Annotated in this window: 425 protein-coding genes, 3 tRNA genes, 9 pseudogenes and 1 riboswitch (2 of these 438 running past the window's edge); of the genes and pseudogenes, 254 read left to right on the top strand and 183 right to left on the bottom strand. The window is 71.4% G+C overall.

Annotation, left to right across the window (positions count from 1 at the left end; genetic code table 11):
- The 3 genes from Aiant_RS19350 to Aiant_RS19340 form a co-directional block, all read left to right on the top strand.
- Positions 1-2,440: the 3' portion of an ATP-dependent Clp protease ATP-binding subunit gene (locus Aiant_RS19350; RefSeq protein WP_212847099.1), read on the top strand. It extends 83 nt beyond the left edge of the window; 2,440 of the gene's 2,523 nt are visible here — the last part of the coding sequence; the start codon falls outside the window, past its left edge; the stop codon is at positions 2,438-2,440.
- Between the two features lie 123 nt (positions 2,441-2,563).
- Positions 2,564-3,088: a hypothetical protein gene (locus tag Aiant_RS19345; RefSeq protein ID WP_189328176.1), complete on the top strand. Its 525-nt coding sequence runs from the start codon at positions 2,564-2,566 to the stop codon at positions 3,086-3,088.
- Positions 3,089-3,105: 17 nt separating this feature from the next.
- Positions 3,106-3,657: a DUF4291 domain-containing protein gene (locus Aiant_RS19340; protein WP_189328177.1), complete on the top strand. Its 552-nt coding sequence runs from the start codon at positions 3,106-3,108 to the stop codon at positions 3,655-3,657.
- On the opposite strand, the gene Aiant_RS19335 is transcribed toward Aiant_RS19340, so the two are convergent.
- The gene (locus Aiant_RS19335; RefSeq protein WP_189328178.1) at positions 3,652-4,551 is read right to left on the bottom strand and encodes an A/G-specific adenine glycosylase; all 900 of its coding nucleotides are present in this window, start codon (positions 4,549-4,551) and stop codon (positions 3,652-3,654) included. The genes Aiant_RS19340 and Aiant_RS19335 overlap by 6 nt on opposite strands.
- 21 nt (positions 4,552-4,572) lie before the next feature.
- Here Aiant_RS19335 and Aiant_RS19330 point away from each other — a divergent pair, with 21 nt between their 5' ends.
- The 4 genes from Aiant_RS19330 (at position 4,573) to Aiant_RS19315 (ending at position 6,929) form a co-directional block, all read left to right on the top strand.
- On the top strand, positions 4,573-5,070 hold the full coding sequence (locus Aiant_RS19330) for a glycine cleavage system transcriptional repressor (RefSeq protein WP_189328179.1): 498 nt from the start codon (positions 4,573-4,575) through the stop codon (positions 5,068-5,070).
- Complete coding sequence (def, locus tag Aiant_RS19325) at positions 5,067-5,564, top strand: peptide deformylase (RefSeq protein ID WP_189328180.1); 498 nt, start codon at positions 5,067-5,069, stop codon at positions 5,562-5,564. The genes Aiant_RS19330 and def overlap by 4 nt, the downstream gene beginning before the upstream one ends.
- An 83-nt stretch (positions 5,565-5,647) precedes the next feature.
- Positions 5,648-6,412 (top strand): adhesin, encoded by a 765-nt coding sequence (locus Aiant_RS19320; RefSeq protein WP_189328181.1) that lies wholly within the window; start codon positions 5,648-5,650, stop codon positions 6,410-6,412.
- A 7-nt stretch (positions 6,413-6,419) separates the two neighbouring features.
- Positions 6,420-6,929, top strand: a complete 510-nt coding sequence (locus Aiant_RS19315) for a 2'-5' RNA ligase family protein (RefSeq protein ID WP_189328182.1) — start codon at positions 6,420-6,422, stop codon at positions 6,927-6,929.
- 46 nt (positions 6,930-6,975) lie between these two features.
- Here Aiant_RS19315 and Aiant_RS19310 read toward each other — a convergent pair whose 3' ends face one another.
- From Aiant_RS19310 to Aiant_RS19290, 5 genes are all read right to left on the bottom strand, one after another.
- On the bottom strand, positions 6,976-8,022 hold the full coding sequence (locus tag Aiant_RS19310) for a hypothetical protein (protein WP_189328183.1): 1,047 nt from the start codon (positions 8,020-8,022) through the stop codon (positions 6,976-6,978).
- 397 nt (positions 8,023-8,419) lie between these two features.
- Complete coding sequence (gene disA, locus Aiant_RS19305; protein ID WP_425322705.1) at positions 8,420-9,520, bottom strand: DNA integrity scanning diadenylate cyclase DisA; 1,101 nt, start codon at positions 9,518-9,520, stop codon at positions 8,420-8,422.
- Between the two features lie 164 nt (positions 9,521-9,684).
- Complete coding sequence (gene radA, locus Aiant_RS19300) at positions 9,685-11,103, bottom strand: DNA repair protein RadA (RefSeq protein WP_189328185.1); 1,419 nt, start codon at positions 11,101-11,103, stop codon at positions 9,685-9,687.
- A gap of 31 nt (positions 11,104-11,134) precedes the next feature.
- A complete protein-coding gene (locus Aiant_RS19295; protein ID WP_189328186.1) occupies positions 11,135-11,827 on the bottom strand; it encodes a hypothetical protein in 693 nt (230 codons plus the stop codon).
- Between the two features lie 94 nt (positions 11,828-11,921).
- Positions 11,922-12,797, bottom strand: coding sequence for a UbiA family prenyltransferase (locus tag Aiant_RS19290; RefSeq protein ID WP_425322676.1), 876 nt, complete (start codon positions 12,795-12,797; stop codon positions 11,922-11,924).
- Between the two features lie 392 nt (positions 12,798-13,189).
- Here Aiant_RS19290 and Aiant_RS46870 point away from each other — a divergent pair, with 392 nt between their 5' ends.
- From Aiant_RS46870 to Aiant_RS19270, 4 genes and pseudogenes are all read left to right on the top strand, one after another.
- Positions 13,190-14,674 carry a methyltransferase domain-containing protein gene (locus Aiant_RS46870; RefSeq protein ID WP_306415808.1) on the top strand — a complete coding sequence of 495 codons (1,485 nt, stop codon included), beginning with the start codon at positions 13,190-13,192 and terminating at the stop codon, positions 14,672-14,674.
- A 2-nt stretch (positions 14,675-14,676) separates the two neighbouring features.
- Positions 14,677-15,363 (top strand): annotated as a pseudogene (locus tag Aiant_RS19280) (type III polyketide synthase); the annotation flags it as partial.
- Positions 15,364-15,810: 447 nt separating this feature from the next.
- A pseudogene (locus Aiant_RS19275) lies at positions 15,811-16,269 on the top strand (3-oxoacyl-[acyl-carrier-protein] synthase III C-terminal domain-containing protein); the annotation flags it as partial.
- Positions 16,266-16,754: a DUF6023 family protein gene (locus tag Aiant_RS19270; protein ID WP_229829783.1), complete on the top strand. Its 489-nt coding sequence runs from the start codon at positions 16,266-16,268 to the stop codon at positions 16,752-16,754. The pseudogene Aiant_RS19275 and the gene Aiant_RS19270, both read left to right, overlap by 4 nt.
- Here the strand turns inward: Aiant_RS19270 and Aiant_RS19265 are convergent.
- Positions 16,751-17,530 (bottom strand): hypothetical protein, encoded by a 780-nt coding sequence (locus Aiant_RS19265; RefSeq protein WP_189328188.1) that lies wholly within the window; start codon positions 17,528-17,530, stop codon positions 16,751-16,753. The two genes, Aiant_RS19270 and Aiant_RS19265, sit on opposite strands and share 4 nt — an antisense overlap.
- 335 nt (positions 17,531-17,865) lie before the next feature.
- Between Aiant_RS19265 and Aiant_RS19260 the strand changes: the two genes are divergently transcribed.
- The 9 genes from Aiant_RS19260 (at position 17,866) to Aiant_RS19220 (ending at position 26,053) form a co-directional block, all read left to right on the top strand.
- Positions 17,866-18,351, top strand: coding sequence for a CarD family transcriptional regulator (locus tag Aiant_RS19260; protein WP_014447856.1), 486 nt, complete (start codon positions 17,866-17,868; stop codon positions 18,349-18,351).
- Between the two features lie 44 nt (positions 18,352-18,395).
- Positions 18,396-19,100 (top strand): 2-C-methyl-D-erythritol 4-phosphate cytidylyltransferase, encoded by a 705-nt coding sequence (gene ispD / locus Aiant_RS19255; protein WP_189328909.1) that lies wholly within the window; start codon positions 18,396-18,398, stop codon positions 19,098-19,100.
- A gap of 435 nt (positions 19,101-19,535) precedes the next feature.
- The gene (ispF, locus tag Aiant_RS19250; RefSeq protein ID WP_189328189.1) at positions 19,536-20,030 is read left to right on the top strand and encodes a 2-C-methyl-D-erythritol 2,4-cyclodiphosphate synthase; all 495 of its coding nucleotides are present in this window, start codon (positions 19,536-19,538) and stop codon (positions 20,028-20,030) included.
- Positions 20,031-20,134: 104 nt separating this feature from the next.
- Complete coding sequence (locus Aiant_RS19245) at positions 20,135-20,521, top strand: PPOX class F420-dependent oxidoreductase (protein ID WP_229829784.1); 387 nt, start codon at positions 20,135-20,137, stop codon at positions 20,519-20,521.
- Positions 20,522-20,539: 18 nt separating this feature from the next.
- Positions 20,540-21,856, top strand: a complete 1,317-nt coding sequence (locus tag Aiant_RS19240; protein ID WP_229829785.1) for a hypothetical protein — start codon at positions 20,540-20,542, stop codon at positions 21,854-21,856.
- Positions 21,857-22,091: 235 nt separating this feature from the next.
- Positions 22,092-22,748, top strand: coding sequence for a hypothetical protein (locus Aiant_RS19235; RefSeq protein ID WP_189328191.1), 657 nt, complete (start codon positions 22,092-22,094; stop codon positions 22,746-22,748).
- Positions 22,749-22,792: 44 nt separating this feature from the next.
- Entirely contained in the window at positions 22,793-23,647 is an 855-nt protein-coding gene (locus Aiant_RS19230; protein WP_189328192.1) for a hypothetical protein, read from the top strand.
- A 33-nt stretch (positions 23,648-23,680) separates the two neighbouring features.
- Positions 23,681-24,841 carry an outer membrane protein assembly factor BamB family protein gene (locus tag Aiant_RS19225; protein ID WP_229829786.1) on the top strand — a complete coding sequence of 387 codons (1,161 nt, stop codon included), beginning with the start codon at positions 23,681-23,683 and terminating at the stop codon, positions 24,839-24,841.
- A 60-nt stretch (positions 24,842-24,901) separates the two neighbouring features.
- Positions 24,902-26,053 carry an outer membrane protein assembly factor BamB family protein gene (locus Aiant_RS19220; RefSeq protein ID WP_189328193.1) on the top strand — a complete coding sequence of 384 codons (1,152 nt, stop codon included), beginning with the start codon at positions 24,902-24,904 and terminating at the stop codon, positions 26,051-26,053.
- Here Aiant_RS19220 and Aiant_RS19215 read toward each other — a convergent pair.
- Both Aiant_RS19215 and Aiant_RS19210 read right to left on the bottom strand, forming a co-directional pair.
- On the bottom strand, positions 26,047-26,472 hold the full coding sequence (locus tag Aiant_RS19215; RefSeq protein WP_189328194.1) for a GtrA family protein: 426 nt from the start codon (positions 26,470-26,472) through the stop codon (positions 26,047-26,049). The genes Aiant_RS19220 and Aiant_RS19215 overlap by 7 nt on opposite strands.
- Entirely contained in the window at positions 26,472-27,506 is a 1,035-nt protein-coding gene (locus Aiant_RS19210; protein WP_189328195.1) for a glycosyltransferase family 2 protein, read from the bottom strand. The genes Aiant_RS19215 and Aiant_RS19210 overlap by 1 nt, the downstream gene beginning before the upstream one ends.
- 332 nt (positions 27,507-27,838) lie before the next feature.
- Here Aiant_RS19210 and Aiant_RS19205 point away from each other — a divergent pair, with 332 nt between their 5' ends.
- Entirely contained in the window at positions 27,839-29,338 is a 1,500-nt protein-coding gene (locus Aiant_RS19205) for a DUF6056 family protein (protein WP_189328196.1), read from the top strand.
- A 25-nt stretch (positions 29,339-29,363) separates the two neighbouring features.
- Here Aiant_RS19205 and Aiant_RS19200 read toward each other — a convergent pair whose 3' ends face one another.
- A complete protein-coding gene (locus tag Aiant_RS19200; RefSeq protein ID WP_189328197.1) occupies positions 29,364-30,503 on the bottom strand; it encodes an ROK family protein in 1,140 nt (379 codons plus the stop codon).
- A 46-nt stretch (positions 30,504-30,549) separates the two neighbouring features.
- Here Aiant_RS19200 and Aiant_RS19195 point away from each other — a divergent pair, with 46 nt between their 5' ends.
- Complete coding sequence (locus tag Aiant_RS19195; RefSeq protein ID WP_229829787.1) at positions 30,550-31,767, top strand: MFS transporter; 1,218 nt, start codon at positions 30,550-30,552, stop codon at positions 31,765-31,767.
- Positions 31,768-31,906: 139 nt separating this feature from the next.
- On the opposite strand, the gene hisC is transcribed toward Aiant_RS19195, so the two are convergent.
- Genes hisC through hppD form a run of 3 tightly spaced genes read right to left on the bottom strand, consistent with a single transcriptional unit; the run spans position 31,907 to position 35,228 of the window.
- Positions 31,907-32,989 (bottom strand): histidinol-phosphate transaminase, encoded by a 1,083-nt coding sequence (gene hisC / locus Aiant_RS19190; RefSeq protein WP_189328199.1) that lies wholly within the window; start codon positions 32,987-32,989, stop codon positions 31,907-31,909.
- Positions 32,986-34,017, bottom strand: a complete 1,032-nt coding sequence (locus tag Aiant_RS19185) for an RDD family protein (protein ID WP_189328200.1) — start codon at positions 34,015-34,017, stop codon at positions 32,986-32,988. Before Aiant_RS19185 ends, hisC begins: the two co-directional genes overlap by 4 nt.
- 50 nt (positions 34,018-34,067) lie before the next feature.
- A complete protein-coding gene (hppD, locus tag Aiant_RS19180) occupies positions 34,068-35,228 on the bottom strand; it encodes a 4-hydroxyphenylpyruvate dioxygenase (RefSeq protein ID WP_342358073.1) in 1,161 nt (386 codons plus the stop codon).
- A gap of 90 nt (positions 35,229-35,318) precedes the next feature.
- Here hppD and Aiant_RS19175 point away from each other — a divergent pair, with 90 nt between their 5' ends.
- The 3 genes from Aiant_RS19175 (at position 35,319) to Aiant_RS19165 (ending at position 38,871) form a co-directional block, all read left to right on the top strand.
- The gene (locus Aiant_RS19175) at positions 35,319-35,804 is read left to right on the top strand and encodes an Lrp/AsnC family transcriptional regulator (protein ID WP_189328201.1); all 486 of its coding nucleotides are present in this window, start codon (positions 35,319-35,321) and stop codon (positions 35,802-35,804) included.
- Between the two features lie 62 nt (positions 35,805-35,866).
- A complete protein-coding gene (locus tag Aiant_RS19170; protein ID WP_189328202.1) occupies positions 35,867-37,141 on the top strand; it encodes an outer membrane protein assembly factor BamB family protein in 1,275 nt (424 codons plus the stop codon).
- Positions 37,142-37,212: 71 nt separating this feature from the next.
- On the top strand, positions 37,213-38,871 hold the full coding sequence (locus Aiant_RS19165; RefSeq protein WP_189328203.1) for a fumarate hydratase: 1,659 nt from the start codon (positions 37,213-37,215) through the stop codon (positions 38,869-38,871).
- A gap of 597 nt (positions 38,872-39,468) precedes the next feature.
- Here Aiant_RS19165 and Aiant_RS19160 read toward each other — a convergent pair.
- Positions 39,469-39,969 carry a hypothetical protein gene (locus Aiant_RS19160; RefSeq protein WP_189328204.1) on the bottom strand — a complete coding sequence of 167 codons (501 nt, stop codon included), beginning with the start codon at positions 39,967-39,969 and terminating at the stop codon, positions 39,469-39,471.
- Between the two features lie 352 nt (positions 39,970-40,321).
- Here Aiant_RS19160 and Aiant_RS46545 point away from each other — a divergent pair, with 352 nt between their 5' ends.
- The 5 genes from Aiant_RS46545 to rlmB all read left to right on the top strand — a co-directional run bounded on the left by Aiant_RS46545 (position 40,322) and on the right by rlmB (position 48,968).
- Positions 40,322-43,183: an AfsR/SARP family transcriptional regulator gene (locus Aiant_RS46545; RefSeq protein ID WP_268248663.1), complete on the top strand. Its 2,862-nt coding sequence runs from the start codon at positions 40,322-40,324 to the stop codon at positions 43,181-43,183.
- A 60-nt stretch (positions 43,184-43,243) separates the two neighbouring features.
- Positions 43,244-44,599 (top strand): class II fumarate hydratase, encoded by a 1,356-nt coding sequence (locus tag Aiant_RS19150; RefSeq protein ID WP_189328913.1) that lies wholly within the window; start codon positions 43,244-43,246, stop codon positions 44,597-44,599.
- Between the two features lie 80 nt (positions 44,600-44,679).
- On the top strand, positions 44,680-46,362 hold the full coding sequence (locus Aiant_RS19145) for a S8 family serine peptidase (protein WP_189328206.1): 1,683 nt from the start codon (positions 44,680-44,682) through the stop codon (positions 46,360-46,362).
- 66 nt (positions 46,363-46,428) lie between these two features.
- Positions 46,429-47,844: a cysteine--tRNA ligase gene (gene cysS / locus Aiant_RS19140; RefSeq protein WP_189328207.1), complete on the top strand. Its 1,416-nt coding sequence runs from the start codon at positions 46,429-46,431 to the stop codon at positions 47,842-47,844.
- Positions 47,844-48,968 carry a 23S rRNA (guanosine(2251)-2'-O)-methyltransferase RlmB gene (rlmB, locus tag Aiant_RS19135; protein WP_189328208.1) on the top strand — a complete coding sequence of 375 codons (1,125 nt, stop codon included), beginning with the start codon at positions 47,844-47,846 and terminating at the stop codon, positions 48,966-48,968. Before cysS ends, rlmB begins: the two co-directional genes overlap by 1 nt.
- A gap of 18 nt (positions 48,969-48,986) precedes the next feature.
- Here rlmB and Aiant_RS19130 read toward each other — a convergent pair whose 3' ends face one another.
- Both Aiant_RS19130 and Aiant_RS19125 read right to left on the bottom strand, forming a co-directional pair.
- Positions 48,987-49,706, bottom strand: coding sequence for a thaumatin family protein (locus tag Aiant_RS19130; RefSeq protein WP_229829789.1), 720 nt, complete (start codon positions 49,704-49,706; stop codon positions 48,987-48,989).
- Between the two features lie 412 nt (positions 49,707-50,118).
- Positions 50,119-50,192, bottom strand: a tRNA-Thr gene (locus Aiant_RS19125).
- A 137-nt stretch (positions 50,193-50,329) separates the two neighbouring features.
- On the opposite strand from Aiant_RS19125, the gene Aiant_RS19120 reads away from it, so the two are divergent.
- On the top strand, positions 50,330-51,415 hold the full coding sequence (locus Aiant_RS19120) for an ABC transporter ATP-binding protein (RefSeq protein ID WP_189328209.1): 1,086 nt from the start codon (positions 50,330-50,332) through the stop codon (positions 51,413-51,415).
- 64 nt (positions 51,416-51,479) lie between these two features.
- On the opposite strand, the gene Aiant_RS19115 is transcribed toward Aiant_RS19120, so the two are convergent.
- Entirely contained in the window at positions 51,480-53,192 is a 1,713-nt protein-coding gene (locus Aiant_RS19115) for an outer membrane protein assembly factor BamB family protein (RefSeq protein ID WP_189328210.1), read from the bottom strand.
- Positions 53,193-53,313: 121 nt separating this feature from the next.
- Here Aiant_RS19115 and Aiant_RS19110 point away from each other — a divergent pair, with 121 nt between their 5' ends.
- Positions 53,314-53,730, top strand: a complete 417-nt coding sequence (locus Aiant_RS19110) for a GNAT family N-acetyltransferase (protein WP_189328211.1) — start codon at positions 53,314-53,316, stop codon at positions 53,728-53,730.
- Here Aiant_RS19110 and Aiant_RS19105 read toward each other — a convergent pair.
- Positions 53,727-54,197 (bottom strand): MSMEG_6728 family protein, encoded by a 471-nt coding sequence (locus tag Aiant_RS19105; protein WP_189328212.1) that lies wholly within the window; start codon positions 54,195-54,197, stop codon positions 53,727-53,729. The two genes, Aiant_RS19110 and Aiant_RS19105, sit on opposite strands and share 4 nt — an antisense overlap.
- 40 nt (positions 54,198-54,237) lie before the next feature.
- Entirely contained in the window at positions 54,238-55,155 is a 918-nt protein-coding gene (locus Aiant_RS19100) for a hypothetical protein (RefSeq protein ID WP_189328213.1), read from the bottom strand.
- A 125-nt stretch (positions 55,156-55,280) separates the two neighbouring features.
- Here Aiant_RS19100 and Aiant_RS19095 point away from each other — a divergent pair, with 125 nt between their 5' ends.
- Positions 55,281-56,996, top strand: a complete 1,716-nt coding sequence (locus Aiant_RS19095; protein ID WP_189328214.1) for an NAD-binding protein — start codon at positions 55,281-55,283, stop codon at positions 56,994-56,996.
- 276 nt (positions 56,997-57,272) lie between these two features.
- Here Aiant_RS19095 and Aiant_RS19090 read toward each other — a convergent pair whose 3' ends face one another.
- Positions 57,273-58,484: a DUF4032 domain-containing protein gene (locus tag Aiant_RS19090; RefSeq protein ID WP_189328215.1), complete on the bottom strand. Its 1,212-nt coding sequence runs from the start codon at positions 58,482-58,484 to the stop codon at positions 57,273-57,275.
- A 91-nt stretch (positions 58,485-58,575) separates the two neighbouring features.
- Here Aiant_RS19090 and Aiant_RS19085 point away from each other — a divergent pair, with 91 nt between their 5' ends.
- Positions 58,576-60,003 carry a trypsin-like serine peptidase gene (locus Aiant_RS19085; RefSeq protein ID WP_189328216.1) on the top strand — a complete coding sequence of 476 codons (1,428 nt, stop codon included), beginning with the start codon at positions 58,576-58,578 and terminating at the stop codon, positions 60,001-60,003.
- 9 nt (positions 60,004-60,012) lie between these two features.
- Complete coding sequence (locus Aiant_RS19080; RefSeq protein ID WP_189328217.1) at positions 60,013-60,708, top strand: phosphatase PAP2 family protein; 696 nt, start codon at positions 60,013-60,015, stop codon at positions 60,706-60,708.
- Here Aiant_RS19080 and Aiant_RS19075 read toward each other — a convergent pair.
- Complete coding sequence (locus Aiant_RS19075; protein ID WP_189328218.1) at positions 60,705-61,133, bottom strand: MarR family winged helix-turn-helix transcriptional regulator; 429 nt, start codon at positions 61,131-61,133, stop codon at positions 60,705-60,707. The genes Aiant_RS19080 and Aiant_RS19075 overlap by 4 nt on opposite strands.
- Positions 61,134-61,196: 63 nt before the next feature.
- On the opposite strand from Aiant_RS19075, the gene Aiant_RS19070 reads away from it, so the two are divergent.
- Positions 61,197-61,862, top strand: a complete 666-nt coding sequence (locus tag Aiant_RS19070; protein ID WP_189328219.1) for an MBL fold metallo-hydrolase — start codon at positions 61,197-61,199, stop codon at positions 61,860-61,862.
- Here the strand turns inward: Aiant_RS19070 and nagA are convergent.
- Genes nagA through Aiant_RS19055 form a run of 3 tightly spaced genes read right to left on the bottom strand, consistent with a single transcriptional unit; the run spans position 61,828 to position 64,777 of the window.
- The gene (nagA, locus tag Aiant_RS19065) at positions 61,828-62,919 is read right to left on the bottom strand and encodes an N-acetylglucosamine-6-phosphate deacetylase (protein ID WP_189328220.1); all 1,092 of its coding nucleotides are present in this window, start codon (positions 62,917-62,919) and stop codon (positions 61,828-61,830) included. The two genes, Aiant_RS19070 and nagA, sit on opposite strands and share 35 nt — an antisense overlap.
- Positions 62,916-63,797: an ROK family protein gene (locus tag Aiant_RS19060; protein ID WP_229829849.1), complete on the bottom strand. Its 882-nt coding sequence runs from the start codon at positions 63,795-63,797 to the stop codon at positions 62,916-62,918. The genes nagA and Aiant_RS19060 overlap by 4 nt, the downstream gene beginning before the upstream one ends.
- 47 nt (positions 63,798-63,844) lie before the next feature.
- The gene (locus tag Aiant_RS19055) at positions 63,845-64,777 is read right to left on the bottom strand and encodes an SIS domain-containing protein (RefSeq protein ID WP_189328222.1); all 933 of its coding nucleotides are present in this window, start codon (positions 64,775-64,777) and stop codon (positions 63,845-63,847) included.
- A gap of 178 nt (positions 64,778-64,955) precedes the next feature.
- Between Aiant_RS19055 and Aiant_RS19050 the strand changes: the two genes are divergently transcribed.
- From Aiant_RS19050 to Aiant_RS19035, 4 genes and pseudogenes are all read left to right on the top strand, one after another.
- Entirely contained in the window at positions 64,956-65,741 is a 786-nt protein-coding gene (locus tag Aiant_RS19050) for a DeoR/GlpR family DNA-binding transcription regulator (RefSeq protein WP_189328223.1), read from the top strand.
- Between the two features lie 31 nt (positions 65,742-65,772).
- Positions 65,773-66,750 carry an ABC transporter ATP-binding protein gene (locus Aiant_RS19045; RefSeq protein ID WP_189328224.1) on the top strand — a complete coding sequence of 326 codons (978 nt, stop codon included), beginning with the start codon at positions 65,773-65,775 and terminating at the stop codon, positions 66,748-66,750.
- Positions 66,747-67,742: an ABC transporter permease subunit gene (locus tag Aiant_RS19040; protein WP_189328225.1), complete on the top strand. Its 996-nt coding sequence runs from the start codon at positions 66,747-66,749 to the stop codon at positions 67,740-67,742. Before Aiant_RS19045 ends, Aiant_RS19040 begins: the two co-directional genes overlap by 4 nt.
- A 199-nt stretch (positions 67,743-67,941) precedes the next feature.
- A pseudogene (locus Aiant_RS19035) lies at positions 67,942-68,172 on the top strand (DUF3263 domain-containing protein); the annotation flags it as partial.
- Here the strand turns inward: Aiant_RS19035 and Aiant_RS19030 are convergent.
- Positions 68,169-70,379, bottom strand: a complete 2,211-nt coding sequence (locus tag Aiant_RS19030) for an AAA family ATPase (protein ID WP_189328227.1) — start codon at positions 70,377-70,379, stop codon at positions 68,169-68,171. The pseudogene Aiant_RS19035 and the gene Aiant_RS19030 overlap by 4 nt on opposite strands.
- A gap of 116 nt (positions 70,380-70,495) precedes the next feature.
- Between Aiant_RS19030 and Aiant_RS19025 the strand changes: the two genes are divergently transcribed.
- The 4 genes from Aiant_RS19025 to thrC all read left to right on the top strand — a co-directional run bounded on the left by Aiant_RS19025 (position 70,496) and on the right by thrC (position 76,759).
- On the top strand, positions 70,496-73,201 hold the full coding sequence (locus Aiant_RS19025) for an alpha/beta fold hydrolase (protein WP_189328228.1): 2,706 nt from the start codon (positions 70,496-70,498) through the stop codon (positions 73,199-73,201).
- A complete protein-coding gene (locus Aiant_RS19020) occupies positions 73,198-74,109 on the top strand; it encodes an ABC transporter permease (RefSeq protein WP_189328229.1) in 912 nt (303 codons plus the stop codon). Before Aiant_RS19025 ends, Aiant_RS19020 begins: the two co-directional genes overlap by 4 nt.
- Positions 74,110-74,203: 94 nt before the next feature.
- On the top strand, positions 74,204-75,175 hold the full coding sequence (locus tag Aiant_RS19015) for a GNAT family N-acetyltransferase (protein WP_189328230.1): 972 nt from the start codon (positions 74,204-74,206) through the stop codon (positions 75,173-75,175).
- Between the two features lie 148 nt (positions 75,176-75,323).
- Positions 75,324-75,462: riboswitch (SAM riboswitch) on the top strand.
- A 10-nt stretch (positions 75,463-75,472) separates the two neighbouring features.
- Positions 75,473-76,759: a threonine synthase gene (gene thrC / locus Aiant_RS19010; protein WP_189328231.1), complete on the top strand. Its 1,287-nt coding sequence runs from the start codon at positions 75,473-75,475 to the stop codon at positions 76,757-76,759.
- Between the two features lie 222 nt (positions 76,760-76,981).
- Here the strand turns inward: thrC and Aiant_RS19005 are convergent, their stop codons facing one another.
- Together Aiant_RS19005 and Aiant_RS19000 are read right to left on the bottom strand one after the other, a co-directional pair.
- A complete protein-coding gene (locus Aiant_RS19005; RefSeq protein WP_229829790.1) occupies positions 76,982-77,386 on the bottom strand; it encodes a hypothetical protein in 405 nt (134 codons plus the stop codon).
- 44 nt (positions 77,387-77,430) lie between these two features.
- Complete coding sequence (locus Aiant_RS19000; RefSeq protein ID WP_189328233.1) at positions 77,431-77,937, bottom strand: GNAT family N-acetyltransferase; 507 nt, start codon at positions 77,935-77,937, stop codon at positions 77,431-77,433.
- A 378-nt stretch (positions 77,938-78,315) separates the two neighbouring features.
- Here Aiant_RS19000 and groL point away from each other — a divergent pair, with 378 nt between their 5' ends.
- On the top strand, positions 78,316-79,938 hold the full coding sequence (gene groL / locus Aiant_RS18995; RefSeq protein ID WP_189328234.1) for a chaperonin GroEL: 1,623 nt from the start codon (positions 78,316-78,318) through the stop codon (positions 79,936-79,938).
- A gap of 59 nt (positions 79,939-79,997) precedes the next feature.
- On the opposite strand, the gene Aiant_RS18990 is transcribed toward groL, so the two are convergent.
- Positions 79,998-81,239, bottom strand: a complete 1,242-nt coding sequence (locus Aiant_RS18990) for an MFS transporter (RefSeq protein ID WP_189328235.1) — start codon at positions 81,237-81,239, stop codon at positions 79,998-80,000.
- Between the two features lie 26 nt (positions 81,240-81,265).
- Between Aiant_RS18990 and Aiant_RS18985 the strand changes: the two genes are divergently transcribed.
- The gene (locus Aiant_RS18985; protein WP_189328236.1) at positions 81,266-82,147 is read left to right on the top strand and encodes a winged helix-turn-helix transcriptional regulator; all 882 of its coding nucleotides are present in this window, start codon (positions 81,266-81,268) and stop codon (positions 82,145-82,147) included.
- Here the strand turns inward: Aiant_RS18985 and Aiant_RS18980 are convergent.
- Positions 82,144-87,270, bottom strand: a complete 5,127-nt coding sequence (locus Aiant_RS18980) for an Ig-like domain-containing protein (protein ID WP_189328237.1) — start codon at positions 87,268-87,270, stop codon at positions 82,144-82,146. The two genes, Aiant_RS18985 and Aiant_RS18980, sit on opposite strands and share 4 nt — an antisense overlap.
- Positions 87,271-87,360: 90 nt before the next feature.
- Here Aiant_RS18980 and Aiant_RS18975 point away from each other — a divergent pair, with 90 nt between their 5' ends.
- Positions 87,361-89,160, top strand: a complete 1,800-nt coding sequence (locus Aiant_RS18975; protein WP_189328238.1) for a glycerol-3-phosphate dehydrogenase/oxidase — start codon at positions 87,361-87,363, stop codon at positions 89,158-89,160.
- A complete protein-coding gene (locus Aiant_RS18970) occupies positions 89,157-89,423 on the top strand; it encodes a DUF4031 domain-containing protein (RefSeq protein WP_189328239.1) in 267 nt (88 codons plus the stop codon). Before Aiant_RS18975 ends, Aiant_RS18970 begins: the two co-directional genes overlap by 4 nt.
- A 930-nt stretch (positions 89,424-90,353) precedes the next feature.
- Here the strand turns inward: Aiant_RS18970 and Aiant_RS18965 are convergent.
- Positions 90,354-91,001, bottom strand: a complete 648-nt coding sequence (locus tag Aiant_RS18965; RefSeq protein ID WP_189328240.1) for an HD domain-containing protein — start codon at positions 90,999-91,001, stop codon at positions 90,354-90,356.
- A gap of 21 nt (positions 91,002-91,022) precedes the next feature.
- Between Aiant_RS18965 and Aiant_RS18960 the strand changes: the two genes are divergently transcribed.
- Entirely contained in the window at positions 91,023-92,186 is a 1,164-nt protein-coding gene (locus tag Aiant_RS18960; protein WP_189328241.1) for an FUSC family protein, read from the top strand.
- A 72-nt stretch (positions 92,187-92,258) separates the two neighbouring features.
- Positions 92,259-93,932, top strand: a complete 1,674-nt coding sequence (locus Aiant_RS18955) for a PrsW family intramembrane metalloprotease (protein WP_229829791.1) — start codon at positions 92,259-92,261, stop codon at positions 93,930-93,932.
- Here the strand turns inward: Aiant_RS18955 and Aiant_RS18950 are convergent.
- Positions 93,923-94,219 (bottom strand): GroES family chaperonin, encoded by a 297-nt coding sequence (locus tag Aiant_RS18950; protein ID WP_185046288.1) that lies wholly within the window; start codon positions 94,217-94,219, stop codon positions 93,923-93,925. The two genes, Aiant_RS18955 and Aiant_RS18950, sit on opposite strands and share 10 nt — an antisense overlap.
- Positions 94,220-94,459: 240 nt before the next feature.
- Between Aiant_RS18950 and Aiant_RS18945 the strand changes: the two genes are divergently transcribed.
- On the top strand, positions 94,460-95,653 hold the full coding sequence (locus Aiant_RS18945) for an AI-2E family transporter (RefSeq protein WP_245006660.1): 1,194 nt from the start codon (positions 94,460-94,462) through the stop codon (positions 95,651-95,653).
- 1,235 nt (positions 95,654-96,888) lie between these two features.
- On the opposite strand, the gene Aiant_RS18940 is transcribed toward Aiant_RS18945, so the two are convergent.
- The 5 genes from Aiant_RS18940 to Aiant_RS18925 all read right to left on the bottom strand — a co-directional run bounded on the left by Aiant_RS18940 (position 96,889) and on the right by Aiant_RS18925 (position 100,284).
- Entirely contained in the window at positions 96,889-97,236 is a 348-nt protein-coding gene (locus Aiant_RS18940; RefSeq protein ID WP_189328242.1) for a DUF1416 domain-containing protein, read from the bottom strand.
- Positions 97,237-97,242: 6 nt separating this feature from the next.
- Entirely contained in the window at positions 97,243-98,091 is an 849-nt protein-coding gene (locus Aiant_RS18935; RefSeq protein WP_189328243.1) for a sulfurtransferase, read from the bottom strand.
- A 174-nt stretch (positions 98,092-98,265) separates the two neighbouring features.
- Positions 98,266-98,340, bottom strand: coding sequence for an Ms5788A family Cys-rich leader peptide (locus Aiant_RS46865; protein WP_342358078.1), 75 nt, complete (start codon positions 98,338-98,340; stop codon positions 98,266-98,268).
- Between the two features lie 68 nt (positions 98,341-98,408).
- Positions 98,409-99,200, bottom strand: coding sequence for an LmeA family phospholipid-binding protein (locus Aiant_RS18930; RefSeq protein WP_229829792.1), 792 nt, complete (start codon positions 99,198-99,200; stop codon positions 98,409-98,411).
- A 70-nt stretch (positions 99,201-99,270) separates the two neighbouring features.
- On the bottom strand, positions 99,271-100,284 hold the full coding sequence (locus tag Aiant_RS18925) for a hypothetical protein (RefSeq protein ID WP_229829793.1): 1,014 nt from the start codon (positions 100,282-100,284) through the stop codon (positions 99,271-99,273).
- A gap of 245 nt (positions 100,285-100,529) precedes the next feature.
- Between Aiant_RS18925 and Aiant_RS18920 the strand changes: the two genes are divergently transcribed.
- The 6 genes from Aiant_RS18920 to pstB all read left to right on the top strand — a co-directional run bounded on the left by Aiant_RS18920 (position 100,530) and on the right by pstB (position 106,460).
- Positions 100,530-101,246: a winged helix-turn-helix transcriptional regulator gene (locus Aiant_RS18920; protein ID WP_185038085.1), complete on the top strand. Its 717-nt coding sequence runs from the start codon at positions 100,530-100,532 to the stop codon at positions 101,244-101,246.
- 10 nt (positions 101,247-101,256) lie between these two features.
- Positions 101,257-102,090, top strand: coding sequence for a mycothiol synthase (gene mshD / locus Aiant_RS18915; protein ID WP_189328244.1), 834 nt, complete (start codon positions 101,257-101,259; stop codon positions 102,088-102,090).
- A gap of 281 nt (positions 102,091-102,371) precedes the next feature.
- Positions 102,372-103,472, top strand: a complete 1,101-nt coding sequence (gene pstS / locus Aiant_RS18910) for a phosphate ABC transporter substrate-binding protein PstS (protein ID WP_189328245.1) — start codon at positions 102,372-102,374, stop codon at positions 103,470-103,472.
- A 42-nt stretch (positions 103,473-103,514) separates the two neighbouring features.
- Positions 103,515-104,585, top strand: a complete 1,071-nt coding sequence (gene pstC / locus Aiant_RS18905) for a phosphate ABC transporter permease subunit PstC (protein ID WP_189328246.1) — start codon at positions 103,515-103,517, stop codon at positions 104,583-104,585.
- Positions 104,586-104,617: 32 nt separating this feature from the next.
- Complete coding sequence (pstA, locus tag Aiant_RS18900) at positions 104,618-105,667, top strand: phosphate ABC transporter permease PstA (protein WP_425322704.1); 1,050 nt, start codon at positions 104,618-104,620, stop codon at positions 105,665-105,667.
- Between the two features lie 16 nt (positions 105,668-105,683).
- On the top strand, positions 105,684-106,460 hold the full coding sequence (gene pstB / locus Aiant_RS18895) for a phosphate ABC transporter ATP-binding protein PstB (RefSeq protein ID WP_189328248.1): 777 nt from the start codon (positions 105,684-105,686) through the stop codon (positions 106,458-106,460).
- Between the two features lie 55 nt (positions 106,461-106,515).
- On the opposite strand, the gene Aiant_RS18890 is transcribed toward pstB, so the two are convergent.
- Complete coding sequence (locus Aiant_RS18890; RefSeq protein ID WP_189328919.1) at positions 106,516-107,286, bottom strand: NUDIX hydrolase; 771 nt, start codon at positions 107,284-107,286, stop codon at positions 106,516-106,518.
- An 84-nt stretch (positions 107,287-107,370) separates the two neighbouring features.
- Between Aiant_RS18890 and Aiant_RS18885 the strand changes: the two genes are divergently transcribed.
- A complete protein-coding gene (locus Aiant_RS18885; protein ID WP_189328249.1) occupies positions 107,371-108,363 on the top strand; it encodes a Gfo/Idh/MocA family protein in 993 nt (330 codons plus the stop codon).
- 879 nt (positions 108,364-109,242) lie between these two features.
- On the opposite strand, the gene Aiant_RS18880 is transcribed toward Aiant_RS18885, so the two are convergent.
- The 3 genes from Aiant_RS18880 to Aiant_RS18870 form a co-directional block, all read right to left on the bottom strand.
- On the bottom strand, positions 109,243-110,250 hold the full coding sequence (locus tag Aiant_RS18880) for an inorganic phosphate transporter (RefSeq protein WP_189328250.1): 1,008 nt from the start codon (positions 110,248-110,250) through the stop codon (positions 109,243-109,245).
- 4 nt (positions 110,251-110,254) lie between these two features.
- Positions 110,255-110,881: a DUF47 domain-containing protein gene (locus Aiant_RS18875; RefSeq protein WP_189328251.1), complete on the bottom strand. Its 627-nt coding sequence runs from the start codon at positions 110,879-110,881 to the stop codon at positions 110,255-110,257.
- 68 nt (positions 110,882-110,949) lie between these two features.
- Positions 110,950-111,810, bottom strand: coding sequence for a PI-PLC domain-containing protein (locus Aiant_RS18870; protein ID WP_189328252.1), 861 nt, complete (start codon positions 111,808-111,810; stop codon positions 110,950-110,952).
- Between the two features lie 101 nt (positions 111,811-111,911).
- Between Aiant_RS18870 and sigJ the strand changes: the two genes are divergently transcribed.
- Positions 111,912-112,790, top strand: coding sequence for an RNA polymerase sigma factor SigJ (sigJ, locus tag Aiant_RS18865; protein WP_189328253.1), 879 nt, complete (start codon positions 111,912-111,914; stop codon positions 112,788-112,790).
- Here the strand turns inward: sigJ and Aiant_RS18860 are convergent.
- The gene (locus Aiant_RS18860; protein ID WP_189328254.1) at positions 112,773-113,279 is read right to left on the bottom strand and encodes a DUF402 domain-containing protein; all 507 of its coding nucleotides are present in this window, start codon (positions 113,277-113,279) and stop codon (positions 112,773-112,775) included. The two genes, sigJ and Aiant_RS18860, sit on opposite strands and share 18 nt — an antisense overlap.
- 55 nt (positions 113,280-113,334) lie before the next feature.
- Between Aiant_RS18860 and Aiant_RS18855 the strand changes: the two genes are divergently transcribed.
- The 3 genes from Aiant_RS18855 to Aiant_RS18845 all read left to right on the top strand — a co-directional run bounded on the left by Aiant_RS18855 (position 113,335) and on the right by Aiant_RS18845 (position 116,888).
- A complete protein-coding gene (locus tag Aiant_RS18855; protein WP_189328255.1) occupies positions 113,335-115,329 on the top strand; it encodes an ATP-dependent DNA helicase in 1,995 nt (664 codons plus the stop codon).
- Between the two features lie 9 nt (positions 115,330-115,338).
- On the top strand, positions 115,339-115,761 hold the full coding sequence (locus tag Aiant_RS18850; protein ID WP_189328256.1) for an NUDIX domain-containing protein: 423 nt from the start codon (positions 115,339-115,341) through the stop codon (positions 115,759-115,761).
- A gap of 248 nt (positions 115,762-116,009) precedes the next feature.
- On the top strand, positions 116,010-116,888 hold the full coding sequence (locus Aiant_RS18845) for a hypothetical protein (RefSeq protein WP_212847385.1): 879 nt from the start codon (positions 116,010-116,012) through the stop codon (positions 116,886-116,888).
- Here the strand turns inward: Aiant_RS18845 and Aiant_RS18840 are convergent.
- Positions 116,882-117,256 carry a DsrE family protein gene (locus Aiant_RS18840; RefSeq protein ID WP_189328257.1) on the bottom strand — a complete coding sequence of 125 codons (375 nt, stop codon included), beginning with the start codon at positions 117,254-117,256 and terminating at the stop codon, positions 116,882-116,884. The genes Aiant_RS18845 and Aiant_RS18840 overlap by 7 nt on opposite strands.
- Before the next feature lie 14 nt (positions 117,257-117,270).
- Here Aiant_RS18840 and mtfM point away from each other — a divergent pair, with 14 nt between their 5' ends.
- On the top strand, positions 117,271-117,375 hold the full coding sequence (gene mtfM / locus Aiant_RS46540) for a small membrane protein MtfM (RefSeq protein ID WP_268248667.1): 105 nt from the start codon (positions 117,271-117,273) through the stop codon (positions 117,373-117,375).
- Positions 117,372-117,971, top strand: a complete 600-nt coding sequence (locus Aiant_RS18835) for a heme-binding beta-barrel domain-containing protein (protein ID WP_189328258.1) — start codon at positions 117,372-117,374, stop codon at positions 117,969-117,971. Before mtfM ends, Aiant_RS18835 begins: the two co-directional genes overlap by 4 nt.
- A gap of 146 nt (positions 117,972-118,117) precedes the next feature.
- Here Aiant_RS18835 and Aiant_RS18830 read toward each other — a convergent pair whose 3' ends face one another.
- Entirely contained in the window at positions 118,118-118,846 is a 729-nt protein-coding gene (locus Aiant_RS18830) for an aminotransferase class IV (RefSeq protein ID WP_189328259.1), read from the bottom strand.
- Positions 118,847-118,877: 31 nt separating this feature from the next.
- On the opposite strand from Aiant_RS18830, the gene Aiant_RS18825 reads away from it, so the two are divergent.
- From Aiant_RS18825 to Aiant_RS18775, 11 genes and pseudogenes are all read left to right on the top strand, one after another.
- The gene (locus tag Aiant_RS18825; protein WP_189328260.1) at positions 118,878-119,300 is read left to right on the top strand and encodes a Fur family transcriptional regulator; all 423 of its coding nucleotides are present in this window, start codon (positions 118,878-118,880) and stop codon (positions 119,298-119,300) included.
- An 8-nt stretch (positions 119,301-119,308) separates the two neighbouring features.
- Positions 119,309-120,334, top strand: a complete 1,026-nt coding sequence (ygfZ, locus tag Aiant_RS18820; protein WP_229829851.1) for a CAF17-like 4Fe-4S cluster assembly/insertion protein YgfZ — start codon at positions 119,309-119,311, stop codon at positions 120,332-120,334.
- Positions 120,335-120,390: 56 nt separating this feature from the next.
- A complete protein-coding gene (locus tag Aiant_RS18815; RefSeq protein WP_189328262.1) occupies positions 120,391-121,224 on the top strand; it encodes a beta-keto acid cleavage family enzyme in 834 nt (277 codons plus the stop codon).
- Positions 121,225-121,276: 52 nt separating this feature from the next.
- Positions 121,277-122,188 (top strand): asparaginase, encoded by a 912-nt coding sequence (locus tag Aiant_RS18810; RefSeq protein ID WP_189328263.1) that lies wholly within the window; start codon positions 121,277-121,279, stop codon positions 122,186-122,188.
- Between the two features lie 85 nt (positions 122,189-122,273).
- A pseudogene (locus Aiant_RS18805) lies at positions 122,274-122,651 on the top strand (helix-turn-helix domain-containing protein); the annotation flags it as partial.
- A gap of 8 nt (positions 122,652-122,659) precedes the next feature.
- Positions 122,660-123,169, top strand: a complete 510-nt coding sequence (locus Aiant_RS18800; protein WP_189328265.1) for a hypothetical protein — start codon at positions 122,660-122,662, stop codon at positions 123,167-123,169.
- 66 nt (positions 123,170-123,235) lie between these two features.
- Entirely contained in the window at positions 123,236-123,550 is a 315-nt protein-coding gene (locus Aiant_RS18795) for a DUF2516 family protein (protein ID WP_189328266.1), read from the top strand.
- Positions 123,547-124,431 carry an alpha/beta fold hydrolase gene (locus tag Aiant_RS18790; protein ID WP_189328267.1) on the top strand — a complete coding sequence of 295 codons (885 nt, stop codon included), beginning with the start codon at positions 123,547-123,549 and terminating at the stop codon, positions 124,429-124,431. The genes Aiant_RS18795 and Aiant_RS18790 overlap by 4 nt, the downstream gene beginning before the upstream one ends.
- A gap of 147 nt (positions 124,432-124,578) precedes the next feature.
- Positions 124,579-124,962: a hypothetical protein gene (locus Aiant_RS18785; protein ID WP_189328268.1), complete on the top strand. Its 384-nt coding sequence runs from the start codon at positions 124,579-124,581 to the stop codon at positions 124,960-124,962.
- Positions 124,963-124,990: 28 nt separating this feature from the next.
- Positions 124,991-125,791 (top strand): EI24 domain-containing protein, encoded by an 801-nt coding sequence (locus Aiant_RS18780; RefSeq protein ID WP_229829794.1) that lies wholly within the window; start codon positions 124,991-124,993, stop codon positions 125,789-125,791.
- A gap of 1,007 nt (positions 125,792-126,798) precedes the next feature.
- Entirely contained in the window at positions 126,799-127,317 is a 519-nt protein-coding gene (locus Aiant_RS18775) for an O-acetyl-ADP-ribose deacetylase (RefSeq protein ID WP_189328269.1), read from the top strand.
- Positions 127,318-127,841: 524 nt separating this feature from the next.
- On the opposite strand, the gene Aiant_RS18770 is transcribed toward Aiant_RS18775, so the two are convergent.
- The 3 genes from Aiant_RS18770 to Aiant_RS18760 all read right to left on the bottom strand — a co-directional run bounded on the left by Aiant_RS18770 (position 127,842) and on the right by Aiant_RS18760 (position 131,133).
- Positions 127,842-128,852, bottom strand: coding sequence for a LacI family DNA-binding transcriptional regulator (locus tag Aiant_RS18770; RefSeq protein WP_189328270.1), 1,011 nt, complete (start codon positions 128,850-128,852; stop codon positions 127,842-127,844).
- 18 nt (positions 128,853-128,870) lie between these two features.
- Positions 128,871-130,274, bottom strand: a complete 1,404-nt coding sequence (locus Aiant_RS18765; RefSeq protein ID WP_189328271.1) for a GH1 family beta-glucosidase — start codon at positions 130,272-130,274, stop codon at positions 128,871-128,873.
- Between the two features lie 97 nt (positions 130,275-130,371).
- Positions 130,372-131,133, bottom strand: coding sequence for a maleylpyruvate isomerase family mycothiol-dependent enzyme (locus Aiant_RS18760; protein WP_189328272.1), 762 nt, complete (start codon positions 131,131-131,133; stop codon positions 130,372-130,374).
- Positions 131,134-131,231: 98 nt separating this feature from the next.
- On the opposite strand from Aiant_RS18760, the gene Aiant_RS18755 reads away from it, so the two are divergent.
- Positions 131,232-132,254 (top strand): UDP-N-acetylmuramate dehydrogenase, encoded by a 1,023-nt coding sequence (locus Aiant_RS18755; RefSeq protein WP_189328922.1) that lies wholly within the window; start codon positions 131,232-131,234, stop codon positions 132,252-132,254.
- A 4-nt stretch (positions 132,255-132,258) separates the two neighbouring features.
- Here the strand turns inward: Aiant_RS18755 and Aiant_RS18750 are convergent, their stop codons facing one another.
- Positions 132,259-132,885 carry a CAP domain-containing protein gene (locus Aiant_RS18750; RefSeq protein WP_189328273.1) on the bottom strand — a complete coding sequence of 209 codons (627 nt, stop codon included), beginning with the start codon at positions 132,883-132,885 and terminating at the stop codon, positions 132,259-132,261.
- Positions 132,886-133,277: 392 nt separating this feature from the next.
- On the opposite strand from Aiant_RS18750, the gene Aiant_RS18745 reads away from it, so the two are divergent.
- The 25 genes from Aiant_RS18745 to Aiant_RS18625 all read left to right on the top strand — a co-directional run bounded on the left by Aiant_RS18745 (position 133,278) and on the right by Aiant_RS18625 (position 155,289).
- Positions 133,278-133,976 carry a response regulator transcription factor gene (locus Aiant_RS18745; protein ID WP_185038054.1) on the top strand — a complete coding sequence of 233 codons (699 nt, stop codon included), beginning with the start codon at positions 133,278-133,280 and terminating at the stop codon, positions 133,974-133,976.
- A 102-nt stretch (positions 133,977-134,078) separates the two neighbouring features.
- Positions 134,079-136,439 (top strand): chemotaxis protein CheA, encoded by a 2,361-nt coding sequence (locus Aiant_RS18740; RefSeq protein ID WP_189328274.1) that lies wholly within the window; start codon positions 134,079-134,081, stop codon positions 136,437-136,439.
- A gap of 1 nt (position 136,440) precedes the next feature.
- Entirely contained in the window at positions 136,441-136,878 is a 438-nt protein-coding gene (locus tag Aiant_RS18735; RefSeq protein WP_093619555.1) for a chemotaxis protein CheW, read from the top strand.
- Complete coding sequence (locus Aiant_RS18730) at positions 136,878-137,750, top strand: hypothetical protein (protein WP_189328275.1); 873 nt, start codon at positions 136,878-136,880, stop codon at positions 137,748-137,750. The genes Aiant_RS18735 and Aiant_RS18730 overlap by 1 nt, the downstream gene beginning before the upstream one ends.
- Positions 137,751-137,763: 13 nt before the next feature.
- The gene (locus Aiant_RS18725; RefSeq protein WP_189328276.1) at positions 137,764-138,930 is read left to right on the top strand and encodes a protein-glutamate methylesterase/protein-glutamine glutaminase; all 1,167 of its coding nucleotides are present in this window, start codon (positions 137,764-137,766) and stop codon (positions 138,928-138,930) included.
- Complete coding sequence (locus Aiant_RS18720; protein WP_189328277.1) at positions 138,927-139,772, top strand: CheR family methyltransferase; 846 nt, start codon at positions 138,927-138,929, stop codon at positions 139,770-139,772. Before Aiant_RS18725 ends, Aiant_RS18720 begins: the two co-directional genes overlap by 4 nt.
- Entirely contained in the window at positions 139,769-140,164 is a 396-nt protein-coding gene (locus Aiant_RS18715; RefSeq protein ID WP_014694866.1) for a response regulator, read from the top strand. Before Aiant_RS18720 ends, Aiant_RS18715 begins: the two co-directional genes overlap by 4 nt.
- Positions 140,161-140,646, top strand: coding sequence for a chemotaxis protein CheX (locus tag Aiant_RS18710; protein WP_189328278.1), 486 nt, complete (start codon positions 140,161-140,163; stop codon positions 140,644-140,646). Before Aiant_RS18715 ends, Aiant_RS18710 begins: the two co-directional genes overlap by 4 nt.
- Positions 140,643-141,005, top strand: a complete 363-nt coding sequence (locus Aiant_RS18705; protein ID WP_189328279.1) for a response regulator — start codon at positions 140,643-140,645, stop codon at positions 141,003-141,005. Before Aiant_RS18710 ends, Aiant_RS18705 begins: the two co-directional genes overlap by 4 nt.
- A 7-nt stretch (positions 141,006-141,012) precedes the next feature.
- Complete coding sequence (locus tag Aiant_RS18700) at positions 141,013-141,501, top strand: hypothetical protein (protein WP_189328280.1); 489 nt, start codon at positions 141,013-141,015, stop codon at positions 141,499-141,501.
- A gap of 141 nt (positions 141,502-141,642) precedes the next feature.
- Positions 141,643-142,089, top strand: coding sequence for a flagellar hook assembly protein FlgD (locus tag Aiant_RS18695; RefSeq protein ID WP_189328281.1), 447 nt, complete (start codon positions 141,643-141,645; stop codon positions 142,087-142,089).
- 39 nt (positions 142,090-142,128) lie between these two features.
- On the top strand, positions 142,129-143,454 hold the full coding sequence (locus Aiant_RS18690; RefSeq protein WP_189328282.1) for a flagellar hook protein FlgE: 1,326 nt from the start codon (positions 142,129-142,131) through the stop codon (positions 143,452-143,454).
- Between the two features lie 231 nt (positions 143,455-143,685).
- Complete coding sequence (locus Aiant_RS18685) at positions 143,686-143,937, top strand: flagellar FlbD family protein (protein WP_229829795.1); 252 nt, start codon at positions 143,686-143,688, stop codon at positions 143,935-143,937.
- Between the two features lies 1 nt (position 143,938).
- Entirely contained in the window at positions 143,939-144,730 is a 792-nt protein-coding gene (locus Aiant_RS18680; protein WP_185038043.1) for a flagellar motor protein, read from the top strand.
- Between the two features lie 5 nt (positions 144,731-144,735).
- Complete coding sequence (locus Aiant_RS18675) at positions 144,736-145,803, top strand: flagellar motor protein MotB (protein WP_189328283.1); 1,068 nt, start codon at positions 144,736-144,738, stop codon at positions 145,801-145,803.
- A 16-nt stretch (positions 145,804-145,819) separates the two neighbouring features.
- On the top strand, positions 145,820-146,275 hold the full coding sequence (locus Aiant_RS18670) for a flagellar basal body-associated FliL family protein (RefSeq protein ID WP_189328284.1): 456 nt from the start codon (positions 145,820-145,822) through the stop codon (positions 146,273-146,275).
- A 111-nt stretch (positions 146,276-146,386) separates the two neighbouring features.
- Positions 146,387-147,337, top strand: a complete 951-nt coding sequence (locus Aiant_RS18665) for a flagellar motor switch protein FliM (protein WP_189328285.1) — start codon at positions 146,387-146,389, stop codon at positions 147,335-147,337.
- On the top strand, positions 147,334-148,098 hold the full coding sequence (fliN, locus tag Aiant_RS18660; RefSeq protein ID WP_189328286.1) for a flagellar motor switch protein FliN: 765 nt from the start codon (positions 147,334-147,336) through the stop codon (positions 148,096-148,098). The genes Aiant_RS18665 and fliN overlap by 4 nt, the downstream gene beginning before the upstream one ends.
- A gap of 11 nt (positions 148,099-148,109) precedes the next feature.
- Positions 148,110-148,553 carry a FliO/MopB family protein gene (locus Aiant_RS18655; RefSeq protein WP_189328287.1) on the top strand — a complete coding sequence of 148 codons (444 nt, stop codon included), beginning with the start codon at positions 148,110-148,112 and terminating at the stop codon, positions 148,551-148,553.
- A gap of 4 nt (positions 148,554-148,557) precedes the next feature.
- Complete coding sequence (gene fliP / locus Aiant_RS18650; RefSeq protein WP_229829796.1) at positions 148,558-149,490, top strand: flagellar type III secretion system pore protein FliP; 933 nt, start codon at positions 148,558-148,560, stop codon at positions 149,488-149,490.
- Positions 149,487-150,251, top strand: a complete 765-nt coding sequence (locus Aiant_RS18645; protein WP_189328288.1) for a flagellar biosynthetic protein FliR — start codon at positions 149,487-149,489, stop codon at positions 150,249-150,251. Before fliP ends, Aiant_RS18645 begins: the two co-directional genes overlap by 4 nt.
- An 11-nt stretch (positions 150,252-150,262) precedes the next feature.
- A complete protein-coding gene (locus tag Aiant_RS18640; RefSeq protein WP_189328289.1) occupies positions 150,263-151,354 on the top strand; it encodes an EscU/YscU/HrcU family type III secretion system export apparatus switch protein in 1,092 nt (363 codons plus the stop codon).
- Between the two features lie 146 nt (positions 151,355-151,500).
- Positions 151,501-153,543: a flagellar biosynthesis protein FlhA gene (locus tag Aiant_RS18635; RefSeq protein WP_189328290.1), complete on the top strand. Its 2,043-nt coding sequence runs from the start codon at positions 151,501-151,503 to the stop codon at positions 153,541-153,543.
- Between the two features lie 187 nt (positions 153,544-153,730).
- A complete protein-coding gene (locus Aiant_RS18630) occupies positions 153,731-155,062 on the top strand; it encodes a hypothetical protein (RefSeq protein ID WP_229829797.1) in 1,332 nt (443 codons plus the stop codon).
- The gene (locus Aiant_RS18625) at positions 155,059-155,289 is read left to right on the top strand and encodes a hypothetical protein (protein WP_189328292.1); all 231 of its coding nucleotides are present in this window, start codon (positions 155,059-155,061) and stop codon (positions 155,287-155,289) included. Before Aiant_RS18630 ends, Aiant_RS18625 begins: the two co-directional genes overlap by 4 nt.
- Positions 155,290-155,377: 88 nt before the next feature.
- Here Aiant_RS18625 and Aiant_RS18620 read toward each other — a convergent pair whose 3' ends face one another.
- The 14 genes from Aiant_RS18620 to Aiant_RS18555 form a co-directional block, all read right to left on the bottom strand.
- A complete protein-coding gene (locus Aiant_RS18620; protein ID WP_189328293.1) occupies positions 155,378-157,321 on the bottom strand; it encodes a flagellar hook-length control protein FliK in 1,944 nt (647 codons plus the stop codon).
- Between the two features lie 46 nt (positions 157,322-157,367).
- Positions 157,368-158,354, bottom strand: a complete 987-nt coding sequence (locus Aiant_RS18615) for a transglycosylase SLT domain-containing protein (RefSeq protein WP_189328294.1) — start codon at positions 158,352-158,354, stop codon at positions 157,368-157,370.
- Between the two features lie 34 nt (positions 158,355-158,388).
- Positions 158,389-158,853, bottom strand: coding sequence for a flagellar export protein FliJ (locus Aiant_RS18610; RefSeq protein WP_189328295.1), 465 nt, complete (start codon positions 158,851-158,853; stop codon positions 158,389-158,391).
- A 797-nt stretch (positions 158,854-159,650) separates the two neighbouring features.
- On the bottom strand, positions 159,651-160,958 hold the full coding sequence (locus Aiant_RS18605) for a FliI/YscN family ATPase (RefSeq protein ID WP_189328296.1): 1,308 nt from the start codon (positions 160,956-160,958) through the stop codon (positions 159,651-159,653).
- On the bottom strand, positions 160,955-161,623 hold the full coding sequence (locus Aiant_RS18600; protein WP_189328297.1) for a FliH/SctL family protein: 669 nt from the start codon (positions 161,621-161,623) through the stop codon (positions 160,955-160,957). The genes Aiant_RS18605 and Aiant_RS18600 overlap by 4 nt, the downstream gene beginning before the upstream one ends.
- Complete coding sequence (fliG, locus tag Aiant_RS18595; RefSeq protein WP_189328298.1) at positions 161,607-162,632, bottom strand: flagellar motor switch protein FliG; 1,026 nt, start codon at positions 162,630-162,632, stop codon at positions 161,607-161,609. The genes Aiant_RS18600 and fliG overlap by 17 nt, the downstream gene beginning before the upstream one ends.
- Before the next feature lie 42 nt (positions 162,633-162,674).
- Positions 162,675-164,297 (bottom strand): flagellar basal-body MS-ring/collar protein FliF, encoded by a 1,623-nt coding sequence (gene fliF, locus Aiant_RS18590; protein WP_189328299.1) that lies wholly within the window; start codon positions 164,295-164,297, stop codon positions 162,675-162,677.
- A gap of 1 nt (position 164,298) precedes the next feature.
- The gene (gene fliE, locus Aiant_RS18585) at positions 164,299-164,577 is read right to left on the bottom strand and encodes a flagellar hook-basal body complex protein FliE (RefSeq protein WP_483396399.1); all 279 of its coding nucleotides are present in this window, start codon (positions 164,575-164,577) and stop codon (positions 164,299-164,301) included.
- Between the two features lie 68 nt (positions 164,578-164,645).
- On the bottom strand, positions 164,646-165,038 hold the full coding sequence (locus Aiant_RS18580) for a flagellar basal body rod protein FlgC (protein WP_189328301.1): 393 nt from the start codon (positions 165,036-165,038) through the stop codon (positions 164,646-164,648).
- 2 nt (positions 165,039-165,040) lie between these two features.
- Positions 165,041-165,388 (bottom strand): flagellar basal body rod protein FlgB, encoded by a 348-nt coding sequence (flgB, locus tag Aiant_RS18575; RefSeq protein ID WP_189328302.1) that lies wholly within the window; start codon positions 165,386-165,388, stop codon positions 165,041-165,043.
- 181 nt (positions 165,389-165,569) lie between these two features.
- Positions 165,570-165,890, bottom strand: a complete 321-nt coding sequence (locus Aiant_RS18570; protein ID WP_189328303.1) for a hypothetical protein — start codon at positions 165,888-165,890, stop codon at positions 165,570-165,572.
- 8 nt (positions 165,891-165,898) lie between these two features.
- Positions 165,899-166,279 carry a flagellar export chaperone FliS gene (gene fliS, locus Aiant_RS18565; protein WP_189328304.1) on the bottom strand — a complete coding sequence of 127 codons (381 nt, stop codon included), beginning with the start codon at positions 166,277-166,279 and terminating at the stop codon, positions 165,899-165,901.
- Positions 166,280-166,328: 49 nt separating this feature from the next.
- Positions 166,329-167,777: a flagellar filament capping protein FliD gene (fliD, locus tag Aiant_RS18560; protein ID WP_245006659.1), complete on the bottom strand. Its 1,449-nt coding sequence runs from the start codon at positions 167,775-167,777 to the stop codon at positions 166,329-166,331.
- 139 nt (positions 167,778-167,916) lie between these two features.
- The gene (locus Aiant_RS18555; protein WP_189328305.1) at positions 167,917-169,119 is read right to left on the bottom strand and encodes a flagellin N-terminal helical domain-containing protein; all 1,203 of its coding nucleotides are present in this window, start codon (positions 169,117-169,119) and stop codon (positions 167,917-167,919) included.
- Positions 169,120-169,367: 248 nt separating this feature from the next.
- Here Aiant_RS18555 and Aiant_RS18550 point away from each other — a divergent pair, with 248 nt between their 5' ends.
- The 7 genes from Aiant_RS18550 (at position 169,368) to Aiant_RS18520 (ending at position 174,858) form a co-directional block, all read left to right on the top strand.
- Complete coding sequence (locus Aiant_RS18550) at positions 169,368-169,853, top strand: flagellar protein FlgN (RefSeq protein WP_189328306.1); 486 nt, start codon at positions 169,368-169,370, stop codon at positions 169,851-169,853.
- A complete protein-coding gene (gene flgK, locus Aiant_RS18545; RefSeq protein ID WP_189328307.1) occupies positions 169,853-171,301 on the top strand; it encodes a flagellar hook-associated protein FlgK in 1,449 nt (482 codons plus the stop codon). Before Aiant_RS18550 ends, flgK begins: the two co-directional genes overlap by 1 nt.
- A gap of 14 nt (positions 171,302-171,315) precedes the next feature.
- Positions 171,316-172,296 carry a flagellin N-terminal helical domain-containing protein gene (locus Aiant_RS18540; RefSeq protein ID WP_189328308.1) on the top strand — a complete coding sequence of 327 codons (981 nt, stop codon included), beginning with the start codon at positions 171,316-171,318 and terminating at the stop codon, positions 172,294-172,296.
- Between the two features lie 2 nt (positions 172,297-172,298).
- Positions 172,299-172,736: a flagellar assembly protein FliW gene (fliW, locus tag Aiant_RS18535; RefSeq protein WP_185038015.1), complete on the top strand. Its 438-nt coding sequence runs from the start codon at positions 172,299-172,301 to the stop codon at positions 172,734-172,736.
- A gap of 133 nt (positions 172,737-172,869) precedes the next feature.
- Positions 172,870-173,106, top strand: a complete 237-nt coding sequence (gene csrA / locus Aiant_RS18530; RefSeq protein ID WP_189328309.1) for a carbon storage regulator CsrA — start codon at positions 172,870-172,872, stop codon at positions 173,104-173,106.
- A gap of 119 nt (positions 173,107-173,225) precedes the next feature.
- Positions 173,226-173,972 carry a hydrolase gene (locus Aiant_RS18525; RefSeq protein WP_229829798.1) on the top strand — a complete coding sequence of 249 codons (747 nt, stop codon included), beginning with the start codon at positions 173,226-173,228 and terminating at the stop codon, positions 173,970-173,972.
- Between the two features lie 85 nt (positions 173,973-174,057).
- The gene (locus tag Aiant_RS18520; RefSeq protein ID WP_229829799.1) at positions 174,058-174,858 is read left to right on the top strand and encodes an SRPBCC family protein; all 801 of its coding nucleotides are present in this window, start codon (positions 174,058-174,060) and stop codon (positions 174,856-174,858) included.
- A gap of 66 nt (positions 174,859-174,924) precedes the next feature.
- On the opposite strand, the gene Aiant_RS18515 is transcribed toward Aiant_RS18520, so the two are convergent.
- Both Aiant_RS18515 and Aiant_RS18510 read right to left on the bottom strand, forming a co-directional pair.
- Positions 174,925-176,541 (bottom strand): sensor histidine kinase, encoded by a 1,617-nt coding sequence (locus Aiant_RS18515; protein ID WP_189328310.1) that lies wholly within the window; start codon positions 176,539-176,541, stop codon positions 174,925-174,927.
- A 35-nt stretch (positions 176,542-176,576) separates the two neighbouring features.
- Positions 176,577-176,789, bottom strand: a complete 213-nt coding sequence (locus Aiant_RS18510; RefSeq protein WP_185038012.1) for a DUF7455 domain-containing protein — start codon at positions 176,787-176,789, stop codon at positions 176,577-176,579.
- A 248-nt stretch (positions 176,790-177,037) separates the two neighbouring features.
- Here Aiant_RS18510 and Aiant_RS18505 point away from each other — a divergent pair, with 248 nt between their 5' ends.
- Together Aiant_RS18505 and Aiant_RS18500 are read left to right on the top strand one after the other, a co-directional pair.
- Positions 177,038-178,264 (top strand): S8 family peptidase, encoded by a 1,227-nt coding sequence (locus Aiant_RS18505; RefSeq protein WP_189328311.1) that lies wholly within the window; start codon positions 177,038-177,040, stop codon positions 178,262-178,264.
- Positions 178,265-178,382: 118 nt separating this feature from the next.
- The gene (locus Aiant_RS18500; RefSeq protein WP_189328312.1) at positions 178,383-178,790 is read left to right on the top strand and encodes a response regulator; all 408 of its coding nucleotides are present in this window, start codon (positions 178,383-178,385) and stop codon (positions 178,788-178,790) included.
- Here the strand turns inward: Aiant_RS18500 and Aiant_RS18495 are convergent.
- Positions 178,764-179,519: a class I SAM-dependent methyltransferase gene (locus tag Aiant_RS18495; protein WP_189328313.1), complete on the bottom strand. Its 756-nt coding sequence runs from the start codon at positions 179,517-179,519 to the stop codon at positions 178,764-178,766. The genes Aiant_RS18500 and Aiant_RS18495 overlap by 27 nt on opposite strands.
- 3 nt (positions 179,520-179,522) lie before the next feature.
- On the bottom strand, positions 179,523-180,278 hold the full coding sequence (locus Aiant_RS18490; protein ID WP_189328314.1) for an SDR family oxidoreductase: 756 nt from the start codon (positions 180,276-180,278) through the stop codon (positions 179,523-179,525).
- Positions 180,279-180,388: 110 nt separating this feature from the next.
- Between Aiant_RS18490 and mshA the strand changes: the two genes are divergently transcribed.
- Together mshA and Aiant_RS18480 are read left to right on the top strand one after the other, a co-directional pair.
- Positions 180,389-181,675, top strand: coding sequence for a D-inositol-3-phosphate glycosyltransferase (gene mshA / locus Aiant_RS18485; RefSeq protein WP_189328315.1), 1,287 nt, complete (start codon positions 180,389-180,391; stop codon positions 181,673-181,675).
- Positions 181,672-182,169: a type III secretion system chaperone family protein gene (locus Aiant_RS18480; protein ID WP_189328316.1), complete on the top strand. Its 498-nt coding sequence runs from the start codon at positions 181,672-181,674 to the stop codon at positions 182,167-182,169. The genes mshA and Aiant_RS18480 overlap by 4 nt, the downstream gene beginning before the upstream one ends.
- Before the next feature lie 626 nt (positions 182,170-182,795).
- On the opposite strand, the gene Aiant_RS18475 is transcribed toward Aiant_RS18480, so the two are convergent.
- On the bottom strand, positions 182,796-184,025 hold the full coding sequence (locus Aiant_RS18475; protein ID WP_189328317.1) for an MFS transporter: 1,230 nt from the start codon (positions 184,023-184,025) through the stop codon (positions 182,796-182,798).
- Between the two features lie 54 nt (positions 184,026-184,079).
- Positions 184,080-185,309, bottom strand: a complete 1,230-nt coding sequence (locus Aiant_RS18470) for an MDR family MFS transporter (protein ID WP_189328318.1) — start codon at positions 185,307-185,309, stop codon at positions 184,080-184,082.
- Positions 185,310-185,422: 113 nt separating this feature from the next.
- On the opposite strand from Aiant_RS18470, the gene Aiant_RS18465 reads away from it, so the two are divergent.
- Positions 185,423-186,169 carry a phosphoglyceromutase gene (locus Aiant_RS18465; RefSeq protein WP_189328319.1) on the top strand — a complete coding sequence of 249 codons (747 nt, stop codon included), beginning with the start codon at positions 185,423-185,425 and terminating at the stop codon, positions 186,167-186,169.
- A gap of 69 nt (positions 186,170-186,238) precedes the next feature.
- On the opposite strand, the gene phoU is transcribed toward Aiant_RS18465, so the two are convergent.
- A complete protein-coding gene (phoU, locus tag Aiant_RS18460) occupies positions 186,239-186,895 on the bottom strand; it encodes a phosphate signaling complex protein PhoU (protein WP_189328320.1) in 657 nt (218 codons plus the stop codon).
- 199 nt (positions 186,896-187,094) lie between these two features.
- On the opposite strand from phoU, the gene Aiant_RS18455 reads away from it, so the two are divergent.
- Complete coding sequence (locus tag Aiant_RS18455) at positions 187,095-188,378, top strand: sensor histidine kinase (RefSeq protein ID WP_189328321.1); 1,284 nt, start codon at positions 187,095-187,097, stop codon at positions 188,376-188,378.
- A 32-nt stretch (positions 188,379-188,410) separates the two neighbouring features.
- Positions 188,411-189,094 carry a response regulator transcription factor gene (locus Aiant_RS18450; protein ID WP_067697652.1) on the top strand — a complete coding sequence of 228 codons (684 nt, stop codon included), beginning with the start codon at positions 188,411-188,413 and terminating at the stop codon, positions 189,092-189,094.
- Here the strand turns inward: Aiant_RS18450 and Aiant_RS18445 are convergent.
- A complete protein-coding gene (locus Aiant_RS18445) occupies positions 189,091-189,921 on the bottom strand; it encodes a DUF3109 family protein (protein WP_189328322.1) in 831 nt (276 codons plus the stop codon). The two genes, Aiant_RS18450 and Aiant_RS18445, sit on opposite strands and share 4 nt — an antisense overlap.
- Positions 189,922-190,006: 85 nt before the next feature.
- On the opposite strand from Aiant_RS18445, the gene Aiant_RS18440 reads away from it, so the two are divergent.
- Entirely contained in the window at positions 190,007-190,819 is an 813-nt protein-coding gene (locus Aiant_RS18440) for a sugar phosphate isomerase/epimerase family protein (protein WP_189328323.1), read from the top strand.
- Between the two features lie 663 nt (positions 190,820-191,482).
- On the opposite strand, the gene Aiant_RS18435 is transcribed toward Aiant_RS18440, so the two are convergent.
- Positions 191,483-192,049 (bottom strand): CGNR zinc finger domain-containing protein, encoded by a 567-nt coding sequence (locus Aiant_RS18435; RefSeq protein ID WP_189328324.1) that lies wholly within the window; start codon positions 192,047-192,049, stop codon positions 191,483-191,485.
- Positions 192,050-192,138: 89 nt separating this feature from the next.
- On the opposite strand from Aiant_RS18435, the gene Aiant_RS18430 reads away from it, so the two are divergent.
- The 5 genes from Aiant_RS18430 to Aiant_RS18410 all read left to right on the top strand — a co-directional run bounded on the left by Aiant_RS18430 (position 192,139) and on the right by Aiant_RS18410 (position 195,888).
- Complete coding sequence (locus tag Aiant_RS18430) at positions 192,139-193,059, top strand: proline dehydrogenase family protein (RefSeq protein ID WP_189328325.1); 921 nt, start codon at positions 192,139-192,141, stop codon at positions 193,057-193,059.
- Between the two features lie 190 nt (positions 193,060-193,249).
- Positions 193,250-193,462 (top strand): helix-turn-helix domain-containing protein, encoded by a 213-nt coding sequence (locus Aiant_RS18425; protein WP_014694808.1) that lies wholly within the window; start codon positions 193,250-193,252, stop codon positions 193,460-193,462.
- 170 nt (positions 193,463-193,632) lie between these two features.
- Positions 193,633-193,734 carry a 30S ribosomal protein bS22 gene (locus Aiant_RS18420; protein WP_007465623.1) on the top strand — a complete coding sequence of 34 codons (102 nt, stop codon included), beginning with the start codon at positions 193,633-193,635 and terminating at the stop codon, positions 193,732-193,734.
- Between the two features lie 73 nt (positions 193,735-193,807).
- On the top strand, positions 193,808-194,887 hold the full coding sequence (locus tag Aiant_RS18415) for an NAD-dependent epimerase/dehydratase family protein (RefSeq protein ID WP_189328326.1): 1,080 nt from the start codon (positions 193,808-193,810) through the stop codon (positions 194,885-194,887).
- Positions 194,884-195,888 (top strand): lysophospholipid acyltransferase family protein, encoded by a 1,005-nt coding sequence (locus Aiant_RS18410; protein WP_189328327.1) that lies wholly within the window; start codon positions 194,884-194,886, stop codon positions 195,886-195,888. Before Aiant_RS18415 ends, Aiant_RS18410 begins: the two co-directional genes overlap by 4 nt.
- A gap of 388 nt (positions 195,889-196,276) precedes the next feature.
- Here Aiant_RS18410 and Aiant_RS18405 read toward each other — a convergent pair.
- A pseudogene (locus Aiant_RS18405) lies at positions 196,277-197,137 on the bottom strand (DUF5667 domain-containing protein); the annotation flags it as partial.
- 166 nt (positions 197,138-197,303) lie between these two features.
- Positions 197,304-198,248, bottom strand: coding sequence for an ECF subfamily RNA polymerase sigma factor, BldN family (locus tag Aiant_RS18400; protein ID WP_189328329.1), 945 nt, complete (start codon positions 198,246-198,248; stop codon positions 197,304-197,306).
- A gap of 351 nt (positions 198,249-198,599) precedes the next feature.
- On the opposite strand from Aiant_RS18400, the gene Aiant_RS18395 reads away from it, so the two are divergent.
- From Aiant_RS18395 to hemB, 8 genes are all read left to right on the top strand, one after another.
- Entirely contained in the window at positions 198,600-200,126 is a 1,527-nt protein-coding gene (locus Aiant_RS18395; protein ID WP_306415809.1) for a class I adenylate-forming enzyme family protein, read from the top strand.
- Entirely contained in the window at positions 200,123-200,371 is a 249-nt protein-coding gene (locus tag Aiant_RS18390; protein WP_189328330.1) for a glutaredoxin family protein, read from the top strand. The genes Aiant_RS18395 and Aiant_RS18390 overlap by 4 nt, the downstream gene beginning before the upstream one ends.
- A 9-nt stretch (positions 200,372-200,380) precedes the next feature.
- Positions 200,381-201,022: an HAD family hydrolase gene (locus Aiant_RS18385; protein ID WP_189328331.1), complete on the top strand. Its 642-nt coding sequence runs from the start codon at positions 200,381-200,383 to the stop codon at positions 201,020-201,022.
- A gap of 232 nt (positions 201,023-201,254) precedes the next feature.
- The gene (locus Aiant_RS18380) at positions 201,255-201,995 is read left to right on the top strand and encodes a redox-sensing transcriptional repressor Rex (protein WP_189328332.1); all 741 of its coding nucleotides are present in this window, start codon (positions 201,255-201,257) and stop codon (positions 201,993-201,995) included.
- Positions 201,992-203,305, top strand: a complete 1,314-nt coding sequence (locus tag Aiant_RS18375; RefSeq protein ID WP_189328333.1) for a glutamyl-tRNA reductase — start codon at positions 201,992-201,994, stop codon at positions 203,303-203,305. Before Aiant_RS18380 ends, Aiant_RS18375 begins: the two co-directional genes overlap by 4 nt.
- Positions 203,306-203,367: 62 nt before the next feature.
- Positions 203,368-204,267 (top strand): hydroxymethylbilane synthase, encoded by a 900-nt coding sequence (hemC, locus tag Aiant_RS18370; RefSeq protein WP_229829853.1) that lies wholly within the window; start codon positions 203,368-203,370, stop codon positions 204,265-204,267.
- Positions 204,264-205,850, top strand: coding sequence for a bifunctional uroporphyrinogen-III C-methyltransferase/uroporphyrinogen-III synthase (locus tag Aiant_RS18365; protein WP_189328335.1), 1,587 nt, complete (start codon positions 204,264-204,266; stop codon positions 205,848-205,850). The genes hemC and Aiant_RS18365 overlap by 4 nt, the downstream gene beginning before the upstream one ends.
- A gap of 51 nt (positions 205,851-205,901) precedes the next feature.
- Positions 205,902-206,882: a porphobilinogen synthase gene (gene hemB, locus Aiant_RS18360; RefSeq protein ID WP_189328336.1), complete on the top strand. Its 981-nt coding sequence runs from the start codon at positions 205,902-205,904 to the stop codon at positions 206,880-206,882.
- 730 nt (positions 206,883-207,612) lie between these two features.
- Here the strand turns inward: hemB and Aiant_RS18355 are convergent.
- Both Aiant_RS18355 and Aiant_RS18350 read right to left on the bottom strand, forming a co-directional pair.
- Positions 207,613-208,632, bottom strand: a complete 1,020-nt coding sequence (locus Aiant_RS18355; RefSeq protein WP_189328337.1) for a GNAT family N-acetyltransferase — start codon at positions 208,630-208,632, stop codon at positions 207,613-207,615.
- Positions 208,633-208,720: 88 nt separating this feature from the next.
- A complete protein-coding gene (locus tag Aiant_RS18350) occupies positions 208,721-210,025 on the bottom strand; it encodes a lysozyme family protein (protein ID WP_189328338.1) in 1,305 nt (434 codons plus the stop codon).
- 78 nt (positions 210,026-210,103) lie between these two features.
- Between Aiant_RS18350 and Aiant_RS18345 the strand changes: the two genes are divergently transcribed.
- From Aiant_RS18345 to Aiant_RS18335, 3 genes are all read left to right on the top strand, one after another.
- Positions 210,104-210,319 (top strand): FmdB family zinc ribbon protein, encoded by a 216-nt coding sequence (locus tag Aiant_RS18345; protein ID WP_189328339.1) that lies wholly within the window; start codon positions 210,104-210,106, stop codon positions 210,317-210,319.
- A 460-nt stretch (positions 210,320-210,779) separates the two neighbouring features.
- Positions 210,780-213,365, top strand: a complete 2,586-nt coding sequence (locus tag Aiant_RS18340; RefSeq protein ID WP_229829801.1) for an ATP-binding protein — start codon at positions 210,780-210,782, stop codon at positions 213,363-213,365.
- 77 nt (positions 213,366-213,442) lie between these two features.
- A complete protein-coding gene (locus Aiant_RS18335) occupies positions 213,443-214,459 on the top strand; it encodes a potassium channel family protein (RefSeq protein ID WP_189328341.1) in 1,017 nt (338 codons plus the stop codon).
- 955 nt (positions 214,460-215,414) lie between these two features.
- Here the strand turns inward: Aiant_RS18335 and Aiant_RS18330 are convergent.
- Together Aiant_RS18330 and Aiant_RS18325 are read right to left on the bottom strand one after the other, a co-directional pair.
- Positions 215,415-216,431, bottom strand: coding sequence for a 2-oxoacid:ferredoxin oxidoreductase subunit beta (locus tag Aiant_RS18330; protein WP_189328342.1), 1,017 nt, complete (start codon positions 216,429-216,431; stop codon positions 215,415-215,417).
- Complete coding sequence (locus Aiant_RS18325) at positions 216,424-218,202, bottom strand: 2-oxoacid:acceptor oxidoreductase subunit alpha (protein WP_229829854.1); 1,779 nt, start codon at positions 218,200-218,202, stop codon at positions 216,424-216,426. The genes Aiant_RS18330 and Aiant_RS18325 overlap by 8 nt, the downstream gene beginning before the upstream one ends.
- A 252-nt stretch (positions 218,203-218,454) precedes the next feature.
- On the opposite strand from Aiant_RS18325, the gene ndhC reads away from it, so the two are divergent.
- The 5 genes and pseudogenes from ndhC to Aiant_RS18300 all read left to right on the top strand — a co-directional run bounded on the left by ndhC (position 218,455) and on the right by Aiant_RS18300 (position 220,894).
- On the top strand, positions 218,455-218,832 hold the full coding sequence (gene ndhC / locus Aiant_RS18320) for an NADH-quinone oxidoreductase subunit A (protein ID WP_189328344.1): 378 nt from the start codon (positions 218,455-218,457) through the stop codon (positions 218,830-218,832).
- Between the two features lie 52 nt (positions 218,833-218,884).
- Positions 218,885-219,325: pseudogene (locus Aiant_RS18315) on the top strand (DivIVA domain-containing protein); the annotation flags it as partial.
- Positions 219,325-219,798, top strand: coding sequence for an SRPBCC family protein (locus Aiant_RS18310; protein ID WP_189328345.1), 474 nt, complete (start codon positions 219,325-219,327; stop codon positions 219,796-219,798). The pseudogene Aiant_RS18315 and the gene Aiant_RS18310, both read left to right, overlap by 1 nt.
- The gene (locus Aiant_RS18305; RefSeq protein WP_189328346.1) at positions 219,795-220,373 is read left to right on the top strand and encodes a DNA-3-methyladenine glycosylase I; all 579 of its coding nucleotides are present in this window, start codon (positions 219,795-219,797) and stop codon (positions 220,371-220,373) included. Before Aiant_RS18310 ends, Aiant_RS18305 begins: the two co-directional genes overlap by 4 nt.
- A 5-nt stretch (positions 220,374-220,378) precedes the next feature.
- Positions 220,379-220,894: a hypothetical protein gene (locus Aiant_RS18300; protein ID WP_189328347.1), complete on the top strand. Its 516-nt coding sequence runs from the start codon at positions 220,379-220,381 to the stop codon at positions 220,892-220,894.
- Positions 220,895-220,951: 57 nt separating this feature from the next.
- Here Aiant_RS18300 and Aiant_RS18295 read toward each other — a convergent pair whose 3' ends face one another.
- Together Aiant_RS18295 and Aiant_RS18290 are read right to left on the bottom strand one after the other, a co-directional pair.
- Positions 220,952-221,737: an enoyl-CoA hydratase-related protein gene (locus Aiant_RS18295; protein WP_189328348.1), complete on the bottom strand. Its 786-nt coding sequence runs from the start codon at positions 221,735-221,737 to the stop codon at positions 220,952-220,954.
- Complete coding sequence (locus Aiant_RS18290; RefSeq protein ID WP_189328349.1) at positions 221,734-222,531, bottom strand: PaaX family transcriptional regulator; 798 nt, start codon at positions 222,529-222,531, stop codon at positions 221,734-221,736. The genes Aiant_RS18295 and Aiant_RS18290 overlap by 4 nt, the downstream gene beginning before the upstream one ends.
- A 273-nt stretch (positions 222,532-222,804) precedes the next feature.
- Between Aiant_RS18290 and Aiant_RS18285 the strand changes: the two genes are divergently transcribed.
- Complete coding sequence (locus tag Aiant_RS18285; RefSeq protein ID WP_014694782.1) at positions 222,805-222,972, top strand: DUF3117 domain-containing protein; 168 nt, start codon at positions 222,805-222,807, stop codon at positions 222,970-222,972.
- Between the two features lie 86 nt (positions 222,973-223,058).
- Positions 223,059-224,438 carry a leucyl aminopeptidase family protein gene (locus Aiant_RS18280; protein WP_425322703.1) on the top strand — a complete coding sequence of 460 codons (1,380 nt, stop codon included), beginning with the start codon at positions 223,059-223,061 and terminating at the stop codon, positions 224,436-224,438.
- Here the strand turns inward: Aiant_RS18280 and Aiant_RS18275 are convergent.
- Entirely contained in the window at positions 224,428-225,036 is a 609-nt protein-coding gene (locus tag Aiant_RS18275) for an O-methyltransferase (RefSeq protein ID WP_189328928.1), read from the bottom strand. The genes Aiant_RS18280 and Aiant_RS18275 overlap by 11 nt on opposite strands.
- A 264-nt stretch (positions 225,037-225,300) precedes the next feature.
- On the opposite strand from Aiant_RS18275, the gene Aiant_RS18270 reads away from it, so the two are divergent.
- Positions 225,301-226,563, top strand: a complete 1,263-nt coding sequence (locus tag Aiant_RS18270) for a S1C family serine protease (protein ID WP_189328929.1) — start codon at positions 225,301-225,303, stop codon at positions 226,561-226,563.
- Between the two features lie 71 nt (positions 226,564-226,634).
- On the top strand, positions 226,635-227,072 hold the full coding sequence (locus Aiant_RS18265; RefSeq protein WP_189328351.1) for a twin-arginine translocase TatA/TatE family subunit: 438 nt from the start codon (positions 226,635-226,637) through the stop codon (positions 227,070-227,072).
- 140 nt (positions 227,073-227,212) lie between these two features.
- Here Aiant_RS18265 and Aiant_RS18260 read toward each other — a convergent pair whose 3' ends face one another.
- The 3 genes from Aiant_RS18260 to Aiant_RS18250 are packed head-to-tail and all read right to left on the bottom strand — an operon-like array spanning position 227,213 to position 230,192.
- Positions 227,213-228,361: an Mrp/NBP35 family ATP-binding protein gene (locus Aiant_RS18260; RefSeq protein WP_189328352.1), complete on the bottom strand. Its 1,149-nt coding sequence runs from the start codon at positions 228,359-228,361 to the stop codon at positions 227,213-227,215.
- Positions 228,362-228,393: 32 nt separating this feature from the next.
- A complete protein-coding gene (locus Aiant_RS18255) occupies positions 228,394-228,918 on the bottom strand; it encodes a DUF1003 domain-containing protein (protein ID WP_189328353.1) in 525 nt (174 codons plus the stop codon).
- Positions 228,915-230,192 (bottom strand): magnesium transporter MgtE N-terminal domain-containing protein, encoded by a 1,278-nt coding sequence (locus tag Aiant_RS18250; RefSeq protein WP_189328354.1) that lies wholly within the window; start codon positions 230,190-230,192, stop codon positions 228,915-228,917. The genes Aiant_RS18255 and Aiant_RS18250 overlap by 4 nt, the downstream gene beginning before the upstream one ends.
- A 29-nt stretch (positions 230,193-230,221) precedes the next feature.
- Between Aiant_RS18250 and Aiant_RS18245 the strand changes: the two are divergent.
- Positions 230,222-230,467 (top strand): annotated as a pseudogene (locus Aiant_RS18245) (phenazine biosynthesis protein PhzF); the annotation flags it as partial.
- Here Aiant_RS18245 and Aiant_RS18240 read toward each other — a convergent pair.
- Positions 230,468-230,986, bottom strand: coding sequence for a hypothetical protein (locus Aiant_RS18240; protein WP_189328355.1), 519 nt, complete (start codon positions 230,984-230,986; stop codon positions 230,468-230,470).
- A gap of 54 nt (positions 230,987-231,040) precedes the next feature.
- Positions 231,041-231,739, bottom strand: coding sequence for an HAD family hydrolase (locus tag Aiant_RS18235; RefSeq protein WP_189328356.1), 699 nt, complete (start codon positions 231,737-231,739; stop codon positions 231,041-231,043).
- A 137-nt stretch (positions 231,740-231,876) separates the two neighbouring features.
- On the opposite strand from Aiant_RS18235, the gene Aiant_RS18230 reads away from it, so the two are divergent.
- The 3 genes from Aiant_RS18230 (at position 231,877) to Aiant_RS18220 (ending at position 234,692) form a co-directional block, all read left to right on the top strand.
- Entirely contained in the window at positions 231,877-232,824 is a 948-nt protein-coding gene (locus Aiant_RS18230; protein WP_189328930.1) for a DMT family transporter, read from the top strand.
- A 234-nt stretch (positions 232,825-233,058) separates the two neighbouring features.
- Positions 233,059-233,667 (top strand): hypothetical protein, encoded by a 609-nt coding sequence (locus Aiant_RS18225; RefSeq protein ID WP_189328357.1) that lies wholly within the window; start codon positions 233,059-233,061, stop codon positions 233,665-233,667.
- A gap of 89 nt (positions 233,668-233,756) precedes the next feature.
- The gene (locus Aiant_RS18220; protein ID WP_189328358.1) at positions 233,757-234,692 is read left to right on the top strand and encodes an SDR family NAD(P)-dependent oxidoreductase; all 936 of its coding nucleotides are present in this window, start codon (positions 233,757-233,759) and stop codon (positions 234,690-234,692) included.
- A gap of 402 nt (positions 234,693-235,094) precedes the next feature.
- Here Aiant_RS18220 and Aiant_RS18215 read toward each other — a convergent pair whose 3' ends face one another.
- The 3 genes from Aiant_RS18215 to trxA all read right to left on the bottom strand — a co-directional run bounded on the left by Aiant_RS18215 (position 235,095) and on the right by trxA (position 238,798).
- Positions 235,095-235,502 carry a CoA-binding protein gene (locus Aiant_RS18215; protein WP_189328359.1) on the bottom strand — a complete coding sequence of 136 codons (408 nt, stop codon included), beginning with the start codon at positions 235,500-235,502 and terminating at the stop codon, positions 235,095-235,097.
- Between the two features lie 823 nt (positions 235,503-236,325).
- Positions 236,326-238,251, bottom strand: coding sequence for an intein-containing Rv2578c family radical SAM protein (locus tag Aiant_RS18210; protein ID WP_189328360.1), 1,926 nt, complete (start codon positions 238,249-238,251; stop codon positions 236,326-236,328).
- Positions 238,252-238,384: 133 nt separating this feature from the next.
- Positions 238,385-238,798: a thioredoxin gene (gene trxA, locus Aiant_RS18205; protein ID WP_189328361.1), complete on the bottom strand. Its 414-nt coding sequence runs from the start codon at positions 238,796-238,798 to the stop codon at positions 238,385-238,387.
- A gap of 662 nt (positions 238,799-239,460) precedes the next feature.
- On the opposite strand from trxA, the gene Aiant_RS18200 reads away from it, so the two are divergent.
- From Aiant_RS18200 to Aiant_RS18175, 6 genes are all read left to right on the top strand, one after another.
- A complete protein-coding gene (locus Aiant_RS18200) occupies positions 239,461-240,078 on the top strand; it encodes a DUF6758 family protein (protein ID WP_189328362.1) in 618 nt (205 codons plus the stop codon).
- 107 nt (positions 240,079-240,185) lie between these two features.
- Complete coding sequence (locus tag Aiant_RS18195; RefSeq protein WP_189328363.1) at positions 240,186-240,344, top strand: hypothetical protein; 159 nt, start codon at positions 240,186-240,188, stop codon at positions 240,342-240,344.
- Between the two features lie 9 nt (positions 240,345-240,353).
- Entirely contained in the window at positions 240,354-241,124 is a 771-nt protein-coding gene (locus Aiant_RS18190; RefSeq protein ID WP_189328364.1) for a PH domain-containing protein, read from the top strand.
- Positions 241,121-241,975 (top strand): PHP domain-containing protein, encoded by an 855-nt coding sequence (locus tag Aiant_RS18185; protein WP_189328931.1) that lies wholly within the window; start codon positions 241,121-241,123, stop codon positions 241,973-241,975. Before Aiant_RS18190 ends, Aiant_RS18185 begins: the two co-directional genes overlap by 4 nt.
- A gap of 51 nt (positions 241,976-242,026) precedes the next feature.
- Complete coding sequence (locus Aiant_RS18180; RefSeq protein ID WP_189328365.1) at positions 242,027-242,644, top strand: MarC family protein; 618 nt, start codon at positions 242,027-242,029, stop codon at positions 242,642-242,644.
- A gap of 89 nt (positions 242,645-242,733) precedes the next feature.
- A complete protein-coding gene (locus Aiant_RS18175) occupies positions 242,734-243,558 on the top strand; it encodes a RecB family exonuclease (protein WP_229829855.1) in 825 nt (274 codons plus the stop codon).
- Here Aiant_RS18175 and Aiant_RS18170 read toward each other — a convergent pair whose 3' ends face one another.
- Together Aiant_RS18170 and Aiant_RS18165 are read right to left on the bottom strand one after the other, a co-directional pair.
- Entirely contained in the window at positions 243,559-244,413 is an 855-nt protein-coding gene (locus Aiant_RS18170; RefSeq protein WP_189328367.1) for an oxygenase MpaB family protein, read from the bottom strand.
- Between the two features lie 103 nt (positions 244,414-244,516).
- Positions 244,517-244,948, bottom strand: a complete 432-nt coding sequence (locus tag Aiant_RS18165; protein ID WP_189328368.1) for a Fur family transcriptional regulator — start codon at positions 244,946-244,948, stop codon at positions 244,517-244,519.
- A gap of 146 nt (positions 244,949-245,094) precedes the next feature.
- Here Aiant_RS18165 and Aiant_RS18160 point away from each other — a divergent pair, with 146 nt between their 5' ends.
- On the top strand, positions 245,095-245,568 hold the full coding sequence (locus tag Aiant_RS18160) for a DUF2231 domain-containing protein (protein WP_189328369.1): 474 nt from the start codon (positions 245,095-245,097) through the stop codon (positions 245,566-245,568).
- Between the two features lie 56 nt (positions 245,569-245,624).
- Here the strand turns inward: Aiant_RS18160 and Aiant_RS18155 are convergent, their stop codons facing one another.
- Positions 245,625-245,957 carry a translation initiation factor 2 gene (locus Aiant_RS18155; RefSeq protein ID WP_229829804.1) on the bottom strand — a complete coding sequence of 111 codons (333 nt, stop codon included), beginning with the start codon at positions 245,955-245,957 and terminating at the stop codon, positions 245,625-245,627.
- Positions 245,958-246,021: 64 nt separating this feature from the next.
- Here Aiant_RS18155 and Aiant_RS18150 point away from each other — a divergent pair, with 64 nt between their 5' ends.
- Entirely contained in the window at positions 246,022-246,201 is a 180-nt protein-coding gene (locus Aiant_RS18150) for a hypothetical protein (RefSeq protein ID WP_189328371.1), read from the top strand.
- A 30-nt stretch (positions 246,202-246,231) separates the two neighbouring features.
- Here Aiant_RS18150 and Aiant_RS18145 read toward each other — a convergent pair whose 3' ends face one another.
- The 3 genes from Aiant_RS18145 to Aiant_RS18135 all read right to left on the bottom strand — a co-directional run bounded on the left by Aiant_RS18145 (position 246,232) and on the right by Aiant_RS18135 (position 248,881).
- On the bottom strand, positions 246,232-246,708 hold the full coding sequence (locus tag Aiant_RS18145; protein WP_189328372.1) for a hypothetical protein: 477 nt from the start codon (positions 246,706-246,708) through the stop codon (positions 246,232-246,234).
- A gap of 662 nt (positions 246,709-247,370) precedes the next feature.
- Entirely contained in the window at positions 247,371-247,715 is a 345-nt protein-coding gene (locus tag Aiant_RS18140) for an FmdB family zinc ribbon protein (protein ID WP_189328373.1), read from the bottom strand.
- A gap of 362 nt (positions 247,716-248,077) precedes the next feature.
- Positions 248,078-248,881 carry a 5-formyltetrahydrofolate cyclo-ligase gene (locus Aiant_RS18135; RefSeq protein ID WP_189328374.1) on the bottom strand — a complete coding sequence of 268 codons (804 nt, stop codon included), beginning with the start codon at positions 248,879-248,881 and terminating at the stop codon, positions 248,078-248,080.
- Positions 248,882-248,962: 81 nt separating this feature from the next.
- Here Aiant_RS18135 and Aiant_RS18130 point away from each other — a divergent pair, with 81 nt between their 5' ends.
- The 6 genes from Aiant_RS18130 to Aiant_RS18105 all read left to right on the top strand — a co-directional run bounded on the left by Aiant_RS18130 (position 248,963) and on the right by Aiant_RS18105 (position 255,044).
- Entirely contained in the window at positions 248,963-251,080 is a 2,118-nt protein-coding gene (locus tag Aiant_RS18130; protein WP_189328375.1) for a GGDEF domain-containing protein, read from the top strand.
- Positions 251,081-251,125: 45 nt separating this feature from the next.
- Positions 251,126-252,037 carry a UTP--glucose-1-phosphate uridylyltransferase gene (locus Aiant_RS18125; protein WP_189328376.1) on the top strand — a complete coding sequence of 304 codons (912 nt, stop codon included), beginning with the start codon at positions 251,126-251,128 and terminating at the stop codon, positions 252,035-252,037.
- The gene (locus Aiant_RS18120) at positions 252,034-253,347 is read left to right on the top strand and encodes a molybdopterin molybdotransferase MoeA (RefSeq protein WP_189328377.1); all 1,314 of its coding nucleotides are present in this window, start codon (positions 252,034-252,036) and stop codon (positions 253,345-253,347) included. Before Aiant_RS18125 ends, Aiant_RS18120 begins: the two co-directional genes overlap by 4 nt.
- Positions 253,348-253,983 (top strand): GNAT family N-acetyltransferase, encoded by a 636-nt coding sequence (locus Aiant_RS18115; protein ID WP_189328378.1) that lies wholly within the window; start codon positions 253,348-253,350, stop codon positions 253,981-253,983.
- Positions 253,984-254,138: 155 nt separating this feature from the next.
- Complete coding sequence (gene sepX / locus Aiant_RS18110) at positions 254,139-254,885, top strand: divisome protein SepX/GlpR (RefSeq protein ID WP_425322675.1); 747 nt, start codon at positions 254,139-254,141, stop codon at positions 254,883-254,885.
- Positions 254,886-254,970: 85 nt separating this feature from the next.
- A tRNA-Ala gene (locus Aiant_RS18105) sits at positions 254,971-255,044 on the top strand.
- 1,133 nt (positions 255,045-256,177) lie between these two features.
- Here Aiant_RS18105 and Aiant_RS18100 read toward each other — a convergent pair.
- Complete coding sequence (locus tag Aiant_RS18100; RefSeq protein ID WP_189328380.1) at positions 256,178-256,681, bottom strand: DUF2199 domain-containing protein; 504 nt, start codon at positions 256,679-256,681, stop codon at positions 256,178-256,180.
- A 142-nt stretch (positions 256,682-256,823) separates the two neighbouring features.
- Between Aiant_RS18100 and Aiant_RS18095 the strand changes: the two genes are divergently transcribed.
- Positions 256,824-258,068 carry a GAF domain-containing sensor histidine kinase gene (locus Aiant_RS18095; RefSeq protein ID WP_189328381.1) on the top strand — a complete coding sequence of 415 codons (1,245 nt, stop codon included), beginning with the start codon at positions 256,824-256,826 and terminating at the stop codon, positions 258,066-258,068.
- 48 nt (positions 258,069-258,116) lie between these two features.
- Here Aiant_RS18095 and Aiant_RS18090 read toward each other — a convergent pair whose 3' ends face one another.
- The 3 genes from Aiant_RS18090 to Aiant_RS18080 form a co-directional block, all read right to left on the bottom strand.
- The gene (locus Aiant_RS18090; RefSeq protein WP_189328932.1) at positions 258,117-260,402 is read right to left on the bottom strand and encodes a bifunctional polysaccharide deacetylase/glycosyltransferase family 2 protein; all 2,286 of its coding nucleotides are present in this window, start codon (positions 260,400-260,402) and stop codon (positions 258,117-258,119) included.
- 53 nt (positions 260,403-260,455) lie between these two features.
- Positions 260,456-261,196, bottom strand: coding sequence for a hypothetical protein (locus Aiant_RS18085; RefSeq protein WP_189328382.1), 741 nt, complete (start codon positions 261,194-261,196; stop codon positions 260,456-260,458).
- A gap of 1,343 nt (positions 261,197-262,539) precedes the next feature.
- Positions 262,540-264,120: a dolichyl-phosphate-mannose--protein mannosyltransferase gene (locus Aiant_RS18080; RefSeq protein ID WP_189328383.1), complete on the bottom strand. Its 1,581-nt coding sequence runs from the start codon at positions 264,118-264,120 to the stop codon at positions 262,540-262,542.
- A 60-nt stretch (positions 264,121-264,180) separates the two neighbouring features.
- Between Aiant_RS18080 and rsmI the strand changes: the two genes are divergently transcribed.
- Complete coding sequence (gene rsmI / locus Aiant_RS18075; RefSeq protein WP_189328384.1) at positions 264,181-265,038, top strand: 16S rRNA (cytidine(1402)-2'-O)-methyltransferase; 858 nt, start codon at positions 264,181-264,183, stop codon at positions 265,036-265,038.
- On the opposite strand, the gene Aiant_RS18070 is transcribed toward rsmI, so the two are convergent.
- Positions 265,032-266,003, bottom strand: coding sequence for a hypothetical protein (locus tag Aiant_RS18070; RefSeq protein WP_189328385.1), 972 nt, complete (start codon positions 266,001-266,003; stop codon positions 265,032-265,034). The genes rsmI and Aiant_RS18070 overlap by 7 nt on opposite strands.
- Before the next feature lie 119 nt (positions 266,004-266,122).
- On the opposite strand from Aiant_RS18070, the gene metG reads away from it, so the two are divergent.
- Positions 266,123-267,925, top strand: coding sequence for a methionine--tRNA ligase (gene metG / locus Aiant_RS18065; RefSeq protein WP_189328386.1), 1,803 nt, complete (start codon positions 266,123-266,125; stop codon positions 267,923-267,925).
- Positions 267,926-268,166: 241 nt separating this feature from the next.
- Entirely contained in the window at positions 268,167-269,441 is a 1,275-nt protein-coding gene (locus Aiant_RS18060; protein ID WP_189328387.1) for a hypothetical protein, read from the top strand.
- Positions 269,442-269,496: 55 nt separating this feature from the next.
- Here Aiant_RS18060 and Aiant_RS18055 read toward each other — a convergent pair whose 3' ends face one another.
- Entirely contained in the window at positions 269,497-270,531 is a 1,035-nt protein-coding gene (locus tag Aiant_RS18055; RefSeq protein ID WP_189328388.1) for a hypothetical protein, read from the bottom strand.
- Positions 270,532-270,600: 69 nt separating this feature from the next.
- Between Aiant_RS18055 and Aiant_RS18050 the strand changes: the two genes are divergently transcribed.
- The 6 genes from Aiant_RS18050 (at position 270,601) to Aiant_RS18025 (ending at position 276,202) form a co-directional block, all read left to right on the top strand.
- On the top strand, positions 270,601-271,515 hold the full coding sequence (locus Aiant_RS18050) for a TatD family hydrolase (protein ID WP_189328389.1): 915 nt from the start codon (positions 270,601-270,603) through the stop codon (positions 271,513-271,515).
- 17 nt (positions 271,516-271,532) lie between these two features.
- A complete protein-coding gene (locus Aiant_RS18045) occupies positions 271,533-271,970 on the top strand; it encodes a hypothetical protein (protein WP_189328390.1) in 438 nt (145 codons plus the stop codon).
- Between the two features lie 9 nt (positions 271,971-271,979).
- Positions 271,980-272,915: a 16S rRNA (adenine(1518)-N(6)/adenine(1519)-N(6))-dimethyltransferase RsmA gene (gene rsmA, locus Aiant_RS18040; RefSeq protein ID WP_189328391.1), complete on the top strand. Its 936-nt coding sequence runs from the start codon at positions 271,980-271,982 to the stop codon at positions 272,913-272,915.
- Complete coding sequence (locus Aiant_RS18035; protein WP_189328392.1) at positions 272,912-273,859, top strand: 4-(cytidine 5'-diphospho)-2-C-methyl-D-erythritol kinase; 948 nt, start codon at positions 272,912-272,914, stop codon at positions 273,857-273,859. Before rsmA ends, Aiant_RS18035 begins: the two co-directional genes overlap by 4 nt.
- 8 nt (positions 273,860-273,867) lie before the next feature.
- A complete protein-coding gene (locus Aiant_RS18030; protein ID WP_189328393.1) occupies positions 273,868-275,661 on the top strand; it encodes an ABC-F family ATP-binding cassette domain-containing protein in 1,794 nt (597 codons plus the stop codon).
- Between the two features lie 79 nt (positions 275,662-275,740).
- Complete coding sequence (locus Aiant_RS18025) at positions 275,741-276,202, top strand: DUF4383 domain-containing protein (RefSeq protein ID WP_189328394.1); 462 nt, start codon at positions 275,741-275,743, stop codon at positions 276,200-276,202.
- Positions 276,203-276,245: 43 nt separating this feature from the next.
- Here Aiant_RS18025 and Aiant_RS18020 read toward each other — a convergent pair whose 3' ends face one another.
- Complete coding sequence (locus tag Aiant_RS18020) at positions 276,246-276,881, bottom strand: TetR/AcrR family transcriptional regulator (RefSeq protein ID WP_189328395.1); 636 nt, start codon at positions 276,879-276,881, stop codon at positions 276,246-276,248.
- A 95-nt stretch (positions 276,882-276,976) separates the two neighbouring features.
- On the opposite strand from Aiant_RS18020, the gene Aiant_RS18015 reads away from it, so the two are divergent.
- The 9 genes from Aiant_RS18015 (at position 276,977) to cysN (ending at position 286,358) form a co-directional block, all read left to right on the top strand.
- Positions 276,977-277,048: transfer RNA gene (locus Aiant_RS18015), tRNA-Gln, on the top strand.
- Positions 277,049-277,154: 106 nt separating this feature from the next.
- Entirely contained in the window at positions 277,155-278,597 is a 1,443-nt protein-coding gene (gene glmU, locus Aiant_RS18010) for a bifunctional UDP-N-acetylglucosamine diphosphorylase/glucosamine-1-phosphate N-acetyltransferase GlmU (RefSeq protein WP_189328396.1), read from the top strand.
- A 111-nt stretch (positions 278,598-278,708) separates the two neighbouring features.
- Positions 278,709-279,689, top strand: coding sequence for a ribose-phosphate diphosphokinase (locus tag Aiant_RS18005; RefSeq protein WP_189328397.1), 981 nt, complete (start codon positions 278,709-278,711; stop codon positions 279,687-279,689).
- 349 nt (positions 279,690-280,038) lie between these two features.
- The gene (locus Aiant_RS18000; RefSeq protein ID WP_189328398.1) at positions 280,039-280,653 is read left to right on the top strand and encodes a 50S ribosomal protein L25/general stress protein Ctc; all 615 of its coding nucleotides are present in this window, start codon (positions 280,039-280,041) and stop codon (positions 280,651-280,653) included.
- A 98-nt stretch (positions 280,654-280,751) separates the two neighbouring features.
- Positions 280,752-281,339: an aminoacyl-tRNA hydrolase gene (gene pth, locus Aiant_RS17995; protein WP_245006658.1), complete on the top strand. Its 588-nt coding sequence runs from the start codon at positions 280,752-280,754 to the stop codon at positions 281,337-281,339.
- Positions 281,340-281,477: 138 nt separating this feature from the next.
- Positions 281,478-283,172: a sugar transferase gene (locus tag Aiant_RS17990; protein WP_189328400.1), complete on the top strand. Its 1,695-nt coding sequence runs from the start codon at positions 281,478-281,480 to the stop codon at positions 283,170-283,172.
- A gap of 28 nt (positions 283,173-283,200) precedes the next feature.
- The gene (locus Aiant_RS17985; protein WP_189328401.1) at positions 283,201-284,097 is read left to right on the top strand and encodes a 3'(2'),5'-bisphosphate nucleotidase CysQ; all 897 of its coding nucleotides are present in this window, start codon (positions 283,201-283,203) and stop codon (positions 284,095-284,097) included.
- A gap of 51 nt (positions 284,098-284,148) precedes the next feature.
- The gene (cysD, locus tag Aiant_RS17980) at positions 284,149-285,060 is read left to right on the top strand and encodes a sulfate adenylyltransferase subunit CysD (RefSeq protein WP_189328402.1); all 912 of its coding nucleotides are present in this window, start codon (positions 284,149-284,151) and stop codon (positions 285,058-285,060) included.
- Positions 285,060-286,358, top strand: a complete 1,299-nt coding sequence (gene cysN, locus Aiant_RS17975; RefSeq protein ID WP_189328403.1) for a sulfate adenylyltransferase subunit CysN — start codon at positions 285,060-285,062, stop codon at positions 286,356-286,358. The genes cysD and cysN overlap by 1 nt, the downstream gene beginning before the upstream one ends.
- A 9-nt stretch (positions 286,359-286,367) precedes the next feature.
- On the opposite strand, the gene Aiant_RS17970 is transcribed toward cysN, so the two are convergent.
- The 5 genes from Aiant_RS17970 to galE (Aiant_RS17950) all read right to left on the bottom strand — a co-directional run bounded on the left by Aiant_RS17970 (position 286,368) and on the right by galE (Aiant_RS17950) (position 291,509).
- The gene (locus tag Aiant_RS17970; RefSeq protein ID WP_189328404.1) at positions 286,368-287,177 is read right to left on the bottom strand and encodes an ATP-binding protein; all 810 of its coding nucleotides are present in this window, start codon (positions 287,175-287,177) and stop codon (positions 286,368-286,370) included.
- A gap of 277 nt (positions 287,178-287,454) precedes the next feature.
- On the bottom strand, positions 287,455-287,661 hold the full coding sequence (locus Aiant_RS17965) for a hypothetical protein (RefSeq protein ID WP_189328405.1): 207 nt from the start codon (positions 287,659-287,661) through the stop codon (positions 287,455-287,457).
- A gap of 534 nt (positions 287,662-288,195) precedes the next feature.
- Positions 288,196-289,170: an IS481 family transposase gene (locus Aiant_RS17960; protein ID WP_189328406.1), complete on the bottom strand. Its 975-nt coding sequence runs from the start codon at positions 289,168-289,170 to the stop codon at positions 288,196-288,198.
- Positions 289,171-289,351: 181 nt separating this feature from the next.
- Positions 289,352-290,503, bottom strand: coding sequence for a galactokinase (gene galK / locus Aiant_RS17955; protein ID WP_212847096.1), 1,152 nt, complete (start codon positions 290,501-290,503; stop codon positions 289,352-289,354).
- 31 nt (positions 290,504-290,534) lie between these two features.
- Positions 290,535-291,509: a UDP-glucose 4-epimerase GalE gene (galE, locus tag Aiant_RS17950; RefSeq protein WP_189328407.1), complete on the bottom strand. Its 975-nt coding sequence runs from the start codon at positions 291,507-291,509 to the stop codon at positions 290,535-290,537.
- 156 nt (positions 291,510-291,665) lie between these two features.
- Here galE (Aiant_RS17950) and trpS point away from each other — a divergent pair, with 156 nt between their 5' ends.
- The 12 genes from trpS to Aiant_RS17890 all read left to right on the top strand — a co-directional run bounded on the left by trpS (position 291,666) and on the right by Aiant_RS17890 (position 303,136).
- The gene (gene trpS, locus Aiant_RS17945) at positions 291,666-292,691 is read left to right on the top strand and encodes a tryptophan--tRNA ligase (RefSeq protein WP_189328408.1); all 1,026 of its coding nucleotides are present in this window, start codon (positions 291,666-291,668) and stop codon (positions 292,689-292,691) included.
- Positions 292,692-292,696: 5 nt separating this feature from the next.
- On the top strand, positions 292,697-293,227 hold the full coding sequence (locus Aiant_RS17940; protein WP_229829805.1) for a 2'-5' RNA ligase family protein: 531 nt from the start codon (positions 292,697-292,699) through the stop codon (positions 293,225-293,227).
- A gap of 21 nt (positions 293,228-293,248) precedes the next feature.
- Entirely contained in the window at positions 293,249-294,169 is a 921-nt protein-coding gene (locus tag Aiant_RS17935) for a YhjD/YihY/BrkB family envelope integrity protein (RefSeq protein WP_189328409.1), read from the top strand.
- A gap of 8 nt (positions 294,170-294,177) precedes the next feature.
- Positions 294,178-294,564, top strand: a complete 387-nt coding sequence (locus Aiant_RS17930; protein WP_189328410.1) for a hypothetical protein — start codon at positions 294,178-294,180, stop codon at positions 294,562-294,564.
- A gap of 21 nt (positions 294,565-294,585) precedes the next feature.
- Positions 294,586-294,819, top strand: a complete 234-nt coding sequence (locus tag Aiant_RS17925; RefSeq protein ID WP_189328411.1) for an SCO4848 family membrane protein — start codon at positions 294,586-294,588, stop codon at positions 294,817-294,819.
- A gap of 255 nt (positions 294,820-295,074) precedes the next feature.
- On the top strand, positions 295,075-296,169 hold the full coding sequence (locus Aiant_RS17920; protein WP_189328412.1) for a BMP family lipoprotein: 1,095 nt from the start codon (positions 295,075-295,077) through the stop codon (positions 296,167-296,169).
- Positions 296,170-296,332: 163 nt separating this feature from the next.
- Positions 296,333-297,811 (top strand): ABC transporter ATP-binding protein, encoded by a 1,479-nt coding sequence (locus tag Aiant_RS17915; RefSeq protein ID WP_306415811.1) that lies wholly within the window; start codon positions 296,333-296,335, stop codon positions 297,809-297,811.
- A complete protein-coding gene (locus Aiant_RS17910) occupies positions 297,808-299,049 on the top strand; it encodes an ABC transporter permease (protein ID WP_189328413.1) in 1,242 nt (413 codons plus the stop codon). Before Aiant_RS17915 ends, Aiant_RS17910 begins: the two co-directional genes overlap by 4 nt.
- Before the next feature lie 4 nt (positions 299,050-299,053).
- Positions 299,054-300,322: an ABC transporter permease gene (locus tag Aiant_RS17905; RefSeq protein ID WP_189328414.1), complete on the top strand. Its 1,269-nt coding sequence runs from the start codon at positions 299,054-299,056 to the stop codon at positions 300,320-300,322.
- Positions 300,323-300,408: 86 nt separating this feature from the next.
- Positions 300,409-301,125 carry a cytidine deaminase gene (locus Aiant_RS17900; protein ID WP_189328415.1) on the top strand — a complete coding sequence of 239 codons (717 nt, stop codon included), beginning with the start codon at positions 300,409-300,411 and terminating at the stop codon, positions 301,123-301,125.
- 46 nt (positions 301,126-301,171) lie between these two features.
- Positions 301,172-302,449, top strand: coding sequence for a thymidine phosphorylase (locus tag Aiant_RS17895; protein ID WP_189328416.1), 1,278 nt, complete (start codon positions 301,172-301,174; stop codon positions 302,447-302,449).
- 6 nt (positions 302,450-302,455) lie between these two features.
- Positions 302,456-303,136: a DUF4272 domain-containing protein gene (locus Aiant_RS17890; RefSeq protein ID WP_189328417.1), complete on the top strand. Its 681-nt coding sequence runs from the start codon at positions 302,456-302,458 to the stop codon at positions 303,134-303,136.
- Between the two features lies 1 nt (position 303,137).
- On the opposite strand, the gene Aiant_RS17885 is transcribed toward Aiant_RS17890, so the two are convergent.
- On the bottom strand, positions 303,138-303,962 hold the full coding sequence (locus Aiant_RS17885) for a putative RNA methyltransferase (RefSeq protein ID WP_189328418.1): 825 nt from the start codon (positions 303,960-303,962) through the stop codon (positions 303,138-303,140).
- 64 nt (positions 303,963-304,026) lie between these two features.
- Here Aiant_RS17885 and Aiant_RS17880 point away from each other — a divergent pair, with 64 nt between their 5' ends.
- The 5 genes from Aiant_RS17880 (at position 304,027) to Aiant_RS17860 (ending at position 310,588) form a co-directional block, all read left to right on the top strand.
- Positions 304,027-305,148, top strand: a complete 1,122-nt coding sequence (locus tag Aiant_RS17880) for an adenosine deaminase (protein ID WP_189328419.1) — start codon at positions 304,027-304,029, stop codon at positions 305,146-305,148.
- A 458-nt stretch (positions 305,149-305,606) separates the two neighbouring features.
- Positions 305,607-309,125 carry a sensor histidine kinase gene (locus Aiant_RS17875; protein ID WP_189328420.1) on the top strand — a complete coding sequence of 1,173 codons (3,519 nt, stop codon included), beginning with the start codon at positions 305,607-305,609 and terminating at the stop codon, positions 309,123-309,125.
- Positions 309,122-309,526 carry a roadblock/LC7 domain-containing protein gene (locus Aiant_RS17870; protein ID WP_014447580.1) on the top strand — a complete coding sequence of 135 codons (405 nt, stop codon included), beginning with the start codon at positions 309,122-309,124 and terminating at the stop codon, positions 309,524-309,526. Before Aiant_RS17875 ends, Aiant_RS17870 begins: the two co-directional genes overlap by 4 nt.
- A gap of 89 nt (positions 309,527-309,615) precedes the next feature.
- Entirely contained in the window at positions 309,616-309,996 is a 381-nt protein-coding gene (locus tag Aiant_RS17865) for a DUF742 domain-containing protein (protein ID WP_185046269.1), read from the top strand.
- Between the two features lies 1 nt (position 309,997).
- Entirely contained in the window at positions 309,998-310,588 is a 591-nt protein-coding gene (locus Aiant_RS17860) for a GTP-binding protein (RefSeq protein ID WP_189328935.1), read from the top strand.
- 110 nt (positions 310,589-310,698) lie between these two features.
- Here Aiant_RS17860 and Aiant_RS17855 read toward each other — a convergent pair whose 3' ends face one another.
- From Aiant_RS17855 to deoC, 6 genes are all read right to left on the bottom strand, one after another.
- Positions 310,699-311,391, bottom strand: a complete 693-nt coding sequence (locus tag Aiant_RS17855; RefSeq protein ID WP_189328421.1) for an HAD family hydrolase — start codon at positions 311,389-311,391, stop codon at positions 310,699-310,701.
- Between the two features lie 73 nt (positions 311,392-311,464).
- Positions 311,465-313,771: a transposase gene (locus Aiant_RS17850; RefSeq protein WP_189328422.1), complete on the bottom strand. Its 2,307-nt coding sequence runs from the start codon at positions 313,769-313,771 to the stop codon at positions 311,465-311,467.
- Positions 313,772-313,835: 64 nt separating this feature from the next.
- Positions 313,836-314,720: a DNA primase gene (locus Aiant_RS17845; protein WP_189328423.1), complete on the bottom strand. Its 885-nt coding sequence runs from the start codon at positions 314,718-314,720 to the stop codon at positions 313,836-313,838.
- Between the two features lie 114 nt (positions 314,721-314,834).
- Entirely contained in the window at positions 314,835-315,680 is an 846-nt protein-coding gene (locus Aiant_RS17840; RefSeq protein ID WP_189328424.1) for an aldehyde dehydrogenase family protein, read from the bottom strand.
- Positions 315,673-317,097, bottom strand: coding sequence for an aldehyde dehydrogenase family protein (locus Aiant_RS17835; protein WP_189328425.1), 1,425 nt, complete (start codon positions 317,095-317,097; stop codon positions 315,673-315,675). The genes Aiant_RS17840 and Aiant_RS17835 overlap by 8 nt, the downstream gene beginning before the upstream one ends.
- 57 nt (positions 317,098-317,154) lie before the next feature.
- Positions 317,155-318,084: a deoxyribose-phosphate aldolase gene (deoC, locus tag Aiant_RS17830; protein ID WP_189328426.1), complete on the bottom strand. Its 930-nt coding sequence runs from the start codon at positions 318,082-318,084 to the stop codon at positions 317,155-317,157.
- Positions 318,085-318,144: 60 nt separating this feature from the next.
- Between deoC and upp the strand changes: the two genes are divergently transcribed.
- The gene (upp, locus tag Aiant_RS17825; RefSeq protein WP_189328427.1) at positions 318,145-318,777 is read left to right on the top strand and encodes a uracil phosphoribosyltransferase; all 633 of its coding nucleotides are present in this window, start codon (positions 318,145-318,147) and stop codon (positions 318,775-318,777) included.
- Between the two features lie 202 nt (positions 318,778-318,979).
- On the opposite strand, the gene Aiant_RS17820 is transcribed toward upp, so the two are convergent.
- Complete coding sequence (locus Aiant_RS17820) at positions 318,980-319,405, bottom strand: NUDIX hydrolase (RefSeq protein WP_229829806.1); 426 nt, start codon at positions 319,403-319,405, stop codon at positions 318,980-318,982.
- A gap of 215 nt (positions 319,406-319,620) precedes the next feature.
- Between Aiant_RS17820 and Aiant_RS17815 the strand changes: the two genes are divergently transcribed.
- The 3 genes from Aiant_RS17815 to Aiant_RS17805 are packed head-to-tail and all read left to right on the top strand — an operon-like array spanning position 319,621 to position 323,296.
- Entirely contained in the window at positions 319,621-320,703 is a 1,083-nt protein-coding gene (locus tag Aiant_RS17815) for a DegT/DnrJ/EryC1/StrS family aminotransferase (RefSeq protein WP_189328429.1), read from the top strand.
- Between the two features lie 38 nt (positions 320,704-320,741).
- The gene (locus Aiant_RS17810) at positions 320,742-321,755 is read left to right on the top strand and encodes a Gfo/Idh/MocA family protein (protein ID WP_189328936.1); all 1,014 of its coding nucleotides are present in this window, start codon (positions 320,742-320,744) and stop codon (positions 321,753-321,755) included.
- A 20-nt stretch (positions 321,756-321,775) separates the two neighbouring features.
- Complete coding sequence (locus Aiant_RS17805; protein ID WP_189328430.1) at positions 321,776-323,296, top strand: glycosyltransferase family 2 protein; 1,521 nt, start codon at positions 321,776-321,778, stop codon at positions 323,294-323,296.
- A 39-nt stretch (positions 323,297-323,335) separates the two neighbouring features.
- Here Aiant_RS17805 and Aiant_RS17800 read toward each other — a convergent pair whose 3' ends face one another.
- Together Aiant_RS17800 and Aiant_RS17795 are read right to left on the bottom strand one after the other, a co-directional pair.
- Positions 323,336-325,471, bottom strand: coding sequence for a glycosyltransferase family protein (locus Aiant_RS17800; RefSeq protein WP_229829807.1), 2,136 nt, complete (start codon positions 325,469-325,471; stop codon positions 323,336-323,338).
- Complete coding sequence (locus Aiant_RS17795) at positions 325,468-326,847, bottom strand: glycosyltransferase family protein (RefSeq protein ID WP_189328431.1); 1,380 nt, start codon at positions 326,845-326,847, stop codon at positions 325,468-325,470. Before Aiant_RS17795 ends, Aiant_RS17800 begins: the two co-directional genes overlap by 4 nt.
- 157 nt (positions 326,848-327,004) lie before the next feature.
- Here Aiant_RS17795 and Aiant_RS17790 point away from each other — a divergent pair, with 157 nt between their 5' ends.
- Both Aiant_RS17790 and Aiant_RS17785 read left to right on the top strand, forming a co-directional pair.
- Positions 327,005-328,486, top strand: a complete 1,482-nt coding sequence (locus Aiant_RS17790; RefSeq protein ID WP_189328938.1) for a glycosyltransferase family 4 protein — start codon at positions 327,005-327,007, stop codon at positions 328,484-328,486.
- On the top strand, positions 328,483-329,766 hold the full coding sequence (locus Aiant_RS17785; protein WP_189328432.1) for a nucleotide sugar dehydrogenase: 1,284 nt from the start codon (positions 328,483-328,485) through the stop codon (positions 329,764-329,766). Before Aiant_RS17790 ends, Aiant_RS17785 begins: the two co-directional genes overlap by 4 nt.
- Positions 329,767-329,770: 4 nt before the next feature.
- On the opposite strand, the gene Aiant_RS17780 is transcribed toward Aiant_RS17785, so the two are convergent.
- Together Aiant_RS17780 and Aiant_RS17775 are read right to left on the bottom strand one after the other, a co-directional pair.
- Complete coding sequence (locus Aiant_RS17780) at positions 329,771-330,919, bottom strand: glycosyltransferase (protein WP_189328433.1); 1,149 nt, start codon at positions 330,917-330,919, stop codon at positions 329,771-329,773.
- Positions 330,912-333,734, bottom strand: coding sequence for a bifunctional glycosyltransferase/CDP-glycerol:glycerophosphate glycerophosphotransferase (locus Aiant_RS17775; RefSeq protein WP_189328434.1), 2,823 nt, complete (start codon positions 333,732-333,734; stop codon positions 330,912-330,914). The genes Aiant_RS17780 and Aiant_RS17775 overlap by 8 nt, the downstream gene beginning before the upstream one ends.
- A 237-nt stretch (positions 333,735-333,971) precedes the next feature.
- Here Aiant_RS17775 and galE (Aiant_RS17770) point away from each other — a divergent pair, with 237 nt between their 5' ends.
- The 3 genes from galE (Aiant_RS17770) (at position 333,972) to Aiant_RS17760 (ending at position 337,884) form a co-directional block, all read left to right on the top strand.
- Positions 333,972-334,985 (top strand): UDP-glucose 4-epimerase GalE, encoded by a 1,014-nt coding sequence (galE, locus tag Aiant_RS17770; RefSeq protein ID WP_189328435.1) that lies wholly within the window; start codon positions 333,972-333,974, stop codon positions 334,983-334,985.
- Positions 334,986-335,029: 44 nt separating this feature from the next.
- Positions 335,030-337,069 (top strand): bifunctional glycosyltransferase/CDP-glycerol:glycerophosphate glycerophosphotransferase, encoded by a 2,040-nt coding sequence (locus Aiant_RS17765; protein WP_189328436.1) that lies wholly within the window; start codon positions 335,030-335,032, stop codon positions 337,067-337,069.
- Between the two features lie 131 nt (positions 337,070-337,200).
- Positions 337,201-337,884 (top strand): GOLPH3/VPS74 family protein, encoded by a 684-nt coding sequence (locus tag Aiant_RS17760; RefSeq protein WP_189328437.1) that lies wholly within the window; start codon positions 337,201-337,203, stop codon positions 337,882-337,884.
- Between the two features lie 67 nt (positions 337,885-337,951).
- Here Aiant_RS17760 and Aiant_RS17755 read toward each other — a convergent pair whose 3' ends face one another.
- Together Aiant_RS17755 and Aiant_RS17750 are read right to left on the bottom strand one after the other, a co-directional pair.
- On the bottom strand, positions 337,952-339,604 hold the full coding sequence (locus Aiant_RS17755) for a phospho-sugar mutase (RefSeq protein WP_189328438.1): 1,653 nt from the start codon (positions 339,602-339,604) through the stop codon (positions 337,952-337,954).
- Between the two features lie 23 nt (positions 339,605-339,627).
- On the bottom strand, positions 339,628-341,544 hold the full coding sequence (locus Aiant_RS17750; protein WP_189328439.1) for a serine/threonine-protein kinase: 1,917 nt from the start codon (positions 341,542-341,544) through the stop codon (positions 339,628-339,630).
- Between the two features lie 173 nt (positions 341,545-341,717).
- On the opposite strand from Aiant_RS17750, the gene Aiant_RS17745 reads away from it, so the two are divergent.
- Entirely contained in the window at positions 341,718-343,283 is a 1,566-nt protein-coding gene (locus tag Aiant_RS17745; RefSeq protein ID WP_189328440.1) for an acyl-CoA mutase large subunit family protein, read from the top strand.
- A gap of 185 nt (positions 343,284-343,468) precedes the next feature.
- A complete protein-coding gene (locus tag Aiant_RS17740) occupies positions 343,469-344,725 on the top strand; it encodes an amidohydrolase (RefSeq protein WP_189328441.1) in 1,257 nt (418 codons plus the stop codon).
- 404 nt (positions 344,726-345,129) lie between these two features.
- Here Aiant_RS17740 and Aiant_RS17735 read toward each other — a convergent pair whose 3' ends face one another.
- Complete coding sequence (locus Aiant_RS17735) at positions 345,130-346,074, bottom strand: DUF4349 domain-containing protein (protein WP_189328442.1); 945 nt, start codon at positions 346,072-346,074, stop codon at positions 345,130-345,132.
- Between the two features lie 108 nt (positions 346,075-346,182).
- On the opposite strand from Aiant_RS17735, the gene Aiant_RS17730 reads away from it, so the two are divergent.
- Together Aiant_RS17730 and Aiant_RS17725 are read left to right on the top strand one after the other, a co-directional pair.
- Positions 346,183-346,824, top strand: coding sequence for an MBL fold metallo-hydrolase (locus Aiant_RS17730; RefSeq protein ID WP_189328443.1), 642 nt, complete (start codon positions 346,183-346,185; stop codon positions 346,822-346,824).
- 1 nt (position 346,825) lies between these two features.
- Positions 346,826-347,734 carry a hypothetical protein gene (locus Aiant_RS17725; protein ID WP_189328444.1) on the top strand — a complete coding sequence of 303 codons (909 nt, stop codon included), beginning with the start codon at positions 346,826-346,828 and terminating at the stop codon, positions 347,732-347,734.
- Positions 347,735-348,183: 449 nt separating this feature from the next.
- Here the strand turns inward: Aiant_RS17725 and Aiant_RS17720 are convergent, their stop codons facing one another.
- Positions 348,184-348,921 carry an SCO6745 family protein gene (locus Aiant_RS17720; RefSeq protein ID WP_189328445.1) on the bottom strand — a complete coding sequence of 246 codons (738 nt, stop codon included), beginning with the start codon at positions 348,919-348,921 and terminating at the stop codon, positions 348,184-348,186.
- Positions 348,922-349,035: 114 nt separating this feature from the next.
- Here Aiant_RS17720 and Aiant_RS17715 point away from each other — a divergent pair, with 114 nt between their 5' ends.
- Positions 349,036-350,004 carry a GNAT family N-acetyltransferase gene (locus Aiant_RS17715; protein ID WP_189328446.1) on the top strand — a complete coding sequence of 323 codons (969 nt, stop codon included), beginning with the start codon at positions 349,036-349,038 and terminating at the stop codon, positions 350,002-350,004.
- On the opposite strand, the gene Aiant_RS17710 is transcribed toward Aiant_RS17715, so the two are convergent.
- On the bottom strand, positions 350,001-350,462 hold the full coding sequence (locus Aiant_RS17710; RefSeq protein WP_189328447.1) for a gamma-glutamylcyclotransferase: 462 nt from the start codon (positions 350,460-350,462) through the stop codon (positions 350,001-350,003). The two genes, Aiant_RS17715 and Aiant_RS17710, sit on opposite strands and share 4 nt — an antisense overlap.
- A gap of 111 nt (positions 350,463-350,573) precedes the next feature.
- Here Aiant_RS17710 and Aiant_RS17705 point away from each other — a divergent pair, with 111 nt between their 5' ends.
- The gene (locus Aiant_RS17705; RefSeq protein ID WP_189328448.1) at positions 350,574-351,974 is read left to right on the top strand and encodes an NAD(P)H-quinone dehydrogenase; all 1,401 of its coding nucleotides are present in this window, start codon (positions 350,574-350,576) and stop codon (positions 351,972-351,974) included.
- Here the strand turns inward: Aiant_RS17705 and Aiant_RS17700 are convergent.
- Positions 351,901-352,695, bottom strand: a complete 795-nt coding sequence (locus tag Aiant_RS17700) for a DedA family protein (protein WP_189328449.1) — start codon at positions 352,693-352,695, stop codon at positions 351,901-351,903. The two genes, Aiant_RS17705 and Aiant_RS17700, sit on opposite strands and share 74 nt — an antisense overlap.
- 384 nt (positions 352,696-353,079) lie before the next feature.
- Here Aiant_RS17700 and Aiant_RS17695 point away from each other — a divergent pair, with 384 nt between their 5' ends.
- Positions 353,080-353,715, top strand: coding sequence for a TetR/AcrR family transcriptional regulator (locus Aiant_RS17695; protein WP_189328450.1), 636 nt, complete (start codon positions 353,080-353,082; stop codon positions 353,713-353,715).
- Between the two features lie 112 nt (positions 353,716-353,827).
- Here the strand turns inward: Aiant_RS17695 and Aiant_RS17690 are convergent, their stop codons facing one another.
- Positions 353,828-355,579 carry an acetyl/propionyl/methylcrotonyl-CoA carboxylase subunit alpha gene (locus Aiant_RS17690; RefSeq protein ID WP_189328451.1) on the bottom strand — a complete coding sequence of 584 codons (1,752 nt, stop codon included), beginning with the start codon at positions 355,577-355,579 and terminating at the stop codon, positions 353,828-353,830.
- 124 nt (positions 355,580-355,703) lie between these two features.
- Here Aiant_RS17690 and Aiant_RS17685 point away from each other — a divergent pair, with 124 nt between their 5' ends.
- Positions 355,704-356,483: an ArsR/SmtB family transcription factor gene (locus Aiant_RS17685; protein WP_189328452.1), complete on the top strand. Its 780-nt coding sequence runs from the start codon at positions 355,704-355,706 to the stop codon at positions 356,481-356,483.
- A 228-nt stretch (positions 356,484-356,711) separates the two neighbouring features.
- Here Aiant_RS17685 and Aiant_RS17680 read toward each other — a convergent pair whose 3' ends face one another.
- From Aiant_RS17680 to Aiant_RS17670, 3 genes are all read right to left on the bottom strand, one after another.
- Complete coding sequence (locus Aiant_RS17680; RefSeq protein WP_189328453.1) at positions 356,712-357,326, bottom strand: Maf family protein; 615 nt, start codon at positions 357,324-357,326, stop codon at positions 356,712-356,714.
- A 382-nt stretch (positions 357,327-357,708) separates the two neighbouring features.
- Complete coding sequence (locus Aiant_RS17675) at positions 357,709-358,776, bottom strand: S8 family serine peptidase (RefSeq protein ID WP_212847095.1); 1,068 nt, start codon at positions 358,774-358,776, stop codon at positions 357,709-357,711.
- A 1-nt stretch (position 358,777) separates the two neighbouring features.
- Positions 358,778-360,097, bottom strand: a complete 1,320-nt coding sequence (locus Aiant_RS17670; RefSeq protein ID WP_189328455.1) for a hypothetical protein — start codon at positions 360,095-360,097, stop codon at positions 358,778-358,780.
- 45 nt (positions 360,098-360,142) lie between these two features.
- Here Aiant_RS17670 and Aiant_RS17665 point away from each other — a divergent pair, with 45 nt between their 5' ends.
- Positions 360,143-360,646: a hypothetical protein gene (locus Aiant_RS17665; protein WP_189328456.1), complete on the top strand. Its 504-nt coding sequence runs from the start codon at positions 360,143-360,145 to the stop codon at positions 360,644-360,646.
- 321 nt (positions 360,647-360,967) lie between these two features.
- On the opposite strand, the gene Aiant_RS17660 is transcribed toward Aiant_RS17665, so the two are convergent.
- Positions 360,968-361,165 carry an acyl-CoA carboxylase subunit epsilon gene (locus Aiant_RS17660; RefSeq protein ID WP_189328457.1) on the bottom strand — a complete coding sequence of 66 codons (198 nt, stop codon included), beginning with the start codon at positions 361,163-361,165 and terminating at the stop codon, positions 360,968-360,970.
- 101 nt (positions 361,166-361,266) lie between these two features.
- Here Aiant_RS17660 and Aiant_RS45755 point away from each other — a divergent pair.
- From Aiant_RS45755 to Aiant_RS17645, 3 genes and pseudogenes are all read left to right on the top strand, one after another.
- Positions 361,267-362,559, top strand: a pseudogene (locus Aiant_RS45755) (serine/threonine-protein kinase); the annotation flags it as partial.
- Positions 362,560-364,120: 1,561 nt separating this feature from the next.
- Positions 364,121-364,336: a hypothetical protein gene (locus Aiant_RS17650; RefSeq protein ID WP_189328458.1), complete on the top strand. Its 216-nt coding sequence runs from the start codon at positions 364,121-364,123 to the stop codon at positions 364,334-364,336.
- 36 nt (positions 364,337-364,372) lie between these two features.
- Complete coding sequence (locus tag Aiant_RS17645; RefSeq protein WP_189328459.1) at positions 364,373-365,107, top strand: M50 family metallopeptidase; 735 nt, start codon at positions 364,373-364,375, stop codon at positions 365,105-365,107.
- A gap of 125 nt (positions 365,108-365,232) precedes the next feature.
- Here the strand turns inward: Aiant_RS17645 and Aiant_RS17640 are convergent, their stop codons facing one another.
- The 3 genes from Aiant_RS17640 to Aiant_RS17630 form a co-directional block, all read right to left on the bottom strand.
- Positions 365,233-365,754, bottom strand: coding sequence for a transposase (locus tag Aiant_RS17640; protein ID WP_425322702.1), 522 nt, complete (start codon positions 365,752-365,754; stop codon positions 365,233-365,235).
- Between the two features lie 176 nt (positions 365,755-365,930).
- Positions 365,931-366,068, bottom strand: a complete 138-nt coding sequence (locus tag Aiant_RS17635; protein ID WP_189328461.1) for a transposase — start codon at positions 366,066-366,068, stop codon at positions 365,931-365,933.
- Between the two features lie 92 nt (positions 366,069-366,160).
- A complete protein-coding gene (locus Aiant_RS17630) occupies positions 366,161-367,732 on the bottom strand; it encodes an acyl-CoA carboxylase subunit beta (RefSeq protein ID WP_189328462.1) in 1,572 nt (523 codons plus the stop codon).
- Positions 367,733-367,926: 194 nt separating this feature from the next.
- Between Aiant_RS17630 and Aiant_RS17625 the strand changes: the two genes are divergently transcribed.
- From Aiant_RS17625 to Aiant_RS17615, 3 genes are read left to right on the top strand one after another with little or no spacing between them, the layout of a single operon-like run.
- A complete protein-coding gene (locus Aiant_RS17625; protein WP_189328463.1) occupies positions 367,927-369,528 on the top strand; it encodes a hypothetical protein in 1,602 nt (533 codons plus the stop codon).
- A gap of 31 nt (positions 369,529-369,559) precedes the next feature.
- On the top strand, positions 369,560-370,414 hold the full coding sequence (locus Aiant_RS17620) for a biotin--[acetyl-CoA-carboxylase] ligase (protein ID WP_189328464.1): 855 nt from the start codon (positions 369,560-369,562) through the stop codon (positions 370,412-370,414).
- A 4-nt stretch (positions 370,415-370,418) separates the two neighbouring features.
- Positions 370,419-370,940 (top strand): PH domain-containing protein, encoded by a 522-nt coding sequence (locus Aiant_RS17615; RefSeq protein ID WP_189328465.1) that lies wholly within the window; start codon positions 370,419-370,421, stop codon positions 370,938-370,940.
- Here Aiant_RS17615 and Aiant_RS17610 read toward each other — a convergent pair.
- From Aiant_RS17610 to Aiant_RS17600, 3 genes are read right to left on the bottom strand one after another with little or no spacing between them, the layout of a single operon-like run.
- Entirely contained in the window at positions 370,930-371,478 is a 549-nt protein-coding gene (locus Aiant_RS17610) for a GtrA family protein (protein ID WP_189328466.1), read from the bottom strand. The two genes, Aiant_RS17615 and Aiant_RS17610, sit on opposite strands and share 11 nt — an antisense overlap.
- Positions 371,479-371,488: 10 nt before the next feature.
- Positions 371,489-371,989 (bottom strand): GtrA family protein, encoded by a 501-nt coding sequence (locus Aiant_RS17605; RefSeq protein ID WP_229829808.1) that lies wholly within the window; start codon positions 371,987-371,989, stop codon positions 371,489-371,491.
- Positions 371,990-372,041: 52 nt separating this feature from the next.
- Positions 372,042-372,803, bottom strand: a complete 762-nt coding sequence (locus tag Aiant_RS17600) for a sigma-70 family RNA polymerase sigma factor (RefSeq protein ID WP_189328467.1) — start codon at positions 372,801-372,803, stop codon at positions 372,042-372,044.
- A 300-nt stretch (positions 372,804-373,103) separates the two neighbouring features.
- On the opposite strand from Aiant_RS17600, the gene Aiant_RS17595 reads away from it, so the two are divergent.
- Together Aiant_RS17595 and Aiant_RS17590 are read left to right on the top strand one after the other, a co-directional pair.
- Positions 373,104-374,909, top strand: a complete 1,806-nt coding sequence (locus Aiant_RS17595; RefSeq protein ID WP_189328468.1) for a phosphoenolpyruvate carboxykinase (GTP) — start codon at positions 373,104-373,106, stop codon at positions 374,907-374,909.
- 104 nt (positions 374,910-375,013) lie between these two features.
- Positions 375,014-375,784 (top strand): isoprenyl transferase, encoded by a 771-nt coding sequence (locus tag Aiant_RS17590; RefSeq protein ID WP_189328469.1) that lies wholly within the window; start codon positions 375,014-375,016, stop codon positions 375,782-375,784.
- 475 nt (positions 375,785-376,259) lie between these two features.
- Here the strand turns inward: Aiant_RS17590 and otsB are convergent, their stop codons facing one another.
- A complete protein-coding gene (gene otsB, locus Aiant_RS17585) occupies positions 376,260-377,066 on the bottom strand; it encodes a trehalose-phosphatase (RefSeq protein WP_189328470.1) in 807 nt (268 codons plus the stop codon).
- A 273-nt stretch (positions 377,067-377,339) separates the two neighbouring features.
- Here otsB and phoH2 point away from each other — a divergent pair, with 273 nt between their 5' ends.
- The 5 genes from phoH2 to Aiant_RS17560 all read left to right on the top strand — a co-directional run bounded on the left by phoH2 (position 377,340) and on the right by Aiant_RS17560 (position 382,704).
- A complete protein-coding gene (gene phoH2 / locus Aiant_RS17580) occupies positions 377,340-378,758 on the top strand; it encodes an RNA 5'-3' helicase PhoH2 (RefSeq protein WP_189328471.1) in 1,419 nt (472 codons plus the stop codon).
- Between the two features lie 188 nt (positions 378,759-378,946).
- A complete protein-coding gene (locus Aiant_RS17575; RefSeq protein ID WP_189328472.1) occupies positions 378,947-379,648 on the top strand; it encodes an aggregation-promoting factor C-terminal-like domain-containing protein in 702 nt (233 codons plus the stop codon).
- A 60-nt stretch (positions 379,649-379,708) separates the two neighbouring features.
- On the top strand, positions 379,709-380,482 hold the full coding sequence (locus tag Aiant_RS17570) for a S1 family serine peptidase (protein WP_189328473.1): 774 nt from the start codon (positions 379,709-379,711) through the stop codon (positions 380,480-380,482).
- A gap of 36 nt (positions 380,483-380,518) precedes the next feature.
- Positions 380,519-381,130 (top strand): rhomboid family intramembrane serine protease, encoded by a 612-nt coding sequence (locus Aiant_RS17565; RefSeq protein ID WP_189328474.1) that lies wholly within the window; start codon positions 380,519-380,521, stop codon positions 381,128-381,130.
- 53 nt (positions 381,131-381,183) lie between these two features.
- Complete coding sequence (locus Aiant_RS17560) at positions 381,184-382,704, top strand: hypothetical protein (protein WP_189328475.1); 1,521 nt, start codon at positions 381,184-381,186, stop codon at positions 382,702-382,704.
- Between the two features lie 186 nt (positions 382,705-382,890).
- Here Aiant_RS17560 and glpX read toward each other — a convergent pair whose 3' ends face one another.
- The gene (glpX, locus tag Aiant_RS17555) at positions 382,891-383,931 is read right to left on the bottom strand and encodes a class II fructose-bisphosphatase (RefSeq protein ID WP_189328476.1); all 1,041 of its coding nucleotides are present in this window, start codon (positions 383,929-383,931) and stop codon (positions 382,891-382,893) included.
- A gap of 140 nt (positions 383,932-384,071) precedes the next feature.
- Here glpX and Aiant_RS17550 point away from each other — a divergent pair, with 140 nt between their 5' ends.
- A complete protein-coding gene (locus Aiant_RS17550) occupies positions 384,072-384,632 on the top strand; it encodes a DUF4245 domain-containing protein (RefSeq protein ID WP_229829809.1) in 561 nt (186 codons plus the stop codon).
- Positions 384,633-384,673: 41 nt separating this feature from the next.
- On the opposite strand, the gene Aiant_RS17545 is transcribed toward Aiant_RS17550, so the two are convergent.
- From Aiant_RS17545 to Aiant_RS17535, 3 genes are all read right to left on the bottom strand, one after another.
- Positions 384,674-384,877: an exodeoxyribonuclease VII small subunit gene (locus Aiant_RS17545; protein WP_189328477.1), complete on the bottom strand. Its 204-nt coding sequence runs from the start codon at positions 384,875-384,877 to the stop codon at positions 384,674-384,676.
- 73 nt (positions 384,878-384,950) lie between these two features.
- On the bottom strand, positions 384,951-386,195 hold the full coding sequence (xseA, locus tag Aiant_RS17540; protein ID WP_189328478.1) for an exodeoxyribonuclease VII large subunit: 1,245 nt from the start codon (positions 386,193-386,195) through the stop codon (positions 384,951-384,953).
- A 9-nt stretch (positions 386,196-386,204) separates the two neighbouring features.
- On the bottom strand, positions 386,205-386,801 hold the full coding sequence (locus Aiant_RS17535) for a hypothetical protein (protein WP_189328479.1): 597 nt from the start codon (positions 386,799-386,801) through the stop codon (positions 386,205-386,207).
- 167 nt (positions 386,802-386,968) lie between these two features.
- Between Aiant_RS17535 and Aiant_RS17530 the strand changes: the two genes are divergently transcribed.
- Positions 386,969-387,952 carry a 4-hydroxy-3-methylbut-2-enyl diphosphate reductase gene (locus tag Aiant_RS17530; protein ID WP_229829810.1) on the top strand — a complete coding sequence of 328 codons (984 nt, stop codon included), beginning with the start codon at positions 386,969-386,971 and terminating at the stop codon, positions 387,950-387,952.
- Here Aiant_RS17530 and Aiant_RS17525 read toward each other — a convergent pair.
- Positions 387,945-389,078 (bottom strand): DNA recombination protein RmuC, encoded by a 1,134-nt coding sequence (locus Aiant_RS17525; RefSeq protein ID WP_189328480.1) that lies wholly within the window; start codon positions 389,076-389,078, stop codon positions 387,945-387,947. The two genes, Aiant_RS17530 and Aiant_RS17525, sit on opposite strands and share 8 nt — an antisense overlap.
- Positions 389,079-389,132: 54 nt before the next feature.
- On the opposite strand from Aiant_RS17525, the gene Aiant_RS17520 reads away from it, so the two are divergent.
- The gene (locus tag Aiant_RS17520) at positions 389,133-389,921 is read left to right on the top strand and encodes a hypothetical protein (RefSeq protein ID WP_189328481.1); all 789 of its coding nucleotides are present in this window, start codon (positions 389,133-389,135) and stop codon (positions 389,919-389,921) included.
- A gap of 229 nt (positions 389,922-390,150) precedes the next feature.
- On the opposite strand, the gene Aiant_RS17515 is transcribed toward Aiant_RS17520, so the two are convergent.
- A complete protein-coding gene (locus Aiant_RS17515) occupies positions 390,151-390,732 on the bottom strand; it encodes a hypothetical protein (RefSeq protein ID WP_189328482.1) in 582 nt (193 codons plus the stop codon).
- Positions 390,733-390,790: 58 nt separating this feature from the next.
- Positions 390,791-393,310 carry a valine--tRNA ligase gene (valS, locus tag Aiant_RS17510; protein ID WP_189328483.1) on the bottom strand — a complete coding sequence of 840 codons (2,520 nt, stop codon included), beginning with the start codon at positions 393,308-393,310 and terminating at the stop codon, positions 390,791-390,793.
- Between the two features lie 113 nt (positions 393,311-393,423).
- Here valS and Aiant_RS17505 point away from each other — a divergent pair, with 113 nt between their 5' ends.
- The gene (locus Aiant_RS17505; RefSeq protein ID WP_189328484.1) at positions 393,424-394,686 is read left to right on the top strand and encodes a hypothetical protein; all 1,263 of its coding nucleotides are present in this window, start codon (positions 393,424-393,426) and stop codon (positions 394,684-394,686) included.
- On the opposite strand, the gene Aiant_RS17500 is transcribed toward Aiant_RS17505, so the two are convergent.
- From Aiant_RS17500 to Aiant_RS17475, 6 genes are all read right to left on the bottom strand, one after another.
- On the bottom strand, positions 394,671-395,729 hold the full coding sequence (locus Aiant_RS17500) for a protein kinase family protein (RefSeq protein WP_189328485.1): 1,059 nt from the start codon (positions 395,727-395,729) through the stop codon (positions 394,671-394,673). The genes Aiant_RS17505 and Aiant_RS17500 overlap by 16 nt on opposite strands.
- Complete coding sequence (locus tag Aiant_RS17495; RefSeq protein ID WP_189328486.1) at positions 395,726-396,706, bottom strand: protein phosphatase 2C domain-containing protein; 981 nt, start codon at positions 396,704-396,706, stop codon at positions 395,726-395,728. The genes Aiant_RS17500 and Aiant_RS17495 overlap by 4 nt, the downstream gene beginning before the upstream one ends.
- Positions 396,707-396,710: 4 nt before the next feature.
- The gene (locus tag Aiant_RS17490; RefSeq protein ID WP_189328487.1) at positions 396,711-397,415 is read right to left on the bottom strand and encodes a vWA domain-containing protein; all 705 of its coding nucleotides are present in this window, start codon (positions 397,413-397,415) and stop codon (positions 396,711-396,713) included.
- Positions 397,416-397,497: 82 nt separating this feature from the next.
- Positions 397,498-398,181 carry a protein DA1 gene (locus tag Aiant_RS17485; protein ID WP_189328488.1) on the bottom strand — a complete coding sequence of 228 codons (684 nt, stop codon included), beginning with the start codon at positions 398,179-398,181 and terminating at the stop codon, positions 397,498-397,500.
- A gap of 130 nt (positions 398,182-398,311) precedes the next feature.
- Positions 398,312-398,809: a methylated-DNA--[protein]-cysteine S-methyltransferase gene (locus Aiant_RS17480; protein ID WP_189328489.1), complete on the bottom strand. Its 498-nt coding sequence runs from the start codon at positions 398,807-398,809 to the stop codon at positions 398,312-398,314.
- A gap of 138 nt (positions 398,810-398,947) precedes the next feature.
- Positions 398,948-400,453, bottom strand: coding sequence for a DNA-3-methyladenine glycosylase 2 family protein (locus Aiant_RS17475; RefSeq protein ID WP_189328490.1), 1,506 nt, complete (start codon positions 400,451-400,453; stop codon positions 398,948-398,950).
- Positions 400,454-400,579: 126 nt separating this feature from the next.
- Between Aiant_RS17475 and Aiant_RS17470 the strand changes: the two genes are divergently transcribed.
- Positions 400,580-401,365 (top strand): alpha/beta fold hydrolase, encoded by a 786-nt coding sequence (locus Aiant_RS17470; RefSeq protein ID WP_189328491.1) that lies wholly within the window; start codon positions 400,580-400,582, stop codon positions 401,363-401,365.
- 22 nt (positions 401,366-401,387) lie between these two features.
- A complete protein-coding gene (gene ychF / locus Aiant_RS17465; RefSeq protein ID WP_189328492.1) occupies positions 401,388-402,473 on the top strand; it encodes a redox-regulated ATPase YchF in 1,086 nt (361 codons plus the stop codon).
- 198 nt (positions 402,474-402,671) lie between these two features.
- Here the strand turns inward: ychF and Aiant_RS17460 are convergent, their stop codons facing one another.
- Positions 402,672-402,836, bottom strand: coding sequence for a hypothetical protein (locus Aiant_RS17460; protein ID WP_189328493.1), 165 nt, complete (start codon positions 402,834-402,836; stop codon positions 402,672-402,674).
- Between the two features lie 241 nt (positions 402,837-403,077).
- Here Aiant_RS17460 and Aiant_RS17455 point away from each other — a divergent pair, with 241 nt between their 5' ends.
- Complete coding sequence (locus Aiant_RS17455; protein ID WP_189328494.1) at positions 403,078-403,815, top strand: helix-turn-helix domain-containing protein; 738 nt, start codon at positions 403,078-403,080, stop codon at positions 403,813-403,815.
- A gap of 183 nt (positions 403,816-403,998) precedes the next feature.
- Here Aiant_RS17455 and Aiant_RS17450 read toward each other — a convergent pair whose 3' ends face one another.
- The gene (locus tag Aiant_RS17450; RefSeq protein WP_189328495.1) at positions 403,999-404,580 is read right to left on the bottom strand and encodes a Uma2 family endonuclease; all 582 of its coding nucleotides are present in this window, start codon (positions 404,578-404,580) and stop codon (positions 403,999-404,001) included.
- Positions 404,581-404,773: 193 nt separating this feature from the next.
- On the opposite strand from Aiant_RS17450, the gene Aiant_RS17445 reads away from it, so the two are divergent.
- Positions 404,774-405,373: a phosphoesterase PA-phosphatase gene (locus Aiant_RS17445; protein ID WP_189328496.1), complete on the top strand. Its 600-nt coding sequence runs from the start codon at positions 404,774-404,776 to the stop codon at positions 405,371-405,373.
- Between the two features lie 62 nt (positions 405,374-405,435).
- Here the strand turns inward: Aiant_RS17445 and Aiant_RS17440 are convergent, their stop codons facing one another.
- Entirely contained in the window at positions 405,436-406,023 is a 588-nt protein-coding gene (locus Aiant_RS17440) for a TetR/AcrR family transcriptional regulator (protein WP_189328497.1), read from the bottom strand.
- Positions 406,024-406,071: 48 nt separating this feature from the next.
- Here Aiant_RS17440 and Aiant_RS17435 point away from each other — a divergent pair, with 48 nt between their 5' ends.
- Entirely contained in the window at positions 406,072-406,524 is a 453-nt protein-coding gene (locus Aiant_RS17435) for a GNAT family N-acetyltransferase (RefSeq protein WP_189328498.1), read from the top strand.
- Here Aiant_RS17435 and Aiant_RS17430 read toward each other — a convergent pair.
- Positions 406,519-406,926 (bottom strand): MarR family winged helix-turn-helix transcriptional regulator, encoded by a 408-nt coding sequence (locus tag Aiant_RS17430; RefSeq protein ID WP_229829811.1) that lies wholly within the window; start codon positions 406,924-406,926, stop codon positions 406,519-406,521. The genes Aiant_RS17435 and Aiant_RS17430 overlap by 6 nt on opposite strands.
- Before the next feature lie 227 nt (positions 406,927-407,153).
- On the opposite strand from Aiant_RS17430, the gene Aiant_RS17425 reads away from it, so the two are divergent.
- From Aiant_RS17425 to Aiant_RS17415, 3 genes are read left to right on the top strand one after another with little or no spacing between them, the layout of a single operon-like run.
- Entirely contained in the window at positions 407,154-408,014 is an 861-nt protein-coding gene (locus Aiant_RS17425; RefSeq protein WP_189328500.1) for a G5 domain-containing protein, read from the top strand.
- Between the two features lie 19 nt (positions 408,015-408,033).
- Positions 408,034-408,867: a nucleotidyltransferase domain-containing protein gene (locus Aiant_RS17420; protein WP_189328501.1), complete on the top strand. Its 834-nt coding sequence runs from the start codon at positions 408,034-408,036 to the stop codon at positions 408,865-408,867.
- Complete coding sequence (locus tag Aiant_RS17415) at positions 408,864-409,610, top strand: Type 1 glutamine amidotransferase-like domain-containing protein (protein ID WP_189328502.1); 747 nt, start codon at positions 408,864-408,866, stop codon at positions 409,608-409,610. The genes Aiant_RS17420 and Aiant_RS17415 overlap by 4 nt, the downstream gene beginning before the upstream one ends.
- Before the next feature lie 154 nt (positions 409,611-409,764).
- Here the strand turns inward: Aiant_RS17415 and Aiant_RS17410 are convergent, their stop codons facing one another.
- The gene (locus Aiant_RS17410) at positions 409,765-409,971 is read right to left on the bottom strand and encodes a hypothetical protein (protein WP_189328503.1); all 207 of its coding nucleotides are present in this window, start codon (positions 409,969-409,971) and stop codon (positions 409,765-409,767) included.
- Positions 409,972-410,248: 277 nt separating this feature from the next.
- Between Aiant_RS17410 and Aiant_RS17405 the strand changes: the two genes are divergently transcribed.
- Positions 410,249-411,118 carry a hypothetical protein gene (locus tag Aiant_RS17405; RefSeq protein WP_229829812.1) on the top strand — a complete coding sequence of 290 codons (870 nt, stop codon included), beginning with the start codon at positions 410,249-410,251 and terminating at the stop codon, positions 411,116-411,118.
- 3 nt (positions 411,119-411,121) lie between these two features.
- Here the strand turns inward: Aiant_RS17405 and Aiant_RS17400 are convergent, their stop codons facing one another.
- Together Aiant_RS17400 and Aiant_RS17395 are read right to left on the bottom strand one after the other, a co-directional pair.
- The gene (locus Aiant_RS17400) at positions 411,122-411,484 is read right to left on the bottom strand and encodes a PH domain-containing protein (protein WP_189328505.1); all 363 of its coding nucleotides are present in this window, start codon (positions 411,482-411,484) and stop codon (positions 411,122-411,124) included.
- Between the two features lie 24 nt (positions 411,485-411,508).
- Positions 411,509-411,823, bottom strand: coding sequence for a 4a-hydroxytetrahydrobiopterin dehydratase (locus tag Aiant_RS17395; RefSeq protein WP_189328506.1), 315 nt, complete (start codon positions 411,821-411,823; stop codon positions 411,509-411,511).
- Between the two features lie 182 nt (positions 411,824-412,005).
- Here Aiant_RS17395 and Aiant_RS17390 point away from each other — a divergent pair, with 182 nt between their 5' ends.
- The gene (locus Aiant_RS17390) at positions 412,006-412,428 is read left to right on the top strand and encodes a (deoxy)nucleoside triphosphate pyrophosphohydrolase (RefSeq protein WP_189328507.1); all 423 of its coding nucleotides are present in this window, start codon (positions 412,006-412,008) and stop codon (positions 412,426-412,428) included.
- On the opposite strand, the gene Aiant_RS17385 is transcribed toward Aiant_RS17390, so the two are convergent.
- Complete coding sequence (locus tag Aiant_RS17385; RefSeq protein ID WP_189328508.1) at positions 412,417-413,955, bottom strand: long-chain-fatty-acid--CoA ligase; 1,539 nt, start codon at positions 413,953-413,955, stop codon at positions 412,417-412,419. The genes Aiant_RS17390 and Aiant_RS17385 overlap by 12 nt on opposite strands.
- Positions 413,956-414,071: 116 nt before the next feature.
- Here Aiant_RS17385 and Aiant_RS17380 point away from each other — a divergent pair, with 116 nt between their 5' ends.
- The 3 genes from Aiant_RS17380 to Aiant_RS17370 are packed head-to-tail and all read left to right on the top strand — an operon-like array spanning position 414,072 to position 417,195.
- Positions 414,072-414,701, top strand: a complete 630-nt coding sequence (locus Aiant_RS17380) for a TetR/AcrR family transcriptional regulator (protein WP_189328509.1) — start codon at positions 414,072-414,074, stop codon at positions 414,699-414,701.
- A complete protein-coding gene (locus tag Aiant_RS17375; protein ID WP_189328510.1) occupies positions 414,698-416,107 on the top strand; it encodes an aldehyde dehydrogenase family protein in 1,410 nt (469 codons plus the stop codon). The genes Aiant_RS17380 and Aiant_RS17375 overlap by 4 nt, the downstream gene beginning before the upstream one ends.
- Positions 416,104-417,195: an alcohol dehydrogenase catalytic domain-containing protein gene (locus tag Aiant_RS17370; RefSeq protein ID WP_189328511.1), complete on the top strand. Its 1,092-nt coding sequence runs from the start codon at positions 416,104-416,106 to the stop codon at positions 417,193-417,195. The genes Aiant_RS17375 and Aiant_RS17370 overlap by 4 nt, the downstream gene beginning before the upstream one ends.
- A gap of 56 nt (positions 417,196-417,251) precedes the next feature.
- Here Aiant_RS17370 and Aiant_RS17365 read toward each other — a convergent pair whose 3' ends face one another.
- Both Aiant_RS17365 and Aiant_RS17360 read right to left on the bottom strand, forming a co-directional pair.
- Positions 417,252-417,587, bottom strand: a complete 336-nt coding sequence (locus Aiant_RS17365) for a helix-turn-helix domain-containing protein (protein WP_189328512.1) — start codon at positions 417,585-417,587, stop codon at positions 417,252-417,254.
- Positions 417,587-417,793 (bottom strand): annotated as a pseudogene (locus Aiant_RS17360) (type II toxin-antitoxin system RelE/ParE family toxin); the annotation flags it as partial. The pseudogene Aiant_RS17360 and the gene Aiant_RS17365, both read right to left, overlap by 1 nt.
- A gap of 116 nt (positions 417,794-417,909) precedes the next feature.
- Here Aiant_RS17360 and Aiant_RS17355 point away from each other — a divergent pair.
- Positions 417,910-420,498: an ATP-binding protein gene (locus Aiant_RS17355; protein ID WP_189328514.1), complete on the top strand. Its 2,589-nt coding sequence runs from the start codon at positions 417,910-417,912 to the stop codon at positions 420,496-420,498.
- 323 nt (positions 420,499-420,821) lie between these two features.
- Here the strand turns inward: Aiant_RS17355 and Aiant_RS17350 are convergent, their stop codons facing one another.
- From Aiant_RS17350 to Aiant_RS17305, 10 genes are all read right to left on the bottom strand, one after another.
- Positions 420,822-421,400 (bottom strand): TetR/AcrR family transcriptional regulator, encoded by a 579-nt coding sequence (locus Aiant_RS17350; protein ID WP_189328515.1) that lies wholly within the window; start codon positions 421,398-421,400, stop codon positions 420,822-420,824.
- Positions 421,397-422,602 (bottom strand): acyl-CoA dehydrogenase family protein, encoded by a 1,206-nt coding sequence (locus tag Aiant_RS17345; RefSeq protein ID WP_189328516.1) that lies wholly within the window; start codon positions 422,600-422,602, stop codon positions 421,397-421,399. The genes Aiant_RS17350 and Aiant_RS17345 overlap by 4 nt, the downstream gene beginning before the upstream one ends.
- Entirely contained in the window at positions 422,602-423,582 is a 981-nt protein-coding gene (locus tag Aiant_RS17340; RefSeq protein ID WP_189328517.1) for a phosphotransferase family protein, read from the bottom strand. The genes Aiant_RS17345 and Aiant_RS17340 overlap by 1 nt, the downstream gene beginning before the upstream one ends.
- Entirely contained in the window at positions 423,579-424,289 is a 711-nt protein-coding gene (locus tag Aiant_RS17335; protein WP_229829858.1) for an SDR family oxidoreductase, read from the bottom strand. Before Aiant_RS17335 ends, Aiant_RS17340 begins: the two co-directional genes overlap by 4 nt.
- Before the next feature lie 44 nt (positions 424,290-424,333).
- Positions 424,334-425,056, bottom strand: coding sequence for an SDR family oxidoreductase (locus Aiant_RS17330; protein WP_229829813.1), 723 nt, complete (start codon positions 425,054-425,056; stop codon positions 424,334-424,336).
- A gap of 61 nt (positions 425,057-425,117) precedes the next feature.
- Positions 425,118-426,380 (bottom strand): ABC transporter substrate-binding protein, encoded by a 1,263-nt coding sequence (locus tag Aiant_RS17325; RefSeq protein WP_189328520.1) that lies wholly within the window; start codon positions 426,378-426,380, stop codon positions 425,118-425,120.
- Positions 426,377-427,381, bottom strand: a complete 1,005-nt coding sequence (locus Aiant_RS17320) for a branched-chain amino acid ABC transporter permease (protein WP_189328521.1) — start codon at positions 427,379-427,381, stop codon at positions 426,377-426,379. Before Aiant_RS17320 ends, Aiant_RS17325 begins: the two co-directional genes overlap by 4 nt.
- Complete coding sequence (locus Aiant_RS17315; RefSeq protein WP_189328522.1) at positions 427,378-428,256, bottom strand: branched-chain amino acid ABC transporter permease; 879 nt, start codon at positions 428,254-428,256, stop codon at positions 427,378-427,380. Before Aiant_RS17315 ends, Aiant_RS17320 begins: the two co-directional genes overlap by 4 nt.
- Positions 428,257-428,265: 9 nt before the next feature.
- Entirely contained in the window at positions 428,266-428,982 is a 717-nt protein-coding gene (locus tag Aiant_RS17310; RefSeq protein ID WP_189328523.1) for an ABC transporter ATP-binding protein, read from the bottom strand.
- Entirely contained in the window at positions 428,979-429,695 is a 717-nt protein-coding gene (locus Aiant_RS17305) for an ABC transporter ATP-binding protein (RefSeq protein WP_189328524.1), read from the bottom strand. Before Aiant_RS17305 ends, Aiant_RS17310 begins: the two co-directional genes overlap by 4 nt.
- 228 nt (positions 429,696-429,923) lie before the next feature.
- Between Aiant_RS17305 and Aiant_RS17300 the strand changes: the two genes are divergently transcribed.
- Positions 429,924-430,988 carry a DUF4328 domain-containing protein gene (locus Aiant_RS17300; RefSeq protein ID WP_189328525.1) on the top strand — a complete coding sequence of 355 codons (1,065 nt, stop codon included), beginning with the start codon at positions 429,924-429,926 and terminating at the stop codon, positions 430,986-430,988.
- A gap of 420 nt (positions 430,989-431,408) precedes the next feature.
- On the opposite strand, the gene Aiant_RS17295 is transcribed toward Aiant_RS17300, so the two are convergent.
- Both Aiant_RS17295 and Aiant_RS17290 read right to left on the bottom strand, forming a co-directional pair.
- Positions 431,409-432,041, bottom strand: a complete 633-nt coding sequence (locus Aiant_RS17295) for an alpha-ketoglutarate-dependent dioxygenase AlkB (RefSeq protein ID WP_189328526.1) — start codon at positions 432,039-432,041, stop codon at positions 431,409-431,411.
- A gap of 43 nt (positions 432,042-432,084) precedes the next feature.
- Positions 432,085-432,645, bottom strand: coding sequence for a helix-turn-helix domain-containing protein (locus Aiant_RS17290; protein ID WP_189328527.1), 561 nt, complete (start codon positions 432,643-432,645; stop codon positions 432,085-432,087).
- A 62-nt stretch (positions 432,646-432,707) separates the two neighbouring features.
- Between Aiant_RS17290 and Aiant_RS17285 the strand changes: the two genes are divergently transcribed.
- Positions 432,708-433,220, top strand: coding sequence for a GNAT family N-acetyltransferase (locus Aiant_RS17285; protein ID WP_189328528.1), 513 nt, complete (start codon positions 432,708-432,710; stop codon positions 433,218-433,220).
- 22 nt (positions 433,221-433,242) lie between these two features.
- Here Aiant_RS17285 and Aiant_RS17280 read toward each other — a convergent pair whose 3' ends face one another.
- The 7 genes from Aiant_RS17280 to Aiant_RS17250 all read right to left on the bottom strand — a co-directional run bounded on the left by Aiant_RS17280 (position 433,243) and on the right by Aiant_RS17250 (position 442,552).
- Complete coding sequence (locus tag Aiant_RS17280; protein ID WP_189328529.1) at positions 433,243-433,812, bottom strand: GNAT family N-acetyltransferase; 570 nt, start codon at positions 433,810-433,812, stop codon at positions 433,243-433,245.
- A gap of 169 nt (positions 433,813-433,981) precedes the next feature.
- A complete protein-coding gene (locus Aiant_RS17275) occupies positions 433,982-435,007 on the bottom strand; it encodes a succinate dehydrogenase/fumarate reductase iron-sulfur subunit (RefSeq protein ID WP_189328530.1) in 1,026 nt (341 codons plus the stop codon).
- A complete protein-coding gene (locus tag Aiant_RS17270) occupies positions 435,004-436,896 on the bottom strand; it encodes a fumarate reductase/succinate dehydrogenase flavoprotein subunit (RefSeq protein ID WP_189328531.1) in 1,893 nt (630 codons plus the stop codon). The genes Aiant_RS17275 and Aiant_RS17270 overlap by 4 nt, the downstream gene beginning before the upstream one ends.
- A 12-nt stretch (positions 436,897-436,908) precedes the next feature.
- Positions 436,909-437,700 carry a hypothetical protein gene (locus tag Aiant_RS17265; RefSeq protein ID WP_189328532.1) on the bottom strand — a complete coding sequence of 264 codons (792 nt, stop codon included), beginning with the start codon at positions 437,698-437,700 and terminating at the stop codon, positions 436,909-436,911.
- A 204-nt stretch (positions 437,701-437,904) separates the two neighbouring features.
- The gene (locus Aiant_RS17260; RefSeq protein WP_189328533.1) at positions 437,905-439,338 is read right to left on the bottom strand and encodes a TldD/PmbA family protein; all 1,434 of its coding nucleotides are present in this window, start codon (positions 439,336-439,338) and stop codon (positions 437,905-437,907) included.
- Positions 439,335-440,762 (bottom strand): TldD/PmbA family protein, encoded by a 1,428-nt coding sequence (locus Aiant_RS17255; protein WP_189328534.1) that lies wholly within the window; start codon positions 440,760-440,762, stop codon positions 439,335-439,337. Before Aiant_RS17255 ends, Aiant_RS17260 begins: the two co-directional genes overlap by 4 nt.
- Before the next feature lie 35 nt (positions 440,763-440,797).
- Positions 440,798-442,552 (bottom strand): S9 family peptidase, encoded by a 1,755-nt coding sequence (locus Aiant_RS17250; protein ID WP_425322701.1) that lies wholly within the window; start codon positions 442,550-442,552, stop codon positions 440,798-440,800.
- Positions 442,553-442,706: 154 nt separating this feature from the next.
- Here Aiant_RS17250 and mshB point away from each other — a divergent pair, with 154 nt between their 5' ends.
- From mshB to Aiant_RS17235, 3 genes are all read left to right on the top strand, one after another.
- Positions 442,707-443,603, top strand: a complete 897-nt coding sequence (gene mshB, locus Aiant_RS17245) for an N-acetyl-1-D-myo-inositol-2-amino-2-deoxy-alpha-D-glucopyranoside deacetylase (protein ID WP_189328536.1) — start codon at positions 442,707-442,709, stop codon at positions 443,601-443,603.
- The gene (locus tag Aiant_RS17240; protein WP_229829814.1) at positions 443,600-444,037 is read left to right on the top strand and encodes a hypothetical protein; all 438 of its coding nucleotides are present in this window, start codon (positions 443,600-443,602) and stop codon (positions 444,035-444,037) included. The genes mshB and Aiant_RS17240 overlap by 4 nt, the downstream gene beginning before the upstream one ends.
- A gap of 95 nt (positions 444,038-444,132) precedes the next feature.
- Entirely contained in the window at positions 444,133-444,600 is a 468-nt protein-coding gene (locus tag Aiant_RS17235) for a hypothetical protein (RefSeq protein ID WP_189328537.1), read from the top strand.
- Here the strand turns inward: Aiant_RS17235 and Aiant_RS17230 are convergent.
- Positions 444,597-445,559, bottom strand: coding sequence for a GNAT family N-acetyltransferase (locus Aiant_RS17230; RefSeq protein WP_189328538.1), 963 nt, complete (start codon positions 445,557-445,559; stop codon positions 444,597-444,599). The two genes, Aiant_RS17235 and Aiant_RS17230, sit on opposite strands and share 4 nt — an antisense overlap.
- An 82-nt stretch (positions 445,560-445,641) precedes the next feature.
- On the opposite strand from Aiant_RS17230, the gene fdxA reads away from it, so the two are divergent.
- From fdxA to Aiant_RS17210, 4 genes are read left to right on the top strand one after another with little or no spacing between them, the layout of a single operon-like run.
- Positions 445,642-445,968, top strand: coding sequence for a ferredoxin (gene fdxA, locus Aiant_RS17225; RefSeq protein WP_106127678.1), 327 nt, complete (start codon positions 445,642-445,644; stop codon positions 445,966-445,968).
- Entirely contained in the window at positions 445,965-447,062 is a 1,098-nt protein-coding gene (gene dapC / locus Aiant_RS17220; RefSeq protein ID WP_212847196.1) for a succinyldiaminopimelate transaminase, read from the top strand. Before fdxA ends, dapC begins: the two co-directional genes overlap by 4 nt.
- A gap of 3 nt (positions 447,063-447,065) precedes the next feature.
- The gene (locus Aiant_RS17215) at positions 447,066-447,734 is read left to right on the top strand and encodes an SIMPL domain-containing protein (protein ID WP_189328540.1); all 669 of its coding nucleotides are present in this window, start codon (positions 447,066-447,068) and stop codon (positions 447,732-447,734) included.
- Positions 447,735-447,779: 45 nt separating this feature from the next.
- Entirely contained in the window at positions 447,780-449,027 is a 1,248-nt protein-coding gene (locus Aiant_RS17210) for a DUF4407 domain-containing protein (RefSeq protein WP_189328541.1), read from the top strand.
- 135 nt (positions 449,028-449,162) lie between these two features.
- On the opposite strand, the gene Aiant_RS17205 is transcribed toward Aiant_RS17210, so the two are convergent.
- Both Aiant_RS17205 and Aiant_RS17200 read right to left on the bottom strand, forming a co-directional pair.
- Positions 449,163-450,158: an SDR family oxidoreductase gene (locus tag Aiant_RS17205; protein WP_189328542.1), complete on the bottom strand. Its 996-nt coding sequence runs from the start codon at positions 450,156-450,158 to the stop codon at positions 449,163-449,165.
- 36 nt (positions 450,159-450,194) lie between these two features.
- Entirely contained in the window at positions 450,195-450,809 is a 615-nt protein-coding gene (locus Aiant_RS17200; RefSeq protein ID WP_229829815.1) for a hypothetical protein, read from the bottom strand.
- Positions 450,810-451,154: 345 nt separating this feature from the next.
- On the opposite strand from Aiant_RS17200, the gene Aiant_RS17195 reads away from it, so the two are divergent.
- Positions 451,155-451,430 carry a hypothetical protein gene (locus Aiant_RS17195; RefSeq protein WP_189328543.1) on the top strand — a complete coding sequence of 92 codons (276 nt, stop codon included), beginning with the start codon at positions 451,155-451,157 and terminating at the stop codon, positions 451,428-451,430.
- A 578-nt stretch (positions 451,431-452,008) separates the two neighbouring features.
- On the opposite strand, the gene Aiant_RS17190 is transcribed toward Aiant_RS17195, so the two are convergent.
- The 3 genes from Aiant_RS17190 to Aiant_RS17180 all read right to left on the bottom strand — a co-directional run.
- Positions 452,009-452,488 carry a hypothetical protein gene (locus Aiant_RS17190; protein ID WP_189328544.1) on the bottom strand — a complete coding sequence of 160 codons (480 nt, stop codon included), beginning with the start codon at positions 452,486-452,488 and terminating at the stop codon, positions 452,009-452,011.
- A 976-nt stretch (positions 452,489-453,464) separates the two neighbouring features.
- Positions 453,465-454,214 (bottom strand): class I SAM-dependent methyltransferase, encoded by a 750-nt coding sequence (locus Aiant_RS17185; RefSeq protein WP_189328545.1) that lies wholly within the window; start codon positions 454,212-454,214, stop codon positions 453,465-453,467.
- Between the two features lie 95 nt (positions 454,215-454,309).
- Positions 454,310-454,893, bottom strand: the 3' portion of a protein-coding gene (locus tag Aiant_RS17180) for a DNA polymerase III subunit beta family protein (protein WP_189328944.1). Its footprint extends 475 nt past the window's final position; 584 of the gene's 1,059 nt are visible here — the last part of the coding sequence; its start codon lies beyond the right edge, outside the window — the gene reads right to left on this strand; it ends in the stop codon at positions 454,310-454,312.

Raw genomic sequence — 454,893 nt, 5'->3', positions numbered from 1 at the left:
CGGGACGGAGCACATCCTTCTCGGCCTGATCCACGAGGGCGAGGGTGTCGCCGCCAAGGCTCTGGAGAGTCTGGGCATCTCCCTGGAGGGAGTCCGTCAGCAGGTCGAGGAGATCATCGGCCAGGGCCAGCAGGCACCGAGCGGGCACATCCCGTTCACGCCGCGGGCGAAAAAGGTGCTGGAGCTGTCCCTGCGTGAGGCGCTCCAGCTGGGCCACAACTACATCGGCACCGAGCACATCCTGCTCGGCCTGATCCGCGAGGGTGAGGGCGTCGCCGCCCAGGTCCTGGTCAAGCTCGGCGCCGACCTGAACCGGGTCCGCCAGCAGGTGATCCAGCTGCTCTCCGGTTACCAGGGCAAGGAGCCGGCCGCCGCGGGCACCGCCACCGGCGAGGCTGCTCCGTCCACTTCGCTGGTCCTCGACCAGTTCGGACGCAACCTGACGCAGGCCGCCCGGGAGGGCAAGCTCGACCCGGTCATCGGCCGGGAGAAGGAAATCGAGCGGGTCATGCAGGTGCTGTCCCGCCGCACCAAGAACAACCCGGTGCTGATCGGCGAGCCGGGCGTCGGCAAGACCGCCGTCGTCGAGGGCCTGTCCCAGTCCATCGTCAAGGGCGAGGTGCCCGAGACGCTGAAGGACAAGCAGCTCTACACCCTCGACCTGGGCGCGCTGGTCGCCGGCTCGCGTTACCGCGGTGACTTCGAGGAGCGCCTGAAGAAGGTGCTCAAGGAGATCCGCACCCGCGGCGACATCATCCTGTTCATCGACGAGATCCACACCCTGGTCGGCGCGGGCGCCGCCGAGGGCGCGATCGACGCCGCCTCGATCCTCAAGCCCATGCTGGCCCGCGGCGAGCTCCAGACCATCGGCGCCACCACCCTCGACGAGTACCGCAAGCACCTGGAGAAGGACGCCGCGCTCGAGCGCCGCTTCCAGCCCATCCAGGTCGGCGAGCCGTCGCTGGCGCACACCATCGAGATCCTCAAGGGCCTCCGCGACCGCTACGAGGCGCACCACCGGATCAGCATCACCGACGCCGCCCTGGTGGCCGCCGCGACGCTGGCCGACCGGTACATCTCCGACCGGTTCCTGCCGGACAAGGCGATCGACCTCATCGACGAGGCCGGCGCGCGGATGCGGATCCGCCGGATGACCGCGCCGCCGGACCTGCGCGACTTCGACGAGCGCATCGCCCAGGTCCGCCGGGACAAGGAGTCCGCGATCGACGCGCAGGACTTCGAGCGGGCCGCGCAGCTGCGCGACAAGGAGAAGCAGCTGCTGGGCCAGAAGGCGCAGCGGGAGAAGGAGTGGAAGGCCGGCGACCTGGACGTGGTGTCCGAGGTCGACGACGAGCAGATCGCCGAGGTGCTGGGCAACTGGACCGGTATTCCGGTCTACAAGCTGACCGAGGAGGAGACCTCGCGGCTGCTGCGCATGGAGGACGAGCTGCACAAGCGCGTCATCGGCCAGGAGGACGCGGTCAAGGCGGTCTCCAAGGCGATCCGGCGGACCCGGGCCGGGTTGAAGGACCCGAAGCGGCCGTCCGGCTCGTTCATCTTCGCCGGCCCGTCCGGTGTCGGTAAGACCGAGCTGTCCAAGGCCCTGGCGGAGTTCCTGTTCGGCTCCGAGGACGCGCTGATCCAGCTGGACATGTCCGAGTTCCACGACCGGTACACGGTGTCGCGGCTGGTCGGTGCCCCTCCCGGGTACGTCGGTTACGACGAGGGCGGGCAGCTGACCGAAAAGGTGCGGCGCAAGCCGTTCAGCGTGGTGCTGTTCGACGAGATCGAGAAGGCCCACCCGGATGTGTTCAACACGCTGTTGCAAATCCTGGAGGACGGCCGGCTGACCGATGGTCAGGGCCGGATCGTGGACTTCAAGAACACGGTGATCATCCTGACCACCAACCTCGGCACCCGGGATGTGGCCAAGGCGGTGTCGCTGGGCTTCCAGGCCTCGGAGGACACCGAGAGCAACTACGACCGGATGAAGGTCAAGGTCAACGACGAGCTCAAGCAGCACTTCCGGCCGGAGTTCCTGAACCGTATCGACGACACGATCGTCTTCCACCAGCTGCGTGAGCAGGAGATCCTGCAGATCGTCGACATCTTCACCTCGCGCATCGAGGGCCAGCTGAAGAACAAGGACATGGGCCTCGAGCTGACCGACAACGCCAAGAAGTACCTGGCGAAGAAGGGCTTCGACCCGGTCCTGGGCGCCCGGCCGTTGCGCCGCACGATCCAGCGCGAGCTGGAGGACACCCTGTCCGAGCAGATCCTGTTCAACGAGCTGCGCCCCGGCCAGATCGTCGTCGTCGACTGCGAGGGCGACCCGGCCAACGTCGAGAAGTCCAAGCTGGTCTTCCGCGGAGCCGAGAAGGCGAGCGCCGTGCCCGACGCGGTGCCGGCCGACCTCGGAGCGGCCACCGGCGAGGAGTGACGCGCTGAGCACCACCGGCCCGGCCCTCATCGAGGGCCGGGCCGTGTCATACCCGGGTACGACTCGCGGATGAGGACCGTGGGGTGATGCGGCCGATCCGGCCCGATCCATAGCTTCCGATGCATGAACGCGCATCGCATCGGACAAGCCGTCCTCTACAGCGCCGGCCTCACGCCGGTCAGCGCCGCGAGCCTGGGGCTGCTCGTCGCCGGCCGACCGGCGACCGCGGACCGTCTCGCCACCGGCTGGCAGAGCCGCCTCGGCCCGCCGCCCGAGCTGCGCGGCCGGTTCCTGCCGGTGGCCGCCAACGCGGTGATGGGCCTGCTGCTCGGCCTGCTGACGCTGATCCCGCTGGCCGTCGAGGTGATCGTGGTGGCCCGGGGTCTCTTCTACGGATGGGTCGATCCCGGTCCCTACGACACGTCCTGGGGTGGTCCCAGCCGCGGCGGCGCCTGGCTGGTCCACTTCCTGATCAGCATCCCGATCGCGGCGGCCGGGATCGCCGCCCTGATCGGGATCGCGGCCCTGCACCGTCGCTGGACGGCCCGGCTGGCCGGCGAGCCGGGTGGCGCGTGGGTGCTGCCGGTCGCGATCCTCTGCGTGGCCGCCGAGGTGGCCTTCTTTATTGCCTGGCTGCACCAGATCTGACCGTCGATGATGGGCGGATGCGCGAGATCCGGGCGGTCTACGACGACCACACCATCACCGTCTATCAGGCGTACTCGCCGGCCATCGCGGTGCCGGCGGTGCGGGCCGGCCGGTTCGTGCCGCCGTTCAAACGTGACCGGATGACCTGGATCAAGCCCAGTTTCCTGTGGATGATGTACCGCTGCGGCTGGGCCACCAAACAGGGTCAGGAGCACGTCCTCGCGGTCTCGATCACCCGGGCGGGCTTCGACTGGGCGCTGGCCAACGCCGTGCGGAGCGGCTACAAGCCGGGTGAGTATCCGAGCCGCGCCGACTGGCAGCGGGCGCTCAAGCAGGCGCCGACCCGGGTGCAGTGGGATCCGGAACGGGACCTGCGGTTGCGGGAGTTGCCGTACCGGTCGTTGCAGCTGGGCATCGGCGGGGTGGCGGTGGATCGCTACGTCGACGAGTGGATCACCGGGATCACCGACGTGACCGGCCTGGTCCGGGAGATCCGGGGGCACCTGGACGCGGGTGACGACGACCGGGCGGCACGACTGCTGCCGCCCGAACGCGTTTACCCGCTATGACAATCGATGGACCTCGCCACGCGGCGCGTCGCCGGCCAGCACGAAGTCATCCGCGCCCAGCGCCTGCACCAGACCGTCCTCGACCAGCCCGGCGAGCGCCCGGGCGCGTTGCACCTCGTCGGTCCAGACCACGTCCAGGCGCTGCCGGGGGACCGGCCCGGTGGCGTGCCGCAGCACCTCCAGCAGCAGGCCGCGGACCTGCCGATCGGTGCCGGCGTAACGCTGCGGCTTGCGGCTCGGCCCCTCCGGCAGCGGCAGGCCGGTCAGCCGCCACGCGCAGACGTCGTGGAACGGGCAGTCCACGCACTTCGGCGCGCGGGCGGTGCAGACGATCGCGCCCAGCTCCATGAACGCGATGCTCGCCCGGGCCGCGCGGGCCGGCTCCTCGGGCAGCAGCTCCGCCATGGCGACCAGGTCGGCCGTGGTGGTCGCCGGGCCCGCGTCCGGCTTGCCTTCGACGACGCGGGAGACGACCCGGCGTACGTTGGTGTCCACCACCGGGTGACGCTGACCGTAAGCGAACGTCGCGACCGCGCGTCCGGTGTACGTCCCCACCCCGGGCAGCGCGAGCAGTTGGTCGAGATCGTCCGGCACGATCCCGCCGTGCCGCTCCACGATCGCCTGGGCGCAGGCGTGCAACCGCATCGCCCGCCGGGGGTACCCGAGCCGGCCCCACATCCGGATCGCCTCGGACTGCGGCTCGGCGGCCAGGTCGGCCGGGGTGGGCCAGCGGGTCATCCAGGATCGCCAGGCGGGCTCCACCCGGACCACCGGGGTCTGCTGGAGCATCACCTCGCTGACCAGGACACCCCAGGGAGTGGTTTCCGGTTGGCGCCACGCGAGATCGCGGGCGTTGGCGTCGTACCAGTTGATGGCTTCGTCGGCGAGAGTCATAGCAGGACCTACTGTAAGTGGGTGCATGAGCTCGCCATCACCGTCATCGGGCCGGACCGGACCGGCATCGTCGCCGACGTGGCCGAGGCGCTCGCCGCGGCCGGCGCCAACCTGACCGACTCGACGATGACCCGGTTGCGCGGACACTTCGCGATGACCCTGATCTGCACCGGGACGCCCGCCGCGGAAGCCGAGGCGGCGCTGGCCGGGATCGGGCTGCTCACCTCGGTGCGCGAGGTGGAGCCGGAGGCCGCCGCCACGACCGGCGAGCCCTATCTGGTCAGCGTGCACGGCGCGGACCGGCTGGGCATCGTCGCCGCGGTCACCCGCGTGGTCGCCGCGGCCGGCGGCAACATCACCGACCTGACCACCCGCCTCACCGGGCCGCTCTACGTCCTGGTCGCCGAGGTGGACCTGCCACCCGGCCGGGCCGACGAGCTGACCGAGCAGCTCGCGGTGGCCGGCGCCGAGCTCGGCGTCGAGGTGACGTTGCGCCGCGCCGAGTCGGAGCTTCTGTGAGGGCGGTGGTGACCGCGCCGGCCAGTGTCCTGAGCACGGTCGCCGCGGAGGTGGACCCGGCCGACCCGGAGATCGTCGAGCTCGCCGACGAACTGGTGGCCATCATGCGGGCCTCGCCCGGGTGCGTCGGGCTGGCCGCCCCGCAGATCGGCGTCTCCGCGCAGGTGTTCTGCGTGGACGTCACCGGGCACCCGAAGGCGGCCACCACGCACGGCACGTTCGTGCTCTGCAACGCCAAGGTCCTGGAGGCGAGCCGGTGGCGGCCCGGGCGGGAGGGCTGCATGTCGGTGCCCGACCTGACCGGTGACGTGAAACGGGCCGGCCGGATCGTGGTGGCGGGGCTGCGGCCGGGCACCGGCGAGGCGGTCACGCTGACCACCGACGCCTTCGAGGCCCGCGCGTTGCAGCATGAGATCGATCACTGCGCCGGAAAGCTGTTCCTCGATCGGGTGGCCGGTGCGCACGCGATCTACCAGCGCAAGGTCTATCTCTAACGAGCGTTCCTCAAGTTGGTGTCGGTTGCCCGGCGCGTCGTGCCCTTCATCCACGGGTCGATGGGTTTACGGTGGGCCACATCATGCGTGCGACGGTTGGTCCCCTCCCACCCGCGGTCTACTGGCGGCGGCGTGCGGTCGTGCTCGGCGCCCTGCTGCTGGGCATCATCGTGTGGTTCGTGGCGTGTTCCCATGAGGACGACAAGACGCCGAACACCAAGAACGCGTCATCGTCGCTCCCGACACCGGCCCCGGCCAAGACGTCGGCCACGGCGTCGCCCGCCCCGTCCGGCCTGCTCGACTCGGCGCCGCCCGGTGGACAGTCCTACCCGGACCCGGATGCCGTGCAGTCCCAGGGGACGTTGCCCGGTGGCGATGGCAGCGGCCTGCTGCCGACCACCGGGAGCATCAACGGGACCGGGAGCAACACCAACGTCAACGAGCCGGCCGACGGTTCCTGCGCGGACGCCGAGATGCTGGTGACGCCGGTGCCCGCGGCCACCACGATCAAGCGCGGCGTGCCACTGGCGATCACCTTGAAGATCAAGAACGTCGGTACGCGTACGTGCACCCGTGACGTCGGCGCCGACCCGCAGGAGCTCTACCTCGACCAGGGCGCGCAGAAGGTCTGGTCGTCGGACAAGTGCAGCACGGCCAAGGGCAGCGACGTTCAGTCGTTCGCGCCCGGCGCCGAGCGCGAGTGGAACATCACCTGGAACGGCCGCCAGTCCAGTGCGTGCAGTGGTTCCGTCGCCGCCGGTCCGGCCCCGGAAGCCGGGCAGTATCAGCTGCGCGGCCGCCTGGACCAGATTCTCAGCAAGCCGGTCACCCTGACCATCACGGCCTGATCAGCGGTTGGTCGCGGCGCTCGAGCTGTACCTGGACGTCGACGCCACGCGGCGGGTCCGGACGCTGTGGCGTGCCCTGGAAGCGGAGGGGATCCCGACTCTCGGGTCGCTGCACCAGAAGCACCGCCCGCACATCTCCCTCGCGGCCGCCCGGACGATCGACCCGGTGGCCGCGGCCGCGGCGCTCGACGGGCTGGCTGTGGGCCGTGGGATCACCGTGCAGATGGATTTCGTCGGGCAGTTCGTGGGCCGGGTGCTCTGGCTCGGCGTCACCATGACCGGGGAGCTGCTGGACCACCATCGCGCGGTGCACGAGCGGCTGGCCGCCGGCGGGGTGGAGATCTGGGAGCACTATCAGCCGGGACGCTGGGTGCCGCACTGCACCGTGTCGCTGCGGGTGCCGAACCCGATGATGGCCCCGGCGATCCGCCGCTGCCTGGAGATCCTGCCGCTGTCCGCGACGGTGACCGGGGCGGCGATCGCCGACCACGCGAACGACATCGCGCATCCCCTATGACGAAGCGGAGGCCGTGTGCCCGGCCTCCGCTTCGACTCAGGCTTGCTCAGACGGTGTGGCGACCTTTGCGCACCTGGCGTCCGGCGATCAGCAGGCCACCGCCGACCAGCAGGAAGCCGATCGCGTACCAGATCAGCTGCATCGAGTCGGAGCCGGTGAGCGCGAGGGCGGGCTCGGTGCTGGTGCTCGGGGTGGGCGTGGCGGGGGTGGTCGCCACCGGGGCGGCCGACGAGGGCGACTCGGTGACCGGCGCGGTGGTGGGCTCAGTGGTGGGAGCCGTCGTGGGCGCGGTCGTCGGGGCGGTCGTCGGCGCAGTCGTCGGCGCGGTGGTCGGAGCCGTCGTGGGGACGGTCGTCGGCGGCGTGGTGGGCGGCGTCGGCTTGACGCAGTCGGACGGCTTGGTCCAGGTGCCGGTGCTGGTCGTGAACGTGTTGTCCCGGACCGTCACGGTCGTCCCGGCCGGGGCGGTGCGCTCGGCCGACTGACCCGGCCGGACCCGGATCCACTTGCCGTCCAGCGTGAAGACCGCGTCCACCTTGGCGTCCACGGCGTTCGCCATCCGGATGTGCAGGGTGCCGGCACAGTCGCTGGCGAAGGTCACCGCGGGCCGCGGCGAGCAGACGCCCTCACCGCCGTTGTACCAGGCCGCACGACCGCTGGACCGGCTGCCGATACCGGCCGACGAGCCGAGCTTGGCGTTGCCGTACTGGGTGGTGCTGCCGGTGATCTCGTTCAGGATCGAGGCGCCGAAGACCGTGTCGACCTGGGTGAAGCAGCCGGGCACCTGCACGTCCAGCGAGACGCTGCGGTGCCCGGCGTCGATCCGGCCGGTCTTCGCGTCGTAGACGAACTGCGGGGTGGCGTAGGTCTTCTTCGGCGCGGTGTAGGAGACCAGCGAGAAGTCCTGCGACTCGCCGGCACACAGCGGCTTCACCGCGGTGATCACCGCGGTGCCGCCGGGGCCGTCGAAGCTGTGCGTGTAGGTCGCGTCGGCCGCGCTGACGCACGACTCGTAGGCGGTGCCGGCATTGGCGGCCGGCGAGATCCCGGCGAACGCGGCGGTGGCGACGGCGGCGCCGCCGAGAATGAGCATGATCCGGCGCAAGGCGGATGCCCCCAACTCTGCAATCGGGTAGGGGGCGGTCTCACCACTGACTCCCCGGGCCGCCACGCGGTGACCGATTCAGCTCGGCCCGGATCACGATCTCCCCAAAACTGGGTGCACGCGGCGGTTCGTCCGCGGCGGAGATCAGGCTAGGACGTGGCTTAGCGTAACGGAAGACCCCATCACGCTAAGTAGCGTCGACCGTCGAGGAATCGCGCCGGATCCGTCCGCCGCGCGCGCAGGATGCGATGAAAAGTCCGAAAAAATAACTGCCGACTTCACAAGCTCGTGCCATCCGTGACACAGGGTCATGGCGGCCGCGGCAACAGAATCCCCCGAAAGAGGGTGGATCGCTTGCGGTTTCAGGCCTTTTCGGTACGCCGAATCAGACGTAACGCTCGAGTATCGATGCCTCGGCGAGCCGGGACAGCCCCTCCCGCACTCCGCGAGCCCGCGCGTCCCCGACGCCCTCGACCGCCTGGAGATCCTCGACCGTCGCCCCGAGCAGCCGTTGCAGGCTGCCGAAGTGGTCGACCAGCCGGTCCACGATCTGCGCGGGCAGCCGCGGCACCTTGGCCAGCAGGCGGAACCCGCGCGGCGACACCGCGGCGTCCAGCGCGTCGGAGGCGCCCGGGTAGCCGATCGCCTTGGCCACCGCGACCAGGTCGATCATCTCGGTGGCGGTGAGCAGGTCCAGCTCGACCAGCGCCTCGTCCAGCGTGCGTGCCTTGCGCCCGGTCGGCAGGTAGTCCCGGATCACCAGGGTGCGGTCCGCGTCGACGCCGGCCATCAGCTCGTCCAGCTGGAGGGCGAGCAGGCGGCCGTCGGTGCCCAGCTCCACCACGTAACCCGAGATCTCGTCGGCGATCCGGCGGACCATCTCCAGCCGCTGCACCACCGCGACCGCGTCCCGGACCGTGACCAGGTCCTCGATCTCCAGGGCGGAGAGGGTGCCGGACACCTCGTCGAGCCGCAGCTTGTAGCGCTCCAGGGTGGCCAGTGCCTGGTTGGCCCGGGACAGGATGGCGGCCGAATCGTCCAGGACGTGCCGCTGCCCGTTCACATAGAGCCCGATGATGTGCATCGACTGGCTGACCGAGATCACCGGGAAACCGGACTGCTTGGCCACCCGCTCGGCGGTGCGGTGCCGGGTGCCCGACTCCTCGGACGGGATGGACGGGTCGGGCATCAGGTGCACCGCGGCCCGGACGATCCGGGTACCGTCGCTGGAGAGCACCACGGCGCCGTCCATCTTGCACAGCTCGCGCAGGCGGGTGGCGGAGAACTCCACATCGAGCGGGAAGCCGCCGGTGCAGATCTGCTCGACGACCGCGTCATAGCCCAGCACGATCAGCGCGCCGGTGCGGCCGCGGAGGATCCGCTCCAGACCGTCGCGCAGCGCGGTGCCGGGAGCCATCAGGGCGAGGTTGGCCCGGATCGGATCGCTGGCGCCCCCGGTGAGGCCGATGCCGGTCAACGGGGCCACCGCGCGGTGACCCGCGCCGTTGACGCCGGGGCGCGGCGTTGAACTGGCGGCGGACTTGGAACCATCGCGGTCGAGCGGCACCGGTACAGTCTACGAACCTTCATCACGGGCAACGAGGCATGGTTCGATGAATGCTCCGTAGCGTGATGAATCGTCACTCTCGGTCACCGGCCGCTGTGCTCGGCTGAGGCCCGTGCCGCGTTCTGCAACGCCGAGCGCAGGTCGCCGACCTCGATCACCTCCATGCCCTTGGGCGCGCCGGCCTCACCGTTGAGACTGCCCGGCGGCACCAGGGCCACCCGGAACCCGAGCCGGGCCGCCTCGGCCAGCCGCCGGCCGATCGCGCTCACCCGGCGGATCTCCCCGGTCAGCCCGACCTCGCCGATCGCCACCAGGGTGGGCGCCATCGCCAGATCGAGCCCGCCGGACGCCACCGCGAGGGCCATCGCCAGGTCGGCGGAGGGCTCGGTGAGCCGGATGCCGCCCACGGTGGCCGCGAACACCTCCCGGTTGTACAGCTTGATCTGCTTGGTGCGGCGCTCCAGCACGGCCAGCACCATGGCCAGCCGGGCGCTGTCGAGACCGGACACCGTGCGCCGCGGTGAGCCCTGCACCTCGGCCCCGATCAGCGCCTGCACCTCGGTGACCAGCGCCCGCCGGCCCTCCATCGCGACCGTCACGCAGGTGCCCGGGACCGGCTCCTGATAACGGGTCAGGAACAGGCCGGACGGGTCGGGCAGGCTGCTGATCCCGCCCTCGTGCATCTCGAAACAGCCCACCTCGTCGGCCGCGCCGAACCGGTTTTTCACCCCGCGGACCAGGCGCAGCGACGAGTGCTTGTCACCCTCGAAGTGCAGCACCACGTCGACCAGGTGCTCCAGCACCCGGGGACCGGCCACCTGACCGTCCTTGGTGACGTGACCGACCAGGACGGTGGCGATGCCCCGCTCCTTGGCGATCGAGACCAGGGCCGCGGTGACCGCCCGGACCTGGGTGACGCCGCCGGGCACACCCTCGGTGCCGGGGGCCGAGACGGTCTGCACCGAGTCGAGCACCAGCAGACCCGGCTTGACCGCGTCGAGGTGGCCGATGACCGTCCCCAGATCATTCTCGGCGGCCAGGAACAGGCGCTCGTGCAGCGCGCCGAGCCGCTCGGCCCGCAGCCGGACCTGGCTCACCGACTCCTCGCCGCTGACCACCAGCGACGGTGTGCCGGCCCCGGTGGCCCACTGCTGGGCCACGTCGAGCAGCAGCGTCGACTTGCCCACCCCGGGCTCACCGGCGAGCAGCACCACCGCGCCGGGGACCAGGCCGCCGCCGAGCACCCGGTCGAGCTCGCTGACGCCGCTCGGCACGGCTCGGGCGGGCGCGGCGCTGATCTGCGAGATCGGCCGGGCCGGCTCGCTCGGCATGCGGGAGCTGACCACCCGGCCGGAGACCCCGACGGACACCGTGGACTCGATGATCGAGCCCCACTCGCCGCACTCCGGGCAGCGGCCCAGCCATTTCGGTGGCTGGTGGCCGCAGGCGTCGCAGACGTAGGCCGGCCGGGCTGCCTTGGAACTGGTTCGCGAGGATGTCACCCGGCCAAGTTAGCCGCCGGGTATGACAACGTCACTCGTGCTCGGAGTTCTCACCCGTCGCGCCGGGCGCCCGGGAGGCCGCGGTCACCGGGATCGCGACCGGCGCCTGGATGTGCAGGTCGGCCGCGCCGGTGCTGAAGTGGAGCACGAGGTTGACCTTCTCACCCGGCCGCAGGTTGTCGCTCAGGCCGACGACCTGGAGCTTGTTCGCGTCGGTCGGGCGGAACAGGGCCTGGCCGAGCGGCGAAAGCTTGATCTGCGCAGCGGTGACCACGGGGGTCGGCGTGGCGGCTGGCGTGGCCGAGGCGGCGGGCTTGCCCGAGGCCGACGCGGCCGGCTTGCCCGAGACCTCGGGGACGGCGGTCCCGGTCGGCGCCGGGGTCGGGGTGGTGACGAAGCCCACCTGCTTCGCCGAGACCACCTGCGGCTGGTCGGTCGGCTCGCTGGTGATCGAGACCGTGACGTCTTCCTCGGACTGGTTGTAGAGGCTCAGCTCGAGCGGCGCGTTCTCACCCTTGGCGTAGCCCTGGATGCCGTTGTACGTGATCTGCGCGTTGCGCACGAACACGGCGCCGTCGACGGACTGCGCGTTCACCCCCGCGATCGGGGTGACCAGCTCGGCAGTCTCGGCAACCTGGCCGGCCGAGCAACCGGCCAGCGCGATGGCACCGACGGTGGCGACACCCGCGACCAGGGCGGCGCGACGGGTTACCAGCGAGCGCATCACGATCCTCCAAATAGCGACACCAAGGTGTGTGATCAGCCTAGTGGGCGGTAATCCGCCGCGTGCGCCGACCCATCCATCCGGCCGCAGTGGATCACACCACCGGTCCGCTGGAGATCAGCAGGAGGACGTCGATCAGGGCCACCACGATCACCGCGCGGAACAGCGCCACCGGCCGTCCCCGGGTGCGACCGGCCAGGTACCAGCCGATCGGCAGGAGCACCACGGCCGCCGCTCCGGCCAGCCAACCCGTCCAGGAAGGCGGTCCGGGTGGCCCCAGGACCAGGGTCACCGTGGCACCCAGCAGCAGTGCCGCGGCGGCCAGCCGGGAGCCGCGCGCCCCGATCCGATGCGGCAGGCCACGCACCCCGGTCGCCGCGTCGTCGGCGAGGTCCGGCAGCACGTTGGCGAAGTGCGCCCCGGCGCCGAGCAGCCCGGCCGCCAGCAGCAGCCAGGCCGGTGGCGCCGGATGCCCGGGCAGCGCCACCACCACGAACGCCGGCAACAGCCCGAACGCCACCAGATAGGGCAGCACGGAGAACGGCGTCGACTTCAGCGGCCAGTCGTAGAGCAAGCCGACGAGCGCGGCCACGCCGATGGTCACCGCGGCTGCCGCGCCGAGCGGAATCGCCACCACAGGCGCGGCCAAGGCCGCGATCAACCCCGCAATTCCTACGGTACGACGAGAGACCGCGCCCGCCGCGACGGGTTTGTCCCGCCGGCCGGTCTGCCGGTCCCGGTCCGCGTCCAGCCAGTCGTTCACCCAGCCGACGGCGAGTTGGGTGGCCGCCACCGCGAGCGCCACGCAGAGCAGGCGCCGGCCACGGTGCCCCGCGCCGGCGGCGAGCAGGGTCATCGCCAGGGTCACGGCGGCGCCCGGTTCCGGATGGGCGGAGCGCAGCAGGGCGAGCGCACGGGACATGGTGAGCAGTCTGCGTCCCGTGGTGACTGTCCGGCCACCGTTCCTCATGCGACAGCAGTCACCCACCGGGGCGGCCCGTCCCACTCGGCGGCTGTCCGTAGGTCCAATGCCGTCCGGTCTGGCCCGCCGGCTCGCCACGGTTTCGATGACCTCGGGTCTGGCCCGGCGCCTCGTCCACGGTTGGGATGCCGTCCGGTCTGACCTGGCGTCTCGTCCACGGTTGGGATGCCGTCCGGTCTGGCCCGGCGTCTCGTCCACGGTTGGGATGCCCTCCGGTCTGACCTGGTGCCTCGTCCACGGCTTCGATGGCGACGGGTCCTGCCGGGCGTCTGTCCACAGGTTCAACGGCGATGGGTCCTGCCGGGCGGGTTGTCCACAGGTTCAATGCCGTCCGGTGGTGCCTCGGCGGAGATCGTGCCAGTCTCGATCACATGTTGTCGATGCGGCGTAACGATCCGTGCCAGTACGACGACCTGGCCGACGAGTGGTGGCGCCCGGGTGGCCGGTTCGAGCTGCTGCATTGGCTCGCGGCAGCCCGCGCCGAGTTGATCCCGCGGCCCGCCGAGCCCGGCCGGATCCTGCTGGACGCCGGCTGCGGCGGCGGCCTGCTCGCCCCGCACGTCCGCGACCTGGGCTATCGGCACGTCGGCGTCGACCTGCGCCGCTCCGGCCTCACCCGCGCCGCCGAGCAGGGCGTCTCCCCGGTCGGCGGCGACGTGGCCGCGCTGCCGCTCGCCGACGCCGCGGCCGACGTGGTGGTGGCCGGCGAGATCCTGGAGCACGTCCCCGACCTGAGCGCGACGGTCGCCGAGCTGTGCCGGGTGCTCCGCCCGGGCGGCACGGTGGTGCTCGACACGCTGAACGCCACCGCGCTCAGCCGCTTCATCGCGGTCACCCTGGGGGAGCGGTCCGGGGTTGCGCCGGTGGGACTGCACGACCCGGCACTCTTCGTCACGCCGACCCGGCTGCGCGCCGAGTTCGCCCGCCACGGCGTCCGCCTGGCCGTCCGCGGCGTGCGACCAAGCCTCCCCGGCCTGATTCGCTGGCTGACCTCCAGCCGTGCCCGGCCCGGTCGCCCGCTCGGCCGCATCCTCCCCACCTTCTCCACCGCGGTCCTCTACCAGGCCCTCGGCCACAAACCCGCCCCCGCCGCGCCTACCGGCACCACTCCCAGCGCCCCCGTCGACACCACCGCGGCCGACACCATTCCCACCGGCCCGACGGCCACGGCGCTGAACGGCACCACTCCCACGGCGCTTACCAGCACCACCACTCCCGCCGTGCCTCCCGGCACCCCTCGAACGGCTGCCGCAGCTACCACTCCTACAGCGCTTACCGGCACTACCCCCGCTCCTACCGACATCTGGCGAACCACTCCCGCCGGCATCAGCGCCACCGCGCCTACCCGCGCTGTCCCCGCCGCTTTCAGCCGCGCCGCCCCGGCTGCCTCCGGCCGCGCCCGTCCCGCATCTGGCCGCGCCGCCCCGGCTGCCTCCGGCCGGGCCGCTTCCGCATCCGGCCATGCGGCTCCCTCGTCCGGCCGCGCCGCCCCGGCTGCCTCCGGCCGGGCCGCTTCCGCATCTGGCTATGCGGATCCCGCGTCCGGTCGGGCCGTTCCCTCGTCCGGCCGCGCCGCCCCGGCTGCCTCCGGCCGGGCCGCTTCCGCATCCGGCCCTGCGGATCCCGCGTCCGGCCGGGCCGTTCCCTCGTCCGGCCGCGCCGCCCCGGCTGCCTCCGGCCGGGCCGCTTCCGCATCCGGCCATGCGGCTCCCGCATTCGGGCGTGACGGTGAAGGCAGCCGCTACGCCCTCAGGGCGGGAAGCCGTGGCGTCGACCACCCGGGCAGCAGTGAGGAGCGCTCGGCGAGGGACCGTGCCGAGCACCCAGCGGCGGCCTTGGTGGCCGCGGATCGTGACGGCAGGTGACCATGGTCGGCGCGGTGATCAGCGGGCTGGGGGTGGCGTTGCCGCCCACGGCGGTGCAGGACGAGTTGTGGGAGGGCTTCTTCGCGCGGCACTACGCGGGTGGTCGGCGCGGTCTGGCTCAGCGGATCTTCGCGAACTCCGGGGTGGTCACCCGGCAGGCCGCGGTGAGCCCGCTGCTGGAGGACGTCTCCGAGTGGTCCACCGAGCGCCGGATGCGCCGCTACCAGGACGAGGCGGTGCCGTTGGGCCGGGCCGCGGCGAGCCGAGCGCTGGCCGACGCGGGGATCGCCGCGGCCGATTTGGGACTTTTCGCAGTCTGCTCCTGTACCGGTTATGCCACGCCCGGGCTGGACATCCTGCTCGCCCGCGATCTGGCCATGTCACCGAACGTGCAGCGGCTCTTCGTCGGGCACATGGGTTGTTACGCCGCATTGCCGGGACTGGGCGCGGCGAGCGACTTCGTGGTCGCCCGCGGCCGCCCGGCGCTGCTGCTCTGCACCGAGCTGACCAGCCTGCACATGCAGCCCGCCGGATCCGGCGCGCCGGACGTCCAACAGATCGTCTCGCACGCCCTCTTCTCCGACGCCGCGGCCGCCGTGGTGCTCACCCCGGCCGCCGCGCCCCTCTCCGGCCACCCTCGTCCGGACCGCTCATCCGCCGACCACCAGGTCCCGCCTCCCGTTGACGTGACGCTTCCCGCCCCGGTCCCACTCCCGGGCCACGCGACTGCGTTCTCCGGCGAGACGGCCGCGTTCTCTGGTGACGGGACCCCACTCCCGGGCCACGCGACTGCGTTCTCCGGCGAGACGGCCGCGTTCTCCGGTGACGGGACCCCGCTCCCGGGCCACGCGACCCCGCTTCCAGGCCAGGCGACTCCGCTTCCAGGCCAGGTGACCCCGCGCCCCGGCCAGGCGACCCCGCTTCCAGGCCAGGCGACTCCGCGTCTCGATCAGGCGACTCCGCGCCCCGGTCGCGCGTCCCCGCTCCCCGACCAGGCGACCCCGCGTCTCGGCCAGGAGGCGGTTCCCGCCCAGGCGACGGCATTCCCCGGCCAAGTGACTGAGTTCTCCAGTGATGGGACCCCGATCCCCGGCCAAACCCCGCTCCTCGGTGACGCGACTGCGCTCGAGGGTCGGCCGGGGTCGCTTCCGGGGTATGTGGTGCGCGAGGTTGCGGCGGTCACTGATACCACTACGGCGGGGCACATGACCTGGGAGGTGACGGATCTCGGGTTTCGGATGGGGCTGTCCCCGGAGGTGCCCGCGGTGCTGTCCGTGCACGTCCGGGCGCTGGTTGGCGACCTGCTCGGGCGGCACGGGCTGAGCATCGGCGACGTGGACGGGTGGGCCGTGCACCCCGGTGGTCCGCGGATCCTCGACGTGGTGCAGGAGCGGCTGGGCCTGGGCGAGTCGGCGCTGGCGGCTTCACGGGGAGTGCTGTCGACGTACGGAAATTGTTCGTCACCGACCGTGCTTCTGATCCTGGACGCTCTGCGTCGGGCGGCGCAGCCGCCGCGCAGGGTGGTGATGCTCGCCTTCGGTCCCGGGCTCACGCTTTACGGCGCCCTGCTCGAGTTCTCTACAGTCGCATCGTGAGCGGCGAACGGGACAACCGCACCATAAGCGGCGAACGGGGACGCGGGGTGGTGCTGCGCGTGGCGGCCGCGCTCCTGCTCGTCGTGGGTGCGGGCTGGTGGTGGTCGGCGCGGCCCCGGTCGGAGGCTGATCCGCGGCTGCTGACCTGGCGGCTTGCCGCCGAGCAGCTGTTGCCGGAGACCGGGGACCAGGAGACCGCGGAAACTCTCGTGCTGGCCGCGGGCGCTGATTATGCGAAAACTGATGATCTGGACGGAGGGGCGTTCCTGATCTCGGTGGTCTGCGCGGGGCCGGACGACAGTTCGGTCCGGGTCAGTCTCGGCGAGGGCGAGGAGGACTCCGGGCGTGGCCTGCGCTGTTCAGGCTCCCGGACGCCGGAGGTGTTCAGCGTCGGCGTCGGCAGCCGGTTGCATCTGCGGGTCGTGGTGGATCAGGCCGGGCCGATCATCTTCCGATACACCCTCGAGCGGAGTGCCCAGGGCTAGATGCGGGCCAGGTCGGCCTCGAACGCGGCGACCGACACGACGTGTTGACACACGCGGAGCACGTCGCCGGCCTTGTTGACCACGAAGGTGGCGGCGCTGCCGTCCCGGGCGCTGGTCAGGCCGGCGCGTTCGCGCAGGTGACCGGTCGGGTCCTGAAGGTAGAGCACGGTCTTGCCGTCGGCGCGTGGGGTCTGGGCCGGTGCCAGGCCGCCCTGCGAGGCGGTGGCCGACGGGGCCGTGGTCGAGACGGCCAGAACCGACACATCCTGCCGGACCGCGGCGACGGTCTCGGCGATCAGTCGCTCGCAGTCGCAACCGTCCGTGATGATGACCACCATCGGTCTGTGCGCCAGGAGGGGCACGGCCTGACCGTCGGCGCCGATCAGATCGAGCGCCGGAAGAGTCTTGGCCGGGGTCGTGGTGGTGTCCGAGGTGCGCTGAGTGGCCGGCTGCCGAGGCGTCCCGGGCCAGGCCGAGGCGAACAGGCTGGCCACCGTGACCAGGATCGCCATCGAGACGATCAGGACCGGCGCGCGCAGCAACAGGGCGCCTGCCCGGCGCAGCCGGCGGACCGCGGGCCGGCGGGCGAACCGCTGCCAGCGGTTGGGCGGCGGAGCCAGGTGCAGCTCGGCGCGCACCGCCTCGACCTCGTCGGACAGCTCCGACAGGTCGTCCGGGATGACGATGACGCCCCACTCCTCAGGAAGGTCGGGCAGGTCGTCGGAAGAGCCGCCGTCGGGCGGCGGCCAGCCGCCGTTGTCGCTCGCGCCTGCCATGACTCACCTCCCCCCTGGCCGACCAGATCTTGCTTCGGTCGGGGAACTTCCGTCCAGCGTCTCGCACGCTACGCCGCATCGCCAGTGGTGTCGTGGCATGGACCTCAGCGATACGCTTGATCTGGCAAAGCCGTCAGGGTCCGGAATTCCCGACTCGTTGGCAGAGTCCGTGACGTCTCGGTCACTTTGAGTTACTTAGGCAGCTTCCTGCTTTGCTGTCAAGCGGTAGAAAGCCCCGTCACAGGGCCTCTGAGCTGCACTAACAGTGACCGTCAGGGCGAGACACCGTCGCCTGGGCGTGTTACCCTAGACACAGCGAAAGGGGTTTCGAACCTATGGTTTTCAGTGTCGGCGAGACCGTTGTTTACCCCCACCACGGGGCCGCACTCATCGAGGCAATCGAGACTAGGGTCATCAAGGGCGTTGAAAGGCAGTATCTCGTTCTGCGTGTCGCCCAGGGCGATCTGACGGTTCGGGTGCCCGCTGAGAACGCCGAGGAAGTCGGCGTGCGCGAAGTGGTTGGCGAGGAAGGCCTGGGCAAGGTCTTCGACGTCCTCCGCGCTCCGCACACCGAGGAGCCGACCAACTGGTCGCGGCGCTACAAGGCCAACCTGGAGAAGCTCGCTTCCGGTAACCCGCTCAAGGTTGCCGAGGTTGTTCGTGACCTCTGGCGTCGCGAGCGGGAGCGTGGTCTCTCGGCAGGCGAGAAGCGCATGCTCGCGAAGGCCCGCGACATCCTGGTCGGCGAGGTGGCCCTCGCTGAGAAGAGCACCAAGGACGAGGCTGAGGTTCTGCTCGACAAGGTCCTCACCGAGGCCTGATACACCGACGCATCCCTCATAGCACCATGTACGCCGACCGCGACGTGACCGCGCAGCTGAATGCTCGCGGTGACGTCGCGGTCGTCGTTCCTGCCGCGGGTGCCGGTGTCCGGCTCGGTCCGGGAGCGCCCAAAGCTTTGCGCCTGCTCGACGGCGAGCCGTTGCTCGTTCACACGGTGCGCCGCCTCGCCGCGGCCCCCTCGGTCAGGATGATCGTGGTGGCCGCTCCGCCCGCTGACGTCGACGCGGTGCACTCCCTGCTCGCCCCGGTGGCCCCCGTCACCGTGGTGCCCGGCGGCGCCGAGCGTCAGGAGTCGGTGGCCGCGGCGCTGGCGGTGGTCCCGGACGAGGTCGCGATCGTGCTGGTCCACGACGCGGCGCGCTGCCTCACCCCACCGTCGGTGGTCGAGCGGGTGGCCGCGGCGGTCCGGGCCGGCGCTGACGCGGTGATCCCGGTCCTTCCGGTCGTCGACACGATCAAAGAGGTCGCCGCCGACGACACCGTGCTCGGCACGGTTGACCGGTCGGTGCTCCGGGCCGTCCAGACTCCGCAGGGTTTCCGCGCTTCGGTGCTGCGGGCTGCCCATCGAGCCGCCGCCGACCTGCACACCGATGACGCCGGCGCGGTCGAGAAACTGGGTCGGCCGGTGCTCTGCGTTCCCGGTTCGGATCTGGCGCTGAAGATCACTCGGCCGATCGATCTGGCGCTCGCCACGCATCTGCTGGCCCTTCCGGACCCGGCCGCCTGATCCTCCCGGATGCATGGCCCGCGTTTCGGGTCGCCTGGCCCCCCGAATCGGACGCCTGATCCTCCTGGATCGGGTCGCCTCACCCTTCCGGATCGGAACGCCTGGGCCCGGACCGGGGATAACTGACCCTTCCGGATCGGAACGCCTGGACCTCCGGATCGGGGATACCTGGCCCTTCCGGATCGGAACGCCTGGACCTCCGGATCGGGGATACCCGGCCCTTCCGGATTCGGACGCCAGGGCTTCCGGTTCGAGCGGTCCTTCTGACCCGGGCCTCCGGCTGACTCGGGCCTCCGGGCTTCAGCGCCACACGCCTGGACTACTCCGGCCGGGAAGCGCTGCTTCCACAGCGTCCGCCTCTCCTCGGATCCGAGACCGTTGGACCTTCCGCCGACCGCGGACGCCTGAGGCGCTCACGGGCATTAGGGTGGCGGGGTGATCATTCCGCGGGTTGGCATCGGGACTGACGTGCACGCTTTTGACGCCGGTCGGCCGTGCTGGGTGGCGGGACTCGAGTGGCCCGGGGAGCCGGGACTCGCCGGCCATTCGGATGCCGACGTTGCCGCGCACGCCGCCTGCGATGCCCTCCTCTCGGCGGCGGGACTCGGCGATCTGGGTGGCAATTTCGGCACCAGTCGGCCGGAGTGGGCGGGCGCGGCCGGGGTGACGTTGCTCGCTGAGTCCGCCCGGTTGGTGCGGGCGGCGGGCTACGCGATCGGCAACGTGTCGATCCAGGTGATCGGGAACCACCCGAAGATCGGCAAGCGGCGCGCGGAGGCGGAGAAGGTGCTTTCCGCGGCGGTCGGCGCGCCGGTCACCGTGTCCGGGACGACGGCCGACGGGCTGGGGCTGACCGGTCGCGGGGAGGGACTGGCCGGGGTCGCGGTGGCGATGGTCTACAGCGAGATGGCGACCGCGAGCCCGGCATAGCGCGACGGGCCCGACGGGCGCGACTCCGGGATTGCGCAGCGGAACCCTACGGGGTGGTAACCGTCACGGGAGCGTGGACGGGATCGTCCGGCATGATTGTGATCATGACTGTCGTTCTGCCTGGTGTGGCTCGAAGATTGATCGACAACCCGACTTACGCGGTACTCAGCACGATCAATCCGAATGGCTTTCCGCAGTCGACGATCATTTGGGTGAAGCGCGACGGCGACGACATTCTGTTCTCCACGATCCGCGGGCGGCGTAAGACCCGGAACATGGAGCGCGACCCTCGGGTGTCGATTTGTGCGTATGACCCGGCGCAGCCGTATTCCTACTGCACCATCGAGGGTACGGTCACGCTGAGCGACGACCAGGGTGACCTGATCGGCGAGCTCAGCTACAAGTACGCGAACGAGCCGTGGACCAGCGACGGACCGGAGACGGTACGGGTGGTCTGCCGGCTCACCCCGACCCATGTGATCTACAGGTAGACCGCCTACGCTCGGACGGTGCCCGCCCCCATGGAGCCTGACACCACGCCGGAGGACCACCGCCAGCGCGCGCTCTTGCTCGCCGACCTCGGTCGTTACGACGAGGCCGCCGACGAGATCGCGGCCGGCCTGAGCGCCGCGTCGGGTGGCAGCCCGGGCGACACCCGCGGCGCCGCGTCCGGCCCCGGCGCCACGTCCGACGGCATGTCCGGATCTGACGCCCACGGTGGTGGGGCTGAACGCGGCGCGACGCCCGACGGCGCGGCTGGAGCCGGTGTCACGCCCAGCGGTCCGTGGAGCACCGGGCCCGGCGGCGGCTCGGCGGGTGATTCGGGGACCGGAGCGGCCGAGATCGCCCTGCTGGCCACGCTGGCCCGGATCCACCTGGCCGCCGAGCAGCCGGTCGAGGCCCTGGCCGCCGCCGAGCGCGCCGCCGCGGCCGCGCCCGGCGAGCTGTCGCCGCTGGTGGTGCGCGCGATGGCCCTGACCGACAGTCGGCGTTACGCGGAGGCCGCCCAACTGGCCGGCGAGATCCTGCGGGCCTGGCCGGAGGATCCGTACGCGCAACGCACCGGCGCCGCCCTGCTCAGCGAGTCGCGCAACGGCCAGGAAGCCCTGAACGCCGCGTGGAACGGAGTCCGGGTGGCGCCGGCCGATGCCGAGGCGCACCTGGTGCTGGCCGTGGTCGCCGCCCGGCTGCGGTTGTTCGACCTGGCCCAGCGGGCCTACGCGGAGTCGCTGGACCTCGATCCGGCGATCGGTGACGCCGGCCAGGACATCGGGATCGTCCGGCTGGAACGGCGCCGCTGGGCCCGGGCTCTGGAGGAACTGGCCGAGGAGGCCTCGCTGGGCGCCACCCCGGCCGGACCCGTTGCCGAGCCGCCCGCGACGCCGCCACCGGCCCGGCCGTCCTGGTCCGAGCCGCCGGCGGTCAGCCGCCCGCGCAAGGCGGTGCTCGACATGTCCGGCGACTCGGCCGACGCGGTGCGCGAGACGATCCGGTACGGCGCCAACGGCGCCCTGGTCGCCGCGGTGCTCACCGCCGCGATGACCCTGATCAGCTCCGGCATCTCCCGGGTCTGGGCCGGCCTGATCGGCTTCCTGGTCTTCCTCGCGGTGGTCCTGTGGTTCCGCAGCCGTCTCACCGAGCCGGCCGGCACCGTGCTGGCCCGGCTCCGGGCCGTCGACCGCAGGCTCCTCGCGGCGCTGTACCTGACCTTCGCCGCGCCGTTGTTCCTGGTGGCCTACGCTCTGGTCGGCGGCTTGCCGACACTGATCGCCGGCATGGTCCTGGCCGCGATCGCCGACCTCCTGGTCCTGACCGGCCGCCGTTGAAGCCGCGATCGCCGACCTCCTGGTCCTGACCAGCCGCCGCTGGCGGGCGAGCGGCCAGCCGCCGCTGGTGGGCGAGCGGCCAGCCGCCGCTGGTGGGCGAGCGGCCAGCCGCCGCTGGCGGGCGAGCGACCAGCCGCCGCTGGCGGGCGAGCGACCACCCACCTGCCCGCCAGAGGAAAACGCACCGGCCCACCCCCGCTGGGATATCGACCGCCATGCCCGTATTTTGACCCTCATGGCCGATCTTCTGATTGCCGCCCTGGCCCTGGCCGCCCTGGCCGTCGTCCTGTTCGTCCTGTTCCGGGCCGAAACCCTGGGCCGGGCCTACTTCGCCGCCGGGCTGGCGATCATGACCCTGGCCGCCGCGGCCACCGGCGTCCTGCTCTACCGCTCCCACCGCCCGGACAACCCCGCCGCGAAGACGCCGCCCACCGCCCAGGCGGCCCTGGGCGCCGCCGTCCTCCGCCTGGACCTTCCGCTGCCCCCGGGCGACAAGTACCCGCAGGCCGCCATCCTGCTCCTCGACCCACCCCGCCCCGGCCCGGACGCCTGGACCGGCGACATCTCGCTGATCTGCTCCACCCCCGGCAAGGACGACGGCGCCCAGCACTGCACCGGCGACGACGTCCGGGTCTGGAGCGCCGACCCGCTGGAGAAGCGGTCCGTGGTGGCCCGGGCGGTCGGTGACCCGTTCGGCGGACCGGAGGCGTGTGCCGAGGCCAACGGCGCGACATATCAATCGCAATATATGGAATTGGAGGCCGGCCGGGCGTACTGCATGCGCCGCACGGCCGACCCGAAGCACGTGACCGCCTTCCGGATTCCGGCGTTCCCAGCGGAGAAACCGCTGCCCACGCGCTTGACGATCGAGACGGCGGGCTGGCCCCTCTGAGCACATGGTTGTCCGCTTCGTGCGCGGTCCGTTAGGTTCGGATCGTGTCGACGATGGTGCCTCCGCTGTATGCCGGGCTCGTCGATGACGCGTCCCTGTTGCCGCCCAGCCCGACCGGCCTGGCCGACGCTGAGGCGAAACATCGCGAGCACGCCTCCGCGTGGTACGCGGAGCTGATCGGCGCCCTGCTGGTCCCGGCCTCGGTGGTGGGCACCGAGCCGGTGCCCCGGGTGCCCGCCGCGCTGATCGGCGACATCCCGATCGGCGCGTTGCCGGCGACCGTGGAGAAACTGCGGGCGGCCGGGATGCGGATCGAGCACATCGAGGCCGCGGTGGCCCGCCGCGGCGAGGATCCCCAGCCGGGCCTGTCCCTGCTGCGCGCCTTCGCCGTCGACGAGCACCCGCATCGGGGCGAGAGCCGCATCTGGGCCGAGATCCCGCTCAGCTGGGGCCTGATCGGCGCCCTCGACACCGTGGTCGACGCCCGCACCGAGGGCCTCCCGATCGCCCCCAAGTTCCGCGTCGGCGGCCTGGCCGCCGAGCTCTTCCCCACCCCGGTCGAGCTGGCCGCGGTGATCTGCGCCTGCCGCGACCGGCAGCTCCCGTTCAAGCTGGCGGCCGGCCTGCGCCACGCCACCCGGCACACCGACCCGGAGACCGGCTTCACCCACCACGGCTTTCTGAACGTGCTGGTTGCCACGCTGCTGGCGGTCGACGGCGCCGAGGTGGCCGAGGTGGCCGAGGCGCTGGCCGCCACCCACCCGGTCCCGCTGGTCGAGCCGGCCCGCAGGCACCGGGACACCCCGCGCCCGCTGTTCGCCGGATTCGGCGCGGCCAACGTCGTCGAGCCGCTCACCGAGCTGGTCCGGCTGGGCCTGATCAACGGTGGGTACGAGTGATCTCGCTGGATCGAGCCTGACATACTTCCGGCCGTGACCCGGGTGCTGCTGCGAGTTTCGGTGGCGGTGGTCCTGCTGGTGACCACCGTGCTGGTCGGCTGGCGGATCCTCAAGCCGGCCGAGGTGCTGGCGACCGCCACCTCGCCCTATCCAGAGGCGACCGTCGTCGATCATGCCAAGATCACCAGCCGGCTCAGCCTGGCGCCGCTGCTCGTCGAGGACCGGCTGCGGGTCTACGGTTCGAAGCATCAGGTCCGCGCCGACCAGCCGGTGACCGGCAAGTTCGTGCAGACCGCGCGCTGGTCGCTGCGCCGCTGGCCGGAGCAGCTCAACGCGGTGGTGCTGGCCGGCACGACGGTGGTCAGCCGGTGGTCCGACGGGCAGTTGGTGGCGCTCGACGGGCGTACCGGAAAGGTTTTGTGGCGGGCGAGCGGTCCGGACGCGCCGGACTATGCCGGACACCGGACCGGCGCCGCGGCCGTGTGGTCGCCGCGAGGTCTGCGGGTCGCCGGCGGGTCCGTCGTGGTCGCCGAGGGTCACGACCTTTTGGGGTACGACCTGGGCACCGGAGCCCAGCGCTGGCGCATCGAGACCCCGGCCGCCTGCACCGACGGCTTCACCACGGCCGGCGGCCTCTACCTCTGCGCCACCGGCGCCTACGACGCGAGCAGCGGGCAACCGGCGGCGAACCTGCCGGCCGGCCCGTTCACCCCGCTCGGCTGCCCGGCCGCCGACTCGGGCTGCGCCGGTTTCCGGGACGGCGCCGGCCACGGCTGGCTGGCCGGCGGCCTGGTGCCGTCGCGCTCCGCCGCGCTGGACAACCCGGCCGTCACCCTCGCCGGCACCCTCCCCGTGTCGACCGCCAACGGCGTGGTCACCGCCTACCAGCCGGACGGCGCGGTGAAGTGGACCTGGCCGGCCACCGGGGTGCAACTGCTCGGCGGCAACGCGACCAGGGTTCTGCTGCTGACGCCGAAGCGCGAGCTGATCGGGCTGGACACGGTCACCGGCAAGCGGCGGTTCCGGATCGGCCTGTTCTTCGGGAGCAACGAGGACGACAAGTGGAACCCGGCGGGCGTGTTCGTCTCGGAGCGCTTCGTGGCGATCGAGCGGAAGAGCATGGCCGCGCCGGACGACCCCGAGTCGCCGACCTATTACTACAGCCCGGAGTCGGTGCTGCTCGCGGCGATCTGAGGCGCTGATCACGGCGGGTTCCGGGATCGCACCCGGTGCGACCTGGAATACTTCACGCCCGTGACACGGGTGCTGCTGCGAGCTTCCGCGGCGGTTCTCCTGCTGCTGAGCTCCGCTCTGATCGGCTGGCGGGTGCTCGGTCCGGCCGAGCGGCTGGACACCTCGCCCGAGCCGTACCCGGTTCTGGTGGTCTCCGCTCCCGGGGTGCTGGGCCGGATCAGCGTGGCGCCGCTGATCTTCAACGACCGGCTCCGGATCTACGCCGCCAAGCATCAGCTGCGTGCCGACGAGCCGGTCTACGGTCGCGCGGTCTACACCAGCCGCTGGTCGCTGCGCCGCTGGCCGGAGCAGCTCAGCGGCGTGGTCACCACCGGTACGACGGTGGTCAGCCGGTGGTCCGACGGGCAGCTGGTGGCGCAGGACGGGCGTACCGGAAAGATCTTGTGGCGGGCGAGCGGTCCGGACGCGCCGGACTATGCCGGACACCGGACCGGCGCCGCGGCCGTGTGGTCGCCGCCAGGTCTGCGGATCGCCGGCGGGTCCGTCGTGGTCGCCGAGGGTCACGACCTTTTGGGGTACGACCTGGGCACCGGCGCCCAGCGCTGGCGCATCGAGACCCCGGCCGATTGCGCGGACGGCTTCACCACGGCCGGTGGGGTCGTCGTCTGCCCGGTCGGCGCCTACGACGCGAGCAGCGGGCAGCCGGTGGCGACCTGGCCGGCCGGCCCGTCCACCCCGCTCGGCTGCCCGGTCGCCGACTCGGGCTGCGCCGGGTTCCGCGATGCCGCCGGGCACGGCTGGCTGACCGCGAGTGCGACGCCGCAACGCGCCACCGCCCTGGACCGGCCGGAGGCTACGGTCGCCGCCGGTGTCGTCGTCGCGGCGGCTGGTGGGGCAGTCACCGGGTACGCCCCGGACGGCACGGTGCGGTGGACCTGGCCCGGCGAGGCCCGGGTGCTGGGCGGCTCGTCGACCCAGGTGCTGCTCTTCCGCCCGGATCACCACCTGGTCGTCCTGGACGCCGCCACCGGGGATCGGAGGGCGGACGTCCGCCTCGCCTTCGGCAAGGAGGACGACCTCTGGGAGATCGGCGCTTACCAGATCAGTGAGCACTACCTGGCGATCGAGCGACGCCGCCTCGGCGGTCCGGACGACCCGGACTCGCCGATCTACTACTACACCACCGACACGGTGCTGCTCGCCGGTTACTGAGCCGGTCGGCTGCCGGCGCCGACCGGCACCTCGGCCGGGCGCTCGCCGTCGCGGTGCGTGAGGATCTTGCGGGAGAGCACGAAGGTCACCGGGATGGCGACGACCGCGGCCGCCAGCGGGGCGATCTTCTCGTTCACGTGGACCCACTCGACCAGCACGAAGACGCCCACCGAGGTGACCACGAAGTTCGTCAGGTTGGTCAGCGGGAACAGCAGGAACTTCCGCCAGGTCGGCTTGGTGCGGTACGTGATGTAGGTGTTCAGGAAGAACGAGCCGACCATGCTGATCACGAAGGCGATCACGTAGGCCGGGTAATACGGCAGCCGGGTGTGCAGCAGCAGGTAGAGGACGTAGAACGTGCCGGTGTTGACGACCCCGACGGCGGCGAACTTGGCGATCTGGAACAGCTGGGTCCGCATCAGCCGGGACGCCCCGTGGAGGTTTCCTCGACCGGCCAGCGCTCCTGCGGGGCGGTGCCGCGCTGCGACAGGACCGCCTGAACGCCCGCGCCGCTGCCACGGAACGCGTCGCGTGGCACGTTGGTCTCCTTGACCAGGAAGTGCGGGCGGCGTTTCGACTCGTAGTAGATGCGGCCGATGTACTCGCCGACCAGGCCCAGCATCACCATCTGGAGGCCGCCCAGGCCGACGATGGCGACCAGCAGGGTCACGTAACCGGGGGTGTCGATGCCGTCGACGATCGCCTCGCCGGTGATCCAGGCGGCGTACAGGCCGGCCAGCACGGTGAGGGTCAGCCCGACGTGGATGCCCAGGCGCAGCGGGCGGCTGTTGAACGAGATCAGGCCGTCGAGCCCATAGTTCAGCAGCGAGCTGAAGCGCCACTTGGTGGCGCCCGCCTCGCGGGCCACGTTCTGATAGTCGAAGGTGACGGTGTCGAAGCCGATCCAGGAGAACAGGCCCTTGGAGAAGCGGTTGTACTCCGGCAGGGAGAGCAGCGCGTCCACCGCGGCACGGGAGAGCAGCCGGAAATCGCCGACCCCGTCGGTCAGCTCGACGTCCACCATCCGGTTGATGAACTTGTAGTACGTCTTGCTCAGCAGGCTCCGGACGAACTTGTCACCCTCCCGGGTGCGCCGCGCCACCACCTGGTCGTGCCCGCGGGCGTGCAGCTCGAGCATCCGGGCGATCAGCTCCGGCGGGTGCTGGAGGTCGGCGTCCATGATGACGACCGCGTCGCCGGTCGCCTCGCGCAGACCGGCCAGCATGCCGGCCTCCTTGCCGAAGTTGCGGCTGAACGAGACGTACCGGGTGGTCTCCGGGTTCTTCTCGGCCAGGGCACGCAGGTGCTCCAGGGTTGCGTCCGAGCTGCCGTCATCGACATAACACAGCTCGTGATCGATGGCGAGCTCGGTCAGCGTGGCGCGAACCCGCACATCGAAGAGATCAATGACGTCCTCCTCGTTGTAACAGGGGACGATCACTGAAAGACGCATCGTGTTCACTCCAATGAGGTGGCGACCGCAGAGGGCTGGGCGCTCCTGGCGGGGGCATCGTACACAGCATGGGCGCGCCGGGTGGACTTGCTCTTTGATCAGCACGAAGGGTCAAAACGTCTACAGGGGACGAGCGGCCGCGCCCGCCAGCGCGCGGCCGCCCGGCGTGACCAGCGATTCCTGTGACGTATATCTCTCCGCTGAGGCCTAAGTCACTCGCGCGCCGCCTTGAAAACGAATCTCCTACACTTCCTTTCCGTCCCCCGATCCCGGACTTTCGCCGCCCCGCGAGGCGAAGACCCGCCCCGCCGAGCCGGACAGAAAGAAGTCACATGCCGGAAACTCGACCTTCGCCCTGGCGCAGCGTGACCCTCCAGGTGATCGCCGGCGTGGTCACCGTGGTCGCCGCGAGCCTGCTCGCCGTCATGGCGTACCTGGGGCGGTATGTGCGACCCACCTCGGACGACTGGTGCGCGCTGTGGAAGACCCGGGACATGGGGATCCTCGGCATCACCGAGGACTTCTACCAGACCCAGAACGGGCGGCTGGCCAACGCGTTCATCAGCGGTGTGGTCAACGTCGACGGGCTGGTCGGGATGAAGGTGTTCCCGGCGTTCCTGGTCGCGGCCTTCGGCCTCGGGCTGATGCTGCTGATCCGGGAGGTCTGGCTGCTGCTCGGCTGGCGGGTGCAGTGGCTCATGTCGGCGGCGATCGCCACCGTGCTCGAGGTGCTGCTGTTCGCCGCCGCGCAGAACCCCTACCAGGCGCTGCTCTGGGCGCCCGCGACGATCTCGCACACGCTGCCCACCGCGATCGGTGTCTGGACCGTCACCCTGGGCCTGTGGGCCGGCCGGTCCGGCCCGGCCTGGCTGCGTGGCTTCGCGCTGGTCGTCACGGTGATCGCGGGATTCTGCGTCGGCACCCTGAACGAGCCGTTCATGATCATCGGTGGTCTCGCCGCCGGCACGGTGGGCCTGCTGGTCCTGCCGTGGTTCCGCCAGGTGCGCAGCTGGTACCCGTTCGCCTGGTGCGTGGCCGCCTGCGCCGGCATGGTGACCGGGTACGCGGTGCTCTACACCTCGCCCGGCGCCCAGTGGCGGCGGTCGCAGAACCTGGCCGCCCAGCCGCTGCTGTCGGCCGACAACCTGAGCGGGTCGTACCACGACTGGTCGCGCGTGCTCGACATCCTGTCCTCCGAGTGGACCTACCTGGCCGCCGTCGCGATCGGCGTGGCCGCGGGCCTGCTGGTCACCCCGCGGGACCGGGACGAGACCACCGACGAGACGGTCACCGGGCGCCGCCCGGCGCGCGGGGTGCTGGTCGCCGCGTTCCTGCTGCCGATCCCGCTGCTGCTGCTCGGCTCGTTCGTGATCATCCTGGGCGTCCGGCAGGGCTACGGCCCGACCGGCTGGACGTATTACCGCACCTGGTTCAGCTTCGTGGCGCCGATGGTCTTCGCGCTGCTGGCGTACGGGGTGCTGGCGGGCCGCGGGCTGCGCGCGGTGATGGACGCCCGGCGGGGCACCACGGCGCTGACCGCCGCCCTGGTCACCGCGGTGCTGACGGCCGGCGTCGCGATCGCCGGCGTGGTCTCGCTGGTGCCCCGGGTGGAGTCGCTGCGCGACGCCACCACGGCGCGGGCGGCGCTCTGGGACAAGCAGGACGCGCGGATCCGCCGCCAGGCCGCGGAGGGTGTCACCGTGGTCGGCTACAAGCCGCTGAACATCGCGAACCTCGCCGAGCCGTTCTACACCTCGACCTACTCACGGGACTGGGTCTCCGCCTGCGCCTCCACCTGGTACGGCGTGGACCGGCTCAAGCGCCTGCGCTAGGCCGCGTCGGGCTGCGGGACACCGCTCAGGCGAGCCGCGGGAGCAGGGCGGACCAGGCCTGCTCGGCGGCGCCGGCGATCGGGCCGTGGTCGCCCAGGGCGGCCGGGACGATCGGTGGCGGCGCGGCGCGGTGGATGGACATCAGGCCGTCGCGGTAGGCGGTGGTGATCTCCTCCGGGACGGTGGCCAGCAGGTCGGCGCCGAGCCCGCCGAGCGTGACCAGGTCCGCGTCGAGCGCGTTGACCAGGCCGGCGATGCCGCGGCCCAGGGTCGCGGCGACGGTCCGGACCGCGGCGAGTTCCGGAACGGCCCCGGCGGTGGGCTCGGACCGGGCGGCGGCTGCGGTGATCACCCGGCGGGCGTAGGTGATCGGGTCGGCCGGGAGCGGCTCGCCCAGCAGGCGGGCCAGCGCGTGCCCGTCGACCGCGACACCCCAGCAGCCGCGGGCCCCGCACGGGCAGCGGACCGCCGGATCGCCGAACGGCATGTGCCCGAACTCCCCGGCCGCCCCGCGGGCGCCGATCACCGTGCGGCCGTCCTCCACCACGGCGCCGCCCAGACCGGCCTCGATCCGCAGGTGCAGGGCCATCGACGCGCCGGCCGCGGCGCCGCGGCGGGACTCGGCGGTGGCGGCCAGGGTGGCGTCGTTGCCGGCCGTGAAGACCTCGGCGTCCGGCCAGAGCTCGGTGAGGTCGACGTCGTGCCAGCCGACACCGACGGCCTCCAGGCGGTGGGTGCGGGAGACGGTTCCGGGGACCGAGACGCCCACGGCGCGCGGGCGGTGGGCGTACCGAAGGCGAAGCTCCTGAAGCGCGCCTCGGACCGCGTCGCGGACCTCGGGCCAGGTGGTCCCCGCGTGCCGGCCGGACAGGGCCGCGGCGCTCCGGCCGCCCAGCTCGACCGCCTCGACCCGCCAGGCCTCGTGGGTGATCGCGACGGCCAGCGCGAGCGGGCCCCGCGGGTGCGGCAGCAGCACGGTCGTCGGCCGCCCGCGGGAGCCGCTCGGCGCGGCCGGGCCCTGCACCAGCAGCGCCGCCCGGCTCAGCTTGGTGACCAGCTCGGTGGCGGCGCCGGTGCCGACGCCGAGCAGCCGGGCGGCGTCGGCGCGGGTCACCCCGGGGCTCTGGTGGACCACCCGGAGCAGCGCGATGGAGCGAGTCGTCACAGCCGTTCCCCTTCTTATGCTCTGTCTTGGAGCATATTGTTCGAGGGTGAGTTTCCACCGCCCCGCGCTGGCCGTCATCGGGGCATCAGCGTTCTTCTACGTCGCCGCCGAGGCCCTGCCGATCGGGCTGTTACCGCAGATCTCCGCCGACCTGCACGTCAGCGAAGCCCGGGTGGGCCTGCTGATGACCAGTTACGCCGTGGTCGCCGCACTGAGCACCATCCCGCTCACCGCGGTCACCATGCGGATCCCGCGGAACCGTCTGCTCGCCGTCACGGTAGCGATTTTCGCCGTGTCCCAGGCGGCCGCGACGTTCGCCCCGACCTTTCCGATCCTGGCCGGATCCCGGCTGCTCTGCGCGCTGGCCCACGGCGTCTTCTGGTCGGTGCTCGGGCCGATCGTCGCCCGGCTCGCCCCACCGGACCAGGTCGGCCGGGCCACCGCGCTGACCTCGCTGGGCAACTCGCTGGCCATCGTGCTGGGCGTGCCGCTGGGCACCGCGCTCGGGCAGTGGCTGGGCTGGCGGGTCGCGATCGGGTCGATGGCGGTCGGCGGGGCGGTCTGCGTGGCGCTGCTGCTCGTGGTGCTGCCCGCGCTGCCGCCGCTGCCCCGGGACGTGACGGCCGGCGCCGGGCGGCAGCTGCGCAACGCGGTGCGGATCCTGCGGGACGGGCGGGTGGCCCGGCTGTGCGCGGTGACCGCGGTGCTGGTGGTCGGGCACTTCGCGGCGTACACCTACATCGCGCCGCTGGTGCGCCGGGACGCCGGGCTGGACGGGGCCGGGCTGAGCGCGCTGCTGCTCGGTTACGGCGTGGCCGGGCTGCTGACGACGTACCTGGTCGGACGGCACATCGACCGGCGGCCCGGGCCGCTGATGCTGATCCTGCTCGCCGCGCAGGCGGTGTCGGTGGCGCTGCTCGCCCCGGTCCTCGGGCTCGGGCCGACGATCGTGGCCACGCTCGTCTGGGGCGCCGCCTTCACGGCCATCCCGCCGGTCCTCGGCGCGGTGCCGCTGCGGGTCGCGCCGCACGCCCGGGACGCCGCCTCGGCGGTCTACGTGGTGGCGTTCCAGATCGGTATCGGCAGCGGCGCGTTCGTCGGCGAGCGGTTCGTGACCGCGGGAGGCCTGGGCTGGCTGCCGGCCTTCGCGGGCCTGCTGGCGGCGGCCGCCGGGGTGCTGGTGGTCGCGTCCCGGACGGTGTTCCCGGTCCGGATCAGCGCCGAGGAGCACCACCGGGTGTCCGCGGCGGCGGCCACACACTGACCCGTTAGGGGGTCATTGGTCGCTGGGCAGGGCAAACCTGCCCGGCGACCCCGTAATGTCACCATCGGCCGCAAGGAAGCCTGACCGGCCCGCGGCGGATTCGCGGACCGGTCAGGCGCTGCCTCCGGCTTGATGGTGATCAGACGGCCAGTGCCGCTTCGGTAGCCGCGAGGAAGGCGTCGTTCTCCTCCGGGGTGCCGATGGTGACCCGGACGCCGTCCGGGTGGAAGCCCCGCACGATCACCCCGCGCGCCTCGCAGGCGGCCGCGAACCCGGCGGTCCGGTCCCCGATCGGCATCCAGACGAAGTTGGCCTGGCTGTCCGGCACGTCGACGGAGAGTTTCCGCAGCGCCTCGGTGACCCGCTCGCGCTCGGCGGTGACCAGCGCGCAGCGCCGCACCACCTCGGCCTCCTGCCGCAGGGCGGCGAGCGCCGCGGCCTGCGCCACCAGGCTGGTGGAGAACGGGGTGAGCACCTTGCGCACGGCGGCGGCCACCTCGGGCTGGGCGACCAGGTAACCCATCCGCATGCCGGCCAGGCCCCAGGCCTTGCTCATGGTGCGCAGCACCACGATGTTCGCCCGGTCGGCGTAGGTGTCCAGGCCGTCCGGCACCGCCGGGTCGGTCACCAGTTCCCGGTACGCCTCGTCGAGCACCACCAGCACGTCGGACGGCACCGCCGCGAGGAACCGGTCCAGCTCGGCCTGGTGCAGCGCGGTGCCGGTCGGGTTGTTCGGGTTGCACACGAAGATCAGCCGGGTCCGGTCGGTGATCGCCGCGGCCATGGCGGTCAGGTCGTGCCCGTGTGTCGCGGTGTTCGGCACCTTGACGCTGGTCGCGCCGACACCCGCCGCGATGATCGGGTACGCCTCGAACGACCGCCACGCGTAGAGCACCTCGTCACCCGGCAGGCAGGTGGCTTTCACCAGGATCTCGGCCAGGGCGACGGAGCCGCAGCCGGTGACGATCCGCTCGGCGGGCACCCCGAAGCGCTCGGCGAGGGCGTCCCGCAGGGCCAGCACGCCCATGTCCGGGTATCGGTGCATCTGCCGGGCGGCCTCGGTGACCGCCTCCACCACGCCGGGCAGCGGGCCGTACGGCACCTCGTTGCTGGCCAGCTTGATCGCCTCGGCGATGCCCAGCTCGCGAGCCAGGTCGGCAACGTTGCGACCGGGCACGTACGCGGGCAGCGCGTCCAGGTCGGCGCGGGTCAACCGGGTCATTGGGGTCCTCCTGGGATGTCGCCGCGCGGCGCGGCCTCGACGGTCTGTGTGGCGCCCCGGGGGACCGCGACGACGACGGTGGACGCCGCCTTGTCGTGCCAGGCCTGCCGCAGGCGCGGGTCGAACGTGGGGGAGAGGCAGTCCAGGAACTGGATCACCAGACCCACCAGGCACCACCAGAACAGCGTCCACATGCCGAGCTGGGCCCAGCGGGAGAACCCGCGGCGGAACCCGATCGGCTCGGTGCTGTCCACCCCGACCACCTTGATGCCCATCAGCATCTTGCCGAGTGTCTGCCCCCGGCTGCTGGTCATCGGTGCCTCGTAGAGCAACCAGAGCAGGGTGGCGATCACGATGACCGTCATCTGCAACGTCTGCATCCGGCCGGTCGGCTCCAGCACGTCCGGCTCGACGCCGGCCATCACCTGGTCCACGTAGTGGGTGTAGATCGGCCGGAACTCCTGCCACCACTGGTAGACGAACCAGCCGTTGATCACGATGTTGAGCAGCAGCACGACGGCGATGTCGATCAGCCGGGCGGCCAGGCGCTGGCCCAGGCCGGCCAGCAGCATGCCGTGCGGCCGGGCCTGCGGGACCGGCATGACGTAGGCGTGCGGCGGCTGCGGGTACGCCCAAGCGGGCGGTGGCTGCTGCCAGCCGCCCTGCGGAGGCGGCGGCTGCTGCCAGCCGTGCGGAGGTGGTGGCTGCTGCCAGCCGTGCGGCGGCGGGGGCTGGTGCCAGCCCGGCGGGGGCTGCTGCCAGCCCGGGGGCGGCGGCTGGTGCCACCCGGGCGGCGGACCGTAGACCGGCTGACCGGGCGGCGGCGACGGGGGCGTGGCGTAGGGCTGCGGCTGTGGCGCCACCACCGGGGGTGGCGCCACGGGCGGTTCCGCCTCCACCGGGGGCGGCCCGGCGGGCGGGACCGCATCAGCCGGGATGGCCTCGCCGAGCCAGCCCTCACCGTCCCAGTACCGCTGGGTGGTGGTGTCGGCCGGGTCCTTGTACCAACCCGCGGGAAGGGAACTCATGCGCAAACCTTTACCACGACTGCCTGACGGTTCCCTGCGCCGCCCGTGGGTCACAGGTTGCCGCGCCGCTCCTGCTCCCGCTCGATGGCCTCGAAGAGCGCCTTGAAGTTGCCCTTGCCGAAACCGAGGGAGCCGTGCCGCTCGATCAGCTCGAAGAATACGGTGGGCCGGTCCTGGACCGGGGCCGTGAAGATCTGGAGCAGATACCCGTCCTCGTCGCGATCCACCAGGATCCGGCGCTTTTTCAGCTCCTCGATCGGCACCCGCACCTGTCCGATCCGGGCCCGCAGCTCCGGGTCGTCGTAGTAGGAGTCCGGCGTGTTCAGGAACTCCACGCCGGCTCCGCGCATCGCGTCGACGGTGGTCAGGATGTCGTTGGTGGCCAGCGCGACGTGCTGGGCGCCCGGGCCGCCGTAGTACTCCAGGTACTCGTCGATCTGCGACTTGCGCTGCGAGACGGCCGGCTCGTTCAGCGGGAACTTGACCTTGCGGGTCCCGTCCGCGACGACCTTGGACATCAGCGCCGAGTAGTCGGTGGCGATGTCGTCACCGATGAACTCGGCCATGTTGGTGAAGCCCATCACCCGGCGGTAGAACTCCACCCACTCGTCCATCTTCCCCAGCTCGACGTTGCCGACCACGTGGTCGATCGCCTGGAAGAAGCGCTTCGGGCGGACCGCGACGATCGGGTCCCGGGTCACGAAACCGGGCAGGAACGGACCGTCGTAGCCGGACCGGTCGATCAGCGTGTGCACGGTGTCGCCGTAGGTGGCGATCGAGGCCACCCGGACCGTGCCGTGCTCGTCCTTCTCGTCGTGCGGCTCGCTCACCCCGCGCGCGCCGGACTCGGTCGCGTGCAGGTACGCCGCGTCGACGTCCGGCACCTCCAGGGCGATGTCCGAGATGCCGTCGCCGTGCCGGGCCACGTGGTCGGCCCCGGGCGCCCCGGCGTGCACCATGCCGGTCAGCACGAAATAGGCGCCGCCGCTCTTCATCACGTACTCCGCGTGGTCGCGGTAACCCTGCTCCGGGCCGCGGTAGGCAATGCAGCGCATGCCGAACGCCGTCGAGTAGAAGTGGGCGGCCTGCCGGGCGTTGCCCACGAGGAAGCGCAGGTGGTCGACGCCTTTGACGGGGAAGACGTCGTTGTGTTCCGTCACTTCGGCAATTGTTGCGGGTTTTGCGGCGGAGCCGCCCAGGCTGCTCGTCATGGAGCTGAGGATTGACTTGGGTCACAGGTCTGGGCAACAGTGCGATTTTCGGCTGGTCAATCTGTGCAATCGGTAGAGAGGAGTGGTGAGTTGACCGAGCAGAATGTCCAGCTCGACGAGCTCGACGCGAAGTTGATCGAATTGCTCGCCGGGGAGCCGCGGATCGGGGTGCTGGAGCTGTCCCGGCGGCTCGCGGTGGCCCGCGGCACGGTCCAGGCGCGGCTGGACAAGTTGACCGGCCGCGGCGCGATCAAGGGGTTCGGGCCGGAGGTGGCGCCGGCCGTGATCGGGTACGGGGTGACCAGCTTCGTCACCCTGGAGATCAGCCAGCGGTACGGCCACGACGCCGTGGCCAGCCACCTCGCCGAGATCCCCGAGGTCCTGGAGGCGCACACGATCACCGGCGGCGGTGACATCCTGTGCCGGATCGTGGCCCGCTCCAACGCCGACCTGCAACGGGTGATCGACAAGATCGTCGGCTACGAGGGCATCCGCCGGGCGCACACGATCATCGCGCTGGCCGAGCTGATCCCGTACCGGACCGTGCCGCTGACGAAGGCGGCAACTCTGACATAAGCCCACGACACGGGCTTTCTACGCTCGCAGGGCTGGTGGATCGAGGTCATTAGGGTGCCCGCATGGCCTCGGGCACCTGGAAGGGAGTCACGCTGGTCGCTGCCGTCACGGTCACCGTGCTGGCCACGACCGGGGTGTGGAACCCGTTCCCGAAGCTCTGGGAGTGGGTCAACACGAGTGAGCCGGTCGCGCCCGGGACCACCTGGCAGCAGCGGCTCGGTGGCAGCCCGCAGAGCATCTCGGTGGCCGGTGACGCGGTGATCGTCGAGTACCGGACCTCGGTGGAGGCGTACCACCTGGGCACCGCGGTGCGGATGTGGCAGAGCGACGCGGACTGGGCCGCCACGGCGGGGCAGGGCGCCGACGCGGTGGTGGTCACCGGCCGGCTGCTCACCAAGGGATACCAGGTGCTGGACCCGCGGACCGGCACGGTGCGGCGGGCGGACACCGAGGCGAGCGCGGTCTGGACGTACCGGAACGGGATCGTCGACCTGCGCTGCGCGGGCGGCGACGACTGCCGGCTCACCGCCTGGGACCCGCGGTCCGGCACCCAGCTCTGGTCGGTGGCCACCGGGGGGATCGGCTTCGTGCTGCACGCCGCCAACCCGGACCTGCCCGACGCCCGCCGGCTCGGCACCGGCGACGTGGACGACGACGCGGCCGGCCCGGCGCTGATGCCCGGCCTGCTCGGCCTGCCGGACGGCGACCGGGTCCGGGTGATCGACACCGCGTCCGGCCGCCTGGTGCAGACCGCGCAGGCTGGGGCGGACCAGAGGATCGCGGTGGTCGGCGGCCGGGTGCTCACGATCACCGGCACGGCGAAGGACGGCACCTGCTACTACGGCGTGGTGGCCACCGCGCCGCCGGGCAACCGGGTGGTGTGGAAGCGGGACGGGCTCAACCTGCGGACCGCGGAGAGCGACTGCAAGCAGGACCGGGACCCGGCCGGTGGGTACGACGTGCTGCTCGGCGTCGACCCGTACGGCCGCCAGGAGCTGATCAACGGGGCCGACGGGCGGATCCTCTGGTACGGCGACAAGAGCGCCGAGGTGCTCGCGGTCGACGACCGGTACGCGGTGATCCGCGACGGCGACACCCTGCGCGGCTGGTCGTTCAGCCGGGGCAAGGCGGTCTGGCGGCAGGCTCAGGCCAAGGCCGAGGCGGCCGTCACGCCGCGCGCGGTGATCGTCGTCTCGTCCGGACGGGTGATGGCACTGAATCCGGCGAATGGGGCGGTACGTGCCGATGTGCGTACGGATGCGAAGGTCTTCGCCGCCGCGGACCAAGGTTTGATCTTGGTTTCCGGACGCGACATGGCCTATTTGCCCTACCGCTGACACGCCGACAGACGCGTTTGCCGGGTGCCGGGTGCGCAGCACCCACCCCGGCTGGCCTAGGCTTGCCGCTCATGAGCAGAGGCGCCGCTTTCACCTACTCGCCGCTCTTGCCGACCGGCGACGACTCGACCGAATATCGCCTGGTCACGGACGAGGGCGTGGATGTCGTGGAGGGGCCGGGCGGGCGGCGCTTCCTGACCGTCGAGCCGGCCGCGCTGACCATGCTCACCGCCGAGGCGATGCACGACATCGCGCACTACCTGCGTCCGGCCCACCTGGCGCAGCTGCGCGCCATCATCGATGACCCCAAGGCCTCGCCGAACGACCGGTTCGTCGCGCTGGACCTGCTGCGCAACGCGAACATCGCGGCCGGCGGGGTGCTGCCGATGTGCCAGGACACCGGCACCGCGATCGTGATGGGCAAGCGTGGCCGGCACGTGCTCACCGACGGCCGCGACGAGGAGGCCATCGCGCTCGGCGTCTACCAGGCGTACACCCGGCTGAACCTGCGGTATTCGCAGCTCGCCCCACTGACCATGTGGGACGAGAAGAACACCGGGTCGAACCTGCCGGCCCAGATCGAGCTCTACGCCGAGGACCCGAACGGGCACCCGGACGCGTACAAGTTCCTGTTCATGGCCAAGGGCGGCGGCTCGGCCAACAAGTCGTACCTCTACCAGGAGACCAAGGCGCTGCTGAACCCGCAGCGGATGATGCAGTTCCTGGACGAGAAACTGCGGCTGATCGGCACCTCCGCCTGCCCGCCGTACCACCTGGCCATCGTGATCGGCGGCACCAGCGCCGAGCACGCGCTCAAGACCGCCAAGCTGGCCAGCGCGAAGTACCTGGACAACCTGCCCACCGCCGGCACCATGGCCGCGCACGGCTTCCGTGACCTGGAGCTGGAGGCCGCGGTCCTGGAGCTGACCCGCGACTTCGGGATCGGCGCGCAGTTCGGCGGCCGCTACTTCTGCCACGACGTGCGGGTGGTCCGGCTGCCCCGGCACGGCGCGTCCTGCCCGGTCGCGATCGCCGTCTCCTGCTCGGCCGACCGCCAGGCGGTCGCCAAGATCACCCCGTCCGGCGTCTGGCTGGAGCGGCTGGAGACCGACCCGGCCCGCTTCCTGCCGGACGTCGATCTCAACGAGGAGCCGGTCGTCCAGATCGACCTCAACCGGCCGATGGCCGAGATCCGCGCGGAGCTCAGCAAGTACCCGGTGAAGACCCGCTTGTCGCTGACCGGTTCGCTGGTGGTGGCCCGCGACATCGCGCACGCCAAGATCGCCGAGCGGCTGGACGCCGGCGAGCCGATGCCGCAGTACCTGCGCGATCACGCGGTCTACTACGCCGGTCCGGCGAAGACGCCGGAGGGCTACGCGTCCGGCTCGTTCGGCCCCACCACGGCCGGCCGGATGGACTCCTATGTGGAGAAATTCCAGGCGGCCGGCGGCTCGATGGTGATGCTGGCCAAGGGCAACCGGTCCCAGCAGGTGACCAACGCCTGCAAGACCTACGGCGGGTTCTACCTGGGCTCGATCGGCGGCCCGGCGGCCCGCCTCGCGCAGGACTGCATCCGGCACGTCGAGGTGCTCGAGTTCCCGGAGCTCGGCATGGAGGCGGTCTGGAAGATCGAGGTGGAGGACTTCCCGGCCTTCATCGTCGTCGACGACAAGGGCAACGACTTCTTCGAGGCCGTCACGAAACCGGTGCTGAGCATCGGCAAGCGCTGATCCCGTTCCGGCCGGGCCAAGTTCAAGATCAAATTCATGCTGACTCGGGTCCGCGCTGATCACTGATCGTCGCTCCCGCCAGGGACCCTTCCGGGCCGGGCTGGCCGCTGACGCGTCCAAAACGCCCACCCCTCCAGGGCGACGCCCGCAGCTGCCCACGACCGCCAACCCCAACCCCCGGCTGGCCCTGACGGCCCTATCGGGGCTCGGGATAGGGCCATGGGCGCCAGCCCGACACACCCGGCTGGCCCTGACGGCCCTATCCGCACTCGGGATAGGGCCGTGGACGCCAGCCCGGCAACGCTGACGAACCCGGCTGGCCCTGGTGGCCCTATCGGGGCCCGGGATAGGGCCATGGGGGCCAGCCCGGCAAACCCGACTGGCTCTGGTGGCCCTATCGGGGCTCGGGATAGGGCCGTGGGGGCCAGCCTGGCGAGCTCGGCTGGGCTTCACCGTGGGGGTTTGGGTGGGCTACCGGGAGGTGGGCAGGTTGGCCCGGATGCGGCGTCGCGGTCGGGAGGGGGCAGGGCCTGGCGTCGAGGGGCGGGACGGGGCTGTGCGGGTGGGGCGGGGCTAGGGCGTACTGAAGGATGGGTTTCAGCCGCAGAAGCCGGCGACCGGGCTGAGCCACTCGGCGAGCTGCGGTTTGAGGGTTTTGTCCAGGTCGGCCGTGGTCTTGATCTGCTTGAGGTAGGCGTGGTCCTTGGCACTCGCCTCGAGCTTGCGTGCCGAGGTCTCGCCGGCGGCCTTCAGCTGCGGGTCCAGGGCGGCGGCGGTGTGCCGGCGGATCTGGCCGCCTGCGGACTGGAGCTCCGCGGCCGCGGACTTCTCCGCCTTCGTCGCCTCGGGCGCCTTCTTCGCCTCCTTGTAGGCGATCATCTTGCCGACCGCGGCGCCGAAGTCGTTCAGCTCGCCGGTGAAGACCTTGTCGAGCTGCTGGCACACCTTCGCGGTGTCGGCCGAGTAGTCCGGCGGCGGCGGGAGGGTCGCGGTGGTCGCCGGGGCGGCGGCGCCCGTCTCGTACACCGGTGCATCGCTGTCGCAGGCGGCGCCGGTGAGCAAGACGCCGGCGAGCACGGCCAGGATGGCGGGTCGCATCTGGATCCTTCTCGTTCGGGGGGCACGGCGGAACCGACGGTACGGTCCGTTGTCTATTCCGTCCAACCGAGAGTGATCAGCAAGATACGAACAGCCCGCCCACGGTGACCGTGGGCGGGCTGAACGCCCCCGTGCCGTGAGCGTTGAGGCCGTTCCATCGCGTTCTGGGGGCGATGTTGGAAAGCATCGGCGATGGAACGGCGCTGGAACCACTCTGCAGCCGGGGGCTCTCGTTCCACTCTCGATCCGCTCTTGCGGGTGGGTTAGTGTCGATGGCCGACACGGGGAATGGACGGCTACTGTGCGCTATCGCATCCTGGGGCCACTGTCGGTAACGGTGGACGGACAGCCGGTGGCCGTGACTGCCGGGCGTGACCGCATCGTGCTGGCGATGCTGCTGCTCGATCCGAACCGGATCGTCGTCGCCGGTGAGCTCGTCGACGCCCTCTGGGGCAGCGCTCCGCCGGCCACGGCGCGCGGCCAACTGCAGTCATGTATATCGCGTTTGCGGCGGATGCTACCAGTCGGGGCGATCCTTACCGATCGGGCAGGTTATGGCATCCATGTCGAACCGGGCGAGCTGGACGCCGAAGTGTTCGCCCAGGCCGTGGAGAAGGCCCGCGCCGACGCGGACCCGGCGGCGTACCGGCGGGCGCTGGCCCTGCGCCGCGGCCCGGCCTGCGCCGAGCTGGACGCCCCGGCGATCCGGCAGGCCGCCGCCGTGCTCGACGAGCGGTACGCGCTGGCCGTCGAGGACTGGGCCGACCTGGAGCTGGCCGCCGGCCGGGAGCGTGAACTGACCGGCGAGCTGAGCGCGCTGGTCGAGCGGTTCCCGCTGCGCGAGCGGATGCGCGGGCAGCTGATGCTGGCGCTGGCCCGGTCCGGGCGGCAGGCCGACGCGCTCACCGAGTTCCGCCGGGCCCGCCAGTTGCTCGCCGACGAGCTGGGCATCGAACCCGGCGAGGAACTGCAGGAACGCCACCGGCAGATCCTCAACGGGGAGATCTCGGCCGGGTCCGGCGCCGAGCCCGCGGCGTCCGGCCCGGTGCGCTGCCTGCCCCGCACGGTCGGCGACTTCACCGGCCGCCGCGAGCAGATTGACCGGCTGCTGGCCGACCGGCTCACCGACGACGCCGGCCCGCGGGTCGCGGTGATCGACGGGATGGCGGGCAGCGGCAAGACCACGCTGGCGCTGCACCTGGCCGCGCTGGCCGGCGACCGCTACCCGGACGCGCACCTCTTCGTGGACCTGCAGGGACACAGCGAGCGGGACCCGGTCGAGCCGGCCGCCGCGCTGCACACCCTGCTGCGCCAGCTCGGCCTGGCGGTCGAGGAGATCCCGCTCGAGCCGATGCAGCGGGTGGCCCGCTGGCGCACCGAGGCGGCCCGGCGGCGGCTGCTGGTCGTGCTGGACAACGCCGCGTCCAGCACCCAGATCGCCGACCTGCTGCCGACCGCGCCGGGCAGCCTGGCCCTGGTCACCAGCCGCCGCCGGCTGGCCGGCCTGGATGGGGCGCGGGTCGAGTCATTGCCGGTGCTCAGCCCGGACGAGGCGGTCGCGCTGCTGGAGCAGATCGCCGGGGACCGGGTGCGGGCCGAGCCGGCCGCTTCCGCCGAGGTGGTCCGCCGCTGCGGGCTGCTGCCCCTGGCCATCCGGCTGGCCGGGGCCCGGCTGGCACACCGGCCGCGCTGGCGGGTGGCCGACCTGCTGCGCCGCCTGAGTGAGGCGGCGCTGCCCGAGCTGGCGGCCGAGGACCGCACGGTGACCGGCGCGTTCGCCCTGACCTACGGCCAGCTCCCGGCTCCGCTGCAACGGGTGTTCCGGCTGCTCGGCGTCTATCCGGGCGCCGACTTCGACGCGCTCGCCGTGGCGGCGCTCGCCGATCTGGCCCGGGACACCGCCGAGGACCTGCTCGAGGACCTGCTCGACGTCAACCTGGTCGACGAGCCGGAGCCGGGCGTGTTCCGCCTGCACGACCTGATGCGCGAGTACGCCGAGATGCTCGCCGCCGAGCTGCCCGCGGCAGACCGGACCGCCGCCCTGACCGCGGTGCTCGACTTCCAGCTGCACGCCGCGATCGCCACGGCCAGCGCCAGCCACCGGGCCCTGCTGCTCAGCGATCTCGGGCAGCCGGTGCCGTCCCGGCCCGACCTGGTGGTCGCGGACCCGATCGCGCGGCTGGAGCGGGAGCGCCCGAACCTCGTCGCCCTCGTCGAGGCGGCAACCGGCACAGACTACGCCTGGCAGATCCCCCGAGCCGCCTGGCAGGTGTTGTACTTCCACGGTTACACGGACGATCTGCGCGCGTTGCAGCGGATCGGGTTGGCCGCGGCCGAGATGTCGGGGAACCGGGCGGCGATCGCCACCAGCGCGAATTATCTCGCCTCGGTCTACAGCCGGGTCGGTCAGGACGACCAGGCCGAGGAGCACCTGCGGCGCTCCATCCGGCTGCGCGAGGAACTGGGCCAGATCGGCGCTGCCTTGGTCGGGTACCCCAACCTGGCGGTCATATACCTCAGCCAGGGCCGGTTCGCCGAGTCACTGGAGCTGCTGGAGACGGCGCGGTCGCGGAGGCGGTTCACGAAGCACGTCTCGCAGAGCCCGCTGCTGGCCGTCCTCGTCGATGTGCTGAGCGTCCTGGGCCGGCCCGAGGAGGCGCTGTACTACGCGCGTCTCCGGCTGCTCTCCACCATCGAGAACCGAGAGGACGGGGGGCTCGCCGGAACGCTGCTGTCCCTGCAACGGCTCCGCTACCGGCTCGGCACGCTCAGCGCCGCTGCCGCACACCACTACATCGACATGGCGCTCTGGGTGTCGACCCGGATCGGATACCAGTCGACGACCAGCGACGCCCACCACAACCGGGCCCGGGTACTGCGTGAAGAAGGCCGGTACGACGAGGCGATCCGCGAGCACCGCCGGGCTGTGGAGATCAGCGTCCGGCTGACCGACGTCCGGCACCAGGCGGACTTCCGCCACGACTACGCGGTGACCCTGCGACGCCTCGGGGACCGGGCCGGGGCGCGGGCGATGTTCGAACAGGTGGTCCGGGTGGCCCGGGCGGGAGGGCATCCGTACTGGACCGCCCGCGCGCAGGTGGGGCTCGCGGACTGCCTGGAGCCGGGCGACCCGGAGGCGGACCGGCTCCGGGCACAGGCCCGGGAGACCTTCGAGCGGATCGGTATCACCGAAGAGATCGCCGCGGCGTACTGAACCGCGAGGGAGGATGGTCCGGTGAGTGACGACAGCGGTTACCGGATCGAACGCGACACGATGGGCGAGGTGCGGGTCCCCGCCGCCGCACTGTGGCGGGCGCAGACCCAGCGCGCGGTGGAGAACTTCCCGATCTCCGGGCGGGGCCTGGAGCCGGCGCACATCCGCGCGCTGGCCCGGATCAAGGGCGCCGCCGCCCGGGCCAACGCCGAGCTGGGGGTGCTGGACAAGGAGCTGGCCGAGGCGATCGCCACGGCCGCCGCACACGTGGCCGCCGGTGGTTACGACGACCAGTTCCCGGTCGACGTGTTCCAGACCGGCTCCGGCACCTCGTCGAACATGAACGCCAACGAGGTGATCGCCACCCTGGCGTCCCGGGCCGCCGACCGGCCGGTCCACCCGAACGATCACGTCAACGCGTCCCAGTCGAGCAACGACGTGTTCCCGTCGTCGATCCACCTGGCCGCCACCGAGGCGGTCCGCGACGACCTGATCCCGGCGCTCGAGCACCTGGCCGGCGCCCTGCGGGAGAAGGCCGCGGCCTGGTCCGGCGTGGTCAAGAGCGGGCGCACCCACCTGATGGACGCCACCCCGGTCACCCTGGGACAGGAGTTCTCCGGGTACGCCCAGCAGGTCGCCAACGGCGTCGAGCGGCTGACCGGCACCCTGCCCCGGCTCGGCGAGCTGCCGCTCGGCGGGACCGCGGTGGGCACCGGGGTGAACACCCCGCCCGGCTTCGCCCCCGCGGTGATCGAGCTGCTCCGCCAGGAGACCGGGCTGCCGCTCACCGAGGCCCGCGACCACTTCGAGGCGCAGGGCGCCCGGGACGCGCTGGTCGAGGCGTCCGGGCAGCTCCGGGTGGTGGCGGTCGGCCTCTACAAGATCGCCAACGACATCCGCTGGATGGGCTCCGGTCCCCGGGCCGGGCTGCGCGAGTTGCGCCTGCCCGACCTCCAGCCCGGCTCGTCGATCATGCCGGGCAAGGTGAACCCGGTGGTGCCCGAGGCGGTCCGGCAGGTCTGCGCCCAGGTGATCGGCAACGACGCGACGGTGGCCTTCGCCGGCACCCAGGGCGACTTCGAGCTGAACGTGATGCTCCCGGTGATGGCCCGCAACCTGCTGGAGTCGATCCGGCTGCTGGCCGCGGCCGCCCGGCAGTTCGCCGACCGCTGCGTGGCCGGCCTGGAGGCGAACGAGGAGATCGCCCGCGGGTACGCCGAGGGTTCCCCGTCGATCGTCACCCCGCTCAACCGCTTCCTCGGGTACGACGAGGCCGCGGCGATCGCCAAACAGGCGCTGGCCAGCAACCGGACGATCCGTGAGGTAGTGATCGAACGCGGTCACGTGAGCGCGGGCACCTTAACCGAGGCCCAGCTCGACGAGGCGCTTGATGTTCTGAAGATGACAAGGCCGTGAAATAGATACGTTCTGACCTTGCGATGAACGAACTTTCTCGATGAGATGCGGAGATTCACCTCCCACAAGGAGCGCACTCCATGAGAAGACGCATCATCGCTGGAGCCATCGTCGCCGCGACCGGCCTGGCGTTGCTCACCGGTGCACCGGGCCCCGCCGTGGCGGAGCCGACGGCGGTCACCGATTACACCGTGGTGGCCGCCGACGGCGCCTCCGCCGCGGACGCCACCGCCGCGATCAAGGCGGCCGGCGGCACCATCGTCAGTGCCAACGACGCCGTCGGTGTATACCGGGTCACCTCGACCGACGCGACGTTCGAGAGCAAGGCGACCGCCTCGGACGCGCTGGTCGGGGCGACCCAGCGCAAGGCCATCGGCTACGCGCCGAACGGCATGGAGAGGGTGGAGAAGGGCCTCTCCGGGAACGGCGGCAAGGGCAAGGGCCACGGCCCGGCCAAGGCCGACCCGCTGGACGACAAGCTCTGGGGCCTGGCCGTGATCAAGGCCGACAAGGCTCGCAAGATCGAGTCGGGCGACAAGGGCGTGACCGTCGGCGTGCTGGACACCGGCCTTGACGCCTCGAACCCGGACCTCGCGCCCAACTTCAGCACCAAGCTGTCCCGCAACTTCGCGCCGGACATCCCGGCGATCGACAACGTCTTCATCGACGGCGTCGACCAGGGCTGTGAGGTGCCCAGCTGCGTCGACCCGGTCGGCACCGACGACGGCGGGCACGGCACCCACGTGGCCGGCACCATCGGCGCCGCGCTCAACGGCAGCGGGATCTCCGGCGTCGCGCCGGACGTCACCCTGGTCGAGCTCAAGGGTGGCCAGGACTCCGGCTACTTCTTCCTCGACCCGGTGGTCAACGCCCTGACGTACGCCGGCGACCACGGCATCGACGTGGTCAACATGTCGTTCTACGTCGACCCGTGGCTCTACAACTGCACGGCCAACCCGGCGGACAACCCGCAGGCGCAGGCCGAGCAGCAGGCCATCATCACCGGCATGAAGCGGGCGCTGAACTACGCGCACGCCCGCGGCGTGACCATGTTCGGCGCGCTCGGCAACAACCACGAGGACCTGGGCAAGCCGCGCACCGACACCTCCAGCCCGGACTACGGCGGCGCCCCGTACTCGCGGCCGATCGACAACTCGTCCTGCTGGGACCTGCCGGTCGAGGGCCCGCACGTCATCGGCGTCTCGGCGGTCGGCCCGTCCACCACCAAGGCGGACTACTCCAACTACGGCCTGGAGCAGATCTCGGTCGCCGCGCCGGGCGGGTTCGCCCGGGACGGCTTCGGCACCGACACCTACAACACGCCGGGCAACCGCATCCTCTCCAGCTACCCGCTGAAGGTGCTGCAGGAGGAGGGCCTGGTCGACGAGGCCGGCAACATCACCACGGCCGGTGCGAGCACGGTGTTCAAGGACTGCACCAAGGCCGGCAAGTGCGGCTACTACACGTACCTGCAGGGCACCTCGATGGCCTCGCCGCACGCGGCCGGCGTCGGCGCCCTGATCGTCAGCCGGTACGGCATCCCGGACTTCCGCCGCGGCGGCAAGACCCTGCCCCCGGCCCTGGTCGAGCAGATCCTGTACCGCACGGCCGCCGAGCACGCCTGCCCGGAGCCGCGCCTGAAGAGCTACGCGCAGGAGGGCCGCCCGGCCGAGTACGACGCTCTCTGTGAGGGCGGGAAGAACTTCAACGGCTTCTACGGGTACGGCATCGTGGACGCCTACGCCGCGGTCGGCGGGCGCTGACCGGGGCGCTGAGGTTGCGGACGACCGGGGCGGTTATCCGATCGCCCCGGTCGGTACCCTTGTACGGTGACTCTTCGCTTGTATGACACCGCCACTCGATCGGTCCGGGACTTCGTCCCGATGACGCCCGGTCAGGTGGGGATCTACCTGTGTGGCGTCACCGTGCAATCCTCCCCGCACATCGGGCATCTCCGCTCGGCGGTCAACTACGACGTGCTGCGCCGATGGCTGCTGCACGAGGGGCTGGCCGTGACGTTCATCCGCAACGTCACCGACGTGGACGACAAGATCCTGCAGAAGTCGCTGGAGCAGAACCGGCCGTACTGGGCGATCGCCTTCGAGAACCGGCTGCTGCTCGACCGCGACTACCAGGCGCTGAACGTGCTGCCGCCGACCTACGAGCCGCTGGCCACCGGGCACATCACCGAGATGCACGACCTGATCGCCGAGCTGATCGAGCGCGGGCACGCGTACCCGGCGCCCGCCGCCAACGGTGACGTCTACTTCGACGTGCGCTCCTTCGCCGAGTACGGCGCGCTCTCCGGGCAGAATCCGGACGACATGCGCTCCGGCGGCGAGGTCCTGGAGCGGGACAAGCGGGACCCCCGCGACTTCGCCCTGTGGAAAGGGGTGAAGGCGGACGAGCCGCAGGACGCGTACTGGCCGTCTCCGTGGGGCCGTGGCCGGCCCGGCTGGCACATCGAGTGCTCCGCGATGGCCCGGCGTTACCTCGGCGACGAGTTCGACATCCACGGCGGCGGCCTGGACCTGACCTTCCCCCACCACGAGAACGAGGTGGCCCAGTCCAAGGCGGCGGGCCTCGGCTTCGCCCGGTTCTGGGTGCACCACGCGCTGCTCAACCTGGGCGACTCCAAGATGAGCAAGTCGCTGGGCAACGTCATCGACCTGGCCGCGCTGACCGAGGCCGGGATCCGCCCGGTCGAGCTGCGCTATTACCTGGGCAGCCCGCACTACCGCTCGCGGATCGACTTCACCGACGAGGCGCTGCGCGAGGCCGCGGTGGCTTACAAGCGGATCGAGGGCTTCGTGCAGCGGGCCGCCGAGATCGTCGGCCCGGGCCGGCCCAAGGCGGTGCCGCCGGCGTTCGCCGAGGCGATGAACGACGACTTGAACACGTCGGCCGCCCTGGCGGTCGTGCACGACACCATCCGGGAGGGCAACACCGCCCTCGCGGCCGGTGACGAGCCGGCCATCCGGGGCGCGCTGACCGCGGTCCGGGCGATGCTCGGCGTGCTCGGCATCGACCCGCTCGACACCGCCTGGGCCGGCGGTGAGGGCGGCAACGACCTGAAGCCGGTGATCGACGGACTCGTCGCGCTGGCTCTGGAACAGCGGGCTCAGGCCCGCGCACGGAAGGACTGGGCGGCCGCCGATCAGGTGCGGGACCAGCTCAAGAACGCGGGTATTCAGGTGGAGGACACTCCGGCCGGGCCGCGCTGGACGGTAGGAGAGCAGCACTGATGCCGGGTAATTCACAGAACGCGAGCAAGCGGACCACCTCGAAGAAGGGCGCCGCGGGCGGCTCCGGCGGAAAGAACCGCTCCGGGCTCAAGGGCCGGGGCAAGACCCTGCCCGCCGACGAGCGCCCCTGGCACAAGGGTTATTCGGGCACCGAGAAACTGCCCGAGAAAACCGCCCGCAAGCAGGAGAAGGAGCGCCGCGCCGCGGCTGCCGAGGGCCGCGCGCCCAAGGTCGGCCAGCCCGGGACGAAAGACACCACCTGGGGCCGGAGCGGCGGTCGCGCGCCCGGCATCACCCGCGCTCAGACCACCCGCGGCGGTGGCCGGGCCGCCGGTCCACGCGGCCCGCGGGTCGCGCCGGGGCGCCGGTCCAACCCCATCAAGGAAGGCCCCGAGCTGCTGCTCGGCCGCAACCCGGTGGTCGAGGCGCTGCGCGCGCTGGTGCCGGCCACGGCGCTGTACGTGGCGCAGGGCATCGACATCGACGAGCGGGTCGCCGAGGCGGTCCGCACCTCCGGCGACCGGGGCATCCCGATCCTGGAGATCAGCCGGGCCGAGCTGGACCGGCTGACCGGTGGCGTGCTGCACCAGGGCATCGGCCTCCAGGTGCCGCCGTTCGCCTATGAGAACTTCGACGACCTGGTCGCCGCGGCGCTGGAGCAGACCGCGCCGCTGCTGGTCGCCCTGGACGGGATCACCGACCCGCGCAACGTGGGTGCGGTGATCCGGTCGGTGGCCGCGTTCGGCGGGCACGGCGTCTTCATGACCGAGCGGCGGGCGGCGGGCATCACCGCGACCGCGTGGCGCACCAGCGCCGGCGCGGCCGCCCGGGTGCCGGTCTCCCAGGTGGTGAACCTGACCCGGGCGATCAAGTCGGCGCAGAAGCAGGGCTTCACCGCGATCGGCCTGGACGCCGACGGCGAGACCGATCTCTACCAGTTGGAGGCCGCGGTCGGTCCGCTGCTGGTGGTGGTCGGCTCCGAGGGCCGCGGCCTGTCCCGGCTGGTCGGCGAGACCTGTGACCTGCGGGTCAGCATCCCGATGGCCTCGGACGTGGAGTCGCTCAACGCCAGCGTCGCGGCCGCGGTCACGCTGGCCGAGGTCGCTCGGCGCCGCAGCCTCTGAGCCGCGCCGGCCCGGCGGTCACCGCCGGGCCGGGCTCAGTCCGAAGGTGACGCGGTAATCGCAGGCGCCCTTGCAGGACATGGTGGCCGAGTCGTCGAAGGCGTAGGAGTACGCGAACGGCTCGGCCCTCTTGAAGACCTGGGTGTAGTCGACCTTCCACCTGGCCGGCACGCAGTTCTCCCGCCCGGCCCAGGCGCCCCGGCAGCAGGTCTCGTCGGTGTCGAACGCGGTGCACGGGTTCTTGCAGGCCACCGTCGTCCCGCCGTGGGTCACCCGCATCGCGGCGGGGCAGGCGACCGGCTCGGTGCAGCCCTGGGCGGAGCAGCCACGGGCGTTCACCGGATCCTTCGTCGTGGTGTGGAAGACATTGATCCACATCGGCAGGTTCGACCCGTCGACCATGCTCACGTCGTAGAAGTCCAGGCCGTTCCAGGCGTCCAGGGCGAACTCGGCCAGCGTGGTCGGCGCCGGATCCGGCTGCACGCACTTCTCGCCGTCGGCGCAGTACCCGGACTGGCACACGGTCCGCCCGCCGCCGTCGACCTCGCAGCCGGTCCGCGCCCAGATCCGCCCACCCCACCCTTTCGGCAACCGCACACTGGCGGATTCCCCAGGCCGCAGCCGCCACCGCGTCTTCGCGATCGGATGCTCCTTCTGCTGCGTAGCCGCCACCCACAACACCCGCGCCGTGGCGTTCACCATCACCACCGTGTGCACCCCCGCCGCATGCACCGGCACCGTGCTCCTCACCGGCGCCTTCGACGTGCGAGAAACCCGCGGAGTCACGACCGCCGAGGGAGATGCCGAGGGCGCGGACGCGGTGCCCACGGGAGCGGACGTGACAGCGGCAATCGGCACGGATGCGTCGTCCGAACACCCCGCCAGCGCCGCAAGCAATACCGCGGTCAGCACCGCCACGCGCCACCGGATCGTTCTCAGGTCAGCCACCATGCATGGGAGAGTGCCGCCGCGCAGCTCGGATAACACAAACAACAGCCCAAGAAACCGTCACGGGGTTTCCGGCCAAGCGATCCGCAACAGCCGGCGATTCCGCAACGTCCGTAACGCGGGGGTCTGGGGGCTCGGCCCCCAGGTAAGCGAAGCGACGGGGCCCGTCCGCGCTTTCTGCGGACAGGGAACCCCTCCACGGAGCCCCCAGTCGGACTCGAACCGACGACCTTCCGTTTACAAGACGGATGCTCTAGCCAACTGAGCTATGGAGGCGACGGGCATCAGCATAACGTCCCGTTATGTAATCGCCACCTTGGCATGTGGGTCGAAGGCAAATACAGTGGCGGGGCTGTTCCTTCTACTCGGATCGTCCGGCACGTTCCTGCCGGTGGAAAGGAAGTCGATTCACCGTGGCTACTGTCACCTACGCGAAGGCCTCCCGGATCTACCCGGGTTCTGAGCGCCCCGCGGTCAACGAGCTCAACCTCGAGATCGGCGACGGCGAGTTCCTCGTCCTCGTCGGCCCCTCCGGCTGTGGTAAGTCCACGAGCCTGCGCATGCTCGCCGGCCTGGAGGACGTCGACCGTGGTCAGATCCTGATCAACGACAAGGACGTCACCCACCTCCCGCCGAAGTCTCGCGACATCGCGATGGTGTTCCAGAACTACGCGCTGTACCCGCACATGACGGTGTACGAGAACATGGCGTTCGCCCTGAAGCTGCGCAAGACCCCGAAGGCGGAGATCGACCGCGCCGTCAAGGAGGCCGCGGGCCTGCTCCAGCTCGAGGAGTACCTGACCCGTAAGCCGAAGGCGCTCTCCGGTGGTCAGCGTCAGCGTGTCGCCATGGGCCGCGCGATCGTGCGTCAGCCGCAGGTGTTCCTCATGGACGAGCCGCTGTCGAACCTCGACGCCAAGCTCCGCGTCCAGACCCGTTCGCAGATCGCCACTCTCCAGGCGAAGCTCGGCGTCACCACCGTCTACGTCACCCACGACCAGGTCGAGGCCATGACCATGGGTCACCGGGTCGCGGTCATGCTGGACGGCGTGCTCCAGCAGGTGGACACCCCGCGGGCGCTCTACGACACCCCCGGCAACGTCTTCGTCGCCGGCTTCATGGGCTCCCCGGCCATGAACATCAAGACCGTTCCGCTGACCGAGGCGGGCGGCGTCTTCGGCTCGCTGACCATCCCGCTGACCCGCGAGCAGGTCGCCGCGGCGCAGAGCGGCGACGGCAAGGTCACCGTCGGCTTCCGCCCGGAGGCCGCGGACATCGTCCCCGAGTCGATCGACGCGCTGCCGATCGTCGTGGACCTGGTCGAGGACCTCGGCTCGGACGCGAACGTGTACGGCCACGCCGAGCTGGCCGGTGGTTCGGAGCGGTTCGTGGTGCGCACCGAGCGTCGCAACATGCCGCACATGGGCGAGACCGTCTACATCCGCCCGCAGGCGAACGCGCTGCACGTCTTCCACGCCGGCTCCGGCCAGCGGATCTGATCCAGCGCTGAGGCAACAGAACAGGGCCGCCCGGTGATCCGGGCGGCCCTTTCCGTGGGGGGAATCAGCCGGCGAACTGCTTGATCACGAAGTCTTTCTCGCCGGCGCAGGCCACCACCGACGTGTTCCACGAGCAGCTGCTGCTGCGCACGTCCTGCAACGCCCCGATCGGCACCTTGGTGTCGCCGAGGTGCACGCCGTCGAGGTACCGGTCGCCGACCGAGGTGGACAGGTCGTCGGAGAAGCGCAGCACGTTGCCGCCGTCGAGCCGGGCGGCCGTGCCTTTCAGGCCCTCCCACTCCGGCTTGCCGTCGGCGTCGTAGAGCGTGGTCGACTCGTCGCCGACGGCCAGCACCGTGTCGCCGACCGGGATCAGCCACTTGGCCCGCGGCGTGGTCTTGCGCCACACCTCCCGGTGCTGCTCCAGGTCGACGGCCACCACCTCGGACCTGTCGTAGGCGTAGGACTGTGTCTCGATGAAGCAGATCCGGTCGTCGCCGCACGGCGCGAGGCTGCTGACCGTGCCGTCCTTCTTCGCGGTGTACAGCAGCTGCGGCTCACTGGTGTCGAAATTCTTCAGGTCGTAGGCGAGCAGCCGGTGGCTGCTGGACTCCTCGACGAAGAGCCGGCCGTCGTGCGCGACCTTCCACTCGCTGCTGCCGTAGGCGACGTCCGCCCGCGACGGGCCGATCGTGCCGTCGTGCACGTTGATCACCCGGGCCGAGCGGTCACTGGCGAACTGCACCACCTGGTCGCCGTCGCTCAGGTCCGGGGTGGTCACGCTGCCCTGGGTGCCGGACGTCCCGTCCAGATCGTCCTGGCCGGTCACCGGGATCTGGCCGCCCAGCGAGGTGCCGGCCGGGTTGTCGGCGTGCCAGCGCTCCTCGCCGGTGGCCAGTTCGTAACCGTGCAGCGTCTTCGCGTCGTGGTCCTCGACCAGCACGATGTCGGCGCCGAACTGCACGTCGTCGTCCGAGCTGTGCAGCGTTTTCTCCCAGCGCACCGCGCCGGTCCTGCCGTCCAGCACCACCAGGCGGGCGGTGCTCGTGGTGTAGTCCGGCTCGGTGAGCAGCACCGCGGCTCCGGGCAGCGCCCAGATCCGGGACCAGGCGCGCGCCGTGCCGGCCTTCGTGCTTTTCCAGAGCTCCCGGCCGGCATCGAGGTCGTAGGCGGTCACCACGGCCTCGCCGGACTCGCTGGTGCCGGCGAGGTAGGCCCGGTCGCCACGCACCGCGGTCTGCGCCCAGCCCGACGTGATCGGCACGGCCGGGTCGAGGCGGGCGACGTCTTGCAGGTCGTGGAAGTCCAGGGCCCGGAAGCCGGGCCAGAACAGGTAGGCGGCGGTCACGGTGAGCGCGACGGTCGCGGCCGCTGCCGCCCCACCGAGGATCCACCACCCTTTACGGTACGACCGCCGGCCGCCCGCCTCGCCCGTGGTGGCGACCGGCCAGGTCGGCCCGGCCTCGGTCGCCGCCGTCACGGTGGCCGGGGGCGCCATCGAGTACGGCGGCGGGCTGCCGGACTCGCGAGCCGCCGCCTCCGCCTCGGCCCACGGGTCGACCGGCTGGGCGAAACGGATCGACGGCTCGTCGGCCGCCGGCGGTGTGCGCGGCGGGCCGACCCGGGTGTCGGTCCGCGGCGGCGGCTCGTGCGGCGCGGTGGACGGCGTGGGTGTCGGGGTGGCCGCGGCGGCCGTGCCCGACGCGTACCGTAAAGGGTCTTGATCTGGTGGTGTGGCGGCCGCGGTCTCGTCGGAGCCGTCACCCGGAACTGGCATTTCGTCGCCTCCACCGTCGCGGTATCGGCCCGTCATGCTACCGAGAGGTCGCTTGCCGATCACGCGGTGCGGCCGGTCGATCGGATGCGGAAGCGTGACCCACCCTGGTTAGGGTGGCGGGATGCGGATCGAACGCGTCACCTCCGCCGATGAGGTGCATCGCGCGGCCGACCTCTTCGACGCGCCGCCGCTCGACGAGGCGACCCGCCGCTTCCTGCACGATCCGACCCATCACCTGCTGGTCGCCTACGACGACGCGGACCGCCCGGTCGGGATGATCTCCGGCGTGGAGACCACCCATCCGGACAAGGGCACCGAGATGCTGGTCTACGAGCTGGGCGTGGCCCCGGCGGCCCGGCTCCAGGGGATCGGGACCGCGCTGGTCACCGCGCTCGCCGAGCTGGCCCGCAAGAACGGGTGCTACGGCATGTGGGTGGCCACCGAGAACGACAACGCCGCCGCGCTGGCCACCTACCGGTCCGCGGGCGCGCTGGAGGAGACCACGTTCACGCTGCTCAGCTGGGATCTGCTGGACTAGCGCGGGCTTGCGGCGGCGACCGGCCAGACGTACGGGAGGTCGTCCGGGACGTCGCCGAAGATCGGACGGTACGTCTCCGGGTCCTTGCGCAGCAGCGCGGACTGGTGACTGCGATGCAGATCCGGGTCGCCGAGCCAGGGCGGCAGGGCGACCACCCGGGCGAGCTGTTCCTGGGTGCGCACCACGGTGATGCCCTTGGCGGCGCGCAGATCGTCCACCAGCGTGGTGGCGCAGGTGTCGGCCCGGCCGGTCGCGGTCCACACCTCGCACATGGCCAGGCCGTACCGGACCAGCGCCTCCTCGTAACCGCGCCACATCTGGACCGCGGGGTGGTGCCGCCAGCCGTAGTCCGCGACGGTGAGCCCCCGCAGCACCTGGATGGTCTCCACCCGCTGCTTGCCGAGCCGCTTCTGGTCCAGTACCCGGGCGCTGGACAGAAAATCCGGGTATGGCAGAAAAGTCTGCATACCCGGAGTTTTCCCTGATCAGCCGAGGTGAAACGGCGAGTCAGTTGCGGTCGAGCGGTTCCTCCAGCAGGCGCGGGTCGTCCACCTTGGACCGCGGGTCCGCGCTCTTGGTGTAGGGAGCGACCGAGGCGGAGGGCGCCGGCGTCTCGGAGGCCGACGGCGGCACGGCGACGGGCGCCTCGGACGAGGGCGAGACAGCGGTCGAGGGCGAGCCGGCGACCGACGGCGAGGCCAGACCGGGGCGGGCCGGGGCCGAGGCGTAGGGCGAGGCGGTCGGGGTGGCCTCCGGGATCAGGTCGGCCGGGGCGACCGGGGAGCCGCCGAGCGGGAGACCGGCGAGGACGGCCCGGTTCGAGTTCGAGACGCGCTTCGGCAGGCCGCGCACCGAGAGGTTGCCGTCCAGGTCGTCGAGCAGCGGGTACTCGCTGGACGCGCTCTCCAGGGTGGGGCTGCCGTCCGGGAGCAGGCCGCCGACGACCGGGAGCCGGCCGAGCAGCGGGAGCCGCGTGGAGCCGGTGTTCGCGTCGGTGAACGGGATGCCCTTGAGCGAGCCGGCGAACCGGTCGCCGGGGCTGTTGTGGATGCTGCCGCCGATCACGTCCGCGGCCGGCAACGAGCGCCGGTCGGTGTCGCCGGACTCCACCTGGCCCTGGCCCTGGCTCTTGCTCCGGCTCAGCGGGTACCCGGCGATGTCGTTCTGGCCCGGCTTGATCGGGAACAGTCGCTGGCCGTCCTGGTCGAGGGTGACCAGCGGCGCGCGGCCCAGCGGGTCGGTGCCGACCGGGCTGGACAGGCGCAGGCCGTTGGTCCGGGCCAGCACGTCGCCCAGCGGGTCGGCGTACGGGGCCACGGAGGCGATCGGGTCCGGCGACGTGCCCTCCGCCTGGGCGGGAGCGGCCCCGAACAGGAGGAAACCACCGGCGATCACGCCGGCTCCGGCATACCACAACTTACGCACTGATCTTCTCCAGACCACTTCGGACGATGGGTTTGCGGGAAATACCCACCAACTCGGACGAATGGTGTCGGATGGGGCAACGGAGGGCCCCACCAGGCGGTAACGGCTGACTACGATTCGTGAACGTGAGTGCGTCGCCCGGTTCCGCCGCTGATACCCGTCCCCACCTGGTCGTCTGTGGCGCCGACGCACTGGTCTGGACCTTGGCCGAAGAGGTGGCGAATTCCCGCCATCGGATCCGGCTCACCGTGATCACTCCGGCCCAGCTGCGGCCGGACGTGCCGGACCTCAAGGTGCTCGAGGAGCGCGGTGTCGAGCTGCGCCAGGCCGACCGGCTGGACGAGCGGACGTTCCGGGAGGCCGGGCTGTCCGGTGCCACCGCCCTGGCTCTGGTGATGCCGGACGACATGGTCAACCTGCACGCCGCCCTGTGCGCCCGGGAGGTCGAGGAGAAACTGCGGGTGGTGGTCCGGATGTTCAACACCGGGCTGGCCGGCAGCGTGGGCCGGATCTTCCCGGACCACGTGGTGCTCTCCGACGCCGAGATGGCCGCGCCCGCGTTCGTGGCGGCGGCGCTCGGCGAGGTGGCGCCCACCCACTTCCGGCACGGTGGCCGGACCCTCTACGTCGCCCACCGCGGCGACGTGCTGGACCGCAACGTGATCGCGACCCTGGCCGCCGACGACGACGGCGAGGTGTCGGTGCTGCCCGCCGAGCCGGCCCCGGGCACGGACCGGCCGCACGATCTGGTGCTGGCCGAGGCCACCGGCCGGCCCGGTGAGGACGTGACCCGCCGGCTGCTGGCCCGGGCCGGTCGCCGGCGCCGCCCGCTGGCCGCCTTCGGCCGGGCGCTGCGCGCCGCGCTGAACCGCAAGCTCGGTGTCGCCGTGCTGATCACGCTGGTCATCACGGTGCTGGCCGGCGCGGTGCTGAACGCGTGGGACGACACCCGGCACAACCTGTGGCAGTCGATCTACGTGACCCTGATGACGGCGGTCGGCGCGTCCGATGTGGAGGACAAGCGCAACGCGGTCGCGCAGGCCGCGCAGCTGGTGCTCACCGTCGCCGGGCTGGCGCTGCTGCCGCTGATCACCGCGGCCGTGGTGGACGGCATGGTGAACGCGCGGCTGGCGCTCAGCCAGGGCCGGATCGCCGGAGCGCTGCGCGACCACATCGTGCTGGTCGGGCTGGGCAACGTCGGCACCCAGGTGCTGCGCCAACTGCACGACCTGGGCGTCCGGGTGGTCGCCATCGATCGGCACGCCGACGCCCGCGGCGTGAAATCGGCACAGCGGCGCGGCGTCCCGGTGATCATCGGCGACGCGTCCCGGGAGGAGACGCTGCAGGCCGCCTCGATCGCCACCTGCCGGGCGCTGATCGTGGTCTCCACCAACGATCCGGTGAACCTCCAGGCCGCCCTGCACGCCCGCGGGATCCGTGACGACCTGCGGGTGGTGCTGCGGCTGTTCGACGACGACTTCGCCCAGCGGATCGGCTCCGCCTTCGACATCACCGCGTCGCGCAGCGTCTCCCGGCTCTGCGCCCCGGTGTTCGCCGCGGCCCTGCTGGAGCGCAACGTGCACGCCAGCATCCCGGTCGACCGGCACGTGCTGCTGGTCGGCACGGTCACCGTCCGCGAGGCGTCGACTCTGGACGGTGCGTTGCTGGACGACGTCGACGAGCCCGGGCAGGCACGGGTGATCGGCATGTCCGCCGCCTCGGCCGGCGACTGGATGGACTGGCGGCCGGACCCGCGCCGGGTGCTCGCCCCCGGCGACCGGATCCTGGTGGTCGCCCGCCAGCGCGCGTTGCGAGCCCTGGTCGAGAGATCGAAACCCTAGACCCTTTTCGGTACGGCGTGCAGCCTCCCGGCCGGCGCGTCGGCACCGCTGCCCACGCCCGTTCGCGGCGGGCTCGGCCGGCGCGCATGGCGGTCCGGACTGGAGCGGGCGTCGCGGGCTCGGCCTGAGCGGCCTCGCGGTCCGGCGCTGGAGCGGGCGTCGCGGGCTCAGCCCGGCGCGGCCTCGCGGTCCGGCACCGGGATCACCGTGCGCTTGGCCACGGGACGTGGCTGTTGCGGTTGGGGGAGGGCGAGAGCGTACAAAATGGATTTTGTCTCAGACCGATAGCTCGTCGGCGTCGACGCCCAGCACCGCCTGCTCGTCGGGCTTGTTGACCAGCACCTCGGTCAGGTACGACTGGACCGCCGGGCCCATCCCGACGTCGCGGCCGGCGCGCTCGGAGAGCAGCCACTTGTGCTGGATGATCTGGGAGAAGATCTCCTGCGGCTCCAGTTTCCGGCGCAGCGCGGGCGGGACGGCGCGGACCACCGGCTCGAAGACCTCGGTCAGCCAGCGGTGCGCGGCCTGCTGCTCGTCACGCAGCGCGCTCTCCGCGCGATAGGTGTCCAGGTCGTTGAGCAACTGGCGAGCCTGGTTCTCCTCGGCGTCCAGGCCGGTCAGGCGCATCAGCCGGCGGGTGTGATAGCCGGCGTCGACGACCTTGGGCCGGACCCGGTAACCACCGTCCGTGGTCGACATGGACACCTCGGCGACGTCGAAGCCCATCTCGTTGAGCCGCCGGATGCGCCGCTCGATGTGGTGCCGGGCGTCCTTGGTGACCTCCTGCTCGTAGGTCACCTCGTGCCACAGCCGCTCGTAGCGCGCGACGATGTCGTCGACCACCTTCTCCGGGTCGATCGACTCGTGCAGCAGCTCGGCGGCCTGCAGGTCGAGGCACTCGCCGAAGATGTTCAGCCGGAGGATCTCGATGTCCTCGCTGCGCTGGCCCTCGGAGAGTTTCGGATAGAGGTTGCCGGTCTCGGCGTCGACCAGGTAGGCCGCGAAGGCGCCCGCGTCGCGGCGGAACAGCGTGTTGGAGAGCGAGCAGTCACCCCAGGAGAAGCCGGTCAGGTGCATCCGGACGACCAGCGCCGCGAGCGCGTCGAGCAGCCGGTTCATCGTGTTCGGCCGGAGCACCCGGGAGAACAGGGCGCGATAGGGCAGCGAGAACTGGAGGTGCCGGGTGACCAGCACGGTCTCCAGCGGCTCGCCCTCCGCGGTCCGCCGGTCGGTGGCGATGGCGACCGCCTGCACGGCCGGGAAGTCGATCCGCTCCAGGGCGCGGAGCAGGTCGTACTCCTTCTCGGCGATGCGCTCGCGGGTCTCCTTCATCGCGTAGACCACGTCGTTCAGCTTGACGAAGCGCACGACGTGCCGGGAAATGCCCTGGGGCAGCGCGACCAGGTGATCCGCCGGCCAGTCCTCCAGCGGCACGTGCCACGGCAGGTCCAGCAGCGCGGGGTCGATGAGGGCGGAGGTGATGCGCACCGACCAAGTGTGCCCGGTCCGGCTCCGCGTCGTGCTCGTAGGTGGCTCGTTACACAGGTGCGAAAACGCCTACGACGTACCCGGGAGTGGCATGCGACGCAAGACAGCGATCGTCGTCGGAGCATGCGCCGCCCTCGTGCTGGCCGGGGTGGCCGGCGCGATGACGGCGAAGCACGGCGATGACGGTCCGGTCGGAACCTGGCAGCAGGCGCCCGGGGTGCCGCGTACCCCGGTGGCGGCCGAGGTGTCCCGGCCGGCTCAGGCTGTCGCGGTGCGGTCGTCCGTGACGGCCGGGTCCTCCTCCGGTTTCTCGTCCGAGAGCCCTTTCTCGTCCGAGAGACCTGAAGAACCAGCTTCCCCGCCGTCCGCTCGTGCCCCAAAATCTTCGCATAAAACGGACAAAACGCAGCACGGTGCGGAGCGTGTCCTCGAATCGGCCTCGGTGGCCGGCGGGCGGCAGCGGGTGGGTGAGCTGCTGACCGTCGGCAAGCTGCTCGGATATCTGGCCGGGCCGTCGGCGCAGACTTTCCGTTATCCCGGGGCCTCCTACGTGAAGGTGCACTTCGCGCGGATGGCGATGCTGCCCGGTGACTATGTGACGGTGGCGAACCCGGATGCCACCGAGTCCTACCGCTATGACGCGAAAAATGGTGGTAAATGGGCGATGTCGATCACCGGGGACACCGCGGTCGTCGAGGTGCACCGGGCGATCGACCCGCTCGGCGTGCGCTCCGCTCTCGACGGGCTGGGTGTGCGGGTGGACCGGGTGGCTCGCGGGTTCAGTCGTACCGAACAGGCCCGGATCCCCGCCCCGGCCACCGCGCGTCCCGGCCGGTCCGGCCGGGAGGAGTCGGTCTGCGGCGCCGACACCTCCACCGACGCGATCTGCTACCAGTCCGCCGACCCGGTCGCCTACGTCAAGTCGAAGGCGATCGCCCGGCTGCTGATCAACGGGACCGAGCTGTGCACCGGCTGGCGGGTCGGTCCGAAGAACCGGATGCTCACCAACAACCACTGCCTGACCACCTCGGAGGAGGCGTACGACACCGAGGTGTGGTTCAACTACCAGTGCGCCAAGTGCGGCGGGTACGACGTGTTCAAGCCGACCAAGGTCTGGGGCGACCAGGTGCTCTCCACCGACCACGTGCTCGACTACACGCTGTTCAGCGTCGACGGCTTCGAGGACGTGACGAAGTTCGGGTACCTCACGCTGGACACCGCGCGGCCGGCCAAGGGGACCGAGCTCTACGTGCCGCAGCACCCGGCCGGGGAGCCGACCCGGATCGCCGGGGCCAAGGGGGAGAAGGCCGGCAACTGCTCGGTGGAGAACCCGGACTACACCGGATATGCCGCGCACTCCGACGTCTCGTACCTCTGCGACACCGCGGGCGGCTCGTCCGGCTCGCCGGTGCTGTCCCGCAAAACGAACAGGGTGGTGGCGCTGCACCACTTCGGCGGATGCCCCAATTCGGGCGTTCGTGGTGACCTGCTGGCCGCGAAGTTGCGGGCGTACCTTTAACTTTTACGGATGATCCAACGCCCCAACCTGCCCTGGTGGCCTGACGTCCTGCTGCTCGCGGGGTTCGCGGCGCTGACCGTTGCCTTGATCAACGGCCAGCTGCTGGATCTTGACCAGCGGGTGGCCGATTGGTCGCTGTCGCATCAGCCGCGGATCTCGTACTGGACCGCGCGGGCCTTCAACTACTTCGGGCAGGGCGGTCAGGTGCTGACTCCGGTGGCCCTGATCCTGACCGGGCTGCTGGTGTACCGGACCCGGTCGGCACGGGCGGCCCTGCCCTTCGCCGCCGCCTACGTGTTGCTGTATCTGACCATCGGGCCGATGAAGATCTTCTTCGACCGGGCCGCGCCGACGTACCAGGGCCCGTTCAAGGCCGAGATGTTCAATCCGGTGGCGAGCGGCAAGTACAGCATGAGCTATCCGTCCGGGCACATGGGTAACACGCTGGTCTGGTACGCGGTCTTCGCGATCCTGGCGGCAGCCCTGTTGCGGCGGTCCCTGAAGCGGTGGGAGCTGTTCGCCCTCCGGGTCCTGCCGGTCGCGATCGTCCTCGTCACCACGGTCTACCTGGGCTTCCACTGGCTCACCGACTCGATCGCCGGCCTGCTCCTCGGCGTGGTCCTGGCACGTGTCCTGCAGCGCATCCCCTGGGACCGGGTCCCCCTGCCGGCCCTGGGCGGCTGGAGCCGTCCCGCCTTCCACTAGGCCAGACGGTCCAGCAGGGCGGGGACCGCGGCGAGGAGCCGTTGCTCGTCCGGGGTGAGTTCGCTGGCGATCCGGGACGCGACCCACTCGCGACGCGCGGCTCGGTCGTGGTTGAGCGCGGACTCGCCCGCCGCGGTCAGGGTGATCACGAAGCCGCGGGCGTCGGCCGGATTCGGCGCCCGGCTGACGAATTCGAGTTTCTCCAGCTCACCGATGGTGCGGCTCATGCTCTGGTGGGTCACCCGGCGCAGCGCCGCCAACTCGGCGATGGTCCGCGGGCCCTCCCGGCTGAGATATCCCATCGTCTCGGCGTGCGTGCGCGGCAGCGAGTCGGCGTGCGCGCGGGTGGTGCGCACCAGCCGGCCGATCGCCTGCCGCAGTTGCTCGGCGAGGTCCGGCAGATCGGGTTCGTTGCTCTCGGGCATGGCAATAATGTACAACACCGTTGTACAACAGTGTTGTACAAACCGATCTGCCCGGAGGGTGACATGGAACTGACCAAGTTCGGCCATGCCTGTGTGCGGCTGGAACGGGACGGCCGCCGTCTGGTGATCGACCCGGGCGGCCTGACCGCGGAGGACGCGCTGGCGGGCGCCGACGGGGTGCTGATCACGCACGAGCACTTCGACCACTTCAGCCCGGAGAAGCTCGCGGCCGCCCTGGCGGCGAACCCGGCCCTGGAGGTCTGGACGAACGAGTCGGTGGCGCGAGCCTTCGACGGCGATCCGTCCCGGGTGCACGTGGTCGGCGAGGGCGACGCCTTCACCGCGAACGGTTTCGAGGTCCGCGCTTACGGCCGGTGGCACGCCGAGCTGCATCCGGACATCCCCCGCGTGCCGAACGTCGGCTTCCTGATCGACGAGTCCGTGTTCCACCCCGGCGACGCGCTCACCGTGCCGGACGTCCCGGTGACCACGTTGCTGATCCCGGTGCACGGCCCGTGGTCCCGGGTCGCCGACCTGATCGACTGGGTGCGCGAGGTGAAGCCGGAGCAGAGTGTCGGCGTGCACGACGGAGCCCTGAACTCACTCGGCGCCACCATGCTCGGCAACTTCCTGGGCACCGAGGGCCCCGCCCCGACCGGCGCCCCCTACACCCAGCTCACCCCGGGCCAGACGCTCAGACCGCGAGGCCGGCGCGGAACACCTTCGTGAGGGTCAGGCCGGCGTCGAGGACGGCGATGTCGGCGCGCAGGCCCGGCGTGAGGGCGCCGCGGTCGGTGAGACCCAGCAAACCGGCCGGTGTCGTCGCGGACATCGCCACCGCCGCCTCCAGGGGCAGGCCGGCGGCGACGGCATTGCGCAGCGCGACGTCCATGGTCAGCGTGCTGCCGGCGATCGAGCCGTCGCGGGCCAGGCGGGCCACCCGGTCGGCGACCACGACGGCCTGGCCGCCCAGTTCGTAGGCGCCGTCGGGCATGCCGGTCGCGTCCATCGCGTCGGTGATCAGGACGGCGCGGGACGGGCCGGCGCTGCCGGCGGCGAAGGCCAGGGTGCCGGGGTGCAGGTGGATGTTGTCGGCGATCAGCTCGACCGTCGCGGTCGAGGAGAGCAGTCCGACGATCGGGCCGGGCTCGCGGTGGTGCACCGGGCGCATGCCGTTGAACAGGTGCGTCGCCACGGTGGCGCCGGCCGCGACCCCGGCGTGGACCTGCTCGTAGGAGGCGTCGGTGTGCCCGATGGCGGCCAGCACCCCGGCGTCGCGCAGGTGCGTGATCGCCTCCAGGGCGCCGTCCAGCTCCGGGGCGACGGTCATCATCCGCACGCTGCCCTCGCCGATCTTGATCACCTCGGTGATCTCGGCGAGCACCGGGTCGCGCAGGAACTCCGGGTTCTGCGCCCCGCAGCGGACCGCGGAGAGGTACGGCCCCTCGAAGTGGATCCCGGCCAGGATCCCCTCGTCGACCAGCGGCTTGTAGGCCAGCGTCGCCGCGCGCATCAGCTCGAACGGCGAGCTGACCAGGCTGCCCAGCATGGTCGTGGTGCCGTGGGCGAGGTGGAACGCCGCCGCGCCGCGGGCCGCCGCCGGGTCGCCGGTGGTGAACGTGTGGCCCCCGCCGCCGTGACAGTGCAGGTCGACGAAGCCGGGGACGATCACGTCGTCGCCGGCCGCGTCGTCCGGCGTGATCGCGGCGATCAACCCGTCCGCGATGTCGAGGTGACCGGTCACGATCGCGGACGGGGTGACGATCCGGCCGGAGATGCGGCTCATGCGGGGGTTCCCAGGGAGTCGAGGGCGAGCAGGGCGGCGCCCAGGCAGCCGGCGGTGTCGCCCAGCTCGGCCCGGACGATCTCGGGGGTGCGGTGGAAGGTGACCCGCTTGGCGAACGCCTCCCGGACCGGCAGCAGCAGCCCGTCGCCGGCCTCGGCCAGCCCGCCGCCGAGCACCACCACGCCGACGTCGTACAGCGCCTGCGCGGTGAGCAGCCCGTCGGCGAGCGCCTCGACGGCGTCCCGCCACACCTGCCCGGCCAGCTCCTCGCCGGCCGCGGCCCGGGTGGCCACGTCGAAGGCGGTGGCGTCCGGGTTGCCGGACAGCTCGGCGTACTTGCGCCCGACCGCCTTGGCCGAGGCCTCCGCCTCCAGGCAGCCGCGCAGGCCGCAGCCGCACGGGGCGCCGTCCGGCCGGACCGTGACGTGCCCGATCTCGCCGGCCGCGCCGTGCGCCCCGGAGTATCCGGAGCCGTCCACCACCAGGCCGCCGGCGATGCCGGTGCCGATCGCCACGAACAGCACGTGCCGCCGGCCGCGCCCGGCGCCGAGGCGTGCCTCGGCGAGCGCGCCGACCCGGACGTCGTGACCGAGCGCCGCGGGCAGACCGAGGCGGGCCGCGGCCAGGTCGCGCAGCGGCACGTCGCGGAAGCCGACGTTCGCCGACCAGACCGCCACCCCGGTGGTCTCGTCGACCACGCCGGGCACCGCGAGGCCGGCCGCGACCGGGGTGAGCCCGTCCGCTTCCGCCTTGGCGGCCAGCCCCTCGGCGACGGTCAGGATGTTCTCGGTGACCGCGGCCGGCCCGCGGGCGGCCAGCGTGGGGTGACGTTCCTCGTGGTGCACGCCGCCGTCCGGGCGGACCAGGGCGCACTTCATCCCGGTGCCGCCGACGTCGAGGGCGATGACGACGGTGTCGGTGTCGCTCACGAGTGGTCGGGCAGGACGATGGAACGGCTCAGGCCGCTCGGGTTGTCCGGGTCCAGGCCCTGGGTGGTGGCCAGCAGGACGGCCACCCGCTGCGCCAGGACCAGGTCGGCCATCGGGTCGAGCGGGGCGCGCCCGCCGACCCAGCGGCCCAGGGAGGCGTATCCGCCGTGGTGGCGGCTGTGCACGAAGGCGGCGCCGCGGGCCTCGACCTCGTCGGCCAGGCCGGCCGGCACGTCGCCGAACGCCCACACCACCCGGCGCGGGCCGGCGATCGAGATCGGGCCGTGCCGGTAGTCCATGGCCGGGTACGACTCGGTCCAGAACCCGGCCGTCTCCCGGCACTTGAGGGCGGCCTCCTCGGCCAGGCCGACGGTCCAGCCCCGGCCCAGGAAGGTGATCTGGTCGGTGAGCGCCGGGTGCACCGGCAGCGGCAGCCGGACGGCCACCTCGGCGTCCATCGCGGCGGTGTCCATGTCCTGGCCCAGGTGCGCCCGGAGCAGGGCCAGCGTGCTGGTGGCGAACCGGGTCTGCACCACCGACTGCTCGTCGGCGAAGTCCAGCACCACGGCGTGCCCGGCGATGTCGACGGCCGGCTGCGCGGGGTCGGCGGTGATCACTGTCACCGGCGTCCGCTCACCCACGGTGCGCATCACGTCGAGGGTCTCGGTGGTGGTGCCGGACCGGGTGATCGCGATCAGCCGGTCGTAGTGCCGCCCGTACGGGAAGTCGGAGGCCTGGAACGCGTCGGTCTCGCCGTGTCCGGCCTGCTCACGCAGCACCGCGTAGGACTTGGCCATGAACCAGGAGGTGCCGCAGCCGACCACCGCGACCCGCTCGCCGCGGTCCGGCAGGCCCGGCGATCCGGCCAGCTTGGCCGCCTGGCGCCAGCAGTCCGGTTGGCTGGCGATCTCCGCCTTTACGTGCGTCATGGCTCATCCTCAGCGGTTGTGCTGCGCATTCAAGCTCGGTACCCGGGTATTTCGCGCGTTATTGTGCTCATGGGCCCGGCGCGGGGGCAAGTACCGCGCAGCGGCTCGCTTTGCTTCCCCGCCTTTCGCGCACTAATGTGCACACACTTACCATGAAACGTGCATCGGGGAGTGTCGGGTGGACCGGTACGCGCGGTGGAATGCCCTGCTGGAGCTACTCACGGAGAGCGGCCGCGTAACCGTCGAGGAGGCCGCCGAGCGCCTGGACGTCTCCCAGGCGACGATCCGGCGTGACTTCGATCAGCTCGCCCAGCAGCAGATGATCACGCGCACCCGGGGTGGTGCGGTCGCCAACGGCGTCTCCTACGACCTGCCGCTGCGCTACAAGAGCGCCAAGCACTCGGCGGAGAAGCAGCGGATCGGTGAGGCCGCGGCCCAGCTGGTCAGCCCCGGCGCCGTGGTCGGACTGAACGGCGGCACCACGATCACCGAGGTGGCCCGGGCGCTGGCGGTCCGGCCGGACCTGAACGCCGTCGGCGACGGCTCCCAGCTCACCGTGGTCACCAATGCCCTGAACATCGCGAACGAGCTGCTGCTCCGCTCCCGGATGAAGATCGTGGTGGCCGGTGGCGTGGTGCGCCCGCAGTCCTTCGAGGTGGTCGGCCCGCTCGGCGGGGCACTGCTCAAGGAGGTCACGCTGGACATCGCGCTGCTCGGCGTCGACGCGCTGGATGTGGAGCTGGGCGCCGCCTCGCACCACGAGGGGGAGGCCGCGATGAACAGCCTGATGGTGGCCCGGGCGAAGCGGGTCGTGGTGATCGCCGACTCGTCGAAGCTGGGTAGCCACGCGTTCGCCCGGATTTGCCCGATCACCCAGGTGGAGACCCTGGTGACCGACTCCGGCGCGTCCTCGTCGACGATCGCGGCCTTCCGAGAGGCCGGGGTCGATGTGATCTGCGCCTGAAAAACGAGCGTCGATCACTTAAGGTGCGGCGATGACCGCCGTACTCGAGATATCAGGGCTGCGGAAGACATATCGCAGCCGTAAGGGTGTCCGGAAGGCGCTGGACGGGTTCGACATGGTGGTGGAGGCCGGGCAGGTGCACGGCTTCCTCGGCCCGAACGGCTCCGGCAAGACGACCACCCTGCGCACGCTGCTCGGCCTGATCAGGCCGAACGAGGGCCGGATGACGATCCTCGGCCAGGAGGTGCCCCGGCACCTGCCCGAGGTGGCCGGCCTGGTCGGCGCGATCGTGGAGAGCCCGCAGTTCTTCGGCAACTTCACGGCCGAGACCACGCTGTCGCTGCTCGCCGACGCGGGCGGGGTCAATCCGCTCCGGGTGCCCGCCGTGCTCGAGCTCGTCGGCCTGCGGGACCGGTCCAAGGAGCGGGTGAAGACCTACTCGCTCGGCATGAAGCAGCGCCTCGCGGTAGCGTCCGCGCTGCTCAAGGAGCCGAAGCTGCTGATCCTGGACGAGCCGGCGAACGGTCTGGACCCGGGCGGCATCCGGGAGATGCGCACGCTGATGGGCGACCTGGCCGCCTCCGGGATGACTGTGCTGCTGTCCAGCCACATCCTCGGCGAGATCCAGCTGATCTGCGACTCGGTGACGATCATCGCGGCCGGGCGGAGGGTGGCCGCGGGCTCGGTGTCCGAGGTGCTGGCCAGCCACACCTCGTCGACCGTCAAGGTACGCCTGGAGCCGGGGGTCGACCTGCTCGGCGCGGCCGAGCTGCTGCGTGCCGCGGGCGCGCTGATCACCATGGAGAAAGATCACTTCACGGTGGCGAACGCCAGCAATCCGGCTCAGATCACCAAGCTGCTGGCCGATCGGCAGATCTACGTCTCCGAGCTGACCCCGGTCTCGGCGGATCTGGAGGACGTCTTCCTCGAACTGACCGGCACCGCGCCGGTCACCGGGGCGAGCCGGCAGGTGGACCAGGTGGCGACGCAGGGCGGGTGGGGTCAGTGAGCCTTTTCAAGGCGGAGACGCGCCGGCTGAGCAAGCGGCGGTTCACCAGGTTCTCGGTGCTGCTCGCACTGCTCGTGCTCGGGCTGGTCGCGGGCGGCGTCACGCTGACCAACCACAAGGTCGGCCCGGCGGCCCTCGCCGAGGCGCAGGCCTCGGCCGATCGCGATTTCCAGGAACAGAGCGCGCTGTCCGCCCAGGAGAAGCAGCGCTGCGCCGAACGGCCCGCGGATTACCCGGAGGGCTGCGACGCGATCTGGACGCCGACCCGGGAGGACTTCCGGGCCGAGAACTACGTCGGCTCGCAGTTCGACTTCCGGGAGAACTACCCGGCCATGGTGATCACGTTCGCGGCGCTGCTCGCCCTGATCGCGTTCATCATCGGCGCGTCCTTCGTCGGCGCCGAATGGAACAGCGGCGGCATGATGAACCTGCTGCTCTGGCGGCCGCAACGGCTCCGCGTGCTGTCCACCAAGCTGTCCGCCCTGATGGCCGGGCTGACCGGGCTGGCGGTGGTGGCCGGCGCGGTCTGGACCGGGATCTTCTGGGTGATCGCGATGCAGCGCGGCACCACCGAGCGGATGACCTCGGGCGCCTGGCAGTCGATCGGCCTGATGGGCCTGCGCGGCCTCGGCCTGGTGCTGGCCGCCGGCGCGATCGGGTTCGGCGTCGCGTCGATCGGGCGGCACACCGCCGCGGCGCTGGGCGCGGCGATCGGCGTGATCGTGGTGTTCCAGTTCGGCCTGGGCGTGGTGCTGCAACTGGCGCAGGCCCGGTTCGCCGACCTGTACCTGCTGCCGACCTGGATCGCCGCGTGGATGTTCAAGTCCTACGAGGTGACCGACTACAACGCGCCCTGCGTGTTCTCGGCCAACGGGTGCGAGCCACCGACGTACACCCTCACCTGGCAGATGTCAGGCGGGTTGTTCCTCGCGTTGTCAATCATCATTGTGGGTGCCGCAATGTGGACGATCCGTAAGCGCGATATCACCTGAGGTAGCGTTCGCGGGGGTCGTCGGTCGCGCTTATGCTGATGGCCCCCGTGTGTCCATCCGTGCAAGCCGATCCGTGCCGTCAGGGAGTGCCATGCAGCCCGCCGCCGACCCGACCGGGGACCAGCCGGTCGAGGAGCAGCAGCACATCCCCGTTCCGCGTGCCCCGGAGACCTCCACATCGGAGCCGGCCCCGCCGCCGCCCGCGCTCACCGAGCGGGACGAGCAGATCCTCGCCTTCGAGGCGAAGTGGTGGAAGCACGCCGGCGCCAAGGAGCAGGCCGTCCGGGACACCTTCGACCTCTCCTCGACCCGGTATTACCAGCTGCTCAACGCTCTGCTGGACAATCCGGCCGCGCTGGAGCGGGACCCGGTGCTGATCGGCCGCCTGCGGCGCCTGCGATCAGCCCGGGCACGCACGCGCCGCCGTTAGACCTGACGATTCTTTGCGTACGCCTCCAGCCAGGCCACCTGGGCCGGGTCGAGTGAGGCGCGCACCCGCTCGCGGGCGTTGGTCACGTTCGCCAGGGTGACCGTCGAGGCCTCCAGCGAGTCCCGCATCGCGGCCAGCGCCGACTCCCGGATCAGCGCCGCGCAGTCGGCCGCCGAGAACCCCTCCAGCTCCGCCCCGAGCACGTCCAGGTCGACCGAGGAGTCCAGCGGCACCGCCCGGGCCGACGCCCGCAGGATCGCGGCCCGCGCCGGCCCGTCCGGCGGCGGCACGTAGATCAGGCGTTCCAGCCGGCCGGGCCGCAGCAGCGCCGGGTCGATCAGGTCGGGCCGGTTGGTCGCCCCGATCACCACCACGTTCCGCAGGTCCTCGACCCCGTCCAGCTCGGTGAGCAGCGCCGCCACCACCCGGTCGGTGACCCCGCCGTCGGTGCCCTGGCCGCGGGCCGGCGCCAGCGCGTCCACCTCGTCCAGGAAGACCAGGGTCGGCGCGGCCTCCCGGGCCCGGCGGAACAGCTCGCGCACCGCTTTCTCGCTGTCGCCCACCCACTTGCTGAGCAGCTCGGCGCCCTTGACCGAGAGCACGTTCGCCTTGCCGGTCCCGGCGATCGCCTTGACCAGATAGGTCTTGCCGCAGCCGGGCGGACCGTAGAGCAGCACGCCGCGCGGCGGGGAGACGCCGAGCCGGGCGAAGGTGTCCGGATAGGTCAGCGGCCACAGCACCGACTCGGTGAGCACCTGCTTGACCTCGGCCAGGTCGCCGACGTCGTCCAGGGTGACCTTGGCGACCTCCAGCGTGGACTCGGCCATCGAGGTGGGCCGGACCACGTCCAGCGCGGCCTCGAAGTCGGCCATCGTCACGGTCGGCGCGTCCGCCACCTTCTGCCGCAGCGCCGCCCGGACCCCGGCCTCCCGGGCCAGCGCGCCCAGGTCGGCGGCGACGAACCCCGGGGTACGCCCGGCCACGTCGTCCAGCCGCACGTCCTCGGCGAGCGGCATCCCGCGGGTCAGCACGCCCAGCTGCTCGCGGCGCATCGCGGCATCCGGCAGCGGCACGGTGAGCTGGACGGCGAGCAGGTCCGGGGCGCGCAGCGACGGGTCGACCGACTCCGGCTTGCTGGTCGTGCAGACCACCGCCGCGCCGGAGGCCACCGTCTCGAGCAGCACCTGGCGGAACACCGTGGCCAGCGGGCCCGACTCGTCGCGGGGCGCGAGCGCCTCCACGTCCGAGATCAGCAGGACGGCGGGCTCGTCGCCGCGCACCTCGTCGGCCAGCGAGCGCAGGCGCCGGGCGGCGGCGTCGTTGGTGAGCGCGGCCAGCTCGGGGGCCCAGACCGGGCGTACGCCGGCTCCGACCGTCGCCGCGACGGCCCGGACCAGGGCGGACTTGCCGGACCCGGCCGGTCCCGAGATCAGCACGCCGAGACTGACCTTGGTGCCCAGCTTGGCCAGCACCTCCCGGTGGTGGAAGCCCAGGTCGAGCAGCTCCTCCAGCTCCTTGGCCTGGGAACGCAGGCCGGGCAGGTCGTCGAGGCTCGGCGGCGGCACGTCCGGGTCGGTGGAGGCGGGCGCCTCGGCCCGGATCTCGGCGCGTGCCGCCCGGTGGGCGGGGCTCGCCGCCGGCCCGTCCTGCCAGGCGACCACGGTGTCCATGGTCACCAGGCCGGCGTCCGCGTCAGTGACCTCGGTGACGGTCAGCAGGGTGCTGGTCCAGGCGTAGCCGACCCTGTTCGCCAGGCTGCGCCGGGCCGCCTCGACCAGCGATCTGTTCCCGGCCTCGGGCAGCACGTCCTGCGGCAGCAGCGACACGTCGTCGCCGGCGCTGACCACCTTGCCGAGCAGGGCCAGCCGGAGCATCTCCGGGGAGACCACGGCGACGATCTCCGGCGCACCGGCCAGAGTCACCCGGCGTGCCCCGGTCACCGGGATCGGGGTGACCGTGACTTGCCCGCCGTCGCGCATCCCGAGGTTGCCGAGGGTGAGATCGTCGGCATAGAGCAGGGCCCGGCTGGCGCCTGCCTCGGCCCGGGCCACGATCCCGGCGGTCACCCGGGTCCCGGCCAGCCGCACCGGGTCACCCGGCTGCAGCGCCAGGGCGGCCATCACCTCCGGGTGCAGGCGGACGATGCCGCGCCGGGCGTCCAGCGCCGCGGGCCGCAGGGTCACGGTCAGCGTGAGCTCATCTGCCACCGGGGAAGCCTCCGATTGATCGACAGGACAGACCGTAGGGCACCCACGCTAGCGTTCAGCGCGCGAGATCGGGCTTCACAGCACGTGCTCAGGAGCGCCCGATTAGGTTGGGCGCCATGTCTGCGTTACCCCGGGTGACCCGGCGCCGGGCGGTCACCGCCGCGGTGGTGCTCGTGCTGCTCGCCGCCGCGACCATCTGGGCGGTGCTCCCCGAGCGCGCCGCCTGGACCGCCCAGGACCTGCGGATCACGGTTCGCACCGGTCCCGCCGGCGACCAGCCGGTCGACCTGGACGCGCGTTTCCTGGTGCCGCGGGAGCGCTCCGGCAGGGTGCCCGCGGTGCTGCTCGCCCACGGGTTCGGCGGGACGAAGGATTCCGTCCGCTCGGACGCCGAGTCGCTCGCCGCCCGGGGCTACGCGGTGCTCACCTGGACCGCCCAGGGCTTCGGCCGGAGCACCGGCGAGATCCACCTGGACAGCCCGGACTACGAGGTCAGGGACGCTCAGCGGCTGCTCGACTGGCTGGCCGAGCGCCCCGAGGTGCGCACCGACGCGGCCGGGGACCCCCGGGTCGGCGTGGTCGGCGGCTCCTACGGCGGTGCGCTCGCCCTGCTGCTGGCCGGCCAGGACCAGCGGGTCGACGCGATCGTCCCGTCGATCACCTGGAACGACCTGGGTAACGCGTTCCTCCCGCAGTCCGCCGGCACCGACGCCACCGGGGTGTTCAAGAAAAGCTGGGCCGGCGCCTTCTTCGGCTCCAGCTCGGGCGGCGACAATCCGGCCTGCGGGCGGTTCGCCGCCGACGTCTGCCAGGCGTACCTGTCGATGGCCACCACCGGGGTGCCCGACGCGGCCACTCTCGCCCTGCTGCGCAGGTCCAGCCCGGCCACCGTGCTCGACCGGATCAAGGCGCCGTCGCTGCTGATCCAGGGCGCGGTGGACACGCTCTTCCCGCTCTCCGAGGCGGACGCCAACGCGCGGGGGATCGCCGCCGCCGGCACGCCGGTCCGGGTCGCCTGGTTCACCGGCGGGCACGACGGCGGGGCCGGGCCGGGCAACGATCAGGACCGGGTCAAGTTCCTCACCGTGCAGTGGCTCGACCACTACCTGAAAGGTGCCGGGAGCGCGCCGGGCGACGACTTCACCTGGTCCCGGGTGGCCGGGTTCAGCGCGATGGACCGGGACCTGGTGACCAACGGGTACTCGACCGGGGCGTACCCGGGGCTCGGCGGGACCGGCAGCGCCACCGTCGACCTGAGCGGGCCGGCCCAGCCGATCGCGAACCCGCCGAACGGCAATCCGGCGGCGATCTCCTCGCTGCCCGGGCTCGGCGGCCGGCTCAGCTCGCTGCTCAGCGGCAACGTCGCCACGGACGTCCCGGGCCAGCACGCCACGTTCGCCAGCGCGCCGCTGAGCAGCGCGATCGACGTGGCGGGCGCGCCGACGGTGCGGCTGCGGGCGGCGTCACCGACGGGTGAGGCGGTGGTCTTCGTCAAGCTCTACGACGTCGACCAGAACGGCGCGCCGACGCTCAGCGCCGGTCTGGTCGCCCCGGTCCGGCTCACCGGCCTGCCGAAAGACATCGGCCAGGCCCGGCCGGTGACGGTCACGCTGCCGGCGATCGTCCGGCAGCTCCAGGCCGGGCACACGCTCCAGGTCGTGGTCGCGACCTCGGACCAGGCGTTTCTCACCCCGGCCGCCCCGGCCACCTACACCGTGGCGATCGACGGGCAGCTGACGCTGCCCACGCTGGTGGGCACGGCGATCGCGTCGCCCGCGGCGCTTTACTGGTACGCGCTGGGCGGGCTGATCCTGGTGCTCGTGCTCGGCCTCGCCGTCCTGCTGCTGGTCCGCCGGGTGCGCCGCCGCCGGCGGGTGACCGCGGTCAACGAGGCCTATGCGGACACGCCGCTGGTGGTGAGCGGGTTGCGCAAGGCGTACGGCGACGGGTTCGTGGCGGTCGAGGAGATCGGCTTCACGGTCGAGCGCGGCCAGGTCGTGGGCCTGCTCGGCCCGAACGGCGCCGGCAAGACCACCACGCTGCGGGTGCTGATGGGGCTGACCTCGCCGACCGCCGGTGAGATCCACGTCTTCGGGCACCGCCTGGTCCCGGGCGCGCAGATCCTGTCCCGGGTCGGCGCGCTGGTCGAGGGTCCCAGCTTCCTGCCGCACCTGTCCGGTTACGAGAACCTCAAGGCGTACTGGCGGGCCACCGGCCGCCCGTGGGAGGACGCCCGCTTCGACGAGGCGCTGGAGATCGCCGGACTGGGCGCCTCGGTGCACCGCCGGACGAAGAACTACAGCCACGGCATGCGCCAGCGACTCGCCATCGCCCAGGCCATGCTCGGCCTGCCCGAACTGCTCGTGCTCGACGAACCGACCGACGGCCTGGACCCGCCCCAGATCGCCGAGATGCGCCGGGTGCTCCAGCGTTACGCCACCGACGGCCGCGCCGTGCTGGTCTCCAGCCACCTGCTCGCCGAGGTGGAGCAGACCTGCACCCACGCCGTGGTGGTGAACAAGGGCCGCATCGTCGCTTCCGGCCCGGTCGACGACATCGTCGGCGATTCCCCGTCGGTGGCCATCGAGGTCACCGACGTCCCGGCCGCCACCGAGATCCTCACCGGCCTGGGCGTCCGCTCGGTCACCCCGGACGGCGCCACCGGCCTGATCGTCGACATGAACGGCACCCCGCGCGCCGACCTGGTCGCCTCCCTGGTCCGGGCCGGCGTCGGCGTCGACCGGGTGGTCCCGCGCCGCCGCCTGGAGGACGCCTTCCTGGCCCTGGTGGGCGACAACTCCCGAGGGAGCGGAGACCGATGACCTCTTCAGCCGCCGACCGAGCCGGCACCACCCCTGCCGCTGCGGGCCGCACCGACGCCGCGGTGGGCTACCGCCCGTCGCGCACGCTGCCGATCCGGGCGGAGATCCGGCGGCAGGCGTCCCGGCGGCGGACCCAGCTGGCGCTCGGCTTCATGGTGCTGCTGCCGCTGATCATCCTGGTCGCCTTCGAGTTCGGCGGCGGTGGTGACGACGAGGACCGCAACAGCGGCGGCGCCTTCAGCAGCCTGGTCGACCTGGCCACCTCGGGCGGGCTGAACTTCGCGCTGTTCTGTCTCGCGGTCTCGGCCGGCTTCCTCCTCGTGGTGGTCTTCGCGCTGTTCGCCGGCGACACCGTGGCCAGCGAGGCCAGCTGGGGCAGCCTGCGCTACCTGCTGGCGATCCCGGTCCCGCGCGCCCGGCTGCTCGCGGTCAAGCTGGTGGTGGCGCTCGGATACGCCCTCTTCGCCCTCGCGCTGCTGGCCGGCACCGGCCTGCTGGTCGGCACGCTCCGATACGGCTGGCACCCGCTGGGCAGCACCGTCTCCGCCCAGATCCCACCGGGTCCGGGCGTGCTGCGACTGCTCGGGATCCTCGCCTATCTCGCCGTCATCCTGCTGGTGGTGGCCGGTCTCGCCTTCCTCCTCTCGGTCCTCACCGACGCTGCCCTGGGCGCGGTCGGCGGCGCCGTGCTGCTCTGGATCCTGTCGAGCATCCTGGACCAGATCACCGCGCTCGGCTCGATCCGCAATGCCCTGCCGACCCATTACAGCGACGCCTGGCTGGGGCTGCTCTCCACTCCGGTCCAGACCGAGGATCTGGCCAAGGGAGCCATCTCCGCGATCGTCTATGCCACCGTCTTCTGGGGGTTTGCCTTCTACCGATTCACCCGCAAGGACGTCACCTCCTGACCGATCCGTCCCCTGCCCCTGAGACGCGGCAAGATCTTTTCGGGCTGCGCGTAAACACGTTGACCGGCCGGGCCGGCGCTTGAAGGATCGGCGGATGGCCGACTTCACCATCCGGCCGGCGGCGCCGGACGATGCCGCAGCCGTGGTCGCGCTGAGCGCGACAGTCCATCCCTATCTGGTACGCGGCACGGCCAACACCAGGCGCACCATCGCCCAGCCGCCGCCCGGGGAGGACTGGGCCGCGTTCGTCGCGGAGATCGGTGGTGACCTGGTCGGCTGGGTCGCGGCGTATCGCAAGGTGCGGACGGCGGAACCGGGGTTCGGGCAGATCTCGCTGCTCCAGGTCCATCCGGCGGCCCGCCGCCGGGGCATCGGCGACGCGCTCTTCGAGGCGGCCGCCGGCCATCTGCGGGCGGCCGGGATCCGGCGGGTGGCGGCCACGGTCCAGCCGGAGGTGCTGTCCTTCGCCCGCCGCCGCGGCTTCGAGCCGACCCGTGAGCTGCGCTATTCCGTCCTCGACCTGACCACGTTCACGCCGGCGGACCATCCGCCCGCAAGCCTGCCTGAGCACCGGCGGCGAACGGGCCCGACGGGGGAGCCGGAAGGGCACCCTGATGGAGACGCGGGGCTGCGGTTGGTCCCGTTGCGCGAGACGACCGCGGAGGCCCTGTACGCCGCCGACGTCGCCGCTGCCACCGACGAGCCCGGTGACGCACCGCCGCAGCCACCGTCCCCGGCCGCGTGGCGCTATGACGTCTGGGACAACCCGGACCTGGATCACGACTTGAGCGTCGCCGCCGTCCGGGGTGCCGAGATCGTCTCGTTCTCCCTGCTGGTCCGGGACGGCGCCCGGGTCTGGTCGGACATGACCGCGACCGCGCCCGCCCACCGTGGCCGGGGCCTGGCCCGGCGGGTCAAGGTCGAGGCGCTGCGCCGGGCCGCGGCCGCCGGCGTCACGGACGCCTACACCGCCAACGACGAGTCCAACGCGCCGATGCTGGCCGTCAACACCCGGCTCGGCTACCGCCCGGTCGCCACCCAGTACTCCTGCGTCGCCGACCTCTGACCCTCGTGGGGCATCTGTCCCGGTAAATCCGGCAAACGGTGGAGATAGCCGCACCATCCGGGTGTTCCTGGAAGGAGGTCGCTCACACCTCGGGAACTCGCTGGGGCGATCCGAAGATCTCGTCGTAAGCTTCAGGAAACAACTGAATACCTCATCCAGAGGGGCAGAGGGAACGGCCCGATGAAGCCCCGGCAACCACCACGCATGTCTCGCTGACGAGGCCGCGCGCGGCAGGTGCTAATTCCGTCCCCGCATTGCGGCAGGTCGCCGCCGGGGAAAGATGAGAGGAAGGCCTCGATGACTGCTGCCGTCAGTGCACCCGAAAACCAGACCACCACCTCGCCCGCTCGCGGCCTGGTCTGTCGCGCCTGCGGCGCGGAGTACCCGCTCGCCGCGCAGCACGCGTGTTACGAGTGTTTCGGCCCGCTCGAGGTGGCCTATGACGAGGCCGCGCTCGCGCGGGTGACCCGGGCCCAGATCGAGGCGGGCCCGCAGAACATCTGGCGTTATGCCGCGCTGCTCCCGGCCGGCCAGGACCCGGCGACCCGGGTGAGCCTGGACCCGGGCCTGACCCCGCTGGTGAGCGCGCCGGCCCTGGCCGAGCGGCTGGGCATCACCGCGCCGCTCTGGGTGAAAGACGACTCGCAGAACCCGACCCACTCGTTCAAGGACCGGGTCGTCTCGGTGGCCCTGACCGCCGCCAAGGAGCTGGGCTTCAAGCGGTTCTCCTGCGCCTCCACCGGCAACCTGGCCAACTCGGTGGCCGCCCACGCGGCCCGGGCCGGGGTGCCCAGCATCGTCTTCATCCCGGGCGACCTGGAGCAGGGCAAGGTCGTGATGAGCGCGATCTACGGTGGTGACCTGGTCGCCATCGACGGCTCCTACGACGACGTCAACCGGCTGTGCAGCGAGCTGGTGGAGACCGACGAGTTCGAGGACACCGCGTTCGTCAACGTGAACGTGCGGCCGTTCTACGCCGAGGGCTCCAAGACCCTGGGTTACGAGGTGGCCGAGCAGCTCGGCTGGCGGATCCCGGCCCAGGTGGTCATCCCGATGGCCTCCGGTGAGCTGCTGACCAAGGTGGACAAGGCGTTCACCGAGCTGGTCGAGATCGGACTGGCCGAGGCGCCGGCGGGCGGCTGGACCGTGTTCGGCGCGCAGTCGGCCGGTTGCAACCCGATCGCGGTGGCGCTGCACAACGACACCGACGTGATCACCCCGGTGAAGCCGACCGGCATCGCCAAGTCGCTGAACATCGGCGACCCGGCCGCCGGGCCGTACGCGATCGAGGCGGTCCGCCGCACCGGTGGCTGGATGGACTACGCGAACGACGACGAGATCACGGCCGGTATCCGGCTGCTCGCCGAGACCACCGGCATCTTTGCCGAGACCGCCGGTGGCACCACCGTCGCGGTGCTGAAGAAACTGGTGGAGAGCGGCAAGCTGGACCCGGCCAAGGAGACGGTCGTCTACAACACCGGCGAGGGTCTCAAGACGCTCGACGCGATCGTCGACGCGGCCGGCCCGACGCACCGGATCAAGCCGTCACTGCGCGGCGCTCGCGAAGCTGGCCTGCTTGGATAGCGGAGAGTAACCGGACGCCAGCCGGTTGTCGAATATTCCTTCCTCCGAGGACTTGCGCGCCGATCTCCGGGTCGGCAGGATGCTTGTCGCGGGAGGACGCGACGCCGTACGTGGCCCCTCACCTGAGCTTGGCGACAATCTCGAGGGACCCAACGACCCAACGCTGACCCAATGGCTTTGTGCCGGAGGCGTTGTGCGTCCGTCCTCCCGACCAAAGTCCTCTCACCGGCGGCGGATCCGTTGCAGCCAGGGGCGCAGTGGCAGGTCTTCCGGATAGCCGCCATCGTGAAGTCCGGCGTGGCGCTCGAAGTAATTGCGCACGCCGAAGGACCCGGTCGCGACGTAAGACCAACCACAAGCGACCCAGTACGCCGGCCAGAACAGCGGGCCGAGCACCGCGTACTGCCCCGCGTGCCGGCTCTCGTGCGCCAGCAGCGCGGCACGCTCCTCGGCCAGCAGCCACTCGGCCGAGCGCCGGGTGATGATCACCGAGCCGACCGTGAAGCAGGACGCCGGCGGCATCGGGAGTCGCCACCCCTCGGCGATCAGCACGCCGTCCCGGCCGCGCCGGATCTTGGTCCGGGTGGCGAGGGCGAGCAGCAGCCCGGCGCCCGTGGTCCCGTTCACGGCGGTGAGCACCGTCCGGGTGACATGCCAGCGCCGGGGCGACATCAGATTTTCCGGCGCATCTGCAACTGGGTGAGGACCGGCACCGTCGGATGCGGCAGGCGCACCCCGGTGTCCTCGAAACCCAGTTTTTCGTACGCCCGGACCGCCCGCCCGTTCCCGACCACCACCTCGAGCATCAGCTCGTGCCGCCCGGCCGCCGTCGACCAGTCGGCCACCGCCTCGACCAGTTGGGCGAGCAGCTTGCCGCCCCGGGTCGCCGGCGTCAGGTAGACCGAGAAGACCACCGTGACCAGCGGCTCGTCCGGGATCGCGGTGCCGCCGGCGTGCCCGAGCAGCGGCCCGCCGCCCGGGTCGACGATGAACTGGGACAGCTCCGGTCCGTCGGCCGACATGCGCAGGCGCTGCGCATAGCCCTCGTGCGAGCGGGCGGCGGCCTGGGCGAGGGTCTCCAGGAAGGCGAGGGGACTGTCCGCGAGCATCTCGAGTCGCAGGGCGCGCAGCCGTCCGGCGTCCGCGGGGGTGACCCGGCGCACGGTCCAGTTCTCCATGCGTCCTCATTACTCGTCGCGGCGGTCACCGGCAACCGTCTTGCCGCAAAACCGTCCTGAGCTGCGCATGAAGATCTTTAGCCGGATTCCGGACCGGACCCGGGGGTTTCGCGGGAAGATGGTGTTTCTTGCACTCACCGGTCGCGAGTGCTAAACAGGTGATTGGCACTCGCGACCCGTGAGTGCCAACAGGTCGGGACGGTGGGGTTCCGGTCGCGTCGCCGCCATCGGCGCCGCGGCACGAAACCGGTCGTCGCGGGCTATCCGGCTCGGCCTGAGGACGTCACATCGCCAGGTGGTGACGTCCACAGACTTCCTCAGTGTGCGGGGACGGGCCCATCGGCTCGTAACCGCGGATGTCCGGGAGGACAACGCCGTATGGCCAAGATCATCGCATTCGACGAGGAGGCTCGCCGGGGCCTCGAGCGCGGCATGAACCAGCTCGCCGACGCCGTCAAGGTGACCCTCGGCCCGAAGGGCCGCAACGTCGTTCTCGAGAAGAAGTGGGGCGCCCCCACGATCACCAACGATGGTGTATCCATCGCCAAGGAGATCGAGCTCGAGGACTCGTACGAGAAGATCGGCGCCGAGCTGGTCAAGGAGGTCGCCAAGAAGACCGACGACGTCGCCGGTGACGGCACGACGACGGCGACCGTCCTGGCCCAGGCCCTGGTTCGCGAGGGTCTGCGCAACGTGGCCGCCGGCGCCAACCCGATGGCCCTGAAGCGGGGCATCGAGGCCGCCGTGGCCAGCGTCTCCGAGGGCCTCTCGCAGATCGCCAAGGACGTGGAGACCAAGGAGCAGATCGCCTCCACCGCGTCCATCTCCGCCGGTGACACCACGGTCGGCGAGATCATCGCCGAGGCCATGGACAAGGTCGGCAAGGAAGGCGTCATCACCGTCGAGGAGAGCAACACCTTCGGCCTGGAGCTCGAGCTCACCGAGGGTATGCGCTTCGACAAGGGCTACATCTCGGCCTACTTCATGACCGACGCCGAGCGGATGGAGGCCGTCTTCGACGACCCCTACATCCTCATCGCGAACAGCAAGATCTCCGCCGTGAAGGACCTGCTCCCGGTCCTGGAGAAGGTCATGCAGTCCGGCAAGCCGCTGGTCATCATCGCCGAGGACGTCGAGGGCGAGGCCCTGGCCACCCTGGTCGTCAACAAGGTCCGTGGCACCTTCAAGTCCGTCGCCGTCAAGGCCCCGGGCTTCGGTGACCGCCGCAAGGCCATGCTGGAGGACATCGCCATCCTCACCGGTGGCGCCGTCATCAGCGAGGAGGTCGGCCTCAAGCTGGACGCCGCCGACCTGTCCCTGCTGGGCCAGGCCCGCAAGGTCGTCATCACCAAGGACGAGACCACCGTCGTCGACGGTGCCGGCAACGGCGAGCAGATCCAGGGCCGGGTCAACCAGATCCGCGCCGAGATCGAGCGCTCGGACTCCGACTACGACCGTGAGAAGCTGCAGGAGCGCCTGGCCAAGCTGGCCGGCGGTGTCGCGGTGATCAAGGTCGGCGCGGCCACCGAGGTCGAGCTCAAGGAGCGCAAGCACCGCATCGAGGACGCCGTTCGCAACGCGAAGGCGGCCGTCGAGGAGGGCATCGTCCCGGGTGGTGGCGTCGCGCTGGTGCAGGCCGGCAAGACCGCCTTCGACAAGCTGGACCTGTCCGGCGACGAGGCCACCGGTGCCAACATCGTCAAGGTCGCGCTGGACGCGCCGCTGCGCCAGATCGCCGTCAACGCCGGCCTCGAGGGTGGCGTCGTGGTGGAGAAGGTGCGCAACCTGGAGCCCGGTCACGGCCTCAACGCCGCGAACGGTGAGTACGTGGACCTGCTGGCCGCGGGCATCATCGACCCGGCCAAGGTGACCCGCTCGGCGCTGCAGAACGCCGCGTCGATCGCCGCGCTGTTCCTCACCACCGAGGCCGTCGTGGCCGACAAGCCGGAGAAGGCCCCGGCTGCGCCGGCCGGCCCCGGCGGCGGCGACATGGACTTCTGAGTCCAGCCGTAACAGACAGAACCGGGCGGGTCGCGCGAGCGGCCCGCCCGTTCCGTGTCTCAGGCCGGCTGCATCTCCCGGTCGGTGGTGGAGTAATCGGTCAGGTCCCGTAGTCCGCGCACCGGGGACAGCAGGTAGATCACCGGGCAGACCGCGGTCAGTGCCCCGAAGATCAGCAGCGTGATCCGGGCGCCCAGCGGACCGGCCAGCGCCCCGGCGAGCAGGCCGCCGATCGGGATCGCGCCCCAGGACACGAACTTCACCGTCGCGATCACCCTGGACAGCAGCTCCGGCGGGCTCTGCACCATCCGGTAGGTCCGGGTGGTCACGCTCAGCACCACCACCGACGCCGCGAAGATCAGGTTGCCGGCGGCGAAGGCCAGGTAGCCGGTGACCCCGGCACCCAGCGGGATGAGTAGTGCCCCGGCCACGCCGGCGAAGCCCACGATGATCAGACCGCGGGCGGTGCCGAAGCGGGCGGTGAACCGGGTGGTCAGCGCCGCCCCGATCAGCGTGCCCACACCCTCCGCGGCGAGGAGCAGGCCGACCAGGCCGGGCGCGGCGTGCAGGTCACGGACCAGGTAATAGGCGAACAAGGCCATCTGCGCCCCGCAGACGAAGTTGACCGCGGTGGCCACCCACATGCCCGGGCCGATGATCGGGTGCCGGGTGACGTAGCGCCAGCCCTCGCGGATCAGCGCGGACATCGCGGTCCGGTCGCCGGAGGTGGCCTCGGTGCGGCGGGCCGGGAGCGAGCCGAGCAGCGCGCCGGAGAACAGGTAGCTGACCGCGTCCACGAACAGGGTCGGCACCGGCCCGAACACCTGGACCGCGAACCCGCCCAGCGACGGGCCGCCGAGCTGGGTCGCCGCGTGGGTACCGGAGGTCAGGCTGTTCCGCGCCTGGAGCTGAGCGGCCGGCACGATCGTCGGCAGGAACGTCTGGTTGGCCACGTCGAAGAGCACGTCGCAGAAGCTGATCACCAGGGCGACCACGATCAGCTGAGTCACGGTGAGCGCGTCCTGCCACCAGGCGAGCGGGATGGAGGCCACCGCGACCGCCCGGGTGACGTCCGCGCCGACCTGGAAGCCGCGCAGCGGCAGGCGCTGCACGATCACGCCGGCCGGCAGGCTGATCAACAGATAGGCCAGGTAGGTCGCGGCGGTGATCATCCCCATCTCGAAGGCGGACGCGTGCAGGACCGTCAGCGCGGTCAGCGGCAGGGCCACCGAGCCCACCGCCGACCCGAGCTGGCTCGTCGCTCCCGCCGTCCACCAGCGCCAGAACGTAGTAAGTTTCATAATGGAACGCACTATAGTTGTCGAACGTGAGGCAAGTCGACCTGACAGACGTGGATTGCGGCATCACCCAGGCCCTCGGGGTCCTGACCGACTGGTGGACGTTCCTGATCGTGCGGGACGTCTCCGGCGGGGTGACCCGCTTCGACGCGCTCCAGAAAGAGCTCGGGATGAGCCGCCGCGCCCTCGCCGAGCGCCTCACCGCCCTGGTCGAGCACGGCGTCCTGCACCGGCGGCGCTACACCGACCGCCCGCCGCGCTACGACTACCTGCTCACCGCGAAGGGCGAGGGCCTGCTCCCGGTCCTGCTCGCCCTCCAGGAGTGGGGCGACCGCTACGTGCTCGGCGACGGCTCGCTCACCGCGACCGCCGCGGCCGGGTCCGCCGAGCATCGCCGCGCGCACGCCCTGCGCGGCCGCACCCTGCCCGAGCTCACCCTGCCCCGGCACGACGGCGTGCCGATCGCGCCCGCCGACCCGGGCGTCTGGACCGTGCTGTTCTGCTTCCCGGGCGCGTTCGCACCCGAGTCACAGGGCTATCCGCAGCACTGGACCGACATCCCCGGCACGCGCGGCTGCACGCTGGAGGCGACGACCTATGCGGCCCGCCACGAGAGGTTCGCCGCGGCGGGCGCCCGGATCCGCGGCGTCAGCACCCAGCGCACCGACCAGCTGAGCGCCTTCGCCGCCCACGCCGCGCTGCCCTACGAGCTGCTCTCCGACGCCGACGGCCGGCTCGCCGCGGCGCTGCGCCTGCCCACCTTCCGGGCCGCCGGGGCCGACCGTCTCAAGCGCCTGACCATGCTGATCGACCCGGCCGGCACGATCCGCGAGGTGCAGTTCCCGGTCACCGACCCGGCCGCGTCGGTCGACGAGATGCTGCTCGCGGTCACCGCTAAAACCCCTGTTTAGGTACGCCCGGAGCGCCCCCGCCCCGCCCCCGCCCCATCCCGTCGCCGCCGGGCCAGTGCCCGCAGCAGCGTGCCGAGCAGCACCAGCCCGCCGGCGAACCCGGCCGCGGCCATCGGCGGCGGCCCGCCCGGCACCCCGGTGGTCGGCAGCGCCGGATGCCGGGTGGGCGCCAGGCTGATCGGCTTCCACGACGGCAGGGTCACCGATGCCCGGACCGGGCCCGGCGACAGCGTGGCCGGCGACGTGACCGGCGGCGTCGGTGTGACGGAGCGGGTCGGGCTGGGCGACGCGGAGGGCGACGGGGAGGGAGAGGGGGACGGCGGGGGAGTGTCCGGGGGCGGGACGGTCACCACCACCGTTCCCATGGCCCGATTGCCGTCCGCGTCCACGATCTCGTAGGTGAAGCTGTCCGTGCCGACGAACCCCGGGTTCGGCGTGTAGGTCACCGACCCGTCCGGGTTGAGCCGGACGGTGCCGTGCGCCGGCTGGGTGATCCGCCGATCCGCCACCGGCCGGCCCTGCCCGTCCGTGGTGGGCAGCGGGATCGCGGCCGGCTGCCCGGGTGGCGTGACCACCGACTTGTCCGGCACCGCGGGCGGCGGACCCACCGTGATCGTCACGGTCGCCGAGACCCGGTGCCCGACCAGGTCCGCGGCCGTGTAGTCGAAGCTCGCCACCCCGGAGAAGTCGTTCGGCGGGGTGTAGGTGACGCTCCAGCCGGTGCTGCCGGCCACTCGGAGCCCGGCGGGCGCGGGGTCGATGGTGGCGGTGCCGTGGTCGGGCGTGCTGACCTCGACCACCCGCAGGGAGCCGGTCTCGTCCAGGTCGTTGGCCAGGACCGGGATGCTGATCGGCCGCCGGTACGCGGTGGCCCACATATCGGCCACCGCGAACGGCGTCACGTCGGTGACGATCACGGTCACGGTCGCGGTGGCGGCGCCTCCGAGAGCGTCACGCACGGCGTACGGAAAACTGATCTGCCCGATGAAGGCGAACGGTGCCGTGTAGCGGATCGTGCCGCCCGCGATCGTCGCGGTGCCCCGCGACGGCGTGCCGACCGAGGTGATCGTCAGGCCGCCGGGGACCGTGGCGGTGTCGTTGGCCAGCACGTCCACCGTCACCTGCTGCCCGGCCAGCACCGCCGCGACGTCCGGCAGCACCGCCGGACCGCTGCGGACCACCACGGTGACCTGGCCCCGGGCGAGGTTGCCGATCGGGTCGCGCAGGTCGTACGGGAAGGTCTCGGTGCCGGCGAACCCGGCCGCCGGGACGTACCGGATCTTGCCGTCGGCCTGGACCGACACCGTGCCGTGGGCGGCCGGCCCGGCCGCGCCGACCGACAGCGAGTCCCCGGCCGGGTCGGTGTCGTTGGCGAGCGCGTCGATCACGACGGGACTGCCCGCCCCGGTCTCGGCGGCGTCGTCCACGGCCGTCGGCGCGGCGTCGACGGTGATCGCGACGGTCGCCGTGGCGGTGCCGCCGAGATCGTCGGTGATCGTGTAGGGGAACGTGTCGGTGACCGTTCCCGGCGCCGGCGTGTAACTCACCGTCAGCGGCCCGGCGACGGCGACCGTGCCCCGCCCGGCCGGTCCGGCGGCGAGCACGCTCAGCGTCTGCCCGGTGTTCGGGTCCCGGTCGTTGGCGACCACCGGGAGCGACGTCGCCCCCTGCGCGCGGACCCGGAACGTGTCGTTGACCGGGACCGGCGGCGCGTTGCGCACCACCACGGTGACCGCCGCGGTGTCCGGCACCCCGGCCTCGTCGGTGATCGTGTAGGCGAACGTGTCGGTGCCGGTGAACCCGGTGGCCGGGGTGTAGATCACGGTCCCGCCCGGCCCGGCGGTGACCGTCCCGTTCGCCGCCGTGGTCCAGCTGAGCAGGGTGAGCCGGTCGTTGTTCGGATCGTCGTCGTTACCGGTCACGTCGATGGTGACCGCGGTGTTCGTCGGCGTCGAGGCGGTGTCCGGCCGGGCCGTCGGCGCCGCGTTGACCAGCCCGATCGACACCGTGGCGCCGGACGTGCCGCCGCGCCCGTCACTGATCGTGTAGTGCAGCGAGTCGGCCCCGGAGTACCCGCCCGTGGGCTGGAGATCGATCTGGTCACCGGTCACGGTCGCGACGCCGTGCAGCGGCGGGGTGTCGACCACGACGGTGAGCGGGTCGCCGTTGGCGTCGTCGTCGTTGAACAGCACGTCGATCGTGGCGGGCACGCCGGCCGGCAGGGTGACCGCGTCCGGGCGGGCGACCGGCGGCGCGTTCGCCACCACGACGGTGACCGTCGCGGTGTCGGTGCCACCCCGATTGTCACCGACGGTGACCGTGAAGGTGTCCGTTCCCGACCAGGTGACGTCCGGGGTGTAGGTGACCGTGCCGTCCAGGTTGCGGACCACCACACCGTGCGCCGGGTCGGTCGCACCGATCACCGTGAGCGGGTCGTTGTTCGCGTCGACCGCCCCGGCCAGCACCGGGATCGGCTTCGGGGTGAGGTATCCGGTGCTGGTCACCACGTCGGCCACCACCGGGGGCGCGTTCGCGACGGTGACCGTGACCTGGGCGGTCGCCCGCCCGTTGCGGTTGTCGTCGATCGTGTAGTCGAACGTGTCCGGGCCCGCCCAGACCGGGTCGGTGGCCTGGTAGACGACGGTGGTCCCGGTGAACGTCACGCTGCCGTGCGCGGCCGGTCCGGCCGCGACGACGGTCAGCGTGTCACCGTTGATGTCCTGGTCGTTGCCGAGCACCGGGACGGTGACCGTGCCGGCGTAGGCCACCGCCGCCAGGTCGTCGGCCGCGGTCGGGACCGCGTTGGCCACGTCCACGACGAGCTGGGCGGTGGCGGTGGCCTGGCCGTCGCTGACCGTGTACGTGAAGGTCACCGCGCCGACGGTGCTGAACAGCGGGCGAAAGGTGATGCTCCCGCCGGTGTAGGTGAGCGTGCCCTGATGCGGGTCGGTGACCGCGACGACGGTGAGGGTGTCGCCGTTCGGGTCGCTGTCGTTGGCGGTCACCGGCACGGTCACGGAGCCGCCGGTGTCGACGGCCGCCGCGTCGTCGAGGGCGACCGGGGCGGCGTTGGGCGTCCGCACGGTCACCACCGCGCTGTCACTCCCGCCCCACACGTCCGTGATCGTGTAGGTGAACGGGTCGTCCCCGGCCCACCCGGCCGCCGGCGTGTAGAGCACCGTCCCGCCGGCCAGCACGATCGCCGACCCGTGCAGCGGAGGCGTGCTGATCGCCACGGTCAGCGCCGCCGTGATCCCGTCCGGGTCGTCGTCGTTGCCCAGCACCGCGATGGTCCCCGGCGGCACCGCCGGGTCGGCCACCGCGCGCGGCGCCAGGTTCACCGTCACGTCGGCGCTCGCGCTGTTGTCGGCCGCCGTCGGCTCGGGATTGGCGCCGGACGCGACCAGGCTCGCCGAGGGGCGCGCCGCGGCGCCCGGCTGCACCGTCGCGGGGATCGTGGCGGTGCCCCGGGTGCCCGGCAGCAGCGGCCCCAGCAGGCAGGTCACCACCTGGCCGAACGTGCTGCACCCGGCGGGCAGCGTCCCGGCCGTGACACCGGCCGGCAGGGTCAGCGCGGCCCGGGCGTCCGACTCCGTCCCGAGCCCGTTGTTGGCGACCGTGAGCAGGTAGTCGACCGGGGCCGGCAGGGCGCCCCGCTGCACCACGGCCGGTGACACGGCCAGCGTGGCGGCCAGGTCGGAGGCGGGCGGGGCGACCACGCTGGCCATCGTCCCGGCCAGCCCGGAGACGCCCACGCCGGCGGTGTGCCCGGTGTAGCTGAGGTTCACCAGGTTGGTGATCGCGTAGCCGACCGGGGCGTTCGCGTCGACCCGGACGCGGAAGATCACCGTGACCGAGCCCTGGTACGGGATGTTGCCCAGGGTGAAGGTGACGGTGTCCGGGACCGGGAGGCCCTGCACCCGGGCCGAGCCGGGGACGAAGCTGGTGAAGGCCGGGATCGCGCCGGTCAGCACGGTGCCGTCGGCGACGTCGTTGCCCTCGTTGCGGACGTCGATCCGATACTCCAGGAGGTCGCCGGGGGCCAGGCTGCCGCCGTTGACGTCGGTGCCGGTGAGGGTGGTGACCAGTTTCGGGGCGTACAGGTCGATGGCGAAGGTGACCACGCCCGGGTAGTACGTGTCGCTGGTGGTGGTCAGGGTCAGCGTGGCCGAGGTCGCGGCGTGGCCCAGCTTGTCGGTGGCGTCGACGGTGTCCACGTCCACGCCGAACAGGTTGCTGTACCCCGGATCCCGGCCACCCATGGGCGCGGTGCTGTTGAAGTAGTTGTCCGCCGGGTTCACCGAGTCCGACATGGTCTGCCCGTTGATCTTGAGGGCGTCACCCCTCTTGCCCAGGTCACCCTCGTACGCCACGGTCCCCACCTCGGCGCGCACCGAGCCGGAGTGCGGCGTCTCGAAGCCGCTCACCGGGATGTTGACGTTCCCCGAGGAGCTGCTGACCGTGGTCAGCCCGTCGTAGACGCGCAGCGCCCGCAGCACCTCGGCCGGATTACGGTAGGCGATCGCCAGCGCCCACCCGGCGTACCGGTCCTCGCCGGTGCCGGCCTGGATGTCGGCCAGCCCGTAGACCCCGCTGCCGGCCCCGGCGACCAGCCCGGTCACATCGGCGAAGCCCTGGTAGGGGCTGCCGGTGCCGTAGACGGTGGACGCGGTGACCGGCTGCCAGGCGGTGCTCGCCGGGGTGCGCAACTGCACCTTGTTCTTGTTGGCCGGGACCAGGGCGGGCAGCCCGCCGACGCCGGCCGTGACGTTCGCGCTCCAGTACAGCCCGGCGAACAGCACCGTGCTGCCCGGCGGCAGCGACACCGTGGTCGTGCTGTCGTTCAGCGTGGTGATGTCGTGGTCGGCGTCCGCGCCGATCATCTCGAAGTCGTTGTCGTCGAGCATGGTGCCGCTGCCGTTCCGGCCGTTGCGGCAGTCCTGGTCGAGCGCCGGGCAGACCAGGCCGGCGTTGCCGCGCAGCAGGATCGACCCGTTGGTGTTCGCCTCGAACCGCAGCGCGAACGCGGGAGGGGGTGCGGCCGAGCCGCGCTCCACCACGGAGGCGCAGCAGGTCAACACGACAGCCCAGATCAGCAGGACCGCGGCCCCGGTGCGGTGCATGATCACGACGCTAAACGCTGAACGTGGCACGTGTGGGCCGGACCACATTCCTCCGCCAGGGTGACACTGCCGAGGTCTAACCTGGGACGGGTGCGTGATCCCTCCGTCTCCCGCTACACAGCCGGCCGGCTCTCCCCGATCCGCCGGGCCTCCGATCTGCGGCGGCTGCGCGACGAACAGTTCGACGTCCTGGTGATCGGTGGTGGGGTCACCGGCGCCGGCGCGGCGGTCGACGCCGCCTCCCGCGGGCTCAAGGTGGCCCTGGTCGAGGCGCGTGACTTCGCCGCCGGCACGTCCAGCCGCTCCAGCAAACTCATCCACGGCGGCCTGCGTTACCTGGAGCAGCTCGAGCTGCACCTGGTGCACGAGGCGCTGACCGAGCGCGGGCTGCTGGCCACCCGGCTCGCCCCGCACCTGGTCCGCCCGGTGCCGATCCTGGTGCCGCTGCCGTCCGCCAACCCGGCCCAGCGCGTCTGGCAGCGGGGTTACTACGGGCTCGGCGTGGCGGCGTACGACGTCTTCGCCGGCGTCTTCGGTGGTGGCCGGGGCATGCCGCTGCACCGGCACCTGAGCCGGGACGGCGCCCGGCACATCTTCCCCAGCCTGCGCGCCGACAAGATCACCGGCGCGATCCGGTATTACGACGGCCAGATGGACGACGCCCGCCTGGTGGTCAACCTGGCCCGCACCGCGGCCGCCCAGGGCGCCGCGGTGGTCACCAGCGCCCGGGTGACCGGCTTCCTGCGCGAGGCCCGCCAGGTGGTCGGGGTCAAGGTCAAGGACCTGGAGTCGCCCGGCTCGGAGGAGTTCGAGGTCCGCGCCAAGACGGTGGTCGCCGCCACCGGTGTGTGGAGCGACGACATGTCGCAGATGCTGCACGACGTCGGGCTCCGGCCCGGCTTCAAGGTGCGCGCGTCCAAGGGGGTGCACCTGGTGGTGCCCCGCTCGGCGATCACCGGCGAGGCCGGGCTGATCCTGCGGACCGCCACCTCGGTGCTGTTCGTGCTCCCCTGGGGCGGTCACTGGATCATCGGCACCACGGACACCGACTGGCAGCTCGACCGGTCCCATCCGGCCGCGTCCGCCCGCGACATCCGTTACCTGCTCGACCAGGTCAACGAGGTGCTCGACCGGCCGCTGACCACCGACGACATCGAGGGGGTGTATGCCGGGCTGCGCCCGCTGCTCTCCGGCGAGGCGGACAGCACCTCGAAACTGTCCCGCGAGCACGCGGTGATCGAGCCGATGCTGGGCCTGATGCTGGTGGCCGGCGGCAAGTACACGACGTACCGGGTGATGGCCGCCGACGTGATCGACCGCGCGGTGCGCCGGCTGGGCGGCTCGTTCCGCGAGTCCCGCACCGACCAGCTGCCGCTGCTCGGCGCCGACGGCTATTCGGCCGCCTGGCGGGACCGGCAGGACATGGCCCGGCGGCACGGCGTCACCACCGGCGTGGTCGAGCACCTGCTGGAGCGGTACGGCACGCTGACCGTCCACCTGCTCGCCATGATGGCCGCCGAGCCGGAACTGGCCGTCCCGCTCGACGGCGCCCCGGAATATCTGGCGGTCGAGGTGGCCTACGCCGCGCTCGCCGAGGGCGCCCTGCACCTGGACGACGTGCTGACCCGCCGTACCCGGATCTCCTTCGAGACCTCGCACCGCGGCTCCGAGTCGGCCGAGCACGCCGCCCGCCTGATGGGCCAGGTGCTCGGCTGGGACGACACGATCCGCACCCGCGAGGTCGAGCACTACCTGGCCCGGGTCACCGCCGAGCGCGAGTCGCAGACCATGCCGGACGACCTGACCGCCGACGCCGCCCGCGTCGGCGCCCCGGACGTCCGGGGCCTGGCCGGCGACCGCCGCACCGACCTCCTCGAGATCGACCTTTGATCCTCGTCGACGAGCCGCGCTGGCCAGGCCGTGGCCACCTCTGGTCCCACCTGGTCAGCGACGTCTCCCTGGCGGAACTGCACGCCTTCGCCGAGATGCTCGGCGCCCCGCGGCGCGCCTTCGACCGCGACCACTACGACATCCCGGCCCACCGCTTCCGCACCGCCCTCTGGCTCGGCGCGACCCTGGTCTCCTCCCGCGAGCTGACCGCCCGCCTCCGAGCCGCCGGCCTGCGCCGCCCCAAGCACCTGACCCGAACCTGATCCCCCCACGCCCGCTTCATTCCCCAGCCGCCCCCGCTTCCCCAGCGGGCCCCCGCTTCCCTCGCGGCCGATGCCCCTTCCGACCGCCGTCAACCCTTACCCGGTACGCCCTAGCCCCGCCCCACCCGCACAGCCCCGTCCCGCCCCGCGACGCCAGGCCCTGCCCCCTCCCGGCCGCGAGGCCGCATCCGGGCCAACCTGCCCACCTCCCGGTAGCCCGCCCAAACCCCCACGGTGAAGCCCAGCCGGGTTCGCCGGCTGGCGTCCACGGCCCTATCCCGAGCCCCGATAGGGCCACCAAGCCCAGCCGGGCTTGCCGTGCTTGCCGGGCTGGCGTCTATGGCCCTGTCCCGAGCTCCGATAGGGCCGTCAGGGCCAGCCGGGTTCGTCGGGCTGGCTCCCATAGCCCTATCCCGAGCCAGGACAGGACCGCCAGGGCCAGCCGGGTTTGTCGGGCTGGCGTCTATGGCCCTGTCCCGAGCCCGGAAAGGGCCGTCAGGGCCAGCCGGGTTTGTCGGGCTGGCCCCCATGGCCCTATCCCGAGTCCGGATAGGGCCGTCAGGGCCAGCCGGGTTTGTCGGGCTGGCCCCCATGGCCCTGTCCCGAGTGCGGATAGGGCCGTCAGGGCCAGCCGGGTTTGTCGGGCTGGTGTCTATGGCCCTATCGAGAGTCTGGATAGGGCCGTCAGGGCCAGCCGGGGGTTGGGGTTGGCGGTCGTGGGCAGCTGCGGGCGTCGCCCTGGAGGGGTGGGCGTTTTGGACGCGTCAGCGGCCAGCCCGGCCCGGAAGGGTCCCTGGCGGGAGCGACGATCAGTGATCAGCGCGGACCCGAGTCAGCATGATCTTGATCTTGATTTGGAGGTCTTCGACGGAGGTGATCAGGAGCGCGACGCCCCTGATCGGCTCCGGGTCGGCGAGCACCCGACAAGGGTCAGGCGAGCAACTCCAGCTCGGCCTTGAGATTGGCCTGGGCTGCCGCCTCCCATTCGTCGCGGATCGGGGCGAGGCGGTAGATCGACGGGAGTTTCAGCAGCTCCTGGAGGACTCGGCTGCGGCCGGCGCGGAAGTCGCTGTCCGGGACGTGTGCGTACTCGCGGCGGATCGCCGTCGTGTAGCGGGCGTAGCGTTCCTCGTCGGCGGCCAGGATCGCCAGGTCGGCGTCGCAGAGCAGCTCGCCGTCCGGGTCGTTGTCCTCGGTGGCGTGCCCGGCGGTCAGCCCGACCAGGCGCGCGACCTCGGCCGCCACCTCCTCCGGCACGCCCAGCGTGAGCAGCAGCCCCTGGGCGAACTCGGCGCTGTCCCGCTCGTTCGCGTCGCCCAGCGCCCGCGGATCGTAGACCGCGTCGTGCATCCAGGCGGCCAGGCGCACGCGGTCCGGGTTCGGCGCGAGGCCGGCGAACTGGTCGACCACGTCCAGCACGGCCGAGAGGTGGGTCACGTCGTGATAGTGACGTTGCGGCTCGGTCCAGCGGCTGAGCAGGTAGTTTGCGGCGGAGTCGAGATCGGCGTCGGCGGCGGTGGCGCCGGCGCCGCGCGCCGCCGCCCGGAATCGGTCGGGCAAAGATGTCACGATGGCCATCCTGGCACGGAGGTAGCAGGCATGATCGGCGTCGCGAAGGATCGGGCCGATGCGGTCGCCCGCCGGGCCCGGGCCGGACTGATGCTCGCCCTGCAAGCGGGCCTTGCGGCGGGCCTGGCGTGGTATGTCGCACACGATCTCATCGGCCGGCCGGCGCCGTTCTTCGCCCCGATCGCCGCGGTGATCACCCTGGCCTCCTCGGTCGGTCAGCGGATGCGGCGGACGGCCGAGCTGGTCGCCGGGGTCGCGGTCGGCATCGGCATCGGTGACGGGATCATCCTGCTGATCGGTACCGGCCCGGTGCAGATCGGGCTGATCGTGCTGCTCGCCGTGCTGGTGGCGACCGCGGCCGGTGGCGGACCACCGCTGATCGTGCAGTCCGCGTCCTCGGCGGTGCTGGTCGCCACGCTGACCGTGCAGACCGGGCATCCGTGGACCAGGTTCTTCGACGCGCTCGTGGGTGGCGGGGTCGGCCTGGTGGTGATGACCGTGCTGCTGCCGATCAACCCGCTCAGCGTGGTGCGGCGGGCCGCCGATCCGGCGCTGCGCGCCTTCACCGCCGGGCTGCACGAGGCCGCCCTCGGGCTCGCCGAGGGCGATCCGGACGTCATCCATGCCGCGCTGACCAGGTTGCGGTCCGCCGAGGGGACGTTCGAGGCTTTTCGTACGGCGATCGACGCGGCCCGGGAGAACGTGGCGTTCGCCCCGGCGCGCTGGCGGACCCGGGGCGCGCTGGCGCAGTACGTGGAGGGCGCCCCGCAGCTGACCTACGCGCTGCGCAACGTGCGAGTGATGATCCGCCGGGCGCAGACCGCGCTGAACGACCGGGAGCGGGTGCCGGAGGTGCTGCCCGCCTCGGTCCGGCACCTGGGCGACGCCGTCGACCTGCTCCGGCAGGAGTGGGCGCGCGGGGCCGAGCCGGTGGCCACCCGGGAGCGGGCGCTGCGGGCGGCGAGCGAGTCCGGGCGGGCGTACGAGACCGGAGTCGGTTACTCCGGTGGCGTGGTGGTGGCCCAGATCCGTACCTCGGTGGCCGATCTGCTGCGCGCCACCGGCGTCGAGTATGCCGAGGCCACCCGCCAGGTGCGGGCCGCCGTGGGCTGGCGCGGGCGGCCGCACGGGGCGCGCAACCGGGCCGCCCGCTCGCGACCGGCCGCGCCCCCGCCGGAGTCGGACGCGAGCTGACCGGCCGGCGCCTGATCGCATCGGCGCTCCTCGGGCACGCCGGACCGGCTTCCGGTGACTACGCTGGCGGGCATGGCCGACGTTTCGCCGACCGGGTCACCCGATCCGGTCGATCACCACAGCTCTCCACCGGCGCCCGCGCTGGCTTCGTCGGCCCCACCGGCCCCTTCGTCGGCCCCTTCGCCGGCACCGCAGTTCGCGCCGGCACCGCAGTCCTGGCCGGCCGACGGCGTGGCGCCGCCCTATGCGCCGGTCACGGTGACCGCCGAGGCGGTCCCGTCGGACGCGGTGCCCCCGTTCCCGGCCGAGATGGTGCAGACCGTCGCCCCGATCCCGGGCCGCCGGGCCGGCTGGCGCCGCTGGCTGCCGATCACCCTGGTGATCCTGCTGATCGCCGGCGCCGCCATCGGCATGCTGGTCTTCCTGGGCTTCAGCATCGGCCTGGCCGGCCTGGCCGTCGGCCTGACCGCGGCGATCCTCCCGGTCCCGCTGCTGGCCAGCGCGTTCGCCTGGCTGGATCGGTATGAGCCGGAGCCGGTCAAATATCTGATCTTCTGCTTCGCCTGGGGCGCCGCGGTGGCGACCGCCGCGGCGCTCGCCGTGAACACCGGCGCCGCCTGGCTGTTCGACAAGATCGGCCTGCCGGACGCGCTGGTCGCGGTCCTGGTCGCGCCGTTCATCGAGGAGTCGATGAAAGCGCTCGGCCCGGTCCTGCTGTTCTGGAAACGTCGCGCCGAGTGGTCCGGCATCACCGACGGCATCGTCTACTGCGGGCTCTCCGCGCTCGGCTTCGCCATGGTGGAAAACGTGCTCTACCTCGGCGGTCACGGCTACGCCGCGGGCGCCAGTGAGTACGGCCCGGCCACCGGCCTGACCAACGTCTTCGCCATCTTCATCGTCCGGATCCTGTTCACCGGCTTCGCGCACCCGCTGTTCACCTCGATGACCGGCATCGGCCTGGGCATCGCGGCCCGCTCCGCGAACAAGAACGTGCGCTGGCTGGCCCCGATCGGCGGCCTGCTCCTGGCGATGATGCTGCACGGCACGTTCAACCTGCTGCCGACGCTCTCCGCGGCCACCGGCGAGTCGCTGATCATGCTCTACGGCTATCTCGGCTTCATGGTGCCGTTCTTCTTCACCGTGGTCGGTTTCGCGATCGCGCTGCGCAGCTGGGAGGGCCGGCTGGCCGAGCGGGTGCTGCACCACTACGTGCACACCGGCTGGTTCGCGCCGCCCGAGGTGGCCGCGCTGGGCAGCCTGGGCCGGCGGCACTCGGCCCGGCAGTGGGCCAAGCGGGTGGCCGGTCCGCCCGGGGGCAAGGCGATGCGCAACTTCCAGTTCGCCGCGACCCGGCTGGCGCTGCTGCGGGACGGCATGCAGCGGGGGCTGGCGGGTGACCCGCTGGAGATGGCGAAAGCGGCCGCCGAGGAGCGGGAGCTGCTCGGGGCGGTCACCGGGTACCGGTCGGTGTTCGCCGGGCGGGACCCGCAGACGCCGCCGGCGTGGTGGGACGGGCGGACCTACCAGATCACGTTCCCGGACGGGGTGGTGCGCACGGTGGCGCCGCCGGCCGAGCCGGTGATGCCGGTGCCGGTGCGGCTGCCTCCGCCGATGCCGGCCTACCCGGGCGGTTACGGGCCTGGTTACGGGCCCCCGCCGGGTTACGGGCCGCCGCCCGGTTACGGGCCGCCGCCGTTCGCGCCGCCGCCGGGGCCGCAGTATCCGGGGCAGGCGCCTTACAAGTAGAGGCCGGTGCCGTCCGACTCGACCCGGGTGGCCGCGACCGCGTGCACGTCCCGCTCGCGGAGCAGCACGTACTCCTTGCCGTGCAGCTCCACCTCGGAACGGTCGTCCGGGTCGAACAGGACCCGGTCACCGACCACGATCGACCGCACGTTCGGCCCGACGCCGACGGCGGTGGCCCAGGACAGGCGCCGGCCCATCGAGGCGGTCGCCGGGATGACGATGCCCGCGGTGGAGCGGCGTTCGCCCTCCCCACCGTCCTGGCGGACGAGAACTCGGTCGTGGAGCATCCGGATCGGCAGGCCGGTCTCGGTGCGGGCGGTGTCGGCACTCACGAATGCAGACGGTACGCCGCCACCCGGACGACCGTTCCGTGTGGTCCGGATCGCGCCGGGTGCGCGTCCGGGGCGCGTGGGCACTACCGTGATGAGCGGATAGTCGATGGGCGAGGGGGTAGGCGGTTGAACCGCTTGCAACGGGTCCGGGAAAACCTGCGGAAGGCCTACGACACGGGACGGGAGTCGGTCCGGATGGCGCGTGTCACCCGGCCCCCACGGGAGCCGGAGCCGGAGGAGGACGACTTCGTCCCGCCGCAGCCCGAGCCGGCCGTGGTGCACGGTTCGACCAGCAGCCTGGACGACGTGGACGTGCCGCACTCGCTGCGGATCGCCGCGGCCTGGAGCTGGCGGCTCATCGTGGTCGGCCTGGTCGGTTACGCCGGGCTGAAGTTCATCGGCATGGTCGAGCTGGTGGTCGTTCCGCTGACGATCGCGCTGCTGCTCACCGCGCTGCTCGGCCCGGCGGTCGGCTGGCTGCTCAAGCTGCACCTGCCCCGCTCGCTGGCCACCTTCCTGGTGCTGGTCGGCGGGCTGGGCGCGGTGGTCGGGACGCTGACCCTGGTGGTCAACCAGTTCATCGACGGCGTCCCGCAGCTGACCGAGAAGGCCAGCGCCGGCGTCCGGCAGATCCAGGACTGGGCGCGGACCGGCCCGCTGCACCTCTCCGACAAGCAGGTCGACCAGGCCATCGACTCCGCGCAGAACTGGGTGAACGACAACACCTCGTCGCTCACCTCGACCGGCATCTCCACCGCGGCGACCGTGTTCGAGCTGCTCACCGGCCTGCTGCTGGTGCTCTTCGCGACGTTCTTCTTCCTCCGGGACGGCCGCAAGATCTGGCGGTTCATGGTCCGGCTGTTCCCGGTGAACGCGCGCTGGTCGCTCGCCGACGCCGGCGACGCGTCCTGGGCCACGCTGGGGGCATATGTGCGGGCCACCGTGCTGGTGGCCTTCATCGACGCGGTTGGCATCGGGCTGGCGTTGCTCGTGCTGGACGTGCAGTTCGCGTTCCCGCTGGCCGCGCTGGTGTTCCTGGGCGCGTTCATCCCGATCGTCGGTGCGGCGGTCTCCGGCTCGGTGGCGGTGCTGGTCGCCCTGGTCACCCAGGGCTGGGTGGTCGCGCTGATCACGCTGGGCGCGGTCATCCTGGTGCAGCAGCTGGAGGGCCACGTCCTGCAACCGCTGATCATGGGCCGGGCGGTGGCCATCCACCCGCTCGCGGTGATCATCGGGATCGCCTGCGGGGTGGTGCTGGCCGGGATCATCGGGGCGCTCGTGGCGGTGCCCCTGATCGCGGTGCTGAACACGGGCATCCGCAGGTTGTCCCGTCGCCGGCCGGAGATCCCGCCGGACGCGGTGGTGGTCACGGCGGGCAGCGGCGGCTGAGTGGGGCGGGGTTTCGATGGTGCTCGCGGTCTCTGCACGCGCGACCTAGTCCGGCCGCCGGTTGCGGTCCGTGCTGGGTCTCGGTCTGCGCGCCAGGCCATGTCTCTGCTGGTCACCGCCCCGGCCGCCGGTTACGCCCCGGCTGATGCCCCGGTCCGACCTGGTCCGCGCCCGGTTCCGGTCCGCAGCCACCGTTTCTGACCGTGGTCCGACTTTCCGGTACGCGGTGCGGCCCGCGAACCTCAGGTCATGCCGCCTGCCGTGCCCGGTGCGCTCGGGCGGCTGGCGCTGGTGGCCCTATCGCGGTTGTGGATGGGGCGGTGGGGGCCAGCTCGACGGGTTCCGGCTGGTCCTGGTGGCCCTATCTCGGTCGTGGATGGGGCGGTGGGGGCCAGCTCGACGGGTTCTGGCTGGTCCTGGTGGCCCTATTCCGGTCGTGGATGGGGCGGTGGGGGCCAGCTCGACGGGTTCTGGCTGGTCCTGGTGGCCCTATTCCGGTTGTGGATGGGGCGGTGGGGGCCAGCTCGACGGGTTCTGGCTGGTCCTGGTGGCCCTATTCCGGTTGTGGATGGGGCGGTGGGGGCCAGCTCGACGGGTTCCGGCTGGCGCTGGTGGCCCTATTCCGGTTGTGGATGGGGCGGTGGGGGCCAGCTCGACAGGTTCCGGCTGGTCCTGGTGGCCCTATCTCGGCCGTGGATAGGGCCATGGGCGCCAGCTCGACGGGTTCCGGCTTGCGCTGCAGGCCCTTAGCCGCCTTGGTTAAGGGCTATCGCCGTGCCAGCCCGGATGCCCTGGCTCGCGTTGGGCCGGTAGGGGCTCCGAGCGCAAGTCGTGGCGTGGATGGGGAGATGCGGGCACGCGATGGGCGTACCGGAAACCGGTCCGCCTCTGGGCAACCGCCGGCGGCAAGCGGGACCGCGCCGTCGAAGTAGCGGGCGGGGCCTCAACGATGGCCAGCAGCGCCCGCGGCTCGACATTCCGACCGCCATCGTCCGTGCGCGGCGGCTAAGACGGTGATCAACAGCCCAAGGGCCATACACACAATGGCGGGTTGTCCACAGGGCTCTGACGTGATCATGCGGGGTGCCGGGACAATGGTCGCGGTGGCCCGCCCCCAGGGAGGGTGGGGACTGGGATCGGCGGGGCGGCTTTGGGCGTACCGGGAAGCGGTTGTGGATCTGGAAAAGCGCAAGGGCGGGACCCCCGGAGGAGTCCCGCCCCGAACAGAGCGTGGGTCAGGCGGTGGCGACGCTGAGGGAGACCTCGTTGACGCCGCGGGTCACGTCGACCGCGAGCTCGCCGTTGCCGAACCGGCTGAGCGCGCGCAGCGTCCAGGAGCCCGGGGCGGCGAAGAAGCGGAACACGCCCTCCGGCGAGGTGACGACCTCGGCGGTGAACTCACCGGAGCCGTCCAGCAGGCGAACGTAGGCGCCGCCCACGGCCTCGCCTTCGGCGCTGCTCACGATGCCGGTGATGACGGTTTCCTTCTCCAGGTCGACGCTCGCGGGGAGGGGAGCGGACTGGTCGGGAGCGGCGCAACCGGCCGCGATGTTGGCGGTCGCCGCCGTGGTGTTGGCAGTCATGATTGATCAGGCCTTTCCGGGCTCGTCGCCGAGGGCGATCGGCACACCGATGAGGGAGCCGTACTCGGTCCAGGAACCGTCGTAGTTCTTCACGTTCTCCTGGCCGAGCAGCTCCTTGAGCACGAACCAGGTGTGCGAGGAACGCTCGCCGATCCGGCAGTACGCGATGGTGTCCTTGCTGCCGTCCAGCCCGGCGTCGCCGTAGATCTTGGCGAGTTCCTCGTCGGACTTGAACGTGCCGTCCTCGTTGGCGGCCTTGCTCCACGGCACGCTGATCGCGGTCGGGATGTGACCGGCGCGCTGCGACTGCTCCTGCGGCAGGTGCGCGGGGGCGAGCAGGCGGCCGGCGAACTCGTCGGGGCTGCGCACGTCGACCAGGTTCTTCACGCCGATGGCCTGGACGACCTCGTCGCGGAACGCGCGGATCTCCAGGTTCGGCGCCTTCGCGACGTACTCGGTCTTGGCGCGGGCCGGGACGTCCTTGGTGTAGACGCGGGCGTCCAGCTCCCACTTCTTGCGGCCGCCGTCGAGCAGCTTGACCGACTCGTGGCCGTACAGCTTGAAGTACCAGTACGCGTACGCCGCGAACCAGTTGTTGTTGCCGCCGTACAGGATCACGGTGTCGTCGTTGGAGATGCCGCGCTCGGACAGCAGGGCGGAGAACTGCTCCTGGTTGACGAAGTCACGCCGGACCGGGTCCTGGAGGTCCTGCTTCCAGTCGATCTTGATGGCGCCCGGGATGTGCCCGCCGTCGTACGCGGTGGTGTCCTCGTCGACCTCGACGAAGACGATGCCGGGGGTGTCCAGGTTCTTCTCGGCCCAGTCGGCCGATACGAGTGCGTTGTCGCGACTCATCGTTTCACTCCTTGTGGGTGAGTGGGTGAGTCAGCGCACGGAGGTGTGGTCGCACTCCGCGCGGACCCATGGATAGGTGGGATCACGGGCTGGTTGTGCGACGGCGCCACTGCCGGACAGGGAGATGCCCTGGGCTAGGAAGAGAAGGTGCTCAGCACCGAGTGGCCCCGTCAGTCAGACGGAGCGACACAGGCACGCGGCCACGCGACACAGGTCGATCGCGCGCCTTTTCGTGAGCAACAGGCTCATGAGTCGGACCCTACCAGCGGTTCCAGACCCCGGAACAGTCCCGACCACGATCCGGGACGAGGCGGGGGTCACAGACCGCCGGCGTTGAGGTTCACGTTCGTCGCCCCGAAGGTGACCTGGAGGCCGTCCGGGGTCGGAGTCAGCGAACGCACCTTGAGCTGCAACGGGAGCTCCGGGGCGGGGAGGTCGAGACCGAGCTTGCCGGCATAGGAGTCGATCGCGTTCTGGATGCCGGGGAGATCCGGAAGATTCGTCGCCTTCACGTCGGCGAAACGGACCCGAATCCCTCCGTTGACCACCGACAGCTTGGCGGTGCCGGCCAGGTCGAGCTGCTGCCCGAGCACGGTGACCGTGGCCGAGCCGACCAGGTTGCCGTCCTTCTCCGACAGCTTCAGGCCCTTCTGCCCGATCAGCTCGATCAGCTGCGGGTAGTCGATGGTGCCGGTGCCGGTCAGGGTGCCGGCCACCACCTCGCCCGTGCCGCTGCGCAGCGCGTCGAGCGGGGCCGTGACGTCCTTGGCCCGGATGTCCAGCAGGTCCAGGTGGATCTGCTCGCCGGTGCCGGTGGGCCCGCTGAAGTTCGGCAGCTGGATCTGGATCTCCTGGTACTCCCCGCGGAGCACCTGCGTGACGAACGGGACGCCCTTGATGTCCACCTCGGGGGTGTCGCTGCTGGCCTTGCGGGCCCGGACCTGCTCGGCGACCTTGTCCCCGATCACGCCCTCGGCGTACGACGCGCCCCACCGGTCGACCACCACCAGGCCGGCCAGCAGCAGGAGCAGCAGCACCCCGACCGCGATCAGGAGCCCCCGTCCCCGGCGGCGGCGCGGGCGCTGGTCGGTTCCGTACTCCTCGGTCACGGGCCCTCCCGGTTCGTGGACTGTTGGGGACCGTACATGCCCACGTCCACGGTCCCGGGAAACGAGAGGTTCAGGTCAAGTAGAGGTGCACCAGTAGATAGGCCGTCGCGAAGGTGAGCGCGAACCCGCCCAGCGGGCCGGTCATGTGCCGGGCCAGCCAGAACGTCGGCGCCTCGCCGGCCAGCCGGCGGCCCGCCTCGCCGAAGTTGACCGCCAGGTCGACCAGGATCGCCGCGACCGCCGCGACCAGGCCGGCCACCGCGCCCTTGGCCGGGGTGAACGGGTACACCAGCAGGCTGCCCAGCCACGCGGTGGCGAAGGTGCCGATCATCGCGCCCAGCACCACGCCGGCCGCGCCGCGGGGGACCTGCGCGGCGATCCGCGGTTTCGGGAACACCGCGTCGGTCAGGCGGGAGATCAGCAGGGCCAGCCCGGCGCCGGTGCAGCAGACCAGGATCGCCTGCGAGCCGACCGGCTGCCGGGTGAGCACGATCGGGATCGCGTAGGCCACCACGCCCAGCACGATCAGCAGCGTGGTCCGCCACGAGTCGCCGACCCGGTGCCGGTCGTCGGCCCGGATCAGCTGGCCGCCCAGCGCCACCACGAAACCGGCCACCGCCACGTAGAGCAGGGGCAGCAGCGCGGCCTCGGCGGTGGTGGCGGCGAGGTAGCAGGCCACCAGGCCGGTGGCGCCGCTGATCGCGGCGGTCGCCGCGCGGGCCGGCGGGTTCAGCGCCATGGTCCAGGCCAGCAGGCCGAGGAGCTGGACGCCGAACAGGATCACCGCGTACGCCGCGCGACTGTCCGGCGCGGTGGTCAGCGCCCCGGTGATCAGCGCCGCGCCGAGCAGCGCCGCGAAGCCGCCGATCGCCACCGACAGCTTGGGGCGGACCGGGACGACCTCGATCTCCTCGAACTCCTCCTCGTCCTCCGCGTCCGGATCGACGGAGGAGGGCCGCTCCTCGGGCTCGTCCTCGGGCACGGCGCCGTACATCCCGGCTTTGGGGCGGCCCGGGTGCAGACGTGCGACGTCACGGGAGGCGTCGGCGTCCCAGGGGTCGTCCTGCGGCATGGAGGGGAACACGCCTGCGATCGTGCCAGAAGGGCGCCTCGGGCCCAACTTTGTAAAAGGCGCGTTACAAACCCACCGAGCAGGGGTTTAGTACGTCACTTGCACGTACGAAGCCATGGCGGCAACCGATGGATCGGTTAAGGTAACCGCAACCCACCCGTCGGTGACGCCGGGCCCAGTCTCTCCGGTGGCGAAGCTATGAGCTGCGCAGACCGGGTCACCCGAGCGGCCTGAGTGCCGCGAGGACGGAGGTGAGTGTGGAGATCCTTCTGTTGGTGACGGCACGTGCCGGTGAGCCTTCCGCCGTGCTGCCCGCCCTGGACCTGCTGCCCCACTCGGTTCGGACCGCACCCCGTGACGTGCGCACCCTGGTGTCCGGGCCGAGCCCCGACGCCGTTCTGGTCGACGCCCGTTCCGAGCTCTCCGAGGCGCGTGCCACCTGCCGCATGCTGCACGCGACCGGCATCGGTGTCCCGCTGATCGCGGTGGTCACCGAGGCCGGCCTGATCGCGCTGAACGCCGATTGGGGCGTCGACGACGTGATCCTGGCCAGCGCGGGCCCGGCCGAGGTCGAGGCCCGGCTGCGGCTCTCGGTCGGCCGGCTGAACAACGCGACCGCCGGTGCCGGCGGCTCGATCCGAGCCGGCGAGCTCAACATCGACCCGGACACCTACGCGGCGAAGCTCAAGGGTCGTCCGCTCGACCTGACGTACAAGGAGTTCGAGCTCCTCAAGTTCCTCGCCCAGCACCCGGGCCGGGTCTTCACCCGGGACCAGCTGCTCCGCGAGGTCTGGGGTTACGACTACTTCGGTGGCACCCGCACCGTCGACGTGCACGTCCGGCGCCTGCGCGCCAAGCTGGGCTCGGAGTACGAGTCGATGATCGGCACCGTGCGCCAGGTGGGCTACAAGTTCGTGGTCCCGCCGTCCGGCCGCCAGCTGCCGGACAACGACCCGGTCTCGCTCCCGGTCTGACGCTCACCTGATGGAAAGGCTGTCCGCCGCCGAGAGCGATGCCGTCCTGGCCCTGGCCGACGCGGCGGACTACCCCCTTTCCGAGGACGTGGAGCTGCGCGTCCGCAACGGCGGGGGCCGGCATTTCCTGGCCCGCGCCGAGGACGGCAGCCTGGCCGGTTACCTGTTCGTCGAGGACGGGTCCGGTGAACTCGTCGTGCACCCGGCGCACCGCCGCCGCGGTCACGGCACCGCGCTGCTCGCCGCCGCCGGCGACGGGCCGCTGCGCATCTGGGCGCACGGGGACGATCCCGCGGCCCGGGCCTTCGCCGAGCGCCACGGATTCACCCGATCGAGGGTTCTCTGGCAGATGCGCCGCTCGCTGCTGGAGCCGCTGCCGGACATCCCGCTGCCGGACGGCGTGACCGTCCGCGGCTTCCGCCCCGGCTCCGACGAGCCGGCCTGGCTCGAGGTGAACGCGAAAGCCTTCGCCGAGCACCCGGAGCAGGGCCGCTGGACGATCGAGGATCTGCGGCTGCGTGAGGCGGAGCCGTGGTTCGACCCGGCCGGCTTCCTGCTCGCCGTGGACATCGCGGACACCCTGCTCGGCTTCCACTGGACCAAGGTGCACCCGGCGGCCGGGGCGGACCCGGCGCTCGGCGAGATCTACGTGCTCGGGGTGGACCCGTCCGGGCACCGGCGTGGGCTGGGCGCGGCGCTGAGCGTGGCCGGCCTGCGGCACCTGGCCGCCGCCGGCCTGACCGTGGCCGGTCTCTACGTGGACGAGTCGAATGCCGCCGCCGTGGCGCTGTACCGGCGGCTCGGGTTCGAGATCTACAAGGCGGATATCAACTACAGCCGGTAACCGGCGGTTCTTTTGTGCGGCGGCGCACACGCTCTTGGTAACGCCCAGGACAAGCCGATATCTCGCTGAGGTCACGAGCAGGCGCCCTTATCCGACATTTCGGATGGCAGGAGCGCGGTTCACTTAACGGACAACTAGCAATCAGTGCTCGGCCACCTCGGGGGCCAAACGTGTTCACTCCCAGTTCATTTGCGACCGGTTCGCAGGTCACTTGGCACTCTTAGTTTTCCCTTCGAGCCGGTGAGCGACCGGCTGCACTGAACCCGAAGGGGACGACAACCGTGAAGTTCCAGCGGTCCGGTCTTGTTGCCGGCATTGCTTTGACTGCGACCATCGCGCTCACCGCGTGCGGCTCGGACAACGCCGACAAGGGCTCGGACACCGGCGCCGCGGCGCCGTCCGCGGGCACCTGTGCCGGTGGCACCCTGGCGGCTCAGGGCTCGAGCGCTCAGAAGAACGCCATGGACGAGTGGATCAAGGCGTACACCGCGGCCTGTTCCGACGCCAAGATCGACTACCAGGGCACCGGTTCCGGCGCCGGCGTCAAGGCCTTCATCTCGGGCCTGGCCGACTTCGCCGGCTCCGACTCGGCCCTGAAGGACGACGAGCAGCCCCAGGCCGACACCAAGTGCGGCTCGCCGGCGCTCAACCTCCCGATGGTCACCGGCCCGATCGCCGTGGTCTACAACGTGCAGGGCGTCGACGGCCTCCAGCTGTCGTCCGCCACCATCGCGAAGATCTTCTCCGGCAAGATCACCAAGTGGGACGACGCGGCGATCAAGGCGGAGAACGCGGACGCCAAGCTCCCGTCGGCCACCATCGAGTCGGTGCACCGCTCGGACGAGTCCGGCACCACCGACAACTTCACCAAGTACCTCAGCAAGACCGCCGAGGCGGTCTGGACCTTCGACCACGCCAAGGCGTGGGCGGCCCCGGGCGGCACCGGCGCCAAGGGCTCGGACGGCATCGCCTCCAAGGTCAAGGGCACCCCGAACACCATCTCCTACGTCGAGCTGTCCTTCGCGGAGAACAGCGACCTGCAGAAGGCCAAGATCAAGAACGGCGCCGGTGAGTACACCGAGCTGACCCCCGAGGCGGCCGGCAAGACGATCGAGGGCGCGACGGTCAAGGGCACCGGCGACGACCTGAAGCTGGACATCGACTACAGCACCAAGACGGCCGGCGCCTACCCGATCGTCCTGGCGACCTACGAGATCGTCTGCACCAAGTACGCGGACGCTGCCAAGGGCAAGGCGGTTCAGGGCTTCCTGAAGTACACCTCCTCCGCCGAGGGCCAGAAGAAGCTCGCGGACCTGGGCTACGCGCCGCTGCCCGAGACGGTTCGCGCCAAGGTCGCGGCCTCGGTCGGCAAGCTTTCCTGACCCCGGTTCGTAAATCCCTCCGAGACGACAGCGAGCGCGTAGATGGGTGACTATCCCTCCCGCTCGGTGAACGCCACCGCCGGCGACCTGGGTGTGACTCCTCGTCACGCCCGGGGCGCCGGCTCCGGCGTGTCCCCGAGCAGTTACGAAGAGCCCCCGTTCGGCGGTGGCGGTGCCCTGCCGAAGAAGTCCCGGTTCTCGATGGAGACCGGCTTCCGCGGCCTCTCCACGGCCGCGGGCGCGATGGTGCTGGTCATCATCGTCGCGATCGCCGTCTTCCTGGTCTCGAAGGCGATCCCGGCGCTCAGCGCCGACAAGGAGAACTTCCTCACCTACAACCGGTGGAGCCCGAACGCCGAGAACCCGGCCTTCGGCATCGCCGTCCTGGCCTTCGGCACCCTGCTGTCGTCGGTCATCGCGCTGATCGTCGCGGTGCCGATCGCGCTGGGCATCGCGCTGTTCCTGTCGCACTACGCCCCGCGCCGGCTGGCCACGCCGCTCGGTTTCGCGATCGACCTGCTCGCCGCCGTGCCCAGTGTGGTCTTCGGCCTCTGGGGCCGCGACGTGTTCCAGGAGCCGGTCCGGGAGTTCTCGGTCTGGCTGAACCACTACTTCGGCTGGCTGCCGATCTTCGGCGGCGAGGGCCCGTTCGGCCAGTCGATCATGCTCGGTGGCCTGGTGCTGGCGATCATGGTGCTGCCGATCGTCACCTCGCTGTCCCGGGAGGTCTTCCAGCAGACCCCGGCGATGAACGAGGAGGCCGCGCTGGCGCTCGGCGCGACCAAGTGGGAGATGATCCGCACCGCCGTGCTGCCGTACGGCAAGCCCGGCGTGATCGCCGCCGTGATGCTCGGCCTGGGCCGCGCACTCGGCGAGACCATCGCGCTGGCGCTGACCCTCGGCATCACCTGGGAGATCTCGTTCAACCTGATCCAGACCGGCGGCAACTCGATCGCCGCGAACATCGCCAACTCCTTCGGCGAGGCGAACGACATCGGCCGGGGCGCCCTGATCGCCTCGGGTCTGGTCCTGTTCGCCATCACTCTGGTGGTCAACATGACGGCGCGGGCGATCATCTACCGCCGTCGCGAGTTCCGGGACAGTGCCGCATGAGCCTTCTGGATCGTGAGATGCCGGACGTCGTGATGACGCCGGACAACATCCGCAGCCGTACCTTCCCGCTCGCGGCCAACCTCGGCGTCGCCGCCGGCGCGCTGGTGCTGGCGGCCGCCGTGGTGCTCGGCACCGGCATCGGCAACTGGGTGCTGGTCGTCGTCCTGGCCGGCGTGCTCTACCTGGTCGGCCTGAACATCTTCGCCGCCCGGGTGGAGGGCAAGCGGGCCGCCCGCAACCGGATGTGGCAGGCCATGATCTACACCGCCTGCGTGCTGGCGGTCCTGCCGCTCGCCTCGGTGGTCTGGACACTGGTCTCCAAGGGCCTGGAGCGGCTCGACGGCGACTTCTTCGGCAGCTCGATGGCGAACATCGGCGCCCGCGACGCGAACGGTGGCGCGTACCACGCCATCATCGGCACCCTGGAGCAGGTCGGCATCGCCACCCTGTTCGCCGTGCCGCTCGGCGTGCTCGGCGCGATCTACCTGGTCGAGTACGGCAAGGGCCGGTTCGCCGGCACGGTCCGCTTCTTCGTGGACGTGATGACCGGTATCCCGTCGATCGTGGCCGGCCTGTTCATCCTGTCGTTCTGGGTGCTGATCGTCAGCCCGTGGTTCAACGACGGGAACCCGGAGTACTCCGGCTTCGCGGCCGCGCTGGCGCTGACCGTGCTGATGCTGCCGACCATCGTGCGCTCCACCGAGGAGATGCTGCGCCTGGTGCCCGGTCCGCTGCGGGAGGGCGCGTACGCGCTCGGCGTCCCCCAGTGGAAGACGATCCTCAAGGTCGTCCTCCCGACCGCCGCCCCGGGCATCGTCACCGGCGTCATGCTCGCCATCGCCCGCGCGGCCGGCGAGACGGCCCCGGTGCTGCTGGTCGCGGGTGGTCTCGCCCGGATCAACTTCGACCCGTTCGCCGGCGGTCAGTCCTCGCTGGCGCTCTACGTGTTCCAGCAGGCCGGCGACGCCTCGAAATACGCGCCGGCCCGCGCCTGGACCGCCGCGCTGACGCTGGTCGCGCTCGTGCTGATCTTCACCATCGGCGCCAAGCTGCTCGCCCGCCGCAACAAACTGACCCGGTAAAAGAGGTTCCCCCACCATGGCCAAGCGCATCGAGGCGAGCAACGTCTCCTCCTACTACGGTTCCTTCAAGGCGATCGACAACGTCTCGATGGTCGTCGAGCCGAAGACCATCACCGCCCTGATCGGCCCGTCCGGCTGCGGCAAGTCGACCTTCCTCCGGTCGATCAACCGCATGCACGAGGTCCTGCCGAACGCCCGGATCGAGGGCCGCCTCACCATCGACGACCAGAACATCTACGACCAGGACGTGGACATCACGGCCGTGCGCCGCATGATCGGCATGGTCTTCCAGCGGCCCAACCCGTTCCCGACCATGTCGATCTACGAGAACGCGGTCGCCGGGCTCCGCCTCAACGGCGTGAAGAAGAAGTCGATCCTGGACAACGCCGCCGAGCAGTCGCTGCGCTCGGCGAACCTCTGGGACGAGGTCAAGGACCGCCTGGACCGCCCGGGCGCCGGCCTCTCCGGCGGTCAGCAGCAGCGCCTCTGCATCGCCCGCACCATCGCGGTCGAGCCGCAGGTCGTGCTGATGGACGAGCCGTGTTCCGCGCTCGACCCGATCTCGACGCTGGCGATCGAGGACCTGATGTTCAAGCTGAAGGACCGCTTCACGATCATCATCGTCACGCACAACATGCAGCAGGCCGCCCGGGTCAGCGACAAGACCGGCTTCTTCTCGATCGACAAGACCGGCGAGCCCGGCCGACTGATCGAGTACGCCGACACGCAGAAGATCTTCAGCAACCCGTCGCAGAAGAAGACCGAGGACTACATCACCGGCCGCTTCGGCTGAGGTCCGCTTTTCGAGAGCGCCGGTTTCGCGTACGCGAATCGGCGCTCTTTGTTCTTCACAGCGTCAGCGTGGCCGTTCCGTCCGCGGCGACGTCGATCCTCGGCATCACCGGGTTGGCGGCGTCGCGGTGCGCGGAGGCGTCCACCACCCCGGGGATCGAGCCGCCCGCCGCGATCTGGTTGAGGGTGTGCCGGGTGGGCGGCAGCATCGGCAGGCCGGCCGCGTCCCGCGGGTCGATCCAGGCAGTCCGGTCGGCCTCGCCGGAGACGTCCCGGGCGTCCTGCGACTCCGGCAGCAGCGCCACGAAGAACCAGGTGTCGAACCGTTTCGGCTCGAACTCCGGGGTGATCCACCGGGCCCACGGCAGCAGCAGGTCGTCGCGCAGCCGCAGCCCCCGGCGCTCCAGCAGCTCGGCCATGGTCAGCTCGCGGCGCAGCACCGCGGCCCGGTCCGACTCCCAGGCCGGGTCCTCGGTGCCGGCCACCGTGCGGTCCGGCTCCGCGGCCGGGCCGGCCAGCACCACCCCGGCCTCCTCGAACAGCTCCCTGGCTGCCGCGCCGACCACGGCGCGGGCCTGCTCCTGCGGCACGCCGAGGCGCTCGGCCCAGTCGTCGCGCAGCGTCTCCGGCCGATCGGACGGGTCGACCGCGCCGCCCGGGAACGCGTAGACACCGCCGAACGCCATCGAGGTCCGCCGGCGCAACACGTACACCTGGAAGGCGTCGCCGGACGGCCTCAGCAGGACCACCGTGGCGGCCGGGCGGGCCGGCGCGGCCGGACCGGTGAAATCCCGGGCCCTCTGCATCATCGCGGGCGGAAGCGGCATCGGTTCGGTCACCGGTCGATCGTGCCACCTTCCGGGTCGTTCAGGCGGCTCCCCGGGCACCGGATGAGCGATACCGTATGGATCATGACCGGACAGACCGTTCGCTGGGGCATCCTCGGGCTCGGCGGGATCGCCGCCACCTTCGCCGCCGACCTCCCGCTGGTGCCGGGGGCCGAGCTGGCCGCCGTCGGCTCGCGCAACCAGGCGACCGCCGACGCCTTCGCGGAGCGCTTCGGGTTCGCCCGGGCACACGGCTCGTACACCGCGCTGGCCGCCGACGACGGGGTGGACGTGGTCTACGTCGCCACCCCGCACGCCTTCCACCTGGCCGCCGCGCTGGAGTGCGTCGAGGCCGGCAAGGCGGTGCTGGTGGAGAAACCGATCACCCTGGACCTGCCGTCCGCGGCCCGGCTGATCGAGGCGGCCCGGACCCGCGGGGTGTTCCTCATGGAGGCCATGTGGATGCGCTGCAACCCGGCCGTCCGCAAGGCCGCCGAGCTGGTCGAGGAGGGCACGATCGGCTGGGTGAGCGCGGTGCACGCGGACTTCGGCCTCCAGGGCCCGTTCGCCGCCGAGCACCGGCTGCGCGCCCCCGAGCTGGGCGGTGGCGCACTGCTCGACCTGGGCGTCTACCCGATCCACCTGGCCCACCTCTTCCTCGGGCTGCCGATCTCGGTGCAGGCCTGGGCACACCTGACCCCGGAGCGGGTGGACGAGCACACCGGGGTCCTGCTCGGCTATCAGTCCGGCGCGGTCGCCGCCCTGACGTGCAGCATCAACGGCGCCAGCCGCAACGCCGCGTCGATCACCGGCACCGACGGCCGCATCGACATCCCGCCCGGCTTCATGGTCCCGCGCTCGTTCACTCTCAGCCGCCCGGACAAGGCCCCGGAGACGTTCGAGTTCGAGTTCCCGGGCAGCGGCTACCAGTTCGAGGCGGCCGAGGTCCAGCGCTGCCTGGCGGCGGGTGAGCTGGAGAGCCCGCTGGTCTCGCAGACGACGACGCTGGAGGTCATGAACCTCCTCGACTCCATCCGCGAGCAGGTCGGCGTCTACTACCCGCCCGGCCCCGCCTGATGCCCGCTCCCCGGCCGTCCGCTTCATCTGAAGATCAAATTCTTCATCGACGCGCGTCCGCCGGGGTGCGGACCGCATGCTCCCGCGCGGGCCGAGGCCGGCGATCTGGCCGCTGACGCGTCCAGGGCGATCGCCGGCCTCTTCACTGTCCGCGGCTGGTTCCGGAGATCAAACCCCAGCTGGTCCCCAGCGCCCTATCCCCGTCCCGGATAGGGCCGTCAGGACCAGCCGGACACTGCTCGGCTGGTCTTCAGCGCCCTATCCCGGTCCCGGATAGGGCGATCAGGGCCAGCCGGGTACTGCTGGGCTGGCCTTCAGCGCCCTGTCCCGGTCTTGGGTAGGGCCGTCAGGGCCAGCCGGACACTGCTCGGCTGGTCCTCAGCGCCCTGTCCCGGTCTCGGGTAGGGCCGTCAGGGCCATCCGGAACTGCTGAGCTGGCCTTCAGCGCCCTATTCCGTTCCTGGATAGGGCCGTCAGGGCCAGCCGGGTGCTGCTGGGCTGGGCTTCAGCGCCCTGTCCGGGTCTTGGGTAGGGCGGTCAGGGCCAGCCGGGTGCTGCTGGGCTGGGCTTCAGCGCCCTATCCCGAGCACGGATAGGGCCGTCAGGGCCAGCCGGGTTTGTCATGGCCGTGCTCGGCTTACCGATGAGTGGCTGCCAAGTCGCGTTATGCCAACCCGAGTCGATGTGATCCCTTCCCGGCCCGTCCAGGGCGGTGGGGGTTCGGTGACCACCCGCGGATCGTGAAGGGTGGGCTGATCGGTTTGGACGCGTCAGCGGCCAGATCAGCCCGCCCGGCCCGCGCGGGAGCATGCGATCCGGACCCGAGCGGACCTGCGTAGATGAAGATTTTGAAGCTGATCTCGGGGCGGCGAAAAGCGATCAGGAGAACAGGGGGCGGCAGACGAAGTACATGAGGCAGGCCAGCAGGGCGGCGGCGGGGAACGTGGTGATCCAGGCGATGACGATGTTGCCGGCGACGTTCCAGCGGACGGCGCTGAGGCGTTTGGTGGCGCCCACGCCCATGATGGCCGAGGTGATGGTGTGTGTTGTGGAGATGGGCGCCTTGAGGACCCAGGCGTTGAAGTACAGGACCGCGCTGGCCACCGTCTCGGCGGCGAAGCCCTCGGACGGGCCCAGGTCGATGATTTTGCGGCCCAGGGTGCGGATGATCCGCCAGCCGCCGGTGTAGGTGCCGGCCGCCAGCATCGTGGCGGACGCCCAGTAGACCCACTGCGGGATGTGTGTGGTGTCGTCCTGGAAACCGCCGGTGTAGAGCGCCAGCACCACGATGCCCATGGTCTTGGCCGCGTCCTGGGTGCCGTGCCCGATCGCCATCGCGGCGGCGGAGACGGTCTGGGCGCCGCGGAAGCCGCGGTTGAGCCGGCCCGGGTGGCCGCGGCGGAACGTCCACATCAGCGCGATCATCGCGACGAAGCCGAGGACCAGCCCGACCACGGGGGAGAGCACCATCGGGATCAGGACCTTCTTCACGATGGTGGCCCACTGGACGGCGCCGATGCCGGCCACCAGGGTGGCGCCGACCAGGCCGCCGAACAGCGCGTGCGACGAGCTGGACGGCAGGCCGAAGTACCAGGTGATCAGGTTCCAGGCGATGGCGCCGAGCACGCCGGCGAAGACGACGCCCAGGCTGGGGACGCCGATCGGCAGGTGGACCAGCCCCTCGCCGACGGTCTGGGCGACCTTGGTGCCCAGGTGCGCGCCGACGAAGTTGCCGACGGCGGCCATGGCGAGGGCGACCCGCGGGGTGAGGGCGCGGGTGCTGACACTGGTCGCGATCGCGTTCGCCGCGTCGTGGAAGCCGTTGGTGTAGTCGAACACCATCGCGACGGCGATCACCGCCAGGACGGCGACGAGTTCCGGAGACACCTTCTTACGACTCCTTGACCGCTATGGTCTCGATCGTGTTCGCCACGTGCTCGAACGCGTCGCAGGCCGCCTCCAGCTCGTCGGCGACCTCCTTCATCTTCAGGACGGTCAGTGCGTCGTACTCCCCGGAGAAGAGGCGGACCAGCAGCATCCGGTAGGCGCGATCGCCGTCGTTCTCCAAGCGGTTGATCTCGATCCAGTACTCCTCGAGACCCTTCATCGAGCGCAGCCGGGGCATCGCGTCCGACGTGATTTTCGCCTGCTGGTCGAGCACCGTGATCAGCTCGTGCATCTCCCGGGGCAGCGACGGCAGCTCGGTCAGGCCGTAGAGGTAGAGCAGGTTGCCGACCGCCTCCAGGTGGTCCATCACGTCGTCCAGCTGGGAGCCGAGCGAGTAGATGTCGGCCCGGTCGAACGGCGTGATGAAGGTGGAGTTGATCTTTTTGTAGAGCTCGTGGGTGATCGCGTCGCTGTCGTGCTCGACGTCGCTCAGCCGTTCACTGACCGACTGGACGTCCACGCCGGGCAGAGCCAGCTCGTTGAGCAGCTCGGTGCCCTTCACCAGGTTCAACGAGGCCTTGGTGAAGAGGTCGTAGAAGACGCCCTCGACGGGACGGAATGAGAACTTCACGGCACGGACCTCGATCGACGGGTTTTTCTCGCTTGATCTCCGCAGGCATGCTATCGGTCCACGGGGGTTCACCCGTTCGACACGGTCCCAAACCGGCGCAGGTGCTTTGCGAGCCCGGCCACGTCGGTGTCGGCGATGACGTCCACCCCGGCGTGGATCAGCTCGGACCAGATCGCCGTCCGGGCCCGGCGGGACGCGTCCGGCAGGCCGCTGATCCGGACCAGGTGGCCCTCGTCGTGCGCGGCCTGGACCAGTGCGTGCAGCTGGTGGCGTTCCTCGGCGGTGATCGGCTCGCGGCCGTCCCAGCCGAACCGGTGGGTCCACGGCTCGCTGAGCACCGGCACCAGGTCCAGCGGGACCGGGCCGGCGCCCAGGACGTCGAAGGAGCCCTCGGCGAACGCGTACCGCACCGGCTGGGCGGCGAGCAGTTCGCGGGCGTCCACGATGCCGGCCACGGTGACCGAGACCACGCCCGGCGTCAGCTCCCCGCCGGCGCTGCGGCTCAGCAGCGGCGCGTGGTCGCGTAGCTGCTGGTCCAGCATCCGGTAGGCGCGCAGCAGCGACGCGGGGTCCCGGTTCGGCCCGGCGAACTCGATCACCAGCTGGAACGGCGCCCGCTGGTCGCTCCAGAGCCGCCCGGCGGTGGCCTGGGCACGGGTGAACAGCGGAGCCAGCACCAGCCGGCGCAGCGTGCGGCCGGGCCGCGGGTCGCCCGGGCCGAGGAACAGCTCACCGTGCGGACCGGGGGTGACCCGGACGGTCATCCCGCCCAGCCCGAGCCGCAGCACCACCGGCAGCGGGTCGGTGAGCCGGTCCGGGACCAGCGCGTGCCCGGCGGTCAGGCAGGGGCGGGGCCGGCGGGCCAGGGCGATCGACATGGCGCCGCCCGCGCCGGCGAGTCCGGCCAGGCTGCCCGCGAGAGTCGCCATGTCCTGCACGTGCGCTCACCACCCTATTTACGGGGAATATCCCGTTTCATACTGTGGCACAGGTGATACCTGACCTTGGGCAAGCCGCGCAGAATATGCCCATGCCGTCGACTGCCGTGTCCGAGTTCGAGGTCCACCGGTCCTATCTGACGGCGGTCGCGTTCCGCATTCTCGGCAACCGGGCCGAGGCCGAGGACGCGGTGCAGGAGGCCTGGCTGCGCTTCGCGCAGCAGCCCGACATCCGGGATCCGCGCGGCTGGCTGACCACGGTCACCTCACGGATCTGCCTGGACCAGCTCAATTCGGCTCGGGTACGCCGGACCGCGTACCCCGGTGAGTGGCTCCCGGTGTTCGCCGTCGACCCGGACGCCGACCCGGCCCTGCTCGCCGAGCGGGCCGACCAGGTCAGCATGGCGCTGCTGGTGGTCCTGGAGCGGCTCACCCCCGAGCAGCGCGTGGCGTTCGTGCTGCACGACGCGTTCGGGGTGCCGTTCGAGGAGGTGGCCGCGGTGCTGGACACCACGCCCGCGTCGGCCCGCCAGCACGCCTCGCGGGGCCGTCGGGCGGCGGCCGAGGGCGGCATCCGGCACACCGCCGGGACGGCCGAGCAGCGGCGGGTGCTGACCGCTTTCCTGGTCGCGGCAGAGAGCGGCGATTTTCGTACGCTGGCCGCGGTCCTGGCCCCGGACGTCGTCGCGATCAGCGACGGCGGCGGGGTGGTGCGCAGCGCGCTGCGGCCGATCCTCGGGCCGGAGAAGGTGGGCCGGTTCTTCCACGGCCTGTTCACCCACCGGCTGGTCGACATGACTCAGATCACGGTCGAGCCGGTGCTGGTCGAGGGCGGCGCGGCGGTGCTGCTGCGCGGGCAGCTGGACGGCGCCCCGTTCCGCTCGGTGCTCACGGTCGCCGTCGACGGCGGGCGGATCACCGGGATCTTCACCCAGCAGAACCCGGAGAAGGTGTTACTGGGTGACCTCTAGCAGGTGCTTGCGGTAATGCGTGGCGAACGGCTCGGTGCCGTCGCCCAGCCGGCCGAGCAGGAACTGAGCGGCCGCATTGGCGTGGCCGACCAGGTCCTCCGGGTAACCGAACAGCGTCCGGTGCTCGTCGAACTCGTCCTCGTCACGGAGCTCGACCAGGTTGGTCTCGCGCCGCCGGACCACGTCCAGGTCCAGGTCGACGATGTGCACCGTGTCACCCTCCCAGCGGGCCGGGGTGGTGATGTCGCAGTAGACCTCGCTGGTCCGCGGCGGCGGGTTGAACATCCCCGTCCACCAGGCGTGATGCGGGATGAGCAGGACGAACGGGATCTGCTCGACGGACGGGCGGCCGTGGTAGACCGACGCGGTGCCCTGCGTCACGCCGACCCAGACGCCCAGGTCGTCCTCGGCCAGCCGGCGGGCCGGATAGTCGCGATGCGCCGAACCGTCGTACTTCGTGTAGATGACCCGGACCATCTCGCTCGGCATGGGTGCACCCTAACGGTGCACCGGTTCTGTCGGTGGTCCCGGGTACGGTTCCTGGGTGCCCGCAGCTACCAAGAAGAAGGCGACCGCCGGACAGCTCCTCGCCGCCGCGGTCGGCGCCGTCCCCGGCGGCTCCTCCCGCCCAGGTCAGCAGGCCATGGTGGAGGCGATCGAGAAAGCGATCAAGGACCGGACACACCTGCTCGTCCAGGCCGGCACGGGCACCGGCAAGAGCCTGGGTTACCTGACTCCCGCGCTGCTCGTCGAGGGTCCCGTGGTCGTCTCCACGGCCACCCTCGCCCTGCAAAATCAACTGGTCGAGCACGACCTTCCCCGGCTGGCCACCGCGGTCGAGCCGGTCCTCGGGCGCAAGCCGACCTTCGCCGTCCTCAAGGGCCGGCACCACTACCTCTGCATGGCCAAGCTGGAGCACGCCGACTCCGAGGCGCCCACCGACACCCTCTTCGACGACGCGCCCGCGCCCAAGGCCGGGCAGTGGCTGGGCGAGGCGGGCAAGATCGGCAAGCAGGTCGTCCGGATCCGCAAATGGGCCGACAAGACCCAGACCGGTGACCGCGACGAGCTCGACCCCGGCGTCGACGAGAGCGCGTGGCGGGCGGTCTCCATGCCGGCCCGCGACTGCGTCGGCGCGGCCAAGTGTCCTTATGGGCAGGAGTGCTTCGCCGAGGCGTCCCGGGTGCGCGCCCGCGAGGCCGACATCGTGGTCACCAACCACAGCCTGCTCGCCGTCGACATGCTCGCCGAGCGGCACATCATCCCGCCGCACAAGCTGCTCGTCGTCGACGAGGCGCACGAGCTGGCCGAGCGGGTCTCGTCCGCCTCGCAGGCCGAGCTCACCCCGGACGCGATCGAGCGGGCCGGCCGCCGCGCGCGCACCCTGGTCCCGCCGGCCGCCGCCGAGTCGCTCGCCGAGGCGGCCGACGCGCTCACCGTGGCCCTCGCCGACGTGCCGGCCGGCCGGCTCACCGGCGGCCTGCCCGACCCGCTCCGGCAGGCGGTCACCGTGCTGGAGTCGGCCACCCGGGCCGCGCTCACCGGGATCGGCGACATCAAGTCCGACGATCCCGACCCGGTGCGCAAACAGCAGGCCAAAGCGGTTCTCGACGAGCTCTCCACCACCGCCCAGCGGCTGCTGGAGGAGGACGACTTCGACGTGGCCTGGGTGGAGAAATCCGACCTCGGCGCCGGGCGGCGGGCGCTCGTGGTCGCGCCGCTCTCGGTGGCCGGCACGCTCGCCCAGGCGTTGTACTCCGACCGCACGGTGGTGGCCGCCTCGGCGACGCTGACCCTGGGCGGCCGCTTCGACACCGTCGCCCGGTCGCTGGGGCTGCCGGTCGCCACCGCGGAGGCGTCCGAGGGGGACGGCTGGACCTCGCTGGACGTCGGTTCCCCGTTCGACTATCCGAAACAGGGGATTCTGTACGTCGCGGCGCACCTGCCCCGGCCGATGGCCTCCGGCCTGCCCGACGCCGCCGGCGAGGAGCTGGTGAAGCTCGTGCAGGCGCTGGGCGGGCGCACGCTCGGGCTGTTCTCCTCGCGCAAGGCGGCCACCCAGGCGGCCGAGCTGCTCCGGGCCAAGACCGACCTGCCGATCCTGCTCCAGGGCGAGGAGACGCTGCCGATTCTGGTCCGCAAGTTCCGGGAGGAGCAGGCCAGCTGCCTGTTCGGGGTGATGTCGCTCTGGCAGGGCGTGGACGTGCCCGGCGACTCGTGCCAGCTCGTGGTGATCGACCGGCTGCCATTCCCGCGCCCGGACGAGCCACTCGCGGCGGCCCGCTCGGCGGCGGTGGACGCGGCCGGCGGCTCCGGGTTCGCCTCGGTGAGCGTCCCGATCGCGGCGGTGCGGCTGGCCCAGGGCGTGGGCCGGCTGATCCGGTCGACCGGGGACAAGGGCGTGGTCGCGGTCCTGGACTCGCGCCTGGAGACGGCCCGGAGCTACGGCACGTTCCTGCGCAAGTCCCTGCCCCCGTTCTGGTACACGACGCGCTCCGAGGTGGCGATGGGCGCGCTCACCCGCCTCGCCCAAAGCTGAGGAGACACCGTGAAGCAGATTTCGTGCACGTTCGTGGTCGGGGCCGGTGGGGCGCTGCTCTTGCAGCTGCGGGACGACAAGGCGCCGTATTACCCCGAGGTGTGGGGGCTGCCCGGTGGAGCGATCGAGGACGGGGAGACGCCCGGGGAGGCGGCGGCTCGGGAGCTGTGGGAGGAGGCCCGGATCCGGGCGGAGGGGGAGTTGACCCTCTTCGCGCGGCAGGAGTTGCCGGCGGAGGGGCGGGTCAAGCATTACTTCTTCGGGCGGACGGTGGCTACGCAGGCCGACGTGGTGCTCGGGGAAGGGGCGGCGATGGTGTTCGTGCCGGGGGACGAGGTGCTGGGGCGGCCGTTCACGCCGGGGACCGCGGAGATGATCGCCCGGTTCCTGGGGTCGGCGGAGTATCGGGCCGCGGCGGGGGACGCTGCCTGACGACGGGCGGGGTGAGCGCTGGGCGTTGCTGCGTGTCAGGCGGCTGGTTCGGCGCGGTGGGCCTACGTGTCAGGCGGCTGGTTCCGGACGGTGGGTCTGGGTTCCGGGCCGCTGGTTCGGGGCGGCGGGGGCGCTGAGTTTCGGGTGGCTGGTTCGGGGCGGTGGGCCTGGGTTCCGGCCGCTGGTTCGGTAGCGGCGGTGGGCGCTGGGTTTCGGGGTGGTGTTCGGGGCGTGTCACCATGGCTGCCGTGACGGCACCGGGCGAGACGATCGGGCCGCCGAGGGCTTCGGGGAAGCGCCGGCGGCGGTGGCCGGCCGCGATGGTGGCCGGGTGGATCGTGGTGCTGGCCGGGATTTCCTGGTGGTCGGTGCGGCATGATCCGGCGACCGTGCCCGAGCAGCAGGAGCTGGCGCAGGCGATGCCGGCGCTGCGTGAGGCGACCGGGACGCTGCTGGCCGCGGCGCAGGGCGGGCCGTGGGTGGTCCGGCTCGGGACGCCGCGGACCTCGACGTGTGAGCTGACGCCGGTGCGGGACGGGACGGCTGCCGGGCAGGACGTGGTCGTCTATGTGCCCGAGGGGCAGGCGCGGACCGCGCTGAACGAGGTGGCGGCGGCGCTGCCGGGTGGGTATCGGGCGGCGGTCGTGCCGACCCGCGCGGGGACCCGGTTGTCGCTCTTCGCGGATGCCGGGCACTTCATCGCGATCGAGGCGCAGGCGCAGGCGGCCGATCAGGTGCTGACGCTGTCGGTGGACACCGGGTGCCGTCCGGGGACGGCGGACGAGGCGGCGGCGGTGCCCGGGGCGGGGACATCGGCAGCGGTGCCCGGGGCGGGGACGGCGGCGGCGGTGCCGGGCACGTTGGCGGAGACGGTGGCGGCGCTGGGCGGGACGCCCGGGGGCGGTGTCGCGGTGCAGACGATCGCGTGTCCCGGGGGAGGGACGGCGGGCACCTACCGGTCGGTGGCGGGTGCGAGCGGGAGCGGGCCGCGCGGGGTGCCCAGTGGGGTGACGCTGGTCTGGTCCGGTGCGGGCGGGTGGGCGTACCGAAATGGGTCTGAATCGGTGGTTGTCGATGCCAGCGGGGGGAAGTTGCAGGTCAGCGTGACCACTGCCTGCGGTCAGTAGACGAGGGCCTGCGCGCCCTCGGTCATGATCTCCTCGACGAAGACGGCGGCGCCGGCGATCCGGATGCCCGGGATCACGTCGCCCGGGCCGATGTCGCGGCGGGCGGCGCACTGCGTGCAGGCGGTGATCCGGCCGGCTTCGAGCAGCACCTCGATCAGGTCGGGCAGCGGCGCCGCGTGCGGGAGCTGGAACTCGGCGGCCCGGCCGGGCAGGGCGAACCAGGTGGACTCGCCGGTCAGCCAGAACGACACGTCGACCCCGGCGGTCGCGGCCGTGGTCGCCACGTTGAACGCCTGGTTGCAGCGCTCCGGGGCGTCGGCGCCGGCGGTGGCCTTGACGACCAGCAAACGTGCCATAGCGGCCAGCATAAGATGGGCCGGACATGGTTACGGAGATCGGGTTCGTGAGCCTGCTGGTCGCCGCGATGGGCGCACTGGCGGGCGGTTTCGGTTATCTGGCGATGCGTATTTCGAGGGGGCGTTGGTGAGCGGCGAGCAGGAAAACCCACTGGGCCCGCCGCCGTGGCTGAACGCCCCGCCGGTCGACGCCTACCCCTATGAGGACACCCACGACCTGCGGGTCGGCCCCGACCTGCATCCGGCGCTGCTCGGGCTGCTGCCGTTCGTCGGTCTGTGGCGGGGTCGTGGCCAGGGTGGATTCCCGGCGGAGGAGGACTACAACTTCGCCCAGGAGATCCGGATCAGCCACGACGGGCGGGACTTCCTCCGCTTCGAGTCGCGGGCCTGGCTGCTCGACGACGAGTCGCAGCCGCTGGGGCAGGCGCTCACCGAGTCGGGCTTCTGGCGGCCGGTGCTGGTCGACGGGCGCCCCGGCGACGAGATGGAAGCCACGATGATCCGTCCGGACGGCGTCGCCGAGCTCTATCTGGGCAAGGCGGCGACGACCCGGCTGGAGATGGGGACGGACGCGGTGGCCTACACGCCGTCCGGCCTGCACGTGACGGGTGGGCACCGGCTGTTCGGGATCGTGGAGGCGGCGCTGCTCTACGCGCACGAGATCTCCATCGACAACAGCCCGCTGACCCCGCACATGTCGGCCCGGCTGCTGCGGGTCGGCGGCTGAGGTTCGCCTTCGGAAACCCACAGTTCCGGGTTGTCCACAGGGCGCGGGCGCGATCTTGGCCTGCTCGGCCATGCTGACTGTTGGGCTCGGCCCCCTGGGCGGGCGAGGACCGGCGAGTAGGGCGGCTGCGGGGCGGCTGCGCGGCTTCAGAAGCCGAGCAGCGTCAGCAGCCGGTCCGTCCAGGACGACCGGGGGCGGGTCACGCCGTCGAGCGTGACCACCTCGGCGAGTCCGCGCACCGACGACGCCAGCCAGATCGCGTCGGCCGTGGCCAGCTCGTCCAGGGTGAGCATGCGCCGGACCGGGCGCAGGCCCACCGACGGCGCGAGCGAGAGCAGGTGCGCCGCGGTGATGCCGGGCAGGATGCCGGCCCGCTCCCAGGGGACCGTGCCGAGCTCGTCGCCGGAGAGCCAGACGATCGACGCGGTCGGAGCCTCCAGGACCGACCCGTCGATCGCGGTCCAGATCACGTCGTCCGCCTGGTTCCGTGCCGCCCAGCGGCGGGCCGCGAAGTTGCCGGCGTACGACAGCGACTTGGCCGCGGACAGCGACCACGGCGGTTGCCGGCCCACCGCGACCCCGAGATCGGCGCTGAGCACCCGGACGCCGTCCCGGCGCTCGCGCAGCACCTGGTCCGGGATCGGGGCGACGCTCACGTGGAAGACCGTGCGGGTGTAGATGATCCGCATCACACCGGTCTGCCCGGCCGGTGGGGTGACCGGCGGCGGTGGCGGCAGGCCGAGCAGCTCGGCCGAGCGGGCCAGCCGGTCGAGGTGCTGGTCGAACAGCCAGGGCCCGGACGGCCGCAGGTGCAGCGTCTCGAACACCCCGTCGCCCATCAGGTCGGTCGGCGACACCAGGATCTGCTCGTTCATCAACGTGAAACTAGCGAACTATGCTCGTGGGGTGTCCGCCACTTCGCTTGCCGCCATGCTCCGGGAGCGCGGCCTGCGGCTCACCCCGCAGCGCCAGCTGATCCTGGAAGCGGTGCACGAGCTCGGCCACGCGACCCCCGAGACGGTGCACAACGCGGTCCGCGAGCGGGTCGCCGGTGTCAACATCACCACCGTGTACCGGACGCTGGAGCTGCTGGAAGAGCTCGGCCTGGTCAATCACACGCATCTCTCGCACGGCTCGCCGACCTACCATCCGGCCGGCGAGGATCAGCATGTCCACCTGGTCTGCCGGTCCTGCGGGTCGATCGAGGAGATGGATCCGGCGGTGCTGCTGCCGGTCTGCGACCGGTTGCGGGACGAGCGCAGCTTCCGGGTCGATGTCGGGCACGTCTCCCTGTTCGGGGTCTGCGGCAAGTGCAAGGAGTCCGAGTGACGGTGATCATGGTCGAGGACCTCGACCCGAGTTCGGCCGACGCGGGCGTGCCCGCGCACTTCGGCGACCCGATGAAGGAGCAGCGGCTCCTGGAGACCGCGGTCGGTGTGGTCGACCGGTCGAACCGGGATGTGCTCGCCGTTCCCGGCGACGAGCGGGCGAGCTGGCTGCACACGCTGACCACCCAGCACCTCGCCGGCCTCGCGGCGAATCAGGGCAGCGAGCTGCTCGTCCTCTCCCCGCACGGGCACGTGGAGCACCACGCGCTGGTCACCGAGGACGGCACGACGGCGTGGCTGGACACCGAGCCGGGCGCGGGCGCCGGGTTGTTGAAATACCTGGAGATGATGCGGTTCTTCACCCGGGTGGAGCCGCGCGACGCGACCTCCGAGATCGCGGTGTTGTCGCTGGTCGGGCCGGCCGCGGCCGACATGTTCCCGGAGCTCGCCGCGCCCCGGATCGGCGCGGTGCCGGGTCCGAAGTTCGCCGCCGGGTCCGTCCCGCCCGGAGCCACCGCGGTGTATGACGTCCGCCCGTTCGAGGGTGGCCTGGCGCGCCGCGTCCCGCTCGGTGTGGACCTGCTGGTGCCCCGGCACGCGAAGACCTCGGTGATCGAGAAGCTCGGGGTGCCGCGGGTGGGGCTCTGGGCCTACGAGGCGATCCGGGTGGCCGCCCGGGTGCCACGGCTGGGCCACGAGACCGATCACAAGACGATCCCCGCCGAGGCCGGGTTCATGGCCGCCGCGGTGCACCTGGACAAGGGGTGTTACCGGGGGCAGGAGACGGTGGCCCGGGTGCATCACCTGGGACGGCCGCCGCGCCGGCTGGTGCTGCTGCACCTGGACGGGATCGCCACCGACCATCCGCCGGCGCAGGGGACACCGGTCGAGCTGGACGGGCGGGCGGTCGGGTTCGTCGGGACCGCGGTGCGGCACCACGAGTTGGGGATGGTCGCCTCGGCGGTGCTCAAGCGGAACGTGGCGGACGACGCGCGGCTGACGGTGGGGGAGTCGGCGGCGGCGATCGAGGCCTGAACCTGGGCTTTTTTCGGTGCCGGGAGTCGCGGCCGTGGGCGTGGCAGGATGGCCGCATGACCGGGACCTTGATCACCGTCGCCCCGACCGGCGCGGAGAGCAGCAAGGCGGACGTTCCGGCTCTGCCAGTGACCCTGGACGAGCTGGTCGCGACCGCGAAAGAGTGTGAGGCGCTGGGCGCCTCGATCATCCATGTGCACATCCGGGACGCGGATGCCCGGCCGACCCTCGATCAGGGCCGGCTGCGGGCGACCGTGGCCGCGCTGCGCGAGTCGACCGGGCTGATCGTGCAGCTCTCCTCGGGCGGCGCGGTGACCGACCCGGAGGCCGATCGGCTGGCCGTGCTGGACGCCGCGCCGGAGATGGCCTCCTGCACGATGGGCACCGTCAACTTCGGTGACGACGTGTTCCTGAACCGCTGGGAGTTCATCGTCGACCTGCACACCCGCATGCAGGAGCGCGGCATCGTGCCGGAGTACGAGATCTTCGACCTGGGCCAGCTCACCACCCTGCAACGGCTGCTCGGCAAGTACGGGCTGCCAGCCGGCGGCCACGTGCACGTCGACCTGGTGATGGGCGTGCCGGGCGGGATGCCCGGGACCGCGGCCGCGCTGGTCGCGTGCGAGCAGGCGATCCGGGACCTGCCGGCGGGCACCACGTTCTCGGCGACCGGGATCGGGCGCAGCACCATCCCGGTGATGCTGGCGTCGCTGTCGGCCGGCGGGCACCTGCGGGTCGGCATGGAGGACACCATCACGTACGCCAAGGGCCGGCCCGTCGATTCGAACATGCAGCTGGTGGCACGCGCCGTCGGCTTCGCCCAGCTCGCCCAGCGGCCGCCGCTGACCCCGGCCCAGGCCCGTGAGCTGCTCGGGGTGCCGGCCCGATGAGCGAGCTTGCGAGCGAGTCATTCCGGCGCCGGAGCGCAGCGGAGGCGACGGCATGACCGTTGTCGCGGAGGTGGTCCGCTCCGGCTTCGTCGAGAGCGTGCACCACGGCATCGTCGCGTTCACCGACCGCCCCGGCGTCGGTGACGTGGACAGCCCGTTCTTCCCCCGCTCCTCGAACAAGCCGCTCCAGACGGTCGGCATGCTGCGCAGCGGCCTGGTCCCGCGCGAGGCGGCCGACCTCGCCCTGATCAGCGCCAGCCACGACGGCGAGCCGTTTCACGGGGAACGGGTCGCCGCCGTGCTGGCCGCGGCGGGGCTCGGCCCGGAGGCGCTGCGCTGCCCGGCCGACCTGCCGCTCGGCGACGCGGCCCGGGAGGCGCACCTGCGGGCCGGCGGCCGTGCGGAGCCGATCCTGATGAACTGCTCCGGCAAGCACGCCGGGATGCTGGCCACCTGTGTGGCGAACGGGTGGGACCTGGAGTCGTACCTGGACCCGAAGCACCCGTTGCAGGTGGCGCTCGCCGACGCGGTCAGCGAGCTCGCCGGTGAGCCGATCGCCGCGGCCGGGGTGGACGGCTGCGGCGCGCCGGTGCTGGCGGTCTCGCCGGCCGGGCTGGCCCGCGCGTTCCTGCGACTCGTCGACGCCGAGCCGGGCACGCCGGAGCGGCGGGTGGCGGACGCCATGCGGGAGCGCCCGGAGCTGGTCGCCGGCACCGAGTCGGCGGACACCATCCTGATGCGGGCGGTGCCCGGGCTGCTGGTGAAGCGCGGCGCGGACGGCGTGGTGGCGGCGGCCGTGCCGGGGGTCGCGGGGATCGCGGTGAAGATCTCCGACGGCGCGGCGCGAGCGCGGGTTCCGGTGCTGCTGGAGGCGTTGCGCCGGCTGGGCGTGACACCCCCGGCGCTCGAGGAGACGGTGCTGGGCGGGGGACTTCCCGTGGGTGAGGTCCGGTCCGTCTGGTGATCTACCCCTACGGGTGACGCGCTTCACGCTAGCTCTTGCAAGCGTTTTGCTTGCAGGAGCTAGCACCGCGCGCTAACTTCGAGTCATGGCCAACAAGGACCTGCCCCAGGACATCGGGACCTTCATCCGCGACCTGAGGCAGACCGCCAAGATCTCGCTGCGGCAGCTCGCCGACAAGGCCGGGGTGAGCAACCCCTACCTCAGCCAGATCGAGCGTGGCCTCCGCAAGCCGAGTGCCGAGGTGCTCCAGCAGATCGCCAGCGCCTTGCGTGTGTCGACGCCCGCGATGTATTTGCGGGCCGGACTGCTCGATGGTGAGGGCCAGCAGGGCGTGCTGGCGGCCATCGCGGTCGACCCGGAGCTCACGATCGCGCAGAAGCAGTCCCTGTCGCAGATCTACGAGACGTTCCGCAATGAGAACGCTCGGAACGCGCCCGCCCCGTCGGACACCCCGATCGCCGAGGAGACGAAATGACCGAGCAGACCAAGACCAAGATTCCCGCCCCGCTCTACGCCGCCGCCGGCGCCGGTGACTTGGCGTACCAGCAGCTGCGCAAGCTGCCGGCCGTCCTCACCGAGCTGAGCGACCGCGCGGTCGCCTCGCTGCGCACCGCCAACGTGCAGGCCGGCGAGCTGCAGAAGAAGGCGGCCGAGCAGGCCAGCACCCTCCAGCAGAAGGCTGCCACCGCGGACTTCGCCGCGATCCGCAGCAACGCGCAGACCGCCGCGACGGCGTTCGCCCAGATCGCTCAGGAGCGGGCCGTGTCGGCCTACGTCGCCCTGGTCGCCCGCGGTGAGAAGGTCGTCGGCACCGGCATCGTCGAGTCCGCCGAGGTGGTGAACGCGGACATCGAGGCCACCGAGGCGCCGAAGGCCGTCGAGGCCACGGTCGAGGAGGCCAAGGCCGTCGAGGCCGCCGCGACGCCGAAGCCGCGCAAGCGGGCCAAGGCCACCCCGCCGCCCGCGAAGCCGGCTGAGTGACAAAAGCGTCTGACATGATCCGCGGGCCCCGGCATCTGCCGGGGCCCGCGGCATAGACTTCCCGGCATGGCTCTCTCCGCGCCGATCTTCGCCTTCACCGTCCAGGTCTACATCCAGTTCGCGATCCTGCTGGTCGCCCTGATCCTGGAGACGGTCGCGTTCGTGCACTGCCTGACCCAGCGTGGCGCGGGCTTCCAGGCGCTCGGCACCCTGCCCAAGGGCGCCTGGGCCGCGATCATCGGGATCTGCCTGCTACTCACCTACTGGGGCAAGTCCGCCCTCGGCATCTTCGGGTTGATCGGCATCGCGGCCGCGCTGATCTACCTGCTCGACGTCCGGCCCGGGCTCAAGGACATCGCGGACGGCAAGGGCTTTTGGTGAGGGGGCGCTTCGGGCCGCCTCCGCCGGACGGCGGGCCGCGCCTGCAGCGCGTCGATCGGACCGGGCCGCGGTCCGGTCGCCCGACGCTGCCGGGCCCGGCGACCGAGTTGGTCACTCTCCCTTCCGGCGTACGCGTGGAGCAGCTGATCACCGGCGCCGGTGATCCGATGACCGTCTTCGCGCACGGTCTCGCCGGCGACATCACCGGCACCCGTCCGCTGGGCAGCGCGGTGGCCGGCCGCCGGGTCTTCTTCCAGTTCCGTGGCCACGGGCGCTCCGACGCGCCGGCCGGGCCGTGGGACTTCGGCGATCTGGCGAGCGACCTGCGCGGCGTGGCCGACCTGGCCGGCGCCACCCGGGCGCTCGGGGTCAGCATGGGCGCCGCCGCGCTGTGCCGGCTGCTCACCGACACCCCGGACCGTTTCGAGCGGGTGGTGCTCTACCTGCCCGCCCCGCTGGACGGCCACCGGTCGGAGGCCGCGACCCGGCGCCTGGACCGGCTGCTCGCCTCGGTCGAGTCCGGCGAGGCCGCGATGATCGCCGACGCGGTCGAGGCCGAGCTGCCCGCCGCGGTGCGCAACACTCCGGCCGGGTGGAGCTATCTGCGCCAGCGGGTGGACCAGTTGCAGCGCGACGGCCTGGCCGCCGAGCTGGGGTCGCTCTGGTCGGCGCCGGCGGTTCCGGACGAGTCGCTGCTCAAGGGGTTCCGCGGGCGGGCGCTGGTGCTCGGCTGCCTGGGCGACGAGATCCACCCGGCGTCCTGGGCGGAGCGGCTCGCCGACCTGCTCGGCGCGGAGCTGGAGATCTACGATCGCCCCGCCGTCCTCTGGACCCATCGGAACGATCTCCGCGATCGGATCTCCACGTTTCTGAACGACTGACGGGCGCGTGCTCCGGGCGTACGCAAGATGTGCCTTTATGTCCGAAAGCCGTAACTTTTTGCGCCGCGAAGCGGTGTTCCCGGCGTGTTCCTGTCTCCTAAATCCGTCTTTATCGGGGTAATAGCGATCGGTCTCCCCTTCGCCGTCGTGGTGGGCTGGGCCCTGGGCACCCCCAAGGCGCGACCCGTCGCGACCGCGGAGACCGGCGGCACCGGCGGCAGCGACGCCCTCGGCGTAGCCCCGCCCCGCGCCAAGCAGACCGACGGCCACCCGGCCCGCCCCGCCGATACCGCCCCGACGTCCCCGGTCGTCGTGGTCGCCAGCACCGTGGTCACCAAGACCGTCACGGTGCCCGCGTCGGCGCCCCCGGTCACCGCCGCGACCTCGTCGCCGCCGCCGGACCTGAGCATGCCCCCGGTGCCCACCCCGACCCAGATCACCGGCCCGCCGGAACCGACCCCCACGCCGTCCGAGAGCGCCCCGCCGAGCACCGGCGTCACTCCCACCACGAGCGCGCCCTACGCCCCCTGATCGACAGGCACGACTAAGCTGCCGGGTCGTGAAGGAAGATCCGAGTCGGCCACTGGCCGCGGTTCGTCAGTTCGCCACCGGGGTGGGCCTGCTCGGCCGTGGCCTCGGTCTGGTCCTGGGCAGCCCCCGGCTGCTCGGCCTGGGCCTGCTTCCGGCGCTGCTCTCCGGCGTGATCTACACCGTCGGGCTGGTCGTCCTGATCCGCTTCCTGCCCAGCCTCTCCGAGCAGGTCACCTGGTTCGCCGGCGACTGGTCCGGCTTCTGGCGCGACTTCGTCGAGGTGCTGGCCGGCGCCGGTCTGCTCGGCCTGGCCCTGCTGCTCGGCATCCTCACCTTCACCGCGGTCACCCTGCTGATCGGCGACCCGTTCTACGAGAAGATCTCCGAGCTGGTCGAGGCCCGCTACGGCGGCGTCCCGGAGGCTGTCGAGGTCGGTTTCTGGAGCTCGCTGCGCCGCAGCCTGGCCGACTCGCTGCGCCTGATCGGCCTGAGCATCCTGGTCGGCGTCCCGCTCTTCCTGCTCGGCTTCCTCCCGGTCGTCGGCCAGACCGTCGTCCCGGTCCTGGCCGGCGCGGTCGGCGGCTGGCTGCTCGCCCTGGAGCTCACCGGGGTCCCGTTCCAGCGCCGCGGCCAGCGGCTGCGTCACCGCCGGGCGGTGCTGGCCGCCAATGTGCCGCTCACGCTGGGGTTCGGCGCGGCGGTCTTCGGTGCCTTCCTGATCCCCCTCGGGGCGATCTTCCTGATGCCGGCGGCGATCGCCGGGGCGACGCTGCTGGCCCGCCGAGCCCTCGGCAAACCGATCGACATCACGACGACGTCCCCGTTGTAGGGGCGGCGGTTTCTTAAGATCAACTTCACGGGCCTTCTTTACGCGGGTCCGCTGGGGTGCGGATCGCATGCTCCCGCGCGGGCCGGGGCCGGCGATCTGGCCGCTGGCGCGTCCAGGGCGATCGCCGGCCCCTTCACTGTCCGCGGCTGGTTCCGGAGATCAAACCCCAGCTGGTCCTCAGCGCCCTATCCCGTTCTTGGATAGGGCTACCAGGGCCAGCCGGACTCTCTCGGCTGGTCCTCAGCGCCCCATTCCGTTCTTGGATAGGGCTACCGGGGCCAGCCGGACTCTCTCGGCTGGTCCTCAGCGCCCTATCCCCTTCTTGAATAGGGCCGCCGGGGCCAGCCGGACTCTCTCGGCTGGTCCTCAGCGCCCTATCCCGGTCCTGGATAGGGCCATCAGGGCCAGCCGGACACTTTTCGGCTGGGCCTCAGCGCCCTGGGCGGACGCGGGATCGGGTCAAGCCGCTTGACGCCCCTGGCACATGGGATGTCTTCACTGTGCGCGGGTGGTTCCGGAGATCAAACCCCGGCTGGTCCTCAGCGCCCTATCCCGGTCTTGGATAGGGCTACCGGGGCCAGCCGGACTCTCCCGGCTGGTCCTCAGTGCCCTATCCCGGTCTTGGATAGGGCCGTCAGGGCCAGCCGGATACTTTTCGGCTGGCCTCAGCGCCCTGGGCAGACGCGGGATCGGGTCAAGCCGCTTGACGCCCCTGGCACATGGGATGTCTTCACTGTGCGCGGGTGGTTCCGGAGATCAGAACCGGTGTGTGTCCCCCGCGTCGGCCTCGTTGTGCGGCTGGGTCGTGGCTTGTTTCGGTCGGCTTGTGGCGTCGTGCAGTGCCGGCTGGGTGGGGTGGTTGGGCCGTGGGGTGTTTCGGTCGGGTTGTGGCGCGACGCAGGCTCGGCTTTGATGCGGCGCTGACGGCGTGGGTGCTCGGGAAGAAGTCGGGTGCGGGGCGGTGGGCAGGCTGGCAGATTGGCGGGCGACTGGAGTGGGAGGCTTCCGTGCGGGTTGAGCTTGTGGAAGGCGACATCACCGGACAGCGGGTGGACGCGATCGTGAACGCGGCCAACTCGTCGCTGCTGGGTGGCGGTGGGGTGGACGGGGCGATTCACCGCAAGGGTGGGCCGGAGATCCTGGCCGAGACCCGGGCGCTGCGGGCCGCGAAGTACGGGCGCGGGCTTCCGGTGGGGCAGGCGGTGTCGACGACCGCGGGGCGGTTGCCGGCTCGCTGGGTGGTCCACACTGTCGGGCCGGTGTTCAGTGCCACCGAGGACCGCTCGGGTCTGCTGCGGTCCTGCTACGACAATGCGCTGCGGGTGGCGGACGGGCTCGGCGCGGAGACGGTGGCGTTTCCGCTGATCTCCGCGGGGATCTATCGCTGGCCGGTCGACGACGCGGTCCGGCAGGCGCTGAGCGTGCTGCGTTCGTTCGAGGCGGTGCGCCTGCACACGGCATACCTGGTGCTCTTCGGGTCGGAGACGGCCGCTGTCGCTCGCGCCGTCGCCGACGCGCTGCCCTGAGCCACGCTCGCGCGGACTCGGGGAGGAGGACGGGTGCGTTCGCACGCGCGGGTCGGGTAGGCCGGCGGGCAGAGTGGGCGTGCTGGTGTGCGGGCTCAGGTGGCCGGTGGGCGAGGTAGTCGCGCTCGCACGGGTGGTTCAGGTGGGGCGGTCGTGCTCTTGGCGGGCTGGGATGGGGCGTTTCGCGCAGCACGGGCCGGTGGGCGCGGTGGTCGGGCTCGGCGGCCTGGCGGGCGCGGTGGTCGTGCTCGTGGCGGGTTCGGGTGGGCCGGTGGGCGCGGTGGTCGCACTTGAGGCGGGCTCTAGTGAGCCGGCGGGCGCGGTGGTCGCACTCGTGGCGGGCTGGGGGTGGGCTGGCGGGCGCGGTGGTCGTGCTCGAGGCGGGCTCGGGCGAGCTGGTGGGCGAGGTGGTTGCGCTCGTGCGCGGTTCGGGCCGGGCGCAGGGCGGTTGCGCTTGTTCGCGGGCTTGGGCGGGACGGTGCTGTGGGCGTACCGAAAGAAGGGCCGAAGCGGACCGCGAGGGGTTAGGCGGAGTCGCGGACGATCAGTTCGGTGGGGAGGACGACCGACTCCGGGATCTCGTCGCCGTTGATCAGCAGGAGCATCTGGCGGGCCAGGGTCCGGCCCATCTCGCCGATCGGCTGGCGGACCGTGGTGAGCGGCGGGTCGCTGTAGCGGCTGATCTCGAAGTCGTCGAAGCCGATCACCGCGACGTCCGCGGGGACCTGGCGGCCGGCTTCGCGCAGGGCCATCAGGGCGCCGTGGGCCATCAGGTCGGAGGCGACGAAGACGGCGTCCAGATCGGGATCCCGGTCGAGCAGGGCGCGCATCGCGGCGATGCCGGACTCGCGGGTGAAGTCGCCGGTGACGACCAGTTCGGGGAGGCCGGCGGCGCGCAGCGTGCCGGTGTAGCCGGCCAGGCGTTCGATGCCGGCGACCATGTCCTGCGGGCCGGCGATGGTGGCGATCCGGCGGCGGCCGGTGGTGATCAGGTGGCGGACCGCGGCGGCGACCCCGCCGGCGTGGTCGACGTCCACGTAGGGGACCGGGGGCTCGGCGGTCATCGGGCGGCCGCTGCAGATCACCGGGATGCCACGGCGGGCCAGCGCGCCGGGCAGCGGGTCGGCGCCGTGGATCGAGGCGAACACGACGCCGTCCACGTGGCCGGCGACCGCGTAGCGCTCGACCCGGTGGTGGCCGGCCTCGGAGCCGGTCATCATCAGCACCAGCTGTTTGTCGGCCGCCTCCAGCTCCATGCCGACGCCGCGGATGATCGCCGGGAAGAACAGGTCGTCGGAGAAGACCCGGTTCGCCGTCTCGGGCAGGATCAGCGCGACCGAGTCGGTCCGCTGGGTGACCAGGCTGCGCGCCGCTTGGTTCGGCACGTAACCCAGCTCGTCGACGGCACGGTTGACCGCCTCCCGGATGGTGGCGGCCACCGTGGTGGACCCGTTGACGACGCGGGAGACGGTTGCCCGGGACACCCCGGCGCGCCGGGCCACCGCCTCCAGCGTGGGCCGCTCCCGCGTCGTCACAAAGCGCTCCTTAAAGCGTCACTCCAGGCCGTTGCGCCGGATCACCTCGCGGTACCACTTCGCGCTGTCCTTGAGCACACGCTGCTGCGTCGTGTAGTCGACGTGCACGATACCGAAACGTTTCGCGTATCCCTCGGCCCATTCGAAGTTGTCCATCAGGGACCAGAGGAAGTATCCCCGCAGATCCACTCCGGCGGCCAGAGCGTCGTGGCAGGCGCGCAGGTGGCCGTCCACGTAGTCGATCCGGCGGACGTCGGCGACCTCGCCGGTCGGGCCCGGGCCGTCCGGGAACGCCGCGCCGTTCTCGGTGATCATCAGCGCGGTGCCCGGGTAGTCCCGGTGGATCCGGGTGAGCAGGCGGGTGAGCGCGGCCGGCTCGATCGGCCAGTTCATGTCGGTGACCGGGCCGACCGGCGGGCGGAAGGCGATGCCCTCGCTGCCCGGGTACGACTTGTCGCCGGGCGCACCGGGTTTCGCCGAGACGTACGCCGGGTTGTAGAAGTTGATGCCCAGCACGTCGAGCGGCTGGTTGATGATCGCCAGGTCGCCGTCCTTGAGGTAGGACAGGTCGGTCAGCCGGGCGATGTGCTCCAGGACGTCGGCCGGGTACTCGCCGCGCAGCAGCGGGTCGAAGAAGATCCGGTTGGCCAGCCCGTCGATCAGGCGCGCCGCGTCCCGGTCGGCCGGGTTCTCCGGGTCCACCGGGTAGACCTCGCACGGGTTCAGCGTGATGCTGACCCGCTGCGCGCCGGCCGCCCGCAGCGCCTGCGCCGCCAGGCCGTGGCCGAGGTTCAGGTGGTGCACGGCGGCCAGCGCCTTGGCTGGGTCCTGCACGCCGGGGGCGTGGATGCCGGAGCCGTAACCGAGGTACGCCGAGCACCAGGGCTCGTTCAGCGTGGTCCAGGTGCCCACCCGGTCGCCGAGCTTGCGGTAGACGATCTCGGCGTACTCGCCGAACGCCTCGGCGGTCTCCCGGTTGGCCCAGCCGCCGCGGTCCTCCAGCGTCTGTGGAAGGTCCCAGTGGTACAGCGTGACGACCGGGTCGATGCCCTTGCCGAGCAGTTCGTCGGTCAGCCGGTCGTAGAAGTCGAGGCCCTTGAGGTTGACCGGGCCGGTGCCGTCCGGGCGGACGCGCGGCCAGGCGACCGAGAATCGGTACGACGCCAGGCCGAGGTCGGCCATCAGGGCCACGTCGTCGACGTACCGGTGGTAGTGGTCGCAGGCGACGTCGCCGGTGTGGCCGGCGTACACCTTTCCTGGCGTACGGCTGAAGGTGTCCCAGATGGACGGGCCGCGACCGTCCTCCCGCGCCGCACCCTCGATCTGGTACGAGGCCGTGGCCGCGCCCCAGACGAAGCCGTCGGGGAAGGTGATCCCCGCACGCGCCGGCTGTGCCGACGTGGACGTGACGGTTGCCGTCATGTCTTCACCGCTTCCTTGATACCTATGATCGATCCGCTAACTTAACCGGTTCATCATAGGGGTAGGAACCGGTGCCACGGGGTCGCTGCTCAGACCGTCAACCGGTTCGCAGGGCTTGGACGAGGCGCGGATCGCCGCTGATCGCCAATTGATCGGCACGTTTCCGGCCCATCAGGGCAAGTTGCAGGTCGCTGGCGGTGCCGGTGGCTTTCGCCCGGGCGTGGTGATCGTCGGTGTCCAGGATCGTGCCGGTGTCCAGCAGCGCGATCCCGGCGCCGCGCAGCCGGACGAACCACTCGGTCTCGGCGTCCGTCCCGACCAGGTGCACCACGCCGTGCAGGTCGGTCGGCCCCTGCCGCTTGCCGGCCGGGAGCCAGGTGTCCAGGATCTCGGCCACCCCGTCGGTGGCGAGCTTGGTCTCGATCGGGGTGGGCCGGCCGGCCGCGGCCTCGGCGTCCCAGCGGTGCACCGAGATCTCGTGCGCGATCCGCCGGTCCCAGAACACGGCCCGTTTCGGCTGCGGCGCCCAGTTCCACGCCGGGAAGTCCGGATCGAGCGCCTCCAGCGTCTCGATCGTGCCGGTCAGCTCCCGGCGCAACTGGTCGAGCGCCTCGTCCCAGTCCGGCGGCGGGTCGCCGCCGGGCGCCACGTCGGGGAAGGCGGTCACCCCGCGGGTGACCGTGGCGCGCACCCAGCGCAGCGTGCCGGTGACGTGGTGGGCCAGGTCGGCGGTGGTCCAGTCCGGGATGGCGGGCACCGGAACACCGGGGCCGGTCTCGGCGACGGCATCCCACAGGGCCGGGCCGTCGGCACGCAGCGCCGCCAGCCAGAAGTCCTTCGTCGCGTGCAACCTGTTCATCGCAGTCGTCTCCCGCTCGGCCGGACCGCCGGTGAATCACTCTGCCCTGTGAGCTTAGGGTGAACGTCGTGACTGACACATCCCCGACTGCGGACCGAATGCTGGCGGCGTACACGACGCTACGCCTCGGCGGGCCGGCCGGCACGGTGACCACCGCTGTCGACACCGGCGAGGCGATCGCCGCGGTGCGGCGTGCCACCGCCGGGGGACGGCCGCTGCTGGTCCTGGCCGGCGGCAGCAACGTGGTCATCGGTGACGCCGGCTTCGCCGGCGAGGTGCTGGTGCTGCGCAACCGCGGGGTCGAGGTGATCGCGGAGAGCGCCGGCGAGGTGGTGGTCCGGGTCGCCTCCGGCGAGCCCTGGGACACCTTTGTCGCGTACGCGGTGACGCGCGGCTGGTCCGGCGTCGAGTGCCTGTCCGGCATCCCGGGCGCGGCCGGTTCCACCCCGATCCAGAACGTGGGCGCTTACGGCCAGGAGGTGGCGCACACCATCGCCGCGGTGCACGCGTACGACCGGATCGACGACGTCCAGCGGGAGATGACCCCGGCCGAGTGCCGTTTCGGCTATCGCTCCAGCGTGTTCAAGCACAACGACCGCTACCTGGTCACCGCCGTGGACTTCCGGCTGACCCGGGAGGACCTGTCCAGCCCGATCCGGTACGCCGAGCTGGCCCGCCAGCTGGGCGTCGAGGCCGGCGACCGGGTGCCGCTCGAGCTGGCCCGGGAGACCGTGCTCAAACTGCGCGCGGGCAAGGGCATGGTGCTCGACCCGGAGGACCGGGACACCTGGTCGGTCGGCTCGTTCTTCACCAACCCGGTGGTCTCGGCCGCCTTCTTCGCGGAGCTGACCGCGGCCCGCGGCGAGCTGCCGCACTGGCCGGGCGCGGACGGGACGGTGAAGATCCCGGCGGCCTGGCTGATCGAGCACGCCGGCTTCCCGAAAGGCTTCGCCGGTGCCGGCGTCGCCATCTCCGGCAAGCACACGCTGGCGCTGACCAACCGGGGGACCGGGACCACGGCCGCGCTGCTGGAGCTGGCCCGGACCATCCGGGACGGGGTGCGGGACCGGTTCGGTGTCGAGCTGCACCCCGAGCCCGTGCTGATCAACTGCGCGCTGTAACGGTTCAGCGCCAGCCGAACACCTGGGTGTAGTACGGGGTGCCGTCCGCCGCGTACACGATGGCCGCGCCGATCGACTTCGCCCCGCAGTTGAGGATGTTGGCCCGGTGCCCGGGGCTGGCCATCCAGGCGTCCATCACCTCGCGGGCGGTCGGGTATCCCCAGGCGATGTTCTCCCCGGCCGGGGCCCGGTATCCGGCCCGCTCGGCGCGCATGGCGAAGGTCGAGCCGTCCCGCCAGACGTGGCTGAACAGCCGGGTCCGGGCCATGTAGTAGGACTGTGCGACGCTCGCCAGGATCAACTCGTGGTCGACCCCGAGGCGGGGGCAGCCGTTCCGCGCCCGCTCCCGGTTGGTCAGCCGGATGACCTGGTGCATCAGGGTGCGGGCGCGGGCCTTCTCCGGATCCGGGGTGGCCGCTCCGGCCGGCGCGGCGGCGATGTTCGGCGTCATCGGCGCGGCCGCGGTGCGCGGCTGGGTCGCCGGACCGGGTGACGTGCTCGGCGGCCGGCCGGGGACGACCGGCCCTTGAGCGTGCACCGCGTGCGGGAGCGCGAACAGCGCGGCGGGCAGGACGAGCAGCGCGGGCGCGGCCGCGAGCGCGGAGGCACGGCGTACCACCTTGTCGAACACGGGTTTCCTCCGGATCCGTGTGGACGCCGATTCGTCCACCAGGGATATCGGACCCCTTACTTCGCTGCGTGTCACATCTTTCCCGGAACGGCAGAAATGTCGTACCGGAAATGAAAAGCTGAGGGGATGGGCGGCCCGGCGGCGGCCCGCGGATCTTGCCCCACCGATCCTTCTGGACCGGCCCTTGTCCGCGCCTTTGGCCGCTAAACTGTCACTGTCCGTAAATAGGCGATGACATCACGCTATGGTGTTTTTGCGCCTTTGAATTTCCTCCGTCCGCGATCGCGCGGGCGGTGCCAGGCAAGACACCGACTTCCCGGCGCGTCGCGCTCGGGGATCGACCGTGCCCGAAATCGGGCGCGAGCACGGGTTGGGGGCAGGGTGAACACACGATGAGTCGCCTACTCGTGGTCGAGGACGACCCGGACATCGCACTCGCTCTGCGGCTGCTGTTCAGCCGGGCCGGGTACGAGGTCGCGCATGCCGCGGACGGCCGTTCCGGCCTCAAGGAGGCGTACGCCGAGCATCCCGACCTGGTGGTGCTGGACGTCGGCTTGCCGGAGATGGACGGCTGGCAGGTGCTGGAACGCCTGCGGGACGTCTCCGACGTGCCGGTGCTGGTGCTCACCGCGCACGGGCAGGAGGCGGAGAAGGTCCGCGGCCTGCGCGGCGGCGCCGACGACTACCTGACCAAGCCGTTCGCCAACAACGAGCTGCTGGCCCGGGTGGAGGCGCTGCTGCGCCGCTCGTCCAGCGGGCAGAACAGCTGGGCCAGCCAGATCTACGACGACGGTCTGGTGCACCTGGACCCGACCAAGCGTCGCGTATATGTCAAGGGCGAGGAGAAGCGGCTCACGCCGACCGAATTCCGCCTGCTCAACGCGCTGGTGCGGCATGCCGGCGCGGTGCTCTCGCCGAACCAGCTGCTGACCCAGGCCTGGGACGACCCGACCGGCATCGGCCAGGAACGGGTGAAGTTCGCGGTGCTGCGGCTGCGGCGCAAGCTCGGCTGGTCCGATCCCGACGAGTCCCCGATCGAGTCGGTTCGCGGGTTCGGCTATCGCTACCGCCGGCCGGGCGGAGAGGCCTGATCTTTCGGGACACCCCGACAGACAAGGCGTATCGGGCGAGTCTTCTCAGTTGGCGCACGCAGGGGTCGATGAGGGCTGTGAAGCCGAGCAGGAGGAGTTGACGTGGAAGACCTTGGCGAGATCGTCGGCGAATTCCTCATGGAGTCGCACGAGAACCTGGACCAGATCGACCGGGACCTTGTGAGCCTCGAGCAGGAACCGGGTTCGCGTGACCTGATCTCGCGCATCTTCCGGGCGATCCACACGATCAAGGGCACCAGCGGGTTCCTGGCCTTCTCCCGGCTGGAGAAGCTGGCCCACGCCGGTGAGTCGCTGCTGTCCCGGCTCCGGGACGGCGTCCAGCCGGTCACCCCGGAGACCATCACCGTCCTGCTGCTCTGCATCGACGGGGTCCGGTCGCTGCTCTCCTCGATCGAGGAGAAGGGCACCGAGGACGAGGTCGACATCGACAGCATGATCGTCCGGATCAAGGCGCAGATGGACGCGCCGACCGACGGCGCCCCGGCCGCGGCCCCGGCGGCCGCTCCGGCCGCGGCGGCGCCCGAGGCCGAGACTCCGGTGTCGGTCGAGACCGAGGCGCCCGCCGCTCCCCGCCCCGCTCCCGAGCCGGTCGCCGAGCAGCGTCAGCCGCTCGGCCAGATCCTGGTCGAGGCCGGCGCGGCCCAGCCCGGCGACGTCACCTCGGCACTCCAGCAGCAGATCGAGGGCGACGAGCGCAAGCTCGGCACGATCCTGCTGGAGGAGGGCAAGACGCAGCCGGCCGCGGTCAGCGAGGCGCTCCAGTCCCAGGCACCGAAGCGGAGCATCGCGGACAGCGCCATCCGGGTCGACGTCGACCTGCTGGACACCCTGATGAACATGGTCGGCGAGCTGGTCCTGGCCCGGAACCAGCTGGTCCGCGGCGTGATGGAGATCGGCGACTCCGGCCTGGTGCGCAGCGCCCAGCGGCTCGGCATGATCACCAGTGAGCTGCAAGAGGGCATCATGAAGACCCGGATGCAGCCCATCGAGCACATCTGGTCCAAGTTGCCCCGAGTCATCCGGGACCTGAGCAACTCGCTCGGCAAGCAGGTCCAGCTGGTGATGGAGGGCAAGGAGACCGAGCTCGACCGGAGCCTGCTCGAAGCGGTCAAGGACCCGCTGACCCACCTGGTCCGCAACGCGGTCGACCACGGCATCGAGGACCCGGAGCGCCGGATCGCCGCGGGCAAGAACCCGGAGGGCACCCTGACCCTGCGCGCGTACCACGAGGGTGGGCACGTCGCGGTCGAGGTGGCCGACGACGGCGCCGGCCTGAACGTCGAGCGGATCGCGCAGAAGGCCGTGGAGAACGGGCTGCTCCGTCCGGAGCAGGTCCCGAACATGGACAAGCGCGACATCATGGCGATGGTCTTCCAGCCCGGCTTCTCCACCGCCGCCAAGGTCACCAACGTCTCCGGCCGCGGCGTCGGCATGGACGTGGTGAAGACCAACATCGAGAACATCGGTGGCGCGGTCAGCGTCGACTCGACGCCCGGCGAGGGTACGGTCTGGCGCCTCACCATCCCGCTGACCCTGGCCATCATCCAGGCGCTCACCGTCGACTGCGGTGACCAGCGGTACGTGGTGCCCCAGGTCGCGGTCCTCGAACTGGTCTTCGTCGACGGGCAGACCACCAAGGTGGAGTACGCCTCCGGCGCGCCGGTCTACCGGCTGCGCGGCAAGCTGCTCCCGCTGGTCCGCCTGGACCGCGCGCTCGGCCTGGAGGTCGGCGGCGACCAGGGCGTCTACATCATGGTGCTGCAAGCCGACGGCCGTCGGTTCGGCCTGGTCGTGGACCGGGTGCTGAACACCGAGGAGGTCGTGGTCAAGGCCCTGAACACCCGGTTCAAGGACATCGGCCTGTACGCCGGCGCCACCATCCTGGGCGACGGCAAGGTGGGCCTGATCCTGGACGTCTCCTCGCTGGCCCGGCGCTCGCACCTGGCGGTCGACTCGGAGCGCGAGAACGTCGCGGAGAAGCGTGGCGCGGGCACCGGCAACACCGAGCGGCTGCTGGTCACCGCGGTCGGCGAACGCCGGGTGGCGATCCCGCTGGACACGGTGACCCGGCTCGAGGAGTTCCCACGGGACCGGATCGAGCACGCCGGTTCCCGCGAGGTGGTCCAGTACCGCGGGCAGATCCTCCCGCTGGTGCGGTTGTCGCACCTGCTCGGGGCGTACGGCGAGGAGCTGGAGGGCGACACCGTGTCGGTGGTCGTCTACAGCGAGGGCGGACGGAGCGTGGCGCTCGTGGTCGACCGGATCGTGGACATCGCCGAGAACTCGACGACGGCGCGCCGGGACGCCGAGGAGGACGGCCTGGTCGGCACCGCGGTGATCCAGCAACGGGTGACCGAGCTGCTCGACGTGCGCCGGGCGATCCTCGCCGCCGACCCGAACTTCTACAGCGACGCATCCGACGAGATGTTGGTGGAGGCCTGAGATGGCTAGTCGCCAGTTCGCCACCTTCGAGGTGGACGGCCAGCTCTTCGGGGTGGAGGTGCATACGGTGCAGGAGGTGCTCTCGTACAACGAGTACACCCCGGTGCCGCTCGCGCCGCCGGCCGTCGGTGGCCTGTTCAACCTGCGTGGCCAGGTGATCGCGGCGGTCGACCTGCGGGTCCAGCTCGGGCTGGCCCGGCAGGCCCTGCAGGGGCCGGTGATGAACGTGATCCTGCGCGGCGACGGCGAGCCGGTGAGCCTGCTGGTGGACAAGATCGGTGAGGTGGTCGATCTGGACGACGAGACCTTCGAGCCGCCGCCGGACACCCTCAGCGGGCCGACCCGGGAACTGGTGGTCGGCACGTTCAAGCTGGACGGGCGCCTGATGCTGGCGCTCGACGTCAATCAGGCGGTCGACACGTACCGCGCCACGAACTGATGTACAGCCTGGTCAGCGCCCCCGTCCTGGGCTTCGACCTGACCCGCCTGCCAGGCGGTTCGGCCGCGGCCGACGTCCTGCTGCGCGGGTTGCGCCTGCAGCGCGCCGACCTGCCCGTGCTCGCCGAGCGGCTCCCGGACGAGGGCGTCCGGGGCCCGCTCTGGGTGGAGGTGGAGTCCGCCGCGCGGCGGATGCCCAACCTCAAGGGCATGTCGAAGGACGACCCGGCGGGGAACCTGGCCCTGGTCGAGCGCGCGCCGATCGGTTCGGTCGACGCGCTGCTCACCTGCCTGCGTTACGACGTGATGTCGTGGACCTGGGAGGGCACCGGACGGGACGCCCGGCAGACCGAGGAGGCGGCCGCCGCCACCGCGCTGCTCTGCGACGCGGCGGTCGGCTGCTACCTGCGTGAGGTGCTGGACGACGAGAGTCGCCGGCGCCTCGGGGCCGGCTGGGTGTCGGCGCTGAAGAAGCTCCCGGCGGGCGCCCCGATCGACCTGGGCCCGCACCACTACACCGTCTCCGCCCTGCTCGACCGGCTGCGCACGCTGCGCCCGGAGGATCGGGAGCGGGTCTCGACGGCAGCCGACGACGCCCGGCGCAACACCGCCGGATGGTCGCCCGCCGTGCACTCGGCGTCCTGGGCGGCGTATCTCTCCGATCGGGTCCGCACCGCGGCGGCAGCGCAGATGCTGCTGGTACAGGCGGTGGACACGGCCGGGATTCCGCTGGCCGATCGGGCCGGTGGGGTCTGGAACATGCTCAGCGGCGCCGTCCAGGCGCTGGTGGTCCGCGATCTGCTGGACACCGCAACGGCACACCGGCTGCTCGCACCGGTCGTGGCGGCGCTCGGTCCGGCCTGGCTCGGTTGAAGGGAGTGGTCGAATGATCTCGGTTCTCGTCGTCGACGATTCCGTGGTGGTCCGTCGGCTGATCGTCGACGCTCTCGGGGAGGCGCCGGGCATCCAGGTGGTCGGCACCGCGGCGAACGGTCTGCTGGCGCAGGCCAAGATCGACCAGCTCAAGCCCGACGTCGTCACCATGGACATCGAGATGCCGCAGATGGATGGCATCGAAGCCGTACGTGAACTGCGAAAACGGCACACGCAGCTGCCGGTGATCATGTTCAGCACGCTGTCCGCGGCGGGTGCCACCGCGACCCTGGAGGCGCTCTCCGCGGGCGCCACCGACTACGTCACCAAGCCGAGCAACGTCGGCTCGGTGAAGGAGTCCATCGCGGCGGTGCGGGAGCAGCTCGTACCGAAGATCCAGGCGCTCGGCGGACGTCGCCGCCCGCCGCCCGCCGCGCCGCCCCGCGGTCCCGCCCCGGCGGCCGGACCCGGACGCCCCGGCGCCGGCCCGGTTCCCGGACGGCCCGGACTGCCGCCGCCCGGCGCGGCCCGCCCCACCGGACCGGCCCCGGCCGGCCCCCCGCCCCGTCGCGGTCCGCAGGGCCGGATCGACATCCTGGCGATCGGCTCCTCCACCGGCGGCCCGGACGCGCTCACCAAGGTGCTGCTCGGCCTCCCCGCCGACCTGCCGGTGCCGGTGGTGATCACCCAGCACATGCCGCCGGTCTTCACCAAGATGTTCGCCGAGCGGCTGGACCGCAGCACCCCGCTGAAGGTGGTGGAGGCCGGCGACGGGATGGAGCTCACGGCCGGCACGGTCTACATCGCCCCGGGCGACCGGCACCTGGTCTTCACCCGCCGGGGCACCTCGACGCTGACGCAGCTCAGCAACGCGCCGCAAGAGAACTCCTGCCGCCCCGCCGTGGACGTGATGTTCCGGTCGGTGGCGGCGCTGTACGGCAACACCGCCTTCGCGACGGTGCTCACTGGAATGGGACAAGACGGACGGGGTGGTGCGAAAGTGCTACGCGACGCGGGCTGCGAGGTCCTGGCGCAGGACGAGGCGAGCTCGGTGGTCTGGGGCATGCCCGGCGCCGTGGTCGGCGCCGGGCTGGCGGACGAGGTGCTGCCGCTGGACCGGATCGCCGGTGCGCTGCTGAACCGGGTTCGGGTGGGCCGGTCCGCGGCGGTGGCCCGATGACCCTGTCCCAGGCCGAGTTCACGTTCGTCGCCAACCTGGTCCGGCGCGAGGCGTCCATCGTGCTGGCGCCCGGCAAGGAGTACCTGGTCGAGGCGCGGTTGATCCCGGTCGCGCGGGCGGTCGGGGCACCCAACGTCAACGACTTCATCGCGGATCTCCAGAAGCGCCCCAACCCGCAGCACCAACGGAAGATCATCGACGCGCTCACCACCAACGAGACCTCGTTCTTCCGGGACCGGGAGCCGTTCTCCGCGCTCACCGACGTGGTGCTGCCCGAGCTGATCAAGTCCCGGGCCAGCGCCCGCAAGCTGCGTTTCTGGTCGGCGGCCAGTTCCAGCGGGCAGGAGGCGTACAGCCTGGCGATCACGCTCCAGGAGGCGCTGCCGGCCGGCTGGTCCTTCGAGATCCAAGGCACCGACATCTCCACCGCGATGGTCGAGCGGGCGCAGAAGGCCGAGTACAGCCAGGTCGAGGTCAACCGGGGGCTGCCGGCCACCCAGTTGGTCCAGTACTTCGAGCGGGCCGGCGCGCACTGGCGGGTCATTCCGGCGCTGCGCAAGAACGTCTCGTTCAAGCACATGAGCCTGACCGCGCCGTTCCCGCCGATGCAGCCGTTCGACGTGATCTTCCTGCGCAATGTCCTGATCTATTTCGACGTCGCCACCAAGCGGCAGGTGTTGCAGAACGCCGCCAAGATCCTTCGCCCCGACGGCTGGCTCTTCCTCGGGGCGGCCGAGACGACGATCGGGATCGACGACAACTACGAGCGGGTGGCCGCGGGCCGCACATCCGCCTACCGAGTCCGAAACGCGGTGCCCGCGGGCGCCGGAAGGAGGGGATGACGCCGATGCGCGCCATGGTGATCGATGACTCGCGCGCGATGCGCATGATCCTCAAACGCATCGTCACGAAGCTCAGCTTCGAGGCGGTGGAGGCCGGTGACGGCAAGGAAGCGCTCGACCTGCTGGCCGACATGACCGAGGTGCCGGAGCTGGCCCTGATCGACTGGAACATGCCCAACATGAACGGACTCGAGTTCGTCATGAAGGTCCGGGCCGACCCGCGGCTGCGGGAGATGACCCTGGTGATGGTCACTACGGAGAGCGAACAGAGCCAGATCGTCCGCGCGCTCGCCGCAGGTGCCCATGAATATGTGATCAAACCCTTCACCGAAGGTGCCATGATCGAAAAGCTGGCCCTGCTGGGCCTCGTCCCGACCGGAGCGAACTCATGAGTGTCGAAGTCGAGGTGGACGAGAACGACCTCGCTGAGATGGTGGAACAGGTATGGGAGTCGTACCTGGATCCGGAGGGCATCAGCCCCCTGATGCAGACGTACGACGAGAACCAGCCCTCCGAGGTCCACTCGTCGGTCTCCATCACCGGATCCTGGACCGGGCACGTCGTGTACGCGTCCTCCCGGGCCGCCGCCCAGCGCGCCGCGGCCGCCTTCCTGGCCATGGAGCTGGAGGAGGTCAGCGAGGAGGACATCTCCGACACGCTCGGCGAACTGGCGAACATCGTCGGCGGCAACGTCAAGGCGATGCTCCCGCCGGGGGCGCAGTTGTCGCTCCCGCAAGTGGTGCTCGCGCCGGAGAGCTCGGCGCGTTATCCGAACACCGAACGCATCAGCGGCGTCTATGGACTCTGGGAAGGCGAGCCGGTGTCCATTTCGATGTGGCAGAGCAGCACCGACACGAAGGAGGAGGGTGCATGAAGATCCTCATCGCCGATGACAGCCGGGTGATGCGGCAGATCGTCGTCCGTACCCTGCGGCAGGCCGGCTTCGGCGACCACGACCTGATCGAGGCCGCGGACGGCCAGGAGGCCTTCGACATGGCCACCAAGGATCAGCCGGATCTGGTCATCTCGGACTGGAACATGCCGGGGATGACCGGCATCGAGGTGTTGCGTCAACTCCGGGCGGCCGGTAACCAGGTCAAATTCGGTTTCGTCACCTCGGAGTGCACGCCCGAGATGAAGACGGCTGCCGAAGCCTCCGGCTCGGCGTTCTTCATTGTCAAACCGTTCACCGCTGAGCGATTCGACGAAGTTTTCGCTCCTATTTTGGGATGATTGCGACATGTCAGACGTCTCGGTTCTTCCCGGCTCTCTAGCCGTACGCAACCTGTTCGAGGACCTTCTCGGGCGCGAGGTCACGGTCAGCCCCGGCGACCCGCTCAGCGCGGATGAGATCAAGACCGCCACGGTCGCGATCTTCACCGACGCCGGCCAGAAGATCTACGCGGTCATGGGCATGCAGCTGAGCCTGGCGGCCAACGCCGGCGCCGCGCTCGGTCTGCTGCCGGCCGGCGCGGCGGAGGACAGCATCGACGAGAAGCAGCTCTTCCCGAACCTGGCGGAGAACGTCTTCGAGCTGTGCAACATCTTCACCAGCCTGCTCAACAAGGAGGGCTCGCCGCACGTCAAGCTCTACCAAGTGATCTACCCGGGGATGGAGCTGCCGGGCGACGCCCGGGCCGTGCTGCTCGCGCTCGGCCGCCGGCTCGACCTGATGGTCGAGGTCAACCGGTACGGCAAGGGCAAGCTCAGCCTCTCGCTGGCACCCTGAGGGCCGGATTTGAGCGCGAAAAATCGAAGATTGTTCATTGCGGGCCCGCCGGGATCGGCGGGCCCGCAAATTTGTGGCTAAGCAATCCTGTGCCCGGGCCGAAGCTTAGGTTGAGCTTGCCAAGGGACAGGGAGAAACTCGATGACCTCGGGGACCTCGGGAATCGGCGCCGGTGCTTCCGGCTCGGAAGCCGCCGCGGCAGCCGCCGCGGCGAAGTCCGAGCTCGCCAAGCAGGCGGCCAAGAGCAAGGACCTCGGCGACAAGGACACGTTCCTCAAGCTGCTGGTCGCCCAGCTGAAGTACCAGGACCCGTCGAATCCCGCGGATTCGACCCAGTTCCTGGCGCAGACCGCGCAGTTCACGCAGGTCGAGAAGCTGGAAGACATGATCAGCATGATGAAGGGCCAGCGGATGGTGAACGCCAGCGCGCTGGTCGGCAAGACCGTCACGTACATGGACCCCAACGGTCAATATCAGACCGGAGTGGTGTCCGCGGCGAAGCTCAACGGAGACAGCGAACCGACGCTCAAGGTCGGGAACACGGATGTAGAGCTGTCCAAGGTCACGGAGATTCAGCAGACCGCCTAATTCCGTAATTCCTCCTCCTTATCGCGAAGGAATACCTCAATGCTGCGTTCTCTCTACTCCGGCATCAGCGGCCTGCACGCGCATCAGCAGATGATGGACGTCACCGGCAACAACATCGCGAACGTCAACACCGTGGGTTACAAGTCCTCGGTGATCCAGTTCGAGGACACCCTCAGCCAGATGGTCGGCGCGGCCGGCGCGCCGCAGAACGGCCAGGCCGGCACCAACCCGGCGCAGGTCGGCCTCGGTGTCCGGGTCGCCGGCATCACCTCGAACTTCAGCCAGGGCTCGGCCGAGACCACCGGCAAGTCCGGCGACATGATGATCCAGGGTGACGGCTTCTTCATCACCCGCAGCGGCGGTGAGCAGCTCTACACCCGGGCCGGTTCCTTCTTCTTCGACGCCAACGGCGTGCTGACCACCACCACCGGCGAGCCGGTGCAGGGCTGGACGGCGACCGACGGCATGGTCAACGCGGCCGGCAAGCCGGACGACATCCGGATGCCGCTCGGCGCCACCATCCCGCCCCAGGCGACCTCCAAGGTCACGCTCAAGGGCAACCTGAGCTCGGACAACATCCCGGACGTGAACAACCCGAAGAACTACGGCGTCGAGGGCACCCCGGTGGGCAACCCGGGTTACGTGACCACGATTCCGGTCAAGGTCTTCGACGCGCAGGGTGGCACCCACACGGTCACCGCCAAGTTCACCCGGACCGCCAACGACAACGCCGCGAACAGCTCCGACTGGCGCGTCGACCTGTACGCCGAGGGCGTCGACCCGAGCGACCCCGCCTCGCCGACGATCGGCTCGGTCCCCTCGCTGACGTTCACGAACGGCAAGGCGTACGAGGCGGACGGCACCACGCTCAAGAACTCGATCGACATGGGCACCGACCCGACCGACCCGAGCAAGCCCCTCTACAAGATCGACATCGGCGACGTGACGTCGTACTCCGGGCTGTCCGACGCCCGGGTGTTCGACACCGACGGGCAGACCGCCGGCGCGCTCACCTCGCTGTCGTACACCGTCTCCGACACCGGCCAGATCATCGGTGTCTACAGCAACGGCTTGAAGCAGGTGCTCGGCCAGGTCGCGATGGCGACCTTCAAGAACGTCAACGGCCTGGAGAAGGTCGGCAACTCGCTGTACCGCAGCACGGTCAACTCCGGGTACGCCCAGGTCGGGCAGCCCGGCAGCGCCGGCATGGGTCAGGTGATCAGTGGCGCCCTGGAGATGTCGAACGTCGACCTCGCCCAGGAGTTCACCAACCTGGTCATCGCCCAGCGCGGCTTCCAGGCCAACTCCCGCATCATCACCACCTCCGACGAGCTGCTCCAGGAGCTCGTCAGCATGAAGCGCTAGTAGCACCAGTCTCTCGGCTGAACGGCCGGGGCAGGCACTCCGCCTGCCCCGGCCGTTCTGTGCGCGGCCCCGGAACGCCGAGGCTCGCACCCGGATAGCGACCGGCTCGATCTCATCGGCAACCGAGGTCGGGCCGAAGTAACAGGCGAAGGGCCACGGACGGTCCTCACCAGCCAAGGACGACCCAAGGACGGAACAGTCTTGATCCTCGTAACTCGCATCAACGGTGCCGTGTTCGCGCTGAACCCGGACCTGGTCGAGCGTGTGGACTGCACGCCTGACACGGTCGTCACCCTGGTGGACGGCACCAAGTACGTCATCGCCGAGTCCGTGCCCGAATTCATCGACTCGGTGCGTCACTACCGCGCCTCGCTGATCGCGCAAGCAAGTCGCATGGAGCCCGAGCCCGTGGCTGCCGCCCCTGCCTCGTCTGACGACGAGCTCGACGCCAAGGTGCTCCCGCTGCACCGGAAGGAACGCTGACATGGACATCTCAACCATCGTCGGAGTGGTCGCCGGACTGGTGATCGTCTTCACCGTCCAGATCCTGGAGGGCGGCTCGCCCGCCTCCATCCTGCTGATCCCGTCGATGCTGCTGGTCTTCGGTGGGGCGTTCGCCGCCGCCATGGCCGGCGGTGTGCTCAAGGACGCGACCGGGTTCGTCGGCGTGCTGAAGAAGGCCTTCACCGCCAAGGTGACGCCGCCGACCCAGCTGCTCGACAACGTCGTGAAGCTGGCCGAGCGGGCCCGCCGTGAGGGTCTGCTGGCCCTCGAGGACGCGGTCAAGACGGTCGAGCACCCGTTCCTCAAGCGGGGTCTTCAGCTGGCGATCGACGGCACCGACCCGGACGAGCTGCACGACATCCTGCACGCCGAGGTGGCCGCCAAGAAGAAGGCCGACAACGCGGCCAAGAAGTTCTTCGAGAACATGGGCGGTTACGCGCCGACGATCGGCATCATCGGCACGGTCATGGGCCTGGTGCACGTGCTGGAGAACCTCGACAAGCCCGAGACCCTGGGCCACTCGATCTCCGCCGCGTTCGTCGCCACCCTGTGGGGCGTGCTCAGCGCGAACATCATCTGGCTCCCGATGGCGGCCCGCCTGACCCGGCTCTCCGCGGTCGAGGCCGAGGAGATGGAGCTCGTGATCGACGGTGTCCTGGCGATCCAGGCCGGCTCCAACCCGCGTCTGGTCGCCCAGAAGCTGCGGAGCCTGCTCCCGCCGGACGAGATGAAGAAGGCTGAGGCTGCGGCCTCCTCGAAGAAGGCGGCCTGATCTCCATGAGCTCTGGTGGCGGGGGCGCCAAGCGCAAGAAGAAGGGCCATGAGGAGCACGAGGAGCACGTCAACCACGAGCGCTGGCTCGTGTCGTACGCCGACATGCTCACCCTGCTCTTCGTCCTCTTCGTTGTCCTGTTCTCGATGAGTGACATCAACCAGAAGAAGTTCGCCCAGCTCGCACAGGGCCTGTCGGCGAGTTTCGGTTCGAAGAGCGCGGCGTTCACGGGGAACTACGCCCCGCTGGACGGCTCCTCGAACGCGGCCCAGATCGTGCAGATCGACCCGGGTGCCAACCCCGGTGACGGGAGCTCCGGCACCGAGGGTCTGAACCAGAGGCAGAAGGAAGCGGTCGAGCGGGCCGTGAAGGCCGAAGACCGTAAGAGGGCCTCGGCGAATGCCGACAAGGCAGTGAAGGAGGCGGAGAACATGAAGGCGATCGAGAACAAGATCTCGGACGCGCTCGCCGCCGCCAAGCTGCTGAACAACGTGAAGTTCACGATCGACCAGCGCGGTCTGGTGATCACCGTGGTGACCAACGAGGTCGTCTTCGCCGGCGACCGGGCGGACCTGCGCCCGACCGGCGAGAAGATCCTCGGCGCGATCGCCCCGACGCTGGCGAAGCTGCCGAACAACGTCGAGGTGGACGGCAACACCAACCAGCTCAAGGCGAAGACCAAGTACTACCCGAGCGGGTGGGAGCTCTCCGCGGCGCGCGCCTCCACCACGGTCCGGTACTTCACCGGGCACGGGATCCCGAAGAAGCGGCTGAGCGCGGTCGGCTTCTCCGACACCAAGCCGCTGATCGACCCGAAGGACCCGCGCTCGATCACCATGAACCGCCGGGTGGACGTGGTCGTGCTGACCATGCTCACCGCCGACCAGGCAGCCCTGCTGCCGGACGCGGCCGGCAGCGACGCGAAGTTGCACAACGGCCAGACCACGGCCGAGGCCAAGGCCTTGCAGAAGAAGATCGAGGCGGAGAACGCCTCGGGTACCAGCACGACCGGCACGAGCACGACCGGCAAGACCGACCACAGCACGTTGATCACGGCTGACACCCGTAACTGACCAGGGGGGAGTTCTGATGGCAGACGAGAAGGACACGGCCGCCGAAGCGCCGAAGAAGTCGAACAAGATGATGATGATCGTCATCGCTCTGGCACTGGTCGTGCTGGGCGGTGGCGGCGCCGGGGCGTTCTTCATGCTCAAGGGCGACAAGGCCGAGGCGAAGGCGCCGGTCAAGGGCGTGGTCACCGCGGCCGAGAACACCATCACGGTGAACCTGGCGGACGGGCACTACCTGAAGCTCGGTTTCGCCCTCCAGCAGACCGAGGACGCCGGCACCGAGGCGGTCGACCTGAGCGAGGCCTACGAGCTGGCGATCGACGAGTACACCGGAAAGACGGTCGCCGAGCTCTCCACCGAGGAGGGCCGCACCAAGATCAAGGAAGAGCTGGTGGCGAAGCTGATCAAGGCTTACACCGAGGACAAGAAGAAGATGGTCATGGACATCTACTACACCTCGTTCGTCACGCAGTAAGGCCGGCGACGGCAGGGCGGGTCTCCTCCGGGAGACCCGCCCATCTGTGTAATAAGGGCATAAAGCGGGCCCGGGGCTCAGCGGTTCGCGAAGTCCGCCGATCAGGACGACGTGACCACCACCGCACGCACCCCGGGCAAGATCTCCCGCCGTGGCCAGGGTGGAGGGCCGACGGCGTACGACTTCCGCCGCCCCATCAAGCTCTCCCGGGAGCACGTCCGCACCCTCCAGATCGCGTTCGAGACGTACGCGCGCAGTTGCGGCACCCTGCTCACCACCCGGCTCCGCGCGGTCAGCAACGTCTCCCTGATCTCCATCGAGCAGCTGAACTACGACGAGTACGTGGCGTCGCTGGCCAACCCGACGATCATCGGGGTGGTCACCCTCGATCCGCTGCCCGGCACGGTCCTGATCGAGATCGCCCAGTCCGCGGTGATGACGGCGATCGACCACATGCTCGGCGGCCCCGGCGGCTCCCAGCCGGAGCGGCCGCTGACCGAGGTGGAGATGCCGCTGCTGCGGGGCCTGCTCGAGCGGATGCTGGGCGAGCTGCGCTACGGCTTCGAGAGCCTGGTCGACATCCAGCCGCACCTCAAGGAGATCGAGTACAACGCGCAGTTCCTGCGCGCGCACGCGCCCGGCGATGCGATCGTGGTGGCCTCGTTCGAGACCAAGATCGGCGCGGAGGAGTGCATCGCGACGATCTGCCTGCCGTTCAACACCATCCTCCCGGTGCTCTCCCGGACCGAGGCGGTGGTGCTCAGCGCGGCCGAGCAGCAGGCCAAGGACCGGGCGCTGCGCAACCTCACGGCCGGACTTTCCGCAGCTCCGATCGACGTAGCAGTGCGATTCCAGCCCATCCGGATGCGTACCGATGACATCGTGGATCTACGTCCGGGTGACGTCGTGCCGCTCGGGCATCCGACCAGCCGGCCGCTTGAGGTGACCGTGAACGACATCGTCTTCGCGCATGCCGTTCCCGGTAATCAGGGTGCGCGGCTCGCCTGTCTCGTCGTGCCGTCCCCCACCGAGAACGAGTCCAAGGAGTCTGGCCGCTCATGACCGCCCCCACCATCACCGCGCCACAGCTCATCCTCGCGCGCAACGCCGCCGACGCCGCGCTGGCCGTGCTGCCCACCAGCCGCGCCCTGGTCGCCGGTGATCCGGTCGTCCCCGACGCCGGGACGGTGATCGAGGGTCAGGCGGTCACCGCGCGCTTCAGCGGCGCGGCCAGCGGCGAGGTCGTCGTGGTGGTCGGCCAGGACCTCGCCGACGCGCTCAAGGAGAGCCCGCTCGGCGAACTCGACCTGACCGCGGCGGTCCGGCCCGCGCTGGAGGCGGCCTCCCGGGTCTTCGGCCCGGTGGTCCTCGACCCCGGGCAGGTGATGGAGCCGGAGGTGGCGATCAGCGCGCTGGCCGCCAAGGCGGGCTCGGTCGCCATCCCGCTGCGCGACGACGAGGACGTCCGGGCGGTGCTCGCGCTGTCGCTGAGCACCTGGCCCGGCGAGGAGGATCCGCTGGCGGCCGCGGCGGCCGGCGGCGGGGTGGCCCAGCGGACCCCGGCCGCGGTGGGCCGGCGCGGTGGGCTGGACATGCTGCACGACGTGGAGATGGAGGTCTCCGCCGAGCTCGGCCGGACCCGGATGAGCGTGCGGGAGCTGCTCTCGCTCACCCCCGGCGCGATCGTCGAGCTGGACCGGGCCGCCGGCAGCCCGGCCGACCTGCTGGTCAACGGCCGGCTGATCGCCCGCGGCGAGGTGGTCGTGGTCGACGAGAACTTCGGCATCCGGATCACCGAGATCGTCTCGCCGGGCGCCGAATAGGAGTCACGACCTTGTTGCGGCTCCTCCTCCAGGTCGGCTTCTCCCTGTTCATCGTGCTGTTCATGATGTGGGGACTGGCCCGGGCGCTGCGGCGCCCGTTCGGCAAGAGCAGTCACGGCCAGTTGGCGGTGCTCAACCGGCAGCAGCTCAGCCGGGGTGCGGCGGTGACCGTGGTCCGGGTCGCCGACCGGGCGCTGGTGCTGGGAGTCACCGATCAGCAGATCAGTTTCCTGGGTGAGGCCGAGCTCGCGATGTTCCAGACGCCGCCGCCGGAGCACCGGGATCACCTGGTGCTGGAGCCGACCGAGCTGATCGACGCGGACGGGACCACGACGACCCTGCCGGGGCGGCACCCCGCCGCGCCCACCGAACCGGTGCAGCACGGCTCGATCCTGTCGCCGAAGACCTGGAGCTCGACCCTCGAATTCCTGCGCGAGCGAACGACGAGGAAATAGCGCCATGACCGACTGCATCGAGCGGCACCGCCCGACGGCGGCGGACGGCCTGATGGCTCTGCGACGCGCGCTCCTGCTGATCATCGCGGGCGCCGGGCTGGCGCTCGTCCTGCCCACTCCGGTCTCGGCGGCACCGGACAGACCGCAGGCTCAGGCGGCGGCGCAGGTGGGCGTACCCCAGAAGGCACCGCAGGCGCCCGCCCACCCGGCGGCGAACCGGCCGGTCCGCAAGCAGGTGCCGCAGGCACCGCGGACGTCGCCGCCGAGCATCAACCTCAACATCAACGGTACGAACCCCGACGGCAGCCGCCCGGCCTCCAGCCTGGTGATCGTCCTCGGGCTGACGCTGCTCTCGGTGGCGCCCGCGCTGCTGCTGCTGTGCACGTGTTTCACCAAGGTCTTCATGGTCCTCGGGATCACCCGCAACGCGATGGGCCTGACCACCCTGCCGCCCAACCAGGTGATCGCCGGCCTGGCCCTGTTCCTGAGCCTTTTCATCATGGGCCCGACCGTCTCGCAGATGAACGACGTCGGCGTGCAGCCCTACCTGAAGGGCGACAAGACCCAGTCGCAGGCCTTCAACGACGGCATCAAGCCGCTGCGCGAGTTCATGTGGAAGACCACCCGCGAGGACGAGCTGGCCTTGCTGATCAAGGTGTCCGGCGCGGAGAAGCCGGCGAACCGGGACGCGGTGCCGCTGACCACGCTGGTGCCCGCGTTCGTGCTCTCCGAGCTGCGGGCCGCGTTCATCATCGGGTTCGTCATCTTCATCCCGTTCCTGATCATCGACCTGGTGGTCTCCGCCTCGCTGATGTCGCTGGGCATGATGATGCTGCCACCGGTGACCGTCGCGCTGCCGTTCAAGCTCCTGCTGTTCGTGCTGGTCAACGGCTGGGGGCTGATCATCACGGCGCTGGTCGGCTCGTACCGGACATGAACTACGACGTGCCGATCGCCGAGCTGCTGGCGATCATGCTGGGCGCCTGCCGGACCGGCGCGTGGATGGCGGTCTGCCCGCCGTTCAACTCCCGGCTCATCCCCGCGCCGGTGAAGGCCCTGCTCTCGGTGGGTCTGGCGCTGCCGATGGCGCCGTACCTGCGGGGCACCCTGCCGTCGCTGGAGACGTCCGCGCTGGTCGCCAGCGTGGCCCTGCAGATCTTCGTCGGGGTCGGGCTCGGGTTCGTCACGGCGCTGCTGTTCGCCGCCCTCCAGGCCGCCGGCGACCTGCTCGACCTGTTCGGGGGGTTCACGCTGGCCACCGCGTACGACCCGCTGGGGATGAGCCAGAGCTCGATCTTCGGCCGGTTCTACAACCTGGTCGCGGTCACCCTGCTGTTCGCCGGTGACGGGCACCAGCTGATCCTGCGCGGCTTCCTGCAGAGCTTCCGCACCCTGCCGCTGAACACCACGTTCTCCTTCGAGACGTTCAGCCGGCTGCTGGTCAGCGGCGTCGGCGAGATGTTCCTGGCCGCCCTCCAGATCGCCGGGCCGCTGATCTGCGTGCTGTTCCTCGCCGACGTGGCGCTCGGCCTGCTCAACCGGGTGGCGCCCGCGCTGAACGCGTTCCAGCTCGGCTTCCCCATCAAGATCTTTTTGGTGGTGACCCTGTCCGGGCTGGCCATCTCGATGCTGCCGGGTGCGTTGCACTCGCTGGTCGAGCGGGCCGTGACGGCGGTGGTCCGGCTAGCCGGCGGCTGAAGGGGGTGTAGATGTCCGGCGAGAAGACCGAACAACCGACAGCGCAACGGCTCAAGAAGGCCAAACAAGAGGGTCAGATCGGGCGTACGCCGGACCTCGGCGCCTGGTTCGGCATGCTCGCCGCGAGCGTGATGCTGCCGCGCACCCTGAGCAAGGCGATGGAGCACGCCGAGGAAATGATCGCCAAGGTGCCGGAGACCATCGCCGACCCGGACCCCGGCAAGGCCCTGGCGATGCTCAAGGACGGCCTGCTCAGCGCGGCCTGGACGGTGCTGCCGCTGGCGCTGACCATGATGGCGGTGGGCATCGCCGCGGCCGGCGCCCAGGGCGGCATCCGGGTGGCGACCAAGCTGTTCATGCCGAAGTTCAACCGGCTCAACCCGTGGCCCGGGCTGAAGCGGATGCTCGGCCCGCACGCGCTCTGGGAGGCCACCAAGGCGCTGTTCAAGACCGCGGTGCTGGGCGCGGTGCTGTGGATGACGATGAAGGACATCGTGCCGCAGCTGATGAGCGCGGGCCGGCTGCCGCTGACCGCGCTGCTGGGGATCGTCACGGACGCGGCGCTGTCGCTGATCCGGGCGGCGGCGGTGGCCGGTATCGCGATGGCGGCGGCGGACTACTTCGTGGTGCGGCGGCGTACCCAGAAGCAACTGCGGATGACCAAGGAAGAGGTCAAGCAGGAGAACAAGAACGCCGAGGGTGACCCGCTGATCAAGGCGCAGATCCGGGCCCGGCAGATGGCCATGGCGCGCAACCGGCAGATGGCCGACGTGCCGACCGCCGACGTCATCGTGGTCAACCCGGTGCACGTCGCGGTGGCGTTGCGCTACGAGCCGGAGAAGGGCGCGCCGCGGGTGGTGGCCAAGGGCAAGGGGCCGCTGGCTGCCAAGATCCGGGAGCTGGCCACCGAGAACCGGGTGCCGATGGTGCAGGACGTGGCTCTGGCCCGGGCCCTCAACTCCGGCTGTGAGGTCGGCCAGGAGATCCCGGCGGAGTTCTTCGCGGCGGTGGCGCGGGTGCTGGCGTTCGTGATGAGCCTCAAGGCGAAGGGCTCGGCGGCCGGGCTGCACCGCAACCCGAACCCCACCCCGGCAATGACGTAACCGAAATTTCAGGAGATTTCCTCACGTAGCTTCCAGTTACCGGGGAAGATCGGGGCGTGGCGGTGCCACAGGGGTCCCAGTGACACGTCGTAACGGCGGTGACCGGGACCGGATGGCCGTCGGACTGCCCATGCCGGGAAGGTGTCGTGAAGAACCTGAGCCTCAGCAAGCTCGCCGTACCCGTCGGGGTCATCGGCATCATCATCATGATGGTCGTCCCGTTGCCGACCTTCCTGCTGGACCTGCTGATCGCGCTCAACATCACGGTTGCCCTCCTGGTCCTGCTGACCAGCATGTTCGTGCAGCGGCCGCTCGACTTCGCGGTCTTCCCGGCGCTGCTGCTGGTGATGACGCTGTTCCGGCTGGCGCTGAACATCAGCGCGACCCGGCTGGTGCTGCGCGACGGCGACGCCGGCAAGGTGATCCACGCGTTCGGCAGCTTCGTCGTCGGTGGCAACCTGGTGATCGGCCTGGTGATCTTCGCGATCCTGGTGATCGTCCAGCTGATCGTGGTGACCAAGGGCGCCGAGCGGGTCGCCGAGGTCGGCGCCCGGTTCACCCTCGACGCGATGCCCGGCAAGCAGATGGCGATCGACGCCGACCTGAACGCCGGCCTGATCGACGAGGACGGCGCGAAGAAGCGCCGGGCCGAGGTGGCCGCCGAGGCCGAGTTCTACGGCGCGATGGACGGTGGCTCCAAGTTCGTCAAGGGCGACGCCATCGCGGCCATCATCATCACCCTGATCAACCTGATCGGCGGCTTCGCGGTCGGCGTCCTCCAGCACGGCCTGGCGCCGGCCGACGCGATGAATCAGTTCAGCATGCTGAGCATCGGCGACGGCCTGGTCTCCCAGGTGCCGGCGCTGCTGCTCTCGGTGTCCACCGGTCTGATCGTGACCCGCTCGGCCACCTCCGGCGACATGGGCCAGAGCGTCACCGCCCAGCTCAGCCAGAACAAGCTGGCGCTGCGCATCGGCGGCGCCGCGGCCCTGGCCCTCTGCGTCATCCCGGGCCTGCCCAAGATCCCGTTCCTGCTGGTCGGGGTGACGGTGCTGGTGATCGCGCAGCGGGTCAAGGAGCCGATCCCGGAGGAGACCGCGCCGGTCGCCGAGGCGGTCGAGATGCCGGCCGCCGACTCGCCCGAGTCGCTGCTCGGCGAGATGCGGATCGACCCGCTCGAACTCGCCCTCGCGCCGGACCTGGTCGACCTGGTCGACGCCAGCAGTGGCGACCTGCTCGACCGGGTGCGGGCGCTGCGCCGCAAGATGGCTCTGGAGCTCGGGGTGATCATGCCGCCGGTGCGGACCCGGGACGACCTGGACCTGCCGCTGTCGTCGTACGCCATCCGGATCTCCGGCGTCGACGCGGGCGCCGGGCAGGCGCCGCCCGGCACGGTGCTGGCGATCGGCGAGGGACTCCAGGCGCTGCCCGGCCGGGCCGGCGTCGAACCGGTCTTCGGCCTGGCCGGCAAGTGGGTGCCGGCCGAGCTGCACTACCAGGCCGAGCTCTCCGGCGCGACGGTCGTCGACCGGGCCTCGGTGATCATCACCCACCTCGCCGAGGTGGTCCGCAACAACGCCAGCCGGCTGCTCGGCCGCGAGGACGTCCGGGCGCTCGCCGACATGGTCAAGCGGACCCACCCGGTGGTGGTCGAGGAGCTGACCCCGGGGCTGCTCAGCCTCGGCCAGATCCAGAAGGTGCTCCAGGCGATGCTCGACGAGGGCGTACCGATCCGCGACCTGGTCCGGATCTTCGAGGCGCTGTCGCTGCGGGCCAAACTCTCGATGGATCACGACGGCCTGGTCGAGGCCGCCCGGAGCGCGCTGGGCCCGGCCATCGCCGCCCAGTACGCGACCGGCGGCCGGCTCACCGTGATCACGCTAGACCCGATGCTCGAGCAGAGCCTGCTCGAGTCACTCCGGCCCAGTGAGACCGGCGCCTTCATGGCGATCGACGGCATGCGTGCCGAGGCGATCGTCAGCGAGGCCAGCCGGCTCGCCGAGGCCGCCGAGCAGCAGGGCCTCAACCCGGTCCTGGCCTGCTCGCCACAGCTGCGGTTGCCGCTGATGCGACTGCTGCGCGCCGGTTCTCGCCGGGTGCAGGTGCTGTCGTACAGCGAGATCTCTGGTTCCACCGCACAGATCGAGACGATAGGGGTGGTGAACGGTGCCTACGCGGGTGCTGCTTGAGGGACCTGCCATCGAGCCGTTATTGGAACAGGTACGTGACGAGTACGGCTCGCGCGTCCGGATCATCTCCGCCGACAAGGTACGAAGCGGTGGCATCGGAGGCTTCTTCGCGAAGCAGCACTACGAAGTCTCCGTAGAGGTTCCGGACGTTCTGGATGTACCTGACGCACACGAGGACAGTGAGAAAATGGCGCAACAGACCGTCGCCGAGAACGGCGCAAACCCGCTGGAACGGCTGCTGGAGCAGGCCGAGTCCCGGGACCGGTTCACCGGCGACGGGCCACCGGCCCCGCCGCCCGGGCGGCCGGGGATCCCGAAACTGGGCACACCGGCCCGGCCGGAGGTCCGCGACGCCGGCATCGGGGACACCGGCGCCGCGTTCGCCGAGCTGATGGCCGGCCTGGACGTGGCCAGCCACCTGGGCGAAGCACACCGCTCCGGCCACCGGGTACGGCAGCCGGCCGACCCGGACACCGCCGGGGTACGCCCGTTCACCCCGGCCACCGCGACCGAGTCCCCGGTCAACGGCGGCGCCCGGCCCAGCCTGCCGGCCGCGCTGCCCAGCCGGCCCACCCGCCCGGAACGGCCCGCACCGGTCTCCCCGGCCGCCGCCGGGCCGCCGCCGGCGCCGATCCGCCCGGCCGAGCCGAGCGCGGCGCCACCCCGGGCCGCCTTCCAGCAGCAGCCGCCACCGGCCCCGATCCGCTCCGCGGCCGAGGTCTACGGCCTGTCCGAGGACGACGAGCCGGCCCCGGCCGCCGCCCCGGCGCCACCCGCGCCGAAGGCGAAACCGGTCCGGGCCCGCGCCGCCGCCACCGACCTCGACCCGGTGCAGACCAACCTGATGACGGTCGGCATGCCCGAGGAGATGGCGCGGCAGATCACCGGCGGCGACACGTACGCCGGGGTGCTCAGCGTGCTCGCCTCCCGCCCGGCCGCGCCCGGCATCCCGGACGGCCCCGGCGAGATCCTGGTGATCGCCGGTGAGGTGCACACGACCGTGCCGATCGCCAAGCAGCTGCTGGAACAGGTCCACGTGGACCAGACCCACCTGCTGCTCGCGGCGCCGTCCACGGCCGGCACCGGGCTGCACTCGTCGCGGCTGATCTCCAGCCGGGACGCCGCCGAGTCCCGGGCCGAGAAGTTGCAGACCTCGGACCACCCGTGGATCGTGGTGATCGACGCGCCGGTCGGCGGGACCGATGAGTTCTGGGTGAACGACATGTGCGACGCGCTCGGCGCCACCGCGCTCTGGGCCGTCGTCGACGCCACCCGCAAGACCGCCGACACCGCTCGCCACCTGCGCAATCTCGGTGAGGTGGAGGCGCTCGTGGTGCACAGCGTCGAGCTCACCGCGGACCCGGCGTCGGTGCTCGGGCTGGACGTGCCGATCTTCTCGCTGGACGGCAAACCGGCGACGCCGCACGCCTGGGCCGCGATGCTCTGTGCCCGGATCGCCGCCGAGGTGATGCCGGCCGCCGCGTCGCCCCGCCGGGCCACCCGCGCGGCCCGCCGATGATCCGACCGTCGGTGCTGGTGTTCGCGCTGCTGATCAGTCTGCCGGCGTGGTACCGGCTGCTGTTCGACCAGCTCGAGATCACCCAGGTCCTGGTCCGGTTCCTGATCGCGGTGCCGATCGCCGCGGTGCTGCTCGCCGCGTTCCGGTTCGTCACCTCCGGATACGGCGTCACCGAGGAGACCCCGGCCACGCCCGTCGAGGCGCGCCCGGTGAACCACCCGGACTGACCGGCCGCACTGGCCCTTGGGGAAGAGTTGCCAGTGCGTACACCGAAATCGGCGCCGGCCCGCATGGGCCGGCGCCGATCGTCGTCGATCAGGCGTGCGTGTCGAAGCGCCCGGCCGGGGTGACCCGCCGGGTGGTCACCGGGGCCGGCTCGGCCGGCAGCTCGGTGGTCTCGCCGCTGTCACCGGCGGGCCGCCGGCCGAACCCGCCGGCCGCCTCGAACCGCTGCCGGGCCTGGTCCTGCTGGCCGCCCTGGCGCAGGTCCAGCGAACAGTTGCCGAACCCGGCGTCCTGGAGGTCCCGGCGCAGGTCGTCGAGCGCGTTGCGGATCGCCTCGGTGCCGGCCTCGGTACCGCCGGTGAGCTGCACGTTGATGTCGCCGTTGCGGATCTCCGCGACCACCTGGACCGGGCCCAGGTCGACCGGGTGCAGCTGCACGGTGAGCCGGTGCACACCGTCCGCGTCCAGCCGCAGCGGAGCGATCCGCAGGGCGATCTGCTCGGCCGTCGGCACCGGCAGCGGGGTGCTCGGCGGTGGTGCCGGGGTGGCCGGGGCGGTGGGTGCCGCCGGGGCGGCGGCCTGCGGGCCGGTCACCCCGGGCAGGGCCGCGGCGGGCGGCAGGCCGGCGTCGGCGGGCTGCGCCGCCGCCGGGACCGCGGTGGGCGCGGCGGCCGGTCCGGTCGCGGTCTGCGTGCTGTTCTCCGGGGTACGGAACGCGTCCGCCCCCGGCTGCCCGGAGCCGCTCGCGGAGTCACCGCCGGCGCCCGCGCCCGTGCCGGCGCCGGGGTCCGGTGTCGTGGTGCCGGCGACGGGCGCCTCGGCCGGCGGCGCCGGGGTGGCGGCCGGGTCGGTGGGCGTGCCGGCGGTGCCGGCCTCGGCGGTCACCGCGGGGTCGGTCCCGGTGGTGGCCGGGTTCGCCCACGCCGGGCGGGCCGTGGCGGCGGCGGCAGGTGCCGTGGCCGGGGTGGTCGCGGGTTGCTGGGCCGGGCCGCCGGTCGGCGTGGCGCCGGTCGCCGGGCCGGTCCCGGGAGTGCCGGGTGCCGCCTGAGCGGTTCCGGTCGCCGGGCTGCCCGCGGCCGGCTGCGCGGCGGTGGGCGTCTCGGCGGGCGCCGCCGCCTTCGGGCCCGCGGCGGTGGGTGCGGCCGCTTCCGCGGCGGCGACGGCGGTCTTGCCGGTGGGCTCCGCGGTCACCTCGGCCGGTTCCGTTGCCGGGGCCGCGCCCGTGGCCGGGGCGACCGGGCTGACCAGCGGCATCGCGGTCGCGGTCACGGTCGCGGCGGGCTGGCCGGTGGTGTCCGGCACGGTCTTCTCCGTGCCGTCGGCGGGTTCCGTGGCCGTGGCCGGCTCGGCGCTGGTCCCGGTGCTCGTGGCCGTGGATTCCGCGGCGTTTTCGGTCTTGGTCCGGGTGCGGTGGGCGGTGCGGTCCGGGCCGTGCGGCTGCGTCGGCTCCGCGTCGGCCGGCCGGTCTGCGGCGGTCTCCCGGTCCTGGACCCCGGCGGTGTCGTCGCCGACCGGGTCGGTGCGGTTCTCCGAGGCGCGGTCAGCCGCCGCCCGGTCGGCGGCGGCGCGACGAGCGGACGCACGGTCCGCCGCTCGGTCCGCCGCTCGGGCGGCCGCGCGATCCGCCGACGTCCGGTCGGCCGCCTCCCGGCTCGCGGACCGCTGCTCGGCGGTCCGCTGGGCGGCGCGATCGGCTTCGGCCCGCTGGTCAGCGGTCCGATCGGTGGCGGCGCGCCGGTCCGCCGTCCGCTGGGAAGCACGGTCGGCCGAGGCTCGCTCGGAAGCGGCCCGGTCGGCGGCTCGCCGGTCCGTCGCGATCCGGGCCGCCAGGGCGCGGTCCGTCCCGGCCCGCTCCGTGGTGGCCCGGTCCGTGGCGGCCCGTCCGGTCTGCTGCTCGTTCTCGTCCCGGTCGGAACGGCTCAGCTCGGCGGAGAGCGCCGACCCGAAGTCCGCCCCCTCGTCGCGCCGCGCCCCCGGCCTGCGGGTGGCCTCGGTAACGGGCCGGTGCTCAGGTCCGGTCACGGAACTCGGCATGGCGATGGGACTCCTCACTGCTCCGTTTGCACAACCGTGGGAAAGATCAGCCGCCGAGCGCGGCCAGCGCCTTCTGCACCTTCGGCACATACGCCTGGGTCTCGCTGAACGGCGGGATGCCGCCGTACCGGTGCACCGCCCCGCCGCCCGCGTTGTACGCGGCCAGCGCCAGCGGCACCGACTTGAACTCCTTGAGCAGGCCCTTCAGCATCCGCGCGGCCCCGTCCACGGCCTGCTCCGGATCGAACGGGTCGTCCACCCCGAGCCCGCGCGCGGTGCCCGGCATCAGTTGCATCATGCCGCGCGCCCCGGCCGGGCTGACCGCTTTCGGGTCGTACCCGGACTCCACCTTCGCGACCGCGGCCAGCAGCTTCGGGGAGACGTCGTGCTTGGCGCCGGCCTTGAGGAACAGGTCCGCGTACGGCACCCCGGCCAGCCCACCGGCCGCCGACCCGCGCAGCCCGGCCGGGCGCAGCGACGACATGTCCTGCACCGCCGCGGCCGGCACGTCGTCGAGGATCCGGCGGATGTGGGTCGGCTTCTCGTAGACCGACTGGATCTTCACGTGGTCGCCCGGCTTCGGCGCGGCGATCATCTTGTTGTCACCGAGGTAGATCGCCACGTGGTCGACCGGCGAGTCGAACGCCAGCACGTCACCCGGCTTCGCGTCGGCCAGGCTCGCCACCGGCCGGCCCGCGGTCGCCTGCTGCCACGAGTTGCGCGGCAGCTTGACGCCCAGATCCTCGTAGACCTGCTGGACCAGGCCGGAGCAGTCCAGACCCTTCTTCGGGTCGGTGCCGCCGAAGACGTAGGGCGTACCCAGGTACTTCTTCGCCGCCGCCACCACGTCGCCGCCGGACGGGCCGGTCGCCGCGCCGGTACCCTGACCGGCGCCGGTCGCCCGGGCCAGCGCGGACGCGAACTTGTCACCGGACTTCCCGGCCGCGTCGAGGGCGGCCGGCGGCGGGGTCAGGCCGAGCTGCTCCTGCAACTCCGCGATGCGCCCCATGACACCGGATACACCGAGGCTCATGCCGTTCCCTCCGCTCCGCTACGATCCCGCCGGCTCACGCGTCGCCCCCGGTCTCCCCGGCCGGTGCCGCGCCGCTGGCCGCGTTCCGGGCCTTCGCGGTGACCGCCAGTTCGTCCAGGTTCGCCTGGTCGGTGCGCAGGTCGTGCGCCTTGACCATGGCGGCGTGCCGCTCGGACAGCATCTCCACGGCCCGCCGGCGCTTCGCCGCGTCGGTCAGGGCGGCCAGCTTCTCCCGCTCGAGCTCCTCGGCGTCGGTGACCATCCGCTGCGCGCCGAACACCCCGGCGGCCAGCGACTGCCGCGCCACCAGGGCCGCGACCATCGCCCGGGCCGAACCCTCGGACGGCGCGTCCGCTCCGACGAGGTCGAGCTGCCGGCGCTTCACCAGGGCCTGCGCCTCCCGAACCTCGGCACGGGACTGAATCAGCTCGCCACGGGCGGCGTCCTCCTGCGCCTTCCGCGCGCGGAGCACCGGAGTGAGTCGGAACAGGCGGTTCATGCTGGCCTCCTAGCCGGGCGGTGGGGCCCTCACTTGACCGCTTCGGCACACCCGCGCCGGTCGCTGAGCCCCTGCACCCAACCCGCACCAGGTTTCGACCCCGGCCCGGTCGCGGCGTCCGCCTTCGCCCCCGGTCCGCCCCGCGCCGCACGAGATGCCCATTTCAACCCCATTTTCGGTACGCACTGAGTGTCTCGCCCGCCTGGCAACCCCAGTCCCGTCCACACCCCACGCGAGACCGCACCCACTCCAGACCCTGCCGCGCCCCCGCCCTCCGGCTGGTCTCCACGGCCCTATCAGGGCGCCCGATAGGGCCATGAGGTCCAGCCCCGCAACTCGGGCTGGTCTCCAGGGCCCGATCGAGCCGTCGGGTGGGGCCGTGAGCTCCAGCTCGGGGTCCGGCTGGTGTTCAGGGCCCTATCGGGGTCTCGGATAGGGCGGTGAGGGCCAGCTCGGGGGGTTGGGCTGGTGTTCAGGGCCCTATGGGGGTGTTGGGTGGGGCGGTGAGGGCCAGCTTGGGCGGTTGGGCTGGTGTTCAGGGCCCTATTGGGGTGTTGGGTGGGGCGGTGAGGGCCAGCTCGGGGTGGTCGGGCTGGTGTTCAGGGCCCTATCGGGGCGTCGGATAGGGCGGTGAGGACCAGCCGGGAGGGGCAGCGGACCCGCACGACACGCGCTGCGGTCCGGACCGATCGCGGCCTTGCGAGCCGATTGCCACGGGGCTTCGAGTCGTACCGGAGAATGATCCGGAAAGTGGTCGGCGGGCGTCGCGGCAGCGAGGGTGGTTTGTCCGGAAGTGGTCAGGTGGTGGCGAGCAGGGCCCGGAGCTGGGCCCAGGCGTCGTCGGCGGTGATGCGTTCGTCGATGTCCTGGCGGAGGAAGGCGCTGATGCGCGGCCAGGCGGCGTTGGCGCGGTCGGCCTCCGGGTTGGTGCCGGGGACGTAGGCGCCGATTTCGACCAGTTCGCGGACGTCGCGGTGGGCGGCCATCAGGCGGCGTAGTTCGGTGGCGTCGGCGCGTTGTTCGCGGGACGTGATCTTGTTGGCTACCCGGGAGATCGAGTCGAGGGCCTGGATGCTGGGGAAGTGGCCGGCGGTGGCGAGTTTGCGGTCCAGCACGATGTGGCCGTCCAGGATCGAGCGGGCCGCGTCGGCGATCGGCTCGTTGTGGTCGTCGCCCTCGACCAGCACGGTGTAGAGGCCGGTGATGCTGCCGCGGGCGCCCGGACCGGCGCGTTCCAGCAGGCTGGCCAGCATGGCGAAGACCGACGGGGGGTAACCGCGGGTGGCGGGCGGCTCGCCGACCGAGAGGCCGACCTCGCGCTGGGCCATCGCGGCCCGGGTCACGCTGTCCATCATCAGCAGGACGTCGGCGCCCTCGTCGCGGTAGTACTCGGCGATCCGGGTGGCGACCGAACCGGCCCGGAGCCGCACCAGCGGCGGCGTGTCCGAGGTGGCGATCACCACCACCGAGCGGGCCAGGCCCTCCGGGCCCAGGTCGTGCTCGATGAACTCGCGCACCTCGCGGCCGCGCTCGCCGACCAGGGCGACCACGTTCAGCTCGGCCGAGGTGCCGCGGGTGATCATGCTCATCAGGGTGGACTTGCCGACGCCGGATCCGGCGAAGATGCCGATGCGCTGGCCGCGGCCGCACGGGACCAGGGTGTCCAGCACCCGTACGCCCAGCGACATCGGCTTGTCGACCAGCTGGCGCTCCATCGCCGAGGGTGGCGCCTGCTCGATGCCGACCAGCTCGCCGCGCAGTGGTGGCCCGCCGTCCATCGGCCGGCCGAGCCCGTCCAGGATGCGTCCGCGCAGGTCCGGGCCGACCGAGATGCGCAGCGGGCCGCCGGTGCTCATCGCCGGGGTGCCGGCGCCGATCCCGGCGATCGGGCCCAGCGGCAGGCAGTTGAGCTGCTGCCCGTCGAGAGCCGCGACCTCGGCGAGCACCGCGTCCGCGCCGGTGCCGATCTGGAGCAGTTCGCCGACCTTGGCCTCCAGCCCGCTGACCGTGACCCGCAGGCCGACCGCGCCGGTGACCCGGCCGGAGACGCTGGGGCGGGCGGCCGCGACGGCGGCCCGCATGCGGTGCTGGAAGACGTCGGTCATATCCGCAGGGCCTCCCGGGCGCGCGCGACCGCCGCCGCGATGGTCGCGTCGACGGTCGCGGTGCCGGTCTCGGCGATCGCGTCGCCGGGGCGCAGGCTGGGATCGGCGTGCAGGTTGATCCGGCGGCCCTGGTAGTCGAAGACGCCGTCGGCGTCGCCGACCAGGTTCGCGTAGTCCTCGGGGTGCAGGCGGAGCACCACGTCGCCGTGTTCCGGCGCGGCGGTCATCGCCCGGCGCAGCGCGTCCTGCCCACGCTCCGGGTCGTCGTGCAGGGTGCGCCCGATCACCGCCTCGGCCAGCTCGAACGCGCTGGCCAGCACCAGTTCCTGCAACTCGGTGAATGTGGGCATGAGCTGGTTCTCCAGCTCGGTGACGGCCCGGCCGAGCGCGTTGACGGCGTGCGCCAGGGCGGCCGACCGGCGGTGCTCGTGGTGCTCCTCGGCGGCCCGCGCCCGGGCGGCGGCCTCCTCGGCGGCCGCCACGGCGTCGCGTTTGCCCTGCGCCCAGCCCTCGGCGTAGCCGGTGGTCCGGGCCGCCATCCGCTCCTCCTCGAGGACCTTCGGATCGTTCGGCTCGGGCAGGCGCAGGTCGGTGGCGAACTGAGCGGCGGCCGCCTGCCGGGCGGTCGCGCCGCGCAGCACCGGCCGGTCAGGCGATGAGCTCATCGACATCGCCGCCGCGCTGGATCTCGATCTGGCCGGAGTCCTCCAGGGTGCGGATGACGCCGACGATCTTCGCCTGCGACTCCTCGACCATCTTGACCTTGACCGGGCCGAGCAGGTCCATCTCCTCCAGCAGGTTCTCCCGGCCACGCTCGGAGAGGTTCTTGGTGACCTTGTCGCGGACCGTCTCCGGCACACCCTTGAGGGCGGTGGCCAAGTCTGCCGGCTCCACCTGGCGCAGGATCAGCTGCACCGCCCGATCCTCCAGGTTCACGATGTCCTCGAACATGAACATCCTGCGCCGGATCTCCTCGGCCAGCTCCGGGCTGCGTGCCTCCAGGGCTTCCAGGATGAGCCGCTCGGTGGTCCGGTCGGCGCGGTTGATGATCTCGACCAGCGGCGCGAGGCCGCCGACCGTGGAGAGCTCGTCCGGCTGGAGCACGCTGGAGAGCTTGCGCTGCAACGCGCTCTCCACCTGCCGGATGATGTCCGGCGAGGTGCGGTCCATGATCGCGATCCGGTGCGCGACCTCGGTCTGCACCTCCAGCGGCAGACCGGCCAGGATCGACGAAGCGAGCCCGGCCGGGATGTGGGCCAGCACCAGCGCAATGGTCTGCGGGTGCTCGTACTGCACGTAGGAGAGCAACTGCCGGGGGTCGGCGTGGCTGAGGAAGTTGAACGGGATGTCGTTCATCGACGCTTCGAGCCGGTCCAGGATCAGCGCCGCCCGCTCCTTGCCGAGCGACGCCTCCAGCAGCTCACGGGCGTAGTCCATGCCACCCGACCCGGCGAACCGGGTGGTCGCCATGGCATAGAACTCGTCCATCACGTCGTCGACCTGAACGGGGTCGAGTTTGCCCAGCCGCGCCACCTCGGCGGAGAGCGCCTCGACCTCCTTCTCGGTCATGTTCGCCAGCACCTGCGCGGATTGTTCCTTGCCGAACTGGATCAGCATTATCGCCGCTTTGCGTACGCCCGTCATGGAGAGCGTGGTGAGCGCGGGTGTGGTCAACTCCTGCTCCTCCTGGTGGTGCGTGGTGGTCGCGCCGGCCGCTCAGCGGTGCGTGGTCGCGTCTGCCGACATCCAGCCTCGCAGGAGAGTGGCCATTTCGTCCGGCTTCTCCTGGACCATCTGCTCGATCTCGCGATGCCGCTCCTCGCGGGCCTCGTCGTGCACCTCCATCGGCACGCCGCCCTCGATCATGGCGGCGGCGCTCATCGCCTGCGTGGCCTCCAGTTCGGCCTGCCGCTGGGCGTCCAGCGCGGCCTGCATCTCCTCCAGGTGCGCCTTCTCCTCCGCGGTGAGCTGCTGGCGGCGCTTGGCCCGCCGGCTGGCCCGCCAGGCCAGGAAGATCAGGGCCAGCACCACGAAGGCGAGGGCGCCGGTCTTGACCAGGGTCATCTGCTTGTTCTGCTTGTCCGCGGCGGCCGCCGCGGCGAGCTCGTTCTGGGCCGCCTGCTGGGCCGAGGTGTCGAACGGCATGGCGCTGACCGCGACGGTGTCACCACGGGTGGCGTCGATCCCGGCCGCCGAGCTGACCAGCTGCTGCACCTGGGTCGGGTCGACCGAGGCGGCGGTGGTGCTGTCCAGCAGGACCGCGACGTTCAGCCGGCGGATGCTGCCGGGCGCCTTCCGGCGGACCTCCTGCACCTCGTTGAGGGCGTTCTGCCGGGCCTCGTTCTTGTTGGCGTACTGACCGTTCGAGCCGGCGCCGTTCGGGACCTGGATGTTGTCCGGGCCGAGCACGCCGCCGTTGCCGACGCCGCTCCCGCTGTACGTCTCCGAGCTGCTGGTCTCCGAGAGCGACGGCAGCGACGGGTCCGAGCTGTACGTCTTGCTCCGCGTCTCGGTCTGGTCGAAGTCCAGGTCGGCGGTGGTGGTCACGACCGAGTGCCCGGGTCCGACCAGCCGGTCCAGCATGGTCTGCAACGAGGAGTTCATCCGGTTCTGGAACTCGACGGTCTGCGCCTCGGAGCCGCTGTCCCCGCCGGTGGCGATCGACGCCCCGCCGCCGGTGGAGAGGATCTTGCCGTCCGCGCCGGCGACCGTGACCTGGGTGGGGTCCAGGCCCTCGACGCTGGAGGCGACCAGGTGCACGATCGACTGCACCTGGTCGGAGGTCAGCGGCCTGGTGGCCTTGGAGGCGACCAGCACCGAGGCGGTGGTCTTGGCGTTGCTGTCGGCGAAGACGTCCTTCTGCGGCATCACCAGGTGCACGGTGGCCGCCTCGACGCCGTCGATCGACTTGATGGTCTTGGCGAGCTCACCCTCGAGTGCCCGCTGGTAGTTCGCGTGCTGCATGAAGTCGCTGGTGGTGATGCCCTGCTGGTCCAGCAACGAGTAACCGGTGCCCTCGTCGTTGGGCAGGCCCTCGCCGGAGAGTTGCAGGCGCAGGGAGTTCACCTGGTCGCGCGGCACCATGATGGTCTGGCCGTCGTTCGCCAGCTCATATGAGGTGTTGGACTTCTGCAAGGACTCGACGATGGCGCTCGCGTCCTTCGTCGAGAGGTTGTTGAAGAGGATCGCGTACGACGGCTTGGCCGCCCACGTCGCGAAGAAGTATCCGCCGACGACGATGGCGATGACGGCGAAGATCGTGACAGCCTTCTGTCCCGGCGTGAAGGACTTGAAGGTGTCCGTTATGCGGCGTACCGGAGCGGGAAGGCGGTCAGTCATCTCAGGCCTGCATCCTCATGATCTCTTGGAACGCCTCGACGGCCTTGTTGCGGACGGCCAGCGTCATCTGGAGGCCGAGCGACGCCTCGGTGGCGGCCATCGTGTACTGGGCGGGGTCCTGCAACTGCCCGTTGGCCACCTGGACGGCGAGATCGCTCGCCTTGGTCTGGGAGGCCTGGACGCTCTCCAGGCCCTTGGACAACATGCGGGCGAAGTCGGTGTTGGGGCTGGCGGTCTTGGCGGCCTCGTCGAGATCCAGGTTGTCGGAGATCCCTGACATACCCGAAATTCCGGAGATTCCGCTGAAGCCGGAGAGCCCGCCGATCGGATTGATCGCCGAAGTCATGATCACTTCCCGAGGTTGATGGCGGCGGTGTACGCGTCCCGGGCCCGGTCGACCACCGAGAGGTTGGCCTGGTAGGAGCGCTGCGCCATGATCATCTGAGCCATCTGGCTACCCATGTCGATGTCCGGCCGGCGGACGTACCCCTCGGAGTCGGCGAGCGGGTTGTCCGGTTCGTAGGCCAGGATGCCCTCGGCGTTGCCGAGCTGCACCCCGGCCACCTCGGCGCCGTTGCCGTCCTGCGCGGCGCGGGCCTGCACGTAGCGGGCCTGGAACGCGTTCTCGGAGGTACGGCTGGTGTTGTTCATGTTCGCGATGTTGTCGGAGACCGCGTCGAGCCACTTGCGGTAGACCGTGACGCCGGTTCCCGCGACCCCGATGGCGTTGAAGATGCTCATCGTCAGGCTCCCTTGATGGCGTCGCGCAGCAATCCGTACTTGCCGTCGATGGCCCGGAGGGTGAGCTGGTAGCGCATCGTGGTGTCGATGTGCGACAGCGTCTCCTCGTCGAGGTTGACGTTGTTGCCGTTGAGCCGGGTCGGCTCCAGCGACTCCTGGACGCTCGGGGTGATGCCGAGCGGCGACTGGCCGCGCGCGACGGCGCCCTGAAGCGCCTCCTCGAACTTGACCTTACGGGCACGGAAGCCCGGGGTCTCGACGTTCGCGATGTTGTTGGCGATGGCGGTCTGCCGCGCCGACAGTCCGGAGACGGCCACGCGCAGCGCGTTGGTGGAAAGGTCGTCGAACACCTGGTAGCTCCCTGATCGAAGCGTTCCGGTTGCCGATCCTTGGCGGGCTGGTGAGCAATCCGTGCTCGTACCATGCAGTTCGGCGAGTCCGGCGATCCGCTTAGTGTCAGACGGTTGCTGCGAGGTTGCACACGAAAACGTCCCGGACCCCCTGCCGGGGATCCGGGACGTTCGCGGTGGTTCACATGGCGCGGTCGAGGTAAACGGGGCGCTTGACCGCCTCACCGGTCTCGATCCGGGAGGTCATCGCGCTCTGCTGCCGGTTGGCGGTGAGCCGCCGGGCGAGTTCCTGCGCCACCGCCAGCTGCCGGGTGAGGATCTCGTCGGCCCGCGGCTTGAGCTCCAGCGGCAGCGCGCCCAGCTCGGTCGGCGGCCGCCAGATGTCGGCCGGCGGCGTCTCGGCGTGCCGGTGCTCGTCGGCGAGCATCGCCTCGACCGCCGCGACGTCCATCTCCAGCTCGTCGAGCGCCGTCGTCCAGGCGCCTCGCCAGTCCCCGGTCATGACCGTGCTCAGCCCGCTGCCACGGCAGCCTCGCGCCACGCGTCGCGCAGCGGTTCGAGCAGTTTGCGGCAGGTGGCCACCCGGTCCGGATCGCGGGCGATGGTCGCGCCGATCAGCTCGGTGAGGATGTAGCCGTACAGGTTGGCCAGGCCGGGCGCGCCCTCCCACTCATCGACGTGCAGCGTGGTCCGCAGCTCGATGAGGATCTCCTGGGCGTGGGCGATCTTGTCGTTGGCCAGCGCCCGGTCGTCGGCACGGAGCGCCTCCTCGCCCTGGTTCAGGTCGAGGATCATGCGGTCGTAGAGCATCACCAGGAGCTTCGCCGGCGACGCGGTGTTGATCGAGTCCTGGAGGTAGCGGTCACGGAGGTGCGGGGCCGGAGCAGTCATCGAATCCCTTAGTCAGGCGGGTGGCTGGCGGGCGAGTGGCGGCAGGCGATCAGCCGAGGCTGGAGATCTGCCCGGCCAGCCAGGTCGACTGGTTCTTCATGTTGCCGAGCGCGGTCTCCATGGCGGCGTACTGCCGCTGCAACGCCTCGCGGCGGGTGGCCAGCCGGGTGTCCCAGTTGCTGATCTGGTCGTTGATCGAGTCGATCTCGTTCTTCCGGCCGGTGATCACCGCGGTGACGCTGGTCGACTGCTTGTCGGCGAGAGCCTTGAAGTTCTGCGCGAACCCGATCGCGGCTTCCTGGATCGTGCTGGGGTTGGCGTTGTACGCCGAGGTGAACGCGTTCGCGTCGAAGCTGAGCTGGCCGTCCCGGCTGAGCGAGATGCCGAACTGGCTGAGCGAGCCGAAGGTCTTCGTCTTCGGGTTGGTCGTCGCGTCCTCGGGCAGGTTCTTGTTGTACGCCGGGTTGTCGTAGGTCAGCCCGGTGCTGATCTTGCCGAGCACCGTCTGGGTCATCTCGCGGACCATGAAGTCACCGGTCAGCGGCGACGCTTTTCTGGTCGCAGGGTCGTACGCGGTCTGGTTCTTGATCTCGCCGAGCGCCGCGTTGATCGAGTCGACCACCGCCTGCATCTTGTTCGCGATGCCGGCGACGTCGTTGGTGGCGTTGACCGTGACACCGGTCTCCTCCTTGGTGACGTTGATCGTCACGCCGGGGATCAGGCCGGTGAAGGTGTTCGTGTCGCTCTTGATCGTGTAGGCGGTGTCACCGGAGCCGACCTGCAGCGACGCGCTCTTCGAGTACGTGGTGGCCGGGCTCGCGCCGGTGTTGCCGTTCGCGTCGATACCCAGGTTCTCCAGGCCGGTCACCTGGAAGCCGTAGTCCTCGCCGGTCTTGGTGCCGGTGAACTGGAGTACGCCCTCGGTGTCCGAGGTGTTCACCACGTAGGCCCGGACGTCCAGACCGGCCGAGTTGAGCTTCCCAGCGATCTTGTCCGGTGAGCTGCCGTCGGTCAGGTCCAGGGTGACCGACTTGGGCGGGTTCGCCGGCGTGAAGTTGCCGTTCTCGTCGTACTTGCCCATGGAGACGGTGACCGAGGCGCCGGTGTCGACCGGCGTCTTCACGGTCTTGCCGTCCTGGACCGAGACGGTGTTGGTCGCCAGCTTGATCGTGGTGCTCTGCGCGGAGGCGACACTCTTCACGTCGAAGGTGACCCGGCCCGCGGTGTTGACCAGCCCGGTGGTCGTGGTGGCGGTGACCGAGGACGAACTGGACGTGGCCTTGGTGGCCCGCCAGGTGCTGAGCTGGGTCATCGCGTCCGCGGCCGACTTGACCGCCTTGAGGTTGGCGTTGACCGACTGGTAGGAGGCCACCGCGGTCTGCGCGTTCTGGACCTTGGTCTTGAGCTTGGTCTGAGGGGCGGCCTCCACCTGCATCAGCTGGCTGATCACGGAGGAGGTGCTCATTCCACTGACGAGGCCGTCGACGGAGCTGGTCACGGGAGTGCCTTCCTGCTGCGGGGGCGGGGGCGGGAGTGGAGCGGGGGTAGCCGGCGGGCGAGCCGGCTACCCCCGTCTGTTCGGTCGTCTGCGCGACGGATTCAGTTGCGATCCGTCGCCAACCGGTTAGCGCCAGGTATCAGCGCAGCAGGGACAGCACGTTCTGCGAGGACTGGTTCGCCTGCGACAGCATCGACGTGCCGGCCTGGGTGAGGATCTGGCTCCGGGTGAAGGAGACCATCTCCTGCGCCATGTCGGTGTCCCGGATCCGGGACTCCGACGCGGACAGGTTCTCCACCGCCGTGTTGAGGTTGTTGATGGTGTGCTCGAAGCGGTTCTGCGACGCACCGAGCGAGGCCCGCTGGTCGGAGATCGACTTGATCGCGGAGTCCAGCGCCTTGATCGCCTTGTTCGCACCGGACACGCCGTTCGCGTCGGCGCCGGCCGTGAGGTCCAGGCCGCTGAGGCCCAGCGACGAGGCGCTGGTCTTGGCGATCGAGACGTTCAGCTTCTCGCCGGCGTTGGCGCCGATCTGGAAGTCACCGTTGGTGCCAGAGGTCTTGGTGGTGCTGGCGCCGTCCGTGAACGCGTCGCCGACCTGGTCGGAGATCGTGAACGCGGCGGTGCCGTCGAGGCTGAACGACATACCGGTGCCGTCGGCCGCGACGTCGGACGAGACGTGCAGTTCACCGCCGGTGAAGCCCTGGGCCGCGTTGGCCGGAGCGGTGAGCGCCGCCTTGATCGCCGTGTTGAGCTTGTCGGCGACGTCCTTGGCGGAGTCGGTCGCGGCCGGCGTGACGCTGACCGCGATCGGGTTGTCGCTGAGGTCCTTGCTGCCGATCTGCTGGATGTTGAAGGAGATCGTGGCCGGCATCGCGGTCAGCTTGTTGGTCGCGGTGTTGCCCTCGGTGGTGCCGAAGGAGCCGTCGAGCAGCTTCGACTTGCCGAACGCGGTGGTGTCGCCGACGCGGTCGATCTCGGCCGCGAGCTGGTCGAACTCCTTCTGCGCGGCGCCCTTGGCGTCGGTGTCCAGGGACGCGTTGGACGCCTGGACCGACAGGTCACGCATGCGCTGGAGCATGCTGGTGACCTCGTTCAGCGCACCCTCAGCGGTCTGCACGACGCTGATCGCGTCCTGAGCGTTGCGCACCGCGACCTTGAGACCGCCGGTCTGCGCCCGCAGACCCTCGGAGATCGACAGGCCGGCCGCGTCGTCCGCCGCCCGGTTGATGCGGAAACCGCTGGACAACTTCTCCAGCGACTTCGACATCTGGCTGTCGGTCACCGACAGGTTCCGGTAGGCGTTCTGCGCGGCGATGTTCTGGTTGATGCGAAGACCCATTGTGGTGATTCCTCCTTGACTGGGGTCTTGAACCGGCCCGTCCGTGAGCCGTTGGTGTTGCGCCATTCCCTTCGGCGGGCAGCCGAGAGGCGCTGAGCGATTCTCCGAGAAAATCTCCGGCTAATCCGGCTAACCGGATAAATGCCGATCGGGCGAAACCACTCAGCGGCACGGCGAACATGCCGACCTGTCCGAATGAGTGGGTTGCCGAAAGGGTGCAGCCCGACCAGCGAACGACGGAGGACCGGGTGAGTCTGACCGACCTGGCCAGCGTCTTGTGGCGCTCTCGGGAGCTGCTGGAGATGCTCCTGTTCAAGCTTGAGGAGGAGCAGTTGCTCCTCGCGGCCAACCGATCCCGCTGGTTGAGCCACGCCACCCGGGAGGTGGAAGTGGTGCTGGACCAGATCCGCCAGACCGAGGTGATCCGGGCGGCGTACGCGCAGGACGTCGCGATCGAGCTCGGCCTGAGCCCGGAGGCGTCGCTGGGCGAGCTGGCCGACGCGGCGCCCGACCCCTGGTCGGATCTCCTCCATCAGCACCGTAAGGCGTTCCTGCTGCTGACGTCGGAGATCCGGGCCCTGGCCGACGTCAACCGTGACCTGCTCACCGCGGGCCAGCGCGCGGCTCGCGAAACCATGCTCGTGTTCGCCGAGTCTGTGGAAACGTACGGACCGCAGGGCCAGACCGTCACCGGCGGCATCCGCCGGCCCACCCTCGTCGATGAGGCGATCTGATGGCTAGCACATTCAGTGGACTGAACACCGCGCTGACGTCTCTGTACGCGCAGCGCCGCGGCCTCGACATCACCGGACAGAACATCGCCAACGCGAGCACCGAGGGTTACACCCGGCAGCGCGTCGTGATGCAGGCGCAGAACGCCAACCTGACGCCCGGCATCTACGCCAGCACCCTCGCGGTAGGCGCCGGCGTCACCGTCTCGACGGTGGAACGGCTACGGAACACCGCGCTCGACCACCGCAGCTACACCGAGCACGCGAACTCGTCGTACCTCAACGAGAAGGCCGGCGCGTACGCGCTGATCGAGGACGTCTTCGCGGAGCCCAGCGACACCGCGTTGCAGGCCCGCATGCAGGACATGTGGGACGGCTGGAACGCGGTCGCCACCAACCCGGACAAGGCGGCGCCCAAGTCCGCGCTGCTGGAGCAGGCGACCACGGTGGCCGCCACGCTCAACGACGCGTCCAAGGCGATCAACAACCAGTTCGAGTCGATCCGGGCCGGCCTGGACACCTACGTCGGCGACGTCAACAAGTCGGCCGAGGAGGTGGCCAAGCTGAACAAGGAGATCGTGGTCGCCAAGGCGGCCGGGTTGCAGGCCAACGAGCTGATGGACCGGCGCTCGCAGGAGATTCTCAAGCTCTCCCAGGTCGTCGGCGCCACCGCGACCGACCTGCCGAACGGCGCGACCAACGTCTTCATCGGCAGCGCGCCGCTGGTCAGCGAGTTCACCAACCGGCCGATCGAGATCGAGGCGGGCGGGGCGACCCAGCTCGCCGACCTCGACAGCGACGTCCTGGTGAACCTGCGGTTCAAGGACACCAAGACGGCGGTCGCCGCGGGCGGGACGATGGGCTCGCAGATGGAGCTGCTCGCCAAGGACGGCACCCTGCACGACATCTCGAACCGGCTGGACAAGGTGGCCCAGAAGCTGGCCGAGACCGTCAACGACAAGTACGGCACCGGCTACAGCATGAAGGGCGACACCGGTCAGCAGTTCTTCGTCGACCGCGACCGGCCCAACGATCCGACCGCCACGATCACCGCGGGGAACATCGGGGTGAAGGTGTCCGACCCGGACGACCTGGCCGTCTCGACCAAGGACCCGAAAGGCGTGCTCACCACCAAGGCGCTGGACGGCGGGATCGCCGACGACCTGGCCGAGCTGGCCACCTCCCGGGACGGCGCCGACGCCGAGTACCAGCAGCTGATCGGCGACCTCGGGGTGGCCGCGCAGTCGTCGATCCGCCGGCGCGACGTGCAGAACGCGGTGACCGACCAGGTGGACGCCGCACGGGACGCGGAGTCCGGGGTCAACCTCGACGAGGAGATGACCAACCTGCTCACCTACCAGCGCGGTTACGAGGCCGCGTCGCGGGTGCTCACCACGGTCGACTCGATGCTCGACCAATTGATCAACCGAACCGGCATGGTCGGTAGGTAGGGGGACGACGGCTCATGAGCAGCCCACGAGTCACCGAGAGCAGCGTCCGCACCCGGACGATGGCGAGCCTGCAGCGCAACCTCAACCGGACGCAGACGGCGCAGGACCAGATCTCCAGCGGCAAGCAGCTGCACCGCCCGTCGGACTCGCCGACCGGCACGGTCACCGCACTCCAGTTGCGCGGCGAGGTCCGCGCGAACAAGAAGTACTCGACCAACGCCGACGACGCGATGGGCCGGCTCGGCACCGTGCAGGACACCCTCCAGAGCTCGACCACGCTGGTCGCCAAGGTCCGGGAGCTCACCCTGGCGGCGGCCAGCGCGGGCGGCGGCAGCACGCCGGAGGCGAACAACGCGCGGGCCGCCGAGATCGACCAGATCCGCGGCACGCTCATTCAGTACGCCAACACGAAGTACCTGGACCGCCCGGTCTTCGGCGGCTCCACACCGGACTCCGCGGCGTACGCGAGCGGCGCCTACGTCGGCGAGGAGGCCGGTGAGACGGCCCGGATGATCGGGCCGAACGCCAAGGTCCGGGTGGACGTCCGCGGCCCCGAGGTGTTCGGCAACGACTACCTCGTCAACGGCGACGGCAAGTACGTCGACGCCGACGGGCAGGAGCTGGCCGACCAGACCGATCCGGCGGCCCGGGTGCGGAACCCGGCGCAACTGTTCAACGTTCTCAAGGACCTGTCCGACGCCATGAAGTCGGGCGACTCGGCCGCTATCGACACCGGCCTGAAGAACCTCGACAAAGCGTCTGATCTGCTGAATTCCACTCTTTCGGACGTAGGTGCTCGATACAATCGGGTTACACAGATGAAGCAGTCCGCTGAGGATCGCTTGATGTCCGTGTCGTCGCAGCTGTCCGATATCGAGGATGTCGACCTGCCCAAGGCGATCATGGAATTGCAGCTCCAGCAGACCTCGTATCAGGCCGCCCTGGCCGCCACGGCCAAGGTGATCCAGCCCTCGCTCATCGATTTCCTGAGGTGACCATGACTACTCGCACCATGTCCCGACCGATCGAGGCCACCATGACCGACCCGTCGCTGGGCCTGCCGACCATCTCGATGGCGGTTCCCATGCCGGGGTTCCCGGCGCACAAGGAATTCGTCCTGGTGCGCCTGAACGACGACGGTCTGCTCTACGCCCTGACCTCGCTCGACAACCCGGAGCTGCGCTTCCTGGTGGCACCGCCGGAGCCGTTCTTCCCGGAGTACGCCCCGGAGATCGACGAGTCGGTGTTCGCCGCGCTGAACACCAAGGACCCGGACCGGGTACTGCTGCTCACGGTCATCACCGCGGGCAAGGAGGAGACCACCGCGAACCTCCTCGCCCCGATCGTGGTGGACCGGGACAGCATGCGGGCGATGCAGACCGTCCTCACCGGCTCCGGCTACCCGGTCCGGGCGATCATGAACCGGTCGTACTGATCCTCCAGGTGAGGGCTTGTCACGACGGCCGGGACCTCGCGCCTCGTGACAACCCTCCAAGGCGCGGTCGCGTTCCCTCGCGGCCGCGCCTTTGCCATGCTGTCCGTTCCATGGATGGAGGAGGAGGGCGTCGATGCTAGTGCTGACCAGGCGGGCCGGCGAGAGCGTGATGATCGGCGACGACGTCGTGATCACCGTGCTGGAGGCCCGGGGCGACGTCATCCGGCTGGGCATCCAGGCTCCCCGTGACGTGCAGGTGCACCGCGAGGAGGTGTATCGCGAGTTGCAGGACGCGAACCGGGCGGCCGCCTCGCCGACCGACGACGCGGTGCACGCGATCACCCAGATGCTCCAGAAGCCGGGAGAGTGAGGGCCGCGCCCGCCATCACCGGTGGCGGGCGCACCTCAGCTGCACCGGCGGCTGACCCCGGAGACAACGCGCGACCGGCATTCTTCTCCCCGACGGAGAACTTCAGTCGGGGAGCGAACGTGGCAGAGCGGGAATCAGTCATCGGCGGCGGTGCGGTCGGCACCGCATGCGCGCTGGACCTGACGGTGGACGGCCACGTGCACACCGGGTTCGCGGCCGGGCGGGATGCCGTCGGCGTGGTGGTCTCGGCCGCCGACCGGGCCGGACTGACCTCGCTCACCTTCGCCGACCAGGCCGGACCGGACACCACCTGGCTGACCGCGTACGCGGACGCCGTGCGCCGGGCCCGGCACCGCACCGAGATGACCCTGCGGGTGGCCGCCGAGGTCGAGGTGGTCCGCCCGGACGGCTGGCTCGCGCTGCCCACCGACCTGGCCCAGCTGGACGCGCTGTCGGTGGCGGTCTCCGCCCTGCCGGCCGGCGACGAGCCGCTCGACGCCCGGGCCGTGCGCGCCCTGGTCGAGACCGGCGAGCTGACCGCCGAGGAGGTCGCCGAACGCCTGGTCGAGGCCACCGTCCTGGGCCTGGAGCGGGCCTGCCGCTACGTGCCCACCCAGCTGGCCCGCCCGCTCGCGCTGCTGGCCCAGGCCGGCGTGGACGACGCGGCGGTCTCTCCGGCGCTGCTCGCCGACCTGGCCGCCGCCTGCCGCTCCACCGGCACCCTGGTGGAGATCAGCGAGGCGTGGCGCAGCCCGTCCCCGCGCCTGGTCGCGCTGCTGCGCGACGCCGCCGTGACGCTGGTGCCCGCGAGTGACGCCCGGTACGCCGCCGAGGTCGGTGGCTGGCAGTACCTGCGCAGAGTCTGAAAGCCGGTCTCCGCGAAAGCGAACACGGGTCGCACTCGTCTCCGTACGCTCTGTCATGCCAGCACTTCAGCATGGGAGAGATGCGATGAGTATGGTTCAGCAGGCCATCGAGGTGAGTGCACCGCTGCACACGGTGTACGAGCAACTCGCCGCGTTCGAGAACTACCCACGGTTCATGACCGGAGTCCGCCAGGTGACCACCACCGGCGCGGACCAGACCCACTGGATCATGGATGTGGACGGCAAGCGCCGGGAGTTCGACGCGCAGATCATCGAGCGGTCGCCGGACGAACGGGTCTCCTGGTCGACCATGGAGGGGCCGCTCCTCGCCGAGACCCTGACGCTGCGCCCGATGGGCGAGACGAAGACCCAGATCGTCGCGCAGCTCGAGGCCGACATCGCGTTCCTCATGCCCAGCGACCGGCACGGTCAGGAGTCGCTGAACCGCCGGCTCAAGGCGGACCTGACCACCTTCAAGGGCCTGGTCGAGAGCGGCGTGCTGGGCGGCCGCCCGATGCCCACCGGCGCCAGCGTCAAGCGCCTGCCCGGCCCCTCGCACACCCTGTTCAGCAAGCCGGACTACGCCTCGCCGGCGTCGGTCGCCGCCCGCGTGCACAAGCACCCGCCGGCCACCCAGGCGATCCCGCAGGACACCGAGCCGGGACCGGGCGCGGGCTGGGACACCGGCGCCGCCGACCTGAGCAACGCCGACCCGACCGGCACCGGCCTCACCGACAACCCGTTGCACCACGCGGCCGGCCCGGGCACCGTCCCGACGGCGAAGCGGGGCGCCTCGTCCGGCTCGGCCCGGATGGGTGGCCGCACCGCCGCCGCCGACATCTGGGGCAACGGCATGATCAACGAAGAGGACCGGGGCATCGGCTGATCCAGGATCGCCGTCAAGGCCGGCCCACCGGGCCGGCCTTCGCCATGCCCGGCGGGGAGAGGCGGTTCAGCGTGGGGCGGCTTCCAGGGTGACCAGCAGGCGGGCGCCGCGCGGGACGGCGTGCTCGTAGCGAACCGAGCCGCCGTTCGCCTCGACCAGGTGCCGCACGATGAACAGGCCCAGCCCGGCCCCGCGCAGGAACCGGCCGAACAGGTTGGGCAGCACGTCCTCCGGGATGCCCGCGCCACTGTCCTGCACGCAGAGCAGCACCGTCCCGCCCTGCCGCTCGGCGACCACCAGGATCGGCGCCGCCCCGTGCACGATCGCGTTCTTCAACAGGTTCTCCACCACCACGGCGAGGTGCCCGCGGTCGGCCAGCGCGGACAGCTCCTCGTCGATCGCGATCTCCACCTGGTCGGCCCCGGCCGTCTCGGCGCGGGCCGCCCGAGCCACCTCGAGCAGCGGCACCGGCACCCGCCGGGCGGTCACCGCGCCGGTGTCCAGGCGGAACAGCAGCTGGAGGTCGTTCATCATCTTGACCAGGCGGCGGGTGTTCTTGTCGATCTTCAGGGACAGTTCCAGCCGGATGTCGTCCGGCAGGTCCGCCCAGTCCGCGCAGAGCAGCTCGGCCAGGCTGGCGATCGAGCTGATCGGCTGGGCCACGTCGTGGGTGAGCATCGAGGTCAGGTCGTTCTTGAAGGCGAGCGCGGCGCCCAGCTGGGCGTTCGCCGCGGCCAGCTGCGCGTTGCCGCGCTCCAGCTCGGCGGCGTGCTCGCTGAGCGCCTCCTCGGCCTGTTTGCGGGAGGCGATGTCGACGCAGGTGGCGACGTAGCCGCGGGGCGCGCCGGCGGCGTCCGGGATGGCGGCCATGGTGGCCAGCACCGGCACCTGGGTGCCGTCGGCGCGGGGCAGCAGCCAGTCGCCGCCGTGGCCCGGCGGCGGCAGCGGCGGCGGCTCGTACACGTCGTCCCGGTGGCCGGTGAGCTCGCGCCAGCGCCGGTTCACGTCGATCACCCGGTAGTTCGCGTCCAGCACCATGACCGCTTCGTTCATCGACTGGAGCAGCGTGTCCGCGAAGTCCTGCCGGTCCCGCAGCTCGGCGACCAGGCGCTGGTCGGCGGTGTCGGCGGCGGGCGCCGGCCCGGGCTCGGGCCGGGCCAGGACGGCGCCGGCGGTCAGCAGGAGCAGGCCGCCGGCCAGGTGCGGCGGCATCGCCCCGCTGCCGGTGACGAACCGGGAGGCCAGCGCGACCAGCGCGACCGTGGCGGCGCCGAGCAGCAGCGGGTCGGTGATCCGCACCGGGAGCCGGCCGAGCTTGGGCAGCCGCAGGTCGAGGCCGGCCAGCGCGAGACCGGTCAGCACGGTGGCGAGTCCGGCGGCCGGATGCCGGTGCAGCGTGAGGGCGCCGAGCACCGCCGCGGACAGGCCGAGAACGGCGGCCACGCCGGAGCGCAGCCGGCCGGCGAGGCCCCCGGCCGGCGGCAGCGCCTGCACCACCAGGGCCGCACCGGCCGGTATCACGACGAACGCCGGAGCGGGCGAGAGCCCCTCCGGCGACGCGTTCAGATCGGATGTGTGCGTGTTCAGAAGGCCGAGCACGGTGACCGTGACCCCGGCGCAGCCGGCGATCAGCCGGGACAGCCTGCCCACGCCGCGTGCCGCGATACGCACATATCCCCCCATGACGTGAGGAAATGAGCATATCGCGGCAAGCGCGATTACTTACCCGCCCAGGCGAACCCTTCCTCCAGGCGGATCTTGCTGGCCACGCGCGAGATCTCAGCGTGCATCCGGTTCGCGTGGTGGCCGCAGAAGGCCAGGTCGCCGCCGCTGCTCAGGGTCACCTCCAGCTTGGCGGCCGCGCCGCAGCGATCGCAGCGATCGGTCAGCTCGCCGACGGTGTCGATCTCGGGCGACAGCAGGGTGGTCATATCGCTCTCCTTGCTCAGTGGCCGAATGAAGCGAGGCTCAACGGCGGTGTGCAGCGGTCCTGACAGCGGACTAGATCGGCCCTGCGCCGGGTCGCCTTAGTGGTTCGACCCCGGTATCCGCTGTGAACGGCGCAACGTCGTCGCAACCAGTCAAGACCTTGTCCTGCACTTCTTCATCTTCAGGATTTCCCTCAAGTCGCCACGGCATGCACTTCCGGGCCGGGGCACCTACCTGAGGGAGATATTTGATGCTCGGTTCCGACGCCCGTCGCCTGGCCTACCGTTTCGTAGCCGTCGCGAGCGCCGCCACCGCTTCTCTTTACGGTTTCGCCGCTCCGGCCGCCGCGGCTCCGGCCGCGCCGCGGACCGGGACGGTCCTGGAGGCCGGCGCCGCCGCCATCCCGGACAGCTACATCGTCGTGCTCAAGCCCGGGCAGGACGCCGACTCGCGAGCCCTGACCGCCGTGTACGGCGGCGAGGTGCTCGAGAACTACCAGGCCACGGTGTCCGGTTTCCACGCCCGGATGTCCGCGGAGCAGGCCGCGCGCCTCGCCGCCGACCCGGCCGTGCGGTACGTCGAGCAGGACGCCGTGATCACCTCGGCCTCGGTCCAGCCGAACGTCACCTGGGGCCTGGACCGGATCGACCAGCGCACCCGCACCCTGGACAAGAAGTACTCGTACCGGTCGGCCAAGGACGTGACCGCCTACGTGATCGACACCGGCGTCCGCGTCTCGCACAAGGAGTTCGGCGGCCGGGCCACCAACGGCTGGGACTTCGTCGACGGCGACAAGACCGCGAACGACTGCAACGGGCACGGCACCCACGTGGCCGGCAGCATCGGCGGCTCGACGTACGGCGTCGCCAAGGACGTCAAGATCGTCGCGGTGAAGGTGCTGGACTGCGACGGCTCCGGCTCGTACTCCGACTTCATCGCCGGGATCGACTGGGTCACCAAGAACGCCAAGCTGCCCGCGGTGGCCAACATGAGCATCGGCGGCCCGGTCGACAAGGCGCTCGACGACGCCATCAACCGGTCGATCGCCAAGGGCGTCACGTACGCCATCGCGGCCGGCAACGACAACAAGAACGCCTGCAAGTTCTCGCCGGCCGACACCGCCAACGCGATCACCGTGGGCGCCGTGGACAGCGGCGACCGGCGGGCGTCCTTCTCCAACTACGGCACCTGCGTCGACATCTTCGCGCCGGGCGTCGACATCAAGTCGGCCGGCAAGAACTCGAACACGGCGACCGCGACGATGAGCGGCACCTCGATGGCCAGCCCGCACGTGGCCGGCGCGGCCGCCCTGGTGCTCGGCGCCCACCCGGACTGGACCCCGCAGCAGGTCCGTGACGACCTGGTCGGGCACGCCGGCTCGGGCCTGGTCCGCAACCCCGGCGCCGGCTCGCCGAACAAGGTTCTCTACACCGGTTACCTGGCCGGCGACACCGGCACCGCCGCCAAGAAGCGCTGACCCTCGCGAACGCCGCTCCTCCTTCCGGGAAGAGCGGCGTTCGGCTTTTCCGAACAGTGGCCGTCCGACGCCCTCCGGCGGCTAGCGTGAGATCGACCCCAGCCCGCGAGGAGGACCCATGTCCGAGGCGCCGGTCGCCGAAACGCCGACCGTCCTGGTCGTCGACGACGAAGAAGATCTCCGCGACATCATGCGCCGCATGCTGCAGCGCAAAGGGTATGCCGCCCTGGTGGCCGGTGATCCGGACGAGGCCATCTCGGTCTGCCGGGACCACCCGGGCGACATCGACGTCCTGGTCACCGACCTGACCCTGCCGGGCGGCAAGTCCGGCGGCGAACTGGCCGGCACGATCATCGAGATGCGTCCCGGCACGGGCGTAGTCTTCATCTCCGGGCTGCCCAAGGACATCGCGGTCACCAAGGGCCTGGTCGGGGACGACGCCCTGCTGGTGAAGAAGCCGTTCACCGCCGACGCCCTGCTCGAAGCGCTCAAGAGCGTGCTAGGCGACGGGCCACGGCACACTTAGCTCGCCGAGGCGCCAGCGGGCCGGTCCGTCCAGGACCGGCCAGCCCTCGGCGCGCATCCGCCGGACCGTGGCCAGCCACCGCTGCCGCGGTCCGAACGGCGTCGCCTCGGTCTCCCAGGCCCGGCCCAGCGCGCGCAGCAGCTCGTGCACCGGACGCCCGGGCACGTTGTGGTGGATCAGCGCCTTGGGCAGCCGTTCCGCGAAGACCGCCGGATGCTCCAGCACCGGGAGCCTGGCCGACAGGGTCAGCGTCGCCGGCACACCGGCCTCGACCACCGCCCAGGTGGCGATCCGGCCGAGCTCGTCACAGGTGCCCTCGATCAGCACCGCTCCGGTGCCGGTCATCTGCCGCCAGGCCGCCGCGACCTCGTCCTCCGAGTACTGCCGGAGCACGTTGAACGCGCGCACCACGGCCGGGGCGAGACCGGCCAGCTCGAACCCGCCCCGGCGGAACTCCAGGCCGGGCGGGTCCGCGTGGGGGAGGGCGGCGGCCACGCGTACCGGATCGATCTCCAGACCGACCACCGTGACGTCCGCGCGGACCGTGGCGGCCAGCCGCCCCCGGAGTTCCACGGCGGTGACCGGCGTGGCGCCGTACCCCAGATCGATCACCAGCGGCGTGGCCGCGGACCGCAACAGATCAGCGCACCGGAAGGCGATGAAGTTGTCCACCCGTCGCAAGCGGTTGGGGTTGGTGGTGCCGCGGGTGATCGCGCCGACCGGTTTCACCTGTTACAGCTCCCGGTGCACCTTGTGCTGGGCGGCCTGGGCGATCGGGCGGACCACCAGCCGGTCGATGTTGACGTGCTGCGGCCGGGTCGCGGCGAACGCCACGATGTCCGCGATGTCGTCGGCCACCAGCGGCTCCTTCACCCCGGCGTAGACCGCGGCGGCCTTGTCCGCGTCGCCGTCGAACCGGTTGAGCGCGAACTCGTCGGTGCGCACCATCCCGGGATCGATCTCCACGACCCGCACCGGCCGGCCGGCGAGCTCCAGGCGCAGCGTCCCGACCAGGGCGGTCTGCGCGTGCTTGGCCGCGACGTAGCCACCACCGCCCTCGTACGGCGTGAAGGCCGCCGTCGAACCCATCGTCACGATCGTCCCGGCGCCGCTCGCCTCCAGCGCCGGCAGCAGCGCCTTGGTGACCCGCAGCGTGCCGAGCACGTTCACGTCGAACATCCACTGCCAGTCGTCGACCGAGCCGTCCTCGACCGGGTCGACCCCGCGGGCGCCGCCGGCGTTGTTCACCAGCACGGCGAGCGGCAGGCCCAGCCCGGCCACCGCGGCGACCAGCCCGGCCACCGACTCGTCCGAGGTGACGTCGCAGGCGACCGCGGTCGCGTGCGGCCCGATCTCCTTCACCAGCGCGTCCAGCCGGTCGGCCCGGCGGGCCGCCGCGACCACGTGGAATCCCTCGCCGGCCAGGCGGCGTGCCGTCGCCGCGCCGATTCCGCTGGATGCCCCGGTGACCACTGCGATTCTCTGCATGGTTCCGATCTAACCTCATGACCTGAGTCACGCTGCTCCCGCTGCGTGGTGGTTCAGCCCACGCCGATGGGGAAGATGAAGCTGTAGGAGTCCGAGCGGAGGGAACCATTGTGGCTGAGGTCGGCTGGCCCACACCCCGGCGCATAGCCACCCTCTCGGTGCACACGTCGCCGCTGGAGCAGCCGGGCACCGGCGACGCCGGCGGGATGAACGTCTACATCGTCGAGGTGTCCAAGCGGCTCGCCGCGGCCGGGGTCGAGGTGGAGATCTTCACCCGGGCCACCGCGAGCGACCTGCCGCCGATGGTGGAGATGGTGCCCGGCGTGCACGTGCGGCACGTCACCGCGGGGCCCTACGAGGGGTTGAACAAGGAGGAGCTGTCGTCGCAGCTCTGCGCGTTCACCACCGGCGTGCTGCGGGCCGAGGCGGCGCACCCGCCCGGCCACTACGACCTGATCCACTCGCACTACTGGCTCTCCGGCCAGGTCGGCTGGCTGGCCCGGGAGCGCTGGGGCGTGCCCCACGTGCACACCGCGCACACCCTGGCCAAGGTGAAGAACCGGCTGATCGCGGCCGGTGACCGCCCGGAGCCGAAAGCCCGGGTGATCGGTGAGGAGCAGGTGGTCGCCGAGTCCGACCGGCTGGTCGCGAACACCCGGTTCGAGGCGCAGGACCTGATGACCTACTACCACGCCGATCCGTCCCGGGTCAGCGTGGTGCAGCCCGGCGTCGACCTGGACCGGTTCCGTCCCGGCGCGGCCGACCGGGCCCGGTTCGGACTGCCCGCGCACGGCCGGATCATCGCCTTCGTCGGCCGGATCCAGCCGCTCAAGGCGCCCGATGTGCTGATCTCCGCGGTCGCCGAGATGCGGGCCGGCGGCGTCCGGGACGTCACCGTGGTGATCTGCGGCGGCCCCAGCGGCACCGGCCTGGACCGGCCGTCCGCGTTGATCGAGCTGGCCGCCTCGCTCGGCGTCACCGACGCGGTGGTCTTCCTGCCCCCGCAGACCGGCGCCGACCTGGCCGCCCTCTATCGGGCCGCCGACCTCGTCGCGGTCCCGTCCTACAACGAGTCGTTCGGGTTGGTCGCGCTGGAGGCGCAGGCCTGCGGCACGCCGGTGGTGGCGGCGGCGGTCGGCGGCCTGGTCACCGCGGTGCGGGACGGCGAGAGCGGGGTCCTGATCGACGGCCACGACCCGGCCGACTGGGCGCGAGTGCTGGAGAAACTGCTGGACGCGCCGGGTTACCGGCGCCGGCTGTCGGCCGGCGCGGTGGCGCACGCCGCGCAGTTCTCCTGGGATCGGACCGCGGATAACCTGCTGCGCGTCTACCGTGACGCGGTGAGCGAGCACCGGGCGCTGATCGCCGCCCGGCTGGAGGGGGTGACCTGCGCGTGACGACCGCGTTGATCGAGAAGGTGCTCACCGACCGGGAGCTGGAGTGGGAGCCGACCGGTGAGTCGTCCTATGTGGTCACCCTGCCCGGCACGCACAAGCTCAAGACCGCGTGCAACCTGATCGTCGGCGAGCACGCGCTGCGGATCGAGGCGTTCGTGATGCGCCAGCCGGACGAGCGCCGCGAGGAGCTCTGGGCCTGGCTGCTGCGCCGCAACGCCCGGATGTACGGCGTGGCCTTCTCCATCGACGCGGCCGGCGACGTCTATCTGACCGGGCGGGTCTCGCTGAACAGCCTCGACGAGGACGAACTGGACCGGCTGCTGGGCGCGGTGCTCACGTACGCCGACGAGTCGTTCGACACCATGCTGGAGATCGGTTTCGGGACGTCCATCCGGCGCGAGTGGGAGTGGCGGGTCAAGCGCGGCGAGTCGCTGGCCAACCTGCAGGCCTTCAAGCATTTCGCCGCGCCCGACGACAGCGGCGGCACGTCCTGACCCTCCTGGCCCGGACGTGAGCCCGGGCTCGGGCCTCTCGGTGTCCACAGTGAACTCGATGAGTCCGCCCGGTCTGCCGCCGGGTGACCTGCCCGATCCGGCAAGATCGCTCTGACGTGCGCAGACGTGATCATCGAAGTCGCGAATTCATCGGGATGTCACCCCTGCGCAAGATCGCACGAGGCCCCGCCTGATTCGACGGTCATCATTTCCTTGACGCGGTAAGAGTCGTTATTTCTGCCGGTGTCACGGAGGCCGGATGAGTGATTGGCGGATCGTCCGATCGGTTGGTTGTTGGCGATTGTGACGCCTGAGACAGATGTCGACACGAATACGGCTTGTGAGGCTTGACTGCCCCAACTAGCGTGGTCGATGGACGCCGAGCCGTCAGTTCGGGGAACGGGTCGATCAGTAATGATCGCCGCGGATCGGCGTTTGGGGACGGGTGGCATGAGCCGTTGGGGGACGGCGCGACCCGAGACCGGCGGTTAGTGCGGGCGACGCCTATGGGGATGGGGGTCGCCCGCCGCCGCCGGTGCTTTTGTTTACGGGCATGTTACGTCGGTTACATCCGGCAGGATCTTTCGTTCATCGAATTCTCGCGGTCCATTCGCCGCGATTCCCGCTCATCCCGAGTGCGGCTGTCCGATGTGTTCAGTGGACGCTGCTCGCCCGGCGGCCACCCGCCGCTCCCGGGCCGGGCCGGCCGCCAGGTGCAGCCCGGCCGCCACCAGCCCGACGATCGCCACGATCACCCAGTGCCCGGCGCCGAGCCACTCCAGCCCGGCCCCGCCCAGCGCCGGCGCCATGAACGCCGCCGCCGGGAAGCTGAGGTAGAACACCGCCTGGTACCGCCCGCGCAGCAGCGTCGGCGCCAGCTCCGAGTTGATCGCAGCGTTCGGCGGCGCGGCGATCATCCCGCCCACCGTCCAGATCACCGCGGCCACCAGGTAGACCGCCAGGCTGTCGGCCACCGCCAGCACCGCGAACCCGGCCGCCATCACGGCCATCGACAGCGCCAGCACCCGGTCCTTGCGCCGCCGGTCGATGAACCCGGGCACGAACAGCTGACCTCCCACGATCAGCGCCCCGCCGAGCGCGGTCACCAGGCCGTACGCGCCCGGCCCGAGCCCGTCGTCGTGCATGGCGAGCGGCACGATGGTGGTGGTCTGGCTGCTGAGCAGCGCCTGGAGCAGGGTCAACCCGACGAAGGCCAGGAAGATCCGGTCGGCGAAGACGGTCCGCATCCCGCCCGCCGACGGCTCGGACCGGCTCGTCCGGGTCAGCGTCTCGGGCACCTTCCACGCGATGATCAGGGCGGTGACCAGGGTGCTGGTCGCGTCGAGCAGGAACAGGCCGAGGTAACTCCACCGGGCCAGTGCGCCGGCCAGCAGCGACGCGCCCGCGGTGCCCAGGTTGAAGGCCCAGAACTGAAGGTTGAACGCACGCAGCCGGTGATCGGCCGGCACCGCGTCGGTGATCGCCGCGACGAACGCCGGGCCGGGCATCGCCTGGGTCAGCCCGAGCAGCAGGCACAGCCCGGCGATCAGCGGGAGCGGCGTGCTGAACGCCAGCGCCACCAGCACCGCGGCGCACCCCAGATGCGACCAGATCAGCGTGGACCGTCGTCCCCACCGGTCGGTGAGCACGCCGCCGGCCAGGGTGCCGGCCACCCCGCCGATACCGTAGGTGCCGACCACCAGGCCGGCCAGCGCCGCGCCCGCGCCCCGCTCGGCGGTCAGGTAGAGCGACAGGTAGAGGACGGCGAACCCGCCGACCCGGTTGATCAGCAGGCCGGCCCAGAGGAACCAGTAGACCCCCGGCAGCCCGCCGACCGCTCCGCGCACCCAGCCCACGAGCTCACCCCGCCGTTCCCGCTCGAATAGCAAACCTTCCTAACCATAGTGTGGTCAGGCCGGGACGAGCGCGGCCTCCTCGGCTCGCCGGAGGGCCGCGCGCCGCTCCCGGGCCGGGCCGGTCAGCAGGTGGCCGGCGCCCGCCACGACGCACACGGCGAAGCAGCCCACCCACAGCGTCACCGAGCCGAAGCCCTGCAGCACCAGGCCGCCCAGGATCGGGGCCAGCGCCGAGCCGAGCTGCCAGGACAGCGAGATCAGGCCCTGGTAACGCCCGCGCAGCGCGGCCGGCGACAGCACCGCCACGGTCGCGGCGTTGCTGGGGGACTGGAGCATCTCGCCGAGGGTCCAGATCACCACGGTCAGCGCGTACATCCAGGCGGAGTGGGCGACCGCGACCAGCCCGAAGCCGATGCCGATGATCACCACGCCGGCCGCCAGCACCCGGTGCGGGCTGCGGCCCTCGATCAGCCGCGGCACGAACAGCTGGCCGGACACGATCAGGATGCCGTTGACCGCGATCACCCAGCCGTAGGTGGCCGCCGAGAAGCCGTCGGCCAGCATCGCGATCGGCAGCATCGACATGTGCTGCATGATGACCAGCACGCCGAGCAGGTTGATCACCCAGTAGACGAGGAAGACCCGATCGCTCAGGGCGGTCAGCATGCCGCCGCGCGGCGCCCCGGCGGTGACCGGGCGGTGCGCCGGCCGGCTCTCCTTCAGGAAGATCAGCGTGATCGTCGCGGTGGCCACCGTGGTGGCCGCGTCGACCACGAAGAGCAGCAGGTAGTCGGCCTGAGCGGCGAAGCCGGCGGCGATCGCGGCGAGCGCGAAGCCCAGGTTGATCGCCCAGTAGTTCAACGAGTACGCCCGGACCCGGTCCGGCTCCGGCACGACGTCCACCATCATCGCGGAGAACGCGGGCCGCACCCCCTCGGTGAAGACCGCGAGCAGCGCCGTGACCACCAGGATCTGCGGGTACGTGCCGGCGAACCCGAGGGTCAGCATCAGCGCGGCCGCGCCGAACTGGGCGAGCAGCATGGTCGGCCGGCGGCCCCAGCGGTCGGCCAGCACCCCGCCGGTCATCGTGCCGATCGCGCCGCCCACGCCGTACAGGCCGAGCACCAGGCCGGCCTGGCTCTGCGTGAGGTGCCGCTCGCTGGTCAGGTAGATGCTCAGGAACAGCACCACGAAGGAGCCGACGCGGTTGATCAGGGTGCCGGTCCAGAGGAACCAGAACTGCCGGGGCAATCCGCCCGCGGCCTGCCGCAACCAACCGTGCACAAGATCCCCCGTAAGCACTGAACTCGGCTTTGCTCCCTTACAACCTAGGTGATCTCGCAACTGATTTTCCACCCGCCCGGATCGCCGCCGGGCGGGGCGGGGAAGATGTGCTCATGACTGGAACCCTGGTGCTGTTGCGACACGGCAACAGCGAGTGGAACGCCAAGAACCTCTTCACCGGCTGGGTCGACGTGGACCTGGACGCCAAGGGCGAGGATGAGGCCCGCCGCGGTGGAGAGCTGCTCAAAGATCAGAACGTGCTGCCCGATGTCGTGCACACCAGCCTGCTGCGGCGCGCGATCCGGACGAGTGAGATCGCCCTGCACATCACCGACCGGCACTGGATCCCGGTGAAGCGTTCCTGGCGGCTCAACGAGCGGCACTACGGCGCTCTGCAGGGCAAGGACAAGAAGCAGACCCTGGAGGCGTACGGCGAGGAGCAGTTCATGCTCTGGCGCCGGTCGTACGACGTCCCGCCGCCGCCGATCGAGGACGACTCGGAGTTCTCCCAGGCGAACGACGCGCGCTACGCGGACCTGCCGCCGGAGATCAAGCCGAAGGCCGAGTGCCTGAAGGACGTGCTGGAGCGGGCCCTGCCGTACTGGTACGACGCGATCGTCCCGGACCTGCGGGCCGGCAAGACGGTGCTGGTCGCCGCGCACGGCAACTCGCTGCGCGCGATCGTCAAGCACCTGGACCAGATCTCCGACGAGGCGATCGCCAAGCTGAACATCCCGACCGGCATCCCGCTGCGCTACGACCTGGACGAGAACCTGCGTCCGATCACCGCGGGCGGCACCTACCTGGACCCGGAGGCGGCCAAGGAGGCCGCGGCCGCGGTCGCCAACCAGGGCCGCTGAGCCGATAGCAGGACACGCCAGGGCCGGGACACCCCCGTGGTGTCCCGGCCCTGGCGCGCCGCCGGGCGGTCAGCCCTGCTGACCCGCGGCCGGCTCCCCCGTGACCAGGTAGATGGTGTGCTCGCTGATGTTCACCGCGTGGTCGGCGTACCGCTCGTAGAACCGGCCCAGCAGAGCGCCGTCGATCGCGGTCTCCGCCCCGTACGGCCAGTCGTCGGCCAGCATCACCTTGAACAGCTCGCGCTCGAGGTCGTCGATCGCGTCGTCGTCCTTCTCCAGCTCGGTGGCGAGACCGGCGTCACTGTGGGCCAGCACGTCCGTGATCTTCTCGGCCATCTGGTCGGCGATCTCGGCCATGCCCTTGAAGACCGGGCGCAGCTCGGCCGGCACGGCCGGCGACGGGTGCCGGCGGGCGGCGGTCTTGGCCACGTGCTCGGCCAGGTCGCCCATCCGCTCCAGGTCGGCCGAGATGTGCAGGGCGGTGATCGCCCGGCGCAGGTCGACCGCGACCGGCGCCTGCCGGACGATGATGTCGGCCACCTTCGTCTCGACCTGGGCGTAAAGGGCGTCCACCTCGGCGTCGCGCTGCATGACGGACTCGGCCGCCGCCAGGTCGGCGGTCAGCAGCGCGGTCGTCGCCTTGCGCAGTGCGGCGCGGACCGACTCCGCCATGGTCACCAGCAGCCGGCTCACTTCGATGAGATCGGCCTGAAACTCCTCGCGCATGTTCTAAAGTCCCGAATGTCGGGGCCGTCCCACCTCGCAGTGACGGCCGATGTGTGCAGCTCACGCTAGGTCGGCCCGGCGGCCTGGACATGAACGCCGGTGAACGACGCCAGACCCGGTGGTGAACATTATTCAACGCGGGCCCGATTTGCCCCTTTGGCCTTGTGGTCCAGGTAAACAATGACCCTACGATCGCAGCGTGGAGTGGGAATACGCCGTCGGCTTGGTCTCAGCCGCGCTGGCCGTCGGTGTCGGTGCCGGGCTGGTTCTCGCCCGTTTCCGCCGACCGGGGTCGGAGGAGATGGACGGGTCCGGTTCGCCGGAGGGGAGAGCCGCCATCGAACCGGACGACGATCGCCCGGCAGGTAAGCACGGTCTCAAGGGCCTCGGCCGCAAGAGCCTCGACTCGCTGCGGGTCGGCGTCGTCGTGCTCGACGCGGACGACTACCCGGTGCTGGTCAATCCGGCCGCCCGGGCGATGGGCCTGCTGCGGTCCGGTGGCGCGCCGGGCACCATCGCGGCGCATCCGATCCTGCGCACGCTGGCCGGCCAGGTGCGGCGGACCGGCGTACGTCGAGAAGTTGAACTTGATCTTCCGCGTGGTCGTGCCGGTGGGGCGCAGGCCCCGCTCGGGCTGCACCTGCGCGCCGTCGCGCTGAACGCGACGCACGTCGCCGTCGAGGCGGCCGACGTGACCGAGTCGCATCGCCTGGCCCGGGTCCGGCGCGACTTCGTGGCCAACGTCAGTCACGAGCTGAAGACCCCGATCGGGGCGCTCCAGCTGCTGGCCGAGGCGCTGCTGGACGCCACCCAGCTGCCCGACTCGGCACCCGAGGCGCAGTCCGAGGACCTGATGGCCGCGCGCCGGTTCGCCGAGCGGATCCACCACGAGTCGGCCCGGATGGGCCGGCTGGTGAGCGAGCTGCTCGAGCTCAGCCGGCTGCAGGGCGCCGAGCCGCTGCCGAACCCGGAGCCGGTGGCGCTGGACTGGGTGGTCGCCGAGGTGCTGGACCGCACCCGGACCACCTCCTCGGCCAAGAACATCGAGATCGCCTATTCCGGTCCGAAAGGCCTGATGGCATACGGCAGCGACAGCCAGTTCGCCACCGCGGTGACGAACCTGGTGGAGAACGCCATCGCCTATTCGGGACCGGACACCAAGGTCGAGCTCACCATGCGGCAGGAAGCCGACTGGATCGAGATCGATGTCGCGGACCAGGGCATCGGGATCTCTCCGCAGGACGTGGACCGGATCTTCGAACGGTTCTACCGAGCTGATCAGGCTCGGTCCCGGGCGACCGGCGGGACCGGCCTCGGCCTCGCCATCGTCAAGCACATCGCCACCAACCACGGTGGTCGAGTGGACGTGACCAGCGCACTCGGCGAGGGATCCACGTTCACCTTGCGCCTACCGGCGCGCCCTACCGAATCCCCCTCGCCGTCACCGACGGCAATTGAGATCGAGTCCGGTGTGGCCCCGTAATGACCAGGTCACCGACGACGGAAGGAACTTCATTGGCCCGCGTGCTCGTGGTCGAGGACGAGGAGTCGTTCTCCGACGCCCTGTCGTACATGCTGCGCAAGGAGGGCTTCGAGGTCTCGGTCGCCGCGACCGGCACCTCCGCCCTCACGCAGTTCGACCGGACCGGTGCCGACATCGTGCTGCTCGACCTCATGTTGCCCGAGATGTCCGGCACCGAGGTGTGCCGCCAGCTCCGGCAGCGGTCCGCAGTCCCGATCATCATGGTCACCGCCCGGGACAGCGAGATCGACAAGGTGGTCGGCCTGGAGATCGGCGCCGACGACTACGTCACCAAGCCGTACTCGCCGCGTGAGCTGGTCGCCCGGATCCGTGCCGTGCTGCGCCGCCAGGGCGGCGAGGCCGCCGAGGTCAGCACCCCGACGCTCGCCGCCGGCCCGGTCCGGATGGACGTGGAACGGCACGTGGTGACCGTCGACGGCGCCGGCGTGCAGCTCCCGCTGAAGGAGTTCGAGCTGCTCGAACTGCTGCTGCGCAACGCCGGCCGGGTGCTCACCCGCGGCCAGCTGATCGACCGGGTCTGGGGTGCCGATTACGTCGGCGACACCAAGACCCTGGACGTGCACGTCAAGCGCCTGCGCTCCAAGGTCGAGCCGGAGCCGAGCGCGCCGCGCTACATCGTCACGGTCCGCGGCCTGGGCTACAAGTTCGAGCCCTAGGAGACGGAACGCGGAGAGGCGGGTTCGCGCCCGCCTTTCCGCTTCGGCTCCGCGGCGGCTGTCGTCGCCGGGTGGATCGCGATCAGGCCGGAGGCGATCCGGGCGTCGCACAGCTCGGCGAGTTTCCGATATGCCGCCTCGCCGATCAGCTCGGTCAGCTCCGGGGCATAGGACAGGTACATCGGCTCGGTGCCCACGTGCGCCTCCGGCGACGACGTGCACCACCAGGCCAGATCGTGCCCGCCCGGCCCCCAGCCGCGCCGGTCGAACTCGGTCAGCGTGGACTGCAACAGCTTGCTGCCGTCGGCCCGGGTGATCCAGTCCTGCTCCCGGCGGACCGGCAGCTGCCAGCAGACGTCCGGCTTGTAGGCCAGCGGGTGCGCCCCGTCGCGCAACGCCTGGGCGTGCAGCGCGCACCCGCCGCCGCCCGGGAAGTCCGCGTCGTTGAGGAACACGCACGGGCCGTCACCCGATCGGGTGGCGGTGCGCCGGGCCGGCTTGGTGCCGTCCACGGTGTCCATCTCGGTCCAGTTCTTGAACCCGCGCCGGTGGTGCTGCCAGGTCTGCGGGGTGAGTTTCGCGGCGGCCGCCTTCACCCTGTTCTCGTCGTCGGCGTCGGTGAAGAACGCGCCGTGCGAACAGCAGCCGTCCTCGGCGCGACCGGGCAGAATGCCGTGGCAGGCGGAGCCGAACACGCAGGTCCAGCGGGAGAGCAGCCAGGTGAGGTCGGCGCGGACGAGGTGCTGCTCGTCGGCGGGGTCGAGGAACTCGATCCATTCCCGAGGGAAGTCGAGCTTCACTTCCACGGGGCGTCGTGCGCGGCTCATCCCGCACAGACTACGCGGGTCAGTCGATCATGACCGTTTGGAGCGGATATATCCGGCGGTGCCGGGCGTGGTTAGGCTGGAGGGCGTGAGTTCCCGAGTTCCCGTGCTTCTCTCCAGCTCCTCGGTCTTCCCCGAGCCGACGGCGGCCGCGTTCGAGATGGCGGCCACGGTGGGCTACGACGGGCTCGAGGTCATGGTCTGGACCGACGCTGTCAGCCAGGACGCCGGCGCTCTGAAAGGCCTGGCCGACCACTACGGCGTGCCCGTCCTCTCGGTGCACGCCCCCTGCCTGCTGGTCACCCAGCGGGTGTGGAGCTCCGACCCCTGGGAGCGGCTGACCCGGGCGGCCCAGCTCGCCGAGTCGCTGGGCGCCCCCACGGTCGTGGTGCACCCGCCGTTCACCTGGCAGCGTGACTACGCGAAAAACTTCGCCGCCGGCCTGGCCAAGGTCCGCGACCGGCACCCCGACCTCACCTTCGCCGTGGAGAACATGTTCCCGGTCAAGATGGCGGGCCGCTGGTTCGTGCCCTACACCCCGGGCTGGGACCCCACCGAGACCGGCTTCGACGCCTACACGCTGGACCTCTCGCACTGCGCCGCGTCCCGGATCGACTCCCTCGACATGGCCGACAAGATGGGCGCCGGCCTGCGGCACGTGCACCTGGGCGACGGCTCCGGCGAGGGCCGCGACGAGCACCTGGTGCCCGGCCGGGGCAACCAGCCCTGCGCCGAGCTGCTGCGCTCACTGGCCGCGCGCGGTTTCACCGGGTCGGTGGCCTGCGAGATCAACACCCGTAAGGCCGCCAGCCGGGCGGTCCGCGAGGCCGACCTGCGCGAGTCCCTGGAGTTCGCCCGCCGCCACCTGGCGGGTTCGTCCCGGCCCGCGGTCAAAGCCTGATAAAGATCTTCCTTTACGCGCGTCCGCTGTGGTGCGGACCGCATGCTCCCGCGCGGGCCGGGCGGGCTGATCTGGCCGCTGGCGCGTCCAAAACGATCAGCCCGCCCTGCACGGTCCGTGGGTGGTCACCGAAAAACCTGAACGCGTCCCGAGTTGCCGGGCTGCTCTCAAGGCGCGGAGCGCAAGCTGTGGGCTCGGCTGTGCTGACACCTGTCGTCCCGCCTGGTTCAGGGCTCGGAGGACGAGCCCAGCCCCGAGGCGCAGTCCTGTGCCGGGATGGGGCGATCGGGGTCAGCCGGTTGGTCGGGGCTGGTGTCCGTGGCCCTGTTTCGTGCCGGGATGGGGCGATGGGGGCCAGCCCGCAGGCTTGGGCTGGTGTCCGTGGCCCTGTTTCGTGTCGGGTTGGGGCGATGGGGGCCAGCCCGCAGGCTTGGGCTGGTGTCCGTGGCCCTGTTTCGTGTCGGGTTGGGGCGATGGGGGCCAGCCCGCCAGCGCACGGCAGAGCGGGGTGGTGTCGTCCGAGTTCGGATTGCGGGGCGTACCGGGAAAGGCATTGTGGTCGGAAAGCGGGCGGCGGGCCGCAACCGGCCGCGGACCGGAACCGGCCGCGTCACCGGACGGGCCGGCCGGGACCGCGACTGCCGCCGGCCGCGGGAAGGGGCGTCAGGCCGGGGTGAGGGTTTCGGTGGCCGGGACGGGCTCCGGGGTGGCGGCGGCGCGTTTGCGGGCTCGGTGGGCGGCGACGTGGGAGCGGGTGGCGCAGCGCTCCGAGCAGAAGCGGCGGCAGTTGTTGGACGAGGTGTCCAGGTAGACGTTGCCGCAGCGCTCGTCGGCGCAGATGCCGAAGCGGGCGCTGCCGAACTCGCAGAGCCAGACGGCCAGGCCCCAGACGGCGCCGGCCAGGTACTCCGCGCTCACCGAGGAGCCGCGGCTGGTGACGTGCATGTGCCAGTCGCTGGCGTCGTGGCCGGAGATGCGTGGCTGCACCGGGTACGCCTCGAGCAGCGAGTTCAGCTCGCGCACCGTGTCGGCGTCCCGGCCGGCGGTGCCGAGCTCGAAGACCTCACGCAGCCGGCGCTGTGCCCGGCGGAAGGTCGCGAGGTCCTTCTCCACGACCTGGTCCCGCATGTAGTCCAGGTCGCCGGCGAACAGGGCCCGCAGGCCGGCGAGATCGTCCAGGCCGGCGTTGACGAGGTCGACCGCCGTCCGGGCGTACGCATCGAAGTTCACCCGACCACGGTAGCCGCAACCGGCCGCGAGGTGCGATTCCTCGACCGCACTGCCGCGCCCCGGCCCGGCCGGGCGATTACGCTCGACGCATGCTCCGTTCCCTGTTTTTCGCCGCGGCCGGCTCCGCCCGGCTGGAGCGGTTGGTCGAGTCAGCCCCCGTCAGCAGAGGTGTGGTCCGGCGTTTCGTGGCCGGCGGCAGCGCCGAGGAGGCGATCCGGGCGAGCCGGGAGCTGGCCGACGACGGGCTGGCGATCAGCCTGGATCATCTCGGCGAGGAGACCGAGACGGCCGAGCAGGCGCACGCCGTCCGCGACGAGTACGTGGGGCTGCTGGCCCGGCTGCACGACGCCGGCCTGACGCCGCCCGCCGAGGTGAGCGTCAAGCTGTCCGCGCTCGGCCAGCGCCTGGACGAGAAGATCGCTTATGAGAACGCCCGGGCGATCTGCGTCGCGGCCGCCGAGGCGGGCACCACGGTGACGCTGGACGCCGAGGATCACAGCACCACGGACGCGACCCTGGAAACCCTGCTTGAGCTGCGTAAAGACTTCCCGGACACGGGGGCGGTGCTGCAGGCGTACCTGCGGCGGACCGAGGGGGACTGCCGGGAGCTGGCGGTCGCCGGGTCCCGCGTGCGCCTCTGCAAGGGTGCGTATGCCGAGCCCGAGTCGGTGGCGTTCCAGTCGGCGCTGGACGTGGACAAGTCGTACGTGCGGTGCCTGAACATCCTGATGGCCGGCGAGGGCTATCCGATGGTGGCGACCCACGACCCGCGGCTGATCGCGATCGCCGAGGACCGTGCGCGCTGGTTCGACCGCTCCACCGGGGAGTACGAGTTCCAGTTGCTCTACGGCGTGCGGCCGGAGGAGCAGGCCCGGCTCGCGGCGGGCGGGCACACCGTGCGGGTCTACTTGCCGTACGGCGAGCAGTGGTACGGCTACCTCATGCGCCGTCTCGCCGAGCGACCAGCCAACGTCGCCTTTTTCGTGAAGGCAGTTTCGTCGCGGAAGTGACTCAGCGGGGGTAACTCCGCCGAAGGCGACCTTTCGGGCTAATTGGACACAGATCCGGCGTGTCGCACTTGACTTTTTGTGGGCAAATTACGGAACGCGACGCCCTGGTCACAGCCGCATCGATACGGTTCTGATGACACGCACGTTCGCCAGGCGAGGCGCGTGCCTGCGAAAGGATCGGTGCGACGAGATGACGGGTCCAGCCCAGACCGAGGAGCGCCTCTCGGAGGTGCGGTTCCTGACCGTGGCCGAGGTGGCCACGTTGATGCGGGTCTCCAAGATGACCGTCTACCGGCTCGTGCACGGTGGTGACCTCACCGCCGTCCGGGTCGGACGCTCGTTCCGGGTGCCCGAGCACGCGGTACACGAGTATCTCCGCGGCGCGTTCTCCCAGACCGCCTGACGGGCGGCCTGCCGGGGTCGTGTTGGCCCACACGGAGCGGGCCGGTACGCTGGACCGGTTGGTTCCCGGTCCGACGCGTGCCGCCACCTAGCGGCGCCGTTCCGGGTGCCGTCCAGATCGGTTCCGGCCGCGCGCCGGTTCCACTCAAACATGGTTCGAGAGGCTTTCGTATGGGCTCCGTGGTCAAGAAGCGCCGCAAGCGTATGGCGAAGAAGAAGCACCGCAAGCTGCTGCGCAAGACCCGCGTCCAGCGTCGCCGTTTGGGCAAGTGACGGCCGGCCGGGTGCTCCACCCGGCTGACGCCGTCGCTTGCCGACCCCAGGCTCTGCATCGAAAGGTGCGCTCGTGGTGACCTCACCGCCCAGCGTTGTCGTGGTCACCGGAGTCAGCCGATATCTCGGCGCTCGGGTGGCTGCCCGCCTCGCCGCAGATCCCCGGATCGACCGTGTCGTCGGTCTGGATCCGCATGACCCGCCCGCACGGCTGCTCGGCCTGCTGGACGGGGTCGAGCGGATCCGGGCCGACGCCCGCGCGGCCACCGAGGCCATCGCCGAGCTCGGCGCCGAGGCGGTCGTGCATCTGGCGGTGACCAGCGTGCCCGACCCGGCCCACGGCGGCCGCGCCGGGATGAAAGAACAGAACGTCATCGGCACCATGCAGGTGCTGGCCGCTGCCCAGGGCGCGCCCGGGCTGCGCAAGCTGGTGGTGCGTTCCTCCACCGCGGCCTACGGCGCCTCCTTCCGGGATCCGGCCGTCTTCACCGAGGACACCGAGCCGCGGGCGGTGCCGCGTGGCCCGTTCGCCCGGGACATCCTCGACATCGAGGGTTATGTGCGCGGATTCCGCCGCCGCCGTCCCGAGGTCGCGGCCACCGTCCTCCGCTTCGCCCCGATGATCAGCTCGTCCGCCGAGACGTCGCTGACCCGGTACTTCGCCCAGCCACTGGTGCCCACCGTGCTCGGCCGTGACGCCCGCCTCCAGTTCGTGCACGTGGACGACGCGCTCGAGGTGCTGCACCGGTCGGTCACCGAGGACCATCCGGGCACCTACAACGTCGCCGGCACCGGCGTCCTGATGCTGTCCCAGGCGGTTCGCCGGGCCGGCCGGATCGCCCTGCCGCTGCCCGAGAGCGGGCTGTCCACCGCCGCCGCCCTCGCCCGCCAGCTGGGCGTGGAGCAGATCGGCCTGGACCAGATCGACCTCTTCGTGCACGGCCGGGTGGTCGACACCTCCCGGCTGATCCGTGAGTTCGGCTTCACCCCGCGCAGCACCGCCACCGCGTTCGAGGAGTTCATCCAGGCGCACGCGGCCGGCTCCTCGCTCACCGCCGACCGGCTCGCCGCCGCCGAGCAGGCGATCCTGGACGGCATCCGGCGGGTGCGGGCGACGGCCGACGCCAGCCCGGCCGGGAGAGACCGCCCTTGAGTCAGGACGAGTTCCGCGACATGCTTCCCGGGCAAGCCGAGTTCCGGTTGCCCGAGCCGTCGCCGCCGAAAAAGGTGAACGGCCGCCGCCCGATCCCGGAGAAACCGGAGGAGCAGGTGGCCAAACTGGAGTCGACGGCGATGCCGGGCCCGGACGCGCTCGACGTCTGGGATCGCCGGATCGCGGACGGCCTGGCCTTCCTGCGCCGCCGCCTGGCCGGGGCGTACGAGGTCGACGAGTTCGGGTACGACGCGGAGCTGACCGCCGCGGTGCTGCACCCGATGCTCCGGGTGCTCTATCGCGACTGGTTCCGCACCGAGGTGTTCGGCATCGAGAACGTGCCGTCCGACGGTCCCGGCCTGGTGGTCGGCAACCACTCCGGCACGCTGGCCCTGGACGCGCTGATGCTCACCGTGGCGCTGCGGGAGAACCATCCGCGGCAGCGGGCGCTGCGCCTGCTCGGCGCCGACCTGGTCTTCCGGATGCCCGGCCTGAGCGAGCTGGCCCGGGCGGCCGGCGCCACGGTCGCCTGCAACCCGGACGCCGAGCGCCTGATGCACAGTGACCAGCTGGTCGGCGTCTTTCCGGAGGGCTTCAAGGGCATCGGCAAGCGCTTCTCCGAGCGGTACAAACTCCAGCGCTTCGGCCGCGGCGGGTTCGTCTCGGCGGCGCTGCGCACCGGCACCCCGATCGTCCCGGTGGCCATCGTCGGCGCCGAGGAGATCTATCCGATCCTGGCCGACCTGAAACCGCTGGCCCGGCTGCTCGGCGTGCCGTACTTCCCGGTCACTCCGACCTTCCCGTGGCTGGGACCGCTGGGCCTGATCCCGCTGCCGAGCAAGTGGCTGATCGAGTTCTGCCCGCCGATCCCGACCGCGCACCTCACCGAGTACGCGGACGATCCGCTGGTCGTCTACAACCTGGCCGACCAGGTGCGGGAGACGATTCAGGCGACCCTGCACGAGTTGCTCCAGAAACGGCCAGATCCGTTCGCGCGGTGACACGACCCCGCGAACCGTCCTATAGTGACGATTGAGGGGCGGCCCCGGATTTCTCCGGCACCGCCCCTCGCCACGTTCCGTGGGCCACGAGCTAGAACAGATCTCCCAGCAGGCCGCCGAGGCCGCCGTCGTCCGAGCCGGCGCCGTCGGTGGGTGTCACCGTCGGGTCCGGGCGGGCCGCGTCGGTGGTGGCCGTCGCTCCGCTGGGCGTCGTGGTGCCCTTGTCGCCCGGCGTCGCGGCGTCCGCGGAACTACCCGGCTGTGCCGCCGAGCCGGTCCGGGCCGGCTTGCCTCGCGTGGTGTCCTGGCCGTTCTGCTTGCTCGACTTGTCGCCGCCGGAGTGTGTCGAGGTCGGCGGCGTCTTGTCGGTGATCCCGGAGCCGTCCCCGCAGTCGTGCAGCTTCGGGCCCAGCTCGTCGGAACCGGCCGCGACGACCTTCTCGCAGTCCAGGCCGGTCCGCAGCTGCTCGGTGCGCTGCGCCACCTCGGACAGCAGGCCGAGCGAGGTCAGCGCCCGCTCCCGGTTCGGGGTGGACAGGTTGCGCAGCGTCGGCTCGAACGTGCCGCGCTGCTCCGCGACGAAGGTGTCCAGGATGGTCAGCTGCTTGGCCTCCTTGCGGGACACGGCCGAGGTGGTGATCAGCCGGACGCCCTTGCGGGTGTCCGCGTCCATGTCGTCCAGCACGTCCCGGAAGGCCGCCGCGTCCCCGCTCATCGAGGCCGCCTCGGTCAGCCGGTTGCGCGCGAAGTCCAGCGACAGCTGCCCGCGGCTGGCGTCCGAGCCGGCGATGGCCAGCTGGGCCCGCTCGGTCTGGCGCTTCACGCTGTACAGGGCGTCGCCGGGTGACGCGCTCTCGCTCGCCGCGGAGATCCCGGAGACGGCCATCGCCCCGGCGGCCACGCCGAGCACGATCGCGCCGCGGGTGCGGATCCGGCGGCCGAAGACGGCTCGGCCGCGGGCCGGTGGCTCGGCGATCGGCTCGGGCTCCGCCTCGACGGCGGTCCGGCCGATGCCGTCCCGCTCGGCGGTGGCGACCAGCATGGCGCGCAGACCGACGCGGAACTCGGCGTCGACCTGCCCGGCCGGCCGGGTGGCGGCCAGACGGTGGCTGAGCGCCACCAGTTCGATCAGCTCGTCATCGGCGTGACCACGGGTGTGGTGCCGGACGGCGCCACCGGGATCGTCGACGTGTTCCGCGAAGCGCTCGGCGCTCCGGCGATCCAGAAAAGGGAACTTCACCGTGGGCACCTCCCCTCGCTCGTGAGTGTCCCGCCGGTCCGTATGCCGGCGTCGGCGACCGGGCCGCGGACGGCAGCCGCGGGTCGCATCCGGACAAACGCGCGACACGCGGGTCCGGTTACGGGTGCGGAGGGGAACCATCGGGTATCGGAGATCGACATCTCGCACTGCCCGATCAAGACTGGAATCCTTCCGGCAGGAGCCGGTTGAGCGCGCGGACGGCGCGATATTGCAGGGCCTTGATGGCGCCCTCGTTCTTGCCCATCGTCTGCGCGGTCTCGGCGACCGAGAAACCCTGCAGGAACCGCAGCACGATGCACTCCTGCTGCTCCGGGTTGAGCTGCTTGACCGCGGTGAGCAGGGCGACGTTGGTGATGTGGTCGACCACCGCGGACTCCGGGCTGCCCTCCGGGCCCCGGTCCTCGCGGTCGGCGTCGAGCACGTCGCCGGTGGTCACCTCGAGCCGGTAGCGGCCCGACTTGAAGTGGTCGGCGACCAGGTTGCGGGCGATCGTGACGAGCCAGGCGCCCAGGTCACGGCCCTGCCAGGTGAAACTGCCGATGCGCTTGAGCGCGCGCAGGAAGGTGTCCGAGGTGAGGTCCTCGGCCAGCTGCCGGTTGCCGACCCGGAAGTAGACGAACCGGAAGACGGTGTCCACGTACCGGTCGTAGATCAGGCCGAACGCCTCCGACTCGCCGGCCTGGGCCCGCTCGACCAGCGCCCAGACCTCGGCCGCCGGGTCGCCCCGGTCCGGGCGGGCCTTGGGCGGCTGGGTCTCGGTCGGTGGCCCGGTCTTGCTCTGGGTGGGCAGCACGACCGTGTGGTCGCCGCTGATCGTCTCACCCTCGGGGAGGTTGGAGCGCTGCCCGGCGGTCGGCTGGGCCGGGGGCCGTGCGCCGAGCCGGTTGCCGCCGAACTTGCCGTTGCTGCCGGGCGCCGGCACCGACGGCGAGTTGTTCAGTGGCCGGCGGTTGCCGGTACGCCGCGGGCCGTCCCCCCGGATCGCATTGGTGATCATTCCGTCGACTGACTCCCGGATCGCGTTGAGGCCGTCGGAGAGCGGGTGTCTCCCCGAGAGGACGTCGCGGTGGTACGGGTCCCCGGCGTACACATGAGTCACTGCGCCTCCTCAACCGGGCGGGCCTGCGGCGTCCGTGAATCCGTCCCGCCAGACAGGGATTCACGGCGATTCCGTCCTTTGTGTGGCACAGCGGCCTCCTCGGGATGAGGGTGGTCACTCGCATACAAAAGGGGTGGGGCAACCCGCGGAAATCGCCGGTAACCTCACCCGTTCGTGTGGAGTCCGTTACACAGACCGGAAGTATCACCGAGTTCGGACACGGGGAGTCGCACACCATGTGCGCTGCGCGCAAAGCCGCGAATCCGTCCTAACTCGGCATCCGGTATCAAGGTCACCCTCGCCGATCCGGCGCCGGACGGCAACGGACCGGCTGTCCGCTATCCCGGACGGGTGACGCATGTGCCAGACTCGGGCGTCGTGGAGGAACCCGCCCGTGACCCGGTCGCCGAGGCCGCTGCCCGCCGACCGGAGGCCGCCGCCCTGATCGCCGGCGATACCGTCCTGACCTGGGCGGATCTGGATGCCAAGGTCACCGCGGCGGCTCATTTCGTGGCCGCGCGGACCGCGCCCGGAGATCGCGTGGCATCCGTGCTCGGCAATACCGTGGCGTTCGTGGTCACCTGGTTCGGCACCCTGCGAGCCGGCCGGGTCGCGGTGCCGATCAATCCGGGATACACCGCGGACGAGGCCGGCTACGCGATCGCCGACGCCGGGTGTGCGCTGATCGTCATCGGACAGGACGACGAGTTACGGCTGGGCCTCGGCGAGTCGTGCGTACGTCCGGAATTTGATGCGGCCGTGACCACCGACCTCCCGCGCGTTTCCGCTGACGATCTCGCGGTCCTGCTCTACACCTCCGGGACGAGTGGGCGGCCGAAGGCCGCGATGCTGACGCACGCCGCGCTCGCGGCGAACCACGAGCAGCTCGACGGGATCGAGCCGGCCGTGGTCGGGCCGGACGACGTGGTGCTGCTGACCGTGCCGTTCTTCCACGCCTACGGGCTGAACACCGGGCTGGGCAGCGTCGCGCACCACGCGGCGACCGGGGTGCTGACCGACCGGTTCGACCCGGCGGGCAGCCTCGACCTGATCGCCGCGCACGGGGTGACCGTGGTGGTCGGCGTCCCGGGGATGTACCAGGCGTGGGTCCGGCAGCCGGGCGCGGGCGAGGCGCTGCGCGGGGTCCGGACCGCGGTGTGCGGCGCGGCGCCGCTGGACCCGGCGACCGCGGCGCGCTTCCGGGCCGTCACCGGCAAGAGCATCCTGATCGGGTACGGCTTGACCGAGTGCGCCCCGGTGCTCACCACCACCGCGGTCGGTCACCCGGAGAAGACCGGCTCGATCGGGCGGCCGTTGCCCGGCGTGGAGCTCTCCCTGCGTACCCGAAGCGGGTTCGAATTGTGGCGGGACGGGACGGCCTCGCCGGAGGAGGATCTCGCCGAGCTGGACCTCGCGGTGGCCGTGTCGGCCGGCACCGACCCGGGGGAGATCGTGGTGCGCGGACCCAACCTGTTCGCCGGGTACTGGCCGGACGGCTCCGGCGGGCCGGACGCGGACGGGTGGTGGCCGACCGGGGACATCGCGTACGCCGACGCGGACGGCGACCTGGTGCTGGTCGACCGGATCGGCGAGCTGATCCTGGTGAACGGGTTCAACGTCTATCCCGCGGAGATCGAGCGGGTGCTGGACGCGCATCCGCGGGTGGCCGAGTCGGCCGTGGTGGGCCGGCCGGACCCGGAGACCGGGCAGCGGCCGCACGCCTACGTGGTGGTGTCCGGCGACCCGGCGCCGTCGGTGACCGAGTTGCAGGTGCACTGCGCCGCCCGGCTGGCCCGGTTCAAGCTGCCGACCATCGAGGTGGTCGCGTCGCTGCCGAGGTCGCTGAGCGGCAAGATCCGTAAGAGGGAGCTGTCATGAGCCGTATCACGCTGATCAGCCGGGACGGCTGCCACCTGTGCGAGGTGGCGGAGCAGACGCTGGACCGGATCGCGCCGGGCGGGTGGACGCGGGTGGACGTGGACTCGTCGATCGAGTTGCAGCGTGACTACGACGACCGGGTGCCGGTGATCCTGCTGGACGGCAAGGAGCACGGATACTGGCGGGTCGAGGAGGAGCGGCTGCTCCGAGATTTGGCTCGACAGCCGGGTGAGCCGCACCTGTAAATTCTCGGGGTGACAGCAAAGCACCTGGTCTGGGACTGGAACGGCACCCTTCTCGACGATCTTCACCTGGTCGTGTCGTCGACCAACGCGGCGTTCGCCGCGGTCGGCGGGCGCGATGTCGGCGCGGACGAGCACCGGCGGATGTTCCGCCGGCCGGTCGCCGAATTCTACGCGGAGATGCTCGGCCGGGCGGTGAGCGCGGAGGAGTTCGGGCGGCTCGACCGGATCTTCCACGACGCGTACCGGCTGGGTCTGACCGACATCACCCTGGCGCACGACGCGATGACCGCGATCAAGACATGGCCGGGGACGCAGTCGCTGCTCTCCATGTGGTTCCACAGCGAGCTGGTGCCGGCCGTGGAGAACTACGGGCTGGCCGGGATCTTCGCCCGCATCGACGGATTGCGCACCGAGGTGGGCGGCGACCTGAAAGCGGCACACCTGGCCCGGCACCTGGAGGGCCTCGGCGTGGCCGGCGGCGACGTGGTGCTGATCGGCGACTCGCTGGACGACGGGGCCGCCGCCGACGCGGTCGGCGCCGCCTCGGTGCTCTACACCGGGGGCTTCACCGACCCGGTCCGTCTGCGTGAATCCGGCCGTCCGGTCGCGGATTCGCTCGTCGAAGCGGTGAAGATGGCCATATCACTCTGAGTGAGGTGGCCTTCTCGGGGTACCACCGGTAATACTCGACAGGTCGGCTCGGCTAGCACAGCCGAGTCGATCTTGTCCAATTGTCCCGACAAGATCGCGATTTGTGCAGGCCTTCACAAGCGCCTACTCTGTGGCTTCGACGAGCCCCGCTACCACAGTCGCCCCACGAGGGTCTCACCGGTATCGCACAGAACGGGCTCACCGCAGGTTCGCCTCGTCGGCACGGAGTCAGATGAGTCAGCAGCGTCACGGAAGCACGCCCGGCGATGCCGGTGGCGTCCCGGCCTTCCCGGAGCTCCCGGAGGCGACGATCGCGCGGCTGCCCGAATACCTGCGCGCCCTTCACCATCTGGCCGAGGCCGGCGCCGAAACGGTATCCAGTGAGGGTCTGGCCGCCGCAGCCGGGGTCAACTCCGCCAAACTGCGGAAAGATCTCTCACATCTCGGGTCGTACGGCACCCGGGGCGTCGGGTACGACGTCGCCCTGCTCGTCGACCAGATCGAGTACATCCTCGGCCTGGACAAGAACCGGGCGGTCTGCCTGGTCGGGGTGGGCAACCTGGGGCACGCCCTGGCCGGGTACGCCGGCTTCGCCAGCCGCGGCTTCCGGGTCGTCGCGCTCTTCGACGCCGACCGCAAGAAGGTCGGCGAGGTGATCAACGGGCTGACCGTGCGGCACATCGACGACCTGGAGCGGATCGCCGCCGAGGAGTCGATCGCGATCGGGGTCATCGCCACCCCGCCGACCTCCGCCCAGGCGGTGGCCGACGTGCTCGTCGCCGCCGGTGTGACCAGCATCCTGAACTTCGCGCCCTGCGTGTTGGCCGTCCCGCCGAACGTCGACGTGCGCAAGGTGGATCTCGCCATCGAGTTGCAGATCCTCTCGTTCCACGAACACCGCAAGGCGTCCTTGACCGCTCTCCCCGGCGGGGGCGGCGACACCGCGGGTGACCAGGAGGCAGTCGGGTCGTGAATCTCCTCAGCATCGGTGCGTCCTACCGCACCGCCGACGTCGCCGTCCTGGAACGGCTCACCATCCCCGAGGCCCAGGTCCCGGAGATCCTCCAGAAACTGGTCGCCCAGCCTTACGTCAGCGAGGCCGTGGTGGTCTCCACCTGCAACCGCGTCGAGGTGTACGCGGCGGTCAGCGGCTTCCACGGCGGCCTGGGCGACATCTGCAACGTGCTGTCCCAGCAGTCCGGCATCCCGGCCAACGAGCTGGCCGGGCACCTCTACGTGCACTACGGCGAGGCCGCGGTCCAGCACTCGTTCCGGGTCTCCTCGGGGCTCGACTCGATGGTGGTCGGCGAGGCGCAGATCCTCGGGCAGCTGCGGGACGCGTACCACGCGGCCACCGAGTCCGACACGGCCGGCCGGCTGCTGCACGAGCTGATGCAGCAGGCGCTGCGGGTCGGCAAGCGGGCGCACGCCGAGACCGGCATCGACAAGGCCGGGCAGAGCGTCGTCACGGCCGCCCTGGAGATGGCCGCCGACCACCTCGGCGGCGACCTGACCGGCCGGTCCGCGCTGGTGATCGGCGCCGGCGCGATGGGCGCGCTGTCGGTCGCCACGCTCACCCGGACCGGCGTCGGCCCGCTGCGGATCACCAACCGCAGCACCGAGCGAGCCGACCGGCTGGCCGAGGCGTACGGCGCGGTCGCGGTCCCGCTGGCCGGCCTGACCGGCGAGCTGAGCGCGGTGGACATCGTGGTCAGCGCGACCGCCTCCACCGAGCCGGTGCTGACCCGGGAGCTGCTCACCGCGGCCCTGGCCGCCCGGACCTCCACCGCGCCGCTGGTGGTGCTGGACCTCGCGGTCCCGCGCGACGTCGCCCCGGACGCCGCCGGGCTGCCCGGGCTCGTCGTGATCGACATCGACAGCCTGGCCGCCGGCCGCCGGGCCGCCCCGGCCGCCGCCGAGACCGCCGCGGTCGAGCAGATCGTCACCGGTGAGGTGGACAACTTCCTCGGCTGGATGCGCGGCGCGGAGATCGCGCCGACCGTGGCCGCCCTGCGTACCCGTGCGGAGGAGGTCGTCTCCGCCGAAATGCGCAAGCTGCTCGGCCGGCGGCCGGAATTCAGCGAGGAGCAGCGGGCCGACGTTTCCCGTACCCTGCACCGGGTCGTCCAGCAGATCCTGCACTCGCCGACCGTGCGGGTGCGGCAGCTGGCCGCCGAGCCGGGCGGGGATCAGTACGCCGCCCTGCTCCGCGAGCTGTTCGACCTGGACGTCCCCCTGGCCACCCACGCCGACGCGGTGCCCGAGATCGGAGGTAAGCCGTGACGACGACCACGCCGTTGCGCCTCGGGACGCGGGGCAGCAAGCTGGCACTCACCCAGTCCCAGATGGTCGCCGACGAGCTGACCGCGGCCACCGGTCGGCCGGTCGAGCTGGTCCGCATCGTGACGCCCGGTGACACCTCGTCCGCGCCGGTCGCCCAGCTCGGCGTCGGGGTGTTCGTCTCCGCGCTGCGGGACGCGCTGCTGGCCGACGAGATCGACTTCGCCGTGCACTCGTACAAGGACCTGCCCACCGGCGAGCACCCCCGGCTGCACATCGCCGCGGTGCCCCGCCGGGAGGACCCACGGGACGTGCTGATCGCCCGGGACGGCCGCACCCTGGCCGACCTGCCACCCGGCTCGGTGATCGGCACCGGGGCGGTCCGGCGGATCGCCCAGCTCCGCGCGCTGGGGCTGGAGTTGCAGGTCACGCCGATCCGGGGCAACATCGACACGCGCATGGCGCGGGTCCTCGGTCCCGGCGCCGACCTCGACGCGGTCATCCTGGCCCGCGCCGGTGTGTCCCGCATCGGCCGCACCGCCGAGATCACCGAGACGCTGGACCCGATGCTCATGCTGCCCGCCCCGGCCCAGGGCGCGCTGGCGGTGGAGTGCCGGTCCGGCGACAACGACCTGGTCGAGCTGCTGGCCGCGCTCGACCACGCACCGACCCGGGCCGCCGTGCTGGCGGAACGGGCGTTGCTGGCCACGCTGGAGGCCGGGTGTGCCGCCCCGGTCGCCGCATATGCCCGCCTCGTCCGGGGCAGGCATGCCGGCTCGACCCCCGGGGACGGGCGCGGCGAGGAGATGATTCACCTGCGCGGTGCGGTGATCAGCCCGGATGGGGTTCGCACCATCCGGCTGTCGCGCACCGGAACGCCCGCCGGGGCGGCGGAGATCGGCAAGGCACTCGCCACCGACCTCCTCGACGCCGGCGCCGATACCCTGATGGGGAGCACAGAATGACCACCCGCACCGCCCGTAAGCCCGCCGGACGCATCGCGTTCATCGGCGCCGGACCCGGCGACCCTGAGCTGCTGACCCGTCGCGCCTATGCCGCGCTCACCGATGCCGACCAGGTGGTCTACGACCGCGGCGTGCCCGATTCCCTGCTGGCCGCCGTCCGTGCGGACGCCAAGGACGACGCCCAGTTCAGCCCGGCCGAGGGTGCCCCCGGCGACGTGGCCAAGGTGCTGCTCTCCGCCGCCAAGTCCGGCCTGTCCGCCGTGCACCTGGTCGCCGGTGACCCGTTCGGCCACGAGTCGGTGGTCAAGGAGGTGCAGGCGGTCGCGCGGACCGCGGTGCACTTCGAGGTGATCCCGGGCATCGGGCAGGCCGAGGGCGTCGCCGCCTACGCCGGTGTGCCGCTGCCCGGCGTGCGCATCTCCGCCGACGTCGACGACGTCACCACGCTGGACTTCGACGCGCTGGCCGGCGCGGCCCAGAAGGGCTCGTTCGCCGTCGCGGTGGACGCCGGCGACCTGGCCGCGGTCCGCGACGGGCTGCTCGCGGCCGGTGTCGAGCCGGGTGTCCCGGTCGGCGTGACCGGCGACGGCACCGGTGAGACGCAGTACACCACCACCTCGACGGTGGACAGCTTCGTGGCCGCCGCGCTCGGCTTCACCGGCCGGGTCGTGCTGACCGTCGGCGCCGAGGTGGCCGACCGGGACGCGATGAGCTGGTGGGAGAACCGGCCGCTGTACGGCTGGAAGGTGCTGGTCCCGCGGACCAAGGAGCAGGCCGGGGCGATGAGCGCGCGGCTGCGGGCGTACGGGGCGATCCCGTGCGAGGTGCCGACCATCGCGGTCGAGCCGCCGCGCACCCCGGCGCAGATGGAGCGCGCGGTCAAGGGCCTGGTCGACGGCCGGTACGCCTGGGTCGTCTTCACCTCGGTCAACGCCGTCCGCGCGGTCTGGGAGAAGTTCGCCGAGCACGGCCTGGACGCCCGCCACTTCGGCGGCGTGAAGATCGCCTGCATCGGTGAGGCCACCGCCGAGGCGGTCCGCGCCTTCGGCATCCAGCCCGAGCTGATCCCGGCCGGGGAGCAGTCCAGCGAGGGTCTGCTGGCCGAGTTCTCGCCGCACGACGAGATCCTCGACCCGGTCGGCCGGGTGCTGCTGCCGCGCGCCGACATCGCCACCGAGACCCTCGCGGCCGGCCTGATCGAGCGGGGCTGGGAGGTGGACGACGTGACCGCGTACCGGACGGTGCGGGCCGCGCCGCCGCCGGCCGAGATCCGCGACGCGATCAAGTCGGGTGGCTTCGACGCGGTGCTGTTCACCTCGTCCTCGACCGTCCGCAACCTGGTCGGCATCGCCGGCAAGCCGCACGCCCGCACGGTCGTCGCGGTGATCGGCCCGAAGACCGCGGAGACCGCGATCGAGTTCGGCCTGCGGGTGGACACCCAGCCGCAGGACGCCTCGGTGCCGGACCTGGTCGAGGCGCTCGCCGAGTACGCCATGGAGCTGCGCGAGAAGCTGGCGGCCATGCCCGCCAAGCAGCGCCGCGGCTCGAAGGTGCAGGGGCCGACGGCTCTTCGATTCCGCTGATTTCCGCGCGCCGGGGGATGTCCCCCGGCGCGTTTTTCTTAGGAGCGCTCGATGTCCTTCCCCGACATCCGCCCGCGCCGGCTGCGGCGCACCCCGGCGATCCGCCGCCTGGTCGAGGAGACCCGGCTGTCTCCGGCCGAGCTGATCCTGCCGCTCTTCCTCAAGGACGGCATCACCGAGCCGAAGCCGATCAGCTCGCTGCCGGGCGTCGTCCAGCACAGCCGGGAGTCGCTGCTGAAAGCCGCGCACGACGCGGTCAGCGCGGGCGTCGGCGGTCTGATGCTCTTCGGTGTGCCGGACAACGCCGACAAGGACGAGACCGGCTCGGCCGGGCTCGACCCGGACGGCATCCTCAACGTCGGCGTCCGCGACCTGCGATCCGAGTTCGGCGACGCCACGGTGATCATGAGCGACCTCTGCCTGGACGAGTTCACCTCGCACGGGCACTGCGGGGTGCTGGCCGCCGACGGCTCCGTCGACAACGACGCCACGCTGGAGATCTACGGCCGGATGGCGGTCGCCCAGGCCGAGGCGGGCGCTCACATGGTCGGCCCCTCCGGGATGATGGACGGCCAGATCGGCGTGGTCCGCCGGGCCCTGGACGCGGCCGGGCACCAGGACGTCTCGATCCTGGCCTACTCGGCGAAGTACGCGGGCGCGTTCTACGGCCCGTTCCGCGAGGCCGTGGAGTCCACCCTGCAAGGCGACCGGCGGCAGTACCAGCAGGACCCGCCGAACCTGCGCGAGGCGCTGCGCGAGGTCGACCTGGACGTCGCCGAGGGCGCGGACATCGTGATGGTCAAGCCGGCCCTGCCGTACCTCGACGTGATCGCCGCGATCCGGGAGCGGGTGACCGTTCCGGTCGCCGCGTACCAGGTCTCCGGCGAGTACTCGATGGTCGAGGCGGCCGCGGCCAACGGCTGGATCGACCGCGAGCGGACCATCCTGGAGACGCTGACGTCGATCAAGCGGGCCGGCGCCCAGATAACCCTCACCTACTGGGCCACCGAGGTCGCTGAGCTGATTGGCTGAGCTGATTGGCTGGGCTGGCTTTGCTCCGCTTCGCTCCGCGCACAAAACGCCTTGTAACCGGTGAGATGGGCGCGTCTTTTCCGCCACCGCAAACCCCGCGGCGTCGGAAAAGCCGAGCCCATCTCACCGGCGGCGTTTCGTGAGAAACCTAGGGGGCCTGAGCGCGTTTTGGGGTTCGGTGAGCACCGCGGACAGTGAAGACATCCCATGTGCCAGGGGTGTCAATCGGCTTGACCCGATCCACATCTGTCCAGGGCGCTGAGGACCAGCCGAGGAGTGTCGGGCTGGTTCTGGTGGCCCTATTCGGGAGTGGGATTGGGCGTTGAGGGCCAGCCGGGGGTGTCGGGCTGGTGCTGGTGGCCCTGTCCGAGCGTGGGATAGGGCGCTGGGGGCCAGCCGGGGGGTGTCGGGCTGGTGCTGGTGGCCCTGTCCGGGAGTGGGATTGGGCGTTGAGGGCCAGCCGGGGGGTGTCGGGCTGGTTCTGGTGGCCCTGTCCGGGAGTGGGATTGGGCGTTGAGGGCCAGCCGGGGGGTGTCGGGCTGGTTCTGGTGGCCCTGTCCGGGAGTGGGATAGGGCGCTGGGGACCAGCCGGGGGTTGATCTCCGGAACCACCCGCGGACAGTGAAGGGTGGGCTGATCGTTTTGGACGCGCCAGCGGCCAGATCAGTCCGCCCGGCCCGCGCGGGAGCATGCGGTCCGTACACCGCTGGGCCTGCGTAAATAAAGATTTTCAGCTGTGGGGTTCCAGGCGCTGGACCAATTGGCCCACGTCGGCGATGTATTCGTACCAGTCGCGGTCGCTCTGGTAGCCCAGCTCGGCGTTGACTTTGAGCATCGACTCGTTGTGCTGCGCGTTCCAGGTCTGCACCTGGCGCAGGCCGGGCTCGGCGGCGCGCAGCTCGAACAGCATCCGGGCCTTGATCGCCCGGTCGATGCCGTAGCCGCGGTGCTCCCGGACCACGATCGTGTCGTACTGATCGGCGCGCTCCGGGTGCTGGGCCGGGACGACCAGCTCGGTCAGCCCGGCCACCGCGCCGGTCGCCTCGTGGATGGCGAGCACGATGTACGGCTTGAGACCCCGCCGGTGCAGTGTGTCCAGTGACTCACGCAGTCGCTCCGGGTCGGACGATCGCGGGGTCAGATCGAGATCGTCCTCGTCGGTCTGCGCCTCCGCCTTGGCCCGGGCATAGGGCTCCAGCAGCTCGGCGGGCGGGCCACCCGGGTGATACTCCACCCGATAACCGCTGCTGATGCCGCTGGCCATCGCGCCCAGCGCGGCCCAGTCGACGGTGTCCAGACTCAGGACACCGCGAGTCTCCACATACTCCCGCTCGAAGCCGAGCGCCTCGTAGAAGGCGATGGCCGGGGTGCCGCCGATCGCTTCCACGCCGATCGAGGAGAACCCTTCGAGGTACGCCCGGCGCGCGGCCACCGCGAGCAGCTCGCGGCCCAGTCCCCGGCGGCGCAGATGCGGCCTGACCAGGATCTCGAGCACGCCGATGTCGCCCAGCAGCAGAATGCTGACCAGGGCGTAGATCTCGCTCTCCCCCTCCGGAAGGCGATCGTCCTCGGCGACCCAGCAGATCCGGCGCTCGCCCGGCATGGTCTCCGCGAGGTAGTCGCGGACCTGCACGTCCCGCCACGGTGGATCGTCGGGGAGGTCGGCCGCCAGCACCGCGTTGACCGTCTCCACCAGCGAGTGGACCTCAGCCGGGGACGCGGAGCGGGGATCCCATTCACGCACCCTCACCCGTACATCGTGCCGTGCAGCCGACCTTCAGGGAAGTGCTGACCACGCAAAAGTACGCGCGCACTCACTCAGCGTCGCAGCGGGGCGGTCACTTGCGGCTGTCGCGCCCGTATTCGTTAGCGGCCTCGAACACCTTCTGCGCCGACGGGCGGAGGGCGCCGTTGTTCAGCGTGAGCACCGCGTCCCACCAGGAGTCCGCCCGGGACAGATCACGGGGGGAGCCTTTCGCGTCCTTGCAGAGCGCGGACGCGGTGGCCAGCGCGGCGTCGTCGATGTCGTTGATCTCGGTGGCGCCGTTGCGGTCGGCGTCCACCGCGTTCGCCGTCCAGGTGCCCGGGGTCATCTTCATCGGGCCGACCTCGCGGTCGAAGCTGGTGTCCTGATCGAGCGTGCCCTGGTCGGAGTCGGCGACCAGCGGCCGGCCGCCCTGCCCGTCCAGCGGCAGGCCGACGATGCCCGGCCGGGCCACCCCGTCGACGCCGAGCACCGCGCCGTTCGCGCTGCCGTGCGCGGACGCCACCTTGCCGATCGCGGCGAGCGTGGTCCAGGTCAGGTGGCAGGTCGGGGTGGTCCGGGTGGTGACCAGCTCGGCGTACCCGTAAGCCTGGACCGCGACGACCGGGATGCCGACCTTGGTGCCGATGGTCTGTGCCCAGGCGGCCAGGGTGTCGGCCGGGCGGCCGCCGGTGGCGCCGGCGGTGGTGGGCAGCGCGCCGGGCAGGGTGGTCGCCGGGACCGTGGCGGCCGGGACCGTGGTGGCCGGGAACGTGGCGGCCGGCAGCGTTCCGCCGGCGCCCGGATCGGTCGGGAGGGCGCCGGTGGGCAGCGCGTTCGGGTCGCCGGCCGAGGGCAGCGGGGCATTGCCGAAGGTGGGGGTGGCGCTCGGGGTGGCGGGCGCGTCCAGGGCGCGGGGGACCAGGTAGGCGCCCGCGGTGCCGGCGCCGGCGATCAGCGCGACGACCACGGCGCTGGGGAGGATGACGCGGCCGCTCGGGCCTCTCGACCAGGTGGCGACGCTGCGGCCGCCGCGGCCGAGGGCGCTCGCGGAGCGGCGCAGCAGGCCACGCTTGGCGGGTGGGGCGACGGTGGGGGCCGCCGGTGCCGAAGCTTCCGGCTTATCGGACTTATCCGCTTTTTCCGCGGTGGTGACCTTGTCCGACGTGACTACCGCCGACGCGGCTTCGGAGTCGCTGCTCTTGGTGGTCGTGGCGTCAGGATCGCTGGTCTTGGTCGTCGTGGCGGAGCCGCCACTCGTGGATCCGCCGCTTTTTGTCGGCGTGGCGCCGGGACCGCCGCTCTTGGCCGCACCGGAACTGCCCAGCGGCCCGCCCTGAGGCGGCGCCGCCGCCCGCAACTCCGGCCGCTCTGCTGGGATCCTCGGTGCCTCCGCCACGGCTCGACCCTACCGGGCCGCGACCACCGGCGGGAGGTCGCGCGGCCCGCTCCCGGCCAGGGGCCCTACGCTGGTGCGATGCCACGTTATGACTACCGCTGCCGCGCCTGCGGCGACACCTTCGAGGTCAGCCGCCCGATGCGGGAGGCCGCCGAGCCGGCCGCCTGCCCGCAGGGTCACGACGACACGGTCAAGTTGCTGTCCACTGTCGCGGTCACCGGCCGCGGCGGCGCGACTCCGGCCCGGCCGGCCGGTGGCGGTGGCGGCTGCTGCGGCGGAGGATGCGGCTGCTGATTCGCGATCACTCGACGGAGTGATCTGCGCCACTCCTTACCGCAAAACCCTAGATTCCGGTCGTGCGTCGACATTGGTGGCCAACCAGCTGTCCAATCTCACCCTCCGTGCCCGCCGCTCCACCCGCTGCCGATAAAATCCGCCCTGGTCAGGGCCGGTATCTCAGGTCCTGGGATGACACGTACGGGTACACCCGAACGGCCCGGCGGTTTTGGCCGACCGCGTCGTTTCCGCGTTCGATCTCTTTCGTTACGACACGCGTAGTCCCGTATGCCGACGTCGATCCCAGGATGGGAGATGTCCTCCGTAAGGGGTCGGCCGTGGCGGGCAGGCGGTTACCGTCCGTTTCTACGATGGGCGGTGACTCTGAGATACGGCAGCATGAGTCGCGACTTCCAAAGGGGGCGGAGGTTCAACCGTGTCGGGACGGCTCGAGCTACCCAGTGGCCTCGTGACCTTTATGTTCACTGACATAGAGGGCTCGACGCGTTTGGCCCGGATGCTCGGTGACAGCTATCGCGCTGTGCTGAATGCACATCGCTCTCTGTTACGTGCGGCGCTGAGTGACTTCGGTGGTGTCGAACTCCTCACCGAGGGTGACTCTTTCTTCGTGGCGTTCGACAACGCCGACGCGGCCGTGGCGGCCTGTGTGGAGGCGCAGCGCCGGCTGGCCGCCTTCGCCTGGCCGCGCGACGACGCCGTACCGAAGGTCCGGATGGGACTGCACACCGGGCGGGCCACGCCGGTCGGCACCGAGTACGCCAGCGCCGAGGTGCACCGGGCCGCCCGGGTGTCCGCCGCCGCGCACGGTGGCCAGGTGCTCTGCTCGGAGGCGACCGCCCTGGCGGTGACCGCGACGTACGCCACCGCCGGCCACAGCCGGGTCGCCACCGCCGCGGCCGCCACTCTGGCCACCGTGGACCTCCAGGCGCTCGGCGCGTTCCGGCTGCGCGGCTTCGACGACGACGAGCAGCTCTACCAGGTCGTCGCGCCCGGCCTGGACAAGGATTTCCCGCGACCGCGCACCGCCGAGGCGCCCCGGCACAACCTGCCGGCCGAGCACAGCACGTTCGTCGGCCGGCAGTCCGAGGTGGTCGAGCTCTCCGAGCTGCTCAGCCGGCACCGGCTGGTCAGCGTGGTCGGGCCGGGCGGTGCCGGCAAGACCCGGCTCAGCCTGGCGGTGGGCGAGCAGGTGCTCGCCGCGTACCCCGGTGGGGTGTGGACGATCGACGCGGCCGCCGCGCCCGGTGGCCTGCCCACCGCCCTCGCCGCGGCCCTCGGCCTGCGGCCCGAGCCGGGCCGGGCGATGATCGAGACGCTGGTCGAGCAGTGCGCCGAGCGGCGGATGCTGGTCATCCTGCAAACCTGCGACGCGGCGCCGGGGCTGACCGCGGCGCTGGCGCACCGGCTGCTGACCCGGTGCCGCCGGCTGGACGTGCTGGCCACCGGCCGGGCGCCGCTCGGGCTGGCCGGGGAGACCGTGTGGCGGATCCCGCCGATGGCGCCGGCCGACGCGTTCGCGCTGCTCGCCGACCGGGCCACGGCGGCCCGGGGCGGTCGGCGCGGTGACGACGAGGAGCAGCTGGCCGAGCTGGCCGCCCGGCTGGAGGGGTCGCCGCTCGCCATCGAGCTGGCCGCCACCCGGTTGCGGCTGATGCCGGCCGACCTGCTGGCCCGGCGGCTGGACGACCCGATCGGCGCGCTGGACAGCGACGCGAGCGGCGACGGGCGGCACGACAGCCTGCGCAACAACCTGGACTGGTCGTACCGGAGCCTGGGCAGCCGGGCCGCCGAGCTGCTGCGCCGGCTCGCGGTCTTCGCCGAGCCGGTGGACCTGGCCACCGTCGACTGGTGCGGCGAGGGTGCCCTCAGCGCGCTCTCCGAGCTGGCCGAGAAGTCGCTGATCGACGTGGTGCCCGGGCCGCGCTACCGGATGTCCGGGCACGTCCGGTCGTACGCCCTGCGCCAGCTCACCGCCACCGGTGACGAGGCCGCCGTCCGGGACCGGCACCTGGCCTGGTCGCTGGACGCGCTGGAGACCGTCGCGACGGACACCGACGGGCAGGAGCGGACCGTCTCGCTGACCGACCTCGGCCCTTACGTCGGGGAGTGGCAGGCCGCGCTGCGCTGGGCGTCCTCGGGCGGCGACGTCCGGGCCGGGTTGCGCCTGGCCGGGGCGTTGAACCCGTGGTGGCACGAGCACGGCGGGGCCGGCGAGGGGCGGGGCCTGCTCAGCCTGCTCTGCGAGCGGGTCGGCGCCGACCACGAGCCGGCCGAGCTGGCCCGCGCCTACCTGATCCACGCCGACCTCAGCGACGACCGCGCGGAACGCAACGAATTCCTGCGCCGGGCGGAGCGCGCGGCCCGCGCGGCCGGCGATCCGGCCCTGCTGGTCCGGGCGCTGGGCAGCCGGCGGATCCGGCTGGACGAGCGCGGCCCCGAGGACGCCGAACGGTCCTGCCGGTCGGTGATCGCCCAGGCCGAGCGGGCCGGGGTGGCCACCGAGTCGCTGCCGGCCGTGCTGGCGCTGGCCGAGCTGTGCTGGCGCCGGGGCGCGCTGGCCGAGGCGTCCGAGTTGCTCGGCGCGGCCCGGCAGATGGAGGCCGCGCGCCCGGCGGACCGGGGGCGGCGGGCGGTGGACTGGATGCTCGGCATGGTCGCGCTGCGCCGGGGTGATCTGGTGGCCGCCCACGATCACCTGGTGGTGGCGTTGCGGTCCCGGCTGCGGCACGGCTTCCGGGGCGCGGCCGCCGACGCGGTGGCCGCCATCGCGGTCCGCTGCGCGCTGGGCGGGGACCCGGCCACGGCGGCCGTGCTGTTCGGCGGGGCCGAGGCGGCCCGGGGCGCCCGGCGTACCGAGTCGTTCGGCGCGTTCTGGTCGGCGCAGCAGGCGGCGCTGCGCGCGGCGCTGGGTGACGCGGCCTTCGACGAGGCCTACGCCGACGGTGCCTCCCTCGGTTTCGACCGCGTGGTGGCGATGGCGCTGGCCGTCGAGCACCCGGATCTGGAGGGCGGCGCGGTCCGGTTCGCACAGATAGTTCGCTGACCGGCGGCACCCGGTAGGCGGGTGATGCGGATCATTGCGGCGGATGCCGTTAGGGTGTTGTCCGTGCAGGCGGTCCCATGATTCACCTCCCGCTGGTCCGACAGGGACCGCTGAGAGCCCTCGCCGTGCGGCTGGTGATGGCGTTCGCCCTCGTGCTCACCGCGGTGGCGATCGTCTACGCGGACCGCGACGGGTACCGCGACGTGAACGAGGACGGGCTCAGCCTGCTCGACTGCTTCTACTACGCGGTCGTCTCGCTCTCCACCACCGGCTACGGCGACATCACCCCGGCGACCCAGGGCGCCCGGCTGATCAACGTCCTGTTCATCACCCCCGCTCGCGTGCTCTTCCTGATCATCCTGGTCGGCACCACCCTGGAAGTGCTCACCGACCAGTACCGCAAAGGCCTGCGGGTCGCCCGGTGGAGGCGCAAATTGAAGGACCACGTGATCATCTGCGGTTACGGCACCAAGGGCCGGGCCGCGGTCGACGCGCTGCTGGAGACCGGTTACGACAAGTCCCGCATCGTGATCGTGGAAAATCGGGAGCCGGCCGTCCGGCAGGCCGCGGCGAACGGGTTCGCGGTGATCGAGGGCAACGCCACCCGCTCCTCGGTGCTGCTCGACGCCGATGTGAAGAACTGCAAGTCGGTGATCATCGCGACCGACCAGGACGAGGCGTCGGTGCTGATCACGCTGACCGTGCGGCAGCTGACCGCCGGCCAGGTGCGGATCATCGCGGCGGTCCGCGAGCAGGAGAACGCGGCGCTGCTCAAGCAGTCCGGCGCGCACCACGTGATCGTGTCGTCGTCCACGGCGGGCCGGCTGCTCGGCCTGACCACCACCGCGCCGCCGCTGATCGACGTGGTGGAGGACCTGCTCACCCCGGGCCAGGGGATGGCGCTGGCGATGCGCTCGGCGGAACGCGCCGAGGTCGGCCGCAACCCGCGCGAACTGCCCACGCTGGTGGTGGCGCTGATCCGGCGCGGCAAGGTGCTGCCGCTCGGCGGCGAGCAGGCCGTCACCATCGAGACCGGCGACCTGCTGGTCTACATCCGCGACGACGAGTCCGCGTCAACCGGCGTCTCCTTCTAGGCGGGCATCAGCCGAGGATCAAGATCAAGGGATTGCTGACTCGGATCCGCGCTGATTACTGATCGTCGCTCCCGCCAGGGACCCTTCCGGGCCGGGCAGGACGCTGGCGCGTCCCGAACGCCCGGCCCTCCAGGGCGACGCCCGTGGGTGGCCACGACCGCCAACCCCAACCCCCGGGCTGGTCCTGGTGGCCCTATCCGCACCCGGGATAGGGCCATGAACGCCAGCCCGCCATACCCGGCAAGCCCGGCTGGTCCTGAACGCCCTATTCGCGCCCGCTATAGGGCCGTGGACGCCAGCCCGACGAACTCGGCTGGTCCTGAACGCCCTATTCGCGCCCGCTATAGGGCCGTGGACGCCAGCCCGACGAACTCGGCTGGTCCTGAACGCCCTATACGCGCCCGGTATAGGGCCGTGGACGCCAGCCCGACGAACTCGGCTGGTCCTGAACGCCCTATTCGCGCCCGCTATAGGGCCGTGGACGCCAGCCCGACGAACTCGGCTGGTCCTGAACGCCCTATACGCGCCCGGTATAGGGCCGTGGACGCCAGCCCGACGAACTCGGCTGGTCCTGAACGCCCTATTCGCGCCCGGTATAGGGCCGTGGACGCCAGCCCGACGAACTCGGCTGGTCCTGAACGCCCTATTGGCACCCGGGATAGGGCTATGGACGCCAGCCCGACGAACCCGGCTGGTCCTGGTGGCCCTATTCGCGCCCGGGATAGGGCCAGGGACTCCAGCCGAGGAACCTGGCTGGGCTTCGGCCGTGGGGGTTGGGGCGGACCACCGTGAGGCGGGCAGTTCGGCCCGGATGCGGCCTCGCGGTCGTGAGGTGGCGGCGGCCTGGCGTCGAGGCACGGGACGGGGCTGTGCGGTCGGGGCGGGGTAGGCCGTACCGGAAAAGGACGGTCCGGCACCGAAGCGGTGCCGGACCGTTGCGCGTGGTTTTGCCGGGTTACATGATGGTCCAGGTGTCGCCGCTGTTGAGGAGGTCGGTGAGCATCTCCTCCGGGGTGCCGGTGGTTCCGGCGTCGAGGAGCTGTTTGCGGACGATCTCGTCGTAGGACGGGCGCTGGACGTTGCGGAACACGCCGATCGGGGTGGTGTTCAGGTCGGAGCCGGAGAGGCGGCTCAGGGCGAAGGCGTAGGCAGGGTCGTCGACCGTGGCGTCGTGGACGATCGCCTGGCCGCCCTGCTGGACCTTGAGGCCGAAGCTGCCCTCCGGGTGCACGACGGAGTACTGCCCGTCGGTGCCGAAGGTGATCGGCTGGCCCTGCTCCAGGCGGATCAGGTGTTCGTCGCGGGTGTCCGGGTCCTTGATCAGGTCGAAGGCGCCGTCGTTGAAGATGTTGCAGTTCTGGTAGATCTCGACGAACGCGGAGCCCTCGTGCGCGGCCGCGGCCCGCAGCACCGACTGCAGGTGCTTGCGGTCCGAGTCGATCGTGCGGGCCACGAACGTCGCCTCGGCGCCCAGCGCGAGCGAGAGCGGGTTGAACGGCGAGTCCGCCGACCCGGCCGGGGTCGACTTGGTGATCTTGCCGATCTCCGAGGTCGGTGAGTACTGCCCCTTGGTCAGGCCGTAGATCCGGTTGTTGAACAGCAGGATCTTGAGGTTGACGTTGCGGCGCAGCGCGTGGATCAGGTGGTTGCCGCCGATCGAGAGCGCGTCGCCGTCGCCGGTGACGACCCAGACGCTCAGGTCGGGGCGGGACGCGGACAGGCCGGTGGCGATCGCCGGCGCGCGGCCGTGGATCGAGTGCATCCCGTAGGTGTTCATGTAATACGGGAATCGCGACGAGCAGCCGATCCCGGAGACGAAGACGATGTTCTCCCGGGGGATGCCGAGCTCCGGCATGAAGCTCTGCACGGCGGCCAGGATGGCGTAGTCACCGCAGCCCGGGCACCAGCGGACCTCCTGGTCGGACTTGAAGTCCTTCATGGTGAGTTTCAGGGGCACCGTGGGGCTAGCCATTCTTGACCACGTCCTCCAGCATGCTCTCCAGCGTCGCGGCGGTGAACGGCAGGCCGCTGACCTGGTTGAACGGCAGCGCGTCGATCAGATACCGAGCCCGGATGACGTGGGCGAGCTGGCCCAGGTTCATCTCCGGGATGACCACCTTGTCGTAATTTTTCAAGACCTCGCCGAGATTGGCCGGCAGTGGCGACAGGTGCCGCAGGTGCGCCTGCGCGATCGTCAGCCCGCGCTGGCGCAACGCCCGGCACGCCGCCCCGATCGGGCCGTAGGTCGAACCCCAGCCCAGCACCAGGACGCGCGCGTCCTCCGACGGGTCCTCGACGTCGATGTCCGGGACCTCGATCGCCTCGATCCGGGCCGCCCGGGTGCGAACCATGAACTCGTGGTTGGCGGGGTCGTAGGAGATGTCGCCGGTCTTGTCGGCTTTCTCCAGGCCGCCGATCCGGTGCTCCAGGCCGGGCGTGCCGGGGACCGCCCACGGGCGCGCCATCGTCTCCGGATCCCGCAGGTACGGCAGGAACTTGCCGTCCTCCGCGTTCGGCGTGGTCGCGAACTCGACGGACAGGTCGGGCAGTTCGTCGACCGAGGGCAGCAGCCACGGCTCGGAGCCGTTCGCCACGTAGTTGTCGGAGAGCAGGATGACCGGCGTCCGGTAGGTCAGAGCGATCCGCGCCGCCTCCAACGCGGCGTGGAAGCAGTCCGACGGGGACTTCGGGGCGATCACCGCGAGCGGCGCCTCGCCGTGCCGGCCGTACAGCGCCATGTTCAGGTCGGCCTGCTCGGTCTTGGTCGGCATGCCGGTCGACGGCCCGGCCCGCTGCACGTCGACGATGACCAGCGGCAGCTCCAGCGCGATGGCCAGCGAGATCGTCTCGCCCTTGAGCGCCACGCCCGGCCCGGAGGTGGTGGTGACGCCGAGCGCGCCGCCGTACGCCGCCCCGAGCGCCGCCCCGATCGCCGCGATCTCGTCCTCGGCCTGCATCGTGGTGATGCCGAACCGCTTGTGCTTGGAGAGCTCGTGCAGGATGTCCGAGGCCGGGGTGATTGGGTACGCCCCCAGGAAGAGCGGGAGCTTGGACCGCACCGTGGCGGCGACCAGGCCGAGGGCGAGCGCCTGGTTGCCGGTGATGTTCTTGTACGTCCCCGGGCGCATCCTGGCCGGCTTGATCTCGTAGCGCACCGAGAACGCCTCGGTGGTCTCGCCGTAGTTCCACCCTGCCTGGAAGGCGGTCTTGTTCGCCGCGACCAGCTCGGGCCGCTTGGCGAACTTGCGCTCCAGGAACCGCAGGGTGGACTCGAATGGTCGCGAGTACATCCAGCAGAGCAGGCCGAGGGCGAACATGTTCTTGGCGCGCTCGGCGTCCTTCTTCGAGATGCCCTGATCGGCGAGCGCGCCGACGGTCATCGAGGTCAGGGCCACCGGGTGCACGGCGTAGTCGGCGAGCGACCCGTCCTCCAGCGGACTGACCGGGTAACCCACCTTGGCCAGGTTCCGCTTGGTGAACTCGTCGGTGTTGATGATCAGATCGGCGCCGGCCGGCAGCTCGGACAGGTTCGCCTTGAGCGCGGCCGGGTTCATCGCGACCAGCACGTTGGGCGAGTCGCCGGGGGTCAGGATGTCGTAGTCGGCGAAATGGACCTGGAAACTCGAGACGCCCGGCAGGGTGCCCGCGGGCGCGCGGATCTCGGCGGGGAAATTGGGCAGAGTCGAGATGTCGTTGCCGAGCTGCGCGGTCTCCGAGGTGAACCGGTCACCGGTGAGCTGCATGCCATCGCCCGAGTCGCCGGCGAATCGGATCACCACCCGGTCCAGCTGCTCGACTCGCTTCGCGGGAGCGGCCACGTTTCAACCTCCAAAGAGCGCGGGCCGATCTTGTGTACGCACATCGATGAGCCGGCCCGCACAATCGTCACTTCCACACTACTTCGCCGCCCCTTACGAGGGGCCGCCGCGGACCGTTGCCCACAGTAGCCATGCGTCGCTCCCGCGAGCTAGTGCTCTTGGGTAGGCTGCACGTTCGTGGACGGATATCTCGGCTCCTACGCCACCCTCGGACTGGTCCTGGTAGCTGGGGTTTTGCTGTTCGTGGCGGCGTTCGGCGCCAACCGTCTGCTGCGCCCGGCCCGGCCGGCCGAGCCGGCCGGCAAGCGGATCGCCTATGAGAGCGGCATCGACCCGGTGGGCGGGGACTGGGCGCAGGCCCAGATCAGGTACTACGTGTATGCGTACCTTTACGTGCTTTTCGCGGTGGAAGCCGTTTTCCTCTTCCCCTGGGCGGTGATCTTCGATCTCCCGGGCTTCGGCGGCGCGGCGATCGCCGAGATGGGCGTCTTCGTGGCCGTCCTGGCGCTCGGCATCCTCTACGCGTGGCGGAAGAAGATTTTGACCTGGACCTAATGGGTGGGTGGCGGACTCGCCTCCGGAAGGCCGACATGTCAACATCGTGCGCATGAGTCAGCTTCTGCTCTTCATTGTCGTAGCACTGGTCGTCGGGACGATCGTCTTCGGCGTGACCGTTCTGCTGAGCGGAGGCGACTCCGGGCTCACCCCGGTCGAGCCGGACGGCAAGTCGGTGCCGCTGCCCGGTGATCGCCCGCTGGGCGAGGACGACATCGCCAAGACCAGGTTCGACACCGCCTGGCGGGGGTACCGGATGGCCCAGGTCGACCAGGCGCTGCAGCGGGCGGCGTACGACATCGGCTACAAAGGTGAGCTGATCGGGGTGCTGGAGGCCGAGGTGGCGGCGTTGCGCGAGGGCCGGACGGCGGACGCCGACGCGCTGCGCTCCGCGCGGGAGGCCGCCATCGCGCCGGGCGCCACCCCGCAGCCGGAGCCGGTGCCCGAGGACAAGGTCGAGGAGAAAGCCGACGAGGAGCCGGCGGAGAGCCGATGAGCGACGACGCCGCCACCCCGGGAACCGGGGAGGTCACCGCCACGGTGATCGTGAACGCCCCGGCCGCCAAGGTCTTCGCCGCGTTCATGGACTGGGAGAAACAGTCCGAGTGGATCCCGTTCACCCGGGTCAAGGTGGTCGAGGGCGACGGCGGCGAGGGCAGCCTGGTCGAGGCGGTCACCGCGCTCGGCCCGGCGGTGCTCCGGGACGAGCTGCGCGTGGTCAAGGTGAACGCGCCGTACGAGGTCCGCGTCGTGCACTGCGGCAAGGTGCTGCGCGGCCCGGGCGCGATGCGCTGCACCGCGATGTCCGGCGACCGCACCCAGGTCGTGCTGCACGAGTGGTTCCACCTGCCGGCCGGCGCGGTCGGCAAGATCGCCTGGCCGGTGCTCTGGCCCGGCTCGAAGCTGAGCTTCACCGGCGCGCTGAAGCGGTTCGGCAGGCTGGTCGAGCAGGGCCGGCTGCCATGACCGGCGACCTCACGATCGGCGACGACGGCCGGGCGCGCTGCTTCTGGGGTGGCAGCTCACCGGAGTACGCGGCGTACCACGACGACGAGTGGGGCAAGCCGGTCCGCGGCGACGACGCCCTGTTCGAGCGGCTCACGCTGGAGGCCTTCCAGTCCGGCCTCTCCTGGATCACCATCCTCCGCAAGCGGCCCGCGTTCCGGGCGGCCTTCGACGATTTCGTGATCGCCAAGGTCGCGGCGTACACCGAGGCCGACGCGGAGCGGCTGATGGCCGACGCGGGCATCGTGCGGAACCGGATGAAGGTCGACGCCGCCCTGCACAACGCCCGGGTCGCCGACGATCTCGCGCCCGGCGAGCTCACCGAGCTGCTCTGGTCCTTCGCTCCGGCGAAAAGGCACCGGCCATCGTCTCGAAACGACATCCCGGCGGTCACCCCGGAGTCCACGGCGATGGCCAAGACGCTCAAGAAGCGTGGCTTCAAGTTCGTCGGCCCCACCACCGCGTACGCGTTGATGCAGGCCACCGGCATGGTTGACGACCACCTGCTCGGCTGCTGGGTTCCCGTGATGGGATAGGACCCATGGCGCAATGGTCGGTGATCATCCCGTCGGAGCAGTGGGCGACGGAGCGGTTGTTCCAGCAGGACGTCGTGGTGGTGAAAGGCGGCCCGGCCGGCGTGTCGCCCGGCGACGAGGTCCTCCTGATCGCCGACGACCACGTGGTGGCCCTGGGCCGGGTGGAGAAATCCGGGGAATATCTGGCCCTCGCCTACCTGCGCCGGGCCTTCGACGAGCCGATCCCGGCCGGTGGCCTGGTGGCCGGCGGCGCGGTGGCCGGCGACGACTTCCGGCGCTTCACCGAGCGGCTCGGCCGGCCGTTGCCGAAACGGAACTGGCTGGTCAGCGTGGCGCTGCCGATCGAGGCGTCCGGCCCGGCCGAGGCGGTCCGGCAGTTCTGGTCGCACGTGTCCGAGCTGGGGCCGCGGGAGCTGCCGACCTACGTCTGGCCGTCCGGCGACGAGCTCGCCATGCAGGCCTTCGTCCTCGGGGCCGAGGCGAACCAGGACCCCGAGGAAGAGGACGAGGACGAGGATTGACGTCAAGACCGGTTTTCGGTACGCCCGGAGCGCTCCCGGCGTACCGAAAACTGGTTGTCAGCGGCCCTCGTAAACCGGCTTCTGCTTGTTGACGAAGGCGGCGACCGCGTTCTTGTGGTCGGCCGTGGCGCCGCAGATCGACTGGGCCTGCGCCTCGGCCGCGAGCGCGTCGGAGAGCGTCCCGGCGTCGCCGATGGACAGCTCCCGCTTGATCGCGCCGTAGGCCACCGTCGGCCCGGCGGCCAGCCGCGCGGCCAGCTCCTGGGCCACCGGCAGCACCTGCTCGTCGTCCTCCAGCAGCCGGGAGAGCATGCCGATCTCGTAGGCCCGCTGGGCTCGCACCGGCTCGGCCAGCAGCAGCAGCTCGACGGCCCGGGCGTGCCCGACGATCCGCGGCAGCGACCAGGAGATGCCGCTGTCGCCGGCCAGGCCGACGTTGGCGAACGCCATCAGGAACTTGGTGGCCGGGCCGCCGATCCGGAAGTCGGCGAGCAGCGCCAGCGACGCGCCCGCCCCGGCCGCCATCCCGCGCACCGCGGCGATCACCGGCTTGGGCATGCTGGCCAGCCGCTGCGCGATCGGGTTGTAGTGCACCCGGACCGTGTCCAGGTCGGTGCTCTTCTCCAGCAGCGTGGCGTGCTCACGCAGGTCCTGGCCGCCGCAGAAGGCGTTCCCGGCGCCGGCCAGCACGATCGCCCGGCAGGACCGGTCGGTCTCCAGCTGGGCCAGGGTGTCCCGCAGGGCCTCCTTGAGGTCCACGGTGAAGGAGTTCATCGCCTCGGGACGGTTCAGGGTCAGGGTGACGACCGCGTCAGTGCGGTCGACGAGGAGCACGTCTGTCATGGCAGGAATCTACCTTTGTCGTGCAGGCACCGTTCCACGTAACGATCCGCTGCCGGGCGCAGGCGGGCGGCGTGTTTGTCGAAGAAGACCGCGGCCCGGATGCCCGGCCAGCCCGCCGGCAGCAGCGAGGCGGGCAGCTGCGGGTCGTGGAACAGGAATGAGCGCCACGCGTGCACCAGGCGAAAACGGGCGGCGTACGCCTCCTCGTCGGTGCTGCGCCCGGTGACCGCCTTGACCACCGGCCGCAGCTCCGCCTCGAACTGCCGGTACGACTCGCCGATCCGGCCCAGGTCCCAGGCCTTGCCGACGATCTCGGCGGCCCCGGCCGAGCCGGCCGTGTGGCTGGCACTGAACCGCTCGTAGCCGGTACCGGCCTCGTGCAGCACCGTCTCCAGCTCGTCCGACGCGCGCGGGGCGACCCACACCTGATCGCTGAGCGGGCCGTAGCCGAGGAAGGCGAGCCGTTCGGCGTCCCGGCGGGCCAGAGGCGCGTCCCGGATCAGCACCAGATCGAACCGGCCGTCCCACCCGCCGCGACCGGTTCTGTACACCCGGGCGGCCGCCTCGTCCAGTCGGCGCGCCGCTTTCGGGGTGAGCAGATAACCCGGTCCGGCGGCCAGACGCAACGGGTGCAGCCACCCTTGTCGCACCATTCGCGACACCGCGGTGCGGACCGCGGGGGCCGCGATGTCCAGGGGTGCGAGCAGCCGGACGAGGGCGGCGACCGGGGCTCGCGAACCCCGGGTCCGCAGGTAGTCGCCGTACAGGTCGAAGAGTGCGGACCGCGCCTGCATGACCGCACATTGTGACAGCCCGAAAGACGATATGCTAGACGCTGTCACATCCGCCCGGGCTGGGTTTGGGTTCGCCGGTGTTCATCAGGGAAAATGTTTGATCGGCACGGTGGGCCGCAACGCGTGAAGACGTGAAACGGCCTGTACGGCCGCCGGTCGGAAACGAGCACCGCGTCATGTGGGGCTGAGCACGTGACGTGGCTGCTGGCATTCCAGGAGCAAGTGGCTGTGGGGCAACCCACCGACCCTGACGTAGGTCTGAGGGGAGACAAGATGGCGGCGATGAAGCCGCGGACGGGCGATGGTCCGCTGGAGGTCACCAAGGAGGGTCGTGGCATCGTCATGCGCGTCCCGCTGGAGGGTGGTGGCCGTCTCGTCGTGGAGATGACCCCGGACGAGGCCAGCGCGCTGGGTGACGCGTTGAAGTCGATCGCCGGCTGACGTTTCACGCGAGCCCGCCGGTACGGTACCGCCCGTACCGGCGGGCTTTCCACGTCTTACCGAAAGGTCATCCTCCCGTGTTCCGAATCGGGTTGACTGAAGAGCTCGACGAACAGCTCACCTGGGTTGTTCCCGCTGGTCACGTGCTTGCCGGAGAGGTCGGCGCGGAGCTGTCCGCGCTACCCGCGCCCGGCGTGGCGGGTGAGGTCACCGTGCTGCCCCGGCCGCTGCGGCGCCCGGCCCGGGTGCTGCTGGCCGGCATCGGGGACGGCGACGAGGCCGGCTGGCGCGCGGCCGGCGCCGGGATCGTCCGGGCGCTCGCCGATGACGACCACGCCCAGGTGGTGCTTCCGCCCGGCCTGGCCGAGGCCGCCGTGCGTGGTCTGGCAGAGGGCCTGTGGCTCGGTGGCTATCGCTACCGGGAGGCGGCCACCTCACCACGGTCCGCCGACGTGGAGCTCGTCGCGGATGACATGTCGCGATATGCCGGTTTCCTGGACCTCGCGCGGGCCACTGCCCGAGCCACCTGGCTGGCCCGGGACCTGACCAACACGCCGGCCTCCACCAAGAATCCGGAGTGGTTCGCCGACCAGGTCGTCGAGCTGGCCGCGGGCCGGTCCGGCCTGACCGCGACCGTGCTGGCCGGCGCCGACCTGGAACGCTTCGGCGGCCTGGTGGCGGTCGGCGGCGGCTCGGTCTCCCCGCCCCGCTTCGTCGAGCTGAGCTGGACCCCCGCCGAGTCCCAGCGGCACGTGGCGCTGGTCGGCAAGGGCATCACCTTCGACACCGGCGGCATCTCGATCAAGCCGCGCGAGGCGATGCGGCTGATGAAGAAGGACATGGGTGGCGCCGCCGCGGTGCTCGGCGCCACGCTGGCCGCCGCCGAGCTGAACCTGCCGGTCCGGGTGACCGCGCTGCTGCCGCTCGCCGAGAACGCGATCGGCGCCGCGGCGTTCCGGCCCGGTGACGTGATCCGGCACTACGACGGCACCACCACCGAGACCACCAACTCGGACGCCGAGGGCCGCCTGGTCCTGGCCGACGCGCTGGGTTACGCCACCGAGCGGGTCGCGCCCGACACGATCGTCGTGCTGGCCACCCTGACCGGGGCGAACGCGGTGGCGCTGGGCAAGCGTACGGCCGCGCTGTACAGCGAGGACGACGCGCTGGCCGGCGCCCTGGAGGCGGCCGGCGCCGCGGCCGGCGAGCGGATGTGGCGGCTGCCGCTGCCCGGCGACTACGTCGAATACATGCGGAGCGACATCGCCGACCGGCACAGCTCGCCGACCCAGGTGCACTCCCTGGTCGCCGCGCTGTACCTGCGCGAGTTCATGGGCGGCGTGAAGTCCTGGGCGCACCTGGACATGTCCGCGCCGTCCTGGGCCGAGGACCACGACCTGGAGCTGACCAAGGGCGCCACCGGCTGGGGCGCCCGGACGCTGATCCGGTACCTGCTCAGCGCTTGACCGCGGTCAGCAGTCCGGCGCCGGACGAGATGACGGCCGGGATCCAGTCCTCCGACTCCCGGATCGCCCGCACCGTCTCGCGGATCGTCAGGGTGTCCACGTCGCGGGCGGCCGGGTCGTTGATCCGGCCGCCGGCGTGCACCCCGTTGACGATCAGCACGCCGCCCGGGCGCAGCAGCCGCAGCGCCGCGTCGGTGCAGGCGGCGAACTCGGTGGTGTCCGCGTCCACGAAGATCAAGTCATACGCCCCGTCGGCGAGGCGGGGCAGCACGTCCAGCGCCCGCCCGCTGATGATCCGGGTCCGCGACGGGGCGAAGCCCGCCTCGACGAACACCCGCCGGGCGATCCGCTGATGCTCGTGCTCCACGTCGATGGTGGTCAGCACCCCGTCCGCGCGCATGCCGCGCAGCAGCCAGATGCCGCTCACCCCGGTGCCGGTGCCGATCTCGACGACCGCCTTGGCGTTGCCCGCGGCGGCCAGCAGGCGCAGCACCGAGCCGGCGCCGGGGGAGACGCACGGCAGGCCCAGCTCGTGCGCCAGCGAGCGGGCGGTCTGCAACACCGGGTCCTCGGTCGCGTAGGTCTCCGCGAACGGCATGGCGTGGCCCGGTGTCTGACCGAAGGAGCGGGCGGGACCGATGATGACGAACCTCCGTGCGGCGAGGGGCGACGTGCCCGGCGGGACGGACCCAAACGCGCACATCGGAATAGAGAGTAGAGCGATGACCACCCGTGATGCACGGTGCCTTCGATGGATGAACTGCCCAGTCGGGACGTCGCGGCCACGGCTGGACGGCGAGACACTCCGGATCCGTGTCATCCTGGATGCGGTGCCGGGCGAGCGATGACTGGAGGCCCCGACGTGACCGACGGCTGGAATTGGCGCCGGCCCTCCACGGCGCCGTCTGCGCCCGGCGGGCACCAGCAGCCGCCGCCCGGATCGCCGTGGTGGGCCGACGCGCTCAACGACCCCTGGCGGGATCCCTACGCGCCGTCCGCGGTCGTGCTCCCGCCGGCGGCGCCGTCCGGCGGGCCGGCTCTCGACCCGGTGCCGGACCCCGACGCGCCCCGCCGGTCGTACACGCCGGTGCTGCTGATCTGCCTGCTCACGGCCCTGCTGGCGGGCGGCATCGGCGGCACTCTCGGGTTCGTCTTCGCGGTCCGCGGTGGCTATGCGACCGGCGCCGGCACCCAGCTCGGCGGGGCCGGCCAGCAGACGCCGCAGTCGGTCAACCGGGACCCCGACACGCTCGCCGCGGTGGCCAAGACGGTGCAGCCCAGCGTCGTCACCGTGCACGTGACCGGTGCGATCGGCTCCGGCTTCATCGTCTCGGCGGACGGCTACGCGATCACCAACGACCACGTGGTGGACGGGGCCGGCGAGACCATGTCGGTGTCGTTCAGCGACGGCTCCACCGCCCCGGCGAAACTGGTCGGCCGCGCTCCGGAGTCGGACATCGCCGTGATCAAAATCGCAAAGTCCGGGCTGCCCGCCATCGAGTTCGGCGACTCGGACGCGATCGCGGTGGGCGACCCGGTGCTCGCCTTCGGCTCGCCGCTGGCGCTGGAGAACACCGTGACCTACGGCATCGTCAGCGCCCTGGACCGCACCATCGAGGCCGGCGAGTCCGGCGGCCCCACCCGCTACTACGCGGCCATCCAGACCGACGCCGCGGTCAACCAGGGCAACTCCGGCGGCCCGCTGGTGAGCGCGGCCGGACAGGTGATCGGGGTCAACTCGGTGATCCGCTCGGTGGGCGGCACCGACACCGAGGCGGGCAACATCGGTCTCGCCTTCGCCATCCCGATCAACCAGGCCAAGCGGATCGCTCAGGACATCATCGACACCGGCAAGGCCCGGCGGACCGTGATCGGGGCGACCGCGGCCGGCGGTGGCTCCGGCGGCGCCAAGCTGCGCTCGGTGGAGCCGGCCGGGCCGGCCGCGGCGGCCGGTCTGAAAGCCGGTGACGTCCTCACCAAGCTCGACGGGCACCCGTTGCAGGACGGCACCGATCTGGTCGCCCTGGTGCGCAAACACGCCCCCGGAGCGGTGGTCGCGGTGGAATACCGGCGGGGCACCAAAACCGCCTCCGCCTCGGTCACCCTGGCAGCCGACACCAACTAACCGCCGGGTGGGGTGTCCGGGCACAGGTCTCGTGCGTACGCTTGCTCCCGGATGCCTTGGGAGGGCCGCTCGTGTTCGAGAATCTGAACTGGTGGGAGATCGGCGCGCTGCTCCTGCTCGCGCTGCTGATCTTCGGGGAACGCCTGCCCAAGGTCCTCGGTGACGGGCTGCGGATGCTGCGCGGTCTCCGCGCCATGGCGCAGAATGCGACCTCGGACCTGAGCCGTGAGCTGGGCACCGACATCCAGCTGGAGGACCTGCATCCGAAGGCGTTCATTCGCAAGCACCTGCTCAGCGAGGAGGACGAGCAGGCGCTGCGCCAGCCGCTGCAGAGCCTGTTCGACGACGTGAAGCAGGATCTGAACGGGGTCAAGACTGACCTGAACGGCGTCAAGTCGCACTTGAACGAGACCGCGTCGGACCTCAAGAGCGCCGGGAAGCCGGCCGCGCCGGCCGAGGTGCCTCAGGCTCCCCGACCGGCGCAGCGCTTCGATCTGGACGCTACTTAGCCAGCTGGCTTCGCTTCGCTCCGCGGCAATTCGCCTTGTAACCGACGAGTTAGCACTTGGTTTTCCGCCACCCGCAAAACCCGCGGGCGTCGGAAAACCAGGCGCTAACTCGTCGGCGGCGAATTGCGGGGACTGGGGGGTTAACCCCGTTTTGCGTTGACCATGAGGCCGAGGGGCTTGCCGACCAGGGACTCGCGGCGGACGGCCAGCTTGTCGGCCACGCCGTCGAGGGCTTTCGCCGCGGGGGCGTCCGGGTCGGCCAGCACGATCGGGTTTCCGGCGTCGCCGGCCTCGCGCACCCGGGTGTCCAGCGGGATCTGGCCCAGCAGCGGCACCCGCGCGCCGACCGTCTGGCTCAGCGAGTCGGCGACGGTCTGCCCGCCACCGGCGCCGAAGACCTCCATGCGCGAGCCGTCCGGCATCTCCAGCCAGGACATGTTCTCCACCACGCCGACCAGGCGCTGGTGGGTCTGCAGCGCGATCGCGCCGGCCCGCTCGGCCACCTCGGCGGCGGCCATCTGCGGGGTGGTGACCACCAGAATCTCCGCGTTCGGCAGCAGCTGGGCGAGGGAGATGGCGACGTCACCGGTGCCCGGCGGCAGGTCGAGCAGCAGCACGTCCAGGTCGCCCCAGTACACGTCGGCGAGGAACTGCTGCAACGCCCGGTGCAGCATCGGCCCGCGCCAGACCACCGCGGCGTTGCCGGCGGTGAACATGCCGATCGAGATCACCTTCACACCGTGCGACTGCGGCGGCATGATCATGTCTTCGACCCGGGTGGGCTTGCCCTCCACGCCGATCATCCGGGGCACCGAGTGCCCGTAGATGTCGGCGTCGATCACGCCGACGGACAGGCCCCGCTTGGCGAGCGCGGCCGCCAGGTTGACCGTGACACTGGACTTGCCGACCCCGCCCTTGCCGCTGGCCACCGCGTACACCCGGGTCCGGGAGCCGGGCTGGGCGAACGGGATGACCGGCTCCGCCGTGCCGCCACCGCGCAGCGTGGTTTGCAGGGCCTTGCGCTGTTCCTCGTTCATCACCCCGAAGTTGATCTCAGCACCGGTGATCCCGGGGATCTTGGTGACGGCGGCGGTGATGTCGGCGTTCAGCTTGTCCCGCAGGGGGCAGCCGGCGACGGTGAGCAGCAGATCGACCTTGACCAGGCCGTCGCTGACGGTGAAACCCTGGACCATGCCGAGGTCGGTGATCGGGCGGCGGATCTCGGGGTCGTCGACGGTCGCCAAGGCAGCCTGGATCGCGTCCTCGAGAGTTGAGGCTGGTGCGGACATGATGCCCATGCTACGTCCCGGTAATGCCGAGGTCAGGGGTGGTCTTCCTCCCACTCCATACGCGCCCGCTTCTCCCGGCGCAGGGCCGCGTCGTCCAGCTCGGTGGCCAGCCGGGTCAGCTCGGAGCGGATGAAGTCCCTGGTGGCGACCTCACCCACGGCGATCCGCAGGGAGGCGATCTCGCGCGCCAGGTACTCGGTGTCGGCCTTCTGCATCTGCGCCCGGCGTCGATCCTCCTCCATGGCGATCCGGTCCCGGTCGGCCTGCCGGTTCTGCGCCAGCAGGATCAGCGGGGCGGCGTACGACGCCTGCAACGACAGGACCAGGGTGAGGAAGCCGAACGGGTACGGGTCGAACTGAAGTTTCGCCGGCATCACCCGGTTCCACGCGAACCAGACGCCGATCACCACGGTCATGTAGACGATGAACTTCGCCGTGCCCATGTACCGCGCGATGCTCTCCGACCAGCGGCCGAACGCCTCCGGGTCGAATTTCGGCAGCCGCACCCGCCCCGGCTCACGCGGCTGGTCGAGGCGGTCCCGGCGCGGCTCGCTCACGGCTGCTGCTCCTCGTCGTCGTGGGCGTCCCGGTCACGCCAGTCGCGCGGCAGCGAGTGGTCCAGCACGTCGTCGACGGTGACCGCGCCGAGCAGCCGGTGCGTCCCGTCCACCACCGGCATGGCGACCAGGTCGTACGTCGCCATCCGCCGGGTGATCTCGGGCAGCCCGATGTCCGGGCGCAGCGGCTCGATCCCGCTGTCGACCAGCCCGCCGACGATGGACGCGGGCGGCTCCCGCAGCAGCCGCTGGAAGTGCACCATGCCGAGGTACTTACCCGTCGGCGTGGCACTCGGCGCCCGTGCCACGAACACCTGCGCGGCCACCACCGGCGACAGGTCGGGCTCGCGGATCCGGGCCAGCGCCTCGGCGACCGTCGCGTCCGGCGTCATGATCACCGGCTCCGAGGTCATCACGCTGCCCGCGGTGCCCGGGCGGTAGCTCATCAGCTGCCGGACCGGGGCGGCCTCCTCCGGCTCCATCAGGTCCAGCAGCACCGCCTGCTCCGCCTTGGGCAGCTCGGCCAGCAGGTCGGCGGCGTCGTCCGGGTCCATCCGCTCCAGCACGTCGGCGGCCCGTTCCCGGTCCAGCCGGGCCAGGATCTCCACCTGGTCGTGCTCGGGCAGCTCCTCCAGCACGTCGGCGAGCTTGCGGTCGCTCAGCGCCGCGGCCACCTCGTTGCGCCGGGCGTCCGGGAGGTCCTGGAGCGCGTTCGCCATGTCGGCGGGGCGCATCTGGTCGAGCAGGGCCAGCAGGTTCGAGGTGCCCTGGGTGTCGGTCGGGCCGACCAGGCCGCGGACCCGGTCGTACTCCACCTGGTAGACGTGCCCGCGCCGGGTCAGCCGCCCGGTGTGCTCGCGGACCGCGACCCGGGTGATCACCCACTCGGTGTTGCGGTTGAGCTCCATGCCGATGTCCACGACCACGGCGTCGTGGTCGTCGCCGCCCTCCTGCTCGGGCGCCACCACGACCCGCCGGTCCAGCAGATCCTCGACCACGAGCAACTCGTTCGGCCGTTTCTCGAACCGGCGCAGGTTCAGCGAGCCGGTCCCGAGCGACACCGCCTCGGCGTCCATGCCGGTGACCCGGCCGATGGGCAGGAAGATCCGGCGGCGCAGCGCCATCTCGGCCACCAGCCCGACCACCTGCGGCGGACGGTTCGTGGTGCGCAGCCGCACCACCGCGTCGCGCACCCGGCCGACCCGGTCGGCGTTGGGGTCGAACACCGGCAGGCCGGCCAGACGGGCCAGATAAACCCTCGTCCCCATGGTCACCGCCTCAGATTAGGTCAGGGTCCGACGCCGTCCGGGAGGACCCGGCCACCGACTCGGCGGCCCTCGGCCTCGGTGTGTGGCTGGTCGGCGCCGGCTGGCTCCCCGCCGACGGCGTCTCGTCCTACCGCGTCCACCAGGGCCACGAGAGGAAACGCCGGTCCCTGCTGAGCTGCACGGTGACCGCCGGCGCCGGGGTCGCCACCTCCGCCACGGTCAGCGGCCACGTCCACCCGGTCGCCTCCGGCCGGATCGCCGTCCCGCCCTTCATCGGCTGATCAGCGCTTCACCACTTTGTGCAGGCGGAACGGTTTGCGGGTGGGCACCCGGGCCGGGGTCTCGCGCGGCGCGGCGGCGCCCAAGTCGGTGCCGAGGTCCGGCCCGGCTACCAGGGCCTGCTCGGCCGGGGTGAGCCGGAGCACCGCGCAGTCCGCCGCCCAGCGGGCCGCGACCTCGTCGGCGCTGCCGGAGGCGTTCAGCCGTTTGCCGGCCAGTTGAGGGGCGATCTCCGCCCACTCCTCGCCGGCCGGGTCCAGCCGGGTCACGGTGGCCTCGGTCTGCACGATCAGGCCGCCGTGGTCGCCGCGCAGCCGGACCGTCGCCCGGGTCGCCTCGGCCAGGCCGGGGGCGAACTGCTCGCCCGGCCCGGTGACGACGGCCAGCGACGTCTCCACGGGCATGCACCAGAGCGCGTACGCCGGACCGTCGCCCACCGAGATCCAGGCGATGGACGCCTTCTTGATCGCCTCTTCCAGCACACCAGCCACGCCGTCATCCTTCCACGCCCGCTCGGGCATCACGCGCGCTCACCGGACCGACTTTCCCGCCGCGCCCGCGGTCCGGGCGGGTGGTCAGACCAGAGCCGGGGTGTGGTCGAGCAGGGTGAGTACCTCGGTCAGCGAGCGGACCGTGCGACCGGCGAAGTTGGTGTCGGCGTCGAAGACCAGATGGTTGGCGAGATCGTGGGCGGCGAGGCGGACCGGGGTCATGCCGACCGCCGCCGCGCCGGTCAGCTCGTGGCTGCCGCCGTCCCCCACGTAAAGGCAGTCCTCCGGGGCGACCCCCAGGCGCTCGCAGGCGGCCAGGTAGATCCGGGGGTCCGGCTTGCAGACGCCGAGTTCGACGGAGAAGATCTGGGCGTCCAGCAACGGCGCCACCGGGAGCCCGGGGAGGAAGGCGGGAAGCTCGTGGGTGCAGTCGCTGATCAGCGCCGTGCGCACGCCGCGGTGACGGATCGCGGTGAGCGCGCTGACCGCGTCCGGCCGCAGCTGGGTGTCGGCGCGCAGCGCGTCGACCCGGGCCGGCATGGCGGCGCGGATGGCGGCCGGCGCCGGCCGGGCGCCGGCCTGCTCGATCACCCAGCGCAGGGTCGCCTCGGCCGATCCGTACCGGCCGCAGGCCCGGGCCCGGAAGGTCCGGTCCAGCACGCCGAGCACGGCGTCCGGGTCGGCGCCGAGCGCCCGGGCGATGGCGGCGTGCTGCGGACCACGCTGAACCGAGCGGGTCAGGGTGCCGAAGAAGTCAAACACCACCGCACGGTATGCGGGCATGGAAATCGGCCTCCCGGGGCATCGAGGAATGGAAATGGGCCGCTGGGGCCGTCGGTGACTGTAGCGACTCCGTCACTGTCCGCCAACAGAGGGTGCCAAACCTTGGCGCTGCACTGTGCGAATAGCGACGGCCGGTGATGAATGTGCGCTCATCAGGGCAACCGATCCGGCCGCTGACCGTGTTGGCGCTGGCTGTGGCGGTGTGCGCGGTCTCCTCCTCGGCGCCGCTGATCGCGTTCGCGGCGGCGCCCGCGCTGGCGGTCGCGTTCTGGCGCAACGGGCTCGCGTCGGTGGCGCTCACCCCGGTCGCGCTCGGCCCGCGCCGTGGCGAGGTGCGCGACGCGATCCGCGGCTCCCGGCGCCGGGCCGGGGTCTTCTGCCTGCTCGCCGGGGTGGCGCTGGCCGCGCACTTCGGCACCTGGATGCCCAGTGTGCAACTCGGCACGGTGGCCACCTCGACCGCGCTGGTCGCCACCCAGCCGGTCTGGCAGGGGCTGATCGCCGCCTGGCAGGGCCGGCGGCCGTCGACCGCCGGCTGGATCGGCATCGTGCTGGCGGTGGCCGGCGCGGCCTGGGCGACCGGTGCCGACGCCGGGGTCTCCGGGCAGGCCGTGCTCGCCGACGTGCTCGCCCTGCTCGGGGCGATCTTCGCGGCGGTCTACACGGCGCTGGGGGAGCAGGCCCGGGCGGCGTTGAGCACCACCACGTACACCTGGATCTGCTACGGCGTCTGCGCGGTGCTGCTGGTGATCGTCTGCTGGTCCGCGGGCATCCCGCTGACCGGGTACGACCCTCGCGCCTGGGCGGCGATCCTCGGGCTGGTGGCGGGTGCGCAGCTGCTCGGGCACTCGATGTTCAACTACGCGCTCCAGTACACCTCGGCCACCACGGTCAGCGTGCTGATCCTGCTGGAGGTGCCGGGGGCCGCGCTGCTCGCCTGGCTCTGGCTCGGCCAGTCCCCGCGCCCCGGCGCGCTGCCCGGCCTGGCTCTGCTGCTGGCCGGCGTGGCCGTGGTGATCCTCGGGGCCGCCCGGCGCACCCGCCGACCGGTCCCCGCCCTGGCCGACGAGTCCCTGCCGACCTGATCAACACCCATTTCCGGTACGCCGTGGGGCGCTGCTCCGGGCGTACCCCAAATGGGGTTGATTGTCCGGAAGCGGCGCGGGACTGGCGTGGGTGCCGGGACCCTCAGCGGACGTCGTCGATTTTGCCCGGTTTCCTCGGGTCCTGGCCGTCACCGGCGGGGTCGGGCGCGTCGTTGCACCCAGGACGGCTCGGGTGGCGGGCCGGGCGTGCGCGCGGTATTCAGGGGGGATGCGATGTCACGGCTCGGCCGGCTGCTCCTCGCCGGGGTGCTCATGATCGGCGGATGTGGCGAGTTCGAGGGCGCTGACCAGGCGGCGGAGCCGGGGCCGGCGGGTGGCTGGCGGACCGCCGGGTGCGAGTTCAGCCGGGCGCCGGAGCACGTCGTGATGGGTGGCGTCCGGATGCCGGTCACTCCCGCGCCGCTGCGCGCCGCGATGGAGCGGATCGAGCAGGGCGGGCGGACGCGGTTCCGGGACAGCTACGCCGGGATCGAGGTGGATCAGCTCCGGGTACGCGCGGTCGTCTACCGCGTGCCGGACGCCGCGTTCGACGAGTTCATCCGCCAGGCGGCCGGGCACAGCTGCGTCGTGGTGCGGGACGCCGCGCACGCCGTCGCGGAGCTCGGCTCCTGGCACGATCGGGTGGTCGCGGACCTGGCGTTCTGGACGGGGCGCGGCGTGCGGATCGTGACCGTGGGGAGCCGGCACGACGGCGCCGGCGTGGAGATCGGCACCCGGGACGTGGAGCGGGCGCGTCGCGAGATGCCCGTGCACTACGGGGAGGGTGCCCCGCTCGTCTTCGTCGAGGAGGCCCCGGTCACCCTGTCGGAAGCCCGCGACTGACTCTCCGCGTGCCGGAAATCCTCTCCCGTGAGTGCGCCACGGGGGCGCGGATGTTTGCTCCCGCTCCCGGGAGCGGGCAGGATCGCCGCATGGTCTTCGACGCCCGACCCTCCGGCGGCAGCCCCTCGCGGCGTGACGCCACCCGACCGGCTGACAGCCGCCCACCCCGCTCCGGCGTGCCCGGCAGCGACCCGGACCGCCCGGTCGAGATCACCCCCGAGGTGGTCGAGGCGGAGTTCGAGGAGGCCAGTGCGGAGGCTGCCGTGACACTGCGGTTGGACGGGAAGGTCGCGCTGGTCACCGGCGCGGGAAGCCCGGACGGGATCGGCTACGCGACCGCCCGCCGGCTGCGTGACCTGGGCGCCCGGGTGGCGATCGTGTCCACCACCCGGCGCATCCACGACCGGGCCTCCGAGCTGGGGATCACCGGGTTCGTCGCGGACCTGACCGACGAGTCCGAGGTGGGCGCCCTCGCCGACGCGATCACCGACCAGCTCGGCGACGTCGAGGTCCTGGTCAACAACGCCGGCCTGGCGAGCCGGGCCAGCCCCGAGGTGCTGCGGCCGGTCGCCCAGCTCACCCTCGACGAGTGGAAGGCCGAGATCGACCGGAACCTGAGCACCGCCTTCCTGTGCAGCCGCGCGTTCGTCGGCGGCATGTCGGAGCGCGGCTGGGGCCGGATCGTGAACCTGGCGGCCACCGCCGGCCCGGTCAACGCGCTGCCGACCGAGGCGGCCTACGCGGCGGCCAAGGCCGGGGTGGTCGGTCTGACCCGGGCGCTGGCGATGGAACTCGTCGCCGACGGGGTGAACGTGAACTGCGTGGCGCCGGGGACGATCTACACGGCCGCGTCGACGGTCACGGAGATCAAGCAGGGCTTGGGTACGCCGATCGGGCGACCCGGGACCCCGGACGAGGTGGCGGCGGCGGTGGCGTTCCTGTGCTCACCGGCGGCGTCCTACATCACCGGGCAGATGCTGGTGGTCGACGGCGGGAACAGTGTGCGCGAGGCCCAGTTCCGCTGAGTCGTGTGGGTGGGCCGGGCTCCTTTTCGGGGCCCGGCCTTGCCCTTTGCTCCCTCGGCGCGAGTGCTGCGGGCTTTCCTGGCCTGGTGCCGCGCCGTCTCTTTCCGCGGGTGTCTCGTCAACGTTGCCCGAGCCGGGTCAGGTGAGTCGGCGCGCGGTCCTGGGGGGTCACGTCCACGGGCTTGGGCAGGTGAGTCGGCGCGCGGTCCCGGGTCTGGTGAGGCGGGCTTGGGCAGGTGAGTCGGCGCGCGGTCCCGGGTCTGGTGAGGCGGGCTTGGGCAGGTGAGTCGGCGCGCGGTCCCGGGTCTGGTGAGGCGGGCTTGGGCAGGTGAGTCGGCGCGCGGTCCCGGGTCTGGTGAGGCGGGCTTGGGCAGGTGAGTCGGCGCGCGGTCCCGCGTCTGGTCAGGTGAGCTTGGTCAGGCGGCCGACGGCTCGCTCGACGGCCAGGCAGCGGTCCTCGACGTAGTCGATGCCGGCCTCCTCGGCGATCTTGCGGGCCTCGGCGGAGACGATGCCGCTCTGCAGCCACACCGCCGGGGCGCCGATGGCGACGGCCTGCCGGACCACCTCGACGGCGTCCCGAGCCGGCCGGAAGATGTCGACGAGATCGACCGGCTCGTCGAGGTCGGCCAGGGTGGGCACGGTCTTCACCCCGAAGACCTCGTCCACGAACGGGTTGACCGGGATGATCCGCCACCCGTGCCGCAGCATCTGCAACGGAACGGTGTGCGACGGCTTGAACGGGTCCCGGGACGCGCCGACCACCGCGATGACGTTCGCGTCCGCCAGGATCTGCTGAGCGTTTCGCATCCCTCGACCTTATCCACTTCTCCAGTCGCCACCCACGTCCCGCGACCTCACTGCTGTTGAGGCACCGTCCCCGGTGTCGGGGCGTGGTGCGGCCCGGTGGGGGGCTTGGCGCGGTGCGGTCTTGCGGGGAGCGCTCCGGCCGGGGGTGTCCTGGCGCGGTGCGGTCTTGCGGGGAGCGCTCTGGTGGGGGTGCGGCCTGGTGGGGGTGCGGTCTTGCGGGGAGGGCTCTGGCGGGGTGCGGCCTGGTGGGGGTGCGGTCTTGCGGGGAGGGCTCTGGTGGGGGGAGCGCTCTGGCGGGGGTGCGGCCTGGTGGGGGTGCGGTCTTGAGGGGAGCGCTCCGGCCGGGGGTGCGGCCTTGCGGGGAGAGCTCTGGCGGGGTGCGGCCCGATTGGGGTGCGCTCCAGCTGGGTGCGGCCCGGGGGCGGCGCGGGCGTGCGGTTGGGCGGGGTGCGCGGGCCGGTAGGTAGGACAGCACCGTGCGCAACCTGGGAGTGGGCCAGCGCGGTGTGCGACCGAGGCCCGGCAGAGCGGCGCGTAGACGGTTGCGGCCCGGCACCGCAGCCAAACAGCGAGGCGGGACATGCACCGGCTTGGTTCGGCGTCAGCGACCCGTTGATGTCGGCGTGGCGCGCGGCGGCACACGGGCAGGGTGACGGCTCAGCTGCCGGGTCGCTGTGGGGCCGGCTGGTGGAGCGGTCGTCAGCCGCCGAGTCGCTGTGGGGCCGGCTGGTGGAGCGGTCGTCAGCTGCCGGGTTGCTGTGGGGGCGGCTGGTGGAGCGGTCAGCAGCCGGCGGGTTGCTTTCGGGGCCGGGCGGTGGAGCGGTCAGAGGAGGGTCAGCTGGTCGGCTTGTGGGGTGGGCGGTTTCTGGTCGGCGAGGGAGCGGAACTGGGCGTTGTCGGGGCGGTGCAGGCCGTGGCGGCGGGCGGCCATGCGGACTCGGGCGGCCAGCTCGTCCTGGTAGGAGCGGGGGGAGTAGGCGCCGTTGGCGAACAGGGCTCGGTGGCGGGGGACCAACTCCGGGTACTCCCTGGTCAGCCACGACGCATACCACTCGCGGGCGCCGGGGCGCAGGTGCAGCGGGATGGGGGTGACGCTGGTGGCGCCGGCCGCGGCGATGGCGCTGACCGTCTCGTCGATGGACTCCTCGGTGTCGGTGAGGCAGGGGAGGATCGGGGCGAGCAGGACGCCGACCGGGAAGCCCGCGTCGGTCAGGCGGCGGACGGCGTCCAGACGGCGGCGGGGGCTCGGTGTGCCGGGCTCGGCGGAGCGCCAGACCCGCTCGTCGACGAAGCCGACCGAGAACGCCAGGCTGACCCGGGTGACCTCGGCGGCCTGCCGCAGCAGGTCCAGGTCGCGCAGGATCAGCGTGCCCTTGGTGAGGATCGAGAACGGGTTGGCGTGGTCGCGGAGCGCGGCCAGGATCTCCGGCATCAGGTGATAACGGCCCTCGGCGCGCTGGTAGACGTCGACGTTGGTGCCCATCGCGATCGGGGCGCCGGACCAGCGGCGGTCGGCGAGCTCCTGGCGGATCAGCTCGCCGGCATTCACTTTCACCACGACGCGGGAGTCGAAGTCGTGGCCGGGGTCGAGGTCCAGATATTTGTGGGTGCCGCGGGCGAAGCAGTTGTGGCTGACCACGCCGTCGGCGATGAAGTCGCCGGTGCCGGTGGAGATGTCGAAGAGCGGCAGGGTGAGCCCGAGGTCCTCGATGTCGGCGACGGCGAGCCGGCGGTCGGCCCGCACCCCGACGCCGGAGGCGTCCAGCGGGGCGTCGAGCACGCCGGTGAGGTGGCGGAAGCGCAGCGCGGCCCACAGGTCGCGGCCGGTCTCCACCCGGCCGGGGCGGTCGGCGCGGCAGCGGACCGGGGTGCGGCTGGTCAGGCCCAGGTGGGTGAGCGCCTCGGTGATCCAGCGCAGGTAGATCCGGTCGGTGCTCTCGAAGGCGAGGGCGAGCCGCTCGGCCCGGCCGACCGCGCCGAACGCGCCGGCCAGGAAGCCGCGGAACCACTCGCCGGACGGCAGCTCGGGCCAGCGCAGCGCGTCGGGCAGCGAGACGTCCTGGAGGTAGAGGTCGGCGCGGACCCAGGAGTCACCCTCCCGGGTGGCCCGGCCGGCCGCGTCGCCGCGGAGCAGGCCGCAGAGGAAGCCCGCCTGATAGTCGGGTGACTCCTTGGGCGGCTCGGCGAAGTGGCCCACCCCGAACATCAGGTCACCGACGGCGAGGGCCGGCTGGTGCGGCTCGGCCGGGCTCACGTGCCGCCAGCCGCGGTCGGTGAGGAACCGGTGGTCGCCGCTGGAGACCAGGCGGGTGCCGTCGGAGAGGGTGACCCGGAAGGCGGGCTTGCTGGTGGCCCAGTGGTCGAGCACGGTGGTCGGCACATAACGCCGGTGCGGGCCGGCGCCCATCGTGCCCATCACCGAGTCGCCGGGCCGCAGCTCGGCGAGCGGCCGGGTGGAGCCGTCGGCCAGCAGGATCGGGGTGTCGCCGGACAGGCAGTAGGTGCACGCGTGGGAACAGCCACGATAGGGATTGACGGTCCACTCGAACGGCACGCGGGAGGCGCCGGGCACCCGGTTGATCAGCGACTTGGCGCGGATCTCGTAGAACGTCATGCCGGCGAACCCGGGGGTGTCGAAGGTGCGGACGGTCGCACCGGGCAGCGCCAGCGGCAGGGGTGGGGCCGCCGGCACTGCCCTGTCCAGGAGCGAGCCGTCGTCGGGCGAAGCCGACAGGTTGGACCATCGCATGGCGGCTATTCGAACACACGTACGAGATCCGTGTCCACCACTTCCGGAGACTGTGGACACGGACGGCGTACCGGCGGGGAAAAGCCGAGGGCCCGCGGACCGGTTTCGGTCCGCGGGCCCTCGTCGTGGCTGGTCAGCTCGCTGTGCGAGCGGGCTCCTCGGCGCTGCGCGCCTTGGGGTCGTGCGCCTTCTTGTGCGCCGCGATCTGCTCACGGACCTCGTCCATGTCGAGCTGCTCGACCTTCTCGATCAGGCTCTCCAGGGCCGACTCGGGAAGCGCGCCGGGCTGCGAGAACACCACGATGCCGTCGCGCACCGCCATGATCGTCGGGATCGAGCGGATGTCGAACTTGGCCGCCAGAGCCGCCTCGGCCTCGGTGTCCACCTTGCCGAAGGTGATCGCCGGGTGCTTCTCCGAGGACCGCTCGTAGGTCGGCGCGAAGCGCACGCAGGGCCCGCACCAGCTGGCCCAGAAGTCGACCAGGACGATGCCGTCCTGGCTCGTGACCTCGTCGAAGTTCGCTGTGGTCAGCGCAACCGTCGCCATGATGCCTCCGTCTGCGGGAATCGCTTTCGTCGGGTGAAACTCCTGGTACGTCTTCACCATTCCCGTTCCGCGGGCCGCGACACGTGGTGTGCGGCACGTTCGGCGCGGGACGGCATGGCGACCTTGGAGCCCATATCGTAACTGATAGTAGGCGAACGGTGTCAGGTTGCCGACACCACCCCGGTGGTGGTTCTATCCATGATCTCGCGATCTGGGCTATTTGCCCTGCCTGCGACTCCCCTTTGGGAACGCGCCCACACGGCAGAAGGATCTGTAAATAAACCTAATTGTGAGCTGCGTCACATCCGAAAGTCCTTCACATGGATACGGACGGTAAGGCAAACTCTTTCTCAACAGAGCGTGGGCGGCGGGTGCCGGGGAGGGCCCCGCCGCTCATTGCGTCTCCTGTCAGGAGACCTGTCGCGAGAGTCGGTATCGGCTCCAGTCAGCCGACGCCACCGATTCGACAGCCTAACTCGCGAATCGCGCGGGTCAAGGGTGAATCCTCCGGGCCGTGTCCACCTGCCGGTCCGTGGGCTGCTCCCCATTTCCGTGTTCTGCCGATCCGCTTGACGGCGGTCCCGCGGGGCAGCACGGTATGGAGTGTGGGTGTCACGGTGAGTTGCCCCAGATGCGCTGCTCAGGTTCGGAAGCCGGACCTGATGCACAGCAACTGGCGCTGCGACAACTGTGGCGACGTTCCGCCGTTCCACGTCGCCGAGCACATCAGCGCGGAGATTGTCGGGACGGTGCTGCGGGAGTCGTCGTCGGGCCCGGAGCGGATGCCGCTGTGGGGACCCTGGCCGCTGCCTCCCGGCTGGACGGTCACCGGGGTCGGCTGGGCCGGTGACGACCGTTCCGGGGTACGCGCCACCGCGCTCGCGTGCAGCGGCCCGGAGCCGCTCGGTGGCGGTCCGGCCGACCTGGTCTTCATCGCCGAGCAGCCGGGCGTCGGCCTGGGCAACCGGTTCGCCGGCATCCCCGGCATCGATCCGGGCTATCTGCTGTCCGAGACGCTCTCCGACCACGGCGCCGGATCCGGCCCGCACGCGAAGATCAAAGTGGGCGGACACCCGACTCCCCTGTGGTGTGTCAAGTCACCGGAGGATCGAAGCGCGTACGTGAGTGAGGCCAAGGGAATGTGGCTCTATGCGGTAGCGTGGCCGGCAAGCGCGGGCTATCTCCTCGCGGAGCACGTCGTCCTCGACGACCTCTCCGAGGGGGTGCCGCCCGAGCTGGTGTTCGGAGCGCCCTCGCCGTATCTGCACGGTCGTGTCTGACCGAGAATCGGCTTTCTGGGCACTTTGTTCACACGAGGCGACCAGGCTGATACCGTCAGTACTGCCGCGGCGCTGATTGTCACCCGCACCAGAGGAGAAGGCCCGCCATGATCAAGAAGGTTTTCACCTGGCTTGGTATTGCGTTCTTGATCTTCTTCATCGCCTTCAACCCGAGATCGGCCGCTGCTGTCTTCGAGTCCATCGGAGGCACGATCGCGGACATCGCGCGAGGCTTCGGCACCTTCTTCACCGACCTCGTCGCGTAGCATCTCTACATGGATCCTGGTGAGCCGCGCGACCCGCGAGGCGAGGGCGGCCACAGCCCTCGGGATGACGACGACGACTTCCGGTTTCGGGACCCCGCGATGGAGGACACCGATCCTGGTCGGACACGCGCTGAGACCTATGCGGACGAGCGCATCGAGTTCGAGGATCCCACCTTCACCGCCGAGGAGCTGGAAGGCCTCGATCGCAGCGGCGGCCCGCGTCGCTTCCTCCCCCTGGAGGATGAACCGACCACTCTGGTCGCCCGCTATCTGTTCCCCACCGAGCGCTACCGCGGTGAGTGGAAACGGCACTGGATCCACCTGTCCGCGCCGCTGAGCATCGGGGCCGGCGCGACCCTCCTGCTGGGCTACCTGGCCGGGTTCCTGACCCGGCAGGACGTCAACGGCATGGTCACCGTCGCCGTGCTGATCTGGCTCGGCGTGATCAGCTGGGTCGCCTGGAAGGTCTTCGACTGGTATTTCGACCGCTTCATCCTGACCAACAAACGGGTGATGGTGGTCAACGGCATCGTCACCCGCAAGGTGGCGATGATGCCGCTGCTGCGGGTCACCGACATGAAGTACGAGCAGTCCGCCCTCGGCCGGATGCTCAGCTACGGCACGTTCGTGCTGGAGTCGGCCGGTCAGGACCAGGCGTTGCGCGAGGTCAAGCACCTGCCGAACCCGAACGAGCTGTACCTCCGGGTGGTCGAGGAGATGTACGAGCCGCAGGCGGTCGAGGCCCGGCTGGGCAAGGACGACGAGGGAGACGACGCCTGAGCAGCCGGATCGATCTGCACTGCCACTCCACCGCCAGCGATGGCACGCTGACCCCGGCCGAGCTGGTCCGGGCGGGTGCCGCGGCCGGCCTGGACGTCATGGCGATCACCGATCACGACACCACCGGCGGCTGGGCGGCGGCCGAGGCGGCCCGTCCGGCCGGGCTCCGCCTGGTCCGCGGGGCGGAGCTGTCGTGCCGGTGGCACGGCGTGCAGCCGTCGATCTCGCTGCACCTGCTGGCGTACCTCTTCGATCCGGCGGAGCCCGCGCTCGCCGAGGCCATGCGGCACCTGCGCACCGACCGGGAGCAGCGGGGTGAGCGGATCGTGGAGAAACTGCGGGCCGACGGGGTGCCGATCACCTGGGACGAGGTGCACGGGTACGCGGCGGGTGGCTCGGTCGGCCGGCCGCACATCGCACAGGCGCTGATCCGGGCCGGGTTGGTGGCCAGCACGACGGAGGCGTTCGCGTCGGCGTGGCTGGGCGCGCGGTATTTCGTACCGAAAATTGATCTTGATGTTTTCGAGGCGATCGCGGCGGTGCGGGCGGCCGGTGGGGTGCCGGTCTTCGCGCATCCCCGGGCGACCAAACGGGGGCGGGTGGTGCCGGACGAGCTGATCGTCGAGCTGGCGGACGCCGGCCTCTTCGGATTGGAGGCCGACCACGAGGACCATTCGCCCGCGGAGCGGGCGGAGATCAGATCGCTGGCGGACCGGCTCGGCCTGGTGGTCACTGGTTCGTCCGATTTTCACGGTACGCACAAGACAGTCCAGCTGGGCGCCTTCGTGACCGCCCCGGAAGTCTTCGAGAAGATCGCCGCCGCGGCCACCGGCGTTACCGTCCTCGGGTGACGATCGCCGCACCAGCCTGCGCGACCGAGTGCCACACCCTACCTTGATCGGGTGAATCTCAAGCTGTTCGGTGAGTTCTTCGTGACTCTGCTGGTGATCGTCGATCCGCCCGGCATGGTCCCGGTCTTCCTCGCGCTCACCGGCGCCCTGCCCGCGAAGGCCCGCAACCGGGCCGGCACGCAGGCGGTGCTGCTCGCCCTCGGCGTGATCGTCGGGTTCGCGGTCGCCGGCCAGACGCTGCTGGACTACCTGCACGTGCAGCTTCCGGCCTTGCAGGCGGCCGGTGGCCTGCTGCTCGTGCTGGTCGCGTTGCAGCTGCTCACCGGCAAGACCGACGAGCCCGAGGAGCAGGGCGGGACCAGTAACGTGGCGCTGGTGCCGCTCGGCACGCCGCTGCTGGCCGGCCCCGGCGCGATCGTGGCCACCATGCTGTTCGTGCAGCGTGCGGAGAGCCTGGACGAGTACCTGGTCCTGGCGGCCGCGATCCTGGCCGTGATGGCCACCGTCTGGCTCGTGCTGCGCTTCTCCGGGCTGATCGTGAAGTTGCTGCGGCCGGCCGGCATCGAGGTTCTCACCCGGATCGCCGGCCTGCTGCTCGCGGCCATCGCGGTGCAGCTCATCGCGGACGCGATCTTCGCCTTCGTGCAGGTTTACGCGCCGCGCCTCTGACGCTTCTTGTCGGGGGGTGCTGGCAGGATTGTCGCGTGCCTCCCACCCGGAACCGCGCCGCCGTCCCCGAGCAACTCGGGTTCGCCGGGATGCCCGAGCGTCTCTTCGTCTGCACCCCGAGCAAGCTCGGGGCCTACCTCGACTGCCCCCGGCGCTATCGATATTCATATGTCGACCGCCCCACCCCGCCCAAGGGCCCGCCGTGGGCGCACAACTCGCTGGGCGCCAGCGTGCACACCGCCCTGAAGAACTGGTATGCGCTGCCCCCCGAGCGCCGCGAGCCCGGCGCGCTGCCCACCCTGCTGAAAAGCACCTGGGTCCGGGAGGGTTACCGGGACGTCGAGCTGGAGCGCGCGGCCTATCGGCGGGCGCTCGACTGGCTGGAGACCTACGTGGCGACCCTCGACCCGGAGGAGGAGCCGCTCGGCGTGGAGCGGGTGGTCGCCGCCAAGACGTCGGTGCTCGCGCTCAACGGCCGGGCCGACCGGATCGACGCCCGGGTGGGTCCGGAGGGGCCGGAGGCGGTGATCGTCGACTACAAGACCGGGCGCACCGGGCTGCACGCCGACGACGCGCGCGGGTCACAGGCGCTGGCGCTTTACGCGTACGCGGCGCAGCGGGTGTTCCGCCGGCCGTGCTACCGGGTCGAGCTGCACCACCTGCCGACCGGGACGGTGGCCGCGCACGAGCACACCGACGAGTCGCTCGCGCGGCAGGTGCGGCGGGCCGAGGAGGCCGCCACCGACATCATGGCCGCGGAGAAAGCGGTGGCCGGCGGCGCCGACCCGGACGAGACGTTCCCGACCAACCCGGGATCGCTGTGCGGCTGGTGCGACTTCCGCAAGGTGTGTCCCGCCGGTGCCTCGGTCGCCGCGAAAGAGCCGTGGGCGGCGGTCGAGCACCTGGCCGGTTGATCAGGCGAGACCGGCCCGGGTGAGGGCGGCCTGGTGGGCCGGGGAGATGCGGTACTCCGTCGGCAGCACCGCCAGGATGCCCTTGAGCAGGGCGCGCAGGCTGCGGGCGGAGAGGGCGGCGGCCAGGTCGGCGGTGGGCCAGCCGGGTGCGCCATACATCTTCCGCGCCCACGGCGGGAGCAGGCCGAGCGCGGTGCTGGCCAGGCCGAGGTATGCCCAGCGCGGCGGGCCGAGGGTGAGGCCGAGCCGCAGCGCGCGGCTGCCCCAGGTCTCCGGGATCGGCGGGAGGGTCAGGAAGAACGCCGCCTCCGCACTGTCCCGGGTCAGGCCCAGCTCCGGGCGCAGCGCCGCGTAGTAGTCGGCGACCTCGGCGGCGGTGGCCGGGACGGTCGCCGGGTCCAGGCCGACCAACTCGGCGGCCCGCAGCTGCTCGGTGTAATAGCCGTCCACCTCGGCGGGGGTCAGTGGCACGCCGGCCCGCTGCGCGGTGGTCAGGAACGACTCCACCTCGGCGACGTGCACCCAGCGCAGCAGGTCCGGATCGTCGAGCCGGAACCGCTCCCCGGTGCGCGGGTCGACCGCGCTGAGCCGGGAGTGCAGCCGGCGCAGCCTGGAACCGGCCTCCTCGACCTGGGCCGTGCTGCCGTAGATCACCGTGGCCACGTAGTCCGAGGTGCGGACCAGGCGGCCCCACATGTCGGAGCGGTAACCGGAGTTCTGCGCGACGCCGGCGACGGTGCGCGGGTGCAGGGCTTGCAGGTAGAGAGAGCGCAGGCCGCCGAGCATCAGGATCGGCTCGCGGTGCAGTTTCCAGGTGATCGAATCGGGTCCGAAGAGACCAACGTCGCCCGTCATCACCCCAGCCTGCCACGGCCGGGCGACTCCGGCCTCGGGTCAAGCGGTGTCGGCGTTGTGTTCGCGGTCCCGGGTCAGGCGGCGTTGTGTTCGCGGTGCTGGGTCAGGCGGTGTCGGCCAGGCGGCGGGCCTGGCAGGCGGGGCACAGACCCCAGAACGTGACCTCGGCCTCGTCCAGCGCGAACCCGTGTCCCTCGCTCGGGGTCAGGCACGGCCGCTCGCCGACCGTGCAGTCGACGTCGGCGATCGCCCCACAGCCGCGGCAGACGACGTGGTGATGGTTGTCGCCGACCCGGGCCTCGAACCGGGCCGGGCTGCCGGCCGGCTCGATCCGCCGGGCGAGGCCGGCTCGGGACAGCGCGCCGAGCACGTCGTAGACCGCCTGGGTGGAGACCGAGTCGAGCCGGACGCGCACCCGCTGGGCGATGTCGTCCACCTCCAGGTGCCCGCCGCCGGTGAGGACCTCGAGCACGGCCAGGCGCGGACGGGTGACGCGCAAGCCGTGCGCACGCAGCAGTTCTTCACCGGTGGACATGCGTTCATGACAACACGGCCGGGCGGTTTCCCCAACTGGGCCGTAACTGAACCGGAACCGGAATCCCGAGGTAAATGCTGACGGGGGGATGTTTGCGCCGTCACACAAACCCTAAGCTAGCGATCACCCCGGACCCAGGAGGAAAAGTGTTCGACCAGGTCAACGGCTTGCCGGTACATGCGCTCGTGTTGCACGCCGCCGTGGTGTTCGTCCCGCTGCTCGCGATCCTCGCGGTGGTGTACGCCGCCGTCCCGAAGTGGCGTCCACGGCTCGGCTGGGCGGTGGCCCTGCTCGCGCTGGCGGCGCCGATCTCCACGTTCGTCGCCAAGGAGTCCGGGGAGCAGCTCTACAACCGGCTGGTCTCGAACGGGCTGAAGGGCAAGGGCCTGGAAATCCTCAACGACCACATGGACTACGGCTCGATGCTGCTCTGGTTCGTGCTCGGCCTCGGCGTGGTGAGCCTGGTCATGGTGGGGCTGACATTCCGGCCCGGCCGGCAGCTGCCCGCGGTGGCGAACGTGGTCTTCGTCGTGCTGACGCTGGTGCTGGCGGCGGGCAGCCTGTACTACGTCTTCGAGACCGGTGACTCGGGCGCGACCGCAGTCTGGGGCAGTTACTGATCGTCGTCTCGCGCCGAACGCCGCCGACCCTGCCGGGCTCGGCGGCGTTTTGCCGGTCAGAGCAGGGCGCGGCCGCAGAGCAGGCACAACAGGATCAGGGCTATCGCGCCGGCGACCAGGCCCACGCCGTACGTCACGGTGCGCGCGGAACCCTCGGCCTCGTCGATCGCGTCCATGTCCTGGGCCGGCATGTGCCGGGGCGGGGGTGGCGTGGCGATGGTCGGCGGGCGCCAGTACGCCGCCGGCGGATCGGTGCGCGGCGGTCCCGGGTACGGCGGCGGCTCGGGGGTGGCGGGCTGGTCCTGGGATGGCCGGGCGAGCGGGGCGGCGTCCGGCGTGGGCCGCTGCCAGTACGCGTCGTCGTCCGGGCCACGGGTGGGGGAGGTCACGTTCACCGACGGTACAGCCGGAGGGGGACGACGGCCGCAGCGATGTCGGCTTACCCTTCTAGGCGTGGACATCCTGGATGGCCCCGAGCGGGATCACGACGCCGAGCGCGAGGTCGACTTCGACTCGGAGGAGGCGCCGCTGCTGCCTGAGCAGACTCGGGACGACACCGAGCGTGGCTGGGGCGAGCGCGACTACTCCAATGACGACCGGCTGCTCGACGACCGTCCACCGCACTGGGACTGAGCTGCCCGATCGCTTCGGCTCAGGACGCCGTCAGCCGGGGCGGATGAGGATCGCGAATCCGCGCCCGGTGGTGGCGACGGCCTGTGCTGCCTGTTCCGCGCCGAGCGCGAGCAGGAGGCCGCCGGTGGTCGGATCGTCGGCGGCGGTGACGTCGAGGACCAGGGCGGCGGTGGCGATCGGGGTGGTGTCGCCCCCGTCGTCGAGCCGTAACAGGTCGACCCGGTTGCCGGGGTGGACCAGGGCCAGGGCGGTCGGATCTGCCAGACGCACCGGGACGCCGACGGTGTCGTCCGGGATCGACGGTTTGCCGGAGGCGGTGGCTTTTGCAGGGGTCGTGGCCTTGGCCGGGGGCGTGGCGCAGGGGGACTTCGCCGGCTGGGCCCGGAACAGGGCGACCGCGAGGCCCAGCAGGGTGACTATCGCGGCGAGCCGGAGCAGGGTGCCGCGGCTGGGTGCTCGCAGGCGTATCGGATCGAGGCGTTCGTCCCGATTGCCGGATCGGCTCATGGCTCGCCCTTCCGTCGCCGTTCGCTGTGGTGCAGGCGGGCGACGTTAGGCGGATTCCGCGCGAATCGCGGGTGGGCCTGTGGACAACCGTGGGATGTGGATAACTCCGGGTGGGGCCGTGGCCGGGGCTAGGGTTGGGCGCGGCGAGCCGGTCCGGGGCGCGGCAGGGCCGCGAGAGCGCGGCATGCCGGATGCCGGGCGCGGCAGGGCGGCAGGGTCACGAGGGTGCGGCATGCCGGGAGCGACAGGGCGGCGGGGCCGGGAGAGCGCGGCATGTCGGGAGCGTCAGGGCGGCAGGGCCACGAGAGCGCGGCGTGCCGGATGCCGGGAGCGGCAGGGCGGCAGGGCCGCGAGAGCGCGGCATGCGGGATGCCGGGAGCGGCAGGGCCGCGAGAGTGCGGCATGCGGGATGCCGGGAGCGGCAGGGCCGCGAGAGTGCGGCATGCGGGATGCCGGGAGCGGCAGGGCCGCGAGAGCGCGGCGTGCCGGATGCTGGGCGCGGCAGGGCGGCAGGGTCACGAGAGTGCGGCATGCCGGATGCCAGGAGCGGCAGGGCGGCACAGAGTACGGCGAGCCGGGTGCGGTGTGGCCAGTGCGTGCTGGGCGGGACGCCGGGCATGACGAAGGGCGTGCCGGCGCGGCACGCCCTTGTCGGTGGCTGGTCAGGAAGCGGCGGCGGCCTTCGCTCCGGAGGAGGAACTGCTGCTGCTCGCCGCCGGGGTGCTGCTCGTGGTGGCGGACGAGGCGGCCGCGGGCGCCGCGGGGGTGCTCTCCGGCTTCTTGGCGGTCGAGTCGCCGTTGCCGCTCGACTTCTCGGCGCTCACGCTGCCGGAGCGGGAGTCGTTGCGGTAGAAACCGGAGCCCTTGAACACGATGCCGACCGAGTTGAACACCTTACGGAGCTTGCCGTGGCAGTTCGGGCACTCGGTGAGTGCCGGGTCGGAGAAAGACTGCACGGCTTCGAGCTGCTCGCCGCACTCGGTGCAGGCGTACTGGTAGGTAGGCACGGCTCCTCCGGATCTGTCGGCTGCTGGCACTCGCCAACTCCGAGTGCCAATGTTGCGGCATCGGAGGTCAATTCGTCCACTCCACCCCGTGTCTGAGGGCCCAGCGTGCCGCCGTATGTGACGAACTACGCGCGCACCGTGCGGCAACCCGCCGGCCCGCGCGAGGTGGATATCTGGTTGCGCTTCCAGCATTTTCGGTACGGCCGGAGCGCTCTGTCCGTGAAATGCCCGCGGATGCCGGGTTCAGGGCTCGGCGTCGGCCGCGAGTGCGACGTGACGTCGCGCCCCGGGGTGGGCCGCCACGGGTGTGACCAGGCGGGCTTGGCGATGAGTGCGGTGCTGGTTCGGAGCTGGGCCGGGCGTCACGCCGGGCGGGGGAAGAAGCCGGACGGGGTGAGGATGCCGTGGACCGGGCGGTCGTGAGGCTCGGCGGGAACCTGGTCGAGGGCTTCGTGGTCGTAAAGCAGGGCTACGACGAGCGGGCCGGGATGACGCGATCGGGCCAAGTCCGGGTTGTCGCGTTCGGTGTCCGGGAGGCGGGGCAGGGCCGGGTCGCCGGGGGTGCCGTGCGGGAGGCCAGGCAGAACCGGGTCGCCGGAGGCGCCGTGGGGGAATCCGGGCAGAGCCTGGCCGTCGGGGGTGCCGTGCGGGAGGCGGGGCAGGGCCGGGGCGGGGTTGTCGTGGGGGAGGCGGGAGAGGGCTCGGTCGTAGGAGCCGCCGCCTCGGCCCAGGCGCAGGCCGTCGCGGGACACGGCCAGGGCGGGGACCAGGATCAGGTCGGCGGTGCGGTGGGCGGTGACGCCCAGGCGGGGGCCGGGGGGTTCCTGGAGGCCGCGGGCTGCGGGGGCGAGGGTACCGGTGTATGCCGCCCAGTCGAGGTCGTTGTCGGGGAGCAGGACCGGCAAGAGGAGGCGACCGCCAGGGGGGAGCGCGGCGAGGAGGACGTCGGGCAGGGAGGGGCCGCCGGGCTCGGAGGGGGACGGGACGTAGGCGGCGATGGTTTTCGGGGCGGTCCGGCGTACGAAAAGCAGGGTTTGATCTTGAAGTTGGGCGGCGGACGTGGCTCGGTCGGCGACCGTAAGTGATCTACGGGCGGTGAGCAGCTGAGCGCGTAGCGTGATCTTGTTTTGGGGTGATTTTTCCGCGTCAACGGTTAAATCCGACATGCAACACCCCCTTTTGAAAACCGGCAAACGGTGCACACTATGTCAGCATCGCTCCAAAGAGGGCCACTCCCGGGAGGATGTGTGACATTACGTGGCCGGCTCACCAGCGCCTTCCTGGTGGTCGTGCTCGGTCCGGTCCTGCTCGGGTCCATCTTCGTCGCGCTGACCGTCGCCGCGGTCAGCCGGGACCGGACGAACGAGCGTCTCGATCATGCCGTGACGACCGTCCGGGCCGCGATCGGCGCGATCTGCGGGCAGTTGCAGGCAGCGGCCGACGCGGTCGCGGTGGTACCGGCCGGGTCCCGGTCCACGGTCGCCGATCAGCTGGTCGCCCGCGGCCTGGCCGGAGACATCCGGTTCGCCGGCGCGGAGATTCCCGAGCCGGCGGGGCTTGCCAGACGCTCGCAGCCCGCGCCGCAACCGGCCGCGCCGGAGGCCGGTGGGCCCTGGGGACCCGGGCCGGCGACGACGGGGACGCAGGCCGGATGGCAGGACTGCGCGGCGCCGGACGAGCGGCCCGCGACCGGGCCCGCCGCGACCGGGCCCGCCGCGACCGGGCCCGCCGCGACCGGGCCCGCCGCGCCCGGGCTCACGGCGACCGGGCACGTTACGACCGGGCTCGCCGCGAGTGCACGGGCCGCCGACGTCACGGTGTTCGCGGCGGAGCAGGTCGACGCGGCGCTGCTGGAGCGGCTCGGGACGGCGGCCGGGGTCACGGTGACGCTGGGGGCGCAGGATCCGGACGGTGCGGCGCGCCGGGGCCTGACGCCCGGACCGGGGCAGCCGCTGTCGCTGACGCTCCACGCGCCGCCGGCGCGACCCACCTTCCGGTACGCGATTCTGCCGCTCGTGGTCGTGCTCACCGCGCTCGCCGCGGTGCTGGCCGCCCGCTGGCTGGCGCGGTCCACCACCCGGCCGCTCGGCGACCTGGCCTGGGCCGCCGACCGGGTGGCGAACGGTGACCTGGACACCCGGGTGCCGATCCCGCGACCGGACGAGCTGGGCCGGCTGGCCGGGACCTTCAACCGGATGACCCGGGAGCTGCAGTCCTATGTGCAGGCGCTGACCGCCAGCCGCGACCAGCTGCGTCGGCACCTCGCGATCCTCGGCGACACGCTGTCCAGCACGCACGACCTGGACCGGATCCTGCCGGTGATCCTGCGCACCGCGATGACCGCGACCGGTGCCCGGGCCGGGCTGGTGCTGCTGGTCGATCCGGCCGACGGGACCCTGGCGGCCCGCTGCGGGGCCGGGCTGACCGGTGGATGGGATCTGCCGCCCGGCGAGCTGGCGCAGCGCCGGTTGCCGGCCGGGCGCGGGACGCTCGGCGCGGTGGCGGCGTCCGGCACCCCGTTGCGCGGCGTGGCCGGCGACGGCGTCGACGAACCGGCCTGTGAGTCGTATCTCGCGGTGCCGATCTGCGCGCCCCCTTCGAGTGACGACACCGATCCCGGTCCGGGCACGCTGGGCGTCCTGGCCCTCTACGACCGGCTCGGCAGCCCGTCGTTCGACGACGCCGACCTGCGCACTCTTCGTACCTTCGCCGGGCAGGCCGGTGTCGCGGTGCACAACGTGCGGGTGCACGAGGAGGCACAGCGGCTGTCGCTGACCGATCCGCTCACCGGATTGTGGAACTACCGTTATCTGCGCGAGGTGCTGCGCCGGGAGGTGGAGCGGGCCAGCCGGTTCGGCCGGATGCTCACCGTCCTGGTGCTCGACCTCGACCACTTCAAGGAGGTGAACGACACGTACGGGCACCCGGCGGGTGACCAGGTGCTGGGCGAGTTCGCCCGGCGGATCCGGGTCGGCCTGCGCGAGGTGGACGTGGCGTTCCGCCAGGGCGGGGAGGAGTTCGTGGTGCTGCTGCCGGAGACCGACGCGTACGGCGGGGTGATCGTCGCCGAGCGGCTCGGCGCCCTGGTCCGCGACCGGCCGGTGCACGTCGATCCGCGGCGCCCCGGCCTGGCCGACCGGATCCCGATCACCGTGTCGATCGGCATCGCGGTCTTCCCCGAGCACGGCGCCAACGCTCAAGAGGTGCTGGACGCCGCGGACGAGGCGCTGTACGCGGCGAAGAACGCCGGCCGTGACACGTACCGTCTCGCGGAGAGCGTTTCGTCCCGAGTACCTGAGGGGAATTTCGATCCGGCCCCGGCCGCCAGCGGGCCGCAGCCGCCGATTCGTGGTTCCGGCCGATAGTCTCGCGGCATGTTCGGGCACGATCCAGCGAAGGTGCGGTGACTGATGACAACGAACGCGCAAGGGTCCGGCAAGCGCGCGGTCAAAGCGGTGATCCCGGCGGCCGGCCTGGCAACGCGTTTCCTGCCGGCCACCAAGGCGGTCCCGAAAGAGCTCCTTCCGGTCGTCGACCGGCCGGTGTTGCAGTACATCGTGGAGGAGGCGGCCGCCGCCGGGATCACCGATGTGCTGCTGGTCACCGGGCGGGGCAAGACCTCGATGGTCGATCACTTCGACCGTCGTCCCGACGTCGAGCAGCGGCTGGAGGAGAAGGGGGACACCGAGCGGCTCGCCGCGGTCCGCCGGACCAGTGAGCTCGCCGACATCTACACCTGCCGGCAGGGTGAGCCACTCGGGCTCGGCCACGCGGTCGGCACCGCCGCCTCGCACGTCGGCGACAACCCGTTCGCGGTGCTGCTCGGCGACGAGTTCGTCGAGGAGGGCAGCTCGCTGCTGCCGGACATGCTCGACCTGCAGGCCCGCACCGGCGGCATCGTGCTCGCCTTCATCGAGGTCACGCCGGAGGAGACGTCCCGCTACGGGATCGCCTCGGTGCGCGAGTCCGACCTGGGCGAGGGCGTCGTCGAGGTGACCGGCCTGGTGGAGAAGCCGTCGCCGAGCGAGGCGCCGAGCAACCTGGCCGTGGTCGGGCGCTACGTGCTGCCCGGCAAGATCTTCGACGCGATCGCCGAGACCAAGCCGGGCAGCGGCGGCGAGATCCAGCTGACCGACGCGATGGCGGCGCTGCTGGAGTCGGGCACCCCGGTGCACGGCATCGTCTACCGCGGGATCCGGTACGACACCGGCCAGCCGCTCGGTTACCTGCAGACCGTCGTCCAGCTCGCCGCCCAGCGGCCCGACCTGGGCGAGGAGTTCCGGGCCTGGCTCGCCGAATTCGTCGGTGGTCAGAAGGGATGACCGCTACGGCCGATGCCGAGGCGGCCGCCAACGAGCTGATGCCTCTCGCCGAGTACCTGGGCAGCGTGCTGCGCAGGCTACGGGCGCTGCCTCCGCTCGACCTCGACCTCACCCAGGCGCACGGGAACGTGCTCGCGGCCGACGTGCTCGCGCCGCACCCGTTCCCGGCGTTCGACCAGGCCGCGATCGACGGATACGCGGCCCGGTGGGAAGACCTGGCCGGCGCCGGGCGCCTCGGCGCGCACCCGGCGTTCGGTCAGTTCGACAGCGGCCCCACCCGCAGCGTCCGGCTGAACGTGGTCGGTGACCTGGGCGCGGCCAGCTGGCGGCCGGTCCGGCTGACGGCGGGCACCTGCTTCTCGGTCGCCGCCGGCGCGCCGCTGCCGATCGGCGCGGACGTGGTGGTCCCGGTGCACTGGACCGACCAGGGCATGGCCGCGGTGGAGATCCTGCACGCCCCGAAACGCGGTTCCGGGGTGCGGCGGGCCGGCGAGGAGCTGGCCGTCGGCCAGGTGCTCGCCACCGCCGGGTCGTATGTGACACCGCCGATGGTGGCGACCTTCGCGGCGGCCGGGATCGGGCACGTGCTGGTCCGGCCCAGTCCGCGGGTGGTGGTCGTGGCGACCGGGGACGAGCTGGTCGACGTGGGCCGGCCCAGCCAGCCGGGGCAGGTGGTGGACGCCAACTCGCACGCGTTGACCGCGGCGGCGGTGGAGGCGGGTGCTCTGGCGTACCGGATCGGCATCTGTGACGACGATCCGGAAGGGCTGCGCGGCCTGCTGGAGGACCAGACGCTGCGCGCCGACCTGATCATCACGACCGGTGGCACCGGGACCGGGCCCGGCGACATGCTGCGCCGGGTGCTGTCCCGGCCCGGCACCGGCCGGGGCACCGTCGAGTTCACCGACGTGGCGCTCTGCCCGGGCACCGCGCTCGGGTTCGGCACGGTCGGCGGCGAGGAGGTCCCGGTGGTCTGCCTGCCGGGTGAGCCGGGCGCCGCTCTGATCGGGTTCGAGGTGCTGGCCCGGCCGGCGATCCAGCTGCTCGCCGGGGCCGAGCCGGTGTTCCGGCCGAGCGTGAAGGCGCACCTGCTGGAGACGGTCTCGTCACCCGGTGGGCTCCGGGAGTTCCGCCCGGCACACGTCGCCGAGCGACGTGGTGGCGGTTACACTGTGCAGCCGCTCGCCGGTGGGCCGTACACTCTCTCCGGTTTGGCCGAGGCCAATGGACTGCTGGTGCTCGGTGAGCGGGTCACCACGGCGGCGGCCGGCTCGACCGTGGACGTGTTGCTGCTCGACCGGAGGCGATGAATGCTCGGGGCGACCCCCGGCTGGCCCGCTGTGCTGGCGGACGGGCCGGTGTTGCTGCGGCCGTACAAGCGCGGTGACGCCCGGGCCTGGTCCGAGGTGCGGATCGCCAATCAGGCCTGGCTGGCGCCCTGGGAGTCGGCGCCGCCCGGTCCGTGGGCGGAGATGAACTCGATCCGCGCGTACTCGTACGTCTATCGCGACATGAAACGGGCCGCCCGGCGCGGGGACAGCATGCCGTTCGCGGTCTGCCTGCGGGAGGGCGGCCGGGAGCGCCTGGTCGGGCACGTCAACCTGGGGAACATCGTGCGGCGGGCGTTCGCCTCGGCGTACGCGGGTTACTGGGTGGACCATCGGGTGGCCGGTCGCGGGGTGATCCCGACCGCGCTCGCGCTCGCCGTCGATCACGCGTTCGGGCCGGGTGGCCTGCACCGGATCGAGGTCAACATCCGGCCGGAGAACGGGCCGAGCCGCCGGGTGGTGGAGAAGCTGGGGTTTCGCGAGGAGGCGTACCACCAGCGGTACATGCACATCGACGGGGGCTGGCGCGACCATCTGGGCTATGCGATGACCAGCGAGGAGGTGGCCGCCGAGGGCGGCCTGCTGTCCCGGTGGAAACGAGTTCGCACGACTAAATGATCTTGAGCGCGCGAGTGCCGTCGGCGCGGCGCGCGAAATATCACCGCTACCGCCCGTAACCTCGCATTCGTCGTGTCATTCGGCACGTCAGCTGTCGTGTGTCATCTGTCGTGTCCCTGTCGTGTCTCTGTCGTGGCGGAACGAAAGGGGTGAGGGTGCCGACCTCGGTGCTCCTCGCCGTCCTCGCCGCGGCCGGGCTGCTCGCCCTCGCCCCGGCGCTGGTCCGCCGGTACGACGCCACCGAGCGCCTCGCCGCGGAACGGGCGTCGTCGACGGCGCGGGTGCTCCAGCGCCACCGCCGTCGCCGCACCGTGCCCGGACGCCGACCGATCAACCCCGGTCGCCAGGTGACGGTTACGCTGCCCGCCCCATCGGGTGAAAATCCGCCGCCGCCACGCCGGTTGCGCCTGGTCACCGGCCGCCGCCCGGTCCGCCGCGCGCCACGCCGCCGGGGCGCTCCCGCGGTCGTCCGCCGTCGCCGGGTCTTCGCCGCGCTGGTGCTGCTCAACGTCATCGAGCTGATCGGCGTGCTGGCCGTCGGCCCCGGCTTCTGGATCAGCTTCGCGGTGACCGGCACGCTGCTCGGCGTCTACCTGGTGCACCTGCGCAACCGGGCGCTCGCCGACCGGCGCCGGCGCCGGATCCAGGCCCGCGAAGCGGCGTGGCTGGCCGCCCGGCAGGCCGAGGTGCGCCGGGAACAGGCCCGGCGGGCCGCGGCGCGGCGGGAGGCGCAGCGCCGGCTGGCCGCCCAGAAGGAAGCGGTCCGGCGGGCGGCCATGGGTCTGGACCGGGAGCCGTCCGATCTGCCGGTCGCCGCGAACGGAGGATCCGTCTCGTATCGGCGCCGCGGCGGGCTGCGCGGGCGGCCCTACGAGGCCGGTGGGCGGCACCACACCGCCTAAGAGGAGGGGTGGTTCGCGGGGTCGGTGGGGGACCTGTTAGCCTTTCGGAGGTTCCACGGTGAAGGCCTCACCGGAGAGCCGACCAGGGGCTGTGGCGCAGTCTGGTAGCGCACCTCGTTCGCATCGAGGGGGTCTGGGGTTCAAATCCCCACAGCTCCACACTTAGGCACTCTCTGTCCTGAAAGTGCGCGGACAGGGAGTGTTTCGCATTTGCTGACCTGGGGGCCGAGCCCCCAGACCCCCGCGTTACGGCGGGGACGTATCGCTTGTCGGTTCTGGACCGGCGGTGCGGCACCACTGGAAGTGGGCCGCGACTTCAAAACGCGAGGTGGGTGCCTCGTGGCGTCGGCGGGTTGGGCGACCACGGACTGCGCGCGGCTCAGATTCGCGCGTCGTGGCAATCGGTGGATTGGTTGGCCGCAGAGTCTCGGGCGGTTCGGGCTGGCCCCCATGGCCCTGTCCCAGGTCCGGTTAGGGCCGCCGAGCCCAGCCGTGCTTGCCGGGCTGGCGTCTATGGTCCTTTCTCGGGTGCGGTTAGGGCCGTCAGGGCCAGCCGGGGTTGTCGGGCTGGTGTCTATGGCCCTGTCCCGGGTCCGGGTGGGGCGGTCAGGGCCAGCCGGGTTTGTCGGGCTGGTGTCTATGGCCCTATCCCGAGTCCGGGTAGGGCGGTCAGGGCCAGCCGGGTTTGTCGGGCTGGCGCCCATGGCCCTATCCCGAGTCCGGGTAGGGCGGTCAGGGCCAGCCGGGTTCGTCGGGGTTGTCGGGCTGGCACCCATAGCCCTGTCCCGAGCCCGGATAGGGCCACCAGGGCCAGCCGGGTTTGTCGGGCTGGCCCTCACGGCCCTGTCCCGGGTGCGGTTAGGGCCACCGAGCCCAGCCGGGTTTGTCGGGCTGGCGTTCATGGCCCTGTCCCGGGTCCGGATGGGGCGGTCAGGGCCAGCCGGGTTTGTCGGGCTGGCGCCCATGGCCCTATCCCGAGCCCGGATAGGGCCACCAGGGCCAGCCGGGGTTGGCGGGCTGGTGTCTATGGCCCTATCGCGAGTGCGGATAGGGCGGTCAGGGCCAGCTCGGGGGTTGGGGTTGGCGGTCTTGGGCAGCCGCGGGCGTCGCCCTGGAGGGGTGGGCGTTTTGGACGCGTCAGCGGCCAGCCCGGCCCGGAAGGGTCCCTGGCGGGAGCGACGATCGGTGATCAGCGCGGATCCGAGTCAGCATGAATTTGATCTTGGATTGGATCCGCGGCGCGGACTGGGATCCGCTGAGCCTGCTGGGCGAGGGCGCGGGGCACGGCGGAATTAGCGGTGTAAGTGGAGGCTGGCTATTTCTTCTACCCGGGAGCGGAAGATGCCGGCTCGCTGTTCGATGGCCAGTGGGTGGCCGGTGGGCTCCAGCTCGATGTACGGGGGCTGGCCGACCGGGCGGGTGTGGACGTTGGTCTTGAGGTTGAGGGTGGTGGGGGTGTAGCCGGCGATCTCGTTGGAGAGCCAGCCGAAGTAGGGCGGCTCGTTCTCGCGGCCCGGCTGTTCCCAGACGTCGACGGCTCGGGTGAAGTTGGGGCGGCTCAGGGACACCCACATGCTGTAGGTGAAGACGTCGCCGGTGTCCCAGACCGGGAGTTCGATCAGGCCGCGGATGAAGAACCGCTCGCCGCTGATCACGCACAGGTCGGAGTCGAGGAGGCAGCCCTCGGCCTGGGCCATCTCCGGCAACCAGAAGTCCGGGGCCGGCGCGGCGAAGCTCAGCGGCGGGCCGCTGTGTGTCGAGCCGCAGGTGCCGCACGCGAACTCGTCGGTGTTCATGGCCGCGAAGCATACGGCGATGCGGGCGGGTGATCACCGCCGCGGCGGGGATGTCACACCCGCCTGACGTGGGATTTGGGCGAAATGCGAGGGTGGCTACTTTTGCGTGATACCTCTGAAGCAAGTCTCGGAGGTGACCGCCATGAAAGCACCCCTGCCCGACAACGAGATCGAGCGGCTGGCCGCGCTCTACTCGCTCGACATCCTGGACAGCCCACCGGAGAAGGACTTCGACGACATCGTCGCGCTGGCCGCCGGGGTCTGTGAGACGCCGTTGTCCATGGTCAGCCTGGTCGACGCGGACCGGCAGTGGGCGAAGGCGAGCACCGAGCCCGACCTGGTGGAGACACCGCGGGACCTGTCCTTCTGCGCACACGCGATCCTCGGCCGGGACCTGCTGGTGGTGCCGGACGCGACCCAGGACCCGCGGTTCGCCGACAACCCGGCGGTGACCGCCACCGACGGCACCCGGTTCTACGCCGGGGCGCCGCTGATGACCACCGACGGGTTCGCGCTCGGCACCCTCTGCGTGATGGACACCGAGCCGCGCCGGCTGGCGATGGAGCAGCAGCAGGCGCTGCGGGCGCTGGCCCGGCAGGTGACCGCGCAGCTGGAGTTGCGGCGGTACGCCTACGCCCTGGCCAACACCACGGCCCGGCTCCAGGAGCTGGAGCGCCGCAAGGACGACCTGGCCGGCCTGGTCGGCGGGGAGCTGCGGTCGTCACTGCGGCTGATGTCGACGTACCTGGAGAACCTCGGCGACACCGGCTACCACGACTTCGAGCTGGCCGACCTGGTCGGGCGGGCCACCGCCGCGCACGTGCGCGGCTTCCGCGAGCTGATCGACCACCTGACCCAGATGGCCGACGCCGGGCTGGGCGGGGACAGCCTGCACATGCGGCAGTGCGACCTGACCCGGGTGACGCAGCGCGCGGTCGAGGCGGTCCGGCCGATCGCGGCCAGCAAGCACATCTGGATCCTGAACCAGGCCGGCGGCCCGTCGCTGCCGATCATCGCCGACCCGGTACGCCTCGAACAGGTGCTCACCCACCTGCTGTTCGCCGCGGTGAAGTACACGCCGGAGGGCGGCCGGGTCCGGGTCGGCACCGAGATGGAGTCCGGCCCGACCGTCCGGCTCGACGACATGGACCTGCCCGACGGGATGCGCCCGGACCTGTTCCCGCACCTGTATTACGGGGCGATCGCGAACCCGGCGGACGTGCCCGGCCCGGACCGCGGGCTGGCGGTGGCGAAACGGATCCTGGACGCCCACCACGCGACCGTGGCGCTCTCCGACCGGCCCGGGGACGGAACGTCGCTGCACGTGGTGTTCCCCTACGCGGACCTGACGCCCGACGAGCTGATCCGGGATCTCGCCGTGGCGTGACGAAAAACCCGCGTCCCACCGGCTGCACGGCGGGACGCGGGTTCGTTCCTACTCGCGGTGCGCCGGGGAGGGCACCGCGGGGGTGGTGGGCGGGGCGACCGCCCGCCCGATCGGCTGCTGCTGGCGGGGCAGATCCGGCACGGTGGGCGGCCAGCTGTCCACGGCCGGCGCCACGGTCGTGGACACCGGTGGCGGTGGCGGCGTCGAGCGGGTGACCAGCCCGGCCCGGTTCAGCTTGTGCCAGCGCAGCCGGCCGCCGGTCAGCGCGGTGGTCGCCGACTGGATCAGCACCAGGTACATCAGCTGCCGGTACGCGAACTGCTGGAGCGGCAACCGCCAGAGCGCCTTGACCGGCTCCCGGTCGAAGCGGAACGCGACCAGCGCGGTGAACACCTGCAGGGCCAGCATGCCGAGCCAGGCGATCAGGGTCTCCTTCAGCTCCCAGAAGACCAGGCCGTAGACCAGCATGATGTCGACGACCGGGGCGAGCATCGGCAGCGCCACCCCGAACAGCGCGAGGAACGGCAGGCCGACCCGGCCGAAGCGCCCGGACGGGCCCTTGTCGAACAGCGCCCGCCGGTGCTTCCACATCGCCTGCATGGTCCCGTAGCTCCACCGGTACCGCTGGCGGTACAGCTGCTCCAGGGTGGTCGGCGCCTCGGTCCACGCCTTGGCGTGCTCCTCGTAGACCACCCGCCAGCCCTGCCGGCACAGCGCCATGGTGACGTCGGTGTCCTCGGCGAGGGTCTCGTCGCTGATCCCGCCGACCTGGGCGAGCGCCTCGCGGCGGAACGCGCCGATCGCCCCGGGCACGGTCGGCATGCAGTTCAGCGTCTCGTAGAGCCGGCGGTCCAGGTTGAAGCCGATCACGTACTCGATGTGCTGCCAGGTGGAGACCAGGGTGCCGCGGTTGCCGACCTTCACGTTGCCGGCCACCGCCCCGACCGCCGGGTCACCGAACGGCTGCACCAGCTTCTGGATCGAGTCCCGCTCGAAGACGGTGTCGCCGTCGACGGTGACGATCAGGTCGTGCTTGGCCAGCGCGATGCCGGTGTTGAGGGCGTTGGACTTGCCGCCGTTGGGCACCCGGACCACCCGGACGTTCGGCAGGCGCAGCCCCTCGGCGATCTCGGCGGTGTCGTCGGTGGAGCCGTCGTCGACCACCACCACCTCGATCTCCGGGTAGTCGCCGCCGGCCAGGGACCGGACGGCCGCCTCGATGCCCTCCTTCTCGTTGTAGGCGGGCACGATCACCGACACCGGGTCGGTGACCGGCTCACCCCAGCGCCAGTCCGGTCTCCGGCGCTGCCGGGCATGCCGGCCGGCCAGCAGCAGCAACAGCGCGGTCCGGCCGATGGTCAGCACGCCGACCACCACGAACAGGCCGGCGACGACGGTGACCAGGCCGTCGGCCAGGCGTACGGTCCAGATCAGCGCGGTGCCGCGCCACTCGTCGCCGGGCGCGGCGGCCGGGTTGAGCGGCAGGGCCGGGATGACCGAGGTGCTCTCCGGCGCCCGTCCGGACTTGACCGCGGCGGACTGCTCCTCGATGCCCAGGTTCAGGCCCTCGGTGACGGTGGTGAACCGGTAACCGCGAGCCTTCATCAGCGGGATGAACTTGGCCAGCGCCGCGACGGTCTGCGACCGGTCGCCGCCGGCGTCGTGGAACAGGATGATGGCCGAGCTCTCGCCGGCCGGCATCGCGTTGTGGATGATCTGGTCGATGCCGGGCCGCTGCCAGTCCTCGCTGTCCAGGTCGTTGACGACGACCAGGTAGCCGGCCTGCCCGGCCTCCTTGACGATCTTCCAGTTGGTGTCGTCGATCGCGTCGGTCTTCGACGAGTACGGGAACCGGGCCAGGTTGGTGTGCACGCCGGTGGCCTTCGCGATGGCCACCTGGTTCTGGGACAGCTCCAGGCGGCGCCGCCACGGGGCGAGCAGCTGCATGTTCGCGTGGGTGAACGTGTGCAGGCCCAGCTCGTTGCCGTCGGCCACGATGTCCTTGGTGAGCGCCGGATGGCGGGCCACCTGGGAGCCGACCACGAAGAACGTGCCGTGCGCGTCGTTCTCCCGGAGCACCTGGAGGACCTTCGGGGTCCAGATCGGGTCCGGGCCGTCGTCGAAGGTCAGCGCGATGGTGCGGTCCGGCAGCCGGCTGGTGGTCTCCTGCCCACCGGTGGTGTTGACGATCGGCCCCCCGCCGCGGATCGACAGCGGCACGCCGTCCTGGTCGCCGACCTCGGTCTCCTTGTGGTCGGCGGTGAACTCGGCGTTGATGTAAGCCTGCACCACCAGCACGGCGACGAAGAAGCCCAGCACCAGCGTGCCGAGCATGACCCGTGGCCGGGGCAGGATCCGGCGGCGGCTGCGGCCCCGGGTACGGCTGGTCACGCCGGTTCTCCCGCGGTCGTGGCCGCGGAGGCGGACGGCGTGCCGGCCGGGGTGTCGGTGTCGGCCGGGTCATCCCGGGTGGCGGGCGCCAGCGTGGGCAGCGCGGCCGGCTCCGACTTCGGCTCAGCGGCCGGTGGCTGCGGCGCCGGTGGTTGCGGCGCCGGCGGCTGCGGGGCCGCGGTCGTGGTCGGGCCGGGCGCCGGCGTGGTGGTGGTCGACTCGGTCGGCTTGGTGGTGGTGACCGTGGGCTTCGGGGTGGTCGGCGCGGGCGTCGGCTTGGTGGTCGCCGCCTTGGCCGGAGGCTTCGTCGTGGTGGTCGTCGCCGGTTTGGTGGTGGTGGCCGCCTTCGGCACGGTGGTGGTCGTCTGCCGGGCGGGTGCCCGCCGCGGCTGGTCCACCGACTCGATCAGCGGGCCGTGGGCCGGGGCGCTCGACGAGCTCACCGCCGGGGCCGGGCTCGGCTGCGGCGGCACCGCGGTCTTCTCGTCCCCGTCGTCCAGGCCGGGCAGCGGCAGCACGGCACTGGAGTTCACCGGACCGCCGGCCAGGCTGACGCCGAGCAACCCGCCGTAGGAGACGACGAGGATGCCGAACGCCAGCGCGATCCGGCGGAGCAATCGGCTCCGCCGGCCGGTGGAGTCGACGAACACCGGGGCCGGCGTCGCCACGGCGATGATTTCCGTGTCCGGAATTCGCTGGTCGGCGGTCTGCGGGTGGTGGTGCTCCTGCGTTGTCACGCGGCGAGCTTAAGAACATTTACCGCGATCTTGGCACTTGTCACCTTCTTGGGGGATGGCCGACTGATCACCCGAAAAGGGACGAAATGATGACCCCTGGGGTTTGACCCGATGGGAGGGGATGTGTCCTCGGCGAACGGCGAATCCGCTGAGCTGCGGTGCGGCCGGTGGCCCGAATACGTTACGCCAGATTCGACATCTAATTGGTGTCGTATTCCCGACCATCAACTTGAATCGTATTCATGAGATGGTATGCGTAGTAAAGGTTAAAAGAGCATAATGTCCGAATCGCTGGGATGCTGGGATCGACACGGCAATCCGTGGCCGACACCCGTTGTGCCGCTCATCCAGGCTCGTTAAGCTGCATCTTGCGCGCCCCTATCGCCCGCTTCCCCCGTGGCAGGCGATCGGGGCGCGCCCTATTTTTCGGACCTGCGTAGGTCATGATCAGCGAAAAGTCTCCAAAACGATGAAGCCCGGCGATATCGCCGGGCTTCGTGCCATCTGGGGCCGACTCGTCACCCGCGGTTCGCTTCCGCCTCGGTCCGCCATTTCCCGGTACGTCCGGAGCGCTCCCGATTCTGCGGAACGGGCGAGCGGAGCCGCCGGGACGTCTGCCGGCCCACGGCGCGAGGCGGCTGTCCGTCGCGGCGAGGCTGCTCCGGCGGCACGGAGGGGCGCACCCGCATGTGCTCTCCGGAACCACCCGCGGACAGGGGAGACGTCCCGTGTGCCAGGGGTGTCACGTGGCCTGGCCCGATCCCGCGTCCGCCCAGGGCGCTGAGGACCAGCCGCGGGGTATCGGGCTGGCCCTGACGGCCCTATCCGGGGCTGGGATAGGGCGCTGGGGACCAGCTGGGGGGTGTCGGGCTGGCCCTGACGGCCCTATCCGCGGCTGGGATAGGGCGCTGAGGACCAGCCGGGGAGTGTCGGGCTGGCCCTGACGGCCCTATCCGCGGCTGGGATAGGGCGCTGAGGACCAGCCGGGGAGTGTCGGGCTGGCCCTGACGGCCCTATCCGCGGCTGGGATAGGGCGCTGAGGACCAGCCGGGGAGTGTCGGGCTGGCCCTGACGGTCCTATCCGGGGCTGGGATAGGGCGCTGGGGGCCAGCCGGGGAGTGTCGGGCTGGTGCTGGTGGCCCTACCCGGGGATGGGATGGGGCGCTGGGGGCCAGCCGGGGGTTGATCTCCGGGACCAGCCGCGGACAGTGAAGGAGGCAGCGATTGGTTTGGACGCGCCAGCGGCCAGATCGCTGCCTCCGGCCCGGGCGGGAGCATGCGGTCCGCACCCCGCCGGGCCTGCGTAAAGGAAGATCTTGAACTTGATCTTCGGTTTGACGGGGCTAGATCCAGCGGCTGCCCAGCCACATCCGCACCGACCAGTCGTCGTAGGGCAGGGTCGACCCGATGAAGATCGGATAGAAGTAGGCGAAGCAGAGGGCCACCAGCACCATGTACGTCGCGGCGACCACCGTGCCGATCAGTTGGCGATCGGTGCGGGCCGCGCCGGAGGCCATCCCGCCCGCCGGTGTCATGATCGCGCCGAGCACGTAGACCACCGCCAGGATCAGGAACGGCAGGCCGGGCATCAGGTAGAAGGAGAACATGGTGCGGCCGTCGGCGACCGCGAAGTAGTACCACGGCAGCATGCCGGCGACCGCGCCGGTGAAGATCGCGTAGGCCCGCCAGTCGCGCCGGGCGATGCCGAACCAGACCAGGGCGAACAGCGCCGGCAGGAACGACCACCACAGGATCGGCGTGCCGAGCAGCAGGATCTCGGCGGCGCAGCTGGGCGCGCCGCAGTTGCCGTTGCCGTTCCAGTAGAACGCCACCGGTCGCCCGAGCAGCAGCCACTGCCACGGCCAGGACTGGTACGTGTGCTTCTCGGTCAGTCCGCTGTGGAAGTTGTACGCCTCGGAGTGGTAGTGCATCAGGTTCAGCAGGGCGCCCAGGATCGGCGGCTCGCTCAGCCCGTTCGCCTCCCGGTAGTGCCGGAAGTAGCCGGTGTCGGTGACGAACCAGCCGGTCCAGGTGGCCAGGTAGAAGATGACGCTCAGGACGAAGCTGAGGATCAGGTAACCGAAGTCGCCGAGGATGCCGGCCACGAACGGGCCGCGCACCCGGGCCGACCGGCGCGCCTGCCAGCGCCAGGCCACCACCAGCAGGGCGAAGAACGGCGCGAAGAACAGCGCGCTCCACTTCACCCCGCAGGCCAGGCCGAAGAAGACGCCGCTGGCCAGCAGCCACCACGGGACGATCCGCGGGATCTTGTAGGTGGCGGTCGAGTCGAAGCCGTCGGCGAGCGCCTCCTTCCAGCGCCGCCGGTAGTGGTCGCGGTCCAGCACCATGCAGGCGAAGGTCAGCAGGATGAACAGCCCGAGGAAGATGTCCAGCAGCGAGGTGCGGGACAGCACCAGCTGGAACCCGTCCAGGGTCATCAGCAGGCCGGCCATCCCGGCGAGCACGATCGAGTGGAACATCCGGTACGCCACCCGGATCAGGATCAGGATCATCAGGGTGCCGGCGATCGCCGCCGAGATCCGCCAGCCGAGCTCACGGTTGCCGTAGACCTGCTCGCCCAGGGCGATCAGCCACTTGCCGAGCGGGGGATGCACGACGTAGGCCGGGCCGTTGGTCTTCTCGTCCCACTCGACGCCGTGCTGGAGCATGTCCCAGGCGTCGGTCGGGTAATACACCTCGTCGAAGATGTAGCCCTTGGGATTGTCCACCCCGGCCAGGCGCAGGATGCCCGCGGCGAGCACGATCACCGCGGTGACCAGCCACGAATATGGGTCCAGGCGGGTGTCCAGCGTCGACAGGCGTCGCCGCACGAGGTCGGGAACGGCCCGGGCCCCTCGGGACGACTCCGCCTCGGCGGGGGGCTCCGCGGGGGTGAGGTCTGTCTCAGCTGTCGCCGTTGTCACTCCGCGATCGTAGGCTGCTCAGCTTTGAAGTGATGCCCGGGCGTGTGATGGACTTTTCCGGTGTCTCGTGAAACTTCCGGCGCCGGGCGTGTGATCCTGGTCGGCGCCCCGCTGGGCAACATCGGTGACGCCTCGGCGCGGCTGCGGGAGGTGCTCGCCACCGCGGACGTGATCGCGGCCGAGGACACCCGGCGGCTCGCCCGGCTCGTCAAGGACCTGGACGTCACCGTGCGCGGGCGGGTCGTCTCCTACTTCGAGGGCAACGACGACCGGCGTACCCCGGAGCTGGTCGAGGCGGTGTCCGGCGGCGCGACGGTCGCGGTGATCACCGACGGCGGCATGCCGAGCGTCTCGGACCCGGGATATCGCCTGGTCCGGGCCGCCCTGGACGCCGGGCACCCGGTGACCGCGGCGCCCGGCCCGAGCGCGGTGACCACCGCGCTGGCGCTGTCCGGGCTGCCCAGCGACCGGTTCGTCTTCGAGGGCTTCCTGCCGCGGACCGGGTCGAACCGGCGGTCCCGGCTGCGCGAGCTGGCCGGCGAGCCGCGGACGCTGGTCTTCTTCGAGGCGCCGCACCGGATCGGTGGCGCCCTGGCCGACCTGGCCGCCACGTTCGGCGCGGACCGGCCGGGCGCGGTCTGCCGGGAGCTGACCAAGACCTACGAGGAGATCCGCCGCGGGACCCTGGCCGAGCTGGCCGAGTGGGCCGCCACGGGTGAGCCGCGCGGCGAGATCACCCTGGTGGTGGGTGGCGCGCCGGCCGGGCCGGCGGAGCGGCCGGACGACGACGAGCTGCGCGCGGCGGTGGCCCGGCGGGAGGCCGTCGGCGACTCGCGGCGGGATGCGATCCAGGCGATCGCCGATCAGTACGGCCTGAAGAAGCGGGACGTGTACACCCTGGTCCACCAGGCTCAGTAGGCGGCGATCAGAAAACCCGCGAGCAGCAGCAGCGGGCCGCAGACGCTGGCCAGCAGGGCGTAGCGGCGGGCGCGCGGGGACTCCAGCCGCCGGGCGCCGGTCGCCCCGGCGATGCCGTACCCGCAGATCAGCACCAGCAGGAAGCCGAGCGTCCAGCGCAGGTGCATGAGCAGCCCGGGCGGCGCGGTGTAGGCCTGCCGGCTGGTCGCGCTGACCATCCGGGCGCCGGAGACCGCCCCCGGCTCGCGGGCGTCGCCGGTGATGCCGAGCAGGGTCACCCGGCGGGCGGTGAACTGCCCGTCGGTGGCGGTGAACCGGCCGGTGCAGCGCTGGGTGAGACCGGTGCCGTGGCAGCGGGTGGTGGTCGCGTACCCGGTGTCGCCGTGCCCGGCGGCCAGCCAGAACGGCTCGGCGCTGACCCAGGCGAAGAACGCCGCGAGCAGGCTCAGGCCGATCAGCGAGGCGAGCGCGCCGACCGGGTTGGTGGCCGGCGGACGGCGGCGGCGCCCGGACCGCCGGTCACGGCGCGCCTCGGCGGCGATCCGGGCCTCGTCGGTCTCCCAGAACGGCGAGTTCTCCATCCGCTCCAGGCGGGTGGCGGTGGCCGGGGACACGCCGCCCTCGGGCAGCGGGGGCAGGGGCCGTTGGTGATCCAGGACGATGGTGGGCCGGTTGCGGTCGTCGGGACCGGCCGGACTTTCCTGATCTGGTGGCTCGTCGGCCTGGCTGGGCTCGATGATCATCAGCTCGCCGGCCGTGGCCAGCCGCTCGCCGTCCCCGGGGCTCAGGTGCTGGGTCAGGTCGTCGGCACCGGCCGCGCGGGCCTGGTCGGCGGCCAGATCCGCCCACTGGACGGAGTCCGGCTCCCGATCGCCGTCGCCGCGCCACCACGTGGCGTCCGGATCGACCCGGGCCCACGGGTTCCCCGTCGGCGTTTCCCCTGGCTGCGGCGCGTTTCCCGTCACTGACCCAGTCAACTACGCGGCTCGGCGGCGGGGTGGGCAATGATCGGGCGTGTCGGGACAAATCGGTTGGCCGCTTATCCCTTCGCGGCCGGTCCGAGCGGGTCACTACGCTAGACGTCATGAGTCACGTTCTCGCCGCGGTCGCCTGGCCCTACGCCAACGGCCCGCGCCACATCGGTCATGTGTCCGGCTTCGGGGTGCCGTCCGACGTGTTCAGCCGGTACATGCGGATGGCCGGCCACGACGTGCTCATGGTCTCGGGCACCGACGAGCACGGCACCCCGATCCAGGTGCAGGCCGACGCCGACGGGGTCACCCCGCGCGAGCTCGCCGACCGGTACAACCGGGTGATCGTCGAGGACCTGCACGGCCTGGGCCTCTCCTACGACCTGTTCACCCGCACCACCACGCGCAACCACTACGCCGTGGTCCAGCAGCTCTTCGAGGGCCTGCACGCGAACGGGTACATCGTCGCCCGCACCACGCTCGGCGCGATCTCCCCGTCCACCGGCCGCACCCTGCCGGACCGTTACATCGAGGGCACCTGCCCGATCTGCGGTTACGACGGCGCCCGCGGCGACCAGTGCGACAACTGCGGTAACCAGCTCGACCCCGAGCAGCTGATCAACCCGAAGTCCCGGATCAACGGGGAGACCCCGCAGTTCGTCGAGACCGAGCACTTCTTCCTCGACCTGCCGGCGTTCGCCGAGGCGATCGGCTCCTGGCTGGACCGCCGGGAGAACTGGCGGCCCAACGTGCTGAAGTTCTCCCGCAACCTGCTCGACGACCTCCAGCCCCGGGCGATCACCCGGGACCTGGAGTGGGGCGTGCCGATCCCGCTGGACGGCTGGCGCGACCGGGCCGACAAGCGCATCTACGTCTGGTTCGACGCGGTCATCGGTTACCTGTCGGCGTCCATCGAGTGGGCCCGGCGCACCGGCGACCCGGAGGCCTGGCGGCAGTGGTGGTCGGCCGATGCGCAGGGCAAGGACGCGTCCGGCTACTACTTCATGGGCAAGGACAACATCGTCTTCCACTCGGTGATCTGGCCGGCGCTGCTGCTCGGCTACTCCGGTGAGGGTGACAAGGGCGGCCAGGCCGGCCCGCTCGGCAAGCTGAACCTGCCGACCGAGGTGGTCTCCAGTGAGTACCTGACGATGGAGGGCAAGAAGTTCTCCTCGTCGCGCCGGGTCGTCATCTACGTGCGCGACTTCCTGGAGCGCTACGACGCCGACGCCCTGCGGTATTTCATCGCCGCGGCCGGCCCGGAGTCCAACGACACCGACTTCACCTGGGCCGAGTTCGTCCGGCGCAACAACGACGAGCTGGTGGCCGGCTGGGGCAACCTGGTCAACCGGTCGATCTCGATGGCCGCGAAGAACTTCGGTGAGATCCCCCCGGCGGTCGATCTCACGCCGGAGGACGAGGCCCTGCTCTCGTTCTCGCGCGCGGGCTTCGCGGCCGTCGGCGAGCTGATCGGCAAGCACCGGCAGAAGGCCGCGATCGGCGAGGCGATGAAGGTGGTCGCCGAGGCCAACAAGTACCTCTCCGAGCAGGCGCCGTGGAAGCTCAAGGACGAGTCGCAGAAGCAGCGGCAGGGCACCGTCCTGCACGTCGCGCTCCAGGTGGTCAGCGACGCGAACACGCTGCTCACGCCGTTCCTGCCGCACTCCGCGCAGAAGGTGCACGAGCTGCTCGGCGGGACCGGCGTGCACGCCCCGATGCCGGAGATCGTCGAGGTCGAGGACCTGGACGGCGGGCCGGGTTACCCGGTGCTGATGGGTGACTACACGGTCGGCGCCCGGTGGGAGTCGGTGCCGCTGGTGGCCGGCACGCCGCTGAGCCCGCCGAAACCGGTGTTCCGCAAGCTGGAGCCGTCCGTGGTCGAGGAGGAATTGGCCCGGCTGGGCGGCGAGTCCTGATCTGGCGGTTCTCGAGAGGCCCGGCTTCGGCCGGGCCTTTCCCGTGTGCGGGCGGTGACACCGCCAACACCACGGTTTGTTCACAGAATATCCATTGATCGGCGGCAACACGCCGGTTACATTGATCGACGCCACGGGGGAACGTTGGCGTTTTGTCGATACGGACGCGTTCTGACGCGTCCACTCGATCCAACCTGCCCTTCATGTGGTCCTCACACCCCTCGAAGGAGTTGGAACTTCTGTGAAACCCCGCCTGGCACGGCCGCTGCTCGCGGCCCTCGTCGGTGGCGCACTGGTCGCGGGTGGCGCGATCGTGACGTCCCCGGCCTACGCCGACGACGTGGTGGTCACGGCGACCGAGACCACGACCACCCCGATCCCGACGGCCGACCCGACCGAGACGTCGACGACCGAGCCGGCCGGCGACCCGACCGAGACGTCCACGACGGAGACGACCCAGCCGACGCAGACCACCGAGCCGGCGCAGACCACCGAGCCGGCGCAGACGACGAAGCCGGTCGAGACGTCGACGACGGAGACCACTCAGCCGACGCAGACGACCGAGCCGGCCGACACGCCGCCGACCGTCAAGCCGCTGCGACTGTCGGCGACCTCGATCTGGGTCGGCCAGTCGGTCATCGTCTACCAGAACTCCACCGAGTTCTCAGACGCCCCCAACGACAACTCGACGCTCAAGCGGGTCGTCGACTGGGGCGACGGTGCGGTGACCGAGTTCGCTTCCGCCGCGTCGACGTACCTCAAGCACGACTACAAGCAGTCCGGCACGTTCGCCGTCAAGGAGACGGTGACCGACAACGCGGGCCAGGAGACGGTCGTCAGCAAGACCGTGTCCGTCCGGTACGCGCCGGCCGCCATCACCGTCAGCAAGAAGAGCGTGTGGCTCAACGAGCGGTACACGGTCACGGTCAAGGCGGTGCCGGCCGGCACCACCTCGTACGTGATCTTCTGGGGCGACGGCTTCTACAACACGTACAAGTGGACCGGTAAGGCCCGGACGTTCAACGCGATCTACAACGTCGACAAGAACAAGCAGCTGGTGAACGGCTACCGGCCCACCCAGATCGCGTACAACACCGCCGCCGGCACGACCACCGCGGTCACCGGCGTCTGGGTGTACGTGAAGAAGGACAGCTGGAACCCGACCGTCAAGGTCAAGAAGCCGTCCAGCGCGAACCGGCTGAAGTCCTGGAAGTACATCACCGGTACCGCGTCCGACAAGGGCGCCGGCGCGTGGGGCGTCTACGTCTTCCTGCAGCGGTACAACAAGGGCAAGCTCTACTGCGTCAACGTGCACCGCAAGTGGCAGCGGGTCTACGAGTCCAACTGGGACTCCGTCTGCACCTCGTGGTGGGCCCCGGTCGTGAAGGGCAAGTGGAAGTTCAAGGTTCCGGCCGGCCTGGGCAAGGGCTACTTCTACGCCAGCGCGTACGCCCTGGACAAGGCGTACAACGACGGCGCCTGGAAGACCGTCTCGGCGAAGATCACGCGGAGCTGATCCAGGAGCACCACGAAGCGGGGCCGGAGTGATCCGGCCCCGCTTTCGCGTCCGCTCAGAGGTGGTAGGCGAGATCCGCGAGGTGGTGGTCGGCCAGCTCGTCGACCGGCGCCCAGGCCTCGTAGACCCCGCGCTCGTAACAGCGCGCCCCGGTCGCCCCGAGCGCGTCCAGGTCCGGCCGCAGCAGCCGCAGCCGGGCCCACGACTCGTCCCGTTGCAGCACCCAGCACGGCACCCCGCGCCACAGCGCCTGCTCGGCCCGCCGGCTCAGGGTCTGCACCGGGTAGCGCGCGGCCCGGGTCAGCGCCCGCACCCGGAACTCACCGGGTGGGTCGGCGACCGCCTCGTACTCCTTGCCGTCGATCGTGCCGACCAGCCGGGCGGTGCCACTGGCGGTGCACGGCACGTACTCCCGGTCCGGGCTCACCCCGGGCAGCTCACCCAGCAGCCCGCGCCAGCGGGGCCCGGCCAGTCGCAGCCACCCGTGCTGCTCCGGCTGGTACGTGTACAGCACCACCTCGTCGCCACCCGGGACGTACGCGAGCAGCTGCGCGTTGGCCGGCATCGGCAGATCGGCGAAGCCGGCCGTGACGTACTCCGGGATCAGGTCGTCGGTGCTCGGAGTGAACCCGGTGCCCAGCACCATCGCGCCGATCCGGGAGTGGGCCGGCAGCGTGGCCAGCCCCGGCTGACCCGGCCCGGCCGGAATCTCGTAATCCGTCGGGTCGGTGGCCCGCCAGCGCAGCGCGAAGGCCACCCGCCCATCGGCCGCGCCGTCGCTGCGCAGCAGGGTCAGCTGCTCCGGGTCGGTCAGGTGCGCGAGGTCGCAGGCGCGGTAACAGAACCCGTAGGGCAGCCAGCCGCCGATGTGCCCGGCCACCTGGGCCGGCGACAGGATTTTGATCATCCGGGTGCCGCGCCGGACGGCCGCGGTCTCCCGGATCCGGCGCAGCATGGCGTCGTCCCGGTACATCGCGGACTGGCTCATCGCCTGTACTTGCTGCCAGGTCAGTTCGCGGCGCAGCGGTGCCATCAGGGGTGGGTCGAGCGGGTCGGCCCCGAGCTCGCTGTCCTCACCGGTCACGGTCACCGGCGGAACTTAAGTGACGATGGTGGATATCGGGTGAACAAGCGGTTACCGGAATATCCGACGTGCAGAATGTCTCACATGCCTTCCACGCCCCCCGCGTCGCCCAGTCCGTCACAGAAACGCCGGGACAAGGCCGCGCGCCGGGCGGGCGAGTTCCCGCCCGCCCCGGAGCCGCTGGCCGTGCCGGTCTTCGACAGCCACACCCACCTCGACCTGACCGTGCAGGAGGCCGGCGTTCCCGGCGGCGGCCTCGACCCGGTCCAGGCCCTGATCGGGGCCGCCGCCAAGAACGGGGTCGACCGGCTGGTCCAGGTCGGAGTCGATGTGGACTCGTCGCGCTGGGGCGCCGAGCTGGCCGAGAGCACCGACGCCGTGCTGGCCGCGGTGGCGCTGCACCCGAACGAGGCGCCGCGGCTCTCCGATCTGGACGAGGCGCTGCGCGCCATCGAGGCGCTGGCCGCCCGGCCGCGGGTCCGCGGGATCGGCGAGACCGGGATGGACACGTTCCGGACCGGGGACGAGGGGCGGGCAGCGCAGGAGGCGAGTTTCCGGGCGCACATCCAGATCGCCAAGCGGCACGGCAAGGCGCTGATCATCCACGACCGGGACGCCCACGAGGACGTGCTGCGCGTGCTCGACTCGGAGGGCGCCCCGGACACGGTCGTGCTGCACTGCTTCTCCGGGGACGCCACGTTCGCCGCCGAGTGCGTACGCCGGGGGTATCACCTCAGCTTCGCCGGGACGATCACCTTCGCCAGTGCCGGGAACCTGCGCGAGGCGGCCGCGATCACCCCGCCCGAGCTGATGATGGTCGAGACCGACGCGCCCTACCTGACCCCCGCCCCGCATCGGGGACGTCCCAATGCGTCGTATTTGATCCCGATTACCGTACGCGCATTGGCGGCGGCCCGTGGCATCGACGTCGACGAGCTGTGCGCCCGGATCTCGGCGAACGGCGAACGGGTCTTCGGGCCGTGGCGCTGACGCTGTAGTAAGGGGGAATGACAGAGCTGCTCGCGCTGCACGGGATCGTCGAGGCGGCGCCGGACGTGGTTGCCGCGGTGCTGCTCGACGTCCGGCCCGGCGGGCGGTCCCCGCTGGCCACGGAGGGTCCGATCGAGCCGGCCACCGACACCGGCGACGAGTTCGTCGTGGTCCGGGACGGGAGCCGGCTCACCGTCCGGGTCGACCGGGCGGCCCGCTCGGTGACCCGGGAGGGCGAGTGGTGGTACCGCGGGGTCACCTCGGTCCAGCCCGATCCGCGTGGCTCGCTGGTCATCGCCCGGATCCTCAACATCGCCAGGGGCAACCGCTGGGCGGTCCGCTGGGTCGCCCGCGGGCCGCTCAACGCCGCCCCGGCCGGGTTCGCCGCCGATCTCGACCACCTCGGCCGCGAGCTGGGCGTGCCCGCGTGGGCGCTGGACGGACCGGCCTCCTAGGCTGCTCCCATGGCTGATGGACTTCTCGGCCCGGCGGAGATCCGGGAACTCGCCGCACGCCTCGGCGTCGCGCCGACCAAGAAGCTCGGCCAGAACTTCCTGCACGACCCGAACACGATCCGCCGGATCGTGGCGGCCGCCGGCCTGCGCCCGGACGACGTCGCCCTGGAGGTCGGCCCCGGGCTCGGCTCGCTCACCCTGGGCCTGGTCGGGGCGGTCGCGCACGTGCACGCCGTCGAGATCGACCCGATCCTGGCCGCCGCCCTGCCCGGCACGGTCACCGCGGCGCACCTCACCGTGCACCCGGCCGACGCGCTGCGGGTCAGCGGCGACCGGTTCGACCCGGCGCCCACCATGCTGGTGGCGAACCTGCCTTACAACGTGGCCGTCCCGGTCGTGCTGCACCTGCTCGCCGAGCTGCCGACGCTGCGCGGCGGCCTGGTGATGGTGCAGAAGGAGGTCGCCGACCGGCTCACCGCCGGTCCCGGTTCCAAGGTGTACGGCGTTCCGTCGGTCAAGCTGGCGTGGTACTCGGAGGCTAAGCCGGCCGGCAAGGTGCCGCCCGCGGTGTTCTGGCCGGTGCCCAACGTGGATTCCGGCCTGGTCGCCTTCACCCGCCGGGAGCCCCCGGCCGGCGCCACCCGGGCCGACGTCTTCGCGGTGGTGGACGCGGCGTTCGCCCAGCGGCGCAAGACGTTGCGGGCCGCGCTGGCCGGCTGGGCCGGTGGACCCGCGCAGGCGGAGCGGGTCCTGCTGGCGGCCGGGGTGAACCCGCAGGCCAGGGGAGAGTCGCTGACGGTGGGCGAGTTCGCCGCGATCGCGGCGGCGGCGAAAACGTCAGGGCACGGCGGTAAGCTCAGCCCGTCCGGCGCACAGCCCGAGGAGGTGGAGCGGTTGAGCAAGCCGTTCGATGGTCAGGCGCCGATCCGGGACGTCACTCCGTGACCGAGGCGTGGGGTCCGGACGACGACGAGCCTCGCCCGCATAGCGGCCCGGTCAAGGTCCGTGTGCCGGCCAAGATCAACCTGCACCTCGGCGTCGGCCCGCTGCGCCCCGACGGCTACCACGAGCTGAACACGGTCTATCACGCGATCAGCCTGTTCGACGAGATCACCGCCCGGCACGGGGACACCCTCACGCTCACCATGGAGGGCGAGGGCACCGGCGAGCTGGAGCTGGACGAGACCAACCTGATCATCCGGGCGGCACGGGCTCTGGCTGCCCGGGGACGCGTCCCGGCGTACGCGAGACTGCATCTGAAAAAAGCGATCCCGCTCGCCGGCGGCCTGGCCGGCGGTAGCGCCGACGCGGCCGCCACGCTGATCGCCTGCGATCTGCTCTGGGGTCTGGGCATGTCCCGCGAGGAGCTCGCCGAGGTCGGCGCCCAGCTCGGCTCGGACGTGCCGTTCCTGCTGCACGGCGGCACCGCGCTGGGCACCGGGCACGGCGAGGCGGTCAGCCCGATCCTGGCCCGGCCGACCATCTGGCACTGGGCGGTCGCGGTCGCCGACGGCGGCCTCTCCACCCCGGCGGTCTATCGCGAGCTCGACACCCTGCGCGACGGCTCCTGGCCACCCCCGCCGCTGGGCAGCGCCGACCAGCTGATGGCCGCGCTGCGCCAGCGTGATCCGGAGGTGCTCGGCGCCGCCCTGGGTAACGACCTGCAACCGGCCGCCCTGGCGCTCCGCCCGCAGCTCGCCGACGTGCTCAAAGCCGGCGCCGAGGCCGGGTCGATCGCCGGGATCGTCTCCGGCTCCGGGCCCACCTGTGTGTTCCTGGCCGCCGACGCGGCGCACGCGCAGCAGATCGCCGACGAGCTCGTCGCGGCCGGGGTCTGCCGGGCGGCGGTCACCGCGCGGGGCCCGCAACCGGGGGCCCGGGTAATCTAGACCCCATCGTGGCCAACATCATCAACCTGGACCGGGTCAACAAGGGCTACGGCGCCGCCGGTCAGCTGCTCACCGATGTCTCCCTCGGCCTGGACGACGACGCCCGCGTCGGCATCGTCGGCCTGAACGGGGCGGGCAAGTCCACCCTCCTGCGGATGCTCGCGAAATCCGAGGAGCCGGACTCCGGACGCGTGACGCACCGCCGTGACCTGCGGGTCGCCACCCTTCCGCAGACGCTCGCCCTCGCCGCCGAGGCGACCGTGCGCGACGTCGTGCTCGGCACCGCCTGGCTGGCGCAGAGCATGGGCGCCGAGCACGAGTGGGCCGGTGACGCCGGGGTGCGCACCATCCTCGACGGCCTCGGCATGGGTCACCTCGGCCTGGACAGTCCGGTCGGGCCGATGTCCGGTGGCGAGCGCCGCCGGGTCGCGCTCGCCGCGCTGCTGGTCCGCGACAGCGACCTGCTGATCCTCGACGAGCCCACCAACCACCTGGACGTGGCCGGCGTCGACTGGCTGGCCAAGCATCTGCTCACCCGCAAGGGCGCGCTCGCCGTGGTCACCCACGACCGCTGGTTCCTCGACGCGGTCTGCACCATGACCTGGGAGGTCGTGGACGAGCAGGTGTTCACGTACGAGGGCGGTTACGCCGCCTGGATCCTGGCGCGCGCCGAGCGGCAGCGCGTCGCCGCCGCCGTCGAGGCCCGCCGGCAGAACCTGCTCCGCAAGGAGATCGCCTGGCTGCGCCGGGGCCCGCCGGCCCGCACCTCCAAGCCCAAGTTCCGGATCGACGCGGCCAACGAGCTGATCGCCGACGTCCCGCCGGTCCGGGACACGGTCAGCCTCCAGCGGCTGGCCACCACCCGGCTCGGCAAGCAGGTCTACGACCTGGAGCAGGTCGCCCTGAACGCCGGGCCCAAGCCGATCTTCCGGGATCTGACCTTCCAGGTCGGCCCCGGCGACCGGATCGCCATCCTGGGCGCCAACGGGGCCGGCAAGACCACCCTGCTGCGGATGCTGGCCGGCGCCACCAAGCCGGACGGCGGCCGCCTGGTCACCGGTTCCACCGTGCGCCCGGCCTTCCTCTCCCAGGAGCTCAAGGAGCTGCCCGGGCACCTGCGCCTGCTGGAGGCCGTCGAGGAGGTCGCCAAGCGCGTCCAGCTCGGCGACCGGGAGCTCTCGGCCGGCCAGCTCGCCGAGGTGTTCGGCTTCACCGACAAGCGGATCTGGACGCCGGTCAGCGACCTGTCCGGTGGTGAGCGCCGCCGGTTGCAGATGCTGCGCCTGCTCGCCACCGAGCCGAACGTGCTGCTGCTCGACGAGCCGACCAACGACCTGGACACCGACACGCTGGCGTCGCTGGAGGATCTGCTCGACTCCTGGCCGGGCACGATGATCGTGGCCAGCCACGACCGCTACCTGGTGGAGCGGGTGACCGACCAGGCGTACGGGATGTTCGGCGACGGTCGGCTCGTGCACCTGCCCGGCGGCATCGACGAGTACCTGGAGCGGATCCACGGGGCCGCTCCGGCCGCGGCGGCGAAAGAGTCCGCCGCCGCCGGCGCGGCGCCGGGCCTGTCCGCCGGGGAGCTCCGCCAGGCCAAGAAGGATCTGGCCCGGATGGAGCGCCAGATGGACAAGCTCGGGGAGAAGGAAGCGAAGATCAACGAGAGTCTCGCCGAGCACGGCAGCGACTACGACAAAATCGTCGAGCTGGAAGCCCAGCTCAAAGCCGTCCGGCAGGAGCGCGAGCAGGTCGAGATGGCCTGGCTGGAGCTCGCCGAGCAGGTGCCCGGAAACTGATCCGGGGGGTGTACCTGCGCCGCTTGTCGCGGATACGCGAGAATCGGGACGACAACACCTGACCTTGGAGACGGACAGCATGGCGCATATTCCGGTCAACCACCCCCTTCGGCCGATGTACCGCGTGGCCGGTTTTGTCGCCGGCGCGTACCTGGTGGTCTTCGGTGTCCTCGGCCTGATCGCCACCGCGAGCGACGGCCTCACCGGCGAGCCCGCCGACCGCGTGCTCGGCCAGAGCATCAACCTGCTCGGGTCGATCGTCGCGCTGATCGCCGGCGGCCTGGTGCTGCTCGGCACCGCGGTCGGCCGCAACGTCGACGTGCAGGTCGACAAGCTGGTCGGCTGGGGCCTGCTGGTGGTGGGCAGCTACTCGCTGGCGACCATCCGCACCGACGCCAACTTCTTCGGCTACAGCGTCTCGACCGTGGTGGTGACCTACCTGGTCGGTCTGCTGCTGATCACGATCAGCCTGTACAGCAAGGTCGCGGCGCCCGAGAAGGCCGGCGCGCCGCGTCAGGTCCGCGAGGGCCGCACCGCCTGAGACCTGCCGGATTCCGCTCCGATGACCGCCGCTGCCGCGGCGGTCATCGCGTTTTCCGGGTGATCAGCTCCGGTTTCGCCTCCAGGTGCGACAGGCCGTTCCAGGCCAGGTTCACCAGGTGCGCGGCGACCATCTCCTTCTTCGGCTTGCGCGCCTCCCGCCACCACTGGCCGACCAGCGCCACCATCCCGACCAGCGCCTGCGAGTACAGCTCGGCGAATCGCGGGTCCAGGCCGCGCCGGGTGAACTCGGCGCCGAGGATGTGCTCGACCTGGTGCGCCACGTCGTTCATCACGCTGGAGAAGGTGCCCGCCGGGGCCAGCACCGGAGCCTGCCGCGCGGTCAGCACCTGGAACCCGTGCGGCTCCTCCTCGATGTAGTCCAGCAGCGCCAGCGCGGCCTGCTCCAGCAGCTCCCGCGGGTGCCCGGCGGTCAGCGCGGCGGTGATCCTCTCCAGCAGGGCGCGCACCTCCCGGTCGACGACCACCGCGTAGAGGCCCTCCTTGCCGCCGAAGTGCTCGTAGACCACCGGTTTCGACACCTTGGCGCGGGCCGCGACCTCCTCGACGCTGGTGCCGTCGAAGCCGCGCTCGGCGAACAGCTGCCGCCCGATCGTGATTAGCTGCTCGCGGCGCTGGGCGCCGGACATCCGCTGCCGCCGCTTGATCTCCTCGGTCATCCCGTCATCCTGCCCTCCGGGCCGAGCGTCACCCGTCAGGCATCGTCCGCTTTCTCGGAGAGCGCCGGGGTTCGCTAGGCTGTGCTGAGCAACATTCGGCCGTGGTGTAATTGGCAACACTCTAGGTTTTGGTCCTAGCTTTCCGGGTTCGAGTCCTGGCGGCCGAGCAACTTCTGTGGTATGAGCCTGCTGATTCGGCGGCTCATCGGGCGTGCCGTGCCGAGAGTCGCGCGGCCGTCGACAAGATGCCACTGCGAACGATGGAGTTGCCGCGTGAGCCAGGCCCCCAGCCGTACCGTTGTCGTCCTCGCCGCGGGCGAGGGCAAGCGGATGAAATCGGCGACGCCCAAGGTCCTCCAGCCCCTGCTGGGGCGCACCCTGCTCGGCCACGTGCTGGCCGTCTCCGCGGCGATCAAGACCGACCGCACCCTGGTGGTGGTCGGGCACAAGGCCGACCAGGTGGGCGCGTTCCTGGCCGAGGCCGCGCCGGCCGCCGTCCCGGTGCTCCAGGCCGAGCAGAACGGGACCGGGCACGCGGTGCGCATCGCGCTGGACGCCGCGCCCGAGCTGACCGGCACCGTGGTGGTGCTCAGCGGTGACGTGCCGCTGCTGCGCCCGGAGACGGTGGAGGCGCTGCTGGCCACCCACGAGCGGGCCGGCGCCGCGGCGACCGTGCTGAGCGCCGAGGTGGAGGCGCCGGGCGGGCTGGGCCGGATCGTCCGGGACGCGGACGGGAACCTGGAGCGGATCGTCGAGGCGAAGGACGCGTCCGCCGCCGAGCTGGCGATCCGGGAGATCAACTCGGGGATCTACGCGTTCGACGCGGTGCTGCTGCGCGAGGCGCTGGGCAAGCTGTCCACCGACAACGCGCAGGGCGAGGAGTACCTGACCGACGTCTTCGCGATCCTGGCCGGCCAGGGTCAGCCGGTGGCGATCGAGGTGGCCGAGTTCGCGTACGAGACGCTGGGCTGCAACGACCGTGCCGAGCTGTCCCGGCTGCGGGTGCTGATGCGCGACCGGGTGAACGAGGCCTGGATGCGCTCCGGCGTGCTGCTGCTGGACCCGGCGACCACCTGGATCGATGTGACGGCCACGCTGGAGCCGGACGCCGTGGTGGATCAGAACTGCCAGATCCAGGGCACCTCGTCGGTGGCGACCGGCGCCGTGGTGGGCCCGGACTCCACTCTGGTGGACACCGTGGTGGCCGAGGGCGCCACGGTGCTGCGGACCCACGCGATCGGCGCCGAGATCGGCCCGGACGCCTCGGTCGGCCCGTTCTCCTACCTGCGTCCCGGCACCCGGCTGGCCCGCAAGGCGAAGGTCGGCGGTTTCGTGGAGACCAAGAACGCGGTGCTCGGCGAGGGCGCCAAGGTGCCGCATCTGTCCTACGTGGGTGATGCCGAGATCGGGGCGAAGGCGAACATCGGCGCCGGCACCATCTTCGCCAACTACGACGGGGTGCGGAAGAGCCGGACCGTGGTCGGCGAGGCGGCGTTCGTCGGGTCCGACTCGGTGCTGATCGCGCCGGTCGAGATCGGGCCGGGGGCGTACGTCGCGGCCGGTTCCGCCGTGGTCAAGGACGTCCCGGCCGGCAACCTCGGGGTCACCCGCGCGCAGCAGCGCAACATCGAGGGCTGGGTGGCGATGAAGCGGCCCGGCACGGTGTCCGCCGACGCCGCCGAGCGGGCTCGGGATATCACCCCTGATCAGGACTAATCCAGCGGGGGTGAGGCATCCCACGTAGTGCCCTGGAAACATGGCGGTTACGTGTCCGGCAGGGATACTTCACGAGAACCCCACCCCCTAATCCACGGGAGCAGCGATCCGATGGGCAGCATCGTCGCGGAGAACCGTAAGAGTCTGATGCTCTTTTCCGGCCAGGGCTTCCCGGAGCTGGCCGAGGAGATCGGTCAGGTGCTCGGCGTGGCGCCGACGCCCTCGGACTCCTACGAGTTCGCCAACGGTGAACTTTTCGTTCGGTTCAAGGAGTCGGTGCGCGGCTCGGACGCCTTCGTGGTGCAGTCGGTCACCGAGGGGGTGAACCGCTGGGTGATGGAAACACTCATCATGATCGACGCGCTGAAGCGTGGCTCGGCCAAGCGGATCACCGTGGTCCTGCCGTTCTACCCCTACTCGCGGCAGGACAAGAAGCACCGCGGCCGGGAGCCGATCTCGGCCCGGCTGGTCGCCGACCTGCTGAAGACCGCGGGCGCCAACCGGATCCTCACCGTCGACCTGCACACCGCGCAGATCCAGGGCTTCTTCGACGGCCCGGTGGACCACCTGTTCGCGATGGACATCCTCGCGGAGTACGTGGAGAAGAAGTTCGCCGGCCGCCCGATGACGGTGGTCGCGCCGGACTCGGGCCGGGTTCGGGTGGCCGAGCGCTGGACCGACCGGCTGGGCGGTTGCCCGCTGGCCTTCATCCACAAGACCCGCGACCCGCTGAAGCCGAACCAGGTGGTGGCCAACCGGGTGGTGGGCGAGGTCGAGGGCCGGGTCTGCCTGATCGTCGACGACATGATCGACACCGGTGGCACGATCGCGAAGGCCGCCGACATCCTGTTCGACGAGGGCGCGGCCGATGTGATCGTCGCCTCGACGCACGCGCTGCTCTCCGACCCGGCCACCGAGCGGCTGAAGAACAGCCGGATCTCCGAGCTCGTGGTGACGAACACGTTGCCGCTGGCCCCGGAGAAGCGGCTCGACAAGATCACGGTGCTGTCCATCGCGCCGCTGCTGGCGCGGGCCATCCGTGAGGTGTTCGACGACGGTTCCGTGACCACGTTGTTCGGTGGTCTGAGCTAGTTCACGAGGGGTGAGAGCGCCCGCCGGCCGGTTCCTCCGGTGGCGGGCGCTCTCCGTGTGTTTTGACGTTTCTCCACGCACGTGCCGGACCCGCTGATTTTCACGGGTTCGGAGCAGGTAAGCTAGTGCGGTTGCCACGGCGAGGGTGCCCCGCGGTCTGCTGAGGTTCGCAGTCCGCTCGAGGCTCCGTGATCGACGCGGTGCTCCGGGCCTGTGCCCAGCGCGCCCCCTTGCCCGGCAGCGCCGGCGTCGGCTCTGAGCCGTCGCAGATCACCACTGAAGCACTGCCGGAATACCGCAGCCGCAGACTTAGACGCAGCCCGCATCGAAGAGTTTCAGGAGTTTCCCCGTGTCCGAGGTAAAGATCAGCGCCGAGCCCCGCACCGAGTTCGGCAAGGGTGGTGCCCGCCGCACGCGCCGGGCCGGTCTCGTGCCCGCCGTGCTGTACGGCCACGGCGAGGCGCCGCAGCACATCGCGCTGCCGGCCCGCGAGTTCGCCGCCGCCATCCGCCACGGCGGCATGAACCAGGTGTTCACCATCGACATCGCCGGCAACTCCGGCGCCACCCTGGCCCTGCCGAAGGCGATCCAGCGTGACCCGATCAAGGACACCTACGAGCACATCGACCTGCTGATCGTGAAGCGGGGCGAGAAGGTCCAGGTGGACATCCCGGTCACGCTCGTCGGCGAGGCCGCGAAGAACACCCTGATCGTGCACGAGTCGAACACCGTCGCGGTGGTCGCCGAGGCGCTGCACCTCCCGGCCGAGCTGGAGCTGCCGATCGCCGGTCTGGAGGCGGGCACCCAGCTGACCGCCGGTGACGTGAAGCTGCCGAAGGGCGTGGAGCTCGCCGTCGAGGCGGACACCGTGCTGGCGATCATCAACGCCGCGCAGAGCGTCCAGACGGCCGAGGAGGACGCCGCTGACGCGGAGGCCGCCGAGGCCGCCGCCGCGGCGGAGTAATTCCGGCGCTCGCGGGCGTCGAGGCAACGCGGTAAACCAGTCATCAGGGAAAGTGCCGGCCGGCACTTTCCCTGATGTGCATCCGGAAGGCGGTTGGTGTGTCGGACGAGGCGCCGTGGCTGGTGGTGGGCCTGGGCAACCCGGGCCGGGAGTACGCCGGCAACCGGCACAACGTGGGCTTCATGGTGGCCGAGCTGCTGGCGTCCCGGATCGGGGCGAAGCTGGGCCGGGCGAAGCGCGCGCAGGCGGAGGCGGGCGAGGGCCGGCTGGGCTTCGGTGGCCCCAAGCTGGTGCTGGTGAAGCCGCTGACCTATATGAACCTGTCCGGTGCCCCGGTGGTGTCGCTGGCGCAGTTCTTCAAAGTGCCCGTGGCCCATGTGATCGCGGTGCATGATGAGCTTGATGTGCCGTTCGGTCAGGTTCGGGCCAAGCTCGGCGGCGGCGAGGGTGGTCACAACGGGCTGCGCTCGATGTCGAAGTCGCTGGGGAGCAAGGACTACGCACGGGTGCGTTTCGGCATCGGGCGGCCTCCGGGACGGCAGGATCCGGCCGACTACGTGCTCTCCGACTTCTCCGCGGCGGAGCGCAAGGAGCTGGACTTCCTGGTGGACCGGGCGGCCGACGTGGTGGAGGCGATCGTGCTCGAGGGTGTCGAGTGGGCGCAGAACAAATACCACGGAAGTTGATGGTTCGGGCTGGAATGCCGTGACCGTTTGGGTCCATTTGTCCGCCTAGTCATACCGTGACGGCTCCGCCGTCCGTCCGTTGGTCACCACAGGCGCCCGCTTTCCGGCGCGCCGCCGACGTGACGGGGGGTTCGTGGGATGTCGCAGGACGTGTCCGAAAGCCGTTTGGACGCGTTGACCGAGCCCACCATGGACCTGCCGGCCATCCGGGCCGAGCACCCGGTCAATCAGGGCCCGCAGCATCCGCCGCTGCGACACGCCTCCGGCCGCAACGCCAGGATCCCGGGGCCGGTGGCCCCGCTGAGCCCGCCACCGTCCGGTGCGGCCGATCGGGCGCGCAACCAGGCGATGGACCGGCACTGGTCGCAGCGGCGCAACCGGTCCGCGGCCACCCGCCCGTTCGTCCGGCCCCGGGGCCGGCACGCCGTGCTGTCCCGGCGGCAGCGGTGGGAACGCCGGTACGTCCGCAGCCTGGTGCTCGCCGACCTGGCCGCCGGGATCGGCGCCGGGGCAGCCGGGTTCGGGCTCCGCTTCGGCGACCAGCTGACCACCTGGAACCGGACGTACGTGCTGCTCTCCGCCCTGCTGCCGGTGGTGCTGCTGGCGGTGCTGGCGGTGTCCCGGGCGTACGAGCGGCGCTACCTGTTCGTCGGCACGGACGAGTACCAGCGGGTGATCCGCGGCGGGATCGGGCTGATCGCCGGGGTGGCCCTGGTGTCGTACGCCCTGGATCTCGATCTGGCCCGCTCCTATGTGCTGGCCGCGCTGCCCGCCGCCGTCGCCACGGTGCTGGTGCTCCGGTTCGCCCTGCGCAAGCGGCTGCATCTGGCCCGCTCCCGGGGTGCCGCGCTGCGCCGGGTGATCGTGGTGGGACACGAGCTGTCGGTGATCGGCATCACCCGGCAGTTGCGCCGGGAGCGCTATCACGGCCTGGAGGTGGTGGGCGCCTGCCTGCCGCCGGGCGCCGACGGCATCGCGGTGGACCTGCCGGTGTACGGCACGTTCGACGACGTGGCGGCCGCGGTCGAGCAGGCCGACGCGGACACCGTGGTGGTGCTCAGCTGCCCGGAGCTGGACGGCGCCGCGGTGCGCCGGCTGGCCTGGCGGCTGGAACGCGACGAGGTGGACCTGGTAGTCGCCAGTGCGCTGGTGGACGTGGCCGGGGCGCGTACCACGATCCGGCCGTTCGACGGCCTGCCCATGCTGCACGTCGAGCATCCCCGGCTGCACGGCGGATCGCGCCTGGTGAAGGACCTGGTCGATCGTGTAGGCGCGCTGCTGTTGCTGGTGCTCTTCGCGCCGGTGCTGCTCGGGGTCGCGCTCTGCGTGCGACTCACGTCACGTGGCCCGGTACTCTTTCGGCAGGTACGTGTGGGACGCGATGGGCAGATGTTCCGGATTTTCAAGTTCCGCAGCATGTACCTGGATGCCGAGGCCCGGCTCACCGAGCTGAGGCATCTGAACGAGCACGACGGTGTGCTCTTCAAGATCCGTGACGACCCGCGGGTGACCCCGGTCGGTCGGTGGTTGCGCCGGTTCTCGCTGGACGAGCTCCCGCAACTGCTGAACGTGCTCTCCGGGCAGATGTCGCTGGTCGGACCGCGGCCGCCGTTGCCGACGGAGGTTGCCGCCTACGCCGACGACGTACGGCGCCGGCTCGCTGTCAAGCCGGGGATGACCGGTTTGTGGCAGGTGTCCGGTCGGTCGGATCTCTCCTGGGAAGAGGCGGTCCGGCTCGACCTGCGCTATGTCGAGAACTGGTCGCTCAGTTTGGATCTGGTGATCCTGTTGCGGACACTGACCGCAGTGGTGCGCTCCTCGGGAGCGTATTGACATCTCGGCTGGACGAAGGAGCGAGACGATGGGCGAGCAGACACAGGCGTCCGCGCGCGTGGCCACACCCCGGGACGGCGTCGAGGGCGGCGCACCACCGGTGATCGACGCCGCGTTCGCCCGGTGGCTCGCCGAGCGCGCCGGTCAGGAGCTGCTGCGCGTCCGCGCCGAGATGGGCCACGCCGACGGCAAGGCGCTCAAGAAGGCCGGTGACAAGGCCGCCCACGACCTGCTGCGCGCCGAGCTGGCCCGCTGGCGCCCGGCTGACGCGGTGCTCTCCGAGGAGGACGAGCACGCGCAGGTGGTCTGGCGCGAGGGCGAGCCGGACATGGTCCGCCCGGACCGGTTGAGCGCGTCCCGGGTCTGGATCGTCGACCCGCTGGACGGCACCCGGGAGTTCTCCGAGGAGGGCCGCACCGACTGGGCCGTGCACGTGGCGCTCTGGACCGCCGACGCGTGCAAGTCGCACGCGTCCTGTCTGGCCGCCGGGGCGGTCGCGATGCCGGCCCGGCACCGCACCATCGCCACCGACAACCCACCGGCCTACCCGCCGATGCCGCTGGAGTCGGCCACCGGGGGAGCGATCCGGATCGCCGCCAGCCGGACCCGGCCGCCGGCGTTCGTCACCGCGCTCGCCGAGGAGCTGGGCGCCGAGCTGGTGCCGATGGGCTCGGCCGGGGTGAAGATCGCCGCGGTGATCAGCGGCGAGGCGGACGCATACGTGCACGCCGGCGGGCAGTTCGAGTGGGACTCGGCGGCGCCGGTGGCTGTGGCGTTGGCCACGGGATTGCACGCATCCCGCATCGACGGCTCGCCGCTGAGCTATAACCAGGCCGATCCGAAGTTGCCTGACCTGGTCGTTTGTCGCAAGGATCTCGCTCCTCGGTTGCTTGCTGCGATCAGCAAGCATCTTCCGCCACAATGACGATCCGGCTGCGGCCGTGGAAAATCGCAGAATGAGCTGGGGTTTGAACTGATGAGCCAGACGAAGGACTATCGCGTCTCGCATCTGGATGCTCTCGAGGCGGAGAGCATCTTCGTCATGCGGGAGGTCATGGCCGAGTTTGAGCGCCCCGTGCTGCTCTTCTCCGGCGGTAAGGACTCGATCGTCATGCTCCGCCTCGCGGAGAAGGCGTTCGCTCCCGGGCGGATCCCGTTCCCGGTGATGCACGTCGACACCGGTCACAACTTCGCCGAGGTGCTGGACTACCGGGACCGGCGCGTCGCCGCCCTGGGCCTGAACCTGGTGATCGCCAGCGTGCAGGAGGCGATTGACACCGGCCTGGTCCGCGAGCTGCCGGACGGCACCCGCAACCGGATCCAGACCCCGGTGCTGCTCAACGCCGTGGAGAAGTACCGCTTCGACGCCCTCTTCGGCGGCGCCCGCCGCGACGAGGAGAAGGCGCGCGCCAAGGAGCGGATGTTCAGCTTCCGCGACGAGTTCGGCCAGTGGGACCCGAAAAATCAGCGCCCCGAGCTCTGGGCGCTGTACAACGGCCGGCACCACCCGGGCGAGTCGATCCGGGTGTTCCCGCTGTCCAACTGGACCGAGCTGGACATCTGGCACTACATCGCCAAGGAGCAGGTCCCGCTGCCGAGCATCTACTACGCCCACGACCGCGAGGTGGTCGAGCGCGACGGGATGTTCTACGCGGTCAACGAGTTCATCCGGCTGCGCGACGGCGAGACCTCCCAGGTCCGCCGGGTGCGTTATCGGACCGTCGGCGACGCGTCGCAGACCGCCGCCGTGCTCTCCGACGCTGACACGGTCGAGAAGGTGATCGACGAGGTCGCCGCGACCCGGATCACCGAGCGTGGCGCGACCCGCGGCGACGACAAGGTCAGCGAGGCCGCGATGGAAGACCGTAAGCGAGAGGGTTACTTCTGATGAGCCAGGCAGTTCTCGAGCCTGAGGCCGGCGCCACGCGCAACATGGACCTGCTCCGGTTCGCCACCGCGGGCAGCGTCGACGACGGCAAGTCCACGCTCATCGGCCGTCTGCTGTACGACACCAAGACGATCTTCGCGGATCAGCTCGAGGCGGTCGAGGCGGCCAGCGCGTCCCGCGGCGACGAGTACACGAACCTCGCACTGCTCACCGACGGCCTGCGCGCCGAGCGGGAGCAGGGCATCACGATCGACGTGGCGTATCGATACTTCGCCACGCCGAAGCGGAAGTTCATCATCGCCGATACCCCGGGGCACATCCAGTACACCCGAAACATGGTCACCGGCGCCTCCACCGCCGACCTGGCGCTGGTCCTGGTCGACGCGCGCAAGGGCCTGGTCGAGCAGTCCCGCCGGCACGCCTTCCTGACCAGCCTGCTGCGGGTCCCGCACCTGGTCCTCTGCGTGAACAAGATGGACCTGGTCGACTGGGACCAGAAGGTCTTCGAGCGGATCGCCGACGAGTTCACCGCGTTCGCCGCCAAGCTGGACGCCCCGGACCTGACGATCATCCCGATCTCCGCGCTCAACGGCGACAACATCGCCTCCCGCTCGGACAAGACCCCGTGGTACGAGGGTCCGTCCCTGCTGCACCACCTGGAGCACGTGCACATCGCCAGCGACCGCAACCTGGTCGACGTGCGCTTCCCGGTGCAGTACGTGATCCGTCCCCAGTCCACCACGGTCACCGATTACCGCGGTTACGCCGGCCAGGTCGCCTCGGGCGTGCTCAAGCCGGGCGACGACGTGATGGTGCTGCCCTCCGGGCTGACCAGCAAGATCGCGGCGATCGACACCGCGGACGGCCCGGTCGACGAGGCGTTCCCGCCGATGTCGGTGACGGTCCGGCTGACCGACGAGATCGACATCTCGCGCGGCGACATGATCTGCCGGCCGCACAACGCCCCGGCCGTCGCGCAGGACATCGAGGCGATGGTCTGCTGGATGGACGAGAGCGCCCAGCTGCGCGTCGGCGGCAAGTACACGATCAAGCACACCACCCGGACCGCCCGGACCGTGGTGCGTGGCCTGCAGTACCGCCTCGACGTGAACACGCTGCACCGCGACGAGTCGGCGCAGGGCCTCGCGCTCAACGAGATCGGCCGGGTCCGGCTGCGCACCACCGTGCCGCTGCTCGCCGACGAGTACCGGCGCAACCGCACCACCGGTGGCTTCATCCTGATCGACGAGGCGACCAACCGTACGGTCGCCGCCGGCATGATCATCGAGGCGTCCTAGCCCGGCGGCTCAGGCGACGGTCCGGCGCTCCCGGACCGTCGCCCACACCACTTTCCCGCTCTCGGTCGGCACCGCGCCCCACAGCTCGGCGGTCTCGTGCACGGTCTGGAGGCCGCGGCCCCGCTCGTCGAGCGGCCGGCCCCGCCGCGGCGGAGCCGGACGCCGCAGGCGCGGCATCCGCGGGTCGCCGTCGCCGACCGACAGGTGCAGCCCGGCACCGCGCCGCGTCACCACCACCCGGATCTCCGTGCCGGCGTGCTCCACCGCATTCGTCACCAGCTCGGACATCACCAGCCGGCTGGGATGCAGCAGCCGGGCCAGGCCCCAGGCCAGGCAGGCGTCGCTGACCAGGTTGCGCGCCAGACTCGGCGCGTCGGTGTCCGGCCGCAGCGTGACGACCATCCGCTCGCCCTCCGGGATCCGGCCGGTCACCGCCACCCGCGCCTGCCGCACCTTCGCGTAGACCGGCAGGAACCGCCCCGCCCCCAGCCCCTGCATCCGGTCGGCCAGCGGCAGGTCCGGCGGCACGCACAGGGCCAGGTGCACCGGCGGCTCCAGGGCGGCCGCCACGGTCCGCGCCGTGGTCCAGGTCGGCACGCTCTCGCTGTGCGGGTCGCGCAACCGGCTGAGGTCGACGATCAGGGCGTCCGGATGCTCGGTGAAGCATCGGCGCAACGAGACCGACGTGCTGCGCCGGAGCTGATCGTCCCAGGGGCCACGAACCGTGAGCAGCGAGACGGCAGCGTCGGCGGCGATGTCGACGCTGACGGAGACACCTTGCTCGGTGTCATCGTGAACATACGGTGGGCTGACCCCCATGCCCCACACCATAACCGCCGTCCGGCCGAGGGCCCCCTGGTCTCGCTCCTGCGGGTGTCGGGCGAAAGGCCAGGTGGGGGGACACCCGAACGGTCCGCCCCCGGCCCACCTTTGCGCCGCTCGGCCGGGTTGCTCCGGCCTGCTTCGTTCCCGGCCGGGGTCGGCTTCGCCTGGTTGTTCCGGTCCGGTTCGTTTCCGGCCGGGTCGCGTCGGCCCCGGTTGTTCCGCTTCGGTTCGTTCGCGGCCGGGTCGCGTCGGCCCCGGTTCTTCCGGCCGCTCAGGCCTCGTCGTGGCCGCGGTGTTCGGAGACCTCCTCGATCGCCTCGGTGATCGCGCCGGTGAGGTCGTCGGAGGGGACCGCGATCCGCTCGCCCTCGCCCTCGGCCAGGTGCGGAATCTCGTGCGGTTCGGGCAGGCTCGGGTCCCCGGAGAAGCCGAACTCGTTCGGCTCGTTGTCTTCGCGCGGGTTCGGTTCAGTCGTCATGCGCCAGCCATACCCGGTCATGACCAAGATCAAAATCTTCTTCTACGCGCGTCCGCCGGGGTGCGGACCGCATGCTCCCGCGCGGGCCGGGTGGGCTGATCTGGCCGCTGACGCGTCCAAACCAATCAGCCCACCCTTCAAGATCCGCGGGTGGTCACCGAAACCCCGCCGTCCACCACCACACCGTCCATCCCGCGCGCCGTAGGCACCTCACGCCGTTAGACATCTGACGGCCCGTTCCCACACTCGCGCCGTAGGCGCCCCTCGCCGTTCCCACTCGCGCCGTAGGCACTTGACGCCGTTTCCGCGCTCGCGTCGTGGGCACTTGACGCCGTTTCCGCGCTCGCGTCGTGGGCACTTGACGCCGTTTTCCGCGTCCGCGTCGTGGGCACTTCGTGCCGTCCCCGCGTCCGCGCCGTGGGCACCTCGGGCTCTCCCCACACTCGCGTCGGGCGTTGTCCACACCACCGCGCCGTCCACAAGCCCGCCCGCCGGCCCCTCCAAAATCCGCCACACTGGCCAGGGATGGTCCCCCTAGGTGTTCTGCCCAGAGAGGTTAGGAACGCGGCTGGCGGATGGTCCTTCGATGGCGGAGTGGTGCCGGTGGTGATTGTAGGTGTGCAGGAATCGAGGTAAGGCTTCGCGCCGTTCTTTTTCGCTGGTGTAGGCCGTGGCGTAAGCCCATTCATCGACGAGAGTGCGGTGGAAGCGTTCGACTTTGCCGTTGGTTTGCGGCCGGTACGGACGGTTTTTCTTCACCGTGACGCCTAGCTCGGTGCAGGTCTGTTGCCAGAGCCGGGAGACGTAGCAGGAGCCGTTATCGGTCTGGACCCGCGTGGTGGTGATGTTGTGGCCGGCGAACCAGGCATGGGCTCGCCGCCAGAAGCCGGCTGCGGTCTCTTTGGTTTCGTCGGTCAGGATCTCGGTGTAGGCCAGCCTCGAATGGTCGTCCAGGGCGGTGTGCAGGAAGCAGTAGCCCAGGCGGGCATTTCCGCGCTTGTCGGTGTGGTGTCCGGGGGTGGCAGTCCGGTTGAGTCGTCCTTGATGGTCGTCGCCTTGGGTGCGCCAGCCGCCACCGGTCGGAATGTTGCCGCGTTTCTTGATGTCGACGTGGATCAGGTCGCCAGGTGCGGGGTGCTCATAGCGGCGGATCGGTTCGGCGGTCGCTCGATCCATATGCGCCAGCCGGACGACGCTGGCTCGACGCAGAATCGCATGGCAGGTCGAAGCCGGCATGCCGAGGCGCCAGCCGATCTGGGCCGGCCCGATCCGTTCCCGGTGTCGCAGCCGCAGAACATGTTGCTCGACTGACGTCGACGTGCGGTTCGGGCTCGTGTGTGGCCGGCTGGACCGGTCGCTCATCGCCACGGGGCCCTGATCGCGGTAACGGTCAGCCCAGCGTTTCGCGGTCGTGGGGCTGACCTGGAAGCGCTCCGCGGCCCGGCGCAGCGGCCAGCCGTCGTCCACGACGCACCGTGCCAGCCGCAATCGGCCGCGTTCGGTCAGCACAGCGTTAGCGTGGGCACGAGGACCTCCTGGGTCGGTGTGGAACCTTCGACAAGCTCCACCTCACCTGGAGGTCCTCACCCGTTTCAGCAATCCCGCCGCGTTACCAACGTCCGGTGGGCAGAACACCTAGGGTGGGCGGGCTGGGGCAGTTGGCGGGGCTGGCGGGCTGATGCCGTTCGGGTCAGGGGAGTTTGGTGGCGCCGGGGCCGGCCGTCGCGAGCCAGCTGGTCGGTGCGGTGAAACCACGCTCGCCGTAGGCCTCGGCAACGGCGTCCGCGGTCTCCGCCGCGCGGGCGGCGTCGATCAGGGCCAGGACGCAGCCGCCGAAGCCGCCGCCGGTCATCCGGGCTCCGTGAGCGCCGGCCGCCAGCGCCGCCTCCACCGCCACGTCCACCTGGGCCACGGTGATCTCGAAGTCGTCGCGCATCGAGACGTGTGAGGCGGTCAGCAGCGGGCCGATCTCGCGGACCTGGCCGGCGCGCAGCAGCGCCACGGTGTCGAGCACCCGCTGGTTCTCGGTGACGATGTGCCGGGTCCGTTTGCGCAGCACCTCGTCGCCGAGGCGGTCCAGGGCGGCCGGCAGCTCGCCGGCCGTGACGTCGCGCAGCGCGGGCACGCCCAGGATCGCGGCGGACTCCTCGCAGCTCTTGCGGCGGGCGCCGTACTCGCCGTCGACGTGCTGGTGCGGGGCGTTGCTGTTGATCACCAGGATGGCCAGTCCGGCGGCGGCCAGGTCGAACGGGATCTGCTCGATCGCGTACGACCGGCAGTCCAGGAACAGCGCCTGGCCGGCCTCGCAGCGGATCGACGCGGACTGGTCGAGGATGCCGGTGGGTGCGCCGACATACAGGTTCTCGGCGCGCTGGGCGATCGCCGGGCGGCGCTCCAGCGGGACGTCCAGACCGCCCAGGTCGATCAGCGCGGTGAGCACCGCCGACTCCAGCGCGGCCGACGACGACAGGCCGGAGCCGAGCGGCACGTCGGAGGCGATCGCGATGCGCGCCACCGGCGGCTCGAAGCCGGCGTCGCGCAGCGCCCAGACGACCCCGGCGACGTAGGCGCCCCAGCCGGTGACCTCGCCCGGCGCGGTGTCCGCGCCGAACGTCACCGGCTCCGGGGCCAGGGTCGAGCAGATCGAGTAGGTGCCGTCCGGGGACGGGCCGGCCGCCGCGACGGTGCGCTGCGGCAGCGCGAAGGGCAGCACGAAACCGTCGTTGTAGTCGGTGTGCTCGCCGATCAGGTTGACCCGGCCGGGCGCGGCCCAGAGGCCGGCCGGCGCGGCGCCGTAGGCCGCGGTGAAGGCGGCGGTGGCCGCGGCGGGGATGTCGCTCATCGGGTGCCTCCGTGGGGGCGGTCGGCGTAGCTCATGCCACGTGCTTGCGGTAGAAGGTCCAGGCGTCACCGATCATCGTCTGGAGCGTGTTCTTCCGCGGCGCCCACCCCAGTTCCGCCCGGGCGCGCTCGGCGGACGCGACCAGGGTGGCCGGGTCGCCGTCGCGGCGCGGGGCGATCTCCACCGGGATCGCCGCGCCGGTCACCTCGCGGGCCGCCTCGACCACCTGCCGGTTCGAGAAGCCGTTGCCGTTGCCCAGGTTGTAGATCTTGTGCTCGCCGGGGGTGGCCGCCTCCAGCGCCAGCAGGTGCGCCCGGGCCAGGTCCTCGACGTGGATGTAGTCGCGGACGCAGGTGCCGTCGGCGGTCGGGTAGTCGTCGCCGAACAGCTGGAGCTTGTCCCGCTTGCCGGCGGCCACCTGGAGGGTGATCGGGATGAGGTGGGTCTCCGGATCGTGCCGCTCGCCGATCTCGTGCCCGCCGGCGATGTACGCCCCCGCCACGTTGAAGTACCGCAGCGACACGGCGGCCAGCTGGTGCGCGAACGTCTCCGAGGTCAGCGCCAGGTCGAAGGCCAGCTTGGTCGACCCGTACGTGCTGGTCGGCGCCTTGGCGGCGGTCTCGCTGATCGGGATCTCGACCGGGTTGCCGTAGACCGCGGCGGTGGACGAGAAGATCACCCGCGGCACCCGGGCGGCCCGGATCGCGTCCAGCAGGGCCAGCGACTTCACCACGTTCTCGTGCCAGTAGAGCTCGGGCTTGGCCATCGACTCGCCGGCCGCGATCAGCCCGGCGAAGTGCAGCACCGCGTCGAAGCCCGCTTCCGGGGTGAGCACCCGCGCGGCGTCGGCGATGTCCGCCTCGACGAACGTGGCGTCCGGGGCGATCGCCTCGCGGAATCCGGTTCGGAGGCTGTCCAGCACCACGACCTCGTGGCCGGCGTCGAGCAGCAGCCGGCTGGTGACGCTGCCGACGTATCCGGCGCCGCCGGTGACGAGCAATTTCACGGCTCAGGGCCCTCTCTGAAAGATGTCGCGGCCGTACCCCGCGGACGCGATGACAAGAATCCTCCATAATCGCTCATAGGTCAACAGGTTCGAACATGCCCGCAAGGCGGTGAGGGGGTTCGCGGTATCCGGGCCGGGACTGACACAATGACCCCCATGTCCGACGTTGCCCGCCGCCCGCGAGTGCTCTCCGGCATCCAGCCGACCGCCGACTCCTTCCACCTCGGCAACTATCTGGGCGCGGTGCGCAACTGGGTGGCGATGCAGGAGACCCACGACGCGTTCTACATGGTGGTCGACCTGCACGCGATCACCATGGGCCATGATCCGGCCACGCTTCGTAACCGTACTCGGATCTCGGTGGCCCAGCTGCTCGCGCTCGGGCTGGACCCGGAGCGGTGCACGCTCTTCGTCCAGTCGCATGTGCCGGAGCACGCCCAGCTCGGCTGGGTGCTCAGCTGCATCACCGGGTTCGGCGAGGCCGGCCGGATGGTCCAGTTCAAGGACAAGTCGGCCAAGGCGGGGCAGGACAGCACCAGCGTCGGGCTGTTCACCTACCCGATCCTCCAGGCCGCGGACATCCTGCTCTACCAGGCCGACCAGGTCCCGGTCGGCGAGGACCAGCGGCAGCACCTGGAGCTGACCCGCGACCTCGCGCAGCGGTTCAACACCCGGTTCGGGCAGACCTTCACCATGCCCTCGGCGTACATCGTCAAGGACACCGCGAAGATCACCGACCTCCAGGACCCGACGATCAAGATGTCCAAGTCGGCCTCCTCGCCGAACGGGATCATCGAGCTGTTGGAGGACCCGGCCCGCTCGGCCAAGAAGATCAAGTCGGCGGTCACCGACACCGGCCGGGAGATCCTCTACGACGAGGTGAACAAGCCGGGCATCAGCAACCTGCTGACCATGTACGCGGCGCTCACCATGCGCACCATCGACGAGCTGCTGGAGCAGTACGACGGCCGCGGATACGGCGACCTGAAGAAGGACCTGGCCGAGGTGCTGGTCGAGTTCGTCAAGCCGATCCAGGAGAAGACCAAGGCGTATCTGGACGACAAGGCGCAGCTGGACAAGCTCCTGGCGATCGGCGCGGAGAAGGCGCGCGCGGTCTCCGCCCGGACGCTCGCGAAGACGTACCAGAACGTGGGTTTCCTCAGCCCCGCCCGCGGGGCCTGACCCCGGTGGCCGACCCCGCCCGCACCCGCATCGGCGTGGCCGTCGACATCCCGGAGCCCTGGGGCACGATGCTGACCCGCCGGCGCGCGGAGGCCGGCGACCCGCAGGCCGCCTGGACGCCGGCACACGTCACCCTGCTCGGCCCGACCGAGGTGGACACCGACGCGTTGCCGGCGGTGGAGAAACACCTGGAGTCGGTCGCCTCGGCACAGCCGCCGTTCACCATCCACCTGCGCGGGACCGGCACGTTCCGGCCGGTCACCGAGGTGGTTTTCGTCAGCCTGGCGATGGGCATCAGCGAGTGTGAGCTGCTCGCCGAGGCGATCACCCGGTCCGAGGACATCCGCCGGGACAGCCGGTTCCCGTACCACCCGCACGTCACCGTGGCGCAGGACGTGCCGCCGGCGGCGCTGGACGCGGTCTTCGACGACCTGGCCGGGTTCTCCTGCAAGTTCCCGGTGTCGTCGTTCACCCTCTTCTCGCACGGTGGCGAGGGTCCGTGGCGGCCCCGGCGTGACTTCCCACTCGGTGGTTGACCTGTCGGCTACGGTCGCGCCGTGAACCCTATCGATCGGGCGTACGACGCGGTGGCCGCCCGGATCATGAAGGTGCGGTATCGCTCCCGCTACTTCGACCACCTGTGCCGGGCGCTGCTTCGCTACGACGGGGTCCAGGGCGGCCGGCTGGCCGCCGCGAGCGCCTACTACGCCTTCTTCGCGGTCTTCGCGCTGCTGCTCATCGGCTACTCGGTCTTCGGGTTCCTGATCACCAGCAACCCCGAGCTGTTCGAGGCGGTGCACGACTTCCTCCGGCAGAACCTGCCCTTCCTCGACGTGCAGGCCATCCTGGACAGCAAGAAGACGGTCGGCATCGTCGGCATCGTCGGCCTGACCTTCACCGGCATCGGCTGGGTCGAGGCGATCCGCTCCTCGCAGCGGCACATCTGGCGGCTCCGCGAGCAGCCCGGGTACTTCGGTGTCCGGCAGGGCCTGGACCTGCTGGTGCTGGTCGGCATCCTGGTCCTGCTGGCGCTCACCCAGCTGGCCGTCTACGGCCTGGAGAAAGCGCTGGACTGGATGGCCAACGGCGGCTTCCAGACCACCCTGGCGGTGGTCAGCCTGATCCTGACGCTGGCGGTGAACATGCTGCTGGCCGCCGCGCTGCTGACCGCGGTGCCCCGGCTGCGGATGACCGCGCGGCGGATGACGCCGCCGGTGCTCCAGGTCGGGATCGGCCTGATGCTGCTCAACACGGTGGGCAAGTCGTTCGTCGCGATGGTCCAGCGCAATCCGGCGTACGGCCTGGTCGGCTCGGCCGTCGGCGCGCTGGTGTATCTCTACGTCTTCCACCAGGTGCTGCTGTTCGGCGCGGCCTGGGCGGCGACCAGCCCGCACGGCCGGGTGGTGGACCTGTCGGCCGAGGACAAGACCGCCCCGGTGGGCCAAAACCTGTGGATCCGGGACGCCCGGCCGCGATGATGTGCAGCGTGGGGACTCTCGTCACGCTGCACCTGCCACCCGGCTCGCCGCTCGCCGACCGGCCCTGGGTGATCACCATCGGCTCGCTCGGCGACCGGGAGGACTGGGACCCGGTGGTCTGCGGGCCGTACGAGCGGGACCACGCGGTGGCGCTGGCTCGCGCGGTGGTGGCCGACGACGACCTGATGGCGGTGGTCGAGCCGATGCTGCCGCTGGCCGGGGTGGACGCCATCCGCGAGGAGATCGAGCTGGTCCGGGCGCAGGCGCGGGACGACACCGACCCGGTCGACGACCTGGTGGCCGAACCGGCCGGCAGCGGGCCGCCGCCGGACGAGCCGGAGCCGGCCGAGGTGCGCGCCGGATGGCGCCGGATAGCCGCCCGGCTGGCCGGGTAGCCGCGCTGCGATACTGGCGCGGTGGTGATCACGCGACGGTGGGCGGCGTTCCTGATGGCGGTCGGCGTGTGGACCTGGGTGATCTGGCCCCGGTTCGCGGTGGCGATCTACAAGGACGACCGGTCCTTCGACGGCGGGACCCCGACCGCGTTCCTCGTGGTGCACGCCCTGCTGATCGGGGCCTCGCTGATCATCGGGACGACTGTGGGCGTGCTCGGGGTGCGAGCCTGGAAGGCCGTACCGAAAAAGCCGTGATCGAAAAGTGACCGCAACTGCTGCGAACCGTGACCGGAAGGCCTTGCCGAGCGCGAAGATTAATCCCTCGTTACGCCACCACCGGGCAATTCGACTGGGATCCCACCGAAAGCGGCAGGCAAAATCCCTGGTGATTGCGGCGCGATAACGGTGCGCCAACAGTCCGTACCGAACGCCTGAGAACGCCATGACCCACGGATACGCTGCCGACCTGAGACTTACCGAGTGTGCGGTGAGCAGTGGAAGGAGGGCGTCTTGCGCCCAGTACGTGGGAAGCGGATCGTGGCGATTCTCGCGGCAGGTGGGCTGACGCTCGCGGCCGCCGCTTGTGGTAACGCCCCGGAGGAGACCTCGTCCGGCAGCGCCAGCGCCAGCGCCGCCGCCGCTTACAAGGCCTGCATGGTGACCGACACCGGCGGCATCGACGACAAGTCGTTCAACGCCTCCGCGTGGGCCGGCATCCAGGCCGCCAAGGCCGAGGCCAGCAACGTCGACCCGAAGTACGTCTCCTCGTCCTCCGAGGCCGACTACGAGCCGGGCCTGCGTAACTTCGTCTCGCAGAAGTGCGACTACATCCTCGCGGTCGGCGGCCTGATGGGCGACGCCACCAAGAAGGTCGCCGGCGAGAGCGCGAGCTCGCAGTTCGCCATCGTGGACAGCAGCAGCTCCGGCGCCAACGTCTACCCGATGCAGTTCGCCACCCAGCAGGCCGCCTTCCTGGCCGGCTACCTGGCCGCGGGTTACTCGAAGTCGGGCAAGGTCGGCACCTACGGCGGCCTGAAGATCCCGCCGGTCACCATCTTCATGGACGGCTTCGCCGACGGCGTCGCCTACTACAACCAGAAGAAGGGCAAGACCGTCCAGGTCCTCGGCTGGGACAAGGCGAAGCAGAACGGCACCTTCGCCGACAGCTTCATCGACCAGAACAAGGGCAAGACCATCACCCAGACCCTGGTCTCCCAGGGCGCCGACGTGGTCCTGCCGGTCGCCGGCGGCACCGGCCTGGGCACCGCGCAGGTCGCCAAGGACTCGGCCGGCAAGGTCTCGGTCATCTGGGTCGACCAGGACGGCTGCAAGTCGGCCGCGCAGTACTGCGACGTGTTCCTCAGCACGGTGGTGAAGAACGTCGAGGAGGCCGTCAAGGAGTCCGTGGTCAAGGGCGCCAAGGGCGAGAAGCTCGCGGCCGCCCCGGGTTACATCGGCACCCTGGAGAACGACGGTGTCAGCCTGGCGCCGTACAACCAGTTCGACAGCAAGGTCGACGCGACCCTGAAGTCGGAGATCGACCAGCTGAAGAAGGACATCATCAGCGGGACGGTCAAGGCCGAGTCGGCCAGCGCCCCGAAGTGACCTTCCGGTAGTAGCATGTCGGCCGCCGCTCGGCCACGGGTTCTCAGATCCGTGACCGGCGGCGGCTCGCGTTAGATCACCCCCCACCAGGACCAGCACCGAGACTCGGGAGATTCCGCTGAAACTGGAACTGCGCGGCATCACCAAGCGCTTCGGCGACCTGGTGGCCAACGACCACATCGACATCACCGTCGAGCCCGGCGAGGTGCACGCCCTGCTGGGCGAGAACGGCGCCGGCAAGTCGACCCTGATGAACCAGCTGTACGGCCTGCTGCAACCGGACGAGGGGCAGATCGTCGTCGACGACGAGCCCAAGGTCTTCCGCAGCCCCCGGGACGCGATCGCGGCCGGCATCGGCATGGTCCACCAGCACTTCATGCTGGTCCCGGTCTTCACCGTGGCGGAGAACATCGCCCTGGGCGCCGAGGAGACCCGCGGCGGCCCGCTCGGCTGGCTGGACCGCCGCCGGGCCCGTAAGGACGTGCTGGAGACCTCGCGGAAATTCGGCCTGCCGGTCGACCCGGACGCCCTGGTCGAGGACCTGCCGGTCGGTGCGCAGCAGCGGGTGGAGATCGTCAAGGCGCTGACCCGCGACGTCGACCTGCTGATCCTGGACGAGCCGACCGCGGTGCTCACCCCGCAGGAGACCGACGAACTGCTCGCGGTGATGCGCTCGCTCACCGAGATGGGCAAGTCGATCGTCTTCATCACCCACAAGCTCAAAGAGGTCAAGGCGATCGCCGACCGGATCACCGTGGTCCGCCGCGGCAAGATCGTCGGCACCGCCAGCCCGGACACCAGCGAGGACGAGCTGGCCGCCCTGATGGTCGGCCGTGCGGTCAGCCTCGAGGTGGAGAAGCAGCCGGCCGACCCGGGCCGCGCCGTGCTCCAGGTGTCCGGCCTGGTCGTCGACGACGACCGGGGGATCCGCGCGGTCGACGGCGTCGACCTGGAGGTCCGCGCCGGTGAGGTGCTCGGCATCGCCGGGGTGCAGGGCAACGGGCAGACCGAGCTGGTCGAGGCGATCATGGGGCTGCGCGAGGTGCGCGCCGGCAAGGTCGAGCTGGACAACGAGGACCTGGCCGGGCAGAGCACCAAGCGGATCCTGCGCTCCGGCGTCGGCTACGTCCCCGAGGACCGCAGCCACGACGGCGTGGTCAAGGAGTTCAGCGTCGCCGAGAACCTGATCCTGGACATGTACGACCGGGAGCCGTTCGGCAACGCGTTCCGCCTGGACCTCACGAAGATCGGCGGCAACGCCAAGGAGCGGGTCGACCAGTTCGACATCCGGTGCCAGTCACCGGAGTCCGCGGTCGGCACCCTCTCCGGCGGCAACCAGCAGAAGGTCGTCATCGCCCGGGAGATGTCCCGGCCGCTGCGGCTGTTCATCGCGTCCCAGCCGACCCGCGGCGTGGACGTGGGCTCGATCGAGTTCATCCACGGCCAGATCGTCCACGAGCGCGACCAGGGCACCGCGGTGCTGGTGGTCTCCAGTGAGCTCGACGAGGTGGTCGGGCTCGCCGACCGGATCGCGGTGATGTACCGCGGCCGGATCCTGGCGATCGTCTCGCCGGACACCCCGCGCGAGGAGATCGGCCTGCTGATGGCCGGCATCACCGGCGGCAACGAGGAGAAGAAGTGACCGCCGAGGCGACCAAGCCGAAGAAAGAAACGGAACCCGCCGGTAAGGAGACGTTCCTCAACGCCTTCGTCCGCAACCTCTGGGCGTCGAACAGCGTCACGGTCACCGTCCTGTCGATCTTCCTGGCCGTGGTGATCGGCGCCGTGCTGGTGGTCGTCTCCGACTCGGCGGTGCTGGCGAAATTCGGCTACTTCACGGCCCGCCCGTCCGACGCGCTGAACGCCGGCTGGACCCTGATCAGCTCGGCCTACGCCGACCTGCTCAAGGGCGCGTTCGGCGACCCGGAGGCGATCAGCGCCTGGCTCTCCGGCACCGGCACCTGGCAGGACGCGCTCTCGCCGATCTCCGAGACGCTGACCTACGCCGCTCCGCTGGTCTTCACCGGTCTGTCGGTCTCGCTCGCCTTCCGCGGCGGGCTGTTCAACATCGGCGCGCAGGGCCAGGCGGTGCTCGGCTGCATCGCGGCCGGCGCGGCCGGGTTCACCTTCGGCCTGCCGATCGTGCTCAACCTGATCGTGGCGCTGGTCGCCGGCGTGCTCGGCGGCGCCCTGTGGGGCTTCCTGCCCGGCCTGCTCAAGGCCCGCACCGGCGCGCACGAGGTGATCACCACGATCATGCTGAACTACATCGCCGGCCTGCTGCTGGCCTGGCTGGTCATCCAGAAGGGCATCCAGCAGCCCGGCCGCAGCGACGCGATCAGCAAGGTGGTCGCCGAGTCGGCCCAGCTGCCGTCGTTCGGCGGGGTGCTCCGGGTGCACCTGGGCATCGTGCTCGCGGTGCTGGTCACCGCCGGGGTGGCCTGGTTGCTCAACCGGTCGGCGTTCGGCTTCGAGCTGCGGGCGGTGGGCTCCAACGCGCACGCCGCGAAGACCGCCGGGATCAGTGTGGCCAAGACGTACACGCTGCTCATGGCGGTGGCCGGTGGCCTGGCCGGGCTCGGCGGCGCGACCCAGGTGCTGGGCACGGCGTACGCGCTGACCCCGTCGGTGGCCGGCAACATCGGCTTCGACGGCCTGCTGGTCGCCCTGCTCGGCCGCAACCGCCCGTGGGGCACGCTGCTCGCCGCGCTGCTGTTCGGCGCGCTGCGGGCCGGCGGCAACCGGATGCAGTCGTTCACCGGCATCTCGCTGGAGCTGGTCACCGTGCTCCAGGCCCTCATCGTCATCTTCATCGCCGCACCCGCCCTGGTGAAGGCGATCTTCCAACTTCGTGCCGCGCGCACCACGGCGAAGGGCTGAGGACATGTCGACCACGACTGTGGAGGAGCTGACCGAGGTCGCCGCGCCGGAGCCGTTCTGGACCCGGCAGCGCCGCTTCGGGGTGGCCCTGATCCTGCTCGGCGCCGTCGCCGCCGTCCTGTTCGGCTCGCTCGCGCCGAGCGAGGACGCCCGTTTCACGCTCACCGAGGACGCCACCGGCGCCGCACTCGCCATCAACGGCCAGTTCGGCGCGGTGCTGTTCGGCGTGCTGACCCTGATCGCCGGCGGCCTGCTCGCGGCCGGCCTGCTCAAGCGCTGGTCGAACGCGCTGCTGGTGACCGGCATCGTGACCTTCGTGCTGTCGTTCCTGTGCTGGCAGGTGGCCGGCCAGTTCCTGGCCCTGGAGGACACCCTCAGCGGCACCATGGACCTGGCGCTGCCGCTGATCCTGGGCGCCCTGGCCGGCGTGCTGGGCGAGCGTTCCGGCGTGGTCAACGTGGCGATCGAGGGTCAGTTCCTGATGGGCGCGTTCGGCGGCGCCCTGATCGGCACCATGGCCGGCAGCGTCTGGGCCGGCCTGATCAGCGCCGCGGTCGGCGGCGTGATCATCGCGGCGATCCTGGCCGTGCTGTCGATCCGCTACCTGGTCGACCAGACCGTGGTCGGCATCGTGCTCAACCTGTTCGCGCTCGGTGTCACCGGCTTCCTCTACGAGCGGCTGATGCAGCCCGACGCGGCGAAGTACAACACCCCGCCGCAGATGCCGAGCTGGCGCATTCCGGTGCTGGCCGACATCCCGGTGCTCGGCCCGGTGTTCTTCCACGCCACGCTGCTGCTCTGGATCGCCCTGGCGCTGGTCGTGGTGATCCACTTCGGGCTCAACCGGACCCGGTGGGGCCTGCGCACCCGAGCGGTCGGCGAGCACCCCACCGCGGCCGACACGGTCGGCATCCGGGTGCGCGGCCTGCGCTACCTGAACGTGCTGCTCGGCGGCGTGGTGGCGGGCCTCGGCGGGGCGTACTTCACGCTGGTGGCGACCGGCAGCTTCACCAAGAACATGACGGCCGGCGCCGGCTTCATCGCGCTCGCCGCGCTGATCTTCGGGCGGTACTCGCCGATCGGGGCGTTCGGGGCGGCGCTGTTCTTCGGCTTCGCTCAGAAACTCGCGTTCTACCTGGCCGCCATCGGCAGCCCGGTGCCGAACCAGTTCCTCAGCATGCTGCCGTACATCGCCACGATCATCGCGGTGGCCGGACTGGTCGGCCGGGTGCGCGCGCCCGCCGCGGACGGCATTCCGTACATCAAGAGTTGACGTCTTCCGCACAGGATGCACGGATGCCCGGGCCCGGCCCGGGCATCCGTCTTTGGCGGACCGGACAGTGGGGCAGAATCGGAATCATGGAGATCGACTGGGCGGCGCTACGAGCGGCCGCCATCGAGGTGATGCGGCGCGCCTACGTGCCCGCGTCCGACTTCCCGGTCGGCGTGGCCGCCCTGGTCGACGACGGCCGGGTCGTGGTGGGCTGCAACGTGGAGAACGCGTCCCTCGGCATGACCCTGTGCGCCGAGTGCGGCATGGTCAGTTCGCTGCACGCCACCGGCGGCGGCAAGCTGGTGGCGATGTCCTGCGTGGATGCCACCGGGGCACCGCTGATGCCGTGCGGCCGCTGCCGGCAGATCCTGTGGGAGCACGGCGGCCCGGACATGCTGGTCGAGGCGCTGCCCCGGCCGCTGCGGATGGACGAGCTGCTGCCGCAGGCGTTCGGCTGGGTGGACATGGAGAAGGTCACCGGCCCGGCCGGCGGCCCGGAGGTCCCGGCCGAGCTGGCCAAGTGGCGCGGGCGGGGCACCGTCTTCGTGCACCCGGACCTGTCCGGCGGCGCGACGATCTGGACCGGGTACTGGGAGCGCTCGTCGGGCGCCCCGGGGACCGGCGAGGACAAGGGCATCCTGGAGGAGGGGCCGAATTTCCCGACCGCCTCCGCCGCGGTGGCCTGGGGCCTGGTCCGCACGCCGCGGATCGTGGTGGTGGACGCCGAGGGCGGTCTGTCCTGGGCGGGCGAGGGTGAGCTGCCGGAGGGAATCCCGCAGCGCTGGAAGGAAGACCCGGCATGATCGACATCGAGGTCGCCGGCCGGGAGAGCACGCAGATGGAGGAACAGTGAGCGGGATCGCCGCGGTCGACGTCATCCGGGCCAAGCGGGACGGGCACACGCTGACCGACGCGCAGATCGACTGGGTCGTCGACGCGTACACCCGGGGTGTCGTCGCCGACGAGCAGATGTCCGCGCTGGCCATGGCGATCCTGCTGCGCGGCATGACGCCGGCCGAGATCGCCCGCTGGACCGCCGCGATGATCGCCAGCGGCGAGCGGCTGGACCTGTCCGCGGTGTCCCGGCCGACCGCCGACAAGCACTCCACCGGCGGCGTCGGTGACAAGATCACGCTGCCGCTGACCCCGCTGGTCGCGGCCTGCGGCGTGGCCGTCCCGCAGCTGTCCGGCCGTGGTCTCGGTCACACCGGCGGCACGCTGGACAAGCTGGAGTCGATCCCCGGCTGGCGGGCCCGGCTCAGCAACGACGAGTTCATCCGGCAGCTCGACGAGATCGGCGCGGTCATCTGCGCGGCCGGTGACGGCCTGGCGCCGGCCGACCGCAAGCTCTACGCCCTGCGGGACGTCACCGGCACGGTCGAGGCCATCCCGCTGATCGCCAGCTCGATCATGAGCAAGAAGATCGCCGAGGGCACCGGCGCGCTGGTGCTGGACGTCAAGGTCGGCTCCGGAGCGTTCATGAAGGACCTGGCCCAGGCTCAGGAGCTGGCCCGGACCATGGTGCGGCTGGGCAAGGACAGCGGGGTCACCACCGTCGCGCTGCTCACCGACATGAGCACCCCGCTCGGTCTGGCCGTCGGCAACGCCAACGAGGTGGCCGAGTCGGTCGAGGTGCTGTCCGGCGGCGGACCGTCCGATGTGGTGGAACTCACTCTCGCCCTGGCGCGGGAGATGCTGGCCGCCGCCGGTGTGGACGCCGACCCGGAGAAGGTGCTGGCCTCGGGCGCGGCGATGGACGCCTGGAAGGCGATGATCCGGGCGCAGGGCGGTGACCCGGACGCGGCGCTGCCGGTCGCGGCGCACACCGAGGTGCTGCGCGCCGAGAGCAGCGGCGTGGTCACCGAGATGGACGCGTTCGGGATCGGCGTCGCCGCCTGGCGGCTCGGCGCCGGCCGGGCCCGCAAGGAGGACCCGGTCAGCTTCGGCGCCGGCGTGCAGCTCAGGGTCAAGCCGGGGGACCGGGTGACGGCCGGTGACGTGCTGCTGGAGCTGCGGACCGACGACGAGTCCCGGATCGCCGCGGCCCGGGCCGATGCCGTCGCCGCCATCAAGATCGGATCGGATGCCCCCGCCTCTGCCGGTCTGCTGCTGGACCGCATAGCCTGACGCACCATGACGAAGGCCGCCCCCGACCCACGCGCGGTTCGCGAGGCCAGCCTGGACGAGTTGTCCCGGCTCGGCCTGCCGCTGCCGCCGCCCAGCTTTCCGCTGGTCTGGGAGCTCGGCGACACGGTCGAACTACGCCCGGTCGCCGAGCTGGAGGCGCGTGCCGCGGTGCTGCACGTGGTCGTGGCCCGCTGCTTCGGGATGCCCACCGAGGCGGCGATGAGCTGGCTGCTCGCCTCGCACCTGGTGGAGCTGGTCACCCCGCCGGAGTGGCAGTTCGTGATCGGCGCCAAGGGCGACCACCGCTCGTTCGTGCTGCACCACGACGCGGTGTTCGCGCTGGCCTGGCTGCTTGGCCTGGGCCGGCACCTGGATCCCACGGTTCCGCCGGACGACCAGCTGATGAGCCAGATGCCGGACCTGCCGGCCGGGGAGACCTTCGGCCGCTGGCGGTCCCGGTCGCTGGTCGCGGTCCGCGACGCCGCCGAGGCGGCGGTGCTGCTCGATCTCTACTACTGCCTGGACTGGGCCTACCAGGAGGCCGAGCACGCCGGGCAGCCGCTGCCCGGCGAGGTCGACAGCAACGCGATCGGGCAGCGGCGGTGGGCCCTGGAGTGGGCCGTCGTCTTCCACGGCCCCTACCACGACAAACCACCCGAATGGGAAGAGGTCGACCTGTCGGTCTAGGTCAGACCCTTTTTCGGTACGCGGTGAGCACGATCGCCGCCGTGACCGGCAGATCCCGGGCCGGCAGCGCGGCGACCGGGACGTGCCGGGCGCTCGGCGTCATCCCGACCAGGGTGCGGACCTCGGCGGCGGTCAGTCGCATCGGGTGCCGGTGGGTGCCGCTCGCCACCGGCTCGAAGTGCTCCTCCAGCGCCTCGCTGACCCGGGCCGCCTTGTCCGGGTCGACCTGGATCAGGCCGTGCGCCGCGATCAGCTCGGCCAGGTGGTCGGCGGCCGGGGTGACCACCAGCAGCACGCCGTCCGGGTGGAGCACCCGGTGGAACTCGGGGCCGTTGCGCGGGGCGAAGACGTTCAGGATCACCGTGGCGGCGGCGTCCGCGACCGGGAGCGGGCGCCACAGGTCGGTCAGCACGGCCGCGGCTCGGGGATGCGCCCGGGCGGCCCGGCGCAGGGCCGGTTTCGAGACGTCCAGGCCCAGGCCGGTGGCGGCCGGACAGGCGTCGAGCACGTGCGCCAGGTAGTCGCCGGTGCCGGTGCCGGCGTCGAGGATCAGAGCGGGCTCAGGTCGTACCGTAAAGGGTCTTGATTCTTGGGTGAGGGCTTCGGCGATGAACGAATAGTGGCCGGCGGCCAGGAAGTCCGCGCGGTCCGCGATCATCTCGGCGCTGTCGCCGGTGTGCGGGAGGCGACCGGCGCTCAGGTCGGCGTAGCCCTGTTTGGCCATGTCGAAGCTGTGCCCGCGAGGGCAGCGGAGGGCTCGGTCGTGCCGGTCGAGTGTCTGTCGACACACCGGGCACCTCAGGTACGGCAATGCGCCATCGATCATGAAGAAGTTTTTTCCTTTTTAGGGTGGTGGGCGGGGTGGTCGGATGGCCCTTTACGCTTCGCTGATGGCAGCCATCGCACACTCGGACATCGTCAAGGCTCCCAAGGTCCTGCTCCACGATCACCTGGACGGCGGTCTGCGCCCGGCCACGATCGTCGAGCTGGCCGCGGCCGTGGGCCACGAGCTGCCGGAGACCGATCCGGCCCGGCTGGGTGACTGGTTCGTCGCCGCGGCGGACTCCGGCTCGCTGGAACGGTACCTGGAGACCTTCGCGCACACCGTCGCGGTGATGCAGACCGAGGCGGGCCTGCACCGGGTGGCCAAGGAGTGCGCGCTCGACCTGGCCGCCGACGGCGTGGTGTACGCCGAGGTCCGGTACGCCCCGGAGCAGCACCTGGAGCGCGGTCTCACCCTGGACGAGGTGGTCGAGGCGGTGCACGCCGGGTTCCGGGAGGGCTGCGCCGAAGCGGCCGCCCAGGGCACCCCGATCCGGATCGGCACCCTGCTGACCGCGATGCGCCACGCCGCCCGGTCCCAGGAGATCGCCGAGCTGGCGGTCCGGTTCCGCGACACCGGGGTGGTCGGGTTCGACATCGCCGGCGCCGAGGCCGGGTTCCCGCCCACCCGGCACCTGGACGCGTTCGAGTACCTCCAGCGGGAGAACTTCCACTTCACCATCCACGCGGGTGAGGCGTTCGGCCTGCCGTCGATCTGGGAGGCCATCCAGTGGTGCGGCGCCGACCGGCTGGGGCACGGCGTGCGCCTGGTCGACGACATCACCGTGGCGGCGTCCGGGCCCAGCGCGGTTACCCCGACAGGGGGAACTCAGGCGGCGCCGCCGGTGCTCGGCCGGCTCGCGGCGTACGTGCGGGACAAGCGGATCCCGCTGGAGCTGTGCCCGTCGTCGAACGTGCAGACCGGGGCCGCCGCGTCGATCGCCGAGCACCCCATCAAGCTGCTGCACGACCTGCGGTTCCGGGTCACCGTGAACACCGACAACCGGCTGATGAGCGGCACCTCGATGAGCCGGGAGATGAGCCTGCTCGCCGCGTCGTTCGGGTGGGGCTGGGCGGAGATGCAGTGGTTGACCATCAACGCGATGAAATCGGCGTTCATCCCGTATGACGAGCGACTGGTGCTGATCAACGAGGTGATCAAGCCCGCCTATGCCAAGTTGCTGGGCTGAAATCCGACTTTTTGTGGATATTCCCCTTTTCTTGGAAAGGAGCGAACGTACGTCGGTCGAAATTACCTGTCCGGTTCTCGGGGTCCACCGTTCGGCTACACTCCCGCCTACAAACTTGGCATAATCCGGCATCTTGCCTTGCCGATCGCGGGGGACCGAGCCATCGTCGTTCCTGTCGCGATCGACTACGATCTGACCCGTCGGCCTGCGCCCACCCCCCAACGCCGCGCCGACATCTTGAGTGACCTTGAGAGACCTGCACCTCTACAGGTAGTGATTTCAGACCGGCGATGTCCAACTGCGACGTTGCAACATCGCGTCACACAACCGGTCCGTGTCCGCCTGGTCTTTCTCTTTGACACTCGTCGTGATGGAATCTCGGGGGCCCGACCCGGCGAGTCGGTCGTGCGCGGAGCCCGGCGAGCCGAATGCCGGGCCCGAATCAGGAGGACGGTGACGTGAGCAAGCGCCCCAGTGAGGCGGACGGCGTCATGTCGCGTCTGCGGCGACCCACGGGTCGACTGCGAGACCTTCCCATCTGGTCCAAGCTGGGCCTCATCATGCTGGTCCCGACCGTGGCGACGATCATCGTCGGCGTCAACGGCCTGGTCGACCACATCGACGAGGCTGACAACGCCGAGAACGCCCGGACGCTCGCAGCGCTGTCCGAGGCCGCCGGCGGGCTGGTCGACCAGCTTCAATCCGAGCGGTCGTACGCGATGATGATCGCGATCGCGACCGACGACAACCTGAACAAGAAGAACAACGGCGGCAAGCCCGACGAGACGCTTCTGAAGTACGCGACCGCGAAGTACTCCGAGGAGCACCCCAAGGTCGACGCGGCCAACCAGCCGTACGCGCAGCAGCGCGCGGCCCTGGAGGACGTGCCCGGCCGGGTCGACATCCTGCTCACCCGCCTGGACCACAACCTGGGCGACCTGGCCGCGTTCCGCAGCCAGGTGGCGAACAAGACGCAGAGCATCACGGCCGTCGACGGCGCGTACACCAAGCTGATCGACGACCTGATCGCGGTCCGGGACGTGGCGGCCCAGCAGGCCAGCGACACCGCCCTGAGCGACCGGCTCCGCGCCGTCGCCGAGGTGGCCCGCGCCAAGGAGTACATCTCCATCGAGCGCTACCTCGGCCACCAGGTGATCGGGACGAAGGAGTTCACCCCGACGCTGCGTCAGGCCTTCCTGAAAGCGGACACCGGCTTCAAGCTCGCCCAGAGCACTCTGGAGTCGGTCTCCACCCAGGGTGAGTTCGAGTACTTCACCAACACCACCGACCACAACCCGCAGCAGCGTGAGGCCACCAACCTCACCGGCCCGCTGCTCAGCAGTACCGGCAACGCCATCGAATCGAGCGTGCTCACCACGGATGAGTACGAGAAGGCGATGACGGGGTACAACGACACGTTCCGCCAGGTCGAGTCGAAGCTCGACAAGGACATCGTGGCCCAGGCCACCGACCTGCGGAACACCACGAACCGCCGGGTGTTCGTCGAGACCAGCATCCTGCTCGGCATGCTGCTGCTGGCCATCCTGTTCGCCTGGCTGGTCGCCCGGTCGATGGCCCGCTCGCTGCGTGAGCTGCGGCAGGGTGCGCTCGCGGTCGCCCAGTTCGGTCTGCCGCACGCGGTGTCCCGGCTGCGTGACCCGGCGCTCTCCGCGTCGCTCACCCCGGCCCAGGTCGCCGACCAGATCGCCGAGCCCCTCCCGGTGCGCAGCCGGGACGAGTTCGGGCAGGTGACCGAGGCGTTCAACGCGGTCCACCTGGAGGCCGTCCGCACCGCGGCCGAGCAGGCCGCCCTGCGAGCCTCCGTCGCGACCATGTTCGTCAACCTCGCCCGCCGTTCGCAGATCCTGGTCGACCGGCTCATCGGTCACCTGGACCGGCTGGAGCGCGGCGAGGAGGACCCGGACCGGCTGGCCGAGCTCTTCCAGCTCGACCACCTGGCCACCCGAATGCGGCGTAACGACGAGAACCTCCTGGTTCTCGCGGGCGCCGACTCCACCCGCGTGCAGCGCGAGCCGGCCGCTCTGATCGACGTGCTGCGCGCCGCGCAGTCCGAGGTCGAGCACTACACCCGGATCGAGTTCGGCGTCATCGACCGGGAGATCGAGGTGGCGGCGCACGCCGTCAACGACATGGTCCACCTGGTCGCCGAGCTCTTCGACAACGCGACCGCGTTCTCCCCGCCGAACTCGAACGTTCTGGTGGAGGCCCGCCGGGTCGGTGACAACGCGGTGCTGTCCGTGGAGGACCACGGCATCGGCATCAGCCGCGAGCAGCTGCGCGACCTGAACGAGCGGCTGGCCAACCCGCCGACCGTGGACGTGGCCGTCTCCCGGATGATGGGCCTCGTCGTGGTCGCCCGCCTGGCGAACAGGCACGCGGTCCGCGTCGAGCTCCGGCCGGCCGACCGCGAGCGCGGCACTGTCGCCGAGGTGGGCCTGCCCGTCTCCGTCCTGGCCAGCGGGACACCGTCCCGCGCGCCGGGTGGTTACGACGCGCCGCCCGCGATGCCGTCGTTCGGCGAGCCGCTGGCCCTGGAGAGCGGCCGCGGCGGCTTCCCCGGCAACCGGCCGTACGACCCGGCGGTGAACGGCACCAACGGTGGCGTCCCGGCCTGGTCGGACCTGACCGGCGCGGCGCCGTCCAACGGCTTCGGTGGTGGGACGAACGGCTACAACGGTTCCGCCAACGGCTTCGGTGGCGCCAACGGCTTCGGCGGCGCCAACGGCTTCGGCCCGCGCAGCAACGAGCCGCTGCCGCCGCTCCCGTCCGGCCCGATCAGCACCGGCCCGCAGGGCTTCGCCGGCCTGGACGAGCTGGCCCAGCGCCGCAACGGCAACGACTACCAGCGTCCCGACGGGGACCTGAACGGCTTCGGCGCGACCATCCCGCGCCAGCTCCCGGCCAACCCGGAGAGCCAGGGCCGGACCCCGTTCATGCCGCCGGTCTCCGCGCCGCCGGTGCCGTCCGCCCCGCCGGTCACCTCGGCGCCGCCGGTGACCTCGGTCCCGCCGGTCCCGTCCGCGCCGCCGGTCTCCGCGGCCCCCGTCGACCCGGTCTCGGCGAACCCGTTCGCCTCGGCGCCGCCGGCCTGGCCGCCGGTCGCCGGTGACCGGGAGAGCGCCACCCCGCACGTCCCGGAGAACCTCGCCGCGGCGCTCGACATGACCGCCGAGATTCCCCGGTACCGTCCGGAGAACGCCGAGCCGCAGCCCGACGTGGCCCGTCCGGTCAACCCGCCGTTGGCGGCGTTGCCCGCGTCGGCCCCGCCGGCCTACGAGGCGGTCGCTCCGGTGAGCGCGCCGACGTTCGACGCGCAGGCCACCGCGGCGGCGCAGATCGCGGCGGCGCAGGCCCCGGCCCGCGAGGGCGCGGTGCCGTTCGCCGACGAGACCATGGAGCTGCCGATCTTCCGGGAGCTCGAGTCGGCCTGGTTCACCACGACCCAGGCGACCACCGGCAAGCCGTCCGTCTCCGGCAGCGGGGACGAGGCGGTGGTCTCGCAGCGGATCTCCACCGGCGAGCCGGCGCGCACTGCCGGTGTGCCGCAGCAGGCGGCCTCCCCGGAGGCCCGGAAACTGGACACGGCGTCGGTCGGCGCCGCTCCGGCGGGCGCGTCGAACGCGGGTTCCTACGGCAACGGGGCTGCGGCCACGAACCCGTGGCGGACCGCGGCCGACGACGGCTGGTCGGCCGCCCGCAAGGCGTCCGAAGTCTCCATCGACACGACCACCACGGCGGGCCTTCCCAAGCGCACGCCGATGGCGCAACTCGTCCCCGGCGGTGTTGACCGGGGCGGTAACTCCGTCCAGCGCCGTACGCCCGAAGGGGTTCGCGGTCTGCTGTCCGCGTACCACCGGGGTGTGCAGCGCGGTCGCACCAAGGAACAATCGACCAACCTGGAGGAGACTCCGGGAGGGCAGCAGCCCTCGCAGGCTGGCAAGGAGCATGAGGCATGACATCTACGCAGGATCTCGGTTGGCTCCTGGCCAACTTTGCTGACCGCGTTCCCGGGGTCGCGCACGCGATCGCGGTCTCCGCCGACGGCCTGCTCCTGGCGGCCTCGCGGGACCTCCCCCGGGACCGTGCGGACCAGCTCGCGGCGATCGCGTCCGGCCTGGTCAGCCTGACCCAGGGCGCCGCTCGGTGCTTCGAGGGCGGTGCTGTTCTCCAGACAGTCGTGGAGATGGACAATGGGTTCCTGTTCCTGATGTCCATTTCCGATGGTTCCTCGTTCGCGGTGCTCGCGGCTCGCAGCTGCGACGTCGGTCAGGTGGGCTACGAGATGGCCCTGCTGGTCGACCGCGTCGGCGAGGCGCTGACCCCCGCGCCGCGGTCCGCGGCCGGGGTGCTGGGCTGAAGGCGCGGTGAGCCGGCCCATCCGGCTACTGTCCAAAAACTTGAGAACCAATACACTTCGAGTGGCCGAGGGAGGGGTTGACGGTGACAATGCCTGAACGCGATGAGCCGACCGGCGCGCTGGTCAGGCCGTATGCCGTGACCCGTGGTCGAACCCGGCCCAAACTTGAGATAGCGCTGGAAGCGCTGGTCGAGACAACCGTGCGCGGCCGTTCCGGAATGATCCGCGGCGGGCAGGGTGGAAGCGAGCATCAGTACATCGCGGCGATGTGCGACGGCGGCCGAGTTCAGTCGCTGGCCGAGATCGCCGCACGCATGCAACTGCCGCTCGGTGTGGCACGTGTGATCGTCGCCGACATGGCCTCCGACGGCCTACTCGCGGTGTACGAGCCCACCTCGCTAGAGGACGAGACCGACGCGGTAGGCACGGAACTGCTGGAAAGGGTGCTGAGTGGACTTCGCAGGCTCTGACATGTCGCAACGTCCCGCTGCGGGCGGACGCGTGACATCGGCGAAGATTGTCATCGCCGGTGGCTTCGGCGTCGGTAAGACGACGCTGGTGGGCTCGGTCTCGGAGATCACCCCACTGACCACCGAGGCGATCATGACCTCGGCCGGTGTGGGCGTCGACGACAACCGGCAGGTGCCGGGCAAGATGACCACCACCGTCGCCATGGACTTCGGCCGGATCAGCATCGACCGTGATCTGATCCTGTACCTGTTCGGCACCCCCGGCCAGACCCGTTTCTGGTTCATGTGGGACGAGCTGGTCCGGGGTGCGATCGGTGCGGTGGTCATGGTGGACACGCGTCGGCTCGCCGACTGCTTCGCCGCCATCGACTTCTTCGAACACCGCCGCTTGCCGTACCTCGTGGCGATCAACTGCTTCGACGGCATGCAGTACCACAACCCGCAGGACGTCCGGGACGCGCTGGCGATCTCGGGCGACGTGCCGGTGGTGAGCTGCGACGCCCGCAACCGTGAGTCGACGAAAAACGTCCTCATCTCGCTCGTCGAGTATGTGCTGACGATGCGTCGCACGCGCGCGGTAGCGCCCGCCTGACGAAGTGTGAAAGCCCCGCTCCGCGAGTCGGAGCGGGGCTTTCGCGCGTCTCCGGACCGGTGCCGGGCGCAGTCGATCGACAACGGTGCGTGATTGCTGACCGAGAGTGGTCAGGCGTGACCAAGCAGTGCCGGTAACCCGGTCAGGTCCGGGAGCCGGTCCGGCGGCAGGTAGCTGTCCGGGTTGGTGCGCAGGTGCCGGACCTCGGGGTAGGCGTCGTTGGTGATCAGGACCGGACGCATGCCGGCCCGGCGGGCGCCGTCGTGCTCGCGGCCGCCGCCGTCGCCGACGAACCAGCACTCGCCCGGCGGCACGCCGAGCCGGTCGGCCACCGTGGCGTACAGGCGGGGGTCGGGCTTGAGGCGGCCCTCGCGCCAGGAGAAGACCGGGGCGTCGATCCGCGGCGCGTACGGAGTTTCCGGCCAGGCCTCGCAGAGTTCACTGGAACAGTCGCTGAGAAGCCCCAGGACGTAACCGTGCCCGCGGAGGCGATCCAGTACCCCCAGCGCCTCCGGACGGGGCCTGCGGACGATCTCAGCGCCCGCACGGTGGCTCCGGAGCGCGGCGGCGAGCCGCTCCGGCGCCGGTTCCACCCCGCAGGCCCGTGCCATCGCCAGCAGGGTGTCCCGGGTGCCGCCGTAGACGCCGGTCGCCCGGCGGGGGAAGTGCTCCGCCATCACCGCGCTGAACCGGTCGGCCGGCACGCCCAGGGCGGCGGCGGTGACGGCGAACGTGCCGAGGCGATCGGCCTCGGCGGAGGGGTCGCTGAGCGTACCGAAGAAGTCGAAAATGATGGCCCGCATGCCGTAAGCATCGCCGGAGACAGCGAGAGGGCCGCGACCCCACCGGGTCGCGGCCCTCCCTCATGAAGCGATCTCAGCGGCCGCCGTAGCCGGCGCCGTTGTTCCGGTACTCGTCGGCGCCCTCGCGGTCGCGGGTGAAGTCCCACCCGCCGGCCGCCTCGCGACCCGGGCGACCGCCCATCGCGAAGCCGCCGATCTCCTGACCCCGCCGCCAGCCGCGGAAGTATCCGGTGGTGTGCGCGGCGATCGACGCCGCGTCCCGGACGATCCGCAGCGGGCGCTCCTCGCGCAGCGGCGAGCCGGGCACCAGGTTGGCCTGGGGCACCCGCTTGGGCAGGCCGGCCGAGGTCTCCGCGGCGATGGCCGGGGTGGCGGCCTTCTCCGCGGCGCGCCAGCCGCTGTCGTTCGGGTTGGTCCAGTCGGTGCCGGAGTCGGCGGGACCGCCGGTGAACCAGGCGGACCGGGCGGCCGCGAAGATCAGCAGATCGCCGTCGCTGCCGTCGGCCGGGACCGGTGGGGTGCTGCTCCGGTCCAGCGCGGTGACCCGGGGCGGCAGGCTGTCCGCGCCACGGGAGCCGCCGTCCACCACCCGCAGCGAGGGCGGGTCGCCGATCTGGTCGAGACCCGGCAGCTTGGCCCGGCCACCCGCGTTGAGCTGGGACTCCACCAGGCGCAGGGCCGGCGGCTCCTTCGGCATGTCCTGCCACGGCGGCCGGATCCGGCCCTCGGCGCCACCGGCCGGGCTGACCGAGGCGGCTGCCGGACCGTAGGAGGCGGCCGGTGCGGCCGGCGGGGTGACCGCCGCGTCGTCACTGCCGTTGTTGAGCAGCGGCCAGTTCGCCCGGGACCCCGGCTCCGGCGTCTCCTGGGTGGAACGCGGCGTCGGCATCGGCAGGCTGAAGTCGGTCGGGCTCGCGGCCGTCCCGTTCGCCGCGGCGGGCGGCGGGGTGGTCCGCGTGTTCGGCCGGGCCGGGATGACCGTGCGCTGCCGCTCGGCCCGCGCCCGGTTGAGCTCGGCGTGGGTGAGCGTCGCCCGGAACGGCTCGCCCGCGTCGGCCGGGCTCGGCGCGCCGGCCGGCGAGATCGGGTTGCGGGCCGCGGGCGAGATCGGGTTGCGCGCCGCCGGGGAGACCGGCGTCGACGAGGTGCCCGGGGTCCGGGTGCTCGGCACCGGGCGGGTGCCCGGGGTGATCGGCGTCATGCCCGGCGGGGGCGGCGGCACCGACACCGGACGGTTGCCCGGCGTGCCGACCCGGCCGGGAAGGCCGTTGGCCGCGGCCGGCGCCACCGGCGGCGGCGCGATCGGGTCCGGGGCGACCGGCGGAGCATTCATCGGCTGCGGGACGGCGGGGCCCGTGCCCAGGCCGGCGACGGCCGGCTCGGGACGGCCGCGACGGCCGAACCGGGACGGGGTCTCGGCCGGGGTGGCGGACGCCGGCGGCAGCCCGGCGGGCTCGGCGGCCCGGCGGGAGGCGCGACGCCCCACGTTCGGCTCGGTGGCCGGAGTGCCGGCGCGGGCGGCGAGCGTGCCGACCAGCGCGGCACACGCCGCGTCACAGGTGCGCACCGCGGCGACGGCCTGGCGGACCGCCTCGGCGGCGGCCGGGGCCAGCGACTTGTTGACGCCACCGCGGCGCGGCGACTCGCTGATCGCCACCTGGAGCGCGGTGACCGCGGAGATCACCTGGTCCTCGTCGGCGGCGCCGGAGCGGGCCAGCGTGGTCGCGATGTCCTGCACGGCGCGCGCCGGGTCACCGCCGCGCCCGGTCAGCCGGCCGGGCTCGGGGATCGCCTCGAGCACGGCCATGGCCAGCGGGTGCGCCGGGTCCGGATACGCCCGGAGGGCGGCCGGGTAGAGCTCGCGGAGGACCTCACGGAGCGCGATCGCCGCCGCGTTCCGCCCGACCAGCATGGCCACGTGCGCGGCCAACACCGGCTTGTAGCTGACCAGCTCGCGCGGCGCCGGCAGGTTCACCGCGGCGATCGCGCCGGCCTGGAGAGCCCGGGCCAGCCCGACCGCCCGCCGGGCGGCGGCCGGGGCGTTGATCTCGTCCGGGGAGTCGTCGTCCGAGAAGCGCTCGGCGAAGTCGTCGGCGTCGTCGTCGTCGACCACGACCAGCGGCCGGCCGGCGGCGGTGAGCAGCGAGGTGACGACGTGGTCGTCACTGTCGGCGGCCACCGCCGCGTCGCTGAATCCCGTCGTCCGTTCCACGAGCAGCGTCCCCAGCAGGGCGTAACCGGCCGGGTCGTCGCTGATCTCGTGGACGCCGAGCAGCCGGCCTGCGTCGTCCACCACGGCGATGGTCAGCGGCGCGGCCGAGGCCGCACGCACCGCATCATCAGCCGACGCCAGACCGCAGTACACGCGCACGAGCGCCACGGCGTCGTCCTCCTCCCCGGGACTGCTTCTGTGTGGCCAAGGACTGATGTTCCCTGGTAATCGGTCAGTCACGCCAGTCCACAGCAGCAGAGATCTTGCCGATCACCGAACGCCAGCCGAGACTCGCCTGTTGTGCCCCGATTTTCTTCAATCGCCGACGACCGAAGAAACCGCCCATTCCACCGCTCTGCGCGGCACGGAGGGAGTCGTCCAGGTCATCGAGCGGAGAACCGGGAGACAGGGCCAGGATCACCGGCTTGAGCCGGAGGGCATACCCGAGATCCCGGGCCACCTCGCCGGCGGCGATGAGCAGCGGCAGATCCCACGTGTCGTGCCCGCCGCGGAGGTTCTCCACCACGAGATCGAGTTCGTAGCGCTCCTCCGGCAGCGGGTCGATGTCGCTCGACTGTACCCGCTCCGCGAGGTCGCCCCAGGTGTCCAATTGTGCGAGATCGTGCGGAGCACCCGAACGAATGAAGGAGACCAGCGCTTCGGCGTCCTTGAAGGCGAGCAACCGGCCCTTGTGACTGAGGAACATGGGTACTTCCTCGTCCTCCGGCTGGTCCTTCACCTCCTCCGTCTCGTCCTCGGAGTCGGACCCTTCGGCCTTCTCGGCTTTCTCGTCGCCGGACTTCTCGTCCTGGTCGTCGTCCTCGGCGAGGAGCGCCTCGTACTCCTCGTCGACGATGATCCCCTCCTCGCCGTCCTCGTCGAGGGCGGCGCGCTTGTGCGCGTCGAAGGGGTCCTCCTCCTCGGCCTCGATCTCGGTCGGCGTCAGCTCGGAGACCTTCCGGTACGCCCGGAGGGTCAGGCCGACACTGCCGGGGAGAGCGATCTCGACCGGCTCGACGCGGACCTCCTCCCAGAGCTCACGCCCGTTGAGTCCTTCCGCTGAGGACTTCTCGGCCACCGGCGCGGACGCCTCGGGCTCGTCGGACTGGCTGGTCACGGTTGACCTCCGGGTTGATCTGAGAGTGGGCGGACGGGTGACTACGGGCACATACCCTAGTCCGCAACGCTGTGTGACAGCGGCCCCGTCCCCTCCACTTTCCTCAGCGCGGGCCTAATAACCCTTCGGGTGCCAGACCGTCTTGGTCTCCAACAGCGCGGTCATCGGTTTCAGACCGGGGTCGGCGGAGAAATCCACCGCACCGGTGGCGGGCCGGATCACCCGTTTCAGCGTGCCGGCCGCGGCGCGCTCCAGCTCGGCCGCGAGCTCGCGGTGCTCCACGCCGGTCAGGTCCAGCGCGTTCACGTCGGCGTGCGCGGCCAGCCAGGGTGCGGTCTCCGCGTAGCGCCCGGTGAGGATGTTCACCACGCCGCCCGGCACGTCCGAGGTGGCGAACACCTCGGCCAGGGTGATCGCGATCTGCGGGTCGGCGGCCAGCACGACCGCGGTGTTGCCGGTGACCACCGCCGGGGCGATCACGCTGACCAGCCCGAGCAGGCCGGCCGGGGCGACGATCGCGACGACACCGGTCGGCTCCGGGGCGGAGATGTTGAAGAACGGCCCGGCCACCGGGTTCGCCCCGCCGGCCACCTGGGCGATCTTGTCGGACCAGCCCGCGTACCAGACCCAGCGGTCCACCGCGGCGTTCAGCTCGTCCCCGGACACCCCGAGCGCGGCGAACTCGGCCCGGCGCGCCTCCACCATCTCGGCCACCCGGTAGAGCACCTGCCCGCGGTTGTACGCCGTGGCGCCGGCCCAGCCGGCCTGCGCCGCCCGGGCCGCGACCACCGCGTCGCGGGCGTCCTTGCGGGAGGCGAGCGCCACGTTGTCGCCGTCTGCCACGAAGGTCCGTCCTGACTCGCTGCGCGGGAACTTGCCGCCGATGTAGAGCTTGTACGTCTTGCGGACGGCCAGTCGCGTGGGTTCCGAGACGGTCGCCGCTTTCGATGTCTTAGGCAAGGTACGCCTCCAGGCCGTGCCGGCCACCCTCGCGTCCGTAGCCGGACTCCTTGTAACCGCCGAACGGCGACGCCGGGTCGAACTTGTTGAACGTGTTGGCCCAGACCACCCCGGCGCGCAGCTTGTCGGCCACGGCCAGGATCCGGGAGCCCTTTTCGGTCCAGATGCCGGCGGACAACCCGTACGGCGTGTTGTTCGCCTTCTCGATCGCCTCGGCCGGCGTGCGGAACGTCAGCACCGACAGGACCGGCCCGAAGATCTCCTCCCGGGCGATCCGGTGCGCCTGGGTCACCCCGGTGAAGATCGTCGGCGCGAACCAGAAGCCGCGCTCGGGCAGCTCGCAGGCCGGCGACCAGCGCTCCGCGCCCTCCTGCCCGCCGATTTCCGACAATTCCGTAATACGCGCCAATTGTGCCGCGGAGTTGATCGCGCCGATGTCGGTGTTCTTGTCCAGCGGGTCACCGACGCGCAGCGTGGCCATCCGCCGCTTCAGCGAGTCGAGCAGCTCGCCGGCGACGGACTCCTGCACCAGCAGGCGCGACCCGGCGCAGCAGACGTGACCCTGGTTGAAGAAGATCCCGTTGACGATCCCCTCGACCGCCTGGTCGATCGGCGCGTCGTCGAAGACGATGTTCGCCGCCTTGCCGCCCAGCTCCAGGGTGAGCCGCTTGCCGGTGCCGGCCACCGTCCGGGCGATCTCCCGGCCCACCTCGGTCGAGCCGGTGAACGCCACCTTGTCCACGTCCGGGTGGGCGACCAGGTAGGCCCCGGTGTCGCCGGCGCCGGTGACGATGTTGACCACGCCCGGCGGCAGCTCGGCCTGCCGGCAGACGTCGGCGAAGAAGAGCGCGGAGAGCGGGGTGGTCTCGGCCGGCTTGAGCACCACGGTGTTGCCGGCGGCCAGCGCGGGCGCGATCTTCCAGGCCAGCATCAGCAGCGGGAAGTTCCACGGGATGACCTGGCCGGCCACGCCGATCGGCCGCGGGTCCGGGCCGAAGCCGGCGTACGCCAGCTTGTCGGCCCAGCCGGCGTAGTAGAAGAAGTGCGCGGCGACCAGGGGCAGGTCGACGTCGCGCGACTCCTTGATCGGCTTGCCGTTGTCGAGCGACTCCAGGACGGCCAGCTCGCGGGAGCGCTCCTGGATGATCCGGGCGATGCGGAACAGGTATTTCGCGCGCTCGGCGCCGGGCAGCGCGGACCACGGGCCGAAGGCACGGCGGGCCGCGCCGACCGCGCGGTCGACGTCCTCGGGCCCGGCGGCGGCGACCTCGGCGAGGACCTCCTCGGTGGCCGGGTTCACCGTCTTGAAGGTGCCGCCCTCCTTGGCCGGGTCGAAGGCGCCGTCGATGAAGAGGCCGTAGGACGCGTCGAGGGAGACGACCGAGCGGGACTCGGGTGCTGGTGCGTATTCGAACATTTTCACCACGATTTTCGGCTCTTGACGTGCGGCGTAGCCGCCTGGGCAGGCACGGCCTCAGTCCAGGGTGAAGTAGTCGGGACCGGAGTAGTGGCCGGTGGTCAGCTTGGTGCGCTGCATCAGCAGGTCGTTGAGCAGCGAGGAGGCGCCGAACCGGAACCAGTCGGGGCTCAGCCAGTCGTCGCCGACGGTCTCGTTGATCAGCACCAGGTACTTGATCGCGTCCTTGGTGTTCTTGATCCCGCCGGCCGGCTTGACCCCGATCTGCCGCCCGTGCCGCTCCCGGAAGTCGCGGACCGCCTCCAGCATCACCAGCGTGATCGGCAGCGTCGCGTTCACCGAGACCTTGCCGGTGGAGGTCTTGATGAAGTCGGCCCCGGCCAGCATGGCCAGCCAGGAGGCGCGCCGGACGTTGTCGTAGGTGGCGAGCTCGCCGGTCTCCAGGATCACCTTGAGGTGCGCGCCGCCGCACGCCTCTTTGACCGCGACGATCTCGTCGAACACCCTGGTGTAGTCGCCGGCCAGGAACGCGCCCCGGCTGATCACCATGTCCACCTCGTCGGCGCCGGCCGCGACCGCGGCCCGGGTGTCGGCCAGCTTGACCTCCAGCGGCGCCTGCCCGGACGGGAACGCGGTGGCGACGCTGGCCAGGTGCACCCCGGAACCGGCCAGCGCGGCCGCGGCGACCGGCACCATGGCCGGATAGACGCAGATCGCGGCGACCGGCGGGCAGCCCGGGTCGGCCGGATCCGGCCGCCTCCCCTTGGCGCACAGGGCGCGCACCTTGCCGGGCGTGTCGGCGCCCTCGAGCGTGGTCAGGTCGACCATCCGGATCGCCAGGTCGATGGCCTTCGCCTTGCTGCTCGTCTTCACCGATCGGGTGCCGAGCGCGGCTGCCCTCGCCTCCACGCCGACCTTGTCGACCCCGGGGAGGCCGTGCAGGAAGGAGCGGAGATCGGACAGCCCGATGGGCGCTGTCGCAGTCATGAAAACGATTCTATGCGACCTGGTGACAGTTGATCTTGGCTGAACGGTAGGTTGGGCGCCGTGGACGTCCTAGTCGTAGATCACCCGCTGGCCCAGACCCGGCTCACCGCGATGCGCCGGACCGAGACCGAGTCCGGGGTCTTCCGCGCCTCCCTGCACGAGTTGACCACCATGGTGGTCTACGAGGCCGCCCGGCTGTTCGCGGTCGAGAAGTTCCCGATCGAGACCCCGGTCGCGCCCACCGAGGGCACCCGGCTGGCCAACCCGCCGCTGATCGTGCCGGTGCTGCGGGCCGGCCTGGGCATGGCCGACGCCGCGCTGGCCCTGCTCCCCGAGTCGTCGATGGGCTTCGTCGGCCTGGCCCGGGACGAGGAGACGCACGAGCCGCGGGCGTACATGGAGTCGCTGCCGGCCGACCTCGCCGGGCAGCCGGTGCTGGTCCTCGACCCGATGCTGGCCACCGGCGGATCGCTGATCCACTGCTGCCGGCTGCTCGCCGACCGCGGCTGCACCGACATCATCGTCTGCTGCGTGCTGGCCGCGCCGGAGGGCGTCGAGCGCCTGGAGAAATCCGGCCTGCCGCTGCGCCTGATCACCGCCTCGATCGACGAGGGTCTCAACGAGAAGGCCTACATCGTGCCCGGCCTCGGCGACGCCGGTGACCGCCAGTTCGGCGGCATGCGGAGGTTTTGATGGCCTCGCTCCGCTCGGCGGGCACTTCGCCCCTTTGAGTCGTTGACGAGAGCACCGAAAAACGACTCCGCTTCGCTTGTCGTTTTTCGGCACTCTCGTCAACGACGGGCGAAGTGCGTGCTGGTTGCGGTTACCCCGGGCGGGGCCGGGAGGCGGCTCGGTCGCGCTTGCTGCCGACCTTTCGGTACGCCCTGAGCATCGGTCACGTGGTGTAGGACCAGGACACCGCCTTGCCGGACGCGAAGGGCATCACGCCGTGGAAGACGGTCGGGGAGTCGGCGAACACCAACGGCAGGAAATGCCGGTCCGACTCCCACATCGGCAGTTTCCCGCCGAGCAGATCCGCCCGGTCCACCCAGTGCAGCGACCCCTCGTCGTTCGCGGCGTGCGGCGTGCCGGTCCACTCCGGGATCCGGAACAGGAAACCGAACCAGTTCTCCCCGTCCCGCCCGAAGCCGGGCCAGGAGACGGTGCCGGCGAAATCGAGCGGCCCGCACTCCAGCCCGGCCTCCTCGGCGATCTCCCGGCGCATCCCGGACGCCACGTCCTCGTCCGGTTCGAGTTTTCCGCCGAGCCCGTTGTAGTAGCCGAAGTGAATGTCGTCCGGCCGGGCGTCCCGGCGGATCATCAATACCCGCGAGGAATCGGGCGACAAAACATAACCCAGTGTGGCGAGTACGGCCCGCATGCTTCTCCTGTCGAAATGGAGCGACCGCAGCGCACATTAACCAAAATGCGCCGGTTGGTGCGGTAACGTGACTCGCGCCACCCCCAGGTAACAGCAGGTGATTGCCCCGTCACTGCCGGGGCGGATTCCGCCTGCTCTGTGGTGAGGGAGCGCAGATGACGGCGTCCATTCCATCGGCCCGCCCGGTGATCGGCCCGGACGAGATCGCCGCCGCGGTCCGGGTGCTGAGCAGCGGCCTGGTCGTGCAGGGGCCGGAGGTCGCCGCGTTCGAGGAGGAGTTCTCCGCGCTGGTCGCCGGACGGCACTGCGTCGCCGTCAACTCGGGCACCTCGGCGCTGTACCTGACCCTGCTGGCGCTCGGGCTGAAGCCGGGCGACGAGGTGATCGTCCCGTCGTTCTCGTTCGCCGCCACCGCCAACGCGGTCCGGCTGGCCGGCGCCACCCCGGTCTTCGCCGACATCGAGCCCGGCTCGTTCTGCCTCGACCCGGCCGCGGTGGCCGCGGCGATCACACCCCGGACGGTGGCGATCATGCCGGTCCATCTGTACGGCCACCCGGCCGCGATGGACCGGATCATGCCGCTCGCCGCGAAGCACGGCCTGGCCGTGGTGGAGGACGCCGCCCAGGCGCACGCCGCGGCGCTGCACGACGTCCCGGCCGGCGCGTTCGGGGTGGCCGGCTGCTTCAGCTTCTACCCGACCAAGAACATGCACTCGCTGGAAGGCGGCATGATCACCACCGCCGACCCGGACCTGGCCCGGCAGCTGCGCCTGTTGCGCAACCAGGGGATGGAGCAGCGGTACCAGAACGAGGTGGTGGGCGCGAACATGCGGCTCACCGACGTGGCCGCGGCGATCGGGCGGGTGCAGCTGGGCCGGCTGGCGGAGTGGACGCGGCGGCGGCGGGCGAACGCGGCATTCCTGGACGAGCGCTTGTCCGGGGTGGTGACGCCGCCGGTCGCGGCCGGGGCGCACCACGTCTATCACCAGTACACGGTGCGGGTGCCGGGGAGCCGGGACGCGTTCCAGGCGGCGCTGGCCGAGCGTGGGGTGGGCAGCGCGGTGTATTACCCGACGCCGATTCACCGGCTCAGGGCGTACGAAAAGGGGAGAACGCACCTGCCGGAAACCGATCGGGCGGCCGCCGAAGTCGTCTCCCTCCCGGTTTTCCCCACCCTGACCGGAGCGGAGCTGGAGCGGATCGCCGAGGCCGTGACCACCGCCGCGGTGCCCGCGTGAGCCGGGCGTTGCGCGCGGGTCTGATCGGGCTGGGTGCGATGGGGCGCAACCACGCGCGGGTGCTGAACGCGCTGGCCGGCGTCGAGCTGGCCGGGGTCCTCGACCCGGCGCCCGGGGTGACCGCGCCCTACGGCGTGCCGGTGGTCCGCGACCTGCCCGGCCTGCTCGCGCTCGGCCTCGACTACGCGGTGCTGGCCTCGCCGACCGCGCTGCACGAGGAGATCGGCCTGCGGCTCGCCGAGGCGGGCGTGCATACGATGATCGAGAAGCCGCTGGCGCCGTCGGTGCCGGCGGCCCGGCGGCTGGTCGACGCGTTCGCGAGCCGGGGGCTGGTCGGCGCGGTCGGGCACATCGAGCGCTACAACCCGGCGCTGCAAAGCCTGCGGGCCCGGCTGGAGGCCGGCGAGCTGGGCGAGATCTACCAGATCGTCACCCGGCGGCAGGGGCCGTTCCCGGGCCGGATCGCCGACGTGGGTGTGGTGATGGACCTGGCCACCCACGACATCGACCTGACCGCCTGGGTGACCGGCCGGGAGTACGTGCAGGTCGCGGCCCGGACCGCGTCACGCAGCGGCCGCCCGCACGAGGACATGGTCTCGGCGGTGGCCGGTCTGGACGGCGGGCTGATGGCCAATCATCTGGTCAATTGGCTGAGCCCGTTCAAGGAACGCTCCACCGTGATCACCGGGGAGCGCGGCAGTTTCGTGGCCGACACGCTCACCGCCGATCTCACCTTCTATGCCAACGGCGCGATCGGCACCGAATGGGAGGCCCTCCGCAATTTCCGGGGCGTCGCGGAGGGTGACATGGTCCGCTACGCCATTCCGAAACGGGAACCGCTGCTGGTGGAGCACGAACGATTCCGGGACGCGGTGCTCGGCGTCTCCGAGGACACGGTCACCCTGCGCCAGGCGATGCGGACCGTGGAGGTGGCCGAGGCGGTGCTGCGCTCGGCCCGGGAGGGCGGCACGGTCGACGTCCGGGAGCCGATCGGCGTCCACCCGCACCGTGCCACCTCGCCCCGGGAATGGCTCACGGAACGCGTGAGCTAGTGGCCGCGCGGGTGCCGGACGTGACCGTCGTGGTCGCGGTCTACAACACGATGCCCTATCTCACCGAGTGCCTGGAGTCGATCCTCACCCAGTCCATCGGGACGGACCGGCTCCAGGTGATCGCGGTCGACGACGGGTCCACCGACGGCGGCGGCGCCGAGCTGGACGCCTGGGCGGCCCGGTTCCCGGACACCGTGACCGTGCTGCGCCAGCCGAACTCCGGCGGCCCGGCCGGCCCCAGCAACCGAGCCCTGGACCGGGCCACCGGGCGCTATGTCTTCTTCGTCGGCGCCGACGACCGGCTCGGCCGCGAGGCGCTGGAGCGGCTGGTCGGCGCGGCCGACGAGACCGGCGCCGACATCGTGCTGGGCCGGCTGGTCGGTGCCGGTGGCCGCCGGGTCGACCAGGCGGTCTTCGCCGGCGGCGACCGGGACGCGATCACGCTGGCCGACTCGCCGCTGGCCTGGGCGCTCTCCAACACCAAGCTGTTCCGCCGGTCGCTGGTCGAGGAGCACCGGATCCGTTTCCCGGAGGACATGGCGTCCTGTTCCGACCAGCCGTTCACGATCCGGGCGGTGCTGGCCGCCCGGCGGATCGCGGTCCGTACCGGCTACGAGTTCTACTACGCGATGCGCCGCGCCGACGCCGGCAACATCACCTTCCGGACCCCGCCGACCCGGCTGCTGCACGACACCGCGCTGCTGCTGGCCCGGGCCGCGGACCTGGTCACCGAGCCGCGCGCGCGGCACAACGTGCTGGTCCGGCACTTCGCCTGGGAGGTCGGCAAGCTGCTCGGCGAGCGTTTCCTGACCGCCGGCCCGGACGACCGGGACACCATCCACCAGGGCGTCCGCAAGCTGGCCGACGCGCATCTGACCGAGGAGGCCCGCCGGGAGCTGCCGGTCCGGCACCGGGCGGCGATCAGCGTGGCCCAGCACGGCACGGCCGACGACGTGCTCGCGCTGGCCCGGCACTACGCCGAGCACCGGCTGGGTCCGGCGGTCGCCGAGGGAGAGCGCTACTACGTGGCGTTCCCCGGGTTCCGGGCCGCCGGGCGGGGCTTCCCGGACGAGTGGTTCGACGCCACCGCCGAGGCGGTCAAGCTGGACCGGCAGGACGGGCCGGCCACGGTCGGCTGGGGGCGCGGCCCGGACGGCCGCCCGGCGCTGCTGCTGCGCTGGTCCACCTGGGTCCCGCGGCAGGACGGCGAGCCCGCGCCGACGGTGAAGGTGCGGCGCGGGCCGGGCGTGCCGGCCGAGCTGAGCGGGGTGACGGCCGGCGCCGCGATCCCGATGGACGACCTGGTCCACGGGGAGTCGCACCGCCGGTTCCGGGACATCACGGTCCGCCGGGGGCCGCGGAAATACCCGGTGACGGTCACCGGCGTCGCCGCGGCGGGGCATCGGGTGCACCGGGTCGGCGGGCGGTTCTTCCTGGTCAGTGTGGTGTGCGGGCCGGACGGGCGGGTCGGGGTCGAGGTCCGGCCGATCACCGTGCGGCGGGTGGCCGGCCGGCTGCGCCGCACGCTCAGGCGCGGCTGAGCCGGGCGTCCCGGAGCAGCTCGTCGTGCTCCGCGGCGGTCACCTCGGCCGGGCGCCGAGGATCAGCTCGTCGTACTCCGTGGCGGTCACCGACCAGTCCCAGGTGGCCAGGGCGTGGTCGGCGGCGGCCGCGCCGGCCGCCCGCCAGGTCTCCTCGGTGGCGGTCCGGTCGAGAATGCGCCGGACCGCCTCGGCCGGGTCGCGCACCACCCAGTCGGCCGGGAAGATGCTCCGCGCGCCGGCCCGCTGCCCGGCGAAGAACGGCCAGTCCCGGACCACCGGCACCGCGCCGCTGGCCGCCCCCTCGATCAGCCCGAGGTGGAAGCTCTCCCGGACCGAGGTGCTCAGCACCACGCCGACCTCGGCGAGCGCGCCCGGCACGTCGCCGGTCTGCCCGGTGCGGCGCAGCACGCCCCGGCGCTCCAGGTCGGCCACGTCCGCGGCGTACTCGGCGAAGTAGGCGGCCGCGGTCGGGTTCGGCCCCTCGTCCAGCTCCTTGCCGATCAGCACCAGCCGGTACCGTTCGTCGTGCCGGCGCAGGTCGCGCAGCACCCGGAAGGCCCAGCGCGGGTCCTTGGCGATCGCGCCGACCCCGACCAGGCCGAGGGTGAACCGGGCGGCATCCGGCTTCGGCCGCCGGTATCGCTCCAGCCGGGCCGCGTTGGTGAGCACCGGGGTGCGCGGCGCGCCGGACTGCCGCAGCCGGGGGATCGCCGCGGTGGCGAACTCGCGCAGCGGCTCGGAGACGAACACCAGGTCGTCCACCCGGGACAGGTCGAGCAGGTGCGGGAAGACGGTGAACGCCTCGTAGCTGTGCAGCCGGACGATCACCCGGGCGGTGCCGGGGTCCAGCGTGGCCAGCATCGCGGCGTGCCCCAGGCACCAGTCGACGAAGACCGTGTCGGCCCACTCCAGGTCCGGCGCGAACACGTCGTGCAGCGCGTCGCCGTAATCCGAGGCGCCGCCGAGCTGGTGCCGGATCAGCCGGCCGGTCTGCTTGCTGAGCAGCGTGACGTCCGGGTCGGTGGTCAGCTCCAGGTGGCGTACCTCGACGTCCGGGCGGTTCCGGTAACGCTCGATGATCTCGGTGAGGAAGTAGACGTTGGTGTGCGTGACGAAGAGCAGCCGGTGCGGCCGTCCGGCCGGCGGCGGGGCCGCCGGGACCAGCCGGCCGCGCGGGGCGGCGAGAGCCCGTCCGGTCGCGCTCGCGTGCAGATCGCCGAGATATCCGTACGGATCCCGCGCGCTGGGCGACGTCAGCGAGTCGAAGTGCACCGCCCGGTTGAACAGCAGCGGGATCACCTTGGCGAACCGCCGGGTCGCCTCGACCAGGTCGTCCCGGGCCAGCGCCCGGTCGGCCAGGTGCAGCTGAGCGGCGGCCGCCGCGCGCAGGAACACCGGGATCCGGCCGGCCGCGAACTCCGCGTGCGCCGCCGTCTCCAGGCTGTCCGCGCCGGCCACGGTGTGCCGGGCGCGCCGGGCCGCGGCCACCCGGACCGCGCCCGCCTCGGCCGGCAGGTCCAGCTCGATCAGCCGCTCGGCGACCCGCTCGGTCCACCGGAGCCGCCGCGCCTCGCCGAGCAGCGGCGCGCCGAGCAGCAGCCGCCAGGCCCGCCGCCCGCGGGGGTCCCGCAGCACCCGGCGGCCCGTTCCCTTGCGAGCCACCCGCTCCACCAGCCGATCGGCCCGCTCGCCGAGCGCCTCGGCCGCCACGGCCGGGGACGGCCCGGGGCGCAGCAGCCGGCGCAGCCGGTACCGGCCCGGGGCCGCGGCCCGGGCGGCGACCGCCCGCAGCGCCGGGGCCAGCCCGAAGACCCCGTCGGCGGCCCGGTTGCGCCGGGCCAGCTGCCAGACCGTGTGCACCGCGTGCTGGTCCAGCGCGACCAGCACGTCGGCCGCCCGGACCAGGGCGCGCAGCCGCTGGTCGTGCCGGGCGCGCAGCCACAGCTTGCGGCCCTTCCCGGCCTCCGGGTACGCCCGCTTGTCCGGCCGGGGCAGGTGCTTGGCGGGCCGCAGCGCGTGCACCACCGCGTCGCCCGCGGACAGCGGGATCTTCTCGGCCGGCGCGCCGGAGACCAGGGTGACCAGGGCGCCGGACGCGCGCATCCGGCGCAGCGTGTCGGTGAGCACCGCGGGCCGTCCGGGCACCCCGTTGCTGACGATCAGAACCTTCATCGGACCGCCTCGGTGACCCGGCGGACCGCCGGCGCGAGCTGCGCGGCCCGGGCGAACCGGGTGGCCGCCGCCCGGGTGGCCGCCCGCTGGTCCGGGGTGGCGGTCACGGCCAGCTTGGCGGCGGTCTTGAACGACTCGGCCAGCCGGTCCGCGTCCTGCCCCACCGCGCCGGTCCAGAGCGGGTTGCCCTCCAGCACGAACGAGGCGTCGTGGTCGGCCTCGTGCGCGGAGACCACCGGCAGCCCGCTGGCGTACGCCTCGTACACCTTCCCCGAGGTCATGAACCGTCCCCCGGACACGATGAAGACCAGCGCGTCCCACGCGCCGTAGACCGAGGCCACCTCGGCCTTCGGCACCGGCCCGCCGAACCGGACACCGTCCGGCTCGGCCGCGCGCAGCATCTCCGCGTACGCGTTGTCCTCCCGCGCCGCCCCCGCCCCGATGTGCCCGCGCAGCTCGAACGTGGCGTTCCCGATCAGCGGATCCTCCGTCCGGGCGATCCGCCAGCCGTCCAGCACCGCGGTGAGCAGCGGCACCGGGAAGGTGATCGTCCCCAGGTACCCGAAGCGCAGCCCGCGTTCCGGGTCCGGCGTCCGGAACGTCCGCGGCACGCTGTCGTCGTCGTAGCCGTTGCGCACCACGTGCACCCGGTCCGCGATCGCCGGATAGCGCTGCCGGTAGTGCCCGGCGATCGGGTCGTTGACCGTCCACACCTCCAGGGCCGAGCCGAGCACCCGGCTCTCCCAGCGCCCGGCGATCGAGCCGGGCGGGAAGGCCGGCTCGCCGCCGATCACGTCGATCGACCATCCGTCCCGGAAGTCGACCACGTACGGCACCCGGTGCCGCTCCCACAGTGCCCAGGTGGGCGCCAGCGTCACGTACGGCGCGCAGGTGGTGACCAGCAGGTCGGCCGGGTCCCGCCGGTGCAGCCGGAGAAGCGCCTCGGTGAGCGCGGGCGCCCAGCCGCCGAACGACGGCTCCGGGAACGTGGTCAGCCGCTCCTCGCGCGCCTGCGCGGCCCAGGCCGCCGGGTCGAGCGACCGGGCCCGGGAGAAGTGGCGGATCTCGGTGTCCAGCTCGGCGCGCTCCAGCGGCAGCTCGACCACCCGGATCGCCGGGTGCACGTCCGCGGAGAGGCTGTGGTCCAGGCCGAACTCGCGTTCCCACGCCTGTTGGCAGATGGTCAGCACGGTCACGTCCCAGCCGTGCGCGTACAGCTGGTTGGCGGTCTCGCGCATCCGGTAGGCGGAGCTCTTCGCCGCCGGCGGGAAGCCGATGGCCAGGTAGTACGCGTGCGGACGGCCGTGATCCGGTCGCCGGCGGGGGCCGGTCACCCGGGCCCAGCGCCGGCCGATCGAGGGGTGCGGTCTTTTCATGCTGGTTCAGCCCATGTCGTATCCGGAAAGCGCCCGGTTCGGCGGTTACCTTTGGTGACGAATCATACGTTTTGCGGAGAACATTCCGCCTCCGACGTGGATTTTTCGACGGAAAGAGAGCGCGATGGACGGGGCCGAGGCCGGGCAGCGGATCGTCATGCTCGTCGACAACGGCGTGCACGGCGACTCGCGGGTGCAGAAGCAGGCCCGGTCGGCCGCCGAGGCCGGTTTCGAGGTGACCCTGCTGGGCCGGTCGCCGGACGGCAAGGAGCACACCTGGACCCTCGGGCCGGCGCAGGTCCGGCTGGTGCCGATGCCGACGCCCCTGCACAAGCGCCCGCACGAGTTCCGCCGGCCCTGGGTGGCGGCGCCGCTGGCGTACCCGCCGACCGGGGTCGGCACGCAGCGGGCCCAGGCGGTCAAGGCGTGGAAGGCCGACCTCCAGGTGCGCCGGGCGATGGGGCCGCAGGGGCCGGCCGCGGCACTGCTGCGGGCCGAGTCGCTGGCCGCCCGGGCCACCGGCAAGTGGGTGACCCTGCGCCGGCGGCAGACCACCCGGTCGCGGGCCGCCCGCAAGCGGCTGGACACCCCGGCCGACCGGCTCTACACCTGGTTCTGGCAGGCCACGCTGGGCGACCGGTCGTGGCGGCGGATCGAGCCCGGGCTGTGGGACTGGGAGCTGGCGTACGGAAAGGTGGTCGATGGTCTTGATCCGGATCTGATCCACGCCAACGACTTCCGGATGCTCGGCGTCGGCGCCCGCGCCAAGATCCGCGCCCGGGCCCGGGGGCGCGACGTCAAGCTGGTCTGGGACGCGCACGAGTTCCTGCCCGGGGTCCGCCCGTGGACCGAGCACGCCCGCTGGCGGCTCGGGCACATGGCGCACGAGCGGGAGTACGCGCCGTACGCCGACGCGGTCACCACGGTCTCCGACGACCTGGCCGGCATGCTGCGCACGGCGCACGGCCTGCGCGGCACGCCCCGGGTGATCCTGAACGCGCCCGCCTTCGACCACGGGCCGGAGGAGCCCGCCGAGCCGGGCGCGGACCTGCGCGCCATGTGCGGCGTCGGCCCGGACACCCCGCTGCTGGTCTACAGTGGCGCCGCCGCTCCGCAACGCGGCCTGGACATCATGGTCGAGGCGCTGCCCCGGCAGCCCGGCGTGCATGTCGCGCTGGTCACCAACAACCACCACGGCGCGTTCCTGACCGGGCTGGGCAAGCGGGCCGGCGAGCTCGGCGTCCGGGACCGGCTGCACATCCTCTCCTACGTGCCGCACTGGCAGGTGGTGCCGATGCTGGCCGGGGCGGACGCCGGGGTGATCCCGATCCACCACTGGCCGAACCACGAGATCGCGCTGATCACCAAGTTCTTCGAGTACTCGCACGCCCGGCTGCCGCTGGTGGTCAGCGACGTGCGGACGATGGCCGCGGCGGTGCGGGAGACCGGGCAGGGCGAGGTGTTCCGGGCCCAGGATCTGGACGACTACCTGCGGGCGGTGCGGCAGGTGCTGGCCGACCCGCAGGCCTACCGGGCGGCGTACGAGAAGCCCGGCCTGCTCGATACCTGGACCTGGGACAGCCAGGCCGAGGTGCTGATCGACGTCTACCGGGGACTGCTGGAGGAGAGGGTCGGATGAGGATCTGCGTGGTGGGCCTGGGCAAGATCGGACTGCCGCTCGCCGTCCAGTTCGCCGGCAAGGGGCACACCGTGCTCGGCGCCGACGTGGCCGAGCCGACCGTCCGGTCGGTGAACGAGGGCCTGGTCCCGTTCCCCGGCGAGGCCGACCTGGACATCCGGCTCAAGGAGGCGGTCACCGCCGGCCTGCTCACCGCGACCACCGACACCAGCGCGGCGGTCGCCCGGTCGGACGCCGTCGTGGTGGTGGTGCCGCTCTTCGTCGACGACGGCGGGCAGCCGGACTTCGGCTGGATGGAGTCGGCCACCCGGGACATCGCCCGCGGGCTGCGCCCCGGGACGCTGGTCAGCTACGAGACCACGCTGCCGGTCGGCACCACCCGGCAGCGCTGGGCGCCGCTGCTGCGCGAGGGCTCCGGCCTGGTCGCCGGCGAGGACTTCGACCTGGTGTTCAGCCCGGAGCGGGTGCTCACCGGGCGGGTCTTCGCCGACCTGCGGAAGTACCCGAAACTGGTGGGCGGGGTGAACGCCACGTCGGCGGCGCGCGGGGTCGCGTTCTACCGGGCGGTGCTGGACTTCGACGAGCGCGCCGACCTGTCCCGGCCCAACGGCGTCTGGGACCTGGGCAGTGCCGAGGCCGCCGAGCTGGCGAAACTGGCCGAGACGACGTACCGGGACGTGAACATCGGGCTGGCCAACCAGTTCGCCCGGTACGCCGGCACGCTCGGCATCGACGTGCACGCGGTGATCGAGGCGTGCAACACGCAGCCGTACAGCCACATCCACACGCCCGGGATCGCGGTCGGCGGGCACTGCATCCCGGTCTACCCGCGGCTGTACCTGTGGAACGACCCGGCGGCCACCGTGGTCCGGGCGGCCCGGGAGGCGAACGCCGGGATGCCCGGGTACGCGGTCGACCTGCTCGCCGCCGCGCTGGGGCCGCTGACCGGCCGGGCGGTGCTGGTGCTCGGCGCGGCCTATCGGGGCGGGGTGAAGGAGACGGCGTTCTCCGGGGTCTTTCCCACGGTCGCCGAGCTGCGGCGGCGCGGGGCCACGGCGTACGTCGCCGATCCGATGTACAGCGAGGCCGAGCTGACCGCGCTGGGCCTGCCGGCCTGGACCGGCGAGCCGGTCGAGGCGGCGATCGTGCAGGCCGACCACGCGGAGTACCGCACCCTCACCCCCGCCGACCTGCCCGGTGTGACGGTGCTGGTGGACGGCCGCCGCATCACCGACCCCACCCGCCTGGCCCCCATCCGCCGCCTGCTCATCGGCGGCTAGCCGGCTACCTGTCCAGCAGGGTGAAGACGGCTTCCCAGCGGTCCATGATGCTGTCCGGGCTGTACCGCTGCACCGACTCGCGGCCGGCCGAGCCCAGCTTGGCCCGCAGCTCCCGGTCGTCGATCAGCCGCTCGATCCCGGCGGTGAAGCCCGGCACGTTGCCCGCGGTGACCACCAGGCCGCCGCTGACCTCGTCCTCGATCAGCTCCCGGATGCCCGGGGCGCAGTCGAAGGCCACGGTCGGCAGGCCGTACGCCATCGCCTCCATCACCGCGATCGGGAAGCCCTCGGCCCGCGACGGCAGCACGTAGACCGAGGCGGAGCTGAGCGCGCCGTCGATGTCGGTCGTGGTGCCCTGGAAGATCGCCGTGTCGTCCAGGCCGAGGTCCCGGGCCTGGGTGCGCAGGATCTGCTCGTCCGGCCCGGCGCCGAAGACCTTCAGCTGCCAGTCCGGGTGCCGGGCGGCGACCGGGGCCCACGCCTCGAGGAGCAGGTCCATGCCCTTCTCGTGGTTCAGCCGGCCGAGTGTGACCAGGGTTTTCTCGTCCAGCGTCGGCTTGGTTTTCGGCACCGTCATCAACGGGTTCGGCATCGCGCCGACGTTCGACATGCCGGACCGGGCCCAGGCGTCCGAGTCCGCCTCGGTCAGCGACAGGTGCATGTCCATGTCGCCGTAGTACTTGAGCACCCGGGGGAACCGGCTGCTCGCCTTGCACGCCGCCCAGGACTCGTGGGACATGCCGATCACGTGCATGCCGGTGGTGTCCGCGGCGACCACCCACTCGGCCGCCCAGACCTGCGCGGCGATCACCACCGAACCGGGACCGCCGGTGCGCAGCAGCTCGTTGAGCCGGGCCACCCCGCCCTCGAAGAGCTGCTCGCGCCGGCGGACCTGCCGGGCGTGCGCCGGGTTCAGCGCGGCCAGGCCGGTGACCTTGTGCCGGCGCGGCAGCTTCTCGGCGTGCAGGGTGTGTTTCTCGAACGGCAGGTCGCTGCCGTAGTCCCGGAAGTCGGTGGCCGGCTCGACGCCGATCATGGTGACCCGGTGGCCACGGGCGGTGAACAGGTGGGCGATGTCGTGCGCCCACTTGGTCAGCCCGCCCAGCTCGTCGACGCTGTTGACGACCAGGAAGACGTCTCGGTTGTCAGCCACGCCGGTTCCCCGTCCGGAAGAAGTGGTCCACCACGGCCTTCGCGGCCTGGCCGGTGTCGAACTCGCCGTACTCGGCCACGAACTCCCGGCGCTTGGCGGCGTACGCCGTCAGGTTCCCGTCCAGGTCGGCGACCGCGGCCAGCAGCTCGTCCGAGGTCTGGGTGATCGGGCCCGGCGCGGTGGTGGCCAGGTCGAAGTAGGCGCCCCGGCTGGTGTTGACGTAGTCGTCGTAGTCCGGGACGTGGAAGATCATCGGACGGTCGAGCAGCGAATAGTCGAACATCAGCGACGAGTAGTCGGTGATCAGCGCGTCGGCGATCTGCATCAGCGGGGTCACGTCGTGCACGTGCTGCACGTTGCGCACCGAGTGCTCGTAGGCCGGCGGGAGCGCGAACGAGACCAGGTAGTGCGGGCGGATCAGCAGCACCACCTCCTCACCGAACCGGTGCACGAAGTCGCCCAGGTCGAACGGCAGCTCCAGGCCGGATTTCCGGTTGACCTCCTCGGGCCGGAAGGTGGGCGCGTAGAGCACCACCTTGCGCCCGTCGGTCAGGCCGAGCTGTTTGCGCAGCTGCGCCAGCTCGGCCTGGTTGTCGTTGTTCACCAGGGCGTCGTTGCGCGGGTAGCCGACGCGTAGCAGCTCGGCGCCGATCCGCAGGCCCTTGGCCAGGGTGCGCACGTCGTGCTCGGAGCGCACCAGGAAGTAGTCGAACCGGTCGATCGCGGTCTGGAGCCGCTCCTGCTGCTTCTCGGTCTGCTGCTTCACGGCGGCCTGGTCGAAGCCCATCCGCTTGAACGCCGACCCGTGCCAGGTCTGGATGTACGTGGTCCCGGCCCGCTTGCGCAGGTCGTGCGGGAAGCCCTGGTTGTCGATCCAGAACTCGGCGGTGCCCAGCGCGCGCAGGTACGCGTACGACTGCCGATGCACCAGCTTGACGTCCTTGGGGAAGCCGGTCGGGTTGGGGTCGGCGTGCACCCAGATCGGGTCGAACTTGATCCCGGCCCGCTTCATCTCCTCGTAGATCGCCCGCGGGCTGTCCGAGTACTGCTTGCCCATGTGGCTCTCGAAGACCACGCTGCCCTTCTTGATGGGCATCTTGGTGAAGACGTTCTCGTACCAGGACAGCTTGGTGGCGCGCTGGTTCTTCTTCTGCCGGGTGGTCCGCTGCAACTCGGCCACCAGGCCCCAGGCCCGGTCGCCGAGGTGGGTGTCGCGCACCGCGGTGATCACCGAGGCGCCGGCCTTGGCCGCGGACCCCTCGGCCGCCAGCCGGAACGCGATGTTCAGGCCGTCCGCCTGGTACGCCTCGAAGACGTCGGCGGTCAGCCGGCTCAGCCGCGGGCGGGTCGGCAGCTTGAGCTGGTCCATCACCTCGGGGTCGGCGAACAGCGCCAGGTTGGCGACCTCGCCGCCGGTGTGCAGCGCCAGCTTGACCGACCACACCGGGTCGACCAGGCCGACCGGGCGCAGCAGCGCGGCCGAGTCGAACGACGCGGTCCAGGTGACCCGGTGCTCGCCGACGGCCAGTTTCACCCCGGTGGCGAACGAGCGCTGCTTGTTCCGCCGGTTCTCGAAGATCAGCCGGGCTTTCGGCTTGCCCTCCGCGCCGATCCGGCCGAGCGGGTTGGTGAAGACGCCGGTCAGGACGACCTTCTCGCCGGACAGGCGTACCTCGCGGATCTCGCTGCCGAGCCGCAGCTTGCTGATCGGCCGGTCCTGGAAGCCCATCTCGGTGACGTCCAGGACGTCGCGGCCCAGCGCGTCGTCCAGGTGCCGGTCGGTCCAGTACACCCGGCCGCCGTCGATCACCAGGTCGGTGGTGAGCCGGGCCTTGATCCCGCGGTTCACCAGGTAGTCGTGCACCGCGGCGACGCCCCGGTGGTCACCCTGCCGGACCAGGTAGGCGGCCATCGCGGGCAGCGGCTTGGCCCGCCGGAACGCCTCCTCCTGGAGTGTCTGCACGTACGGCCGCGCGGTCTCGACCAGGGCCTGCTGGTTCTCCTCGGGCAGCTGGCTGAGCCGGGCCAGGTGCACCCGCAGGTCGTTCTCGATGAACCGGATGTCTTTCTGCAACCGCAGCTCGTCGGCGTCGTGCGCGTGCAGCAGCTCGTCGATCTGCTTGGTGACCGCGATCCGGTCGGTGATGTTGCGCAGGTCGGCGGCGCGGCGGGTGATCGAGAGGTTGGCCGCCTTGGTCTCGATCATCCAGTTGTAGATCCGCTGCGGGATGACCGCGATCTTCTTGGCCGCCAGGTAGGCCGAGGCGGAGAAGAGGTTGTCCTCGTAGAGCCGGTCCTCCAGGAAGACCAGGTTCTCCCGCTTCAGGAAGTCCTTGCGGTACAGCTTGTTGGTGGAGAGCACGTCGTAGAGCAGGTCGGGCTGCTCGTGGATGGACGAGTACACCACCTTCTGGTGGACCAGCCACGGCATCCACGAGGTCTCCCGGCCGGTCGCCACGTCGACCCGCACGCAGCGGCCGATCACCAGGTCGGCCTCGGTCCGCTCGGCCTCGGCCACCATGTTCCGGCAGGCGTGCCGGTCCAGGGTGTCGTCGCTGTCCAGGAACATGATGAAGCGGCCGCGCGCCTGGGCCACCCCCGCGTTCCGCGGCGCCCCGCAGTGCCCCGAGTTCTTCGGCAGGCGGATGAAGCGCACCAGGTCCGGGTGCTTCGCGACGATCTTCTCCATCACCGCGGGCGTCTCGTCCGTGCTGTGGTCGTCCACCACGATGACCTCGTGGCTGCGCAGCGACTGATCAAGAACCGACTGGACCGCTGTCGCGATCCGTTTCGCGTCGTTGTACACGATGACCACGACTGTGACATCCGGCGGTCGTGGGTCAGGCGAGGTCACGGGTGAGGGGTCCTTCGACTTCAGAAGAGCGGAAGTTGTGGACAGGGGGCGCGGGGTCCACGGCGGTCAGCATCATAGGTTACAGCTAGGGACACAGGCCCTTTCTCGCGATCACGCCCGGGTGAACGTCATACCCGCCACGGTGAGGTGGTCGGCTAGCCTCGTCCCCGGAAATCGCAGATCGAGAGGATGTTTCGCGTGAAGGTGCTCATCGCGGGAGGCGCGGGGTTCATCGGGAGCACGATCGCGTCGTGCCTGCTCGATGCCGGCCACCAACCGGTAATTCTGGACAACCTGGTCACCGGGCGCCGCGAGTTCTGCGAGGGCCGGCCGTTCTACGAGGGGGACATCGCCGACCCGGCGGTGCTCGACCGGGTCTTCGCGGAGCACCCGGACATCACCGCCGTGGTGCACTGCGCCGCGCTGATCGTGGTCCCCGAGTCGGTCGAGCACCCGGTGCACTACTACCGGGAGAACGTCGCCAAGACCCTGGAGTTCGTCGACCACCTGATCGCCAAGGGCGTCACCCGGCTGCTGTTCAGCTCGTCCGCCTCGATCTACGAGCCCGGCGAGGACTTCACCGTCGACGAGAACTCGAACCTGACGGCGCTGAGCCCGTACGCCCGGACCAAGCTGATCGTCGAGCAGATGCTGGGCGACATCACCGCGGCCACCCCGCTGCGCGTCCTCTCGCTGCGCTACTTCAACCCGATCGGCGCCGACCCGAAGATGCGGACCGGCCTCCAGTTGCCGTCGCCGAGCCACGCGCTGGGCAAGCTGATCGAGGCGTACCGGGCGGACCGGCCGTTCCCGGTCACCGGCGTCGACTACCCGACCCGGGACGGCTCCGGCATCCGTGACTACGTGCACGTCTGGGACCTGGCCGGCGCCCACCTGCGGGCCCTGGAGGTCTTCGACGAGCTGTTCCCGGCGGACAGCGCCGGCTCGCTGGCGATCAACCTGGGCACCGGCACCGGCACCACCGTGCTGGAGTTCGTCGAGGCGTTCAACCAGGTGGCCGACCGCCCGGTGGCGATCGAGCACGCGCCGCGCCGCCCCGGCGACTCGGCCGGCGCCTACACCCGCAGCAGCCGGGCCGCCGACCTGCTCGGCTGGCGGGCCGAGCACAGCGTCGCGGACGGCATCCGGGACTCGCTGAACTGGTTCGCCCAGCGCGAGCGGATCCTTCCCGACCTGGCCGGCAAGCCCTAGCAAAGGCCTGACCTGCCCGAGCACTGACAACTGAAAGCGCACGCATGCTCACCGTGGTGGTGCCCGTCTGGCGGGTGCAGGGATATCTGTCGGAGTGCCTGGAATCGATCGGCGCCGACGCCGAGGTGATCGCGGTCGACGACGCGTCTCCCGACCACTGCGGCGCCCTGCTCGACGAGCGCGCGGCGACCGACCCGCGCCTCGTCGTCGTGCACCGGGAGAGCAACGGCGGCCCGGGCGAGGCCCGCAACACCGGCCTCGACCGGGCCACCGGCGACTACGTGTGGTTCGTCGACGGCGACGACCGGATCGTGCCCGGCGCGCTCCCGGTGATCGCCGGGCGGCTGGCCGCCGAGAAACCGGACGTGCTGGTCGTCGGGGTGGCCCGGGAGGCGTGGAACCGCAAGGTGAGCCGGTGGACCGCCCCGTCGGGCACGCCGATCGGGACGGCGGCGCTGGCCGCGCCGCCCGTCCCGCTGGGCGGTCTGATCGTCCGGCGGCAGTTCCTCACCGAGGCGGGCATCCGGTTCCGGCCGGGCCGCTACGAGGACATCGCTTTTTCGTACGACGTGCTGGCCGCCGCCGCGACCGTCGCCACCGTCGAGCACGCCTGCTACGTGTTCCGCCCGGACCGGCCGGGCGCGCTGCGCGGCACCCCGTCCCCGGCGCACGCCGACGCGGTGACCCAGTACGAGCACGTCCTCGGCCTGCCCGGGGCCGGCCCGCGGACCCTGGTCCGGGCGGTCGACGACCTGCTCGGCGTGCTGCGGCGCGGGCTGGTCCCGCCCGGCGACCGGCGCACGATGTTCGGCCGGATCGCGGCCCTGCTGCGCCGGCACCGGACCGGCCCCCTGGACGGCATGCGGTTCCGGCTGCTGGCCCACGACGCGTACCGGACGTACCGGGTGTGGCGGGTCGCCCGCGCGCTGCCGAGCCGCCTGCGCCGCCCGCTGCGCCGCGGGCGCCGCACCGCGCGCAAGGCTCTGCTCCGGCTGTATTACCAGGCGCAGTTGCGCCGCCCGATCGACGAGAAGCTCGCGGTCTACGCCGCGTACTGGTACCGCGGCTACGCCTGCAACCCGGCGGCGATCTACGAGAAGGCCGCCGAGCTGGTCCCGGACGTCACGGGCGTCTGGGTGATCAAGAACGGCCGCGAGGTCCCGGACGGCGTGCCGGTCGTCCGGCCCGGCACCCGGGCGTACTTCCGCGCCCTGGCCCGCGCCAAGTACCTGATCAACAACGCCACCTTCCCGCCGTACGTGGTCAAGCGCACCGGCCAGGTGCACGTGCAGACCCACCACGGCACCCCGCTCAAGACGATGGGCCTGGACCAGCCCCGGTTCCCGGCCTCGCTGGGCGGCTTCGACATCGACCGGATGCGCCGCAACATCGCCAAGTGGGACTTCAGCGTCTCCGCGAACCGGCACACCACGCTGCTCTGGGACCGGCAGTTCCCGATCACCGGGCAGACCCTGGAGACCGGCTACCCGCGCAACGACCGGCTCGCCCTGGCCACCCCCGCGGACACCGCCGCGGCCCGCGCCGCGCTGGGCATCGCCCCGCACGAGCGGGTGGTGCTCTACGCGCCCACCCACCGCGAGTGGCACCCGGTCTTCACCCCGGTGCTGGACGTCGACGAGCTGGCCGAGGCGCTCGGCCCGGAGACCCGGGTGCTGCTGCGCGGCCACTACTTCTACGACTCGCTGGGCTTCCCGCCCCGGCACCCGCGGGTCCTCGACGTGTCCCGGCACCCGTCGATCGAGCAGCTCAGCCTGGCCTCGGACGCCATGATCACCGACTTCTCCTCGGTGATGTTCGACTACGCGGTGCTGGACCGGCCATTGGTGATCTTCGCGCCGGACTGGGAGGTCTACCGGGCGGTCCGCGGGGTCTCCTTCGATCTGTCCACGGAGCACGCCGGAACCTTCGTCCGGACCTTCACCGAGCTGGTCGAGGCGTTCCGCGGCGGGCAGGTGACGAGCGCCGGGGCGACCGCGGCACGGGCCCGGTTCCGGGAGCGATTCTGCTCCCTGGAGGACGGACACGCCGCCGAGCGGGTGGTCCGCCGAGTGTTCGGCCGATGATCCCCCGATCGGACGATTTTTCCGGCATGCCCGGCGGTCGGCCTCGCATGATCCACCGGGCCGGCGTTAGCAACCGGGATGCCCCCCAACCGACCACTGGCGGTGGAGCGCACAGCCGTTATGTTTTCTCCATGACCTCCATTCCGCTCGCCGAGGAACTTCTACTTCTCGCGTACGACGATCAGACGGGTAAAGCGACCGGCTCCCGGATCGGGCTCGATCTCGGCATGGCCGCGGCTGTGCTGATCGATCTCGCGCTGGCGGGCCGGGTCGCCTATGTCGACGGTTACCTGAAGGTCGCCGACCCGTCGCCGATCGGGGACACCATCGCCGACGCGGTGCTCACCAAGATCGCCGGAGACCCGCCGCACACCCCGGCGCAGTGGTTGCAGCGCCTGCGGCACCGGCTGCGCACCCGGGTCCTGGAGGACCTGTGCGCCCGCGGCGTGATCAAGGACGTCGACGAGACCCAGCTGGACTTCATCCACGTGCACCGCTACCCGACCACCGACCCGGCCTACGAGACCGAGATCCGGGGTCGCCTCGCCGACGCGCTGACCAGCGACCAGGTGCCCGACGAGCGGACCGCGGCGCTGGCCACCCTGCTCTGCGCGGCCCGCATGGAGCCGGCCCTGAAACTCCCCGCCGAGCAGGCCGAGCACGCCCACCGCCGGCTCGAGGCGATCTCCGCCGGCGCCGGGTTCGCCGGTGGCGCGGCCATGGAGGACTCGATCGTGCGACCCAGCGTCGCGCTGGTGGTCGCCACCCTGGGCAAGGCTATCTCGGCCGCGCTCGGCACCCCCAAGGTCTCCTGACACCCGGACCGGAGGTCAGCGCCCGGTTTCTGGCCGGCCCGGGCCGGCCAGAAACCAGGGCGGCGGATCAGACGCCGAGGACCGTCGCGATCTCCGCGCGCAGCGCGGACAGCCCGGCGGAGGCACGGTTGCGGGCCGCGGCCACGTCACCGTCGCCGGCCTGCTCCACCACTTCGAGGTACGCCTTGAGCTTCGGCTCCGTCCCCGAAGGACGGATGACGACCCGGGCCGTCGCGGTGCGGAACGTCAGCACGTCGTTCTCCGGCAGCCGGTCGAGCACCTCGCTCACCGGCGCGCCGAGCAGCGTGGCCGGCGGGTTGCTCCGCGCCCGGCCCATCGCGGCGCCGATCTCGGCCAGGTCGTCCACCCGCACCGACAGCTGATCGGTGGCGTGCACGCCGAACTCGACCGCCAGCTCGTCCAGCCGGTCGGCCAGGGTGTGCCCCCGCGCCTTGAGCCCGGCGGCCAGCTCGGCCACGGTCAGCGCGGCGGTGATCCCGTCCTTGTCGCGCACCATGGCCGGGGCGACGCAGTAACCCAGCGCCTCCTCGTAACCGAACGCCAGGTCCTCGGCGGCCCGGACGATCCACTTGAAGCCGGTCAGCGTCTCCGCGTACGGCACGCCCCGGGCCGCGCACAGGCGACCGAGCAGGGTGGACGAGACGATCGTGGTGGCGTACGTGCCGGGCGTCCCGCGCCGGATCAGGTGATCGGCCAGCAGCACCCCGAGCTCGTCCCCGCGCAGCGGCCGCCACGAGCCGTCCGGGCCCGGGATCGCCACGGCGCAGCGGTCCGCGTCCGGGTCGTTGGCGATCGCCAGGTCCGCCCCGGTGCTGCCGGCCAGCGCGACCAGGTGGTCCATCGCGCCCGGCTCCTCCGGGTTGGGGAACGTGACGGTGGGGAATTCCGGGTCCGGCGTGGCCTGGTCGGCGACCACGGCCGGGCGGGTGAACCCGGCCGCGGTGAACGCCGTGGCCAGCGTGTCGCCGCCGACGCCGTGCAGCGGGGTGTACGCCACGACGAGGTCGCGGGGTCCGTCCGGGTCCACCACGGCCGCCGCGCTCCGTACGTACGCCGAAATGATCTTGTCGTCGAGAACCGTGCCCGCGTCGCCGAGCGGAACCGAGGCGGCGCTCGCGACCGACCGGATGGCCGCCTCGATGCCGGCGTCGGCCGGCGGCACGATCTGCGCGCCGTCCCCGGCCGGGCCACCCAGCGCCGCGCCCAGGTAGACCTTGTAACCGTTGTCCTGCGGCGGGTTGTGGCTGGCGGTGACCATCACGCCGGCCACCGCGTCCAGCGCCCGCACCGCGTAGGCCAGCACCGGGGTGGGCAGCACCCCGGGCAGCAGCAGCGCGGCGCGCCCGGCGCCGGTCGCCACCCGGGCGGTCCGCTCGGCGAACTCACGGGAACCGTGCCGGGCGTCGTAGCCGATCACCAGCGGCCCGTCGCCGCCCTGGGCGGCCAGCCAGGCCACCAGGCCGGCCGCGGCCCGGGTGACCACCGCGAGGTTCATCCCGTTAGGTCCGGCGCGCAGACGGCCACGCAGGCCGGCGGTGCCGAAGGTGAGCGGTCCGGCGAACCGGTCGCGCAGCTCCGCGGCGGTGGCCGGGAGACCGTCGATCAGCTCACGCAGCTCGTCCTGACTCGCCGGATCCGGATCGTCCGCGAGCCAGGCTTCGGCCGCCGCCCTCAGGTCAATATCAACTTCTGGTGCCATTCCGGATTGATAGCACAGAGCGGTCACAGGTTGAGCTGGAAGCTCTCCGCCATCGCCTCGAAGTACTTCTTGCTGTCGTCGAACTCGGCCGCCGGCGTGGACAGGAAGAACGAGTACATCGTGCCGTTGACCTGCGTCATCCGCCAGATGCCGTGCCGCATGGCGTCGCCCGTGCCGCAGGTGTACTCGAACTGCGCGGCCGGGTGGCCGGCGATCTGCACCCCGTCGGTGGTGCTGCCCAGCGACTTGAACGGTTTGGGGCAGTTGTTCGACTTCTTCAACCCGTTCGGCGCGATCTCGGTGACGAACCGGGTCGGCGAGGCCTTGCCGTCCTCGGCCAGCACCCGCACCTTGCGCAGCTCGTCGTCCGGGTCGATGTAATCCACGTAGGTCTTGCCGGCGGTCCGTTTCCAACCGGCCGGCACCTTCACCGTGATGGCCTTGTTGCCCTTGTAGTCCTGGGTGTCGGCGGCCGCGCCGGAGCCCGGCGCGCTGGTCGCCGGGGCGACCGTCGGCGTCGCGGCCGGCGCCCCGTCGCCGTCGCCGGTCAGCGAGACGATCAGGATCAGCGCCAGCACCGCGGCGGCGCCGCCACCCCCGACCGCCAGTTGCTTGTTGCGCGGCCAGCCCTTGAAGGTCGCGACCGCGCGGGCGGTGGTGTCCTTCACCGACTGGACCGCGTTCTGCAACGCCATCCGGCGTTTCGCGGCCGGGCTGGTCACCACGGTGCCCGGCCGGGCGCCCTGCGGCTGCCAGCTGCCCTGCGGCGGGATGACGCTGGTCGCGCCGTCCGGCTGCGGGACCTGGTGGGCCGGCATGGCGCCGGTCGGGAAACCGGCCTCGGCCGGCTCCGGGGCGCGACGCCGGCCACCGGCCGCGTTCTGCTGCTCCAGCTTGGTCAGGTGGTCGGTGAGCGACTCGCCCGGCGCCAGCATGGCCCGGCCGCCGATCTGGCCGCTGGGCGGGATCTGCTGGGTCTCGGCGGCCGCCGGCGGCGGCGAGACCGGCCGCGGCGAGGGGACCACCGAGTAGGGGTCGGTCATCATGTGCGGCGGGTTCTTGCTGGCCAGCGGGCCGGCCAGCTGCTGCCGCAGCAGCGTGCGGGCGGTCTGCACGTCCATCCGCTGAGCCGGGTTCTTTTCCAGCAGGCCCATCAGCACCGGGGTCAGCGAGCCGGCCCGGACCACCGGGGCGGGCGGGTCCTCGACCACCGCGTGCATGGTCTCGATCGGGTCGCCCTTGTCGAACGGCGGGCGGCCCTCGATCGCGGTGTAGAGCGTGACGCCGAGCGAGAACAGGTCGCTGGGCGGCCCGAAGTCGTGGCCCATGGCCCGCTCCGGGGAGATGAAGTGCGGCGAGCCGAGCACCATGCCGGGCGTGGTCAGCTGCACGTCGGTGGGCATCCGGGCGACGCCGAAGTCGGTCAGCACGCAGCGGCCGTCCGAGCAGATCAGCACGTTGGCCGGCTTGACGTCGCGGTGCAGCACGCCGTGCGCGTGCGCCACCTCCAGCGCGCCGAGCAGCGCGATGCCGATCTTGGCGACCACCCGGGACGCGACCGGCCCGTCCTCGATCACCATGTCGGCCAGGCTGCGCGCCTCCAGCAGCTCCATCACGATCCACGGACGGCCGTTCTCGTGGACGACGTCGTAGACCTGGACGACCGCGGGGTGCTGCAGCGCGGCGGCGGCCCGGGCCTCGCGCATGGTGCGCTCGTACATCGCGTCGCGGTCGCTCGGGGCCAGACCCGGCGGGAGGATGACCTCCTTGATCGCCACGTCGCGGCGCAGCAGCGTGTCCGCCGCGCGCCAGACCGTGCCCATGCCGCCGTGACCAACCGCGGCGCGCAGCGTGTACCGCCCGCCGATCAGCGTGCCCGGGGCGGCGCGTCCGTTGAGGGAGGCAGCGTCACCGCTGCTCCACGTCGGAATCTGAGTCACTGAGAATGCCACCGAGGGGGTCTAGGGGGCTGGGCCAACTCAGCTATCTTGCCCGGTCGTCAGCCGCAACGAAAGTCGCGCCCGCAGTGTTCACCGGGAAACGACCCTGGGTAGTGGCCATGTGGCCGACCGTGGGCTCCGTCCGGACCTGAACGAGGCCTTAGGATCACTTCGTGAACGCAGAGTCGGGTTTCTCCATCAAGCCGGTTTACGGCCCGGATGACGTCCCTTCGAGTGCCGGCGCCGACCAGCCGGGTGAGTTCCCCTACACCCGCGGTGTGTACCCGACGATGTACACGAAACGGCCCTGGACCATGCGGCAGTACGCGGGCTTCGGCACCGCCGCCGAATCCAACGCCCGATACCACCAGCTGCTGAAGGCCGGGACCATGGGCCTCTCGGTGGCGTTCGACCTGCCCACCCAGATGGGCTACGACTCGGACGACCCGATCGCGCACGGCGAGGTCGGCAAGGTCGGCGTGGCGATCGACTCGATCGACGACATGCGGCAGCTGTTCGACGGCATCCCGCTCGACCAGGTCTCCACGTCGATGACCATCAACGCGCCCGGCTCGGTGCTGCTGCTGCTGTACCAGCTGGTCGCCGAGGAGCAGGGGGTGCCTGGCGCGGCCCTGCAGGGCACCATCCAGAACGACATCCTGAAGGAGTACATCGCCCGCGGGACCTACATCTTCCCGCCCAAGCCGTCGCTGCGCCTGGTGGCCGACACGTTCGCCTACTGCCGCGCCGAGATCCCCAAGTGGAACACCATCTCGATCTCGGGCTACCACATGGCCGAGGCCGGCGCGACGCCCGCGCAGGAGATCGCGTTCACGCTGGCCAACGGCATCGAGTACGTGCGGGCCGCGATCGCCGCGGGCCTGGCCGTCGACGACTTCGCGCCCCGGCTGAGCTTCTTCTTCGTGGCCCGCACCACGCTGCTGGAGGAGATCGCCAAGTTCCGCGCGGCCCGCCGGATGTGGGCCCGGATCATGCGCGACGACTTCGGCGCCAAGGACCCCAAGTCGATGATGTTGCGGTTCCACACCCAGACCGCGGGCGTGCAGCTCACCGCCCAGCAGCCGGAGGTCAACCTGATCCGGGTGGCGATCCAGGCGCTCGGCGCGGTGGCCGGCGGCACCCAGTCGCTGCACACCAACTCGTACGACGAGGCGATCGCCCTGCCCACCGAGAAGTCCGCCCGGCTGGCTCTGCGTACCCAGCAGGTGCTCGCCTACGAGAGCGGCCTGACCGGCACGGTCGACCCGTTCGCCGGCTCCTACGCGGTCGAGGCGATGACCGACGAGGTGGAGCGCGAGGCGACCGCCCTGATCGAGCGCGTCTTCGAGTACGGTTCCGCCGTCGACGCCATCGAACAGGGCTTTCAGAAGGCGGAAATCGAACAGTCGGCGTACCGGATCGCCAACGAGATCGACAATGGTGACCGGGTGGTGGTCGGTGTCAACCGGTTCACCATGGACGCCGAGGAGAAGTACGAGCCGCTGCGCGTCGATCCGGCCATCGAGGCCGCCCAGGCGGCCCGGCTGGCCCGACTCCGGGCCGAGCGGGACGACCCGGCCGTGCAGCGAGCCCTGGCGGATCTGGCGAAGACCGCCGCCGGAGCCGGGAACGTCCTACCGTTGATGAAGGACGCCTTGCGGCACCGTGCGACCGTGGGCGAGGTCTGTCACACCTTGCGCGGAGTGTGGGGCGTCTACCGACCGGTCGAGCGCTTCTGATCCGCGAAACGTACTCGTAGTGTGTCGCGTCACCTCGACGATTCACTACCCGTTGATGGGTTGGCGGCCCGGGACGACCTCCCGGCTTATTTACCTGACCGTTACACAGCGTGACCGAAAACGGACTAAGCTGTCGCGCGTCGCAAAACCCGACGAAGTCCTTCGCGAGTGATCTGGATCCCGACGTGACTACTGCTCTGACGGCGCCGGAGGGCGCCGATACGGCCTGGCCCGGGCCGCTGCCCGGCGCCGACCCCCTGCCCGGCCGGCTGGACCGCTGGCTTGCCGCCCGGGGAGCCGAGCTGGTAGCGATTCGTCGGCACATTCACGCCCACCCGGAGCCGTCACACTCCGAATTCGAGACCGCGGCGCTGGTCGCCCGTGAGCTCACCCTGGCCGGCCTGCAACCGCGGATGATGCCCCGGGGCAACGGGGTGATCTGCGACATCGGTCAGGGCGACCGGGTGATCGCGTTCCGCGCCGACCTGGACGCGCTGCCGCTGCACGACCTCAAGGACGTGCCGTACCGCAGCACGGTCGACAAGCTGGCCCACGCCTGCGGTCACGACGTGCACACCACCGTCCTGCTCGGCCTCGGCCTGGCCCTGGCCCAGCTCGACGAGCAGGGCGAGCTGCCCGGCCGGGTGCGGCTGCTGTTCCAGCCGGCCGAGGAGGCGATCCCGTCCGGCGCGCCCGAGGTGATCGCCGCCGGCGGGCTCAAGGACGTCGCCGCGATCTACGCGTTGCACTGCTACCCGCAGCTGCCGTCCGGGCTCGTCGGGGTCCGCTCCGGCCCGTTCACCGCGGCCGCCGACACCGTCAAGGTCACCCTCTCCGGTCCGGGTGGGCACACCGCGCGCCCGCACCTGACCGCCGACCTGGTGCACGCGCTGGGCCGGGTGATCGTCGACGTGCCCGCGCTGCTGGACCGCCGGGTCGACCCGCGCGCCGGTGTGTCGCTGGTCTGGGGCTCGGTGCACGCCGGTCAGGCGTTCAACGCGATCCCCGGCTCCGGCGAGGTCAGCGGCACGGTCCGGATCCTCAACCGGGATGCCTGGCGCGAGGCCCCCGAGATGATCACCAAGCTGATCCGTGACGTGGTCGCCGCGACCGGCGCCGAGGTCGAGGTGGAATACCGCCGCGGCGTCCCGCCGGTGATCAACGACCGGATGGCCACCGCGATCATCGCGGGCGCGGCCGGGGCCGCGCTCGGCGCCGACCGGGTGGTCGAGGCCGAGATCAGCATGGGCGGCGAGGACTTCTCGTTCTACCTGGAACACGTCCCGGGCGCGATGATCCGCCTCGGCACCGGGGTGCCCGGCTCGGACATCCGCCACGACCTGCACCAAGGGGACTTCGACGTCGACGAGGCGTGCATCGGTCATGGGATCCGGGTGATGACGCACACCGCATTGGCGGCGTTGTCGACCGGGGCCTTCTGAGGTCTTTGTATACGCGGGTCCGCTGGGGTGCGGGTCGCGTGGTCCCGGGGCGGGCAAGGGGACGGCGGTCTGGCCGCTTTGCGTCCATGACGATCGCCGTTCCCTTCGCTGTCCGTGGGTGGTCGCCGAACGCCGTTGCCCGGCGCCACCCTGTTGTCCGTATCCGGCGGTTGTTCGCGGTCCCGGGTTGTTCGCGGTCCCCGGTTGTCCGCGGTCCTGGGTTGTCCGCGGTCCTGGGTTGTCCGCGGTCTCGGTCGTCCGCGTTGCCCCGTTATCCACAACCCGCCGTTGTCCACAACTCGTCGGCCGTGGCCCTCGAAATCAGGCCACACTGTCCAGGGAAGGTCCCCCTGGGGTGGGCGGGACTGCGTTGTTGGGCGGGGGCACCGGCTCTGAGCTGGTCGTTACGGGGTCGCCGGGGCTTCGGCCGGCGGGGCCGGCAGCTCCTTGTCGGGGTGGCCGCGGCGGTAACGGCGGCGCAGGTAGAACACCGCGGCCGCGGGCAGGCCCAGGGCGATCAGCCAGGGCAGCAGCGCGCCGAGCACGGTGAGCAGGACCGTGAGCGAATCGCCCAGGGCGTTCCAGCCGCTGCTCAGGCCGGCCAGGAAGCCACTCGGCTCGTCGGCCGGGGCCGGTGGCGCGGCGGTCGGGCCGAGCAGCACCACGGTGACCGTGCTGAGCGCGGTCAGATCGGCCAGCCGGCGCTTCTTGGCCTGCAACGACGCCAGGTCGGACTCCCGGGTGGCTACCTCCTTCTCCAGCATCACCAGGTCGTTGAGCGACTTGGCCTGGCCGAGCAACCGGCGGCCGCTGTCCACCCGGGCCTGCTGCACCGCGATCCGGGCGTCCAGGTCGACGACCTCCTCGGTGACGTCCTCGGTGTTGATCGCCCGGCTCTGCTCCTCGCCGAGCTCGCCGATCTGCTTGAGTGCCGCGTCGAACTTGGTGGCCGGGATCCGCAGCTTCATGGTGGCGGTGTCCGCGCCGCCGGCCCCGCTCTGCCGGTCGTCGCCGCCGATGAACCCGCCCGCCCCGGAGGTGATCCCGGTGATCCGGGCGGCGGCCGCGTTGACATCCTTCACCTGCACGGTGATCGTCCCGGTGTAGATGATCGACCGCTGGTCCACCCGCAGATCGGGCGCCTCGGCCGTGGTGTCCTTGCCGCCCTGGGCGGTCGAGTCGGCGGCCTGCCCCTCGCCCAGCGCCGGCTCGGCCCCGCCGGCCGCCGGCGCGGCCACCTTGCCGCTGTCGCTCGACACGCCGTCGGAAGACGACGAGCTGCCACAGCCGGCCAGTAGGGCGCCGCACAGAACAACGGCGCCGAGCGTCAGATATCCCCGTTTCCGCATGAGCACTCCTGTCATCGGTACGACTGACCGCTGAGACGTACGGTGGGCTCTGCCCGGTTCCGGCAGACTGCGAGATGAGCGGTCACGATTCAGCGACGGAGGAGCACCGTGCGTATCACGAAGTTCACTCATTCCTGTCTACGGATCGAGGGGGCGGGGGTGCTCGTCGTCGACCCGGGGGAGTTCTCCGAGGAATGGGAGTCGGCGCTGGACGGGGCGGACGCCGTGGTCGTCACCCACGAGCACCCCGACCACCTGGACGTCGCGGCGGTCACCGCGGCCGTGCGGCGCCGGCCCGGCCTGCGGGTCTTCGCGCACGCGGACGTGCTGAAGCTGCTCGGCGAGGTGGCCGAGGCGACCACGCCGGTGACGGCCGGGGAGGAGTTCGAGGCGGCCGGGTTCACCGTCCGGGCGTACGGTGGGCAGCACGCGATCATCCATCCCTACGTTCCGCGGATCGCCAACCTGGGCTTCCTGATCAGCGACGGCGCCACGAACGTGTATCACCCGGGGGACTCGTTCGTGGTGCCGCAGGACGCCACCGTCGACACCCTCGGTGTCCCGCTCAACGCGCCGTGGATGAAGGTGGCCGAGACACTCGAGTTCGCCCGCGCGGTCAAGCCGGGCCGTGCCTTCGCGATCCACGACGGGCTGCTCAACGCGCGGGGCGCCGCCGTCTCGGACAAGCACCTGGAGGGCTTCGCCGAGACGAAGTACCAGCACCTCGCGCCGGGCACGACGCTCGACTGACGTGCCGAGCCTGATCGACGACGTGGTCCGGCGGCTCTACGAGGAGCCGCCGGAGGGTTTCGTGGCGACCCGCGCCGCCGCGATCGAGGAGGCCCGGACGGCCGGTGACCGGGAGGCCGCCAAGCGGCTCGCCGCGCTGAAGAAGCCGACCGTGGCCGCCTGGGTGGTCAACCTGCTGGCCCGCAAGCGGCCCGACCTGATCGGCGAGCTGGTCGATCTCTCCGAGGCGCTCCGGGCCGCCCAGCGCGAGCTGCACGGCGACCAGCTGCGCGAGCTCTCACAGCAGCGTCGGCAGTTCGTGTCGGCGCTGGTCGCGGCGGCCCGCAAGCTGGCCGTGGCGGCCGGAGCCGGCGCCGGGAAACTGCCGCTGGGCGAGGTCGAGGCGACGCTGACCGCGGCGCTCGCGGACCCGGAGATCGCGGCGCAGGTGCGGACCGGGCGGCTGATCCGGTCGGCGGCCTACGCCGGCTTCGGCGAGGTGCCGCGCCCCCGGCTGCGCCTGATCACCGGCGGCGACGAGGCCGTCGAGTCCGCTGAGGCCACCGAGGATCTGCCCGACGAGGAGCCGGCGCCGGATCGGGCGGCCCACGACCGAGCGGTGCAGGACCGCCGCCGTCGCGAGATCGAGCGCCGCCGCCGGGAGCTGGAGCGGGACCTGACCGCCGCCGAGGCCGCCGAGCGCCGCGCCGACGAGCAGTTGCACCGGGCCGAGACCGCAGAGCAGGACGCGCAGAACCTGGTCGACGACCTGGAGGCGGAGCTGGCCGAGTTGGAGCGCCGCCGCACCGAGGCGGTAGCCGACGTGGCCCGCCGCAAACAGGCGCGCCGCACCGCCGAACGCGAGACCGCCGCCGCCCGCCGCCGAGTCGGCGACGTCCAGGCCGCCCTCGACGACCTGTCCGAAGGCTGACGGTCAGTCCCCGGGCTGGTGCTGGTGGCCCTGTGCGGGCCCGGGATAGGGCCGTGAGGGCCAGCTCGGTGGTGTCGGCTGGTGTGGGTGGCCCTGTGTGGGCCCGGGTTGGGGCGGTGAGGGCCAGCTCGGTGGTGTCGGCTGGTGTTGGTGGCCCTGTGCGAACCCGGGTTAGGGCGGTGAGGGCCAGCCCGGTGGTGTCGGCTGGTGTTGGTGGCCCTGTGCGAACCCGGGTTAGGGCGGTGAGGGCCAGCCCGGTGGTGTCGGCTGGTGTTGGTGGCCCTGTGTGGGCGTGGGTTGGGGCGGTGAGGGCCAGCTCGGTGGTGTCGGCTGGTGTTGGTGGCCCTGTGCGAACCCGGGTTAGGGCTGTGAGGGCCAGCCCGGTGGTGTCGGCTGGTGTTGGTGGCCCTGTGTGGGCGTGGGTTAGGGCTGTGAGGGCCAGCTGGGGGTCAGCGGGCGAAGCGGTGGGTGAGGGACTCCAGGAGACCGGCGAACTCCACCCGCTCCGGGCGGTCCAGGGCGGCGTAGGCCTGGCCGGCCAGCGAGTTCGCCACCGCCTCGGCCCACATCAGCCGGCGCACCAGCGGCCCGGCCGGCGGGTAAGGCGGCTGCCAGCCGAACGCCACCGCGCCGGTCTCGCCCTCCGGCCCCGCGATGATCGCCTCCAGCGGGGTGAGCCCACCGGCCCGGACCGCGATCACGTAGACCCCCTGCCGGTGCTCGTGCAGCAGGTGCAGCAGCATCGCGGCCTGCGCGCCCGGCTCCTGGCTGGGCAGCGGCATGGCCCGCCAGGCCGCGAACAGCGGCAGACCGGCCGGGTCCACCGCGTCCACCACCCGCCCGGCCAGCTCGACCAGCCGGTTCAGCCGCGGGAAGCCGCCGACCTGGCTCTCCCCCCAGGAGCACAGCTCGCGCAGGTGCCAGCTGGCCACCTCGGCCGGCTGTGAGCTTTTCGCGGTCGACTCCCAGCCCTCGGTCACTGCCTCGGGCGCGATGAAGGCGAGCGCCGCGGCCACCGTCTCGGGCCGGACGTCGCCGAGCGCGCCGGCCCGGGCCGAGACGTGGTACGCCCACCCGGACAGCCCCAGCAATCGGGCGCGGCGCAGGGTCTGCGGCGACTCGGCGAAGGCTCCGACGATGGTGGCGAGGCCCGCTTTGGCGTTGGCGGCGGCCTGTTCCGGGGTCACCCGCCCGATTCTGCTCTCCCTGACCGTTTTAAGGAAACGCTCCCAAGATTGATGTTCGTGCCGCCGCCCGGAAATCGGTTGGCAGCGGCGGGCCGGCGGTGGTCCGATGCCCGGATGAGTGCGCTTCCGCCTGGCTGGAGCACCCGCCGGCCCACCCTCGACGACGTGCCGCTGATCCTCAGCCTGGTGCACGCCAGCGACATCGCCACGGTCGGCGAGCCCGACTTCACCGCCGACGAGGTGCGCGAGGAGCTGACCGGCCCGCACACCGACATGTCCCGGGACTCCTGGCTGGCCTTCGACGCGGACGGCGAGATCGCCGGGTGGGCGTACCCGCGGAATCCCACCGGCCAGGACCGCGACCTGCTGGAGGTCTACGTCTGGCCGGAGCGCGGGATCCCGGCGCAGCGCCCGCTGCTCGCCCTGATGCTGGCCCGGATGGCTGAGCGGGCCGCCGAGCTGGGGCACGACCCGTACACGGTGCGGGCCGCGGCGCTGCCGGGCGAGGAGCGGTACATCGAGGCCCTCGGCGCGGCCGGGTTCACCTTCCTCAAGCAGCACGCGCGGATGCGGATGCCCCTGGACGGCGTCGGGTCCGCGGTCCCGGCGCCGCCGCCGGGCGTGACGATCCGGCCGGTGCGGCACGCGGACGAGGCCGAGATGCGCCGCTTCCACGCGGTGATCGAGGAGGCGTTCCTCGACTCGGACCACCCGTCGGTGGGCTACGCGGAGTGGCGGCGGCAGTTCGAGGCCGAGTCCTCGGTCTCCTTCGACGAGTGGTTCGTCGCGGAGGTCGACGGCGACCTGGCGGGCGTGCTGCAGTCGGCCGACCCGGACGAGGAGACGAACGAGGCCTGGGTGCGCAGTCTGGCGGTGCTCAAGGCGTACCGAAAGCGGGGTTTGGGGGAAGCCTTGCTGCGCCGGGCCTTTGCCGTCTATGCGGGCAAGGGACGACCGCAGGTCGGCCTCGGGGTTGATCTGGCCAACCCGACCGAGGCCGCACGGCTGTACCGGAAGGTCGGGATGACCCCGCTCTACCGGGCGAATGTCTACCAGACAACCGTGGCGGCGGCCCGGCGCTAGTTTTCCGGCGACGCCGTCCCGGTCGGGCGGTGGCGCAGCTCGCTCACGTAGTCGTCGGGCGCGCCGGCCTTCTCGGCGGCGCTGGCGATCTCCGACAGGTACCACGCGGTGGGCAGGCCACCCTCGTAACCGGCGAAGACGTAGACCCAGGCGGGCACCTCACCGTCGAGCGTCGATACACGCACGGTGAGTTTCTGGTACGTCCCGGCGGGCACGCCCTCGACCTCGTCGAGCTGTGCGGCATCCCATGGATGGACGTCGTAGAGCGAGACGAAGACGCGGTCGCCGGGCGACTCGACGATCGTCGTCACCGCTCCCTCCCAGCCCATTTCCCCCTCTCCGGCGAAGGTGAGACGCCAGCCCTCGATCCACCCCACGCCGACCATGGGCGAGTGCGGACAGTAGGCCAGCATGCGAGCTGGGTCCAGGTTCGAGCCATACGCGGCGTAATGACGCACGGCGACGACGATAGTCGTATGAGCGGGTGGTGAGAATATGAGGAGTGCGTGTCGGCACAACCGCTTTTTGCCGCGGCGAACCAGAGCCGCTCTTTTGGAGGTCGGAAAATCGTGAGTCGGATCGTGATCATCGGCGGGGGACCGGGCGGTTATGAGGCGGCTCTGGTCGCCGCTCAGCTCGATGCCGATGTGACCCTGGTCGAGGCGGACGGCCCCGGTGGCGCCTGCGTGCTGACCGACTGTGTGCCGTCCAAGGCCTTCATCGCCAGCTCCGAGGTGATGACCGGGTACCGCAACAACGAGGCCTTCGGGATCCGCTCCAGCGGCCTGGACGGGGTCAGCGTCGACGCGGTCGCGGTCAACGAGCGGGTCAAGAAACTCGCCCTCGCGCAGTCCGGCGACATCCAGACCAAGCTGGTCAAGGCCGGGGTGGACGTGGTCCGCGGCCGGGCGAGGATGGGGGAGGACCGGCTCGGGCACACCCACCAGGTGCTGATCACCCCGGACGGCGGCGCGCCGTACGCGGTCGAGGCGGACACCGTCCTGCTGGCCACCGGCGCCACCCCGCGGGTCCTGCCCACCGCCCGCCCGGACGGCGAGCGCATCCTCGACTGGCGGCAGGTGTACGACCTGACCGAGCTCCCCGAGCACCTGGTGGTGATCGGCTCGGGTGTGACCGGCGCCGAGTTCGCCAGCGCCTACCTCGCGATGGGCGTGAAGGTGACGTTGGTCTCCAGCCGCGAACGGGTGATGCCGCACGAGGACGCCGACGCCGCGATGGCGATCGAGCGGGTGTTCCGCGACCGCGGGATGACCATTCTCAGTCAGTCCCGCGGCGACTCGGTGGTGAACACCGGCGACGGCGTCCGGGTGACCCTGTCCGGCGGCAAGGTGATCGAGGCGTCGCACGCGCTGATCGCGGTCGGCGCCATCCCGAACACCGGCGACCTCGGTCTGGCGGAGTACGGCGTGGCCGTCGGCAACGGCGGCTACGTCACCGTCGACCGGGTCTCCCGCACCAACGTGCCGGGCATCTACGCGGCCGGTGACTGCACCGGCGTGCTCCCGCTGGCCAGTGTCGCCGCCATGCAGGGCCGGATCGCGATCTGGCACGCGATGGGCGAGGCGGTCGCCCCGCTCCGGCTGCGCACCGTCTCGGCGAACGTGTTCACCGACCCGGAGCTGGCCACCGTCGGCGTCTCGCAGAACGAGGTGGACTCCGGCCGCACCCCGGCCCGCCAGGTGATGCTGCCGCTGACCGGCAACGCCCGGGCCAAGATGGCCGGCCTGCAGGACGGGTTCGTCAAGCTGTTCTGCCGCCCGGCGACCGGTCAGGTGATCGGCGGCGTGGTGGTGGCGCCCAAGGCGAGCGAGCTGATCCTGCCGATCACCATGGCGATCGAGAACAACCTGACCGTGGACCAGCTGGCACACACCATCACGATCTATCCGTCGCTGTCGGGCTCGATCGCGGAGGCGGCGCGTCAGCTGATGCAGCACGAGATTCAGTGACCGGGGCGGCCGGCTCCGGGTCGCCGCTCCCGCCGGGCGAGCGTTTCCGGCTCGCGCCGGGCGAGCGTTGCCCGCTCTCGCCGGGCGAGTGTTCCCCGCTCTCGCCGGGTGCGGGTTTCCCGCCGAACAGGGCGAGGATCCAGCCGGCCGTGCCGAAGATCAGCGCGGCGGTCGCCGCGATCGCGAACAGCCGCCAGGCGGACTGGGTGATCGCGGTGCCGCCGAGGTGGCCGATCAGCCCGCCGTAACAGGCCCAGCAGAGCGCGGCGGCGCCGTCGTAACCGACGAAGAGCTTGATCGGGTAGTGGGTGCGGCCGGCGTGGTATCCCGAGGCCATCCGGCCGCCCGGGACGAACCGGCAGAGCAGCATCACGAGCGGGCCGGGCCGGCGCAGGCCGCGGGTGAAGCGCTCGGCCGCTTGCCGAGTGCGTGAATTCCCGCCATCCTCGCCGCGCGGGGCAAACCGGGCGCGTAACGCGCTGAGCCGGTGCCCGGTCGACCGGCCCAGGACGAAGGCGATCGCGTCCCCGGTGAACATGCCGAGCGCCCCGACCAGGATCACCACGGCGAGGTGCAGATCGCCGTAGACGGTCAGCGCTCCTGAAGTGATCATGATGGCCTGGATCGGCACCACCGGGATCAGGGCGTCCACCGCGAGGAAGCCGAACAGCGCGAGATAGACCCAGGCGGGCGAGGCCAACATGGTCAGCAGCTCGGTCATCGCAGGGCCACCTCGCGGGTTCGGGGTTCACGGCATTCTGCGCGAACGCTGCTGAGAGGGCGCTGTGTTCAGCATGCGCCGCAAACCCTGCGGGCAGACCGTGATGCCCGCCACGGTACGGCCGAAACGTCCGGTCCCGCCCCCGAATTTCCCGGTGTCCGCAGACGTGGGGCGTACCGTGGGCCGTGCCTGCGGGCGCCGGATCCCCCGTTCCGACGCCGCAGCCGCGGGCCGCCGGTAGGTCCCGTACTGGCGGCCCGCCTCCGGACGGAGAACGGAAACACCGCGGGCACGACGACGTGCCGCGAGCACCGGGCAGGGCGTGGAAGTGACCATCATCTTCCTGCGCTGAGCATCTTGTCGATGCCTAGTTATCCTTGATCCATGCCCAGGCAGAGCTATCACCACGGCGATCTGCGTCGTGCCCTGCTCACCGCGGCCGCCGAGGCGATCGCGGAGTCGGGGGTGACCGCGCTCAGCATGCGTGACCTGGCCCGGCGGGCCGGGGTGTCGCACGCGGCGCCCGCGCACCACTTCTCGGACAAGGCGGGGCTGCTGACGGCGCTCGCGACCGATGGGTTCGAGCAGCTGGCCAAGGCGCTGGCGACGTCGCGGCTGGCGAGCAGCAGCCTGCTGGAGCTCGGGGTGACCTATCTGCGGTTCGCGCTGGCGAACCGGGCGGTCTTCGAGGTGATGTTCCGGACCGATCTCTACCACGCCGCCGACCCGGATCTGGTGGCGGCGCGGCGGCAGGCGGCGGACGCGTTGTATGCCGGGATGACGGATCTGCCGGACGCGCCGCTGGCCGGGCCCGAGGTCGAGGTGCCGGCCCGGCCCGCTCCGGAGGGGGCGGCGGAGCTGGCCTCGGATGAGGTGCGGGAGGTGGGGCTGGCGGCGTGGTCGATGGTGCACGGGTTCGCGACTTTGTGGCTGAGCGGGGCTTTTCCGGACAGCGCCCATGAGGACCCGATCGAGGCGGCTCGGCTGATCCTCGACCGCGTCCGGCAGATGGGAGCCTGAGCCCACCCCGGCTCAGACCCCCGCCCTCCTCGGGGGGCGACCCCGGCACCATTGTCGTGCGACACCGGACGACCGCGAGAGTGCCCTGTGGACAACCGCCCGCTGTGGACAGCTAGTCCTCGATCGTGCAGATCACCGCGCCGGCCGTGACCGTCGCGCCGACCTCCAGCGACAGCCCGGAGACCGTGCCCGACTTGTGTGCCGGGAGCGGCTGCTCCATCTTCATCGCCTCGACCACCACGATCACGTCGCCCTCGTTGACCTGGTCACCGTTCTGCGCGGCGACCTTCACGATGGTGCCCTGCATCGGGGCGGCGAGACTGTCCCCGCTCGCGGCCGCGCTCGCCGCACCACTGCGGGTGCGGGAGGCCGGGCGTTTCGGGGACGGTGCTCCGGGCGTACCGGAAATCAGGTGTTTGGGGAGGCGGACCTCGATGCGCCGGCCGCCCACCTCGACCACGACGGTCTCGCGTTCGACGGTCTCGCCGCCGGCGGCGGCCGGCGGGCCGAACGGCGCCACCTCGTTGACCCACTCGGTCTCGATCCACCGGGTGTGCACGGTGAACGGCTCGCTGGTGAACGCCGCGTCGCGGATCACCGCGCGGTGGAACGGGAGCACCGTGGCGATGCCCTCGATCACCGTCTCGTCCAGCACCCGGCGGGATCGCTCCAGCGCCTGCTCCCGGGTCGCGCCGGTGACGATGATTTTCGCCAGCATCGAGTCGAAGTTGCCGCCGATCACGCTGCCCTGCTCGACACCCGAGTCGACCCGCACGCCCGGCCCGGAGGGCCAGGTCAGCGCGGTGACCGTGCCCGGCGCGGGCAGGAAGCCGCGCCCGGCGTCCTCCCCGTTGATCCGGAACTCGATGGCGTGCCCGCGCGGCACCGGGTCCTCGGTGATCGCCAGCCGCTCGCCGGCCGCGATCCGGAACTGCTCCCGCACCAGGTCGATGCCGGTGGTCTCCTCGCTGACCGGGTGCTCCACCTGCAGCCGGGTGTTCACCTCCAGGAACGAGATCGTCCCGTCCTGGCCCACCAGGTATTCCACCGTGCCGGCGCCGTGGTAGCCCGCCTCGCGGCAGATCGCCTTGGCACTCTCGTGGATCTTGGCGCGCTGCTCGTCGCTGAGGAACGGCGCGGGCGCCTCCTCGACCAGTTTCTGATGCCGGCGCTGGAGCGAGCAGTCCCGGGTGCCGACCACCACCACGTTGCCGTGCGTGTCCGCGATGACCTGCGCCTCGACGTGCCGCGGCCGGTCCAGGTAGCGCTCGACGAAGCACTCGCCGCGGCCGAACGCGGCCACCGCCTCCCGGGTCGCGCTCTCGAACAGCGCCGGGATCTCCTCGATGGTGCGGGCCACCTTGAGCCCGCGGCCGCCACCGCCGAAGGCCGCCTTGATGGCGACCGGCAGGCCGTGCTCGGTCGCGAAGGCGACGATCTCGGCGGCGTCCACCACCGGCTCGGGGGTGCCGGGCACCAGGGGCGCGCCCGCGCGCTGCGCGATGTGCCGCGCGGTGACCTTGTCGCCCAGGTCGCGGATCGCTTGCGGACTCGGCCCGATCCAGGTCAGACCAGTTTCCTGTACGGCCTGAGCGAACTCGGCGTTCTCCGACAGGAAGCCGTAGCCGGGGTGGACCGCGTCGGATCCCGACTTGCGCGCCACCTCGATCAGCTTGTCGATCCGCAGGTACGTGTCGGCGGCCGTCTCGCCGTCCAGCGCGTACGCCTCGTCGGCGAGCCGGGCGTGTGGGGCATCGCGGTCACTGTCGGCGTAGACGGCGACGCTGGTGAGGCCGGCGTCCTTGCAGGCCCGGATGACCCGGAGGGCGATCTCGCCGCGGTTGGCGATCAATATCTTCCGCACGGCTAGAGCCTAACGGGAGTTCAGCTCATAGTCGCTCCCTCTCCCGTCTTGAAATGCAGCCGCGAGGCTGCCTATTATTCAGGCAGCCAACCGGCTGCATTTCCTATCCTCGGATGATGGCTCCATGGACGAGGTGTTCAAGGCGCTGGCCGACCCGAGCCGGCGCCACCTGCTCGACAGTCTCAACCGGCAGAACGGTCAGACGCTGCGCGAACTCTGCTCCGGCCTGGGCATGGCCCGGCAGTCGGTGAGCAAGCACCTCGCCGTGCTGGAGGCCGCCGGCCTGGTCACCACCACCTGGCGGGGCCGGGAGAAGCTGCACCACCTCAACGTCGAACCGGTCAACGCCATCGCCGATCGCTGGATCAGCCGGTATCACCGCGGGCGCGTTCAGGCGCTCGCCGATCTGAAGACCGCGTTGGAGGGTTCACCGATGAGCTTTGTCTACACGACGTACATCGCGACGACGCCGGAGAAGCTGTGGCAGGCGCTCGTCGATCCCGCCTTCACCAGCCGGTACTGGGGGGTGGAGTTCGTGAGCGAGTGGACCGCCGGGGCGCCGGTGGTGTGGAAGGTCAGTGGGCTCGAGATCGCTGATCCGGAGCAGGTGGTGCTGGAGTCGGTTCCGCATGAGCGGTTGTCGTACACGTGGCACACCTTCACCCCGGAGTTCGCCGGGAAGCACGGGTTCTCGGAGGACTGGTTGAAGGCGGTCACCGCGGAGGGGCGGTCGAAGGTGACCTTCGAGATCGAGGAGATGGGGAAGCTGGTGAAGCTGACCGTGACCCACGACGATTTCGACGCGGGGAGCACGGTCCTTGAGCAGGTGAGCCAGGGATGGCCGTCGATCCTGTCCAACCTGAAGACTTTCCTGGAGACGGGCTCGCCGTTGCCGGTGGAGTAGATCGGCTCGTCCCGTCGGTTTCGCCTCGCGGCCCGTTCTGCCGTCATCGGCGGTTGGTCTTGTCGTCTCGCGGTTTGTCCTGTTGTCCCCGCGGTCTGTCTTGTCGTCTCGCGGTTCGTCCTGTTGTCCCCGCGGTCTGTCCTGTCGCCTCGCGGTCTGTCCTGTCGCCTCGCGGTTTGTCCTGTTGTCCCGCGGCCTTGCGTTGTTCCCGGGGCGACAGGGTGTCCGTCAGTTGCGCCAGAGGGCGGTGATCGGGACGTCCATCTCGGCGAGCAGCGTGCGCAGCAGCGGGAGGGACAGCCCGATCACGTTGCCGGGGTCCCCTTCGATCCGCTCGACGAAGGCGCCTCCACGCCCGTCCAGCGTGAACGCCCCAGCCACCTGCAACGGCTCCCCGGAGGCGACATACGCCTCTATCTCGGCATCCGTCACATCAGCGAAGTGCACCACGGTCGTCCCGACGGCCTCCGCCTGCCGCCCGCTCACCAGCCCGGTCAGGTGATGCCCGGTGTGCAGCACCCCGGACTTCCCCCGCATCGCCATCCAGCGCTGCGCCGCCTCCCGGGCGTCCGCCGGCTTCCCGAAGATCTCCCCTTCGAAGGCCAGCACCGAATCACACCCGAGCACCAACGCCCCAGGATCGGCCGGCAACTCCGCCGCCACCGTCCGAGCCTTCATCCGAGCCAGCGCAAGACTCAACGTGTACGCGTCCTCAGCCTCCACGACGCTCTCGTCCACCCCACTGACGATGATCTCCGCGTCGATCCCGGCCCCGGTGAGCAGCGCCCGCCGAGCCGGACTGGCGGAGGCAAGAATCAGCCGATACACGTTGTCACTCTGCACAAAAAGTGAGACTACAAGCCCGGCACACCCAAAAGTGCCCGCAAGCCCCATGTTCCGCCGGGAAACCTGACAAAGCCGCCTTGCCGTGCAAGACGCTGTTAGCCCTGGCCCGAGTGGATGCTGACTCGCCGGCACGCCATGTCCGGCGGCGCTCGCCCCTCCGCAGCGGCTACTGCTTAAGCGCCCGACACCTCCCAGGCCAAACCCACCCTCGGCCCGACACCTCCCAGGCCGAACCCAGCCTCGGCCCGATGCCCCAGGGCCGAACTCAGCCTCGGCCCGATGCCAGCCCTCGGGCCGGAACCCCGCCGTTCAGCCAAGCGTCACGGCCTTTTCCGGCTCCGCCGTCGAGCAGCGAAAAACCCAGCGACCACTCCGCCCGTCAGGATGGCCGCAATCCCCCGAGCAGGCCAATGTTCCGACCGTCACCCCTATCCTGCCCACCTGAACTGCCCGGTTGGCTGCCGCTGGTCACGCCCACTCCACCGGAAGTTCCGCCTGCGCTGGTGCCTACTCCAGGCCCGCCCTCCAGCGGCGGAACATCCGCGGTCAGCGCCTTAACGATGTTCAGCACCCCGTACCCGCACTGCTCGTCCCACCCCGGAGCCCCAATATCGGTAGCCGTAGCAGTAAGCCGATGAACAACCTCCCGCCCCGAAATCCCCGGAAACCGAGCCCGAACCAACGCCGCCGCCCCCGAAACAATCGCAGTAGCGGGTGAGGTGCCGTCCACGTTGACATAGTCGTCGGTGGTACCTGTAGTTCTGAGGTCAACCCCGGGCGCGCACAGATCAATCGATGGGCCTTGAGGTGAAAAGGTGGCCGGGCGCCCGGTTTGATCGACAGCCCCGACGGCTAAAACCTCAGGTATGGACGCGGGGAAGGCAATTCGCGAATCCTTCGAAGTGCTTCCAGCGCTTGCTGTGATGACTATGTCGGCAGCAATAGCAGTCTTGATTGATTTGTTAAGGTCAGCCGACGGTGATACCGACAGGGAGACATTGATTACCTGGGCTCCCTTGTGCGTCAGCCAGTCTATCGCTACAGCAAGGGGAGGCGTCTCTTCTGTTGTCCCGATAATCTTGACGGGGATTATCTGAGCGGCGGGGGCGATTCCAGTGATGCCGCCCGGTTTTCCGTGGCCGACTATTAGTCCCGCCATGTGTGTACCATGGCCTGTCTGGTCAAGTTGCCCGCGACCGTCACCTCCTTGGACCATATCGCGCCCATCTATCACGTTTCCTGCGAGATCCGGATGCGGATGAACTCCGCTATCAGGAATCCCTATCGATACTCCTGATCCAAGGCTAAGTTCGTGTACCTGATCGAGCCTTAGATAATCGGCAAACCACGCGTCTTTGTTGAATTCTAGGGTCTGAGGTTCGGCTATTCCTGTCGTGTGCGATGGTGCAAGCAGTGCTGTGATCGCTATTGTGACAAGAAGTTTCATCTCATAGTCCTATGGCGGGCCCCGGGTCGATCGCTTTCCTCTCAGGAGGAAGGATGATCGGGTCCGTTCCCTTGTCGACCAGCCACGGGTTTTCCGGGTCCCAGCTGTCTCGAATCTCGGGTGCTCCGTTGCGATCATTGGGGGACTGCCGTCTCGGCTGAATGATCGCTGGGGGAGACTGGCCAATGAGGCCTCCAGTCGGATTCACGCGCTGAGTGAGCCCGCTGTTGGTTCGAGCAGGGATGGCGTTCGAGGTTCCTCCAATTATTCCCCCGGGAGCTATTTGCCTGCTGCTTTTTCCTGCGCTGGTACCGCTAGAGGGCCCTTGCCATGAGTGACTAGGAGAGGGTTCGTGAGGTGGTGTTCCTTGTTGCGATAGGGGCGGCAATCCTACGGCAGGAGGAATAGCGAGTCCGTTTGCCGGTGAAGGGAATGATCCGCTTTGAGGGGGCAAAGTTGGTGGGGTTGCAACGGGTGTGCTGGTGTTGGATGTAGAGCCAGCAAGGATAGGGCCTGTGGGGTGTCCGTCAGGTTTATCATTTCGAGAACTTAAGCCGCTACCGTTTGGGTGCTGATCGGCCGAATTGGTGCCGCCGCCTGCATTCGACAAATTTATGTTACTTGAAGGCGTGGGTGCAGCTCCGCCTTGCTGCAATTTTGAGGGCGGTCCGCCAGGTGCATTATTGATTCCGCTGGATCTTCCTCCTTGGCCCTTGCCTTCTTCCCGTGTTGAGAGTCCTGGGATGTAGGGCTGGGGAGTGGTGATGTTCAGTTGGGCCTGGGCCAAGTCCGTGCTCAGGGTGGACATCACGACCTGTGCCTGCACCTGCAAATCAAGCTGCCGTGACTCGACCGCGGCCGACGGGCTGAGGCTGACGGCTCGCCATTTGCTCAAGGTCTGGGCTGAGCTCTGCTGCTTCAGGGCGTACGCGTCCAGGACCTTCTGATTGGACATGTATTCCTCATAGATCCCCGCCAGTTTCACGCGGGCGCTCACCAGAGCTGACGTCGCGCCGCCCAGCGCGTGGTGGTTCTGGACCGTCGCGTGATACGTCTCGCTCAAGTGTCTGATCAGGTCGTCCAGGCGATCCAGATACTTGGCGGCGGCGGCGCTCTTCTCGGGTGGCCACACCTCGGCGAGACTGTCGCGGTAATTCTTGACCCGGGACAAATGGTCCACCAGCAGGTCGGCTGACTTCTTCCAGGTGACGAGCAGATCCTTGTGGGCGGTCCCGTCCTGGCTCTCCAGCATCGACCACATCTGTGGGACCGACTGGGTCGTCCAGTCGGTGCCGCCGCCGTTGTCGGTGTTCGCGAGCATCAGGCGTCCCCCTTTCGGGCAGGTGAGGCTGAGGTCGCCGGCGGGGTGTCCCAGTCCCATGGGCCCGTCGAGGACGAGGAAGCCGACCCCGATGCAGGTGAGTCGGCAGCGGAAGACGCCGCCGGCGCCGGCAGAAAATCGGACCCGGAAGGAACCTCGACCGCGGGTGGCAGCCCGGGCGCCGAAGGCAAGGCGGAAGGCAGGAAAGACGACAGCCCGGAAGCCGGCGAGGAAGGCGAGGCCGAAGGCAAAGAAGACGGCACCCCGGAAGCCGACGAGGAAGGCGGCGAGGAAGGCAAGGCGGAAGGCGAAGGGGAGCCCGACACGGAAGGCAGCGAAGAGGCCGAAGGGGAAGCCGAGCCCGAAGGCGAATCCGGGGATGCGGCGGAAGCCGAGGAGGCCCCCGAAGGGCTGGACCCGACACCCGACGGCGGCAACACCCCCGCCGTAACCAAAGCCGACTCCACATCCGCCAGCCGGGCCCGGGCAAACGCATCCGCCCCGCGATACATCCCCCCGACCTGCTCCGCGGCCTTCGCGAACCCATGAGTTCCGTTCGCGAAGTTGTAGATGTTCTGCTGGCAGGTCTCCTGAGCCGACCCCAGCACCACGGCGAAAGCGGACAGCTCCGCGAACCCCGCCACCGCCGGCAGGCCGGACATCATCCGATTGGCCAGACTGTCCGCGTGTGGCGCGTAGTCCTTGTCGACCTCGGCCAGGAGGCGTTTGGCGAAATCCTCCATCGCGGTGATGTCAGCCGCGATGGCGGAGCTCAGCGGGATGAGGTCGTCATTCGGGGCCACGCAGCGAGGCTAACCGCTCACAGCATGCGACATCGACCCCTGTGGAAATCCCCTGTGGACAACCTGGTCAGCGGGGGAGGGCCGACGACTTCCAGGATCGCGGACCCGCTGCTGGGCGCCCTGATCGGATCCAGTCGGAACCGGTCCGAGGCGGGGTGTCGTAATTGACCGGGGTTGATCGGACTGCGAGGATGGCGACCAGTGCGGCCACCTCATGATCGTCTAGGCTTCCACGTACGACTCCGACCAGCGGTTCATCGTTCATTGGCCGAGCGTACGACGGGTGCCCCGGCTTCCGGTGACACGTGTCCCACACTCGGCTGATCAATTCGCGGCCGCTCGACAGAACCAGGTATTTTCTGCGTGATGTCTTCTTCTCCCCCGCTCATTGTCGCTGATCGGTACCGGCTGGTTGCGCCGCTCGGTCAGGGCGGGATGGGTCGCGTCTGGCGGGCGACCGATGTCGTCCTGCACCGCGAGGTGGCGATCAAGGAACTCGTCCCGCCGCCCGGGCTGACCCCCGCCGAGCGGCAGGAGATGCGCGAGCGCTCCCTGCGCGAGGCCCGGGCCATCGCCCGGCTCAACAACATCAACGTGGTCCGCGTCTTCGACGTGCTGCGCACGGACGCCGACCCGTGGATCGTCATGGAGTACGTGCCGTCCCGCTCGCTGCAGGACACGCTCGCCAAGGACGGCCCGTTCAACGCGGTCCGCACCGCCGAGATCGGCCTCGGCGTGCTGAATGCGCTGAAGGCGGCGCACCGCGCCGGCGTCGTGCACCGTGACGTCAAGCCGGGCAACGTGCTGATGGGCGGCGACGGCCGCGTCGTGCTGACCGATTTTGGTCTGGCCACCGTCCCCGGCGACCCGAATGTGACTCGCACCGGCCTGGTGCTCGGCTCCCCGGCGTACATCGCTCCGGAACGCGCCCGCGACGGCACCGCCGGCCCGGCCGCCGACCTCTGGTCGCTCGGCGCCACCCTCTACGCCGCGGTCGAGGGCCAGTCCCCGTTCGCCCGTCCCTCGGCGATCGCCACACTCGCCGCCCTGGCCACCGAGAACGTGCCGCAGGCGCGCAACGCGGGACCGCTCAAACCCGTACTCAACGGGTTGTTGCGCAAGGATCCGGCCCACCGGATCGATGCCGACGAGGCGGAGCGGCTGCTCGCGCGCGCCGCCGGGCGGCGCGCGAAGCTGAGCTTCCCGATGAGCCCGACCATGCGCCGCCCGGGTGTCGGCCGCGAGCGGCCGTCGCTGCCGAGCGGTCCGGGTGGTCCGCCGGTGCTGCCGGGCAGCGGTTTCGTGACCGCCACCGGCTCCGCCCCGGTCGTGCCCACGCCGCGCCCCCGTCCGGCCGACGCGCCGGCCGGCAACTCTCCGGAGCAGCCCGGCGGCCGTCCGATCTTCACCCCCGGCAAAGCCACCGTGGGCAACCCGGCCGGACCCGACCAGCGCCCGCAGGACCAGCCCAAAGGCCGCAGACCGCTGGACCAGACGAAGGTCGACGGCCCCCCGGTCCGCGACGAGCCGGTCAACCCCCAGGCTTTCGGTACGCGACCAGCACCGCCGGCCGCCCCGCGGGGCACCCGTCCCGGTTCCGGCGCGACGCCGCCCGGCCGGGCCACCCCGCCGTCCACGCCAGTGGTGAACACCGCCCGGGTCGGGTTCACCGCCGCCGACGTGGCGGCCAACCGGCGCAAGAAGGCCGCGCCGGAGCACGAGGCCTCGCTGGCCGCCGCCACCGGCGCGTACCCGGTGGTGCCTGCGCCGGAGCCGGAGGAGGTCGTCGAGGCGACTCCGGTGACGCCGGAGCCCGAGGCCACGGCGGCGTCGTCCGAGGCGCCGGAGGCCGTGGCCGAGACCGCAACCGAGGTCGCGGAAACCACCGACACCGCCGAGGCCGAGGAGCCCGTGGCCGACAAGGCCGCTGAGCCGCAGTCCGGCGAGGACGATGCGCCGACGGCGGGGCAGAACGACAAAGCCGACAAGACCGATAAAGACGACAAGGCCGACACTGCCGAGGAGACCGAGCGAGCCAAGGAGCAGGCCGCGCCGGTCAAGGCCGCTGCCGAGCCCGAGGCCGTCGAGCAGACCGAGAACGCCGAGCAGGACGAGAACTCCGAGGAGGAGGCCGAGCCGGCCGAGCCCCCGGCCGCCGTCGAGCCCTCGGCCGCCGTTGAGCGCCCGGCGACCGCCCTCATCCCCGGCCGGCGCCCCGCCTCGACGGTCCAGGACCAGGACAAGACCTCGGTCGTCGACTTCGCCGCGATCGCCCCGCAGCCGTCGGCCGCCGATGACGACGGCGCGACCCGGGTGGTCACTTCACCGCCCGCCGAGGACGACGGTGCGACCCGCATGGTCACCTCGCTGCCCCGGCCCGCCACCGGCGACGACGGCGCGACCCGGGTGGTCCCCTCGTCCGCCGGGTTCACCCCGTCGCAGCGTCCGGCCTGGACCCCGATGCCGGTGCGCCCGGTCGTCCGCCGGGTCAACGGCATCACAGTGTTCGGCACCACGCTGACCCGCCGGCAGGCGGTGATCGGCGCCTCCATCGTGCTCACGTTCGTGCTGCTCGTCGGCATCATCCTGGTGCAGGCGTTGAGCACCGACGACGACAAGGCGACCGGCGTCACCCCGGGCGCGGTGGCCGCCACCGGCAAGCCGTCCAGCCCGGCCGGCAAGGGCGAGACGCCGAGCAAGGGCGCGGCGACCCCGTCGACCAGCGCGCCGGCCGCGGGCGTCCCGGCAGGCTGGAAGGTCAGCTCGCAGTCCGGCTATGCGGTCGCCCTGCCGCCGAAAGCCGAGGTCGACCGCCGCGGTGACACCGAGACCCGGTTCAACTGGGGTAACCGGCTGCTGATCATCTTCCGCTTCGACGACGGCGGCGCGGATCCGCTGAAGGCGTTGCAGGAGGCCCAGGCCGAGCAGGGTTACGACACGGTCAGCGGTCCGGCGGCGGTGACCTACCAGGGCCGGCCTGCCGCCGACTGGGAGTACTTCTACAACAGCTCCAACGGGCATCGGCAGCACGTGCTGAAGCGGAGCATGTCCGTCGGCGACAAGACGTACCAAATCTGCTGGTACACCTCGCCGGAGGATTGGAACGCCGCCAGGAAGGACCTCGACGCGGTCCTGGCGGGCTTCACCCTGAACTGAACCTCCATGCGTGATTCCCCGGCAACCGGGGTAGTTGTCGAGAATCACGAATGGAGGTGCTTCCATGAACTGCCGACCGCACGGCAGTAAGCCCACCCTGGCGCTCTGGATGCTGGTCGCCCTGGCGGACCTCGCGATCGTCGCGACCGCCGCGGGGCCGATCACGATGCTGTTGCTGATCGCCGGCCTGGTGGTCACGGCCGCCGGCGTCTACGCGGCCCGGAGCCTCGGCAACCGGGCCCCGACGACGGCCGAGTCCTCGATCAGGCGACGTGCCTAGAACATCTGGACAGCGAGATCGGCTACAGTCCCCGGCGTGTTGTCGATCGACGGTGTGAGTGACCTCTGGGACCAGCTGCTGGGTGCCCAGCCCGACCCGCCCGAGCTGCTGGTTCTCCTCACTGCGGTGGCCGGGTTCCTGGCCGTGGCGATCCGCCCGATCTGGCGGGTGGCCCGCAACGCGGTGACCATCGCCCACGAGGGCGGCCACGCCCTGTTCGCCCTGCTGACCGGCCGCAAGCTGCGCGGCATCCGGCTGGAGTTCGACACGTCCGGCCTGACCCTGTCGGCCGGGCGCCCGACCGGCTTCGGCATGATCCTGACCCTGCTCGGCGGTTACATCGCGCCGTCCCTGATCGGCCTGCTCGGCGCCTGGCTGCTCGGCGGCAACCGGATCACCCTGCTGCTCTGGCTGGCCGTGGTCCTCCTGCTGCTCATGCTGATCAACATTCGCAACGCGTTCGGCGTGATCTCCCTGCTGATCACCGGCGCCATCGTCTTCGCCGTCTCCTGGTACGCCTCCCCGGAGGTCCAGTCCGCCTTCGCCTACACCGGCGTCTGGTTCCTCCTCTTCGGCGGCGTCCGCCCGGTCTTCGAACTGCAGACCCTCCGCAACCGGGGCCGCATGCGCGACTCCGACGCCGACCAGCTGGCCCGCATCACCCACGTCCCCGCCCTGTTCTGGGTCGGCGTCTTCCTGGTCGTCGACCTGGCGGCCCTGGTGACCGGCGCCTTCCTGCTGGCCGGCCAGTGGCTCCCCGCGGCCGTCTAGCACGGCGGCGAGGAGCCGCGGCGTTTTCCACGGTGTCGGTCTGTCCACAGGCCGTCGGCGCGGCCGCTGCGGCTTCGTGACAATGGGATCGGGGCCGCCCCCTGAGTGAGTGTTTGAGAGGACTGCTATCCGGGCGTGCTGAACGTCCGGCGACGTTGGCGGGTGGCGGGCCGGCCACGGTCGAGGCGGCGGATCATGGTGTTGATCGCGGCCCAGCGGATCGAGGCCTCCGAGACGGCGGGATCGCGTTCGTAGTCGCGGGCCAACCGGCGGTGTGCGGTGAGCCAGGCGAGGCTGCGAACGACCACCCACCGTTTCGGGTGCACGACGAATCCGTGCTGGTCAGCGGGTTTGCGGACGATCTCGACCGTGGTGTCGAGCATCTGCTCGGCCCAGTCGACCAGCCGGCCGGCGAAGCCCTGATCGGCGAACACATGCCGGATCGGCGTGAACAGATAGGTGCTGAGCAGGGACGTCTTCGCGCCGTCGCGGTCCTGCCAGGACGCCGACATCACGCACACCACCATCTGCAGGCCGAGAGTGTCGGTGACGATGAACCGCTTACGGCCATTGATCTTCTTGCCGGCGTCGTAGCCGCGGCTGTCGCTGCCGACGGTATCGGCAGCCTTGACCGACTGAGAGTCCATGACAGCGGCCGAGGGCTGCGCCTCACGACCCTCGGCCAGCCGCAACTGTTCACGTAGTTCCTCAAGAATCCGCTCGTGACCTGGCGTTTCTCCCACTGCTGGAACTGCCGGTACACGGTCTGCCAGGGCGAAAAATCGGCCGGTAGCTGCCGCCACGAGCAGCCACTACGGACGACTTACAAGATCGCATCGACGATCGCTCGGCGCGGATGCTTCGGAATCCGGCCCGGCGACTTGATCAACGGAAGCATCGGCTCGACGAAGTCCCACTGCTCATCGGTCAGATCAGACGGATATCGCCGCTCACGCTCCACCAGAACAGCTTCAAGCCGCTCTCGTCTCGTACAGGGACACGCCGTGCGACAGCACTCTCAAACACTCACTGAGGAGGGCGGGGGCTGTTCGGTCAGAGCGGGATGTTGCCGTGCTTCTTCGGCGGCAAAGTCTCCCGCTTGGTCCGGAGCATCCGCAGCGCCCGAGTGACCTGCGCCCGCGTCTCCGACGGCCGGATCACCGCGTCCACGTAACCCCGCTCCGCCGCGATGTACGGGTTGGCCAGCGTGTCCTCGTACTCCTGGACCAACTCGGCCCGGCGCACCGCCGGGTCCTCGGCCGCCGCCAGCTCCCCGCGGTACAGGATGTTGACCGCGCCCTGTGCGCCCATCACCGCGATCTGCGCGGTCGGCCAGGCGAAGTTCATGTCCGCGCCGATGTGCTTCGAGCCCATCACGTCGTAGGCCCCGCCGTACGCCTTCCGCGTGATCACCGTGACCTTCGGGACGGTGGCCTCGGCGTACGCATAGATGAGTTTCGCCCCGCGCCGGATGATCCCGTCCCACTCCTGGCCGGTGCCGGGCAGGAAGCCGGGCACGTCCACGAACGTCAGCACCGGGATGTTGAACGCGTCGCAGGTGCGCACGAAGCGGGCGGCCTTCTCGCTGGCCGCGATGTCGAGGGTGCCGGCGAAGTGCATCGGCTGGTTCGCCACCACGCCGACCGGGCGGCCCTCGACCCGGCCGAAGCCGACCACGATGTTCTGCGCGTAGAGCGGCTGCACCTCGAGGAAGTCGTCGACGACCGTCTCGACCACGGTCTTGATGTCGTACGGCTGGTTGGGCGAGTCCGGGACCAGGGTGTCCAGGGCCAGGTCGGCGTTGCCGGCGGACAGGTCGGCGGGCTCCTCGTAGGCGACCGGCTCGTCCAGGTTGTTGCTCGGCAGGTAGGAGAGCAGCGCCCGGACGTAGTCGATCGCGTCCTCCTCGTCGGAGGCCAGGTAGTGCGCGTTGCCGCTGCGGGTGTTGTGGGTGCGTGCGCCGCCCAGCTCCTCCATCGCGACCTCTTCACCGGTGACCGTCTTGATCACGTCCGGTCCGGTGATGAACATGTGCGAGGTCTGGTCGACCATCACGGTGAAGTCGGTGATCGCCGGGGAGTAGACCGCGCCGCCCGCGCACGGGCCCATGATCAGCGAGATCTGCGGGATGACGCCGCTGGCCCGGACGTTGCGGAAGAAGATGTCGGCGTACAGCCCGAGGGCGACCACGCCCTCCTGGATCCGGGCGCCGCCGGAGTCGTTGATCCCGACGATCGGGCAGCCGATCTTCATGGCCAGGTCCAGCACCTTGACGATCTTCTCGCCGAAGACCTCGCCGAGCGAGCCGCCGAAGACCGTGAAGTCCTGCGAGAAAACGCAGACCTGCCGGCCGTCGACGGTGCCGTACCCGGTCACCACGCCGTCGCCGTAGGGCCGGTTGCGGTCCAGGCCGAAGGCGGTCGAGCGGTGCCGGGCGAGCTCGTCCAGCTCGACGAAGGAGTCCTTGTCGAGCAGCAGCTCGATCCGCTCCCGGGCGGTCTTCTTGCCGCGCGCGTGCTGTTTCTCGACAGCGCGCGCGGAACCCGCGTGGACCGCCTCCTCGGAGCGGTTCGCGAGATCGGCTAGCTTTCCGGCGGTGGTGTGGATGTCGGGCTGCGTTGTCACGGTTTTCTCCACGCTCCAGAGGCGGCGGTGCGGCTCGGATGGTCGCGATGGCGCGGACGCCCGCGGTGACCGCACGCTCACGCCGGATCGCGAACAACCCTCACTCACGATGATCGTAGCCGCGAATCCGGCTCACGAAGGGGGCGTCGCTACGGGTCCGTTTCATACCTGTTGTCCCATTCGTTACGCCTCACGTGACGAACTGGATGACGGCGGCCGGGCTCGCGTTCATCGCGGGGGGCCTCGCCACGCTGATCAGTTTCCGCGCCGTGCTGTTCGGTGCCGGCGACCCGCCGCCCCGGCGTCCGCGTCGCGCGGCGTCGCCGGAACCCGAGTTTCCCCAGGTTGCCGCCGAGCCTGTGGACAACGACGAGTGGGCGCCGACCGGCCGTCGCCGCCGGCTGGCCGCGGCCTTCGGCGGCCGCTCCGCGCCGCGCGCCGATCAGGGCGCCGGTCTGGCCTCGATCGGCCTGGCCGACGAGGACCCCACCGACAGACCGCCCTTCGACCAGGACGATCCGTTCGCCGACGGTCCGCTTCCCGAGCAGAGCTTCGCGTACGACGAGCAGCCGCCCGCCGCCGCACCGGAGGAGTACGCCGACCACGCCGCGATCGAGCTCGACGAGGATCCCGCCTACCCGGCCCGGCCCCGCCGCGGCGAGGGCTCCTGGCCGGACGAGCACGGCGAGGGTTCGTGGACGAACGAGCGCGGCGAGGGTTCGAGGGCTGAGGAGCGTCACGAGGATTCGTGGGCCGAGGAGCGTCACGAGGATTCATGGGCCGAGGAGCGCGGCGACGGTTCGTGGGCCGAGGAACGGCGAGAAGGTTCGTGGACCGACGAGCGCGGCGAGGGCTCGTGGAACGACGGGCAGCACGAGGAGTCGTGGCACGGCGAGGAGTCGTGGCACGGTGAGGGCTCGTGGCACGGCGAGCGGGCCTGGGCGCCCGGCGAGTCGTGGCACGGCGAGGAGCCGGCCGCACCGGCGATCGCCGATTACCGGGCGGACGCCACCGAGGACGACCCGACCGGCGAGGACTCCCGCTTCATCGACAACACGGCCTGGCGGGCCGGCGACCGGCAGGCCCCGAACCGCCGGTACGCCGGAGCCCGCCCCGCCCGCACCGCCCCGATCGACCGGTCCGACCGCGGCTACGGCGACCGGATCAACGGCTGGGTTCGCCCCCGCTACCCGGACCTCGACGACCGCCCGCCGTCCGGCGACTACTGGACCCCGGTCCCCGGCGAGCTCTACGCCGACCCGGAGCCGTCCGCCCGCGGCTACGGCTGGCCGGTCCCGGTGGAGCGCCTGCCCGCCGTCCCCGACTACGAGCCGGCGACCGGTTTCGATCTGACCCCGGTGCAGGCCGCCGAGCCGACGACCCTGGTGCCCAGCTGGCCGCCGCCCGCCCCGGACGACCACCGCATCCGCCTCCCGCGCTCGTGGTCCACCGGCGAGAAGACGGGAAGCGGCAGGGTGACCGGCGAGCGGGCGGGAGGCGGCAGGGTGACCGGCGAGAAGACGGGCAACAGCAGAGCGACCAGCGAGAAGGCGGGAAGCGGCAGGGCGACCGGCGAGCGGGCGGGCACCGCCAGGGCGACCGGCGAGGACCGGCCACGGGCGAGGACCGCCGGCTCCGGGCGTACCGAAAAGGACCGTGCCGAAGCAGCCTCCTGGACCGAACCGCGCCGCTACCGTGATCGCGGACCGCGCCCCCGGCCCCGCCCCCGCCCGGCTCCCGTCCCCGAAGCCGACTCGTCCTACATCAGCCGGCACGCCGCGGGCCCCAACGGCTGAGCCCCGCCGGCCCGGGGCATAGGCTCCCGGGATGGCCGCTTCCGGGTACACCGATCTGGACCGCCCGCCGCTCTCCGAGCGGGCACTCACCCGCGCCCTGGTCCAGCCCGGCGCTCTCTGGTCGCGCCTGGAGGTCCGCCCGGAGACCGGCTCCACCAACGCTGACGTGGCCGACGCGGCCCGTGACGGCGCCCCCGAGGGCCTGGTCATCGTCGCCGAGCAGCAGATCACCGGCCGGGGCCGGCGGGATCGGCAGTGGGTCAGCCCGGCGCGGGCCGGTCTCTATCAGAGCGTGCTGCTGCGCCCCGGCGTCGCCGACCCGGAGCGTGGCTGGCCGGCCGTCGAGCCGAAAGCGGTGAGCTGGCTGCCGCTGCTGGCCGGGGTGGCGCTGGCCGACGCGGTGTCCCGGGTGGCCGGCGTCGAGGCCGACCTCAAGTGGCCGAACGATCTGCTGGTCGCCGACCGCAAGTGTGCCGGGATCCTGGCCGAGATGTCCGGCGACGCGGTGGTGGTCGGGATCGGGCTGAACGTCAGCACCCGCGCCGACGAGCTGCCGGCGACCACCGGGGTGCCGGCCACCTCGCTGCGGCTGTCCGGCGCCGAGACGGTGGACCGCGATCCGCTGCTGCGGGCGCTGCTGCGCGGGCTGGAGCGGTGGTATGCGGGGTGGCGCGAGGCCGGTGGCGACGCCGAGATGTGCGGGCTGCTCGGGGAGTATCAGCGCCGGTGCGCGACGATCGGCCGGGACGTGCGGGTGCTGCTGCCCGGCGGCGGTGAGCTGCTCGGCGAGGCGGTCACGGTGAATCGGGACGGCCAGTTGGTGATCCGTACGGTGGACGGCGCGGAACATCGTGTCTCGGCGGGTGACGTGCTGCACGTACGCTGACCGGGTGGCGTTCCCGGCGGAAGTGCTGTCCGAACAGGAGGAGGTCGTCCTCCACCTGCGTCCCCACGGCAAGTCGGTGGTCGGCCCGGTCCTGGTGCTGGTGCTGACCCTGGCCGGCCTGATCATGGCCTGGGTGCTGCTGCCCGGCAACGAGGGCGGCCGGATCGGGCTGGCCCTGGTCGCGGCGATCATGCTGTACCACGCGGTTCGCTACGGCGTGCACCCGATCGTCCAGTGGCGCTGCACGCACTACGTGCTGACCGGCGAGCGTCTGCTGACGCAGTCCGGCATCCTCGTCCGGGAGCGCCGTGACCTGCCGCTGAACCGGGTGAACGACCATGCGCTCACCCAGTCGCTGCTCGACCGGGTCTTCGGCACCGGCACGCTGGTGATCGACTCGATCGGCGAGCAGAGCGCGCGGCTGTCCGGGGTGCCGCACGCCCAGCGGGTGCAGACCACGCTCTACGAGCTGATCGAGCTGAGCCCGGACGAGGACGAAGAGGAGGACGCCGAGGTCAGCGCTTGAGCTGGGTGTCCAGCTCGGCCGCGCTGCCCGGCACGTCCACCGCGCTGAGCTCGGCGAACCCGGCGGTCGCGTCCATCTCGGTGATCGCGCCCTCGTGCCCGTCGACCGGCGGCTTGAGGAAGACGAACGTCCGGTACGCCCAGAAGCGGAACACCGTGGCGATCGCGATGCCGACCAGGGTGACGCCGAGGAAGAGCAACTTGTCGTGCTCCTCGGTGAGCCCGAACCCGTACTTGCCGATCGCCACCATGCCGGACTGGATCACCATGCCGACCAGGTTGAACCCGAAGAACAGCGTGTACTCGCGCCGCAGCGCCGTGCGCGTGTGGTTGCGGTAGGTCCAGTAGCGGTTCGCCAGGTACGCCAGCGTGGTCGTGACGACCGTCGCGATGATGCTCGCCTTGACCGCGCCGATCGGTAGCGCGACGTAGGTGATCGCCATGTAGAGCAGGGTGTTGCCGGCTCCGATGATGCCGAAGGCGATGGCTTCGGGCGCGAGGCGACGCAGGCGTTCCGTCAGCGACATGGCTGAGGGCATGGGGGCAACCTTATGGGGACGGCGGCGAGTACGCCGGATCACGAGGCGGGACGTCGGCGGCCCGGAAGACGAATTTTCGATATGACCAGAATCGGAATATGGTACCCAATGCGGTGCCGACCAGCAGGCCGGCGACGTTGTCGGCCGCCTGGCTCCGCAGCGCCGGCCAGATGTCGCCCAGCACGTAATGGCTGATCGCGAGGCAGGCCAGGGCGATGCCCAGGCCGATCGCGTTCAGCACGAAGAACGTGGTGTACTGCCGCGCCAGATGGGTGTGATCGCCGTGGCGCCAGGTCCAGTACCGGTTGCCGAAGAAGGCCAGGGTGGTCGCCACGATCGTGGAGATCGTCTTGGCGGTCAGCGTCTCGCTGCCGGTGTTCAGCAGCAGGTTGTAGATGAGCAGATCGATGGCGAACGCGATGCTGCCGACGGCGCTGAACTTGCCGATCTCCCGCACCAGCGCCCGCAGCCGGGTGCGCAGTCCGGACGGCCGCGGTGAGGTCGGGGGCACGGATGCGAGGGTACCGGGGTCGGACTCCCGGCGCTGGTCTCGTTGCACAACCTCAACCCGCGGTTCCGGCACGGTCACGCTGCCGGTACGGACCGTGTCGAAAGCTGTCGATCTCCCGGATCTCCGCGAGCCGGCCCCGGCACTCGGCGCAGCGCCCCAGGTGGGTCCGCATCCGGCGGGCGTCGCGAGGGGCGAGCCGGCCGCGCAGCTGCCCGCCCAGCCGCTCGCCGGCCCACCGGCACTCGGGGTGCTCGGCCGCGGTGACGTGCTGCTGGAGGTACAGGCTGCGCAGCCCCTCGCGGGCCCGGTGGGCGAGGACCGCCACCGCGTTCGGGGTCAGGCCCATCCGCGGGGCCAGCTCGGCCGGGGTGCTGCCCTCCACCTCGGTCTGCCACAGCACGTCCCGCCAGCGCGGCGGGAGCTGCCGGAACGCGGCCGCCGCGAAGCTGCGTTCCAGCTGGTCGAGGGCCGGGTCGGTGAACGGCTCGCCGGCGTCGTAGCGGCTCAGGTCGTCGGTGAACTCCAGCCGCCGGTCCGAGCGGGCGCGCTGGTAGCAGACGTGCCGCATGGTGGTGTGCAGGTAGGCGCGGAACGCGACCAGGGGGCCCCGGCCGGCCCGCAGCGACGCGAACACCTTGGCGAACGTCTCGGCGACCAGGTCGTCGGCGTCGGACGGGTCGCGCGCCAGGCCGTACGCGAACAGCCGCGCCGCCGCGTGGTGCCGCTCGTAGAGCGTCCCGTAGGCGGCGGCGTCGCCGGCCCGGACGGCGGCGAGCAGATCCGTGTCCGAGTCGGTGTTGCCCGGGGTCGTCATTCCGCCTCCGTTTGGCCGGAACTGCGAGGTAAGCCCGATTACGTGAAAGTCTAAGGCGTTAAGTCCAATTTGCGAAAGTTGTCGGGAGTGGCGGTTCGGCCGGCGCGGGTGCGCGCTCGTGCGCCAAGAGGCGAAGAATCAATCGTCATCGCGCACGGCGGCCAAAGATTGTGCGGTTGTCCACAGGTTCGACCGATGAACTGCATGGGTATGGGGCTTAACCTGATGTGACTCCCATGACTACCGCCGGAATATCCGGCCGGTCAGTCATTGGTCAGTGCCGACCGAAGGAGCTTCACCTTGTCTCACCCCCACACCTCGCACCCCCGCCTGCTGGCGTGGATCGACGAGGTCGCCGCCCTGACAACGCCCGACCGGATCGTCTGGTGTGACGGTTCGGACGACGAATGGACCACGCTGACCGACGCGCTCGTCGAGTCCGGCGCGCTGGTCCGGCTGGACCCGGAGAAGAAGCCCAACTCGTTCTGGGCGCGCACCGACCCGTCCGACGTGGCGCGCGTCGAGGAGCGCACCTTCATCTGCTCGGCCGACGAGGCCGACGCCGGTCCGACCAACAACTGGATGGACCCGGCCGAGATGAAGTCCCTGATGACCGAGCTGTACCGCGGCTCGATGAGGGGACGGACGATGTACGTCGTCCCGTTCTGCATGGGCCCGCTGGACGCCGACAACCCGATGTTCGGCGTGGAGCTCACCGACAGCCCGTACGTCGTGGCCAGCATGCGCATCATGACCCGGATGGGGGCCGAGGTCCTGAGCGCGATGGGTGACGACGCGGACTTCGTCCCGTGCCTGCACTCGATCGGCGCGCCGCTGGAGCCCGGACAGAGCGACGTCGCCTGGCCGTGCAACGAGACGAAGTACATCTCGCACTTCCCGGAGACCCGGGAGATCTGGTCGTTCGGTTCCGGGTACGGCGGCAACTCGCTGCTCGGCAAGAAGTGCTACGCCCTGCGCATCGCCAGCGTGGCCGCCCGGGACGAGGGCTGGCTCGCCGAGCACATGCTGATCATGAAGCTGACCTCGCCGGAGGGCGTGGTCCGCTACATCGCCGGCGCCTTCCCGTCGGCCTGCGGCAAGACCAACCTGGCCATGCTCGAGCCGACCCTGCCGGGCTGGAAGGTGGAGACCGTCGGCGACGACATCGCCTGGATGCGCTTCGGCGAGGACGGCCGGCTCTGGGCGACCAACCCGGAGTTCGGGCTGTTCGGCGTCGCGCCCGGCACCGACTTCCACACCAACCCGAACGCGATGCGCACGCTCGCCAAGGGCAACTCGGTCTTCACCAACGTGGCGCTGACCGACGACGGTGACATCTGGTGGGAGGGCATGGGCGAGCCGCCCGCGCACCTCACCGACTGGAAGGGCCAGGACTGGACGCCGGAGTCGGAGGCGCCGTCGAGCCACCCGAACAGCCGCTTCTGCACCCCGATCGAGCAGTGCCCGATCCTCGCCGACGAGTACCACGACCCGCGCGGCGTGCCGATCGACGCGATCCTGTTCGGTGGCCGCCGCAAGACCACGATCCCGCTGGTCACCGAGGCCCGCGACTGGGTGCACGGGGTCTACCTCGGCGCCACCCTGTCGTCCGAGACCACCGCGGCCGCGGTCGGCCAGGTCGGCGTGGTCCGCCGTGACCCGATGGCCATGCTGCCGTTCATCGGCTACCACGCCGGCGACTACTTCCAGCACTGGATCGACATGGCCAAGGGCGCCTCCGGCGACGCGTCCAAGCTGCCCAAGGTCTTCTACGTGAACTGGTTCCGCCGGGACGAGGACGGCGGGTTCCTCTGGCCGGGCTTCGGCGAGAACAGCCGGGTGCTCAAGTGGGTCTGCGAGCGCCTGGACGGCAAGGCCGACGCCCGCGAGACCGCGATCGGGCACGTCGCCACGCCGGAGTCGCTCGACCTGACCGGGCTGGACATCGACCAGGCCGCCCTGGAGGCCGTGCTGCGCGTCGACAAGGACGAGTGGCTGGCCGAGCTGCCGCAGGTCACCGAGTGGTTCGAGAAGTTCGGCGACAAGCTGCCGGCCGTGCTCTGGGCCGAGCTGGACGCGCTGCGCGCCCGGCTCGCCGACGCCTGACACGCTGCCCGCCCCTCACCCGAGGGGCGGGCGCCGTGAACGTTTCGCCGCATCTGGGCCGCCCCCGCTCGAGCACGCCGGCGGGGTGGCTACCCTTGCCGGTGATGAGTGTGCGTTCGCTGGTCTACTCCTTTTATGAGCGGCGGCTCGCCGGCAAATTGGCCGGCAAGCCGGTGCCCCGCCATGTCGGCGTCATGTGCGACGGCAACCGGCGCTGGGCCCGCGAGATGGGTTTCGTCGACCCCAACGACGGACACCGCGTCGGCGCCGTCCGGGTCAAGGACCTGCTCACCTGGTGCGACCAGTCCGGCATCGAGCACGTCACGCTCTATCTGCTGGCCACCGACAACCTGCAGCGCCCCGCCGCCGAGCTCGACCCGCTGGTGAAAATCATCGAGGACCTGGCGACCGAGCTGGCCGAGGAGGGCAACCCCTGGCGGCTGCGGATGGTCGGCGCGCTCGACATCCTGCCCGCCGCCACCGCGGCGACCCTCAAGGCCGCGCAGGAGAAGACCCAGGACCGCTCCGGCGGCGTCGAGGTCAACATGGCGGTCGGCTACGGCGGCCGGCGGGAGATCACCGACGCGGTGCGCTCGCTGCTCCAGCAGCACGCGGCGTCCGGCGGCACCCTGGAGGAGCTGGCCGAGATCCTCGACGTCGAGCACATCGCCGAGCACCTCTACACCCGCGGCCAGCCCGACCCCGACCTGGTCATCCGCACCAGCGGCGAGCAGCGGCTGTCCGGTTTCCTGCTCTGGCAGTCGGCGCACTCGGAGTTCTACTTCCACGACGCGAACTGGCCGGACTTCCGCCGCATCGACTTCCTGCGCGCCCTGCGCTCCTACGGCAACCGCCAGCGCCGTTACGGCGCCTGACGCCTTTTCCTTCGTGCGGCGCACGGTTGGCCGTTGACAAACCATGCCCGCTGCCGCGACGCCGTCCGCACCCTTGCGGATCTTTTTCTTGTACGACTGGCGGCTCTGTGGCAGTCGGCTCGCGATGCCCGGCCCACGCACGACCGCTGCGCGTGTCGTGCGGGTCCGCCTGGGGATCGCGAGGCTGCGGCCCACTCGTGACCGCTGCGCGAGCCGTGCGGATTCGTCGGGGGATCGGCTGCGGCTCACTCGTGGCCGCGGCGCGAGCCGCGGTCCGTGGAGCCGCGCGACTCGCGTCGGAGCGGTGCGCGGCCTTGCGTCACCACACGCGGGCCCGCACGACACGCGTTGCGGTCGTGCGTGGCCGCGGCCTCGCGGGCCGATTCGCACGGGGCTCCGAGTCGTACAAAATAAGCATCCGCGAGATTGCCGGCGGACATCGCGGCAGCGAGGTGGTCCGTCAAGCAGGAGGGGCCTAGAAGCGGTCGAGGCCGTCGGTGAGGAAAGCGGCCACCGCGGCCGGCGAGGCCAGGGTGAGGTCGGCGGCGCTGGACACCTCGGCGCCGGTCTCGTCGTTGGCCACCGCGATCGCCATCCCGAAGAACCCCGGGTCGACCGCCTCCCGCGCGCGCAGCGCGTCGAACGCCTTGATGTCGGACATGTCATCCCCGAAATACCACGCGCAGCCGGCGTCGCGGACGGCCTCGGTGATCACCATGCCCTTGTCCTGATCGACCGGCGGCTTCAGCTCGACGACCATGCGACCGTGCTGGATCGCCAGGCCGGCCCGCTCGGCGCGCTCGTGCGCCCACTGCTCGACCTCGGCGGCGCGCTCCGGGCACTCCCGATAGTGCAGGGCGACGGAGAGCCGCTTGAACTCCACCAGGACCGGCTTGGCCAGGGCGGCCTGCGCCTCGGCGGCCAGCTCGGCCATCGGGCGCTCGAACTCCAGGGCGGCCGGTTTGGTCACGATCTCGCCCTCGTGCAGCACCTCCAGGCCGTAGAGGCCGAAGAGGTCGACGTGCTCCAGGGCGGCGAACCGGGACCGCAGGAAGTCCACCGGACGGGCCGAGACGATCGCCACCCGGGCGACCCTGGCCGCCAGACGCTCCAGAACGGCGGGCACCTCGGGCACCGGCTGGGAGGCCGAAGGGTCTTTCGTGACGGGGGAGAGCACGCCGTCGAAATCGAAGAAGAACGTGGTCCGGGAGGCATGCTCGACGGTGCGCGCCCACGCGTGGTCGGCGCTCGCGGGATGGGTCGGACGCGGGGTCTCTGCCACGTCGCCAGACTACCCGCGGAAGGTCCTCTTTTATGCGCGGCGGAATTCGCGTGGGGCGAGCGTCACCCCGGGGTGCCCGATTTTGCGCACTACCGCAGGAGGCAGTTGACCGCTAGCGTTTGTGTCATGGCACGGGGTCATCCCGAGCCAGCCGGCCGGCCCGGACCTGCGACAACTTGCGCCACAGGGCCCGCAATCCGACCCTGTGCATGTGCCGGCGGCCGGAGGTGGCGGACCGCGGGTGGCGGGTTGCACGCCCGCTGGAGCAGGCCTGTGACATCTCGCCGTACCGATGCCGGTGTCGCCCCCTCATCCGACCCGGCCGACAAGGTGACCAAGACCCGTGCCACCGCCTCCCGCCGCAAGGTGCGGGACCGGCACGCCGATGCCGAACCCGCCCCCGCTGGCAAGGTCTTCGTCCTGGACACCTCGGTCCTGCTGTCCGACCCGGCGGCCTTCCGCCGGTTCACCGACCACGAGGTGATCGTTCCCCTCGTGGTCATCTCCGAACTGGAGGGCAAACGTCACCACCCCGAGCTCGGCTGGTTCGCCCGGCAGTCCCTGCGGATGCTGGACGAGCTGCGGATCAAGTTCGGCCGCCTGGACCAGCCGGTGCTCTGCAACGACGAGGGCGGCACGCTGCGTGTCGAGCTCAACCACGCGGATCAGAGCGTGCTCCCGCACGGCTTCCGCAACGACTCGAACGACACCCGGATCCTGTCGGTGGCGCTCGGGCTGGCGGCCGAGGGCCGCGACGTCACGCTGGTCAGCAAGGACATGCCGCTGCGGGTCAAGGCCGCCTCGGTCGGCCTGACGGCCGACGAGTACCGGCACGGCCAGGCCAGCGACCCCACCTGGACCGGCATGGCCGACCTGGAGCTGGGCGAGGACCAGGTGAAGGCGCTCTACTCCGGCGAGGAGCTGGAGGCCGAGGAGGCGGAGAACCTGCCCTGCCACACCGGCCTGGTGATCCACTCCGCGCGCGGCTCGGCGCTGGCCCGGGTCACCCCTGAGAAGACGGTGAAACTGGTCCGCGGCGACCGGGACGCCTTCGGTCTGCGGGGCCGCTCCGCCGAGCAGCGGGTGGCGCTGGACATCCTGCTCGACGAGAACATCGGGATCGTCTCGCTGGGCGGCAAGGCCGGCACCGGCAAGTCCGCGCTGGCGCTCTGCGCCGGCCTGGAGGCGACCATGGAGCGCAACCGCCACAAGAAAGTGGTGGTGTTCCGTCCTCTCTACGCGGTCGGCGGCCAGGAGCTCGGTTACCTGCCCGGCAGCGAGGCGGAGAAGATGTCGCCCTGGGCGCAGGCGGTCTTCGACACGCTCGGCGCCGTGGTGCACGCCAACGTTGTCGACGAGGTGATGGCCCGCGGCCTGCTGGAGGTGCTGCCGCTGACCCACATCCGGGGCCGCAGCCTGCACGACTCGTTCGTCATCGTGGACGAGGCCCAGTCGCTGGAACGCAACGTGCTGCTCACCGTCCTGTCCCGGATCGGGCAGAACTCCCGGGTGATCCTGACGCACGACGTGGCCCAGCGGGACAACCTGCGGGTCGGCCGGCACGACGGGGTGACGGCGGTGATCGAGGCGCTGAAGGGGCATCCGATCTTCGCCCACGTCACCCTCACCCGTTCGGAGCGCTCGCCGATTGCCGAGGTGGTTACGGACCTGTTGGAGGACATTCCCCTGTGAGGTGACGCCAGCGCGGATCTTTGTCCCGAATGAAGTAAAAAGTACGGTGACTAAAATCACAGATCCGCGCTGGCATTTCACATCGTCGTCACGCTGCGCCATGGTGTCTGGCGGGCACCGGCCATGGCGGACGTAGGAAGAGCGCGTCGTCGGGGTGCCCGTTCTTGCCCCCGACGAAGGGAACCTTCGTGAATCGGCTCTGGAGCCGGCTCGGAGTTCGCACGGCGTCTGTCGGTCTGCTGGTGGCGGGTCTCGGCGGTGGTGTGTACCTCGGTCAGGACCGCGACGACCAGCAGCAGAATGCCCAGTCCCAGCTGGTCATGCAGGCCAACGCCGAGGAGGTCCAGCTGCTGAAGGAGCGCCAGGCCGAGCATGCCGCGGCCCGGGCGTACCGGCGCACCGCCGAGGACGCCGCCGCCGCGAAGGCCGCCGTCGAGGCCAAGGCCGCCGCCACCAAGGCGCGCTCGCTGGAGAAGAAGGCGATCGCCGCCAAGGAGGCCGAGGAGAAGGCCGCCGCGGAGAAGAAGGCGGAGGAGACGGGTGGGCCGGTCGAGTTCACCGGGCCGATCCCGTCCTCGTGCAACGAGTACTCGGGTGCCAAGAAGACCGGCTGCGCGCTGATGCTCGACGCCGGTTTCAAGATCAGCCAGTTCCCCTGCCTGGAGAAGCTCTGGGACCGGGAGAGCGGCTGGAACTACAAGGCGACCAACAGCGGCTCCGGGGCGTACGGGATCCCGCAGGCGCTGCCGGGCAGCAAGATGGCCTCGGTCGCGGACGACTGGAAGACCAACCCGGCCACCCAGATCAAGTGGGGCCTCGGCTACATCGAGGGCCGCTACGACACTCCGTGCGGCGCCTGGAACCACTCCGAGAGCGTCGGCTGGTACTGAGCTGACGAAGGGGCCGCGCGGCATGCCGCGCGGCCCCTTCTGCTGTGATCAAATGTCCGTATGGTCCGGATTGTCGCCTCGGTTCTGCTGGCAGCCGCCGTCGCGGTCACGCCGGCTCCCGCGGTCGCGAGCGGCCGTCCCGTCCTCGAGGTGGTCGGCGGCAACGTCGCCAAGGCCGGCGAGTTTCCCTGGGTGGTCCGGCTCTCGATGGGCTGCGGCGGCGCGCTGACCGCGCCCCGGGTGGTGCTCACCGCCGGGCACTGCGTCGACGCCACCGGGGTGAACAAGAAGATCACGGTGACCGCCGGGGTGACCGATCTGAAGGCGAAGAACGCGGTCACCGCGCACTCGGTCGAGGTGATCCGCGCGCCCGGCTTCCAGACCGAGACCCGCGGCGACGACTGGGCCGTGGTCAAGCTCGACCGGGTGCTCACCCTGCCCACCCTCGACCTGGTCCCGGACGCGAGCGCCGACCAGGGCGACGTCACCGTGATGGGCTGGGGGCAGACCCGGGAGGGGTCGCTGCGGCAGGAGCGCAAGCTGCACTACGCCACGGTGCCCACCATCCCGGACGCGACCTGCGCCAAGGCGTACCTCGCGGCGAAGGTCACCCTGGTCCGGACCGACTCGATCTGCGCCGGCCGGCACGGGGTGGACACCTGCCAGGGCGACTCCGGCGGGCCGATGGTGCGCCGCGCCCGCGACGGGCGCTGGGCCCAGGTCGGCATCGTGAGCTGGGGGCTGGGCTGCGCCCGGGACGCGTACCCGGGGGTCTACACGCAGATCTCCAAGTTCCGCACGGCCATCCTGGCGGCCACCCGCAAGCTGTCCTGACTGGCCGGGGGTGCGCCCGCCTGGGAGCATCGAGGGATGAGTTGGGCCCCCGAGACGCGTGGCGACGCCGCGGCGAAGTTCGGCACCGAGGCTTTCTACGCCTCCCTGGGTCGCGCGTTCGTCACCATGTGCGCGATCATCCCGATCCTGTTCCTCATCGAGGCGCTCGACGTGGCCGTCGGCGCCGGCACCCTGGACGTGGCCGGCGGCATCAAGCCCTGGCACCTGGACGGCCTGGACGGCGTGCTGTTCAGCCCGTTCCTGCACGCCGGCTGGGACCATCTGTACGGCAACGCGGTGCCGCTCATCCTGGTCGGCACGTTCGCGCTGGCCGGCGGCGCGCGCCGGTTCATCTGGTCGACGCTGACCATCATGCTGATCAGCGGCGTCGGCGTCTGGCTGATCGGCGACCCGGGCACCGTGGTGGTCGGCGCCAGCGGCGTCATCTTCGGTTACCTCGGCCTGCTCGTCGGCCGCGGCCTGGTCGAGCACAGCTGGTGGAACCTGGCGGTCGCCGCCTTCATCGGACTGCTCTACTGGTACCAGGTCTACAACATCCTCCCGACCGACCGCGCCGTCTCCTGGCAGGGCCACCTGCTCGGCCTGATCGGCGGCTTCGTGGCGGCCTTCCTGTTCCGGCGGCGCTGATTCGGTGTCGCAGCGTGTCGGCCCCGTGACCTGACGCTGTGATGTTCTCCACTGTGAACACGTCACGGGGGATCACGTTCGCCTGGCTGGGCCATCCGTCCACGGTGGTCGCACTCGCCGTCCTGGTCATCAACGACCACCTGCTCAAAGCCACGTTCCCGGGCCCGCTGACCGGCAAGCTCAGCGACGTCGCCGGGCTGGTGCTGGCGCCGCCGCTGCTCGCGGTGCTGGCCACGCTGATCGCGCCGCGCCTGTCGGCACGCCGCACCGGGCAGATCGCGATGCTCACGGTCGCGGCCGGTTTCGGTCTGGTCAAAGCTTTCCCGTACGCCGCGCAGCTCGCCTCCGCGGCCTGGAGCCTGGTGACGCCGTCCCTGGTCCGGGCCGACGTGACCGACCTGCTGGCCCTGCCGGCGCTGGCCGTGTCGTGGTGGTCGCTCGGGCGCGCGCACCGCACCCCGGTCCGCCTCGGCCCGCGCCGCTTCCGGGCGTTGCGGGTGGCGGTGCTGCTGCCACTGGCCCTGACCGGGGTGGCCGCCACCTCGGCGTCCTACGTGTTCGAGGCGCAGCGGGTCGAGGTCGCCGACGGCCGGATCTATCTCGGTGCCGGCTACTCGTGGGGCGAGGTCAAGAGCTGGGGGGTGAGCCGCGACGGCGGCCGGACCTGGACCCGGGCCGAGGCGCCGCCCGCCGGTGACCGGGAGCCCGAGTCGTGCGCCGGCGAGGTCTGCTACCGGGCGGCGCCCGGCGCGCTCGGGGTGCAGAGCCGTGCCGGCTACGGGCCGTGGACCACCAGCTGGGGGTTCGGTCCGCGGGACCGGTGGACGCTGTACCGGGCGTACGGCGACCTCGACGACATCGACCGCCAGCTCTCCACCGTCGACGTCGTGACCGCACCGGCGGCCGGCGGCTACCTCGTGGCGGCGGCGAACGGGCGCGACGGGTTCGCCCTGCGCGACACCACCGGCGCCTGGCACCGGATCGGGTTCCCCTGGCTGGGCGACGAGCGCCTCGTGCCGTACCAACTGCCCGACGACCGGGTGCTGTCGATCGACCGCTGGTACGCGGGAATCCTGGCCGGATTCCTCACCGTGGCGGCCCTGCTGATCGGCTGCGTCCAGATCGCGAAACGGGCCGGCGCCCAGGGCAAGGCGTGGGAGCTCGCCACCCCGGTCCTGCTGCTCGGGCCGCCGGTGCTGCTGCTGGAGGTACTCGGCCGGGCCGACCCGAACCAGGTGATGGGCTGGTTGGGTTTCGCGGGCGCCGTGCCGCTGGCCGGGCTCAGCGCGATCGTCCTGGTCGTCGCGCTGACCCGGACCGTCCCGCGCCTGGTCCGCCGGGGCCGGTGGCTCGGCGGCGCCGCCCTGGTGACCGGGCTCGCCGCGGCGGCCGACCTGCTGATCTTCGAGGTGTGGACGGACACCGGCGTGGAGCATGTCCTGCCCCTGATCCTCGGCGACCTCGCGGTGTTCGGCCTGAGCCTGCTCGCTCTGCACCGGCTGGCGGCGAGCGCCGGGGTGACGCCCTGGCCACCGATGCGCGGCCCGCTCTGGCTGACCGGCCGCGTCATGTGAGCGACGGGCCGGGGCGGTGCCCTCGACATCGATCGCGCCGCGCTGTCCCCGGCCGTCGCTTCCCGCGCCGTCCGGTCGCTGCTTCCCTGCGCGATTTCCGGCCGTTTCCTGTATTTCCGGCCGCCGGAGACGGCGCGGCGACGGCCCGGTGGTCCGGGCCGTCGCCGCGTGGGCCGCCGACCCCGGTCAGATGATCGGGTCGTCGCCGATCGGGACGGTGGGCAGGTGGCCGTCGAAGTCGACCGCCGAGTACAGCGCGAGTTTCTCCAGGCGGTGGTAGGAGTCGATGACCCGGATCGTGCCGCTCTTCGAGCGCATCACGATCGACTGGGTGTGCGCGCCGCCGGAGCGGTAGCGCACGCCCTTGAGCAGGTCGCCCGAGGTGACGCCGGTCGCCACGAAGAAGCAGTTGTCGCCGGTGACCAGGTCGTCGGTGGTGAGCACCCGGTCCAGGTCGTGGCCGCCGTCGATCGCCTTCTGCCGCTCCGCCTCGTCGCGCGGCCACAGCTTCGCCTGGATCATGCCGCCCAGACACTTGATCGCACAGGCCGCGGTGATGCCCTCCGGCGTGCCGCCGATGCCCATCAGCACGTCGACGTCGGACTCGGCCCGGGCCGCCGAGATCGCCCCGGCGATGTCGCCGTCCGAGATGAACTTGATGTTCGCCCCGGCCTGCCGCACCTCCTCGACCAGCCGCGCGTGCCGCGGCCGGTCCAGGATGCAGACGGTCACGTCGGAGACGCTGGACCGTTTCGCCTTGGCGATCCGGCGCAGGTTCTCCGCCGTGCCGGCGTTGATGTCGATCACGTCGGCGCAGTCCGGGCCGACCGCGATCTTGTCCATGTAGAAGACCGCGCTCGGGTCGAACATCGCCCCCCGCTCGGCGACCGCGAGCACCGCGACCGCGCCGGGCATGCCCTTGCTCATCAGCGTGGTGCCGTCGACCGGGTCGACCGCGACGTCCACCTCCGGGCCGGTGCCGTCGCCGACCAGCTCCCCGTTGAAGAGCATCGGCGCTTCGTCCTTCTCACCCTCACCGATCACCACGACGCCGCGCATCTGGATCGAGTTGATGAGCTTGCGCATGGCGTCGACGGCGGCGCCGTCACCGCCGTTCTTGTCGCCGCGGCCGACCCAGCGGCCGGCCGCCATGGCGGCCGCCTCGGTCACACGGACCAGGTCGAGGGCGATGTTGCGGTCGAGATCCTGGGGAACCCGGGCAGGCATGTCGGCCTCCTCGCGTCGTTGCGGGGCTGGTGGTTCCCCCGATCCTGGCATCTCGGCCCGGCCAAGTCCCGGTTCAGCGACATGGTTAACAGTCCCCGCCGGGCCCGCCCCCGCAATCGCGTCCGGCGACATGGGCGACAATGGGCCTCGTGGAACCCGCTGCAACCGAGACCGTGCCCGCCCAGCCCCGCCTGACGAAACGGGAGGGCCGGTCGCCGCGCGACATGGCGCTGTCCCTGCTGGTGCTCATGGTGCCGATCGCGCTGCTGCTCGTGTTCTACCGGGTGGTGCTCAGCGGCGACGAGCCGCTGACCGTCGACCCGGGCTCCTCGATCGAACTCGCGTCGAAGGAGTTCACCGTGCTGACACCGACCGGCCTGGGCGACGACTGGCGGGTCACGGCGGCCGCGTTCAAGCGGGAGAACGGCGGGGCGACCCTGCGCCTGGGTTATGTCGACCCGGACGACGCCCCGGTCCAGGTGGTGGAGAGCACCGTCGCGTCGGCCACCCTGGTCCCGGCCGAGGTCGGCAAGGACGGCAAGCGGACCGGCGTCTTCCGCACCGACGACCACGCCTGGATGATCTACACCGGCCGGCCCGGCGAGACCGCGTACATCCTCGCCGAGGGCACCCGCACCGTCCTGATCGTCGGCGGATCCTCCGAGGCGAACCTGCAGAAGCTGGCCGCCTCCCTGAAATAGCCGCCGGCCGCGGCGCCCACCCGGTCGTGCCCGCGGCGCGGTCAGCCGGCGGTGCGGGCGGCCCGGGCCGCGTCGATGCGCTCGCGGGCGCCGTCGAGCCACCGCTGGCAGACGTCGGCCAGTTTCTCCCCGCGCTCCCACAGGGCCAGGGACTCCTCCAGGCTGCCGCCGCCCTGCTCCAGCCGCGCCACCACCTCGGCCAGCTCGGTCCGCGCCTGCTCGTAGCTGAGACTCTCGTCGCTCATGCCGCCCCCTCCGCCGCGCTCCGGCCCCGCCCTGAGCGGACAACTGTGCCTGGTGACTCGCCCGCAAGCTCGCTCATGCGCCCTCTCCCGCCGTGACCACCGCGGTCACCGAACCCTCGGCCAGCCGGACCCGCAACGGATCCCCCTCGCCCACCTCACCGGCCGCGCGCACCACGTGCCCGTCGCCACGCTGCACGATCGCATAACCCCGCTCCAGGGTGGCCAGCGGCGACAGCGCGCGCAGCCGGGCCAGGGTGTGCCGCAGCTCGTCGTCGGCACGGCGCACCCGGTGCTCCAGGCTGCGCCCGGCCCGGTCGCGCAGCGCGACCACCTCGTCGGACCGCTGCTCCACCAGCGTCTCCGGGCGGGCCAGCACCGGGCGGGAGCGCCACGCCTCGATCCGGTGCTCCTCCCGGTCGATCATGCTGAGCACCGCGCGGTCCAGCCGCTGCCGGGCCTGCCCGATCAGCCGCAGCTCGTCGGCGAGGTCCGGGACGATCCGCTTGGCGGCGTCGGTCGGGGTGGAGGCGCGCAGGTCGGCGACGTAATCCAGCAGCGGGGTGTCGGTCTCGTGGCCGATCGCGCTGACCACCGGGGTGCGTGCCGCGAACACCGCCCGGCACAGCCCCTCGTCGGAGAACGGCAGCAGGTCCTCCACGCTGCCGCCGCCCCGGGCGATCACGATCACGTCGACCGTCTCGTCGTCGTCGAGCACCTTGAGCGCGTTGACGATCTGGGGCACCGCGTTGGGTCCCTGCACGGTGGCGTGGGCGACCCGGAACTGGGCGGCCGGCCAGCGACGCCGCACATTCATCAGCACGTCCCGCTCGGCCGCCGTGTTCTGCCCGGTGATCAGGCCGATCCGGGCCGGCAGGAACGGCAGCCGCCGCTTGCGCTCCCGGGCGAACAGGCCCTCGGCGGCGAGCAGTTTTTTCAGCCGCTCCAGCCGGGCCAGCAGCTCGCCGAGCCCGACCTGGCGGATCTCGTCGGCGCGCAGGCTCAGCGTGCCGCGGGCCGGGTAGAACTCCGGCTTGGCGTGCATCGTCACCCGGGCGCCCTCGGACAGCTCGGGCGCGCCCATCTCCAGCACGTCGCGGTGCACGGTGACGGTCAGGCTCAGGTCGGCGGACGGGTCCCGCAGCGTCAGGAAGACCACGCCGGACCCGGCCCGGCGGCTGATCTGGGCCACCTGGCCGTCCACCCAGACCCAGCCGAGCTTGCTGATCCAGGCGCCCACTTTCTGACTGACCACACGCACCGGCCACGGCTCCTCGGGGGAGCTTTTCGGCGGGCCGGCGGCGGCCTGGGTCTCGGTCACCCGGCCAGACTAGGTCAGCCCACCGACATTTTCGTCCGCGCGATGCTGCGCCACGTAGACGCGTGCCTCCGCGTGCCGCCCCAGCTCCGCCGCCGCGACGCCGCCCGCCGGCTCGGCGCCCCCGGCCGGGGGCGCCTCCGCGTGCCGGCCCACGTAGCCGGCCAGGTCGACCGGGGTACGCCGCTCCGGCAGGCAGCGCTCGGCCGTCCGCACCACGACCAGCGCCAGCGTCCCGGCGCACAGCCAGAACACCAGGTCGAAGACGAGATGGCGGCCGTCGGCGCGGATCCCGCCGGCGGTCTGCAGAAACGGGTACGGATAACCGCGCCACCCGGCGTCGCGATCGGCGACCCGCAGCAACCCCAGCCCGAACCCGGCCACCCCGGCCGCCGTCGCGATCAGCTGCCCGGCCCGGCTCGCCCCGACCCGGTGCAGCCCCAGCAGAATCATCCCGCCGAGCGTCACCGTCACGTGGAACACCCGGTACGTCGTGCCGTCCCCGCCGCAGGCCAGGTTCAGCAGCCCGATCCCGAACAGGAACCAGCCGGCCATCACCCGCAGCACCGTCGGGATCGAGGGCCACCCGTCGTCCCGCTCGGCACTCATGATCCCGATTATCCCGTTGGTAACCCCCGTTACGGGCTGAAACGGATCAATCGGCCACCGGGTGCCCGGCCGTCCGTACCGAAAGATCCTGAACGAATCGGTGAGCGCCCGCTGTGGCGGTGGTCGCAGCCGGGCGGGGCGCGGAGCGGGGCACGTACCATGGCCGGGTGACTGAACCTCGTAAGCGGGTGTTGCTCGCCAAGCCGCGTGGCTACTGCGCCGGTGTCGACCGCGCCGTGCAGACCGTCGAGGAGGCGCTGAAGCTGTACGGCGCCCCGGTCTACGTGCGCAAGCAGATCGTGCACAACAAGCACGTGGTCAGCACGCTGGAGGCCCGCGGCGCGATCTTCGTGGAGGAGAACTACGAGGTGCCCGAGGGCGCCACCGTGGTGTTCTCCGCGCACGGCGTCGCCCCCGAGGTGCACGAGCAGGCCCGCGAGCGCAAGCTCAAGGCGATCGACGCCACCTGCCCGCTGGTCACCAAGGTGCACCACGAGGCGAAACGGTTCGCCGCCGAGGACTACGACATCCTGCTGATCGGTCACGAGGGGCACGAGGAGGTCATCGGCACGTCCGGTGAGGCGCCCGCGCACATCCAGCTGGTCGACGGCCCCGACGACGTGGACAACGTGGTGGTCCGCGACCCGGCCAAGGTCGTCTGGCTGTCGCAGACCACGCTCTCGGTCGACGAGACCATGGAGACCGTGGCCCGGCTCAAGACCCGGCTGCCGCTGCTGCAGTCGCCGCCCAGCGACGACATCTGCTACGCCACCTCCAACCGGCAGCACGTGATCAAGGAGATCGCGCCGGAGTGCGACGTGGTGATCGTGGTCGGCTCGACGAACTCGTCGAACTCGGTGCGCCTGGTCGAGGTCGCCCTCGGCGCCGGCGCCCGCGCCGGGCACCTGGTCGATTACGCCGCGGAGATCCAGGACGAGTGGCTGGAGGGCGTCACCACGGTCGGCGTCTCATCCGGCGCGAGCGTCCCGGACGAGCTGGTCATGGAGGTCCTCGCGCACCTCGCGGAGCGGGGTTTCGGCGAGGTCACCGAGTTCACCACCGCGGAGGAGCGGCTCACCTTCTCCCTCCCGCAGGAGCTGCGCAGGGACATGAAGGCCGCGGAAGCCGCGAAGGCGGCGGCCGCTAGCTGAGCTCCGGGGCCTGCGGCTGGCGCGGCGCGATCTCGATCTGCGGTGGCTGCGCCAGCTCCTCGTCGGACACCCCCATCTCGGCCAGCTTGCGGGCGCTGACCAGCACCCGGGACTCCAGCGAGCCGACCGCCTTGTTGTACGCGCTGACCGCCCCGTTCAGCGACACCCCCAGCCGGCTCACGTGCTCGCCCAGCGTCGCCAGCCGGCCGTAGAGCTCCCTCGCCAGGCTGTGCACCGCGACCGCGTTGCCGGTCAGCGTCTCCTGCCGCCAGGAGAACGCCACGGTGCGCAGCATCGCGATCAGCGTGGCCGGGGTGGCCAGCACCACGTTGCGACGGAACGCGTACTCCATCAGGACCGGGTCGCGTTGCAGCGCCGCGTCCAGGAACGGGTCGGCCGGCACGAACAGCACCACGAAGTCGGGGCTGGACGCGAACGCGGTCCAATACTGTTTCGCCGAGAGGGCGTCCACGTGTGCCCGCAGGTGCCGGGCGTGCTGGTCCAGATAGAGATCGCGGTCCCGCTCGTCGCGCGCCTCCATGGCGGACAGGTAGCCCTCCAGCGGCGCTTTCGCGTCGACCACCACGGTGCGGCCGCCGTGCAGCCGGACCACCAGGTCGGGCCGCACCCCCTGGGCGTCGGTCTCGCCGGTCACCTGCTCGGCGAAGTCGCAGTGCTCCAGCAGCCCGGCCGCCTCCACGATGCGGCGCAGCTGATGCTCGCCCCAGCGGCCGCGCACCTGCGGGGTGCGCAGCGCCGACACCAGCTGCCGGGTCTCGCCGCGCAGCTCGGTGGAGACGGTGCCCATCGCCCGCACCTGCTCGCGCAGCTCCGCGTAGGCGTCCACCCGGTCCCGCTCCAGCTCGGCGACCCGCTGCTCATAGCGCCGCAGGGTGTCCTGCAACGGCGCGACCGCCCGGGCCACCGCCTCCTGCGACTGGGCGGTCGCCTCATAGGACAGCGCCCGCATCGACTGCTCCAGCCGCTGCTCACCGTCGCGGGCGGCGGCCACCGTGGCCTCCAGCCGGGCGATGTCGGCGGCCGCCCGGGCGCGGGCGGCCAGCCAGCCCAGGGCGGCGCCGGCCAGCAGACAGACCAGGATCACGGCGAGCGTCGAGAACGTCACCACCGCAGATTGCCAGAAGGGTGCGACAAGACCGCCCGGAGTACCTTGGGGAACATGAACGGCGTGTTGCTCATCCTGGCCATCGTCGCGATCGTCGCCCTGATCGTCGTCGGCGTTCAACGCGGCGGCAGCAAAACCCAGCAGACCCAGCTCGCCGACGCCCGCGCCGACGCGCAGCGGTGGTATGAGCGGCTCGGCGGCCAGGTGATGAACCTGCACGCCGACGAGCCCGCCGCCCGGCAGGCCCTGGCCGACGCCGGCGAGCGGTACAACGCCGCCGGCGGCCAGCTCCAGCAGGCCACCACGGTGCGTCAGTTCGAGCTGGCCCGCGAGTCCGCCCTGGAGGGCCTGGCCTACGTGCGGGCCGCCCGGCTCGCGATGGGCCTCGACCCCGGCCCCGACCTGCCCCCGCTGGCCGCCGCCCGCGGCAGCGGCCAGCTCACCCAGGAGCGCGAGGTCAGCGTGCAGGGCCACGCCTACAAGGCGGGTCCGCGCCCCGGCCCGGACACTCCGTACTACTACCCCGGCGGCCGCGTGCAGGGCCGCCCGGTCCCGGCCGGGTGGTATTCGACGCCCGTCTGGAAGACCGCGCTCGGCGCCGGCGCCGGTGTCCTCGGCGGCATGCTGATCTTCGACGCGCTGTTCTCCCCGGCCTTCGGCGACGTCGGCGGGTACGCCGACGGCTACCAGGACGGTTTCCAGGACGGCGGCGACTTCGACGGCGGTGGCGACGTCAACAGCCTCGGCGACCTCGGCGGCGGCGACACCGGCGGCGGTGGTGACTGGGGTGGCGGCGACTGGGGTGGCGGCGACTTCGGTGGCGACTTCGGCGGAGACTTCTGACCCGTCCGGCACGGCAGGCGGGCCACCCGAGATCCGCTGCCCGTCCGGTCCGCCAGTTTCCGGTACGGCCCCAGGGCCGCTGCTGGGCGCGGCGCTTCCGGGCGTACCGGAAATCGGTGGTCCGTGGCGGAGCGGACCGAAAGGACAAAGGCGGGCCTTGCGGGCCCGCCTTGTCCGTTTCACCAGGGTCGTGGATCGGAACGGGCGTTGCGGGCCCGCCTCGTGTCCTTCACCAGGGTTGCGGTGGGCGGACGGCCGCGGCCGGTTGAGGGTACGGGTGCAGCCGGCGCACCAGCTCGTGCCGCAGCGCCCGCGGACCCGGCCAGATCTGGGTCAGGTCGGCGACGAAGGCCTGCCCGCGTTCCGTGACGGCGACGGCCGGCCACCCGGCGCCGGAGCCCTGCACCGGATGGACGGCGTCCATGTCCACCGGGACGACCTCGAGCACCGTGCGCAGCCCGCTGCGCCGCACCGTCACGGCGGCCACGTCCGGCCAGGCCAGCAGCACCGGGTCGCTGCCCTGCGCGGCCAGCTCCAGCCCACCGGCCGACACCCGCACCCAGGTGGTCAGCGCGGCGCGCGCGGACAGCGAGTAGCACGCGGCGACCGCGGCGCCGACGACGACCGCCTGCGCCGCGGTCACCCACCACGGATCGCCGCTGCCCCGCGCGAGCCGGCTCACGATCGGGGAGACCAGCAGGTACGACACCATCAGCACGGCGAACACCGCGACGAACGTCCGGGCCGGCGACGACCGGAACAGCACGGTGTCACCGGCCGGCGCCTCGACCTCCTCCGGGGCGATCGGCATGTCTCCTATGGTGGACCGAACCGCGGGTCCACCTCCGGCGATCCCGGCTTTTGCCGGATCAGAACGCGCAGGCGATCACCAGCTCCGGGGTCCGGTCGCGGAGCAGGTCGAGCTTGGCGATCCGCCCGGCCGCCCGGACGTCGGCGTCGATCAGCGCCAGCCGGTCGAGCATCGGACCCGGGCCGAGCGCCTCGGCCAGCGGCACCTCGGCCCGCATCGACAGCTTGCGGTCCGATTTCGCCCTCCGCACCTGGCGCAGCGCGTCACCGGCCAGATCCAGCAGCGCCGGCTCGCTCTCCGGCGCCACCCGGGTCAGCTCGTACTTCGTCGGCCAGGTGGCGCGGTGCACCGACCCGTAACGCCACCAGGACCAGACCTCCTCGGTGACGAACGGGAGGAACGGCGCGAACAGCCGCAACTGCACCGACAGCCCGGCGGCCAGCGCGGCCCGCGCCGAGTCCGCACCCGGCCCGTCCGCGTACGCCCGCTCTTTCACCAGCTCGATGTAGTCGTCGCAGAACGTCCAGAAGAACGTCTCGGCCGCCTGCAACGCGTCGGTGTGCTGGTACCGGTCGAACGCCTCGGTCGCCGTGACGACCACCTCGGCGAGCCGGCCCAGCATCGCCCGGTCGAGCGGCTCGCCGACCGGCTGCCGCAACGCCCGCTCCGCGCCCAGCCCGAGCGCGAACCTCGACGCGTTCAGCAGTTTCGTCGCCAGCCGCCGCCCGACCCGCATCTGTCCCGGGTCGTACGCCGTGTCGACGCCCGGCCGCCCGCTCGCCGCCCAATAGCGCACCGCGTCGGCGCCGAACTGCTCGATCGGCGCGCTCGCGGCCACCAGCCGGCCCCGGGAACTGGACATCTTCCGGTTGTCGGAGTTCAGCACCCAGCCGGAGAGGACCGCGGTGTGCCAGGGCAGCGCCCCGGTGCTCTGCTCGGCGCGTAGCAGCGTGGTGAACAGCCAGGTCCGGATGATCTCCTGGCCCTGCGGCCGCAGGTCCATCGGGAGAACCCGGTCGGCCAGGTCGCCGGCCGCGATCCACGGGGTGAGCGACGACGTGGCCCAGGTGTCCATCACGTCCGGGTCGGCGGTGAAGCCGCCCGGCCGGTCCCGCGCGGCCTCCTCGAAGCCGGGCGGGCAGTCCGATGTCGGGTCGACCGGCAGTGCCGAATCGTCCGGTATGAGAGGCTGGTCGTAATCCGGCTCGCCAGCGTCGTCGAGCCGGTACCAGATCGGGATGGGCACGCCGAAGAACCGCTGCCGGCTGATCAGCCAGTCCCCGGTCAGGCCCCCGACCCAGGTCTCGTAGCGGTGCCGCATGTGCTCCGGGACCCAGCGCAGCTCCCGGCCCCGCGCCAGCAGCCGCTCGCGCAGCCCCGCGTCGCGGCCACCGTTGCGGATGAACCACTGCCGGCTGGTGACGATCTCCAGCGGCGCGTCGCCCCGCTCGTAGAACTTGACCGGATGCGTGACCGGCCGCGGCTCCCCGGCCAGCGCGCCGGCCTCGCCCAGCAGCCGGACGATCTCCCGCCGGGCGGCCGCGACGGTCCGGCCGGCCAGCGGCCGATAGGCCTGGGCCGGGACGCCCGGTGGCGGCTCCGGCAGGAACCGGCCGTCCCGGCCCAGGACCACCCGGGTGGCCAGGTCCAGGTCACGCCACCAGGTGACGTCGGTCAGATCGCCGAACGTGCAGACCATCGCGATGCCGGTCCCCTTGTCCGGCTCGGCGAGCGGGTGCGGCAGGACCGGGACGTCGACGCCGAACAGCGGGCTCCGCGCGGAGGTCAGACCGGCGAAACGGGCGTCGCCGGGATGATGGACCAGCGCGACGCACGCCGGCAGCAGCTCCGGCCGGGTCGTGTCGACCTCGATCGGGCCGCCCGGCCCGTCGAAGCGCAGCGTGTGGAACGCGCCCGGCTGGAGCCGGTCCTCCAGCTCGGCCTGCGCGACCGCGGTGCGATAACCGACGTCCCACAAGGTCGGCGCCTCGGACGAATACGCCTCGCCACGTGCCAGGTTCGCCAGGAACGCCCGCTGGGAGACGGCCCGTGCCCGATCGCCGATCGTGGTGTAGCCCAGTCCCCAGTCGACGGACAGCCCGATCCGCCGCCAGACCGCCTCGTAGGCCTGCTCGTCCCGCGCGGTCATCCGCGCGCACAACGCGACGAAGTTGCGCCGGGAGATCGCGACCGGTGGCCGGGGCGGACTCGCCGGCGGCTCCCAGTCCGGCTGGTAGGGCAGCGACGGGTCGCAGCGGACCCCGAACACGTGCTGCACCCGGCGCTCGGTGGGCAGGCCGTTGTCATCCCAGCCCATCGGATAGAAGACGGCCTTGCCGCGCATCCGCTGGAACCGCGCGACCAGGTCGGTGTGGGTGAAGGAGAAGACGTGCCCGACGTGCAACTCGCCCGATACGGTCGGCGGCGGGGTGTCGATCGCGAACACGTCCGGTCGCTTTCTCGAGCGGTCGAACGCGTACGTCTCCTCCTCCTGCCAGCGCGGCGCCCACCTGTCCTCGAGACCGTCCAGCGACGGCCGCTCGGGAAGGCCGGGGCGCCCGGTTCCCGTATCAGTCATGCCGGTCAGCCTAGGACCGTCCCGGCCGGCCCGCACCAGCGTTTTCGTCTCCTGTGGACAACCTCGTGCGGCGGGTGGCCGGTGGTGGATAACCTCGGGCGCGGGGGCTTGCGGTGATCGATGAATCCGAACGGCTGACCATCCAGCCGCTGTACCTGCTCTGCGACGTCGCCGGCGACCTGACCGACCGGCGGCGCGCCACCATCGACCTGCTCCTGGCCCACCTGGCCGAGCAGCTCACCGCCGACCCGGAGCTGGCCGCCGCGGTCCGCTGGAGCGTCGAGCTGCACACCGGCGCCGACGACCTCGTCCCGCTGGTCCAGTTGCAGCAGGCCGACGCCGCGGTCCGGCCGCCGCGGCTCACCACGACCGCCACCGGCCCGGCCCGGCTCGCCGCCGCGCTGCTCGCGGTGCGCCGGCTGATCCGCAGCGACATCACCATGCTCGAGGACGACACCGCCGACGTGCGCCCCCCGTGCCTCGTCGTGATCGCCGCGGGCCGCTCGGCCGACGAGCCGCACGAGCGGGCCGCCGCCCTCGACACCCTGCTCACCCGCAACCTGCACGCCGACCAGACCCGCGACTGGGCGCCCCGGGTGCTGGTCGTCGCGCTGCCCGGCGCCGACTTCGACCTGCTCGCCGGGCTCGGCGCGGGCCGCGACGTCGAGATCGCCCTGGCGGGCGCCGACGACACCCTGACGGGCGTCGCCTTCCGGGTGGTCACGGCAGTCCGGCGGGCACTGGGGGCGGGCGCTCCGCGGGTCGCGTACGACCGATGGGTCGTCCCGGAGCACAGCCTCGTCCTCGGGTACGAACACCGCCACGCCCCGCTCACCGACGTGCACCCCGCCGTCGTGCCGGGCGTCACCGACCCGGACCGGCGGCCGCTCGTCTACCGCCGGTTCCTCGACCCGGACCAGCCGTTCGCCCCGCTGCTGCGGATGGTCGCCCTGCGCGAGCACGCCACCGAGCTGACCGGCCGGATGCTGTGGCCGCTGCGGCTCGTCGTCGGGGACGGGGCGACCGCGGTCACCGGGCTGCTCGCGCCGGACATCCCGGACCGGTTCCGGGACCGGCGGCTCCTCGGCGCGCCGCCCGAGCACCGGGAGCTGCTCCGGGCCGCCGTGCGGGACCTGGTCGCGCTCGCGCACCGGCACGACGTCCGGCTCGGCGGGCACGCCCTCGACTCGGTGCACTACCGGCTGACGCCCACGGTGGAGCTGCTGGTCACCGATTGCGACGCGGTTCGCGTACGGGAACCGGGTGATCCGGCCTGGGACGAAGCGGACCTGGCCTGGCTCGCGGGGGGTGCGGCGGCGGAGCAGGGGACCGGGCGCTGGCACCCGAGCCCGATCCAGCGTTACGGACAGGCCTGAGAGCCGCGCACCCAGCCCTGCCCGTCCACCCACACCCAGCCACCGCTCACCTGCCGGGCCGCCGCTTGCGGCTGCGCCCGGTGCCGGGGCTGGAGCAGCTCGTACCAGTCCCGCATCGCCGGCCGGTCCCGTGGCTCCGGGGACAGGCTCGCGTCCAGCAGCGCCGCGGCCGGCTCGCCCAGCCGGTCCCGCAGGACCCGGCGCGCCCCGGACGGCTCCCGGCTCACCGCGCCGCCCCGGCCGTTCGCCAGGATGCGCACCGTCATCAGCGCGAACTTGTACACGTCGGTCCGCGTGCTCTGGATCGCCCAGCGGTCCCGCAGCCGGTCCCGGGTGTCCTCGTCGGGATCCGTCAGGCCGGTCAGCTCGGCGCTCGCCGCCAGGGCCTCCGGCGGCTGCCAGTTCGGCGTGTGCGGCTGCATCCCGAACACCGCCCGGCTCCCCTTGACCCGGGCGCTGTCCACATCGACCACCAGCACCGACGGCCGGGCCGGGTCCGGGTCGTAGATGATGTTGCGCCCGGAGATGTCACCGACCACCACGCCCTGCTTGTGCATCATCCCGTACGCCGCGGCCACCGCCCGGACCAGCCGCAACCGGTCGGTCACCCCGACCGGCGGCAGCCCCTTGCGCAGCGCCGTCTCGTCGTCGCCGAACAGCGTCTCGATCTCCCGCGGCTTGCGGTGCACCCCGCCCGCCCTTTTCCGGAAATCCTGGAAGTAGCGGTCCGGGATCAGCCGCATCACCACGCCGTCGGCCGCGCCCGCCTCGTCGACCACCACGCAGACCGGCCAGATGATCCGGGCGTCCCACGCCTCCCGCTGCGGCTCCGGCAGCCGCTCGCGGAACCGGACGAAGCCCGCCAGGCCCGTGGTCAGCGACGGCCCGGCCCGGCGCTTGGTCGCGTCGGTGTATCGCTTGTAGACGAACCGCTCGCCCGGCAGACCGGGAATCCGCAGCTCCGGGGCGAGGAAGACGGTCGCGGTGCCACCCCGGGCGAGCTGCCGCAGCCGGCCCAGGGCGCGCAGCGGCAGCTCGGTCATCGGGCCGGCCAGACCACGACCGCGGTCCGGTCGTCGGTGAACGACTTGCGGAAGAACGCGACCTGCTGGGCGAACGCCAGCGGATCGGGCGGGGTGACCCAGCGGCTGCGCAGGAAGTCGCCGACCGCGCCGGCGCCGGAACCGAACGGGTCCCCGAGCCCATCCGTCATCACCACCAGGACCTGGCCCGGCAGCAGCGTGAACTCGTGCGCGGTGACGTCGGCCTCGGCGGGCAGCGACCGCACCCGGCTGTCGACGATCGCGGCGCCGTCGTTCTTCACCGCGGTCAGCGGCCGCCAGCCGCCGTCACCGCCGGTCAGCACGAACGCGGCCGAGTCGCCGGCCAGGTTGGCGAGCACGGCGCGGTGGGCGCCGGCCGGGGACGGCTCGGTCTCGACGGCGAACGCCAGCGCGGTCGCCGACATGATCGGGCGGACCTGTGAATACGTCACCGGCCCGTCCGGCAGGAACGGGCGGGCCAGCTCGGTGACCGCGTCACCGGCGGCCCGGACCGCCGCGTCCCAGCGGAACTCCGGCACCGGGCGGCCGGTCATCAGATGGTCGACCAGGGACTGCGCCACCGTCTCGCAGATCATCCCGGCCGCCTCGTGCGACCGTTTCGCGGCCGACACCCCGTCCGCCACACAACCGGCGAGCCAGCGCTGATCGCGGGTGAAACGGACCGCGTACGCGTCCTGCCGCGGCTCGCCACGCTCTTGATGCCCCAGACCCCGCACCGACGCGGCCCGGAACGTCAGCGCGCCCGCCTCCGCCCCGTCGGCCACCACGTCCGGCGGCGGTGTCCGGAACATCCGCGGCACCCGGGCCCGCACCGCCGCCTGCCGCCCGGCGTCACCCACCACCCAGCGACGGCTCTCCAGCCGCGCCCAGGGCCGCGCGCCGCCGCCGGCGTCGTGCTCCGGCCCGGCCGGGGTCAGCAGGTCCCGGTCCGCCGGGTCGTCGGCCGTCTCGGTCATCGCCTCAGATCCAGTCGCCCAGGTCCTCGTCGTCCGGCGGCACGAACCCGCCCGCCGTGCCCGCGTCGCTCACCGAATTCGCCGACGCCACGATGCTGGTGATCAGCACCTCGGCGATCTGCCGGATCGCGGTCGCGGCATCGCCGGCGCCACTGTAGACGTAGCTGCGCATCGGTTTGCCGCTGTCGCCCGGCTTCGGGAACACCCACGGGTCGAGCACCGATTTCGGCAGCTCCGGCGTCACCCCGAACGGAATGATGTTCGGCCGGCCGCGGAACGTCGGATCGGTCAACTCGGCGAACGCGGCCCGCAACTCCGGCACGTCGTCGGTCGGCGCCCCGTCGGTGACGAAGAAGACCGCCGGCCGGTACACCTGGAACCCGTCCGCCCGCAGTTTCGCCAGGTCACGATCGATGTCCAGGCGCAGCTGCCGGAACGCGGCGGCATAGGACGTGCCGCCGCGCGCGGTGAACCGCGGGATCGACCGCACGTCGCGCAGGTCACCGAGCGGCAGCACCGTGCGCGCGTCGTCGGAGAAGTCCAGCGCGCCGAACCGGACGACGTCACCCAGCGTCGGACTCTCCTCGATGGTGTCGACGACCTCGGGAAGGATCCGGTTCACCGCGTCGAGCGGCTCGCCGTTCATCGAATACGACACGTCGACCAGCAGGTAGAAGGCCAGAGCGAGGGTACGGTCGTCGGGAACCATGGTTCCTCCAGCGCCGGAGCGGGTGGGAACGGTCGTCGATCAGCCTAGACAGCGCGTGCACGCGGGCCCTGTCCCCGCGCGCTCACGGGAACTCGCCGCAGCGGCGGACGTGCTCCAGCATCCGGCGCACCCCGCCCACCCGGATCGCCGCGGCCCGGGCCGCCCGGAACCCGCCGCCGTACACCGGATCCGGATTCTCGCTGATCCGGCGGCGCTCCCACTGCGCCGGAGCACCCGGCTGATCCTTCAACCAGGCGTGCGCCAGCAACTCGCACAGCCCCTCCGCCACCTCGGGCGGCAACATCCCGAACCCCTGCTGAGCCAGATAGGCGTGCATCACCTCGTGCGCCACCACCGCCCCGAACCGGGCCAGCGGCAGATCCCGCACCACCATCAGATCGACCACCTCGCTGCCCAGCGAAACAGTCACGCCCAGCACCTCACCGTGCCCGCCGAGCAGACCCTGCACCTCGCCGAACGGCACCAGCCGCACCCGCACCGGTGTCGTCGTCCGGATCGACAGCGACCGAAGGCGCGCGGCGATCGGCGGCAACACCCGCTTCACGTCCTGCTGGGTGCGGACCGCGGAGGTGGCGCACCGCGGGCACAGCGGGCGATCCGCGCCGAGCGAGAGATCGGCCGGCAGACCACAGCAGACGGACGGCTGCGCGCCGGTGTGCCGCTGGCACACCAACTCGCCGTTCGACGTGACATAGCCGGTCAACGTCATGATCCGCCCGCACGCGGCACAACGCGGCAGAATCATGGCGCCTCACGTCATCGGCATGCGATTTGCGCCCAGTGTGCCCCGGGGCTGCCACCCGCCCCGCCGTTCGCTGTCCCGGCCGCCGGTCACAGGCGTACCGGGAAGCGGCGATCCCGGGCGTCGCGGCCCGTCAGGCGGCAGACTCGTGCTCCAGCAGCCACGACTTCACGGGCAGACCCCAGCGGTAGCCGCCCAGCGAACCGTCCGTGCGCAGCACCCGGTGACACGGGACGATCAGGGCCACCGCGTTCCGCGCGCAGGCCGCGGCCGCCGCCCGGATCGCGGCCGGACGGCCGGACAGCTCGGCATACTTCGTGTAGGTGACCGGGTCGCCCGGCTTGATCTCACGCATCACCCGCCAGGCGTGGCCCATGAACTCGCCGCGGGTGCGCTGCTCCACCGTCACGGCGTCCAGCGCGAACAGGTCACCGGCGAGATAGGCCCGCACCGCGGCCTGGGCCGGGCCGACGTCGTCCGCCGGCTCCAGCGGCTCCCGCAGCGAAGGGTGCACGAGTGTGACCAGCTCCGGCACGTCGGTGGTGAAACCGGCGGCGCGGACCGCGCCGGAATCCGCGACCACCAAGGTGAACGGGCCGGTCGGGGTGTCCATCGTCGTGTGACGCAACATGCTTCATCAGCTCCTCGAGTCGGGGGTTCAGCCTGGCCGGTTCCGGACGGCCGGGCAGAGAATTCTTTGCTGCCTGTGGACAGCGGTGTCGCCTGTGGACAACCGCGGGTCCGGGCAGGGTGGGGGAGTAGGTTCGGGTCAGGCGGCTCGCCAGAGTCGGATCAAGGCGTAGGAGCGCCAGGGGCGCCAGCGCTCGGCGTGGGTGGCCAGCGCCTTTGCGGAGTCCGGGAGGCCCAGGGCGGCCGCGCCCCGGCGGGCGGCCAGGTCGGTGGAGAGGAAGACGTCGGGGTCGCCGATGGCTCGCATCGCTACGTATCCGGCGGTCCACGGGCCGATGCCGGGGAGTTCCAGGAGACGGGCGGTGGTTTCGGCGCGGTCGGCGCCGGGTTCCAGGTCGAGTTTGCCGTCGGCTACGGCGGTGGCCAGGGCCCGGATGGTGTCGCGGCGGGCGGCGGGCATGCCGAAGGCGGCGTCCGGGAGCTCGGCGACGACGTGGGCGGGCGGGAATCCGGTGAGCAACTTGGTGGTGGCGGCGGGGGCGAGGGCGGGGCCCGAAGGGCCGAGTGCGGATCCCGAAGGGCCGAGTGCGTCAGGAGCTTCGGAAGCCCCGACCTCCCCAGCAGCCCGAACAATCCGCCCCAACGTCGTCCGAGCCCCCGAAACACTCACCTGCTGCCCCACCACAGCCCGAACAGCCATCTCGAACCCGTCCACCGCCCGAGGCACCCGCACCCCCGGTTCCGCCCGGACCGCCGCCCCGAGCGCCGGATTACCCCCCAGCATCCCGTCGACGGCGTCCGGATCCGCATCCAGATCCAGCAGCCGCCGGCACCGAGCCACCGCCGGCGCCAGGTCCCGCACGTCACTCAGCCGCAACGTCGCGAAGACCCACCGCTGCCCCGGCCGCAGCGCCACACTCGCGCTTCCGTGCGGCAGCGTCATGCCCCGCCGATACGTCTCCCCGTCCAACTCGTCGACCCCCGGCAGCGTCCGCGCCCCGAGGAATCCGAGCAGCGCCCCGACGTGCAACGGCGCCCGATACGCCAGCCGCAGGTTGATCGTCCCCGCCTCGCCCCGCACCGCCCGGCGCGTTTCCCGCAGCCGCCCCGGCGCCTGCGCATAGACCTCCAGCATCGTGTCGTTGAACTGCCGCACGCTGCCGAACCCGGCCGCGAACGCGATCTCCGCGAGTCCCAGGTCGGTCGTCTCGACCAGGATCCGCGCGGTCTGCGCCCGCTGTGCCCGGGCCAGTGCCAGCGGACCGGCCCCGAGTTCGGTGGTCAGCATCCGGTTGAGGTGCCGTTCGGTGTATCCGAGGCGTGAGGCCAGTCCGGAGACGCCTTCCCGGTCGACCACGCCGTCGCCGATCAGCCGCATCGCGCGTCCGACCGTGTCGGCCCGCGCGTCCCACTCGGGTGAGCCGGGCGCCGCGTCCGGCCGGCACCGGCGGCAGGCCCGGAAGCCACCGCGCTGCGCGGCCGCCGCGCTCACGTAGAACGTGACGTTCTCGCGCTTCGGCGTGACGGCCGGGCAGGAGGGCCGGCAGTAGATCCCGGTGGTCCGCACGGCGGTGTAGAAGCATCCGTCGAACCGCTGGTCGCGGCTGTCGACAGCGCGGTAGCAACGCTCGAAATCCAGCTCCATGTCACCGAGTCTGCTCCGCACGCCCCCTCATCGGCTGGCGGGTTTCGGACATGACCATTCGGCGACGACAGCGCCGGGGTGTCAACCTAGGTTGACGCGGGGGATGGTGTCAACTACGGTTGACGCATGATGGCTTTGGCGAGGACGGACATCCGGTGGCGGGCCCTCGGTGACGGCGGGCCCAAGGTCGTGCTGCTGCACGGCGGACTGCAGAGCGCGGCGAATCTCACGAGGCTGGCCGGCGAGCTGGCCGGCGACTTCACCGTCTACGTGCCGGACCGGCGCGGGCGGGGGCGCAGCGGACCGGCCGCGCCCGGGCACGGGCTGCGGGCCGAGATCGACGACCTGGCCGCGGTGCTCGACGAGACCGGCGCGCGCAACGTGTTCGGGCTCAGTTCCGGGGCGGTCGTCGCGCTGCGGGCGGCGATGGAGCTGCCGATCGAGCGCCTGGCGCTCTACGATCCGCCGCTCAAGCACGGCGGGCACGATCCGGTCGCTTGGCTTGCGAGGTACGAGGCGGAGCTGTCCCGTGGCCGCAAGGGCGCCGCGTTCGCCACGGTCGTGAAGGGCACCGGGGGAGCGCGGTTCCTGCCCCGCCCCGCGCTGCTGCCGCTCGCCGGGCTGGCGGTGCGCAATCCGGAGATCGCCGCCCTGGTGCCGACGATGCGGCTGGACGCGGCGGTGGTCGAGGACGCCGCCGGGCCGCTGAGCACGTACGCGACGGTCGGGGCGGAGACGTTGCTGCTCGGCGGGGAGCGCTCCCCGGCGTACCTCAAAGCAGTTTTGCTCGGTCTTGAGCCGGTGCTGCCGCGCGTGCGCAGGGTGACCTTGAGCGGCGTCGGGCATCTCGCCGCGGACAACAGCGGCAAGCCCGCGCTGGTCGCCGCCGAACTGCGGAAGTTCTTCCGATGACGCTTGCGTAGACTGGCGTTCCGTGAGCCTCACCATCGGAATCGTCGGCCTGCCCAACGTCGGCAAGAGCACCCTGTTCAACGCCCTGACCAGGAACGACGTGCTCGCCGCGAACTACCCGTTCGCGACGATCGAGCCCAACGTCGGCGTGGTCGGGCTGCCCGACGAGCGGCTGGGCAAGCTCGCCGAGCTGCACGGCAGTGAGAAGATCCTGCCCGCGCCGGTGAGCTTCGTCGACATCGCCGGCCTGGTCCGCGGCGCTTCCAAGGGGCAGGGCCGGGGCAACGCGTTCCTGGCGAACATCCGGGACGCGTCCGCGATCTGCCAGGTGGTGCGCGCGTTCTCCGACCCGAACGTGCTGCACGTCGACGGCAAGGTGTCGCCCGCCGACGACATCGAGACGATCAACACCGAGCTGATCCTGGCCGACCTCCAGACGGTCGAGAAGGCGCTGCCGCGCCTGCAGAAGGAAGCGAAGCTCAAGAAGGAGAAGGCGGCCACGGTGGCCGCGGCCGAGGCCGCGTTCAAGCTGCTCAACGACGGTGTGACGCTCTATCAGGGCGCCGCTTCGGCCGGGGTCGACCTGTCGCTTCTGGGTGAGCTGCACCTGCTGACCACCAAGCCTTTTCTGTACGTGTTCAACGTCGACGAAGCCGAGCTGGGCAACGAGGCGTTCCTCGACGAGCTGCGTGCCCTGGTCGCGCCGGCCGAGGCGGTCTTCATGGACGCGAAGATCGAGTCCGAGCTGATCGAGCTGGACGAGGAGGAGGCGCTGGAGCTCCTCCAGTCCACCGGCCAGTCCGAGCCGGGGCTGAACAGGCTGATCCGGGTCGGGTTCGAGACCCTCGGCCTCCAGACCTACCTGACCGCCGGTCCGAAGGAGGCCCGCGCCTGGGTGATCCCGGTCGGCGCGACCGCTCCCGAGGCGGCCGGTGTGATCCACTCCGACTTCCAGCGGGGCTTCATCAAGGCCGAGATCGTCAGTTTCGACGACCTGATGGCGGCCGGCTCGATGAACGCGGCGAAGGCGGCCGGCAAGGTCCGCATGGAGGGCAAGGACTACGTCATGAAGGACGGCGACGTCGTCGAGTTCCGCTTCAACGTGTAGTCCAGGAGCATCAGCTGGTCACCAGCTAGGCCCGGTCGGGTCGCGATTCCGGGTCGGGCACCCAGAACGTCCGGCCCGGGCCGCTTCCGGTGTCCACCCAGATCAGTTCGCCGGGCTGTCCGTCCGGGCCGTCCTTTGGGGTGATCACCACCGTCGCCGGCGGGGGCTCGTCCGGGCGGGGAGGTCCACCGAGCCGGCTCACCGCTCCGCCCGCCTTCCCGATGGGTCGGGCACGTCTTGGGCGATGATGCGACGTACAGCGGATTCGTGCTCGGTGGCTTGCTGCCGCTCGGCGTCACGCCACGCCGTGACGATCTCCAAGCGGCGGATGTAGAGGACGTGGCGCATGACCTCGACGAGCATCGGGCCTCCCCGCTCGCTGATCTGGTGGGGGACGGTGACGGGCGGGCCTCGCGATCAGGAGAGTCCTCCAGGACCACCCCCTCGTCGCCGTAGGCCGCAGCGCCGAGAGCCTGTCATGGCGGGCCGCGCACCTGATCGACAGAATGCCGCCTGAACGTCGCCTTTCGCGACGACGGCCAAGGCGACATTCCGACGACATATGAGGCGACATTCCGGCGACGTACGGCGTACCGTGTTGACCATGAATACGCAGCCCCGGCCGAACACCGCGTTTCGCGCCGCTCGGCTCGCCCTGCGGCTCTCCCAGGACGAACTCGCCGGACGGATGCGCGAAGCGGGTGCGTCGAGCACCACGAAGCGGACCATCCAGCGATACGAGTCTGGCGAGATCGCCAACCCGCGCCCGGCGAGTGCGCGGGCCCTGGAGGTCGTCACCCGGCTCCCGATCTCCTCGCTCGGCTTCCCAGCGGACGTCGACGCCGTGGTGGTCGACGACGGCCGTGGCGGCCACGACCTCGAAGTGCGCCAGACCCCGGTTCCGGCGACCGGGCCGACCCGGTCCGCCGGCGGCTACTCGGGCGTCTGGCTCAGCCGCTACGAGTTCTTCAGCAGCAGCCGCGAGAGCACGTACGCCGCGCTGCACTACGTCGTCCTGCTCCAGCACGACGACCGGCTCACCATGCGCTCAGTGCCCGGCTCGGCGGCGTCCACACTGACCATGGACCTCACGGTGGACGGAAACGTGCTGACCGGCACGTGGACCGAGCAGACCGACCCGCAGGGGCACTACAAGGGCGCGCGGTACCACGGCGCGATCCAGCTCCTGGCCGAGCCGACCGGTCGCCGGCTGGCCGGCAAGTGGATCGGGTTCGGCAAGGACATGGACGTCAACACCGGCCCGTGGGAGCTGACGTTCCAGGACGCCAGCACTAGCAAGGCGACCCTCGGGAAATACGCCCAGCCGCCCGCCGCCGAATAGCAGAGCGGCCCGCCCCGGTAAGGAGGCGGGTCGCCGTGTTTGGGGCGGGTGTCACGGGCTTCTGTGTGCCCGCCTCGTGTGGTGACACCGCGGTATTGGCGAAGACGCGCAAGGTCTGACTGTGCGGGCGGTGGGTTCGGATCATCGGGCTGTGATCGGCCCCGGGGCCGCACCGCGCCCGGCTCAGCTGCGGCGGCCGGGAACCAGGTCGGTCAGGTTGATCTCGACGGGGAACGGGACCGGGGTGCGCAATTCGTCGCGGTGGATTGCGGTGGCTACGTAGGCGTTCGTGGGCCTGTCGAGTTCGTAGGTGTGGACGACCGGTTCTTGATTCTCGTCCTCGACGATCCAGTAGTGCGCGATGCCGGCCTCCGCGTATTTTCGCAGCTTGACCGTTCGGTCGCGGTGCGCTGATTCCGGGGAGATCACCTCGGCGACGAGGATCACCTGGTCGGGGGTGTAGAACGTGCGGTCCGGCTGGAAAGACGCCGTTGTCACCAGGAGATCTGGTTCGGGACGGTTCCGCTCGTCGAGCCGGATTGTCATCTCCCGCTCGACCTCGATGTTTTCCGGCGCCTGGTTGGTCAGCACGTTGACCAGCGACGTGAGGACGCGGCCGTGCCAGGCTCGCTGAGGGGACATCATGAGAACGAGAGCTCCATCGATCAGCTCCGTATGAGGCGGTGCTTCGGGAAGATGGTCGAGATCCTCGGCGAACCAGCCCTCGACGCGGGGCGGGTTCATCCACTCGGGCACCGCGGTCATGCCGCCACCGTAGCACTCCATAACGGCGGTTCGGCTGTGCGGAGATTGCATGCCGGAACTGTATCCGCGAAATAGGATCTATCGATGGCCGTGGACAAATCTGATCGGTATTTCCCGCTATTCAGCGATGGGCATATGTAAAAGCCCGGGCGAGCGGACCCGGAAATCCGGGAGCCGCCTGCCAGAATGGGGCGTGATCAACGCACGGCGGGTGGTGGGCGACCGTATCGCCCACGTTGTCTCGGAGGTTCTCGCTCCGGCGGTGCTGGTGGCGGCGCTGCTGGTGGTGGTCGGGTGGCATGCCGGGGAGGCGCCCGGGGTGTCGCGGTGGTGGGGGCTGCCGGGTGCGGTCTTCGCGGCGGTGATTCCGCTGGGGTATGTGCTGCACGGGGTGCGGACCGGCCGGCTCACCGACCATCACATCCCGGACCGGGCGGCGCGACGGATGCCGTTGCTGTTCGGGGTCGGGTCGCTGACCGCCGGGCTGGTGCTGATGCTGCTGCTCGGCGCGCCCCGGGAGGTGCTGGCGCTGCTGGTCGCGGGCGGGCTCGGGCTGGTGATCTTCGCGCTGGTGACGCACTGGTGGAAGATGTCGATCCACGCTGGGGTGGCGGCCGGGACGCTGGCCACGATGACCGCGATCTACGGGCCGGTGGCGCTGCTCGGGGCGCCGCTGGTGGTGCTCGGCGGGTGGGCCCGGGTGCGGTTGACGGCGCACACCCCGGCGCAGGTGGTGGTCGGCGCGCTGGCCGGCGCGATCGTGGCCGGCACGGTGTTCCCGGCGCTGCGCTGACCGGCGGGGCGGGAGGAGCTGCGCTGACCGGCGGACGGGAGGAGCGCCGCCGGCTCGTACCGTCAAGCGAGATCGAAAGCGGTCAGCGCGGCATCCAACATCTCCACCTGCTGCGTCGCGGGAAAGGCGTCCGGATCGGCCGCGCCGAAGGCGGCCGTCCCCTCCGCCATCGCGATCAGCGCCAGCGCCACCGTCGCGACCCGGCCCGCCGGCCAGTCCGGCGCCGCCGCGGCGGTCAGTCGCTCCACCCGGGACCGCCACGACCGGTTGTTGCGCCGGTGCTCGGCGATCAGCGACTCGTCGGACACGGCGGCGGCCAGGAAACCCATCCAGACCACCGACTCCTGCCGGGTCTGTGAGTCGGTCGACATGCCCTGGAGCAGGATCGCGCGGAGCGCGGCCCGGGACGTCGGGGCTGCGGCCTCCAGCGCCTCGACCCGGGCCCGGGTCTTCTCGTGCAGCAGCTGCCGGGCGTGCCGCAGGAGCGCCTGCCGGTTCGGAAAGCGGTGCATGACCAGGCCGGTGGTGCAGCCGGCCGCGGCCGCGACGGCGCGCACGGTGAGACGCTCCAGGCCCTGGGTGGCCAGCACGTCCCAGACCGCGCGGGACAGCGCCTCGCCCTGTGCGGAAAGGTCGGCGGATCGGGACACGTAACGGATGTTACCGTAACGCTTGTTATGAGCGGCAGGAGGTAACCGGTGAGCTGGACGATCGACGAGCGACCCTGGGACGACCCGGCCGGCGCGGCGCTGCGCCGGGCGCAGCGGGCCGAGCTGGACGAGCGCTACGGATGTGACGACCACGAGCCGGGCGGCGCGCCGGTCGCGGCCGAGATCGACGTCTTCCTGGTGGCGACGCGGGACGGCGAGGCGATCGGTTGCGGGGCGCTGCGGCGGCTCGACGAGCACAGCGTCGAGGTCAAGCGGATGTTCGTGGTGCCGGCCAGCCGCGGTTCCGGGGTGGCCACCGCGATCCTGCGGGCCCTCGAGGACGCCGCCGTGCGGCGTGGCTGGACGACGGTGCGGCTGGAGACCGGCGCGGCCCAGCCGGACGCGATCCGGTTCTACGAGCGGGAGGGTTACCGGGAGATCCCGCTGTACGGCAAGTACGTCGGCTCCCCGATCTCGAGGTGCTTCGAGCGGGTCCTATGAGTCCGTGGCCATCGCGGAGAACGCGCTGGCCAGCCGTTCCAGGTCGAGGCCGCCGAGGTGGTCGAAGATGTGCCGGCGCACGCTGGCCAGATGGGTCGGCCAGGCCTCGCGCAGCCGCTCCAGGCCGCGCTCGGTGAGCACCGCGTTGGCCCCGCGCGCGTCCTCCTCGCACCGGATCCGTTTCAGGTAGCCGAGCGACTCCAGCTTGGCGGCCAGCCGGGTCATCCCGCTCAGCGACATGTCGCAGGCCGCGGCGAGCTCGCTCATCCGCATCCGTTGATCCGGGGTCTCCGAGAGGTGCCGCAGCACCGAGTATTCACTGGCCGACATGCGTTGCTCGCGCATCAGGTCGGCGTCCAATGCCCGCGGGATGACGAGCAGGAAGCGGCCGAGCGCTCGCATCACGTCTTCCTCCGCCGGGCTCAACGGGACGAGGGGTCCGGAGGCTGGTGGCATGAGTGTGATCGTACGGCGGGAGTGCACGCAGGTCGCGGGGCGGAAACGGGGACGTTTTGCCCGGATGTCACCTTTTCGAGCGACCGTCAGATGCTTGCCTTCGAAGGCGGACAAGCCACAATGCTTTGGTGCAAAACCAGACAACTAGTGACTCATGGCAGCATTTGCTCGAAATGCCACGAAAGTCTTGGTGGGCCCGCCTGCCGTTCGGTGTCCGCATGGCCGCCGGCACCAGTGCGCTGCTGGTGCTCCTCGGCGGCGGTGTGGCCGGCGCCACTGTGTTCGCCGGGGGCGCCGAGTCGTCCGCCGCGACCGCCGAGCAGACCATCGCCGCCGACCCGGGCGCCGCGCGCCTGGACGAGGACCCGGAGATCGTCAGCCGGGAGGCGGCCGCCGCCGAGCCGGTGCCGCGGCGGCACGTGCACGTCCCGGTCCAGCCGGCGCCGCCGGGCGTCGAACGGCAGGCCCACTCCGCCACCGAGACCGGGGCCGAGCTGAGCCGCGCCCGCGCCGAGGACCCGGCGGACCGCACCGGGCCGCGGTCACCGCGCGCGCCGAAGAAGCGCGCGAAGAGCCCGGCGAAGGCCGAGCCGGTGGTCACCACCCGTACCGACGTGACGACCCGGCCCATCCCGTTCCGCACCCGCGTGGTCCGCGACGAGACCCTGCCCCGGGGCGTCCGCAAGGTGCAGTCCCCGGGCGCCCCGGGCGAGGAGCTGGTCCGCTACCTGGTCACCCTGGTCGACGGGAAGCCGTCCGGCCGGCGTGTGCTGGACACCACGGTGACCCGGCAGCCGCAGCAGCGGGTAGTGGTCTTCGGCATGCGCAAGGAGACGTCCTGCGCCCTGGACCTCTGCGTCCCGCTGGGCCGGACCGCCTGCCCCGAGGTGAGCGGGCAGCCTCAGCCGGAGCCGTCGAAGGCGTCGGCGACGGTGCCGGAGAGCGGGCCGCTCACCGTCACCGCCGAGGACCTGTCGCTGCTCGACCCGGAGTCGCTCGCCGATGTCCGGCTGGAACCGGCCACCCTGTGCTGAATCGCCCTAGGCTGGCGGCATGGCTCTCACCGACGCCGCGCTGACCGAGATGGCCCAGCGTCTGCTCACCGTCCCGGGTGTGGTCGGGGTGGTGCTCGGCGGCAGCCGGGCGCGGCAGGCGCACTCGCCGGAGTCGGACACCGATCTGGGGCTGTACTACCGGGCGCCGTTCGACACCGACCGGCTCGGCGAGCTGGCCGTGGCGGTGGCCGGGGAGAAGGCCCGGGTCACCGCGGTCGGCGAGTGGGGGCCGTGGGTGGACGGCGGTGGCTGGCTGCGGATCGACGACCACCCGGTGGACTGGATCTATCGGGACCTGGACCGGGTGCTGCGCTGCTGGGACGAGGCCGAGCAGGGGCGGTACGAGTTTCACGCGCAGGGCGGGCACCCGCTCGGCGTGCCGGATTTCGCGTACGCCGGCGAGCTGGCCGTGAGCCGGGTGCTGGCCGACCCGACCGGCGAGCTCACCGCCCTGCGCCGCCGGGTCCAGGTGTTCCCGCGGCCGCTCGCCGAGGCGCTGGTGTCCGGTCTCTGGGAGGCCGACTTCCTGGTCGGCCTGGCCCGCAAGGGCGTCTCCCGGTTCGACACCAGTTACGTCGCCGGCTGCCTGTTCCGGCTGGTCGGGGTGTGCGCGCACGCGCTGCACGGCGCGGCCGGCCAGTGGCTGATCAACGAGAAGGGCGCGGTGGCCGCGGCCGGGCGGCTGCCCGGCGCGCCGGCCGAGTTCCGGGAGCGGGTGGACGCCGCGTTCTCCGCGATCAACAGCGATCCGTTGCACCTCACGCTGGCCATCGACATCGCCGCTGATCTCGTGCTGGAGACCACCGAGGCGTGCGCGATGATGTTGCGATGACCGCGGACATTCCTACCATTCTTGCCACCAGCGCCGGATTTCAGCGGGGCCGGCGGGGCAATTTCGACATCCTTCCGGGCCGGATCCACCACTTCGCGGCGGAGCTGGCCAACGCCACGAAGGCTCCGAAGATCTGCGTGCTGACCCAGGCGACCGGCGACCCCGACGCCCGGATCGGCGCGTTCTACTCGGCCTTCGCGGGCACCCGGTTCACCATGTCGCACCTCCAGCTGTTCCCGATGCCGAACATCGACGACATCCGCGGGCACCTGCTGGCCCAGGACGTCGTCTGGGTGGACGGCGGCAGCGTGGCGAACCTGTGCGCGGTCTGGCGGGTGCACGGGCTGGACGAGATCCTGCACGAGGCGTGGCAGGCCGGCGTGGTGATGAGCGGCTCGTCGGCCGGCTCGATCTGCTGGCACCAGGGCGGCACCACGGACAGCTTCGGGCTGCGGCTGCGCGGGTTCACCGACGGGCTGGGCTGGCTGCCGTACAGCAACGGGGTGCACTACGACGGCGAGGGCGAGCGCCGGCCGAAGATGCACGAGCTGATCGGCGACGGCACGCTGTCGGACGGCTACGCCACCGACGACGGCGCGGGGCTGGTGTTCCGCGGCACGTCACTGGAGGAGGTCGTCGCGGACCGCGAGGGACCTTCGGGGTACGAGCTCAAGCGCGCGGCCGACGGCAGCGTCACCGAGACGGTGCTGCCCGCGCGGATTCTTCCGGAATATCCGAACTGACCGGCGTACCGGAAATAAACTACCCCGCGGATCACAACCGCACCGCGATCGATTCCGTTGGGTCCTGCGGAGTCATCTGTAGAGGGAGAGCGATGAAGACGATGGCGAAGCACGGCGGCGAGGGCGGCAGCTTCCGCTGAGGCCGGCGCGGGGGTCAGTACAGCGCTATCGTGGCCAGTCCGACCAGGACGGCCGAGAGCAGCAGCGCCATCGCGAACACGGTGTTGGCGCCGAGGAGCACCGCCAGCCGGTGTGGCTGACCCCCTTCTCCACCGCCGCCGGCGGGCGCCGGATCGAGGTCGCTGCCGAGCAACTCGCGGCTCGGCCTCCGGGTCAGCGGCTTTTGCAGATGAGCCAGCACCGGTGATCGCCTCCGGGGGGTCAGGGGCATCGATAGATGGCGGTGTTCGGACCTCCGGGTAGCATGCGGCGCGGCTCCGGCGGGCAGCAATGGTTACTCGCCAGTAACCGTTCGCGGGGCGGCCGGTGTGGCATGCCCTCTCCTCCGTACGGCTGTCGAACATCGGTCGAACAGCCGTCCCGAATCGGGCTACATCACTCTTTAACGGTATTTGTCCTGCCGGATCAGCTCGGCATCATGAGGAATGATGCCAGCAACGCCGTCCCAGTATCAGACCGTGTTCAGGGGCACCCTGAACGTCCTGATCGTGCTCATCGGGCTGGCCTCCGGCGTCGCCCAGCTCGCCGAGATCCCGGCGCGGGCCGCCCAGTGGGCGCTGACCGCGGTCTTCCTCGCCTGCCTGCTCTACTTCGTGGTCCGGTTCTGGCAGATCGCGTTCGTCCTGAAGATCCGCCAGCTGCGCGCCGAGCTGCTGGAGGCCACCAAGGCGCTGGCCCTGCAGCGGGCCGGGCACCAGCACTACCTGGACGCCATCCAGCGGATCAGCGACCGGGAGAAGCCGCTGTTCAGCGAGACCCTCGAGGTGATCGTGACGGTCGGCGACGACGACGAGACCGACCGGATCGTGGAGAAGCGGACCACCACGCCGGAACCGCTGGTCACCCATCGGACCATGCGGCCGATCGTGCCCACCGACACGGACCGGCTGACCCGGCTCGACGAGATCGAGTTCAAGGCGGTACGGCCGGTCGGCGGGACCATCACGCCGCTGCCGCTGGAGCAGACCCGGCTGCTGCGGGTGTGGCTGATCTTCGACCCGGCGATGACGGTGCCGACCGAGTGGGAGGTGGCGTACCGGCCCCGCGGGCTGTGGCGGCCGCTGCGCGAGCGGGGCTGGGACCAGCTGGTCTGGGAGGACCGGCTGCCGACCGCGAGCGGCACGCCGTCGGCCTTCACCCGCTTCGTGGTGACCTTCACGTTCCCGGACAGCGACCAGCCGCCGAGCGTGAAGGAGCGGGCCGGGTACGGCGTGTTCAGCGATCCGGTCCGGGACCACCTGGGCCGCTGGGAGGTGGTCTGGCGCGACGAGAAGCCCGCCGGCCGGCGTTACGTCTGGGATCTCACGCAAGCCGTCGGCGGGCCCTGAAGGTCAGGACGCGTAGGCCAGGATTACCTGGTGCACGTGGTGCGCCTTCTCCGAGCCGCGGAACTCGATCTCGTAGACGTGGGTGCCGACGGTGATCGCGATCTCGCCGCTGGAGAAGAACTGGCCGGCCCAGCTCTTGTTGCTGACCACGCTCACCGCGCTCACCTTGGAGTACGGGATGCTGGTGATGGCGAACTTCTTCCCGACGAAGGACTTGTCCTGGATGATGATCCGCCGGGTGGTGAGCCCGATGAAGCCGGTGCCGGCGCCGATCGCGTCGTACACGGCGATGATCGTCTCTCCGTCGAGCAGGCCGCTCTGGATCTGCTCCAGCTGGCCCTTGTTGTCGTATGCGACGTCACTCATGCGGCGCAGCGTAGTCCGCGGGGACTACGGGCGCTCCAGCACGGTGCGATAGAAATCCTCGATGCGCGCGGCGAGCGTGACGTCACGGTCGGTGAGGGCCGCGCCGTCCCGGTCACCCAGGCAGATCTGGGTGTGCCCCTCGATCCGCCGGATGCTCGGCCGGATCGACAGGGTGTCCGCGGCGACCTGAATCCGCTCGGTCAATGCGGCATGCTGACTGTCGTCGCACGCGAGATCGCGGCGTAGCTGGACGCCGTCGCGGGTCCAGCCGCCCAACAGCGCGAGGGCGTCACTCAGATAGTCCGTGCCGTTGTTGCCCCGGCGTTTCCTAGCCCGCATGGCCGCACCCCCCAAAGCGTTGTTGCCGGCTTGTGGCCGAACTGTCGCCGTGTCGTCATGGTCGGTACGCACAGTCTCGTCCGTTGGGACAGTGATGTCCACGCCCACATATCCGTGTTTGGGGGACGATCGGGGCGCCTCGGGCAACCTGATCGGCCTAGTTTTGTGCGATCTTGGATGCCATGCCGTCGGAACAATACGTCAAGGCCCCGTCATCACCCAGGGTGATCGTCGCGGCGGTGATCATCGCGGGTGGGCGGGTGCTCGCCTGCCAGCGCAGCTCCCCGCCCGAGGCGGCCGGTAAGTGGGAGTTCCCCGGGGGCAAGGTCGAGCGGGGCGAGACCGACCAGCAGGCGCTGGCCCGGGAGTGCCGCGAGGAGCTCGGCATCTCCGTCGAGGTCGGCGCCCGGGTCGGCCCGGACGTGCCGCTGGCCCACGGCCGCGCCGTGCTCCGGGTCTTCGCCGTCGAGGTGCTCGACGGCGGCGTCCCGGAGGCGCTGGAGCATGCCGCCATGCGCTGGCTGGCCGTGGACCAGTTGGACAGCGTCCCGTGGTTGCCCGCCGACGTCCCGATCGTCGCCGAGCTCCCGGCGTTACTTGCCTGAGTACTGCGCGCGCAGCTCCCGCTTGAGCACCTTCATGCTGGGCCCGAGCGGGAGCGACTCGGCGAACCGGACCTGCCGCGGGTACTTGTGCTTGCCCAGCCGCTCCCGCGACCAGTCGATCAGCTCCTGCTCGGTCAGGCCCTTGTCGTCCAGCACCACCACGGCGCAGATCTCCTCGCCGTGCGTCTCGTCGGCCACGCCGATCACCGCGACCTGCTGGATCGCCGGGTGCCGGGCGAGCACCTCCTCGACCTCCCGCGGGTAGACGTTGAAGCCGCCCCGGATGATCAGGTCCTTGGTCCGGTCGACGATGCTGATGAAGCCCTCGTCGTCCTTGACGCCCAGGTCACCGGTGCGGAACCAGCCGTCGACGATGGCCTCCGCGGTCGCCTCCGGCCGGTTGAGGTACCCGGCGAACACGTTGTGCCCGCGGATCACGATCTCGCCGAGCTCGCCGTCCGGCAGGAACTCGATGCGCTCCGGCACCTCCGGCCGGGCGATCTCCACCTCGACGCCCCAGATCGGGTGGCCGACGGTGCCGGGCTTCGCCCCGTACGCGGGCTGGTTGGTCGTCGTCGTCGGCGAGGTCTCGGAGAGCCCGTAGCCCTCCCAGATGTGCGACCCGAACGCCTCGGCGAAGCGCTCCAGCACCGCCACCGGCAGCGACGCCCCGCCGGAGACGCAGAGCTTGAGCTTGGGCAGCCGCTCCGCCTTCGCCGCCGCCTCGAGCAGGCCGATGTACATGGTCGGCACGCCGTGGAAGATCGTCACGTTCTCCCGCAGGATCAGGTCGATCGCCGCCTCGCCGGAGAACCGGGGCAGCAGCACCAGCGTCCCGCCGAGCCGGAACGTCGCGTTCATCCCGACCGTCTGGCCGAACGTGTGGAACAGCGGCAGGCAGCCCAGCACGATGTCGTCGCCCGTCAGCGGGTGCACGTCGAACACGTTGATCGCCGCGTTCATCACCAGGTTGAGGTGGGTGAGCAGGGCGCCCTTCGGCTTCCCGGTGGTGCCGCTGGTGTACAGGATGACCGCGACGTCCTCGGCCTGGCGGGTCACGTAGGTGTGCAGCGCCGGGACCGACGCGGCCACCTCCTCCAGGCGCCGGGGCGCGGCCGGCAGCTCGGCCGGCAGCGGGCCGACGTTCACCAGCGGGGTGCCGGCGAGCTGCGCCGCGGCCGCGCCGACCTGGAGGAACGCGGAGTGCGTGACCAGCAGGTTCGCCTGGCTGTCGGCGAGCACGTAGCCGACCTCCTCGGCGTTGAGCAGCAGCGAGACCGGCACCACCCGGGCGCCCACGGCCAGCGCCGCGTAGTAGACCCGCGGGAAGTCGGCGACGTTCGGGATCATCACGGCGATCGTGTCGCCGGGGCCGATGCCGAGCTCGCGCAGCCCGGCCGCGTACTCCCGGGTCTGCTGCCACAGCTCGCGATAGGTGATCCGGGCGCCCGCGTCGATCACCGCGACCTTGTCCGGGTAACGGCGCGCGCTCTCGGCCAGAACGGTGGCCAGGGACAGAGTCGTCATGCGGATCCCCTCCGAGTGATGTACGTCGCAGCTTGCGCATAAACTAGCGGCGTAAGTTTTTGCGCGTCCAGTGCTGATTCCTGATTTCCAGGCCCGAATCTCCAGGGAGTTGCCAGATGGCCCGGCCCCGGCAGGCGCTGCTCACCCGGGAGCGCATCGTCGAGGCCGCGTCCGCCCTGATCGACGCGGAGGGCCTGGACGCGCTCTCGATGCGGCGGCTCGCCACCGAGCTGGGTGTGCAGGGCCCGTCGCTCTACAACCACTTCGCCACCAAGGCCGAGATCGTCGACGCGGTCGCCGAGGCGGTGGTGGCCCAGGTCGACATCGGGGTGTTCGCCGACTGCGACTGGCGGGAGGGGCTGCGGCTGTGGGCGAAGTCGTATCACGCGGTGCTGGCCGCCCACCCCAACATCGTCCCGGTGCTGGCCACCGGGCCGGGCCGGCGGCCGCACGGGCTGGCCATGGCCGAGGCGGTCTACGGCGCGCTGATCGACGCCGGCTGGTCGCGGTCCCGGGCCACTCACATCGGCGCGCTGATGCGCTACCTGATCACCGGGGCGGCGCTCGGCTCCTTCGCGCTCGGCTTCGCCGACGATCCGGAGCTGTACGACACCTATCCGCATCTGCACCGCGCCCACGAGCTGGCGGCCCACCGTGCCGCCGTCGACGAGGGCGCGTTCGAACTCGGGCTGGACGTGCTGCTCGCCGGCCTGTCCGACCACTACGACCAGGGGGTACGCCGATGACGTCGGAATTCCGGGAACAGCTCTACATCGGTGGCGCGTGGGTGCCGCCCGACTCCGGTGACCGGATCGAGGTGGAGAACCCGTACACCGAGCAGGTGATCGGGCACGTGCCGGCCGGCACCGCCGAGGACGTGAACCTCGCGGTCTCCGCCGCCCGCCAGGCCTTCGACGGCTGGGCCGCTCTGCCGATGGCCGAGCGCGGGGCCGCCCTGGGCCGGTTGCACGAGGCGCTCGCCGCCCGGGCCGCCGACATCGCCCGCACCGTCGGCCAGGAGCTGGGCACCCCCCTCAAGATCGCTCAGGCGGTTCAGGCCGGGCTGCCGATCGCCGTGCTCAAGGGGTACGCCGAGCTGGCCGCCCAGCCGGTGACCGAGGCGACGATCGGCAACTCGCTGATCGTCCGGGAGGCGGCCGGCGTGGTCGGCGCGATCACCCCGTGGAACTACCCGCTGCACCAGGTGGTGGCCAAGGTGGGTGCGGCGCTCGCGGCCGGCTGCACCGTGGTGCTCAAGCCGAGCGAGCTGACGCCGCTGGTGGCGTACCTGCTGTTCGACGCGGCGCACGAGGCGGGCCTGCCGGCCGGCGTGCTCAACCTGGTCACCGGGACCGGTCCGGTGGTCGGCGCGGCCATCGCCGGGCATCCGGACGTCGACATGATCTCGTTCACCGGCTCCACCGCGACCGGCCGGGCGATTACCAAGGCCGCCGCCGACCGGATCGCCAAGGTCTCCCTGGAGCTGGGCGGCAAGTCGGCGAACGTGATCCTGGCGGACGCCGACCTGGTCAAGGCGGTCAAGGTCGGGGTCGGCAACGCGTTCCTCAACTCCGGGCAGACCTGCACGGCCTGGACCCGGATGCTGGTGCACCGCGACCACTACGACGAGGCGGTCGAGCTGGCGGCCAAGACCGCGGCCGGCTACACCGTGGGCGACCCGTTCGACGCGGCGACCCGGCTCGGGCCGCTGGTCTCGGCCGGGCAGCGGGAGCGGGTCCGCGGCTTCATCGAACGGGCGCAGGGCCGGCTGGTGGCCGGCGGGCTGGACGCGCCGGTGCCGGCGACCGGGCACTTCGTGGCGCCGACCGTCTTCGCCGACGTCGACCCGGACAGCGAACTGGCCCAGGAGGAGGTCTTCGGCCCGGTGCTGTCGATCATCCCGTTCGGCTCCGACGACGAGGCCGTGGCGATCGCCAACAACTCGAAGTACGGGCTGGCCGGCGCGGTCTGGGGCAGCGACGAGCGGGCGCTCGCGGTGGCCCGGCGGCTGCGCACCGGCGCCGTCGACGTGAACGGCGGCGCGTTCAACCCGTTCGCCCCGTTCGGCGGCTACAAGCAGTCCGGCGTGGGCCGGGAGCTGGGTAAGTTCGGTCTGGAGGAGTTCCAGCAGGTGAAGGCGATCCAACGATGAGCGTCCAATACATCCCCGGCTTGGTGGTCCGGACGGCCGGCGTCCCGGCGACGGTCGAGGAGCTGCGGCTGCCCGAGATCGGCCCCGGCCAGGTGCGGGTCCGGATCCGGGCGGCCGGCGTCTGCCACTCCGACCTGTCGATGGTCAACGGAACGCTGCGGCCGCCGCACCCGCTGGTCCTCGGGCACGAGGCGGCCGGCGAGGTGGTCGAGGTCGGCGAGCACGTCACCCGCGCCGCGGTCGGCGACCACGTGGTGCTCAACTGGCAGCCGCCGTGCCGCAGCTGCTGGTTCTGCGAGCAGGGACAGCCCTGGCTCTGCGCCACCTCGTCCGGGGTGGCCGCCCTGGAGAACGGGATCACCCTGGACGGGGCGCCGGTGCACGTGTGCCTCGGGCTGGGCGCGTTCGCCGAGCAGGTGGTGGCGCCGGAAAATGCCGTCATCGGCGTACCGAAAGAGCTCGATTTCGACCGTGCCGCCCTGCTCGGGTGCTCGGTGCTGACCGGGTCCGGCGCGGTCCGCAACACCGCCCAGGTCAAGCCGGGCGAGTCGGTGCTGGTCATCGGCCTCGGCGGGGTCGGGCTGTCGGTGGTCGCGGCGGCCCGGGCGGCCGGAGCCGGACAGGTGATCGCGGTCGACGTCACCGAGGCGAAGAAGGGGCTGGCCGAGGCGGCCGGCGCGACCGACTTCGTGGTCTCCTCGGACACGCTCTCCAAGGACGTGCGGGTGCGCACCGAGGGTCGCGGCGCCGACCACGCCATCGAGTGCGTCGGCCGGGCGTCGACGATCCGCGCCGCGTGGCGGGCCACCCGGCGCGGCGGCCAGGTCACCGTGGTCGGGATGGGCGCGGCCGACGACATGGTGCAGCTCGGCGCGCTGGACATCTTCTCCTCGGCACGCACGCTGCGGGCCTCGGTCTACGGCCAGGCGGACCCGGACGTCGAGGTGCCGGCGCTGGCCCGCGACGTGCTCGACGGCAAGCTCTCCCTGGACCACCTGATCACCGACCGCATCCGGCTGGCCGACGTCCCGGCCGCCTTCGACCGCATGGCCCGCGGCGAGGGCGCCCGCTCGGTCGTCAGTCTCTGACGATCAACCCCCCGTTTTCGGTACGCGATGAGCCACCCACCGTACCGAAAACGGGGTCAGGCGGCCTGCGGATCCTTGCTGTGCAGGGTGTACTTGTGGTCGCCGAAGACGGCGGAGATCTGGAGGCGGCCGCCCAGCGCCTCGACATACCGGCCGATCGCCTCGAGCGTGGAGACGTCGCCGCGTTCGATCTGGGAGACCCGGCCCTTGGTCACGCCCATCCGCTCGGCGACCTCGGCCTGGGTCAGCCCGATCGCCTTGCGACGCTCCGCCAGGTGGTAGCCGTCGACATAGGCCTGGTTCTTCCTGCGCGCCTTGGCGAGCGCCTCTTCGGCACCCGGTTGCGCGAGGAACTCGGCCCGGATGTCACTCCATTTGTGGTAGCCGGTCATTACTGGCTCTCCTCGGTCTGGCGGTCCTTCAGGTACCGCACGTACAACGCCTCGGCCGCCGGGATCGCTTGCCGATACCAGCCGGACCAGTTGCCCGATTTGTCGCCGCCGATCAGCAGGATGGCCGACCGCCAGGGGTCGAAGGCGAACAGGATGCGGACCTCGCTGCTTCCGGAGGATCCAGGTCGCAGCTCTTTCAAGTCGGCTGAAGTTTAGAAAGTTCTACACCTGACTAGCCGGACCGGCGGTGCGAAAAAGATCGGTGTTCTCAGATGTCAGATAGGTGATGGAGGTCGGCGGCACTCGGTGACAGGGTGCGGCGATGGTGGAGTTCTCTGCGGAGTCCGGGCTGTTGGAGCGGTCCGGACAGCTCGGCACGCTGCATCAGGCCTACGAGGCGGTGCGCGCCGGCCGGGGTGGTGTCGTGGTGCTGCTCGGCGGGGAGGCCGGGGGCGGCAAGACCGCCCTGGTCCGGCGGTTCCGGGCGGAGTGCCGGGCGGCCCGGCCGGTGCTCTGGGGCGGCTGTGATCCGCTGTGGACGCCGCGGCCGCTCGGGCCGTTCCTGGAGATGACGCAGTTCAGCGGGCTGATCGGGCACGGCGCGAAACCTTACGAGCTGGCCACCGGCATCATCCGGGACGTGCGGGAACGTCCCGGCCTCCCGCTCGTGCTGGAGGACCTGCACTGGGCCGACGAGGCCACCCTGGACGTGCTCAGCCTGCTCGGCCGGCGGATCGGCGCCATCCCCGCGATGATCATCGCGACCTACCGCAGCGACGAGGTGACCGACCGGCGGCATCCGCTGCGCCGGCTCCTCGGCGAGCTGCAAGGCGACCGGATCATCCGGATGGGCGTGGAGCCGCTCTCCCCGGCGGCGGTCTGCGCGCTCGCCGAGTCGCACGGGCGGGACGGCCGGGCGCTGCACCGGGCCACCGGCGGCAACCCGTTCTTCGTCACCGAGGTGCTCGCCCGCGACGACGGCGACGTGCCGCTGACCGTGCGCGACGCGGTGCTGGCCCGGGCCGCCCGGCTCGGCCCGGAGGCGACCGCGGTGCTGGACGCCGTCTCCGTCACCCCGCCCTATGCCGAGCTGCGCCTGCTGGCCGAGGCCGAGACGGCCGGGCTGGACGAGGCGCTGCGGGCCGGCATGCTGGAGAGCGTGCCCGGCGGGGTCGCGTTCCGGCACGAGCTGGCCCGGCTCACCATCGAGGAGTCGCTGCCCGCCCACCGGCGTCTCGACCTGCACCGCGGCGTGCTGCGGGCGCTGCTGGCCGAGCCGGACCGGGCCGACCCGAGCCGGGTCGCCCACCACGCCGAGGCCGCCGGGGACGCCGGCGTGGTGCTCACCTGGGCGCCGCGCGCCGCCGTCCAGGCCGCCGACTCGGGCGCGCACCGGGAGGCCGCCGCGCAGTACGCCCGGGCACTGCGCTTCGCCGCCGGCCTGGCCCCGGCCGACCGCGCCGACCTGCTGGAACGCCGCTCCTACGAGTGCTACCTGACCGAGCAGACCGACGAGTCGATCGCGGCGTTGCAGGAGGCGATCCGGCACCGCCGGCAGATCGGCGACCGGCGCGGCGAGGGCACCGCGCTCTCCGTGCTGTCCCGGCGGCTGTGGTGCGGCGGCTACATCGAGGAGGCGGCGACCTCCGGCCGGGAGGCGCTGCGGCTCTTCGACGACATGCCGTCCGGGCCGGAGTACGCGATGGCCTGCACCAACCAGGCGGCGATCGCGCTCAACATCGAGGACTACCCGGACGCCATCGCGCTGGGCACCCGGGCGCTGCGGCTGGGCGAGCAGCACGGGCTCACCGAGGTCGTCGTGCACAGCCTCAACAACCTGGGCACCATGCAGCTGCTCGCCGGGGAGCCGGAGGGGATCGGCAAGCTGGAGCGCAGCCTGGCGCTGGCCGAGCAGGCCGGGCTGGAGGAGCACATCGGGCGGGCGTACATCCACGCCGGCTGGTCGATGACCCGGGTCCGTTCCTACCACCTGGCGTCCTGGCTGGACCGCGGCGTGACCGCCTGCGCCGACCTGGGGCTGGAGGCCTGGAAGCACTACGTGCTCGCCTACCGGGCCCGCTACCACCTGGACCTGGGCCGCTGGGACGAGGCGCTCGCGGACGCCGAGGAGGTGCTGCGCGACGCCAAGCCGGTGCCGCTGCTGCGGCTCATGGCGCTGGCCGTGATCGGCCTGATCCGGGCCCGCGGCGGCGACCTCGATCCGTGGCCGGTCCTGGACGAGGCCCGCGACCTGGCCGCCGGGAAGAACGAGTTGCAGTACCTCGCCCCGGTCGCGACCGCCCGCGCCGAGGCCGCCTGGCTGGCCGGCGCCCCGGTCGGGCCGGAACTCGCCGGGACCTGGGAGCTGGCGGTCCGGCGGCAGGCGAAGTGGGTGCTCGGCGAGCTGGCCTGGCTGCGCCGGCTGGCCGCCGAGCCGGACACCGCACCGGCCGGGATCCCCCTGCTGGAGCCGTATGCGCGGCAACTGGCCGGCGACGTCGAGGGGGCCGCGGAACGCTGGCGGAAACGGGACTGCGCCTACGACGCCGCGCTGGCGCTGGCCGGCGCCGCCGACGAGGCCGGGTTGCGGGCTGCGCTCGCCGAGTTCCAGCGGCTCGGCACCCGCCCGGCCGCCGCGATCGTCACCCGCCGGCTGCGCGCCCGCGGCGTCCGCGACATCCCTCGCGGCCCGCAGCGCTGGACCCGCGACAACCCGGCCGAGCTGACCCGCCGCGAGGTCGAGGTGCTGGGCCTGGTGCAGCAGGGCCTGTCGAATGTGGAGATCGCCGAGCGCCTGTTCCTGTCCACCAAGACCGTGCACCACCACGTCTCCGCGATCCTGCGGAAACTCGGTGTCTCCCGGCGGGGCCAGGCCGCGGCCGAGGCCGCTCGCCGAGGATTAACCCCTTAGAACATCATTTTGTACGACTTGTCGTCCCGTGGCGGTCGGCTCGCGATGCCCGGCCCCCGCACGACCGCTACGCGTGTCGTGCGGGTCCGCCGTGTGACGACCATCGATCTTCAGACCTGGGCCCCGGAACCGGGTTTCCTGGGCAGTCGCGCCGATTCCCGGACCGTTCCCCGTTCCTAGCGTCGAGGCATGACTATTCCGTGGCAGATGCACCAGGAGATGATCCGGCTCCGTGAGGCCGAACTGGCCCGCTCGATGCTCGGGACCGAGTCCCGCCGCCGCCCACGACGGGCCTGGGCGACGGCGTTACTGGATCGGCTGGATCAGTGGGTGAGCAGGGCGCGGACCCCGCGGGCCAGGGCGGCCCGCGCGGCCTCGACCGGCAGGTCCATCGCCTCGCGCAGCGTGGACCAGGCCGGCCAGAGGCTGATCGTGGTCAGCGCGTTGAGCAACTCCTCGTCCGACCCGATCTCCTCGGGGAACGTGCTGGTCAGCTCGTCCCGCACCCGCGACACGTGCAGCCGCCGATAGCGCTGCAACCCGCTGGAGAACGGCTCCTTCAGCGCCGAGGCGCGGGCCGCGGGCGCGATCTCCTCCAGCATCCGGGCCCGCTGCCGGCAGAACTGGTCGATCCGCTCGTCCAGCGGCAGGTCCGGGGAGATCTGCCGGTAGGACTCGTCCCGCTGGTCCAGCACCCGCTGCCCGCTGGCCGCCATCAGCGACTCCATGTCGGCGAAGTGGCTCCACAGCGCGCGCAGCGAGACCCCGGCCAGCTTGGCGATCCGATCCGCGGTGGGACGCAGGTCACCGGCGCGGATCAGCTCGAGGTGGGCGTCGACGATCGCGTTGCGGGTCCGCTCGGAGCGGGCGGTGCGGCCGTCGATGCGCGGCGGCTGGGTCACGGACGACTCCGGTATCGGTTCAGCTCCCGCCGGGCCAGCGAGCGCTTGTGCACCTCGTCGGGGCCGTCGGCGAGACGCAGCGTGCGGGCCGCCACCCAGAGCTGGGCCAGCGGCGTGTCCTGGCTGGTGCCGACCGCGCCGTGCGCCTGGATCGCCTTGTCCAGGATCCACTCGACGGTCTGCGGCACCACGATCTTGATGGCCTGGATCTCGGTGTGCGCGCCCTTGTTGCCCACCGTGTCCATCAGCCAGGCGGCCTTGAGCACCAGCAGGCGGGCCTGCTCGATCCGCACCCGGGCCTCGGCGATCCAGTCCTGGACCACGCCCTGCTCGGCGAGCGGCTTGCCGAACGGGGTGCGGGTCAGCGCCCGCTTGCACATCAGCTCCAGGCCGCGCTCGGCCATCCCGATCAGCCGCATGCAGTGGTGGATCCGGCCCGGGCCGAGCCGGGCCTGGGAGATCGCGAACCCGCCGCCCTCGACGCCGATCAGGTTGCCGGCCGGCACCCGGACGTTCTCGAAGATCAGCTCGGCGTGGCCGCCGTGGTCGCCGTCGTCGTAGCCGAAGACGGTCATGCCGCGCTTCACGGTCAGGCCCGGGGTGTCCCGCGGCACCAGGATCTGGCTCTGCTGGACGTGCCGGTCCGCCTCCGGGTCGGTCTTGCCCATCACAATGAAGATCTTGCAGTTCGGGTTCATCGCGCCGGTGATGTAGAACTTCCGGCCGTTGATGACGTACTCGTCGCCGTCCCGCTCGATCCGGGTGCCGATGTTGGTCGCGTCCGACGAGGCGACCTGCGGCTCGGTCATCGCGAACGCCGACCGGATCTCGCCGGCCAGCAGCGGCTTCAGCCAGCGCTCCTGCTGCTCGGGGGTGCCGAACTCGGCCAGCACCTCCATGTTGCCGGTGTCCGGCGCGTTGCAGTTGAACGCGGCCGGCGCGATCGCCGGGCTGCGGCCCATGATCTCGGCCAGCGGCGCGTACTGGAGGTTGGTCAGCCCGGCACCGTGCTCGCCCGGGAGGAACAGGTTCCACAGGCCGGCCTCCTTGGCCTTGGCCTGCAACCGCTTCAGGACGGCCGGCGGCTCCCAGCCGTCGCCGCCGGCGTGGAACTCGCTCTCCGCCGGGTACACGTGCTCGTCCATGAACGCGAGCAGCCGCTTGCGGTAGTCCTCGGTCGTCGCGTCGAACTCGAAGTCCATCAGTGTCCTTCCAGCGCTCGGTGGCCCTGCTCGATCAGCTCGGGCACCATCGCGCCGACGGTGTCGAAACCGGCGCCGACAGTCTGGCCCTTGGTGTAGCGGTAGTGCACGCCCTCCAGGATGACGGCGAGCTTGAACGCGGCGAACCCGACGTACCAGTGCAGGTCACCGACGTCGCGGCCGCTGCGCTCGGCGTACCGGGCGGCCATCTCGTCCAGCGACGGGTGGCCGGGCAGGTCGATCGGGGCGAACGGCTTGCCGTCGGAGAGCAGCAACGGCCGCCCGGCGTAGACCAGCATCAGGGCCAGGTCGCTGAGCGGGTCGCCCAGCGTCGACATCTCCCAGTCGAGGACGGCCCGCACCTCCAGCGAGGCGCCGATCAGCACGTTGTCCAGGCGGAAGTCACCGTGCACGACAGCACCCGGGCCGCCGGCCGGGATGTCCGCGGCCAGCCGGGCGTGCAACTCCTCGATGCCGGGCAGCTCCCGGCTGCGCGACGCGTCGAGCTGCTTCTTCCAGCGGCGGACCTGGCGCTCGTTGAAGCCCTCCGGCTTGCCGAAGTCGCCCAGCCCGATCTTCTCCGGCTCCAGCGAGTGCAGGTCGGCGAGGGTGTCGACCAGGGTGAGCGTCAGGCGGTGCAGGTCGACGGTGACCAGGTCCGCGACATCGCGGTAGATCTTCCCGTCGACGTGTTCCATCAGGTAGAACGGGGCGCCGATGACGTCGCTGTCGGCGCACAGCAGCACCGGCTTCGGGACCGGGAAACCCGCCTGGGAGAGCGCGGACAGCACCTTGTGCTCCCGGGCCATGTCGTGCGCGGTCGGCAGCACGTGCCCGAGCGGCGGGCGACGCAGCACCCACCGGTTCGTCCCGTCGGTCACCGCGTACGTCAGGTTCGACCGCCCGCCCGCGAACATCGTCGCGGTCAGCGGCGGACTGTCCAGATAGGCCTGGAGCCGGTCCAGGTCGAGCCCCTTCACCGGACGCCCTCGAAGCCACGCTGCATCTTGTTCATGCCGCCCAGCCAACGGTCCGGATCCGCCGCGCGCAAGCGGTAGTAGTCGGCGACTTCCGGATGCGGCAGGATCAGGAACCTCTCGTCGAGCGACTCGGCCACCAGGTCGGCGACCGCGGACGGCTCCAGCGCGCCCTCGGCGAGCAGCGCCGCGCTGCCGCTGCCCCGGGCGTTGCCGCCGGTCAGCATGTCGGTGCGGACGCCCTGCGGGCAGAGCGCCTGGACGATCAGACCGCGGTGGGCGTACGTGGCGCGCAGCCACTCGGCGTACGCCAGCGCCGCGTGCTTGGTCACCGAGTAGGACGCGCTGCCGAGCAGGGTCAGCAGCCCGGCCGCGCTCACCGTGATCAGCAGCCGTTTCGGGGTCTCCGAGTCCAGCCACTTCGGCAGCAGCGCGCGGGTCACGTAGACGTGCGACAGCACGTTCACCCCGTAATCGCGTTCCCAGAGGTGGTCCGGCGTGTTCTCGTCACCCGCCGTCAGCACGCCGGCGTTGGAGCAGAAGAGGTCGATGTCGCCGGCGGCCTCGACCAGCCGGCGGACGTCCTGCTCGACCGCCACGTCGGCGGCCACGGCGACCCCGCCGATCTCCGCGGCGACCGCGGCGGCGGAGTCCGCGTCGATGTCGCTGACCACGACGTGCGCGCCGTCGGCGGCGAACCGCCGGGCCATGGCGGCGCCGATACCCCCGCCGGCGCCGGTGACGACCACGCGCTTCACTCGACCACCCCGGTCAGCGTGACGCCACCGTCGAGCACGATGGTCTGCCCGGTGATCCACGAGGCGTCCTGCGAGCAGAGGAACGCCACCGTCCCGGCCACGTCCTCCGGCGCGCCCAGCCGCTTCAGCGGGTACGTCGCGGTGACCTGCTCCTCGCGCCCCTCGAACAGCGCCGCCGCGAACCGCGTCTTGACCACCGCGGGCGCCACCGCGTTCACCCGGATCTTCGGGGCCAGCTCAACCGCCAGCTCCTCGGTGAGGTGGATCAGGGCGGCCTTGGTGGTGCCGTAGAACGCGATCCCGGGCGCCGGGCGCACCCCGGAGACCGAGGAGATGTTCACGATCGAGCCGCCCTCGCCCAGCCCGCCGCGCAGCGCCTCCTGCACCCAGCCGAGCGTGCCGATCAGGTTGACCTCGGCCATCTTGCGTGCCGCGTTCAGGTCGAGGGTGGCCAGCGGCCCGTACGCCGGGTTGATCCCGATGTTGTTGACCAGCGTGGTGACCGGCCCGAACTTCGCGGTCACCGCGTCCACCACGACCGCCCGGTGGTCCCCGTTGTCACCCTTGCCGGCCACCCCGATCGCCACGTCGGGGCCGCCCAGCTCCTTCACCGCCGCCTGGAGGGCGTCCTCGTCCCGCCCGGTGATCGCCACCTTCGCGCCCTGGGCGACGAACCGTTGCGCGATGGCGAACCCGATTCCGCGACTGGCCCCTGTCACGATTGCCACCTGATCCGCCATCGCACAACCTCCTAGGTTTTCTGCACTCAGAGTGCGGATATTACGCTGCCGGAATTCCGTTCTGCGGCGGTGTCACAGCTTGCGCGGTATAGGGCTGCACCGGGGCGTCCGCGTCGTCGGTGGTGAACGCCGTACCGAAGAACACCGCCTTGCCGCTCTGGATCTTGGTGAGCTGCGTGCCGCCGTACCCCGCGTGATCCTTGTCGGAGAAGCGCAGCGGCACCAGACCCGGACCCTGGAACCCGTTCTTCTCCACCGCGGCGACGATCCCGTCGCGGGTCAGGTCCTTGCCCGCGTTCTGCAGCGACTGCACGAAGAGGTACGCCACCGACATCCCGTAGACGACGTTGTTGTCGAACTCCGCGTTGTTGTTGTACTGCGCGTTGACCTTCTTGTAGAGCTGGATCCACGGGCTGGAGTCGTCCGTGGTGAGCGGCAGGTAGTTGGCCGAGACCACGCCCTCCAGCAGCGGCGCCGCCTGACCCAGCGCCTTGCTGACCGTCGCCGGGTCGGCGCCCACGTTGCTGACCACGAACTGCGGCTTGTAGCCGATCTTCGCGGCGGTGCCGAGCGACAGCGCGGTGAAGCCCGGGATGGTGGCCAGCACGACCACCTCGCAGCCGGCCGCCTTGAACGCGCCGATCTGCGGGCCGACGTTCGGGTTGCTGGTCACGTAGGTCTGCTTGTCGGCCACCGGGCCCAGCGTCTTCTCCACGCCGGCCAGGCTGTCCTTGCCGAAGTCGTCGTCCTGCCCGAGGAAGCAGGTCTTCTTGCCGGCCAGGTTCTGCTTCACGTACGTGCCGAGGATCTTGCCCTCGACGGTGTAGTCCGGGTTGAAGCCGAAGGTGCCCGGATACTTGTCCACCTGGTTCCAGTTGCGGCTGCCGCTGGCCACGAAGAGGTCCGGCACCTTGTTGGTCTTGAGGAAGTCCAGCACGCCGGTGTGCGTCGGGGTGCCCAGGCCGTTCAGGATCGCGAAGACCTTGTCCTGCAACACCAGCTCCCGCACCACCTGCTGGGTGGTCGCCGGGTTGTACCCGTCGTCCTTGACCTTGTACGTGATCTTCCGGCCGTTGATCCCGCCGTTCGCGTTGACGAAGTCGAAGTAGGCCTTGGTGGCCGGCGCGATCTTGGAGTATCCGGCGGCTGCCGGGCCGGTCAGCGGCATGTGCGTGCCGACGACGACCTCGCTGTCGGTCACCCCGGGAACGCTGCCGCTGCTGCCGGATCCGCCGCCGGAACCGCTGTCGCAGGCGCCGGCGAAGAGAAGGACGGTGAGGAACACCGCCGTGGTGCGTTTCATCGTTTCCTCCAGAAATCGAATCGAATCGAGGCGATGCCGCCCGGGGCGGCGAGCATGACGACGACGAGCACCACGCCGAAGATCACCAGGGCGAGGTTCCCCTCCAGGTGTTGCGATCCGGAGCTCTCCGCGGCCGACTGGGCCAGCGCCGGCAGCGCGACCAGCAGAATCGCCCCCAGCAGCGCGCCGGCCAGGCGGCCCAGGCCGCCGATCACGATCGCCATCACCAGGAACAGCGACAGCGTCAGCGGGAACGCGCCGGGGGAGACGCTCTGCGCCAGGACCGCGAAGAGGGCGCCGGACAGGCCGGCGCAGGCCGCGCTGACCACGAAGGCCAGGACTTGCGTACGCGCGACGTTGACCCCGGCCAGCCGCGCCGCCGTCTCGTCGTCCCGCACCGCGCGCAGGTCCCGCCCGAACCGCCCGCGCACCAGGGTGGCCAGCAGCAACGCGGTGACCAGCGCGCCCGTCCAGCAGAGCCAGGCCTGCCAGCGTTCCATCGGGATCACCCCGGGCGGCGGGTCGAGCGCCACCGACAGCCCCATGTCGCTGTTGAAGACCTCGTCGAACGTGCTGGTCACCGACGGCACCACGACCGCCACCGCGAGCGTCAGCCCGGCCAGGTAGGGACCGCGCAGCCGGGCCGCGGCCAGCCCGATCACCACCCCGGCCAGGGTGGTCACCAGGATCGCCGCGACGAAGCTGACCGGCGTGTGCAGCCACTTGTTCTGGGTCAGCGCGAACGTGTAGGCCCCGGTCGCCATCAGCGCCCCGTGTCCCAGCGACAGCTGCCCGTTCAGTCCGGTCAGGACGGTCAGCCCGGCCGTCACCGTGAAGTACGCCCCGACCGTGGCCAACTGATAGTTCCGGAACGGCGGCAGGGTGTAGGTCAGCGCCAGGATGACGAGGGCGCCGGCTATGACGTACACAAATGGGCTTATTCGTCTCTTGGGAGTGGTCACCGCGGAGGTGGTGACTTGCTTCTCCTTCAAATCAGTCATGCCGTCCTCGCCTTCGCGCTGGAGAAAAGCCCGCCGGGCCGGCCCAGAAGCACGACCACCAGCAGCACCAGCACCGCCATCGGGGCGACCGTGGCGCCCAGATAGCCGCTGACGTAGGAGAGCAGCAGCCCGACGACCAGCCCACCGGTCACCGCGCCGATCGGGCTGTCCAGCCCACCCACCACGGCGGCGGTGAACGCCGACACGAAGACCACGTCCATCGCGGTCGGGTGCAGCCCCAGCTCGGTCGGGACGACCAGCATCCCGGCCAGCGACCCGACCGCGGCGGCCAGCGCCCAGCCCAGCGTCAGCATCCCGCCGACCGGCACGCCGAGCAGCCGCGAGACGTCCGGGGCGAACGCCGCGGCCCGCATCCGCAGCCCCACCGCCGTCCGGGTGAACAGCAGGCTGAGCGCGACGACCACGGCGCCCACGGCGGCGAAGACGAACACGTCGTACCGGCTGAGCAGCGCGATGCCGCCCACCTCGAAGGCGTCCCGCCGGAACGGCGTCTCCACCGGCCGGTACTCGCTGCCGTAGATGATGCCGAGCACGCCCTGCACGATCAGGACCAGCCCGAGCGCGACCACCACGCCGTTGAGCGGCGAGGAGTGGTCGACGAAGCGCATCACCGTCTTCTCCACCACGACGCCGAGCAACAGCCCGAACAGGATCGCCGCGACGAAGCCGAGCCAGTAGGAGCCGGTCGCGCTGGTCACCGAGTACGCCACGTAGACGGCGGCGACCGCCATCGCGCCCTGGGCGAAGTTGACGATCCGGGCGGCCCGCCAGATCAGCACCAGGGCCAGCGCGAACGCGGCGTAGACCGCGCCCCGGCTGAGCCCGTCGAAAGTGAGATAGATAAATCTGTCCATGGTGTCGTCCTAGAACCCGAGGTAGGCATGGCGCAGATCGGCGTCGTCGCGCAGCTCGACCGCTTTGTTGCGGGTGACCACCCGGCCCAGCGCCAGCACGATGCCCTCGTCCGCGACGGACAGCGCGCTGCGCACGTTCTGCTCGACCAGCAGCACCGCGAGGCCGGTGCGTTCCCGCAGGTCGCGCAGCAGTGCCAGGATCTGGGCGGTGATCTTCGGGGCCAGCCCCAGGGACGGCTCGTCGAGCAGCAGCAGCCGGGGCCGGCCGACCAGCGCCCGGCCCAGAGCGAGCATCTGCCGCTCGCCGCCGGAGAGCTGATGCCCGGCGCTGGCACGCCGTTGTGCCAGCGCCGGGAAGAGGTCGTAGACCTCGTCCAGGGCGCGCGCCGCGTCCCCGCGGTCGCGCCGCCACAGCCCGCCGAGCCGCAGGTTCTCGTCGACGGTCAGCTCGGTGACCACGCCACGGCCCTCCGGCACGTGCGCGATCCCGCGGCGGACCAGGTGCTCGACCCGGACGCCGCGCAGGTCCTCGCCGTCGAAGACGACACTGCCCCGGGTCGGCCGGACCAGGCCGGAGAGGGTGCGCAGCAGGGTGGTCTTGCCGGCCCCGTTCGCCCCGAGCACGGCGACGATCTCGCCCGGCTTGACGGTGAACCGGATGCCGTGCAGCACCGGTGCGGCCCCGTACCCGGCGGTCAGGTCGTCGACCTCCAGCAGCGCGCTCATGCCGCCGCTCCCAGGTAGGCCTCGGTGACCTTCTCGTTCGCGCTGATCTCGGCGGGCGGGCCGAGCGCGATGGGTTTGCCGAAGTCCAGCACCAGGATCTCGTCGCAGACCGACATGACCAGGTCCATGTGGTGCTCGACGAGCAGCACCGTGGTCCCGGCATCCCGGATCAGGCCGGCCAGCCACTGGATCTCGTCGGCGTCCAGCCCGCCGGCCGGCTCGTCGAGCATCAGGATCCGCGGACGGGAGGCCAGGGCGCGGGCCAGCTCGACCCGCTTGCGGATCGCGTAGGGCAGCGCGCCGGGCGGCGCGAACGCGTACTCCGCGACCCCGCACCGCTCCAGCGCGGCGAGCGCGTCCTTCCCGGACTGCCGCTCCCGGCCGCCGCGGATGCCGACCTGCACGTTCTCCAGCACGGTGAGGCCGCTGAACTGGCCGACCCCCTGCAGCGTGCGGGCGATGCCGAGCCGGTTGAGGTGATGCGGTCGCGGCCGCCAGGCCCGGCCGTCCAGGGTGAGCTCCCCGGCGGTCGGCGTGACGAAACCGCAGATGACGTTGAACAGGGTGGTCTTGCCGGCTCCGTTCGGCCCGATCACCCCGACGATCCGCCCGGCGGGCACCCGCAGGGAGACGTCATCGAGCGCGGTCAGGCCGCCGAAGCGAACCGTTATGTGGTCGAGCGCAAGCTCATGAGCAGGGGATTCCGTCGACATACCCACCTCGTCAGGACAGCAAGGGTCCACAGTGGAGCGTGATGGTCAACTATTTACACTAGGAGTGTAACTTTCTGATCGGGCGCGTCAACTACTCGCAACATCTCCGTTACCTGCCGCGACCGTTACGTCCGCTATCCGGTGCGTGATCAGCGAAAACGCCCGTCCGCCCGGCGTTGTCCGGTCCGGATACCCTGCGGCAGAGTCCATCGACCCGCGAGGAGACCGATGAGTGCCCAGCAGCCTCCGCCCGTCCCGGACGATTCGCGGCCGGAGAGCCTGACCCCGCCCGCCGACCCCTGGTCGGCCGAGGCCTCGACCGAAACCTGGCCGTCGGCGACCTTGCCCCCGGCCCCGCCGGCCCCGCCGCCGGCCCCGCCCGCGGCCCAGGCCGCCCCGGCCCAGCCCGCGTCGGCGTATCCCACCTCGGCTCCGCCTCCGGCGTATGCCGATCCGACCGCGCCCCCGGCCTATCCCGGCCCGGCGTCGGCCTCTCCCGCGCCGACCGCGCCTCCGGCCTATCCCGGCTCAGCGGCGGCCTCTCCCGCGCCGACCGCGCCTCCGGCTTATCCCGCGCCGGCTCCGGCCTACCCCGCGTATCCGGCACCGGCCCCTCCGGGGTATCCGGCGCCGGCGTCGGGCCCTCCCGGATATCCCGCACCGGCGTCGGCCTATCCGGCGCCGGTCTCCGCCTACGCCGTCCCGCCCGGTGCCGGTGTCCCGCCGGCGCCCTACGCCTACCCGCCCGCTTACGCCCCGGGATATGCCCGTTCACTGCGTGGCCCGGCGATCCTGGCCGGCACCGGCCTGGCCCTGACCATGGTCTATTCGCTCGTCCTGGAACTCCTGACCCGGTCACTGCCCGTCGGCACCGACAACGGTCTGATCGCCGTGTTCCTCGGCTATCTCGGAGTTTTCCTCTTCACCGTGGTGACGTTCCTGGTCTGGCTGCATCGCGCCTCGACCAACCTCTGGAACACCGGCCACCGGCTGAAGTGGCGTCCCGGCTGGGCCATCGGCGCCTGGTTCATCCCGCTGGCCAACCTGGTGCTGCCCCTGCTGGTGTTCCGCGAGATCGACCAGCAGAGCCGCGACCACGGCCCCGGCCTCTTCGTCACCTGGGCGGCCGCCTGGACCATCGGCATCGTGGTGGACGGCTACGCCAGCAACGGCGCCGAGCAGTTCTCCGGCCTGTCACTGATCACCACGCCGGTCGCCGCTGTCGCCGCCATCCTGCTGATCCGCCGGATCACCACCGACCAGCAGCGCCTGGTCCAGCCCACCCCGTTCTGACCGCTGCCCTCTCGACCGATACGGCCGACCCCGAATCCCCCCGCGAATATCAAGCCAGGCCTCCCGCCGGCGCCGGTATCGCGCCATGGCGGGGAGCGAGGTCATGCCGGGGCCCGCACCGGTATCGGCGATGTCGCGGAGGTGAGGGCCTGCGCTGGGGCCCGCACCGGTATCGGCGATGTCGCGGAGGTGAGGGCCTGCGCTGGGGCCCGCACCGGTATCCGCGATGTCGCGGAGCGAGGCCAAGCCCGTGTCGGCCGCCGGTATTCGCGATGTCGGGGAGGCGGGGCCAAGCCCGCGGCGGCTGCCGGTATTCGCGATGTCGGGGAGGCGGGGCCAAGCCCGCGGCGGGCAGCGGTATTCGCCCGGTGGGGACGTGAGGCCGAGCCCTGTGGCGGTCTGCGCCGTCGGTCTCGGACGCTAGGCCACGCCCCGCGGGCGGAACTGCACGCTCACTCGTGGCCCGACCGGCCGCGCCGTTTTCGGAATCGCGTGCTCCCAGGTCCTCTGGCAGGAGCCGCCCATCACGATGAGATCCCCATGCCCGAGCGGGAACCGCAACGTCTCGTGCGCTCCCGCCCGCGGCCGCAGCAGCAGGTTGCGCGGCGAGCCGACCGACACGATCGCCACCATCGTGTCCTCGGTGGCCGACCGTCCGATCGTGTCCCCGTGCCAGGCCACGCTGTCCCGCCCGTCCCGATACAGACACATGCCCGCGGTGGCGAACTCCTCGCCCAACTCCTCGGCATAGTGCGCGTTCAGCGCGGTGCGGGCCTCGACCAGCGCCGGGTGGGGCAGCGCCTCGTCCTCCCGGAACCAGCGCAGCAGCCGGGGAACGTCGACCACGTCGTCATACATCTTCCGCCGCTCGGCGCGCCAGTCGATGCCGAGCAGCGTCTCGAACACCGCGTCCGACCCGTGCAGCCAGCCAGGCAGCACGTCGACCCAGGCCCCGGCGGTGAGCCGGTGCCGGGTCGCCCCGGACAGCGGCTCGAGCGTCGGGCCCGAACCGGCCATCAGATCGAGCATCGAGGGCTGATAAGCGCTGCTCATCCCGCCATTCTAGTACGCACGTTCGATGCCGTGGCCCCGGCGTTCAGTGCCGCCGCGCGCTGAGCACGACCAGATAGCGACACGGCGCATCGCCGGGATTGTGGTACTCACCCGGGGCGGGCGCACCCAGCTCCAGGCAGTCCCCGGCCTCCAGCTCATGCGTCACGTCACCCTCGCGAAACCGCAACCGCCCGTCCAGCAGATAGATCTGGTGCCGGGCCAGCGCATAGGCATCCGCCGGGTAGGCCACCGAGGCGCCGGGCGGCAACTCCACCTCGACGATCTGTGCCGGGCCACCGGCCGGTGACACCGACCGCCGCCGATACCCGGTCTCCGGGTCGGTCCACACCGGCTGGTCCGCGCGCCGAGCCAGTCGGCGACCGTCCTGCTCGGTGCGCGTGAACAGCTCGGACAACGTGATCCCGAGCGCCGCCACGAGCCGCCCGAGCAGCGCCGCGGTCGGCTGCGCCGCACCCCGCTCGATCTTGGCGATCATCGCCCGGGACACCCCGGACCGCTCGGCCAGGGTCTGCACGCTCATCTCCCGCTCGGCCCGCACGGCCCGCAGGGTCGCGGCCAGATCCGCGGTGAGTTCATCCGACATGATCGCCACTATAGTCGTCACTGCTGCTTACTATCGTGCCCATTGTCGCTTACGCTGGGCGCATGTCGCTGACCATCCGGGATGCCACCGCAGCCGACGCGGACGCGTGCGCCGCCATCTACCGGCCCTATGTGCTGGACACCGCGATCACCTTCGAGACCGACCCGCCGACCACCGCGGAGATGGCCGCCCGGATCGCCTCGGCCGCAGCCACCCACGCCTGGCTGGTCGCCGAGGACGCCGGACGGGTGATCGGTTACGCCTACGCCGGCCCGTTCGCCACCCGCCCGGCCTACCGCTGGTCCTGCGAGGTCAGCGTCTACCTGGAGAGCGGCCGCCGCCGCACCGGCGCGGGCCGCGCGCTCTACGGGGTGCTGCTCCCGCGCCTGGTCACCCGCGGTTACCAGGTCGCCGTGGCCAAGATGACCCTGCCCAACGAGGCAAGCCTCGGCCTGCACACCGCCCTCGGCTTCCAGCCCGTGGGCACCCACCCCCGCATCGGCTGGAAACACCACTCCTGGCACGACGTGGCCATCGCCCAGCTGGCCCTCACCCCGCCCGCCGCTCCCCGCTGACCCCGGCCGGTCGTTGTCCGGATCAGTCGGTGGCGAGCCGGGCGTGCTGGTGCATGTCGTGCCACCCGTCGGCATGGCGCGCCTCGCCACGCTTGGTGCCCTCGACCGGATAGCCGGCCTGAGCAGCCACCCGGCAGGACGCGGTGTTGGCCGTCGCATGGTTCAGCTCCAGCCGGTGCAGCCCCAGCGTCCCGAACGCCCAGCCGGTCAGCGCGCCGAGCGCCCGCGGCGCGATCCGGCGCCCCCGAAACCCGGGCAGCACCCAGTAGGAGAGCTCGGCCGCCGCCTCCCCGAGGTCGATCCGCCGGAAACTGATCTGCCCGGCGACCGCGTCACCGTCGACCACGGCCCAGCCCGCGCCGGTCTCGTCCCGCCATCGCCCCGGCCACTGATCGATCCACGCCGCGGCCTCGTCGTCGGTCATGGTCCGGCAGTGCCAGCGCTGAATCGCCGCATCCGCATACCCGGCGACGACCGCCTCCCGATCCGTCACCCGCCAGGGCCGCAACAGCACGCCGTCCCCGGCGATCTCGGGTTGGGCGATGGCGGCCAGCGTCCCGGCGGACAGCGCAGGCGTAACAAGCAAAGGCATCCGCCGACTCTATGCGCACCCGAGACCGCACTCCGCGTCGTCCACAGCCGCGAGTTGTCCACAAGGCTTCGGCACACCACCCCGCTTTTCCGCCACACTGACCAGCGGGGGCATCCCCTTGGTGGGGTGGGCCCTGGCCGGCGGGGCTCAGGGCGTACCGAAAAGTGAATTAAGCCTGGCCACCGCCTGCCGCGGGCGAATCGGCGGGCGGGACCGACGGGTCGGCCTCGGGGTGGTGATAGGTGACCCGCTCCGGCGGCAGCGGGAACTCCATGTCCTCGCCGAACGGCGACAGCCCGCCTTGCAGCGGAGCCGCCAGCTCGGCGATGTCCATCCGGCCGTCCGGGCCGACCGGCGGGCCCTCGGGCAGGCGCTGGCCGTTGGGGGTCTCGGCGGTGAGCGGAGGGCGGCGCGGGGTGGGCACGCCGCCGGTGGCCTCGGCCTCCAGCTGGTCGCGGCGGAAGATCTTGCGGCCGAGCCGGACCAGGGGATCGTATCGGCGATCCACGACGCGCTCCTTCATCGGGATGATCGCATTGTCGGTGATCTTGATGTGTTCCGGGCAGACCTCGGTGCAGCACTTGGTGATGTTGCAGAAGCCCAGGCCCTGGCTCTGCTGGGCGTACTGCTTGCGGTCGGTACGGTCGTCCAGCGGGTGCATGTCCAGCTCGGCGGCGCGGATGAAGAAGCGCGGGCCGGAGAACGCCTCCTTGTTCTCCTCGTGGTCGCGGACCACGTGGCAGGTGTTCTGGCAGAGGTAGCACTCGATGCACTTGCGGAACTCCTGGCTCCGCTCGACGTCGACCTGCTGCATGCGGTACTGCCCGGGGGCGACGCCGGGCGGCGGGGCGAACGCCGGGGTCTCGCGCGCTTTCTCGTAGTTGAAGGAGACGTCGGTGACCAGGTCGCGGATCACCGGGAAGGTGCGCAGCGGGGTGATCGTGATCGTCTCGTCGCTGGTGAACGTGGACATCCGGGTCATGCAGCCGAGCCGCGGCATGCCGTTGATCTCCATCGAGCAGGAGCCGCACTTGCCGGCCTTGCAGTTCCACCGGCAGGCCAGGTCGGGCGCCTGGGTGGCCTGCAACCGGTGGATGATGTCGAGCACGACCTCGCCGTCGTTCACCTCGACGTCGAAGTTCTCCAGGTCGCCGCCGGACGAGTCGCCCCGCCAGACACGGAAGTGGCGTTTCACTCTTCCCCCAGCCCTGTCAATTCCTCTGTGGTCAGGTACTTGGCCAGCTCACTGCGGTCGAAGAGGTCGAGCAGCTCGGGACGCATGGTGGGCACCGGCTTGCGTTCCAGGTGCACCTCACCGGCCTCGTCGAGCGAGCAGACCAGGTTGACCCGCCGCCACTCCGGGCTCATCGCCGGGTGGTCCTCCCGGGTGTGCCCACCGCGCGACTCCTCGCGTTCCAGTGCGGCTTTCGCCGTGCACTCCGAGACGATCAGCATGTTGCGCAGGTCGAGGGCGAGGTGCCAGCCGGGGTTGTAACGCCGGCCGCCGCCGACCGCGACGTTCGCCACCCGCAGCCGCAGCTCGTGCAGCTTCTTCAGGGCGTCGCTGAGCTCGCCCTCCCGGCGGATGATGCCGACCAGGTCGCCCATCACCGCCTGGAGGTCCTGCTGCAACGTGTACGGGTTCTCCCCCTCGGTGCGAACCAGAGGGGCGAGCGCCACCTCGGCCGCCGCCGCCACGTCGATCCGGGTGACCTTGGGCCGTTTGGGCAGCGTGTCGACGTAGGCCGCGGCGTGCTCGCCGGCCCGTTTGCCGAAAACCAGCAGGTCGGAGAGGGAGTTGCCACCCAGCCGGTTGGAGCCGTGCATGCCGCCGGACACCTCGCCGGCCGCGAACAGCCCCAGCACCGAGCCGAACGCGGCGCCGGTGTCCGGGTCGACCTCCACCCCGCCCATCACGTAGTGGCAGGTCGGGCCGACCTCCATCGGCTCCTTGGTGATGTCGACGTCGGCCAGCTCCTTGAACTGGTGGTGCATCGACGGGAGCCGCTTGATGATCTGCTCGGCCGGCAGCCGGGTGGAGACGTCCAGGAAGACGCCGCCGGCCGGGCTGCCGCGGCCCGCCTTGACCTCGCTGTTGATCGCCCGGGCCACCTCGTCGCGGGGCAGCAGCTCGGGCGGGCGGCGGTTGTTGTCCGGGTCGGTGTACCAGCGGTCCGCCTCCTCCTCGGTCTCCGCGTACTGCTTGCGGAAGACGTCGGGGACGTAGTCGAACATGAACCGTTTCTGCTCCGAGTTGCGCAGCACGCCGCCGTCGCCCCGGACCGACTCGGTGACCAGGATGCCTTTCACACTCGGCGGCCAGACCATGCCGGTCGGGTGGAACTGGAGGAACTCCATGTTGATCAGCGTGGCGCCGGAGCGCAGGGCGAGCGCGTGCCCGTCGCCGGTGTACTCCCACGAGTTCGAGGTGACCTTGTAGCTGCGGCCGACGCCGCCGGTGGCGAGCACCACCGCGGGCGCCTCGAAGAGCAGGAACTCGCCGGAGTCGCGGTAGTAGCCGAACGCGCCGGCCACCCGATCGCCGTCGAGCAGCAGCTCGGTGATCGTGGTCTCCTGGAAGACCCGGATCCGCGAGTCGTAGCTGCCGGTCTCGGCGTAGTCCTCCTGCTGCAACGAGACGATCTTCTGCTGGAGGGTGCGGATCAGCTCCAGGCCGGTGCGGTCACCGACGTGCGCGAGTCGCGGGTACTCGTGCCCACCGAAGTTCCGCTGGGAGATTTTTCCGTCTTTCGTACGGTCGAACAGCGCACCGTACGTCTCCAGCTCCCAGATCCGCTCCGGGGCCTCCTTGGCGTGCAGCTCGGCCATCCGGAAGTTGTTCAGGAACTTGCCGCCGCGCATGGTGTCCCGGAAGTGCACCATCCAGTTGTCCCGGGAGTTCACGTTCCCCATCGCGGCCGCGGCGCCGCCCTCGGCCATCACCGTGTGCGCCTTGCCGAACAGCGACTTGGAGATGATCGCGGTCTTCTTGCCGGCCAGCCGGGCCTCGATCGCCGCGCGCAGGCCGGCGCCGCCGGCGCCGATCACCACGACGTCGTACAGATGGCGTTCGGTAGTGGTCATCGTCGCGCTCCCTCAGCCGATGATCCGCAGATCGGAGATCCAGTTCGCGGAGACCGCCATGATGTAGAAATCGGTCAGCGCCAGGGTCCCGAGAGTGATCCAGGCCAGCTGCATGTGCCGGGTGTTCAGCGAGGACACCACGGTCCACAACCGATAACGCACCGGGTGTCTGGAGAAGTGCTTGAGCCGGCCGCCGATGATGTGCCGGCAGGAGTGACAGGACGCCGTGTACGCCCAGAGCATCAGCACGTTCACCCAGAGGATCAGGTTGCCCAGACCCAGGCCGGTGGTCTGCGCCCGGATCGCGTCCCAGGTATTGATGATCGAGATCAGGAACGCGGCGTAGAACGCGTACCGATGGGCGTTCTGGAAGATCAGCGGGAAGCGGGTCTCGCCGGAATACGTCTGGTGGCCGTCCGGCACCGCGCAGGCCGGCGGGGAGAACCAGAAGGCGCGATAGTACGCCTTCCGGTAGTAGTAGCAGGTCAGCCGGAAGAGCAGCAGGAACGGGAGGGTGAACGCCGCCTCCGGGATCAGCCAGAAGCTCGGCAGGGGAGTGCCGAACTCGGCCGCGTCGCCGCACCGATCGGTGATGCACGGTGAGTAGAACGGCGTCAAGTAGTGATACTCGTCGACGTAGAACCACTTGTGCAGGAACACCCGGACCGTCGCATACGCCACCCAGGCGGTCAGCCCGAGGAACGTGATCAGCGGCGCCAGCCACCAGCGATCCGTCCGCAGTGTGCGCGCCGAGATCGCCGCGCGGGGCCGCCCCGCGCCCGGCCTCGATGCCGTCGTCGTCATGCCATCCCCCTGCCGGTGCCGCGTCAGCTGCGCGGGCCGACCGGAAGCGGACACACGGGTGCCCTGCCTCGGCCGTCCTCGCACGACGGTGATGTGGAGCACACGTTACGCCGAAGGTCCGACAGTTTGCGGGCCGGGGATGCCAAGTAGGTCACAAAAACATCATCCCGGCCCGCAAAGACGATCACCGATAAGCTAATGGATCTATCCAGATGCGTTGCCGGTGATGTTCCAGGACGCCAGGTGCAGCGCGGGCGCGGCGTAACGCGCGTCCTCCCAGGCGCCGGGCAGCAGCACCGACTCGCCGCCGATCCCGAGCACCCGGCCCGGGCCCAGCGCCTGCGGGTACGACTGGGTGAACCGCAGGTTGCTCACCGGCCGGACGATCTCGCCGTCCTCGACCAGCCACACCCCGTTGCGGGTCAGCCCGGTCACCACCAGCGTCTTCGGATCCAGGACCCGGGTGTACCAGAGGTCGGTGACCAGCAGGCCGCGCCGCATCCGGGCGACCAGCGGGCGCGCCGACTCGGCGACCGCGGCCGACGCGCCCGGACTGCCGGCGGCCGGCGCCGGGCCGGCCTCCAGGCGCGGATGCGACGGGTACGGCCCCCAGGAGCGGGAGGTGGACGTGCCGTGCCCGGTCGACTCGGTGCCGGCCTGCGCCGCCGACGTCCGGTCGTGCGCCACCGCCTGGGTCACCCCGTCGCGGACCAGCACCAGTGACCGGGCCGGGGTGCCCTCGTCGTCGAACGGCAGGCCGGGCGCCGGCTCACCACGGCTGCCCAGCGGGTCGTCCACGATGGTCACCGACGGGTCGAACTGCTCCTTGCCCAGCTCGGCGAAGGACTGCTTCTGCACGAACGACTTGCCGTTGAAGCCGAAGACCGCGAAGTTCTGCAACAGGTCGGCGACCGCGGTCGGCTCCAGGACCACCTCATACTGCCCCGAGGGCAGCTCGGCGGGGGCGGTGGCGGCGCGTGCCTTGGCCGCCGCGCGGGCGCCCAGCGCGGCACCGTCCAGGTCGGCGAGCCGGGACGCGGCCAGCCGGGCCACGCCGTCGGCGCCGGCGTCGCGGGCGATGCCGTCCATCGCGGCCTCCGCGGTGCGGCCCTCCACGGCCTGACCGGCCGTGTTGGCGAAAGCGGCGGAGACGTAGACGGTGCGGCAGTACCCCGCGGTCTCCAGGCCGCCGGCGGCGTCGACGAACGCGCGGACCCGTGCGGCCCGCTCGTCCGGGGTGGCCCGGGCGGTCGCCTCGTCGAAGCCGAAGGCCAGCCCGGAATGCTCGCCGGAGCCCGGGTGACCGGCCGAGATGTGCAGCGCGGCCGGTTTGGTGAGACCGGCCCAGGCCGGGTCGGGCGGGGTGACCCGGACCGCCGACAGGGTCCGCTCGACCAGCGAGCGCAGCCCGTCGACGCTGGTCAGCGTGCTGGAGCCGCTGGCCGTCCGGCCGTCCAGGTGCAGCCGCAGCCGGACCCCGGTGGTCGCCTCGGCGACGTTCTGGTGGATCGCCGAGTTGGCGAATCGGGTCAGCGCGAGCGCGTGGTGCCGAACCGTGACCTCGGCCTCGGCGGACCGGCCGGCCAGCTCCCGGACCAGCTCCACCACCTTCGCGGCAATCTGCAGCTCGGCGCTCATCCGTGCACCCCCACCCTGACGTTCGTGAACCGGGCCGGCGCCGCCGGGTGCCCGGTGTGCCCGATCTGGCCGGGCTGTCCCTTACCGCAGTTCGGCGTGCCCCAGGCGACCGTCTCGGACGAGAGCATGTCCATCGACTGCCAGAATTTCGGGCCGATCCCGGTGTAGGTCGGGTTGCGCAGCATCCGGCCGCGCCTCCCGTTTTTGATCTCGTAGCCGATCTCGCAGCCGAACTGGAAGTTCAGCCGCCGGTCGTCGATCGACCAGGACCGGTTGGTCTCCATGAACACACCGTCGTCGGTGGCCGCGATGATCTCGTCGAGGGTGTGCGGCCCGGGCTCCAGCCCGACGTTGGTCATCCGCACCATCGGCAGCCGGGACCAGCCGTCGGACCGCACGCTGCCCGCGTAGTCCAGCCCGGCGACGGCGGCCGAGTCCCGCCCGGCCAGCACGCCCACCCAGATCCCGTCGCGGACCGCGTGCCGCTTCGCCGCGGGGGTGCCCTCGTCGTCGAAACCGAAGCTGCCCAGGGCGCCGGGGAAGGTCGGGTCGATGGTGATGTTCATCAGCTCGGAGCCGTATCGCAGCGAGCCCAGCCTGGTCAGGTCGAGCCAGCTGGTGCCGGCGAAGGCGGCCTCCCAGCCGAGGATCCGGTCCAGCTCGATGGCGTGCCCGACGGACTCGTGGATCTGGAGGGCGAGCTGCGAGCCGCCGAGGACCAGGGTGGTCTCGCCGGCCGGGCAGGGCGGGGCGGTGAGCAGCTCGCGGGCCTCCTCGGCCAGGCGCGGCGCGTTGCCGACCAGGTCGAGCTCGTCGACCAGCTCCCAGCCGCGAGTGCCGTACTGCCCCGGCAGGGAGCGGCGCTGGACCTCACCGTCGCCGATGGCGTTCGCGGTCACCCCGCCGCCGCACTCCCGGATGTGCTGGTCGATGCGGTGGCCCTCGCTGGAGACGAACCACTTGTGGGTGTCCCAGATCGCGTACCCCGCCTGGGCCAGGTCGGCGCCCGCCTCCTTGGCCGCGAGCGTGGCCCGGACCAGCAGGTCGCCCTTGTCCGACAGCGGCACCGACAGGGGGTCGATCGCGCAGTCGCTGGCCCAGCTCGCGGTGACCGGCGCGGACGGCATCAGCTCGGCCGGCGGACCGGCCACCCGGGCGCTGGCCGCGGCGATCTGGGCGGCGCGGCGGCCCGCGGCGCGCGCCGCGGGCTCGGAGAGATCGGGAACGGCGTAGAAGCCCCAACTCGAGCCGACCAGGGCGCGAACCCCCAAGCCGGCGCTCTCGTCGGAGCCGAGATCCTCGACGGCCCCGTCGCGGGCCGTCATCGACTCGGTGCGGCAGACCATGACCCGGGCATCCGCATAGCGGGCGCCGGCGTCGAGCGCGGCCTGGACCGCCGCGCCCGCCTCATCGAAGTGGCTCATGCCCCGACTTTATGAGCCCGGTACGACAAAACCGGTCAGCCGGCCAACTGTTCCCGGAACCAGTCGCGCTCACCGGACAGGGTCAGCTCGGGGCCGGCCATCAGCAGCGGGCCGTGCGGCTCGGCGTCGGTGAGCGCCTCGGTCAGGCTGTGGTTGCGGTAGACGTGCGCCGAGTCGGCCGGATCGCCCAGGTACCGCTCGGCGATCGGCCGCGGCAGCGCCGTCCAGTCCCGCACCGGTTCCCGGGCCACCCCGCAGCGGAACACGTCCGGCCGGCGCAGCACCGCGAGCGCGGCCAGCCAGCCGCCCAGCCCCCGGCCGCGCACCGCGACCCGGCCCAGGTCCAGGTCCGGGTGCTTGCCGGTGAGCGCGTGCAGGCCGTCCACCAGGTCGGCGAGGGCCAGGTCGGCGAGGCGCCGGTGCACCGCCTTCTCGAAGCTGGGCGCCACCCCGGGCGTGCCCCGCGAGTCGATGCTCAGCACGGCGAACCCCGCATCGGCCCACCACTGCCGTTCCTGCCAGGCGGCGTCCTCCGCGCGGACCTGCTGGTGTCCCGGGCCGTCGCCGAGCGCGACCAGCACCGGCAGGCTGCCGCCGAGGTGCCCGGCAGGGTAGAGCACGCCGGCCGGCAGCCGCCGGTCGGTGACCCGCTCGAACACCGGCTCCGGCCGGTACGGCAACTCCGCCGCCACCGTTCGCAGCGTCCCGATCCGCCGGTCGCCCCGCCACACCTGGTCCCCGGCGATCAGCACGTCCCCACCGGCGACGAGGTCGCCGGAGAACTCCCCGGTCAGCCGGGTCACCTCCGGCCCGCCCCCGCCCAGCGAGGTACGCACCCGGAACACCTCCCGCACCGCCGGGTCACCCATGCTCCCCTCGACGATCAGGTCCGGCGCCCCGGCCGGTCCCGCCGCGCGGGGCAGCGTGCCGGCCACCCGCCGCACGTACAGCCCGGGCGGGGTGAGCAGGCTGCCGTCGGCGAACAGGCAGCGCGCGTCGAACCCGTCGTGCGCCAGCTCGCCGCCGACCAGCACCCGGCCGTCCGGCAGGTGCCGCGGCGTGCCCGGGATCGGTTCCACCCAGCGGGCGTCGGCGAGCTCCGCGTGCACCTGGGTCTCCCCGGTCCGCGGGTCCACCGACAGCACCAGGCCGTGCTGCTGCATCCGGCGCAGCACGGTGATCAACGGCCCGCCCCCGGCCCAGCGCACCTGCGCCAGATGCGGGTACGTCTCCCGGTCCCAGTGCACGTCCACCCAGCCGTCGTCCAGGTCGAGCAGGTGCAGGCTGGTCGACCCGGCGGTCCGGACGGCCAGCACCTGGTTCCCGTCCGGCGACCACCACCAGCCCCGGGTCCGGCCGAACTCGCCCGCGCCGGTCCCGGCGACTCCCCAGGCGATGCTGCCGCCGTGCTCGCGCCAGGCGCTGCCCGGCTCGCCGGCCAGCAGCCGATCGCCGTCCGGCCCGTGCACCCGCAGCGTCGCCGACCCGCCCGGGTCGGTGACGTAGCCGATCCGGACGCCCTGCGGGTCGGGCCGCGGGTCGTACACCGGCTCGCCGGTCGGGACCGCGGTCACCGCCCCGGAGATCAGGTCGGCCCGGAACAGCCGGCCGCCCCGGGCGAACGCCGCGGTCCGGGCGTCCCGGTCGATCGCGTACGAGTCGACCGGTCCCGGCGCGATCAGGTGCTCGTCGAGCGAGGTCAGGTCGAGCACCCAGAGCGCCGGATCCGGCTGGAAGGCGCCGGACGAGCGGAGGAAGGCGACCCGCGCGCCGTCGGCGCCGACCGTCACGGCATGCGGCGCGCCGTGGCTGAAGTTGCCGGTGCGCTCGGCGAGTCCGGGGTAGTCCACGTCCTCAGCATCGCTGATCAAGGGGGACTCCCGCCGGGTAAACCGATGGGCTCGTCGAGCGAACCTGTCGGTGGTCGCGCGTACAGTATCCGCCGTGACCGTCGAGCAGACCGCACCCGATTCGCTGCCCGCCCGCAGACTGCTGCTGGTGCACGCCCATCCCGACGACGAGGTCATCGGGACCGGCGCGACCATGGCGCACTACGTCTCCACCGGCGCCCACGTGACGCTGGTGACGTGCACCCTCGGCGAGGAGGGCGAGATCCACGTCCCGGCCCTGTCGCAGCTGGCCGCCGGACAGGCCGACCAGCTCGGTGGCTGGCGCCTGGTCGAGTGGGAGCGGGCCTGCGACGCGCTGGGCGTCACCGACCGGCGCATGCTGGGCGGACCGGGGCGCTACCGGGACTCCGGCATGATGGGCCTGGAGACGAACGAGCACCCGCGCGCGTTCTGGGGCGCCGACCTGGACGAGGCGGCCGCCCACCTGGTCGAGATCATGCGGGAGATCCGTCCCCAGGTCATGATCACCTATGACGAGAACGGGTTCTACGGCCACCCGGACCACATCCAGGCCCACCGGGTCGCGATGCGGGCCGCCGAGCTGGCCGGCCCGGACGGCCCCGCCAAGATCTACTGGACCGCCCAGCCGCTGAGCGTCCTGCGCGACGGCATGGAGGCGTTCAAGGAGTCGGAGAGCAACCCGTTCGCCGACGTCGAAACCATCGACGACCTGCCGTTCGGCACGCCGGACGAGGAGATCGCCGCCCGGATCGACGGCACCGAGCACTATGCGAAGAAGACGGCCGCCATGCGCGCCCACGCCACCCAGATCCCGGACAACTCCTGGCTCTACGGCATGGCCGGCGACTTCGGCGGCGAGTTCATGGGTGTGGAGTACTACACGCTGGTCAAGGGCGAGCGCGGTCCCGGCGAGGGCCCGCACAAGTGGGAGAGCGACCTGTTCGCCGGCCTGGATCTGGACGCCCGATGAGCGGGCGGCTGACGCTGGCCGCGGGTGTGCTGGTCACGGTCCTCGCCACGGTGGTGCTGACCATGCTCGAGTTCGAGCTGAGCTCGCTCCGGGTGGGCGGCGTGACCGGCCTGTTCCGCGGCGATGTCGACGTCTGGACCGGCACCGGCCGGTTGATCGGCCTGGCCATCCCGATCACCGTCGCGGTCAACCTGGCGCTGGCCTGGTTCGCCGTCGCCACGATCGGGCGGAGCTGGGCGATCGGTGTGCCGTGGGCGCTCTGGACACTGCTGGCCCTGGGCGCCGCCGGCACTCGCACCGCCGAGGGGGACTATCTGCTGGGCGGGGACAACTGGGTGGCCCTGGTGATGATCCTGGTCGGCAGCGTGACGTTCGCCGTCTACGCGTACCGGATGATCATGAAACCGCTCAAGGCGGTCCCGAGGCCGAGCTGATTGTCAGACGACTCTCAGCCTGCCTCTAGGAACTGTGGCGCACCATGGGCCAAGATGACCGGGAATCGAGCATCATTCGTTCCCGGGAGGACTTGATGAGGCAGCAGCGCTGGTTCCGGATCACGGTGCTGGCGGTCGCCCTGTTCGCGATCAACGCGGTGACCAGGCTGGTCGTCCGCTTCGGATTCGACAGTTCGGACACCGCGCAGACCCGTGGCTCGATCGTCATGTTCGGCCTGGTCGCGGTGACCCTGGGCATCCTCGCGTTCACCTGGTCGCGCCGCCGGCGGCTCACCGACTGGCTGCCCGACCTCGGCGGCGGCGCGCTCGGCGGCATGCTGCTGACCGTCCTGGTGGGACCGTTCCTGAGCGCCAGCCGCCCGCTGGCGAACGGGGCGGGCGACTTCTTCGCCCAGATCTGGCTTTACGCCGCCTGCGCGATCGTCGGGACCCTGCTCGGTTACTGGACCGCGGTGCTGCTCGGCCTGGACTTCCGCTCCCGCTCGCTGAAGGCGTACAGCGAGCGCCGGACCACCCGGCCCCGCAAGATCGTCCGCCGCTAGGCGAGCGGCGCTTCCCGCGTCAGATAGGTGTGATGGGTACTGAAACCGAGCTGACCGTACAGCGCCACGGCGCCCGCGTTCCGCTCCTCCACCTGGAGATACGCCCGGCTCACCTGATGCTGCGCGGCCCACTGCGCGAGGCCGCGGACCACGTGCCGCCCCAGGCCGCGCCGCCGCGCGGCCGGCGTGGTCTGCAACAGCGAGATGCCCAGCCAGCGGTCCGGCCCGCTGATCGCCCCGCGAGCGACCGCGATCAGCTCACCGTCCGCGTCGCGGACGTGGGCGAAGACCTTTTCCGGTACGCCGGTCAGGATCCGCACCGCGGCCGTCGGCAGGTGCCCCTTGTGCGCCGCGACCATCGCATACCAGTCGTCGCCGGGGGAGTCGGCCAGGTCGACCGGCGGCAGGTCGGCGCGGACCGCGGCGGCCAGCAGCGGGGCCAGCGGCGCGGTCTGCACCAGCGTGAGCGGCCGGGCGGTCCAGCCCCGCTCGTCCAGGGTCGCGTTGACCGGCGCGGCCAGCGGCATCGGCGCGTTGATCATCGGGCGCTGGCCGCGGTCGTGGTACCACCGCTCGACCGCGTCGATCGCCGCCTCCAGCGGCCGGTCCGGGTCGCCGACGGCGAGCGCCGAGTTCGCCCGGCCGGTCCAGTTGTCCGCCGCGCGCAGCAGCCAGTTGCCCAGCCGGGCGCGGACCGGGGCGGGCCAGGCGGCGTCGGCGGCCAGTTCCAGGGCGATCACCGCGGCGGCGTGCGGGCGGCGGGCCGGCGGCACCCGCTTCGCCCGGTGCACCTCGCGCAGCGGCACGCGCAGGGTGCCCTTGTCGGTCGCGATTGTGAGATCGGTCTCGGTGAGGTCGACGAGCTCGCCCAGCGCATCCGTGTAGAGCGGGCGATCCTCGGATACGCCTACAATTCGCCGTACCACCACCCGGTGTCCCACATCCTGCTGTCGGAGCACGTATTACCTCCTTCGGCGGGAATACTAGGCTCTGCATTTGTCGTCGGCGGTCCACGCGGCGCGGCTTTGAAGGGAAAGACCCGTGACCTACATCATCGCTGAGCCCTGCGTCGATGTTCTCGACAAGGCATGCATCGAAGAGTGCCCGGTCGACTGCATCTACGAGGGCAACCGGATGCTCTACATCCACCCCGATGAGTGCGTGGACTGCGGGGCCTGTGAGCCGGTCTGCCCGGTCGAGGCGATCTTCTACGAGGACGACGTCCCGGAGCAGTGGAAGGACTACACCAACGCGAACTACGAGTTCTTCGAGGATCTCGGTTCGCCCGGTGGTGCCTCCAAGGTCGGCAAGATCGAGAAGGACGCGACGTTCGTCGCCGCTCAGCCGCCGCGTGGGGACGCACACTGAGCGCTCTGTCGTCGGCCCTGCCGGATTTCCCCTGGGACCTGCTGGAGCCGGCCAAGACCCGCGCCGCCTCCCACCCGGACGGCATCGTCGACCTCTCGGTCGGCACGCCGGTCGATCCGGTCCCGCAGGTCATCCGGCAGGCCCTCGTGGAGAGCGCCGACACGCCCGGCTATCCGCTGACCGCCGGCACCGCGACCCTGCGGGCCGCGATCGCCGGCTGGCTGGCGCGGGCGTGCCGCGCTTCCGGTGCGCTCGGGGTGCTGCCCACCATCGGCTCCAAGGAACTGGTCGCCTGGCTGCCGACGCTGCTCGGCGTCGGCCCCGGCGACCGGGTGGTCATCCCCCAGGTCTGCTACCCGACTTATGAGGTCGGCGTCCGCCTGGCCGGCGCCGAGGTGATCCGGTCCGACTCGCTCACCGCGGTCGGGCCGGCGCCGGTCAAGCTGGTCTGGATCAACTCGCCGTCCAACCCGACCGGCAAGGTCCTCCCGGCCGAGCACCTGCGCAAGGTGGTCGCCTGGGCCCGCGAGCGCGGCGCCGTCGTGGTCAGCGACGAGTGCTACCTCTCGCTCGGCTGGGAGACCGAGCCCGTCTCGGTGCTCTCCGACGAGGTGACCGGCGGTGACTACACCGGCGTGCTGGCCGTGCACTCGCTCTCCAAGCGGTCCAACCTGGCCGGCTATCGCGCCGGTTTCGTCGGTGGCGACCCGGCCCTGGTCGGCGAGCTGCTCGCGGTGCGCAAGCACGGCGGCATGATCGTGCCGGCGCCGGTGCAGGCGGCCATGGTCGCCGCGCTGACCGACGAGGAGCACGTGGCCGTCCAGCGCGAGCGTTACGCGGCGCGCCGGGAGATCCTGCGGTCCGCCCTGGTCAAGGCCGGTTTCGAGATCAGTCACTCGGAGGCCGGGCTCTACCTCTGGGCGACCCGTGGCGAGGACTGCTGGCAGACCGTGGAGCGGCTGGCCGAGCGGGGCATCCTGGCCGCGCCGGGCGCGTTCTACGGCCCGGCCGCCGCTCAGCACGTCCGGATCGCGCTCACCGCGACCGACGAGCGGGTGGCCGCGGCCGCCGAGCGACTCGCTGAGGGGATCTAGTCGATGGAGCGTCTCCCGGTCGTCGTCGCCAAGGGTGAGGCCGTCCGGGAGGTGCTGCCCGAGCAGGCGATCGTCCACGTCGAGTCGGCGGCCAAGGGCCGCAGTCGCGAGTCGGTGCTGGAGCGGCTGACCGAGCGGTCCGCGGCGATCGGCGCGGTTCTCGACCAGTTCGCCGCCGCGATCGAGCGGCGGGAGAGCGCCGGCTTCCACGTGCGCCCGCAGCTGAAGCGGCGCGGCGAGGAGGTCCTCGCCTATCACGGGGTGATCGCCACCCGGGTGATCGTCACTGACTTCACCGTGCTCGGCGACCTGTTGCTGCGACTCGGCGGCGAGGAGCTGACCACGGTCTCCGGCCCGTGGTGGCGGCTGCGCCCGGAGACCCGGGCGGCCGCCGAGGTCCGGCAGGCCGCGGTCGCCGACGCGCTGCGCCGGGCCGGGGAGTACGCCGCCGCCGTCGGCGCCCAGGTGGACCGCCTGATCGAGATCACCGACTCGTTCGCCGAGAGCGGTTACGGCATGGCGGCCGGCAGCGCGGGGTTCCGGAACCTGTCCGCCGAGGACGCCGGCTCACTGGAGCTGCAGCTGGAGCCGGAGTTGCAGACGGTGCAGGCCCAGGTCCGGGTCACCGTCACGATCAGCGAGCCGACCCTGCCTGAGCCTTCGCCGATCTGAGCGTTCCGGGCACGCGCCGCGCCCCGGTCGGCCAGACTCGACCGCATGCGCACGGGCCTCGGGCACCTGCTGCTGCGGGTGGCGAACGTGAATCCGCGCAGCGTGACGACGCATTCGGATCGCGTACTGTACCGCTCGATCGGCGTCTTCATCCTGCTCTACTTCCTCTACGCGACGATCGGCGGCGCGGCGTTCATCGACGCCAGCACCGGTTACCGGCATCCCTGGTACCAGTGGCTGGTCGGCCCGCTCGTCGCGGTCGGGGTGGTCGCCTACGACCGGGCCGTGGTCGGCCGGGTCGCGGTCAACTACGAGCGGCTGGACTCCACCGACCCGCACCTGCTCCTGCGCCCGCCGACGCTCGGCCTCTACCTGGGCCGGATCGGGCTGGCACTGCTGTTCGCGGTGGTGGTGACCGAGCCGCTGATGCTCGCCCGGTACCGCGGTGAGATCGACGCCCGGCTCGCCGAGACACACAACGCCCAGCTCGACCGGCTGGACGCGGGCGGCGCGGTGGCCGGGTACCAGGCGCGGCTCGCCGACCTGCGCGGACAGGCCGGCGCCGACGACGCCGCGGTCCGCTCGCTCACCGACCGGGCGGCCGGCAAACGCCAGGACGCCCGCATCCTCTACCGCCAGGCTCTGGCCGACTCGCGCGGCTCCGGTGTCACGCACAGCCCCGGCTGCCCACGTGGCGGCTACTGCCACGACCTGGTCCGCCGCTCCCGGTCACTGGATGCCCAGGCGGCCGCGCTCGACCGGCAGGCCGCCCAGTTGCAGCGCGACCAGCGGCCGGAGCGCGCCGCCCGAGCCGCCGAGCAGTCCCGGCTGGCGTCGCTGCTCACCACGGAGCGGGCGGCCAACGCCGCGGTGGTGCGCGGTGACTCCGGCTTCGGGGCTCGGACCGCCGCGATGTGGCGGCTGGTCACCGTGGACTTCTGGGGCGTCGGCGTGTACTACCTGGGCATCGCGTTGCTGATGGTGGCGCTGGACTGCGCCGCGATCGGCCTCAAGTTCGCCTCCCGGGGCAACGCCTACGAACGCAACGAGGCCCGCGCGGCCCGCCTCCGCGAGCACGAAGCGGCGCTGATCCACGAACGCGAGGTGCACGACGCCCGCACCTACGGCGACGCCACCGCCAAGGTGATCGCCGACGGGATCGAAGCGGCCAGCCATGACGTGCAGCTGGCTCGCGCCGCCACCGACCGGGCCCGGGCGGTCCTGCACACCGCGGTGGTGGTGGATCCCGCCGATCTTGAGCCGGGCTTCTATCGGGCCCGGATGGACGCGTAGGGCGTCCGGGCGATCATCGGTACCGCTGTCCACAGCGGCGGTCTGTCCACAGCGCCCGCTCCTGATCTTGCCGATGTCCGGCACACTGGCCAGTGGTGGCCCCCAGGGAGGGCGGGCCTGCGAGCGGGCAGCGGATCACCGCCGCCCGAACGCCCAAGCCGCCCCCGCCGCCACCAGCCCGGCCCCTGCCGCGGCCAGCACACCGTGGTGCTGCGAAGCCCACAGCTGCAGGCTCCGATCACTGGACCGGTCGTCGAAGTCACCGTGCGCCCCCGCGTCGGTCCGCTCGTCGGCGGGCTCCCACAGGTTGGCCGGCTGGTCCGGTGAGCGGCGCTGCTCGGTCTGCTGCCCCTTGAAGCCGGTCCGGGCCAGGTAACGGTCCAGGATCCCGGGCGCGATCGCGTTCGCCGCCAGGGTCAGCGCGGTCGACCCGCCCACCCAGTACTCCCGGCGTTTCGGGTGGTCGGCGGCGTACTCGACAGCACGCGCGGCCACCTCGGGCTGGTAGATGGGCGGCACCGGCTGGGCCCGGCGCGGCAGCCGGGACAGCACCCAGCCGAACTGCGGGGTGTTCACCGCCGGCATCTGCACCATGGTCACGTGCACGTTGCTCTTCTCGTGCAGCAGCTCCACCCGCAGCGACTCGGTGAACCCCTGGATCGCGTGCTTCGCCCCGCAGTACGCGCTCTGCAACGGAATCCCGCGATACGCCAGCGCCGACCCGACCTGCACGATCACACCCTGGTCCCGGGTGCGCATCCGGGACAGCGCGGCCCGGGTGCCGTATACGTAGCCCAGGTAGCTGACCTCGGTGGTCCGCACGAACTCCGGCATCTCGATCTCCACGAACGGGGCGAAGACGCTGGAGAACGCGTTGTTGACCCAGAGCCCGATCGGCCCGAGCTCCTTCTCCACCCGGTCCGCCGCCGCGTCCACCGCCTGGTAGTCGGCGACGTCCACCTCGATCGGCAGGGCCACGCCGCCGGCCCGCCGGACGTCCTCGGCCGCGCCGTCCAGGCCCTCCTCGCCACGGGCCAGCAGCGCGACGGTGTCGCCCCGGGCCGCCAGCCGCCGGGCCACCGCCCGCCCGATGCCACCACTCGCGCCGGTAACTACCGAAATCCTGGTCATGTCAGGTGAATGACCCGGATCCCACGGCCGGAAACCTCAGCGTTCGGTGCCCCTCGCCCGCAGCGGCACCGTGAAGTTCGCCCCGACGCAGGCCCTCGCCGTGTCGTGGTCCATGGACAGTGCCCGGGGCAGGGTGAACGCGCCCACGGTGTTCTTCGCCACTTCCCAGGAGACCGGGTAGGACATCTGGTTGACCCGGACCCGGGGCTCGACGCAGCCGGCGTCCCGATGTTCCGGGTCGGCGATCACGTTGCCCGGCCCGACCCCGATCGACGTGATCCGGATCGGCACGTTCCGGTCGTTGGTGACCGTGACCAGCAGGTTCCCGTCTTCGCCGGGCCGCAGGATCTGGCCGAGGTCGTTGCGCCCGGGCAGCACCATGTCGATCGGCGCCGGGGCCGGCGCGGCGACCGGTTCCGGTTCGGTCAGCCGCCAGTACGCCCAGGCCGCCCCGGCGTTGGCCAGCATCGCGGCGATCGCGGCCAGCCCCAGGATGGTCTGCGACCGCCGGTCGAACCGGCGCCGCCGCGGCTCCCGCACCTCCCAGGTGGGCTCCTCATGATCCGCGGGGTCGAGCTCGATGCGGCCCTCCGGTTTCCGGCCCCAGCGGCTGCCGTCGGGGTGGTTCGTCAGGACGTCACGCCGGATCACGCGTCCGCCCCCGAGGCGGCGGCCGCGGGCGGGTCGCTCAGGTGTGGCATGCGGCTCGTTCCTCCTCGGACGCCGGTGGAAAAGGCCGGGCTGGCGTTCATACAACGTTCCCTGATAGAGATGTCCGATGTGATCGGTTTTCCGTCCGCCGTTGTAGGCGCATAAATCGGAACGATCTGCCCGAGCGGATTAACCCGCCGGAGGGATCGGTCACCCCCCAGGGTCGCCGCCGAACTGTCCAACGTGCCCCTCGACACGCCGCCGACCTGCATGAACGCTCTCCTAGCGGTCACCGCCGACCGCTTCAAATCCGCGACCTTCTAACCAGCAGCCACCGTCGGCTGCGTGCTCGCGCTGTCCACCGCGACGGTCGAGACGGACGGCGCGGGGGCCGAGACGGACGGCGCGGGTGGCGAGGTCGCCGGCGTGCGGGTCGGGGCAGGCGGCTCGGTCTCGGCCGCTTCGGGCTCGGCCGCCGCCCGCGGCGCCGTTCCGCGAGATCCGCCGCTGGTCACCGCAGTCTCCGCGCCCCGCGCCCGATCCTCGTTTTTCGGTACGAAGATGGCCGCCGCGCTCGCCGGTCCCAGCCACCGGGTCCCCGCCCGTGCTCGCACCACGTAACTCCGGCGCCCTCGACCGGCCGCGGTGTCGACGCAGCTCAGCGTGCCCGCCGGAACGTCACAGACGATGCGCCGCCCTCCGCCGGCCAAGCCGGTCTCCTGTCGCCCTCCGTGGGCCTCGCCGGTCTCCTGCCGCATTCCGTCGGCCTCGCCGGTCTCCTGCCGGGTTACGCCGGCTCCCTGCCGGTTTCCGTCGGCTTCCTGCCGGGTTCCGCCGACCTCTTGCGGGGCGCCATCGGTCTCCTCCACCCGGTACCCGCCGACCGGCGCTCCGGACCGGAACCGGACCGGATCCCACGTGATGACCGGATGACCCCTGTCCTGCCGCACGGCTGGTCTCGGCACGACCGGCAGCGTTCCGCCTTCGATCGCACCGCGTGCCGAAGCCGCCCCGAGCATCCAACCGGCCCAGGCGGTCAGCCCGCTCCCCGCCGCGACCACACCGGCCGTGACAGCCGCTACCAGCGTGATCGCTTCCTTACGCCGCATTCGGTGCGTTCCCCTCGACGGACGAGCGGCCGGGAGCGACATGCTCCCGGCCGGTGGGTTGGCCGGCCATGTCGTCGGCCCGCCGGTCTCCTAGCCGTTCTGGGCGACCGTGCTCTCGGCGTCGACCGCGACCGTGAACTCGTACTTCGCGCTCTGGCACGCGTTGGGGGCGTCCGCGCTCATCTGGAGGGCATCGGGATAGGCGACGGTGGCCGTGGTCGGGCTGTTGCCCGCGGCGAGCACGACCAGGTTGGCCGGGATCGCCGCGCCGGTGGCCACGACGCTGGTGCTCGGGCAGTCCTTGGCCTTGGTGCTGATCGCGCCGATGGTGATCTTGGTGATCTTCACGGCGAACTTGTTCTTGTTGGTCACCGTGACGTTCAGGGCCGACTTCCCGCCCGGGACCAGGTCGGCCGGAGCGACCCCGGACACGTCCAGCGGTACCACCTTGCCGGCCGTGGCGGACGCGTCGCCGTTGCCGGAGAGCGTCCAGGCGGCGTAGGCCGTGCCGGCCCCGATGACGGCCACGGCGGCGGCAGCGGCGACGGCGGTGGCAGAACGCTTGGTCATCTTGCGCATGGGGGAGTTCCTCCTGGAACGGTGTCGCGACGCGCGCTTCCCCGGTTGCGGAGCGGCGGAAACAGCGGGCGCGGGTCGGATCGGTGTCGCCGGAGCCCTGTCTGGCGTCCCGGCACTGCGACAAAGATGACCGACCCGCCCAGACCCGGCGATAGGGCGTCCAGGCCACCTGTTCGGGATGATCCGCCCCGCTCACCCGGCCGTTCCGGTTACTCCGCAAGCGTGAGCGCAAGCTGCCCCGTCGCCCCGCCGCAACGCGCTGACCTGCGGCGTTGCGGCACAGGACAGCGCAAGCCCGAACGTCGTTCACACGCCCGATCCGACGCGGCGGACCCCGGCCGGAATGGTGGAGAGCTCAAGTTCTCCCACGAGATTTCCCGCCACCCACCTCGTTCGGGTTAAGCCGATCGCCGCCCTCGTCCCCTGAAAGAGGCTTCCAGGCGACGCCTCTGTCAGGCAGACCCACGGCCGAAACCAGTGCCCCGTGCTGGGCCCGTGATTGTGCCCCCGGCCGGGCGACGGCCTCGGACCAGCAACCGGTGTTCCGTGGTGGGCTCGCGGTTATGCCTCGGCCGGACGGCCGCCTCGATGCGGGAACCCGTGGGCCCGTGGTGGTGCGTCGGCCGGGCGGCGGACTCGATGCGGGAACCCGTGGGCCCGTGGTGGTGCGTCGGCCGGGCGGCGGACTCGGGGCGCGAACCTGTGGGCCGGTGGTGGTGTCCCGGCCGGGCGGCGGACTCGGGGCGCGAACCTGTGGGCCGGTGGTGGTGTCCCGGCCGGGTGGCGGACTTGGGGTGGGAACCCGTGGGCCCGTGGTGGTGCCGCGGCCGGGTGGCGGACTTGGGGTGGGAACCCGTGGGCCCGTGGTGGTGCCGCGGCCGGGTGGCGGACTTGGGGCGAGAACCCGTGGGCCGTGGTGGTGCCGCGGCAGTGGCGGGCCTCGGGGTGGGACCCGGTGGGGCCGTGGTTATGCCTCGGCCGGGCGGCGGGCCTGGAGCAGGAACCGGTGCGCCCGCGCGGTGAACTCGCCGCGGGCCCGGATGACCGCGGTGAGCCGGGCCAGCTCCCGTTCGTATTTCTGCGGGCTGAAGTCGCGGACCTGCCAGGGCACCGTGCGCAGGTGGTGGACCACCGCGCGGATGTCCCGGAAGGCGAGCCCCGGGTGCTCCTCCCGCACGTCGGTCACCCGCAGGCCGGCCGCGGTCAGGGCGGCCGCCGCGGCCTCGGCGTCCCAGCGCCGCGGGTGCGGCGGCGGGGCGCCGAGCGCGTCGTTCAGCTCGGCCAGGTCATCGCTGCCGACCTGCTGGGTGAGCAGCACGCCGCCGGGCTTGAGCAGGCGGGCGATGTCGGCCGCCGGGAGCCGGCCGTGCCGGCTGAGGACCAGGTCGAACTCGTTCTCCCCGGAGGGCAGCTCGGTGAGCACCTCGACGCCGAACGGGGCCAGCCGCTCCCGGGCAGCAGGCGTGTTGCGGGCCCAGCTCTCCACCGCGACGGTGTGCGCGGGCAGCGGGACGAACTCGGCGAGCAGCTCGCCGCCGCCGGTGTCCAGGTCGAGCAGGCTGCCGGCGGTGCGCACCAGCGGACGAGCGATCTCCGGGAACGACCAGGACGGCTCGGACGCGACGGCCAGGCCGTCCAGCCAGGCGAACTCCCACCCGGTCATGGACGCGCCGGCCGCCGCGGTGTTGAGGTCGTCATCCGGCGGGCTGTTGCGCACACGCCGACGGTAACCAGAGCGGTCGCGCAAAGTCGCGGTGGTCTCACCGTTCACAGAAGTCGTGGCTGAACCGTGTTCAATCCGCGACTAAACGCTCAGGACAGTCCGGCGCGGACCGGCATGAGCAGGGAGAAACGGGAGTCGTCGGCGGCGCTGCGGATGGTCAGCGGGTGGACCGGGCCGTCCAGGTCGAGCAGCAGCTGGCCGGGCCCGCCCGCGTCCACGGCCTGGAGCAGGAACTCCCGGTTCACCGCCACGCGTGCGGTGTCGTCGGCCGTCCACTCGGCCTCGGCGGCCAGCCGCAACCCGCCGTCCGGGGCGACGGCGAGGACGGTGACGGGGTATTCCGCCCCCTCGTGCTCACGCCGCACCTCGGGGGCGCCGGTCACCAGCTCACGCAGCTCGCCGGGGTCGACGGTGATCCGGCGGCCCGCCTCGCCGCCGGGGCTGACCAGCCGGCGATGGTCGGGGAAGTCGACGTCCAGCGGTTGGGTTCGCAGCTCGCGGCCGGCGTGCTCCACGCGTACGGAAACGGGATCGATCTCGAGGGACAGCGGACCGGGACCGATCAGGCGGAGCTCGTCGGCGAAGGCCAGCGGAAGGTACTGCCGGGCCGGAGGGCCCTCGATCGTGGCCGGGACGGTGGCCACGGCGAGCCGGTAGCGGTCGGTGGCGACCA

The organism is Actinoplanes ianthinogenes (genome assembly GCF_018324205.1).
In the GTDB taxonomy this organism is placed as follows: Bacteria; Actinomycetota; Actinomycetes; order Mycobacteriales; family Micromonosporaceae; genus Actinoplanes; species Actinoplanes ianthinogenes.
Note: the sequence above shows the minus strand (reverse complement) of the source record. Positions and strands in the feature narration are given on the sequence as shown.

Excerpts from the sequence above, each read along its gene's own strand:
- Aiant_RS18840 (WP_189328257.1), bottom strand. The coding sequence starts at position 117,256 with ATGCTGGCCGCTATGGCACGTTTGCTGGTCGTCAAGGCCACCGCCGGC.
- Aiant_RS18765 (WP_189328271.1), bottom strand. The coding sequence starts at position 130,274 with ATGACGGCAACCGTCACGTCCACGTCGGCACAGCCGGCGCGTGCGGGG.
- cysD (WP_189328402.1), top strand. The coding sequence starts at position 284,149 with ATGAGCCAGACGAAGGACTATCGCGTCTCGCATCTGGATGCTCTCGAG.
- Aiant_RS18210 (WP_189328360.1), bottom strand. The coding sequence starts at position 238,251 with ATGCGATGGTCCAACCTGTCGGCTTCGCCCGACGACGGCTCGCTCCTG.
- rlmB (WP_189328208.1), top strand. The coding sequence starts at position 47,844 with ATGCCGGGTAATTCACAGAACGCGAGCAAGCGGACCACCTCGAAGAAG.
- hppD (WP_342358073.1), bottom strand. The coding sequence starts at position 35,228 with ATGACGAGCAGCCTGGGCGGCTCCGCCGCAAAACCCGCAACAATTGCC.
- Aiant_RS17820 (WP_229829806.1), bottom strand. The coding sequence starts at position 319,405 with ATGATCCGCCGGGACGCCCGGCCGGACGACATTCACTTCGGCTACTAC.
- Aiant_RS17285 (WP_189328528.1), top strand. The coding sequence starts at position 432,708 with ATGTCGCTGACCATCCGGGATGCCACCGCAGCCGACGCGGACGCGTGC.
- Aiant_RS18960 (WP_189328241.1), top strand. The coding sequence starts at position 91,023 with ATGATCGGCGTCGCGAAGGATCGGGCCGATGCGGTCGCCCGCCGGGCC.
- Aiant_RS17455 (WP_189328494.1), top strand. The coding sequence starts at position 403,078 with ATGAATACGCAGCCCCGGCCGAACACCGCGTTTCGCGCCGCTCGGCTC.
- Aiant_RS17650 (WP_189328458.1), top strand. The coding sequence starts at position 364,121 with ATGAACTGCCGACCGCACGGCAGTAAGCCCACCCTGGCGCTCTGGATG.
- Aiant_RS19115 (WP_189328210.1), bottom strand. The coding sequence starts at position 53,192 with ATGCCAGTTCCGGGTGACGGCTCCGACGAGACCGCGGCCGCCACACCA.
- Aiant_RS19085 (WP_189328216.1), top strand. The coding sequence starts at position 58,576 with ATGCGACGCAAGACAGCGATCGTCGTCGGAGCATGCGCCGCCCTCGTG.
- Aiant_RS17190 (WP_189328544.1), bottom strand. The coding sequence starts at position 452,488 with ATGACCAAGCGTTCTGCCACCGCCGTCGCCGCTGCCGCCGCCGTGGCC.
- Aiant_RS18445 (WP_189328322.1), bottom strand. The coding sequence starts at position 189,921 with ATGAGCCGCGCACGACGCCCCGTGGAAGTGAAGCTCGACTTCCCTCGG.
- Aiant_RS19160 (WP_189328204.1), bottom strand. The coding sequence starts at position 39,969 with ATGCGACCCGCCATCCTGGCCGTGCTCGCCGGCGTCTTGCTCACCGGC.
- Aiant_RS19185 (WP_189328200.1), bottom strand. The coding sequence starts at position 34,017 with ATGAGTTCCCTTCCCGCGGGTTGGTACAAGGACCCGGCCGACACCACC.
- Aiant_RS17205 (WP_189328542.1), bottom strand. The coding sequence starts at position 450,158 with ATGACCAGGATTTCGGTAGTTACCGGCGCGAGTGGTGGCATCGGGCGG.
- Aiant_RS17295 (WP_189328526.1), bottom strand. The coding sequence starts at position 432,041 with ATGAGCAGCGCTTATCAGCCCTCGATGCTCGATCTGATGGCCGGTTCG.
- Aiant_RS18755 (WP_189328922.1), top strand. The coding sequence starts at position 131,232 with ATGCTGGCGGCGTACACGACGCTACGCCTCGGCGGGCCGGCCGGCACG.
- rsmA (WP_189328391.1), top strand. The coding sequence starts at position 271,980 with ATGGCTGATGGACTTCTCGGCCCGGCGGAGATCCGGGAACTCGCCGCA.
- Aiant_RS17855 (WP_189328421.1), bottom strand. The coding sequence starts at position 311,391 with ATGCGGGCCATCATTTTCGACTTCTTCGGTACGCTCAGCGACCCCTCC.
- Aiant_RS19150 (WP_189328913.1), top strand. The coding sequence starts at position 43,244 with ATGGGCGAGGTGCGGGTCCCCGCCGCCGCACTGTGGCGGGCGCAGACC.
- metG (WP_189328386.1), top strand. The coding sequence starts at position 266,123 with ATGAGTCACGTTCTCGCCGCGGTCGCCTGGCCCTACGCCAACGGCCCG.
- Aiant_RS17430 (WP_229829811.1), bottom strand. The coding sequence starts at position 406,926 with ATGCGAGCGCTCGGCCGCTTCCTGCTCGTCATCCCGCGGGCATTGGAC.
- Aiant_RS17375 (WP_189328510.1), top strand. The coding sequence starts at position 414,698 with ATGACGTCGGAATTCCGGGAACAGCTCTACATCGGTGGCGCGTGGGTG.
- Aiant_RS19070 (WP_189328219.1), top strand. The coding sequence starts at position 61,197 with ATGGAACTGACCAAGTTCGGCCATGCCTGTGTGCGGCTGGAACGGGAC.
- Aiant_RS18200 (WP_189328362.1), top strand. The coding sequence starts at position 239,461 with ATGCACAGCAACTGGCGCTGCGACAACTGTGGCGACGTTCCGCCGTTC.
- Aiant_RS19045 (WP_189328224.1), top strand. The coding sequence starts at position 65,773 with ATGACCGCCGTACTCGAGATATCAGGGCTGCGGAAGACATATCGCAGC.
- Aiant_RS18025 (WP_189328394.1), top strand. The coding sequence starts at position 275,741 with ATGGCGCATATTCCGGTCAACCACCCCCTTCGGCCGATGTACCGCGTG.
- Aiant_RS19110 (WP_189328211.1), top strand. The coding sequence starts at position 53,314 with ATGCGGATCGAACGCGTCACCTCCGCCGATGAGGTGCATCGCGCGGCC.
- Aiant_RS18100 (WP_189328380.1), bottom strand. The coding sequence starts at position 256,681 with ATGAACACCGACGAGTTCGCGTGCGGCACCTGCGGCTCGACACACAGC.
- Aiant_RS18555 (WP_189328305.1), bottom strand. The coding sequence starts at position 169,119 with ATGGGTCTTCGCATCAACCAGAACATCGCCGCGCAGAACGCCTACCGG.
- Aiant_RS18670 (WP_189328284.1), top strand. The coding sequence starts at position 145,820 with ATGGCAGACGAGAAGGACACGGCCGCCGAAGCGCCGAAGAAGTCGAAC.
- Aiant_RS18380 (WP_189328332.1), top strand. The coding sequence starts at position 201,255 with ATGAGTCAGCAGCGTCACGGAAGCACGCCCGGCGATGCCGGTGGCGTC.
- Aiant_RS17485 (WP_189328488.1), bottom strand. The coding sequence starts at position 398,181 with ATGATTCTGCCGCGTTGTGCCGCGTGCGGGCGGATCATGACGTTGACC.
- hemC (WP_229829853.1), top strand. The coding sequence starts at position 203,368 with ATGGTCGCCGACGAGCTGACCGCGGCCACCGGTCGGCCGGTCGAGCTG.
- Aiant_RS18510 (WP_185038012.1), bottom strand. The coding sequence starts at position 176,789 with ATGACCACCCTGCTGTCGCCCGAGATCGACACCGTCGGCGAGCTGACC.
- Aiant_RS17545 (WP_189328477.1), bottom strand. The coding sequence starts at position 384,877 with ATGAGCGACGAGAGTCTCAGCTACGAGCAGGCGCGGACCGAGCTGGCC.
- Aiant_RS18120 (WP_189328377.1), top strand. The coding sequence starts at position 252,034 with ATGACCGCTACGGCCGATGCCGAGGCGGCCGCCAACGAGCTGATGCCT.
- Aiant_RS17420 (WP_189328501.1), top strand. The coding sequence starts at position 408,034 with ATGGCTCTCACCGACGCCGCGCTGACCGAGATGGCCCAGCGTCTGCTC.
- Aiant_RS17460 (WP_189328493.1), bottom strand. The coding sequence starts at position 402,836 with ATGCTCGTCGAGGTCATGCGCCACGTCCTCTACATCCGCCGCTTGGAG.
- Aiant_RS17310 (WP_189328523.1), bottom strand. The coding sequence starts at position 428,982 with ATGAGCGCGCTGCTGGAGGTCGACGACCTGACCGCCGGGTACGGGGCC.
- sigJ (WP_189328253.1), top strand. The coding sequence starts at position 111,912 with ATGCCGTCGACTGCCGTGTCCGAGTTCGAGGTCCACCGGTCCTATCTG.
- Aiant_RS17765 (WP_189328436.1), top strand. The coding sequence starts at position 335,030 with ATGCTCACCGTGGTGGTGCCCGTCTGGCGGGTGCAGGGATATCTGTCG.
- Aiant_RS17270 (WP_189328531.1), bottom strand. The coding sequence starts at position 436,896 with ATGACCACTACCGAACGCCATCTGTACGACGTCGTGGTGATCGGCGCC.
- Aiant_RS17965 (WP_189328405.1), bottom strand. The coding sequence starts at position 287,661 with ATGACGACTGAACCGAACCCGCGCGAAGACAACGAGCCGAACGAGTTC.
- fliS (WP_189328304.1), bottom strand. The coding sequence starts at position 166,279 with ATGACTGCTCCGGCCCCGCACCTCCGTGACCGCTACCTCCAGGACTCG.
- Aiant_RS17670 (WP_189328455.1), bottom strand. The coding sequence starts at position 360,097 with ATGCTCGCGAACACCGACAACGGCGGCGGCACCGACTGGACGACCCAG.
- Aiant_RS19080 (WP_189328217.1), top strand. The coding sequence starts at position 60,013 with ATGATCCAACGCCCCAACCTGCCCTGGTGGCCTGACGTCCTGCTGCTC.
- Aiant_RS18305 (WP_189328346.1), top strand. The coding sequence starts at position 219,795 with ATGACCGGCGACCTCACGATCGGCGACGACGGCCGGGCGCGCTGCTTC.
- Aiant_RS17660 (WP_189328457.1), bottom strand. The coding sequence starts at position 361,165 with ATGAACGATGAACCGCTGGTCGGAGTCGTACGTGGAAGCCTAGACGAT.
- Aiant_RS18505 (WP_189328311.1), top strand. The coding sequence starts at position 177,038 with ATGCTCGGTTCCGACGCCCGTCGCCTGGCCTACCGTTTCGTAGCCGTC.
- Aiant_RS18330 (WP_189328342.1), bottom strand. The coding sequence starts at position 216,431 with ATGGCTAGCCCCACGGTGCCCCTGAAACTCACCATGAAGGACTTCAAG.
- Aiant_RS18680 (WP_185038043.1), top strand. The coding sequence starts at position 143,939 with ATGGACATCTCAACCATCGTCGGAGTGGTCGCCGGACTGGTGATCGTC.
- Aiant_RS18340 (WP_229829801.1), top strand. The coding sequence starts at position 210,780 with ATGTTCACTGACATAGAGGGCTCGACGCGTTTGGCCCGGATGCTCGGT.
- Aiant_RS18955 (WP_229829791.1), top strand. The coding sequence starts at position 92,259 with ATGGCCGACGTTTCGCCGACCGGGTCACCCGATCCGGTCGATCACCAC.
- Aiant_RS19105 (WP_189328212.1), bottom strand. The coding sequence starts at position 54,197 with ATGCAGACTTTTCTGCCATACCCGGATTTTCTGTCCAGCGCCCGGGTA.
- Aiant_RS19340 (WP_189328177.1), top strand. The coding sequence starts at position 3,106 with ATGCGCGAGATCCGGGCGGTCTACGACGACCACACCATCACCGTCTAT.
- Aiant_RS19295 (WP_189328186.1), bottom strand. The coding sequence starts at position 11,827 with ATGCGCTCGCTGGTAACCCGTCGCGCCGCCCTGGTCGCGGGTGTCGCC.
- Aiant_RS18625 (WP_189328292.1), top strand. The coding sequence starts at position 155,059 with ATGATCCGACCGTCGGTGCTGGTGTTCGCGCTGCTGATCAGTCTGCCG.
- Aiant_RS17475 (WP_189328490.1), bottom strand. The coding sequence starts at position 400,453 with ATGGAGCTGGATTTCGAGCGTTGCTACCGCGCTGTCGACAGCCGCGAC.
- trpS (WP_189328408.1), top strand. The coding sequence starts at position 291,666 with ATGTCCGACGTTGCCCGCCGCCCGCGAGTGCTCTCCGGCATCCAGCCG.
- Aiant_RS18115 (WP_189328378.1), top strand. The coding sequence starts at position 253,348 with ATGCTCGGGGCGACCCCCGGCTGGCCCGCTGTGCTGGCGGACGGGCCG.
- Aiant_RS19145 (WP_189328206.1), top strand. The coding sequence starts at position 44,680 with ATGAGAAGACGCATCATCGCTGGAGCCATCGTCGCCGCGACCGGCCTG.
- Aiant_RS17985 (WP_189328401.1), top strand. The coding sequence starts at position 283,201 with ATGGGCGAGCAGACACAGGCGTCCGCGCGCGTGGCCACACCCCGGGAC.
- Aiant_RS17470 (WP_189328491.1), top strand. The coding sequence starts at position 400,580 with ATGATGGCTTTGGCGAGGACGGACATCCGGTGGCGGGCCCTCGGTGAC.
- Aiant_RS18675 (WP_189328283.1), top strand. The coding sequence starts at position 144,736 with ATGAGCTCTGGTGGCGGGGGCGCCAAGCGCAAGAAGAAGGGCCATGAG.
- Aiant_RS18195 (WP_189328363.1), top strand. The coding sequence starts at position 240,186 with ATGATCAAGAAGGTTTTCACCTGGCTTGGTATTGCGTTCTTGATCTTC.
- Aiant_RS18810 (WP_189328263.1), top strand. The coding sequence starts at position 121,277 with ATGACCGTTGTCGCGGAGGTGGTCCGCTCCGGCTTCGTCGAGAGCGTG.
- Aiant_RS18300 (WP_189328347.1), top strand. The coding sequence starts at position 220,379 with ATGGCGCAATGGTCGGTGATCATCCCGTCGGAGCAGTGGGCGACGGAG.
- Aiant_RS18705 (WP_189328279.1), top strand. The coding sequence starts at position 140,643 with ATGAAGATCCTCATCGCCGATGACAGCCGGGTGATGCGGCAGATCGTC.
- Aiant_RS17610 (WP_189328466.1), bottom strand. The coding sequence starts at position 371,478 with ATGCCCTCAGCCATGTCGCTGACGGAACGCCTGCGTCGCCTCGCGCCC.
- mshD (WP_189328244.1), top strand. The coding sequence starts at position 101,257 with ATGGAAAGGCTGTCCGCCGCCGAGAGCGATGCCGTCCTGGCCCTGGCC.
- Aiant_RS18420 (WP_007465623.1), top strand. The coding sequence starts at position 193,633 with ATGGGCTCCGTGGTCAAGAAGCGCCGCAAGCGTATGGCGAAGAAGAAG.
- Aiant_RS18325 (WP_229829854.1), bottom strand. The coding sequence starts at position 218,202 with ATGCAGCTCACCGGTGACCGGTTCACCTCGGAGACCGCGCAGCTCGGC.
- Aiant_RS17835 (WP_189328425.1), bottom strand. The coding sequence starts at position 317,097 with ATGTTCGAATACGCACCAGCACCCGAGTCCCGCTCGGTCGTCTCCCTC.
- Aiant_RS17215 (WP_189328540.1), top strand. The coding sequence starts at position 447,066 with ATGGAGCGTCTCCCGGTCGTCGTCGCCAAGGGTGAGGCCGTCCGGGAG.
- Aiant_RS18700 (WP_189328280.1), top strand. The coding sequence starts at position 141,013 with ATGTCAGACGTCTCGGTTCTTCCCGGCTCTCTAGCCGTACGCAACCTG.
- Aiant_RS18605 (WP_189328296.1), bottom strand. The coding sequence starts at position 160,958 with ATGACCGACGTCTTCCAGCACCGCATGCGGGCCGCCGTCGCGGCCGCC.
- Aiant_RS17305 (WP_189328524.1), bottom strand. The coding sequence starts at position 429,695 with ATGTCGACGGAATCCCCTGCTCATGAGCTTGCGCTCGACCACATAACG.
- Aiant_RS17400 (WP_189328505.1), bottom strand. The coding sequence starts at position 411,484 with ATGAGTGACGTCGCATACGACAACAAGGGCCAGCTGGAGCAGATCCAG.
- Aiant_RS19245 (WP_229829784.1), top strand. The coding sequence starts at position 20,135 with ATGACTGTCGTTCTGCCTGGTGTGGCTCGAAGATTGATCGACAACCCG.
- Aiant_RS18640 (WP_189328289.1), top strand. The coding sequence starts at position 150,263 with ATGTCCGGCGAGAAGACCGAACAACCGACAGCGCAACGGCTCAAGAAG.
- galK (WP_212847096.1), bottom strand. The coding sequence starts at position 290,503 with ATGAGCGACATCCCCGCCGCGGCCACCGCCGCCTTCACCGCGGCCTAC.
- Aiant_RS18500 (WP_189328312.1), top strand. The coding sequence starts at position 178,383 with ATGTCCGAGGCGCCGGTCGCCGAAACGCCGACCGTCCTGGTCGTCGAC.
- Aiant_RS18630 (WP_229829797.1), top strand. The coding sequence starts at position 153,731 with ATGGCGCAACAGACCGTCGCCGAGAACGGCGCAAACCCGCTGGAACGG.
- Aiant_RS17675 (WP_212847095.1), bottom strand. The coding sequence starts at position 358,776 with ATGAAACTTCTTGTCACAATAGCGATCACAGCACTGCTTGCACCATCG.
- Aiant_RS17265 (WP_189328532.1), bottom strand. The coding sequence starts at position 437,700 with ATGACGACGACGGCATCGAGGCCGGGCGCGGGGCGGCCCCGCGCGGCG.
- Aiant_RS17315 (WP_189328522.1), bottom strand. The coding sequence starts at position 428,256 with ATGGACAGATTTATCTATCTCACTTTCGACGGGCTCAGCCGGGGCGCG.
- Aiant_RS19075 (WP_189328218.1), bottom strand. The coding sequence starts at position 61,133 with ATGCCCGAGAGCAACGAACCCGATCTGCCGGACCTCGCCGAGCAACTG.
- fliE (WP_483396399.1), bottom strand. The coding sequence starts at position 164,577 with ATGTCAGGGATCTCCGACAACCTGGATCTCGACGAGGCCGCCAAGACC.
- Aiant_RS17890 (WP_189328417.1), top strand. The coding sequence starts at position 302,456 with ATGACGAAGGCCGCCCCCGACCCACGCGCGGTTCGCGAGGCCAGCCTG.
- Aiant_RS18170 (WP_189328367.1), bottom strand. The coding sequence starts at position 244,413 with ATGACGGGCGACGTTGGTCTCTTCGGACCCGATTCGATCACCTGGAAA.
- Aiant_RS18935 (WP_189328243.1), bottom strand. The coding sequence starts at position 98,091 with ATGAGTCGCGACAACGCACTCGTATCGGCCGACTGGGCCGAGAAGAAC.
- Aiant_RS17520 (WP_189328481.1), top strand. The coding sequence starts at position 389,133 with ATGAACGGCGTGTTGCTCATCCTGGCCATCGTCGCGATCGTCGCCCTG.
- Aiant_RS17280 (WP_189328529.1), bottom strand. The coding sequence starts at position 433,812 with ATGCCTTTGCTTGTTACGCCTGCGCTGTCCGCCGGGACGCTGGCCGCC.
- Aiant_RS18795 (WP_189328266.1), top strand. The coding sequence starts at position 123,236 with ATGGCTCTCTCCGCGCCGATCTTCGCCTTCACCGTCCAGGTCTACATC.
- Aiant_RS18945 (WP_245006660.1), top strand. The coding sequence starts at position 94,460 with ATGGCGCGTGTCACCCGGCCCCCACGGGAGCCGGAGCCGGAGGAGGAC.
- Aiant_RS17795 (WP_189328431.1), bottom strand. The coding sequence starts at position 326,847 with ATGAAAAGACCGCACCCCTCGATCGGCCGGCGCTGGGCCCGGGTGACC.
- Aiant_RS18230 (WP_189328930.1), top strand. The coding sequence starts at position 231,877 with ATGAATGTGCGCTCATCAGGGCAACCGATCCGGCCGCTGACCGTGTTG.
- Aiant_RS18175 (WP_229829855.1), top strand. The coding sequence starts at position 242,734 with ATGCCCGAGCGTCTCTTCGTCTGCACCCCGAGCAAGCTCGGGGCCTAC.
- Aiant_RS18870 (WP_189328252.1), bottom strand. The coding sequence starts at position 111,810 with ATGGCGACTCTCGCGGGCAGCCTGGCCGGACTCGCCGGCGCGGGCGGC.
- phoU (WP_189328320.1), bottom strand. The coding sequence starts at position 186,895 with ATGCGCGAGGAGTTTCAGGCCGATCTCATCGAAGTGAGCCGGCTGCTG.
- valS (WP_189328483.1), bottom strand. The coding sequence starts at position 393,310 with ATGACTGATACGGGAACCGGGCGCCCCGGCCTTCCCGAGCGGCCGTCG.
- Aiant_RS17900 (WP_189328415.1), top strand. The coding sequence starts at position 300,409 with ATGGAGATCGACTGGGCGGCGCTACGAGCGGCCGCCATCGAGGTGATG.
- mtfM (WP_268248667.1), top strand. The coding sequence starts at position 117,271 with ATGGTTACGGAGATCGGGTTCGTGAGCCTGCTGGTCGCCGCGATGGGC.
- nagA (WP_189328220.1), bottom strand. The coding sequence starts at position 62,919 with ATGAGCCGCATCTCCGGCCGGATCGTCACCCCGTCCGCGATCGTGACC.
- Aiant_RS17415 (WP_189328502.1), top strand. The coding sequence starts at position 408,864 with ATGACCGCGGACATTCCTACCATTCTTGCCACCAGCGCCGGATTTCAG.
- Aiant_RS18345 (WP_189328339.1), top strand. The coding sequence starts at position 210,104 with ATGCCACGTTATGACTACCGCTGCCGCGCCTGCGGCGACACCTTCGAG.
- Aiant_RS17240 (WP_229829814.1), top strand. The coding sequence starts at position 443,600 with ATGAGCGGGCGGCTGACGCTGGCCGCGGGTGTGCTGGTCACGGTCCTC.
- Aiant_RS18570 (WP_189328303.1), bottom strand. The coding sequence starts at position 165,890 with ATGACCGGGGACTGGCGAGGCGCCTGGACGACGGCGCTCGACGAGCTG.
- pstC (WP_189328246.1), top strand. The coding sequence starts at position 103,515 with ATGGGTGACTATCCCTCCCGCTCGGTGAACGCCACCGCCGGCGACCTG.
- Aiant_RS18615 (WP_189328294.1), bottom strand. The coding sequence starts at position 158,354 with ATGAGCCTCGGTGTATCCGGTGTCATGGGGCGCATCGCGGAGTTGCAG.
- Aiant_RS17210 (WP_189328541.1), top strand. The coding sequence starts at position 447,780 with ATGCGCACGGGCCTCGGGCACCTGCTGCTGCGGGTGGCGAACGTGAAT.
- Aiant_RS17290 (WP_189328527.1), bottom strand. The coding sequence starts at position 432,645 with ATGTCGGATGAACTCACCGCGGATCTGGCCGCGACCCTGCGGGCCGTG.
- Aiant_RS17515 (WP_189328482.1), bottom strand. The coding sequence starts at position 390,732 with ATGCCGATCGCCCCGGAGGAGGTCGAGGCGCCGGCCGGTGACACCGTG.
- Aiant_RS18125 (WP_189328376.1), top strand. The coding sequence starts at position 251,126 with ATGACAACGAACGCGCAAGGGTCCGGCAAGCGCGCGGTCAAAGCGGTG.
- Aiant_RS18885 (WP_189328249.1), top strand. The coding sequence starts at position 107,371 with ATGACCGGACAGACCGTTCGCTGGGGCATCCTCGGGCTCGGCGGGATC.
- cysN (WP_189328403.1), top strand. The coding sequence starts at position 285,060 with ATGAGCCAGGCAGTTCTCGAGCCTGAGGCCGGCGCCACGCGCAACATG.
- fliP (WP_229829796.1), top strand. The coding sequence starts at position 148,558 with ATGACCGACTGCATCGAGCGGCACCGCCCGACGGCGGCGGACGGCCTG.
- fliN (WP_189328286.1), top strand. The coding sequence starts at position 147,334 with ATGACCGCCCCCACCATCACCGCGCCACAGCTCATCCTCGCGCGCAAC.
- Aiant_RS18095 (WP_189328381.1), top strand. The coding sequence starts at position 256,824 with ATGAAAGCACCCCTGCCCGACAACGAGATCGAGCGGCTGGCCGCGCTC.
- Aiant_RS17620 (WP_189328464.1), top strand. The coding sequence starts at position 369,560 with ATGGCCGCTTCCGGGTACACCGATCTGGACCGCCCGCCGCTCTCCGAG.
- Aiant_RS19205 (WP_189328196.1), top strand. The coding sequence starts at position 27,839 with ATGCCGGAAACTCGACCTTCGCCCTGGCGCAGCGTGACCCTCCAGGTG.
- Aiant_RS17490 (WP_189328487.1), bottom strand. The coding sequence starts at position 397,415 with ATGGTTCCCGACGACCGTACCCTCGCTCTGGCCTTCTACCTGCTGGTC.
- Aiant_RS18540 (WP_189328308.1), top strand. The coding sequence starts at position 171,316 with ATGAGCAGCCCACGAGTCACCGAGAGCAGCGTCCGCACCCGGACGATG.
- Aiant_RS18335 (WP_189328341.1), top strand. The coding sequence starts at position 213,443 with ATGATTCACCTCCCGCTGGTCCGACAGGGACCGCTGAGAGCCCTCGCC.
- Aiant_RS18045 (WP_189328390.1), top strand. The coding sequence starts at position 271,533 with ATGACAGAGCTGCTCGCGCTGCACGGGATCGTCGAGGCGGCGCCGGAC.
- Aiant_RS18425 (WP_014694808.1), top strand. The coding sequence starts at position 193,250 with ATGACGGGTCCAGCCCAGACCGAGGAGCGCCTCTCGGAGGTGCGGTTC.
- pstB (WP_189328248.1), top strand. The coding sequence starts at position 105,684 with ATGGCCAAGCGCATCGAGGCGAGCAACGTCTCCTCCTACTACGGTTCC.
- Aiant_RS18950 (WP_185046288.1), bottom strand. The coding sequence starts at position 94,219 with ATGCTCCACGACCGAGTTCTCGTCCGCCAGGACGGTGGGGAGGGCGAA.
- Aiant_RS17640 (WP_425322702.1), bottom strand. The coding sequence starts at position 365,754 with ATGGACTCTCAGTCGGTCAAGGCTGCCGATACCGTCGGCAGCGACAGC.
- Aiant_RS17365 (WP_189328512.1), bottom strand. The coding sequence starts at position 417,587 with ATGACCGGCTACCACAAATGGAGTGACATCCGGGCCGAGTTCCTCGCG.
- Aiant_RS18020 (WP_189328395.1), bottom strand. The coding sequence starts at position 276,881 with ATGACCGAGGAGATCAAGCGGCGGCAGCGGATGTCCGGCGCCCAGCGC.
- Aiant_RS17865 (WP_185046269.1), top strand. The coding sequence starts at position 309,616 with ATGCCTGAACGCGATGAGCCGACCGGCGCGCTGGTCAGGCCGTATGCC.
- Aiant_RS17255 (WP_189328534.1), bottom strand. The coding sequence starts at position 440,762 with ATGAGCCACTTCGATGAGGCGGGCGCGGCGGTCCAGGCCGCGCTCGAC.
- Aiant_RS18980 (WP_189328237.1), bottom strand. The coding sequence starts at position 87,270 with ATGCACCGCACCGGGGCCGCGGTCCTGCTGATCTGGGCTGTCGTGTTG.
- Aiant_RS18275 (WP_189328928.1), bottom strand. The coding sequence starts at position 225,036 with ATGCCGTTCGCGGAGACCTACGCGACCGAGGACCCGGTGTTGCAGACC.
- Aiant_RS18695 (WP_189328281.1), top strand. The coding sequence starts at position 141,643 with ATGACCTCGGGGACCTCGGGAATCGGCGCCGGTGCTTCCGGCTCGGAA.
- Aiant_RS18290 (WP_189328349.1), bottom strand. The coding sequence starts at position 222,531 with ATGCAGGCGCGGTCCGCACTCTTCGACCTGTACGGCGACTACCTGCGG.
- thrC (WP_189328231.1), top strand. The coding sequence starts at position 75,473 with ATGACTGCTGCCGTCAGTGCACCCGAAAACCAGACCACCACCTCGCCC.
- pstA (WP_425322704.1), top strand. The coding sequence starts at position 104,618 with ATGACGCCGGACAACATCCGCAGCCGTACCTTCCCGCTCGCGGCCAAC.
- deoC (WP_189328426.1), bottom strand. The coding sequence starts at position 318,084 with ATGACTGCGACAGCGCCCATCGGGCTGTCCGATCTCCGCTCCTTCCTG.
- Aiant_RS17860 (WP_189328935.1), top strand. The coding sequence starts at position 309,998 with ATGTCGCAACGTCCCGCTGCGGGCGGACGCGTGACATCGGCGAAGATT.
- Aiant_RS17790 (WP_189328938.1), top strand. The coding sequence starts at position 327,005 with ATGCTCGTCGACAACGGCGTGCACGGCGACTCGCGGGTGCAGAAGCAG.
- Aiant_RS18580 (WP_189328301.1), bottom strand. The coding sequence starts at position 165,038 with ATGAGCATCTTCAACGCCATCGGGGTCGCGGGAACCGGCGTCACGGTC.
- Aiant_RS18235 (WP_189328356.1), bottom strand. The coding sequence starts at position 231,739 with ATGCCCGCATACCGTGCGGTGGTGTTTGACTTCTTCGGCACCCTGACC.
- Aiant_RS18260 (WP_189328352.1), bottom strand. The coding sequence starts at position 228,361 with ATGTCCGCACCAGCCTCAACTCTCGAGGACGCGATCCAGGCTGCCTTG.
- Aiant_RS17355 (WP_189328514.1), top strand. The coding sequence starts at position 417,910 with ATGGTGGAGTTCTCTGCGGAGTCCGGGCTGTTGGAGCGGTCCGGACAG.
- Aiant_RS17755 (WP_189328438.1), bottom strand. The coding sequence starts at position 339,604 with ATGGCACCAGAAGTTGATATTGACCTGAGGGCGGCGGCCGAAGCCTGG.
- Aiant_RS18730 (WP_189328275.1), top strand. The coding sequence starts at position 136,878 with ATGTACAGCCTGGTCAGCGCCCCCGTCCTGGGCTTCGACCTGACCCGC.
- Aiant_RS18430 (WP_189328325.1), top strand. The coding sequence starts at position 192,139 with ATGCTCCGTTCCCTGTTTTTCGCCGCGGCCGGCTCCGCCCGGCTGGAG.
- Aiant_RS18005 (WP_189328397.1), top strand. The coding sequence starts at position 278,709 with ATGGGCAGCATCGTCGCGGAGAACCGTAAGAGTCTGATGCTCTTTTCC.
- Aiant_RS18860 (WP_189328254.1), bottom strand. The coding sequence starts at position 113,279 with ATGCCGAGCGAGATGGTCCGGGTCATCTACACGAAGTACGACGGTTCG.
- Aiant_RS17760 (WP_189328437.1), top strand. The coding sequence starts at position 337,201 with ATGACCTCCATTCCGCTCGCCGAGGAACTTCTACTTCTCGCGTACGAC.
- glpX (WP_189328476.1), bottom strand. The coding sequence starts at position 383,931 with ATGCCTGCCCGGGTTCCCCAGGATCTCGACCGCAACATCGCCCTCGAC.
- Aiant_RS17550 (WP_229829809.1), top strand. The coding sequence starts at position 384,072 with ATGGGCCTCGTGGAACCCGCTGCAACCGAGACCGTGCCCGCCCAGCCC.
- Aiant_RS17810 (WP_189328936.1), top strand. The coding sequence starts at position 320,742 with ATGGGGCGCAACCACGCGCGGGTGCTGAACGCGCTGGCCGGCGTCGAG.
- Aiant_RS17395 (WP_189328506.1), bottom strand. The coding sequence starts at position 411,823 with ATGCGGGCTAGGAAACGCCGGGGCAACAACGGCACGGACTATCTGAGT.
- Aiant_RS17325 (WP_189328520.1), bottom strand. The coding sequence starts at position 426,380 with ATGAAACGCACCACGGCGGTGTTCCTCACCGTCCTTCTCTTCGCCGGC.
- Aiant_RS19165 (WP_189328203.1), top strand. The coding sequence starts at position 37,213 with ATGAGCAGAGGCGCCGCTTTCACCTACTCGCCGCTCTTGCCGACCGGC.
- Aiant_RS17880 (WP_189328419.1), top strand. The coding sequence starts at position 304,027 with ATGGCAGCCATCGCACACTCGGACATCGTCAAGGCTCCCAAGGTCCTG.
- Aiant_RS18295 (WP_189328348.1), bottom strand. The coding sequence starts at position 221,737 with ATGACAGACGTGCTCCTCGTCGACCGCACTGACGCGGTCGTCACCCTG.
- Aiant_RS17700 (WP_189328449.1), bottom strand. The coding sequence starts at position 352,695 with ATGACCGAGCTGCTGACCATGTTGGCCTCGCCCGCCTGGGTCTATCTC.
- Aiant_RS18365 (WP_189328335.1), top strand. The coding sequence starts at position 204,264 with ATGACCACCCGCACCGCCCGTAAGCCCGCCGGACGCATCGCGTTCATC.
- Aiant_RS19320 (WP_189328181.1), top strand. The coding sequence starts at position 5,648 with ATGCGTGCGACGGTTGGTCCCCTCCCACCCGCGGTCTACTGGCGGCGG.
- Aiant_RS18520 (WP_229829799.1), top strand. The coding sequence starts at position 174,058 with ATGAGTATGGTTCAGCAGGCCATCGAGGTGAGTGCACCGCTGCACACG.
- Aiant_RS19020 (WP_189328229.1), top strand. The coding sequence starts at position 73,198 with ATGACCTCTTCAGCCGCCGACCGAGCCGGCACCACCCCTGCCGCTGCG.
- Aiant_RS17390 (WP_189328507.1), top strand. The coding sequence starts at position 412,006 with ATGCCGTCGGAACAATACGTCAAGGCCCCGTCATCACCCAGGGTGATC.
- Aiant_RS18735 (WP_093619555.1), top strand. The coding sequence starts at position 136,441 with ATGGCTAGTCGCCAGTTCGCCACCTTCGAGGTGGACGGCCAGCTCTTC.
- Aiant_RS19025 (WP_189328228.1), top strand. The coding sequence starts at position 70,496 with ATGTCTGCGTTACCCCGGGTGACCCGGCGCCGGGCGGTCACCGCCGCG.
- Aiant_RS19210 (WP_189328195.1), bottom strand. The coding sequence starts at position 27,506 with ATGCGTCTTTCAGTGATCGTCCCCTGTTACAACGAGGAGGACGTCATT.
- flgK (WP_189328307.1), top strand. The coding sequence starts at position 169,853 with ATGGCTAGCACATTCAGTGGACTGAACACCGCGCTGACGTCTCTGTAC.
- Aiant_RS17685 (WP_189328452.1), top strand. The coding sequence starts at position 355,704 with ATGGACGAGGTGTTCAAGGCGCTGGCCGACCCGAGCCGGCGCCACCTG.
- Aiant_RS18800 (WP_189328265.1), top strand. The coding sequence starts at position 122,660 with ATGACCGAGCAGACCAAGACCAAGATTCCCGCCCCGCTCTACGCCGCC.
- Aiant_RS19215 (WP_189328194.1), bottom strand. The coding sequence starts at position 26,472 with ATGCGGACCCAGCTGTTCCAGATCGCCAAGTTCGCCGCCGTCGGGGTC.
- Aiant_RS17695 (WP_189328450.1), top strand. The coding sequence starts at position 353,080 with ATGCCCAGGCAGAGCTATCACCACGGCGATCTGCGTCGTGCCCTGCTC.
- Aiant_RS17235 (WP_189328537.1), top strand. The coding sequence starts at position 444,133 with ATGAGGCAGCAGCGCTGGTTCCGGATCACGGTGCTGGCGGTCGCCCTG.
- Aiant_RS18890 (WP_189328919.1), bottom strand. The coding sequence starts at position 107,286 with ATGCCGCTTCCGCCCGCGATGATGCAGAGGGCCCGGGATTTCACCGGT.
- Aiant_RS17320 (WP_189328521.1), bottom strand. The coding sequence starts at position 427,381 with ATGACTGATTTGAAGGAGAAGCAAGTCACCACCTCCGCGGTGACCACT.
- Aiant_RS17535 (WP_189328479.1), bottom strand. The coding sequence starts at position 386,801 with ATGAGTGCCGAGCGGGACGACGGGTGGCCCTCGATCCCGACGGTGCTG.
- Aiant_RS17970 (WP_189328404.1), bottom strand. The coding sequence starts at position 287,177 with ATGGGGGTCAGCCCACCGTATGTTCACGATGACACCGAGCAAGGTGTC.
- Aiant_RS17480 (WP_189328489.1), bottom strand. The coding sequence starts at position 398,809 with ATGTTGCGTCACACGACGATGGACACCCCGACCGGCCCGTTCACCTTG.
- Aiant_RS18490 (WP_189328314.1), bottom strand. The coding sequence starts at position 180,278 with ATGCAGAGAATCGCAGTGGTCACCGGGGCATCCAGCGGAATCGGCGCG.
- Aiant_RS19015 (WP_189328230.1), top strand. The coding sequence starts at position 74,204 with ATGGCCGACTTCACCATCCGGCCGGCGGCGCCGGACGATGCCGCAGCC.
- Aiant_RS18760 (WP_189328272.1), bottom strand. The coding sequence starts at position 131,133 with ATGAACAGGTTGCACGCGACGAAGGACTTCTGGCTGGCGGCGCTGCGT.
- Aiant_RS18515 (WP_189328310.1), bottom strand. The coding sequence starts at position 176,541 with ATGGGGGGATATGTGCGTATCGCGGCACGCGGCGTGGGCAGGCTGTCC.
- Aiant_RS17335 (WP_229829858.1), bottom strand. The coding sequence starts at position 424,289 with ATGGCCCGGCGGTTCGCCGCCGACGGCGCGCACGTCGTGGTCAGCGAC.
- trxA (WP_189328361.1), bottom strand. The coding sequence starts at position 238,798 with ATGGCGACGGTTGCGCTGACCACAGCGAACTTCGACGAGGTCACGAGC.
- Aiant_RS19310 (WP_189328183.1), bottom strand. The coding sequence starts at position 8,022 with ATGCTCATTCTCGGCGGCGCCGCCGTCGCCACCGCCGCGTTCGCCGGG.
- Aiant_RS18965 (WP_189328240.1), bottom strand. The coding sequence starts at position 91,001 with ATGGCCATCGTGACATCTTTGCCCGACCGATTCCGGGCGGCGGCGCGC.
- Aiant_RS18715 (WP_014694866.1), top strand. The coding sequence starts at position 139,769 with ATGACGCCGATGCGCGCCATGGTGATCGATGACTCGCGCGCGATGCGC.
- Aiant_RS18215 (WP_189328359.1), bottom strand. The coding sequence starts at position 235,502 with ATGCGAAACGCTCAGCAGATCCTGGCGGACGCGAACGTCATCGCGGTG.
- Aiant_RS18165 (WP_189328368.1), bottom strand. The coding sequence starts at position 244,948 with ATGTCCACCGGTGAAGAACTGCTGCGTGCGCACGGCTTGCGCGTCACC.
- Aiant_RS19260 (WP_014447856.1), top strand. The coding sequence starts at position 17,866 with ATGGTTTTCAGTGTCGGCGAGACCGTTGTTTACCCCCACCACGGGGCC.
- Aiant_RS18225 (WP_189328357.1), top strand. The coding sequence starts at position 233,059 with ATGTCACGGCTCGGCCGGCTGCTCCTCGCCGGGGTGCTCATGATCGGC.
- Aiant_RS17800 (WP_229829807.1), bottom strand. The coding sequence starts at position 325,471 with ATGAAGGTTCTGATCGTCAGCAACGGGGTGCCCGGACGGCCCGCGGTG.
- Aiant_RS17380 (WP_189328509.1), top strand. The coding sequence starts at position 414,072 with ATGGCCCGGCCCCGGCAGGCGCTGCTCACCCGGGAGCGCATCGTCGAG.
- Aiant_RS18690 (WP_189328282.1), top strand. The coding sequence starts at position 142,129 with ATGCTGCGTTCTCTCTACTCCGGCATCAGCGGCCTGCACGCGCATCAG.
- Aiant_RS17590 (WP_189328469.1), top strand. The coding sequence starts at position 375,014 with ATGAGTGTGCGTTCGCTGGTCTACTCCTTTTATGAGCGGCGGCTCGCC.
- Aiant_RS18710 (WP_189328278.1), top strand. The coding sequence starts at position 140,161 with ATGAGTGTCGAAGTCGAGGTGGACGAGAACGACCTCGCTGAGATGGTG.
- Aiant_RS17495 (WP_189328486.1), bottom strand. The coding sequence starts at position 396,706 with ATGACCGAGACGGCCGACGACCCGGCGGACCGGGACCTGCTGACCCCG.
- Aiant_RS18285 (WP_014694782.1), top strand. The coding sequence starts at position 222,805 with ATGGCGGCGATGAAGCCGCGGACGGGCGATGGTCCGCTGGAGGTCACC.
- Aiant_RS18620 (WP_189328293.1), bottom strand. The coding sequence starts at position 157,321 with ATGCCGAGTTCCGTGACCGGACCTGAGCACCGGCCCGTTACCGAGGCC.
- ygfZ (WP_229829851.1), top strand. The coding sequence starts at position 119,309 with ATGGTCGAGGACCTCGACCCGAGTTCGGCCGACGCGGGCGTGCCCGCG.
- Aiant_RS17735 (WP_189328442.1), bottom strand. The coding sequence starts at position 346,074 with ATGCGGAAACGGGGATATCTGACGCTCGGCGCCGTTGTTCTGTGCGGC.
- hemB (WP_189328336.1), top strand. The coding sequence starts at position 205,902 with ATGTCCTTCCCCGACATCCGCCCGCGCCGGCTGCGGCGCACCCCGGCG.
- Aiant_RS18190 (WP_189328364.1), top strand. The coding sequence starts at position 240,354 with ATGGATCCTGGTGAGCCGCGCGACCCGCGAGGCGAGGGCGGCCACAGC.
- Aiant_RS46870 (WP_306415808.1), top strand. The coding sequence starts at position 13,190 with ATGCGGCGTAACGATCCGTGCCAGTACGACGACCTGGCCGACGAGTGG.
- Aiant_RS19345 (WP_189328176.1), top strand. The coding sequence starts at position 2,564 with ATGAACGCGCATCGCATCGGACAAGCCGTCCTCTACAGCGCCGGCCTC.
- Aiant_RS17500 (WP_189328485.1), bottom strand. The coding sequence starts at position 395,729 with ATGACCGAGCTGCCGCTGCGCGCCCTGGGCCGGCTGCGGCAGCTCGCC.
- Aiant_RS17385 (WP_189328508.1), bottom strand. The coding sequence starts at position 413,955 with ATGACGACTCTGTCCCTGGCCACCGTTCTGGCCGAGAGCGCGCGCCGT.
- hisC (WP_189328199.1), bottom strand. The coding sequence starts at position 32,989 with ATGACCCGGTTGACCCGCGCCGACCTGGACGCGCTGCCCGCGTACGTG.
- Aiant_RS17715 (WP_189328446.1), top strand. The coding sequence starts at position 349,036 with ATGAGTGCGCTTCCGCCTGGCTGGAGCACCCGCCGGCCCACCCTCGAC.
- Aiant_RS18610 (WP_189328295.1), bottom strand. The coding sequence starts at position 158,853 with ATGAACCGCCTGTTCCGACTCACTCCGGTGCTCCGCGCGCGGAAGGCG.
- Aiant_RS19235 (WP_189328191.1), top strand. The coding sequence starts at position 22,092 with ATGGCCGATCTTCTGATTGCCGCCCTGGCCCTGGCCGCCCTGGCCGTC.
- Aiant_RS17600 (WP_189328467.1), bottom strand. The coding sequence starts at position 372,803 with ATGACGACCCCGGGCAACACCGACTCGGACACGGATCTGCTCGCCGCC.
- Aiant_RS18220 (WP_189328358.1), top strand. The coding sequence starts at position 233,757 with ATGGTCTTCGACGCCCGACCCTCCGGCGGCAGCCCCTCGCGGCGTGAC.
- Aiant_RS18940 (WP_189328242.1), bottom strand. The coding sequence starts at position 97,236 with ATGACTGCCAACACCACGGCGGCGACCGCCAACATCGCGGCCGGTTGC.
- Aiant_RS19335 (WP_189328178.1), bottom strand. The coding sequence starts at position 4,551 with ATGACTCTCGCCGACGAAGCCATCAACTGGTACGACGCCAACGCCCGC.
- Aiant_RS18815 (WP_189328262.1), top strand. The coding sequence starts at position 120,391 with ATGACCGGGACCTTGATCACCGTCGCCCCGACCGGCGCGGAGAGCAGC.
- Aiant_RS19055 (WP_189328222.1), bottom strand. The coding sequence starts at position 64,777 with ATGACGCACGTAAAGGCGGAGATCGCCAGCCAACCGGACTGCTGGCGC.
- Aiant_RS18240 (WP_189328355.1), bottom strand. The coding sequence starts at position 230,986 with ATGCCCGAGCGGGCGTGGAAGGATGACGGCGTGGCTGGTGTGCTGGAA.
- Aiant_RS17565 (WP_189328474.1), top strand. The coding sequence starts at position 380,519 with ATGAGTTGGGCCCCCGAGACGCGTGGCGACGCCGCGGCGAAGTTCGGC.
- Aiant_RS18465 (WP_189328319.1), top strand. The coding sequence starts at position 185,423 with ATGACTGGAACCCTGGTGCTGTTGCGACACGGCAACAGCGAGTGGAAC.
- Aiant_RS17450 (WP_189328495.1), bottom strand. The coding sequence starts at position 404,580 with ATGACCGCGGTGCCCGAGTGGATGAACCCGCCCCGCGTCGAGGGCTGG.
- Aiant_RS18390 (WP_189328330.1), top strand. The coding sequence starts at position 200,123 with ATGAGCCGTATCACGCTGATCAGCCGGGACGGCTGCCACCTGTGCGAG.
- Aiant_RS17785 (WP_189328432.1), top strand. The coding sequence starts at position 328,483 with ATGAGGATCTGCGTGGTGGGCCTGGGCAAGATCGGACTGCCGCTCGCC.
- Aiant_RS17870 (WP_014447580.1), top strand. The coding sequence starts at position 309,122 with ATGACATCTACGCAGGATCTCGGTTGGCTCCTGGCCAACTTTGCTGAC.
- Aiant_RS17905 (WP_189328414.1), top strand. The coding sequence starts at position 299,054 with ATGTCGACCACGACTGTGGAGGAGCTGACCGAGGTCGCCGCGCCGGAG.
- Aiant_RS17260 (WP_189328533.1), bottom strand. The coding sequence starts at position 439,338 with ATGAGCGCCGAGCTGCAGATTGCCGCGAAGGTGGTGGAGCTGGTCCGG.
- Aiant_RS19000 (WP_189328233.1), bottom strand. The coding sequence starts at position 77,937 with ATGGAGAACTGGACCGTGCGCCGGGTCACCCCCGCGGACGCCGGACGG.
- Aiant_RS18830 (WP_189328259.1), bottom strand. The coding sequence starts at position 118,846 with ATGAACGAGCAGATCCTGGTGTCGCCGACCGACCTGATGGGCGACGGG.
- Aiant_RS18135 (WP_189328374.1), bottom strand. The coding sequence starts at position 248,881 with ATGTCGGATTTAACCGTTGACGCGGAAAAATCACCCCAAAACAAGATC.
- Aiant_RS19290 (WP_425322676.1), bottom strand. The coding sequence starts at position 12,797 with ATGAGGAACGGTGGCCGGACAGTCACCACGGGACGCAGACTGCTCACC.
- Aiant_RS17345 (WP_189328516.1), bottom strand. The coding sequence starts at position 422,602 with ATGGACTTCGAGTTCGACGCGACGACCGAGGACTACCGCAAGCGGCTG.
- csrA (WP_189328309.1), top strand. The coding sequence starts at position 172,870 with ATGCTAGTGCTGACCAGGCGGGCCGGCGAGAGCGTGATGATCGGCGAC.
- fliF (WP_189328299.1), bottom strand. The coding sequence starts at position 164,297 with ATGACTGACCGCCTTCCCGCTCCGGTACGCCGCATAACGGACACCTTC.
- Aiant_RS17990 (WP_189328400.1), top strand. The coding sequence starts at position 281,478 with ATGTCGCAGGACGTGTCCGAAAGCCGTTTGGACGCGTTGACCGAGCCC.
- Aiant_RS18090 (WP_189328932.1), bottom strand. The coding sequence starts at position 260,402 with ATGCTCGGCACGCTGGTGCTGGGCTTCTTCGTCGCCGTGCTGGTGGTG.
- Aiant_RS18745 (WP_185038054.1), top strand. The coding sequence starts at position 133,278 with ATGAGTCGCCTACTCGTGGTCGAGGACGACCCGGACATCGCACTCGCT.
- Aiant_RS17885 (WP_189328418.1), bottom strand. The coding sequence starts at position 303,962 with ATGATCGATGGCGCATTGCCGTACCTGAGGTGCCCGGTGTGTCGACAG.
- Aiant_RS18645 (WP_189328288.1), top strand. The coding sequence starts at position 149,487 with ATGAACTACGACGTGCCGATCGCCGAGCTGCTGGCGATCATGCTGGGC.
- Aiant_RS19170 (WP_189328202.1), top strand. The coding sequence starts at position 35,867 with ATGGCCTCGGGCACCTGGAAGGGAGTCACGCTGGTCGCTGCCGTCACG.
- Aiant_RS18310 (WP_189328345.1), top strand. The coding sequence starts at position 219,325 with ATGAGCGACGACGCCGCCACCCCGGGAACCGGGGAGGTCACCGCCACG.
- Aiant_RS17370 (WP_189328511.1), top strand. The coding sequence starts at position 416,104 with ATGAGCGTCCAATACATCCCCGGCTTGGTGGTCCGGACGGCCGGCGTC.
- Aiant_RS19265 (WP_189328188.1), bottom strand. The coding sequence starts at position 17,530 with ATGGCAGGCGCGAGCGACAACGGCGGCTGGCCGCCGCCCGACGGCGGC.
- Aiant_RS17425 (WP_189328500.1), top strand. The coding sequence starts at position 407,154 with ATGCCACGAAAGTCTTGGTGGGCCCGCCTGCCGTTCGGTGTCCGCATG.
- Aiant_RS18990 (WP_189328235.1), bottom strand. The coding sequence starts at position 81,239 with ATGAAACTTACTACGTTCTGGCGCTGGTGGACGGCGGGAGCGACGAGC.
- Aiant_RS18725 (WP_189328276.1), top strand. The coding sequence starts at position 137,764 with ATGATCTCGGTTCTCGTCGTCGACGATTCCGTGGTGGTCCGTCGGCTG.
- Aiant_RS17300 (WP_189328525.1), top strand. The coding sequence starts at position 429,924 with ATGAGTGCCCAGCAGCCTCCGCCCGTCCCGGACGATTCGCGGCCGGAG.
- Aiant_RS17570 (WP_189328473.1), top strand. The coding sequence starts at position 379,709 with ATGGTCCGGATTGTCGCCTCGGTTCTGCTGGCAGCCGCCGTCGCGGTC.
- Aiant_RS18145 (WP_189328372.1), bottom strand. The coding sequence starts at position 246,708 with ATGAGCCGATCCGGCAATCGGGACGAACGCCTCGATCCGATACGCCTG.
- Aiant_RS18720 (WP_189328277.1), top strand. The coding sequence starts at position 138,927 with ATGACCCTGTCCCAGGCCGAGTTCACGTTCGTCGCCAACCTGGTCCGG.
- Aiant_RS18600 (WP_189328297.1), bottom strand. The coding sequence starts at position 161,623 with ATGAGCTCATCGCCTGACCGGCCGGTGCTGCGCGGCGCGACCGCCCGG.
- fliW (WP_185038015.1), top strand. The coding sequence starts at position 172,299 with ATGACTACTCGCACCATGTCCCGACCGATCGAGGCCACCATGACCGAC.
- Aiant_RS19060 (WP_229829849.1), bottom strand. The coding sequence starts at position 63,797 with ATGAAGTGCGCCCTGGTCCGCCCGGACGGCGGCGTGCACCACGAGGAA.
- Aiant_RS17815 (WP_189328429.1), top strand. The coding sequence starts at position 319,621 with ATGACGGCGTCCATTCCATCGGCCCGCCCGGTGATCGGCCCGGACGAG.
- groL (WP_189328234.1), top strand. The coding sequence starts at position 78,316 with ATGGCCAAGATCATCGCATTCGACGAGGAGGCTCGCCGGGGCCTCGAG.
- Aiant_RS18050 (WP_189328389.1), top strand. The coding sequence starts at position 270,601 with ATGTCTCACATGCCTTCCACGCCCCCCGCGTCGCCCAGTCCGTCACAG.